The organism is Pseudomonas fluorescens group sp. PF-1, assembly GCF_054481335.1.
The window spans coordinates 1,850,082-2,308,344 of sequence record NZ_JBTMNG010000002.1 but is presented as its reverse complement, the minus strand read 5'-3'; the positions used below and the strand labels follow the sequence as shown (position 1 = coordinate 2,308,344).

Here is a 458,263-nt window from a genome sequence, read left to right as displayed (position 1 = left end):
AGCAGCTTCAAAGGATTGGCGTAGTCATCCTCGACATCCTTGAGCACCCGAGGATAAAACGGATCATTACAAATGCTCGCACCCAGCGCCGTCATGTGTACCCGCAGCTGATGCTTCTTGCCTGTCACCGGGTAAAGTCCATAACGCCAGAGATCCCCGTTTTTCTCCCTGACCTCGACGGCTGTCTCGGTATTGCTGGCGCCCGGCCCTTCCTGCATGCGGAAAAAAGGCTCGCCATCGACAAGACGGCTCTTGTGCACCAAGGGAAATGAGAGATCAGGCAATGCCCCGGCAATGGCCTCGTACCGTTTCTCGATCTGCCGCGCAGGAAACAACGACTGATACGCCGATCGGCTCTGCGGGTTGGCAGAAAACAACACAAGCCCGGCGGTATGCCGGTCAATTCGATGCAAGGGCACCAGGTGCGGGTTATCCAGGCGACGAATCAGCCGTCTGAGCAAGGTCTGCTCCACATACTCCCCCGCCGGAGTCACAGGCAGAAAGTGCGGCTTGTCTGCCACGACCAGGTGCTCATCCGCGTACAAAATCGACTCGACCACCGGGATCGTTTTCTCGTCCGGTATTTCGCGAAAATAGTGAATTCTCAGGCCTTCCCTGTAAGGCAGGTCAACGGAGATGGGCACACCATGCCCGTCGAGGACGCGGCCGCGGGCAATTCGATCCAGCCATTGTTCACGCCCGATGGCATTGAAGTGCTCGCACAAGCAGTCGAGCACGGTCTTCCACGGGCCGGGGGGCAAATAGAGCGTGCTCGCCTGGTGGTGTGCAGCCGAAAAAGTTGAAGTGGACATACGAAAGCTCTAACCCTCAATGCAGGGCGGCATTATCCGACAGAGACAGGAGTGAGCCTAGAAGAGATTCTCAAGCAGGAATCTGCTTGCGCGCTGCGGCTTCTGTGTATTCCTTGAGCCAGCGCAGCACATCGACCGCTTCCCAGCGCGCCGGGTCATAAAGCGCATACAACAAACCCTGGTAGCCCACGACGTCCAGTTGCCGGTGATAGCCAGCGCGCTGAAACAAGGCTTCGATTTCTGCAAAACAGGTATTGAAATGCAGTTTATTGAAGGGTGTTTTGCCTTCCGTCACCAGACCATCAAGACGCAGTTCGAGAACCGCTTCGCGTACTACGTCCACCGACATCCGGTTCACGCTGCTTTTCAATTGTTCGACATTGACCACGATTCATCCCTCTCACGCCCGGGCTCGCCTGCTCAGACCCTGAAGTCAGGGGTGACAAGGTCGGCAATCCGGATAACTGTATGCGCATACAGTATCCGAATCGCATTGATTAAGCCAAGGGGATCATTCGCGAAGATCGACAGGCGGGAACAGGCCATCGCAAAAAAACGTTTATCGCAGGAACGCCACCACCTCATCGGCACTGAACGGCCAGCCTAGCTCCGCGCCGTTATCGACCCGCCGTAAAACAGGAATGCGCAGGCTGTAGGCTTCGAACCAGGTCTCGTCCTCAGCGATATCCACCAGTTCCACCAGCAAGCCGCGCTCAACAAATTCCATCAGCATGGCTTCGGCCACTTCACAGAGATGGCACCCGAGGGTGCCGAACAACTGACATTCAGGAAGCATGAGCGCTCAACCTAAAAAATGAAGTGCTTATTCTAGGCCTGCCCCGAAAAGCCGTCGAGCCATTGAATCCTCTGCCTTGAAACGTGAATTTCAGCAGTCTCAATCCTGACTGACGGCACCAATCTTGTGTACCGACAAGTCTGCACCGTAATACTCCTCCTCCTGGCTCAACCGCAGACCATGGAGCGCCTTGATCACGCCATACACCGCAAAACCACCGGTCAATGCCACGCCAACGCCCAACGCGGTACCAATTAACTGGCTGATCAGGCTCACCCCACCCAACCCACCCAGTGCACCCTGACCGAAGATGCCGCAAGCGATACCGCCCCACGCGCCACACAGGCCATGCAGGGGCCAGACACCCAGCACATCGTCGATATGCCACTTGCTTTGAGCGGCAGTGAAACACCAGACGAACAACGCACCGGCAATCGCACCGGTCACCAGCGCGCCCACCGGGTGCATCAGGTCGGAACCGGCACAGATGGCCACCAGCCCGGCCAATGGACCGTTGTGCAGAAAGCCAGGGTCATTGCGCCCGACGATCAATGCCGCCACGGTGCCGCCAACCAAGGCCATCAATGAGTTCACCGCCACCAATCCACTGACACCTTGCAGGGTTTGGGCGCTCATGACGTTGAAACCGAACCAGCCGACGATCAGGATCCATGAACCCAACGCCAGAAAGGGAATGCTCGAAGGCGCGAACGCCACCAGGCGTCCTTCGCGATAACGGCCATTACGCGGCCCCAGCAACAGCACCGCCGCGAGCGCCAGCCAACCGCCCATGGCATGGACCACCACAGAGCCGGCAAAATCATGGAAACCTGCGCCAAAACGCTCCAGCAACCAGGCCTGCAAGCCAAAGTTGCCGTTCCAGATCATGCCCTCGAAAAAGGGATAGACGAACGCTACGATCAAGGCGGTCGCGCACAACTGCGGGACGAACCGGGCGCGTTCGGCAATGCCCCCGGAAATGATCGCCGGGATCGCCGCCGCAAAGGTCAGCAGAAAGAAAAACTTCACCAGGCCATAACCGTGATCGGCATTGATCACCGCGGCCGGTTGCATGAAAGTGACGCCGTAGGAAATCCAATAGCCTATAAAGAAGTAAGCCAGGGTTGAAACGGCGAAGTCGCTGAGGATCTTCGACAACGCATTAACCTGGTTTTTTTGGCGAACCGTTCCGACTTCAAGAAAGGCAAAACCGGCGTGCATGGCCAGTACCATGACGGCGCCGATCAGTATGAACAGTGTATTGGAGCTATGGACCAGACTGTCCACAGCGCTTTGCAGATTTTCCATGGATTTGGCAGACCTTTAAGGCTGAAAAAAGCACCAAAGCAGTTCGTGCGGGCAATCCATGCACCAAGTTGTGACCTTCCCTCATCGAGCAGGTCACCCCAATGAACCGATTTGGCGCACAGGGTTCGTCATGGCCAACGATGACCGGGACAATTTCACGGGTTTTGATTGTTTGAGTTAAGGTTTTACTGAAATCATGCCCAGCGACAGCGCAACGGCGCAGACTGACGCACCACGACATAGCAAAAGTTGTACCAGTCATTTGTACTGAACCTTCATCCAAGGCTCATACTCGAACGTTTCAGAAGCCACTTATGGAGATCCCCCATGGCCAGCATCAAGGCAAAGACTGCTCAAGAAATCCTGATGAGCGATTTTCAGACTCTGGTCAACGACACCGAACGGTTGCTCGAACACACCGCCACCCTGGCCGGTGATCAGGCCGACGAGCTGCGCGACCAGATCCACGACAGTCTGCTGCGTGCCCGCGAAACCTTGCGACTGACCGAAGACTCCCTGCGTGACCGCGGCAAGGCAGCCGTCACCGCCACCGAGGATTATGTCCAGGCCAACCCATGGCAATCGGTCGGGATCGCGGCCGGCGTCGGCTTCCTGATTGGCCTGCTGGCGACGCGGCGCTGATATGGCAATCGGTGAATCCGGTTCGTCCGAGACGGGGCAAAGCTCCTCACCGCGGCGCCTGGGCGCTGCGTTCCTGGGCCTGCTGCACAGCCATGTCGAGCTGTTCGGCATCGAACTGCAGGAACAAAAAGCCCGCACCGTAAGCCTGTTGCTGTTTGCCGGGTTGGCGCTGGTGTTTGCGTTGCTGTTGCTGGTGGGGTTGTCGACGCTGGTGCTGATCCTGTTCTGGGACACCTATCGCCTGCCGGCCATCATTGGGCTCTGTGTGTTTTACGCCCTCGCCGCCCTCTTCTGTGGCCTGCGCCTGAAAGCGGCGATCTTCGATGAGTCCTCTCCCTTCCACGGCACTCTGGAAGAGTTGGCCAATGACCGGGAGCGCCTGCTGCCATGAGCCTGCCTGAACTGCCTCGAAACAGCACGCGCACAGAGATGCGCAAGGCGCTGATTCGCCTGCGCATGGAAATGCATCGCCAGGAAATCCGCCACGAGTCCGCGCAACTGCTACAACCCCTGAACCGTGTGCGCGGGATGACGCAAAGCCTGCAGGACGGCTTCGGCATCAAGCACGCTCCGCTCTGGGGCGTAGCCGCCGTAACGTTGCTCGGTTTCCTGACTGGCAAGGGCGCAAAAAACGGCGGGGGTCTGAGCAGCCTGACCCGGCTGGTTCGCCTTGGCACCACATTGGTGCCCCTGATCAAGCTGATCTTGCAAGGCTCATCGCGTAAACAGTAAACCATCGTTATCTGGCTGCATTCTTGCAACACGCACGGGCTGAGCCTCTTTATAGAGGGGTTCAGTCCTGTTCGCCCACCCGGTGATCAGGCTCATTCCAAAAACAAGATCTGCTAAGGAGGCCTCGTGATCGACGGGCAACCGCTCGCTTGCTTTCAGCCGTTCATCGATACCGCTACCGGCCGTATCGCGGGTGTAGAGGCACTGGGTCGACTGCGGCAAGCCGACGGTCAATTGGCGTCAGTGGGTCCGCTGTTCGCCGACCCGCGAACAAACGCCATCATCCTGCGTCGGCTGGATCGCCAATTGCGCGATGACGCCTTGAGGCGTCTGCATGAAGCGCCTTCCGACTGGTTCTTGAGCCTGAACATTTCACCCCGCTGGATCAGCCGCCTGCGTCCGGACCAGCCGCTGCCGAGCCTCAAGCAACTGAGCAGTCAGGGCATCGATCCACGGCGAATCGTCTTCGAGATCACGGAACTGGGCGGCGATATCCAGCGTCTGGCCCAAGTGGTGACGCGTTACCGTCAGGCCGGCGCACGGATCGCCATCGACGATTTCGGTGCCGGCTACTCTCAACTCGATCGTGTTCTGGCGTTGCAGCCAGACATTCTCAAACTCGACATGCGCCTGTTCCAGGCGGCGGCGCTGGGTGGGCCCAGCACTGACGTGGTCAAGGCCCTGGCCTTGATGGCCGAGAAAACCGGTTGCTGGATCATCGCCGAAGGCGTGGAAACCGAAGCCCAACTGAATTTTGCCCTGGAATGCGGCTCACGCTACGTGCAGGGTTTTCTGTTTGCCGGGGCGCAAGAGGAATTCTTCGCCACCGACGCCTTTGTCGAGCGCTTTGCACAACTGCGCCAGCGTTATGTTCAGCAAAAGCTGGCCGAGCGTGGTCGCTTGATGAACATGCGCCAGCAACTTGGCGAACTGATGGCGATCCTTCAAGCCTGGGCACAAAACCGCGCCCCGCTCAGCGCCCTGCCCCAACTGGACGCCTTTCCCTGGCTGTTGCGCTTCTACCAATGCGACCGGCACGGAACCCAACTGACACCAAACCTTGAATGGCGCAATAACGGCTGGGTCGCCGATGACCGTTATCTGGGCCACAACTGGTCGTGGCGCCCCTATTTCTATCATCTGTTGGCCGAGGGCTGGGATGAGCGTCGACTGACCCTTTCCAACACTTACCGCGACGCCACCAGCAATCAGTACTGCCTCACCGCCGGGCAATTTTTCGACAATGGCGAACGCTTGCTGCTGATCGATATCGATGCCGTCGGGCTCTAGGAGCCGAGACCGCCCGGCGATGGCGACAGCTGACTCGACGTTGCAGCGCCCGATGCACCACCATCGCCGGCAAGTCTTGCACCTGCAGGTAGGCGTGTTTTTCCCTTGCAGGTCATGATGCGAACCGGGAAGCTAAAGCAATCAGTCACCTGACGGAGAGAACCAGCCTTGGATTGGCACACCCTGCTTACCCGTGAACGCCTTGGAAAACCGCTGCACAGTCCGGAAGAACTCGGTCGCAGCCCCTTTCACAAAGACCATGACCGCATCATTTTTTCGGGTGCGTTTCGCCGCCTCGGGCGCAAAACCCAGGTTCATCCGGTTTCGAGCAACGACCATATCCACACCCGTCTGACCCATTCCCTTGAAGTGAGCTGCGTCGGTCGATCACTGGGCATGCGTGTCGGCGAAACCATCCGCGGCGCCCTGCCCGACTGGTGCGAACCCAGTGACCTTGGAATGGTGGTGCAATCAGCCTGCCTGGCACATGACATCGGCAATCCGCCGTTCGGGCATTCCGGTGAAGATGCGATTCGGCACTGGTTCCTGCAAGCCGCCGGCCGTGGCTGGCTGGACGCAATGAGCGAAGCGGAACGAAGTGACTTCCTCAATTTCGAAGGTAACGCCCAAGGTTTCCGAGTGCTGACGCAGCTTGAATATCACCAGTTCGACGGTGGGACGCGTCTGACCTACGCGACCCTCGGCACCTACCTGAAGTATCCATGGACGGCCCGGCACGCCGACTCGCTGGGGTACAAAAAACACAAATTCGGTTGCTATCAGAGCGAGCTGCCGCTACTGGAACAGATCGCTCACAAACTCGGCCTGCCGCAACTCGAAGAGCAACGCTGGGCGCGTCATCCGCTGGTGTATCTGATGGAAGCCGCCGATGACATTTGCTACGCGTTGATCGATCTCGAAGACGGTCTGGAAATGGAGCTGCTGGAATACACCGAAGTCGAGTCCCTGTTGCTGAATCTGGTGGGCGATGACCTGCCGGAAACCTATCGCCAGCTCGGTCCGCAGGATTCTCGTCGGCGCAAACTGGCGATCCTGCGAGGCAAAGCCATCGAGCATTTGACCAATGCGGCGGCCCGGGCCTTTGTCGAGCAACAGGACGCACTGCTGGCCGGCACCCTGCACGGCGACTTGGTCGAGCACATGCACGGCCCCGCCAAACGCTGCGTTCTGAACGCCAAGGACATGGCGCGCAAGAAAATCTTCCAGGACAAGCGCAAGACCCTGCACGAAATCGGCGCCTACACCACGCTGGAAATCCTGCTTAACGCTTTCTGCGGCGCGGCACTTGAGCAACACGGCGGTCGGACGCCATCGTTCAAGAGTCGGCGGGTTCTCGACCTGCTGGGCAACAATGCACCCGACCCCAACGGCCCGTTACACGCGTCGTTCCTGCGCATGATCGACTTCATCGCCGGCATGACCGACAGCTATGCCAGCGACATGGCACTGGAAATGACCGGTAGCTCTAGCCACTGACAGGAACAGGGACATCAGCCATTACGCCCCCCTTAATGGCTGATGTCCCCCGAAAACTGCAAGTGCGCTCAAGGTTCGCGGAAATCCCCTACAGCTCCTGTCGAGTGAACTGATCGATTTATCCGCGTTTCCCACGGAACAATCACGCCTACTTTGTTCGATAGAAAAAGCGTGAATAATATGATCAAAGACAATCTGCGCATCTTGTTGGTGGAAGATCACCCGTTCCAGCTCAGAGCCACTCAGTACCTGCTCGAGAGTTACGGCTTCACCCAGCTAACCACCACTGACTGTGCCCAAGGTGCATTGCAACTAATGCTCACCGCCACACAACCGTTCGATATTCTTTTGTGCGACCAATGTCTTCCCGATCTCTGTGGCCTTGATCTGGTCAAATTCGCCAGTCATCAAGGGATGATCAAACAGGCAATACTTCTAAGTAGCCTGACACCCGCCGAACTGGACCAACTTGAACACATGGCAAACACCCATGGACTCCCGTTGCTGGGCTACTTGATCAAGCCTTTGAAACAATCCGAATTCAGAAATTTATTGACCCTGATCCCATAACAAAAAAACAACAAAAAACCAGCACTAAATATTACAACTAAACCCTAACAAAGTTTATTGATCCTTATAAAAAACCTAGTTGACACGTAGGCCTATTCCTTTTTGCATGTAGGAACATTCCTATAATGGCGCTACGACTACCTCAGTTACTGCGTATACTAAGTATCTGAGCTAAGGTGCGCGCTTTATTTGAGCTTGCATGGAATTTTATTATGAACTCCGTTTTTATTGTCGACGATCACCCTGTCATCCGACTTGCCGTCCGTATGCTGCTGGAACACGAAGGTTATGAAGTCGTTGGCGAAACTGATAATGGGGTCGACGCCATGCAGATGGTTCGCGAATGCATGCCCGACCTGGTCATTCTCGACATCAGCATTCCCAAGCTGGATGGCCTGGAAGTACTGGCCCGCTTCAACGCAATGAGTACCCCACTTAAAACATTGGTATTAACGGCACAATGCCCGACACTTTTCGGTATTCGCTGCATGCAGTCCGGTGCTTCTGGATATGTCTGCAAACAGGAAGACCTGAGCGAACTGATCAGTGCCATTAAAGCAGTATTGTCAGGTTACAACTATTTCCCAAGTGAAGCGCTCAACCCGGTTCGCGGCGATGAAGCGCGTTACGCCGAACTCGAACTGTTCAAATCAGTAAACGATAGGGAACTGATGGTATTGCAACTTTTTGCCCAAGGCCGCACCAACAAGGAGATCGCCAAAGGCATGTTTCTGAGCAACAAAACTGTCAGCACTTATAAAAAACGTCTCATGCAAAAGCTCAAGGCCAAATCCCTGGTTGAACTTATCGAAATGGCAAAACGTAACGCTTTGGTGTGAGAAACAGGATGCTCAGTCGTTTAAAGGATTTTCTGATACTCACGACAGCAGGCTTATGCCTGAGCACCTCATTGCTCGCGGCGCAGGATGGTGAGGATTACGTCTTGCTCAGCCGCTCGACGGCCGGAAATCTGGAAGTCCAACTGGATCCATCGCAACGACAATGGGTCAGGAACAAACGTGAATTGGTTCTGGGTACCTCAGCACCGGATTATCCACCGTTCGACCTGACCCTCAGCGGCCACGACTATGAAGGCTTCACTGCCGATTATGCGGGCATACTCGGCAAGGCCACTGGCTTGCCCATCAAGGTTCAACGCTTCTCATCCCGGGGAGCCGCAATCGAAGCCCTCAAAAACGGCGAGGTTGACTTGCTCGGCACCGCCAATGGATTCGAAGCAAGCAATGCCGACATCGTATTATCCATGCCCTACGCGGTGGACCAACCGGTCCTGGTGACACGCGAAGGCGAAACCCGATCACTGACTGACGGCCTTGCCGGTCTGCGCCTGAGCATGGTGTATCACTATCTGCCGCTGGAGGAGGTCAAGGCCCTCTACCCGAAGGCGATCATTACATCCCATCCCTCCTATCAGAATGCGATCAACGCCGTAGCCTTCGACCAGGCGGACGTGTTTCTCGGCGATACCATTTCGACCCATTACATGATCAACAAGGGCTACCTGAACAACATCCGCATGGCCAACTTCGGCAAACACGAAGCCCACGGATTCAGTTTTGCGGTGCACAAGAACAACCCGGAACTGCTCGGCATCATCAATACGACGCTCATCGCGATCCCTGTCAGCGAACGAGAAAACATCGCCAAGCGCTGGAGCGCCGGCAGCGACATCCTGCTCACCGATCACAAGCTGGAGCTCAGTTACGGCGAAGAACGCTGGCTGGCGCAACACCCGGTGGTCCGCGTAGTCGTCAATGAAGCACTTGCGCCATTGACGTTTTTCGACAGTGACGGCAACTTCCGCGGCGTTGCCGCCGACTTGCTTGAACTCATCAGGCTGCGCACCGGTCTGCGCTTCGAGATCCAGCGCAGCCGAAGCGACAGCGACATGATTCAGCGGATCAGAAACAACCAGGCCGATCTGATCGCCGCACTGCTGCCCAGCGCAAAACGGGAAAGGCTGCTGAATTTCAGTCGACCCTATCTGCAAAACTCCAATGTCCTGTTGACGCGCAAAGCCGCGGACAGCCCTGCCAATCTTACGCAGCTTCATGACAAGCGCCTGGCCATCGCCCAAGGCAATCCACTGATAGATTTTTTGCGTACCGAGTTCCCGCAGATAAAACTCATCAAAATGCCGGACACGTTCAGTGCCGTGGAAATGCTTGCCGAGGGCCAGGCAGAAGGTGCAGTGAGCTCTCTGGTGATCGCCAACTACTTCATCTCATCGCGGCTCTTCGAGCACAGCCTCCAAATCAGCACCACCATCGGCACCGAGCAAGCGGCATTCTCTCTGGCCACGGGTCGCGACGCCAAGGAACTCAATGCCATCCTCAACAAGGCGCTGTTGAGCATCTCGCCGGAGGAACTGGGGATTATCAACAGTCGTTGGCGTGGTTATTCAGCATCCTCACAAAGCACCTGGCGCACCTATCATAGGGTGTTCTATCAAATCGTCATCGGCGCAGGCGTGCTGTTGTTAATTTCCATGGCCTGGAACGCAAACATGCGGCGCCAGATCAATCAACGCAAAGCGGCCGAGCGTGCATTGAACGATCAATTCGAATTCATGCGTTCACTGGTCAACGGCACGCCACATCCGATTTATGTACGTGATCGCCAGGGCCTGCTCCAAAGCTGCAATGACAGCTACTTGCAAGCCTTCAGTGCAAAACGCGAAGACGTCATTGGCAAAAGTGTCATTCAAGGCACTATGAGCAACGCCTTCGAAGCCCGGGAATATCAGGCCGACTATCAGCGCGTCGTGGCCGAGGGCACCCCCCTGATTCTCGATCGTGAACTGCACATCGGTGGACGCCGGTTGACGATCTATCACTGGATTCTCCCTTACCGTGACTCTAGCGGCGAAGTGCAAGGCATCATCGGTGGCTGGATCGACATCAGCGAACGGCGGCAACTGTTCGATGATCTGCGTTGTGCGAAAGAACGCGCCGACGAAGCCAACCGGGCCAAAAGCACATTCCTGGCCACCATGAGCCACGAGATCCGCACCCCGATGAATGCAGTGATCGGCATGCTCGAATTGACGCTCAAGCGTATCGAACAGGATCACCCGGACCGTCCAGCCATCGATGTGGCGTACAACTCGGCAAAAGACTTGCTGGAATTGATCGGCGACATTCTCGACATCGCCCGCATCGAATCGGGGCACTTGAGCCTGAGCCCGGAGCGTGTCAATCCGCAGGAAATCGTCGCGTCAGTAGCACGTAACTTCGATGGGCTGGCCCACCAGAAAGGACTCGAATTGCGGCTGGAGTTCAACCCGGCCAACCCACCGATCGACGTCCTGCTGGACCCGTTGCGTTTCAAGCAAGTGCTGTCCAACCTGGTCAGCAACGCCATCAAGTTTACCGAGCGCGGTCAAGTCAGGATTATCGTCAACCTGCAGCCGTCCGCCGAGCCGGGCCAGGTACGAATGCAATTGCAGGTCGAGGACAGCGGTATCGGAATCAGCGAACAGGATCAGCAACGCCTGTTCGAGCCTTTCGCTCAGGCCGATAACGCCGGACAGTCCGCCAGGGGCGGCACCGGGCTTGGCCTGGTGATCAGCCGCGGTTTGTGCGAAAGGATGGGGGGCAGCCTGCAGTTACGCAGTCAGCCGGGGCTGGGCACTCAAGTGGGCATTACCTTGCACCTGCCCACATTGCCACGTGAACTTGGGCCGAAAATGGTTGAAACAGAAACACCCGCTGCATTAACTCCCTTGAATGTACTGGTAGTCGATGATCACGCGGCCAATCGCCTGCTCATGTGTCAGCAGCTGGAGTTTCTGGGCCATCGATTCAGCGTCGCTGAGGATGGTCAGGCAGGATTCGAGCTATGGAAAGCCGGCACCTTCGATCTGGTCATTGCCGATTGCAACATGCCGGTCATGAATGGTTACGAGCTAGTCCGCGCCATTCGCCGCCAGGAATGCCAAACGCAACAACGCCCGTGCACCGTGCTGGGATTTACGGCCAATGCACAGCCGGAAGAAATTCAACGTTGCAAACAAGCCGGAATGGACGATTGCCTGTTCAAACCGCTGACCCTGACGGCCTTGAGTCAATGGGTTGAGGGCATGGAGCCCATGGTCCTCGCCCCCGTTTTCAGCCTGCAAGGATTCGAACTGATGACGGGAGGCAATCCCGTACTGAACCGACGATTGTTGACCGAACTGATCAATAGCAATCGTCTGGACCGACAAAGCTTGCTGGCGTTATCCGGGTCCACGGATCCGCAGGTTTTTCTCGATATCGCCCACAAGATCAAAGGTGCCGCCCGAATCGTTCAAGCCTCCCGATTGATCGACACCTGCGAAGCGCTCGAAGCGGCCTGCCGCAGCCAGTTCGAGCCAGGCAGGACGGCCGAATGCTGCAAGGCCATCGAGAGCGCCATGCTCGAATTGGACCAGGCATTGTTGCAGCAAATTGGGCAAAACGACGGAAGCAAAATCACAGAGCCTTAACTATGCTTGGACGCTGAGCAGTGTGTTAATCATCATGGAGTGAACTGCATGCCCAACCCACTGCGCCCGGATCAACGGCGGTTTCCCCTGCACGTTCATATCAGTGTGATGTTCACCCTGCTGTTGTTGCTGACCGGGGTGGTGTTGGGCATTTTCAATTACCGTCAAACCACGCAGATCATTCTTTCCAGCAGCGAAAAGCTCTTCAATCGCATCGAGCAGGATGTCCGCCTGGATCTGCAGGCGACCTACGAGCCGATTCGACATCTGCTCAGCTTGTTGGTGCTCAACCCCGCCGTGCAAGGTTCCGACCTTCAGCAACGCCTGGCGCTGCTCAAACCCTTCAGTCAGTCGCTGCGGGATAACCCGGATCTGGCATCCCTGTACCTGGGCTATGGCAACGGTGATTTTTTCATGGTTCGCCCGCTGCGCGCCCCGCAGCTGAAAACGCTGCTCAACGCCCCGGAAGCAGCGGCTTACCAAGTGTGGAGCATCGAGCGAGACACCCGCGGTCAGGCTCATTCCCAATCGTTGTTTTTCGATCAGGACCTGGCCTTCATCAGTCGTCACGAAGGCCCCACCGACACCTACGACCCACGTAGTCGCGCCTGGTTTTCCAGCGCCAGCCGCGACAGCACCCAGATCACCACCGAACCCTACGTCTTTTTCTCTACCCACAACGTCGGCACCACCTTGGCCCTGCGCAGCGCCGACCATGCCGTGATGGGTGCCGACCTGACCCTGGAAGAGCTCAGCGCCACCCTGGCCAAACATGTCGTGACGCCCGCCACCGAGATCGTGCTGTTCGATGCCCAAGGCAATGCCATCGCGTATCCCGACAGCAGTCGTCTGATCGTCGACGACCAAACGGCACGTCTGATCAAGGCCGCCGACCTGAGCCCCAGCCTCGGCGCCCTGCTCAAAAGCCCCCCCGAGGGCAATCGGTTGAATGCCGGCGGTCGCCAATGGATCGTGGCCCGCAGCAGCATGCAGGAAGGCGGTCCCCAAGGTCTGCAGTTGGCACTGCTGGTGCCGGAAGACGAATTGCTGGTCGATGCCTACCGCATGCGCTGGCAAGGTGCGCTGATTACTCTGGCGACACTGTTGCTGTGCGTTCCTCTGGGTTGGCTGACGTCGAGGGTGTTGGTCAAACCTCTGCGCGCGTTGGTACAGGAAGCGGATGCGATTCGCAGCTTCGACTTCAATTTCCCGCTTTCCCGTCGCTCCCCGGTGCTGGAAGTCGATCAACTGAGCGTGTCGATGGCGCGCATGAAAGACACGCTGGCAAGCTTCTTCCAGATCACCGACAGCCTGAGCGCCGAGACCCGTTTTGCGCCGCTGATGGAGCGGGTGTTATTTGAAACCGTGAAAATCGGCCAGGCCCAGGCCGGTCTGATTTACCTGCGCGAAGGAGACGGTGATCGCATGGAGCCCCAGGGCCTGGTCATCAATGACACCGCTGAAACGCTGTCGTCATTCGATATCCACGGACATGATCTTCAAGACCCGAAAACTCCAGCCTGGATGCAACAGCTTTCGACCGCCGACAATGTCGTCAGCCATTTCGGCTTCGAACAGGCGGGGGATTTGCAAAAAGTGTTGCTCGCACTGGCTTGCCCTCGGGTTCATCTGATCGGTATCCGCTTGCACAATCGTCATAACGAAACCGTGGGCCTGCTGGTGTTTTTATTGGCCGACAGCGGTAACCAGAGTGACCTGGAAAAACTCCGGCCCGACCGTATCGCGTTTCTGCAGGCGGTGTCCGGTGCGGCAGCCGTGAGTATTGAAAGCCAGCGCCTGCAAGACCGACAAAAAAACCTGCTGGATGCCTTCATTAAACTGCTGGCCGGCGCGATTGACGCCAAAAGCCCCTACACCGGAGGGCATTGCCAGCGAGTACCGGCCCTGGCACTGATGATTGCCCAGGCTGCCGCGGCCAGTCAGGATCCAGCCTTCAGCGGTTATCGCCCCACCGAGGATGAATGGGAGGCGCTGCACATTGCAGCCTGGTTGCATGACTGTGGCAAGGTCACCACACCTGAATACGTCGTCGATAAAGCCACGAAACTGGAAACGTTGAACGACCGCATCCACGAAATCCGCACCCGTTTCGAAGTGCTCAAGCGCGATGCCTGGGTCCACTATTGGCAAGCCGTTGCAATGGGGGGGGACGAGCAAGACCTGTCGCTTTTGCGCGATGCCACGCTGACGGCGCTCGATGATGATTTCGCCTTTATTGCCCGGTGCAACCTTGGCGGTGAAGCGATGGCAGAAGCCGACCTGCAACGACTACGCAGCATTGGCCAACGCACCTGGACCCGAACCCTGGATGACCGGTTGGGCGTTTCCTGGGAAGAGAACCGGCGTCAGGAACGCACCCCGGCACCGACACTGCCGGTCAGCGAGCCGCTGCTGGCGGACAAACCCGAGCATTTGTTCGAACGCATCGACGCCGAACTCATTGGCCCGGACAATCCCTTGGGATTCAAGCTCGATGTGCCGCGCTACAAATACAATCGCGGCGAGCTCTACAACCTGAGCATTGCCCGAGGCACCCTGACGAACGAAGAGCGCTACATCATCAATCATCACATGGTGCAGACGATCCTGATGCTCAACCACCTGCCCTTCCCCGGCCACCTGCGCAACGTTCCGGAAATCGCCGGAGGCCATCATGAAAAAATGGACGGCACCGGTTATCCCAAACGCTTGAAGCGCGAAGACATGAGCCTGCCGGCGCGGATGATGGCGATTGCCGATATTTTCGAGGCGTTGACTGCTGCCGACCGCCCCTACAAGAAAGCCAAATCCCTGAGCGAAGCGCTGGGCATCATGGCCAACATGTGCCGGGACGCTCACATCGATCCGGAATTGTTCGGGTTGTTCATTAACGACCACATCTATCTGCGGTACGCCGAGCGTTTTCTCGACCCACGGCAAATCGATGCGGTCGATACGTCAAGCCTGCTGATCAAGGCAGGCTTGCGGGTTTGATCAGCAATCGGTCAGGCGCAGGAAAATCGCCGCCAGTTGCTCGATGCCAGCCTGATCCTCTGCGGTGAAACGCGCCAGTTTCGGGCTGTCGAGGTCCAGTACGCCGATCAAACGACCGTCCTTGACCAGCGGCACGACCAGTTCGCTGTTCGAGGCGCTGTCACAGGCGATATGCCCTGCAAACGCATGCACATCTTCGACCCGTTGACTCTGCAAGGTCGCTGCCGCCGTTCCGCAAACGCCGCGGCCGAACGGGATCCGCACGCAAGCGATCTGCCCTTGAAACGGGCCCAGCACCAGTTCTTCATTGCGATTGAGATAGAAGCCGGCCCAGTTCAAGTCATCGAGCTGATTGAACAGGAAGGCCGAAAACTGTGCGGCATTGGCGATGAAGTCCCGCTCGTCCGCCAGCAACGACTCAAGCTGCGCGTGCAGCATGCCATAGCCTTCGAGGCCCTGGCCGCTCTTGTGTATATCGATCATGCCTTGTGCTCCAACAGTTTCAGCCCAACCCAATAGCGGGCAAATTGATACGCGCAACGTCCGTTACGATTACCGCGCCCGGTGGCCCAACGCACCGCAAGGATGTCCAGTTGCTCGTCGCGTTGCCACTTGAGGCCGGCCTTGTCCGCCAGTTGGCCGATCCAGTGTTCGACCACGTTGAGGAAATGCTCCTGGGTGAACGGATAGAACGACAGCCACAGTCCGAAGCGGTCCGAGAGCGCGATCTTGTCTTCTACCGCCTCGCTGGGATGCAGTTCGCCGTCGACTCGCTTCCAGTTTTCGTTATCGCTTTCCTTTTCCGGCACCAGGTGGCGACGGTTGGACGTGGCGTATAGCAAAACATTATCCGGTGCTTGCTCAAGCGAACCGTCGAGTACGCTCTTGAGTACGCGGTAATCACCTTCGCCCGACTCGAACGACAGGTCATCGCAGAACAACACGAAACGTTGCGGCAGTTTGGCGATTTGTTCGACGACGCGCGGCAAATCGGCCAGGTGATCACGCTCGATTTCGATCAGACGCAAACCCGCCTTGGCGTGCTCGGCCAGCAAGGCGCGAACCAGCGAGGATTTACCGGTACCGCGCGAGCCCCAGAGCAATGCGTGGTTGGCCGGCATGCCATCAAGGAACTGTTGGGTATTGCGCCCCAGTTGCTCCACTTGGCGATCAACGCCGATCAGGTCGGAAAGACGCATGTCGAGACTGACTTCCAGGGGCAACAGAAAGCCGCTGCGACCCTCACGCTGCCAGCGCGCCGCCAGGCTCTGAGTCCAGTCGATGGCATGCCGGGGGGTGGGCAACAGTGGCTCGATACGAGCCAGAACGGCATCGGCGCGTTCAAGAAAAGCATTCAATCGGGAATCCACGTCTTTTCCTCGGGCACGTTCACAGTAATGATGGCGATACAGCGACGAAACATGGTGGTCGATGAGCGATTAGCCCCGTGTGCAAGGGCTCGCCAGGCACATCGGAATCCATGCATGATCGACTATGCTTGAGCAGCGAAGGGAAACGGAAGTGGTTCAACACCCCATGGACATTAAATTCACCAACCGACTGTCTTACAAACAGGCGCGGCTTACCGTGCTGGTCGGTTTCATTCTGGGCATGCTGCTCAGCCTGCTGCAAATAGGCATCGATTATGCCAGTGAAGACGCTTCCATCAACCGCGAAATACAGTCTTTACTGGAAATCAGCCACAACCCCGCGTCCCGCATCGCCTATAACATCGATGCCGAACTGGCTCAGGAACTGACACTGGGCCTGCTGCGCTCACCCGCGATCATCGGCGCGAAACTGACGGACAACAACGGCAACGTGCTGGCCAACGTCAAACGCCCGGGCTTGCAAAGCGGCTATCGGGTGCTCAGCGACTTCCTGTTTGGTGCCGATCGCCAGTTTGAAGACCGCTTGTATCTGGATCACTTGCCGAACGAATCCCTTGGCACGCTGCAACTGGACGTCGACACTTACTCCTTCGGCTACCGTTTCCTGCGTCGGGCCGAGGTGACCCTGCTTAACGGCTTCGCCCGCAGTCTGATCCTGTCGGGCATCCTGCTGGCACTGTTCTACGTGATGCTGACCAAACCATTGGTGCGCCTGATCCACGAACTCAGTGGCCGCGATTCGCGCAGTATGGAGCCGACGTCACTGGAATGTCCGGCGGGGCACGCCGACGATGAAATCGGCGTGCTGGTGAAAGTGGCCAACCAGCAGTTTGAAAATGTCGCCACCGAAATCCAGCAGCGGCGCAACGCCGAAAACCGCCTGACCGACTATCTCGGCCAATTGGAAAACATCGTCTCGGCCCGCACGGCGGAACTCAAGGCGATCAATGCGCGGCTCAGCCAGTCCAACCAGGAACTGGAAACCGCTCGCAGCACAGCCCTGGACATGGCTGAAGCACGCTCGGCGTTCCTGGCCAACATGAGTCATGAAATTCGCACGCCCCTCAATGGCCTGCTGGGGATGATCGCGCTGTCCCTCGATGGCCCGCTGAATCCCGAGCAACAGCAACAACTGTCCATCGCCCATGACTCGGGCAAGGTTCTGGTGGAGTTGCTCAACGATATCCTTGATCTGTCGAAGTTCGATGCCGGTCAGCTGGAACTCGAACACATCCCGTTCGACCTCGCCTCGCTGATCGAAGACACCGCCAACCTGCTGTCGCAGAACGCCGCGCCGAGTGTCGAACTGACCTGCCTGATCGAACCGCAGTTTCCGGCGCTGGTGCTCGGCGATCCGACCCGGGTCAGGCAAATCGTCAGCAACCTGCTGTCCAACGCGCTCAAATTCACCCGATTCGGTCGGGTCGATGTACGTCTGTCGTCCTTCGATGGCGGCGTCAGAATCGAAGTCTGCGATACGGGCATCGGTATCCCGCAGGACGCACAGGTCAAGATTTTCCAGCCGTTCACTCAAGCCGGTGCCGGCATCACCCGGCAATTTGGTGGCACCGGGCTGGGGCTGGCCCTGACCTACAATCTCTGCGAAGCCATGCAGGGCCGCCTCACCATCAGTTCGGAAGCGGGTTTCGGCAGCCAGTTCTGCGCAGAATTGCCACTCCCCCGTCACACCCGGGCACTCGCCATCCCGGCGCTGCAAGGCAGAGTGGTTGCAATCACTGCAGCCAGCAGCGGTTTGGCGGAATTGCTCGGCAGCTTGTTGCCAGGATGGGGGCTTGAATATCATCAGTGCGCCATCGATGCCCCATTGACCGGATTGGCGCCCGATGTGCTGATTACCGATTGCCCCGAATGCCTGTTCAACCTGCGTCCCACTTTCACCGCGCCAATTTTGCTGGTGACCGCTTACGGCAGTTTCATGCCCAGCGATCAGGTCAGCGCCCTCGCCCCCCTGCAACAACAGGCACGCCCCTTGGCACGCAACGCACTGCACCAGACCTTACGAAGAATCCTTCAACCGGATACCGGCATCGTCAATGCCCCCCATATCGACACCCACTCACCGCAACGACGCGGACGGGTGCTGCTGGTTGAAGACAACCCGGTCAACCAACTGGTGGCCAAAGGCATGCTCGGGAAACTCGGCTGCGATGTCACCGTCGCTGCCCACGGTGCCGAGGCGCTGGATCAGCTGGAGTACAAGGAATTCGATCTGGTGCTGATGGACTGCAACATGCCGGTGATGGATGGCTATGAAGCCAGCCGGCAAATCCGCCGCAGCGGACGCTGGCCACAACTTCCCATCGTCGCTCTGACCGCCAATGCCATGTCCGAGGAACGCGAACGATGTCGTGCTGCCGGTATGAGCGACTACCTGGCCAAACCCTTCAGCCGGGAAGAACTGGCTGCCCTGCTCGACGTGTGGATCCCCCTTACGACAGAGTCTTGATTTGCCCCAACAGATGATCGAGGCCATCGCGCAGCTGATTCAATCCACCCAGATCCACACCGCTGTCGCAAAGCAGGCGAGCCTTCAGTGGCCCGACCCGATCGCGCAACGCCAGACCGGTTGGCGACAGGCTCAGGTGCACCTCACGCTCATCCCGCGCCGAGCGCTGACGCTGCACAAGTTGCAACTGTTCCAGGCGCTTGAGCAGTGGAGTCAGCGTGCCCGAATCCAGGGCCAGGCGTTCACCCAGCGCCTTGACCGTCGGCTGTTCGGGTGCTTTTTCCTGCCATTCCCACAACACCAGCATGACCAGGTATTGCGGATAAGTCAGACCCAACTGATCGAGCATCGGCTTGTAAGCACGAATCACTGCACGGGAAGCGGCGTATAGCTTGAAGCAGAGCTGGCTGTCGAGATTCAGCGAATCGACTGACAGGCTGTTCATTTGAGCAAGGCTTCAATCTCGCGGCTCAGGTCCTGCGGCTTGGTCGCCGGGGCGAAACGCTTGACCAACTGGCCGTCCTTGCCGATCAGGAATTTGGTGAAATTCCACTTGATGCCCTGTGACCCGAGCACGCCCGGCGCGCGCTTTTTCAACTGGACGAACAGTGGGTGAGCACCGGCACCGTTGACGTCGATTTTCTTGAACAGCGGAAAACTCACGCCGTAGTTGAGCTCGCAGAACTCGCTGATCGCTCCTTCGCTGCCCGGCTCCTGCTTGCCGAATTGATTGCAGGGAAAGCCCAGCACGACCAGGCCTTGATCCTTGTAGGTCTGCCACAGCTCTTCAAGGCCTTTGTACTGAGGCGTGAAACCGCACTTGCTCGCGGTATTGACCACCAGCACGGCTTTACCGGCGAAATCCGCCAAGGTCTTTTGCTCGCCCTTGATGGTGGTGCAAGGGATGCTCAGCAGGTTATCGCTCATGTTCGAGGTACCGATTGAAGGGAAGTGAACATAAAGTAGCGAGCAATTGAATTGCGTGCAATTTAATTAATCAATCGACGCTGCTCGTTCGGTAGAACCCGAACCTGCAGGCACTGGCTTGTCAGCGCCTGCAGGGCATCCCCACGCCCCGGTTCAGTCTCGAGGGACGAGGTCCAGGCACACCGAGTTGATGCAATAACGCAGGCCGGTCGGTGGCGGGCCATCTGGAAATACGTGTCCCAGGTGCGCATCGCATCTGGCGCAGACCACTTCAGTGCGGATCATGCCGTGGCTGACATCACGAATCTCGATCATGGCGCTGTCGGCGATCGGTGCGTAGAAGCTTGGCCAACCGCAGCCGGAATCGAATTTGGTCCTGGAGTCGAACAGCGGTTCGTTGCAGCAGATGCAGTGGTAGACACCGTCGGTCCTGGTGTCGTTGTACTTGCCGGAGAACGGGCGCTCGGTGCCCTTGAGCCGGCATACGTTGTACTGCTCCGGATCGAGCATGGCTTTCCATTCTTCCAGGGGTTTTTCCAACTTTTCCATCGTCACACCTCAGCAGCTGAAAAAGCCCGATCTGTATCTTTTCCACGGATCGGGCGGCACGTATGATTGCGCCTCGTCAAACGCCAGTCTGGCAGCCAGACCACGCGCATTCAAACGGATTTATGGGTGCTGCCTCTCAAGGCTTCAGACCTGTGATTACGCAGGATTCCCAGTACGGTTGGTCATTCGCCGCCTGGATCGTTCATTTTCGGGAACACATCGCCATGCAGGTCAGCAAATCGAACAAGCTCGCCAACGTCTGCTACGACATTCGCGGCCCAGTGCTCAAGCACGCCAAACGCCTGGAAGAGGAAGGCCATCGCATCCTCAAGCTGAACATCGGCAACCCGGCGCCCTTTGGTTTCGAAGCGCCGGACGAAATCCTCCAGGACGTCATCCGCAACCTGCCCACCGCCCAGGGTTACAGCGATTCCAAAGGCCTGTTCAGCGCACGCAAGGCCGTCATGCAGTACTACCAACAGAAGCAGGTGGAAGGTGTCGGCATTGAAGACATCTATCTGGGCAACGGCGTTTCCGAACTGATCGTGATGTCGATGCAGGCCCTGCTCAACAATGGTGACGAAGTGCTGGTCCCGGCGCCGGACTACCCGCTGTGGACCGCCGCGGTCAGCCTGTCGGGCGGAAGCCCGGTGCACTATCTGTGCGACGAGCAGGCCAACTGGTGGCCGGACCTGGCCGATATCAAGGCCAAGATCACCCCGAATACCAAGGCGCTAGTGATCATCAACCCGAATAACCCCACCGGTGCGGTGTATTCGAAAGAAGTGCTGCTGGGCATGCTGGAACTGGCGCGCCAGCATAATTTGGTGGTGTTCTCCGACGAGATCTACGACAAGATCCTTTACGACGACGCCGTGCATATCTGCACGGCTTCCCTGGCGCCAGACCTGCTGTGCCTGACCTTCAACGGTCTGTCCAAGTCCTATCGGGTGGCCGGTTTCCGTTCCGGCTGGATCGCCATATCCGGCCCCAAACACCATGCCCAGAGCTACATCGAAGGCATCGATATGCTGGCCAACATGCGCCTGTGCGCCAACGTGCCGAGCCAGCATGCGATCCAGACCGCACTGGGGGGATATCAGAGCATCAACGATCTGGTGTTGCCGCCAGGACGCCTGCTGGAGCAGCGCAACCGCACCTGGGAACTGCTCAACGACATTCCGGGCGTGAGCTGCGTCAAGCCGATGGGCGCGTTGTATGCGTTCCCGCGCATCGATCCGAAAGTCTGCCCGATTCACAACGACGAGAAATTCGTCCTCGACCTGCTGCTCTCCGAGAAGCTGCTGGTGGTGCAAGGCACGGCCTTCAACTGGCCATGGCCTGACCATTTCCGCGTTGTCACCCTGCCGCGCGTGGATGATCTGGACATGGCCATCGGGCGCATTGGCAACTTCCTGAAGTCCTATCGCCAATAAGCGGATTTTCACCGTGCGACGCCCTGGCGGGTCGCACGGTGATTCATTCAGCAACATATGTTTGCATCCTGCGGCTCACCGACGTATCAACCCCACACCTGTACCCACTTGCCGGCCCACGACTAGCGGCGACGGGGTTCGGGGCGTCCAATGGCCTACAAACTCTTCCTGCCGAAACCTCGGAAATGCCCTTCAAGCAGCTAAGCTGTTGCCGTAAGACACAGTTTGAAATAGTCACTTGGTTGAATACCCCGGTGCAGCACCTTATATACCCCGCAGTACGCTACATCTTTAGCAAAAGGAGATTTCTACAACCATGATGCGCATCCTGCTGTTTTTGGCCACTAACCTGGCGGTCGTGCTGATTGCCAGCATCACCCTGAGCCTTTTCGGCTTCAACGGGTTCATGGCGGCCAACGGGGTTGATCTCAACCTCAATCAGCTGCTGATTTTCTGTGCGGTCTTTGGTTTCGCCGGTTCCCTGTTCTCGCTGTTCATCTCCAAGTGGATGGCGAAGATGAGCACCAGCACCCAGATCATTACCCAGCCACGCACTCGTCACGAACAATGGCTACTGCAAACCGTCGAGCAATTGTCCCGCGAAGCCGGGATCAAGATGCCCGAAGTCGGGATTTTCCCAGCCTACGAAGCGAACGCCTTCGCCACCGGCTGGAACAAGAACGACGCACTGGTCGCGGTCAGCCAGGGTTTGCTCGAACGATTCTCGCCCGATGAAGTGAAAGCCGTACTGGCCCACGAAATCGGCCACGTGGCCAATGGCGACATGGTCACGCTGGCACTGATCCAGGGCGTGGTGAACACCTTCGTAATGTTCTTCGCACGGATTATCGGTAACTTCGTCGACAAGGTGATCTTCAAGAACGAAGAAGGTCAGGGCATCGCCTACTACGTGGCGACCATCTTCGCCGAACTGGTGCTGGGTATCCTCGCCAGCGCCATCGTCATGTGGTTCTCGCGCAAACGCGAGTTCCGCGCCGACGAAGCCGGTGCACAACTTGCCGGTACGGCTGCGATGATCGGCGCCCTGCAACGCTTGCGTGCGGAACAGGGGCTGCCCGTGCACATGCCGGACACCCTGAACGCTTTCGGCATCAACGGTGGCATCAAACAGGGCTTCGCCCGCATGTTCATGAGCCACCCGCCGCTGGAAGAGCGTATCGATGCGCTGGCTCGTCGCCGGGGCTAAGAGACTCCGTGGCAAACAAGAAGGCCCGCAGTGATGCGGGCCTTTTTTGGGTCTTCACGGATTACCGGGTGGACACCCGATACACCCGCTCCTCAAGCCGGGTAACCCCCGCCTCCAGAAATTTCCCGCTCTCGCTCAGCACATCCTGATCCTCCAGGATTTTTAGCGACCATGCCTGGCCAAACAATCGCTGCACTTCGTCATCCAGCACGGCAAACGGTGGGCCGTCCATTTGAGCCTGGTCATAATCGAGGGTGATCAAAAGCCCATGGCAATCCTTGGGCAGGATCCGCTTCAAATGCGTGGCATATTGCTCGCGCATTGATGGTGGTAGCGCAATCAATGCGGCCCGGTCATAAAGCGCAGAGCAATCAGCCACATCGCCGGCTGTCAGCTCGAAGAAGTCACCGCACCAAAGCTCGATGGAGCCTGCCCGATAAACCTTGAACGGCCCCTGCTCGCTCACCGCAGGGTCAAAGTGATGCTCGCTGAAAAAGTCCTCGATGGCTTTTTCCGATAGTTCGACGCCCAGAACCTCGTGCCCCTGATGAGCGAGCCACAACACATCCAGACTCTTCCCACACAAGGGCACCAGAACGCGACTGCCCTCTTCCAGGCCCAACGCTGGCCAGAACCGTTGAAGATAAGGATTCACTTGCGGCAAGTGAAAGCCGATCTGATTCGACGCCCACTTCTTGTGCCAAAACTCCGGCTGCATAAGTAACCCCAAAAATTCGATCAAAACACCCTAAAACTTATATTAGATTTAGATCAATGATCTGACTGAAGATGGTGCCATCTTAACTCTCCGGAGCTCGTTCATGTTCCCCAGCCTTTACATATCCCATGGTTCCCCGATGCTCGCCCTGGAACCCGGTGCCAGCGGGCCTGCCCTGGCTCGCCTGGCGGCCGAGTTGCCGAAACCCAAAGCCATCGTGATTGTTTCCGCGCACTGGGAAAGCAATGAACTGTTGGTCAGCGGTCATCCACGACCTGATACCTGGCATGATTTCGGCGGTTTCCCTAAAGCCTTGTTTGAAGTCGAGTACCCGGCACCCGGCGATCCACAGCTGGCAGCCGAGGTCGTCGAACTGTTGAAGGCCAGCAACCTTCCCGCCCGCATCGATTCCAACCGACCTTTCGATCATGGTGTTTGGGTTCCGCTGTCCTTGATGTATCCGCAGGCGGACATCCCGATTGTTCAGGTTTCACTGCCAACCCGTGGCGGCCCTGCCCTGCAGGCCCACGTCGGACAGGCGCTGAGCAGCCTGCGCCAGCACGGCGTACTGCTGATCGGCTCCGGCAGCATCACCCATAACCTGCGAGAACTGGATTGGCATGCCGGCCCTGAGAGCGTGGAGCCTTGGGCACAGGCGTTCCGGGACTGGATGGTCGAAAAGCTTGCGGCCAACGACGAGGCAGCCCTGAACGATTATCGCCAACGGGCACCCAATGCCGTGCGCAATCATCCCAGCGATGAACACCTGCTGCCGCTGTACTTTGCCCGCGCGGCCGGGGGGGATTTCAGCATCGCCCACCAAGGATTCACTATGGGTGCACTGGGCATGGACATCTATCGTTTCGGCTGACCGGTACACCAAGTCGCCCTGCCATCCGGACAAAAAAAATCCCCGAACCAGTCGGGGATTTTTTATGTGCGATCAATCAGCCCGAAAGCGGATCAATCTTCGCGGTAGCGACGCAGCTTCAACTGCTTACCGGCAACGCGAGTGTCCTTCAGCTTGGTCAGCAGACGCTCCAGACCATCTTCCGGCAGCTCAACGAGGCTGAAGCTGTCACGCACCTGGATGCGACCGATGGCTTCACGAGCCAGGCCACCTTCATTGAGGATGGCGCCCAGCAGGTTCTTGGCCGCGATGCCATCACGCGCGCCCAGCGCGGTACGGCAACGAGCACGACCTTCGGCCAGAGGCATTGGTGCGCGACGCTCGCGGTCACCACGCTCAGGACGATCACCGGAACGCTCTGGACGATCGCCACGCGGTGCGTTGTTCGGCACCAGTGGACGCTCCTTCTCGATAGCGGCCAGGTTCAGCGCTTGACCGTTGGTAGCCTTGCGCAGCAGGGCTGCGGCCAAGGCACGCGGGCTGCAACCGATATCGGCAGTCAGGCGATCCAGCAGTTCACCATGGGTCGATTCAGCTTCAGCCACCAGCGGCGACAGGCTGTTGGTCAGTTTCTTGATGCGCGCATCCAGAACGGCTTGAGCGTCCGGCAGGCGAACTTCGGCAACTTTCTGACCGGTTACACGCTCGATGACCTGCAGCATGCGGCGCTCACGTGGAGTCACCAGCAACAGCGCACGACCTTCGCGACCGGCACGGCCGGTACGGCCGATACGGTGAACGTAGGACTCTGGATCGTACGGCATGTCAACGTTGAACACGTGAGTGATGCGCGGAACGTCCAGGCCACGAGCAGCAACGTCGGTCGCCACAACGATGTCCAGACGGCCATCCTTGAGGGAGTCGATCACGCGCTCGCGCTGGTTCTGGGCAATGTCACCGTTCAGCGCAGCGGCTTTGTAGCCTTTGGCTTCCAGGGCACTGGCCAGGTCCAGGGTCGCTTGTTTGGTACGCACGAACATGATCAGCGCATCGAAATCTTCCACTTCCAGCAAGCTGAGAACGGCAGAAGTCTTCTGGTCAGCGTGAACCAACAGGTGAGCCTGTTCGATCGCGGTAACGGTCTGGGTCTTGGTCTGGATCTTCACGTGTTGCGGATCGCGCAGGTGGCGTTCGGCAATGGCACGGATCGATTGCGGCAAGGTGGCCGAGAACAATACGGTCTGACGGGTTGCAGGCAGAGCCTTGAAGATAACTTCCAGGTCGTCCATGAAGCCCAGCTTGAGCATTTCGTCGGCTTCGTCGAGAACCAGATGGTTCACGGTCGCCAGTACTTTTTCGTCACGACGCAGGTGGTCGCACAGACGGCCCGGAGTGGCGACAACGATCTGTGCGCCATTACGGATTGCTTTCAGCTGTGGGCCCATCGGCGCACCGCCGTAGACAGCCACAACAGTCACGCCCGGCATTTGCTTGGCGTAGGTTTCGAAAGCGGTTGCAACTTGTAGCGCCAACTCACGAGTTGGGGCCAGGATCAGGGCTTGCGGCTCGCGCTTTGCAGGATCGATGCGATGCAGGATCGGCAGGGCGAACGCGGCGGTTTTACCCGTACCGGTTTGCGCCTGACCAATCATGTCGTGACCGGCCATGATGATCGGGATCGATTGCTGCTGAATAGCCGATGGCTCTTCGTAGCCAGTCGCGGTGACGGCTGCAAGAATATTCGGATTAAGATTAAAAGCGGCGAAGCCGCCGGTTTCCTGGGTCATGGGTCTGCCTCTAAGTGCATCCGCAAAGACCCATGCTCCAAAGCTGCGCGTGCCGTGTTGAGACTCAAGAGTCGCCCTGGCAGCTTTGTCGGCGGGGATTTGCGAAAACGAATGAATGAAAAGAATCGTCAAGGAAGAGTCCGCGATGCGGACGTGCAGCCGAAGCTGACTTCGGGGAATTGCTCTACCTAAACGCGGCCCGGCTAAAGGCCGGCGCGCACTATACCGGAATTTGCTGAAAAAGGGAGCTTTTTTTATCGAAAAACTCCTGTGCACGGCGTTCTGTCACAGGCTTTGCGGATAATCAGGCGAGCGTCTATTTTTCAAAGGCCCGGCCATGCGGGCGCTGGCGCTAAAACGGTTCATCTTGAACAGGCAGACCGTCGGTCTGACTCCCCTTCCCGCCCGAGGAAATGCACCATGAAAGAGCTCAACACCAGCCGCGTGAGCCGTGAAAAGCGTGGTCATGTCCTGATGATCGGCCTGGATCGGGTCGCCAAACGCAACGCCTTCGATCTCGACTTGCTCAACGAATTGAGCCTGGCGTACGGCGAGTTCGAGGCTGACACCGAAGCGCGGGTGGCGGTGGTCTTCGGTCATGGCGAGCATTTCACCGCCGGACTGGACCTGGTCAATGCCAGCGCCACGTTGACCGAAGGCTGGCAGGCACCGCCCGGCGGCTGTGATCCGTGGGGCGTGTTCGCCGGTCCGAGGGTCAACAAACCGGTGATTGTCGCCGCTCAGGGCTACTGCCTGACGATTGGCATCGAGTTGATGCTGGCCGCCGATATCAACCTGTGCGCCAGCAACACCCGTTTTGCGCAAATGGAAGTGCAACGCGGCATTTTCCCCTTTGGAGGCGCCACCCTGCGCCTGCATCAAGTCGCCGGCTGGGGGAACGCGATGCGCTGGATGCTGACCGGGGATGAGTTCGATGCCCATGATGCCTTGCACCTGGGGCTGGTGCAGGAAGTCATGGCCAGCGAGGATTTGCTGCCACGGGCAATCGAGCTGGCCGAGCGAATTGCCCGGCAGGCGCCACTCGGGGTTCAGGCGACATTGATGTCGGCCCGGCAGGCGCGTTATGAAGGGGAAACGGTGGCCGCGCAAGGGTTGCCGGCGCTGGTGAAGAAGCTGATGAGCAGCGAGGATGCCCGGGAGGGTGTTTTGTCGTTGGTGGAGCGGCGTCCCGGAGTCTTCAAAGGCATGTGAAATGTGTGTTGGCCTCCATGACCTCATCGCGAGCAAGCTCGCGATGAGGTCCGCACAGACAACAATCAGCTCGCCGGACGAATTGCCTTGATCAACGGCTGCAACGAATACCCCAACCGCGGCGCCAGCCCTTCGGCCCGCGCGATCAGGCCGTCCATGTCCAGTTGCTGATCCAGCTCCGAAGGCACGATCAGGATCACATTGCCTTCTTTCACCGGCAATTCCCAGTAATGCCGATGGTAGAGCCCGCGCAGCAACGCGGCACCCAATGGTTTGCCATCATCGGTAGCCCATTGATTGATCACCAGCCAGCCGCCCGGATTCAGGCGTTTCTGGCAGTTTTCCAGGAAAGTCCAGGCCAGGTGTCCGACTCCGGGACCGACATCGGTATACAAGTCGACAAAAATCAGGTCCGCCGGCTCCGCAGTGTCGAGCAACTCCAGCGCATCCCCCACGCGGATGTACAGGCGCGGATCGTCATCGAGCCCGAGGTATTCGATGGCCAGGCGCGGCACGTCAGGGCGCAACTCGATGGCTTCGACGTCCTCTAGCGGCAGGAACTTGAGGCACGCCTGGGTCAGCGTCCCGGCACCGAGGCCCAGAAACAATGCACTTTCCGGCTGCTCGTGGCACAGCGCACCGATCAGCATGGCCCGGGTGTAGTCATATTCGAGCCAGCTCGGATCGGCCGTGAAGACGCAGCTTTGTTCGATGGCATCACCGAATTCGAGAAAGCGGTAATCGGCCACTTCCAGCACGCGAATCACGCCAAATTCGTCCTGCACCTCGGCGAGCAGATGCTCGACGCGCTCCTCAGTCATTTCGTCTCCTGATCGTCACCGGGCCCGGCAACGCAATAACACCGCCAACAGGGTGGGGCAAAGGCGCGATTGTCCGCGAAGCGACGGGAACAGGTCACGCACTAATTGCTGATAACATGGCTGTCCGAGCGTAAAACATTAGAGACTGCGATGAGCCAACCCTGGAGCCCTGACAGCTGGCGCGCCCTGCCGATCCAGCAACAACCCCTATACCCCGACGCGGCGCATTTGCTGCAAGTCGAGCAAACCCTGTCCAGCTATCCGCCGCTGGTGTTTGCCGGTGAAGCCCGGGAGTTGCGCCGTCAGTTTGCCGAAGTGACCCAGGGCCGGGCGTTTCTGTTGCAGGGCGGCGACTGCGCCGAAAGCTTCGCCGAGTTCTCCGCCGCGAAAATCCGCGACACCTTCAAGGTGCTGCTGCAAATGGCGATTGTCATGACCTTTGCCGCCGGCTGCCCGGTGGTCAAGGTCGGGCGCATGGCCGGGCAATTCGCCAAGCCGCGCTCGGCCAACGACGAAACCATCGACGGCGTGACCCTGCCCGCCTACCGTGGCGACATCGTCAACGGCATCGGCTTCGATGAAAAAAGCCGCGTACCGGACCCGGAGCGCCTGCTGCAGTCCTACCACCAGTCCACCGCCACCCTGAACCTGCTGCGCGCCTTTGCCCAGGGCGGCTTTGCCGATCTGCATCAGGTACACAAGTGGAACCTGGACTTCATCGCCAACTCGGCCCTGGCGGAAAAATACAGCCACCTGGCCGACCGCATCGATGAAACCCTGGCCTTCATGCGCGCCTGCGGCATGGACAGTTCGCCGCAACTGCGCGAGACCAGTTTTTTCACCGCCCACGAAGCGCTACTGCTGAACTACGAAGAAGCCTTCGTGCGTCGCGACAGCCTGACCAACGACTACTACGACTGCTCGGCGCACATGCTGTGGATCGGCGACCGCACCCGTCAGCTCGACGGTGCCCATGTCGAGTTCCTGCGCGGGGTGAACAACCCGATCGGGGTCAAGGTCGGTCCGAGCATGAACCCTGAAGACCTGATTCGCCTGATCGATGTGCTCAACCCGGACAACGATCCAGGCCGCCTGAACCTGATTGCGCGCATGGGCGCGAACAAGGTCGGCGATCACTTGCCGCAGCTCATCCGCGCCGTACAGCGTGAAGGCAAGCAAGTGCTGTGGAGTTGCGACCCGATGCACGGCAACACCATCAAGGCCAGCAGCGGCTACAAGACCCGTGACTTCGCGCAGATTCTTGGCGAAGTGAAGCAGTTCTTCCAGGTGCACGAAGCCGAGGGCAGCTACGCCGGCGGCATCCACATCGAGATGACCGGGCAGAACGTCACCGAATGCATCGGCGGTGCGCGGCCGATTACCGAAGACGGCTTGTCGGATCGTTACCACACCCATTGCGACCCGCGGATGAATGCCGATCAGTCGCTGGAGTTGGCGTTTTTGATAGCAGAGACTTTGAAGCAGGTTCGGCGCTAACTCGCATCGCCCCCATCGCTGGCAAGCCAGCTCCCACAGGATTTACGTCGTTGGGCAATAATGTGCACGACGCAACCTCTGTGGGAGCTGGCTTGCCAGCGATGCCCTCAGATCAAACCCCGCAAATGCTGGCCAAGGCCACCCGCAACCTGTCCGCACTCGCCCGCGGACAATTCAACTGAACCTGCGCCAGCCCCAACCATTGCGCCATCTGTCGCAGATTGGCCGCCAACGCCAGCATCCCTTCGTCATCCAGACCCGGTTCTTCCTCATGCACCGCGTGCACCGCCAGTCGACCGACCGCCCGTTCGGCGCGCAGATCAACCCGCGCGGCAATCCGTTCGTTGTGCAGGAACGGCAGGACGTAATAGCCGTAAATTCGCTTGTCCTGCGGCGTATAGATCTCCAGCCGATAGCGAAAGTCGAACAGGCGTTCGGTACGACTGCGTTCCCAGATCAGTGAATCGAAAGGTGAAAGCAAGGCACTGGCCTCGACCTTGCGCGGTACCTTGGGCTCAGGCAGGCAATAGGCCAGTTGGCGCCAGCCCTGGACTTCGCAGGTGAGCAACTCACCGGCCTCAACCAACTCCGCCAGACGTGGACGGCTATCAGCGGGATTCAGGCGAAAGTAGTCGCGCAGATCCTTTTCCGTGCCGACGCCCAATGCTGTCATGGCATGCAACAGCAATCCGCGCTGGGCTTGCGCCTCATCAACCCGTGGCTGCGAAAGAATCGCCGAGGGAATCACCCGCTCCGGCAAATCATAGAGCCGTTCAAACCCACGCCGGCCGGCCACGGTCACTTCACCGGTGGCGAACAACCATTCCAATGCATGCTTTTCCGCACTCCAGTCCCACCACGGCCCCGCCCGCTCCTGGCGGGTCGACAGACTTCCGGCCCCCAGCGCGCCCTGCGCCTCGACAGAGGCCAGAACCCGACGGATGACGTCCTGCTGCTCACGACCAAAACGCGCCAGTTGTTGATAAATGTCTTCGCCACGACTCGCTCGCTGCATGCGCCAGCGCAGCAACGGGTACATCGACAGGGGCAGTAAAGAGGCCTCGTGGCCCCAGTATTCGAACAATGTTCGACGCCGGCCCTGACTCCAGGCAGCCTGGTCGAGCACGTCGCAAGTGTAGTTTCCAAGGCGGGAAAACAGCGGAAGGTAGTGCGAACGCACCAAGGCATTGACTGAGTCGATCTGCAGAACGCCCAGTCGCTCGATCAGGCGGTTGAGCTGAAGCGGCTTGATCGTCGCTGGCGGCTGACGCCCGTTGAACCCTTGGGCAGCCAGCGCCAGACGCCGAGCCTGTTTGAGGGTAAAGGACAACGTTGCGGGCATGAGCATCTCCTTGTCTGCTCGCAACCTACCTCACCGGTAAGTGGTTTGTGTAGCGTGGCACTCATCATTTATGCATCGGGTCTTTCCAGAATGGCTGGACCGACTCGAATTCGACATCCGCACGACTCATGCCGATATCTTTCAGCGCTTCATCGCTCAGACTCGCCAGCAGTTCGCGCTCCTTGTGCAGCTCGTACCAGCGACTGAATTTGTGCAGCAGATCGGATACCAGGTGGATCGAGTGCTTTTCTACCGCTGGGTATTCATGTTGACCTTTCATCTTGTTGCCCTCCGTTTTGGATAGCTCCAGTCTCGCGCCAGGACTAAGATCAATCCAACGAATGTTTCTGATGTCACATATCTCGGAGATTGATGAATGTCCGCCTACCCGAGCATCGACACCGAAGTGCTGCGCACCTTCGTCGCCATCGCCGACCAAGGCGGCTTTACCCGCGCCGGAGAGTTGGTCAACCGCACCCAGTCGGCCGTGAGCATGCAGATGAAGCGGCTGGAAGAAGATGTATTGCAGCGCCAGCTGTTCCAGCGCGACGGCCGGCAGGTTCGGCTGACGGCGGAAGGCCAGGTATTGCTCGGGTACGCCCGGCGCATCCTCAAGCTGCACAGCGAAGTCTTCAACACCTTGCGCGAACCGCACATGGTCGGCACGGTACGGATCGGCACACCGGACGATTACGTGATGCGTTTTCTGCCGGGGATACTGCGCCGGTTTGCCCAGTCCTATCCGCTGATCCAGATCGAAGTGCACTGCGAGTCGTCCAAACAATTGCTGATGCGCCAGGACCTCGACCTGTCCATCGTGACTCGCGAACCGGGCAGCGAGATCGGTCAGCTACTGCGCAAGGAACGCTTGGTCTGGGCCGAGGCGCAATGCTACAGCGCCCACGAGCAGACGCCGCTGCCACTGGCGATGTTCAACAGTGATTGCTTCTGCCGCCTGTGGGCCTGTAACGCCCTCGATGTCATGGGCCGCGATTATCGCGTGGCGTACAACAGCGACAGCCTGTCGGCGATCATGGCAGTGGTCAGCGCCGGTCTGGCCGTGACCGCGCAACTGGAAAGCCTGATCACCGCAGACATGCGCATCCTCGGTGAGGCCGAAGACCTGCCGAGCCTGCCCGAGGCCAGCATCATGCTGGTGCGCAACCTGCACAACCCGTCCCCGATAACCGAATGCCTGGCCGACCACATCGTCGAAGGCTTCAAACCTTAAAGGCGAGCATCACCGCGCAGCACACCAGGAAGCCGCAGAACAATCCGCGCAGCAACCGCTCGGGCATGGCGTGGGCGACCCTCACCCCCCAACTGATGCTCATCAGGCCACCGAGCGCCAGTGGCACGCCAATCATCCAGTGCACCTGATGGTGTACGGCATAGGTGACCAGCGTGACGCCGGTGCTTGGCAATGCCAGCGCCAGCGACAAGCCCTGCGCCACCACTTGCGTGGTACCGAACAGACTGGTCAATACCGGCGTAGCCACGACCGCCCCGCCTACACCAAACAACCCGCCCATGGTTCCGGACGCCGCGCCGAGCACACCCAGCCACGGCCACGAATAATTCATCTGCGCCGAGGCCGGTGCGCTGGCGGTGAACATGCGCACCAGGTTGTAGGCCGACAGAGCGACCAGAAACGCGACAAAGCCAATCCGCATGATCTGCGCATCAATGCCCACGGCCCAAATCGAACCGATCCAGGCGAAACAGAACCCCATCGAAGCCAACGGCAACGCGTGGCGCAACTCGATGCGGTTGCGTTGGTGATAACGCCACAGTGCCAGCATCACATTCGGCACGACCATCACCAACGCCGTCCCTTGGGCAATCTGCTGATCGAGACCGCACAACACGCCCAGCAAGGGAATGGCAATCAAGCCTCCGCCGATGCCGAAAATCCCGCCAAGGGTTCCCAGGGCTGCGCCGAAGACCAGATACATCAGAAACTCAATCACAGCCGTTTTTCCCTTTGGGTGAGGCGATTCATCCTACGCAGTTGGTTCTGGCTCGGAAACGCACAGCAACGCACAATGGCTATGCCAATTTCGCACAAGCATTGACCACACATGAATCCGAATCAATTGACTGATCAACTGGGCCTGTTTCTGGACGTGCTGGAAACCGGGAGCTTTTCTGCGGCGTCCCGCCGTCATCCGCTGACGCCTTCGGCGGTGGCCCGGCGCATCGATAGCCTGGAAAGCGCCGTAGGCAGTCAGTTATTCATACGCAGCACCCACGCGGTGCGCGCCACGCCGGCGGGGCTGGCCTTTGCAGAACGCGCACGGCGGATCGTCGCAGAGTTACGCCTGGCCAGGGCGGAAGCCGTATCCCTCAGCAGCGCGCCGGAAGGTTTGATTCGGGTCGATGCGCCGGCCGCGTTCGGTCGCCGGCATCTGGCCCCGGTGATCGCCGATTTCTTGATGCTTTATCCCGGCCTCGATGTGCAATTGCACCTGATTGACAGTTTTGTCGACATGCAAGGTTTGAATCTGGGCAAGGTCGATCTGGTACTGCGTGCCGGGCAGATGGCCGACACCCGGCTGGTGGCCACGCCGCTGGCGAGCATGATGCGCATCGCCTGCGCCAGTCCCGACTATTTGCAGCGCCGGGGCGTACCCACCGATCCGGCTCAGTTGATTGATCATGACGGCCTCGATTGGGATGGCCTGGCTCCCCCCTTCGCTTGGCGATTCGAGCGAGACGGCCAAATGCAATTGCACCGCCCTTCCCGGGTGCGCATGAGCGCCAACAATGCCGAGGCGCTGGTCTGCGGTGCATTGGCCGGATTGGGTATTGCGCATTTGCCGACCTGGCTGGCCAGTGAATACCTGCTGCGTGGCGAACTGTTGCCCTTGTTCTGTGAGAGCGGCCTGCCGAAACCCGAGAGCTCCGGGATCTATGCCTTGCGCCTGGAACAGCAACCCAATTCCCGCAGCCGCTTGCTGCTGGAATACCTGAAAAGCCGTTTCAGCCCGATACCGCCGTGGGACCTGGTGCTGCAAACCCACCTGGGCCGCCACTAGTCGAGAATTGTCTGGCGCATTAAAGATTCGCCCGCTAGATTCTGAAGATCACTGATCAAGGCTTTGACATGACCACCGAGCGCGACACCCCGGACACCTGCGACGACCTGCTGCTGGACAATCAGGCCTGCTTCGCCCTGCACTCCACTTCACTGATGATGACCAAGGTCTACAAACCTTTGCTCCAGGCGTTGGGCCTGACCTATCCGCAGTACCTGGCGATGTTGGTGCTGTGGGAACAGGACGGTTTGACCGTAGGCGAAATCAGCGCACGCTTGCTGACCGATCCTGGCTCGCTCACGCCGCTGCTCAAACGCCTGGAGACCGAAGGCCTGCTCAGTCGCACCCGCAGCCGTGAAGATGAGCGCGTGGTGATCGTGGAACTCACCGCCAAGGGCCGCGCCTTGCGCGACCAGGCCCGTGACATCCCCCAATGCATCCTCGGTGCGAGCGGCATGACGCTGGAGCGACTGCAGACACTGCAAGCGGAGCTGCAAGCGCTGCGTCATCACCTGCAGGAAAGCCTGATTTGAATCCGCATCACCCGTTTGTGTAAACCTGAATCCTTTGGGAGCGGGGCTTGCCCGCGATTGCGGTATGTCAGAGCCATTGATGTCGACTGACAGGACGCTATCGCGGGCAAGCCCCGCTCCCACAAGAATCGCCTGCGTATTTGAAATCCCGGCCGCATAAATTTTTTTGCGACCCGCCTTTCCCCCTCCCGCGCCTCTAAATCAAGCCTTCCAGCCAATTCGGTCGCATCGACGCGATCCCTGGATAGACTTTTCTTAAAAACTTATATTGCGCGCTAAATATTTGCGCGATACATTCATTTCGCACTTACTTAGCGCGCAAATATTTAGCGCAAACAACCCAACCCGAACGAGGCTTTCACCATGCAAACTCTCTACACCGCAATCGCAACTTCCACTGGTGGCCGTGATGGTCGTGCGGTTTCCAGTGACAACATCCTCGACGTCAAACTCGCCACCCCGAAAGAACTCGGCGGTGCGGGCGGCGCAGCAACTAACCCTGAGCAATTGTTCGCAGCCGGCTACTCCGCCTGCTTCATCGGCGCTCTGAAATTCGTCGCCAGCCAGACCAAACGCAGCATCCCGAACGACGCATCGATCACCGCCCACGTCGGTATCGGTCAGATCCCTGGCGGCTTCGGTCTGGACATCGACTTGCATATCAGCCTGCCGGGCCTTGAACAGGCCGACGCGCAATCCCTGGTCGACGCGGCCCACCAGGTCTGCCCGTACTCCAACGCCACCCGCGGCAACGTCGATGTGCGCCTGCACGTCACCGTCTAACCGCTGATTGCCCAGGCCCGAACAGGAAATGAACATGAACACTTTCAGCAAAGTCTTGACCGGTACCCTCCTCGCCCTGTCCATCCAGAGCGCATTTGCCGGCGACGTTGAACACAACACCCAGGCATTCCTCGATGTGCTCAATGCCGGCACCGGCAAACCGATGGAGCAAATGACACCTGCCCAAGCGCGCGCCGTATTGGTAGGAGCGCAGGCCGGGGTGAAGCTGACGCTGCCAAAAGCCGATGTCAGCCAGAAGACGATTCAGGTCGACGGCCAGCCGCTGAACCTGACCATTGTCCGGCCGGCCGGGGTCAAGGGTGAGCTGCCGGTGTTCATGTTCTTCCACGGTGGTGGCTGGGTACTGGGCGACTTCCCGACCCACGAACGACTGGTGCGTGACCTGGTTGTCGGTTCGGGTGCAGCGGCGGTTTTCGTCAACTACACACCGTCGCCGGAAGCGCACTACCCGGTGGCGATCAACCAGGCCTACGCCGCAACCCAGTGGGTGGCCGAGCACGGCAAAGAGATCCATGTCGACGGCAAACGCCTGGCCGTGGCCGGCAATAGCGTCGGTGGCAACATGGCGGCCGTGGTTGCACTGATGGCCAAAGACAAGGGCACACCGGCGATCAGGTTCCAGGTGTTGCTGTGGCCGGTGACCGACGCCAACTTCGAGACGGGTTCGTACAACCAGTTCGCCGAGGGGCACTTCCTCAGCAAAAACATGATGAAGTGGTTCTGGGACAACTACACCACCGACGCCAATCAACGTAACGAGATCTACGCCTCGCCGCTGCGGGCCACCACTGCGCAACTCAAGGGCCTGCCACCGGCGCTGGTGCAAACGGCGGGTGCCGACGTCCTGCGCGATGAAGGTGAAGCCTACGCCCGCAAACTTGATGAAGCCGGCGTGCCGGTGACCTCGGTTCGTTACAACGGCATGATCCACGACTACGGCTTGCTTAACGTGGTCAGTCAGGTGCCAGCGGTGCGTTCGGCGATGTTGCAGGCTTCGCAAGAACTCAAAGAGCACCTGAAATAAAAAATTGAGCCTCAAACCGCAAACACAAAAAAGCCCGACTCAATGGTCTAATGCTGTTCACTTAAGCATTTGAGTCCAAACCGGGCTTCATCGAAAATCCGATGCCAGACCTCTGGCATCGGATTTTTTATGTCTGTTCAACAGGACCTGCTCGACCTCGGCGACCTTTTCAACTTCTGCGACCTGAGCACTTTTACTCAAAACATTCCCCTTGAATGGGTAGCGTCTGCACTGGATTTGTCGAGTCAGGCGACCATTCGCCGGCGTCGTCTGCCCGCTGATCAAGTGCTTTGGTTGGTCTTGGGGATGGCGCTATTTCGAGATGAGCCCGTTCACGAAGTGGCCAGACGCCTGAATATCTGCGCCCAAGGTCTGGCTTCTGACCACTTGTTGGCCCGCAGCGGTGTGACCGAGGCGCGAAAGCGGCTCGGTGCCGATCCTGTTGAGTGGCTGTTTCGCAAGACCGGTACTCAATGGGGGGCAGAGCGCTACGACGATGATGCCTGGCACGACCTGCAGGTATTCGCGGTGGACGGTGCACTTTTACGCACCCCGGATACGCCCGAGCTTCGGGACCACTTCGGGTCGGGAAATACTCCGAGTGAGCGCCAGACACCATTTCCCATGCTGCGCCTGGTGGCGCTGATGAATGTGCGTTCGCATGTGATCCTGGATGCGCAATTGAGCCCTTACCGACGCAGTGAAATGCGCTTGGCCGACGAGTTTTTGCAGCAGATTCCCGACCACTCGGTGACGCTGTTCGACAAAGGGTTCTGGGGCGCCGAGCTGCTGTCGAGTCTGAGCAGCGCGGGTAGCAACCGTCACTGGTTGATCCCGGCAAAAAAAGGACTGGTCTGCGAAGAAGTGAGCCGCTACAGCCAGCATGATCGTTTGGTGCGCATGAAAGTCTCGCCGCAGGCCAGAAAGCGAAATCCGGCCCTTCCATCGCACTGGGAGGTACGTGAAGTCAGCTATGAAATTCAAGGCAAGGTGAAGACCGTCATGACGTCCTTGCCGGTTGACACCTACAACGCCAAAGCCGTGGCCAAGCTTTATCAGGAACGCTGGGAGATCGAGCTGGGCTTCAGAGACATCAAGAGTTCGATGCAACAGAACGCCATGACCTTGCGCAGCAAAAAAGTCGAGCTGATTTATCAGGAGGTGTGGGGACTTTTGCTGGCTTACAACGTAATTCGTCGGGAAGCCAGTCAGGCAGCGGTGGCGTTTGGCCGAGCGCCCTCGGACATCCGTTTCAAACCGGCTTGTCAGTACATCGCGGTGCAATTGATTGTGATGGCAGCGGCCAACCCGATTTCAGCCACAGGGAGACGCTTGGCAGAGTTAAGGGCAGGTATTGGAGGATTGTTTCTGGATCACCGTCCAAGGCCTTCGAGGCCAAGGACGGTGAAGATCTCAAAAACCCGATTTCCAGTAGACCGTAAGGCTGCTCCACTTAAGTGAACAGCATTAGACTCAATGGTCGGGCTTTTTCATTCCTGAAGCTGTGCTTATTTGGCACGGCCTTTGTAGGAACCGCCTTCGCGGGTATCGATCTCGATCATGTCGCCGATTTCGATGAAGTCAGCAACCGACAGTTCGGTACCGTTCTTCAGTTTGGCAGGCTTCATCACCTTGCCGGAAGTGTCACCGCGAGCGGAACCTTCGGTGTAGTCAACCTGACGCACGATGGTGGTCGGCAGCTCTACGGAAACCAGACGGCCTTCGAAGAACACGGCTTCGCAAACGTCAGTCATGCCTTCTTCGATGAACGGCAGTACGCTTTCGATGTCTTCAGCGTTCAGCTCGTACATGGTGTAGTCGGTGGTGTCCATGAACGTGTAGGAGTCGCCGCTGATGAAGGACAGGGTCGCTTCTTTGCGGTCGAGGATCACGTCGTCCAGCTTGTCGTCGGCGCTGTAAACGGTTTCGGTCTTGTAACCGGTCAGCAGGTTTTTCAGCTTGGTCTTCATGATCGCGCTGTTACGACCCGACTTGGTGAATTCAGCTTTCTGAACCAGCCAAGGATCGTTGTCGATACGGATCACGGTACCGGGTTTGAGTTCTTTACCAGTTTTCATTGCGAATATCCGAATTTGGATGGGATTTACAAAAATCTAGGCCGCGTATCATATCCAATTTACATAAAACTGTACCAGCGCCGTGGCAAGATCAGCCTGCAAGGCTTGTTCCAGACACCACGCTTGGGCGTGCTTTTCCAGCTCTGGCCAGTGTTTGCGGGTCGATTGCCAGTGGTCGGCCATTATTTCACCGGCATTCCACGCCCGCCAGAGACCGCTGATCGCCTCGCCAGCCGGCCCGGAAAGGCCCTTCACATAGAGCGCGAGGAAGGCTTCCAGCTTGTCCAGATGGACATCTTCGTCCTGCTGATAGATGTGCCAGAGCATTGGTCGACCCGCCCACTGCGCGCGGACAAACGAGTCCTCACCGCGCACGGCATTGAAATCGCAGCTCCACAGCAACAAGTCGTATTGGTCCTGTCGGACGAACGGCAGCACTTGCACGGTCAAGGCGTCGCGCACATGCACGGCACCCGCCGCCAGCCCTTGCACACCGAGCCAACGCTCGACATCGCCAAGAATCCGCCCTTCCGGCACCAACAGATGCGTGGGCGTCACGTCGCCAGCCATCGCGTCGAGCCAACTGGCCAGGCCGGTATTTTCGTAGGCGAACAGCGAGATCAGTTGCGCGCCGGGTGCGCGATCGATCCCCAGCCCTTGAAGGAAAAGTCGCTGCGCTGCCGGACTCTGTTGAAATTGCTCACGCCGTTCAAGAAGATCGCTTTCACGCAGCAAGCCACCGGTGCCCTTGTGGAACCCGGGGAAGAAAAAGAACTTCTGCACCTGCTTGTACTTCACCGACGGCAAGCCATGACAGCCGACGATCCAGTCCTCGGCGCTCAAATAATCGAGGTTCATCCACAGCGGCGTTTTTTCCCGTTCGACCATCGCCTCCATGTAAGCACCCGGCAACTGGCAGGCGAACGCGGCGATCACCACATCGGCGGCTTCAGTGGGCTGCCAGTCGGCCACCCACTGCCGCACCTCAACACCTTGCTGCCATTGCTGCAACGCGTGGATGTCGATGTCCGGGCAGAGGCGCTCGAAGGCGCGCAGATCATCGACCCACAACCGCACCGCCTGCGAATGCTCGGCAACCAGTTGCCGGGCCAGACGCCAGGTCACGCCGATGTCGCCGAAGTTGTCGACGACGGTACAAAAAATATCCCAGCGGGTTTTCATTTCAGGCATTCCAGGCTCCCGTTGGCAAAAGCCCCGATTGTCCGCATAAATTACCCCGCGCAGAAGGGCCGACGGCGATTAATCTTCGTGCGACAATCGCCACTCGCCCGCGACCACCGCCAGGAGGCAGCCATGCCCTACCGTCCCAACCCGCGCCGCCCATTGCCGATTCAGCTCAACACCTTGCAATTGAGCGGCAGCATCGCCCTCGGTTTGTGGCTGGGGTTCATTGCCATTGCGCTGACTTGCTGGCTCGCTTCTCGCTTTTTGTTCAGCGAGCAATTGGCGCCCGTGGCCCAGGCCGTGCAGCAGCTGGCCAATCCGCCTGCTGCGGCACAACCGGTACCGGATATTCCTCCACAGAGCCCGCTGTTCGAGCAATACGAAGAGAACCTGCGCAAGAACGAGCAAGCACAACGGCTCGATCAGGCTCGCAGCAGCAGTCGCAATCTGTCGAATCCCAAGTGCCAGTTCTGGCTGCAACAGGACCACACCGCACCGAGCGAAAAAAGTCGCGCCAACGTTTTGCAATTCTGCGATTGACCATGAACAAACAAACTGTCCACCAACTGATTCTCGACAAGTTGCGCATTGATCTCGACATCGCGGAACGCGCCGCGCAGACCGCATACGAAACCGCGACCCATGAAGAAAACATCGCCGAGAACAAGTACGACACGCTGGGACTGGAGGCGTCCTATCTGGCCGCCGGCCAGGCCAAACGGGTCGAGGAGATCAGGCAGTCACTGGCACTTTGCCAGAACCTGATACTGCGTTCTTATGATGAGCAGCGCGGGATCGAGGTCGGCGCACTGCTCGGCCTTGAAGACGAAAAGGGTCGCGAGCAATGGCTGTTTCTGGCACCTGATGCGGCAGGCCTGAAGGTCGATCTGGTGGGGCAACTGATCACGGTCATCACCCCGCGCTCACCGCTGGGCAAAAGCCTGCTGGGCAAGTTCGAGGGCGATGAAGTGGAGATTCTGGTGGCGGGTACTCGGCAACAGTTTGCTGTCACCGAAGTGGTCTAGCGGCGCCCACTGATCAATGGACCGGCAGTTCGACGCCGTCGAACAGCTCTTCCAGCTCCTGCTTGTTGTGGCACTGGATGGCCTTGGCCATGACTTCGCGAGTCAGGTGCGGAGCGAACTTCTCGATGAAGTCGCACATGAAGCCACGCAGGAAAGTGCCGCGACGGAACCCGATTTTGGTGATGCTGGATTCGAACAGCTCGCTGGCGTCGAGGACCACCAGGTCGTTGTCGAGTTTGGTGTCGACCGCCATTTTCGCCACGATGCCCACGCCCAGTCCCAGGCGAACATAGGTCTTGATCACGTCGGCGTCGGCCGCGGTGAACACCACTTTCGGCGTCAGGCCACGATGACTGAAGGCTTCGTCGAGCTTCGAACGGCCGGTGAAACCAAACACGTAAGTCACGATCGGGTATTCGGCCAGGGCTTCGAGGGTCAGCTTCGACAGCTTGGTCAGCGGGTGTCCCTGAGGCACGACCACGCAGCGGTTCCAGCGATAGCACGGCATCATTACCAGATCGCCAAACAGTTCCAGCGCTTCGGTGGCAATGGCGAAATCCACGGTTCCGTCAGCGGCCATTTCGGCGATCTGCATCGGCGAACCCTGGTGCATGTGCAGGGCCACGTCCGGGTATTGCTTGATGAAATTGCTGATCACCGGCGGCAATGCATAACGCGCCTGGGTGTGGGTGGTGGCGATCGACAGGGTGCCTTTCTTCTCGTTGGAGAATTCCTGGGCGATCTGCTTGATGCTTTCGACCTTGCGCAGAATCTCGCCAGCCGTGGTAATGATGCGCTCGCCAGCCGGGGTCACGCGGGTCAGGTGCTTGCCGCTGCGGGCGAAGACCTCGACGCCCAATTCGTCTTCCAACAGTCGGATCTGTTTACTGATGCCCGGTTGCGAGGTGTACAGGCTTTGGGCGGTAGCGGAAACGTTGAGGTCGTGGTGCGCCACTTCCCAGATGTAGCGCAATTGTTGAAGCTTCATATGAATCCCTCAAAGCAGATAGACGCCACGGGCATCAGCGACGTTATATAACTATATTAATGGTTTGAAGAATAAATCTAGAACTTTTTATCAAACTGGCACTATTGGTGCTCTAGCGATCCCCCTGGCGACGGCGCTCCACCAGCGGCACCAGATAGACCGGTACGCGGGACAGTTGCAGGACGCGCGCCGCGGTCCGACCCAGCGGCGTTTCCGCGCCAGCCCCATGGCTGTGGCTACCCAGGATCAACAAATCCACCGAGAGTTTCTGCGCCTGGTCGAGAATCACCTGCGACGGATCACCCTGCAGCACCCGCACAGCACGAATCAGCTCCAGATCCTGTGCGCCCTCCCCCCCCAATTCTTCACGAAAACTGTCGAGCACCCGCTGCTCGATATTGGCAATGACCGTGTTCAGGCCCTGACTGTGAAATTCGTTCAACGCTTGCTCATCAAGGTAACTCTGAAGCACCGACTCAGCGAACAGCCCCATGGGTTCAACCGCGTGCACCACGTAGAGATCGGCATTGAAGGTCCGTGCCAATGCCAAGGCATGCTGCATCACTAGCGGTGCGTACAGGCCGAGGTCAGTGGCATACAGCATCGAATGAATCATATGACCTCCTCGAGTGCCAACATGGCGCAGACTTGAATCAGCTTAGCAGTGCCTTGGCGAGTACGACGCCCCGCGCAACACGTTGATCGGCGGGCTTAAACCTTTTGTTCGTTGCTTATGCCATGGGGGACATGACCGGTGGCGACGACTTCGCGGGCCAGTTCGCAATGACCGGCCTGATCGTCGAAAAACACGTCGGCGGCGAAGGCCTCGAGAAAGGCCGATTTGGTCAGGCCGCCGAGAAACAGCGATTCGTCCAGGCGAATGTCCCATTCGCGCAAGGTGCGGATCACCCGCTCATGGGCCGGCGCCGACCGCGCCGTCACCAGGGCCGTGCGGATAGGACAGGCATCGTCCGGGAACTCGCGCTGCAACAGATTGAGGGCGGCGAGGAAGCCTTTGAACGGCCCACCGCGCAACGGCTCGCGGGCCGCCTCGCGTTCGCTGGCCTGGAATGCTTCCAGACCACCGGCCTGATAGACGCGCTCCGACTCGTCGGAAAACAGCACCGCATCGCCGTCAAAGGCGATGCGCAATTCATCGCTGGCTGCTCGGCTGGCGCCTCCCGACAGAATGGTCGCCGCGGCGAAGCCGGCGTCCAGCGCATTGCGCACGTCTTCGGCATGGGTCGACAAAAATAAATCGCAACCAAACGCCTTGAGGTACGGATAGGGACTACGCCCCCCGACAAACGCTGCGCGGGAAATCGCCAGTCCATAGTGATGGATCGAGTTGAACACCCGCAGCCCGGTGTCGGCACTGTTGCGCGACACCAGGATCACCTCGACCCGGGCACGGCCGAGGCTGGCATTGAGATTGAGGAGTTTTTGCACCAGCGGGAAGGCATCGCCGGGTTCGAGGATCTCGTCCTCATGTTCGATCTGATACTGCCGGTAAGCTTCGACGCCACTCGACAGGTAGACCTTGTGACTTTCACTCAGGTCGAACAACGCTCGCGAGGAAATCGCCAGCACCAGCTTGTCGTCAATTGCCTTCGGCATGCCCTTCCCCATTGGTTGGTCGACTCAGGTGTTGCGTCGATCGATAAAACTCAGACTGCGATACAACGCCTCGATGCGCGGCAGCTCACACCCCGCCGCTTTGGCCGCCGCCAGTGGACGGGTGTAAATGGCCGCCAGCTCCAGCGGGCGCTTGTGCAGGAAGTCGTGATACATGCTGGGCCAGTAATCGGGCATTCTCTCGGTGACCATGAACAAATGTTCGGCATAGCCCGCCGGAATATCGTGACCGCAAGCAGTGGCGCCCAGGACCACTTCGGCCATCAGTGCCCTGATCAACTCGCGGCTGTCGGCATCGGCCATCAACGGCGTAGTGCTCGCCCCCAGTAAAACCGACAAACCGTTATAGGGAACATTCCAGACCAGTTTTTGCCAGCGCGCCTGATGCAGATTCGCCATCGCCTGGGAATCTATACCGGCGGCACGGAACAGTCCGACACCTTCCTCGACAATCGCCGCACGCGCCATCGCATCGGCCGCTGGACCGCTGTGGAAGCCGACATGCACCGCGCCGAGCGCCTGATGGGTAATGACGCCGGGACCTTCGCGATGAACGCAGATGTAACAGAGGCCACCGAGTACATGCAGCGAATCGGGAAGCCGTTCACGCAGGCTGTCTTCGACGTCCAGGCCATTTTGCAGCAGCAATACTTTGGCATTCGGTGCCGCGGCTTGAAGAATGGCGGGTGCCAGGTCCGCATTGCTGGTCGTTTTCGTCCCGACCAGCAGCCAGTCGCACGGCGGCATGTCTTCGGCCGTCGAATAGGCCTGCACCGGACTCAACGTCATGGCACCGTAGGGCGCACTGTCGACGTGCAGACCGCGTTCGGCCACCGCGGAAAACTCGCTGCGCAACAGGAAATGCACGTCAAAACCGGCGCGCGCCAGCATCACACCGTAAAAACCGCCGATTGCACCGGTCCCGATAATACCGATTGTCGGCTTGGCAACCGCCCCCATCATGGCAACTCCTCTGCTGTTCGGCTCAATGCCTTGCGCACCGCTCGATTGAGCTCGCTTTCTGTCAGGCGCGAATTCAATGCTCCAAAGAACTCACCGTCGCGCACGACAAACAGCGCCGGCAAATGAAAGACCTGATAACGCTCGACCACCCCGCCATTGTTTCCGGCGTCGATCCAGCACAGCCGATCGACGGCCAGATCAAGAGAGGGCAATCGCTCACGGGCAAAACGACAACTGGAACAGCCCACGCTGGTGAAAATGACCAGCGATACACCGTTCATCGTCAGCAGCCGTTGGTCGGCGTCGAAATCGGTCAGTTCCAATTCGACCACTATACTGGGGTAAACACTGTCAGATGGCCGACACATGGAGTCCGTGTTCATGGGACGATTCATTCCTCATCCTGATGAAGTGCCCGTCGAATTAACGTTGCTGACACCTGAGTGTATTTCACGGCAACAATTGCACACTACCAGCCTCGGGGGCATGGCTTGCAATTATCATCGCGCCTGGCGCCATGGTACGGCGCTGGAAGTGCGCATGCCGACCCTGAACCCCGACATGCGAATTCCAGGCTACGTGGCCTGGTGCCTGCGACGCAAACATGGCTATCTGGTGGGTATTGCCTTCGTGGACGAACAGACGTTGTTCAGCGCCCGGATGGGCGAGCAGGTATGCCAGATCGAACGCTTCTGCCGCCAGCATGACGCACACAGCGACCTGCAGGAAGTTCAGGCGCTGGCCCTCGAGTGGGTTCAGGAGCATGCCGACGAGTTCTCCGATGACACGGTTCACAGAGCATTTGCGCAATCAATGCTCGATTAAACCGCCCCCTGCCCATTGTCGAGCCACGGTGTAACGCGCTAAGGTTCCGCTCCCCGACGCGCTTAATTTGCTGTGCTCCGCCGCGCGGGTTCGCTGGCGGCCGGCACCCGTGACCTGACGAGTAAACGATGGCTGATTTACCGATCAACGACCTAAACGTCGCCTCCAACGAGACTCTGATCACCCCCGATCAGCTCAAGCGCGATATCCCCCTGAGCGACGCCGCCCTGCGCACCGTCACCAAGGGCCGCGAAGTCATTCGCAATATTCTTGATGGCACCGACCATCGCCTGTTCGTGGTAATCGGGCCTTGCTCGATCCACGACATCAAGGCAGCGCACGAATACGCCGAGCGCCTCAAGGCACTTGCCGCGGAAGTGTCCGATACCCTGTATCTGGTCATGCGCGTGTACTTCGAGAAGCCACGCACCACCGTCGGCTGGAAAGGCCTGATCAACGACCCGTACCTGGATGACTCGTTCAAGATCCAGGACGGTCTGCACATTGGTCGCAAACTGCTGCTGGACCTGGCCGAAATGGGCCTGCCTACCGCCACCGAAGCCCTCGACCCGATCTCCCCGCAATACTTGCAGGACCTGATCAGTTGGTCGGCCATCGGCGCGCGCACCACAGAATCCCAGACTCACCGCGAAATGGCCTCCGGCCTGTCCTCGGCCGTCGGCTTCAAGAACGGCACCGATGGCGGCCTGACCGTGGCGATCAACGCCTTGCAATCGGTTTCCAGCCCGCACCGTTTCCTGGGTATCAACCAGGAAGGTGGCGTGTCGATCGTGACCACCAAGGGCAATGCCTACGGTCACGTGGTCCTGCGCGGTGGCAACGGCAAGCCGAACTACGATTCGGTCAGCGTCGCCCTCTGCGAGCAGGCGCTGGACAAAGCGAAGATCAAGCCGAACATCATGGTCGATTGCAGCCACGCCAACTCCAACAAGGACCCGGCCCTGCAACCGCTGGTGATGGAAAATGTCGCCAACCAGATCCTCGAAGGCAACAAGTCGATCATTGGCCTGATGGTCGAAAGCCACCTGAACTGGGGTTGCCAGGCCATTCCGAAAGACCTCGCCGACCTGAAGTATGGCGTTTCGATCACCGATGCCTGCATCGACTGGTCGGCCACCGAAACGACCTTGCGCAGCATGCACGCCAAGCTCAAGGATGTGCTGCCTAAACGCGATCGCTCCTGATCGCGCCATTGTCTGCAGACAAAAAAAACGCCGGGCTGAACCCGGCGTTTTTTATGCGTTCGTTTTTTTCAAGCTTACTGGCTCAGCTTGGCGGCATGCCGCTGGTGACGCTCCATGTAGCGCTCGACATAGGAGCACGATGGAATGACGGTGTAGCCCATTTCCTCGGCGTACTGCAGCGCCTGTTCGGTCAGCGCCGCCGCAATGCCACGACCACGCAATGCGTTGGGCACAAAGGTGCGATAGATATCCAGGGTCTGTTTCCCCAGATCCATATAGGTCAGGTAGGCACGATGACCGTCCACATTGGTCTCGAACTGATGACCAGCCTGGTCATGGTGGATGGACAACGCCTCGCTCATCACTACTCCTCGCGGGTCTTGGATTCCGACCCCTACCTTACCGATGTTTTTCCGGCGAAGAAACATCTACGCCACCCCGTGCCTGAATGGACACCGAGAAGAGCTACACCGATCTCGCGCAACCGAGCACGTACAAATAGTAGGCACCATTGGCAAAAATGCTCAAGGTGCACTCGTCATCATGCTGGTTGGCGGGTGCCGCTCCGGGTTACGCAGGGCTGGCTCGACCGAAGATCGCCCCAAGGTCGATAGCCTGAACATTGCCGGATGTTGAGACTTAAGACGAACGCCCTTTGTTAAAGTCACCTGAAGATAGAGAAAGATATGAGAGGCGCCACCCAAGATCCGAACAAAAGTGTAGACGAATCCATCTAGACACTCTTCAGCCAAGACAGAGGAAAAGAGCTACGAGAGCGGTAAGCTTTTCCTCATTGGATCGCTCAGCTCGGGCATTGCAGCTGTATATTTTTTAAACAGAGCAGTTAAAAGTTGCTCGAAAAAGAATCAACGCCTACAATTTTTTTGGCTTCTTGCTTTACGTCAGTTTACTTACGACAAGTAATGGGTAGTATGTACGCCGGCTAATTCCTCACTGTGAGGAGATAGCTAATTTAATGGAAAGTCCTTGAAGGGGAACACGATGAACAACGTTCTGAAATTCTCTGCTCTGGCCCTGGCCGCAGTTCTGGCTACCGGTTGCAGCAGCGCATCGAAAGAAACAGAAGCACGTCTGACTGCTACTGAAGACGCAGCAGCTCGCTCCCAAGCTCGTGCAGACGAAGCTTACCGTAAAGCTGATGAAGCTCTGGCTGCTGCTCAAAAAGCACAACAGACTGCTGACGAAGCTAACGAGCGTGCTCTGCGCATGCTGGACAAAGCTAGCCGCAAGTAATAATCCTTCGGGATTGTTATCAAGCCGACCCATTTTTGGGTCGGCTTTTTTATTGCCCGGCGTTTGTCGCACGCAATAAAAAACCCGCCGACGCGGCCTGCGTCGGCGGGTCCTTTTCCAGGCTTACTGCATCGGGTCGAGCGGAGCGCTTGTGACCATCGGCGCGGAAGTGCTCGGCACGGCGATTTCCACCGGCAGGCCGTCTTCAGCGGCAACGACGTCACGCACCACATCCCAGTTCATGCGCAGATTGTTGGTAATGTCTTCACGCTTGAGCATCGCGTTGATGACCGCCGTGTGCTTGTCGACCACCGACGGGTTGCCATTGTCATCCAGCGGGGTGTGCGCTTCGAGGTACACCTTGCCGCCACTGACGCCGAACTTGTACGGGTCATTGATAATCCGCACCGACGTACCGACCGGCACCATGCTCGCCATTTCCAGCACGTTATTGTTGAACATGCGGAAGCAGCCGTGGCTGGTGCGCATGCCGATGCCGAACTTCTTGTTCGAGCCGTGAATCAGGTAGCCAGGCGTGCCCAGGCTGAATTTGAACGGCCCCAGCGGGTTATCCGGGCCCGCCGGTACCACGTTCGGCAACGGATCACCGTCGGCGGCGTGCTCAGCCTTGATCGACGCTGGAGGCGTCCAGGTCGGGTTAGGTGTTTTCGCGGTGATGGTGGTGTGTGCGATGGGTGAGCCCCAGCCCTCACGCCCGATACCCAGCGGGAAGGTGTACACCACATTCTTGCCTTTCGGGTAGTAGTAGAGGCGGTATTCGGCCAGGTTGATCACAATGCCTTCGCGCGGACCCGGCGGCAGGATGAAACGGGTCGGCAGGATGACTTCGGTACCGGCACCCGGCAGCCAGGCGTCGACGCCCGGGTTGGCCGCGACCATTTCTGTGTAGCCCAGGTCGTAGGTGGTACCAAGGTCGGCGAAGGTGTCTTCGTACTTGGCCTTGATGACTTGCACCTGGCCGACGATATCTTCACCGGGCGGTGGTAGTGGCAGCTCCAATGCTGCAACAGGACCCGCCACACAGAGGGCGGCAAGTGTCAGGCAGCGGGTGACGGCAGGAAAGCGCGGCAACATCCGGAAAATCCTTCGCATGATCAACAGAGGGTATAAGGACGAGATTGTACACCGACGCCCGTTATTTCGGGGAGTTGGCCGATAGCTTGCTATCGTTGATGATTTACAGCTCGAACCGCAACTCTGGCCAGATCGGCGAAGTGCCGCGCTTTTGCGACTCGAGAATCGCTCGACACAACGAGCACAGGCGCTGGTCCTGAAACACCCGGCGATCGACACTCGACCAGCGTGGCTGCGCCGGCAACAGGCTGCCGCACAAGGTACGGTCCGCCGAGCCGCCCAACTCCAGCTGACGCGCCACCAGATGCACCCGCACTTCCTGGCAGGCGAACAGATCCAGCTGTTCGTCAGGCTCGATCAGTTGGTAGGCAAAAAGTGACCAGGCGGGACGCGGCATCGGGGGCTCCAAATCGGGGGCGCCACCTTAGCCGAAAGCCCGCGCCTAGAAAAGAGTCATAACAGCGGTTTTAGGGTAGGCCAGACATTCTCCAGCAACTTGTCCTGGGCCCCGGCCGCCGGGTGTATGCCGTCGGCCTGCATCAAGTCCGGATGACCGCCCACGCCGTCGAGGAAAAACGGTACCAGCGGGATGTTTTTCTCGCTGGCCAGATTGCTGTAGACCTCGGCGAAGGCATCGGTGTAACGCTTGCCATAATTGGGCGGCAGCTGCATGCCGAGCAACAGCACCTTGGCACCGCTGGCACGGGAGCTGTCGATCATTGAGGCAAGATTTTGTTGCAATTGAGTGGGCGGCATTCCGCGCAGACCATCGTTACCCCCAAGTTCGAGGATCACCAACGCCGGCTTATGCTCTGCAAGCAGCGCTGGCAGGCGTGCCTGGCCTCCGGCACTGGTGTCGCCACTGATGGATGCATTGAACACCTTGTCGTCGAAACCTTCGCGCTTGAGCCGCTGTTCAAGCAACGACACCCACCCCACCCGGGTATCCAGGCCGAAACCGGCGCTGATACTATCGCCAACGATCAGGACTGTACCCGCCGCTGCGTTCTGGGCCATGCACATCAAGGCCAGGCCAGCACTCAAAAACCACACACGCATCGGATTCTCCATGGGCGCAAGCATTCTCACCGCGAAGAACCTCAGCAAAGTGGTCCCCAGCGCGGAAGGTGAACTGACTATCCTGCACGAACTCAGCCTGGAACTGAACAAGGGTGACAGCCTGGCCATCGTCGGCGCCTCTGGCTCCGGCAAATCCACCCTCCTCGGCCTGCTCGCCGGACTCGACCTGCCAAGCAGTGGTGAAGTCACCCTCGCCGGGCAAAGCCTGAGCCACCTCGACGAAGACCAGCGCGCCCGCATTCGTGCCGAGCACGTGGGTTTCGTCTTCCAGTCATTTCAGTTGCTCGACAGCCTCAATGCCCTGGAAAACGTCATGTTGCCGCTGGAACTCGACGGCCGCAAAGATGCCCGCCAACGCGCCACCGAATTGCTCGAGCGCGTGGGCCTTGGCCAGCGCCTGACCCACTCGCCACGCCAGCTCTCCGGCGGCGAACAGCAGCGCGTGGCGATTGCCCGTGCGTTTGCCGCCGAACCAGACGTGCTGTTTGCCGATGAACCGACCGGCAACCTCGACAGCCACACTGGCGAGCGCATCAGCGACTTGCTGTTCGAACTCAACAAGGAACGCGGCACGACCCTGGTGCTGGTGACCCACGACGAACGCCTGGCACACCGTTGCCGGCGCCTGATCCGCCTCGAAGCCGGCCTGCTGGTCGCCCCCCTGGAGCCTTGATGGCACGCTTGCCGTTTGTGCGCCTGTTCAGCCTCGCCATTCGCCAATTAATGCGCGATGCCCGCGCCGGCGAATTGCGCGTATTGTTTTTCGCCTTGGTGGTGGCCGTGGCCGCGAGCACTGCCATCGGTTATTTTGGCGCCCGCCTGAACGGCGCCATGATGTTGCGCGCCACCGAGTTTCTCGGCGCCGACCTGCTGCTCGAAGGCAGCTCACCGGCGCGCCCGGAGCAGATAAGAAGCGGCACCGATCTGGGCCTCGAACATGCGCAAGTGGTGGAGTTTTCCAGCGTCATCGCCACCGACAATGGCATTCAGTTGTCGAGTATCAAGGCGGCGGATAGTGTCTACCCATTGCGCGGCGAACTGAAAAGCGCCCCTGCCCCATTCGCCCCGGAAACGTCCGGAGGCGGGCCGAAACCCGGCGAAGCCTGGGTCGAATCACGATTGCTGACCGCGTTGAACCTGAAGATCGGCGACAGCATCGATGTCGGCATGAAACCCCTGACCCTGTCGCGGGTACTGACCTATGAACCCGACCGTGCCGGCAACTTCTACAGCCTGACGCCACGGGTACTGATCAATCTCGACGACCTTGCGGCAACCGGCGTGGTGCAGCCCGGCAGTCGGGTCATTTATCGCGAGCTCTGGCGTGGCAATGCCCGGGCACTGGAAACCTATCGCCAACTGATCAAGCCTGGCCTGGCAGCCAACCAGCGCATCCAGGATGCCCGCGATGGCAACCGGCAGATCGGCGGTGCGCTCGGCAAGGCCGAACGTTATCTGAACATGGCCAGTCTGGTGGCGGTCTTGCTCGCCGGAGTGGCGGTGGCATTGTCGGCGACACGCTTCGCCACCCGCCGCTTCGATGCCAGCGCGCTGCTGCGCTGCCTGGGCCTGTCCCGGCGCGAAACCATGGTGCTGTTCAGTTTGCAATTGACCGTACTCGGATTGCTCGCGAGCATCAGCGGCGCCGTGATCGGCTGGCTGGCGCAACTGGGGTTATTTGCCTTGCTGCATGACTTGTTGCCCAGCGACGTGCCACCGGGTGGCCTGTTCCCGGCTTTTGCCGGAATCGGTACCGGCCTGGTGGCATTGGCCGGGTTTGCCTTGCCGCCATTGGCGGCGCTGGGCCGGGTGCCACCGTTGCGGGTGTTGCGTCGCGACATGCTGCCCATTCCATCCAGCACCTGGATGGTTTACGGCGCGGCGTTGGCCGCATTGGGTCTGATCATGTGGCGCCTGAGTCTGGATCTGCTGCTGACGTTTGCCCTGCTGGGCGGCGGCATGATTGCCGCGCTGGTATTGGGTGGCCTGCTGTTACTGCTGCTGAAAAGCCTGCGACGCATGCTCGCCCGAGCCTCCCTGCCGTGGCGCCTCGGCCTGGGCCAATTGCTGCGTCATCCGCTGGCGGCCGCAGGCCAGTCCCTGGCGTTCGGCTTGATCCTGCTGTCGATGACGTTGATCGCCCTGCTTCGCGGCGAGTTGCTGGACACCTGGCAAAACCAGTTACCCAAAAATGCGCCGAACTATTTCGCGCTGAACATCCTGCCTGCGGATAAACAGGCCTTTACCGATCGCCTGATCTCACTGTCGGCGCAATCGGCCCCGCTCTACCCGGTCGTGCCGGGTCGGCTGATCAGCATCAACGGTGAACCGGTGCAGCAAATCGTCAGCAAAGACTCGGCCGGTGATCGAGCGATCCAGCGCGATCTGAGCCTGACCTGGGCGGCGGACCTGCCGGCGGGCAACAAACTCACCGCGGGTAACTGGTGGCAAGAGCAGATTCCGGACGAGGTGCCTGGCGTATCGGTGGAAGGCAAGGTCGCCGAAAGCCTGAAGCTCAAGCTCGGCGACCACATGGTATTCAGCGTCGGCGGGGTCAACCGCGAGGCGAAGGTCACCAGCCTGCGGGAAATCAACTGGGACAACTTCCAGCCGAATTTCTTCATGATTTTCCAGCCCGGCACCCTCAAGGATCTGCCGGCGACCTATCTGACCAGTTTCTATCTGTCAGCGGGCCACGACCAGCAGATTGTCGATCTGTCCCGCAGCTTTCCGGCGGTGACCATCCTGCAGGTCGAAGCGTTGCTGGAACAACTGCGCAGCATCCTCGCCCAAGTCACGCTGGCGGTGGAATACGTGTTGTTGTTCGTGCTGGCGGCTGGCATGGCGGTGTTGTTTTCCGGCCTGCAGGCGACGCTGGATGAGCGCATTCGTCAGGGCGCGCTGCTGCGGGCACTGGGAGCGGAACGCCAGTTGCTGGTCAAGGCGCGGCGGATCGAATTTGGTTTGCTGGGTGCCGTCAGCGGATTACTGGCCGCGCTGGGGTCGGAAGTCGTGAGTCTGGTGCTCTACCGGTTCGCCTTTGACCTGCCTTGGCATCCGCACCCATGGCTGTTGCTGCTGCCACTGATCGGACCCGTGCTGATCGGCGGCGCCGGCGTGTTCGGCACTCGTCGCGCCTTGAACGCCAGCCCCCTGACAGTCTTGCGCGAGGGTTGATCCATCAACCCTCCTCCCCTCCATGAAGATGCCGTTATCCGAGTGTTTCATCCTGTTTTCGGTACGAAATCTCATTGATCCACCACAGCACTTCCCCACTGGGGGTCTGCACAACGGCCTCGTCCCCTACCTCTTTCTTCAACAACGCACGGGCCATGGGGGAATCTATCGAGATGTAATCGTTGCGACCGTAGATCTCGTCATACCCCACAACCCTGAATTTTTTGATATCCCCGGCCTCGTTTTCGATCTCGACCCAAGCCCCGAAGAACACCTTTCCTTCCTGCTCGGGTGAATACTCGACAACCCGTACATCCTCGAGACGTTTGCGAAGGTATCGGACTCGCCGATCAATTTCCCGAAGCAGCTTTTTGTTGTACTGATAATCCGCGTTTTCACTGCGGTCGCCGAGCGATGCCGCCCAGGTGACCTTGCGCGTCGTGTCGGGGCGCTTTTCTCGCCAAAGGAAATCAAGCTCCTGCTTCAAAGCCTCATGACCTTCCTTCGTGATGATGTTGGTGCTCAAGACGGGCCTCTCACTTACGGTTATCCGGGCACGATTGTGTAGCGCCCTGTCCACAGGTTCACAGCGAAAACGCCAGCATCCCGGCGCGTTCGTATCATAACTTCAGCCAGCAGCATTCAGGTAAACCGCATCAGGGATGAACCTTAGACGCTCTTGGCTATACAGGCCCACACCGGGAGCCAATGACACGGAGAAGAGTGACGACCATTGTCAGTCGGTTTTTTTCAGCCTATCTTATACAAAACCTATACAAGAAGCTCTGACATGTACAATAAACAGCCGTGGCCACTCACACTGTACTTTGACGGTGAATGCCCGCTCTGCGCTCGGGAAATCAGTTTCCTGAGCCGACGCGCCATTGCGGCCCGACTGCTGTTTGTTGACATCAGTGACGAAGCGTTTGACGCAAAGGCCCTGGGGTTCACTGTCGAGCAAATGCAGTCCTCCCTTCATGCCAGATTCGCCGATGGCCGCTGGATGACGGGCCTGGACGCCACGCTCTGGAGCTGGCGAGCAGCCGGCCTGGGGATTTGGGCCACGCCACTGACATGGCGCGCGATCCGCCCGTTGTTGGCCGTCGGGTATTGGCTGTTCTGCCGCTTACGCCCCCATTTGGCCTGGTTGCCTCATCCGGATGGAAGCCGTCGCTGTCGTGACAACCGCTGTGCGCTGCCGGAGCCAAAAGCAGCACCTGTCGAGGGGACGGCCTTGAACACAACACAGACCTGGAACGCTTCACCCTGTCATTCGCCCGGCGACAAACCCGGGCCACAGGGGCTTTGACCAAACCCGCGTAAAACCTTGAGTGACCAGCACTCCCCTGTTGCCAGGGGTGTCCCTTTCCTGAAAGGCCGTATGGCTGAGAAAAATCAAAGTGAACCCATCATTAGCCGAGCACTACCGTGAAATTCTCGTCGGCGTCGGCGAGGACCCTGAGCGCGAAGGACTGCTGGACACACCCAAGCGCGCAGCCAAAGCGATGCAATACCTGTGCAACGGCTACACGACGCGCCTGGAGGACGTGATCAACGGCGCCCTGTTCGAATCGCAGAACGATGAGATGGTCATTGTGCGCGACATCGAGCTGTATTCATTGTGCGAGCATCACATGCTGCCCTTTATTGGCAAGGCCCATGTGGCCTACCTCCCCACGGGGCGAGTGCTGGGTCTGTCGAAGGTGGCACGAGTGGTCGACATGTTCGCCCGCCGCCTGCAGATACAGGAAAACCTGACCCGGCAAATTGCCGACGCCATCCAGCACATCACCGATGCCGCCGGGGTGGCCGTGGTGATCGAAGCGAAGCACATGTGCATGATGATGCGGGGCGTTGAAAAGCAAAACTCGGTGATGACCTCATCAGTCATGCTCGGCGCCTTTCGCGAGTCGTCCACGACGCGCCAGGAGTTCCTGCAACTGATTGGGCGCCGATAGCGGCCGTTTCTTTGCTTTTGACGGCGAACGCCTACCCGGGTAGGCAAGGAGTGCACCTTGAATCTGCAAGCGTTGACCGAGTGGGCCTTGAAGGGTGAAGTCCGTGAACTGGAACTGCTGTCGCTGGAGGGCGGTTTTTATCTGGCTCGCGTCAGGCTGGATCAGGGCCAGTTCACCCTGCTGGATGATGCAGCAAAGCCGATGCACCTGCGCTCTGTCAGTCATCTGCGTGAAATGCTGCAGCTTGTCCCGCCCTTTCCCTGCGTGCTGGTGCAGCAATGTGTCCACGATGAGATGTGCGGCGTACGTGAAGGCCCCATCGAGTCGATGCGCATTCCTTTTTCACTGGCTACGCCCTGGTGAACCTGTGACCCCGGCCCCTGCCTCATGAAAAACACTCGTCGGCTGTGCCTGGTCCTGGGCGACCAGTTATCGTTTGATCTGGCCTCATTGAAAGGGCTGGATAGCAAGCTCGATGCGGTGTTGCTGGTAGAGGTGATGGAGGAAGCCAGCCACGTCCCTCATCACCCGCAAAAAATCACACTCATCTTCAGTGCCATGCGCCATTTTGCCGAGGCGTTGCGCCAGCGTGGCATCCATGTGCAATACGTTGCCCTCGATGATCCGCACAACACCGGCTCAGTGCCCGGCGAGCTACGGCGCTGGCAGTCACTGTTGCAGCCGCACGAACTGCACCTGACAGCGTGCGGTGACTGGCGTCTGGAGCAGTCGCTCAAGGATGCCGGGTTACCGATTCAGTGGCATGCCGATACACGCTTTCTCTGTTCCCGTGACGAGTTCTCGGCGTGGGCGAACGGCAAAAAGCAGCTGCGCATGGAGTTTTTCTACCGGGAAATGCGGCGCAAGAGTGGCCTGTTGATCAATGGCGATGGTACGCCGGTGGGCGGCGCCTGGAACTTTGATGCAGAAAACCGCAAGGCCTTGCCCAAAGGCGTAAAACCGCCGTACCCGGCACGCTTTGGCGCAGACTCGATCACTCGAGACGTGATGGCACTGGTGGGCAAGCATTTCTCTCACCACTACGGTTCCCTGGATACCTTCGACTATCCCGTGACCCACGCCGAGGCACAGGTGCTGTGGGACTACTTTCTAGACTATGGCCTGGCCGCCTTCGGCGACTATCAGGATGCCATGGCCAGCGACGAACCCTTTCTGTTCCATGCCCGCATCAGCGCTGCGCTCAATATCGGCCTGCTGGACCTGCGTCAGCTGTGCAGTGATGTGGAGGCCGCCTATTGGTCAGGCAGCATTGCGCTGAATGCGGCCGAAGGATTTATCCGGCAACTGATCGGCTGGCGCGAATACGTGCGTGGCGTCTACTGGCTGAAAATGCCGGACTACGCCGACGGCAATCTATTCGGCAACAGCAGGCCGCTGCCGGCGTTCTACTGGACCGGCGACACGCAGATGAACTGCATGCGCCAGGCGATCGGCCAAAGCCTGAAACAGGCCTATGCCCATCACATCCAGAGGCTGATGGTTACCGGCAACTTTGCGCTAATCGCCGGCGTGGCCCCGAGCCAGGTTTGCGACTGGTACCTGGCGATCTACATGGATGCCTTCGACTGGGTCGAACTCCCCAATACACTGGGCATGGTGATGCACGCCGATGGCGGATATCTGGGCTCGAAACCTTACTGCGCCAGCGGTCAATACATAAAACGCATGTCTGACTACTGCCGAGACTGCGCGTACAAGGTGAGTGAAAGCACAAGCGAGGATGCCTGCCCCTTCAACTCGCTCTACTGGCATTTTCTGATGCGTCATAGCGACCTTTTGCGCGGTAATCAACGCATGGCCATGGTTTACAAAAACCTCGAACGCATGCCGGATGCCAAGCAGCAGGCACTCTGGCAACGCGGCCAGGCCCTGCTCGCCAGACTGGACGCCGGGGAATCGCTTTGAGTGAATCGGGATCGGACGAGCCTGTCGCATCATCCGCGATGCGATACCTCGGCGCCCGACGTTCCCGCCTCAGAACTTCAGCGACGAGTGATAAGCCCTTGGCGGGCCACACGGGTCAGTTGCCTGATCACGTCGACCGCCTCGGCGGCGCTGGGCGCTTGAATCACCGCCAGATCGAAACTGTCGCTGGCAAACCGGGCCAGGGACTCTCCGTCTTCGACGAACTGGATCAGAAACGCTGCAGGTCCACCGGTACGGCGTGGCCAGCCATCGAGATAACGCAAGAGCGTCGGCTGGTGTTTACCGCCAAGCAGGATTTTTGGATTGCGCTGGGTGAGATGTGCCGTAATCGGCGCGGGGCGTACAACGGGGCTTAGTGCATTCATCGTGTCGTGTCTCTGCCTCAAAAGTCTGCATGGCAGGTGAGAGGCAACACCGAACCAGCGCTTTAGCGGTATTTCGAAGCCTGTTTCAAGCTTCTCACAGCAACTCAATGAGTCACCTGGCGCCCCGCAAGTAGCTGTTTAAATCGGCGCATGGGCAACATCCTATTGAAGCTGACCGGACAGTGTCAAGAATGACGCGCAACAAAAAGGCCCGCTCGAAGCGGGCCTCATTCGTTGAGCCAGAGCGGTCAGCCAGCGATGGCGCGGTCGGCTGACAGCTTGCCGGCGCCTTCGATCATCACGGCGATGCTGCCACCCAACAACGCCAGGGCAAACTCATAACCGTTGTTCGCCATAAACAGACCGTTGTGGATGTGCACCGAGAAGATGGCGACCAGCGACAGAAAGGTCAGGCCCAGTGCCGCCGGACGAACCAGCAACCCGATGATCAAGGCCAGGCCGGCGAAAAACTCAGTGCCGCCCGCCAGTGTTGCCATCAGATAGCCCGGCGCCAGGCCGAGGCTTTCCATGTACTGTGCAGTGCCGGCCAGGCCATAGCCGCCAAACGCGCCGAAGAGTTTCTGCGAGCCGTGGGCAGCGAAGATGATGCCGACAAAAATTCGCAGAACGGTCAGGCCGTAGCCAGCGCGGGTAGACAGAACCTTGTTAATCAGTGTGCTCATGCTGCGTCATCCTTAGAGAGTATGGGTGGGTTGGCCGCTATATTAATCAGTAAATTTCATGTTAAAAGCGTAAAAAACCCACCATAACAATCAGTTTATTCGATCACTTTCGTAGGGCAACCTTCTGCCCCTGGGGCTCCAACGACTCCCGCTCCCGATCGAACGCCAGGTAATACTTGTTCACACTATTAACATAGCTGACAGGTCCCATCCCCACCTGCTCCATGGCAATGCGTTCAACCTGAAAAAACCATTGATTGGGATTCAACCCTCGACGCCGTGCCTCGGCGCGCATCCCCTGGACCCGCTCCGGACCGATGTTGTAGGCCGCCAGTACGAACGCCATGCGCTCACGTTCGTTGAGTTTCGGGCTGGAGAAGAACTTGCGGCGAATCATCGCCAGGTACTTGGCGCTGGCCTGCACGTTCGCATCCAGATCCTGAATATTGTTGACCCCTACCCGCTGAGCCGCAGACGGGGTGATCTGCATCAGGCCCGTCGGCCCGCCGCCACCTCGAGACGAGGGCTGCAAGGCGGACTCCTTGAACGCCAGTGCCGCCAGATTCAGCCAGTCGATGCCTTGGGCATCCGCGTGTTTCTGCAGCACCGGTCGAAGCTGTTCCAGGCGCTGCCGGTGAGCCTTGGCCAATGGATCGTGCACTTGATACAGGCGCCGATAAATCCGCAGGAAAGCGACATCCTGGTCCGACGGCTTCTTGTAAGTGGTCAGGAAACGATCGATGCTGGCCCGCAACATCGACGCATCGCGGCGCACGAACCAGAACTCCTCGCCGGGATTGCGGATGTGCACCTGACGATCGAAACGCAACTTCGGCAGAACTTTGCCCCAACGTTCGGCGATCGGTTGTTCGACGATGGTCAGATGAAAAATCCCGCCCTGAACCATTTCCAGCACATCCTCGACCGCCAGGGTCGGATCGACCCATTCGATCTTCACTGGCGGCAGTTTGTGCAAGGCGAGTTTCTGATTGATCTGGCTGACGGCGTCCCCGGCGGCGCTGCCGGTGGGCAAGGCCAGGGTTTTACCCGAGAGTTGTTCGAGACGGGTGTAGCTGCGCTCGCCTTTTCTGCCGACCAATACCAACGGAATACCGCTGGCAATCGGTTCACTGGTGCTGACGGCTTGACCCGCTTGCATATCGAGCAGTTCCCCTGGAGCCACCACATCCCCTTCCCCACGCTGCAACGCGCCGAGCAATTGATCCTTGGCTTTGGGAATGATCTTGAGAGTGACTTCCTGACCGTCACGGGCATACCCATTGAGGTATTGCTCGAAGGCGCGCAAGCGATGGTACTCGACGCCGATGGCCTGGCCCTGGACTTCGCCGGAGCTGTTGCGGCTCTGGTTGACCAGTACCCGCAGGACGCGACTGCTGCGGATTTCCGCCAGGTCACGCACCTTGCTCGCCGGAGCGGCTTGCAGCGGCCCGGGCAGACGCGCAACCGCCGGCATCGGCAGTAGCAGCGAACAACACAGCAGTAGCAAAACCGAGGAACGCTTCATCCACTCTCCGGAAAGAATTCGGGTTGATCCCATGAGTTTTTTCATGAAATCAAACGAAAAAAACAGAGCGCCTGAAGCGCTGGCAACGGGCGAAAGACTGGCACAGTGATGGCACACTAACCACTCCATCCTGGCTCGCGGCATCAAAAGACAGCTTTAACTCGTTGTAGTTCTTGGCTTTTCTGAAAAATCGACAGCTCTGATATGCTTTCCGGCCTTTGGTCCGAGGTAGCACCATGCAACTCATCGATATCGGCGTCAACCTGACCAACCCCAGTTTCGCCGACAAACACCAGGCTGTACTCGAGCGCGCCTACGCCGCCGGCGTCTGCCAATTGGTGCTCACCGGCACCAGCGTCGAGGGCAGCGAACAGGCGCTGGAGTTGTGCCAACAACTGGATGAAAGCGCTCAACGGCTGTTCGCCACCGCGGGTATTCACCCCCATTCGGCCAGCGACTGGAATGCAGACAGCGCCCGGCGTCTGCGCAGTTTGCTCAAGGAACCGAACGTGGTTGCCGTGGGCGAATGCGGACTGGACTTCAATCGCGACTTTTCTCCGCGCCCGCAGCAGGAAAAAGTCCTCGAGGAGCATTTGGCGCTGGCCGTCGAATTGCAATTGCCCGTGTTCCTTCACGAGCGCGACGCCAGCCAGCGTTTGCTGGACATCCTGCGCGACTTCCGCGATCAACTACCCGCCGCCGTGGTGCATTGTTTTACCGGCGAACGCAAGGCGCTGTTCAGTTACCTCGACCTGGACTTGCACATTGGTATCACCGGCTGGATCTGCGACGAACGCCGAGGCACTCATTTGCATCCGCTGGTGAAAGAGATCAAACGCGGACGCCTGATGCTGGAAAGCGATGCCCCCTATCTGCTGCCACGCAGCCTGAGGCCCAAGCCGAAGAACGGTCGCAATGAACCGGCCTACCTGACCGAAGTGCTGCGCGAAGTGGCGGTGCATCGCGCAGAGAGTCTGGAAGATTTGGCCGCCCACACGACCGCCTGTGCACGGGCGTTCTATGGTCTGCCTTCCATCCCGGAATAAAACACACCTCCGGTGGGAACAAGTTTGCCCACCGGGTAAAGGGGTGGCCCATTGACGCATGTCAACATTCGTCAGCCTGCATAGCGGCACAATACTGGCACCTTGCCAATACTGTTTCCGCTATCAGAGAAAACCTCCATGGGTGCCTGGCTTAGCAATATTTCGCTGAAATACAAATTCTGGGCGGTAAATGCCGTCGCCTTCGTCACCACGCTGCTGCTGGTGCTGTACGCCGTGCAACTCGAACAGCAGGCCCGGATTCAGACCGCCCAGGCATCGGCCCAGGCCCAGGCTCGATTGCTCAACGCCTGGCCCGTGGGGCAGCCACTCCCGAAAGCGGACAATGTCCTGATCTCCGATCACGGTCGTGCCCCGCTGCTCAACGAGCAGCCTGTGCTGGAACTGACCGATGCCAAGGGCTGGGTCGAGATCGACAGCATGCCCTTGTTGGGTGACAACCTGCTCATAGGCGCCGAGGTATTCACCCGCGCCGACGGCCAACAAGTCGCGGTGATTGCCCATGGCCCGAGCCTCAGCCAGGTATTCAGCGAGCGTTTTGCCAACTACGCGGTCGCCGTGTTCATCCTGATGCTGGCGATGCTCGGCGCTTCGCAACTGCTGATCCGCTTCTTGCTCAGCCAGCTCAACACCTTGAAAGACGTGATGCTCCACGTCGAAAAAACCGGCGACCTCTCGGCCCGCGTCCCACTGGCGTGCAGCGACGAAGTCGGGCAAATGGCCAATGCCTTCAACGCCATGCAGGCCGGCTATCAACGGGTGGTCAACACCGTCGCCAATACCGCCCGGCAACTGGATGACGGCGCCGCGCGGCTGGCGTCGAGCATGAACGACGTGCGCCAGGGCATGCTCGGCCAGCAAAGCGAAACCGATCAGGCCGCCACGGCAATCAATGAAATGACTGCCACCGTCTACCACATCGCCCAGCATGCGGGCGCCACCCGTGACCTCTCGCAATCGGCCGACACCCTGGCCGGCAGCGGGCAGGAAGTGGTGATGCGCGTGCAGAAGTCGATTGCCGGGTTGTCGACCGGGGTGCAGCAGACCGCCGAAATGATTCAGCGTCTGGCCGAGGACAGTCAAAAAATCAATGGTGTGGTCAATGTGATTCACAGCATTGCCGAGCAGACCAACCTGCTGGCGTTGAACGCTGCGATTGAGGCGGCCCGGGCCGGTGAAATGGGTCGTGGATTTGCCGTGGTCGCCGATGAGGTACGCAACCTGGCCAAACGCGTGCAGACCTCCACCGACGAAATCACCGTGATGGTGTCCGCGCTGCAGGCCGGGACCCGGGATGCCGTGGACTTCATGCAGGAGAGCTCGTTCAAGGCCGACGACTGCGTGCAACAGGCGCAGGAAGCCGGCGCGGCGCTGGCGGAAATCACCGGCGCGGTGGCGCAAATGCGTGAAAGCAATACGCAGATCGCGGTGGCGGCCGAGCAGCAGAGTCAGGTGGCGGAGGAGATGAATCGGGCGGTGGTGAGCATTCGCGATGTCACCGAGAACACGGTGCGGCAGACCGTCAATTCGGCAACGACCAGTAATGACCTGGCGGCGTTGGCCGGGGAGTTGAGCAAGGCTATCGGGCAACTCAAGCTCTAAGGGACTCATCGCGAGCAGGCTCGCTTCCACAGGGGATAATCAGCGGCCACATGTTTTGTGTCTGACAAAACGCCATGGTGGGAACGAACTGGCTCGCGAAAAGGCTGGCCCGCTCAGCATCAATATTGACCATGAGCTCTATCACCTCCATAGCCAACCTTGATTCGCCGCTCGCATCAGCCAGACCTATCCTTTATTCATGTGTTCAACATGGATCGAGGATAAACATCATGGGTAAACGTCACCCCAACCTTCCCGCCTGGCAATGGCGCGCCTACCCGAACAATCATCAGCATCCGACCAATCTGGTGTTACACCTGATTGCCGTACCGCTGTTCATCCTGGGGTTCCTGTTGATTGTTACCGGGGTGTTCGGCTTGAGCTTCGTGAACATCGCCATCGGCGTGATCGGCCTGTTGGCCGCGCTGGCCTTGCAACGTCACGGTCACAGCCTGGAGGCGCAAGCGTCCGAGCCGTTCAGTGATCGCAAGGATGCCGTCTCGCGCCTGCTGGTCGAGCAGTTCCTGACATTCCCACGGTTTTTCTTCAGCGGCGGCTGGTGGCGCGCCTGGCGGGAGCGCCACCGCCATCATTGATCAGGCGAACACCGTCACGGTCTGCCGGCTCATGGCAATCAACCGCCCCCGCGCATCCCACAGGTTCGCGGCAGCATGGCCATAGCCGTCGGCGGCGTGTTCGGTTTCGACGAGGTATTTGCACCAGTCCAGGGTGCTCAGTTCGAGCAACGGCTGCACGAACTCGATGGTCCAGGTCAGGGTGCTGCCCATCGCCGGCTTCTTCAGAAACGGCATCAGCGCCGGCGGCCAGGCATCGACCAGTGCCAGGATGTGCGACTCCGTGACCGCCTCTTCCTTCACATCGCCACGCAAGCGCACCCAGCCGCCCATCTCACGGGATGTGTTGCCAGTGAACGGCAGCCCGCCGACACTCCAGCGCATCGCCAGATGCCGCATGAATTCCGGGGTCACGCCCTTGACGTAGGGCAGCTCCTGGCAGTCATCCCAGTGTTTCATTTCCGGGGCCGGTTGCGCCGTCACCGCCACTTCCGAAGGCCGCGAGGCGCCGAAACTGCCCTGGATCAAGGTCACCACCTGCCCCTTCTGCATCGCCCGGCCCAGCACCTGGCTGACGGCTTTGCCTTCACGCAACACATCGACTTCGAAACTGACCGGCACTTCCGGTTCGACCGGACCTACGAAAGTGATCGCCAGCGAACGCACCTGCCGATCCGCTGGCACCCTGGCGCGCATGGCTTCGTATTGCAAGGCAGCCACCAGACCACCGAAGCTGGCTCGCCCCTGTGCCCACTCAGCCGGAATCGACAACGCCTGGGGCTGGCGGCGAACGACGTCAAGCAAATCGGAAAAACGCATGCAAACCTCAAGGGCAGGAAAAGGATCAGGGAATCTTAACCAGCCGGCGCGTCGGCCACAGTGATGATTACCGCCAAAGTGCACGACAGATAAGCCGTGCAGGAGGGCCGGGAAACAGTCAGGATTTGAAGCAGGCCTTGCTGAACTTGTCCAGGACACGATCAGCACGGTGCTCTGCCTTGACCATGGTGGTTTTCCAGACCGCGACACAAGGATGCAAATCCGCCTCCTGCTCGGCCCTGACCAGCCATTGCCAGCAATCATGCCAATCGCCCAGTGCCGCCTGGGCCGATCTCAGCCTGGGCAACGCCGCCTTCGGCAAACGGTCCAGCTCGGGGTAAGCTTCGATGCCATAGCGCACTCGCTTGATCAGCAGGCGCAAACGATGGCGGTCGTGGGCAGGATCGTGCAGCGCCTCGTCGAGTTTCTTCCACTGCTTGGCCAGGCGCCTGACGATACGCTTGCGCAGGCCCTTGAGTAGATCCTGACGCTGGGCGGCCCGCAGGAAGCGCGGAAAGGCATCGAGAATTATCAGCAGTTGGTTGAGCTCAGGGCTTGCGGCCACTGCGGGATAGGCTTCGTCCATCTGCGCCATGCGTCGCTGAGCCGCTCCGGGTTGACCGTGCTGGAGCAAATACGCCGCCAGCACTTCGCGATCACGCAAGGGGGTGGTCAGGCTGCCGACCGCAGACGCTGCCGCTTCCAGCTGTTCGACACCGGGCAAGCCACGCAAGGGACGTAACAGGCTGCGCATGCGGCGCACCGTGGTACGCAGATCGTGCAGCGCTTCCGGATCGGTGCGGGCACTCAAGCGAGCCTGACAGGCCAGCAGACGAACCTCCAGCCCTAAAACCTGCGCCACCAACCGATCAATCAAGTCAGACATCGCTTGCTCCTTGAATCGAACTTCCCCAATGAACTTACATCATGCCTCAACGCCCTGCCCGTGACTCACGAATATAGAACCGGGCCTTCTCGGCCTTTTTGGTGCAACCTTCGAACCCTTCGAATTGCTGCTGGGTCTTGGCCGCGGTCAACAGCGACAAGGCCTTGGAGTAACTGACCGTCCCGGCGAAACCTTCGGCTTTGGCCAGGTCCAGTTCATGCCACGCCGCATCGAGGTTGCTGCCACAACTATCGCGGTATGCGGTTTTTCCGGCGCAACCGGCCAGTGCCAGGGCAATCAAAGGCACACAAATCCAGGCTTTCATCACTCACACCTCAAAGATAGGTAAACAATTGTGCAGGTAGGACGGCCTGGGGCATGAAAAGTGCCGTCCATCGCCACAGCAAACTATAGCGTTCGAAAGAATAACCATCTGCCGCCATGGAGTATCGAAATAACGACGCGTTGACCCATCGAGCGACCTTAACGATTGAAGCACGCCCCTCGATGGGTGCATTGTTGAACCATTCAAAACGAGGGCGATTGATGAAGAAGCGTGTCGCACTGGTACTGGGCTCAGGTGGAGCCCGCGGCTATGCCCATATTGGCGTTATTGAAGAGATCGAGCGGCGTGGCTACGACATCGCCTGCGTCGCCGGTTGCTCCATGGGCGCGGTGGTGGGTGGCATTTATGCCGCTGGCAAACTCAAGGAGTATCGCGACTGGATCGAGAGCCTGGATTACCTCGACGTATTGCGTCTGGTGGACGTCAGTTTTCGCCTGGGGGCGATTCGTGGAGAAAAGGTCTTCGGACGGATTCGCAAGATTGTCGGCGAGATCAATATCGAAGAGCTGCGCATCCCCTACACGGCGGTGGCCACCGACCTGACCAACCAGCAGGAAATCTGGTTCCAGGAAGGTTGCCTGCACCAGGCCATGCGGGCTTCGGCGGCAATTCCCAGCCTGTTTACCCCGGTGATGCAAGGCAATCGCATGCTGGTGGATGGCGGCATTCTCAACCCGCTGCCGATCGTGCCAGTGGTGTCGAGCCATTGTGATTTGATCATCGCGGTCAACCTCAACTCCACCAACCAGCGCCATTACCAACTGCCGGTGATCCAGCGACCCGCCGCGTTCAGGAGCCGCTTCGACAGCCTGATCAGTTCCCTCGGTTCGAAGCTGCCGTTCCGGCGCAAGCAGGCCGAACAATTATTGCTGCTGGAAAGAGAAGCGTTGATGGCCGAAGCCGCCGAGATCAACCCCTGGGTCGAATCCGCCGAACCCGAAGCCCAGCAACCGGCAGCCGCGCCGGAACGCGACGGGGCACCGAAGTCAGCCACCGGCTCATTCATCATCGACAACGTCGGGCCAGCGTCGTTGCTGGATTTGATCAACCAGAGTTTCGAGGTGATGCAGACGTCCCTGGCGCAGTACAAGATTGCCGGGTATCCACCGGACATCCTGATCAACGTGCCGAAGCGGGTGTGCCGGTTTTTCGAGTTTTACAAAGCGCCGGAGCTGATCGCGCTGGGACGGGAGATTGCGCGGGATACGCTGGATCGGTATGAGAGCGAGCGCGAGTCCTGAGATTTCTCGAGTCGACGCAATGGCCTCATCGCTGGCAAGCCAGCTCCCACAAGTTCAGTGGCCTTCACAAATGTTGTGTTCAGCTCAAGCCTGTGGGAGCCGGGCTTGCCCGCGATGGGGCCCGATCAGCCAGAACCAGCCTGAAGACCACCCTCACTCAACAACCGATACCCCACGCCCGCCTCGGTCACGATAAAACGCGGCTGGGTCGGATCGTCCGCCAGCTTCTGCCGCAAATGCCCAACCACGATCCGCAAATAATGACTGTCATCGGTGTGGGTCGGTCCCCAAATGTCCTTGAGCAATTGCTGCTGGGTGATGACCCGCCCCGGATGCCGCGCCAGTTGCGCCAGCACCGCGTACTCCTTACGGGTCAGCGCGACTTCGGCGCCCTCGAGCAATACCCGGCGATAGGCCAGGTCCACGGTCAACGGGCCGAAGGTCAGCGCCGCTTGCTGAGCCTCGCCCACTGGCGCCTGGCGTAACAACGCACGTATCCGCGCCAGAAACTCCTGAATGCCGAACGGTTTGGTCACGTAGTCGTTGGCGCCGCCATCCAGCGCTTCGACTTTCTGCCCTTCGCCGGCGCGTACCGAGAGCACCAGCACCGGCACCGTCGACCACTCGCGGAATTCGCGCAGCACTTGTTGGCCATCCATGTCCGGCAGCCCGAGATCGAGCACCAACAGGTCAGGCTTGTTCAGCGCAGCCTGGGCCAGGCCTTCGGTGCCAGTGCCGGCCTCCAGCACTTTGTAGCCCTGGGAAGCGAGGCTGATACGCAGGAATTTGCGGATCTGCGGTTCATCGTCGATGACCAAAATGGTCGCGGTCTGGGTCATGGTTTCCGGTCGCGGCATAGAAAGTTCCAAAGAGTATCAGGCTTCACTTTCAGCGCTCACTTTCAAAGGCAGGCTGTTCCTGCAACGGCAAGTGCAAGGTGATGCAGGTGCCACGCCCTTCGATGCCGTCGGCGACACTGATACGACCGCCATGGGCGCCCACCATGCCCTGACAGATCGCCAACCCCAGCCCCGTGCCCTGCCCGCCGCGATCACCGCGCGCGGCGGTGTAGAACATGTCAAAAATCTTCGCTCGTTCAGCCTCGGGAATGCCCGGCCCTTCATCGCCTACCGAGAAAAACAGCTCTCTGTCGGCCACGCCGACGCGCACTTGCAGGCGCCCATGGGACGGCGAAAAACGCGCGGCATTTTCCAGCACGTTGATCAGTGCCTGTTCGATCAGTGCGGCGTGGACATACAGCAGCGGCAACTCGGCCGGTATCTCGACACTGACCTGCAACGGCGCCAGCACCGCACGCAGGCGATTGAGCGAACTGCCGACAATGTCGGCCGGCGACACCCAGTCCCGCGCCAGCTTCAAGGCACCGTGACCGAGGCGGGTCATGTCCAGCAGATTTTGAATATAACGGTCGAGGCGCTCGGCTTCATCGCGGGTGCCTTCGAGTAATTCGCGGCGATCCTCCAGCGGGATCGCTTCACCGAGGGCCAACAAGCTGTCGATGCTGCCGCGCATGGAAGTCAGGGGCGTGCGTAAATCGTGGGACACCGAGGCCAACAAGGCGCTGCGCAGTTGTTCGGTCTCGCCGTGCAGGCGTGCGGCTTCCAGATCATCGGCCAATTGCGCGCGAGCTAGAGCCTGGGCCAACGGTTGACTCAACGCGGTCAACAAACGACGACGCTGGCCGCTCAAGGTCTGGCCTTCCTTGGCGCACACGCCGAGCAGCGCCAGCGGTCCATCCTCCACCGACAATGGCCACCACCACCAGCGCCCAAACGGCAGCGTACCGGTGCCGGCACCGGCCGGCTGATCGTGTTGCCAGGCCCAATCGGCGGCGGCACGCTCGGCCTCGGTAAACTCCAGCGGCCCACCGGTTTCGACCTTCCAGCCGCTTTGTCCGTCGCGATTGAGCAGGCACAGTTGCAGGTCACTCCAGCCGTTGAGGTGCTGGGCGGCGGCGCTGATCACGGCCTGACGGTCAGTGGCGGCGGTGAGTTTGCGTGACAGGTCGAGCAACTCGGTGGTTTCTTCCTGGGTATCGCGCAAGGCCTGCAACTGTCGGCGCTGGCGCGCCGCGAGGTTGCCCGTGAGGGCCGCCATCAGCAGGAAGAACAACAAGGTGAGCACGTCTTCTTCACGCTGGATGCTGAAGGAAAAATTCGGCGGAATGAACAGGAAGTCATAGGTCAGAAACGACAACGCCGCACAGGCCAGCGCCGGCCCGAGACTGCTGCGAACCGCCACCAGCAACACGGCGGCGAGGAACACCAGCGAGATATTTGGCAATGGCAGGACACTGGCCACGCCCCACGCCAAGGCACTGGCCAAAATCGTTGCCACGACGGCGAGCGCATAGTCGAACCAGACCAGCGCATGCGCCGGATATTGTCGGGGCGGATTTTTTTCTTCGTCACTGTCGAGGACGTTGATTTCCAACCCTCGCGCATGGCGCAACAAGCGTGCCGCCAGACCACCACCCAACAACCGCCGACGCAGTCTCGGCCGGGACTGGCCGACCAGTACCAGGCTGGCACGGCGCTCGGCCGCGTGCTGGATCAGGGTTTTCGCCACCTCGCCGGCACGCAGCAGCACCACTTCGCCGCCCAGGCGCTCGGCCAGCTGCTGGGCGCTTTGCAGGCGCAGTCGCGACTGTTCGTCACGCACGCTGCCATTGTCCACGTGCACCAGGCTCCAGGGCAGATGCCGTCGCTGGGCGACGCGGCTGGCGTGGCGCACCAGGCGCTCGGCCTGGGCATCGCCGTCAACGCCCACCAGCAGGCGTCCCCGTACGGCCGGCGCGGCTTGACCCAGTTGGCGATAACCCTGGGCCAGATCGTTATCGACCTGGGCCGCCGCGGTTTGCATCGCCAGTTCGCGCAGGGCAGTGAGGTTGGTCTGGGTGAAAAATGCGTCGATGGCGGCGCGCGCCTGCTCCGGCACGTAGACCTTGCCGTCGCGCAGACGCTCGAGCAGTTCCCGTGGCGGCAGGTCGATCAACAGTAGTTCGTAGGCCTCTTGCAGCACCCAATCCGGCAAGGTCTCGCGAACCTGCACGCCGGTAATGCCACGGACCTGATCGTTGAGGCTTTCCAGGTGCTGGACGTTGACCGTGGTGAACACGTCGATGCCGGCGGCGAGCAATTCCTGAATGTCCTGCCAGCGTTTAGCGTGGCGACTGCCGGGGGCGTTGCTGTGGGCCAGTTCGTCGACCAGCACCAGCTTCGGTTTGGCCGCGAGCAGACCGTCGAGGTCCATCTCTTCGAGCATTACGCCCCGGTACTCCGAGCGCACCAGCGGTTGTTGCGGCAAGCCGCCGAGCAACGCTTCGGTTTCGGCGCGACCATGGGTTTCGACGACGCCGGCAATGACTTTCACGCCCTGGCGCAGTTGGGTGTGCGCAGCTTGCAACATGGCGTAGGTCTTGCCGACACCGGGTGCTGCACCGAGGAAAACCTTGAGTCGGCCACGGCCATCCCGGGGCAGGTCTGCTAACAGCGCGTCGGCGCGGCCGGAGTCGCTCATGTTTGAAGCTCTCTTTTTTCAGGTGTTGATGTGGTGATTGTTCAGCTGCCATCGCTAGCAGGCTAGCTCCCACAGGGGATTGCTGACTTCCTGTGGGAGCTAGCCTGCTAGCGATTGACGCCGCCACCGATCTACAGTTTTTCCAACGCCAGATTCAACGCCAGCACATTCACCACCGGCGGCCCAACCAACGGTTGCACGATGTGCGCATTCATCAATTGTTCAAGCGTAGACACCGGTACGTTGCGCGCTGCCGCGACACGCGCCAGTTGATAGGCAATCGCCGCCGGTGGCAAGTGTGGATCGAGACCACTGCCGGAGGTGGTAATCAGCGCCAACGGCACCGGCCCCTGACCGGGTACGAGCAGTTTATTGGCATCGTCGATCACCCGAGTGGCCAGCGCCGGGTTGCTCGGCGACAGGTTGCTGGCGCTGCTCGACACGGTGGCAAATGCACCGGCCGATGGCCGTGGGTGGAACCAGGCGTCACCGACGAAATCCTGGGCGATCAGCGCAGAGCCCCGGACCTTGCCCTCGGCATCGCGGACCAGGCTGCCATTGGCCTGATCCGGGAATGCAACCTGGGCCACGCCTGTGACCACCAAGGGGTAAGCCACGCCGGTGATCAGGGTCATCAAAACCAACAGGCTCAAGGCCGGACGTATCATTGTGGACATTTCAAAATCCTCGAATTCGCAGGAAAACCTGTAGGAGCGAGCTTGCTCGCGATGGATCTGAAGGCGCCGCGCTTTGTCAGAAAGGGCGCGTTATCGTTGACCACCATCGCGAGCGGGCTCGCTCCTACAGTGGGGGGTGTCAGATCAAACCAGATGCAACGCCGTCAACAGCATGTCGATCGCCTTGATGCCCACGAACGGCACCAGAATCCCGCCCAGCCCGTAGATCAGCAGATTGCGTCGCAACAATGCCGCGGCACTGGCCGCCTGGACTCGTACACCGCGCAACGCCAGCGGAATCAGCACCACGATGATCAAGGCGTTGAACACGATCGCCGAGAGAATCGCGCTCTGCGGGCTGCTCAGGTGCATCACGTTCAACACGCCCAGTTGCGGGTAGATCGCGGCAAACAGCGCCGGCAAAATCGCGAAGTACTTGGCCACATCGTTGGCGATGGAGAAAGTCGTCAGCGCACCACGGGTCACCAGCAATTCCTTACCGATCTGCACCACGTCCAGCAGCTTGGTCGGATCGCTATCGAGGTCGACCATGTTCGCCGCTTCACGGGCGGCTTGCGTGCCGTCGTTCATCGCCATGCCGACATCCGCCTGGGCCAGGGCCGGGGCGTCGTTGGCGCCGTCGCCGCACATCGCAACCAATCGACCGTCGTTCTGCTCATGACGAATGCGCGCCAGTTTTTTCTCCGGCGTGGCTTCGGCCAGCACATCATCCACCCCCGCTTCGGCGGCAATTGCCGCAGCGGTCAGCGGGTTGTCGCCGGTCACCATGACCGTGCGAATCCCCAGCTTGCGCAGCTCGGCGAAACGCTCGCGGATGCCGGGCTTGACCACGTCCTTGAGGTGGATCGCACCGAGCAGTTTGCCGTCGGCACAGACCAGCAATGGGGTGCCGCCGCTCTGGGCGATCTTGTCGATTTCCCGCGACAGGGCCGGGGCCAGCTCGGCGCGTTTCTGACCAACGAACGCGAGCAGCGAATCCACCGCCCCCTTGCGGTACACGCGACCTTGATAGTCGACACCCGACAGGCGCGTTTCGGCGCTGAACGGCACGCCGGTGAGCAACTCAGCCCTCGGTTCGGGTTGTGGATGCAGGGCACGCAGGTATTCGACGATGGATTTGCCTTCGGCGGTGTCATCGGCCAGCGAGGCGAACAACGCACCTTCGGCCAGCTCTTTCGAGCTGACGCCCGGGGCGGCGTACACCGCCGTGCAACGACGGTTACCGAAGGTGATGGTGCCGGTCTTGTCCAGCAACAGGACGTGCACGTCCCCCGCCGCTTCCACGGCGCGACCGGACTTGGCAATCACGTTCAGACGCACCAGGCGATCCATCCCGGCAATACCAATGGCCGACAACAGACCGCCGATGGTGGTCGGAATCAGCGTGACCAATAACGCCACCAGGAACACCAGCGGCAGGCTGCCGTTGGCGAAGTGGGCGAACGGCTGCAGGGTGACGACCACCAGCAGGAAGATCAGGGTCAGGCCGATCAGCAGAATGTCGAGGGCCACTTCGTTCGGGGTTTTCTGGCGTTTGGCACCTTCGACCAGCGCGATCATGCGGTCCAGGGTCGATTCGCCCGGGTTGGCGGTGATCTTCACCAGCAACCAGTCGGACACCAGCCGTGTGTTGCCGGTGACGGCCGAGCGGTCGCCGCCGGACTCACGGATCACCGGTGCGGACTCACCGGTAATCGCCGCCTCGTTGACCGCGGCGATGCCTTCGATCACCTCGCCGTCACCGGGGATCATCTCCCCCGCTTCGACGCGCACCACATCGCCCTTGCGCAGGCTGGTGGCCGGCACCACTTGAAAGGTGCCATTGCTGGTTTTACGGCGAGCGCTGAGGCCTTCACTGCCAGCCTTGAGACTGTCGGCGCGCGCCTTGCCGCGCCCCTCTGCCAAGGCCTCGGCGAAGTTGGCGAACAGTACGGTGAACCACAGCCACAGGGCAATTTGTGCGGCGACGAAGGTCGGCACCGCCGTGTCTGGAATGAAGCACAGCACGGTGGTCAGGATCGCCGTCAGTTCGACCACCAGCATCACGGGCGCACGCTGCAACTGGCGTGGGTCGAGCTTGACGAAGGCTTGCACCAGCGCCGGGCGCCAGAGGGCCGAGATCGCGGTTTTCGGTTGTTCCGGCGCTTTCGCGGCGACGGGTTTGCTTACGGGCATATTCATCATTGACTCCTTAGAAGCCCATGCTCAGATGTTCGGCAATCGGGCCCAACGCCAAAGTCGGCAGGAAGGTCAAACCACCCACCAGCAAAATGGTCACGGTCAGCAGGGTCACGAACAGCGGGCCGTGGGTCGGGAAGCTGTTCTGGCCGATCGGTGCGGTTTTCTTCATCGCCAGGCTGCCGGCCAGGGCCAGTACCGGGAGGATGTAGCCGAAGCGACCGATCAACATGCCCAGGCCCAGCATCAGGTTGTGAAAGGGCGTGTTGGCGCTAAAGCCACCGAACGCGGAACCGTTGTTGGCGCTGGCCGAGGTGTAGGCGTAAAGCAACTGACTGAAACCGTGGGCACCGGGGTTGCTTACGGCTGCCACCGGACCTGGCAGGCTGGCGGCAATCGCGCCGAGCACCAGTACGCCCACCGGCATCACCAGCAGGGTCACCACCAGCAATTGCACTTCCCTGGCCTGCAGTTTTTTGCCGAGGTATTCCGGGGTGCGACCGATCATCAGGCCCGCCAGGAACACCGCGATCAACACGTTGAGCAACATGCCGTAGAGCCCGGCACCCACCCCGCCGAAGATCACTTCGCCGACCATCATGTTGACCAGCGCGACCATGCCACTCAGCGGGTTAAGGCTGTCGTGCATGCCGTTGACCGAGCCGTTGGAGGCGGCAGTGGTGGTCACCGACCACAGCACAGTGGCGGTGGTGCCGAAGCGCGCCTCCTTGCCTTCCAGCGGTGCGGTCTGTTCGACCGCGACGTTGTTCAGGGTCGGGTTCGGTTGGTATTCAGCCCACAGCGAGGTGGCGCCGCCGATCAGGAACAGCGCCAACATGCAGGCGATGATCGCGCGGCTCTGACGCAGGTCTTTCACGTAGTGGCCGAAGGTAAACACCAGCGCCACCGGGATCAGGATGATCGAGCTGACTTCGAACAGGTTGCTCCACGCCGTCGGGTTCTCGAACGGATGCGCCGAGTTGACGCCGAAGAAGCCACCGCCGTTGGTACCCAATTGCTTGATCGCAATCTGGCTGGCAGCAGGACCGAGCGGGATCACCTGATCGACGCCTTGCAGGGTCACGGCATTCACATACTGCGCGAAGGTTTGCGGCACACCCTGCCAGACCAGGTACAGCGCCAGCAGCAGGCACAGCGGCAACAAGCCGTAGAGGGTAGCGCGGGTCATGTCGACCCAGAAGTTGCCGAGGCTTTTGGTCGACTTGCGGCCAATGCCACGGCACAGCGCAACCAGCACGGCCAGGCCGGTGGCGGCGCTGACGAAGTTCTGCACGGTGAGGCCGACCATCTGACTCAGGTAGCTCAACGACGCTTCGCCGCTGTAGGACTGCCAGTTGGTATTGGTCATGAAGCTGACGGCGGTGTTGAATGCCAGCGTCCACTCCTGACCCGGCAGGTTTTGCGGGTTGAGCGGCAAATGGTCCTGGAACACCAGGATCGAGAACAGCAGCAAGAAGCCTGCGAGGTTGAACGCGAGCAAGGCCAGTGCGTACTTCTGCCAGCTCTGTTCGGCCTGCGGATCGACCCCCGCCAACCGATAACAGCCACGCTCGACCGGGCCGAGGATCGGCGTCAACCAAGTGCGCTGACCTTCCATGACCTTGTAGTAGAAGCGCCCGAGAAAAGGCGCCGGGACCAATACCAAGGCAAAAAACGCCAGGATCAGCCAATAGTCATAACTGTGCATAGCCGCTCCTAGTTCCGGTCCGCGCGCAACAGCGCAACCAACAGATAAATGAACAGCCCCACTGCCAGCAGCAGTGACACCCCGTCCAGAACGCTCATGGAAATTCTCCGTGTTACGGCGCATTGCCGCGTGTGGAGTCATTGTCGACAGGGAGGCTGTAAAGGAGCGAGATCGAGGGGTGCGGCGGGGCATAAAGAAAGTGTAAAGAGTGGGTTTATGGCTTTGTTACAGCAGTGGTCTGTCGGGCCTTATCGTGAGCAAGCTTGCCCGCGATGGCGGCATGGCTGACGACGACGCTCTCATCTGGAGCAAAAAATACCGGCATACAGAGCCGAACATCCCCGATACGACAGCTTTCATCGCTTTACGACGGCAAATCACGAAATGGCACGCCCACTGCACACCCCTCCCCCGAGCTGTCCAATCCGTTGAGGGAGCAAACGCATGAACACACAACTCAAACCCACGCTGGGCACCCTGCACTTGTGGGGCATTGCGGTCGGGCTGGTCATTTCCGGTGAATACTTCGGCTGGAGTTATGGCTGGGGCGTGGCCGGGACATTGGGCTTTCTGGTGACCTCATTCATGGTCGCCACCATGTACACCTGCTTCATTTTCAGCTTCACCGAGTTGACCACGGCGATTCCCCATGCCGGTGGTCCGTTTGCCTACAGTCGCCGAGCCTTTGGCGAGAAAGGCGGATTGATCGCCGGGCTGGCGACGCTGATCGAGTTCGTCTTCGCCCCGCCGGCCATCGCCCTGGCCATCGGCGCCTACCTCAACGTGCAATTTCCCGCCCTCGACCCGAAACACGCTGCGGTCGGCGCGTACATCGTCTTCATGGGCCTGAACATCCTCGGAGTGAAACTCGCGGCGACCTTCGAACTGGTGGTCTGTGTGCTGGCGGTTGCCGAACTGCTGGTGTTCATGGGTGTGGTCGCGCCGGCGTTCAGCTTCAGCAACTTCGCCCTCAATGGCTGGGCCGGTTCCGATGTATTCGGCGCACCGGCGATTGCCGGGATGTTCGCGGCGATTCCTTTCGCCATCTGGTTCTTCCTGGCCATCGAAGGTGCGGCCATGGCCGCCGAAGAGGCCAAGGACCCGAAACGGACGATTCCCAAGGCCTACATCAGCGGGATCCTGACCTTGGTGTTACTGGCGATGGGGGTGATGTTCTTCGCCGGTGGCGTCGGCGACTGGCGCACCCTGTCGAACATCAACGACCCGCTGCCGCAGGCAATGAAAACCGTGGTCGGCGAGAGCTCGGGCTGGCTGCACATGCTGGTGTGGATCGGCCTGTTCGGGCTGGTGGCGAGTTTCCACGGGATTATCCTCGGCTATTCTCGGCAATTTTTCGCACTGGCCCGGGCCGGTTACCTACCCGCCTCCCTGGCCAAACTGTCGCGTTTCCAGACACCGCACCGGGCGATCATTGCCGGCGGCGTGATCGGCATTGCAGCGATCTATAGCGATGGCCTGATCAACCTTGGCGGCATGACCCTGACGGCGGCGATGATCACCATGGCCGTGTTCGGCGCCATCGTGATGTACATCATGAGCATGCTCAGCCTGTTCAAACTGCGCAAAACCGAGCCGAACCTGGAGCGCACTTTCCGCGCGCCCTGCTACCCACTGGTGCCGTTCATTGCCTTGGTGCTCGCCGTGGTTTGCCTGGTGGCGATGGCGTGGTTCAACATGTTGATCGGGCTGATCTTCCTCGCATTCATGGCGCTGGGGTTCGTGTACTTCATGCTCACCGGGCAGTTACGTGCCGATGCGCCGGCGGATGCGATGTTGACCGGGCTTTAAACAATCACAGTGCAGCTGACCTATCAGGCATAGAATGGAACCACTGCGAAAGTCATTCGCTCAAAGTGGTATGCACGCGCGGTTGTCGAACCTCGCCAACCGGCCTGCCTTCAAGGAGAGTCCTATGCCCTGGTATGCCTGGTTGATTCTGGTAATAGCCATCGGCTCCATCGTTGGCGGTTTGATGATGCTGCGTGACACCGCCAACAAGGTCGATCTGACCGATGAGCAACGTCGACGCGTAGCCGAGCGTAATGCGCAAGCGGACGCCAAGGATGCGCAGGACCGCTGAACAAAAAAACGCTGTGACTGACGGCTTTGTTTTGTGTACGCAACCCAGTGTGGCGAGGGGCGGCTTCGCGCCCCAGCGGGAGCAAGCTCCCTCGCCACAGAAGCTCTCCACGACGTTTCTACTTTTCCCACTCAGCCTTGGCGATGTGCAAGCCGTGCATGCCTTTGTATGCTGCACGCTCAGGCTGGCTCCACCCCTCCAGCAACGATTCCTCCAACCGATAGATCTCCACGCCCAACGGACGACAAACGCTGAGCGGATCCTGCGCGTCAGGCCCCCACATGGCCAACGACAAGTCTCCGCCTGGACAGGTCGACAGTGCACACAGCAGGTCGATTTCGGCGAAAAATTCCAGGTAATCGCCCTTCTTGGCCGGACACGCTTTCATAAAGTACATGTCGTCGTGGTTCAGCCCCGTGCACTGGAAAATATTCAACACATCGTGCACGTCGAACTCGGTCAGGCCGTGGGGCAGCACGGCGCGGGTCAGGTTGGAGTGGCAGTGGTGGTGAAAATCTTCGCCGGTGAGCATTTTGTTCACATAGGGATCGCAGCGGGTGCCGAGCAAATCGTGCAGTCGACCGCCATGTTCGTCGATGCCATAGTCAGCCAGGCTGTCGTCGGTGATGGTCACCAGCGGTCGCAAAAACGGCAGGTTCGACCAGAGCCGGTCATGGGTGCTGACGTGTGCGCCTTGTAGCTGCCGGGTGCGCGACGCCCACAAGCGCTCGCGCGGGTCGTTGGCATTCCAGACGTTGAAATCACCCACTTGCGGCCCGACCGGTGTCGTCACGCGAAACACATGGCCGGCCGGGACTTTCCAGGCGCGGCCGGTGCGAATCGGTACTTCGAAGGACTCGATCAGCGTGCGTCCCTCCTTCACATCACGCACCCGCTCATAAAAGGCTTTATCCACCTGCAAGGCGGAGCCTTTGCTGACTTGATAGGCCGCCGGATAGTCTTTGTACATGGCACGAATCCTCGATCAGTGATGGGAAGAAGGCGCAAGCATTTGCAACAGCTGGTGTTCGGAATCGTCGAGATACAGGCCCATGGCCTCCTCGGCCGCACGCTTGTTGCCTTCGACCAGAAGTTCATGGATCTGCCGGTCGCGGGCCAGCCATGGCGCCTGAAAACGCGACTCATCGGGCGCGGTGCAAAACACCAGGCGCAATTGAGCCACGACATTAGTAAAGAACTCATCGAACAGCGCGCTGCGCAGCAACCCGACAATGTGTTGATGAAATTGCAGACTGTGGGTGCCGACGGCGCGCCAGTCCTCGCGCTCCCGCGCCAACTCTGTGGCTTCCAGGGCTTGGAGCATCCGGTCGGACTGATCGTCACGCAGGGGGTGACTGGCACTGATGGCTTGCAGTTCCAGCGTGCGCCGGACCTTGAACAGGTCCCGCACATCATCACTGCCCAACTTGCGCACCATGACGCCTTTGTTGCGCACATAGCGGGTCAAGCCATCCTGACCAAGACGATGCAAGGCTTCACGGATGGTGTTACGCGAAGCGTTATAGGCAGAGACCAGGTCGTTTTCCACCAGCGCCATGCCAGGCAGCAAGCGTCCACCGATGATGTCGGCGCGCAACTCCAATGTGATGTGGTCAGCCAGTGACAGTCCGCTGTTCATACTCATTGCCTCAGGATTGTTCAACAATCGTCAGCCAACAGGTAATCACTATTCGTGCCATCAGGTGCAATGCAACACGATCGGTTAGTCGCATCTGCATGTTTTTTAGAAATAGAAGTACAGTCACCATGCAATTTTCAAGGGTTAATATGGCGCATTGATGTGGAGATATCAGATGCGTTATTCGCAGGACCATAAAGCCCAGACCCACCAACGCATCATCAAGGAAGCTTCAGCGCGCTTTCGCCGTGACGGCATCGGCGCAACCGGCCTGCAACCTCTGATGAAAGCGCTGGGCTTGACTCACGGTGGCTTCTACTCGCACTTCAAGTCCAAGGATGAATTGGTGGAAAAGGCCTTACAGGCGGCAGGGGATGAGGCTGATATCGTTTGTGCAGAGCTGTTCGCTCAGGATCGACCGCTGGACGCCTTCATCGATGCCTACCTGTCGCAATGGCACCAGACTTGCCCCGAAGAAGGCTGCCCATTGCCCACGATGTCATCGGAGCTCGGCATGCGCGGGCAGCCGAGTCCGACTTCAGATGCGGTGCTCAATGCGCGACTTCGACAAATCCAGAAAACCCTTGAAGGCGACGATACGGAAAAACGCAGCATTGTCATCATGTCCACGCTGGTCGGGGCGTTGCTGCTTTCGCGCTGTGTCGAGAATCCCGAGCTGGCCCGGCAGATTCTCGACGTAACCCGCGCGTCACTTAAACAATCACAAGGCTAACCTTCCCAGCGCTTGAACAACACGCTGGCATTGACCCCACCAAACCCGAAACCGTTGGACAGCGCATATTCGATAGCCATCGGCCGAGCCTGACCATGGACGATGTCCACGCCATCGGCAGCGGGGTCAGGATTTTCGAAATTCAGAGTCGCCGGTACGATCTGATCACGGATCGCCAGCAGCGTGAAAATCGCCTCGACTCCGCCTGCTGCGCCGAGCAAATGCCCGATCGCCGACTTGGTCGATGTCACGGCAATTTTGTTATCCGTTCCAAACAATGCCTTGATCGCCGCCAATTCCCCCAAATCGCCAACCGGCGTCGAGGTCGCGTGGGCATTCAAGTGCTGGACCTGCTCTGGCGCAATACCGGCCTGCGCCAATGCCAGCGACATGGCGCGGCGCGCGCCGTTGCCATCCTCAGGCCCCGCAGTCAGGTGATAGGCGTCTGCACTGGTGCCGTAACCGACCAACTCCGCCAAGGGTTGAGCGCCCCGCGCCAAGGCGTGTTCCAGAGACTCGATCACCAGCAGGCCGGCGCCCTCGCCCATGACAAAACCATCGCGCCCACTGTCGAACGGCCGTGAGGCACGCTCCGGGGTGTCGTTGTAACCGCTGGACAAGGCCCGAGCAGCTGCAAAACCGGCGAGACTGACCCGATCGATCGCCGCCTCTGCTCCACCACACACAGCGATGTCGGCCTCACCACAACGAATCAGGCGCGCCGCATCGCCGATCGCTTGAACCCCGGCAGCACAGGCCGTCACGGGCGCCCCCAACGGCCCTTTGAAACCGTGTTGAATTGATACATGTCCCGCTGCCAGATTGACCAGAAACGACGGGATAGTGAACGGTGACAAACGTCGCGGGCCACGAGTGTCAGTGGTGCGCACCGCATCAGCTATCGCACCGAAACCACCGATGCCGGAACCGATGATGGTTGCCGTGCGCTCCTGGGCAGTAGCGGTTTGCGCTTGCCAACCGGCCTGTTCAATCGCCTGCCGCGCCGCCTCCATGGCGAACAAAATGAAGCGATCCATTTTTTTCTGCTCTTTGGGCGCGGTTGCCCGATCCGGATCAAAACCGGCCTCGGCATCCTCCGCCAGCGTGGGCACCGCAGCGCCGACCTTGGCAGGCAAATCGGCAACCACCTCATCGGGCAATTTCCGCAATCCGGAGCGTCCCGCCAACAGGCGCGACCAGACAGCTTCGACCCCGCTACCCAGCGGGGACACCAGGCCCATGCCCGTTACAACCACTCGACGATTACTCATTACGCAAATACCTCATGCCGATTAGTGGCGCTTCATTTATAACGCGCGGCGGCCTGGCTTCTGGACAGATTTGGCGCCATCGCATGACGCGCCGCTACATACGACTCCCACTCAGAGAGATTCGGCAAGGAAGGGATGGTGATCAACTCACCTTGATCCAGGCCCGACAGCGCAGCATCGACCATCTCTCCTGCTTCCATGACCATATCAGCGGGAATCTGGGTCGCATCGATACCGGAACGCTCCCAGATCTCGGTGCGTGTGACGCCCGGCATCACAGCCTGGACCTTAACCCCGGTGCCGTCGAGTTCGGCATTCAATGACTGGGTCAGGCTCAACACGTAGGCCTTGCTGGCGCTGTAGGTCGCGTTGAAACGCTCGGGAAACAAAGCCACGACCGAGGCAATATTAATGATCGTGCCCCGACCCGCCTTGGCAAAACTGGCGGCCGCTGCCGATGCCAAGCGCGTGACGGTAGTGACATTCAGCTGGATCAATCGCTCCAACTGATCGGTATCGGCATTGGCCAGCAAACCGTCCGCCGCAACACCGGCGTTATTCAGCAACAGATTGATACTCGAATCGCTGCGCAGACGCTGCTCGAGTTTCAGCACATCCTCCTTTTGCGTCAGATCGGCCTTCAACACTTCGACCTGAACCCCATGCTCGGCGCGTAACTGGCTCGCTGCTTCTTCCAGCCGCTGCAGATCGCGAGCAACCAACAACAAATCAAAACCACGCGCCGCCAGACGCTGTGCGTAAACCGCCCCGATACCGGAGGAAGCGCCGGTGACGAGGGCCGTACCTTGGGATTGGGTGGAAGTCATGACTGTGCTCCTGGAAATGCTTGAGAAAAGGTCAGCGCATTAACCTCAACGCGCCTGGACGGGTATTTATTATATGCATAATTTAAACGCCATATGATAGTCGTAATTTTTAGGCGGCGGACGGAAGGCGCAGCTTTGCGAACGCCAGAGCGCAAAAAGGCCGGTCAATGACCGGCCCCCTTGGCGTTGAATGTTTAGCTTAGTTCACTTCCAGCTTATCGCGATTACGATCCAGAATTGCCTTGCCAATTCCTTTCACTTCGAGCAACTCGTCCACCGAAGCAAACGGCCCATTGATATCACGGTACGCAACGATCGCCTGAGCCTTCGCCTCGCCAATTCCGGAGAGTTCCTTTTGCAATGTAGAAGCATCGGCAGCATTTAGATTGATTCTGCCCGATTGTGCAGCTGGAGAAACCTCCATCACCATGGGGGCATTATTGCTCTCCGGCTTCGCAGCGGGAGCCGCAGTAGCAGCGATAGAGGCAGTGGTCAGAAGGGCAAAAACCAGGGAGTTGAAGTAGCCAGTACGCATAAATGACGCTCCATGACATCAATTGAGAAAACAGCTTTCCGAAGCTGTCTCCCAAACTTAGGTGATGTCTGGAGCCTGTCAAAAATGTGTCCATTGCAGGATGTGAAACAATCAGGGTTCGAGGCGACGCTCTTGGTAGATCCAGTCAACTATTTCACCGTCGGGGCTATAACCGCTGACAGTTTCACGCAAGAGTTGGCGCACACGGGAGTAATCATCCAGCTCCACGGCATCCAGCAACTCGGTCAAACGCCCCTTGAGTACGTCCCATGGCAAATGATCCTCGCTGGCGCTCATGATCATCGGATGCGGCGTTGCCGATACGTTGTCACCAATAAGCAGCTCTTCATACAGCTTCTCACCGGGACGCAAGCCCGTAAACTCGATAGAGATGTCGCCCTGAAGGTTCTTTTCAGAACGCACGCTCAAACCGGAGAGATGAATCATTTTTTCCGCCAGTTCGACGATCTTCACCGGTTCGCCCATATCGAGCACGAACACATCACCACCCTGCCCCATGGAACCCGCCTGGATCACCAGTTGTGCAGCTTCGGGAATGGTCATGAAATAGCGGGTGATTTTTGGGTGAGTGACCGTCAACGGTCCGCCTGACTTTATCTGACGGTGAAACAGCGGAATGACCGAACCGGACGAACCCAGCACGTTGCCGAAACGGACCATCGTGAAGCGGGTCTTGTTGACTCGGGACACATTGGCTTTGTCACCGAACAGCACAGGGGCGATCTCGCGACTCAAGGCCTGCAGCGTCAATTCGGCAAGACGCTTGGTGCTGCCCATCACGTTCGTGGGACGAACCGCCTTATCGGTGGAGATCAACACAAAGTTCGAAACACCCGACTGCAAAGCTGCCTGAGCAGTGTTAAGCGTGCCAATGACATTGTTCAGCACACCTTCAGCGATATTGTGCTCAACCATGGGCACATGCTTGTAAGCCGCTGCGTGGTAGACCGTGTCCACGCTCCAGGTCTTCATGACATCCAGGAGTTTGTGTTGGTGGCGGATGGAGCCGAGGATCGGCAACAATCGAACGCCGACAGACTCCCGACAACCGCGAGTCTCGAGCTCCGACAAAATGCTGTAGAGATTGAACTCACTGTGATCGAACAAAATAAGCGTGGTCGGCCCGAGTGCAAAGATCTGGCGACAGAGCTCCGCACCGATCGACCCACCGGCGCCCGTCACCATCACGGTCTTGCCTTTGATGCAGCGTTCGAGCAAGTCCGGTTGCGCCGGCACCGAATCGCGTCCCAACAAGTCCGCGATATCCACTTCCTGTATGTCTTCGACCTTAACCCGGCCGCTGGCCAGGTCGGTGAAGTTTGGAACACTGCGGATGTGCAGAGGAAAACGCTCCAACAGCGTGAGGATTTCCCTGCGGCGTGCACGGGTCGATGATGGCAGGGCCAGGAGGATTTCCTGCGCGCCGGTTTCATCGATCATTTGTTGGATGTGTTTGGGTTTGTAGACTTGGAGGCCGGCAATCGAACGATCAGCGATGCTGGGGTCATCATCGATGAATGCCACCGGACGCATCACTCGCCCCATACGAAGGGCCGCCACCAACTGATTCCCGGCCACGCCTGCACCGTAGATTGCAACCTTGGTGAGGCCGTCATCACGATTGGAAAAGGGTACATGGGCAGCGCCATTGAACCAGTCACCCATGAAGTACTGGCGCATGCACAGCCGCAGGCCTCCAATGATGACAAGGCTGAGCCACCAGTAATTGAAGACGATAGAGCGCGGTACTACGGCTTCGTGATTACTGTACCAATAGACAACGAGCGCCAGAATGAGCGAAGACAAGCTGACGGCTTTGATGATGGCAACAAGGGCGTCATTGCCGAAATAACGCATGACAGCACGGTACATGCCGAAACGAATGAATAGAGGGATCGCAACAATAGGCGCGCAAACGAACAGCCAGAAATGGACTCTGAACGGGTTGTACATATCATCGACACCCAGACGTACGATGAACGCCAACCACAGAGCCGCCCAGACCAGAACAATGTCTGTGACCACCTGAATCAGTCGCTTACGACGCCTCGGAAGCCCTAATAAGCGAGCCCTGATCTTGTCCATAAACTCTTCAAACACCTCAGTTTTCTCCCTACAACTGCCTCATCACGGTAGTGGAACCTTATAAGCGCTTCTGATCCACTTTTAAACCTAAATGACAGAACGGTTACTCAGTTTCTCACCGATGGTGCTTCAATCTCACCCGCGCGGAATCTGATAGCCAGCGCGACTAAGGGAGCATAGGCCAGAATCAAACCCAAACTTGAATCGAGGCCGAATCGCACAACGCCCAATGCGATAGGCAACAGCCAAAGCAAATTGATCAATGCGACGACGCTTGTAACCTTCAAATGGCTGCCAAACCGACGAGAGGCATATTGGTAGGCATGACTGCGGTGCGCTTCATAGACCTTGTCCCCCCTGAGCAAACGTCGGAACAAGGTGAACGTAGCATCGACAATGAACACGCCCAGCAGGATTAGCCAGCCCCACAGCATATCGGCAGAGGCCCACGCAGCCTGAATTGAAAGTGCTCCAAGCACAATTCCGAGAAAACCGCTTCCGGCATCGCCCATGAATATTTTGGCTGGGGGAAAATTCCAAAAAAGGAAGCCCGCCACCGCAGCAGCCAACAACAACGGCGCCCAGATCAAATCCAGATCCTCAGCAACCCAATACAGAAGGCATGCCCCCAGGCAGACGCAAATCGCTTCGACGCTGGCGATACCGTCAATACCATCCATGAAGTTATACAAGTTGAGCAGCCACACCAGGTAAAACGCCGCCAGCACATTACCCAGCCATCCCAGATCAAATGTGTGCCCGAAGAGCTCAACAGCAGGCAAGCCCCCCATCCAGGACAACAACCAGATCGAAGCGGTGAAATGCCCCAATAAACGCCAACGCGCAGCGATGTGCCCGTGGTCATCCATAAATCCGATAATCGCAATCACGGAGCCGGCGCCGGCCATGGCCGCAAACACCGGAGAAGCCATCAATCCTGCAAACAAAAGCATGAACAGTGCCAATGTAAATGCCAGGACTATCGCCACGCCTCCCCCCCTGGGCGTGGGGACCGAGTGAGAGCTACGAGCATTGGGTATATCCATGAGGCTTCGCGACAATGCGTAACGGCGCAGAGCCCAAGTCAGGGAAAAAGACACAGCGACAATGACGGGGATAAACCAGCCATAACTCATGATTTACGGGAATCCAGAAAATGTTGCGCTGTCAGGGCCAACGCTTGTTCAAGAGTGACCGGAGGTGTCCAGCCCAATAGTTGTCGGTTCTTGCTGATGTCGACTTGCAAAGAGCCAAGAATGCGGTCGGCCAACGCTCGCTGCCCCAACATTGTTGCTACACCGCTCATCAGTCCCGCTGGCACAGGCAGTAACCTGGCTGGTTTCCCCAAAGATGCCGCCAGTTTACGCAACAGTTCAGTGGTTGAAACGTCTTCACCATCGCTTGCCAGAAATACCTGGTTGGCGGCGGCCGGATGATCAGAACAGGTCACGATCAAGTCAACCAGATTGTCCAGAGCAACGAGGCTTCGTCGATTTTGAACTGCGCCGAAGGGTAACGGAACGCCACGATAAAGCCACCGCATCATGCTGAGAAAGTTGGCCTTGACGCCTGGGCCGTAGACCAACACTGGGCGGATGATCACTACCTCCATCCCCGTGGCGGCAGCGAGCGCTGACAATCCCTGCTCGGCTTCAAGCTTGGAGATCCCGTAAGGGTCGATGGGTGCTGGCAAATCATCAGCATGGTATGGGGCACCAAGATCAGTACCTTCACCATTGACTTTGATTGAGCTGATGAAAATAAAGCGTTTGACTCCGCACGCCGCAGCCTGACGTGCCAAATTCAAAGTCGCCTCGACATTGACTTGCCGAAATGCAGCCAACGGGTCGTGAGCCAAATCGTTCATGACATGAACGCGGGCAGCCGTATGCACGACTACATCTATGCCCGTCAGGGCCGTCTGCCAATCGTTTGTGCCATTAAGATCGCTCATGGGCAGCGAACGCACGCCCGTCGCCAGCGTTATAGATTGATCACGCAGCGGCGCGACTACGGAGCAATCGGGGTAGCGCGCCAACCGCTCAATCAGCACCCGCCCCAGAAAACCACTCCCACCCGTCACCAGAAATGCTTTAGATCTCATGCTTGGCCCTTGGAATACAAAACAACGTCAATGCCCGAGCACTGTGCTGCAACACTTCAAAGCAAAGAGCGATAAATCTCTGCATAGGATTTTGCCATCGAATCGGATGAAAACACTTCTTCGAAGCGACACTCAGCAGCCTCTCCCATCGCTGCCGCCAGATCGGGTTGATTCCAGAGCTGGGTCATTGCAGCCGCCAATGCGACAGAGTCTCGAGGAGGAACCACCAGTCCGGTGTCCCCTGCGATGTTGATATACGTGGTGCCCGAGCCGATCTCGCACGAGATCATCGGCTTGCCGTACATCGCTCCTTCCAGCAACGAAATACCGAAAGACTCGGATCTGAGATGCGAAGGAAAAACGAACGCGTAGCACAATGTCAGCAGAGCAGCCTTGTCTTCGTCGGGCAAACCGCCAAGGAAATGCACCTTGGTCAGGCCTAATTGGCTGGCTTGTGCCTTGAGTTCAGCCTCTAGATGCCCACCACCCAGGATCACGACGGGTAACTGGGTTGTCTTCGCTGCCTCAAGGAGATAGTCCAATCCCTTGTAGTAACGCAGTGCCCCAACGAACAAAAAGAAACGCTCACCTAAACGCTCGCGCCAGAATGCCAGCTTTACAGGCGATGGCTTCGGATAAGTCTGTCGATCCAGACCGTAAGGCACTACACGCACTTTGTTTTTAAACTGCGTTAGCACCGGACTGCTTTCGGCGTAGTTGGGCGATGAGGCCACCACACAATCGACGCTCGATAAAAAACGATTCATCAAGGGCTGATAAAGCTTCAGCAAGGTCTTTTGCTTGACGATATCCGAGTGATAACTCACAACAGCCGGCTTTTTGATTCGGCTGTAAAAATGCACCAGATCCATGTAAGGCCACGGAAAATGGTAATGAACAATGTCCGCTTTCTTCGCCAGTTCGGCAAAATCCTTGAACGCCGAAAGCGAGAAGCCGGTAGAAGCAACGTGCAAATCGAGCTTGGAGCGATGCGTCAGATGGTGCCCGACTTTCTCATTGCGTGCCGCGCCTCGCTCACTGAGGTAAAGCACTTCAGATTCGAACCCATGACGGATTCCGCCCTCGGCAATCTGAAAAATGACTTGCTCAATACCACCCATTGTTTCGGGGTAGTAGGTTTTGAAAAAATGCAAAACCTTGATCATTGTCCTTTGACCACCTTCTGATAAACCTGAAGAGTTTCCGCCGCACAGCGCTCCCACGAAAAACCGGCTGCATGCAGCAAACCTTGCTCCACAGCGTTGGCACGCCACACGTCGTCTTCCAGACCTCGGCGAATGAGATCGGTCAGCGTCTCGGTGTCCTTGGCATCGCACATCAAGGCTGCATCACCGGCGACCTCGGGCAATGAAGAACTGTTCGAGCAGACCACCGGAACGCCTGAGCTCATGGCTTCCAGTACCGGCAATCCGAACCCCTCATAGAGCGATGGAAAAGTGAAAAGGCGCGCGCCCGCAAACAACAAAGGCAAGTCTTCACTGGGTACAAACCCAAGGTAATAAGCCCAACCTTCGCGCTTGGCACTCTCCAGGCGCTGGTGAATACTTTCGTTTCGCCAGCCGTGATAGCCGGTCAACACCAGCGGCCAACGCTTACGAACGTCAAGCGGAAGCCGGGAATAAGCATCGAGCAATGTCTCGATGTTCTTGCGAGGCTCAATTGTCCCGACAAACAGACTATACCCGCCCACTTCGAGACCATGACGCGAAAGCGTGCTTCTCAGTTCTTCAGCGCTGCGAGGATGAAACTCAGCTGAGCTGGCTAGCGGTACCGTGTGGATACGCTCGATTGGCCAGGAAAAGTAATCCGCCAATTCTTTGCGCGTGTACTCGGAATCCGTAATCAACGCATCCGCTCTTACCAGAGTGGTTTTGAGCTCTTTCTGCAAATAGCGCACAAGCTGCGGCGCATGGCAGTGAGACCAGGTAAAAGGCGACAAATCATGGAAGGTTGCAACACTGCGGCCGGTAAAGGGTGGCAGATAATAATTAGGGCTGTGGTAAAGATAGTCACCATGGCCTTTTAATGCTTGCTTCCTGAGCAATGGCATAAGGAGGCGATAGGCCTCGACTGCTAGGAAGTTTTTTTGCACGGCGCGTTTAAGGCCGTAACCGCTGCCAGATGCTTCTGCGGCCGTTGGCAGCGAAGGCAAAAACCGTCGACCCGCAAAAAATTGCAGGTCAGCGATTTCCGAACTCTGCTGCAGTCGCAGCGCCAATTCGTAGGTGTAACGACCAATACCGGTTAGCGGGAAGCGAACCGGTTCAACAGAGAGAATTAACTTCATTTATTCAGCCGTCAGCATCCAGCTCAATGTTTCGCCCAAGGAAGGTGTTGTCCAGCCAGGGACCAGTGCTCGCAACCTGGCATTGTCCCCGCATAGGGTTTTCACCTCATTGGCGCGAACAAAGGCAGGATTTACCTCAACTTCAATATCGTGCCCGGTAAATTCTTTGCACATTTCGATGACTTCACGCAGCGAATGGGTATGGCCTGAACTGACGTTGATAGTCTGTCCAAGCGGATTGGCTTCGATTAAACCTCGATAAGCCCCCACCAATGCACGAACATCGCTGAAATCACGCCAGACATCGAGGTTACCCAGCTCAATCTTTGGCGCCTTACGACGGAAATGCGAAACGATTTTCGGCAATAGAAAGTTTTCTGCCTGACCAACGCCCGTGTAGTTAAAGGGGCGAGTGATAACAATAGGCAGGCGATCATGCCAAAGGCTGGCCATGTACTCCATGGCCAACTTGCTCACAGCGTAATCATTGGCCGGCGCCGGTAGGGTGGTCTCTGAAAGAAGTCCACCCGAGGCATTGCCATAGACATTCGCACTGCTGGCGATCAGTACGCAATCCAGTGATTTGCCACTGGCCGCGATGGCTTCCAGCAGATTGCGTGTACCTATCAGGTTTACCTGATAGAACGCATCTGCTGCGCCGTGACCGACAAAGGCCAATGCAGCGAGATGCACAACAACATCCGGCTGAATCTTTGCCAGCAACGCGCGCAAACCCGGGCCGTCGGCCAGATCTACCTGATGATAATTTCGCTCATCGGACGGTTGACTACCCAGTCCGACAACCTCGTAGCCCTGAGCCCGAAGTTCATCAGCCATGTAACGACCAGTGAAGCCTTGAATACCCGTAATCAGTGCGCGCTTGCCAGCAATGGTCATCAGAACGAGAATCCTTGCTCATTTCGACGCAGATCAGCTTCGACCATCATGCGGCACAGCTCTTCCAGGGATGTTTTAGGTTCCCAACCGAGAACTTCCTTGGCTTTGGCAGGGTTGCCGATCAGCAACTCAACTTCAGTCGGACGATAGAATTTCGGGTTGATGGTGACCAACACTTTGCCAGTGGCCGCATCAGTACCCTGCTCGTCTTCTGCAGTGCCGGCCCAGGAAATGGTGATACCCACTGCCTTGAACGCCATGGAAACGAAGTCGCGAACAGTTTCGGTGCGATTGGTCGCCAGCACGAACGTATCAGGCTCATCGGCCTGCAGCATTCGCCACATACCTTCCACGTACTCTTTGGCAAAACCCCAATCGCGCTTGGCGTCCAGATTGCCCAGTTCCATCTTGTCCATCAGGCCGAGTTTGATCTTGGCGACGGAGTCGGTGATTTTACGGGTTACGAACTCACGACCACGCAAAGGGGACTCGTGGTTGAACAAGATACCGCTGGTCGCAAAAATGCCGTACGACTCACGGTAGTTGATGGTCATCCAGTGAGCGTAGAGCTTGGCCACACCATAAGGGCTACGTGGGTAGAAAGGCGTGCTCTCGACCTGAGGAATAGCCTGCACCTTGCCAAACATCTCGGAGGTAGATGCCTGATAGAAACGAACCTTCGGGTTCACGATACGAATCGCTTCGAGCAGGTTTACTGCACCCAGACCGGTGATTTCTGCAGTGGTGATCGGCTGTTCGAACGAAACACCCACGAAACTCTGCGCAGCGAGGTTGTAGACCTCGGTGGCTTCGGTGGTTTGCAGCAGGCGGATACTGGCCGACAGGTCGGTCAGATCGTATTCGACCAAATGCAGATTAGGGTTGGACTGAATGCCCAACTCTTCGATACGCCAGAAATTGACAGAACTGGTACGACGGTAGGTACCGTATACGGTGTACCCCTTCTCCAGCAGCAGTTCCGCCAGGTAGGCGCCATCTTGACCAGTGATGCCGGTAACGATTGCTTTCATGCGAATCCTCTAAACTCCATTTGAAGGCCTTAGCAGGCACATCTTCAACTAATCAAACTTGAGTTTGGCGAACCAAGCTCCGAAGCCCCACAGCGGGGTGTCTATTATACATCCTCGCCTGTATTAGCACACCACCAGCATGTCGATAAATCAGGGGCGAGACGGCCAAGCCACAGAAGAGGGTTCGGCAGGCAGAGTCATTTCTTGAAAAATAATCACTCCATCAGATTGATTCAGACCTGGAGCACTTCGAAGGTGTATGACTCTGTTGAGCACAACAGTCGTTTTTGGCGAATCATATCTAAATGAAGCAATGCTTTCCTTCAAAAATTACCTACACAAACCAAATTCCCTCGAACCCGAAACCGCAACTTCAACCCTCATCGAATCAAACAAGCTAAATGCAGAAGTACGTGTAAATGTACAATCAAAGAGCATTATGAATAGTGGTAGTTACTTTGCGCCCCGGTTCGCTCCCTCGCGGCAATACGAGGGAAAACTCACCAAACTGTTCGCCTATTATTCGCCTTTTATGGATGCGACCCGACATCATATCCAAAGCCCCCCCACACAGCCCCCACGCTATCAACAGGACGCGCGACAAAAATAGGCGCCGGATGCCATAAGCTACGGCGTTTTTTCAAGGTACCTGTCGCGTCAACCGTCTAACTATGCCGCTCTTTTCTCGACCTGTTGCTCTCGATCCGTGTTCAACAGCACGGTACCGATCGGCTCCCAGTTACGTGTTCGACCCGACCACCGTTCTGGCTTTTTCTCTTTGACTCGTTCGTACAGCGCATGTCGCCGGGCCAAGACCTGATGGTCCAGTCCTCGATGCCGCTCAGCCGGCGTGACGAACCGGATACGGCTATGCCGGTGCTCGTGATTGTACCAACGCATGAAATCCCTCACCCAGGCGCGTGCAGCGTCCAAACTGGCAAAACCATCCTGCGGCCATTGCGGGCAGTATTTCAGCGTTCTAAACAGCGTCTCCGAGTAGGGATTGTCGTTGCTGACCCGCGGTCGGCCCCGCGAAGACGTGATGCCCAGTTCGTACATCTTGTTCAACAGCGTCACCGACTTCATCGGCGCTCCGTTGTCCGAGTGAAGCACCAGCGGTTCGTGTAAACACTGCTCACCGATCACGCTGCGTTGCAGCAGCGCGGCGGCTTTCTCGCCACTTTCCGCGTCGTAGACCTCCCAGCCCACGGCCTTGCGGCTGTAAATATCCTCGATCAGATAAGGTAGTAATACTGGCCGCGTATCGGCGACGGCAGGTACGTGATGTCCCACGACCACACCTGTTTGGGCGCTTTGGCCGCTTGCGTCGTCGGTTCTGCGTACCGCCTGGGGCGCTGACTACGGCCTCGATGTTGCTGTTGACCCGTCGCTCGCAAGACGCCATAAAACGTCGCCTCCGACGCCAGATAGCGCCCTTGATCGGCTAGGCGCGAAACAAGGTGGGCGCACTCCGGGCTGTTGCACAGCGTCACAAGGGTCTGTCGCTCAGCCTCGTTCAGTGCATTGCGCGGCGTTGGCCGTGTGACAGTCGTTCGGGCATCGGTCTGGATAACGTCTGTTCCAGTCCATCGTTGCAAGGTCCGCAGCGAGAGGCCAATTTCCCGGCAGGCGCTGATTTTTCTGGCTCCCGCCGCGACCGCTTGGCTCAGCCAGTCCACGAGTAACCGCCGTTCCGGCAACGACGTCAGTTGTCCTCGTTGTCGGTCCCCCAGTAGTCGTTGAGCTTTTTTCGCAGCACCAACAATGCGGCTGTTTCAGCGAGCGCCTTGTCTTTGCGGCGCAGTTCGCGCTCAAGCTCCTGGATGCGTTTATTGTCTTTGCGAGATTACTCGCGGTCTTCTTTGTGCTGGGCTTTTTCCGACTTCTGGCCAGCGATAAACGCTTGTCGCCAGGCCGTAATCTGCTCCGGGTAAAGGCCTTTGCGGCGGCAATGCTCGCCTAGGTCGATCTCGGACAAACCGGCGGCTTCAAGCACGACAGCAAACTTGGTTTCGGCTGACCAGTTCTCGGTCAACGGCTTGTTTTCGGACACTGCATTTCATTCAGAACTGAGCTGCTTGCGCCAGTTGGACAAAGACATTTCGCTGACCCCTTCGCGCCGGGAAACCTCGGCCATCGACAGGTTCAGTGGGGGAAGCAGCATCTTAAGTAATGCGACTCTGCGTTCAGGTGAATAGTACGGCACGACCAGTCTCTTTCCGCCCCCAATGTGCTTTTTTTAGGAAAATTCGGAGAGACGACAACTATCCTGACACCGGGGGGGCTAAGGGAGGGCAAGCACGATAAGGGTGACATCAGCACCCCCTCCGAGGGTACAATCCCCGGCTGATTTGATAACCCGGTGTTTCGAATGCTCAACAGCACAATAAACGTTGCCCTGATGGACATAGCAGCGTCGGCAAGGCGCTACTCGCTTGTCGGCATGCTCGGATGGCAGGATGTCCGCCAGCGCTACAGACGCTCCGCCATAGGACCATTCTGGCTCACCATCAGCATGGGCGTAATGATCGGTACGATAGGTGTCGTTTTCGGACAAATATTTAATTCCCCGACTAAAGAGTTTCTACCGTTCCTTGCAGCCGGGATGATTCTTTGGAGCTTTATCTCAACCAGCGTGACTGAGGGCTGCACTAGCCTCATTGCGGCAGAAGGGATTATTAAACAACTTCCAATTCCTTTATTTGTCCACATACTCCGGACACTGTGGCGAAACATTTTAATACTTGGCCACAACATCATAATTTTCCCTCTCGTGCTATTGGCCGTGCAAAAGCCGCTAGGATTTGAAGCTTTTTTGAGCATCATTGGCTTGATTGTTCTGGCTCTTAACCTAGCGTGGATTAGTCTGATTTTGGGTGTTCTGTGCGCGCGGTATCGCGATCTTACACAGATCATATCGAGTTTTCTTCAGATCGCCTTTTATCTCACGCCTATTATGTGGCTCCCCAGCCTGCTTCCCCAGCGCTCGAGTACTTACCTCCTGGATTTCAATCCTATCTATCACCTGATTCAGATAGTAAGGGCACCATTACTAGGTCAAGAAATTAGCCCCTTCAGTTGGTGCGTATCCGGGGGCATGGCCATACTGGGGTGGTGCGTAGCAATAATGTTTTACGGGTATTATAAGCGCCGCATCGCTTATTGGCTTTGAAGAAGAATACACATCATGGCTTCTATTGAGTTTCACAACGCGTGCGTTGATTTTCCGATTTATAATGCTAGCGGGCGCTCACTTAAAAAGCGCCTAATCCAGGTTGCGACAGGTGGTCAGCTCGGAGCAAATGACCAAGGCCGCGTCATTGTGCGCGCATTGGAAAATCTAACATTTTCATTGAACGATGGTGACCGAGTTGGCTTACTAGGCCATAACGGCGCAGGCAAGAGCACTCTATTGAGGCTCCTGAGCGGCGTTTACGCGCCCTCGTCCGGTACCGCCAAGATCAGCGGCGATATTGGGTCACTGATCGACATCTCTTTGGGAATTGACCCTGAAGCGACGGGCAGAGAAAACATTTTTGTACGTGGCGCGCTTCTTGGAATGACAAAAAGCGAAGTCTCGAGCAAGCTTGATGAAATCATAGAGTTTTCTGAACTCGGTGAGTTCGTTGATATGCCTGTCAGAACCTACTCAACAGGCATGCATCTGCGCTTGGCCTTTGCAGTTTCCACCACTGTCAGGCCAGAAATCTTGATCATGGATGAATGGTTATCAGTGGGTGACGAAGGCTTCAAACACAAGGCAGAGGCTCGAATGACAGATCTCGTTAAGGCAACAAATATTCTCATAATTGCCAGCCACTCGCGCGAACTGGTAATGCATACATGTAACCGTGTGATCTGGCTTGAGCACGGCAAAATTCGTATGGACTCAGATCCCGAAACCGTCACTCAAGCTTATTTCGGCCACTAAATGCTTGTCTGCCCCCCTGCCATCTAAGTTAAGCTGATGATCCGTTTGGGTTCGTGAAGACCCCACTCCCATCAAGACCGACCTAGAAGACAGACTTCGAAAATGCTAAACATCATCATTCCGATGGCAGGACGCGGCAGCCGTTTTGCAAACGCAGGTTTTACCGATCCAAAGCCGTTAATTCCTATCCATGGAATCCCGATGATCAGACTGGTCATCGAAAACCTTAGCCCTCAGGCTGAGCATCGTTTCATTTTCGTTTGCCAGCGCGATCACTTCTCAGAATATGGTCTGGATGTATTGCTTCCACAATGGACCAAAAATTTCGAAGTTGTCCTACTTGACGGTATCACACAAGGTGCCGCATGCACCGTCTTGGCAGCGAAACACCTTATCAATAGTGAAAATCCATTGATGATCGCGAACAGTGACCAGTACGTCGACACCTCCATCGATGACTACTTGGGTACACTGGATCAATACTCCTTAGACGGTCTAATCATGACCATGACAGCTTCTGATCCTAAATGGTCTTTCGCTGCCACCGATGCCGATGGGCACGTAACCAGGGTTGCCGAAAAGGACCCAATATCTGAGGATGCAACCGTTGGCATCTACAACTTTTCCAAGGGTTCAGATTTCGTCAGCGCCGCAGAGGCTATGATCGAAGCAAATGAGCGCGTCAATGGCGAATTTTACGTTGCACCTGTTTATAACCGAATGATCGAAAGTGGCAGCAAAGTAGGTATCTATGGCATTGGTACCGATGGCGAAGGGATGTATGGTCTTGGCACCCCGCCGGATCTGGAAGCCTTTCTGAAACTGCCTCTATCCCAAGAGCGAGTGGAGCAAATCAAGTGGAAATAATAAGCCACAGAGGATACTGGCTGCAGGCAAGTGAAAAAAATACTGTCGAAGCCTTCAAAAGATCATTCTCACTCGGTTTTGGTACTGAGACTGATGTGAGGGACTTATCCGGCACCCTCGTTATTTCACACGATCCACCCACTGGTGGCGAATTGACCCTGGACGAACTCCTAGAGTTGGCCAGTCCTGCTCAACCCACGCTCGCTATCAACATTAAGTCCGACGGCTTAGCCGCTGCGCTCAAAGCAACAATGGATCGGTACGACTACCAAAACTGGTTCGCATTCGACATGTCGATCCCCGATACACGAGGGCAATTGGCAGTAGGCAACCCGACGTATCTCAGAATTAGTGAATTCGAAACACAGTCTCCACTGCTGCAACATGCAGCAGGTGTCTGGCTTGACGCATTCGAGTCCGATGAGTGGCGTGTCGACGAGCTTCGGCGATTAACAAGTGCGGGGATCAAAGTCTGTCTTGTGTCACCGGAACTACATAAGCGCGATCATTCCACCTTCTGGTTACAACTGAGAAGCAGTGGCCTGCATAACAGTGAACTGGTCGTGCTATGCACCGATATTCCCGAGCAAGCGGTTGATTTTTTTAAGGTGAGATCATGATTCAGGCGGTAATTTTTGACATGGACGGGGTCCTAATTGATGCCAAAGAATGGCATTACGAGGCCCTCAACAAAGCACTGGCGCTATTCGGGTTTGAAATTTCCCGATATGACCATCTGACCACTTTCGATGGTCTGCCAACAAGTAAAAAGCTAAATATGCTGAGTAAAACAAGCAATTTACCTAATGAACTGCATGGCTTCATTAACACCCTAAAACAGAACTACACCATGGACATGGTATTCGAAAAATGTCGACCAACATTTATTCACGAGTACGCACTATCTACTCTAAAAGCTCAAGGCTACAAGCTAGGCGTTGCGTCAAACTCTATTAGAGCCACCGTACAAACCATGATGCAGAAGGCTGACCTTGAGCGCTATCTGGACACTATGTTGTCCAATGAAGACGTTAAAGAACCTAAGCCATCCCCCGATATTTATATCAAAGCAATGCAACAACTTCAGCTAGAACCATCGCAATGCTTGATTGTTGAAGATAATGAGCACGGAATTCAAGCGGCAAGGGCATCAGGGGCGCATGTGCTCGTAGTAAGCGACGTAAACGACGTCAACTACGACAACATCATGAATGCCATTAAACGTGCTGAAGATAAATCAAATGACTAATGTCCTCATTCTAGCTGCAAATGAACCCCATGATGACCGTGACAGCGGATACCCACTCTGCTTAACAGAGGTGGATGGAAAGCCTCTCATTCAGCACCTCAGCGAAAAATGCAATGCCATTCCAGACGTTAAGCTGACACTCGCAGTACGTGACCAGGATTGCAAACGCTGGCATCTCGATAATGTATTACGCTTGCTATCGCCAGGTGCGAAAGTACTGAATGTCCAGCGCAAAACAGGAGGAGCTTCATGCACCGCACTGTTGGCGATCGCAACTATTAAAAGCGAAGAACCGCTGCTTATTATCAACGGCAACGAACTAATAGACATCGACTTTTCAGCGGTCATTTCGGGATTCGTAAATTCTAATTTTGATGCGGGTGTGATTGTATTTCCTTCAGTCCACCCACGTTACTCGTACGTAAGGTTGAACGAAGACGGCTTGGTCGTTGAATGCGCCGAAAAAAACCCTATCAGTAACAACGCGACAGTGGGTTTTTATTGGTTCAAACATGGGAGTGCCTTCGTAGAAGCTGCACAGCAAGCAATAATCAAAAGCGCACACGTAGATGGCCAATATTACATCTGCCCAACGTTGAACGAGTTGATCTTGCGCCAGTTAAAAATAGGCGTATATCGAATAGACACCCAAAAGTTTCACCCATTGAAATCCGAGAGACAAATCGAACGCCTTGAGACATTAATCGATTCAGGGAAACACTGAAATATGAAACATAACAAACTAGAAGACATGGTAAAAGGATGGTTCGTGGGCGGTTTTACACCGACCGCCTTGGATACTCAAGCTTGTGAAGTAGCGATCAAACGCTACTCAAAAGGTGAGTCCGAAGGTAGCCATTATCATAAAATCGCGACTGAAGTTACAGTGATTGTTGAAGGCTCCGTGAGAATGTGCGGAAAAGAGTGGCACTCTGGAGATATCATAACTATTAACCCTGGAGAAAAAACTGACTTCCTGGCACTTACTGACACTCTTACAGTCGTGGTCAAACATCCAGGTGCACTAAATGATAAATACCTTGCGGACTAACTGAGCATACAATGACTAAGACTTGCATAATCGACGTAGGGGCTAATGGAGGAGACTTTCTTTTTCAAGTTGCAGCCCGCTCTCCCTCTGTTACAGTAATAGGCATAGAACCCATTCCTGAACTGTACGACCAGCTTGCGATAAAAAAAGACGCGCTGAACCTATCAAACATCGCACTCCTTAAGAAAGCAATCAACACAACCGAAGGTAACGCAAAGTTCCATGTTGCGAGACACGCAGACTGGGGCGTCTCCAGTTTATTAGATTTTGATAGTGATAATATTTCAAAAAATGAATATTGGGCTCAGCGGTCCGATTTATATTTCGAGGACGAAATAGAGGTTGAAATTACACGATTAGATAAATTTTTAATCGGAGCTGGATTCAGCCACATTGACTTTATCAAAATTGACGCACAAGGCGTTGATATCAAGGTGCTTGAATCACTTGGCGACTTACTGAAAAACGTAGACGCTGGGATGTTAGAGGCACCTACAACCCGTGGGACTGCGCTCTATTCCAACGAACCAACACTTAAAGATGTCTTAGACTTCTTAGAAAAAAACGGGTTTGAACCATATGCAATAAAACCTAACGACCCGGCTTGTGCGGAAGTAAATGTTTTCTTCAATCGTGTAGGCTTAGACTGGCAAGAAATTGAAAACCGCCTAAACTTACGCGGAATACCAATTTACGATGGCAAGCATTATTGGCACGCTCCCTCCGCATCTGCAATTACTCCATCTAAAACTCCGGATATTTCATCTGCCGAGAACTCCGCGGCTTGGGCAAGAGTTGCACATTGGCACGCTCAGGCTACCTACTTTAGTGAGATAGCAGAAACGCTATCCTTAGAATTAAAAGGTAAATCCTTGGGCTTGAGCGAACTCAACCATTCAAAGAGCTCCCATTCTCAAGATACCACAAGCGAATATAGCAACTTAGCACGTGAAAATAACAGTTTGAAATCCCAAATCGACGCCATTCATAAATCTACAAGTTGGAGAGTCACAGGCTTTCTCCGAGCACTAAGAAAACTTATCTGACATATAGGTGCATTACAAAAAATGTTTGACTCAAAATTACTGAGAGAAATATGTGACGCCAAAGCGGTGTTTTGGGCTGGCCAATTCTCTCCAACCAGTTCATTCACATCCTCGACACGTATTTTTGATGAAAAATACGATTTTCGCCAGCCGTCGAGTGACCACGGATCATACAGTGCTGTTTACCTGACAGAAATTGATCTTGGTATTGTAAAACAATGGCCAATAATTCTCGACGAAGCGCTAAGGCTATTGGCACACGACCAAAAAACCTTACTTTTCATAAGATTCTCCCAGAGCCACTTGCTAAGTATATTCGCATTAAGTGCTTTCCTCCGAAAAAAGAAAGATTTTAACATCCGCCTAAACTATCAAGACCAAGATCAGGACGGTACAGTCATTTATAGTTTGGAATGCCATAGAACTCCCCTTACTCCATCGCTTTCTACATTTGAATTTGCGCTAATTACAAATGGACTGAGACCAGCCCAAGTCAGGAGCTTCGTCGATAGCGTAGCCAACATAAGAGGCATAGATAATATTACCTGGAGCATTGCCATATGTGGTCCAGCAGAGTTCCGCTACCAGACGGAGGCACTATCAAACCGCATCCGTTATATTGTAGAGCCATCGCAACACACAGCTAAAGGGTGGATAACTCGAAAAAAAAATCTAATAGTTGAGACTTCCTCTTCCGAAAACTTGCTGGTAGCACACGATAGATACGAAATACCCGAAAACTTTCTCGACGCGATGTTCGAATATGGCCCAGATTTTTCGGTGTTAGTACCGGCGCAAATAGACCAAGAGGGTAAACGCTTCCCAGACTGGGTATCTATTGGTAGTCAATGGTCGTGGGCCCCATGTGGGATGCTCGATTATGGAGATTACAACCCCAACATATACATCAATGGCGGCGTTATAATCAGCAAAAAAAACGTATTAATTGATACGCCTTGGAACGATCTGTTATTTTGGAATCAAGGTGAAGATGTAGAGCTATCAAGATGCCTTGCAGACGACGGGATCATCCCTCGCCTATCCAGAATAGTCACACTTACAGTAACGGACGCGCGCCCAGGTTACACATTCGACTTTGCAAGCTTACCTTCAATTAATAACGCATATGTTTCGCCTCATGGAAGCCCCTTATCTAGTCAGTTTAATATGGGTGTATTCTGTGCAGACACTAGTGTTGATCTAAAATACGCATCAGCTGACCGATTAGCTATACTTGGTATCACTGCGAGTAAGGATTATTTTTCGTACACATCGGAAGGGCTCATCCCAAAACGAAACATTGTAGATATCGCTTTCGGGGTAAAACCCACAAACAAAAAAGACTTTAAACTATCGCTAAACATGAAAGGACAACTAGAGTCAAGCGATATCGAGTTGTATATTAATGGAAAACCCGTCGCATTTGCGTGCTCCAAGGACGATTATAACTCCGTATGTATCTCTTTATCCGTAGCACTAGCTGATTATAAAAACTGTAGAAATATTTTTTTAACATTAAACTCTAACAAAAATTACATCCTGCTCAGCATACAGTCTATTAATAACGAAGAACGCCCAAACTATCCGATTTTATTTTCCGACAAAGAAACTCCACATTCTGCGTTAGGAGTTGGGTGGTCTGCACAAGAGTCCTGGGGAGTTTGGTCTGATGGTCCGAATTCCGATCTATACCTTCCAATACCTGAATCAGAAATCATCTCTGATATTGAATTTACCATTAAAGCGAACGCTTATGCACCAAGAACAATAGAATCGCAGCTAATTGGCGTAAGATGCAACGGTATAGCGATTACACTTTTGAAAATAAAAAAAAATAAACGTCCAAAAAAAATCAAAATCCGAATTCCAAGTGCCATAATTCATAATAGAAAAATAGCGCACCTTCAACTCAGCATTCAGCACCCATCCTCGCCTGCAGAAGAAGGTGTATCAACTGACAATCGAAGACTTGGGCTTGGACTAGTGAGTGTAAATGTAAAGAAAATTAGATCAATCTAAAAACCAACATTAACTAAATCTCACTGCGAAACTATTACATGAATAGCAAATCAGCCTTATTGATCGTCGAGAAAAACTTCAACGAAATTCACGTAGGTGTAAGAAGAGTAATACACTACTACTGGCAGTTACTAATTCGCGAAGGATACAACATAACTCTTGCTGCACCTATTAATGGCAAGCTTTCCTCATGCAGTCAGCCCATTGCAGATGCCCTGATGCGAAAAGAGGAGTTCAGTAGCGACAAACCAAAGCCAACTTGGACATCAAATTCCTTGAGCTTTGAAATTGAGAACGAGAAAACGGCTTCAAGCATTCAAAACCATACGCATAACATATGGAATTCCGATCAAAACATATCACCTAAGAAGTACTCCATATCGATCATCACCAACCCATGGATGTGTTCAGATGTAGATGGTCCGCCAAAAGAAAAATACTCAATTGGCATAGTTTATGACATGGTGCCCAACTTACTTTCCATTGGGGCGCTTCGAATGCCTCGCCTTTTGAATACCTACGAATTCGCCCATAAACACAGCGCCGGATATGACTTTTACCTGGAAAACGTTCAAAACATTGTGTGCATCAGTGAAAGTACTAAAAGAGACTTTCTGAGCTTTTATGGCAAAAGAACCGACACACATGTTACGGCATCCATCCCATTTAAAGACTTTGGGGATGGGGTTATTAAGGGCTCGACATCTAATACTGTCTTACTTCTAAACGCACTCGACTATAGAAAAAACTTTACAGCCGCTGTGGCCGCCATCAAAATAGCCAGTAAAAAAATTCCACTTAATTTAATTGTAGTGGGCAAAGAACGTATGCCCATTAAGGATGTTGAAGAATTTCTAAAGGAAATTTCGTCAACCTGCGAAGCAGTTGAATGGTTTAGATCACCGAACGACCTACAACTAGAAGAGTTGATGTCCAGATCAAAAATTCTATTTTTCCCATCATTCTACGAAGGACTAGGGCTTCCTATCTTAGAAGCACAAGCCAAAGGATTACCCGTCATATCTTCAAATAGTTCCTCATGTAAAGAAATCAATCTTAACCAAAACTTAACTGCGGATCCTTACGATCACACTAAATTCGCAAACCTGTTAGAGAGTGTCATAAATGGCACTGAAACAATACTTACCGGTGAGCTTCTACGCTCGGCTCAAATAGATTATTTAAGCGCGCACACTAATTTAAAAGCCCTATAAGTTCATTATTATCGCGACACCTAAGTAACTAAGCGCAAGCATTATTATCATTTAACACAAAATAGAAGCTTGCGATCCAAAGCTACTCAATATCAAATTATCAAGGTGCGTACTGCAAACAACGAACGCACCTAAATTTTCCCTACTCACAAAACCACCCCATACCAAGATCCACAAACACTCATTTTTATCAATAAAATACGAACCCTTTAATTCCAAAAAAGGATACTCCAATCTATACAGAAGGCGTATTTCTCACTGACGGAGAATTATTGCTGGCGGCTCTTGGCCGACATATATACCGACGACTAAAATTGACTCATGAGAATATATATTCACCCAATTATTTACTTGGCACCTGCACAGCGAAAGTTCGTTGAAGAGCAAAATATCCAAGCAAAGGTAAAATGGTAGAGTTGCATTAACAAACTTTACGATATTAACGGTGTAAGGTAAGCGCTCCATGAACCCCACATTTTAAAGGTGGGGATCTATGGCTATCTTGGCATTTGCGGTGTGCAGTTCCACGGCAGCAAGGCCTCGAAGTCTTCTACGCTCGAGGCTTGTGGCAGGCGCTCAAGTGCGTGGCGCAGCCACGCATAGGGCTCTTGGCCGTTGGCTTTAGCCGTCTCGACCAAGCTATAAAGTTGAGCGCTGGCCATCGCACCTTTGGGCGTGTCGCTGAACAGCCAATTCTTGCGCCCGATCACGAAGGGCCGGATCGCACGCTCGGCCGCATTGTTGTCGATCGGCAAGTAACCGGCTTCGGTGTAGCGCACCAACTTGATCCAGTTGCTGGCCAGGTAGCTGATGGCTTTGCCCAGTGCATTTTGCGCCGTCACTTGTGGCTGGGTTTTCTCCAACCATGTTTGCAACTGGGCCAACACCGGCAGGCTGTTTTGCTGTCGACTTTCGTGGCGATGTTCATCGCCGACTTCTTTTAAATCTCGCTCGATACCGTATAGCTTGTTGATCAGATTCAGGGCGATATCGGCACGCCCGGTTTTACCTTTAGGTTGCACCTTTTGCGCCTCGACAAACTTGCGTCGCGCATGTGCCCAACAGCCTAAACGTTCGACACCGGACCGCGCGCCCAAGGCGTTATAACCAGCGTAATCATCGGTCATCAGGTAGCCGCGATAACCTTCGAGCAGGCGCGACGGAACCTCCTGCGCCCGGCTGATCGAGTAGTCAAAAAGGATCACAGGCTGATTCGGTGGCCCGCCGGTTTGCACCCACATCCAGGATTGGCTGGTTGGCTCTCGATCTGGCTCTTTCATCACCTGTACACGCGTTTCGTCGCAGTGGATGACGCGACTTTCCAGCAGTCGATCCCGCATCAAGTTGAGCAAGGGTTGCAGGTGTTCGCCGCACTGGATAACCCAGCGCGCCAAGGTCTGGCGTGGAATATCGACGCCGTGGCGACCGAGTACTTTTTCGAAGCGGTGCAGTGGCAGGCCATCGACGTATTTGGTCGTCAGCAACATCGCCAACACGCTGGGGCTGGCCATGCTCTTTTCAATCAGTTGAGCAGGCTTGTCTGCTGTAACCGGGGCGGTTTCGCAATCGCGGCAACCGTAGATTTTACGGACATGTTTGATCACGCGGATTTGCATCGGCACGATCTCGAGTTGCTCGCTGATTTCCTCGCCAATGCTGTGTTTACGGCAACCGCAGGCGCAAGTTAGTTCGTGATCTGGCAGTTCGTGAATGACTTCGATACGCGGAAGATCGGCAGGCAGAGGCTTGCCTTTGCCCCGTCGCTTGGTCGGAGCGACGACCTCTTCGTCAGCCGGTTCGTCGACAGACTCGGCCACGCTTTCAGCCTCGTTGAACAAGGCCATTTGCGGGGTCGCGGGATCGGCTGTCTGCTCTGACTTGCGTCCGAAAAGGCGCTGACGCAACAGCGCGTTTTCTTCTTCAAGATGAACGATCTTGCCCTTATCCGACTCGCGCTCACTGAGTATTTGCTCAAGCAGTTGCTTGAGCAAAACAGGGTCGTCAGGAAGGTCTTTGGGCATGGAAATCATGCCCTGGATTATACCGAATCAGGCGACGAATCGAGGCGTCAAAACTTGATGCGGACGGTTGCGCCACAAATCAAAACCGTCCAATAACCAGTTGAGTTCTTGAACCGTCAGCACGACGGCTTCATCCGCACAATCCGGCGATGTTTTGAAGCGCTCGGATTCCAGGCGCTTTAGCCAAAGGCAAAAGCCGTTGCGCTCCCAATACAAAATCTTCACTCGGTTTCGAGGCTTGTTGAGGAACACGAAAAGCACCGGGTCAAACACCGCTACCTTGATGTCCAGTTCGACCAGAGCGGCGAGGCCGTCGATGGATTTTCGGAAGTCGACGGGCTTGGGGTAGAGATAGACTTTTTCGACTTTTGCGTCGGGACGCATCATGAGGTACTGGCTCCGGAAAGGAATCGGGAGCACAGCATCGGGGATCAGGTGGTGATTTTTAATGTGGGGTAATGAGATGGTCACCCCCGACACCCTGCGAGGGCTACGCTTTCGCAGGGTGTTTTATTTTCGGAGGCCATCTTCATGAGCGAATTAGTGCGGGTCGGTATCGATCTCGGCAAACACAGTTTTCACCTGCACGGCCAGGACAAATCGGGTCGAGAGGTGTTTCGCAAGAGGCTCTCACGGCAGCAGATGATGAGGTTCTTCGGCAATCTCCCTGCATGCACCGTAGTGATGGAGGCCTGTGCTGGTGCACATTTCGTCGCTCGCGAACTGATGATCATGGGGCATCAAGCCAAGCTGATTTCACCGCAGTTCGTTCGGCCCTTCGTCAAAGGCAACAAAAACGATTTCGTCGATGCCGAGGCGATTTGTGAAGCCGCGTCGCGCCCGTCGATGCGCTTTGTCTCGCCCAAAACCGAGGCCCAGCAGACGCTTTCCGTATTGCATCGTCTGCGTGAGTCGCTGGTGCGCGACCGCACCAAAACAGCCAACCAGATGCACGGCTTCTTGCTGGAGTTTGGCATCAGTCTGCCAAGAGGGCTGGCCATCATGAAACGCCTGTCCAGTGTCCTGGCCGAACATGAACTCCCTGTTCGATTGACGGTGCTGTTGCAACGGCTGCACGATCACTTCGTCTACCTGGACGAGCAGATCAAGGCGCTGGATAAAGAGCTGGCAGGCCAACTGGCCGACGATGATCTGGGCAGTCGTTTACTGAGCCTGCCGTGTGTCGGGCCGATCACCGCCAGCCTGCTGGCTGTGGAAATGGGTGACGGCCAACAGTATGGATGCAGTCGCGACTTCGCCGCGTCTGTTGGCCTGGTGCCCAGACAGTACAGCACGGGCGGCAAGGCGAATTTGCTCGGGATCAGTAAGCGCGGTGACAAGAATCTCAGGCGACTGTTGGTTCAGTGCGCCAGGGTTTACATGCAGCGGCTGGAACACCAGAAAGGGGCTCTGGCCGATTGGGTGCGCTCGCTACTGATGCGACGGCATTCCAATGTGGTGGCCTGCGCCCTGGCGAACAAGCTGGCGCGGATCGCCTGGGCGATAGCGGCCCACCATAGCGAGTTTGAAACAGGGCCAGACACCTTGAGTGCCTGACCCTGCGGTTGTTGCAATACCACGATTTACCTTTCAGGTTTTGCGATAGCTGAATAACGAATGACGTGAACGGCCCTCCGGCCTGGCGAAGAACCTGATCCATAAACCGGCTATATGAAGCCGCTGGGGTTTTTAGGATCGTCAGGCGCGACTCTCATCGTGGCGCGGGGCATGCCCCAGATAGACGCCGGATAGATTTAAGCAAGCCAACCACTTCACCCGCTAATCAGTATTGCAAAAACGGGGGTGACCATAGATTTATGGAGCGCTTACGCTGCCTTGCGGTTACTGTCCTTACAATAAACGATCTTCGACTTTTCCGAATGCATGGTCAGCTTGCAAGTTTCCAAGCGTTCCTTGATGGCCTTCATGACCTCACTCGCTTGCCTCTCGCTGCAGCAGTGAACCACCGCATCGTCGGCATAGCGTGCAAACGGACATCCCGGATACCCTAAGCATTGGTATCAAGACAGCGTGTTGACCGGGAATTACGCTCTCATGGACGCTAAACTAATGAGTCAATTACGTAGAAAGGGAGATCTGCCCCTACCCAACGATAACTTGCGCATAATATTAATCTAGTACATCTATATTATATCGCACCATCCAACTCAGACTTTTTTGAGAGCTTACTCGCTTGCATAATTCTTTTTCCGATGTTTGCTACAGGCACTTCAACATACCGATTCACAAAATAAGATAGCACGATCACAACTAATACAAAAAACAGGAACGTAGCAACATTATACGTTGGCAAATAAAACTTTACAGCAACCGCCACTGCCATGTGACACGCATACATAGAATACGAAAGTTTACCTAAGAACTGTAAAACAACCCCTTTCATGAAAGTAAAATACTCTTGAAAATGCAACAAACAACAAAACACAAAAAACGCTAGCATCCAACTAGGCGCTCCCTTCTCAACTGAAACATAAATAGGAAATGGTGCAATACTAAGGACCAATACTATACAGATTAATCCAGGAACAAACTGCCCATAAGATATGACCCGGGAATAATGCATCCAATATAGCCACCCAATAAAGAGCATAGGAAGTGTAGAAGCCAAGACCCCAAAGTTGGTAGCCCATTGATATTGGGGATGAAATGGCATCAAGTGAAAACGACCAATCGCTAAAAACACTGAGACGAGAAAGAAAATTGCAAAAACATCAAATTTGAATTTTGACGCCAAGTAATAGGCAGCACCGACTATCAAATAAAATTTAATTTCAATAGCCAAAGTCCAAAAAATTGGCTCAACTAAAAAATCGTTCGGTATAAAATCTGAACCAAACAAACTTATAGTTAAAAGATAGTTCTCAATGTCTAAATGACGAGCATCCCCTGTGACATATTCGGATAAAATCCGAAGCGTTGCTGCAACAACCACTACTGATACAATCTAAATACCCGCCGAACGAAAAAATCAACTGAGCTACTTGTAGTCGCGCTTGCAGCAACAACAAATCCACTTGTTATAAAAAACAACCCCACCGCAAAGCTACCCATAAAACTTGCCCAGTAGTGAGTATGACTGCCTTCTGCCACCCCCATTACTGCTATAAAATAATGATCAATAACCACAAGCAACGCAGCAATGCCGCGAGCCCCATCGAGTGATTTAATCCGTTCCAACGATCGCCCCCTCAAAACTTCATAGATTGTTATTTAAGTGGTCTTTTACGAACTTACTTAGTTAGCACTAGCCAATTTAATTTATTAAACCCTTGAGCTGTTCCGCACTTTCTCGCCATGTCTGCAATGGCATATTACCAGATATAGGGTGCTGCCCTTGGGCATACAATTCCTTCCAGCTTTTTAAAGCCAGCATCAACGCCTCAGGTTCATAACCACTAAAATAGAAAGCTTGATCGCCCGCGATTTCACGATGCAAGAATATGTCGCGTGCGATTACCGGAAGATTGCAGCGTGCAGCTTCCATCAACTCCATCCCGAAGCGCTCACCTTCCGAAGTTACGATTAAGCAGGTGCTAGCCGCTTGAATTTTCGAGTAAAACTCATCACTAACATTCCTTAGCCAAATACAGTCACAACCTGAATCAGATATTTCCTTAGAAATTGCCTCGTCGGTAGATTGCCCAATTCTACTCACCAAAATCAAAAGCGCTGAATCGCCCTCATTCCGAAGAAGTTTAAACGCATTCAGAGTCTGCACGACCGCCTTAGCAGAATCATTGTTTAGCGTTTTCAGAAAGCTGGTATTTGTTGATATCTTCTGCAATATTTCTTCATCCGAAGAAGTCATGCACTCATTCGCGGCAATATTTTCAGTGTCGGAGCCAAGGTTAAAATAACCAATCTTAAGTGCACGACTCTTAGGCGGAGCATTTACCTCTAACCAACTAGTGAGTTCTAACGACACAGTCTTCGAAATGCAAAAAACCCCATCCATATAGCGCGATAATGCGAGACGTCCAAGCCCTGTAGATAAAACGTTTTCTGGAAACACACTGGATTTCAGTAATGGCTCAAGTTCATATAGTACAAAATAGATACTAACCCCTATTCGCCGCAGATACTGATAATACGAGGCTTGTTTGGCTTGTACGTTGTGTTGGACGTCCAAACCAAGAAATATGTCACCTTGAAAAACGTCTATATAACCACCCTCTAAATTACTAGACGAAGAATCAAACTCATTGAGGTATTTATTCGTATATCGATAGCCAAAATCATCAGCAGTGGCGTAAACCGGCTTTACTACATAACCAAGCAGAGGATTAGCAACAAGCTCTAGCAGTATTCGTCTAACTATATATGAAACGCCAGTGCAACCATTGCTATTAACCAAGCCTGATACGTCTACTAACAATTGTTTCATCGGCGCTGGAGTATTGGATGCAATGGCTTGTGAGATACGTCTGATCTCTGTATCAGACATAACGGGTCCAAGACGCGCAACCTCATCAAGCAACCAGCATCTACGATCTGCCTCGTTAGAGAATTCTTTGTATTTGCCTGCTTGTTTGGCATTTAATTCATACCATCGTTCAAAAGCACGAATTGTGAGTTGCGCACTATTCTCCCAGGTAAAGCTTCTTGCTTGAACTACACCATTTTCTTTTAGGGATTGAAGGAACAGCGGGTCACCGAGCACCTGAAGTATCTTGTCAGCAATCGCTTGTTCTGAATATGGATCAAACAGTGCCTCCTTATTCCCAATAACTTCTGGGACACTTGTTGTGCTAGATCCAATTGCCGCTGCACCACAAGCCATCGCCTCCAGCACAGGGAGACCGAACCCTTCATGCAGCGATGGAAATACATATAATGCGCATTGATTGTAAAATTGCACCAATTCTTCGTCAGATACTCGACCAGTTATAATGACATCTTCAAAAGAAAGCTTAGATTTCAGTACATGTTGTTCAAAGCGATAGCGATGATCATCTGGTAAGCCGCCCACTAGAACCAGTTGATATTCTTCACGAACTCTATTTGGCAATAGTGCATAAGCACTGATTAGCCCCATATGATTTTTACGGTCATCTGTAGCACCAGAGTACATTATGTACTTGTCACGAACGCCATATTTATCATTCAGTTTCCGTGTAGAGCTTTCAGAATATGTAACAGGCTTAAAAATATCGTCAACAGCTGCTGAGATATTTACGATTTGCTCTCGTGAAAGATCTAAGTATTGGAGTGCTTCCTCTCGAGAAGACTCTGAAATGGCGAGCATCAGTTCAGCACGATTGAGGTGGGAAATTTTTTCGCGATATAACCTTTCAAAACCCGGATTGGGCGCAAAATAGACGTCGCTTTTGATGAGAGGGATCAAATCATAAAAGGTAACAGCCGTCGGAACCTTGAAAGGTGCCCTACCTATACTATGTACGGCATCATCCCCAAAACCCTCCATCAGACTCGTTACATGTACAATATCTGGTTCTAGGCTTGCTAAAAACTCCTCCCGAATCAACTCCGCAATATCTTTCCTAAACTCATTTGAAGGATCAAAGGCGTGGACAGGGCCGATACTGTTCCAAACCTTGATATTTTCTTGGGGAAGCAGACCATCGAATACATCGCGAATGGAGTCTATTGTTTCTGGAAACAAGCCATTAAGCGCAAGAATTACTTCGTGCTCCCCACGAAGTTCAACCATTGCGGCTGCGAGTGCCATTGTGTAACGCCCGATACCCCGAAAACGGCTTCCGGTCTGAGCACCCTGCATATCAATCACTATGCGCATTAACGACTTTCCTGTTCAGACATACGGCTTTTTATTTCGGTATAGATATCTCGTGCCATCGGCGACAATGGAATGTGCCCAAGCAAAAACTCATTGGATAAATCCCCTACCCCTCCATTTCGGTCAAATCTACCAGCCGATTTACCTTGAGCATGTGACAACAGTCCACGCCGGAAAGCGAACATCCGCAAGTTATGGTATGCATTAGGGAACCGGGCAAATACTTTCTTTGCAGCAGTAACCGACACGGGGCTTTTAATCATCGTTTTTATCAAAACAATCAAAACACCTCGGGCACCTCTAGCCAACTTGTGGCGGAGCTTAATCAACACCGCTCCTTTAATAGAAGGTGAACTTACTGATAACGAAGGTTGCGGAATAGCTGCTCCTAGCAACTTGCGTCGCTTCCCAAGACTACTCTCAAAAAAAATATCGGAACCGTTGGATGCGGCCTCATGAGTTACCGAAATTCCTCGGCGGGCAACTGTCAGATTCTCGGACTCGGCTGAGTGGAACCTACATGACTCTAGTTCCGATCTGGCTCTAACAAGCATCGTTTCTGCGGCGATAGCCCGCTGCTCTAGCTCGGCTAAGGATTTTGATTGTTCCTTGATTAGGGAGAGTGCAGCCTGCAACTCGAGATTTTCCGAATTATCCACGGTCTTTTTCCAAAAAATTAATAACTACATCTCTCGCTTCGAATTAATACATACATTATAGTAATTTTGCGATGCCCAAGTAGCGAGGGTGGTTGGGGCCGGCAAAACTCAGTAATTTCGATCGACACCGTAAAGCAGCACTGCAAAACTCAGATTTACTGGAGACTCAGCACCAGTAAAAATTTATAATTCACCCAAAAATATCAGTACCTCAAGTTCTGCAACTCGCTCCCCTACCAACTCAGCACTTGCTCGGCTTTCCACATTCAGGCGTAGTAACGGCTCGGTATTTGAAGACCTTAGATTAAAACGCCAATCAGCAAACTCAAGACTTACGCCATCAGTTCTATCGATTAATGCGTTCTCAAGAGAATAATGATCAACTATCCGCTCTAAAATTGGGAAGACACAATCCACTTTGTAATTTATTTCTCCACTACACGGGAATGCACTAATCCGCTCATCGACCAACTCTGCAAGCGTCTTTCCGGAAGCTGTCATCAACGCAGCCACCAACAACCACGGAATCATCCCGCTATCGCAATACGCAAAATCGCGGAAGTAGTGGTGAGCGCTCATCTCCCCGCCATACACCGCATCTTCCTCGCGCATGCGTTCCTTGATGAACGCATGTCCGGTTTTGCTCTGAACGGCGATACCACCCGCCTGCTCCACCTGCTCGATCGTGTTCCAGGTCAGGCGCGGGTCGTGGATGATCTTGCTGCCAGGGTGTTGTTTCAGCAGCATCTCGGCCAACAGACCGACGAGGTAATAGCCTTCGATGAACCGACCATCGGCGTCGAAGAAGAAGCATCGATCGAAGTCACCGTCCCAGGCCAGGCCCATGTCGCACTGATTGGCCAGCAGCGCCTGACGAGTCAGTTCGCGGTTCTCGGGCAGCAGCGGATTGGGCACGCCATTGGGAAAATGGCCATCGGGCTCTTCGTTGATGAATACCCACTGCAGCGGCAGCCGCGCCGCCAGTGCTTGAAGCACGGGGCCGGCAGCGCCGTTGCCCGGATCAGCGAGGATCTTGAGGGGTTTCAAGGCGCTCACGTCGACGTATGTGAGCAAATGGTCGATGTAGGGAGTTTTGTCGAACGCTTGACGAACCCTTCCTTGTTCTGCGGCGACGGTACCTAGGTCACCATGATCGACACGCTGGCGGATGGCGTCGAGACCCGTGTCACCACTGATAGGGCGAGACTCGGCCTTGACGAGTTTCATGCCGTTGTAACCCTTGGGATTGTGGCTGGCGGTGATCATCACACCGCCATCGACCTTGTAGTGACTGGTCGCGAAGTAGACTTCCTCGGTGCCACACAGCCCGATATCGATGACATCGGCTCCTGCCTCAGTAATGCCACGTATCAGCGCTGCCGCTAGAGGCGGACTTTCGAGCCTCATGTCCTGGCCGACTACGAAGGTATTTCCCTGCAATTCGACCACGAGCGAGCGACCTATGCGGTAGGCGATATCTTCATTGAGTTGAGCGGGGACCTGACCACGAATGTCATATGCTTTGAAGCATTGCGTCACGATAGGAGGATACATTCTACTCACTAGCTGAAATGTCCAATGCCGCCCTTAGGCGGCAACGGTAAGAATGGACCGCCAGAGCCTGATGCCACTGGCGCGCTGCCACCGCAAGACGCGGGGCTCGCATTGGGTTGACTGTCTTACTTGTCGACGCGACCGTAATTGTCTTCAAAACGCACGATGTCGTCTTCGCCCAGATAGTCACCGCTCTGTACTTCGATCAGCACCAGGTCGATAACACCCGGGTTCATCAAACGGTGCTGATGGCCGGCGCGAATAAAGGTGGACTCGTTGGTATTCAACATCAATTCTTGCTGATCGTTGACGACCACAGCCATACCGCTAACGACGATCCAGTGCTCGCTTCGATGGTGATGCATCTGCAACGAGAGAGATGCCTTTGGCTTCACTACGATGCGCTTGATCTTGAAGCGCTCACCATTTTCCAGCGTTGTGTAGGTACCCCAAGGGCGATGTACCGTGCGATGGAGCAAATGAACGGTGTGGCTGCTGGCCTTGAGCTGATTGACGATATGTTTTACATCTTGGGCATGGTCTTTGTGGGCAATCATCACCGCGTCCGGGGTGTCGATCACCAGCAAGTCCTCAACACCTACCAGAGCGGTGAGTCGACCTTCGCTGTTTACGTAGTTGTTGCGAGAGGCATGGGACAGCACCTCGCCTTCAAAGCGGTTACCGTTCTCGTCAGGCTCGGTCAGCTCACTGACGGCATTCCAGGAACCGATATCACTCCAGCCGATATCACAGGGAACGGTGGCGACTTTGGAAGAACGCTCCATCAACGCATAATCGATAGAAATGTCCGGGACTTCGGCGAATGCATCAGGGTCTAGCGCCAGGCAGCGATACTTGGCGGAAGTGGAAAGACGGGAGGTTTCAATCGTCTTGCTGACCGCTGCCACAACATCCGGCGCATGCTGACGAAGCTCTTCGAGAACCGTACCCACCCGAAAGCAGAACATACCGGAGTTCCAGTAATAGTTGCCTGCACTGACGTAATCCTGAGCAGTCTCAAGATTAGGCTTCTCGACGAAGCGCGCGACTTGCAACCCCCCCTTCAAAGGAGCGTCTTTTTGCGCTTCGATGTAACCAAATCCGGTTTCAGGGTACGTCGGCTGGATACCGAAGGTGACCAACCAGCCTTCGGCAGCAAGGGCCATGGCTTTGGCGACGGCAGTGGAAAATGCTTGTTCGTCTTGAATCAGATGGTCTGCAGCCAACACCAGCATCTGGGCGTCTGAGCCATGGGTGGCCTCCAACTGAAGTGCAGCCGCAGCCACCGCAGCAGCCGTATTACGACCGAATGGTTCGAGGATAAAACCTTGAGCATGCTTCGCCGTATTGACTGCGCCGTACTCGTCTTCAGTCTTGAACAGGAGTTCACGGTTAGTCACCGTAAGAATCTCCACAACGCCTTCCAGGCGTGCAGCACGCAGGAAGGTTTTCTGGATCAGATTCTGCCCATCTGGCAGCTCCATGAACGGCTTTGGATGGGCCTCTCGAGAAACGGGCCACAACCGGCTACCCACTCCGCCAGACAAAATTACGGGAATCAGTTCCATGCTCTAAATCCTTAATCCCCTTTCTGGTAAATGCTTCCAGAAAGTGGGCTCAGTTATATTTCCGGTTGTTCATGCATCGTCATCGATGCAAATTTTTTGCTCACGCAACAGCCCAAGCGAAGCTCGGCCTTGATCCAACCCCATTAATTTCGGGCCAGACAGCTCGGTGACTGATCTGCCACCAACTCGAATATTACAGCGTCCCCCCCATTTTTCGGAGGTGATATCGACATACGGAGGCCTACCAGAAAAGGTAATGAAAATCACAGGATCAGGGCATGCAATGCTGAGCTGAATCAGAAAATTCTGCCGGCCATTCTACAGCTAGCGCCGGGAATTAATAACTCATGCGGAAGACCGTAGACAAAAAATCGATTGAAACCAAAATAGTGTTTCAGTCAGAGGCCATCAAAATAACATCAAACAATAATATCGATCAAATATCAGCGACCAGACACGTCCAGAAGCTTCTTCAGGTACTGGCCATAGCCTGTCTTGCCAAGCCGTGCGGCTTGAGCCGACAACTCCGTTGCTGATATCCATCCACTGTTGTAAGCAATCTCTTCGAGACAAGCCACCTTCAGACCTTGGCGCTTCTCAATGGTATGCACGAAATGACTGGCCTCAAGAAGCGAGTCATGAGTGCCGGTGTCCAGCCAGGCAAAGCCGCGCCCAAGAATTTCAACATTCAAGGCATTTTGTTCAAGATAAACGCGATTGACATCAGTGATTTCCAACTCCCCGCGCTCTGACGGTTTGATACTTTTGGCGATCTCCACAACCTGATTGTCGTAAAAATACAAGCCGGTCACCACATAGTTGGATTTTGGTTTCTGCGGCTTTTCTTCAATGCTCAACGCCCTTCCGGCGGCATCGAACTCCACCACCCCGAAGCGCTCCGGGTCGGATACGTGATAGCCGAACACTGTCGCGCCCTGCTCTTTACTGGTAGCCGAGCGCAGATTTTCAGAAAAGCTTTGTCCGTAAAAAATGTTGTCGCCCAGGATCAGGCAGCAAGGATCACTACCGATGAACTCTTCACCAATGATGAAGGCTTGCGCCAAACCATCCGGGCTAGGTTGCTCGGCATAGGTAAGCTTGATGCCATACAAGCTTCCATCACCGAGCAGCTTGCGAAAATTCGGCAGGTCTTCGGGCGTGGAGATGATCAGGATTTCACGCATCCCCGCGAGCATGAGTACCGACAACGGATAAAAAATCATCGGTTTGTCGTAGATGGGAAGCATCTGTTTGGACACACCAAGGGTCAAAGGGTGCAGTCGTGTGCCGGAACCGCCAGCCAGGATTATGCCTTTGCGATTTGTCGTGGTCATTTATTCAGTACTTCCCTGAGCATTCGGGTTATGCCACTTTGCCAATCCGGCAAGTATAGAGAGAAATTGTCACGGAGCTTCTGTGTGTTCAAACGCGAGTTCAAAGGCCGGCGAGCAGGTGTCGGATAATCAGTCGTATCGATCGGATTAACCACCTTCACCGTCAGCAGCTCACCTTGGCTTCGAGCAAAGTTGATGACGTAGTCAGCATAGCCATGCCAAGAAACCTCGCCACTCGCAGCCAAGTGATAAATGCCCATCAACTCGGAATTCAGCCTGACTTTTTGAAGAGCCAGCGCGGTGACGTCAGCGATAAGCTCGGCACCGGTGGGCGCACCGATCTGATCCGCAATCACGTTCAGGGCTTCGTGCTCCCTGGCCAGTCTCAACATAGTTTTCGCGAAATTATTGCCACGAGTGGCATAAACCCAGCTAGTGCGGAAAATCAGATGTTTACAGCCCGACGCAATAATCGCCTGCTCTCCGGCTAACTTACTGGCGCCATAGCGATTCACCGGCGCGACCAAATCTGCTTCCCGCCATGGCGTAGCACCCTGACCACTAAAGACATAGTCGGTCGAGTAGTGAATCAGCCGAGCATCCAGGGATGCGGCCTCTTCCGCCATAACCCGACTTGCCTGACCATTGACAAGATCGGCCAGATCGAACTCTGCCTCAGCCTTATCGACAGCGGTATAGGCTGCAGCATTGACAATGACATCAGGTTTAACCTTACGGATCGTTGAGCGCAGAGCATCGATATCTGACAAGTCGCCACACAAGCCATCGACGGTTTGGCGATCCAATGCGATCAATTCGCCAAGCGGTGCAAGGGAGCGCTGTAGTTCCCAGCCCACTTGGCCGTTTTTTCCCAGCAGGAGGATTTTCATACCTGGTTCGAGCGGTCTGCGTAGTTCTGGTCTATCCACTGCTGATAGCTACCGTTCTTCACATGCGCCACCCATTCGGTATTTTCGAGGTACCACTCGACGGTCTTGCGAATACCGGATTCAAAGGTCTCCTCCGGCGCCCAACCCAGTTCGCGCTGGATTTTGCTTGCATCGATCGCATAGCGAAGATCATGGCCTGGACGATCCTGAACATAGGTAATCAGGCTGGCATGCGGTCGATAAGCCGAGCCTGGACGCAGTTCATCAAGCAGCGCACACAGCGTTTGCACCACCTCAATGTTCTGTTTTTCGTTATGGCCGCCGATGTTGTATGTCTCACCAACAACGCCTTCGGTTACGACTTTGTACAGTGCACGAGCGTGATCTTCGACATAGAGCCAATCGCGAACCTGATTACCTTTGCCATAGACCGGCAACGGCTTGCCTTCCAATGCATTGAGAATGATCAACGGGATCAGTTTCTCAGGGAAATGGCATGGGCCGTAGTTGTTAGAGCAGTTGGTAACCAGCGTTGGCAGACCGTAAGTACGAGCCCATGCTCGAACAAGATGATCGGAACTGGCTTTGCTTGCCGAGTACGGGGAGCTCGGCTGATAAGACGTTGTTTCGGTAAAAAGATCTTCCGGACCGTCAAGATCGCCATACACCTCATCGGTCGAAATATGGTGAAAACGGAATCTGGCCTTACGCGCATCATCCAGTGCCACCCAGTAGTGACGTGCAGCCTCCAACAAGGTATAGGTGCCGACGATGTTGGTTTGGATGAACTCAGACGGGCCAGAGATCGAGCGATCTACGTGGGACTCTGCTGCCAAGTGCATGATGGCATCAGGCTTATGCTCATTTAAGATGCGGTCGATATGGCTGCGGTCGCATATATCGACATGCTCGAAGACATAGCGAGGATTTTGGCTAACTTCGACCAATGATTCAAGGTTACCGGCATAAGTAAGCTTATCGACATTAACAACAGAGTCAGCTGTGCGGGAGATGATATGACGTATGACTGCCGAACCAATAAACCCTGCACCACCGGTAACTAGAATTTTCACTCTATATCATACCCTTGAGCTGCTGACAGGGCTGGAATTCGAGCGCTGCCTAATCCATGAATGCAAAAATCTGTCAGACCCGGTCCGATTTCGATATGGGAATTCGCCAGAATCGAATAACGGCCGCATTTTACAGCTTAATGAACGTTTTACTAATGGATATAGACAAGCAGTGGCGCAAATTCGACAGTTATCTCCTGCTCGTCGCAATCAGACAAGCCGCTTGCGCGAAGCCCTGAAAGATCGCCCCAGGAACCAGCTTAGCAGCGGGCCGACTACCATGCCGATCAATAGCGCGAGAACCATCATCAGAGAGACCGGCAACTCCGGCCCGGCCCAGCCTAGAAACAGCAGTGACACCGACTGCTGGTTTTCGAGTACGAAGGCCAGGATCGCCAGCACCAGCAACAGTATGAAGATACCAAGAAGCACTCTTTTTAAATTACGCATGAGCGACTCCTTGAGGAGCGACGACAGTCAAAGGACTTCCTCTTCATCCTCGTTTACACGATCACGCAATTCTTTTCCCGGCTTGAAATGCGGAACGAACTTGCCGTCGAGGCTGACGGACTGACCGGTTTTTGGATTGCGACCTACACGCGGCGCACGGTAGTGCAGGGAGAAGCTGCCAAAACCACGGATCTCGATACGATCCCCCGTGGCCAGACATTGGGACATTTGCTCAAGCATGGTCTTGATAGCCAGCTCCACATCTTTTGATGAGAGCAGCCCTTGATGGGTGACAATTCGTTCGATCAACTCCGACTTCGTCATATTTTTCCCTTCTTTTTCAAGCAGCTAGATCAGCGCTTCAAAGGTTTTAGCACGCCCGGATGATTTTGAACAGTCCGAGTTTTAACATCCCCTCACCCACTACAAATTCCCGATTTCAGGGCATTGCCACACTTACACGCCGTCGCACGCTCATCTGCAGATGACCAGCATGGTGCGAGTCAGATAACCCGCCGGATTGAAGCCAAAGGGAAACTCATCTTCTTCCTTGACATCATCGGACCTGGCCACAACCTTATAGCCTGCTGCCTTGCACTCCTTGGCCGCTCGCTTATGACACTTGTCCCACCCCGAGCCCAATCCCGAACAATCAATCTCAATACCACTGACCCCACGCACAGCGTGAATCTTGGCGTTAGTCGTACAACCCGCCAATGTCAGAATTGCTATTGCGACAATAAGCTTGTTCATTCACTTCCTTATGCCGGGCACTCTGCCCGACTGTCGTTCGACTCAGTCTAAAGACTAGCTGCAAATAAACGATTGATCCGATTAAAGAAAGAGACAGCTGTTGGCCACATTGGTTTCCCCCCGACCCACACCGCCATCACTCCTGGTAAATTCCAGGCACAAAAAAGGGCGACCGAAGTCGCCCTTTTTTACAGAAAGTCAGAACTTAGTTCTGTTTTTCCGCTTGTGCAGCACGCAGCAGGTCACCCAGAGTGGTGGCTACTGGAGCATCCGTAGCTACTGGCTTGTCGCGCAGGCTCTGGATAGCTTCTTTCTCGTCTTCAACGTCTTTCGACTTGATCGAGAGCTGGATTACGCGGCTCTTACGATCAACGCTGATGATCTTGGCTTCTACTTCTTCGCCTTCTTTCAGAACGTTGCGCGCGTCTTCAACGCGGTCACGGCTGATTTCGGAGGCTTTCAGAGTCGCTTCGATATCGTCGGCCAGAGTGATGATGGCGCCCTTGGCGTCAACTTCTTTCACGATGCCCTTAACGATTGCGCCTTTGTCGTTCTCTTGAACGTACTCGGAGAACGGATCGCTTTCCAGCTGCTTGATACCCAGGGAGATGCGCTCGCGCTCTGGATCAACCGACAGGATAACGGTGTCCAGCTCGTCGCCTTTCTTGAAGCGGCGTACGGCTTCTTCGCCCACTTCGTTCCAGGAGATGTCGGACAGGTGAACCAGGCCGTCGATGCCGCCGTCCAGACCAATGAAGATACCGAAATCGGTGATCGACTTGATGGTGCCGGAGATTTTATCGCCCTTGTTGAACTGGCCAGAGAAATCTTCCCATGGGTTAGATTTGCACTGCTTGATGCCCAGGGAGATACGACGACGCTCTTCGTCGATGTCCAGAACCATAACTTCCACTTCGTCGCCGACTTGTACGACTTTCGAAGGGTGGATGTTCTTGTTGGTCCAGTCCATTTCGGAAACGTGTACCAGACCTTCAACGCCCTCTTCCAGCTCAGCGAAGCAGCCGTAGTCGGTCAGGTTGGTTACACGAGCGGTGACGCGAGTGCTTTCTGGGTAACGGGCTTTGATAGCAACCCATGGATCTTCGCCCAGTTGCTTGAGGCCCAGGGAAACACGATTGCGCTCGCGATCGTATTTCAGAACCTTGACATCAATCTCGTCGCCAACGTTGACGATTTCGGAAGGATGCTTGATACGTTTCCAAGCCATGTCGGTAATGTGCAGCAGGCCATCGACGCCACCCAGATCGACGAATGCGCCGTAGTCGGTGAGGTTCTTGACGATACCTTTGACTTGCTGGCCTTCCTGCAGGGATTCCAGCAGAGCTTCACGCTCGGCGGAGTTCTCGGCTTCGAGGACGCTGCGACGGGAAACGACAACGTTGTTGCGCTTCTGGTCCAGCTTGATGACCTTGAATTCCAGCTCTTTGCCTTCCAGGTGCGTGGTGTCGCGCACTGGACGGACGTCAACCAGAGAACCTGGCAGGAACGCACGGATGCCGTTAACGTCGACTGTGAAGCCGCCTTTAACCTTACCGTTGATAACGCCCTTGACCACTTCTTCGGCTGCGAAGGCTGCTTCCAGAACAATCCAGCATTCAGCGCGCTTGGCTTTTTCACGGGACAGCTTGGTTTCACCAAAGCCGTCTTCAACCGAGTCCAGAGCAACGTGAACTTCGTCACCGACGTTGATGTTCAGTTCGCCAGCGTCGTTGTAGAACTGCTCAAGCGGGATGAGTGCTTCAGACTTCAGGCCAGCGTGAACGGTTACCCAGCGAGCTTGGTAATCGATATCAACGATAACACCGGTGATGATGGAGCCTGCCTGAAGGTTCAGGGTTTTTAGGCTTTCTTCAAAGAGTTCCGCAAAGCTTTCGCTCATTTTAATTCCTGTTGATGAGGGCGAAGAATACGCCCATCTCCACACCCCAGACGATGTGGGTTAGTTTCATTTAAAAGAAGCGCCGCAGGACTATGACTGGTCCCCCGCGGCCTTCTTGGTCACCCGGCGATATCGCGAATGGCGATTTCGCTCATGATGCGTTCCAGCACCTGATCGATGGACAATTCCGTGGAATCCAGCTGAATGGCGTCAGCCGCCGGCTTGAGCGGGGCTACCGCTCGCTGGGTGTCACGCTCATCGCGTGCACGTATCTCATCTAGCAGACTCGACAGACTAACACCATCGACTTTGCCCTTCAACTGCAAGTATCGACGGCGCGCACGCTCCTCGGCACTGGCGGTCAGGAAAATCTTCAGCGGTGCATCCGGAAATACCACCGTACCCATGTCTCGACCGTCGGCCACCAGACCCGGCGCTTCCAGGAATGCGCGCTGGCGCTGCAACAATGCTTCGCGAACCGCGGGCAATGCAGCCACCTGGGAGGCACCGGAACCGACGCTCTCCGTACGGATCACATCGCTGACTTCGTCACCTTCCAGAATGATGCGCTGCAACTGACCGTCGGTCGCCGCAATGAATTGCACATCCAGATGAGCGGCGAGTTTTTTCAGCAATTCTTCATTAGTCAGGTCGACGCCGTGGTTATGCGCAGCGAAGGCCAGCAAACGGTACAACGCACCGGAATCCAGCAGATTCCAGCCAAGGCGTTTGGCCAGTATCCCAGCGACGGTGCCTTTTCCGGAGCCGCTAGGCCCATCAATGGTGATGACCGGTGCAATGCTGTTCACGACTGGGCCTCTTGGGCAACGCGGATGCCGACCTGTGCACACAGCGCGAGGAAGTTGGGGAACGACGTCGCGACGTTGGCGCAATCATGGATGCGGATGGGCGCACTGGCACGCAGCGAGGCAACACTGAAGGCCATGGCAATCCGGTGATCGCCGTGACCGTGCACTTCGCCGCCGCCGATCTGGCCGCCATCGATGATGATGCCGTCCGGGGTCGGTTCGCATTTGACGCCCAGCGCCAGCAAGCCATCGGCCATGACCTGAATGCGGTCCGACTCCTTCACCCGCAACTCTTCGGCGCCACGCAGCACAGTGCGCCCTTCGGCACAGGCAGCAGCCACGAACAACACCGGGAATTCGTCGATCGCCAATGGAACCAGCGCTTCCGGAATCTCGATACCTTTGAGTTTAGCTGCACGTACGCGCAGGTCAGCTACTGGCTCGCCGCCCACTTCACGCTGGTTTTCCAGGGTGATGTCGGCGCCCATCAAACGCAGGATGTCGATCACGCCGGTACGGGTCGGATTGATGCCGACATGCTCGAGCACCAGCTCGGAACCTTCGGCGATCGAAGCCGCCACCAGGAAAAACGCCGACGACGAGATATCACCGGGTACTTCGATGTGGGTGGCGGTCAGCTTGTTGCCCGACTCAACCGAAGCAGTCGCGCCATTGACGGTCACCGGATAGCCGAAACCACGCAGCATGCGCTCGGTGTGGTCACGGGTCGGAGCAGGCTCGGTAACGGTGGTCTTGCCTTCTGCGTACAGACCCGCCAGCAGCAGACAGGACTTCACCTGAGCACTGGCCATCGGCATGGTGTAAGTCAGGCCTTTAAGTTTGTGACCACCACGAATGATCATCGGTGGGCGACCTTCAGCGGCGGTCTCGATCACGGCGCCCATTTCACGCAGCGGATTGGCCACGCGATTCATCGGACGCTTGGACAGCGAGGCGTCGCCGGTCAGGGTGCTGTCGAAATCTTGCGCAGCCAGCAGGCCGGACAGCAGGCGCATCGAAGTACCGGAGTTACCCAGATAGATCGGACCAGGCGCCGGCTTCAGACCATGCAGGCCGACGCCGTGAATGGTCACGCGGCCGTGGTGCGGCCCCTCGATCACGACACCCATGTCACGGAAAGCCTGAAGGGTCGCCAGGGCGTCTTCGCCCTCGAGGAAACCTTCCACTTCGGTCACGCCTTCGGCCAGGGAGCCCAGCATGATCGAACGGTGGGAAATCGATTTGTCACCTGGTACGCGAATCCGACCGGACAGGCGGCCACCAGGTTGAGCCAGGAAAATCAGATCGTTGGAATTCATAGCGTCCACATAGGCCCGACGGGCCAGGATTTTACTGAAATGCTCGCGGGCAACCCGGGCGCGAGTGAATACGCCCAACAATTGGTGCCCATCCCCTGCATCGACCGCGTCGCGCAAGGCGTCGAGGTCGCTGCGAAATGTATCGAGTGTGCGCAGGACAGCTTCCCGGTTGGCGAGGAAGATGTCGTGCCACATGACCGGGTCGCTCCCGGCGATTCTTGTGAAATCGCGGAAACCGCCCGCAGCGTAGCGGAAGATCTCAAGATTTTCATTGCGCTTGGCCAACGAGTCGACCAAACCGAATGCCAGCAAATGCGGCAGATGACTGGTCGCCGCCAACACTTCGTCGTGGCGCTCGACCTGCATGTGCTCGACATCGGCACCCAATTCCCGCCACAAACGGTCGACCACCGCCAACGCTGCCGGATCGGTCTGATCCAGCGGCGTCAGAATCACCTTGTGGCGTCGAAACAGCTCGGCATTGGAGGCTTCCACCCCGCTCTGCTCGGAACCGGCTATCGGATGCCCCGGAACGAAACGCGCCGGCATACCGCCAAATGCTTCGGTCGCAGCTCGCACCACATTGCCCTTAGCGCTGCCGACGTCGGTCAGGATCGCCGACCCCAGCCTCATCTCAGCCAGTCGGGCGAGCAGTTTTTCCATGGCGAGGATCGGCACCGCCAACTGAATAACGTCCGCGCCTTGGCAGGCCAGTGCCAGGTCATCTTCGCAACGATCCACCACACCCAACTCAACCGCCAGCTTGCGCGATTGCGGGTCGAGATCGACGCCGACCACTTCTCGGCACAGGCCGCTTTCACGCAAGCCCTTGGCAAACGAACCGCCGATCAACCCCAGGCCGACCACCACCAGGCGCCCGATCACAGGTTCAGCAGATGGCCGTGCAGTGACATCAACCACGAGCCAGAACCTTGGCCAGCGCCTCGAGGAAGCGGCTGTTTTCAGCCGGTAGACCGATGGTGACGCGCAAGTGATTCGGCATGCCGTAGTTAGCCACCGGACGCACGATCACACCTTCACGCAGCAACCCCTGGAAAACCGGGGCCGCCACTCGACCGAGATCGACGCAAATGAAATTGCCCTTGGAGGGAATCCAGCTCAGCCCCAGATCGCGGAAGCCCACTTCCAGCTGCTGCATGCCCGTCTCATTGAGTCGACGACTTTCGGCCAGGTATTCGGTGTCTTGCAGGGCGGCGCAAGCGGCAGCCAGAGCCAGGCTGTTGACGTTGAACGGCTGGCGCACACGGTTCAGCACATCGGCGACCACCGCGGTGGACAAGCCATAACCTACGCGCAGCGCCGCCAGGCCATAGGCCTTGGAAAAAGTCCGCGAAACCAGCAGGTTCGGGTAAGCCGCCAGGAAATCCAGGCCGTCCGGCAGATCGCTGCCTTCGGCGTACTCGATGTAGGCCTCGTCCAGCACGACCAGCACGTGTTCCGGCACGTCCTGCAGGAATTCGTCCAGCGCTTCGGTGTCGAACCAGGTTCCGGTCGGGTTGTTCGGGTTGGCGATGAACACCACGCGGGTGTTGGCGTCGATCGCTGCCAACATGGCCGGCAGATCATGCCCCCAGTCTTTGGCCGGAATCACTTTGGCCTGGGCGCCGACAGCCTGGGTCACGATCGGATAGACCGCAAACGCGTGCTCGCTGAACACCGCATTCAGGCCCGGCGCCAGGTAAGCGCGCGCGACCAGCTCCAGAATGTCATTGGAGCCGTTGCCCAGGGTCACTTGACTCAGCTCGACGCGGCACTGCTCGGCCAGCAGGGTCTTGAGCGCGAAACCGTTGCCGTCCGGGTAGCGGGTCAGCTCCGCGAGCGCATCGCGGATGGCTGCCAGCGCCTTGGGGCTGGCGCCCAGCGGGTTTTCGTTGCTTGCCAGTTTGACGATGCTGGCCGGATCGAGGTCCAGCTCGCGCGCCAGTTCGTCCACGGGCTTGCCCGGAACGTAAGGCGAAAGTTGTTGCACGCCCGGCTGCGCCAGAGCTAGGAAATCACCACTCATTTGCTACCGCCCTTAGAGAACTGCTTTCGGGTAGGAACCCAGCACTTTGAGTGCCACTGCTTCCTGACTGATCTTTTCCAGCACACCTTTGATCAGCGGATCACGGTGGTGGCCGACGAAGTCGATGAAGAACACATAGGTCCATTTGCCACTGCGCGACGGACGGGTCTCGATTCGCGTCAGGTCGATGCCACTGTCGTGGAATGGCACCAGCAACTCGTGAAGTGCGCCAGGCTTGTTGCTCATGGAGACGATAATCGAGGTCTTGTCGTCGCCAGTCGGCGGCACTTCCTGGTTGCCGATCATGAGGAACCGCGTGGAGTTATCCGGACGGTCTTCGATTTTCTCGGCCAGTCGGGTCAGCCCATACAGGCCGGCCGCCATGTCACCGGCAATCGCCGCCGAGTTCCACTCGCCCTTGACCCGCTTGGCCGCCTCGGCGTTGCTGGACACCGCCACGCGCTCGACATTCGGGTAATGGGCGTCCAGCCACTTGCGGCACTGGGCCAGGGACTGAGCGTGGGAGTAGATGCGACTGATGCTGTCGGTCTTGGTGTTCTCACCAACCAACAGGTGATGGTGGATGCGCAGCTCGACTTCGCCGCAGATCACCATGTCGTGTTCAAGGAAGCTGTCCAGCGTGTGGTTGACCGCGCCTTCGGTGGAGTTCTCCACCGGGACCACGCCAAAGTTCACCGCACCGGCCGCCACTTCCCGGAACACTTCATCGATCGCCGCCATCGGCTTGCTGATCACGGCATGGCCGAAGTGCTTCATGGCGGCCGCCTGGGTGAAGGTACCTTCAGGGCCGAGATAGGCCACTTTCAGCGGCTGCTCGAGGGCCAGGCACGAAGACATGATTTCGCGGAACAACCGCGCCATCTCTTCGTTACCCAGCGGCCCCTGGTTACGCTCCATGACACGCTTGAGCACCTGAGCTTCGCGCTCAGGACGATAGAACACCGGCACTTCGCCTTCGGCCAGCGAGGCCATCTTTACTCGCGCGACTTCCTGGGCGCAGCGCGCACGCTCACTGATCAACTCCAGGACCTTTTCGTCCAGGGCATCAATGCGCAGGCGCAGTGCCTTGAGTTCTTGCTCAGACATTAGCCGTGTTCCTTCTCGAACTCTGCCATGTACGAAACCAGCGCATTGATCGCGTTGATGTCGACGGCGTTATAGATGGAGGCGCGCATGCCGCCCACGGAGCGGTGCCCCTTGAGGTTCAACAGACCACGCTCGTCGGCGCCAGCCAGGAACGGCTTGTCGAGACGGTCGTCCGCCAGGCGGAAAGGCACGTTCATCCAGGAACGGTCCGACTTGTTGATCGGGTTGCTGTACAGGCCGCTGGCATCGATGAACTCGTACAGCGTGCGCTGCTTCACTTCGTTGAGCTTGCCGATGGCTTCGACACCGCCCTGCTCTTTCAGCCACTCGAACACCAGGCCGGACAGGTACCAGGCCAGGGTTGGCGGGGTGTTGTACATCGAACCGTTATCAGCCGCGACCTTGTAGTCGAGCATGGTTGGGCACAGGGAACGGGCGCGACCCAGCAGGTCTTCGCGAACGATGTTCACCACGATGCCGCTCGGGCCGATGTTTTTCTGGGCACCGGCGTAGATCATGCCGAAGCGCGAGACGTCGATCGGACGGGAAAGAATGTCCGAGGACATGTCGGCCACCAGCGGAACATCACCGGTTTCCGGAACCCACTGGAACTCCAGACCGCCAATGGTTTCGTTCGGCGCGTAGTGAACGTAGGCCGCGTCTTTCGACAGCTTCCACTCGTTCTGCCCGGGAATGGCGAAATAGTCGTAAGGCTTGGCGGTAGCGGCAACATTGACGTGGCCGTAGCGCGAAGCTTCTTCGATGGCTTTCTGCGACCAGATACCGGTATCGATATAGTCGGCAGAGCCGCTTTCCGGCAACAGGTTCAGAGGAATCTGAGCAAATTGCTGGCTGGCGCCACCTTGCAGAAACAGCACTTTATAGTTCGAGGGGATATCCAGCAGATCACGCAGATCCTGCTCGGCTTTGGTGGCAATGGACACGAACTCATCACTGCGATGACTCATCTCCATGACCGACAGGCCCTTGCCGTGCCAATCGAGAAGTTCACCCTGGGCGCGCTGCAGGACAGCTTCGGGAAGCGCCGCAGGACCGGCACAGAAGTTATAGGCTCTCTTGCTCACATCCAATCTCGCTCTGATTTGGTGGTATCACGCAATAAATCACATTGTCAGCCAACACCGGGTCCCTGCTGAAACAGATGTGTGGGAGCGAGCCTGCTCGCGATTGCATCACCGCGATACTTCAGACGTACCGTGGCGCCTGCATCGAGAGCAGGCTCGCTCCCACAAGGGATCTCCAGAGGTGTCGATATTTCATTACGGACAAACAACAAGGGGGCGAATTTTCATCCGCCCCCTGCTTACCCGCTTACTCTTGAGGTTCTTCGTCAGCGGCGGCGTCGAGTTGCTGGTCTTCGACAACGTCGTCGATCACGACCTCACCGTCGAACTCCGCACCCTCTTCACCTTCCAGCTCTTCACCCTCGACCTCCGACGGCTCCTGAACCCGCTCCAGACCAACCAGGGTTTCATCCTTGGCCAGTTTGATCAGGGTTACGCCCTGGGTGTTACGACCCAGGCTGGAGACTTCGTCGACACGGGTACGTACCAGGGTGCCCTGGTCGGAAATCAGCATGATCTCCTCGCCATCGAGCACCTGAACCGCACCGACCAGACGGCCGTTACGCTCGTTGCTGACCATGGCGATAACGCCCTGGCCGCCACGCTTGTACTCAGGGAACTCGGTGATCGCCGTACGCTTGCCGAAACCACGCTCGGAAGCGGTGAGGATCTGGCTGCCTTCTTCCGGGATCAGCATGGAAATCAGCTTCTGGCCTTCCGGCAGGCGCATGCCGCGCACGCCGCGGGCGGTACGGCCCATGGCGCGAACGTCGGATTCCTTGAAGCGAGTCACCTTGCCGCCATCGGAGAACAGCATGACTTCACGTTCGCCATCGGTAATGGCGGCGGAAATCAGCACGTCGCCCTCATCCAGCTCCAGGGCGATCAAGCCGACGCTGCGTTGACGACTGAAGGATTCCAGCGGGGTCTTCTTCACGGTGCCGTTTGCGGTAGCCATGAAGATATAGTGACCTTCGGTGTACTCCTCGACCGGCAGCATGGTGGTGATGTATTCACCGTCATCCAGCGGCAGCAGGTTGACCAGCGGACGACCACGGGCAGCACGGGACGCCTCGGGGATTTCGTAGGTCTTGAGCCAGTACACCTTGCCCTTGCTGGAGAACAGCAGCAGCGTGGTGTGACTGTTGGCAACCAGCAGGTGAGCGATGTAGTCCTCATCCTTGACGCCAGTCGCCGACTTGCCTTTACCGCCACGACGCTGGGCCTGGTACGCAGCCAGCGGCTGGGTCTTGGCATAGCCACCGTGGGAAATGGTCACGACGCGCTCTTCTTCCGGGATCATGTCACCCAGGGTCAGGTCGAGACGGGCATCCAGAATCTCGGTGCGACGCACGTCGCCATATTCGGCGCGGATCACTTCCAGTTCTTCGCGGATCACTTCCATCAGGCGCGTGGCGCTGTTGAGGATGCGGATCAGCTCGCCGATCTGGTTGAGGATCTCTTGATACTCGGCCAGCAGCTTTTCGTGTTCCAGACCGGTCAGACGGTGCAGACGCAGCTCCAGAATGGCTTGCGCCTGTTCTGGCGACAGGAAGTACTTGCCATCGCGCAGACCGTATTGCGGATCGAGGTTTTCCGGACGGCACGAATCGGCGCCGGCACGCTCGACCATCGCGACCACGGCAGAGGATTCCCAAGGGGTGCTGACCAGCGCTTCCTTGGCTTCCGACGGGGTTGGCGAGGCCTTGATCAGGGCGATGACCGGGTCGATGTTCGACAGGGCAACCGCTTGACCTTCAAGGATGTGACCACGCTCGCGCGCCTTGCGCAGTTCGAACACGGTGCGGCGGGTAACCACTTCGCGACGGTGACGGACGAAGGCTTCCAGCAGGTCCTTGAGGTTCAGGATCCGTGGGCGACCGTCGATCAGCGCAACGATGTTGATGCCGAACACCGCTTGCAGCTGGGTCTGGGCGTAGAGGTTATTGAGAATCACCTCCGGCACTTCGCCGCGACGCAACTCGATCACGACGCGCATACCATCCTTGTCGGACTCGTCGCGCAGCTCGGTGATGCCTTCGAGCTTCTTCTCTTTCACCAGCTCGGCGATCTTCTCGATCAGACGGGCCTTGTTCAGCTGGTATGGGAGTTCGGTGATGACGATCTGCTGACGGCCACCGACCTTGTCGATGTCTTCGATCATCGAGCGCGCGCGCATGTAAATGCGGCCGCGACCGGTGCGGTAGGCTTCGATGATGCCGGCGCGACCGTTGATGATCGCTGCCGTCGGGAAGTCCGGACCGGGAATGTATTGCATCAACTCATCGACGGTCAGCTCAGGATTGTCGATGAGGGCCAGGCAACCGTCGATGACTTCACCGAGGTTGTGCGGCGGAATGTTGGTCGCCATGCCCACGGCAATACCGCTGGAGCCGTTGACCAGCAGGTTGGGAATACGGGTCGGCATGACCGCCGGGATCATTTCGGTGCCGTCGTAGTTCGGCACCCAGTCCACGGTTTCTTTATGCAGGTCGGCCAGCAGCTCGTGCGCCAGCTTGGTCATGCGCACTTCGGTGTATCGCATGGCCGCGGCGTTGTCGCCGTCCACCGAACCGAAGTTGCCCTGGCCGTCTACCAGCAGGTAGCGCAGGGAGAATGGCTGCGCCATCCGAACGATGGTGTCGTACACCGCGGTATCACCGTGCGGGTGATACTTACCGATCACGTCACCGACAACACGGGCAGATTTCTTGTACGGCTTGTTGAAGTCGTTGCCCAGCTCGCTCATCGCGAACAGCACGCGCCGGTGCACGGGCTTCAAGCCATCGCGCGCATCCGGCAGTGCCCGCCCGACAATTACGCTCATCGCGTAGTCGAGGTAGGACTGCTTCAGCTCGTCTTCGATATTGACCGGGAGGATTTCTTTGGCCAGTTCGCCCATGAGAAGCCTGATTCCTTTTTCTGGTGAAACTTCGTCACATCCATATGGGACGAACGAAGCTCGCCGCTGCAGGCTCATTGCCATGCACCGACTTACGACAAATCAACGAGTTATGCCATGGATCTGCGCAGTAAAGGTCGCCCCTTGGGGCAGCCCTGGAAACCGCCGGATGTTATCACAAGAGCCGCCACGCACCTATCCCCCAGATGCGCATGGAGCATAGTTAGTTGACCGGTGACAGGCTTGAAGGAGATCAGAGAAGCTTAGAGCCGCTTTGAATGAGGAATTTGGGGCGGGATCTGGCTGATTCATTGGTATATAGGGCCTCATCGCTGGCAAGCCAGCTCCCACAGGTTTTGTGAACACTTCAGAACCCTGTCGGAGCTGGCTTGCCAGCGATGGCGATTTACCAGGCACCAGAGAACATCAATGCAGGCGCTTACGACACATCAACTGCGTCATTTTCGCCGTATCCGGGCGCTCGACGATGCCTTTTTCGGTGACGATGGCGTCGATCAAGTCAGCCGGTGTGACATCGAACACCGGATTGAATGCATCGACATCCGCCCCGACCCGTTTGCCACCGACTTCCAGCAACTCGCGACCATCACGCTCTTCAATCGGAATGTCGTCGCCACTGGCCAGGCTCATGTCGATGGTCGAACTCGGCGCCACCACCATAAATCGTACACCGTGGTGCATGGCGTTGACCGCCAGCTGATAAGTGCCGATCTTGTTCGCCACGTCGCCATTGGCGGTGATCCGGTCCGCGCCGACGATCACCCAGGTAATACCCTTGGTTTTCATGATGTGCGCAGCAGCGGAATCGGCATTGAGAGTGACGGGGATGCCTTCGTTGGCCAACTCCCACGCCGTTAATCGCGAACCCTGCAACCATGGACGCGTTTCATCGGCGTAAACGCGCTCGACCATGCCTTCGATGAACGCCCCGCGAATCACACCCAACGCGGTACCGAAGCCGCCGGTGGCCAGCGCGCCGGTATTGCAATGGGTCAGGATGGCCTGAGCGTTGCCCTGATGCTTGCGGATCAGGTCCACACCCAGTTGCGCCATGGTGAGGTTGGCTTCGCGATCACTTTCGTGGATTGCGATGGCCTCGGCCTCCAGGACAGAGAGCGGATCGGCGTGATTCTTCAGCCGATCGAGCCGTTCCTGCATGCGACCCAGCGCCCAGAACAGATTGACAGCGGTCGGTCGGGAATCGGCGAGCAGAGCAAAATCCTCCGCCAGCGCCGCCTGCCAGTCCCCACCCTCGGCAAACCGCGCGCGAGCCGCCAGCACAACACCATAAGCGGCACTGATACCGATCGCCGGCGCACCGCGCACCACCATCGAGCGAATGGCCTCGGCCACGCCAGCCGCGCTGGTGTAGGCGATCCAGGTCTCCTCGAATGGCAAAATACGCTGATCCAGCAGATACAGGGCGCCATCACGCCAATCGATGGCCTTCACTTTCTCCGCAGCCAACAGTCGATCGCGCATCCCTCACCCCGCACTCATGAACAAAAGCCGCCGATTATAGCGATCCCCCCGCGAAGACGCTCGGGTATACTTCGCCATCCTTTACAAAAGCACTGGAACCGACCCTCGATGCCGAACACTGCCGCTGCGCTCGACCTGTTATTACTGCCGACCTGGCTGGTACCCGTCGAACCCGCTGGCGTTGTCCTCAAGGACCATGCCCTGGGCATCCGCGACGGACGCATTGTCTTCATCGGCCCACGTTCCGCCGCCCTGAAGCTTAATGCAAGCGAAGTGCGAGAACTGCCGGACATCTTGCTCAGTCCCGGCCTGATCAATGCTCACGGACATGCGGCGATGACCCTGTTCCGCGGCCTGGCCGATGACCTGCCGCTCATGACCTGGCTGGAAAACCACATCTGGCCAGCCGAAGCCAAATGGGTCGACGAGGAGTTTGTCCGCGACGGCACGGATCTGGCCATCGCCGAGCAGATCAAAGGTGGCATCACCTGCTTCTCTGACATGTATTTCTTCCCGAAGGTTGCCACCGAGCGCGTGCATAAGAGCGGCATTCGCGCACAGATCGCGATCCCGATTCTCGATTTCCCCATTCCCGGCGCCAGCACGGCGGACGAAGCCATTCGTCAGGGCATCGAGTTGTTCGGCGACCTCAAGCACCATGACCGCATCAAAGTCACCTTCGGCCCCCATGCCCCCTATACCGTGGGCGACGAAAACCTGGAAAAAATCCGCGTGATCGCCGAAGAACTCGACGCTTCGATCCACATGCACGTGCATGAAACCGCGTTCGAGGTGCAGCAGTCGATCGAGCAGCGCGGCGAACGTCCGCTGGCTCGCCTCGCGCGACTGGGCCTGCTCGGGCCGCGCTTCCAGGCCGTTCACATGACCCAGATCAGCGAGGAAGACCTGGCCCTGCTGGTAGAAAGCAACACCAGCGTGATTCATTGCCCGGAGTCGAACCTGAAGCTGGCCAGCGGTTTCTGCCCGGTGGAACGCCTGTGGCAGGCTGGCGTGAATGTCGCGGTCGGCACCGACGGCTCGGCCAGCAATAACGATCTGGACCTGCTCGGTGAAACCCGCACCGCCGCCCTGCTGGCCAAGGCGGTCGCCGGCTCGGCCACCGCGCTGGATGCCCATCGCGCCCTGCGCATGGCCACACTCAATGGTGCACGCGCCCTGGGGATCGAAGCCGAGGTCGGCTCACTGGAACTCGGCAAAGCCGCGGACATGGTGGCATTCGACCTCTCCGGGCTGGCCCAACAACCAGTCTATGACCCTGTTTCGCAGCTTATCTATGCAACCGGCCGGGACAACGTGAAACACCTTTGGGTCGCCGGCCAGCAACTGCTGGACGACCGGCGCCTGACCCGCCTGGATGAACAACAGTTGATCGCTACCGCCAAGGCCTGGGGCCAGCGCATCAGCGGTCGCAATGAATCGTAAGCCCCCCGGAACGAAAACCGGGGCAACAGGATTTTTCAAGTTTTAGAGGACTTAAACCATGAGCAACGTCGACTACGCCGAAATCGCCAAATTCGAAGCCCTGGCGCACCGCTGGTGGGATCGTGAAAGCGAATTCAAACCCCTGCACGACATCAACCCGCTGCGAGTCAACTGGATTGACGAACGCGTCAACCTGGCCGGCAAGAAAGTCCTCGATGTCGGCTGCGGCGGTGGCATTCTCAGCGAAGCCATGGCCCAGCGCGGCGCTACGGTGACGGGCATCGACATGGGCGAAGCGCCGCTGGCGGTCGCGCAGCTGCATCAACTGGAGTCCGGCGTGAACGTCGAATACCGGCAGATCACCGCCGAAGCCCTGGCCGAGGAAATGCCGGAGCAATTCGATGTAGTCACCTGCCTGGAGATGCTCGAACACGTGCCGGACCCCTCCTCGGTCATCCGCGCCTGCTTCCGCATGGTCAAACCCGGCGGCCAGGTGTTCTTCTCCACCATCAACCGCAACCCGAAGGCCTACCTGTTCGCCATTGTCGGCGCCGAATACATCATGAAGCTGCTGCCGCGCGGCACCCACGACTTCAAGAAATTCATCCGCCCTTCCGAGCTTGGCGCCTGGAGCCGCATGGCTGGCCTGACGGTCAAGGACATCATCGGCCTGACCTACAACCCGCTGACCAAGCACTACAAACTGGCAGCCGACGTTGACGTCAACTACATGATCCAGACCCTGCGCGAGGAGTAAGCCGATGCGTATCAGAGCAGTTCTATTCGACATGGACGGCACCCTGCTCGACACCGCGCCGGACTTCATTGCGATCTGTCAGGCGATGCGTGCCGATCGCGGCTTGCCGCCGATCAACGACAAACATATTCGCGATGAGATTTCCGGTGGCGCCAAGGCGATGGTCGCCGTGACCTTCTCCATGGACCCTGAGTCCCCAGGCTTCGAAGAGCTGCGCCTGGAATTCCTTGAGCGCTACCTCGTGGGTTGTGCCGTGCACAGCAAGCTATTCGACGGCATGGGCGAACTGCTGGCCGACATCGAGAGCGCCAACCTGATCTGGGGCGTGGTCACCAACAAGCCACTGCGTTTCGCCGAACCGATCATGCAGCAGCTCGGGCTGGCCGAGCGTTCGGCCCTGCTGATCTGTCCGGACCACGTGAAGAACAGCAAACCGGACCCCGAGCCACTGATCCTCGCCTGCAAGATGCTCGACCTCCACCCGGCCAGCGTCTTGTTCGTCGGCGATGATTTGCGCGATATCGAATCGGGTCGCGATGCGGGTACCAGGACGGCAGCGGTGACTTTCGGCTACATCCACCCGGACGACAACCCGCGGCACTGGGGCGCAGACGTGGTGGTCGATCATCCGCTGGAATTGCGCAAGGTGCTCGATAGCGCCCTTTGTAGCTGCTGACCAAAGATGCCTTGGTGGTGAGGGAGCTAGCTCCCTCACCACAGGTTCGGTCTCCGCTTCTTGTTGAATTTGCTGTGAGGTTTTTATGTTCGATTATTCCGCTCGCCCTGATTTGCTCAAGGACCGGGTCATCCTGGTCACCGGCGCCGGTCGCGGCATAGGCGCCGCCGCCGCGAAAGCCTATGCAGCCCATGGCGCTACCGTACTGTTACTGGGCAAGACCGAAGCCAATCTGACTCAGGTCTACGACGAAATCGAAGCGGCCGGCCATCCGCAACCCGCGGTGATCCCGTTCAATCTGGAAACCGCCCTGCCCCATCAATACGATGAGCTGGCGGCGATGATCGAAAGCGAATTCGGCCACCTCGATGGCCTGCTGCACAACGCGTCAATCATCGGCCCACGCACGCCGATCGAACAACTGTCCGGCGAAAACTTCATGCGGGTCATGCAAGTCAACGTCAACGCCATGTTCATGCTGACCAGCACCCTGTTGCCACTGCTCAAGCTGTCCCGGGACGCCTCGGTGGTATTCACCTCCAGCAGCGTCGGCCGCAAGGGCCGTGCGTACTGGGGCGCTTACGGTGTCTCGAAGTTCGCCACCGAAGGCCTGATGCAAACCCTGGCCGATGAAGTCGACACCGTGGCCCCCGTACGCTCCAACAGCATCAACCCGGGTGCTACGCGTACCAGCATGCGCGCCCAGGCGTATCCCGGGGAAAATCCGCTGAACAACCCGACGCCGGAAGAGATCATGCCGGTCTATCTGTACCTGATGGGGCCGGACAGCACAGGTATCAACGGCCAGGCATTCAACGCCCAGTAATACCGTGCGTCGCTTTTGTGCCGCGCCGACTTCCCGTCGCGGCACTCAAGGTTCAGTGGTTTTTCAGTCAAACAAATGCCGCACAAGTGCCCTCCACCATTTCAGCTACCGCTAACATGCTGATTTCGAAATATTTTTATTTAATTGAACGCTCTGGCATGACTTTCGCTCTACCTTTGTTCAAACAGGCAGTGAGAAAGCAGGCAAGCGGGGCTTAACTCGACGGGTTACAAAACCGCGATAAAGCAGATTAGACTTGTAAGAGATGTCCTACGGGACTGACGGACCAGTATGACGCGCAGCCCAAAGCCGCTCTCACCCAGCTTGTAAGACAGCCTTACTGCTCAGGGGCGCACACCATATGAAATCACCTTCCCAGACCAACGCAATTGACTTCGATAGCGCCAAATTGCAACGCCTGGGTTTTGGTCAGCAGCAAACCACCCTGGAAAGACCTCCCAGTCTGGCGCAACTGCGCCAGCAACTGAGCCTGCAACTGCAAACCAGTCTTGAGCCACAACGCATTCTCGGACTGTTTTTCCGCGAAATTCAGCGACTCGTTCCACTCGATTCCTTGAGCTACCAGCACAATAGCAGCGACTTGCGCCTGGAGTTCGGCCAACGCGGTCATCACTCCATCAGTTACAACCTCAGTCATGAAGGCGAACACCTGGGTGAACTGGTGTTTCGCCGCAATCAACGCTTCACCGAGCCAGAACAGGGCAACCTCGAATCGCTGCTGGCCTCGCTGCTTTATCCGATGCGCAACGCCTTGCTTTACCGTGCCGCCACCCGGAGCGCATTGCGCGATCCACTGACCGACACCGGCAACCGTATCGCCATGGACCAGACGCTGCAGCGGGAAATCGAACTGTCACGGCGCCATCTGCAACCGCTGTCGCTATTGATGCTGGACATCGATCACTTCAAGCAGATCAACGACACCCACGGGCACAGTGCCGGCGATGACGTACTCAAGGCCGTTGCCGCGTCGATCAAGGGCCAGTTGCGTAACGTAGACATGGTGTTTCGCTATGGCGGGGAAGAGTTCCTGATCCTGCTGTCGAACACCGCCCGGGAAGCAGCGGCCATGGTCGGCGAACGACTGCGGTTGGCGGCGCAAACCGAGGACTTCCTGGCTGATGGCCGTCTGGTCGGGCTGACTGTCAGCATCGGTTGCTCGACCCTGTTGCCCGGCGAGTCTGTAGAGAGCCTGTTGCGCAGGGCCGACAATGCGCTTTATGTGGCCAAGCGCGAAGGGCGTAACCGTTTGACGATGGCGGGCTGAGATTTCAGCAACGCTGCATAATCAATGTGGGAGCGAGCCTGCTCGCGATAGTGGAGTGCCAGTCAACATCAATGTTGATTGATAAACCGCTTTCGCGAGCAGGCTCGCTCCCACAGTCTTATTGCATGTTACTCGGATCAGCTCTCGGCCAGCGCCAATCGCTCACGGGCTACCGGCGTTCTTTCCGCGTGCTCCAGCTGCATGCAGCGTTCCAGGAACAGAAACATGTAGTCGTAGCTCTTGCACACAGCCTGGCGCAATTCCGTCTGCAGGGATTTGCTCGGATTCATGCCTGCCAGTGTGCAGATGATTTCCAGCGCTTCCCATGGATGAGCATCATCGTACTGAGCATGCATCTTCAGCCATTTCATCGCCCGCTTGCGCTCCTCCTCGGGAAACGACGCCGCATAGACGCCATTGGAACAGACCAGCGCCGACCACTCCCCGGTTGCGCCTTCAATGGCATAGTTGGTGGCCGCAATGGCCACGATCAGCGAGTCCGAGGAACTGGTGTGCCAGCACCAATGGCTCAAGGCGTGAAGTTCAGGGGCTACCTGTTGCGCCTGCAGATCTTCAAGAGTGACGCCGTGAGCACGGCTCCAGTTCACCCAGTAATCGGCGTGGTTCAATTCGACGCGAATGTTGCGCATCAACCAGCGACGCGCCATGTCCTCGCCTGGGTGGCGGGCAAAACGGGTCTTGGTCAGGTTTTGTGCCATGTATAACGCGAACTGTTCAACCACCGGCCAGCCACCTATCAGGTACTGGCGCATGGTCTTGGCACTGAGCGTGTTGTCACGCATGCGCTGATACAGTTCGTGTTCGACGACCCGGCGCTTGCTCTCGCTGCAGTCCTGGACCAATCGTTGAGCCCAGGCGGGATAACTTGCAGCTTCCATGAGTGGTCCGGTTCGGTTGAATGTGTCGATCACTGTCGAGCTCCTTTTGATTGTGATTGTTGGGATCAGCAAGAGATTTCAACGGAACGTGCCAGGCGCCCTGAACAACAAAGGCTGAGGCCTGGCGGGACGACTTTGCAAACTATCGCAGGTAAACAGTTGCGGGCGCTCAATGAGATACCCTTGAGCGTAATCCACCCCGATCTCCAGCAATGCCTGCTCGATCTGAGGCGTCTCGACAAACTCGGCAATCGTACGCTTACCCATGACATGACCGATATGATTGATCACCTCGACCATGGCGCGGTTAATCGGGTCGTCCAGCATATCCTTTACGAAACTCCCGTCGATCTTCAGGAAGTCTACAGGCAAATGTTTCAAGTAAGCGAATGAGGACATACCGGCGCAAAAATCGTCCAGCGAAAAATGGCAGCCTAAGCCTTTGAGTTCATTAATGAATCTGATCGCGCTGCCCAAATTTGAAATGGCGCTGGTTTCAGTAATTTCAAAACAAATCATTTCAGCCGGTATTGAATAAGTAACGAACTGTTCACGCAGGAAGTCCAGAAAAGCCTCATCTCCGATGGTAGTGCCTGACAGATTGATCGCACACATGGCCAAAGGCCCCTGACGCTGTTCGGCACGACATTGGGCAATGATCTTGAATACGTTTTGCACGACCCAGCGATCAATCAAGCTCATCAGGCCATAACGCTCGGCCGCCGGAATAAAGCTGTCGGGCAGGATCATGCGCCCGGCTTCGTCATGCAGACGCAGCAGAATCTCAATGTGTCCGCTGCCCGCTTCAGTACGGCCGAGCGGCGCGATTTCCTGGGCATACAGGCAGAAGCGATCTTCTTCCAGGGCCATGTGCAAGCGTTGCACCCAAGCCATTTCGCCGAAACGCAGGGACAGTTCCGAATCATCCGGATGATAGAGCTGAACCCGGTTACGACCTTTTTCCTTGGCCATGTAGCAGGCCATGTCGGCAGCGCGCAACGAAGCCTCGAGTGTGGTCGGATGTTGCGCGACATGCACCAGCCCGATACTGACGGTGGTCACGAAAGGTCGACCTTTCCAGACAAAGTGCAGATTCTGTACAGTCTGGCGCAGGCTCTCGGCAATAATTTCCGCCGCCTCCAACCCACAATTCTCCAGCAGGATGCCGAACTCGTCGCCGCCCAGACGAGCGAGGGTATCGCCTTCGCGCAATCCCGATTGCAACAGCGCGCAGATATGCCGCAGTAATTCGTCTCCCGCCGCATGGCCGCAGGTATCGTTGACCAACTTGAATTGATCCAGATCGAGAAACATCAGGGCGTGACGCCCCGTCTGCCGCGCCAGCGTGTGTAGCGCCTGCTCCAGGCGATACTCGAACTCGCGACGGTTGGCGAGCCCGGTCAATGCGTCATGGGTAGCCTGCCAGGACAGATTGGCAATGTATTGCCGCTCCTGGGTCATGTCGTGCAGCACCAGTACGGCGCCACTGACGTTGCCGGCATTGCGGATCGGCGCGCCAACCAGCGTGACCGACACCGTGCTGCCATCGAGGCGTTGAATCAATTTGGAATGTTCACTGCCACCGCTGAGCTGGCCGCTCAGAATTCGCTCGATCAACGTGAATCCGTCGGTGTGGGCATTCTCGTCCAGCAGATTGAACAGCGCCGCCAGCGGCAAACCCGTCGCCTGCTCGGCCTTCCAGTGGGTCAATGTCTCGGCCGCCGGGTTCATGTAGGCAATTGCGCCGTCGACATCCGTGGTGATCACCGCGTCGCCAATCGATTGCAGGGTGATCTGCGCCCGGTCTTTCTCGAGTTGCAGGGCATCGGCGAAGGCATGACGTTGTTTGAGCAACTTGTGGGTGCGCATCAAGGCCAGCGCAATCAGGCCAAGGGCGGTGGCGAGGTTGGTCACCAGTAACAGCCGGAGAATGACCCGAGACCCCTCTCCCAATGCGTCACTGAAAGCTTTCGCTGCCGGAGTCACTTCAACATTGATTGCAAATATCTGCGCCTTCCAGTTCTTGATGTCGGCCTCTGAGGCCGGGCCAGCGGCAATGTGCCGGTGCATGTCCTGTGCAACATCATCAAGCTTGACCAGATACGAATCACCCACCGTCCAGAGGTCGATAGCCTTCTCGAGGTAGCTGAAATGGCGGAAATTGAGGTACAGCCAGATCAGACTGGGAACGTCATCCGGGTGGTTGCCACCCTTGAGAATCGCCAGGCGCGCCGCTTCGATATTCGGCGGTTGATGATCCAGCGCGACCCGCAACTCGTGACCGCCCTGAGGCACGGCCATCGCGTCCTGGTATTTGCGGAAAATCGACTCGTCACGACTGTCCGCGTAGAGATTGAGGTAGTAGATGGCGTCTTTTTGGCCTTTGGACCACAAGCTTTCACCGGCGACATAGCCGCGAACCGCCGACAGCACATATAGGCTAACGCCACCCAATAGGGCTTGAAACACCACTACGGCGATAAATGGCCATACGATGCCCAACAACCGTGGCGTTCCGAGTGTCCGCGTTTGATTCATGAGGTCCCTTGCGTTAGCACTGCTTGATCGTCTTCCGGACGTAATCGCTACAGCTAGACTAGGGGGCGATCCAGCTTCCGGCAAGCCAGACACGGTACAACATGCACTACATATGTACCGCATCCGCAGTGAACAAAACTTTGAGACTGGCGACTCTCATCCATTTAAGAGTCGCTTTCCCATGCAAACTGCAACTGCTGCGCCCACCCCGGCTCAACGGCATGCCGGCCAACAGGCCGAGTACGAGACAATACTGAGCGCGTTACAAGCCGTCAGGACGAGAGCCTCCGACCTGCATGGATTCTACCTGTCCCCCTCTGCGGACTCGCCCCTGACACTTGAGTACGAGCGCACGAAAACGCTTTTGCGCGCCCTCTTCGAAGACACCAGTGACAATGCTTTGTCTGTGCATCTTCGACCACTTAAAGGACTCCTGACGGAAGTCAGTGGTATCGGCGATCAGTGCGTATTTTTGACGAGCCACAATGACGGCACCGTCGATACACATACGATCAAGGATGTAACAAAGTCCACTGGCGAGATTCGCACCTTTCAGCGAGCGCTTGTGGGCATAGGTGGATACATACGCACCGACAGGGTCTTGCCCCTGCCGCAGGTCTTGAAGTATTACGGCCTCGCCTTGCCTGCTGAACAAAACACGGACTCCCTGACCCGACTGATTGAAGAGGTGGAGGAGAAACGCGCCATTCACCGATTGAACCTGGAACAGGGACTGCAAATCAGTGAACTGATAGAACAGCACCAGCACATCTTGCTGCTCAATGTCGTCAGCGAACTCGTCACAAATGAAGCCAGCTCCGTCATCGACATCCTGGCCAGGGAAGTCACACCACCGATGACACCACAACAACTGGCCACCCAACCCACCGCCTGCCTTGGGCGTTTGCTCGACACACCAAAGGCACGTGACCTGGCCCAGCGCCTGCTGGAAAAACTCAATTGGTACGGCAGCGGTTCCGATGAAAAAACAGTGCCGGATATCGGCGCAAAACTGCTGCTGGAGGCGATTCGACTCTGGTACTTCCAAACGCTCACCGATGCGTCACACAGCATTGCCGGCTATCAATTGCAACAACGCCTCAACCACAGCAAAAGCTACGCCGATATCCGCAAGCACTTCCGGCAACACCTTGAGGACTCACTTTATACGACCACGCCGACGGAAACCGCGCTGCTGGGCAGGCTCTGTCAAGCCAGGTTTCCAGTCGAATTCCAGGTGCGCGACATTCCCCCCGACCTGCCCTATGCCAGCTCTGTCGTCTGGGTCAATTTCGTTCACGGCGCCCATCTCGCTCATGCTCTGGACCCGACCCTGCTGCAACGACTGACCTTCCAGCAAATCACCGATCTACCGTTAAAAAAAAGCCAGAACGCCAGTGAAGCCCTGCTCCAGTTAATCGCCCTGACGCGTGTTCCAGCGGCGCTGACCTGCGCGCAAGCGATCGATGCAGTGGAACCGAGCGCGCAAACTGGCGATGTTCAGGAAAGCAGACTGAAAGCCTTGCAAGCGCTGGAAGACCACCAGGTGCAGTTGAACGAGGCAATTGTCCAACTCGATACCTCCGCTCCAAAACGGCTGAAGCTGGCAGAACAACAGCTGAAACGGGCATTCGCCACCGGCATTAGCTCGGACCCGCTGCGCATCCGCGTAATGCGCCACCTCTATCGGTCGGGCAAGCGCGTTGAGCGCAACATCATGGAATCCACCGACCGGCCGCAGAAAACCTGGCCCTTGCTGGAGGTGTACGCCTCAGGCGGCTTGAACGCTGATAACAAGTGGTACATCACTGACGACGGCAAGACCGCCAGGGATTGGATCAGACTGTCCACTGACCGCACGTTTGAATCGGGCCCGGTTGATTCCGATGCTCGCTCTGTCACTTTACTTCCACGCAACCGCACCCTGCCTGATATTGCCGTTCTATTCGACGAGCAATTCAAAAGCTACCTCGCCAAATCAAAAGCAGCCTACGAACTGCTGATCAAAAGCCTGCTGGTCACATTGCCGTGGGCCGATCGCAAGGCGCTGGAACATGGTGAAGTCAGGGTACTCAGCCTAAGGAATGAAACCGGGCGCAAGGCCGATGAAGAAACTGCAGCACACACCCTGCCGCTCAGGGCACGCATGGGGTTTGTGCTGCAAGCCACTTACAAAAACGCCGTGCGCTTCTACGAGTGCCTGCCCCGTGCCGGCGTCATGAGACCGCGCGCCGATGTGACAACCGCCCATGTCGGTGGCGACCGTGGTCATTATTTTTCCGTCAACCGCCTTGTCGAGGAGGACTATGCCTCCTACATCGCCATACGCAAACACCGCTTGCCATTCGACCAGGATGCCCATGCAACCGGCACGCCGCCGAAATCAGGAGCCACCTGCCTCGCGATTCTTGACCCACTCGGCGACGCCCTCCCCCCTTCTCGAACGCCGTCGGCAGATCACGACATTTCTCCCAACCTCACGCTGACATCCCCGCGCACGCAGCAAATCGCAACCTTCATTACTACACACCTGCTTTACCTGGATGAAAAGGAGGTGCGTCGCGAGGCTTGGGGAGTAACCCCATACGAACGCCATCTCGAGGAAAAACACTGGCTTCACAGCGTCAAGGGATTCCTGCCATTCTGGGGGAGCATCGAAGACCTTCAATCGGACAAGTTCGGTGATCGCGTTCTCGGCGCAATCGGCCTGGTGCTCGATATCCTGTCATTTACAGTTCCCTTGGGTAAGTTCGCCGCAGGCAGCATCAGGCTGGCCGCACGAGCTGGCGGACTGGGGATTCGCTCGACATTGCCGCGAATGGTGAAGCTGTCCGGCAAACTGTTGACTTCGAGCTTGAAGAACCTCAACCCCCTGGACGGTTCAGTGGATCTGCTGCGGCTCGTTGGCAGGGGCGTAAAAGGCGCCGGACGTGCAGTCGTCTTCCTGGAAAGACGGGCAGTGTTCCAACTAAAAAAACTCGCCGGCAAGGCCGATAGCTACGACTTGGTCAGCAGCCTGCCTCAGGCCACCGAACCGGGACGCTGGAAACCGCTGATGGATGCCGACGAGCTGGGTATTGTCAAAGGCATCGAAGATGTACCGGTTCGAAAGATCGACGGCCACCACTACCTGGTTGACCCGCTGTCCAGCCGCCCCTATGGACCTCGACTCACTCCGCAGAACCATGAACTTTCACTCGGTCGCTCAAGCTACGACACCGTGAAGAAAACCGACGAGCTGGTTTTCTTTGAACTCCCGGAACAGGCACACGTTCGCTACCAGTTCGACATCGATGGGCGCACGACAGTCTTCATCGACGACGTCCCGTACCGTCTGGACGGCGAAGAACTGCGCCGCGTCGAGATGATCGATGACAGCAGCGCATTAACGTCAGTCCCCTGCCGGCCACGCCGCGCGCCAAACAACGGCAGCGAATGCCTCAATAGTTTTGTGACAGGGACACCCGCCTCGACACCGGAAGTCGGCTCGTTCGACGAAACCAAAGGTTACGCGCCCTGGTTTGGCGACCGGGTGTCCGAAGCGGTTAGCCGACCCGGTCATGACGGCCAGTTTGTAACCCATGAGGGCAATCTTTATCAGATCATCGACAACATCCCGACGCTGTACAGAGGTGACATCACCACACTTGGCTTTACCAAGAAGTGGCTGGTGCCTCGCCACGAGATGCCGGCCACCCTGATGTTCCGCAAAGGTATTTATGGCCGTATCGAGGTCAAGGGGGTTTACGAGGGCGCCGATGACCCGCACCGGATCGGGGCCATTCTGGTGCCGTCCAAAGATGAATCGAGTACTTATGTCTTCAGCCGAATCAATACCGACAAGTATTACTTTGCGACAGTGCCCAAAGGGCAAAGCCTGAGCGAGCCGCTGACATTGAAACGCTTGTTGAAGGCTGACATGGCTGAAGGCACCTTGGGTGCGGAACTGCTAACGGTGTACACCGGGTCATTGAGCGCCAACAACATCGCACGCATGCACAGTAAAGAAGCCCTTGAGCTCGCGATGAAAACCATGAACGAAATCGCCATTCCGATCGGAACGGCCCCTGACCCTGCGGGCAACATGAAATTCCTGAAGGTCGACACCAGTCCCGGAGAAGCACTGATGTTCGATCATTCAACCCGAATGATCGTCACTCGACTGCCCGAAGGCGCCACGACATGGAGCAGGAGCAAGGACGCTCCGGAAGACTTGCGTCAGAGCACCGCCAGCATCTTCGATACGCTGTTCATGTCGCCGACGATCGACGCCAGCAAGGCCAACAGCGCACTAAGGATCAACCAGACCATGCAGAAGCTGCACCAGTTGACCCCCAAGCGCCAACGCTCCTTCAATCCGAGAAACATTGCCTACGCCGAGGTCATGACCAGCAGCGGGCAACGGGAAATCTACGTCAGCGTTTCCGGCGCCCAGCAAGCGACCGGGCACTTGCCGCTGTTCAAACAGAATCTTGGAGCGGATTCGGTTCGGGTCGGCGAATCAACCTACTTCAATATCGACATGAATCAGAGCTTTCCCTACACCTCTCTCGATGTGACCGCTGAAGGTAAGTTGCTGGCCGTGCCGACGACCATCAAGGACATCGGCACCTACAAGCCAGTGCAGTCGAAAAAACCGACGTCACTGGACAGCGAAAGCAAGTTGATCCACGTGATTCGGGAGAAATACCCCGACCCCAAGGCGATCAAGTCCGTCAATATCGCCACGACGATGCCCCCGTGCGAATCGTGCTCGATCGTGATGAAAAATTTCGGTTATGACGGCGGGGAAAACGCGCTCCAGGTGCTGTGGAGTTAACCTACAACCGCTGCAAATGCCCATATAGCTTGGCATACAGGCCACCATCAGCGATTAACTGCTGATGGTCGCCATCCTCGGCGATTTTCCCGCCATCGAAGACCAGCACTCTGTCGGCTTGTTTCACCGCCGACAGCCGGTGGGCGATGATCAGCGTGGTGCGGTTACTCAGGAACCGTGCCATCGCCTGATGCAGGTTGTATTCGGTGGCAGCATCCAGCGCTGAAGTGGCCTCGTCGAGGATCACCACTTTCGGCTCGGCCAACACCATCCGCGCGATCGCCAGGCGTTGCCGCTGGCCACCGGACAAACGCACGCCGGAGCGCCCGACGATGCTGTCCAGGCCATTGGGCAAGTCACGAATCGTGGCGTGCAACTGCGCGATTTCCAGCGCATGCCAGCAAGCCTCGTCACTGCGTTCACGGCCCATGGTCAGGTTGGCGCGCACGGTGTCGTTGAACAGCGCCGGGTGTTGCAGGACCACGGCGACATTCTCCCGGACAGTCTCCAGACCGATCTCTTGCTGAGTCGAACCGCCGAAACGAATGGTGCCGGCCAGTGGTGTGTACAAGCCCAGCAGCAGTTGCACCAGGGTGCTCTTGCCACCCCCGCTGGCGCCGACGATCGCAACTTTCTCGCCGGGGGCGATGGACAGGTTCATCTGGTTCAGCACCAGTTCGTCGCCGTATCCAAAACTCAAGCCCTGAACCTCGATGCCCACCGTCTCGCGGCCGTTGAACGGATCGACCCCTTTCGGGTACTCCGGCTCATCGGCGCGGGACAGCAGTTCGTTGATTCGCGACAGGGCACCGCCCGCAGCGTAATAGGCGTATTGCAGGTTCAGCAGTTGTTCAACCGGCCCGATCATGAACCACAGGTAGCTGAACACCGCGAGCATCTGGCCGATGGACAGGTCGGAAAACAGCACCGTCAGCATTGCCGCGGCGCGAAAAATATCGATGCCGAACTGGAACAGCAAGCCGCTGGCCCGGTTTGAGGCATCGGTTTTCCACTGGGAGCTCACCGCGTAATCACGGACTTCCCTGGCCCGCAGCCCCAGGCGACCGAGGAAAAAACTCTGACGGTTGCCAGCTCGCACCTCCTGGATCGCATCGAGGGTTTCGGTCAGCGCCTGGGTGAAGCGCGAAGTGCTGTCGTTCTCGAGCTTCTTCAGGTGCTTGACCCGCTTGCCCAACTGCACCGTGGCGTAGATCACCAACGGGTTGAACAACAGAATCAACAGCGCCAGTTTCCAGTGCATCCACATCAGAATGCCCGCGGTCCCCACCAGCGTCAGCAAGGCCACGAGGAAACGACTGAGGGTTTCTCCGACGAACTTGTCCAGGGTGTCCAGGTCAGTGACCAGGTGCGTGGTCACCGTGCCGCTGCCCAGGCTTTCGTATTCCCCCAGCGAAATACGCTTGAGTCGCTCGATCAGCCGGATGCGAATGCGGTAGACAATGTCCTTGGCCAGCGCCGCGAACAACCGCGCCTGCACCACGTTGAACAGTAATGCAGCACAGCGCAGCGTCAGGGTCACCAGCAGCATCAGGCCGATGTAACCCGCAGCCTTCTGCCAGGCATCCGGCAGCGCGTGGTTCATGATTTTCAGCGCAGCGTCACCATGTCCCAGCAACACTTCGTCCACCAGCAATGGCAAGAGCAAGGGGATGGGCACACTGCAAAGCGTCGCCAGCACGGCCACGCCGTTGGCGATCCACAAGGACTTTTTGTGATGAAGCGCCAGACGACGAATTTCCGCCCAGCTCAACCGATCGACACGTTTTACCGTCGCGCTATCGTCGGGCAGATCATGCACAGGCTGCGCGCTCCAGCCAGCGGCCGAGCAGCGGGGAAAGAACACTGAGCGGCTGGTAACCATTGGTCAGCAGCGCCAATTGACCATTTCGCTCAGCCAGCAAGGTCGGGAAACCGGCAATGCCCAGGTCCTGGACCCACGTGAAATCGGCAGCCGTAGCGGCGTGCATATCGGCACGGTCGAAAGCGGCGGCGAACTCGATGCGCGGCAGGCCGGCACGCTCCGCCAGCTCAACCAGAACGCTGGCGTGGGTGACATCACGACCTTCGGCATAAAACGCCTGCTGAATCAGGCCGAGCAGTTTCCACGCACAATCCGGCGCCAGGCTGCGCGCCGTCACCAGTGCCCGACAGGCGGGCTCGGTGTCGTAGACGAATCCATCCGGCAAGGCCCCTTCCCGTTTGAACGGCTGGCCGGTGGCCTCGGTGACCGCCTGCCAATGCTCGAGGATGTAACGCCGCGTGGTCGGTTCAAGCGCCGCGCCACTGCCGGTACGCAAACCGCCCACCACCAGGTGCACGTCCACTCCTGCTGCCTGCGCCTGCTCGACCAGCGCGTTGGCCACCGGGGCAAAGCCCCAGCACCAGGAACACATCGGGTCCATCAAGTAGAGCAGGCGACATGCAGACATGATTCAAGCCTCGGAGGTGATTTGCTTGTAGTTGTAGCCGATCGGGTGAGGCATGTTGCGAGCCTTGGCCAGCTCGATCTGCTTTTGCCGATCGATGGCGCTGCGACGGGTTTTCTCGCTCAGTTTGTCCCAGCAATGCGGGCAACTGATACCGGCCACGTAATGTTCGGATGCACGGTCTTCTACGCTGACCGGCGTACGACAGGCGTGGCACTGATCGTAGTCGCCTTCGCTCAGATCGTGGCGAACGGTCACGCGGTTGTCGAACACGAAGCAATCGCCCTGCCATTTGGTTTCTTCCTGCGGCACCTCTTCGAGGTACTTCAGGATGCCGCCCTTGAGGTGATAGACCTCATCGAAGCCTTCGCTGAGCATATAGCTCGAGGCCTTTTCGCAACGAATGCCGCCGGTGCAGAACATCGCGACCTTCTTGTGCACGGCCGGGTCGAAGTTGGCTTTGATGTAGTCGGGAAATTCGCGAAAACTGGTGGTTTTCGGGTCGATCGCGCCTTCAAAGGTACCGATCGACACTTCATAGTCGTTTCGGGTATCGATCAATAACACTTCCGGATCGCTGATCAGCGCGTTCCAGTCCTGCGGATCAACGTAAGTGCCGACCTTTTTGTTCGGGTCCACACCTTCCACGCCGAGGGTGACGATTTCTTTCTTGAGTTTGACCTTGGTGCGGTAGAACGGCTGCTCGTCGCAATACGACTCTTTATGGTCGATGTCGTCCATGCGCGGGTCGTTCTTGAGCCAGGCCATGAGCCCGTCGATGCCTTCGCGGCTGCCGGACACGGTGCCGTTGATGCCTTCATTGGCGATCAGCAGGGTGCCTTTGATGCCGTTGTCGACCATCGCCTTGAGCAGGGGCTCGCGCAGGTCGACGTAATTTTCCAGGGTGACGAACTTATACAGTGCCGCCACGACAATCTTTTGTGTCATGGGTGATTCTCCAGGTGGCTACCCTCGTAAGGGGTGAACCGGATACGAAAAAAAACGCGCCGGGTGAGCGGCGCGTTGCATATTCTAACAAAAACCGTGTGATTTAGGACGGCGAGATGACGTTGTGGCGAGGGAGCCTGCTCCCTCGCCACAACAGCCCATCAGCCCATCACTTTAATGACTGCCACCTGCACAAGTCGGCGAAGCCGGAGCCGCGTCGATCTGTGCCCACTCTTCTGGCGTGTAGGTATGCAGCGCCAACGCGTGGAACTCGCCCATCAACTCGCCCAGCGTGGCATAGACCTTCTGGTGACGCTTGACGCGATTGAGCCCGGCAAACTGCTCACTGACCACGACAGCCTTGTAATGGGTCTGCAACCCGCGGCTGTGCATATGGCTTTCATCCAGCACCTGCAGATGCTGGGGCTGCAGCAGGCCCAGCGTCGATTCGATGCGTTGTTGCATGGTCATACCAGACTCCGCTTAAGGCTTTTTCTTGGCTGGAGCGGTCGCGTCTTTCGGCGTCAGCTCGGCGGTCATGTCAGCCAGCAGCTTGTTGACCACCGGCACTGCGCTTTCCAGCTTGGCTTGAGTCATCTGGGCCGATTGCTGGGTCAGCTGCGGCATTTTTTCCAGGACTTTCTTGCCCAGTGGCGACTGGTAGAACGCTACCAGGTCCTTGAGTTCGGACTCGGTGAAGTTGCTGGTGTAGAGCTTGACCATGTCCGGCTTGAGCTTGTTCCAGCCGATGGCCTGGTCCAGGGCGGCGTTAGCCTTGGCCTGGTAGGTTTCGAGTACGGCTTTTTTCGATTCCGGGGCTTTGGTTTGCTCGAAGCGTTGAGCGAACATCTGCTGAACTTGCATGTACACCGGAGTGCCCAATTTGTCAGCGTGCGCCAGGGTCAGGAAGGCCTCGGCACTGGCGTTGTGGCTGGCGGTATCGGCAAAAACCTGGCCGCTGGCGCAAACCAGTGCAACCGCGGTACAGATGGCACGAAGACGAGTCATCGAGTTTCCTTTTCTAGCAGGCGAGGTAAAACCCCAAGGACGACCATTCTGCGCCTAAAAAAGTGTGTCACTCAACCCCAAGCCTTGTCGCGCCTGATTTAGAGGGGTTCAATGGGCACAATCCCGACTGATGGAACCACGGCCGTCGATCACGGCCTAAACTGCGCAATCGAACTGACAGGAGTGTGACCGATGAGCCGTATCGAAACCGACAGCCTTGGCCAGGTTGAAGTCCCGGATGAAGCCTACTGGGGCGCTCAGACGCAACGCTCACTGGTTAACTTTGCCATTGGCACCGAACGCATGCCGCTGGCCGTGCTCCATGGCCTGGCGCTGATCAAGAAAGCGGCCGCCCGGGTCAACGACCGCAATGGCGATTTGCCCGCCAACATCGCCCGATTGATCGAACAAGCAGCCGATGAAGTGCTCGACGGCAGCCATGACGATCAGTTTCCCCTGGTGGTCTGGCAAACCGGTAGCGGTACCCAGAGCAACATGAACGTCAACGAAGTGATCGCCGGGCGCGCCAACGAGCTGGCCGGCAACCCGCGCGGCGGAAAGTCGCCTGTGCACCCCAACGATCACGTCAATCGCTCCCAGAGCTCCAACGACTGCTTCCCCACCGCCATGCACATTGCTGCGGCCCAGGCCGTGCAACATCATCTGCTGCCGGCGATCAACGAATTGTCGGGCGGCCTGGCCGAGCTGGCAGCGCGCCACATGAAGCTGGTCAAGACCGGCCGCACGCACATGATGGACGCGACGCCGATTACCTTCGGCCAGGAAATCTCGGCATTCATCGCGCAACTGGATTACGCCGAACGAGCGATCCGCAGCGCGCTGCCGGCGGTTTGCGAACTGGCCCAGGGCGGTACCGCGGTAGGTACCGGGTTGAATTCGCCCCACGGTTTCGGTGAGGCCATCGCAGCAGAGCTGGCCGCGCTTTCCGGCCTGCCGTTCGTCACCGCGCCCAACAAATTCGCCGCGCTGGCCGGCCACGAGCCGCTGACCACGCTGTCCGGCGCGTTGAAAACCCTCGCCGTGACGCTGATGAAAATCGCCAACGACTTGCGCCTGCTGGGTTCGGGGCCACGTGCCGGATTGGCCGAGGTAAAACTGCCGGCCAACGAACCGGGGAGCTCGATCATGCCCGGCAAGGTCAACCCGACCCAATGCGAAGCGTTGTCGATGCTGGCCTGTCAGGTGCTGGGCAACGACGTCACCATCGGTTTCGCCGCGAGTCAGGGGCATTTGCAACTGAACGTGTTCAAACCGGTGATCATCCACAATTTGCTGCAATCGATCCGTCTGTTGGGCGACGGCTGCAGCAACTTCCAGCAGCATTGCATCGCCGGCCTGGAGCCGGATGCCGAGAAAATGGCGGAACACCTGGAACAGGGGTTGATGCTGGTGACCGCGCTGAACCCGCACATCGGCTACGACAAATCGGCGGAAATTGCCAAGAAAGCCTACGCGCAAGGGCTGACACTGCGTGAGGCAGCCATTGAGCTGGGGTATCTGACCGATGAACAGTTCGACGCGTGGGTGCGGCCGGAGAACATGCTGGAGGCTGGCGCCAAGGGCTGAGCCTTATAGCGCCTGAGAGTCCGAAATCGCGGGCAAGCCTGCCCCCACATTGAACAGTGCACGCGGTCAAATGTGGGGGCAAGCCTGCTCGCGATGAACGATAACGCTAATCAGCTTGCTGCCATCCGCACTTTCCGTGCCTTGAGTCCCGCAATCAGAGAAGGCCCCAACGCCACCAACGCCGACCCCAGCACCACCAGCACCGCCCCGCCATAGCCCAGGCCATTGATCGTCTCGGCATGCACGTACTCGGGCCACCACAAGGCCGCCAGGGCCACGGCACCGAAGGTCACCAGAGGTGTAATCGCCAGGGTCGCACTGACCCGGGATGCTTCCCAATGGGCCAACGCTTCGGCAAAGGCGCCGTAGGCAATCAGGGTGTTCATGCAGCAGGCCAGCAGCAGCCAGCCTTGCAGTGGGTTCAATTGCAGCGCTTCGAGCGGATGCACCCACGGCGTCAGCAATAATCCGCAGAACAGGTAGATCACCATCATCACCTGCAACGAATTCCACACCGTCAGCAACTGCTTTTGCCCCAGCGCATAAAAGGTCCAGACCGTGGACGCCAGCAGCACCATCAGCACGCCGGCGGTGTAATCGGTCAAGGAGGTCAGCAGCTCACTCAAGCGTTGATTGAAAAACAGGGCGAACCCGACCAGCAGCACCAGCAAACCAATCCCCTGCCCCAGGCTGAAGCGCTCCTTGAACACGAACACACTGGCGATCAGCAACATGATCGGCCCCATCTGCACCACCAGTTGCGCGGTGCCGGGGCTGAGCAGGTTCAGGCCCATCAAATACAACACGTAGTTGCCCACCAGACCGAGCACCGCCATCAACACCAGCCAACCACCGCGAGGGCCGAGCGCTCGGCGACTGGGCAAACGCCGGGTCGCCGCCAGGTAGATGAACAGGCAGCCACCGGACACCATCAGGCGAAACCAGGTCACCGTGACCGGGTCCATCACCAGCAATACCTGCTTGAGCTTGATCGGCAGGATTCCCCACAGCAACGCGGTCAACAAGGCCAGGAACAGACCGTAAACCCAGCGACCTGATGAAATGTGCATGTGATCCCCAGCGCGAACGTTCAAGAACTCTCATTCTAGGCGCACCCTCGTGTGACACACAGGGACAGTTTGCGTCTGGCCGCTAATGAAACTGTGCAGGTCGCATCATGGATTTGACGGCCAGCCCAAGCTGTTTAACGCACGGCCTCGAACAATCCGGTAGCCCCCATCCCGCCGCCCACGCACATGGTGACGATGCCGTAACGCAGGTGACGTCGCTGCAACTCGCGAACGAGGTGACCCACCTGACGCGATCCGGTCATACCGAAGGGATGGCCGATGGAAATCGAGCCGCCATTGACGTTGTATTTGTCGTTATCGATTTCCAGGCGATTACGCGCGTACAGACACTGCGAGGCGAACGCTTCATTGAGCTCCCACAGGTCGATGTCGGCGATCCGCAAGCCTTTTGCCTTGAGCAGCTTGGGCACCGAAAACACCGGGCCAATGCCCATTTCATCCGGCGCGCATCCGGCCACGGCAAAACCCCGGAAGAACGCTTTCGGCTTGAGCCCCAGTTCAAGGGCCTTTTCCAGGCTCATTACCAGGGTCATGGACGCTCCGTCGGACAACTGTGAAGAGTTGCCGGCCGTCACCGAGCCGTCCTCGGCAAACACCGGGTTCAGACCGGCCAGACTTTGCAGCGTGGTGTCGGGGCGGTTGCAGTCATCGCGATCTACCACCCCCTCAACGATCTGCACCTGCCCTGTGGCTTTGTCTTCAACGCGGTATTTCACCGCCATCGGCACGATTTCATCGTCGAACAGCCCGGCGACCTGGGCCTGAGCCGTACGTTGCTGGCTTTGCAGGGCATAAAGGTCCTGCTCTTCGCGGCTGACGCTGTAACGGCGAGCGACGATTTCCGCAGTCTGGCCCATCGGAAAATAGATACCCGGCACCTGCTCCTTGAGCAGCGGATTGATCAGGTTGTCCGTGTTGACGCTTTTCATGGTCAGGCTGATCGACTCGACGCCACCGGCCACGATGATATCGCTGCAGCCCGAAGCGATCTGGTTGGCGGCGATGGCGATCGCCTGCAAGCCCGACGAACAGAAGCGGTTGAGGGTCATGCCGGCGGTGCCGATACCCAGTTGCGACAGCACGGCGACATTGCGACCGATGTTGTAGCCCTGGGCACCTTCGTTGGAACCGGCGCCGACGATGCAATCCTCGACGCTGGCCGGGTCGATACCCGTGCGCTTCAACAAGGCGTTGACACAGTGAGCCGCCATGTCGTCAGGACGGGTCATGTTGAATTTGCCGCGAAAGGATTTGGCCAGGCCAGTCCGCACGCTGTCGACGATCACCACTTCACGCATGGCATACCTCATTGTTGTTGTCGGTTGAGAGTGAGCCGAGCATAAGCTCACTCAATTACCGACCGCGACAATCATTCACCTCGCGTATGCGTAACCATCGGTTCATTTCTTGCCTTTCTGTGCCTTGCGTTCATGTCTGTCGGACTTTTCGAATGCTTGCTCCAGTGCCAGGTTGATGGTGCGCAAGACCTTCACTCGCGCCCAGCGCTTGTCATTGGCTTCCACCAGGGTCCAGGGCGAAATCTCGGTACTGGTGCGGTCGACCATGTCGCCGACGGCGCCGCGGTAGTCATCCCATTTATCGCGATTGCGCCAGTCATCCTCGGTGATCTTGAAGCGCTTGAAGGGGATATTCTCGCGCGCCTGGAAACGCTCCATTTGTGTTTGCTTATCGATGGCCAACCAGAACTTGACCACGATCACGCCGGCATCGGCGATCTGCTCTTCGAAATCGTTGATTTCGCTGTAGGCGCGCAACCAGTCGGCCGGGCTGCAGAAGCCTTCGATGCGCTCCACCAGCACCCGGCCATACCAGGAGCGGTCGAACACGGTGAACTTTCCCCGGGCCGGAAGATGCCGCCAGAAACGCCAGAGATACGGCTGTGCCCTCTCCTCTTCGGTCGGCGCGGCAATTGGCACGATGTCGTACTGGCGCGGATCGAGCGCCGCGGCAACCCGGCGGATCGCCCCGCCCTTGCCCGCCGCGTCATTGCCTTCGAACACCGCTACCAGTGCATGGCGCCGCATGCGCTTGTCACGCATCAGCCCGGAAAACCGCGCCTGTTCGGTGATCAATTGCTCTTCATAATCTTCTTTTTCCAGGTGCAACGTCAGGTCAAGGCTATCGAGCAAGTTCACCTGATCGACACTGACGGGCAATGGCGCGGCACTGACTTTGGCGGGGTGGATCGTCGGCCGGCTCAGGGCGCCTTGCAGGCCTTCGAGCAAAATCCTGCCCACCGCCAGGCTGCGATAGCGCGGATCCATCCCGGCGATCACATGCCATGGCGCGTAATCACGGCTGGTGCGGCGCAGAACGCGCTCGCCATATTTCACAAACTTGTCGTAAGTCTGCGATTGCTGCCAGTCCAGTGGACTGATGCGCCAGCTGTGCAGCGGGTCATCGGCCAAGGCCTTGAGACGATCCTTCATTTGCTTCTTGGAGAGGTGGAACCAGAACTTGAAGATCAAGGCGCCTTCATCGCACAGCATCTTCTCCAGACGCTCGGCACCATTGATGCCTTGATCCAGTCGAGCGTTCTTGAACGCGCCATGCACCCGCCCCTGCAGCATCTGGCTGTACCAGTTGCCAAAGAAGACCCCCATGCGCCCCTTGGCCGGGAGCATCCGCCAGTAGCGCCAGGCCGGTGGTCGCGCCAGTTCTTCGTCGGTTTGCTGATCGAAGGTGCGAACCTCGATCAGGCGCGGGTCCATCCATTCGTTGAGTAATTTGACCGTCTCGCCCTTGCCGGCGCCTTCAATACCGTTGATTAAAATGATCACCGGAAAACGCTTTTGCTGCTGCAACTCGAATTGCGCTTCGAGCAAGGCTTCACGCAGGGCCGGCACTTCAGTGTCATAGGTTTCTTTGTCGATCACGTGATCGATTTCAGCAGATTCGAACATGAATGGCTCCCTTCCAGATGTGATCAAGACTAGCGGATTGGACTAGAGGCCAACCGAGAATTTCCGCGCGATCCATTTTTGTGGTGAGGGGGCTTGCCCCTCGCCACAAAACAGCGATTTTCCCTGACAGCTGTAACGCGGCAATTGCCATGGATCAAGCACCCCGCCCACGATGGGCTAGAATGGCCGCCTTGCCGTTGCCGAGCCTGCCATGAAACCTGTAATGCCCCACGCCCAACTCGACTGGGACGACCAAGGTCGCCCGTATTCGCGAGTGTTCGACGATGTGTATTTCTCCGACAAGTCGGGGCTGGACGAAACCCGCTATGTGTTCATCGAACAGAACCGCCTGGCGGAACGCTTTGCCGCGTTGCCCCGGAATGGTCGCCTGGTGATTGGCGAGACCGGTTTCGGCACCGGGCTGAATTTTTTGTGTGCCTGGCAGGTGTTCGAGCAACACGCGGCGACTGATGCCCGATTGCATTTTGTCAGTGTCGAAAAATACCCCTTGAGCCCGGCCGATCTGCAACGGGCCCTGGCACTGTGGCCAGAGCTCAAACCCCTTGCCGATCAATTGCTGGGGCAATACGTGGCGATCCATCAAGGGTTCCAGCGCCTGACACTGGCCAATGGCCGGGTGACCCTGACGCTGCTCATCGGCGATGCACTGGAGCAGTTGCCGCAACTGGACGCCCGGATCGACGCCTGGTTTCTCGATGGCTTTGCTCCGGCGAAAAACCCCGACATGTGGACCGCTGAACTGTTCGCCGAACTGGCACGCCTGGCTGCCCCGGGCTCGACCATCAGCACCTTCACCAGCACCGGTTGGGTCCGCCGCCTGCTCAATGCCGCCGGCTTTAAAATGAAACGCACACCCGGCATCGGCCACAAGTGGGAAATTCTGCGCGGCGAGTTCCTTGGCTGGCCCCACGAGGTTGCCGCTCCGGCGCCGGACAAGCCATGGTTTGCCCGACCTGCCGCGCTGACCGGTGAACGCCGCGCCCTGGTGATCGGCGCCGGGCTGGCCGGTTGCGCCAGTGCCGCCAGTCTCGCTGCACGGGGCTGGCAGGTGAGCGTGCTGGAGCGACACAAGGATGTCGCACAGGAGGCTTCGGGCAATCCGCAAGGTGTGCTTTACCTCAAGCTATCGGCCCATGGCACGACGTTGTCGCAAATGATCGTCAGTGGTTTCGGCTACACCCGGCGCCAGCTCGAACACTTGCAAAGAAACACCGACTGGGACGATTGCGGCGTGCTGCAACTGGCGTTCAACGCCAAGGAAGCCGAACGTCAGTTGCAACTGGCCGAGGCCTTTCCCGCGGACCTGCTGCACCTGCTGGATCAGCCCCAGGCCCAAGCCCTGGCCGGTATCGGTCTGGCGCAGGGCGGCCTGTACTACCCGGAAGGTGGCTGGGTCCATCCGCCGGCGCTGTGCCAATGGCAGATGACGCATCCGCAGATTCAATTGCTCGCGCATCACGATGCCCTGCAATTGCGCAGGGTCGATGGCGAGTGGCAGGCCTGGGACGGCGAGCAGTTGCTTGCCTGTGCACCGGTGGTGGTGCTGGCCGGCGCTGCCGAGATCCAGCGCTTCCCCCAAACCGCCGGACTGCCGCTCAAGCGCATTCGCGGACAAATCACTCGCCTGCCGCAAACCCCGCAGAGCCAGGCCCTGAACACGGTGGTTTGTGCTGAAGGCTATGTTGCCCCGGCGCGTCTGGGCGAGCATACCCTGGGGGCCAGTTTCGACTTCAAGAGCGATGACCTGACGCCGACCACAGCCGAGCACTTGGGCAATCTGACCATGCTCGAAGAGATCTCCCACGATCTGGTCACGCGTCTGCAGATCGACAAACGGGACCCCGAAAGCCTACAGGGTCGCGCCGCCTTTCGCTGCACCAGCCCCGACTATCTGCCGATCGTCGGCCCCCTGGCAGACAGCGATGCATTTACCCAGGCCTATGCCGCGCTGAGCAAGGACGCCCGACAGGTGCCGGACGTCGAATGCCCGTGGCTGGACAGCTTGTACATCAATAGCGGCCACGGCTCGCGCGGCTTGATCACCGCACCGCTGTCCGGGGAACTGCTGGCGGCCTGGCTGGATGATGAACCCCTGCCACTGCCCAGAAGCGTGGCTGAAGCCTGTCATCCCAACCGGTTTGCCTTGCGCCGCCTGATTCGCCGAACCAACGCCTGACGCAGCCCCTTGCGGTCGGATGACGTTCAGCCAAACGGCGGCCCATCCGGCCCTTATAACTTATCGGTCTAAAACTCCGGGGATTCAGCCGGGTCAGTTTTTGAGTACCCGCCATTTTGGCGCGGTAATCGAATGACCCTCCCCAACGGAAAAACCGGTAAGGAATTTATGTGCGGATTAGCTGGCGAGTTACGTTTTGACAATCAACCTGCAGACCTCGCAGCGGTTGAACGAATCACCCATCACCTGGCGCCTCGCGGCCCCGACGCCTGGGGTTTTCACAGTCAAGGGCCGATAGCCCTGGGCCATCGCCGCCTGAAAATCATGGACCTGTCGAACGGTTCGGCGCAGCCGATGATCGATCATCAACTGGGCCTGTCCCTGGCCTTCAACGGCGCGATCTACAACTTCCCCGAACTGCGTATCGAACTGGAAAGCCTCGGCTACGCCTTCTATTCCGGTGGCGACACCGAAGTGCTGCTCAAGGGTTTTCACGCCTGGGGCGAGGCATTGCTGCCCAAACTCAACGGCATGTTTGCCTTCGCCATTTGGGAGCGCGACACCCGACGCCTGTTCATCGCCCGCGACCGGCTCGGGGTGAAACCGCTGTACCTGTCGCGCACCGGCCAGCGCCTGCGCTTTGCCTCGTCCCTGCCGGCGTTGCTCAAGGGCGGCGACATCAACCCGATCCTCGATCCGGTCGCGCTCAATCACTATCTGAACTTCCACGCCGTGGTACCGGCACCGCGAACCTTGCTGGCGGGCATCGAAAAACTGCCGCCGGCCACCTGGATGCGTGTCGAAGCCAATGGCAGCACCGAGCAGAAAACCTGGTGGACCCTGCCCTACGGCCCACACGCCGATGAGATGAATCTGACGCTCGAAGACTGGACCGACCGGGTGCTCGACAGCACGCGTGACGCCGTGGCGATCCGTCAGCGTGCGGCGGTAGACGTTGGCGTGTTGCTGTCCGGCGGTGTCGATTCGAGCCTGCTGGTCGGTCTGTTGCGTGAAGTCGGCGTGGAAAACCTGTCCACGTTCTCCATCGGTTTCCAGGACGCCGGCGGTGAGCGTGGCGACGAGTTCCAGTATTCGGATCTGATCGCCAAACACTACGGCACTCGCCACCATCAACTGCGTATCGACGAAAAAGAAATCATTGAGCAGTTGCCCGCCGCGTTCCGCGCCATGAGCGAACCGATGGTCAGTCATGACTGCATCGCCTTCTATCTGCTGTCACGGGAAGTGGCCAGGCACTGCAAAGTGGTGCAAAGCGGCCAGGGCGCCGACGAACTGTTCGCCGGCTATCACTGGTACCCGCAGGTGGACGGCGCACGCGACCCGTATGCCGCCTATCGCGAGGCGTTTTTCGATCGCAGCTACGACGAATACGCCGCCACTGTTCAGCCCAAATGGCTGACGGCCAACGACGCCGCAGGCGACTTCGTGAAGGAACATTTCGCACAGCCCGCTGCGGACGCTGCAGTGGACAAAGCCCTGCGCCTGGACAGCACGGTGATGCTGGTGGATGACCCGGTCAAACGCGTCGACAACATGACCATGGCCTGGGGCCTGGAAGCGCGAACGCCGTTTCTCGACTATCGCCTGGTGGAGTTGTCGGCCCGGGTGCCGGGTCAATACAAATTGCCGGATGGCGGCAAGCAAGTGTTGAAGGAAGCCGCGCGCCGGGTGATTCCGAGCGAGGTGATCGACCGCAAGAAAGGTTACTTCCCGGTACCGGGTCTCAAGCATTTGCAAGGCGACACGCTGAACTGGGTCCGCGAACTGCTGCTCGATCCCAGTCAGGATCGCGGTCTGTTCAAGCCCGCCATGCTCGACCGCCTGCTGACCGATCCGCAGGGGCAGTTGACCCCGCTGCGCGGTTCCAAGCTGTGGCAACTGGCGGCCCTGAACCTGTGGCTCAGCGAACAAGGAATCTGATCGATGAAACCTCACGCCACGGCCATCAACCAACGCTTGTTGCGCGGCCAGACACCCTCGTACGAACGCTTGCAGGCGCGCCTGGCCGAAGACGGCAGCCAGTTGGGGGCCGCGCCAATTGCCGTCCATTGCGGCTGGGGCCGGTTACTGATCGGCCACACCTTTGCCGATGCGGCCAGCCTTGCCCAAGAGTTACTCAACGAGCAGCCCGGCGAACGCGATATCGCCCTGTACGTCGCCGCGCCGCAACAAGTGCTGGGACTGGAACCGACCCAGTTATTTCTCGATCCCTCCGACACCTTGCGCCTGTGGTTCAGCGATTACCGTCAGGCCACCCGGGTATTTCGCGGCTTTCGCATCCGCCGTGCCCAAAGTGAAGCGGACTGGAACGCGATCAATCAGCTGTACCAGGCGCGGGGCATGCTGCCGATCGATGCCACGTTGCTGACGCCACGGGGCTCGGGCGGGCCGGTGTACTGGCTGGCCGAAGACGAGGACAGCGGCGCGGTGATTGGCAGCGTCATGGGGCTGAATCATCACAAAGCCTTCAATGATCCGGAAAACGGCAGCAGCCTCTGGTGCCTGGCGGTCGATCCGCATTGCTCGCGACCGGGGGTCGGCGAAGTGCTGGTACGGCACCTGATCGAACACTTCATGAGTCGCGGCCTGAGCTACCTCGACCTGTCGGTGCTGCACGACAATCGGCAGGCGAAGAACCTCTACGCCAAGCTCGGTTTTCGCAACCTCTCGACGTTCGCCATCAAGCGCAAGAACGGGATCAACCAGCCGTTGTTCCTCGGCCCGGGCCCCGAGGCGCCGTTCAATCCCTATGCGCGGATCATCGTCGAGGAAGCCCATCGGCGCGGCATTGATGTGCAAGTCGATGACGCCGATGCCGGGATGTTCACCCTCAGCCATGGCGGGCGCCGGGTGCGTTGTCGCGAGTCCCTCAGCGATCTGACCAGCGCCATCAGCATGAGCCTGTGCCAGGACAAAAGCCTGACCCACAAAACACTCAAGAACGCGGGCCTGAACCTGCCGGCGCAGCAACTGGCCGGCAATGCCGATGACAACCTGGCGTTTCTCGACGAGTACCATCGGGTGGTAGTCAAACCCCTGAACGGTGAACAGGGGCAAGGTGTAGCGGTGGATTTGCAGACCATTGAAGACGTCCAGCACGCCATCGAAGCCGCTCGCCGCTTCGACAGTCACGTGCTGCTGGAAAGCTTCCACGAAGGCCTTGATCTAAGGATTCTGGTAATCGGCTTTGAAGTGGTCGCCGCCGCGATTCGTCGACCGGCCGAAGTGGTTGGCGATGGCCAGCATTCCATCGGCGCGTTGATCGAAGCCCAGAGCCGACGCCGACAGGCCGCCACGGACGGTGAAAGCAAAATCCCGCTGGATGCGGAAACCCAACGCACCTTGCAGGCCGCCGGCTACGACTACAGCAGCATTCTGCCGGCGGGCGAGCACTTGTTCGTACGGCGTACAGCGAATCTTCACACCGGCGGGATTCTCGAAGACGTCACCGCGATTCTGCACCCGACACTGGCGGATGCCGCCGTGCGTGCCGCGCGGGCGCTGGATATTCCCGTGGTCGGCCTCGACCTGATGGTGAGTGCCGCCGATCAACCGGAGTATGTCTTCATCGAAGCCAATGAGCGGGCCGGACTGGCCAACCATGAGCCACAGCCGACGGCTGAACGCTTTGTGGATCTGTTGTTTCCCCATAGTCAGCCGATCGTTTCCTAGCCACGTAGTGCCTGGGCGGCCGCCTTCGCTGGAAACAAAATTCCTCCTCATCGAAACCATCGATGTGCTCAACCCCATCAGGAGTTTCCATGACCATCAAATACCCGGAACCCGATCTGACCTACCTGCAAAAAGTCCTGCTGGAAATGCTCGCCATTCCCAGCCCTACCGGGTTCACCGACACCATCGTGCGCTATGTCGCCGAACGCCTTGAAGAGCTGGGCATTCCCTTCGAAATGACCCGCCGCGGCACCATTCGCGCCACGCTCAAGGGCAAGAAGAACAGCCCGGATCGCGCCGTTTCCGCGCACCTGGACACCATTGGCGCGGCCGTGCGCGCCGTCAAGGACAACGGCCGACTGACCCTGGCGCCTGTGGGATGCTGGTCGAGCCGGTTCGCCGAAGGCAGTCGCGTCAGCCTGTTTACCGACAACGGAGTAATCCGAGGCAGCGTATTGCCGTTGATGGCGTCGGGACATGCGTTCAACACGGCGGTGGATGAAATGCCGATCAGTTGGGATCACATCGAATTGCGCCTGGATGCCTACTGCACCACCCGCGCCGATTGCGATTCGCTGGGCATCAGTGTCGGCGATTTCGTCGCCTTCGACCCGCTGCCGGAGTTCACCGAAAGCGGCCACATCAGCGCTCGCCACCTCGACGACAAGGCCGGTGTGGCGGCGCTGCTGGCGGCGTTGAAAGCGATCGTCGACAGCGGTGAGGAATTGCTGATCGACTGTCATCCACTGTTCACCATCACCGAGGAAACCGGCAGCGGCGCGGCGGCGGCACTGCCTTGGGACGTCAGCGAGTTCGTCGGCATCGACATCGCGCCGGTCGCCCCCGGCCAGCACTCCAGCGAACATGCAGTGAGTGTGGCGATGCAGGATTCCGGCGGGCCGTATGACTATCACTTGTCACGGCATCTGCTGCGCCTGGCCAGTGACAACGAGTTGCCGGTACGCCGCGATCTGTTCCGTTACTACTTCAGCGATGCTCACTCGGCCGTGACCGCCGGCCATGACATCCGCACCGCCCTGCTCGCTTTCGGCTGCGACGCCACCCACGGCTACGAACGCACCCACATCGACAGCCTCGCGGCCCTCAGTCGCCTGCTCGGCGCCTATATCCTCAGCCCGCCGGTGTTCGCCAGCGATGCGCAACCGGCCAAGGGTTCGCTGGACCGCTTCAGTCACCAGATCGAACACGAAACGCAGATGGAAAGCGACACGCGAGTGCCGTCCGTGGATAGCCTCCTGGGCCAACGCAACAATAGCTAAGCCGGTATTCCGCTGACCGGTCTACCGTCATCGCCAGCAGGCTGGCTCCCGCTGGGTTCTGCACTTAACTGTGGGAGCCAGCCTGCTGGCGATGGCGCCTGACCCGACAACGCAGGACCGAGGCTAGCCCCGGCCCGTGATTCGCCGTAGCATCGCGCCATTGATTTAACCGAGGTGCCTATGCTGATCCCCCACGACCAACTGGAAGTCGACACCCTGACCCGCCTGATCGAAGATTTCGTAACCCGTGACGGTACCGACAACGGTGATGACACCCCGCTTGAAACCCGTGTGCTGCGGGTGCGTCAGGCGTTGACCAAGGGGCAGGCATTGATTGTCTTCGACCCGGAAAGCGAGCAATGCCAGCTGATGCTCAAGCACGACGTACCCAAGCACCTATTCGACTGATTTTTTGGGCCGGGGCAGTTTGCGCTGGATGCGCTCGTAGATTTCGCATCGGTACACTTTGACGTTGCGCGGAGCCTCTACGCCGAAGCGCACTTCACCGCCGTTGATGCCAACGACGCGTATCGAAATGCTGTCACCGATGGAAATCAACTCGCCTACAACACGGCTGAGTACAAGCATGGCCTTCGTCCTTCAGGGTTACCGGACCCTGAAGATGCCCGGCGCACTGCCGCCCTTCAAGGCAACAGCGGTAATCCAGATCGAACTTACAAGCACAGACCCACAGCACTGAAAGAAAGGTCTTACAAATCGTTTGGAAAGCTCCTTCAAGACGCGGTAAAGCGCGGACCGAACAGAATGACGCTGGCCCCGATCACGCACAATGCCACGCCAATCCAGTCCGAACCGAGTGGACGAATCCGCTCGACCACCGCCAGCCAGCCAATCGATGCAATGATGTAAATGCCCCCGTAGGCGGCATAGGCGCGACCGGCGTAGACCGCTTCGACACGGGTCAGCAACACCGCGAACAAGGTCAGGCTGAGCAGCGCCGGCACGATCCACCAAGCGCTTTTGCCCTGGCGCAACCACATCCAGAAGGCAAAACAGCCAGCGATTTCAAACAGCGCGGCGAGGAAAAACCACAGATAGTTGAGCATGCGAACGCCTCGCGAGGATGACCGATGGCGGCCACCCTAACGAGGCTGTTCCGTGCGGGCAAGTTCAACCTGCGGTTTGTTTGGCCTTGGCGCGCATCTTGTCGGCCATCAGGGTCATTTCGTTGTAGAGCAGTTGCGGGTTTTTCTGCTTGAGCGCCCAGGCCATGCGCCCTTGCTCGTGGGGCAGGATCATGAACTCGCCGGCGGCGACCTGCTGGTAGATGTAGTCAGCGATGTCTGCCGCGCTGATCGGCGAGCTTTCCAGCAGTTTGCCGACCTGGGCTTTCATGGCCGGGGTCGGGCCGCGGAACGAGTCCAGCAGATTGGTCTGGAAGAACGACGGGCAAACCACGTGCACGCCGACTTCCTGCTGGGCCAATTCAATCAGCAGACTTTCGGACAGCGCCACCACGCCAGCCTTGGCCACGTTGTAGTTGCTCATGGCCGGACCTTGCATCAACGCGGCCATCGACGCGATGTTGATGATTTTGCCCTTGCTTTGCTCCAGCAGCGGCAGGAAAGCCTTGCACCCCTTGACCACGCCCATCAGGTTGATCGCGATTTGCCAGTCCCAGTCTTCCAGGGACAGTTCACTGAAGAATCCACCGGACGCCACGCCGGCGTTGTTGACGATGACATCGATACCACCCAGTTTCACTTCGCAGGCCTGGGCGAAGGCGGTCAACTGGCTGTAATCGCGCACATCGCAGCGCTGGATGAAACCGTCGCCGCCAGCTTCGCGAACCAATTTCAGGGTTTCCAGCAGGCCCGGCTCGCTGACGTCCGACAAGGCCAGCTGCCAGCCTTCGCGCGCCCAGCGCAGCGCGATTTCGCGACCCAGGCCAGAGCCCGCACCAGTGATCATCATGCGATTTTGCATAGCAAACAGCCTTGTTGTCCGGGGGAAGATGCAGCGAGTGTAGCGAAGGATATTGCCCGACCCACGCTCCATCAGATTGCTGAATGCCCCGAGCAAACCGCAGGCGCGTCCCACCCAACTAAAACAATTAACCCCGAAACAGCGCATTGTTCGAAAAACATCGAAAAAACTTGGAATTTTATAGCGTGCGCGGCAGTCGGATTTTTTAAGCAGCTCGAATTAATTGCATTCCCGCTGACCGTTAACCATCAGGTCATTCCTGAATACATCCAACAAGGAAACAGTCATGGGCACAATTCTTATCGTCATTCTGATCTTGTTACTGATCGGTGGCTTGCCGGTCTTCCCGCACTCCAGAAGTTGGGGTTATGGCCCATCGGGCATCATCGGCGTCGTGCTGGTCGTGCTGTTGATCCTGCTCTTGCTCGGCAGAATATGAAGATCTGACCGGCAAAAAAATGTAGGAGCGAGCTTGCTCGCGATGGACTTGATAACGACGCATTTATCCAGAAAATGCGCGTTATCGTTAACGTCCATCGCGAACAAGCTCGCTCCTACAAGTGCTTGTTTCTATATTGCCGCTTTACTTAGTCCGGCTTGCCGTCAACCACACCGGCGGTGTTGTCGAGCAGGCTCTTGGTGGCCGTTTGCAGGAACGATTCGAGCTTGGTTTTCAACTCGGCAGTACGCGGTGCATTTGCAATGACCTCGGCGTGTGGATTGGCACCCAACTCGTATTGATACATCTTCGGTGCCATGTCCTTGTCCTTCGGTAAAACCAATATCTGGTCTGCCGTAATGATCGCCGTGGTCTGCTCACTGCCCGATGGCTTGATCACACCAAAACCTGGATCACCTTCCGGCAGGTTAAGCAGGTCCCGCCCCCAGCACTGATGGCGCACTTCGCCACCCAGTCGCCCCATGATGGTCGGCACAATGTCAATCTGGGTCCCGACGGTGTGGTCACGCTGGCCGAATTTTTCCTGAATGCCCGGTGCGATCATCAGCATCGGAACGTTGAAACGCCCCAGGTCCATTTCGGTGATCTGCTGTTCGTTGCCGAAACCGTGGTCACCAACAATCACAAACAGGGTTTCCTTGAAATACGGCTCCTTGCGTGCCTTCTCGAAGAACTGACCCAGCGCCCAGTCAGCGTATCGCATGGCGGTCAAGTGCTCGTTCAGGGTACCGCGATCAGTCACCGGCTCAACAGGCAATGGCGATGGCAAGGCATAAGGTGTGTGGTTGGACAGCGTTTGCAGCAAGGCATAGAACGGTTTTTTGTCCTTGCCATCACGCGCCTTCAGCTCTTCCAGGCCACGGGTGAACATGTCCTGGTCGGAAACACCCCAGGTCGGGTCGGAGAACACCGGGTTAACGAAGTCGTTACGCCCGATGAAGTTGGTCATGCCCTGGTTGCTGAAGAAACCTGACTGGTTATCCCAGGCGAAGTCACCGTTGTAGACATACACGTCATCGTACTGACGGGCACTGAGCAATTGCGGCAGGCCAGACAGCTTGTGACTGCCTTCCGGGGTCTGCATCAGGTATTCGAAACCCGGCAGGTTCGGGAAGCAGGCCATGGTCGCGAACATACCCTGGTGGGTGTGGGTGCCGTTGGAGAAGAAGCGGTCGAACAACAGGCCCTCTTTCGACAGTTTGTCGAGGTATGGCGTGATGTTGCCCGGCGCACCCAATGCCCCCACCGAGTGGCCGGCCATGCTTTCCATCAGGATCACGACGACGTTCTTGATCGGCAGGGTCTTGTCTGCCGGAGGCGCATAAACGCGACGTACGGCAGCGGTATCGCCATCCACCAGTTTTTCGTCCTTCATCACCAGCATGTCACGCACAGTCTGCTGCGCCATGGGTTGTGGCAATGTCGCTTTCCAGATGTTGTCGCGATCTTCGGACATCCGGCTCTTGGCGGCGGCAATCAGTTGCAGGGTACCGTTAAGGCCCAACTGGTTGGCGAAGTTCGAGTCGGTGGTGTAGACGTCACCCCAACGCATTGGTGGGCCTTGACGCAAGGTGCCACGGGCGGCGACCACGCAGATCAGCAGGCAGACCACGAACACGGCGAAGCGCGTGTACCACGGGGCAACCTGACGCGTACCAATGCTGCCGCCGCTGAAGGGGCCACGAGGACGGGTCGCACGATCAGCACCCTTGAATGCCAGGCTGAGGATCCAGGTGCCTACGGCCCAGGCCAGCAGGTAGCGAACGACCGGAAAACCGTACCAGAGCATGCTCATCACGGTTTTCGGATCTTCTTTTACATACTGGAAAACCAGGCCGTTGAGGCGCTGGTGGAACTCACGGTAGAAATCCATCTCCATGAGGCCCAGGAACAGGGCGATACTCGAAGCAACCGTCAACCAGAAGCGGAACAGCCCGCGCGCCGCCATGGTACGGACACTAAACAACGCGAGCAGCAACGGAACGCTGAGGTAAACCACCAGGCGCAAATCGAAACGCAGGCCGTTGGCGAATGCTTCGAGAAATGTCGAGGCGGGTGTGGAGAGGATCATCTCGCGGTTGTAGACCAGCAGCGCGACGCGCAGTGCGGAAAACATCACCATCATGACCAAAGCACACAGCAGTGTATAAGCCAGATGCGATTTGACGGTCGGTTGCAGCAGGCGATTTGAAGCTCGCTGCTGATTCAGGGCGTCCGGGATTGCCATGTCGTATTAGGACCCATTGGAAGTTGAAGTTTCAAAAATACAGCTGCGCCCTGCCCTCTGCTGGCCAGATCCTGGCCCGGGGTTTGCGCGATGCGCAAATGTTGCACGATCAACCGCAGCATTGCCATTGATAAGTGTTCGTCGATGCAGACGCGCGCGAATTGTCTTGGAGGCGTTGTGAAAATTTCGTGCAACGCATATCTGGAAACAAAATAAAGCCCTGCCCTGCAAATACGGCAACGCCCCGAACCGGTCGGGGCGTTGCTCAAGCCTTGCTCAACAGCGCAATGCGATTACTTCTCGGCGCGTGCCTTGAGGTTTTTCAAGGTATTGAACGGCGCATCGACCACGAATTTGTTGGCCACCATCGACGGGACACTGCCACCTGGCTCGGTGTGCACCTGGTAGGTCACTTCGATCTGATCGCCCTTGGGGACGAACTTCCAGAATCCATCGACCTTGGCGACCCGGACAAAGCCTTTTTCTTCAGGCAGGTATTTCGGCACACCTTCGAGCTTGCGGGTCAGGCTGCCATCGGCACCTTCGATAATGGTGACGTGCATCACCGAATCACGCGGGGTGACTGGCCAAGGCGTATTGAACTGGGTGTAGGTCCAGAGCTGATTGCCTTCCTGCTTGAGCAACTTCTGGGTCTTGCATTCGTGAATCCAGGCGCAGGCGCCGGGGACGTCATCCTGTAGTGCGCGCAGTTTGGCCATGGTGGTCTTCATCAGGGTGACGCCCTGGTAGGCCTTGTAGTCGGAACCTGGCACTTCACTCAGGGATACCTTGATGCCGTCTTCGTTCTTGGCAACTTTCCAGTCTTCGGCCTGAGCGACCGAGGTGGCCAATACAGCCGTCAAACCACACAGCAGAGCAATACGATGCAGCGAACCCATAGTCTTATTCCTTATTGTTGAAGTTCCGTTCGTTGTACACATCACGCAGCCGTCATTTGCTCCCACCAGCCGATCAGCCTGATCGCGTCTTCACGGCTATTGCCGCACACCTCGATATCAGCCTCGAACGCCGAACAGACTGCCGGGCGCTCTGGCTGGCCGAAAATAGTGCACAGGTTTTCGGCAGACAATTGCAGGCATCGTTCCCCCGCGGCTTTGCCGTTGGGCATACCGGGGATGGGCGAGCTGATGGATGGGGCAATGCAACAGGCGCCACAGCCTTCACGGCATTTCATGACGACAAGCTCCTCGCGACGGGTAATGTGTTAAAGGACGTGGCACAGAGTAACCGCTAAAACAGTTGTTTTAAATTGGCGAACCACGGGTTTTTGTCTGCAATCGGGCGTGACCGGGCAGTCTCCGACAAAGCGTCTGGTTGGGGGGTCATGAGCGGGGAAGAATTAATGCTTGAATTCGAATTCCAGCGCCGCGCCTTCAACTTCACGACGCTCTTCATTACGCCGCTGCAGCTGCATTTCGTTGCTGATCAACCTTCCGTTGAGCTGGAACTGGCTGCTTTTGTCACCGAACATTTGCGGCAGTACCGGGTCTCGCCTCGGTAATGGCACGGTGCCCACCGGCTTCAGCTCCTCGACCATGCCCTTGGGCAAACTCAAATCCAGGTCAGCTGAAGGCAGCGGGATTTTCGCCACCTCGCTGGCCGGTTTCGACTTGGCCGCAATCGGAGGACGCTTTTTGACCGGCGCGGCTTTCTTTTTGACCGGGGCGGCTTTGGTGGCTGGAGCGGTTTTTTTCGAGGTAGTGCTTGCTGCCGGTTTTTCCTGAACAGAAGCGGCCATCACGGAGAGCGGCTGAGCGCTCAATAACAGGCAAATCATCAGCCAGGTGGCGGGAAAAATCGGTTTCATGGACCCAACGGCGCAACTGCGCTAACGACAGAGGGGCCATATGCTCGCTTGTTGCAATCAACATGACAAGCGCGGACAGGCATTACCTGCCCGCCTCCGTCAAAGACCGCCGGCCATTTCCTGGCAGAGCTGGGTGGCGAGCATGCCAAGGGTCATCAAGGCACGCTCGGCTTCACGATTCCAGGGGATGCCGCAGTTCAAGCGAATGCAATGATTGAATTGCTCGGTATTACTGAAAATCAGCCCCGGCGCGATGCTGATGCCCTGCTGCAGCGCCCGCACATGCAATTCCTGGGTATTGACCCGACCCGGCAGGCTCACCCACAAAATGAAACCGCCGGTTGGCCGCGTCATCTGGGTGCCTTCGGGGAAATACTGCTGCACGGCCAGCTGGAAGGCGCTGAGGTTCTTGCGGTATTCCTGACGGATGTAACGCAAATGACGGTCGTATCCACCGTTTTCCAAGTAGGCCGCAATACCCATTTGCGTGACGCTGCAGGCGGAATGGGTGCTGAACGTCTGCAAACGCTGGATTTCCTGCTGGTACTTGCCGGCAATCATCCAGCCGATCCGTACACCCGGCGACAGGGTCTTGGAGAAACTCGAACAATAGATCACCCGGTCCAGGCGGTCATAGGCCTTGAGCGCTTTGGTGCGCCCTTGCTCGAACATCAACTCGCCGTAAATATCGTCCTCGACAATCTGGATATCGAAGTCAGATGCCAGGCGCAGCAGTTGTTTCTGCCGCTCCTCGGGCATGGTGCCCCCCAGCGGGTTGCTTAAACGAGTGGTCAGCACCAAGGCCTTGATCGACCACTGGTTGGCCGCCAACTGCAAGGCTTCGAGGCTCATGCCGGTGGATGGGTCGCTGGGAATTTCGATGACCTTGAGGCCCAGCAGATCAGCCAATTGCAGCAAACCATAGTAGGTCGGCGACTCGGCTGCGATCAGGTCACCCGGTCGGGTCAGCACTCGCAGGGACATTTGCAAGGCATCGACACAGCCGTGGGTGATCACCACTTCCGACGGATCGACCACCACGCCCGCATCACGCATGCGAATCGCCACTTGCCGGCGCAACGGTTCAAAACCCGGACTGAACATATAGCTGAACGCACGCGGACTGTGAAAACGGGTGACTTTGGCCAGTTGCTGATGCAGTGCCCGCACCGGCAAATAATCGACGCTCGGTACTGCGGCGCCCAACGGAAAGACGCCTTCGCGGCGGGATTCGACCAGCACCTGTTGGATGATGCTGCTGCGAGTGACCAGCCCAGGACGCTCAACCCTGGCGATATCCGGTGTCGGTGCGGTCAGGGCCGGGGTCTGGTGCACGTAGTAGCCCGATTGCGGCCGGGCACGGATCAGCCCCTGATCCTCGAGGTTGGCATAGGCCTGTAGCACGGTCGCATGGCTGACATTGAGCTGCGAGCTCATCTTGCGCACCGAAGGCACACGCTCGCCGGGTTGATAGACACCACGACGGATATCTTCGGCCAGTTGCTGAGCAATACGTTGGTAGAGCAGGAGATTGGTCATGACGCAGCACTCGATTTCACGGGCATTTTATTCTTGTGTGAAACAATACCGGAACAGTTTAGAAGTGTACGGGGACAGTTGCCACAATAGTCGACAGTACAGTGCAGTGTCAGCAAGAACTGTACTGTTCTGAGCACAATTTGGCAGGCGAAAAAAAACCCGGCGCTGACTGGCAGGCCGGGTTTCCAGTGACGCAACCCTTAGCGAGCAGCGCCCATCTGGCCTTTTTCATCGGAGAACACAATTTCCACCCGACGGTTCTGGGCACGACCCCGCTCGGAAGCGTTAGCGTCCACAGGGTATTCATCACCGTAGCCTTCAACCTGAATACGTTTGTCGTCGATCCCAAGATCCGTCAAAACGTCCGCCACCGATTGCGCACGGTCGCGGGACAGCTTGAGGTTTTCCTGTTTGCCGCCGGTGCTGTCGGTGTAGCCTTCGATCCGCACCACACGCTTGGGATTGAGCTGCAGGAACTGGACGACTTTCAGCACGACGCGGTTCGCCGAGTTTTTCAATTCTGCTTCGCCGGTGTCGAACAGCACGTCGCCCAGGGTCATGACCAAACCTCGGTCGGTCTGGGTGGTGGCCGTCGCAACAATCTGCTCTTCGATCCATTTGCCCTGCTGCTGCACGCTGAGCAGTTTGGATTCACGCAAGGCCAGTTGCAGGCGCTGCCGCTCCAGTTCGAGCTTTGCCGCGCGCTCTTCGTTAAGCACCTGATCGGTGTGTTCCCGAGCGATCTCGCTGTAACGCTGGCTCAGATAAGCGTAATGCACCACGTCCGACCCGCTGCCCCAGTAGCTGGACAAACGATCGGCGCGCGCCAGGGACTCACCGGCGCGGATCACGTCCTTGGGTGCGATACGCAGCACGTTGGAATCTTCCTTGACCTTCTGGAAGTTGGCGCCCGCCTCCTGCAATGCCACTTCGCTGTGCTGGCCGGCGCAGCCATAAAGGCTCGCGCAACCCGCCAGGATCAGACCACCGAGGGCCTTGATCTTGAGGCTCATTGGGAGTCCCCCACTTGCTTGCGCAGACGGGCGATGCGGGTATTGAGCACGCTCAACTGCTCCTCGCTCTTTAGGGTCAGGACCCGGGCCTCAGCCAGACGCGCGTCCAGCTCGGCCTGTTCGGCCCGCATGCGTGCATTTCTGAAGGATTGGTCGGCCATGTTGCCCTTGGCCCGGTTGAACTTGTCTTCGGCCAGTTTCATTTCAGGCACTTCGTCGGCGGTGGCGCCAACAGCCTTGGCTTGTTCGAGTGCCTGTGCAGTCAGGCGCATTTGTTCATTCGGCGCAGGATCGGCTGCACAACCCGCCAGAGCCAGAACGGCCAGGGCAGCGAAAAGAGGTCGAATACTCACTAAAAATCCCTACTGTTTTGGGCTACTGACAGGTGGGGTCTGCCGTTGAGAAAGCTGAGCATTCCAACGCTCGATATTGCGCAACAGCACGGCCTCCGTCAGTCCGGACGCGGGCAATTCTGTCATCTTTTTGGCCAACTGTCCGCGCAACCACGGATCGTTGCAGGCGGAGTCATGGGAAATGGCCAGAAACAACCCCGGCTTGTCTACCGGCTGCACGCGAGCCACCAGGTCATTGGACATGCCCAATGTCTGCGCCATCGCCACGCCCGAGTAGCGTCCGGCCAGGACATATTCCACCTCGCCCAACAGCAGTTTCTGGAAGGCCTGGGTCAGGTTGGACGTACGCGTAAGGGTCAATTGCTGGTCGGCGAAAGTGGCGAATGCCGGGGTCAGTCGGGACTTTTCCGACAAGGCGCCAGTATGCCCCGGCAGGTCCTGCACCTTGCTATAGACCAGTGACGAATCCTTGCGGGTCCAGACCAGATAATCGTTTTCCAGCAACGGCGGGTGAATGTAATCCAGGGTTTCCAGTTCGCTGACCGTCAACGAGGCATCAGCCAGCATGTCCATGCGTCCACTGCGCACTTCGTCCAGGGCCTGGGAGCGTTTTCCGGCGTACAACAGTTCAACCTTGATCCCTAACTGCCCCGCCACTTGCTGCAGTAAATCGGCACTGGCGCCGATCAGATGCCTGGGATCCTGCGGGTCTTGCCACAGGAAAGGTGGCGCATCCGGACTGCCGGTCACCACCAGGCGATCGCACTTGCCGGCTGCAGTGGACAGCGCTGGAAATATGGTCAACCCAAGAAGTAATGACCAGCCGTATAGGCGACGCAAATCCATGGCGAACCACTCCCGTTGAGACCGTTTATAACCAGTAGGCGCGAGCCGGCTCGCTCCTACAGAAAAAAAGGCAAAAAAAAGCCCGACCAGAAGGCCGGGCTCTTTATAAGTGAAGCAGCCGGATTAGACCAGCTTCTCCAGCTCAGGGATGGCTTCGAACAAGTCCGCCACCAGGCCGTAATCGGCCACCTGGAAGATCGGCGCTTCTTCATCCTTGTTGATCGCAACGATCACTTTGGAGTCTTTCATGCCGGCCAGGTGCTGGATCGCGCCGGAGATACCGACGGCGATGTACAGCTGTGGCGCAACGATCTTGCCGGTCTGACCGACCTGCATGTCGTTGGGTACGAAACCTGCGTCGACCGCGGCGCGCGAAGCACCAACGGCAGCGCCCAGCTTGTCGGCCAGGGCGTACAGGTGTTTGAAGTTGTCACCGTTCTGCATGCCGCGGCCGCCGGAAACGACGATCTTGGCAGCGGTCAGTTCCGGACGATCGGACTTGGCCAGTTCTTCGCCGACGAAGCTGGAGATGCCAGCGTCGTGGGCAGCGGCAACGGCTTCAACGGCAGCCGAACCACCTTCAGCGGCAACCGGGTCGAAACCGGTGGCACGCACGGTGATCACTTTCACGGCGGCGTTCGATTGCACGGTAGCGATGGCGTTACCGGCATAGATCGGACGCTTGAAGGTGTCAGCGCTTTCGACCGAGATGATCTCGGAAATCTGGTCAACGTCCAGCGCAGCGGCGACGCGCGGCAGGATGTTTTTGCCGTTGGAAGTGGCGGCAGCCAGGATGTGGCTGTAACCCTTGCCCAGCTCGGCAACCAGAGGCGCAACGTTTTCCGGCAACTGGTGAGCGTAGGCAGCGTTGTCGGCCACCAGCACTTTAGCCACGCCAGCGACTTTCGCAGCGGCTTCAGCCACGGCGCCAGCGCCCTGGCCTGCAACCAGCACGTGGATGTCGCCGCCGATTTTGGCAGCGGCAGCCACGGTGTTCAGCGTGGCCGGGGCCAGCACTTTGTTGTCGTGTTCAGCAATAACCAAGATAGTCATTTAGATTACCTTCGCTTCGTTTTTCAGTTTCTCGACCAGTTCAGCCACCGACTTGACCTTGATACCCGCGCTGCGTGCAGCAGGCGCTTCGACTTTCACGGTCTTGTTGGTGGAGGCGGTGGAAACGCCCAAAGCGTCCGGAGTCAGCACTTCGAGAGGCTTCTTCTTGGCTTTCATGATGTTTGGCAGGGACGCGTAGCGCGGCTCGTTCAAACGCAGGTCGGTGGTGACGATGGCCGGCAGTTTCAGGGAAACGGTCTGCGCGCCGCCATCGATTTCGCGGGTCACGGCGACGCTGTCGCCGCTGATTTCGACTTTCGAAGCGAACGTGCCCTGACCGTAACCGCTCAATGCGGCAAGCATCTGGCCAGTCTGGTTGTTGTCGCTGTCGATGGCTTGTTTGCCAAGGATCACCAGCTGAGGCTGTTCCTTGTCGACAACAGCCTTCAGCAGTTTGGCAACGGCCAGGGAAGTCAGATCTTCGGCGGATTCGACGAGGATGGCGCGGTCAGCACCCAGAGCCAGCGCAGTGCGCAGTTGCTCTTGAGCGGTGGACGGGCCGACGGAGACGACGACGATTTCAGTCGCGACGCCTTTCTCTTTCAGGCGTACCGCTTCTTCCACTGCGATTTCGCAGAACGGGTTCATCGACATCTTGACGTTGGCAAGATCGACGCCGGAATTGTCCGCCTTGACGCGGACCTTGACGTTGTAATCCACAACGCGTTTGACAGCTACAAGAACCTTCATGGATTCCTCGTTACTCTCCGGTGAAAAGGAAGTCGCCTAGGCGAACCTGGCGGTTGATGCTCATCGGGCGCAAGGGCACCTCTAAAAACGCCGGCAAACGTGTCAAGTGACCATCGCTCATGATGTTGATGACCGTTCGTCAGTCGTGACTCACGAGTCATTCATTATCACGGCGTGTAAACTGCGCGCCAAACTTGCGCGGCTCATCACTTTCCAGTGCCATCGCCCTGTCTTTAGAGGTGCTCTTGAAACCAACAGTCAGCCTACGGCGAGCGCAAAACCGCCCGTATCTTGACCGGAACACCTATTCCGGTCAATACGGCAAAATAGCCGTTCATAAGCCGCGTGACTTTGATTTCTCTGGCTTTGAGCCAATTCAAACAAACGTTTGTATTGGACGCTGAGAGTGGTGTAGATATAATGCGCCACCCAAAGAGAAAGGTGGTTACTCGATTGTCCTCTCCCGGCGTTGCGCAGGGATTCAGGGATGCGACACCCAACCTCCCAATTAGAAAAAAAACTGTTGAGCCTTGAGTAGGAGATAACCTGTGGAACGCGAATACATGGAATTCGACGTCGTCATCGTCGGTGCCGGCCCCGCTGGTCTTTCCGCTGCCTGCCGATTGAAGCAGAAGGCCGCCGAAGCCGGTAAGGAAATCAGCGTCTGCGTGGTCGAAAAAGGCTCCGAGGTCGGTGCTCACATCTTGTCTGGTGCCGTGTTCGAACCACGGGCCCTGAACGAATTGTTCCCCGACTGGAAAGCACTCGGCGCGCCGCTGAACACGCCGGTCACCCGCGATGACATCTTCGTGCTGAAAAACGCCGAAAGCGCGCAGAAAATCCCTGACTTCTTTGTGCCCAAGACCATGCACAACGAAGGCAACTACATCATCTCCCTGGGCAACCTGTGCCGCTGGCTGGCCCAGCAGGCCGAGAACCTGGGCGTGGAAATCTACCCGGGCTTCGCCGCCCAGGAAGCCCTGTTCGACGAGAACGGCGTGGTTCGCGGGATCATCACGGGCGATCTGGGCGTTGACCGCGAAGGTCACCCGAAGGAAGGCCTGTACACCCCAGGCATGGAACTGCGTGGCAAGTACACGCTGTTCGCCGAAGGTTGCCGCGGCCACATCGGCAAGCAGCTGATCAAGCGTTTCAACCTCGACAGCGATGCAGACGCCCAGCACTACGGCATCGGCCTGAAAGAAATCTGGGAAGTCGACCCGGCCAAGCATCAGCCAGGCCTGGTGGTCCACACCGCCGGTTGGCCGATGGACATCATGGGCACCGAGAACACCGGTGGCTCGTTCCTCTATCACCTGGAAAACAACCAGGTGGTGGTCGGCCTGATCGTCGACCTGTCCTACAGCAACACTTACCTGTCGCCGTTCGACGAGTTCCAGCGCCTCAAGCATCACCCGGTGCTCAAGCAATACCTGGAAGGCGGCAAGCGCATCAGCTACGGCGCGCGCGCCATTTGCAAGGGCGGCCTGAATTCGCTGCCGAAAATGGTCTTCAAGGGCGGCGCGCTGATCGGTTGCGACCTCGGCACCCTGAACTTCGCCAAGATCAAAGGCAGCCACACAGCGATGAAGTCCGGCATGCTGGCCGCCGAATCCGTGGCCGACGCGCTGTTCGCTGATCTGGACGGCACTGCAGAACTGACCAGTTACGTCGACGCGTTCAAGAAGAGCTGGCTCTACGACGAACTGTTCGCCAGCCGCAACTTCGGCCCGGCGATCCACAAGTTCGGCGCTATCGTCGGTGGCGGTTTCAACTGGCTCGACCAGAACATCTTCGGCGGCAAACTGCCGTTCACCCTGCACGACACCAAGCCGGACTACGCTTGCCTCAAGCTTGCGGCCGACTGCAAGAAGATCGACTACCCGAAACCGGACGGCAAGATCAGCTTCGACAAACTCAGCTCGGTGTTCATCTCCGGTACCAACCATGAAGAAGAACAGCCGTGCCACCTGAAGCTGACCGATCCGAGCATCCCGATCAACAAGAACCTGCCGCTGTACGATGAGCCAGCCCAGCGTTACTGCCCGGCCGGCGTGTACGAAGTGATTACCAAGGAAGATGGCGAGAAGCGCTTCCAGATCAACGCCCAGAACTGCGTTCACTGCAAGACTTGCGACATCAAGGACCCTTCGCAGAACATCACCTGGGTGACGCCGGAAGGCGCTGGCGGCCCGACTTACCCGAACATGTAAGCCGAACGCCTGAACAACGAGGCTCCCGAATGGGGGCCTTTTTGTTGTCTGCGATTTTACTGACGGCACAAAAAACCACTGTGGGAGCGAGCTCGCTCCCACAGTGGTTTGCATTCAAACCTTGAGACCCAGCTCCGCCGACAACCGCGCCGTGACCCCTTTGATCAGGGGAATCAACTCGGCCATTTTTTTCAGCGGCATATACGGCACGGTACTGGCGATGCTGATGCCGGCGACGATGCGCTTGCTGGCATCACGAATCGGTGCCGCCACGCAACGGATCGACGGTTCGTTGTCCTCCAGGTCGAACGCATAACCTCCGGCCACATACTCGATCATGCGCTGCTGAAATTGTTCCCAGGACTGCTCCGGGTGCTGCGGCCAGAACTGATTTTTCCCACCCGCTGGCAGGCTGACTTCGTACAACCGTTGCCACTCTTGCGGGGTGTCGTCGAGCATCAGCGCCTTACCGATGCCGGTACGCGCCAACGGCATGCGATGACCGACCCGCGAGCGCATTTCCGGGCCGTTGCGTCCCGGATTCTTGTGCAGGTACAGCACTTCGTCGCCTTCTCGGATCGCCAGGTGAATGGTGTCACCGGTCAACGCCGACAACTCATCCAGATACGGCCCGGCCAGGGTGACCAACGGCAGTTCTTCGCGCGCCTGAAACCCCAATTCGATCAGCTTCGGCCCCAGCAGGTAACCGACTTGCGGCACCACCCGCAGATAACGTTCGTCGACCAGGCAACTGGCCAGTCGATGAGTGGTGCTGCGCGTGGTTCCGATCAACCGGGCGATCTCCTTGAGATCACGGGCGCCACTGGCCACGGCCTGAACCACACCCAAACCTCGAAGCAGTGTCTGGGTGCCGGTCGGCGCGGCGTCCTTGGCGATTTTTGGGGCGTCTTCCTGCATATCCAGCCTTTACCGTTGAGCGAGTGAACGGGCGGCATTATGGTCGCCCTCCTGCTGCGACTACAACTTGATACGCTCGACCTTGCCCACCAGCAAAATGTAGGAAAGTGCACCCAGCAATGCCAGAACCGAGATGTAGGTGATCGCCGGGGCAAAGGACTCACCGCTGGCGAGGAAACCGATGACGATTGGCGTGGCAATGGCTGACAAGTTGCCGATGAAGTTGAACACGCCACCGGTCAGTCCCAGCAAACGTGCCGGTGCCAGCGTGGAAACCAGCGACCAGGTGATCGAAGCCAGACCATTGCCGAAGAACGCCAGGGCGAGGAAGGCAATCACCAGCGGCGTCGACTCGACGAAGTTGGCGCCGATGATCGAAGTGGAAATCAGCAGGCCACTGATGATCGGCAATTTGCGAGCGAAACCGACCGTGTACCCGCGCCGGATCAGGAAATCCGAAAAGAATCCGGAACACAGCACACCGACGAACGCCGCGAGAAACGGCAGCGATGCCAGCAAGCCGGATTTGATGAAGTCCATCCCCCGGTATTTCACCAGGTAGGTCGGGAACCACGTCAGGAAAAACCACAGCGTCGAGTTGAGGCAGAACTGGCCCAGGTAGATGCCCCAGAGTTTGCGCTTGCTCAGAACGATCCCCAGGTCGGCCCAGCTGAATTTGGCCTTCACCTTCGCTTGCTCGGCCTGGATGTCCACCAGCCCGCCGCCTTCGCGGATCAAGTCGATTTCGGCCTCGTTGGCGCCTTTGAAGTCACGCGGTTCGCGATACACCGCGTACCAGATCACGGCCCAGAGAATGCCTACCGCGCCGGTGGTGACAAACACCATGTGCCAGCCGAATTCGTGCTGAAGCCAGGCCAGTAACGGCGTCAGGAATGCCAGGCCGACAAACTGCCCAGAAGTATAGAAACCGATGGCCGTGGCGCGCTCGCGTTCCGGGAACCACGTCGTCACCACGCGGCTGTTGATCGGATAGGCCGGCGCTTCCAGGGCACCGACGGCCATGCGCAAGACGAACAACACGATGAAGCTGCCGGCGAAGCCAAGCATCACCGTGGCAATCGACCATAGCAGCAAGGCAGCGGTGTAGAGAATGCGTGGCGGAACACGGTCCACCAGCCAGCCACCGGGGATCTGCATGGCGGCGTAGGTCCAGCCGAAGGCCGAGAAAATCAGGCCGACGTGAATCGGGTCGATGCCCAGTTCGCTGGTCAGCGCCGGGGCTGCGATCGACAGGTTGCTGCGGTCCAGGTAATTGATCACCACCGTGATGAACAGCAGGACCATGATGAAAAAACGCTTGCGGCTGGGCGTCACCAACGTCGCCTGCCCGGTAAGGGTTTGCGGTTGCATGAGGAGTGCCTCTTCTTATGTTTATTGAGGACGATTGGAAAATTTGCACTGTCTCTGTGGGGGCGGGCTTGTCCGCGATGGCGGCGGCACATCCGGCATTGATGTGACCGACAGGACGCTATCGCGGGCAAGCCCGCTCCCACAGGTTATGTGTCAGGAGAAACTCACCACTCGGCAAAACTGCCATCGGCATGGCGCCAGATCGGGTTGCGCCAACGGTGCCCGATGGCTGCGCGTTCGATCACGTACTCCTCGTTGATCTCGATACCCAGGCCCGGGCCGTTGGGGATTTTCACGAAGCCTTTGTCGTAGTCGAACACCCGCGGATCCTTGACGTAATCCAGCAGGTCGTTGCTCTCGTTGTAATGGATGCCCAGGCTCTGTTCCTGAATGAACGCGTTGTAGCAGGCCGCGTCCAGTTGCAGGCAAGCGGCCAGCGCAATCGGGCCCAGCGGACAATGCAGCGCCAGCGCCACGTCGTAGGCTTCGGCCATGTTGGCGATCTTGCGGGTTTCGGTGATGCCACCGGCGTGGGACGCATCAGGCTGAATGATGTCGACGTAGCCTTCGCTGAGCACGCGTTTGAAATCCCAACGGGAAAACAACCGTTCGCCCAGGGCAATCGGCGTGCTGGTCAGCGGCGCCAGTTCCTTCAGTGCTTCATAGTTTTCACTGAGCACTGGCTCTTCGATGAACATCAGTTTGTAGGGGTCGAGCTCTTTCATGAGCACCTTGGCCATGGGCTTGTGCACCCGGCCATGGAAGTCGACGCCGATGCCGACGTTCGGGCCCACCGCGTCACGCACGGCAGCGACGTTGGCCAGGGCCAGGTCGACTTTCTCGAAGGTGTCGAGGAACTGCAGCTCTTCGGTGCCGTTCATTTTCACCGCGGTGAAACCGCGCCCCACCGCTTCTTTCGCTGCCCGCGCGGTATCCGCCGGACGGTCGCCGCCGATCCACGAATAGACACGAATCTTGTCGCGCACCTGGCCGCCCAGCAGATCACTGACCGACACACCCAACGCCTTGCCCTTGATGTCCCACAACGCCTGGTCGATGCCGGCCAGTGCGCTCATGTGGATCGCGCCGCCACGGTAGAAGCCGCCGCGATAGAGCACGGTCCAGATGTCTTCGATGTTGCGTGGGTCTTTGCCGATCAGGTAGTCGGACAACTCCTCGACGGCGGCCGCCACGGTGTGGGCACGGCCTTCGACCACGGGCTCGCCCCAACCAGTGACGCCCTCGTCGGTTTCGACCTTGAGGAAGCACCAGCGCGGCGGAACGATGAAGGTGGTCAGTTTGGTGATTTTCATCTTCTTGTCTCTCTTGTTCAGATGCAGCGCACGCAGCGCCAAAAGTCTTAGCGAAGGGATTTCCAGGCAGCGACGTAGGCCTTGGCATTGGCCGCCACTTGCCCAGGGGTCATGCCTGGCTTGAACAACCCGGTGCCGAGGCCGAAGCCTTTGACACCGGCATCGATGAACACCTGCATGTTGTCCGGGGTGATGCCACCGACCGGTGCCAGAATCGTTCCTGCCGGCAACACCGCGAGCCATGCCTTGACGACCGCCGGCCCCATCTGTTCGGCCGGAAACATCTTCAGGATGTCCGCCCCTTCGGCCAGTGCCGCAAAGGCTTCGGTCGGCGTGGCGACACCCGGTGACAGGTACAGCCCCGCAGCCTTCGCGGCGCGCAATACCTTGGGATCGCTGTGGGGCATCACGATCACCTGACCGCCCGCCGCTTTCACTTGCTCGACCTGTTCCGGTGTCAGCACCGTGCCGGCACCGATCAGGCAATCAGCGGGCAAGGTGCTGCGCAGGATACGGATGCTTTCGTACGGCTCCGGGGAGTTGAGCGGCACCTCGATGACGCGAAATCCGGCTGTGTACAGGACTTCGCCGATGGCCGCCGCTTCTTGCGGACGCAAGCCGCGCAGGATCGCGATCAGACCGTTTTGCGCCAGTGCTTGTTTGAGCATGTTCAGAGCTCCAGTCAGGTTTAACGGGATGGGTTGGGCGTGATCAGTCCGGCGGCCAGCGCCAGTTGCCACAGCCCGCGTTCGGTGGCCTGTTCGACCAGCGCCACCCGGGCAAACCCGCAAGCGTCCAGGGCCCGGCTGTAACGCGTACAGAGTTGGGCGTTGCCGATGAGGATGATCGATGGCAGGTGCGCACTGTTGCGCCGATGTCGCAGGACGCTGGCGAGGGCCGACAGTTCATGGCCGATCAACAGGCCGGACAGATAGTCCGGTTGTGCGGTGGCGCTCAGCGCCCCCGTCAGCCCGAGGCTGCGAGCGCTGAACATGGTCGAGAGCACACCGGTTTCACCGTCCGCCGACAATGCCACCTGCACGCCGCGATCAAACGCTTCGTCATCGAACGACCCGCCGCGTTGCTGGGTACGCCCCAGAATGCTGTGTTCGCTGAGCACGGCGAAGACTTCGCCGGTCATGAACGTGTCGAAATGGACGATGCAGCCGTCGGCCACTTCCACCCATTTCGAATGACTGCCCGGCAGGCCGATCAACAGATCGGCGCCCGCCTCGTTCGACAGGGTTTGCAGCACGCCGAGCACTTGGGTTTCTTCGCCGCGCATCACGTTGGGCAAGCGCGAGCGCTGGATCACACCCGGCACGATGTGCACGTCGACACCACGAAGACTGCGTACGGTTTGCAAGGCGGTGCCGAGGGTGGCGACGTTTGCCGGCGTATCGCGGTAGGCCGCTTCACACCAGCCCTGGGCGCTGCCGACCATGCCACAGGCAATCACCGGCAGGCCGGGCTGTTCGTCAAGCCAGTCGCCGCATGCCTGGTCAAAGGCCAATTCAAAACCGTCGGTGCATTCCCGGCCGGCAATGACGCGCGGCGCCTTGGGCAGCTGCATGATCCCCGACGACAGCGAACGCTGTTCGAGCACTTGGCCACCTTCGGCCAGTTTGTAAGCACGTAATGAGGTTGTCCCCCAATCGAGCGCGATCAATTGCGCCAGCATCGCTTCACCTGTTTTGGTTTTTGGCAGTGAGTGAGCTGGACTATAAACCCGGACGGCGTAAAATCTCAATATATAAATATCAATCCCATATATTGAGATTAGACAAAAAAAGATCGCAGCTTCGCAAGCTCCTCGGAATGCATTCCCCTGTAGGAGCTAGCTGGCTAGCGATGGTCGTCAACGATAACGCGTGAAGCCTGACACCCTGCAGTGCTTTCCATTTCTTCGCGAGCAGGCTCGCTCCTACGGGGGTTGGGCGTTTATTGACCTTCGGCGAACTCGCGAAGCACTTTGCCGTCCATGCGGTAGCGAACCCACTCCTCCTGTGGCTGCGCGCCCAGGGATTTGTAGAAATCGATGGCTGGGGTGTTCCACTCCAGAACGCTCCATTCGAAGCGCCCGCAATCGTTGGCACAGGCAATTTTCGCCAAATGCCGCAGCAGGGTTTTGCCGGCACCGCCACCCCGCTGCTCCGGGGTGATGTAGAGGTCTTCGAGGTACAGGCAGTTGCTGCCCAGCCATGTGGAATAGCTGAAGAAGAACACCGCGAACCCGATCGGCAACCCGTCGCGCAGGCAGATCAGGCCATGGGCGGTCGCCCCTTCGCTGAACAAGCTGCGCTCGATGTCGGCGACGCTGGCAATGACTTCGTGGCGGGCACGTTCGTAGTCGGCCAATTCCGTGATGAACGCGAGGATTTGTGGCGCGTCACTGGGGGTTGCCGGGCGGATTTCGATCGTCATGGACGCGCCTTGTCAAAAGTTGAAAACGCCATACTAAGGCGGCGCGCGATTTGTGGCGAGGGAGCTTGCTCCCCCGCCACAGAACACCGTCGCCACAGGTTGTTACTCCGGCTACGGCTAACCCTTGCATCGCGAACCTCGCACCTAAGATAGACGCCTTGCGTGATAGATAGATGACCTGCCAATTTATCGGGTGAAGGAACCACGTCATGTCTACCGCAACACCGCCTGTCTCCAGCAAGTTGTTCGGCCTGTTTTGCCTGGCCAGCTACCTGCTGTCGCTGTCTTACGGTTCGACCTTTTTGCTGTCGCTGTTGATCGGCTCTCGCGGTGGCAATGAGCAGGATGCCGGCAGCGTGATTTCGGCAGCGATGCTCAGCACTTTCGCCGCCGTAATCGTCTCCGGTCACTTGTCCGACTGGCTCGGCGCGGCCCGTTCGGTGGCGCTGTTCGGCCTGTTGCTGGTCGCCGCCAGCCTTGGTTTTGCCCTGACGCCAGGCTTCGGCCATCTGCTGCTGATTTTCGGGTTGTTGCTGGGGTTGGGTTGGGGCGTGTTCTACACCCTCGGGCCGATCATCGTCGCCAGCCTGGTGACGCCGGCGCAGCGAGCCAAGTATTTCGCCCTCCTGTCGGGCAGCATGATGACCGGTATCGGCAGCGGTCCGTTGCTCGGTCGCGCCGCGAGCGCCCTCGGCTATCCGGTAACGGCGGCGTTTTACCTGGCGGCGCTGGCGAGTCTCGTGGGGGTACTGCTGTTCTGGCGTCTGGACCGACACCTGAAAACGGCCGCAGCGCAATCGACCGTCGTATCGCGGATTTCCTGGCACGCCGCGGCCCGGGTGCTGTCGTCCAGAGCGGTGTTCCCGATCATCATGGTCGGCCTCGGTGGCTGCGTGTTCGGCGGATTGTCGAGCTTTCAAACCAGCTACGCGGCGCAGCGCTCGCTCGACTATTCGTTGTTCTTTCTCGGCTTCATGAGCGCGGCGATCAGCGGCCGCCTGCTGGTCGCCGGATTCGTGGTCAAGCGCGATCCACTGCGTGCGTCCTGCCTGCTTTCGGGGCTGATGCTGGCCTCGATCCTGATGTTCGGGTTCATGGTCGACAACGGCTTCAACTACGTGCTCGCCGCCGTGATGCTCGGGGTCGGTTACGGCCTGACCTATTCAGTGATCAACGGCCTGGCCGCCAATGAGGCGCCGAGCGGCACCACCGCGCAATCCTTGTTGCTGTTCAGCCTGTCGTACTTCATCGGCGTATTCGGCTTTCCATTGCTGGCCGGGAACATCATCGTCGAACACGGCATGGCCACGCTGCTGCTCACCGTAATGGCGGTTGCATCGCTCAATTGGTTGATCACCGTCGGGCGCCTGCTCTGGCGTCGAATGAGCATGGCCAAGGCGTTGCAGCGCGCCTGAGCCGTCCGTCGCCCATCAGGCACCCATCGAGATCCGGGGCGGACTAATCAGGTAGGACTCTATTTATTGGAGACAACACCATGAGCCTGTCCCGGTTGACCGCCCTCGCCCTTGCTGCGCTGCTGTCCTCTAGCGCCTTCGCCGGGACCACCGGCCCCACCAACCCTGTGGAGAAACCCAAGGCCCCGGCCATCCAGAGCGCCCCTGGCATCAACACCGACGGTGCGGGAATCGACAACCGTTTGCCGCCTTCCACGGGGACCGATCCACGCACCCAGGGCAACGACCCCGGGCGCCAGCGCGGATTCGACTTGCCGGACACCGAAACACCCGATAGCACCGGCGGCGGCCTGGGCTCGAGCACCAGCGGTAACTCGGGCAAAGCCGGCGGAATCAGCCAATAGCGGCCACCCCTGAAAGCAGGATCGCTGTCCAGCTTTCGGGGTGCAGATCAGCTATCGCGAATCGCCTTCAGGAGCCGGCTTGCCAACGATGACGGCAGATCAACGGCTAGAGCCATCGCCCATCAACGCATCCACTTCAGCCGCCCCTGGCGAAGTCGCAGGCCCCCAGCGTGTCACCGCCAAAGCCGCCGCCGCATTCGCCCGCCGTGCTGCATCAAATGCCGACAATCCCTGGGCCAGCCCCGCCACGAACACCCCGGCATGGGCATCGCCCGCGCCATTGCTGTCCACCGCGTCGACCTTGAAGCCCGGCACATGCCGACGCTCAGAACCCTGGCTGATCCAGCAGCCTTGCGGCCCATCGCGCACGACCATCAACACCGTGGCCGGTAGATGCGCCGCCAGGCGCGTCAGCGCGTCGGAGATGTCCGACGCCCCCGTGAATCTCAGCGCCTCGGCCGCATTGCTGGTCCATACGTCGATGCGTGGCAACAACGCCTGCATCAGCGGCGCATCCGGCGAATCCACCAACGGCCCCGGATCGAATACCACCTTGATTGCGCTCGGCAACGCCAGCACCCAGTCCACCAGCGCCTGGGCCTTGCCGACGTGCAGCAGGCTGTAGCCACTGACGTAGACATAGTCCGCCGCCTCGACCGACACGCTTGCCAGGTCTTCGGCCGTCAGGTCGCCTTCCGCACCGATGTAGGAGACAAAACTGCGCTCGGCCGAAGCGTCGGTGATAGCGACACACAAGCCGGTATCGCGCTCGGCGCGCTGAGCGATGCCGATCTGGATGCCCTCCTTGTTCATCGCCTCGCGCGCCAGGTCACCGAAGCGCCCGGTGCCATGCCGGCCCAGGTAGACCACCGGCAATCCGTTGCGACGGGCGGCGGCCATCACATTGAAGCCGCCACCCGCTTCGAAACGGGCCGATTGCGCCAGCACGTCGCCACCTGCTTGCGGCAATTTATCCACGGCCATGACCAGATCAATGATGACTTGGCCGGTGTGCAACAACTTAGGCATGGGCATTCTCGATCAATGCGGCGCGACGATCCTTCGCCCCGCCGAGTACCCGATAAATCCCACCAGCGACCACGAAGGTCACGATCCAGCCGAGTCCGTTATGGCCCAGCCACGAATCGGACAGAAAGCCTTTGAACCAGACGTTTTCCGCGGTAGTGCCAATGGTGGTGAAACTGAAACCGAGCACAATGGCGATGGCCCAGGCACCGAAGGCTCGCCATTCGACGCCGCCGCGATACCAGTAGGCGCTGCTCGGGCTGACATCCAGCAAGTCCTTGGGGCTGTAGTAGTGACGATGGATCAGGTCGACCACGAAAATCCCGACCCACGCGGTGATCGGCACTGCCAACAGGGAGATGAAGGTGATGAACGGACCATAGAAACTGTCGGCGATCAGCATGAAGTAGATCGAACCGGCGAAGATCGCGACGATGTCGACCACCACGGCATAGACGCGCTTGACCTTCAAACCGAGGGTCAGCGTGGTCAGGCCGGCGGAATACACCGAGAGGTTATTCGACAGCAGCAGCCCGCCGAATGCGGTGACCAGGTACGGCACGGCCATCCAGGTCGGCAGCATGTCGCGGATCGCGATGATCGGATCGGTAGCCTGGGCCAGGTCGTTATTGCCCACCGACAGCAGGCCGCCGAGGGTAATCAACAGCACCAGCGGAATGCCCGCGCCGAAGGCCGCCGACGCCACCAGGCGCACAGCCTTGACGCTGCGGTGCTGGTAGCGCGACATGTCGGCCCCTGCATTGGCCCAACCGATCCCGGTGCCCGCCGCCATGGTGCCGACGCCGATGATCATGGCGCTCAGTGGCGCAGGCGTGGCGTTGAATACCGCGCTCCAGTCGATGGTGGCGCAGAGGAAACCGCCGACCAGAATGTTCAGCGCGCCGAACACGTAGGTCGCCCACTTCTGGATTACCAGCAGCGTGGCGTGGCCGAGGCCGGACACTGACAGGGTCAGCAACACGAAAATCGCGATGAACAGCAGCGTCAACAGCGGTGCGCTTTTCGCTTCCACCGGCGAGCCGAACAGAATCGAACACAATGACAACAGGACGAACGCGGCGGTGGTGGTGTTGACCGTTTCCCAACCCAGGCGCGACATCAGTGAGACCAGGGTCGGGCCGATGTTGCCGCGTACACCGAAGATGGCGCGTGACAGGGTCAGGCTCGGTGCCCGGCCTCGACGACCGGCGATGGAAATGATCCCGACCACCGCGAAGGAGCCGGCGGCTCCGAGGATCGCAACGATGATCGCCTGCCAGATCGCCAGGCCGCGAAACGCTACGAGGGTCGCGCCCAAAGGCAGGCCGAGGATGGAAATGTTGGCGGCGAACCAGACCCAGAACAGCTGCAAGGGATGACCGTTGCACTCGGCTTCCGGCACCGGTTCGATACCACGGGTTTCCAGTTGTCCGGCATTTTGCCCGGCGGTTGATGAACTCATGAAAAATGCTCCTGTTGCCTTTGTTGTGGTTGTGGGCAATACGGAAGTCGACACAACGTCTCGGCGTTCCTGGCCGTGCTCGTGCGATCCATTGCGGGTGATTAAATCCAATGTGCGGCGCGACTATCGCGAGCAGGTTCGCTCCCACAGGGTCACTGCGATCCTGAAGTTACACGCTGTACCTGTGGGAGCGGGCTTGCCCGCGATGGCGTCAGCGCAATCAACGCAAAGCCAATAGCCCCTGCACCAGTGGCTTCAGCTCCAGATCATTGACAGCCTTGACCGTGTCGATCAACGCGACAGGCCACGTCTCAAGGCCCAGGTTAGCCCCGAGCATCGCGCCGAGAATCGCTGCGATGGTGTCGGTGTCGCCCCCCAGGCTGGCGGCCATGCACAGCGCTTCGAAGGCATTCATCTCGCCGATGGCCACTTGCTGCGCCAGGGCAAACGCTACCACCACCGATTCCTGTGATGCCACCGAAGTGCCAATCACGTCGTACAGCAGGTCGGCCAACAACGCCTTGTCGCTGTCGATGCTGATGCTGCGCGCCCAACTGATGCGCGAGGCAATGCGTCCGCCGGCAACCCAATGGCCATGGCTTTCCGCTTGCTGGGCGACTTGCTGGCCAAGGTTCAGCGCTTCCCCCAAATCCATGCCGTTGATCCCGGCCGAAACCACCGCCGCCACCGCCGCCGCGCTCGAAATACCCAGCGTGGTGTTGTGGGTCACCTGGCAGGCCTGTACCACGGCATCGATAAAACGCGCGGGATCTGCGACGTCGGCCGCGATACCGACCGGGGTGATGCGCATCGCCGCACCGTTGGTGGTGCCGTAACGCCCCGCCTCTTCCGGCGAATGACCGGCCAGGATCATTTCAATTGCACGTTTGGTCGATGGCCCGAGCAAATCCTGGGAGCCCCTGGCCTGCATTTGGGCTTCCCATTCGATCAAGCGCCGGGCGAGCAACGCCGGTTCGATCCAGCCCTTGCCGTCGATCAGCAACTGGCCGACCAGGATCGCCTGTTCGGTGTCGTCAGTGATCGAGCCCCTGGGCATGTTGGGGGCAATCGGTTGCAAGGGGCCGGCGTCTTGCAGGTCGGTGATTTCGCCGAAGCGCGCCTTGATTTCGGGGCGGCTCAGGGATTGGGTCGGCATGCCCAGCGCATCACCCAGGGCCAAGCCATAGAATGCGCCAAGTGCACGGTTGAGCGCCGTCATTGCGCCGTTCCAAACTGCAGGTGAAGACGAAAGTGCACAGGGTCGAGCAAGCTTTCCACCTGTTCCATGAAACGGTTTTGCCGGTCGTACGTGGTGCGCAAGGCTTTCAGGAATACCGTACCGACCGGGCGGCCCAGCAGTTCGGCGTCTTCGGCGTTCAGCGGTTCGGCACCGATCCATTGATCGCCGCGTTCACCGATATAGCCATAGGCCGCCAGGGTGATGGTCAGGGAATTATCGATCAGACCGACACGCGGCAGGCTTTCCAGACCTCCGGTGGCGGGCATCAAGGAGCGTTCGAGGGAGACCAGCGTGCCGTCGTTGGAACGGCGGCGTCGGTCGAGCGTAATGAACTGGTCGATGCCGAAGCGCGACAGCAGGTCAGGACGGGTCACCGCCTCCAACCGCAGCACTTCGGTGTTGACCAGCGCGCCGCTGTCGGCCAGGGCCTGGGCCCAGCCGTTGCGCTGGTCGAGCACCACACCGTCGAAGGTGACGATGGAGCCGACCCCGCTTTGCGTCGCAATGTAGTTGCGCCGTTTCAACTCGGCCAGGGCTTCACGCAAAGTACCTCGGCTGACTTTGAATTCTTGAGCCAACTGATGCTCGCCCGGCAGATGAAAGCCGTCCTCCATGAGGCCGCTTTCAATGCGCCGGATGAGTTCGTCGACCACCCGTTGTTTCTTGTCGAATCGTACCTGTCTAATCATGTACAAATTGATACCCGAAACGGGTTGGGGCGGGCAAGGGATATTTAAGGGAGGTGACAGAAGGATGCGATTGTTCGCGAGAGCGGGAGTGAGTCAGTCATGCAGCCATCGCGGGCAAGCCACGCTCCCACAGATTACGCAAAAACCTGTGGGAGCCTGGCTTGCCCGCGATGGCGCTCGTGGGAGCAGCGAAAATCTCAGCGCTGTTTCAAACGGTCAATCACCACCGCCAACAGCAGGATCGAACCCCGAATCACATACTGGTAAAACGTATCGATGTTCTTCAGGTTCATCGCATTCTCGATGATTGCCAGAATCAACACCCCGGCAATCACGTGCCGGATCATGCCGATCCCGCCACTCAACGAAACCCCGCCCAGCACGCATGCCGAGATCACCGTCAGCTCGAAGCCCTGGCCGATCATCGGCTGACCCGAGGTCATGCGCGAAGCCAGAATCACACCGGCCAACGCGCCGATCAGGCCATGCACGGCGAAGATAATGATCTTGGTCCGGTCAACGTTGACCCCGGCCAGCAGCGCCGCTTCCTGGTTACCGCCGATGGCCATGGTGTTGCGGCCATAGGTGGTGTAGTTGAGCAACCAACCGAAGAACAGGAAGCAGACGATGGTAATCAGGATCGGCACCGGTACACCGAACAGTTGGCCATTGCCGAACACGAAGAAGGACTCCTGGGACACGCCCACCGCTTTGCCGTTGGCGAAGATGTAGGCCAGGCCGCGCACGATCTGCATGGTGGCCAGCGTCGTGATCAACGCATTGACCCGCAGCTTGGCGATCACGATCCCGTTGATCAGCCCGACGATCAGCCCCATGACCAATGCCGCACAGACACCGAGAAACACGCTGTTGGTGTCGCGCATCACTACGGCCGCGACTACCCCGGCACAGGCGATCACCGAGCCCACCGACAAGTCGAAATGCCCGGATGCCAGGCAGTACAACATGGTGCAGGCGGCAATCCCGGTGGTCGAAATCGCCAGGCCCAGGCCACGCATGTTCAGCGGCGAAAGGAAATTGTCGATCAGCAAGGTGCAGAGCACGAAGATCCCCACCGCCGCCAGCAGCATCACCCAGTCATCAAGAAAGCGTCGCAGGTCCAGAGGCTTGCGCACGGTCGGCAGGGTTTCGTTTTGGGTTGTCATCATAGTCACCTCTCAGTTCGCCACGCCGTCAGCGCGTTGGCGCGGCAAAGCCAGTTGCAGCAAGTTGGATTCGTTGGCCTGTTCGCGGCTCAGTTCGCCGCGCATGGCGCCTTCGCACAGCACCAGGATGCGGTCGGAAATGCCCATCACTTCCATCAGGTCGCTGGACACCACGATCACCGAAATACCGTCGGCGGCCAGGTTATGGATGATCTGGTAGATCTCGGCCTTGGCGCCGATGTCGATACCGCGAGTGGGCTCGTCGAGCAGCAACACTTTCATTGGCATCGACAACCAGCGACCGAGAATGGCCTTCTGCTGGTTGCCGCCGGATAGAAACTTGATCTGTTGTCCGGCATGCGGCGTTTTTACTTTCAGTGCCTTGATCTGCTTGTCGGCGTTGCCCTTTTCCCACAGCCCACGCAACAGGCAGCCAAACGTGGAATGGGCGCCGCGCGCACTGATGTTGATGTTTTCGGCGACGCTGGAGAGCGGCATGATGCCCTCCTTCTTGCGATCCTCCGGGCACAGCAGAATCCCGGCGGCGATGGCGTCGCGGGGTGAACGCAACTTCAATTCGTGGCCGCGCAGTTCAAGGCGTCCGGCGGTGTTTCGCGCAAGCCCGCTGAGCATGCGGAACAGCTCGGTACGGCCGGCGCCCACCAGACCGAATAGCCCGAGAATCTCACCTTTGTGTGCCTCGAAACTCACCGGTTCGCGCAAGCCTGGCCCGAGCAGGCCGTCGACTTTAAGTGCCACCGCGCCACGCTGGCGGGGACGGTAATCGTAGATGTCCTGGATGTCGCGACCGACCATGCACGTGACCAATTGATCGTGGGTCAGCTCGCTCATGTCCTCGAAGGTGCGTACGTAGCGACCATCCTTGAACACCGTCACCGCGTTGCAGATACGGAACACTTCTTCCATGCGATGGGAGACGTACAGCACCACTTTGCCCTCGTCGCGCAGGCGAGCGATGATCGCCATCAAGCGGTCGATCTCCCGCGCCGACAGGCTGCTGGTCGGCTCATCGAAGGCAATCACATGGGCGCCACGGGACAAAGCCTTGGCGATTTCCACCAGTTGCCGTTGCCCGAGGGACAGGCGTCCGACTTTTTCCTGGGGGTCGATTTCATCGGCCAGTCCCTTGAGGCAGGCCAGCGCTTGCTGGCGCAAGGTACGGCGATTGATCAAGCCGAAACTGGCTGGCAAATGCCCAAGGAACAGGTTTTCCGCCACGGTCATTTCCGGCACCAGGTGCAGTTCCTGGTGGATCACCGCCACCCCGCTGCCGATGCTGTCGGCGGTGGACTTGAAGACCATTGCCTGATTGCCGATCTGCAAGTCGCCGCTGCTCGGGGTATAGGCGCCACCGAGGATTTTCAGCAGGGTCGACTTGCCGGCGCCGTTCTCGCCCATCAGGGCATGAACCTGCCCCGGATGGGCGACGAAGCTGATGCCATCCAGCGCCTTCACGCCGGGAAAGGTTTTGCCAATCCCGTTGAAGCGCAAGCTGCCACTGCCACTCAAGGAACGGCCGGTGCGTTGTTGTATTTGTGTTTGCGCGTGCATAACCACCTCATGACACAGATCAGGCAACCCCGTTGCCGGGGCTGCCGATGAAATCAACCCGCCCTCAGTTCCACAGACCGATCTTTTCCAGCTCCTGCTTGAAGTTGTCGCGGGTGATCAGCGTCACGTCATCCATGGCCGTGTATTTCGCCGGCTCTTTGCCGGTGGTGACCCACTCGTACATCATGCTGGCGGTGTTGTAGCCCTCGATGTGCGGGCTTGGCAGCATCGAGCCATAGAAGCCACTGTCGGGTTTCTTCAATTCACCGATGGCATCGGTGCCGTTGATGCCGATGCCGATCACATTCTTCGCCGCGAAGCCGGCAGCTTCCGTGGCGCGCACGCCGCCGAGCACGGTGTTGTCGTTCATGCCGCCAATGATCAGGTTCTTCGCCGCGCCCGGCAGCTTCACCAGCGCCGAGTTGGTGGCGTCCATGCTGCCCGGCACGTCGAGGGTTTTCAGCGCCGAGAACAGGATGTGATCCTTCGGCATGCCGGCGTCTTCCAGCGCCTTGACCGAACCGTCGGTGCGTTTCTTGCCGGTGTCGAGTTCGTTGTAGGTGTTGATCACCGCGTAGGTGTCTTTCCAGTCCCAACCGCGCTTTTTCGCTTCGGTGGCCATGGCGCCGCCCTGCTTCTGGCCGACTTCGAACGCTGCCATGCCAAGGTACGGAACCTCTTCCATGAATTTGCCACTGGCATCGACGAAGCGGTCATCGACGGCGATCACTTTCAAGCCGTTGAGCTTGGCCTTGGCCATGATCGCAGGGCCGAGGGACACATCGGGCGGGCAGATCACAAAGCCCTTGGCGCCGTTGGCGGCCAGGCTGTCGATGGCCGACAGGGTCTTCTCGCCATCAGGCACGGCAATCTTGATCAGGGTGAAGCCCTTCTCCTTACCGGCCTTTTCGGCGAAGGCCCATTCGGTCTGGAACCACGGCTCTTCCGCTTGTTTGACCAGAAACCCGATTTTCACTTCCTCGGCCGCCAGCAGCGTACTGCTCAGGCTGACCGCAGTGACCGCCAGAGCGGCACAGCACAGGGAACGGATTGCACGACGACGATTCATAGGTTTTGACTCCTTGTTATTTTTGTTGAGCATTCTTCGAAAGCGTTCTTTTCAACCAATGGCGCGGTGAAACCTTATCGCTAAATAGTCATATCGTATGATGATTGAATTTCAGGCGCAGTACTGCGCCTGAAGTCCTCAGGATTCAGTCGTGGTACATGACCGAGCGCCCACCATCGATGGTGATGCACGACGCGTTGATGAACGGCGCTTCATCGCTGGCCAGGAACACCGCTGTCATGGCGACTTCTATCGGCTGACCGATTCGTTTTGGCGGGTGCAGATCAAAGGCGCGCTGACGCTCGGCGTGGGGATCGGCAAAGCCGTTCCAGTAGTCGACGTTCAATTGGGTTTCGATGTAGCCCGGTGCAATGGCATTGACGCGAATACCCTTGGGCGCATATTCGATGCCCAGGGCACGGGTCAGGCCGAGCAAGCCGTGCTTGGCCACCGGGTACGGGAAGCAGCCGGGAATGATGTGGCTGGAATGGGTCGAGGCAATGTTGATAATGCTGCCGATGCCCTGCTCGATCATCTGCGGCAAAACGGCCTTGCAGCCGAACCAGGCGCCGTCGAGGTCGATGGCAAAGCAGCGACGCCAGTCTTCTTCGCTCATTTGCAGTGGGTCGCGGAACACATTGACCCCGGCACAGTTGACCAGCACGTCGATCCGGCCGTGACGTTCCACCGCCAGCCTGGCCATGGCGTGCAGATCCTGCTGGTGCGAGACATCGGCCTTGATCGCCACCACATCGGCACCTTTTTCCCGCCAGTGCGCCGCAACCTTTTCGACTTTATCCCCCTGAATATCGCTGATGATCAGCCTGGCTTGCTGAGATGCGAAGCTGGCGACGATCGCTTCGCCAATACCCTGAGCCGCGCCGGTGAGCAACACGACTTTGTTTTTCAAGCGCTCGCCCTTCGGCGGCTCGGGAACCGGTGGCAAGGAAAGAGGTTCAGCCATGGATCAAGACTCCTGTTCGAAAGCACGACGAAAACCGGGCATCCGTGGATGTCCGGTCAAAAGGCGTTGAGGCAAGAACAGGCACGCAAATAAACGTTTCAGCTTTGAAACGCTCTGAAGCACTGACTCCGCACGGGAAGACGGTGGAATATCGCTGCATCACTTCACCTGTTTTGTTTTTCTTAAGTGTGAGTGCATGTAACTGGTGAGGCCGACTATAAACCTGGCCCAGGGCAAATCTCAATATATATATTTACATCCCATATTTTGGTATTTATCCCGCAAAACGAGTGCAATGCTCTCCGGGGACGTCCACACGAATCGACAACACGGCCCCGTCCAGCGAATGCCCGAGCGGGCTCGCGGCACTGGTGATGTAAAGGGTTTTAAGATCGGTATCGCCGAACACGCAACTGGTGGGGCGGCTGACTGGCAGTTCAATCACCCGATCGACTTTCCCGTCCGGGCTGAGCCTGAGCAGGCAGCTGCCGTCCCACCGGGCGTTCCAGATAAAACCTTGCGCATCCATCGCCGATCCGTCCGGACCGCCTCGCCCATGGGCTGCAAACCACGTCTGCGCCGGTTCGAGGTTGCCGTCGGTGCGGATGAAATGTTGATACAGCGTGCCATCGAGGCTGTCGCCGAAATACAGGGTGGTGACGTCATCGCTCCACAACAACGTGTTGGGAATGCCCAAACCGCGAAGCAGGGGCGTCACCCGGGCGTCGCGGTCAATGCGAAACAGCCCGCCGGTACGCCGTACGATGGGCAGGTCTTCGCCTTGTTCGCCGATATTGTTTTGCATGGTGCCGAGCCAAAGCCGACCGAGGGCATCGCAACGCGCTTCGTTGGCGCGGTTGCCCGGTTGCGGGTCGGCGACGCAGAGCAACGTCAGCCGCGGCTCCAGGCCGGGCGAATCCAGATCGAGTCGATAGACGCCACTGTTCAAGGTCACCAGCGCATCGCCGCTCTCACACGGAATGAACGCCGACACGTGCTCCGGCATATGCCAGATCTGCACGTTGTCGCCGATCAGCCGCAGCGCTTGCTTGCCGGCGATGTCCACCCAGTACAGTGCCTGGGTCGGCGCATCCCAGAATGGGCCCTCACCGAGTTGCGCCCGGTGTCCGGTCACCGCAGTCCACGTCATGAAACCTCCTGCTTTCTTATTCTTTTCAGGTCGGAGCCGGTTTACCGGCGCCTACAGGTTTTTCGTTTTCAGCTGGCTTTTTTGTCGGCCATGACCTGCGGGTAGTAGCGCTTGATCGCCAGGCCAGCGTTGTCGATCAGGGTCATGCAGGCCCAGACACCCCGCGCGGCATCGCGGGCGGCGATGGCTTGGGCCATGTCTTTATGAATGGGCAAGGTGCGACGCAGTTCATCAGGGTCGGCGGCAGACACTTCGAAACACACCGCCAGCAAGGCACCGAGGGCCGGCACCATTTGCTCGATGAATTGATTGTGGCTCGCGGCGAGGATGCACTCATGGAAGAGCTGGTCGGCGCGGTTGTAGTCGATGCCACTGTCCACGGCGCGTTCGAGCGCGTTGCAAGCCAGTAAAATCGCCTCGACCTGCTCGCCCGTCGCCCGCTCGCAGGCCCAGCGCACGGCCATGGGTTCGATGGTGCGGCGCAGGTCGAGCAAGTCATCGACGAAGTTTTCCGGCAAGCCGCTGCGCGACAGCCAGCCTACGACTTGCGGATCGAACAGGTTCCAGCGCCGTACTGGCAACACACGGGTGCCCACCTTCGGCCCGACTTCGAGCAGGCCTTTGGCGACCAGGGTTTTGATGGCTTCGCGGATGACGGTACGACTGACGCCGAGCTGCTCGCCGAGGTCAGCTTCGACCTTGATGGTTTCGCCGGGCTTCACTTGGCCGGTAGCGATCCAGCAACCCAGCCAATCGACGGTCGACGCATGAAAACTGCTGGACATGGATATCCCCAAAGCCATTCGCTAAGGTGGCCACGCTAATCATCATATGATTGACTGTCAAATTGATTTTTTGAACACACGCAAACCCTTTTGGGAGCGAGCTTGCTCCCATAGGGTTATGTGTCAGGGCTCAAGACCGATTCGAAAAAACTCCCCCCCACTCCACACGCCCAACCACCGCTGCCCCTCGATCTCGCGACTGACTGCCAGCTCAACCAGTTGGTAAAACACATTGCGATGGATCAGCGCTTCAAGGTTCGTGCGCACATGCACGTAAGGCGCCGGTTCCTGGGTGAGTGGATCGACCACCACACGAATCGGGTGTTCAGCACCGGCGTCGGTGGTTTCGTCGACGTTGGTGGTGAAGCGCAGGACCTGCGCCTCGCCCTCGCCTTCCACGTCCACGGCAATGGCCACGAAGGGCGCGTCATCAACCTTGATGCCGACCTTCTCGACCGGCGTGATGAGGAAATAATCATCGCCATCGCGGCGAATGATGGTGGAGAAGAGTTTGACCATCGGCTTGCGCCCGATCGGCGTCCCCAGGTAATACCAGGTGCCGTCGCGGGCGATGCGCATGTCGATGTCGCCGCAGAAGTCGGGATTCCACAGGTGGACCGGCGGCAAGCCTTTGGTTTTGGGGATTTGCCCCAACAGGTCGTTGGCTTTTTGCGGGCCACTCATGGCGATCTCCTTTGATTTACTGGTCGCTGAGCCCCAGCAGACTACGAGCGTATTGCTCCAGCGGCGGGCCCATCAGGTCTTCCGGCTTTTTGTCGTGGAACGTCAGTAAACCGCCACGACTCTTGATACGTGCAGTATCAATCAAATACTGGGTGCTGGTCTCGATCAACATGATCTGAATCACGCCGCTGTCGATTCCGAGGCGATCCAGCGCCTCTTGATCCAGCCATTCATCCGAGTTGCCAATGCGGTCATCCGACTTGGCGAAACGGGTGTAGAGCAGGTAATGGGCGCCAACGGCACGGGCTTCGCTCATGGCCTGATCCAGACCTTCCGGCGTGCGAGCGCGGCGAACCATCGGGAAGTATTCGACAAAGCCATCAAAGGCGACTTCGGCGATCACGTTAGGTCGTGGGTAGACGGCACTGCCCGGCGGTACGAATGCGCCCTGGGCAATATAGACGAATGAGTCCGGCTGAATGCGCAGGTTATTCACGCGGCGGCTGTCGCTGTGGTCCAGCAGACCGGCGTCGCTCATGTGGTAACGAGTCCCTTCGGCCATATCGCTGACATTCATGCAGCCGCCAAGCGCCAAAACGGCCAGCAGCAAAACCAGGCTACGCATCCTATCCTCCAGAGGCCGGTGTCGGAAAACCGGCGAATGGCCATGGGATGCAGCTTTTGCGCCACCTCACGGACATCGTCACCTGATCCAACGCAATCGCGGGCAAGCCACGCTCCCACAAGGTTTTACGCAGATGCTTGTGGGAGCGTGGCTTGCCCGCGATGAGGCCGTTTCAGCCGCCGATAATCTTCATGACGGTCGCACCACCGGAAAACGCCACTTCCTGCTTGTCGCCCAAGGCTTTCACCAAAAGCCGCTGGAGCGCCGGCAGCGCTTGATGACGTGGTTTGTCCAACAGATCGCCGACGTAGTGACGATTGCTCGAGGACAAACAGCCATGCAACCAGCCGGTGGAGGACAGGCGCAGCCTGGAACAGGTGCGACAGAACGGCACGCTTTCGTTGGCGATTACACCGAAATGGCCCATCCCCGGAATCTCGTAACGCACGGCCGTGGCATCGAGTGGCGCATCGGCCTGGAGATATTCGTAGCGTTCGCCGATCAGACTCAACAACTGCTGAAGGCTGACAAACTGCTGCAGGAAGGCATTGGAGTCGCTGGCCAGGTGGCCCATTCGCATCAATTCGATAAAGCGCAGCTCATAGCCACGCTCGAGGCAGTACTCAAGCAGTGGCATCACCTGGTCAAGGTTCTGGCCACGCAACGGCACCATGTTGACCTTGATCTTCATGCCAGCGGCGCTGGCCTGGTCCATGCCGTCGAGCACGGTCGTCAGATCGCCGCCACGGGCAATGCCGCGAAAGGCGCTGGCGTCGAGCGTATCGAGGGAAACGTTGATGCGGCGAATGCCGGCATTGACCAGCAATGGCAGCTTTTTCGCCAGCAGTTGGCCATTGGTGGTCAGACTGATGTCTTCCAGGCCCATCTGGCCGACGGCGGTCATGAAGGCTTCGAGTTTGGGGCTGACCAGCGGCTCGCCGCCGGTGATGCGCAAGCGTTCGATGCCTGCCGCTTCAATCAGATAAGCCACGCCGCGCGCCATGGCTTCGGCCGACAGTTCATCCTGCGCAGCCACCAGCCGCTTGCCGTTAGGCACGCAGTAGGTACAAGCGTAATTGCAGGCTGAGGTCAGACTGATTCGCAAATTACGAAAACGCCTGCCTTGACGGTCAACGATCATGGATCACTCCGGCGGAAGAAAATCGAACCGCTAAAACTTGACTCACAAATCAAGTTTTAGCAAGCCCTATGCCTGAGTATATTCCTGCGGTATCGCACCATGTAACGAATTCATGGCGTCATAAGGCAACTGAATGGCTCAGCTGCTCGGGGCGTCGGTGTCGCGCTTGCGCTTGTTGCCCATGCGAACGCCGATGTCCATCAGGAACTGGAAGAAGCCTTCCTGATCTTCCAGCACATTGCTCCAGAACGGCGAGTGATACAGGGCCACGGCACCGTGCACCAGCGCCCAGGATGCGCAGTAATGGAAGTAAGGCGGCACGTCTTCCAGCTTGCCTTCGCTGATCCGGCCCTTGATCAGCAAGGTCAGGCGTTCGAAATTCGAGGCGCGGATCTTGTGCAACTCCTCGATCATCTCCGGAACCTGGTTGCCCTTGACCACCTTTTCTTCCAGGCGATCGAACAGCCGATAGCGTTGCGGGTCACGCATGCGGAATTCGAAATAGGCACGCGACAGGGCCTCCTTGTCCTTGTCGACGTCGGCCGAATGCAGCAGTTCATTCAGATCGCGCTCGTAGTCGAGCATCAGCCGCAGATAAATCTCGGCCTTGGATTTGAAATGCTTATAGATCGTGCCTTTGCCGATACCGACGGCATCAGCAATCATCTCGACGGTGACACTGTCTTCACCTTGTTCGAGGAACAGCTTGAGCGCGGTATCGAGAATTTCCTGCTCGCGGCGGCGAAACTCACGGACCTTACGAGGTTCTTTATGCATAAGAAAAGGTCTGTAGGGGTCAAAATTCGAAGCCGCGTATTATGCCTAACTTACGCAAAAATGCACGGATCATCCGACCATGTCTGTGTTTCCTGATGAATTCGGACAGGGTCTGCGCCTGATGAGAACGCTTCCGAAGCGGGCGTATTCCAAAATTGTTTAAAAACTGTGTCCGGTAAACTGGACTCGGCGCAATAGTGATCAATACTTGAACTGTCGGCGGGGCATCTCCCCCAAGTGTCACGCCGATATTGGTACCAACGGACCGCGTGCCATTGTTTTACTCCTAATGGTCTTAACCCGGATTCACCCCCCAGAACCCGGGTTTTTTTTGCCTGCGATTTAACCTTTTACGTGCGCCAGAGGAAACAGTCGCTTGAAGTTCGCGGTGGTCTGCTCGGCAAATCGCTCATAGGGCTCACCGCGTAGCATGGCCAGAAACTCTGCCACTTCTCGCACATACTGCGGCAGGTTCGGCTTGCCACGATAGGGAATCGGCGCCAGGTACGGCGAGTCGGTTTCGACCAGCAACCGATCGGCCGGGACTTTGCTGGCCACATCACGCAACGCATCGGCATTGCGGAAAGTGACAATACCGGACAGGGAAATGTAATAACCCATGTCCAGGGCTGCCTTGGCCATGTCCCAGTCTTCGGTGAAGCAATGCAGAACGCCCGCTTGGGGCAGCGCCGCTTCACGCAGCAAGTCGAGGGTGTCTGCACGGGCACCACGGGTATGGATGATCACCGGTTTGCCGGTTTGTTGCGCCGCTTGCAGGTGCAGTCGAAAAGACGCCTGCTGCAATTCGGCGGCTTCGGGTTCGTAGTGGTAGTCCAGACCGGTTTCACCAATCGCCACTACGCGCGGGTGATTGAGTTCCTGCAACAGCCAGTCCAGCGCAGGCGCCGCTCCTGGCTGCACATCCAGCGGATGCACGCCAACCGAGCAGTCGACGTCGTCATAACGCTCGGCCAGCGCTTTGACATCAGCCGCGTTATCGACGCTGACGCCAATACACAGAAAGTGCCCAACCCCGCGTTGACGAGCGGCATCCAGAGCTGCGTCCAGGGATCCGTCGTGGGCTGCCAGGTCAAGGCGATCAAGGTGGCAATGGGAATCTACGAGCATAAAGAGGGCTGCAACTTACATCGTATGAGTGGGAAGGCCGGACTCGAGGACTCCGGCCAGATGGATTTCGATTCGACTGCGGGCAGTGTTTTCACCATGGTTGAACTGTACGCCAACCCCGGTGGCCTGGTAACGCCTTACCGCTGACAGGTAGCGTCCAGGTTACCTCTGTGCAGGCAGGGACGCCCACTGCACCAGTAGCGCCTCCAGCAGCAGCACCCGGTTGAGGTTGGCCTTACTCAGTACTTTCTGGCGCTGGGCAAGGATCCAGTCCTGGATATTCAGGACTTTGTCCTGCGCGGTCTTCTGCGCCAGGTATTGAATCACCTTGCGCATGTCCGGCAGCCCCAGCCCCTCTTCGTCCTGGGTCAGCTGATAGCGCAGGATCAGGCTCGACCAATCGCAGAACCAGTCAAACAACAGTAATAACGGGATCGCATTCCAGCCTTCGGCCAGTTGGGTCGGCGATTGCTGCTGCTTGAGCAGCTTCTTCACGCCATCGACCACTTGCGCACGTTGTTCGCGCACACCTTGAGCCTGCAGATTGACCGCGGCCAATGGCGAACCGGCCGCCAGGGTCAGCAATTCAATACGCTCTTCTTGCGAGCAATCCGGCAGCGCTTTCGCCAGCCAGGCCAGGCTCATGGCTTCACTCGGTAGCGGGCAAGCCTGCTGCACGCAGCGACTCTTGATGGTCGGCAGCAAACGGCTCGGCTGGTGGCTGACCAGCAGCAATACGGTGTCGCCAGACGGCTCTTCAAGGCTTTTGAGCAAGGCGTTGGCAGCGTTGATGTTCATTGATTCAACGGGCTCGATCAGCACCACCTTGCGTCCGCCCAGCTGCGCGGTCTGGACCACGAAGCTGACCAGGTCACGCACCTGATCGACTTTGATGGCCTTGTCGGCCTCTTCCGGTTCGAGGATGTAGTTGTCGGGGTGACTGCCGGCCTTGAGCAACAGACAGGATTTGCATTCACCGCAAGCGCCCTGCGCGGTGGGACGCTGGCACAACAGACTGGCCATCAGGCGCTCGGCCAGCGCTCGCTTGCCGATCCCGGCCGGACCGTGCAACAGATAGGCGTGGGCGTGATGCGTACGACCGGCCAACTGGTGCCAGAGGCTGTCCTGCCACGGATAGGCTTCAGCCACGGGTCAGCTCCAGCAGACGCGGCAGCAAGGCATCGAGGGACTGCTGAACCTGCGCCAGCGGCTGCGCGGCGTCGACCAACACATAACGTTCCGGCTCCGCTGCAGCGCGCTTGAGGAAGGCACTGCGCACCGCATCGAAAAAGGTTCGGCCTTCGAGCTCGAAGCGATCGAGACGACCCCGCGCACTGGCACGGGCCAGGCCCACTTCCACCGGCAGGTCGAAAATCAGTGTCAGGTCGGGACGCAGATCGCCCTGCACGAAGGTTTCCAGTGTCGCGATACGCTCCAGCGACAAGCCGCGGCCACCGCCCTGATAGGCGTAGGTCGAATCGGTAAAACGATCACACAGCACCACAGCACCCCGAGCCAGCGCAGGGCGGATCACCTCGGCAAGATGCTGGGCCCGCGCGGCGAAGACCAGCAGCAATTCGGTGTCCGGGTTCATCAGCTCTTCAACCGGTGCCAACAGCACTTCGCGGATACGCTCGGCCAGTGGCGTACCGCCCGGTTCGCGAGTCAGCACAACCTCAATACCCGCGGCGCGCAGGCGCTCGGCCAGGTATTCGCGATTGGTGCTCTTGCCGGCGCCTTCCGGGCCTTCCAGCGTAATAAACAAGCCAGTCACAGGCAGTCCTTAGTCAGAGTCATTGCGAGCTTTGCGGGGCGGCTGGGTCCGGCTCGGGAGCAGTCGCTGGCGCAGGTGCGGGATCTTGCGCCGGCACTGGCGACAGGGCTTCCGGGGCCGGATCGGGTGAAGCAGCCGGAATCGGTGCCTGGCCTTCCGCGGCCGGGTTCTCCGGCGTGTCGGGTACAGTGGCGGGCGCCGGGCTGGAGCGGTAATCGGCACGACGCTTGAGCTGGAACTCGCGCACGGCGCTGTTGTGGGCATCCAGGTCATCGGAGAACACGTGGCTGCCATCGCCACGAGCGACAAAATACAGGCTGTTGCCAGCCACCGGATTCAACGCCGCATGAATCGCTTCACGACCGACCATGGCGATCGGGGTCGGTGGCAGACCGGCAATCACATAAGTGTTGTAAGGCGTCGGTTCCTTGAGATGGGCGCGGGTCAATTTGCCGCTGTACCGCTCACCGAGGCCATAGATCACCGTCGGGTCGGTCTGCAGCAACATGCCCATCGCCATCCGCCGGACAAACACACCGGCAATCTGCCCACGTTCCTGTGGCACGCCGGTTTCCTTTTCCACCAGCGAGGCCATGATCAACGCTTGATAGGGTTCGGTGTAGGGCGCATCAGGGGCGCGCCGCTCCCATTCCTTGGCGAGCACTTCATTAAGACGGTCATAGGCTGTTTTCAGCAGTTCTGCGTCGGACATTCCACGAACGAAGCGATAGGTGTCAGGGAAGAATCGTCCCTCAGGGAAAATTCCGCCATGGCCGAGCTTATCCATGACCTGGGTGTCGCTCAGGCCGTCCAGGGTGTGATCGAGTTTCTCTTCCTTGGCCAAGGCGGCGCGAACCTGATGGAAATTCCAGCCTTCGACCAGGGTTACGCTGTACTGCACCATTTCTCCGCGCTTCCACAGATCGATCAGACCTTCTACGGTCATGCCGGGAAGCATGCGGTATTCACCGCTGTGCAAGGGTTGTTTCGGTAGATTGAAACGCCAGTACAGGCGCAGCCAGAAAGCGTCCTTGATGACGCCATCGGCTTCGAGTCGGTAGAAGGTGCGGGTCGGCGTGGTGCCCTTGGGCACCTCCAGCAGTTCTTCCTGAGCGATATTCAGCGGCTGCACCAGCGCCGAATGAACTTTCCAGGCAGAAGCGCCCAACATCAGCCCTGCCAGAACCAGTCCGGTTTCCAGCAGCAGCAAGAATTTACGTCTCACGTATCAAGCATCCAGTAGCGCACGGGCAATGGTTTGGAGTTTACGGGTGAGCGGCCCAACCGGCCAGCTCAGAGCGGCATAGGCATGCACGGGCCAAATACCATACACGCTGTTGCAGACAAAGACTTCGTCAGCCCATTGCAGCTGTTCGAGGGTGATATCGGTGATTTGCGTGGGAATGCCCAATGACTCGGCTTGAAACAATATTTCGGCACGCATCACACCTTCCACGCCGCAACGTTTCAGATCGGCCGTGATCAACTCGCCATTGCGTACGAGGAACAGGTTACTGAACACACCTTCGATCACGCGCCCCGCCTGATCGAGCATCAGGCCTTCGGCATGTTCGGTGTCTTGCCATTCGGCGCGGGCGATCACCTGTTCGAGGCGGTTCAGGTGCTTGAGACCGGCGAGCAGTGGCTGAATGGAAAGTCGTGTCGTGCAGGGAAACAGACGAACACCCTGCTCAGCATGGGCGGCTGGATAAACGGCTGGAGGATTACCAGACAGGATACGTCGGGCCTGGGCTGAAGGATCGAAAGCGTAGCCACGCAAGCCATCGCCGCGAGTCACGATCAGCTTGAGCACACCTTCGTCCAGCTCCCTGGCGTAGGCCAGCAGCTCCGCGGCCATCGCATCACGATCAAGGTTGATCGCCAACCGCTGGCACCCCTTCGCCAAACGCTGCAGATGGCGGTCCAGCAACACTGGAAGGCCACGCCGCACGGCAATGGTCTCGAACAGACCATCACCGTAAGCCAGGCCGCGATCCTTCAGCGACACAGCGTCAGCCGGCTGACCGTCGACCCGGCTTTCCATCAGCCTGCAAACCGGCGGAACACCAGCGAGCCGTTGGTACCGCCAAAACCGAAGGAGTTGGAGAGGACGACATCGATATCCATATTGCGCGCGGTGTGCGGCACAAAATCGAGATCGCAACCTTCGTCCGGTTCATCGAGGTTGATGGTCGGTGGCGCCACCTGACTGTTGATCGCCAGCACGCTGAAGATCGCCTCGACCGCGCCCGCCGCACCCAGCAGGTGACCGGTCATGGATTTGGTCGAACTGACGGCCAGCTTGTAGGCGTGATCGCCGAACACCGAACGGATCGCATTGGCTTCCGCCAGGTCGCCAGCAGGCGTCGAGGTGCCATGGGCGTTGATGTACTGCACTTGATCGCCATTGATCCTGGCGTCGCGCAAGGCATTGGTGATGCAGCGCGCAGCACCGGCGCCATCAGCCGGAGGCGAAGTCATGTGATAGGCATCGCCACTGGTGCCGAAACCGATCAGTTCGGCATAGATGGTCGCGCCGCGTGCCTTGGCGTGTTCCAGCTCTTCAAGAACCAGCGCACCGGCACCATCGGAAAGCACGAAGCCATCACGGCCCTTGTCCCATGGGCGGCTGGCGCGGGCCGGTTCGTCATTGCGGGTCGACAAGGCGCGAGAGGCACCAAAGCCGCCCATGCCCAGGCCACAGGCCGCCATTTCGGAGCCGCCGGCAATCATCACGTCAGCTTCGTCGTACATGATGTTGCGTGCAGCCATGCCAATGCAGTGCGTACCCGTGGTACAAGCCGTGGCGATGGCGTAGTTAGGTCCCTGCGCACCCAAGTGGATAGACAGGAAACCGGAAATCATATTGATGATCGAGCCAGGCACGAAAAACGGCGAAATCCGTCGTGGGCCGGAATCATGCAGGGTACGGCTGGTTTCTTCGATATTGGTCAGTCCGCCAATGCCCGAGCCCATGGCGACACCAATGCGCTCACGGTTGGCATCGGTGACTTCCAGGCCGGCATTGCGTACCGCCTGAAAACCTGCCGCCAGGCCGTACTGAATGAACAAGTCGAGCTTGCGGGCTTCCTTGACCGACAGGTATTCCTCGACATTGAAACCCTTTACCGAGCCGCCAAAACGGGTGGAATAGGCAGAAAGGTCGGTGTGTTCGATCAGACCAATGCCACTGCGGCCAGCCAGAATGCCCTGCCAGCTGCTTGGCACATCCGTGCCCAGTGGCGACAACATACCCATACCGGTGACTACGACGCGTCTACGCGACACAGCACTCTCCTTTTTTGAAATGACGACTTTGCATCAGGCCTAAAGAAAAAACCGCACGCCGTGATAGCAGTGCGGTTTTTCCATGACAGCAAGCAACGATTACAAACTATTACGCCTGGTGGCTAGTAACGTAGTCGATTGCAGCTTGTACAGTAGTGATCTTCTCAGCTTCTTCGTCAGGGATTTCGGTCTCGAATTCCTCTTCCAGAGCCATCACCAGCTCAACGGTGTCAAGGGAGTCAGCACCCAGGTCTTCAACGAAGGAGGCAGTGTTGATCACTTCTTCTTCTTTAACGCCCAGTTGCTCGGCAACGATTTTCTTGACGCGCTCTTCGATGGTGCTCATACCTTGTTTTCACTCCTAATGGACAAATTCAGGCAGCTGGCCAGTGGGTAAGTGTATAGAAAGACTTTTCAGCTTTTCAACTGAAAGCTTCACTCCTCAAACCCTGCAGCCCTCTGCCTATAAATAGATTGCAGCTTTATAACGGATTTTAGACAGCTCGTATGACATTTTTTTGAAGCAATCCGTCACATTTAACTCATGTACATCCCGCCGTTCACCGGGATTGTAGCCCCAGTAACGTATGCCGCACCGTCGGACGCAAGAAAAGCGACCACAGACGCGATCTCTTGTGCTTGCCCCAGACGACCCAGCGGAATCTGCGCCTGCAAGGCTTCACGCTGCGCCTCGGGCAGTTCGCGGGTCATATCGGTATCGATGAACCCTGGGGCCACCGAGTTTACCGTAATCGAACGCGAACCGACTTCACGCGCCAGTGCACGACTGAAACCTTCCAGACCGGCCTTGGCGGCAGCGTAGTTTACTTGGCCTGCGTTGCCCATGGCACCCACAACCGAGCCAATACTGATAATTCGTCCCCAGCGGGCCTTGGTCATGCCACGCAAAACGCCCTTGGACAGGCGGAACAGACTGTTCAGGTTGGTATCGACAACGTCATGCCACTCGTCGTCTTTCATGCGCATCATCAGGTTATCGCGGGTGATGCCGGCATTATTGACCAGAATCGCCGGCGCACCGAACTGCTCCTGAATGCTCGCCAGGACAGCCGCCACGGACTCGTCGCTGGTGACATTGAGTTCCAGGCCAGTGCCCTGAATGCCATTTTCCTTCAGGGTGGCGGCAATGCGCTCGGCACCCGAAGCCGAGGTCGCGGTGCCCACAACGATGGCGCCCTGACGACCCAGTTCCAGGGCGATAGCCTGGCCGATACCGCGGCTTGCACCAGTGACCAGTGCAACTTTACCTTGCAGACTCATGCAAGCTTCTCCTGATTCAGGCCAGCGCTGCACGAGCGGCAGCGAAAGCGTCTGGGGTATTGAGGTTGGAAGTCGATACGCCTTCGGCGCAGCGTTTGTTCAGACCGGCCAGCACTTTGCCCGGGCCGCATTCGACCAATTGAGTTGCCCCCTTGGCCGCCAGCGCCTGGACCGATTCGACCCAGCGCACAGGCTTGTAGAGCTGTTCAAGCAGATCGCGCTTGAGGGTTTGCAGATCGGCCGGCACCTCGGCACTGACGTTCTGCACCACCGGAATCTGCGGCGCCTGCCAGTCGATCGCAGCGATCGACTCAGCGAAACGCTCGGCGGCCGGGCGCATCAGCTCGCAATGGGACGGCACACTGACCGGCAGTGGCATGGCGCGCTTGGCACCACGAGCCTTGCAGCCTTCGATGGCGCGTTCGACCGCCGCCTTGGCACCAGCGATAACCACCTGGCCCGGGGAGTTGTAGTTGACCGCGCTGACCACTTCGCCTTGTGCCGCTTCAGCACAGGCCGCCACTACGTCAGCATCGTCCAGTCCGAGGATGGCGGCCATGCCACCCTGCCCGGCCGGAACGGCTTCCTGCATCAGTTGGCCACGTCGCTCGACCAGCTTCACTGCATCGCCCAGGCTCAGGCTGCCCGCCGCGACCAGCGCGCTGTATTCACCCAGGCTGTGACCGGCCACGTAGGCCGGACGCGCACCACCTTCAGCCAGCCACAGACGCCACAGGGCGATCGAGGCGGTCAGAATGGCCGGCTGGGTCTTATCGGTTTGATTGAGTTGCTCTTCCGGCCCTTGCTGGGTCAGTGCCCACAGGTCGTAACCCAGAGCATCGGAAGCTTCTTTGAATGTTTCGAGGACAACCGGATGTTGCGCGCCCAACTCGGCCAGCATGCCGAGGGACTGCGAACCCTGTCCCGGAAAGACGAATGCGAGGGAAGCAGACATGTAACAAGCCCCTAATGATCTTGTCGTCGGAGAATTGACGTCCCTCTAGGGGGACGCAAGAAACTGACAGTTGGATGGCCAATTGAACTGAGCGGTCACATTTAAGCATTGTCCGACGAAAACGCCTAAAGCAACAAATCCGCAAGACGACCGTGAAGCCGTTCAGGCAGGTTTTCCTGAATCTCGATCAAGGCACGCTGAATGGCACTCTGAAAGCCCTGCACTCCGGCAGAACCGTGACTTTTCACCACAATCCCCTGCAACCCCAAAAAGCTTGCGCCATTATGCCGCGCCGGAGCCAGATCCGCCTGCAGACGCTTCATCAACGGCAGCGCCAATGCACCGACCATTCGCGACATCAGAGTTTTCTTGAACAATGCCTCGATGCGTCCGGCAATCATGGTGGCCAGGCCTTCGCTGGATTTGAGCAGGATATTGCCGACAAAGCCATCACACACCACGACATCCGCCTCACCACGGTACAAGCCGTCACCCTCTATGAAACCGATGTAATTGATACCACGGGCATTCTGCAACAACGTTGCCGCCAGCTTGACCTGCTGGTTGCCCTTGATGTCTTCAGTGCCGATATTCAGCAGCGCTACACGCGGACGAACAATACCGAGGGTTTCTGCCGCGACAGACCCCATCACCGCGAACTGCAACAAGTGCTCGGCACTGCAATCGACATTCGCACCCAGGTCGAGTAACTGGCAGTACCCTTTCTGCGTCGGAATCGCCGCGATCATGGCGGGCCGATCAATGCCAGGCAAGGTCTTGAGCACAAACCGCGACAACGCCATCAGCGCACCGGTGTTGCCGGCACTGACACAGGCCTGGACCTTGCCGTCACGCAGCAACTCAAGCGCCACGCGCATCGAGGAATCAGGTTTGCCGCGCAGGGCCTGGGCCGGTTTTTCGTCCATGGTGATGAATTCGGACGCAGGTGTAATCGACAGGCGAGCGCGATCCACAGCCGAATGGCCGGCGATCAATTCTTCAAGGAGGGAGGCTTGACCGACGAGGGTCAGGTGCAGCGAGGGTGTAGCAGACAGGCAAGCAAGGCTGGCCTGGACAATGCTGCGGGGACCGAAGTCCCCGCCCATTGCGTCAATCGCGATGACTTGAGCGGACAAGTGATTACTCGTCAGCGCCCTTGTCGATCACTTTACGGCCACGGTATACGCCTTCTGGCGATACGTGGTGACGCAGGTGAACTTCACCAGTGGTTTTTTCTACAGACAGAGTGCTAGCCTCAAGAGCGTCGTGCGAACGGCGCATGTCACGGGCAGAGCGGGATTTTTTGTTCTGCTGAACAGCCATAATTGATTAACTCCTAAACGTTTGGGTCACGCTTTAACTGCGCCAATACACTGAACGGGTTGGACCGCGTTACCTCGTCCTCGCTCGGTTCGGGCTCATCTGCTCCCGCCGGCTGCTGGCATTCTTCCGGATGATGAGCAGGCACAATGGGCAAGGCGAGCAGAAGCTCCTCCTCGATCAGTGACTGCAGATCCAATGGATCTTCGCCCAGTTCCAGCACGTCATAACCTTTCGGCAACGACTGGGTATTCGCACCCTCCTTCACCACAGCATAACTGCATTCGCTATGGATCGGCAGGGTGACCAGCTCAAGACAACGCTGGCAAACCATTTTGACTTCAGTGTCGATAAAGCTGTGGATGACCACAGATTTACGTTCATCTCGTTCAAAAACGAATTTAGCCTGCACCGTACCGACATTGTCGGAAAGCGGGTCGCAGAGTCTCTCCAAATCGGCCAGCAGCATTTCACCTTGAAGGGTGGTGCCACGGTCAGCCAATTTGCGCGGGTCAACGTGAGGTGGAATCGGGTCATTCAACATAGGCGCAGCATTATAGGGATGCCCCCGCCCATGTCAAAGGAAATTCAGCCCTGTCCGTCACTTGGAAGGCTCGTTAGAATTCCCGCCTGCCTTTTGGAGTTGCCCATGCTGCCTTTATTACTCGCTTCCAGCTCGGTCTATCGCCGGGAATTGCTGGCCCGCCTGCTACTGCCGTTTACCTGTAGCTCGCCGGATATCGACGAAAGCCATCGCCCGGGCGAGACCGCCGTTGATCTGGTCAAGCGCCTCGCCGAGGAAAAAGCCCGCGCACTGACCGGCCGTCACAGCGCTCACTTGATCATTGGCTCCGACCAGGTTGCCGTGCTCGGGGACAACATCATCGGCAAGCCCCACACCTTCGAAAAGGCCCGCGAACAACTGCTGGCCGCCAGCGGTGCAAGCGTGACCTTCCTGACGGGCCTGGCACTGCTCAATAGCCAGACCGGTCACTGCCAGGTCGATTGCATACCTTTCACCGTGCACATGCGCACCCTCGACAGCGCGCGCATCGAGCGCTACCTGCGCGCCGAACAACCCTACGACTGCGCCGGCAGCTTCAAAGCCGAAGGCCTGGGCGTGAGCCTGTTCCAAAGCACCGAAGGCCCGGACGCCACCAGCCTGATCGGATTACCGCTGATCCGCCTTGTCGACATGCTGCTGACGGAAGGCGTGCAAATTCCCTGAGCCACAAAAAACCGGCCAAACGGGCCGGTTCTTTTAAGCATCCAAAAGATCAACGCAGCGATGGACCATTGAAACCCATCCACATCGCCAAATGTTCAGCGACGCTGGCGCCGAGCTTTTTCGAGAAGCGATCGAACGGCGACTCCTGAACCGTGAAGTCCACCAGCTCTTTTTCGCCGATCACATCCCGGGCAACCGAACTGGCATTACCCAGGCCGTCGATCAGCCCCAGTGGCAATGCTTGCTCGCCAGACCAGACCAGACCGGAGAACAGCTCAGGATGCTCTTTGTCCTTCAGGCGATCGCCCCGCCCCTGCTTGACGCTGTTGATGAACTGATTGTGCGTGGTATCGAGCACACCCTGCCAAAACGCCGTCTCTTCCGGCTTTTGCGGCTGGAACGGATCGAGGAACGACTTATGCTCGCCAGAGGTGTAGGTACGACGCTCGACCCCCAGCTTCTCCATGGTACCGACAAAGCCGTAACCGGCCGCCGTGACGCCGATGGAACCCACCAGGCTCGCTTTGTCGGCGTAGATCTGATCGGCTGCACTGGCAATGTAATACGCGCCGGAAGCCCCAAGATCCGAAATCACCGCATAGAGCTTGGTATCCGGATGCAGGCCACGCAGACGGCGAATCTCGTCATAGACGTAACCTGACTGCACCGGACTGCCACCCGGACTGTTGATTCGCAGGATCACGCCCTTGACCTTATCGTCCTCGAAGGCCGCTCGCAGGCTTCCAACGATATTGTCGGCGCTGGCCGGCTCCTTGTCGGCGATCATCCCCGTCACGTCGATCAGCGCCGTGTAATGGGCGCTGCGGGTGGCGGCTTTTTCCATGTCCATCAGCGGCGTGAACAGGGCCAGCGCACCAAACAGGTACACAAACGTCAGCAACTTGAAGAAAATCCCCCAGCGACGGGACCGACGCTGTTCCTGCACACTGGCCAGCAGCGTCTTTTCCAGCAGCTTCCAGCTTTTCTCGTCACCGCTCTCTGCGCTCGACTTGGCGGGCGCTTTCCATTCGTCGGTCATGCCATCTACCCCAGCAACAACGTATTAAGCCCGCTGACTCAGCCAGGCATGCAATTCTGAAAAGCGATCAACCGCCAGCCGCGGGCCGAACAGCTTCAGCGCCTCGATCGATTGAGCACCGTAGCTGACCGCCACCGAATCCATCCCGGCATTGCGCGCCATCTGCAGATCGAACGACGAGTCGCCAACCATCAGCGCCTGCGCGGGAGCCACCTTACAATGAGCCAGGATCTGCTCAAGCATCAGCGGATGCGGCTTGCTGGCGGTCTCGTCAGCCGCACGGGTGATGTCGAAATAATCTTCCCAGCCATGGGATTTCAATACCCGGTCCAGCCCGCGACGGGCCTTGCCGGTCGCCACAGCCAGATGATAGCCCTCGGCACGAAACGCTTCGAGCGACTCGACCACACCTTCGAACAACGGCGAAGGCACAGCTTCCGATGCGATGTAGTGATCCGCATAATGCTGACGAAAGGCTATCAGCTCGGCATCGCCGATTTCGGGATACAAGGTGCGGATCGCTTCCGGCAGGCCAAGGCCGATGATGCCTTTGACGGCGAAATCATCACGCAACGGAAAACCACTTCGCTCCGATGCCACATGCATCGCTTCGACAATCCGACCAATGGAATCGGCGAGCGTGCCATCCCAATCGAAAATCAGCAGCTTGTAATCAGATGGGCGCACTCAATCGCTCCACGGTCTTGGCCCACATCTCATCGACCGGCGCCTGCAACTTGAGTTCACCGCCATCGGGCAGCGGCACGGTCAGCATGTAGGCGTGCAGAAACAGGCGCTTGCCGCCCAGGTCGCGAATTTCCTTACTGAAATCGTCATCGCCGTACTTGGTATCGCCGGCGATGCAGTGCCCGGCGTGCAACGTGTGGACGCGGATCTGGTGAGTGCGGCCGGTGATCGGCTTGGCTTCGATCAGGGTGGCAAAGTCGCCAAAGCGACGCAGGACCTTGAACACGGTCACAGACTCCTTGCCCTCCTCCTCGTCGACCTCGACCATGCGCTCGCCGGAGCGCAGATTGCTCTTGCCGAGCGCCGCACGGACTTGCTTGATCGAGCTCGCCCAGTTGCCACGAACCAGCGCCATGTAGCGCTTATCGACACCGTCACCGCGCAATGCGGTGTGCAAGTGACGCAACATGCTGCGCTTCTTGGCGATCATCAGCAGCCCGGAAGTGTCACGGTCAAGACGGTGAACCAGCTCCAGCTCCTTGCAATCGGGGCGCAACTGACGGAAGGCTTCGATGACGCCGTAATTCAAGCCACTACCGCCGTGAACAGCGATGCCAGCAGGCTTGTTGATCACGATCAGCGCCTTGTCTTCATAGACAATCGAGGCTTCGAGTCGCTGCAGCAGGCCTTGGGCCAGCGGCACCGGTTCGTCGCGTTCAGGCACGCGAACCGGCGGCACGCGCACGATATCGCCCGCTTGCAGCTTGTATTCGGGCTTGATCCGCCCCTTGTTCACCCGCACTTCGCCCTTGCGCAAAATGCGGTAAATCAGGGTCTTGGGCACGCCTTTGAGCCGAGCGAGAAGGAAGTTATCAATACGTTGGCCGGCATATTCCGGCGAGACCTCAAGCAGTTGTACGCCTGGGGTCGAGGGGGCTGTAGTCGTCATGCGGCGGATGATAACAATTTTTTATGGAATTGAAGCACTTAATCATTGCTGCTATAGTCGCGAACGCCGCCAAAAGCGGCCTGGACAGCGGACCAACGGTCAAAAACCGACCCTGACCAACGCAATTCACCAGGACGCGAGGCCGTCCTACGGGGCTTTCGCTACGTAACGGTGGAGTTTGCAGGTGTAACAAGCGCAGGTGACATGAGGCCTGAATCAAACCGCAAAGCAGAGTTTTCACTCGTCTTGCGAGCCAATATTCATGGCCAGTTCACAAAGTGCAGTCAGCTGCGAATGACCCCGAGCGAACGCTTCGGAAACAACGCCTAAATTAGCCATGATGCGTGACCTCCCCTATCGGAGCTCACGGTAAATGCCAACCCGCTGCGGATTCTGCGCGCGGCAGCACCCGAATTATCAGGGATACGTGTAGGGTGGAGATGCACAACCGCTGGACTGTGTAGCAATAGGCTTTATCAAGACGCTTCATCTCGTCCACAGCCGCTGGTTGATTCCTCCTCCTGACTGAGTGCTTAAGTAGCCACAGCAAGCAGGACGCGTACGTCGCGACGCCGGCCCAATTGGTCGGGGTTCGCTAGACACTGGAGTGTCCAACCACTCCTGACGCACCTGACACCGACCGTGAGAAGTCGTGTGTGCCGAACGCCGTTTCCGGCAGCCCGGAAACCGACGGTACTACATGAAAAGAATGCTGATTAACGCAACTCAACCCGAAGAGTTGCGTGTTGCACTGGTAGATGGCCAGCGCCTCTACGACCTGGACATCGAATCCGGTGCACGCGAGCAGAAGAAGGCCAACATCTATAAAGGCCGGATTACTCGCATCGAACCAAGCCTTGAGGCTGCCTTTGTCGATTTCGGCTCCGAGCGCCACGGCTTCCTGCCACTCAAAGAAATCTCCCGCGAATACTTCAAGAAAGCCCCTGAAGGCCGCGTCAACATCAAGGACGTCCTGAGCGAAGGCCAGGAAGTCATCGTTCAGGTCGAAAAAGAAGAACGTGGCAACAAGGGCGCCGCCCTGACCACGTTCATCAGCCTGGCCGGTCGTTACCTGGTACTGATGCCGAACAACCCGCGTGCCGGCGGTATCTCCCGTCGCATCGAAGGCGAAGAGCGCAACGAATTGCGCGAAGCCCTGAACGGCCTGGTTGCCCCGGCCGACATGGGTCTGATCGTGCGCACTGCCGGCCTGGGCCGCAGCAGTGAAGAAATGCAGTGGGACCTCGACTACCTGCTGCAACTCTGGACCGCCATCAAAGAAGCCTCGCTGGATCGCTCCGCGCCATTCCTGATCTATCAGGAAAGCAACGTGATCATCCGCGCCATCCGCGATTACCTGCGCCAGGACATCGGCGAAGTGCTGATCGACAGCGTCGAAGCCCAGGACGAAGCCCTGACCTTCATCCGCCAGGTGATGCCGCAGTACGCCAGCAAGATCAAGCTGTACGAAGACAGCGTTCCGCTGTTCAATCGCTTCCAGATCGAAAGCCAGATCGAAACCGCATTCCAGCGCGTCGTCGAACTGCCTTCCGGCGGCTCCATCGTTATCGATCCGACCGAAGCCCTGGTGTCCATCGACATCAACTCGGCGCGCGCCACCAAAGGCAGCGACATCGAAGAAACCGCCCTGCAGACCAACCTCGAAGCCGCCGAAGAAATCGCCCGTCAGTTGCGCCTGCGTGACATTGGCGGCCTGATCGTCATCGACTTCATCGACATGACCCCTGCCAAGAACCAGCGCGCCGTGGAAGAAAAAGTCCGCGAATGCCTGGAAGCCGACCGCGCCCGCGTGCAAGTCGGTCGCATCTCGCGCTTCGGTCTGCTGGAAATGTCCCGTCAGCGCCTGCGTCCTTCCCTGGGCGAAAGCAGTGGCATCGTCTGCCCGCGTTGCAACGGCACCGGCATCATCCGTGATGTTGAATCGCTGTCGCTGGCGATCCTGCGCCTGATCGAAGAAGAAGCACTGAAAGACCGCACCGCCGAAGTTCGCGCCCAGGTGCCGATCCCGGTCGCCGCGTTCCTGCTCAACGAAAAACGCAACTCGATCACCAAGATCGAACTGCGCACCCGTGCCCGCATCGTTATTCTGCCGAACGATCACCTCGAAACGCCGCACTTCGAAGTTCAGCGTCTGCGTGATGACAGCCCTGAAGCCGCGATCAACCAGTCCAGCTACGAAATCGCTGCTGCCGCTGCCGAAGTGGAAGAAGTCCAGCCGGCCGCAGCGACCCGCACCCTGGTTCGCCAGGAAGCCGCGGTCAAGACTGCGCCAGCCCGTGCCAACGCTCCGGTTCCGACCGAAGTCGTTGCCGCTCCGGTTGCCGCTCCGGTTGCCGCTCCCGTCGCCGCTCCAGAGCCAAGCCTGTTCAAGGGCCTGGTGAAGTCGCTGGTCAGCCTGTTCGCCTGCAAGGAAGAGCCTGCTGCCCCGGCCGTGGTCGAGAAACCGGCTGCCACCGAGCGTCCGGCTCGCAGCAATGAAGAACAACGTCGCAACGGTCGCCAGCAGAGCCGCAACCGTAACGGTCGCCGCGATGAAGAACGCAAGCCGCGCGAAGAACGTGCACCGCGTGAAGAGCGCGCACCACGTGAGCCACGCGAAGAGCGTCAACCACGCGAAGCCCGTGAAGAAACACCAGCCGTAGCACGTGAAGAACGCGCACCGCGTGCTCCACGAGAAGAACGTGCACCTCGCGCACCGCGTGAAGACCGCAAGCCACGTGGCGAACGCGAAGAGCGCGTTCGTGAACTGCGTGAGCCTCTGGATGCTGCTCCGGCTGCTGCTCCGGCTGCGGCGGCGACCGCTGAAGAGCGCCCGGCCCGTCCGCCACGCGAAGAACGTGCTCCACGCCCACCGCGTGAAGAGCGTCAACCCCGTGCCGAACAAGCCGCTGCCATCGCCGAAGAAGAGCTGACCACCAACGAAGAGCAACTGCAGGAAGAAGGTCAGGATGGCGCCGAAGGCGATCGTCCGCGCCGCCGTTCCCGTGGCCAGCGTCGTCGCAGCAACCGTCGCGAGCGTCAACGCGATGCCAACGGCAATGTGATCGAAGGTTCGGAAGAATCCGAATCCGGCGAAAGCAATGAAGCACCAAGCACCGCCGACCTCGCCGCCGGCCTGGCTGTTACCGCAGCCGTTGCCAGCACCGTGATCAGCGCCCCGGCCGAAGCACAGGCCAACGAGCAAGCCGAACGCGCCACTGCCGCCACCCTGGAAACCGCTCCAGTCGAAGCGCCAGTCGTTGAAGCGACTACCCCGGTCGAAGCTACCGCATCGCCGGAAGTCGAAGTGGCACAAGCACCACACGTAGAGCCTGTGGTTGAAGCGCCTGTCGTGGTTGCAGAGCCGGTTGTCGAAACCGCCACTGAAACCGTGACCGAAGCCGTTCGTGAAGCTCGCGAAGAGCAAACCGCGTTCAACTGGGTTGCCGAGCCAGCCGTAACCGAAACTCCAGCGCCAGTCGTTGAAGCTCCGGCGATTGAAGCTCCGGTTGCCGATGCAGTGACCTCCGAGCCGCTCGTCGCAGCAGCCGAGCCTGCTCCTGTCGTGGAAACGCCGGTAGTTGCCGAAGTGCCTGCACCAGTGGTTGCTGCCGCTCCGGCCAACGCCCTGACACCAAGTGGCCGCGCACCGAACGACCCACGTGAAGTGCGTCGTCGCAAGCGTGAAGAAGAGCGCCTGCAGAAGGAAGCCGAATTGGCTGCCGCTGCTGCTCAGGCTGAAGCAGTCGTTGCTGAAGTGGCCGAGGCAGCACCTGCCCCGACTGCAGAAGTTGATGCCGAGCCAGCTCAATCCGCAATCCACGAAGCACCACGCTCCGTTCAGGAAGCGATTGAGCAACACGAACAAGCCCTGGAAAAAGAACACGAGCCTAAACCTCTCGTCTGATTCCATCGGCTAATGAAAAGCCCCGCCTGGTAACCCAGGCGGGGCTTTTTCATATCTAGGACAATCACACCGATTCCCTGTGGGCGTGAGCTTCCACAGGGATCAGCGATTATTTGAAGACCAACTTCTGCGGCACATCCACATCCCACAACACCCCGGGATCCCCCACAGCCACCTCAACCACGCGCCCCTTGGCAAATAGAGGCTTGGCGCCACGATCTCCCGATAGCGCCATCAATCCCGCCGCGAAATCACGTCCGAACCCGACCGGATGCCCATACTCTCCGTTTTGCACCGGCACGCTGACGCTGTCGTGACTGATACCCGCCAGGATTTTTTCAATGCTGGACGGGAGGATGAACGGCATGTCACCCAACACCATCAACCAGCCATCGAGTTGGGCACAGGCAGAAACTCCCGCAGCAATGCTGTCACCCATGCCGATGGCCTCGATCAACACAATTTCGCAGCCATAGGCCTGGGCCATGCGAATCACTTGAGGTCGATCAGCGGTGGTCACCAGGACGCGCTTGCCGCCATTGGCCGGAAGATTCACCAGCACATGTTCGATCACCGAACGAACCGCGCCATCGCGGCCGGTGCAATCGGCCAGTAACTTGTCCTTGTCGGCGCCGGCGAGCTGACGAAACCGACTGCCCTGCCCCGCTGCCAGCACAATGACGCCGATGGACTCGCTCATACGCGCTCCCGTACCGGCTTCTTCTGTTTCAGCTCCACGCCATTTTTAATGGCCACGATTTCAGCCATCAGCGACAAGGCGATTTCCGCCGGGTTATGACTGCCGATATGCAAACCGATCGGACCGTGCAGCCGCTCAATGGAATGTTGCGACAAGCCCAACTGCGCCAGATTGTCCCGGCGCTTCTGACTGTTGACCCGTGAGCCCAGCGCGCCGACATAAAACGCCCTGGAGTCGAGGGCCGTGAGCAGGGCCATGTCATCCAGGCGTGGATCGTGAGTCAAGGCCACGATGGCCGTGCGCTCGTCGGTCTGGATACTCAGCACCGCCTCGTCGGGCATGCCGGAGACGAAACGACCATGCTGCTCTTCCCAGCCATAGACGAACTCGGTCCGCGGATCGCAAATCAGCACTTCGAAATCCAGCAGCCGCGCCATTTCGGCAACGTAGCGCGACAATTGCCCCGCGCCGATCAACAACAAGCGCCAGCGGGGGCCATAGATCGCGCGCAAAGTCTGCTCGTCAAACACCAGTACATCCGTTTTACCGGCCGGCTGCAAAACCACTTCACCGGTTGCGATATCAAGGCAACGCGCCACGATTTCGTGGGCTTCGCAACGCGCCAGCAGTTCAGCGACCCACGCCGGATCACCGACACGCTCCTCGGTTAATCGCAACGTGCCGCCGCAGGGCAAGCCAAAACGTGCCGCCTCTTCGCGGGTCACGCCGTAGGTGATCAATTGCACCGGCGGCCCGTCTACCGGAATCCGACCATCGTGCAACCGGGCGATCAGGTCGTCCTCGACACAACCACCCGACACCGAACCGATCACCACGCCGTCTTCACGCAAGGCCAGCATGGCCCCGGGTGCCCGGGGCGCGGTGCCCCAGGTCTGGACCACGCTGTACAACACCACCCGCTGACCGGCGCGCCGCCACTCCAGGACACTGCGCAGGACATTCAGATCAGCGCTGTCCATCAGGCTTCAGCCTTTTGCCAGCCCTGCAACTGATAGCGAACCGGCAGGCTGCGAATGCGCTTGCCGGTGGCAGCGAAGATCGCGTTACACAGCGCCGGCGCAATCGGCGGCACGCCGGGTTCGCCGACGCCGCCCAACGGGACATTGCCCGGCGGCGTGACCAGATGCACCGCGACCTCCTTCGGCGCCAGGGACATGCGCGCCACTTCGTACATATGGAAGTTGTCCTGCTGGACCTTGCCATCCTTGAAGCTGATCTCACCCAGCACCGCATTGCCAAGGCCCATCACGCAGGCGCCTTCAAACTGTGAGCGAATCCGCTCGGGGTTGATCTGCGGCCCGCAATCCACGGCAATGTCAGCCTTGTGCACAATCAACGTGCCATCATCTTTGACCTCGACTTCGATCACCGCCGCCACGTATGTGACGAAGCTGTAATGCACCGCCAGGCCCAGGCCGCGCCCTTTCGGCAGCTCGCGCCCCCAACCGGCGGCTTTGGCGGCAGTTTCCAGCACCGTGCGCAAACGTCCGGTGTCGATCGGGTAACGTTCCGGTGATTCACCGTAGTTCCACTCTTCGCTCAAGGTGCGCGGATCGATCCGACGGTCCGGACCGAGCAATTTGATCTGGTACTTCAGCGGGTCCTGTCCGGCCTTGTGCGCCAGTTCATCGACGAAACTCTGGATCGCAAAGCCGTGGGGAATGTTCGACACCGAGCGATACCAGCCCACCCGGGTGTGTACCGCCGCTTCGGGGTTTTCCAGGCGTACGTTGGGGATCGCGTAAGCCATGTTGGTAAAGCCCATGCCCAACTCGAATGCCGCCTCGTGGTTCATGCCCGGCGCGAATAATGCGGTGATGCTCGGTGCTACCGTGCGATGCAACCAGCCGGATGGCAGGCCATCCTTGTTCAGGCTGGCCTTCAGGTATTCGGCGGACACGGTATGGAAATAGGAGCAGTGGATGTCGTCTTCGCGGGTCCATTGCACGCGCACGGCTTTGCCAGGGAACTCCTTGGCAAGAATCGCCGCCTCGATAATGAAATCGGGCTTCGACTTGCGGCCGAAACCGCCACCCAACAAGGTGACATTGAAGGTGACATTGTCGAACGGCAGGCCGAGACGTTCGCTGATCCGCTCACGGGTGACCTGTGGCGCCTGACTCGGGCCCCAGGCTTCGCACACACCGTCCTTGTAGCGGGCGATGGCGACCATTGGCTCCATCGGTGACTGCGATAGATGCGGCAAGTAGTAGGAGGCTTCCAGCGTGCTGTTGGCGCCGCTCATGGCTTCATCGATGTTGCCCGTGTTGCGCACCACTTTGCCGGGTTTGAGCGAAGCGGCTTCCAGCTCCTTGCGGTAGGCGATCGAGTCGTAACTGGCATTGGCGCCGTCATCCCATTCGATTTTCAGCGCTTCACGTCCCTTGATCGCCGCCCAGGTGTTACTGGCCACCACCGCCACCCCACCCAGCGGTTGGAACTCTGATGGCAGTGGACGGCTTTCGATCTGCACGACCTTGAGCACACCGGGGACTTTCATCGCGGCGCTGGCATCGAACGTTTTGACCTTGCCACCGTACACCGCTGGACGGGCGATGGTGGCGAACAGCATGCCGTCGACATGCACGTCGGCACCAAACACCGCGCGACCGTTGACGATGTCGTCGCCGTCGATGGCCCTGGTGCCTTCCTTGCCGATGTAACGGAACTCCGAAGGTTGCTTGAGTCGCAGACTGTCACGCGCCGGCACGGCCAAGGCGCCGGCAGCGGCGGCCAGGGCGCCATAATCCAGCTCGCGACCGGAAGGTTTGTGGATGACTTTATGCAATTGCGCATGACATTCACCGACCGGCACTTTCCACTGTTCGGCAGCCGCCTGCTCCAGCATGGTCCGCGCGGCGGCACCGCAGCGGCGCATTGGCTCGTACCAGTGGCGCATGCTGCGCGAACCGTCGGTGTCCTGGTTGCCGAAACGCACTTCGTCGCCCGGTGCCTGCTTGACTTTGACCCGCGCCCAATCGGCTTCGAGTTCGTCGGCCACGACCATGGTCAGGCTGGTGCGCACACCCTGGCCCATTTCCGAACGGTTGCAGATAACCGTCACCGTGCCGTCGGTGGCGATGCTGAGATAAACCTTGGGATCGTCGACCCAGCCATGGGGCATGCCATCGGCGCCGAACTTCTTCTGCGCCTCCTCGGCGAACGCGTCTTGCCAGCCCCAACTGGCGGCCACCACCAGCGCACCCGCAGCGCCGACGCCTTTGAGGAAACCACGCCGACTGAGGTTGCTCAGGGCGAAATCATTCGGTAACTGGCTCATGCCTTGGCCCCCTTCAAGTGAGTGGATGCCTGGCGGATGGCGGTCTTGATGCGGTTGTAGGTGCCGCAGCGGCAAATGTTGCCGACCATTGCCTCTTCGATCTGTTCGTCGCTGGGGTTCGGATTGGTTTTAAGCAATGCGGTAGCCGACATGATTTGCCCGCCCTGACAGTAACCGCACTGGGCTACGGCCGTATCGAGCCAGGCTTGCTGCACGACTTGGCCGACCGGGTCGGCATGCAGATTGTCGATCGTGGTGACATTCTGCCCCACGACCGAGCCGATTGGCGTGATGCAGCTGCGTGCAGGGGCGCCTTCGATGTGAATGGTGCAGGCACCGCACAAGCCCATGCCGCAGCCGAATTTGGTGCCGTTGTAGCCGGCCACGTCGCGGATCGCCCAGAGCAGCGGCATGTCCTCGGTGACGTCGAGTTGATGGTCTTGACCATTGAGTTTCAGGGTAATCATGGGCACGCCCGCATAGTATTGGGTTATGGGGTCGAGCAATCTGCCGCTTTCACCAAGCGGTTCGGTCATCGCAGATCGACTCAGGCTAATGGGCTCTCTTGTGCGAACGAACACGTCTGCACCGGGCCTTTGGATGGAGCAAATACTGGTATCGTTAGGTGGCTAAGTTAACCCAGCATTAACAAAAAAGCCCTGCACAATGGAAGTTGTGCAGGGCTTTGAGATCAGTCTAGAAAGCTTAGCCTCAATACTGATTGGGCTCCATTTCCAGATTGACATGAAAACGCTCTGAAATGTCTTTCTGGATACGCTGTGCCAGGTCGAGCAATTGCAGCCCGGTGGCACTGCCATAATTGACCAACACCAATGCCTGTAATTTATGCACGCCGGCATCGTTCTCGCGAAACCCTTTCCACCCTGCCCGTTCGATCAGCCAGCCTGCGGCCAGCTTCATCTGACCGTCCGGTTGCGCGTAGGCCACCAAATCCGGGTATTCGCCCTTGAGCTGCGTGACCAGCGCGGCCGGCACCAGCGGATTCTTGAAGAAACTGCCAGCGTTTCCGAGCACCGCCGGGTCCGGAAGCTTCTCGTTGCGGATACTGCAAATGGCCTGGCTGACGTCAGTGGCGGTCGGCTGATCGATGCCCTGCTCGGTCAGGCGCTGACGCACCGGGCCGTAATCCAGGTGCAGATGCGCGGTGCGGTCGAGCGTGAAACGTACCCGAAGGATCAACCAGCGCCCCGGTTGCTGCTTGAAGACGCTGTCGCGGTAAGCGAAGTCGCACTCTTCCAGGCTGAAGTCGCGCAGCTCTCCGCTGTGGCGATCGAGCGCCGTCAGGCCGGCAAACACGTCCTTGATCTCGACGCCATAAGCACCGATGTTCTGCATCGGTGCCGCGCCGACGGTGCCGGGAATCAGGCTCAGGTTTTCCAGACCGGACAACCCCTGCGCCAGCGTGTGCTGCACGAACGGATGCCAGGGCTCGCCAGCCTCGGCTTCAAGCACGACTTTGCTGCCATCGTCGCTTAGCACACGAACCCCGCGAGTGGCCATGCGCAGCACCAGCGACGACACGTCTGCCGTCAACAACAAGTTGCTGCCACCACCGATGACCAGCAGGGGCACATCATGGTCCCGGGCATAAGCCAGAGCGTCACGCACGTCGGCGTCGCTATGGGCCTCGGCAAACAGACGGGCCTGAACATCCACGCCAAAGCTGTTGTACGGTTTGAGCGAAACCTGTTGCCGCACCTGCAGACTCATAACCGTCCCTTCAATTCGATCACCAGCAGATCACTGGCGCGCTCGATCAAATCCAGTACTCGCTCGAAGCCCTGGTCACTGTCGTGATAGGGATCCGGCACCTCATCGATGCCCGACTGATAGCGACGCAGAAACAGATCCAGCTCTGCTTTACCCTTGACCGGTTGCATGGACTCGAGATCGCGCAGATTGCTTTTATCCATCGCCAGGATCAGGTCGTAGGTGGCGAAATCGGCACGGGTCACTTGTTGGGCGCGCTGGGCGGACAAATCATAACCTCGCAGCTTGGCAGCCGCCTGGCTACGCTTGTCCGGTGCCTGGCCGACGTGCCATTCACCGGTGCCGGCGGAGGCGACTTCTATCTGGTCGGCCAGCCCCGCCTCACGCAATTTATGCCGCAGCACGCCTTCGGCCGTGGGTGAACGACAGATGTTGCCCAGGCATACAAACAAAACACGCATCAGGCCTCCAGCAGGCGACGAACGCGCTCAAGGTCTTCAATGGTATCGACGCCGGCCGGCGGTGCGATCAGCGCATCGGCAACGTGAATCCGCACGCCGTGCCACAGCGCACGCAGTTGTTCCAGGCTCTCGGTATTTTCCAGCCAGCATGGCCCCCAGCTGACAAAGTCATGCAGGAAACCGGCGCGGTACGCATAAATACCGATGTGGCGGCGGTAAGGCACGCCTTGCGGCAATTGCTCGCGGCTCTTGGCGAAAGCATCCCGTGCCCACGGTAGCGTGGCGCGACTGAAGGTCAGGGCCAGGCCATTGAGATCACTGACAACCTTGACCACGTTGGGATTGAACAGGGTTTCAACATCGTCGATCGGCTCGGCCAGGGTGGCCATGCGCGCTTCGGTGTGGATAGCCAGGTTGGCGGCGACCTGATCGATCACGCTCGGCGGGATCAACGGCTCATCGCCCTGGACGTTGACAACGATGGCATCGGGCGCCAGGCCCAGTTTCGCCGCGACTTCTGCCAGGCGATCGGTACCGGAGTTGTGGTCTTCGCGAGTCAGCACCACCTCAGCGCCAAAACCCTGGCAAGCCTCGACAATACGGGCGTCATCAGTGGCAACCACCACACGCTGGGCGCTGCTTTTGCTGGCCTGCTCCCAAACGTGTTGAATCATCGGCTTGCCGGCGATCAACAGCAGTGGCTTGCCCGGCAGGCGCGTAGAGGCGTATCGCGAAGGAATGACAACGGTAAAGGCTGCGGTCATTTGTCCAGACGCTCATCGGTCGTGAGGGTGCGAGCTTCGGTTTCGAGCATCACCGGAATACCGTCCCGGATCGGATAAGCCAGGCCGGCGCCCTTGCTGATCAGCTCGGTCTTGTCGGCGCTGAGCTTGAGCGGGCCTTTGCAGACCGGGCAGGCGAGGATGTCGAGCAATTTGGTGTCCATGAGCATTCCCTGGATAAAACGGTTTAAGGCAAAAGTCGAGCCGGCAACAGGCGCATCAACTGCGTATCGAACCAGGCCACGAAGGCCGGCGACGGCACAGCATCGACCGCCAGGTACCACCAATCGGCAGCGGCGAAGGCACGGCACTTCACCGCGTCCTTTTCGGTCATCACCAATGGCAATGACGGAGTGAAATTCAAGGCCTGCACGCTATATTCGGCATGGTCGGCGAAGGCATGTGGCACGAGTTGCCAGTGTAGCGTTTCGAGGGTCTTGAAGAAACGCTGCGGATTGCCGATCCCGGCCACCGCGTGCAGCGCCTGGCCTTTTGGAAAGTGATCGAGGGGACGACGCTCACCGCTTTGCAGATTGACCAGCGCGGTGGGTTGCAACTGGAAAGCGAACCCCCCGTCTGGATCAGCCATGGCGCCGTTATAGAGCACCGCATCGACGCTTTGCAGGCGTTCGACCGGTTCACGCAGCGGCCCGGCCGGCAGGCAACGCTGGTTGCCCAGGCCACGGGCAGCGTCGATAAGCACCAGCTCCAGATCCCGCGCCAGCCGGTAATGCTGCATGCCGTCATCGGACAAAATCAGATCCAGCGGCTCGCTCGCCAGCAAGGATTTGACGGCATTGCTGCGATTGGGGTCGATCATCAACGGCACACCGGTGCGCTGGACGATCAACAATGGCTCGTCACCTGCAATGTCTGCGGCTTGATCCGCCTCGACCCGCCATGGCCATTGCGCCGGCCTGGCGCCGTAACCACGACTGACCACACCCACCCGCAAACCACTGCGCTGGCAATGCTGGATCATCCACAGAATCAGCGGTGTCTTGCCGGTGCCGCCGACGGTGATGTTGCCGACCACGATCAACGGCACGGGTGGCTGATAGATTTCACCCTCGCCCGCCAGAAAGCGCTTGCGCTTGTTGTTGACCACGCGTCGATACAACCACTCCAGCGGCTGCAGAAGTTTCAGGGCCGGATGACCCCGATACCAGGCGGCAAGCAGGCGATCGGACATGGCCATCAGGGTGCGGGCGGCGCCGCCTCGATGGTGGTCATGCGCAAGTGACTGAAGCCAAGCTTGCCGGCGGCGTCCATGGCGGTGATCACCGCCTGATGCTGGGTTTTGCCGTCGGCGCTGATGGACAGCGGCCGGCTGGTATCGCCGCCTGACTCTTTCTGCAACGCTTCCATCAGGGTCGCCAGGTCGCTTTTCGGCAAGACCTGGTTATTCACCGAAAACACGCCTTCGGCACTGATGGCGATGTCCAGCTGCCGGGTCTGGTCTTCAGCCGGCGAGCCGCTGACCGCTTCCGGCAGGTCGACGCGCAATTGGGTTTCACGGGTAAAGGTCGTGGTCACCACGAAAAACAGCAGCAGGACAAACACCACGTCGATCAACGACACGAGGTTGATGTCCACCGTTTCCCGTGGTTTGCGGCGGAATTTCACGCTTTGCTCCCGGCCAGATCCACATCACGGTCGCCCTGCACCACCTCGACCAGTTTGATGGCTTCCTGCTCCATGCCCACGACGAGCTCATCGATACGCCGTTGCAGGAAACGATGGAAGAACACCGATGGGATACCTACGATCAGCCCCGACGCCGTAGTGATCAATGCCTTGGAAATACCGCCGGCCAACACACCCGGATTGGTCGCCATGCCCGTGCCCATGAACGAACTGAAGATATCGATCATGCCCAGCACAGTGCCCAGCAGGCCCAGCAGCGGCGCCATGGCGGCAATGGTACCGAGGGCGTTGATGTAGCGTTCCAGCTCGTGGACAACCCGGGCGGCGGCTTCTTCAATGCACTCTTTCATGATCTCGCGGCCATGCTTGGAGTTCGCCAGACCTGCCGCCAGGATCTCGCCCAACGGCGAATTGGCGCGCAGTTCCTTGAGTTTTTCCTTATTGAGCTGCTTGTCCTTGATCCAGACCCAGACCTGCCCGAGCAAGTGCTCCGGGGTGACTCGACTGGCACGCAGGGTCCAAAGGCGCTCAGCGACAATCGCCATTGCCGCGATGGAACTCAGGATGATCGGTATCATCATCCAACCGCCGGATTTAACCAATTCCCACACAGTGACAGTCCCCTCGAAAAAGTGCGCCACTCTAACATAGGGGGTCGGCGCACCGAAGACCGTGATGTCGCATTCGGTCGGGCGTTCATGACACCCGGTTATTTGGCCAGGGGTGGTGGATCGCGCCAGAAGCGCCGTTCCAGACGCATTGAGCGCGGCGCCTCGAAACGCCCGAGCTGGAGATGAACGGCACCTTGATCCGCACTGTCGTAGATCGCCATGCCGTACTTTTGATAGCGTGCCAGGACGGTCGGGTGTGGATGGCCGAACGAATTGCCCTGGCCACGTGAGATCAGCACCGCTTTGGGCCGCAACCGGTCGAGCAGCGCCATGGAGGACGAACTGCGGCTGCCATGGTGCGGCGATTGCAGCCAGTCGGTGGGTATGGCCAACGGACTCTCGAGCAACGCTCGCTCGGCGGCCATGTCGATGTCGCCGGTCAGCAGCATTCGCTCACCGCTGGCTTCAATCTGCAGCACGCAGGATTTGGGATTACTTTCACGGGCGTGCGCCCATTGCCACAGTTCAAAGTTCACGCCGTCCCAGGTCCATCGCCGACCGCTCTCGCAGCCCGCCGCTTGCCATTCATTCGGCAATTCTGCGGGTTCACCACCGAGTACGTGCTTCACCGGTAGCCCCTGGGCGACCGCCCGCGCACCGCCGGCATGATCGGCATGGGCGTGACTTATCAGCATCAGGTCAATACCGTCCACGCCCAGCTTGCGTAACGTTGGCAAGACCACGCGCTCGCCAAGATCGTTATCACCGAATCGGGGACCCGCGTCATACAGCAGCGTGTGGTGGCGAGTGCGCACCAGGATCGCCAGACCTTGGCCGACGTCCAGTTGCCAGATGTCGGCAACGCCTTCCGGTATTTCTGAACGCGGCGGAAAAATCAGCAACAGCAGCAGCGGCCAGCCCAGCGGGCGTAACGGTACGCCTCGCGGCAGCAACAAGAGAAAGGCTCCCAAGGCACCCAGCCCCCAGACCCACAGCGGGATCGCCGTGGGCACCCATGCCGGAACCTGACCAGCCATCCACGCCAGGCCCGTGAACAACCCATCGATCAAGCCGCCGGCGAGCCATAACAGGCCCTCACCCACATACGGCACCGGCAATAACAGCGTCCCGAGCAAAGCAGGTGGCAACACCAGCAGGCTGATCCACGGCACGGCCAGCAAGTTGACCAGCGGTCCACTGAGACTGATCGGCAACCCCAGCACCAGTAAAAGCGGGCCCAGGCCGATGGCGATCAACCATTGCGCGCGCGTCCAGGTTTGCCACCATCGCCACGGCCCCAAACGACCGCTGAAAGTGAAAATCAACACCGCGACCGCCGCAAAGGACAACCAGAATCCCGGTTGCAAACTTGCCAGCGGATCCAGCAATAACACGCCATTGAGCGCAAGCAACAGCGGCCACCAGGCACCGAGATGACGAAAACGCAGGCGCCATAACAACACCAGACCGATCATCAAACAGGCACGCCGCACCGGCACCTCGAACCCGGCCAACAACCCGTATCCGAGGGCTGCAGCGAATGCCAGACCACAGGCCCAGGGCAACCACGGCAGGCGGTTCGGCCACAGGCCATAGCGGGCGAGTCCGGCAATCAACAGATACACCACCCCCGCCAGCAAACCTATGTGCTGCCCGGAAATCACCAATAGATGCACGGTGCCGGTGTCTTGCAACACCTGCCAGTCCTGACGGCTGAGTCCGCTACCATCCCCCAGCACCAACGCCGTCAGAACGCCCGTCCGGCCCTGGGCATCCACGGCCTGCAACCGCTGCCGGATGCCGTCGCGCCAAGCCCAACGTGCCTCGCTCAATAGCTCGCCGTCCTTGACCGTCCCGGTCGCACCAATTCGTTGCGCCAACAGCCAGGCGTCGTAATCAAAGGCATGTGGATTCAGCAGCCCGGCGGGACGTTTCAACTTGACCGCCACTCGCCAGCGCTCGCCGCTCTTCACTGGCGGTCCGCCATACCAGGCCAGGCGCATGAGTGGCGGCACGGTGCCGTGGCGCGACCGCGCGTCGGCCAATTCGAAACGCACCACTGCCTCGGTATGCTGCGGCAACCCCACCACCCGCCCTTCGACCCAGCGCGTTTCGCCATCGAGGCGTGAGGGCAATCGATCATCCAGCGCCCATTGGGCCTGCAGGCAGGCCCAACTCAAACCGAACAGGAAAAACGCCACTGGATAAGTCCTGAACGGCAGCAGCATCAAACCGATAACCGGCAACAACGTGCATAACCAGACCGGCGGCAATGCCGGTAAAAAACGCAACGCCAGCAGACCCAGCGCCAACGCAACCATCCCTGTGCGCATAAGCTCGTCCTAGAGAGTCCAGCCCCTAGGCATAGTCGGCCCATCGCACCGCCGTCGTTATTAATTGTCACAAACTCTGAATGGGCGCCTCATAGAATCCAGACATACTTGCCGCCTTAACCGACCGAGAAGCCTTATGCCCCGGCGCTTATTCAAACGCTACATGCCAGACCCGACCAGCATCAGGGAACACAAATCCTTACGCTTTCTCGGCACCCTGCTGCATGACCCGAACCTCTGGCACCTCAATCGCCACTCCGTGGCCCGGGCCATGGCCGTTGGCCTGTTCGCGGCATTCCTGCCGATCCCGTTGCAGATGCTGGTGGCCGCCATACTCGCCATCATGGTGCGCGGCAATATGCCGATTGCCGTCAGCCTGGTCTGGCTGACCAACCCGATCACCATGCCTGCCGTGTTCTACTGCACTTACCAGGCTGGCGCCTGGTTGATGGACGTTCCTGCCCGCCAGCTGCCGGATGCGTTGACCTGGGAATGGATCAGCGGCGAGTTATCGACCTTGTGGCAGCCGTTTTTGCTGGGTTCGGTGGTGACGGGACTGACCCTCGGGGCGCTCGCCTATTGCCTGGTGATGATGTATTGGCGCTGGTGGGTGGCGCGGCAATGGAAACGGCGCAAGAAAAGTCGAATGTGAGAAAGCAAAACGGCCTCCCGAGTGGAGGCCGTTTTTTATGGCATCTGGATCGACAGCTTATTGGCTTGGCGCCACTCAGGTACGCATCCCGCGGCCGCTGACCAGCAATCGCGCGCAACCGATATACAGCACGACGGTCGCCACCAGCATGAAGGTAATCGCAATGCTGATGCGGATATCCGACACGCCGAGGATGCCGTAGCGGAACGCATTGACCATGTGCAGCACCGGGTTGGCCAGGGACACGGTCTGCCAGAACGGCGGCAGCAACGAGATCGAGTAGAACACCCCGCCCAGGTAGGTCAGTGGTGTCAGCACGAAGGTCGGAATGATCGAAATGTCATCGAAGTTGCGCGCAAACACGGCGTTGATGAAGCCCAGCAGCGAAAAGATCGTCGCCGTCAGCACCACCACCAGAATGGTCACCCCCAGGTGATGTACCTGCAAATCAGTGAAGAACAGCGACAGCAGCGTCACGATGACGCCAACCATCAGCCCGCGCAGTACACCGCCCAGGGTAAAGCCAATCAGAATGGTGTGGGGCGAGACCGGCGACACCATCAGTTCTTCAATGGAACGCTGGAACTTGCTGCCAAAAAAACTCGACACCACGTTGCCATAAGAGTTGGTGATCACCGACATCATGATCAGCCCCGGCACGATGTACTCCATGTAGGTGAAACCACCCATGTCGCCGATCTGCCGGCCGATCAGGTTACCGAAGATCACGAAGTACAGAACCATGGTGATCGCCGGCGGCAGCAGGGTCTGCGGCCAGATCCGGGTAAAACGCCGGACCTCACGGTAGACGATGGTGTTCAGGGCAACGAGGTTGGGCTGCAGCTCGGAACTCATACCGCCACCTTCGACAGATTTTTCTCCACCAGGGACACGAACAACTCCTCGAGGCGATTGGTTTTGTTACGCAGGCTCAGCACTTCGATGTTTTGCTGTGCGAGTTGAGTGAACAACGCAGTGATGCCCATGCTCTTGTCGACCTGGACCTCCAGGGTGTGGTCGTCGAGCAACCGTGACGGATAGCCGATCAGCTGCGGTGGCACGCTCAGACTGTTCTTCAAATCCAGCAGAAAGGTTTCGACGTGCAATTGGCCGAGCAACTGCTTCATGCTGGTGTTTTCGACGATGGTGCCGTGGTCGATGATGCCGATGTTGCGGCACAACTGCTCAGCCTCTTCCAGATAATGCGTGGTGAGGATGATGGTGATGCCTTTTTTGTTCAGCTCGGTGAGAAAGGTCCACATCGAGCGACGCAGTTCGATGTCCACGCCGGCGGTCGGTTCGTCGAGGATCAACAGGCGTGGCTCGTGGACCAGCGCCCGGGCAATCATCAGTCGGCGCTTCATGCCGCCGGACAGTGAACGCGACGGCACATCGCGCTTGTCCCACAGACCGAGCTGGGTCAGATACTGCTCGGCGCGTTCCTTGGCAATTTTCGCCGGAATGCCGTAGTAACCGGCCTGGGTCACGACGATGTCGAAGGTCTTTTCAAACTGGTTGAAGTTGAACTCCTGGGGCACGACGCCAATGGAGCGCTTGAGCCCCGCCGGGTCCTTGTCCAGGTCGTGACCGAAAATATTCACCGTGCCGCTGGTCTTGTTCACCAGGGTCGAGAGAATGCCGATGGTCGTGGATTTGCCGGCGCCATTGGGGCCGAGCAAGGCGAAAAAGTCACCTTCGGCGACATCCAGATCGATACCACTCAAGGCCTGGAAACCGTTGCCGTAGGTTTTGGTTAGCTGCCGGATGGACAGAGCGGAACTCATATCGGATTTACGCACCAAGAAGGGAAGAGAGGAATAAATAGGGGCGGGCGGCGGACAACTCAACCACGACGCACCGGCACAATGGTGCTTGTCGCCGCCACACAAGTACAGTCAAGTGTGTCGATAGTGAGTATTAAGTCAACGCGGTCATCACCGCCCGTTGATAAGCCGGACGCTGTTTCAGCCGTGCGTACCAAGCCTCCAGATGCGGCATGGGCGCACGCTCGATCGGCATTTCGAACCAGGCATAAATGAAACTGCCCAAGGGAATGTCGCCCATGCCGATCTCATCGCCGGACAGGTAAGGCCGGGGTGCCAGTGCCTGATCGGCCATCGTCAGCAGTGCTTCGCACTCCTTGATTGCCGCCTTGATGGCGGACCAGTCCTGCTGGTCTGCCGGGGTGCGCAAGACGCCCCAGAACACCGTGCGGAACGGACCGGCAAAACTGGAAGTGGTCCAGTCCATCCACTTGTCGGCCGTTGCGCGGGCTTGCAGGTCGGCCGGATACCAGGCGTTGCCCGCGGCGTGACGGGCCATCAGGTAACGGACGATGGCATTGGATTCCCACAACACGAAGCCATCATCTTCAATCACCGGGACCCGCCCATTGGGGTTCATCGCGCGGTACTCCGGGGTGTCGACGACACCAAAGGCACCGCCGGCATCGATGGCTTCATAGGCCAGGCCCAGCTCTTCGGCGGCCCACAACGGCTTTCTGACATTCGATGAATTTTTCCGACCCCAGATCTTCAGCATGACCGCCTCTCAATGGATGAATGCGCAGGCAGCATACGCCGGTTCAGGCACGACTCAAATCGCTCTGCATGTCCCCCAGCAGCGCTGGCAGCTGCTCGCCGAACAAGTGCGGATAACACTGTTCAAGGTGCGCGAAGAAAAACGTTTCGGGCACGTCGGCGAACTGGCCGTGATCAATCAGATACTCCATCAATTTCTCGCCATCGCGATTGAATGGATGGAAAACACTGTCGTTGATTCCGTCGAATTCCAGCGGCGCGACATTGAACAGCTCACACAGCCCCTGATTGAAGGCCGGGGTGGCTTTGACCCATCGACCGTTAAGGTAAAGCTCGGTGTAGCCATGCATGGCAAACACGTCGCTCTTGAGCAATTCGAGCAGACGCGGCGTCGATAAATGATTGCGTACGTCCGCCAGACCGATGCGCGCAGGAATCGCGCAGTGCCGCGCACACCCGGCCAACAGCGTGGCTTTGGGCACGCAATAACTCTCACCGGTGGCCAGTGCATGACTACCGCGCAAGGTCTGTGGATCACGGCTGAACGTGTAAGGGTTGTAGCGAACGGCTTCACGGACGGCGTAATAGAGGTTGATCGCCTGCTCGAGTGGGTCGCGACTGTTGCCACGATGTTTTTCGGCGAACTCCACCACCGAGGGATGGTCACTATCGATGAAGCGGCCGGGACTCAGATACTCGTACATGAGGGCAATCTCCAGGGGAAGCCCCGAGTCTAGCGAGCGATCAAGCACAAAGATAACGACGTTTCGGCCAAACATGGACGCTATGTCGCACGTTCAATGAACGATTTTTCACGACCTGTCGTTCATCAGGCCTACAAAATCATCCATGGTTTCCCCACGTTTTCAATCACAACGCTGTGCCCCCCCTGTTTTGCGGATGCCGTCTAAGCTCTGAGGGTTGGCTCGCCCTGGTTTCACGGAGGATTAAATATGCTGCTGTTGTGGATACTGGTTCTGATTGTCGGAATAGCTTATCTGGCCCACCGTCGCATTTCGCCGCTGCCTGCACTGGGCATCGTGGCCGTCTACCTGGTGGCAATGGGCGCTTTGAGCCGTGCACCAGGCTGGCTGCTGCTGATTTTCTGGGTGTTGCTCGCGGTCGTGGCGGTCCCCTTGTTGCTGCCCGAGCTGCGTCGCAAATCCTTCAGTGCGCCGCTGTTCAAATGGTTCCAGAAAACCCTGCCGCCCATGTCTCAAACCGAGCGTGAAGCCATCGAGGCCGGTACGGTGTGGTGGGACGGCGAATTGTTCAGCGGCCGCCCGGACTGGAACAAACTGCTGGCCTATCCCAAAGCGCAGTTGAGCGAAGAAGAACAAGCCTTTATTGACGGCCCGACCAATGAACTCTGTGCCATGGTCAGTGATTGGGAGCTCGGTCAGACCCTGGATCTGCCGGCCGAAGCCTGGGCCTTCATCAAGGAAAACGGCTTCTTCGCCCTGATCATTCCCAAGGAATTTGGCGGCAAGGGATTCTCGGCCCATGCCCACTCCCAAGTGGCGATGAAACTGGCCTCCCACAGCGGCGACCTCGCTTCCACCGTGATGGTCCCCAACTCCCTCGGCCCGGCCGAACTGTTGCTGCATTACGGCACCGACGAACAACGCAATCATTACTTGCCACGCCTGGCGCGCGGCGAAGAAATCCCCTGTTTTGCCCTGACCGGTCCCCTGGCCGGCTCCGACGCGGGCGGCATGCCCGATACCGGGGTGATCTGCAAAGGCGAATGGGAAGGCAAGGAAACCCTCGGCCTGCGCCTGAATTGGGAAAAGCGCTATATCACACTGGGCCCAGTGGCCACCCTGCTCGGCCTGGCGTTCAAGGCCTACGACCCGGACCATTTACTGGGTGACAAGGAAGACCTGGGCATCAGCCTGGCGCTGATACCGACGGATACCGCCGGTGTGGAAATCGGCCGCCGTCACCTGCCGCTTGGCGCCGCGTTCATGAATGGCCCGAACTCCGGCAAGGATGTATTCGTGCCGCTGGAATACCTCATCGGTGGCCAGGAAATGCTCGGCAAGGGCTGGATGATGCTGATGAATTGCCTGTCGGTCGGGCGCTCGATCTCCCTGCCAGCGGTCGGTACCGGTATGGCCAAGTTCACCAGCCTTGTGACCGGCCAATACGCGCGGATTCGCGAGCAGTTCAACGTTCCGATTGCCGCCTTCGAAGGCATTCAGGAAGCCATGGGACGCATCGCTGGCAATGCCTGGATGATGGACGCGGCACGAATGCTGACGACCAATGCGGTGGATCTGGGCGAGAAGCCGTCGGTGCTGTCGGCCATTCTCAAATATCACCTCACCGAACGTGGTCGCGAGTGCATCACCCATGCCATGGATGTGCATGGCGGCAAGGCAATCATCATGGGGCCAAGGAATTATCTCGGTCGAATCTGGAATGGCGCGCCGATCTGCATCACCGTGGAAGGGGCGAACATTCTCTCGCGCAACCTGATGATCTTCGGCCAGGGCGCGATTCGCTGCCATCCGTTCGTCCTCAAGGAAATGGCGCTCGCCAGCCGCGAAGACAAGGATCAGGCACTGATCGAATTCGACGGCCTGCTGCTCAAGCACATCGGTTTTGCCGTGAGCAACGCAGCCAGCACCCTGGTGTTGAACCTCGGTTTCGGGCATCTGGAACACATGCCCGGCGACAAGCTCAGCCAGGGTTATTTCCGCGCGCTCAACCGACAGGCCGCTGCGTTCGCGCTGCTGGCCGACCTCAGCATGATGTTGCTGGGCGGTGAACTGAAACGACGCGAACGCCTCTCGGCACGACTGGGTGACGTGCTCAGCAACCTGTACCTGGCCAGTGCCGCGCTCAAGCGTTACAGCGACCTCGATTCACCGGAACACATGAAGCCGCTGTTGACCTGGGCCATGGAGGAAAGCCTGGGGCAGGCCGAACGGGCCATGGATCAATTGCTGAATAACTTCCCGAACAAGGTGCTGGGCTGCCTGCTGCGGGTAATCGTGTTCCCGTTCGGCCGCCGCCACAAAGGGCCATCGGACAAACTCGGTGCCGAAGTGGCAGCGGTGATCGGCCGTGCCAAAGGCGATCCGACCCTGGAAGAGTTGCTCCTGGGTTGCTACCGCCCGCAATCGGCCGACGACCCGGTCGGCGTATTGCAGCACGCCAGCGATCTGTTGAGCGCGGCGCAACCTCTTCAAAAGAAACTGCACACGGCGCTCAAGAGCGGCCAGGTCAAACCGGTCGCCGGGGAACACATCATCGATACGGCACTCGAGGCTGGCGTGTTGCAACCCATGGAGGCTCACACCCTGCGTGAAGCCGAAGCGGCGCGACGCAAGGTGATTGATGTCGATGATTTCGACAAGGACGAGCTGGCGCTGGCCGCAGGGAAGGTCCGCTGATCCAGCAACCCCTCTCTACCAAGTGAAAAAAGGGCGCAGGGGCTTTATACTCCCGCGCCCGTTTTGCTCTTGAGGACTTATCTCGTGTCCAACATCGTTGCCGATCATCTCGTTTTGCTCGACCACTTGCGCAGCATCCTGGTCGCCGTAGGTGAGGCCGACCAGGTTCCCGAAGAAAGCCATGCCTTGTTCCTGGAGCGCTTCGACGAATTGCGTGCGTTGCTGCCGGTCGACCCGATCGAAAGCCAATACCTGGGCCAGGACATTCTGTGTCAGGTAATCACCCGCTACCCGCAAATCGCCCACCTGGTCCCGCGCGACTTGCTGTGGTACTTCGCCGGCGATTGCCTGCATTACATGCCCGACGATGAAATCGACCTGTACCAGGCCCTGGAAGAACGTCGTTTCGAAGCCGAGCAGAACAACGAACCTTTCGACTGGAACCAGGAAAAACAGCTGCTGGCATTGTCGAATGAAGACAGCAAGCACTGATCCGCGATCAGCCATACAAAGGCCCGCCTGTTCAACCATGCGGGCCTTTTTAATGCGTTAAAACAAGCCCTCACTCTCAGGCAATTCATACTCCGAAACCGCCGTAGTCAGCTTGCCCGGCTTACCGGGTTTGCCCAACGTCGGCTCTTTCTCCATGCACTCCACCAGGTAATCGATCAACACCCGTAGCTTGGGAGGCAGGTAGCGAGTGGGCGAATGCAGCAACCAGGCGCCGCCGTGGTAGGACGCCAGGAAGGTCCAGTCCGGCAGCACCTGCACCATCAACCCCTTCTCCAAGGCACGGCGCGCCGTAAAGTACGGCAGGCTGCCAATACCGATGTGCTGTAAAACGGCGCCAAAACGGACACCCGTGTGGTTGGCGGCGTATCGCCCGCGCACACCCACGGTGACTGATTTGCTGCCTTTCTTGAACTTCCAGCGCGCATCGCTCGGGGTTTCACCCAGGTAGATGCAACTGTGGTTGAGCAAATCATGGGGATGAGTCGGCGTTCCGTGTTCAGCCAGATACTGCGGCGTCGCACAAAGCAAATGGTCAATCGTCAGTAACTGCCGCCCCACCAGGCCCGCAGGGGGCCGATCGGTGATGCGAATCGCCAGGTCGACGTGATCGTCGATCAAATCCACCTGACGATCCTCAAGCAACAACTCAACATCCACTTTGGGATAGCGGCGCAGAAACTCCGGTATATGCGGGTGAATCACGATACGGCCCACCGCTTTCGGCACACTGAGACGCACCACGCCCTCAGGCTCATCCGTAAACTGACCACTGATCTCCATCACTGAACGAGCGGCATTGACCATCTCCCGGCAACGCTTGAACACCTCTTCGCCACCGTCACTCAAACGCAATTTGCGCGTGGTGCGTTGTAGCAAGCGAGTGGCCAGCGCCTTCTCCAGGCGCGAAATGCTACGGCTCACCGCCGAAGGTGAAGTGCCCAATTGCCGGGCTGCCTCGGAGAAGCTGCCGGTCTCGACGACCTTGACGAAAATCGCCATTTCACCGAGCAACGGTAGCGGAAGATTTATGCTCAAAACGCAACAGTCCTTTGATATTTGAACGGATTATCACGTAATTCGAGGCTTCATATAATAAAAAGTGGAAACATTTATACGAGCATTGAATATGACGCTTCGCCTTTTTTTCCATAGGGATGACCTCAAGGCCAATGTGGAAGTCCTGGAATGCACGCCCCACGAGAACGAATTCGCCGTGGTGCTGCGCGCCACGCTGTTTCACCCTCAGGGTGGCGGGCAGCCCTGCGACACCGGATGGATAGGCGAAAGCCAGGTACTGCGCGTGGTTCAGGATCCCGACCGGATCATTCACTTTGTCGACCAACCGATTACACCTGGCATGACTCCGATCCAGGTGGACGAGCAACGTCGTCAGTTCAATACGCGTATGCATACCGCCGGCCACCTGATCGGCCACTTTGTTCAAGCCATGGGCTGGATGCCGACCAAGGCCCATCATTGGCCAGGCGAAGGACGTGTGCAGTTCAAACCCGCAGAGTCGGCAAAAGACGTTGATGCCCCCATGGTTCAGCACGGCATCGAACAATGGATCGCCCGCGATCTGCCGCGCCTGACATCGCTACGCGAAGGCGCCCGGGAGATCGGTTTCGGTGAACTGCCCGCCTATGGCTGCGGCGGCACCCACGTACGCAGCCTGAAGGATCTGGGCACAGTCACAATCGCATCCCTTTCACAGAAGAAAGGGATTCTGTCGGTTCACTACCACGTGGACTGACGCCGGGGCGCCTGTATTCGCAGGCCTCGTTGATTCTCTGATAGATGGACCTAAGACATGATGCTTGACGTCGAGCGTCTCGATGAGGCGTGCATAAAAAAACTGGCCAACGAAGAAGTCCTCGCCATCCGCGTCAAAGGCTGGATACCCCGGCCGCTGGCCATCCAGATCGGTGAAAAGATTCTCGCACCAGGCTTTGAAGGCTATATCAACGCACCGAGCATCGGACGCATCGGCATGGCGTTCTATGAAGCGGAAAACCGGCCGCGGTTGATCGAGGATTACTTTGAGCGGGCAACCCGCAACATCGCAGAGTTACGCAACCGTTGCGCGCCCTATGCCTGCCCGGTCGACACGCTGCGTTGCATGCTCGATGAATCATGGCCGGCCGGCGCACACCTGGAGAGCCTCTACGGCCGCAAGATGTACGTTGGCCTGTCGCGGGTGGTGAAACCAGACGTGTGCTTTCTGGCCCACCACGACATTTTCGCCAAGGACGCCCCCGACAGCTTTCAGGCCAGAAGCCTGGCAGCGCAGTTCGCCTGCAACATTTACCTGAGCATGCCCACTGCCGGTGGCGCGCTGCAGATATGGAACCACGATGTTTCCCCGGAACGGTTCGACGAAATGCGCGGCGACAGCTATGGCATCGACCCAGCTCTTCTAGGCACGCCAACCCTGGAAATTCGCCCCGAGCCCGGGGATTTCATCATGTTCAACTCTCGACGCATGCATTCAGTAACACCGGGCGTGGCGGATCCGCGTTTGAGCCTTTCATTCTTTGTCGGCTACCGCGGCAATGCTTCCCCCCTGACCTTTTGGAGTTGAAATGTATTCGAACTACCTGAGCGAGTTTCTGGCGCTGGCGATGATCCACTTTCTGGCGGTGGTCGCTCCCGGCCCTGACTTCGCCGTGACGATTCGCCAGAGTGTGCGTTTCGGCCGGATGATCGGGATTTGCACGGCATTGGGGATCGGCGCGGGAATTTCAGTACACGTGCTGTACACCTTGTTGGGCGTCGGCGCGCTGATGCACACCACTCCCTGGCTATTGACGGTGGCCAAGGTCGTGGGCGGCGCCTACATTCTGTACCTCGGTGTCAGCCTGTTGCGCAGCAAACCGAAAACCGTGGCGGAGGGCAATAACGACGCCAACGAACCGTTCGTCGAGCAAACGATGCTGAAAGCCTTCACCACCGGTTTTCTGACCAACGCCTCAAACCCCAAAGCCACTCTGTTTTTCCTGGCGATTTTTACCACCCTCATCAGCGCCACGACCCCACTGAAGATTCAGGCGCTGTACGGAGTCTGGATGTGTTTCGTAAACGCATTGTGGTTTGTCATCGTTGCACTGTTCTTTTCCAGTGCGCGGGTGCGATTGTTGTTCATGCGCATGGGACACTGGTTTGAACGCACCATGGGGGTGGTCCTGATCCTGTTCGCCGGCAGGCTGATTCTGTCGATGTAAATCCCGACCACGCAAAAGGCCCGCTCAGTCAGACTGGCGGGCCTTTTTTCTATATCGCAGATAAATCATGCACAAACAAAAACGCCGCTCAATGAGCGGCGTTTTCGTTAAATATGGAGCGGGAAACGAGACTCGAACTCGCGACCCCGACCTTGGCAAGGTCGTGCTCTACCAACTGAGCTATTCCCGCAAATGGCGTCCCCTAGGGGACTCGAACCCCTGTTACCGCCGTGAAAGGGCGGTGTCCTAGGCCACTAGACGAAGGGGACACGCTACCCGGAACACATGGTGTGTGTTTCGGTGCCCAGATCCGCATCCGAAGACTTGGTTCTGGTTTCACTCAGCCCTGCCCGAAAGCAACGCTGTTTAAAAATGGAGCGGGAAACGAGACTCGAACTCGCGACCCCGACCTTGGCAAGGTCGTGCTCTACCAACTGAGCTATTCCCGCATTGGCGTCCCCTAGGGGACTCGAACCCCTGTTACCGCCGTGAAAGGGCGGTGTCCTAGGCCACTAGACGAAGGGGACACGCTACAACATTCACTCCCTGCTTCGTTTCGCTGTGTGCTTTACGCTGCAAGTGGCGCGCATTCTATGGATGGATTGGAAGGTCGTCAACCCCCTGATATAAATTTATTTAAATCAATGACTTCGCCCTGCTTTTCGGCACCAATCCGGATTTTCCGCCGCCCGGTGTTTGGCGCCTATATTCTGACACCCGCCAAGACGTTATAGTCCATGGCATGAATGATGGCAATTTGCTCAGGAGGTGCCAGTATTCATATAAGCAGGGTCTGACCGATACAGGTTGAGCCACGCCGATCCAACTCGTCGAGCGGCCCTAGGCGCTTAAATGCCAAGCCACTAAACTCGGACGCGAACCCTATAAAGAGGTCTTACCGGTGACACCACTCATGATCACCCTGTTCGTCGTAGCAGGGATCGCACTATTGATCGCCATTGGCTACATCAACCATGTGGTGGAAAACAACAAGGTGGAAAGGGCCCGTACCAAGATTGAACTCAATGATCGCCTGCGTCGTTGCGGCGAGATTACCGAGACCTTCCCTGGCCAGTTTATGACACCGGCGCTCAAGCTGCTGTTGACTCGCCTGGAAATGAACGTCTGCCAGCGTCTGCTGAGTCTGGAAAAAACCAGTTCCAATCTCAAGGTGCGGATTGCCGAACTGGAGGTACTGATGGCCTTGGGCGAAGGGATACCAGTCAACAACCCACCGGCACCGATCCTGACCGAAGCCAAGGCCAAGGACGTGCGTTTCCTGCTCGAAGCCCTGCACGGCCAGATCACCCGCGCGGCGCAGGATGGCTTCCTGCCGCCCACTGAGGCCAAGCGCTGGATCCGCGAGGTGCGCCATATTCTGGTGTTGCTGCACATTGAATTCTTCAACAACCTCGGCCAGCACTCCCTGCAACAGAACCAGCCTGGCCAGGCGCGCCTGGCATTCGAACGCGGCGTGCAATACCTGCGCAAACAGCAGGAGCCACAGGTCTATGCCGAACAATTGGAATACCTGGAAAAACTCCTGGCCCGCGCCAACGACCAGGTCATGGACCGCATCGCGCCGGTAGAAGGCGAAGTGAACCAATTGACCGAAGGCCTCAAAGACGTCGAGGCAGATGCGGACTGGAAGAAAAAAGTGATTTACGACTGATCACCAAGCAAACGCAAAAAAGCCACCGTGAAAGGTTAATGCTGTTCACTTAAGTGGAGCAGCCTTACGGTCTACTGGAAATCGGGTTTTTGAGATCTTCACCGTCCTTGGCCTCGAAGGCCTTGGACGGTGATCCAGAAACAATCCTCCAATACCTGCCCTTAACTCTGCCAAGCGTCTCCCTGTGGCTGAAATCGGGTTGGCCGCTGCCATCACAATCAATTGCACCGCGATGTACTGACAAGCCGGTTTGAAACGGATGTCCGAGGGCGCTCGGCCAAACGCCACCGCTGCCTGACTGGCTTCCCGACGAATTACGTTGTAAGCCAGCAAAAGTCCCCACACCTCCTGATAAATCAGCTCGACTTTTTTGCTGCGCAAGGTCATGGCGTTCTGTTGCATCGAACTCTTGATGTCTCTGAAGCCCAGCTCGATCTCCCAGCGTTCCTGATAAAGCTTGGCCACGGCTTTGGCGTTGTAGGTGTCAACCGGCAAGGACGTCATGACGGTCTTCACCTTGCCTTGAATTTCATAGCTGACTTCACGTACCTCCCAGTGCGATGGAAGGGCCGGATTTCGCTTTCTGGCCTGCGGCGAGACTTTCATGCGCACCAAACGATCATGCTGGCTGTAGCGGGTCACTTCTTCGCAGACCAGTCCTTTTTTTGCCGGGATCAACCAGTGACGGTTGCTACCCGCGCTGCTCAGACTCGACAGCAGCTCGGCGCCCCAGAACCCTTTGTCGAACAGCGTCACCGAGTGGTCGGGAATCTGCTGCAAAAACTCGTCGGCCAAGCGCATTTCACTGCGTCGGTAAGGGCTCAATTGCGCATCCAGGATCACATGCGAACGCACATTCATCAGCGCCACCAGACGCAGCATGGGAAACGGTGTCTGGCGCTCACTCGGAGTATTTCCCGACCCGAAGTGGTCCCGAAGCTCGGGCGTATCCGGGGTGCGTAAAAGTGCACCGTCCACCGCGAATACCTGCAGGTCGTGCCAGGCATCATCGTCGTAGCGCTCTGCCCCCCATTGAGTACCGGTCTTGCGAAACAGCCACTCAACAGGATCGGCACCGAGCCGCTTTCGCGCCTCGGTCACACCGCTGCGGGCCAACAAGTGGTCAGAAGCCAGACCTTGGGCGCAGATATTCAGGCGTCTGGCCACTTCGTGAACGGGCTCATCTCGAAATAGCGCCATCCCCAAGACCAACCAAAGCACTTGATCAGCGGGCAGACGACGCCGGCGAATGGTCGCCTGACTCGACAAATCCAGTGCAGACGCTACCCATTCAAGGGGAATGTTTTGAGTAAAAGTGCTCAGGTCGCAGAAGTTGAAAAGGTCGCCGAGGTCGAGCAGGTCCTGTTGAACAGACATAAAAAATCCGATGCCAGAGGTCTGGCATCGGATTTTCGATGAAGCCCGGTTTGGACTCAAATGCTTAAGTGAACAGCATTACCGTGAAAGGTGGCTTTTTTTGGTTCATGTTCCGGGGAGCAGGGATGACGCATTACCTGCAGGAGCCCCTCAGAGCCTGAAATGCCCCACCATCCCCTTAAGCTCAACCCCCAACTGCGCCAGCTCGATACTGGACGCCGCATTCCCCTGCATCGCCAACGAAGACTGATCCGCACTGGCACGAATACTCGTGACACTGCGGTTGATCTCCTCGGCCACGGAACTCTGCTCCTCGGCAGCGGCGGCGATCTGCTGGTTCATCTGCTGAATCAAGGACACCGCCGAGGCAATGCTGCCGAGCGCACTCTCGGTCTGCAGCGCATCGCTCACCGCCAGCTTCACCAGCTCGCCACTGCTCTGAATCTGTTGCACCGATGCCTGTGCTGCCGTACGCAAAGCGCTGACCAGCCGTTCTATCTCTTCGGTCGATTGTTGGGTGCGCTTGGCCAGAGCCCGCACTTCATCGGCCACCACCGCAAACCCCCTGCCCTGCTCCCCGGCCCGCGCCGCCTCGATGGCAGCGTTGAGCGCCAGCAGGTTGGTCTGCTCAGCCACACTCTTGATGACACTGAGCACAGTGCCGATGTTCTGGATTTCCGCACTCAGGCTTTCGATGCTGGAACTGGCCGAGGTGGCCGAGTCCGCCAATTGCTCGATCCGCGCCATGCTCTGGCGCACCACCTGTTGCCCACTTTCAACCTTGCCGTCGGCCGTTTGCGCGGCTTGCGCAGCCTCTTCCGCGTTGCGTGCTACGTCGTGCACGGTAGCGGTCATCTGATTCATGGCCGTGGCGACCTGCTCGGTTTCTTCCTTTTGGCTGCTGACTTCGAGGTTGGTCTGCTCCGTCACGGCGGACAGCGATTGCGCTGACGTTGCCAGTTGCTCGATCCCGGCCTGCAAGCCGCTGACGATATGGCTCAGCCCTTCCCCCATCTGCTGCATGGCCTGCATCAATTGACCGATCTCGTCGCGGCGAGTCACCTCGACCGTGGCGCTCAAATCCCCCGAGGCGATCTGCTGCGCCACACGGATCACACTGCGCAGCGGGCCCACGATCAAGCGGGTAATCACCCAGGCCGCCACCAGCCCGACCAGCAACGCCAGTGCCGAGGAACCGATGATCAACAGCGAGTTCTTTTTCAGTTCGGCCTGCATCGACTGATCTTCGGCCGCATAGGCCTGGTCCACTCGCGCCACCACTTGGTCAGCCCGTTGATGCAGCTGCTGGTAGACGGTCTTTTCCTGCTCCAGCAGTCCGGTGTACTCAGCGAGCTTGTCACTGAAACTGGCGATGTGACCGGTCACTTCATTGAGCACGGTACGGTAGCCTTCATCCTTGACCGAGGTTTTAAGCTGCTCGGCCTGGGTCAGTGCTTGACTGGCCTGTTCGATCTTGCCCTGCCCCGCGCTGTCGTCACCCTTGCGGCTCTGGTCCAGACGCACACGGGCTTCATTCATGGCTTGCAGCATCAAGCGCGACACCTGGCTGACTTGACTGGCTTGTTCGATGAACTGCGCGCCGTCCTTGCCTTCGGAGTCCTTCAAGGTATAGGCGCCGTCATCGGCGAGACCGGACTGCAGCACATCAAGATTGTTGGCCACGCTGGACACCGACCAACTGGCCATTTCCAGCGCCAGGTCCTTGGCCTGACTGAGCGAAACGAACTCGTCGAAAGCCTTGCGGTAAGCCCCCAGGGACTGCTCGACGTCCGTCATGACCGGCACATTGGCCGCCGACTGCGCCTTGAGCTGGGTAGCCAGGGCGATCAGCCCATCGACCCCTTCGTGCAAGGCATCGGCGGTTTTCGGATTACCGCGCAAGGCGTATTCCTGCTCCAGCAGTCGCACCTTCAACAAACCGCTGTTGAGCAATGACATCTGCTTGAGCCCGTCGAAACGATGACTGATGGTTTGCAGGGACCAGACGCCGATACCCGCAACCAGGGCGGTCAACAACAGCACCAGCACAAACCCGATACCCAGTTTTTTTGCCATCCCGAGGTTGGCAAAACGTCCTTGCACGGCCGAAATCATTGCACTTAGTCCCCTGCCAGAATCAATAGACGCAGATTCGCAACGGGCCTGTAGCAACACAAGTCTCTGGCGTCGGAATAATGGCAAAAAGCTACGCCCACGTCGTTTTCAGAACGCTTGAGGTCGATCCGGAGCGGTGGACTGAAAAAAAGCCCTGGCTTGCGGATCACAGGCAAAGGCCACATTGATGCGTTGCCAGTCATTGGCCGCACCGCTGGGGCTGAAGGCCGTCTTCGATGACAGCAAGACACCAAAGCGCTGCGCCTGGGTCCGCACATGAGCGTAGTCGGACATCCGTGATCGCGCCCAGATGAACAGGCCACCGACGGGCTTACCGAACACCTCCCAGTCAGCGTCTTCGAGCAACTGTAACGCCGCCAGCCTGTGACCGTTCAAGCGCTGGCGCTGGCGTTGCACCAACTTACGGTATGCGCCGTTGGCCAACAGACAGGCCAGCACCGATTCACCAAACAGCGACGTTCCCATGCTGCTGATCATCTTGACCTGCGCCAGTCGCGCAATCGCCTCGACACCCGCCACCACAAAGCCGACCCGCAGAGAACTGCTGAGGGTCTTGGAGTAACTGCCAACATAGAGCACACCGTCATCCAGCGCAGCCAGCCGAACACCGGGGCCACAGTGCAGGTCCGCATAGACATCATCCTCGATGACCAGCACGCCATGCTTGTTCGCCAACTGCAGCACTTGCAGCGCCACTTTTGGCGCCAGGCTGCTGCCCGTCGGGTTGTGGCAGAAACTATTGATGAACACTCCACGCGGCTGATGCTTGAGCAACAGCGTCTCCAGCGCTGTGACGTCCGGACCACAGGGGGTTCGCGGCATTTCGAGCAAGTTCACCCCGTGCAGCCTGAGCAGATCGAACAGCAGGGGATAACCGGGACTTTCCACCACTGCACAATCGCCCGGCTTGAAGAAGGTTCGCACGATCAGGTCCAAGCCCTGACTCGCACCCGTGGTGGTCAGGATTCGACTGTCGTCCACCTTGATATCCAGTTTGTTCAGGCGCTTGAGGATCTGTTGGCGCAGGAAGGGCAAGCCCAGCGGCGTGCTGTAGTTGAACAACCCGGCCATGTCGGTACGACTGACCTCGCGGATTGCGTAACTCAGGTCGTCCGTCTCGCGCCAGCTTTCGGGCAGTCCACCGCAACCCAGTTTCAACTCGCCCAATAACGAGCCTTGATTGATTTGTGTCCCTTCTAACCATGATGCGCCCTGTTGCCCCTGACCGGCCGAGTGCACAGCGGCGACGAAAAAAACGCTGCCATGACGCGACACCAGTACACCTTGCGCCACCAGACGTTCGCAGGCCTCAACGACACTTGATTGACTGAGCAGATTGATTCGCGCGATTTGCCGCACCGAAGGCAAACGTACGCCCGGCGGCACACCGTTACAACGAAGCCAGCAGGTCAGTGCATCGACAATTTGCTGCACAATCGGCACCAAAGCCTGTCGATCGATTCTCAACTCCATGAGCAAGCAAACTCCTGTTCGTTTTGCAGGAGCAGTTAATCACAGGAGCGCGCGATGGAATGTGCGACAACGCCGCCAAAATCCTCGGTTCTAACGATTTGAAACATATCGCCCGGCCTTTGGCGGAACCTGAGGCCAATGAAAAACCGGTGGGCAAACTCGCTCGCCATCAGGGTGCGCCAGGCAACACAAATGTCGACTGACACTTCCTGGTCGCGAGCAGGCTCGCTTCCACCGGTTTGGAGTGGTGTGTTGAAAAAAATCCGGCCTTAAAAAGCCGTGACACCGCCATCCACGGCCAACGAGTGCCCGGTGGTGAACGCCGCGCCGTCGCTGCACAGGTACAACACCGCACTGGCGATTTCCTCGACCTTGCCAATGCGACCGACCGGGTGCATGGCATTGGCGAACTCGCCTTTCTTTGGATCGGCCTCATAAGCGCGGCGGAACATGTCGGTGTCGATCACCGCCGGGCACACCGCGTTGACCCGGATCTTTTTCTTGGCGTATTCAATGGCCGCCGATTTGGTCAGACCGATTACCGCGTGCTTCGAAGCCGCGTAGATGCTCATCTTCGGCGCCGCTCCGAGGCCAGCCACCGACGCCGTGTTGACGATCGCACCGCCACCCTGGGCCAGCAGCAACGGCAACTGGTATTTCATGCACAGCCAGACGCCTTTGACATTGACGCCCATGATCGCGTCGAACTCGTCGATCGTGCCTTCAGCCAGTTTGCCCTTCTCGATCTCGATACCGGCATTGTTGAAGGCATAGTCGAGACGGCCGTAGGTATTCACTACCTCATCCATCAGGTTTTTCACATCGCTTTCCACGGTGACGTTGCAGCGCACGAACGTCGCTTCGCCGCCCGCCGTACGAATCAGCGCCACCGTGCCCTCGCCCCCCGCCGTGTCCATATCGGCCACCACCACCTTCAAGCCTTCGGCGGCGAATGCCTGGGCGGTCGCGCGGCCGATACCATTGGCCGCGCCCGTGACGACGGCGACCTTGCCGGAAAAGGTCATGCTCATTGTTATGTCCTCGAAGAGAGATGTGCGGGAGATCGTGTTTGCCCAGTCTAGCCATAGCGGTCCCGGGCACGGCAGCACTATCAAGAGGCCAGTTGCCAGCCCATGAGTGGCAGTGATGGAACAGCCGTACCAACTATCACTGCACTGGATCGGCCTGCATTCGCCGCATCAGCCGAACTTGCGGCAATGCACTTGAGGGGCTATCAACAAGGCTTCATTCATCTTGAGTGCCTGTCATGACTACCCAGACCAATCGCCAGTTCCTGCTCGCCAAACGCCCCGTAGGCCCGGCAACCCGCGAGACGTTCACCTATCAGGAAGTACCGGTCGGCGAGCCGGCTGCGGGTCAGATCCTGGTCAAAAACGAATACCTGTCCCTCGACCCGGCCATGCGTGGCTGGATGAACGAAGGCAAGTCCTACATCCCGCCGGTGGGCCTGGGTGAAGTCATGCGCGCCTTGGGTGTAGGCAAGGTCGTTGCCTCGAACAATCCCGGGTTTGCGGTCGGGGACTACGTCAACGGTGCCCTGGGTGTGCAGGATTACTTCCTCGGCGAACCGCGCGGTTTCTACAAGGTCGATCCGAAACTGGCACCGCTGCCGCGCTACTTGTCCGCCCTGGGCATGACCGGCATGACCGCTTACTTCGCCCTGCTCGACGTCGGCGCCCCGAAGGCCGGTGACACCGTGGTGTTGTCAGGCGCGGCCGGCGCGGTGGGCAGCATTGCCGGGCAAATCGCCAAGATCAAAGGTTGTCGGGTGGTCGGCATCGCCGGCGGTGCGGATAAATGCCAGTTCCTGATCGATGAACTGGGCTTCGACGGCGCCATCGACTACAAGAACGAAGACGTCATCGCCGGGCTCAAACGCGAATGCCCGAAAGGCGTCGACGTGTATTTCGATAACGTCGGTGGCGACATTCTCGACGCGGTGCTGAGCCGCTTGAACCTGAAGGCGCGGGTGGTGATCTGCGGCGCCATCAGCCAGTACAACAACAAGGAAGCGGTCAAAGGCCCGGCGAACTACCTGTCGCTGCTGGTCAATCGCGCGCGCATGGAAGGCTTTGTGGTGATGGACTACGCCGCACAGTTCGCCGCCGCCGGACAGGAAATGGCCGGCTGGATGGCCAAGGGGCAGCTCAAGAGCAAGGAAGACATCGTCGAAGGACTGGAAACGTTCCCGGAGACGCTGATGAAGTTGTTCAGCGGGGAGAATTTCGGGAAATTGGTGCTGAAGGTTTAACCCAGCGCTTGAAATGACCTCAAAACAACGGTGGGAGCGAGCAGGCTCGCTCCCACCGCTTCAGCGGTATTAGGCGAGTTCGGCCACCACCGAAGCCAACGCCTTCGCCGGATCAGCCGCCTGGCTGATCGGACGGCCGATCACCAGGTAGTCGGAACCGGCGTCCAGTGCCTGGCGCGGGGTCAGGATGCGGCGCTGATCGTCCTGGGAACTGCCCGCCGGACGAATGCCCGGTGTCACCAGCTTCAACGACGGATGTGCCGACTTCAGGGCCTGGGCTTCCAGCGCCGAGCACACCAGACCGTCCATCCCGGCTTTTTCCGCCAGCGCGGCCAGGCGCAGGACCTGCTCCTGCGGCTCGATATCCAGGCCGATACCCGCCAGGTCCTCACGCTCCATGCTGGTCAACACGGTCACGCCGATCAACAGCGGTTGCGGGCCAGTGCGCTTGTCCAGCACTTCACGGCAGGCCGCCATCATGCGCAGGCCACCGGAGCAATGCACGTTGACCATCCACACGCCCATCTCCGCAGCGGCCTTGACGGCCATGGCGGTGGTGTTGGGAATATCATGGAATTTGAGGTCCAGGAACACGTCGAAACCCTTGTCGCGCAGGGTGCCGACGATTTCCGATGCGCAGCTGGTGAACAGTTCTTTACCGACTTTGACCCGGCACAGTTTCGGGTCCAACTGATCGGCCAGCTTCAGTGCGGCGTCACGGGTAGGGAAATCCAGGGCGACGATGATAGGAGTCTGGCAGGCGGACATGAGTGGGCTCTCAGGCAAGTCGAAATCGGCGCGCATTGTAGCGGAAGCAGCGCCACTGCGGGACCCGATGATCGGTAAATCGTCGAGAACGCTCACGCAATCCTAGCCGCTGGCCCAATTGTGTCGAGCCCGGTACATACACGACACGTCCACAACACCCTTGCCCGCTACCCTCGGCAGCCGCAACACGTCCTTACAGCACTTCCCGCCCCCGGGCCGGACGCCTATGCTGGAGCCACAACCTCGCCGCCTATCTTTGTGGTTGGCAGCCTACCTGGCAGATAATCGCACGCATGCACAGCACCCAAGCCCCCTTGAACGACGATCAAAAAGCGCCCGGCGACGACAAACGCTGGAGCATTCGCGCCCTGATCGTCGACGATGACGTCCCGATCCGCGAACTGATGATCGACTACCTGGCCCGGTTCAACATCCATGCCAGCGGCGTCACCGATGGCGCCGCCATGCGCCTGGCGATGCAAGCGGAACATTTTGATGTGGTAGTGCTCGACCTGATGCTGCCCGGCGAAGACGGTCTGTCGCTGTGCCGCTGGCTACGTGCCGAGTCAGACATCCCGATTCTGATGCTCACCGCCCGCTGCGAACCCACCGACCGGATCATCGGCCTGGAACTGGGTGCCGACGACTACATGGCCAAACCGTTCGAACCCCGGGAACTGGTGGCGCGCATCCAGACCATCCTGCGCCGGGTGCGTGACGACCGCACCGAACAACGGGCCAATATCCGTTTCGACAACTGGCGCTTGAACAGCGTGCTGCGCCAGTTGATCGCGGCCGATGGCTTGGTCGTTCCGCTGTCCAACGCCGAGTTCCGCCTGTTGTGGGTGTTCATCGAACGCCCGCGCCGGGTCCTGAGCCGTGAACAGCTGCTGGACGCCGCTCGCGGCCGTTCGATCGAAGCCTTCGATCGCAGCATTGACCTGCTGGTGTCGCGACTGCGGCAAAAACTGGGCGACGATCCCAAAGCGCCGCAACTGATCAAGACCGTGCGCGGCGAGGGTTATCTGTTCGACGCCAGAGACATCGGCTGATGCGCGGGCGCTTCGATACGCTCTTCGGCCGCCTGTTCGGCGTGCTGTTGGTGGCGATCATCCTGGCGCACCTGCTGGCTTTTGCCTGGTTTCACTACTACAGTCCGCCGCCCCCACCTCCGCCGGCCTTTTCCGAAGATTTCGGCGGACAACGTCCGGCACCAGACCCGCGTTTCGAAAAACGGCCACCGCGGCCGTGGTTCGGCGGGCCGTTGGTGCCGCTGACCTTTCAGTTGATCTCGCTGATCGTTGCCGCCTGGTATGGCGCCAAATTGTTGAGCCGCCCCATCAAGCGCCTCAGTGACGCGGCCGAACGCTTGAGCGAGAACCTCGACAGCCCGCCACTGGAAGAGTCCGGCCCCCTGGAAGCGCGCCAGGCGGCACAGACCTTCAACAAGATGCAGCGGCGCATCATTGAGCAAATGAAACAGCGCTCGCGCATGCTCGGCGCGGTATCCCACGACCTGCGCACCCCGCTGTCACGGCTCAAGCTGCGACTGGAACAGATCGACGACGATAAGTTGCAAGGCCAGATGCGTCAGGACCTGGACGACATGATCAGCATGCTCGACGCCACCCTCACCTACCTGCATGAACAACGCACCAGTGAAGCACCGCAATGGATGGACGTGCAGGCGCTGATTGAGTCCCTGAGCGAAAACGCCCAGGACCAGGGCGCCGACGTCCAGGCCAGCGGTCATTGCGCGCCGCTGCAGGTGCAGCCGATGGCCTTGCGCTCATGCCTCAACAACCTGATGGACAACGCCCTGCGTTACGCCGGGCAAGCGCTGATCAGCCTCGAGGACCACCGTGAACAGTTGATCGTCCGGGTCATCGACCATGGGCCGGGAATCGCGGCGGAGAAACGCGAAGCGGTGTTCGAACCGTTCTTTCGCCTGGAAGGTTCGCGCAATCGCAATTCCGGCGGCGTGGGCCTGGGCATGACCATCGCCCGCGAGGCCGCGGAACGGATGGGAGGGCAGCTTAGCCTGGAGGAGACCCCGGGCGGCGGCCTGACCGCGGTCATTCGCCTGCCGCGTACTTGAAGATTCGAGCTGCTCCCACTGGGTTCAGTGATCCACCTTCAGAGTTCAGTGTTGGCCTGATGCTTGTGCATGTGTACTGACCGCTACAAACCCCACATACCCACGACAACATGCCCCTTGAGTCTGCATAAACCGGTACACCCACCGGTTTTCCATTCCAGGGAGTGAGTCCAATGATTGGTAGCGTCAGCAATTACACGAGCTATACCGGTACCAGCAGTACCACCACCAGCAACGCCCGTTCGCAACAGTTCCAGAAAGAACTGCTCGCCAAACTCGACACCAACACTGATGGCTCGGTGGGTCAGGATGAGCTCAAGAGTGCGCTGTCGCAGAAAAGCAATGACGGCCTGCTGGTCAGCCTGAGCAAGAATTTTTCCAATCTGGACAGCGACAACAGTGGCAGTCTGAGCAGCGAAGAGATGGCCGCCATGGCCCCTCCACCACCACCGGATAAGTCGACGGATCAGGCGCCGAACACAGAACTGGCCGATGCCGTGATCAGTGCCCTGGATGCCGACGGCAACGGCACCATCAGTAGCGACGAACTGAGCAACGGCCTGACCAGCGCGGGCAGCAGCGCCGACAGCAGCCAGATTTTCTCGGCCCTGGACAAGAATCAGGACGGCACCGTCAGCAAGGACGAATTGGCTGCCAGCCTGACTCCACAGCCGCCACAGCAAGCGTCCAGTGATGAACTGTTCAGCAGCCTCGACGCCGACAGCGATGGCAGCGTCAGCGGCAGCGAACTCACCAGTGCATTACAGGCCGGTCATTCATCGACCAGCAGTGACACCAGCGCCGCCTTGCTCAAGGCGTTGGACAGCGACAGCAGTGGCGGCGTCAGCCGCGATGAGCTCAAGGCCGCCCTGCAAGCCGGCCGCGAGCAAAGCAGCGACAGCACCACGGCTCAATCGACCACCAGCGAGGCGCTGAACAAAATGATTGCCAACCTGAGCAAGCAGTATTCGCTCGACAAGGTGGCGAGCGTGGGCAAATACCTGAACGTCGCGACCTGAAGTTCTATCCGAAACAAAAGTGGGAGCTATCGCCGCCAGGCTAGCTCCCACAGGTTTTCGGCTGGGCCGCTAACTCAGCGCTTGCGCAGAATCACGCTACCGATCGAGTAACCGGCGCCGAACGAGCTGAGCACCGCCAGTGAACCGGCGGGCAGATCGTCCTGGTTCTTGTGGAATGCAATCACGGAACCTGCGGAGCTGGTGTTGGCGTACGTGTCGAGAATCACCGGCGCTTCCTGTTCGGTCGCATCACGACCGAGCAATTTCTTGACGATCAAGTGGTTCATGCTCAGGTTGGCCTGGTGCAGCCAGAAGCGCTTCACGTCGCTGACGTTCAGCTTGTTCTCTTCCAGGTGAGCCGCAACCAGTTCGGCCACCATCGGGCAAACGTCGCGGAATACCTTGCGGCCTTCCTGGACGAACAGTTTGTCCCTGGCACCGATGCCCTCTTCCGCAGCGCGGTTGAGGAAGCCGAAGTTATTGCGGATGTTGTTGGAGAACTTGGTCAGCAGCTTGGTGCTGACAATGTCGAACTGGTAGGGAGACGTGGCCAGATCGGCACGTTCGATGATCACGGCGGTCGCGGCATCGCCGAAAATGAAGTGACTGTCGCGGTCGCGGAAATTGAGGTGGCCGGTGCAGACTTCAGGGTTGACCATCAGGATCGCCCGGGCCTGGCCCACCTGGATGCTGTTGGCGGCGGTCTGGATGCCGAAGGTCGCCGAAGAACACGCGACATTCATGTCGAAACCGAAGCCCTGGATGCCCAGCGCTTCCTGAACTTCGATGGCAATCGCGGGATAAGCGCGCTGCAGGTTGGAGCAGGCGACGATCACGCCGTCGATGTCCGCCGCTGTTTTACCCGCTCGTTGCAACGCTTGTTCAGCGGCGCCGATGGCCATCTGGCACAGCACCGACCATTCGTCGTTCGACCGCTCCGGCAGGCGTGGTGCCATGCGCTGCGGATCAAGGATGCCCTCCTTGTCCATGACATAGCGGCTCTTGATGCCTGAGGCTTTTTCGATAAACGCGGCACTGGACTCGGTCAATGCTTCGACTTCACCACGCGCGATGGCGTCAGCGTTGTCGGCATTGAATTGCGCCACATAGGTATTGAAAGACTGCACCAGCTCTTCGTTGGAGATGCTGTTAGCCGGTGTGTACAGGCCGGTGCCGCTGATGACGACGTTATGCATGGTCGTGTCTCTATCTGTTCAGGCAGAAAGTATTGGCACCGTCGTACCAATACACAAAGGGATTGTTCCAGTCACAGGAAGCAAACCTGGCATCGCTTTATTCCGTACCGCCTGAACCTTAAAGGCTCAAAACAGCGGGGCCGGCGTTTATAGGCGCGAAGTTTGCCATAAACCTTGGGTTTTGGCCCCTTTTTGCTGGATCAGGAACCACTGACACAACACTTGACCTGTGGGAGCGGGCTTGCCCGCGAAGACGGCGGCACAGGCAACATCATCGCCACTGACAAGCCGCTCCCACAGGTATTCGGTTCTATGGCTCGACCTGGCTCCACTGCTTGCTCAAGCGTTTGTCGGAAATCGGCACCTTGGTTCCCAATTGCTGGGCGAACAGCGAAACCCGGTATTCCTCCAGCCACCAGCGATACAGCTCCAGTTGCGGATCGCGCTTGCCTTCCTGGGCGTGCTTGTTGGCGCGGGTCTGGTATTGCGTCCACAGGCCGGACAATTCGCCGCTCCAGACCCGATCCCGCTGCACCTGAGCGCCGATTTTCTCGAAACGTTGCTCGACCGCTTTCAGATATCGCGGCAACTCCTTGAGCCATTGCATCGGCGTTTCCCGGACAAACCCCGGATACACCAGATGGCTGAGCTGCTGCTTGATGTCGTTGAGGGCCACGGCTTGCGCCAGGTCGATCTTGCCCTTGAAGCGCTTTTGCAGACCATGCCAGAGCTTGAGGATTTCCAGGGTCAGCCTGGCCAGACGCTCGGCATGCTCGGTCCAGGCCCCACGCTTGCGCTCGGCCAATGATGCGAGCGCAGCGCCATCCCGGGGTAACGGGTCTTCACCTTCGAGAATGCAGCTGTCGAGACTGGCCAGCAGGATGTCTTCCACCAGGCTGTCGACACGCCCCATGTCGCGGTACATCAACCCCAGTTCGGTCAGCCCCGGCAACTTGCCGCGAAGGAACTTCGCCGGTTCCGCCAGTTGCTGCATCAACAAACGCTGCAAGGCCCGGCGATGCTGGAACTCGGCTTCGGCCGGCGTCGAGAAGCGCCCTTCCTTGACCGTGCCCGCCTCTTCCACCAACGCCGGATACACCGTCATCGACAGCCCGGCGATCTTCTGCTGGGTTTTCTCCGCGACCGCGGCAAACACCTTCGGCTCGACCGGTTGTTGGCTTTTCGCCGATTGCGGGACGGCCAACGCGGCCTGGCTGGCTTCGGCGAAACGCGCGGTGAGCTCGGCCAGATCACGGCCTTCACCGAGGAACTTGCCCTGGGCGTCGACGATTTCCAGGTTCATGCGCAAATGGCTTTCGACCTGCTGCGCCGCCTCGGCCCAGGCTTCATCACTGACCCGGGCACCGGTCATGCGCAGCAGCTCGCGGCCCAACGCCTGGGGCAAGGAGCCCTCGGCGAAGGTCATGCGCTGCAAGGCTGCCTTGATGAAGTCCGGCACCGGCACGAAATTCTTGCGCAACGCCTTGGGCAGGTTACGCACCAGGGCAATGCATTTGGCTTCGATCACACCCGGCACCAACCACTCCAGGCGCTCCGGTGGCAGCATCGGCAACAGCGGCGCCGGCACACGCAGGGTCACGCCGTCGCGCGGATGGTTCGGCTCGAAGTGATAACTCAGCGCCAGTTCCAGATCACCGATGTGCAGGGTGTCCGGGTAGTGCTGGGCAGTGACTTCACTGGCCTCGCGGGCCAGCACGTCCTCTTCGCGCATGATCAGCAACTGCGGGTTTTTCTGGCTGTTGATGCGGTACCAGCTGTCGAAGGTGGCGGTCTGATGTATCTCCGCCGGCAGTCGCGCGTCATAGAACGCGAACAGGGTTTCTTCATCGGCGAGGATATCGCGACGGCGGGCCTTGGCTTCCAGTTCGTCGAGCTGTTCCAGCAGTTCCTTGTTCGCGCTCAGGCACTTGGCCTTGGACTGAATCTCGCCGCGCACCAGCGCTTCACGGATAAACAGCTCGCGGGACACCACCGGGTCGACCGGGCCGTAATGCACCGGCCGGCGACCGACCACGATCAGCCCGAACAGGGTGATCTGTTCGAACGCCACGACCTGGCCGCGCTTTTTCTCCCAATGGGGTTCGAAGTGGTTTTTCTTGATCAGGTGTCCGGCCAGCGGCTCGATCCAGTCGGCATCGATCTTGGCCACCATGCGCGCGTAGAGCTTGGTGGTTTCCACCAGCTCAGCGGCCATCAGCCATTGCGGGCGCTTCTTGCCGATACCCGACGACGGATGAATCCAGAAACGCCGCTGACGAGCGCCCAGGTAGTCGCCGTCTTCGGTTTTCTGGCCGATCTGGCTGAGCAGGCCGACCAGCACGGCCTTGTGCAGTTTCGGATAGTCCGCCGGCTCTTTGTTGAGGCTCAACTGCATGTCGCGGCAGATCAGACTCAACTGACGATGGGAATCCCGCCATTCGCGCAGACGCAGGTAATTCAGGAAATTCTTGCGACACCAGTTACGCAACGGGCTGGCGGTCAGTGCCTGGCGCTGCTCTTCGAAACCACGCCACAGATTGACCAGCCCGGCGAAGTCCGAGTCCGCGTCTTTCCATTGCGCGTGGGCCTGATCCGCCGCTTGCTGGCGCTCCGGTGGACGTTCGCGCGGGTCCTGGATCGACATGGCGCTGGCGACGATCAGCACTTCCTGCAAACTGCCGAGCTTGGCCGCTTCGAGCAACATGCGGCCCATGCGCGGGTCCACCGGCAGCCGCGCCAGTTGCCGGCCAAGCGGGGTCAACTGGCTGTTGCGGTCCACCGCCGAGAGTTCTTGCAGCAGGTTGTAGCCGTCGCTGATGGCCTTGCCATCCGGCGGTTCGATAAACGGAAACGCGGTGACCTCGCCCAGGCGCAGGTGCAGCATCTGCAAAATAACCGCCGCGAGGTTGGTCCGCAGGATCTCCGGATCGGTAAATTCCGGACGCCCGAGAAAATCTTCTTCGCTGTACAGGCGCACGCAAATGCCCGGCTCGACCCGTCCGCAACGGCCCTTGCGCTGGTTGGCGCTGGCCTGGGAAATGGCTTCGATGGGCAGGCGCTGGACCTTGGCGCGATAGCTGTAGCGGCTGATGCGCGCGGTGCCGCTGTCGATCACGTAGCGAATGCCCGGCACCGTCAGCGAAGTTTCCGCAACGTTGGTGGCCAGGACCACGCGACGGCCAGGGTGCGACTGGAAAATCCGCTGCTGCTCGGCCGGTGACAGGCGTGCGTACAGCGGCAGAATCTCGGTGTGCTTGAGCTGGGCCTTGCGCAGCATGTCGGCGGCATCGCGAATTTCGCGCTCACCGGGCAAAAACACCAGCACGTCGCCAGGACTGCGGCGTTCGCTGCGTTCGTAAGCGGCGATTTCGTCGAGGGTGGCGAGGATCGCCTGATCCACGGTCAAGTCATCCTCGACGCGGTTGCCCTCTTCGTCTTGCTCCAGGGTCAGCGGGCGGTACCAGGTGTCCACCGGGAAGGTACGGCCAGACACCTCGACAATCGGCGCATCGTCGAAGTGTTTGGAGAAGCGCTCCAGGTCGATGGTCGCCGAAGTGATGATGACTTTCAGATCCGGGCGACGCGGCAGCAGGGTTTTCAGGTAACCGAGCAGGAAGTCGATGTTGAGACTGCGTTCGTGGGCTTCGTCGACGATGATCGTGTCGTAGCGTTCCAGATAACGGTCGTTCTGGGTTTCCGCCAGCAGGATGCCGTCGGTCATCAGCTTGATCAGGGTATTGGAATCGCTCTGATCCTCGAACCGCACCTGATAACCGACCAGCGCCCCCAATGGCGTGCCCAATTCCTCGGCGACGCGGCTGGCCACACTGCGCGCTGCGATTCGGCGCGGTTGGGTATGGCCGATCAAGCCATGCTGGCCACGACCGATTTCCAGGCAGATCTTCGGCAGCTGGGTGGTTTTACCCGAGCCGGTTTCGCCGGCAATGATCAGCACCTGATGCTTGAGCAATGCCTCCTTGATTTCGTCACGCTTGGCGGCGATCGGCAGGCTGTCGTCGTAACGAATCACCGGCAGGCTGGCCTTGCGCGCCAGCACCTGATCACAGGACGCCTGCATGCGGGTCACCCACTGGGCCAGCCTGGTCTCGTCGGGTTTCTTGCGCAGCTCAAGCAACTGCCGCCGCAGCCGGTGGCGGTCGGCGAGCATGGCGTGATCGAGGTTTTTCAGCAATTTGTCGATGGAGGGCGATTCGTCGGTCATCAGGTACGCAATTCAGTCGTCTAGTGGCGCAGGGCGGGGATTGTCGCAGATTTTACGACCGCTGCGCGGCCGATCGCGAGCAAGCTCGCTCCCACTGTAGATCGCAGCGAGCACACAAATGGCGGCACCACGATCAAATGTGCGAGCTTGCTCGCGATAGCGTTGGACCCGACAACGCGCTTACAGATCAGTCATTCGTTATCCAGGCCTTTGCGCCGATACGGAAACACATCGATCACTTTGCCAGCGCGAATCGCCTCTTGCAGGCTTTTCCAGTAATCGGCGTTGTACAACTCACCATGCAGTTGATTGAACAGCTTGCGCTGCCCTGAATCGGCAAACAAAAACGGCGGGAACTCTTCAGGGAACACGTCCAGCGGCCCGATCGAATACCACGGCTCGGAAGCCATTTCGTCCTCGGGCGTGCGCGGCGCAGGAATATGGCGGAAGTTGGCCTCGGTGAGGAAACAGATCTCGTCGTAGTCGTAAAACACCACGCGACCGTGACGGGTGACACCGAAGTTTTTCAGCAACATGTCGCCGGGAAAAATGTTGGCCGCCGCCAGTTGCTTGATCGCCAGGCCGTAGTCGTCCAGCGCCTCGCGTACTTGCGCCTCGTTAGCGTTTTCCAGATACAGATTCAGCGGGGTCATGCGCCGTTCGGTCCAGCAGTGGCGGATCAGCACCGTGTCACCTTCCACCGACACCGTGGACGGCGCGACCTCCAGCAGTTCTTCCAGGCACGCCGGCTCGAACTTGCTCAGGGGGAAACGGAAGTCGGCGAACTCCTGGGTATCGGCCATGCGCCCGACGCGGTCGACGCTTTTCACCAGCCGGTACTTCTCGATCACCGTGGCACGGTCGACGTTTTTCGACGGCGAGAAGCGGTCCTTGATGATCTTGAACACCGTGTTGAAGCCCGGCAGGGTGAACACGCTCATGACCATGCCGCGCACGCCGGGGGCCATGATGAACTGGTCATCGGTGTTGGCCAGGTGGTTGATCAGCGCCCGGTAGAACTCGGACTTGCCGTGCTTGTAGAAACCGATCGAGGTGTACAGCTCGGCAATGTGCTTGCCCGGCAGGATGCGTTTGAGGAAGCCGATGAATTCTGCCGGCACGGGAACATCGACCATGAAGTACGAACGGGTGAACGAGAAGATGATCGACACGTCCGCCTCGTCGGTGATCAGCGCATCGATCTGGATACCATGGCCCTCGCGATGCAGCAGCGGAATCGCCAGTGGCCATTGTTCATCGGCGGTGTAGATGCGTCCCACCAGGTACGCGCCTTTGTTGCGGTACAGCACCGAGGAAAACAGCTCGACGCTCAGTTCCGGGTCCTTGCATACCCAGTCCGGCAGGTTCTCGCGCAACTGCGCTTCAAGGCGGCGCAGGTCGCCGGGCAAATCGGCGTATTCCTCGCTGAAGCGATAGTCGGCAAAGATGCTTGCCAGCATGCCCGACAACTGGCCATGGGGTTTATAGGTACGGGTTTGCGCGGCGCGGGCCCGGCGCAGGCTCGGCCGGGTGGTGTGGATGAACATGCAGCCGTCGCTGATCAGGTCATGGCTGAACAGCCCGCAGAAAATCGAGTTGTACCAGGTCTCGGACAGCTCATCGTCGAAACGCAGGTCGATCAGGCTGATGTAGGCGCTTTTCACCAGCGGCCAGGAGCTCACGTCCAGCGTGTCGGTATCAAATGCCGTGCGCAGGCGCTCTACGGTTTCGCTGACCTTGTCTTCGTACAGATTGATCCGCGCCGCCGAGGCCGACTGCGTCTCCTGCCACTGAGCCTGCTCGAAACGGGCCCGGGCGCCATCGGTGATCTGGCGAAAATGCTCGCGGTAATCGTCAAAGCCATCGAGGATCATTCGGGCGATGTCGGCGGCTGGCCATTGCTGCGGCATGGTGAGACCTCTGCGGGAATTCGGGAAGCCAGAGCTTAGCCACTGAAGCGGGTACAGGAGAAGCGTAATTTCGGCCGACACTTGGACAATTGGTTGGGTCAGCAATGTTTTTTCGTTTTTTTTAACTCGACCGTTTAGTCAGGAAAAAATCGCCTCACACCTCAATGGCCTGATGAATCGACTCATCCGCAACCCTCGCACCGAGCGGCTTGTCGATCCAATCAAGCCATCAGCTCATCCACCCCAACCTCTGCTCTTCATCGCCCTCCTCTCTGCGCTCGGCCTGAAACGGCACGAAGGTCGGCCTTACCAAAATAGTGGCACTTTGATATATACGCCACCTTCACCCGCCTAAAAACAAGATCTTCGGTCAACGAGGACTACCTCTCCTAATACACCAAAGGAATAATTTCATGCCGTTAAGGAATCTTCGCATTGGTTTGCGTGCAAGTTTGAGTTTCGCCGTTCTGGCCAGCCTTCTGGTACTGGTCGGACTGTTCGGCATCGGTCAGATGGCGACCCTTCGTGAAAGCGCGAGGGTTCTTGAAGAAGTGTGGATGCCGAGCAGCGAGAGCATCCACGACAGCGCGGCCAACATTGCAACCATCCGCCTGGAATCGTTGCGGATGAGGACCAGCAACCTCAGCCAGGTCAAGGAAACAAGCAGGGGGATCATCAGCGCTCAACGCCAGGAATTGCTCCAGCGCCTCAACGATTACGCAGCCCTGCTGTCCAGCGATCAGGAACGGAGCATGCTCGACAGCCTGAAGACAACTGTCGCCAAGTACCTGTCACTCGTCGACCAGATTATTGTCCACATCGACGCCGGCCATGACAGCCAGGCATACGATCACCTCAACGTCGAAATGAACGCGCTGGGTAGCCTTTTGGATAAAACCCTGGAGTCGATGATCAGTCTCAATCAGCAAGGTGCTGATGCCGCGGCCACAGCCGCCACGTCGTTGTACCAGCGCGCACAATGGATCGTCAGCACGATCATCGTCATCGCATTGATTGCCACCCTGTTGCTGGCCTGGGCATTGACCCGCAGCATCACCACGCCGATCAATCAGGCATTGAACGTCGCGCGCCGAATTGCCTCGGGCGACCTCAGCGGCAAGATTGTCAGCGATGGCAAGGACGAAGCTACGCAGTTGCTCGATGCCCTGGCCGACATGCAGGGCAACCTGCGCTCGACCATCCACGGCATCAGCGAATCGGCCCAGCAACTGGCTTCTGCGGCCGAGGAAATGAGTTCGGTGATGGAGCAAAGTACCCGCAGCCTGCAACAACAGAATGACCAGATCGAAATGGCTGCCACCGCCGTCACCCAGATGAGCACGGCGGTGGATGAAGTCGCTGCCAATGCCGTGTCCAGCGCTGAAGCTTCGCAAGCGTCGAACGAGGACAGCAAGCACGGGCACGTTCAGGTCAGCGAAACCATCACCTCGATTCAGGGCCTTGTCAGCGAAGTGATCAGCGCATCGGAACAGGCCCAGGGCCTGGCCGATCAGGCGCAGGACATCAGCAAGGTACTGGAAGTGATCCGCGGCATCGCCGGGCAGACCAACCTGCTGGCACTCAACGCCGCCATCGAAGCGGCGCGGGCCGGTGAAGCCGGACGCGGATTCGCCGTGGTGGCCGACGAGGTGCGTTCGCTGGCGCAGCGCACGCAGAACTCCACCGAAGAAATCGAGCTGATGATCACCAACATCCAGCAAGGCACCGGGACCACGGTCGGTGCTTTGCAAAGCAGCGCCGAGCATGCGAACCAGACCTTGCGTCGGGCCAACAGCGCCGGCAATGCGCTGGAGAAAATCACTGCGTCGATTTCGCAGATCAACGAGCGCAACCTGGTGATTGCCAGCGCGGCCGAACAGCAGGCGCTGGTGGCCCGGGAAGTTGATCATAACCTGGTGAACATCCGCGATCTTTCGACCCAGACCGCCGCTGGCGCCACCCAGACCTCGGCCGCCAGTCATGAATTGTCGCGACTGGCCGTCGACCTTAACGGCCTGGTGACACGCTTTGTAATTTGATGCCGGTTTTTCGGTTGCCACCGGCAAGGCGCTCGGCAACACTCTCGTCCCGATCAAGAAGGAGTGTGCCGTGAGCCCTGCCGATATCGTTCGTTTACTGTCGCTGGCGGCCATCTGGGGTGCGAGCTTTCTGTTCATGCGCATCATTGCCCCGGTGATTGGCAGCCTTCCTACCGCTTTTTTCCGCGTATCGATAGCCGCCGCCGGACTGCTGGTGATTCTCGGCCTGATGCGCATCAGCTGGGACTTCAAAGGCAAGCTCAAGACCGTGATGCTGCTCGGCGTGATTAACTCCGGGATTCCGGCGACGCTCTATTCGGTGGCGGCACAGGTGCTACCGGCCGGCTATTCGTCGATTTTCAATGCCACCACACCGTTGATGGGCGTGTTGATCGGCGGTCTGTTCTTCAGTGAAAAACTCACCGCTGCCAAGCTCGGCGGGGTTTTTCTCGGACTGCTTGGCGTGGGCGTGCTGACCCGCGCCGGCCCGGTGGCGTTCGACCTGCAATTGCTGATGGGCGCCCTCGCCTGCCTGCTCGCCACCACTTGCTACGGCTTTGCGGGGTTTCTGGCCCGCCGCTGGCTCGATCACGCCGGTGGTCTCGACAGCCGTTTGTCGGCACTGGGCAGCATGCTCGGCGCGACGTTGTTCCTGCTGCCCCTGTTCGGCTACAGCGTGATCAGCCAGCCGCCGGCGAGCTGGGGCGGCTGGAGTGTCTGGCTGTCCTTGCTGGGGTTGGGGCTGGGCTGCACGGCGCTTGCCTACATCATTTACTTCCGCCTGCTGAGCTCGATTGGCCCGGTGAAATCGATGACCACGACCTTCCTGATCCCGCTGTTCGGCGTGTTGTGGGGTGCGCTGTTTCTCGATGAACCGCTGTCGATGGCGCACATCTATGGCGGGGTGTTGATTGCGGCGGCGTTGTGGTTAGTGTTGAAACCGACGGTGGTGAAAGCAGCCCAGGTGACCGCCCGATAAACCGCTGGCGTTTTCAAGGACGTCTTCGCTGGCGAGCCAGCGGATTGCCCGCCAGTGACGGGATGGGCTGTTTTTGATCGGCTCACCGCGACCCTGGATATTCGCCATCACGCCAACTCCCGCTCGGCCTGCGCGGCCAGTTCGGCTTCGCGTTCGGCGATGGCGGCTTCCAGTTCCGGGGAGCGTTTGGCCCATTGTTCGGGTGGCAGCGGTTTTGACCATTCGGTGATGTCGGGATAGGGCAAGTCGGGGGGTGGCGATAATTTCCATTCCTGCAACATCATCGCCAGCGGACCACCTAGAAATATGGCCCCGATGACCAGCCACAGCGCCTTGCCCACTTCCTGCGCGACCAGGTATCGCCTGATGCCATCCAGATATTCACAGCTAATACCCCAAACGACGTTTCTACCCCGCAGCTTTTCTCGCCCGCCTTCAAAGTCATTTGTGACTGGCAGAGCCTGCGGCCCTATCTCCATATAGCTGCGCATACACTCCCACAACGCCATCGCCGTGGTGCCGCCGCCGCAGTTGAAACCCAGTGAAAAATGCTTGTTGTCTTCCCCGGCCTGCGGGTCCGGGTTTTCGAAGCCAATGATCAACAAACCCATGGTGGCGCGACCGGCCTGACTGACCGACGACTGCTGGGTGGCCGCGGCGGTCACGGTTTCCCACGGGACAATCCAGTACTCGCCATCGTCGCGCGGGATGCAGACTTCTCGACGTTGGCGGTTAAAACGCACGGGGAGAGGGACTTCGCGGAAGAGGCCGTGGATCAAGATCAGTACTGGAATACCCAAAATGATCGCCCCCAGGATCAAAACATCCTGGCTGAAATCAGAGTCGAGATTTCGCGTGAAGAAGGACATGGCTAAAAACACCATCAGCGTGGGCCACATCACCATCACCGCAGAGCCGATGCTGTAGCTGCCAACATCCAAAAACACCTCGTTCTTGCGCCAGACGATGTTGAGCACGTCCAGCGGTTTTTCTCCGGTGGGGATGGGCAACGGCGCCAGATAGTCATTGCGCGAAAACAGCCGCTTTTTCGTGCTGCCTGCCGGGGGCGTACTCATCGCTTGTCCTTGGGTTGCAGGTAAATTGCGCCGGGGCGGCCTTCGCCGAGCGGGTAGTTCGGTACCCGATCCAGTTCAGGCGTCGGGTCCGCCCATAGGGCGGTCACGCCCGTTGAGTGATTCAGGGTAAAAGCCAGCCCTCGCTCGCCGCCGATGAAGTGTTGGGCGCCGAGCATGGCGGTCAATGGCGTGCGATAACGCACACGCAGGCCTCGGATATGCGCCATCACGCCAACTCCCGCTCCGCCTGCGCGGCCAGTTCCGCCTCACGCTCGGCGATGGCGGCTTCCAGTTCCGGGGAGCGTTTGGCCCATTGCTCGGGAGGCAAGGGTTTTGACCATTCGATGATGTCGGGATAGGGCAGATCGGGCGGATAAGAAAGTTTCAAGTTCTGAAGTTTCTCCGCCAAGTAAGTGCCCAAAATCGTGATGCAGAAAACGCCCCAAAAAACGCCTAGCAGATTGCCCTTGCGCAAGTCGGTGATGATCGAACCAATTTGTGTTTCTTCGTAGGGAGCGATGCCGACACGACTTTCAGGAACCGCCTGCGGACCGACCTCCATATAACTGCGAACGCACTCCCACAACGCCATCGCCGTGGTGCCGCCGCCGCAGTTGAAGCCCAGTGAAAAATGCTTGTTGTCCTCCCTGGCCTGCGGGTCCGGGTTTTCAAAACCGATGATTAATAAACCCATTGTGGCGCGACCGGCCTGACTGACCGACGATTGCTGGGTGGCGGCGGCGGTCACGGTTTCCCACGGGACAATCCAGTATTCGCCATCGTCGCGCGGGACGCAGACTTCTCGGCGTTGGCGGTTGAAGCGCACGGGGAGCGGGACTTCGCGGAAAAGGCCTTGGATTATAAAAATAGCTGGGATGCCAGTGATCACCCCTCCCCCGATAAGAGTAAAGGTGCTCAGTTCAGGTGAAATATTTCTGAGTCCATAAGCCAGAGATAAAAACAACATCACCCCCGGCCACAACACCATCACCGCAGAGCCGATGCTGTAATTGCCAACATCCAAAAACACCTCGCTCTTGCGCCAGATGATGTTGAGTACGTCCTGCGGTTTTTCTCCGGTGGGTATAGGCAACGGCGCCAGGTAGTCATTGCGCGAAACCAGCCGTTTTTTCGTGGTGCCTGCCGGTGGCGTACTCATCGTTTGCCCTTGGGTTGCAGGTAAATCGCGCCGGGATGGTCCTCGCCGAGCGGGTAGTTCGGCACCCGATCCAGTTCAGGCGTCGGGTCCGCCCACAGTGCGGTCACGCCCGTTGAGTCATTCAGGGTGAAGGCCAGCCCCCGCTCGCCGCCGATGAAGTGTTGGGCGCCGAGCATGGCGGTCAATGGCGTGCGATAGCGCACACGCAGGGAAACCGTGGCGGGTTGGGAGCTCAGAACATTACTCAGCGTGTTGAACGGGCCACTCAGGCGCAGGCCCTGCCCTTCCTTGAACGGTATCCACTGGCAGGCGCTGCTGGCCAGCCAGTGCGGTGTCAGGTCGCGCCAGGGACGCAGTGGCTTGAAATGATCGCGCCGGCCGGTTTTGATCTGTTCACGGTAGTTCAGGCTGTCCACCGGATCACCGACCATGCTCAGTTCCAGGTAGACACTGTCGGGTTCGGCACCTGGCAAGTCGAGGGTCAGGTGATTGATGGAACTGTAATACTCGAGGCGGGAAGGGCCATTACCATGGTTGGACTTCAAGTTGCTTTCCATGCTGATCCGAGGCGCATACAGGATGAAGTACAACCGGTCGAGTTCATCCTGCTGGGCTTTGGGCGGGATTGGCTGCAGATCGTTGGCCCGCGCCTTTGACCAGCAGCAGTTGTTCAGGAAGTTTTGCAGCGGGGTTTTCTGCAGGATACTGGTGATCAGGTACAGCACGCCCAGTATGAGAATCAGCCAGTTCAACGGTCCCATGTACAGCGTGTAACGCAAGATGGCGACATCGACGGTAATTGATCCTGCCAGGGCACGAGCGGTGTAGCCAAACCCTAATAACGCCTGGGTGCCGAAAGTCGCTATTTGCCCACCGACCACGGTTTGGCGCATCTCCAGCCACGGATCGACTCGATTTTGGGCGTTTTCCAACTGTTTTTGCAGGGATTGGAATTCGTTTATTGCTGCGCCAGTAGAGAGCGCACCAATCACCCCACCAAACAGAGTAAGTGCGGGAGCCGCAGATGAGCGAATAAAAAACCGATCCTTCCCCAATCCCTTCCGCACCTGACTATCAACCACCGCCACCAACGCCGCCCCCGCATATAACGTCGCCGAAATCGTGTCATTGACCCGCCGGCTGTCCATCCCCTCCAACACCCCGGCCTGACTCAAATAGTTATTCGCATTGACCACGTTCAACAACAACGCCGCCAACGGCACCACCCCACCACTGTTGGCCACCACCGGCGATTGGATGATCCGCCCCACCTGCCCCGCGCCAATGGCCTTGCCGGTTGCCCTGGCCCATTGGCCCAGCGCTTCGGCCTGTTGGCCCAACAGCTTCGCCACTGGCCGGCCCGCCTCGGTGACAATCTGCAAGCGCGTGTCGTTGCCCAGGCGCGCGGCGACAAAGATGCCCATCCAGGAACGGCCGAGGCCGCTGTCACCCTTGAGCAGCAACAGCGCCGCCGCCAACCGGTTGACCAGCACGCTCCATTGGCTGCCGACGTCCCGCGCCATGTTGGCGATGTCGCGCAGGGTCGGTTCGCTCAACGGCGCCAGCGCCTGATGGGTCGCGCTGAGGTTGTCGGAGGCCAGGGCGGCCGTCAGCTCGCTCAGGCGCGAAGCACTGTTAACGGCCGCATCGATGGAGGGTGTCCAGGCGTTGAACAGTTGCTTCAGGGCGCCGCCGTCAGGGGCGCGGATGTAGTCGGCGTATTGTTCGGCCCCCTGGGCGCGGATGCACTGGGCGGTCAGGCAGCCGGTGGCCAGTTCGGTCAGCCAGCGGCGCGTCTCCAGGTCGTCGTAATCCACGAACCAGGTGCCGCTGTGTGAGCGCTTGAGGTACAGGCCCCGGTCGGCAAACAGCGCGGTGTGACGTTGCTCCAGATGTTGGTAGTGCCCCGCGGCGGTCTGGGTGAACCAGGTATTCATCGCCTCGAGGTCGATGTATTTGCCGACCTTGGCACTGAAGAGATGGTTATTGAGGTTGGCGTGCTTTTCGGCGCGGTATTCGCGGACGACGAATTCTGCTTCGGTGTACAGGTCCTCCGGAATAAAGGCCCGCACCGGGGCGACGATGGCGGCGATACGTGCGTCGCGCTCGGCGGCCTGGGCCTGGGTGGGCTGCCCGCCGTATCGACGGGCCTGGGTTTCCGCCTTGAGCTCTTCGTCCAGCCGATGCTGGGTGTCGAGCATGACCTGGCCCTGGGCCGGCGTGAGGTTGATCTCATGCGCCTTGTAGCGGTAGCTGATGGACCCGGCCAGTTCGGCGCCGTCCTCGCTGATCAGGCTGCGCACGAACCCGCCGATGCTCAGGCGCAGATTATTCTCGCCCAGCCATTTTTCGTGGTTCGCCTCCAGCCATTCCTGTTCGTGATTGATGTCACGCAGCACACCCAGGTCGTCGTCGAGGCAGGCGAAAACGGCGAACAGCCCCTCGGTTTGTGCCGTGGCGCCGTCCAGCCAGTCCTGAGTGCCCTGCCCCTCCCACGGCTCGGCGCTCCACTGCCCTGGCGGCTGGTCGCTGGCATCGGGATGCTCAGCGAGGATGCGTTTGCGCTCACGGGCGCGGTGCATGGCGTCGGTGTAAGCCTTCATGTTGCCTGGGGTCGGGTCCTTCAGCACGGCTTCGCCCAGCGCGTCGGTATCCTCGGCGCCCCGCTTCAGGTCCGCTTTCAGGGCGCGGGCGAAGGTGTCGGGGAGCAGTTCAGCCATCACCTCGGCGGCTTGTTCCAGCGGCGGGCAATGTTTCGCTTGCAGTTCGTTGGCCACGGTACGCAGGGCGATATGGCGCATGTGTTCACGGCGCAAGGCGCTGCTGTCACTCAGCGCCTTGCAGTACTCGGGGTTCAAGGGGAATTCGCTGTAGAGCATCCAGGCATCGTGGATTTTTTCCAACGCCAACCCCGACAGGGGAGCGTTGAGCAGCAGCGTTTCATCCTCGTCCAGTGCCTGTTCCTTGAACTGGCCAGAGCGCGAGACGCCATAACGCTTGAGCGGCCCCTGGTCCTGCCACAGATAAACAAACCCGGCACGCAGGCGTCGCACCGCCATGGGCCGGCCCTGGGTGGACACGCCGGGGGCGCAGCAGGGGTCAGTGGCCTTTTCCTCGGCCAGGGCATAACGCACGGGCACGACGAAAAGCTCCGCCTGGCTGGCGAGGCACGGCATCAGCGTACAGTTGATATCGATGTGAGGCTGCGCCTTGGCGGCGCGCTCGGCCTGGGCGGCTCGATCAATCCAGGCCAGTTGCTCTGCGCTCATAGGGAGAACTCCTTGTCGGTGACCTGCCGCCGCGTCAGTTCGGCGTTCAGGTTATCCAGCCGTTGCCTGGGCGACAGGCCGGGCTCGGTCAACATGTTTCGGTAACTGGCGTGAGCCGGCGCATCGGGAAAGTCGGTGCCCAGCAAAGCCTGGAAGCGAGCCCAGAGCAGGACCTCATCGATGGCGCTGTAACCGTGACGGCCGGCATGCTGCTGACAGTGCGACGCCCACTGTTGCAATGCCTCGTCGTCCAGCCCTTGCAGGTACTCGGGAAAGTTACGCTGACCGTGTTCGATCAACTGCTCAGCGAAGTGCTGACGCTGGGCGCTGCCCAAGTGCTCCAGCTGATGCGCGGACAGCAACAGCCAGGGCTCATGCGCATAGAGTGCAGCGGGTTGATCGGGATTCTCCTGGTGGATCTCCAGTTCCGGGAGCCGGATCAGTCGCACAGGTCCCATCAAGCGATCACGTTCGAAAGCGGGCAGCGAGGTTAGCCACAAGGCCGCGATCCGGGGGTCGTGGTAACGGAACAAGACCGTGACATCCCCTTCGACACGCACGTGAATCAGGCTGCGTAAATGTCCAAGCACGACCTCTTCCTGCGCCTCTGACTCCAGCCAGATGCCGCAGGTCGTGCTCCACTCCTGGAAAAAGCGCTGGGCCAGCGGGCTATCGGGAGAAACAGGCACCAGGGCCGGCCCGACTTCCTCCAATGGGCCATAAGCGGTGTTGCGGTAGAGTGACCGGAACGTCGTGCTCCCTAGCTCAAACAGACGCTCGGGCAGACGTTCAATGCGGGTTCGATCCAGCAGCAGATACGCCTGACTCATGTCGGTTTCTCCGCCAGTTTTTGACACACGGCGCAAATCGGAGCGGCCATCTGCGCCGCCTGAGCCAATGCCCGTTTTTGCGCGGCCAGTGATAGCACAAGCTGTTGCGACGCTACGGGGAGTAATGAGCCAGCCGCCTGCGGCGCTATCCCGGGTACCGGCACCCCGCCTTCGACAAGGGCTACGCTGCTGAAAATCCCCGCGGAGTTGATGATCAAGTGATGGCCGCCAGCCGTGAGCGTCAGGCTGGCCCCCGCATCAATCACCACGTTGTTGGCGGTGACACGGGCCTGCGGCCCGGCCTGAATCACCCAGGCGCCTTCTGTGGTCGTGCTGCTGTTGCCGGTGATGTTGACCAGCTCATCGCCGCCGATCACCGTATTGCGCGCGCCTTGGATGGTGCGCGACTCGTCGCCCTTGATCAGGCAGGTGCTGTGATTATCCACCTGCTCGAAACGGTCGTGGCCAATCCGGGTGTCGCTGTCATTGAGAACCCATTGCTCGAAGTCACGCTGCGCCCGCAGGTAGATTTTTTCCTGCCCGGCGCGGTCTTCGATCGACAACTCGTTGTACCCCCCGGTGTGCGGGGAGCTGTGGCTGCGCAATACGGTTTTGGTCTTGTGCTCGGGCAGCGGGTAAGGCGCCGAGTTGACCTTGTTCATCACGCAACCGGTAATGAGCGGATGGTCGGGATTGCCCTCCAGGAAGGTGACGACCACTTCCATTCCGACACGCGGAATGGTCACGGAGCCAAAATTTTCACCTGCCCAGTTACTGGATACCCGCAGCCAGCAACTGCTTCTTTCACTGTTGAGTCCGGCCCGGTCCCAATGGAACTCGACTTTGACCCGACCATACTCATCGCAATAGATCTCCTCGCTGGCAGGTCCGGTCACACGGGCGGTCTGACTCACCAGTGGCATTTTTCGCGTCCGCATTGGCGGTCGGTAAAACACATCCCATGGAATGACGCTGAAGCTGTTGCGATAGCCCTGGTTAAAGCCGTCCCCGGACTGGGCGTCGCTGGTGATCGCCTCTTCCAGAGACTGTGGCTGTTTTCCAGCGTGTGTCACGCTGAGCAACAGCCACAGACCGTTGCAGCGTTCACGCGGATGCTCGGTCAGGGTAAAAAAGTGACCACTGCGCAGCGTCGCCTGATCGCTCTGGCCCTCGAACAACCGGTAATCAACACGGTGCCGCTCCAGGGCCTGGCGAGCGAGTTGATCACCATGCTTTTCATTCTTGATCAGTACCGGGTAGCAATAGTCTTCAAGCTTGGGGCTGAACTCGGCAGCGAAGCAGCTTTCCTGCATCACACTTGGGCGCTGGAAGTCATAGTGCCTGCGCGTGGTGGTGCTGGTGCGGGTGCGATACCTCATGGAGAACTGGTTGACCACGGGGTGATCCGCCACCATGCCGGAGTCTTGTCGATAGGATGTATCGGCCAGTGTCGGGAACCAGGTCTGATCGTCGGTGAACACCAGCAAATGACCGTCCGGCGAATGCTGGAAATGCCACGCGATACCGTCCTCGGCGCACAGCCGCTGAACAAATTCGTAATTATTTTCCCCGTATTGAGTGCAGTATTCGCGCTCCGGGCTGGTGCTGACATGGAAGGCGAACGCATCGGCCTGAATGCCGTGCCCCTTGAGCACCTGAGCGATGATTTGCGGCACCGTCTGCTTCTGGAAAATTCGTTGATCGTGGCTGAACTGCAAGTAGTGCAGCGCCGGGACGAGGCACAGGTGGTAATGGGTCAGACGCTTGCCGGTTTCACCGACGACCACCTCTTCGATATGGCCATGAAGACCTTCGCCGTCGAGACCGAACTGAAGGAACGCGGGCTGACCGAGCAGACTCTCCGGATCGACATTCGGATTTTCGCTGACCAGTTCAACCTGGATCGCGTACAAGGCGCTGATGGCCTCTACACCGTCAAAGGAGAGGACTTTGAAATCATTACGAACAGCGGGAATGTGCAGCGCGAAATGCGCCGTATTGGCCGACCTGAACATACGCTTATCCCTTATCAAGCGCGATGTGCAAACCGTCCCTGGTTGTGCACGCAAAAAATTGGCGGGCACGTTAACAACGGGGCAAACAGATTGATGTAGGAAGGGTCTTGGAATGCGGTCAGACCGTTCCGTCTTGCTAGAGCCTGAGTCAATTCATGAGAGGGGGGAATGATCTGGACTGGCCAAGTCACGGCATGACAAGCCCGACGCAACACGCCGGGCCTGTCCAGCTTTACGCCGTCTTACGGAAGACAAACACCAGACCAACAATGATCAGCAACATGCCGAGCAGGCTCAGCAGTGCCAGGCGGTTGCCGAAGAACAGATAGTCCATCACCGCGGTCACCGCCGGCACCAGGTAAAACAGACTGGTGACGTTCACCAGATTGCCCCGGGCGATCAAGCGGTAGAGCAACAACGTCGCCAATACCGAGACCACCAGGCCCATCCACAGCACCGGCACGATAAAACCGCTGCCGTGCTCGAAGTGAAACGGCTGGAACGGCACGAATATCCCGCACAACAGCAGCCCGGCGAGGTACTGCACCGGCAACGTGCCGAGGGGATTGTCGGTGATGCGTTTTTGCATGATCGAGCCGAACGTCATGCTCACCAGAGCCAGTAACCCGAAGAGCATCCCGGCCAGCGACATGCCGGCCAGGCCGATGCCCTGATAGACCACCATGATCAACCCGGCCAGGCCGAGCGACAGGCCGAACATCCGGCTGGCCGATCGCTGACGCTCCATGATCACCACGGTGAGAATGGGTTGCACGCCCATGATCGTCGCCATCACGCCTGGGGTGACTTTCAGGTCCAGGGCCAGCAGATAGAAAATCTGATAAGCCCCCAGCAACACCACCCCGGTGGCCATGGCATACAGCATCGGCTTGCCGCCCTTGGGCAGCTTCAGCTTGAGCAAGGGCACCAGCAGGATCAAGCCGCACAAGGCAATGACAAAGCGGATGAACAGAAAGGCAAAGGGCGACGCGTGAGCCAGCCCCCATTTGGAGAAGATCGCCCCACTGCTCCAGAGCAGGACGAACAGACTCGTGGAAGCCGCCGCGAGCGCGGACTTTTTCGAAAGGACAAACATGAATACCACCTGTAGTCAGGCAAGAAGCCAACTCAGCCGTAGCTGAAATTCAGTCGTGTATTTTTTTCAGGCAGGCACCGGGGAGCAGCAGAAAACGCTGATCAGCCCGAAACGCCAACACCTGGCGGCGAGACCACCGCGCACACTGGCGTGCGACTGACAGGAGGAGGGTAATGACTGATCTGCCCCGGCTGCTGATTCCCGCACGGCACGACGCCAGCGTTGACCGCTGAATCGACTACCGCGTTGATGAGGGATGCAGGCATGGGCTGATCTTTTCTCGAGGGATGAAAAAGTGAGTCCTGAAACTCACCGTGCGCCGACTATAACCAGCGTGAGACATGAATTGCAAATAAGTTGCGTTGAAGGTCGACCCGTTGATGTTGTCGCCCGAATCTCTTGGATTTTCCACCAGAACTGACGAAACAAGCGATCGCTGCGGGAGCCGGCTTACCGGCTCCCGCAGGTTTATTCAGCCAAACAACCAATACCCCAACAATGTCAGCACCACCACCGCCAACACCGGGCGCAGCACTCGGTAGGCCTTGGGGTTGCGACGCTTCCACTGCTTGATCCCACCGCTGAGTTTGTCACTGAAGTGCTTGCTCCAGGCGTAGGCCTGGTTGATCCCGCCGACGCGCTCGTCGTCCAGGTTCTGCGGCGCGGTTGCACGCCCCAGCAGGCCGCTGACCCAGCGATTGATACGGGTCATCAGACGGCTGCTCAGCGGTCGTTCGATGTCGCAGAACAGGATGACCCGTGTCTTCTCGGTTTCGTTCTTGACCCAGTGCACGTAGGTTTCATCGAACATCACGTCTTCACCGTCGCGCCAGGCGTACACCTGACCGTCAACGAAAATGCGGCAATCGTCGGAGTTCGGCGTGGACAGGCCGAGGTGATAGCGCAGGGAACCGGCGAACGGGTCGCGATGCGGATTGAGGTGGCTGCCGCCCGGCAACAGCGCAAACATCGCGCCCTTGACGTTGGGAATGCGGCTGACCAGCTCCACGGTTTTCGGACACAGGAGTTCGGCCGACGGCAAGGGTTTGTCGTACCACTTGAGGTAGAAACGCTTCCAGCCTTTCTTGAAAAACGAGCCGAAACCGGCGTCGTTGTTCTTCTCGGCGGCGCGAATGTAGCCCTCGTCGAACAGGTGCATCGCTTCGTCGCGAATGACTTCCCAATTGTCCTTGAGCACATCCAGTTCAGGGAACTTGCTGCGATCCAGGTAAGGTTTCGACGGTACGCCGGAGAACAGGTACATCAGGGCGTTGTAGGGTGCGAACAGCGCCGAATGATTGACGAACTGTCGCAGCACCGGCAACCGTGCCTTGCCACGCAAATGCACATAGAGGGTGCTGCCCAGAAAAAGCAGCAAAAATGACGCTTTCGCGGCAAAGGAAAAGGTCATCAACAACTCCTTGGAAATAGACACTGTTGCACAACGCCATTCACCCGGCGCGGCAGCCGGCATGATAAACACTACCGACCTCAGTAAACACCCGCGGGATTCGACATTCAGTGTTGAGGATTGCGCAATAAATGCTTATTAACACAAGACTCTTGAACATTCGCTGACCTGAATCAGTCTCCCGCGGTGCAAGGGCACGCGTCCCTGCGGCAGCACCATCCGGCGTCCGGGTGTTACTGCTGAGTCTCCTGCTCGGTGAACAGATCGCTGAACAGCATGCTCGACAGGTAACGCTCCCCGGAGTCCGGCAGGATCACCACAATGGTCTTGCCCTGCATTTCCGGGGTTTCGGCCAGCCGTACCGCCACCGCCATCGCGGCCCCGCAGGAAATGCCGCACAAAATCCCCTCTTCCTGCATCAAGCGCAGGGCCATGGCCTTGGACTCCTCGTCGCTGACCAGCTCCACCCGGTCGACGATCGACAGGTCCAGGTTCTTCGGCACAAAACCGGCACCGATGCCCTGGATCTTGTGCGGGCTCGGCTTGATCTCTTCACCGGCCATTGCCTGGCTGATCACCGGCGATACCGCAGGTTCCACCGCGACCGAGATGATCGGTTTGCCCTGGGTATTCTTGATATACCGCGAAACGCCGGTAATGGTTCCGCCCGTTCCGACGCCTGCCACCAACACATCGACAGCGCCGTCGGTGTCGTTCCAGATTTCCGGGCCGGTGGTTTTTTCGTGGATGGCCGGGTTGGCCGGGTTTTCGAATTGCGCCGGCATGAAATATTTCGACGGATCGCTGGCCACAATTTCGCCAGCCTTTTCGATCGCGCCTTTCATGCCCTTGGCTGGTTCAGTCAGTACCAGTTCGGCCCCCAGGGCCTTGAGCACCTTGCGTCGCTCGATACTCATGGACGCCGGCATGGTCAGCATCAATTTATAGCCACGTGCGGCGGCGACGAAGGCCAGGCCGATGCCTGTATTACCGGAGGTCGGTTCGACAATGGTCATGCCAGGTTTGAGTTTGCCGGTGCTTTCGGCGTCCCAGATCATGTTCGCGCCGATGCGGCACTTGACCGAATAACCGGGGTTGCGCCCTTCGATCTTGGCCAGGATGGTCACACCGCGCGGGGCGATACGGTTGATCTGTACCAGCGGCGTATTGCCGATGGAATGGGCGTTGTCAGCGAAAATGCGGCTCATGACTGGGTCCTTACTACAGCATTTGATAAGCGCACAAAGGTATGCCTGTTGGTCGTGGGCGTCCAGTCAGGCGAACGTCCGCGGGCCGGCGCAGTCAATCGCTATAGTTCGCCAGAGAATTGCCATCATGAAACGTCGATACAGCTGGCCCCTATGGACCTTCGCAGGCCTCGTCGTACTGTTGGTTGCCCTGCACATCGCCCTGCCCTACCTGGTGCGCAATTACCTTAACGACAAGTTGGCGGACATGGGCGAATACCGTGGGCAAGTCACTGACGTGGACCTGGCCTTATGGCGCGGCGCCTACAAAATCAACGGCCTGAAAATCGTCAAAGTCGACGGCAAGGTGCCAGTACCGTTCGTCAATGCGCCGCTGATCGACCTCTCGGTCAGTTGGCATTCGCTGTGGTACGACCATGCGGTGGTGGCACAGGTGCAGTTCATCAACCCCGAGGTGAACTTCGTCGATGGCGGTGCCAACAAGCAGAACTCCCAGACGGGCCGGGGCACCGACTGGCGCGCCCAACTGGGCAAATTGCTGCCGATCACGCTGAATGAAGTGCGAATTGATGACGGCAAGATCAGCTTCCGCAACTTCAATTCCAAACCCCCAGTGAACATGAACGCCACCAAGGTCAACGCCAGCATCTACAACCTGACCAACGTGGTGGATACCGAAGGCAAACGCGACGCCCGCTTCGAAGGGAAAGCCCTGTTGCTGGGGCATGCGCCACTGGAAACCACCGCGACCTTCGACCCGTTGAGCAATTTCGAAGACTTCGAGTTTCGCCTGCGGGCCAAGGACATCGAACTCAAGCGCATGAACGACTTCGCTTCGGCCTACGGCAAGTTCGATTTCAATGGCGGCCATGGTGACGTGGTCATTGAAGCACAGGCCAAAAAGGCCAAATTGACGGGCTATATCAAACCGCTGCTCAGGGATGTCGACGTGTTCAACTGGCAGCAGGATGTGGAAAACAAGGACAAAGGGATTTTCCGCTCCATCTGGGAGGCCATCGTCGGAGGCTCCGAGACCGTGCTGAAAAACCAGGGCAAGAACCAGTTTGCCACCCGGGTTGAACTCAGTGGCAACGTACATCAACAAGATGTCAGCGCGTTCCAGGCGTTTTTGCAGATTTTACGTAATGGATTCATTCAGGCATTCAATGCCCGCTACGAACGACCGAAGCCGGATGCCGGTTAATATCCAGATGGATATGCCCGGTGACCGCCGCGACCCAGTCAGGATGTGACGCTCCATTCAGAGACTGAATAAGCCGTCTGCGTTCACAGTCGACCGGGCACCGCGTTATAGTCGGGGTTGACCTATTTTATTGCGCCCCGCCCTGCCTCGTTCAGGTCGGCGTTACCGTTCGAGGATTAGCAGATGAAGTTCGAAGGCACCCAGGCCTACGTCGCCACCGATGACCTGAAGCTGGCGGTCAATGCCGCCATCACCCTGGAGCGGCCGTTGCTGGTCAAGGGCGAACCAGGCACCGGCAAGACCATGCTCGCCGAGCAACTGGCCGAATCCTTTGGCGCCAAGCTGATCACCTGGCACATCAAGTCCACCACCAAGGCCCATCAAGGCCTGTACGAGTACGACGCGGTCAGCCGCCTGCGTGATTCGCAACTGGGCAACGAAAAAGTCCACGACGTACGCAACTACCTGAAAAAGGGCAAGCTCTGGGAAGCCTTCGAATCCGAAGAGCGGGTGATCCTGCTGATCGACGAAATCGACAAGGCCGACATCGAGTTCCCTAACGACCTGCTGCAAGAACTCGACAAGATGGAGTTCTACGTTTACGAAATCGACGAGACGATCAAGGCCAAGAAACGCCCGATCATCATCATTACCTCCAACAACGAAAAAGAACTGCCGGACGCCTTCCTGCGCCGCTGCTTCTTCCACTACATCGCGTTCCCCGACCGCGTCACACTGCAGAAAATCGTCGACGTGCACTACCCGGACATCAAGAAAGATCTGGTCAGCGAAGCCCTCGACGTGTTCTTCGACGTGCGCAAGGTGCCGGGCTTGAAGAAGAAGCCATCGACCTCCGAACTGGTGGACTGGCTGAAACTGCTGATGGCCGACAACATTGGTGAAGCCGTGCTGCGCGAACGCGATCCGACCAAGGCCATCCCGCCGCTGGCCGGCGCCTTGGTGAAAAACGAACAGGACGTGCAACTGCTTGAGCGCCTGGCGTTCATGAGCCGTCGCGGCAGTCGTTGATCATCTGGGGCAAATGCCATGCTGCTCAATCTGTTCAATGAAATGCGCGCAGCCAAGGTCCCGGTCTCGGTGCGCGAACTGCTGGACCTGATCAACGCGCTGAAACAGCGGGTGACCTTCGCCGACATGGACGAGTTCTATTACTTGTCACGGGCGATCCTGGTAAAGGACGAAAAGCATTTCGACAAGTTCGACCGAGCCTTCGGGGCGTACTTCAACGGCCTGGAAAAGCTCGACGACCATTTGCAGGCCCTGATCCCCGAAGACTGGCTGCGCAAGGAATTCGAACGCTCCCTGACCGATGAAGAGCGGGCGGCGATTCAGTCCCTTGGCGGTCTGGACAAGCTGATCGAAGAGTTCAAGAAGCGCCTGGAAGAGCAAAAGGAACGCCATGCCGGAGGCAACAAGTGGATTGGCACTGGCGGCACCAGCCCGTTCGGCTCCGGCGGGTTCAACCCGGAAGGCATTCGGGTCGGCGATGCCGGCAAGCGCCAGGGCAAAGCGGTCAAGGTCTGGGACCAGCGCGAATACAAGAACCTCGACGATTCGGTGGAACTGGGCACGCGCAATATCAAGGTGGCCCTGCGCCGCCTGCGCAAGTTTGCCCGCCAGGGTGCGGCGGAAGAACTGGACATCGACGGCACCATCGATCACACCGCCAAGGACGCCGGCCTGCTGAACATCCAGATGCGACCCGAGCGACGCAACACGGTGAAGTTGTTGCTGCTGTTCGACATCGGCGGTTCGATGGACGCCCATGTGAAGATCTGCGAAGAACTGTTCTCGGCCTGCAAGACCGAGTTCAAGCATCTGGAATATTACTATTTCCACAACTTCATTTATGAATCGGTGTGGAAGAACAACATGCGCCGCACTTCCGAGCGTACGTCGACCCAGGACGTGCTGCATAAGTACGGTGCCGACTACAAAGTGATCTTCATCGGTGACGCCGCCATGGCGCCCTACGAAATCACCCAGCCCGGCGGCAGCGTCGAGCACTGGAACGAAGAAGCCGGCTACGTGTGGATGCAGCGGTTCAAGGAGAAGTACAAAAAGCTCATCTGGATCAACCCGTATCCGAAAGACACCTGGGGCTACACCTCCTCGACCAACATTGTGCGGGACTTGATCGAGGACCAGATGTATCCACTGACCCTTCGCGGGTTGGAGGAAGGAATGCGGTTTCTGTCCAAGTAATCCCGTTGCCCTGTAGGAGCTGGCTTGCCAGCTCCTACCTGGGTCAACTGAACCAGCGCAGGTAATCGATGTGCTCGCGGTGCGCCACGTCCTGCACCACTGGCCGCAACCGCACCTGTGCCCCCGGCAAACACTGCGCCAGCCGCGCCAGCGCCAATGGCGTCAACGCCCCCAATCGTGGATAGCCGCCAATGGTCTGCCGATCATTGAGCAGCACGATCGGCTGCCCGTCCGGTGGCACCTGAACGGCGCCCAGCGGGATGCCTTCGGAAATCATCGGTTTGCCCTGGTACTGCAACGCCGTGCCCAGCAGGCGAATGCCCATCCGGTCGGCGCGACTGTCGATGTGCCATGGGTTGTTGAACGCATCGAACAGGCTCTGGCCACTGAACTCGCCGATTTGCGCTCCCAGCACCAGGTCCAGCGGAGCCTCCAGCTGCAAATCCGGTCGCAGGTCCGCCGACAACTCCCGCAGCAGCATCACCGAGTTGCCCGAATAACCGAGCGAGTCATCCTTGCCCAACGGGCGGCCCATGCCATCCAGGCCACCGAGTGCTTCGCGCACCACCGTCGCGCTGCTACCCAACACCTTCGGCGCATCAAACCCGCCCGGCGCGGCCAGATAGGCCCGGGCACCGAGCAACGGCTGGGTAAATTGCAGTCGTTGACCTTTGTGCAATCTGAAACTGCGCCACGGCGCCAGCGCCTCACCGTCCACCCGTGCGCCAAGATCGGCCCCGGCCAGCGCCAGCACGCAATCATCCTCGGCCACCACGGTGAACCCGCCGAGGGTGATTTCGATCACCGGTGCATCCAGCCGGTTGCCCAGCAGCCAGTTGGCCCAGGACAGGGAACGCCAATCCAGCCCACCGCCCTGAGTCACGCCCAGGTGCCGCACGCCAAAGCGCCCGGCGTCCTGCAACAGGCACAGCGGCGTACTGGCTTCAATCGTCAAACGGCTCATGCCTGGCCCTCCAATGGCGTGTCATCACCGCCCAGGTTAATGAACTCGGCGTGACCCACCGCTTCGAAACGCACGGTGTCGCCCGGCTGCATCAGGCTGTAGCCGTCGCGGTGACGGTCGAACAGCTTGGCCGGCGTGCGACCGATCAGGTTCCAGCCCCCCGGCGACACCACCGGGTAGGCGGCGGTCTGCCGTTCAGCGATGCCGACACTGCCAGCGGCAACTTTCTTGCGCGGGGTGTCCAGGCGCGGCGCGGCCAGCACTTCTTCCACCAGCCCCATGAAAGCGAAGCCAGGCGCGAAACCCAGGGCGAACACCTGATACTCACGCTGGCTGTGCCGACGGATCACCTCTGCCACCGTCAACCCGCTGCGCTGTGCCAACAGGGTCAGCTCCGGGCCGACGCTCAAGTCGTACCAGACTGGCAGCACGTGGCAGGAGCCACGCGTACGGGCGTTGGGCGACAAATCGATCAAGGCTTCGGCAATCACCTCCCGTGCCTGGGCCGGACTCAACGCGACAAGGTCGTAATGCACCATCAGCGTGGTGTAGGACGGCACCAGATCGATCAGATGTTCACCGAACGCGCTGCGCAGACTTTCGCTGGCGGCGAGCATCCACGGCATGTTGGCTTCAGCGATTTCATCGAACAGACGCACCATCAGACAATCCAGCGCGACCACTTCCACCCGCAGTTTCATGACGCGCTCTGCTGATTCAAGGCTTCGCGGATGCGCCGCACGGCGGCCACCGAACTGGCGTTGTCGCCGTGTACGCACAGGGTGTTGGCCTGCAAGGGCAAGGCGCTGCCGTCGCTGGCGGTGAGGGGGTCGCCACGGGCAATGATCAGCGCCTGCTCAATGATTCTCTCCGGCTCATGGTGCACGGCGCCCGGCAGTTGCCGTGATACCAGCATCCCGGCGCTGTCGTAGGCGCGATCGGCAAAGGCTTCGAACCACAGGGTCACGCCATATTCATCGCCCATCTGCTGCGCGGCGCTGTTGTCGCGGGTGGCCATCAACATCAACGGCAAGCTGCGGTCATAACTGGCCACGGCCTGCAACACTGCACGCAATTGCGCCGGGTTGGCCATCATGTCGTTGTACATCGCGCCGTGGGGTTTGACGTAACTGACCCGACCACCCTGGGCCCGGCAAATGCCATCGAGGGCGCCGACCTGGTAATGCAGGATGTCCTGGAGTTCCTGGGCCGCGTAAGCCATGGAGCGGCGGCCGAAGCCCACCAGATCCTGATAGGCCGGATGGGCGCCAATTTGTACGCCATGGCTGAGGGCCAGGCTGACGGTCTTGCGCATGATGCTCGGGTCGCCGGCATGGAAGCCGCAGGCGATGTTGGCGCAATCGATAAACGGCATGACCTCGGCGTCGAGACCCATGGTCCAGTTGCCGAAACTCTCGCCGATGTCGCAGTTCAATAGCAGGCGGCTCACGGTGAACACTCCTGTAGGCATTTTTCTTTTTAGCTGCGGGACATATCTGTAAGACAGGCCCGCAGATTATCAGTTACCGGGCGTCGAGTTGCTTGCCGCGGGTTTCCGGCAAACTCAGGGCCGCGAGGATCACCACGCCGTAGGAAACCGCCGCAAAGGCACCGATTCCCACACTCAGCGGCACTTTCTGGCTGAGCAAACCGATCAGCAGCGGGAACAACGCCGCCAGCGCCCGGCCGATGTTGTAGCAGAACCCCTGGCCCGAACCGCGAATTCGCGTCGGAAACAACTCGGTCAGGAACGCGCCCATGCCGCTGAAGATGCCTGAGGCGAAGAAACCCAGCGGAAAGCCCAGCCAGAGCATCACACCGTTGCTGACCGGCAGTTGGGTGTAGAGCAGCACAATGGTGAACGAGCCGACCGCGAACAGGATGAAGTTCTTTTTGCGGCCGAGGATGTCGGTCAAGTAGGCACTGATGACGTACCCCACGTAGGACCCGACGATCACCATCGCCAGATAACCGCTCGTATTGAGTACGCTCAAACCGCGTTCGTTCTTCAAGAAGGTCGGCAACCAGGACGTGATCGCGTAGTAGCCACCCAACGCGCCGGTGGTCAGCAGTGAAGCGCGAAACGTGGTGAAGAGCATGCCGGGCGCGAAGATCTCGTAGAACTTCGACGGGTTGCTCGACTCCTGCCTGGCTTTGGCCTCGCGGTAGATTTCCGGGTCCTTGACCAGGCGACGGACGAAGATCACGAAAATCGCCGGCACGATGCCGAGAATGAACAGTGCGCGCCAGGCATCTTCTGCTGGCAACACCGAGAACAACAGCGCATAGAGAATGGCCGTCAGCCCCCACCCCAGCGCCCAACCGGATTGCACCATGCCGACGGCCTTGCCGCGATCCTGGGCGCGGATCACTTCACCCATCAGGACTGCGCCAGCCGTCCACTCGCCACCGAAACCGAAGCCCATCAGGGTGCGGGCGATCAACAGCTGTTCGTAGTTCTGGGCGAAACCGCAGAGAAAGGTGAAGAAGGCAAACCACAACACCGTCAGCTGCAAGGTACGCACGCGGCCGATGCGGTCGGAGAGAATGCCGGCCACCCAACCGCCGATGGCCGAAGCGATCAGCGTGCTGGTGTGAATCAGCCCGGCCTGCCCGGTGGTGATGCCCCACATGGCAATCAGGGTCGGCACGACGAAGCTGAGCATCTGGGTGTCCATGCCGTCCAGGCCATAGCCGATCTTGCAGCTCCAGAAGGTGCGACGTTCTTGCTGATTGATGTTGCGATACCAGTCGAAAGGTCCCGGACGAGCCACGGCTTTCGGGGTGAAGGGGGTGTCGGGCGCACTCATGGCGAATCTCCGCGCTGATTTTATTGGTATTGTTCTGAGCCCCGACGACGCCTATCGTGGGAACCGGATGCATCGATTTTTGGGCGGCTTGCCCTGTGGCGTCCAACTAATAAAAACCCGCCTTAGACATAAGAAATCTTTATCCCCCCCGAGCCAATCCCATGAACCTGAAGTTTCTCGAGACCTTCGTCTGGGTCGCCCGCCTCAAGAGCTTTCGCCTGACCGCCGACAAACTCTTCACCACCCAGGCGTCGATCTCCAGCCGCATCGCCGTGCTCGAAAGTGAGCTTGGGGTGAAGCTGTTTCTGCGCGATTCCCGTGGTGTGAGCCTGACGCCCGAAGGCTTGAAGGTGCTCGATTATGCCGAGCAGATGATGGACACCATGCAAGCGTTGCGGCAGTCGATCGAGAACCGTTCGAGCAAGGCCGGACGCGTGCGCATCGGCGTGATGGACACGGTCATCCACACCTGGCTCAGCCCGTTGGTGGCACAGATGACCGATCACTATCCGCTGGTGGAAATCGAGCTGGTGGCCGATACCTCGCTGAACCTCTGCGATCAGCTGCAAACAGGTTTTCTCGATGTGATCCTGCAAACCGATCTGTTGCGCCAGGAAAGCGTCCGCAGCCTGGAACTGGCCAGCCATCCCATGGGCTGGATCGTTGCCAGCAATTCCCTCTACAACCGTGAGTATTCAGGCGTCGCCGATCTGGCGAATGAACGGATCATCACCTACTCGAAAAACTCTCATCCACACCAGGAAGTGCTCGCGCTGATGCAGGCCAACGGCGTCATGGCGCCGCGCCTCAATTGTGTGAACTCGGTATCGGCGATCACCCGATTGTTGCGCGATGGCTTCGGGATTGGTGCGTTGCCGCCAGTGCTGGTGGCCGAGGAACTGGCGCGTGGGGAATTGACCTTGCTGGCCATCGAGCAACGGCCACCGAATCTGCAAGTGGTGGTGTCGTGGCGGGTGGGCGCGGAGTGGGTCGAGGAGATTGTGGCGTTGTGTCAGCAGGTGCTGGAGGGGTATGCGCGCAGGGTGGGAGAAAGCTACATCGTACTGGCGGACTAGCGAACCTTATGGCGAGAGAGCAAGCGCCCTCGCCACAAGGGCCTTGTTCACAAGCCGCGCAGGTCCCGCTCTTCGATCGGCCGGCTCTGGCGCAAGCGCTTGCCGCCCAGCACCACCCAGTCTATCAGTCGGAACAGGCACTCCAGGCCGAACGACAGCATCATCGCGCCGCTCATGCCCCAGATCATCGCTTCCGGCGTCAACAGGATCTGGTAGCTGTAGCCATTCCAGGTTTCCTTGCGAATGTCCGGATCGGCGGCCAGCACCACCTGCAGCAAACGGATGTACCAAGGCCCCTGCATCGCCTGGAACTGCTTGTCCAGCGCCAGTTGGCGGGTCAGCAGGTTGCTCAGGCTGTCGGCGTCACTGCGGAAAATCGGGTCTTCGCTGGCCCGATAATGGGCCACCAGGGCCTGCATATCCCCTTTGAAGAACTGATTGGCCGTCCCCTGAAAGCCGCTCAGGCTGGCCTGCGCTTCGATCAGATGGGCCTCGACCCGTTTGGCGTAATCATTGATGAACCCCGGCACCTGGACACCGATCAACAGGCCCGCCGCGAACAACACCAGCCGTAGGTAACTGAGCAACATGGGGAAGAATCCTTATTCGGTCCTGCCCTGGCTGACGCATTCGCCGCGTCGCCACAGGCTCCATTGGCCCGGTTCGTAGCGGGTCCAGGTTTCGTTTTCGGTCAAGGGTTCGGTGGCGATCACCGTCACCACGTCGTTGGGGGTGGTTTCGGCCTGAAAGTCGACGATGACATCGACGTCCTTCAGGCGCGCCGGGCCGAACGGGGCTCGGCGGGTGATCTGCACCAGCTTGGTGGAGCAATAGCAGAACAGCCAGTCGCCGTCGCTGAGCAGGCAGTTGAACACGCCTTTGCTGCGATATTCGGCACACGCGGCCACCAGATCAGGCAGCAGTTCCTCGACTTCAACCGGCTCGGGGAATGCCGCACGCACGCGGTTGAGCAAATCGCAGAACGCCGCTTCGCTGTCGGTATCGCCCACCGGACGATAGAAACTGGCGCCGGGATTAAAGTCCGCCAGTTGGCCGTTATGGGCGAAACACCAGTTACGGCCCCACAACTCGCGTACGAAAGGGTGGGTATTGGAGAGGCAGACCTTGCCGACGTTGGCCTGGCGGATATGCCCGATCACGACCTCGCTCTTGATCGGGTAGCGCTGAACCAGGTTCGCGACTTCCGACTCGCAGCTCGCCGCCGGGTCCTGGAACAAACGCAAGCCCCGACCCTCATAGAAGGCGATGCCCCAGCCGTCGCGATGCGGACCGGTACGGCCGCCACGCTGCATCAACCCGGTGAAGCTGAACACAATATCGGTCGGCACATTGGCGCTCATGCCCAATAATTCACACATGCTCGGACTCTCGCTTCAAGCCAGGGGCGACGTTACAGACGGGGTTCGACCCGCATACGCTGGGGATTGCTCGGAACAGGGGGACGACCATAGCGATCGTCGCCAGCGCCGCCGAAGGCACGCTCCTCTCCCGGTTCTTCGGCAAGCGCGGCCGCTTTGGCGGCGGCGGCCCTTTCCTTGCGCGCATTGGAGGCGCGCTCGATCGGGAAACGAATCGCCACGAACACCAGGTAAATGCCAAACGCGATCATGCCGTACATGAACAGATCAGAGATCGCCCGCCACGCGTTGTTGCCGACCTTGAACAACAGATCAAGGGCCGTAATGGCGATGGCCGGGGCGACCTTTTCCTTCACGGGATCGATGATGGTCGGGGAAAACAGCAACACCGCCACCAGCAACCGCAGCGGCTCACGCAGCCAACGCCACATCCAGCGGGTGATGCGCATCCACACCAACAGGCAGCCCAAAGCGGCAAAGGCGTAGAGGCCCCAAGCGATCAGATAGTCGTTCTCGGTCATGGTGTCCATGGCAAGGCAGGCAAAGAGGCGCTTATGATAACGGCTTTTCGTCCTTGAGGCTGCATCAATGGCAGCCGGTCGGGACACAGGACCTGTGGGAGCGAGCTTGCTCGCGATGAGGCCAGCACATCCAGCATCCATACTGACTGTCAGAACGCTATCGTCGGAACGCCGCCCGGAGCAAACTCGCTCCCACAGGTTCAAAACCTATTCCGTTTACAGTTCGAGAGTCCTCCATGCCGCTATCCGCCACCCTTTGCGACGCTCCGGTTGCCCACAAGGCCGAAGGTTCCGACCCGTATGCCTGGCTGCAAGAGCGCGACACCGATGCCGTACTCGACTACCTCAAGGCTGAAAACAGCTATCAGGAGGCGCAAACCGCCGATCAGGCCGGGCTGCGTGAATCCCTGTTCGAGGAAATCAAGGGCCGGATTCTCGAAACCGACCTGTCCCTGCCCTCCCCGTGGGGACCTTACCTGTATTACACGCGCACCACGGCGGGTGACGAATATTCCCGCCACTATCGCTGCCCGCGCCCGGCCGACGACAGCCTGCAACTCGATGAAAGCCGGGAACAACTGCTGCTTGACCCGAACCTGTTGGCCAATGGCGGCTTTTTCTCCCTTGGCGCGTTCAGCATCAGCCCGGACCACCAGCGCCTGGCCTACAGCGTCGACTCAACGGGCGATGAGATTTACACGCTGTTCGTGAAGGAATTGTCCGACGGCCGCGTCAGCGAACTGGAGTTCCAGGACTGCGACGGCAGCATGACCTGGGCCAACGATAGCCTGACCCTGTTTTTCGGCGAACTGGACGACACCCATCGTCCGCACAAGCTGTACCGCTATCGCCTAGACGGCACAGCGGCCGAAGAAGTGTTTCATGAGCCGGACGGCCGCTTCTTCATGCACTGCTACCGCTCGAGTTCCGAGCAGCAATTGCTGCTGTCCCTGGGCAGCAAGACCACCAGCGAAGTCTGGGTGCTGGATGCCAATCAGCCGCAGCAAGCCTTTGCCTGCATCGCACCACGGGTCGAGGATCACGAGTACGACGTCGACCACGGCGCGCGCGACGGCCAATGGACCTGGTTCATCCGCAGCAACCGCGACGGCATCAACTTCGCCTTGTACACCGTGGTTGACAGCGGCACGGCACCGAGCGAAGCCGATTGGCAGAACCTGATCCCCCACAGCGACTCCGTGATGATCGACGGCATGAGCCTGAATGCCGGGGCCATGACGCTCAGCCTGCGCGAAGGCGGCTTGCCGATCATCGAAGTGCACCCGCAAGACCTGCCGAGCTACCGGGTGCAACTGCCGGACGCGGCCTACAGCCTGCATGTGCAAAACAGCCTGGAGTTCGTCAGCGAGCGGATTCGGCTGCGCTACGAAGCGTTGAATCGTCCGGCGCAAATCCGCCAGTTGGAATTGAACACGGGCGAACAACAAGTTCTCAAGCAAACCCCGGTGCTCGGCCCGTTCGACGCCGACGCCTATGTCAGCCAGCGCCTGTGGGCCACCGCGCCTGACGGTACGCAGGTGCCGATCAGCCTGGTGGTCAAACGCGAAGCGCTCGGCCAACCGGTGCCGTTGTATCTGTACGGCTACGGCGCCTATGGCGAAAGCCTCGACCCGTGGTTCTCCCACGCCCGCCTGAGCCTGCTCGATCGCGGCATGGCATTTGCCATCGCACACGTGCGCGGCGGCGGCGAACTGGGCGAAGCCTGGTATCGCGCCGGCAAGCAGGAACACAAACACAACACGTTCAGTGACTTCATCGCCTGCGCCGAACACTTGATCGCCAATGGCTTCACCAGTGCCGCGCAACTGGCAATCAGCGGTGGCAGCGCCGGAGGCCTGCTGATCGGCGCGGTGCTCAACCAGCGTCCGGAGTTGTTCGGCGCGGCGATTGCCGAAGTGCCGTTCGTCGACGTACTCAACACCATGCTCGACCCGGACCTGCCGCTGACCGTCACTGAATACGACGAATGGGGCAACCCTGAAGAACCGGACGTCTATGATCGGATCAAGGCCTACGCCCCGTACGAAAACGTCTCTGCGCAAGCGTATCCGGCGACCCTGGTGATTGCCGGCTACAACGATAGCCGTGTGCAGTACTGGGAAGCGGCCAAGTGGGTGGCCAAATTGCGCGCGACCAAAACCGATACAAACCCCCTGCTACTCAAGACCGAATTGGGCGCCGGGCACGGCGGGATGAGTGGTCGATATCAGGGATTGCGTGACGCAGCACTCGAATACGCGTTTTTGTTTAAGGTTTTGGGGATCGCCTGAGGAACTTGGCCCGACGAACCGGTCTCAAGACCAGCACAACGGGCCCGATACAACGAAGATCCCCTATGGGAGCTCGCTCCCACAGGGGATGGGTGAAATCTGAACCTGGACACAACAAAAAAGACCGCACGACATGTCAGAACCGACCTTGCTCAACAACGAAATCCGCGACTGGCTGATGGACTGCGGCCTGTTCAACCAATTGTTGCCTGCGGACTTTGCCGCCGCCTCGGGCTATTTCAGCATCAGTACCATTGCCCAGGGCGAAGAGATTTTCCATGAGGGCGATGCCGGCAGCTTCATGTGCATCATCCATACCGGGCAAGTGGCGGTACAGAAGACCACCGGCGACGGGCAACTGGTGACCATCGCGACCCTGCGCAGCGGACGCTCCTTCGGCGAAATGGCGGTGCTTGACGGCGAACGTCGCTCGGCCAGTTGCGTGGCCGCGAGCAACTGTCAGTTGCTCAACCTGGGCAAGGACTCCCTGGAAAAGATGCTCAACGACGCGCCAAAAATTGCCGCCAAGATCATCCGGGCCCTCGCCGTTTCGCTCTCCAAACGCTTGCGCATGGCCGACGGGCAGCTGCTTTTACAGCAAGTCTAACCCCCGGGCGACTTGGTTTTCGGCGGGTTTGGCTCAATCCCGGGCACCGGTTGATCCTTGGTCGGCGGGCTGGGCATCTCGATTGGTACCAATGGCGGACCACCGCTGCCGGGGCCGACTTTCGGCATGGGCGCCGGGCTGATTTGCGGATAGGGCGTGGGCGTCGCGGTACCCGGCGAGCCGGGCAGCGGCGCGGGAGTGACTGGAGTGGTTTGCAGCGGTTGGGCCTGCACTGCAGTAATCGAGAGCGCGGCCAGGGCAATGACCGTTAGAATGGTGCGCTTCATCAATGGCTCCGTTGGCCTTGTTGTCATGTGCAGGCTACTCCCAACTACGGGTGTTTGCCCTCCCCGTCTCGCCAATTCTTCTCAAGAGAGCCCTATGAAACGTTTCGTTCTGCTCGACACCGCGCCAATCCCTGAAAATGGCGGAGCCCTGTGCCTGTTCGAGTACGGCGAGGATTTCGTCATCAAGATCCAGGGGGGTGACGGCGGGCAGTTGATGAACACGCGCATGCACGGCTCCGAGGATGCGCTGGCGGAAATCCCCTGCCGCAAGGTCGCCGGCCGCCCGAATTCACGGGTGCTGATCGGCGGCCTGGGCATGGGTTTTACCCTCGCCTCGGCGCTCAAGCATCTGGGCAAGACCGCTGAAGTGGTGGTCGCAGAACTGGTGCCCGGCGTGGTCGAATGGAATCGCGGGCCGTTGGGCGAAAAGTCCGGCAACCCGCTGCTCGACCCGCGCACGGTCATCCGCCTGGAAGACGTGGCCAAAGTGCTGCAAGCCGAGCCGCAGGGCTTCGATGCGATCATGCTCGATGTCGACAACGGCCCCGAAGGCCTGACTCAGAGGGCCAACAGCTGGCTGTACTCCGCTGGCGGCTTGAGCGCCTGCGCCAAGGCCCTGCGGCCCAAGGGTGTGCTGGCGGTGTGGTCGGCCAGCGCGGACCGGCAATTTTCCGACAAGCTGAAAAAGGCCGGTTTCAAGGCCGAGGAAGTGCAAGTCTTCGCCCATGGCAACAAGGGCACCCGGCACACCATCTGGATTGCCGAGAAGCTCAAGGGCTGAGCTAAACTTACGTCATAACCGTCATTAGTCTTTTACAAAGGTGAACCCATGAGTTCGTCCACCCCGGCCAATACCTCGAAGCTGGATCGCATCCTCGCCGACAACCAGCGCGACAAGGAAATGGGTTACCGCGACAAGGCCCTGAAGATGTACCCGCACGTATGCGGCCGCTGCGCCCGTGAATTCTCCGGCAAGCGCTTGAGCGAGCTGACCGTGCACCACCGCGACCATAACCACGACAACAACCCGCAGGACGGTTCGAACTGGGAATTGTTGTGCCTGTATTGCCACGACAATGAGCACTCACGCTACACCGATCAGCAGTATTTCGGCGAAGGCTCGCTGAGCACGCCGAAAATCGCCAAGGCCACCCATAACCCGTTTGCCGCTTTGGCGGGTTTGATGAAAAAAGAAGACTGAAACCCCCTGCAGGAGCGAGCGGGCTCGCTCCTGCAGTTATCGTGTCAATAACCCGGCAAAATCTGACAGCAGCCGGCGACAACCTGCCGCTAACGGCAAAAAAGTTCCCGCCCCTTCCCAAGCTGCAATGTGTCCAGTCCGTTACAAAGCGCCCATCACATGGCCACTACCCCATGATGGCACTGTTCTTGCCATGTATCAGGTTCAATACATTGAGCGCCAAAAAAGCCCCTGAGCGCTCACGTTGCCTCTGAACCGCGTCATACATGGACAGGCCCGTTTTATGAACGTCACTTCTACCTTCAACAGCGCCGCTATCTTGGCCTACAACAACACGTCCGAGGCGAAGACCCGATCCGTCGCCCCTGACAGCGAGCAGACGGCCAGCAAAACAAGGAATGAAGATTCGCTAAGCCTCTCTAAAACAGCCGCCGATTACAGCGGCTCGATTGCCAACAATGCACCGTTTTTTCCGGTGCGTGCTGGCATGAACGCTGATGCCCTGGTGCTGGGTGTCACCCGACCGGGCGCGGTTTCCAGCTCAGCGGGCAAGACATTCGAAGAAGTGGCCACCGATGCGCGCAAACGCATGGATCAGAAATACGCGCAGATGAACACCGGCGACAAGCCCTACAGCGGCAGCGTCGAAGACCGCAATGCGCTGATGGGTGACCTGGATCGTCGTTCACTCAATGCCGTCGCGACGAATGAAGGCGGACAGTTTTCGAAGGACGAACAGGAGACGGCCAGAGGGTTGATGCAACAGCAGGCTCGACTGGCGTCTGGCCACTACAGCGGCCCCGATGATCAGAAGAAAAACTGGAAAGACCCTTTCGCCAATGACCCGGTCGGTCGGGCCAAGGCGGCGCTGAACTTCCTCGAAAACATGAGCCCCGAAGAAAAAAACACACCGCAGTGGCTGTCTCAGCACATGACGTTGGCAGACGCATTGAATCAGTATGCCAATGGCAGCAAGGACTCCGCGGACGATGGAAAGAAAACCGGCCACTTCCATAACCTTGCTGAAATTCTCGCCGGCGTCGATAGCGACCCGGGAGCCAGCAAAAAACCGCAGAACGAACAGATCAACAATGCCGGGAATGCCATGATGGACAGGATCAAGGCGCTGACGCCGGCGACACAGTGAGCCTGTCGCCGAATCAGCGGCCCGCCCGCAAACCCCGTATAATCGCGCTTTTTTCCTGAAAGGCGCTTCGCTCGTGGCAGACAAACGGTACAGCTGCATTGGTTTGTATAACCCCAAATCACCGGAGAACGTCGGTTCGGTGATGCGCGCCGCTGGCTGCTACGGCGTGGCGTCGGTGTTCTACACCGGCAAGCGCTATGAGCGTGCCGCCGATTTCGTCACCGACACCAAGCGCGTGCATTACGACATCCCGCTGATCGGCATCGACGACCTGAAAAAAATCCTGCCCCTCAATTGTGTTCCCGTCGCCGTGGAACTGGTTGAAGGCGCCCGCCCGCTGCCCGAATACACCCACCCGGACCGCGCACTGTACATCTTCGGTCCGGAAGACGGCTCGCTGGATAAAGAGATTCGCGACTGGTGCGAAGACGTGGTCTACATCCCGACCACCGGTTGCATGAACCTGGCCGCTACGGTCAACGTTGTGCTTTACGACCGCATGGCCAAGGGGCTCAATACCCGTTCGGGGCCGAAATTCCGCTGAATCGCCGCACGTCCGATGGAACGAGCTGACCGCCCTGGCAGTCAGCTTAACTATCCATTACCGATCCTGCCTGGAGACAGATCATGAGCGAACTCAAACGCGTTGAGCGTATCGAATCCACCCCGTTCCAGACACACACCGAGCAGAATGTGCAGGGCTGGGAGCGCATCGGTTCCCTGGCCGGTGGTGTGGTGATGGTCGGCAAGGGCCTGCGACGTGGCGGCATCTTCGGCTTGATTCAAGTGGCCATCGGCGGCGTCGCCCTGGCCCGCGGCATCACCGGCCACAGCTCTGCGAAAAGCCTGCTGGAGAAAAGCCGCCAGGACATGGACAACGTGCGAGCGAAGATTCAGCGTGCCGGTGAGGACTTGAGTCGGCTGAAGGCGAATGCCGAAGCGGCGACGAAAACGGCGACTGGAAATGACGCCTTGAAGTCGCCGAAAACCGGGGTTTAAGCCGAGATAGGCGGTGAGGCTTATGGCCTCTTCGCTGGCAAGCCAGCTCCCACAGTTGATCGGTTTCGCTCACAACAGGTGTGACTGACAAGAATCCGCTGTAGGCGCTGGCTTGCCAGCGAGGGCGGATTTACTGGATCAGCGCGGTATCCAACACTTTGGAAGACTCGCCCAGCACGCTCTCGCTGAGCTGCACGAACGCCTTGGTGTCAACGCTCTCCAAGCGCATCGCCCCACGCAATACGTCATCCAGCGACCGCTTGTTGCGTGTCTTCAAGCGAATTTCGCGATCCAGTTCCTGCATCAACACCACCGCTTTTGAAACCTGCGCCGGGCTGACCTGCTCACCACGCAAGGTCGTGACGTTCTGGCTGTCCTTGCTCAACCGCTCCTGCAGGCTCTGATAACGCTCGTCACTCATACCACCGGCACGGCGTACCAGTTCGATGGCGTAGTACTCGGCAAACCCTTCGCCGATCCAGTCACTGCGCTGCGTATCGTTGATCCGTCCGAACACCTGGGCCAATTCACGTACCAAGGCACTGGAGCCGCTCTCGCTGACCAATGGCAAACGGCTGTTCAGGTAGATCGACTCGTGCGCCGCCGAGCCACCGCGCCACATCGGATCGTTGGCGCCGACAATCAGCAGTTTGGTGGGATGACGTGGGTACACGGCTTGCACTTGCGGCCAGACAAACGTCAGCAACGTCAGCACATCCATGCGGCGCATGCCCTGGCCTCGGGGTGAGGCCACGGTGACTTCGGTTTCCCCGAGTCGAGTGCGACGGCTGCCGAGGTGCCCGGCAAGCATCCAGCCGGTAGGCCGGTCGAACAGTCGGGAAACATTGTCGATGCGGAACTTGTTCTTGCCGATCCGTGGCCAGGCGGTTTCGACGCTTTTCCAACCGCTGGGCAACTCGAACTCCAGGCGTGAAATCAGCTCGATGCCATCCTGTTGATCGAGTTTGGCAGCGGGCACCAAGTCGTCGCCGCGCATCAGCGCCCAGGACGGGGTCATGCGCGTATCAAAACTGCCGTTCTTGCGCCCGTGGCTGATGCGTACGCGATAGGTCAGGCTGGCCTTGTCGGCCGCGGGGCGCCAAACGCCACGGGCTTGCTTGCCAGGCGTGAGCTGCCATTGGCCGTCGGCCTTGAAATCGCTGTAAAGGCTGCCGTCGCCGAGATCGAAATCCAGACTGCGAACCGCCGAGCCCTGGGCCAGGGTCAGTCTCACCTCAGCCTGATCACTTTGGGGCAACAGGCGCACGTGGTAATCCAGATCGACTTTCTTGCCTGCCGCCCACGCTGGCGAGCTCAGGGTCAGTAACCCAATGATCAACGCCCGCCGCCATCGCACAGCCATACAGTCCCCTAGTGTGGCGAGCGAGCCTGCTCGCGCCGGGCTGCGAAACAGCCCCGTTTTTTTGTTATCACTGCCCATGTTGTGAGCGCTACGCACTCAAGCGGGAGCAAGCTCCCTCGCCACGATCAACCGGCACGGAAAATCAGGTGATCTTCCCAATCCTCTTCGGCCACGCTGCCTTCGGCAAGCATGCGCCCGGACTGGGAAATGCGTTCGTGATGCACCGCGTCGCGATCCCCGCACACCAGGTGATGCCACAGCGGCAGGTCCTTGCCTTCGCTGACCAGCCGGTAACCGCAGGTCGGCGGCAGCCATTTGAACTCGTCCGCCTTGCCCGGCGTGAGCTGGATGCAGTCCGGCACGAAGTCACGGCGGTTGGGATAGTCCGTGCACTGGCAGGTTTTCAGGTCCAGCAGTTTGCAGGCGATGCGCGTGTAATAGACGCTATTGTCGTCTTCATCTTCGAGCTTTTGCAGGCAGCACAGGCCGCAGCCGTCGCACAGCGATTCCCATTCCTCGTGATCCAGTTGATCGAGGGTTTTGCGTATCCAGAACGGTTCGACTTTGGCGGCCATGGCTCAAGCATCAACATCAGGTGGTGAAAAGGCCGCCAGTCTAGTGCCGCAAGGCCCGTCGGCCAAGCGTTGGCGACTGTCGGTAGAACGCGCTTGTCAGTTTTTGCGCCGCCAAGTAGGGTTTTGCCTCGCCCCACACTTTAAAACCTAGCAAGGAATCTGTTGATGAGTGCCAACCCACGCGTAGCCGACTATGCCATCCACCCTCAATTCACCCATCGCTGGTCGCCGCGCGCCTTCACCGGCGAAGCCATTCCCGAAGAAACCCTGCTGAGCTTTTTCGAAGCGGCGCGCTGGGCACCGTCGGCGTACAACTCGCAGCCTTGGCGCTTTCTCTACGCACGCCGGGATACGCCGAACTGGGAGCGTTATCTGGGTCTGCTGAACGAATTCAACCGCAGTTGGGCGCAACATGCCTCGGCCCTGGTGATCGTGGTATCGAAAACCACCTTCGCCGTGCCCGGCGCCACCGAAGAAACCCCGGCCCTGTGGCACACCTTTGACACCGGTGCGGCCTGGGGTCATCTGGCGCTGCAGGCAAGCATCAGCGGCTGGCATACCCACGGCATGGCCGGCTTCGATCAAGCGCTGACGCGCAAAGAGTTGAAGATTCCTGAAGGCTACGCCCTGCACGCCGCCGTGGCGATCGGCAAACTGGGCGACAAGTCGACACTGGCTGACTACCTGCAAGCCCGCGAAGAGCCGAGCCCGCGCCGGCCATTGAGCGAACTGGCGGCAGAAGGTGATTTCACCCTCTAAGCAATAGCGAAACGCCCTGTGGGAACGAACGTGCTCCCACAGGTTTTGCCCAATACTCAAGTCCGCGGCGGACTCAATACCCGCGATTGAAATCCACTTCCCCGCGTAACGCCTCACCGGCCTGATAAGCCCGCAAGTTCTCGACAAACAGCTTCACCATCAACGATGGCGAGGTCGGTGCCGAGCTGTGACCGGTCAGCAGCAAGCCCCAGGCCGTCCAGAAAGGATGACGTTGCGGCAAAGGTTCCTGACGGCAGACGTCGATCACGGCGCCCACCAGATGCCCTTCTTTCAAGGCTTCCACCAGGTCCGCATCGACCACTGCCACACCGCGCCCGACGTTGATGAACAAACCGGTCGGTTTGAACTGTTTGAACAACGCGGCGTTGTAAATATCGTGGGTATTCGGTGTATTGGGCAGCAGATTGACCACGTAATCGACTTTACCGACCAGACGCGGCAAATCGTCGAGCGAGCCGACTTCGACAAACGGCGCCTGCTCGCGGGCCGAACTGGCGATACCGTACAGTTCGACGCCAAAGGGTTGAAGAAACTGCGCCACGGTCTGGCCGATGTCACCGGTGCCGACAATCAATACCTTGCGTCCCGCCAGGCTTTGCCCATGGCGACTGTCCCACTTGCGCTCGACCTGGCTGACCAACCGTGCCAGCACTTCCCGTTCGTGCCCAAGCATGTAGGTGAGTACGTATTCAGCCATGACCTGACCAAAAATCCCCACCGCACGTGTCAGACGATAGTGCCTTGGCAAACCGTCGGCCAACAGCGGCGTGATGCCGGCCCAGGTCGATTGCAGCCATTGCGGCTGATGGCCCTGACGCAGCAGCGTCGCCAGCAGGTCAGGCTGTCCGAGCCAGACCGGGCAGTCGGCCGCCTGGCGGGCCAGCTCGGCGGAATCACCGCTGGTCAGCACTTCCAGGTCGGGCGCTGCTTCACGCAACAGTTGGGCGTACACAGGGTGGTCGTGTTCAGCAATCAGAACGCGCATGCTTCAACCTTTCAAAAAAACGCTGCAGACGACCGCCGACAGCGTTTCGCTCCGTCGGCATGGCCATCGCCAAAATCATTCCAGTGGGTCACAAAGGCTCTGAATAGAGCCTGTCCGCCGATTACACAGGGTCGTTGCGGCGCAACAACTCTTCCGGCAAGTGCTCGATGTACTCATCCTCGGCCGGCGGCATTTGCAGGTGATAGCCTTGTTTTTCGAGGTTTTCAAGCACAACGGTGATGTCCTCGCGCGACAGTTTGCGCTCCGGGCTCAGCACCAGGTCGAAGGCATGGATGGCTTTGCCGAAGGCAACCATCAAGGACTCGGGCACGCGCTCCAGAGCATCGCTCTTGAGCACATACAGGTACATTTCGTTTCTTTTCGAACTGCGGTAGATGGAGCAAATACGTTTCAAGGCTGTTCTCCGGCGGTGGCCAGGCTGTCGAGCAGCGCCTGGCCCATCAATTCGCGGCGCCAGCCACGCAACGAATCAGGCAATTGGTAGGGACCATTGGGGAAGCCGCTTTTCAGCAGCGCTTCCAGGGTTTTCTTGCGCAGCATCAGTTCCGGCGCGATGTTCAGGCGTTCGCCCTCGGCCTGGCCGATGGCTTTCATTTGCTTGAGCAACACGGCGGCGTCCACCGGCAACGGCTCCGGCACGGCGGGCGGCCATTGATCCGGCGACACACTGCCAGAGCGCTTGATCAGATCAAGCAGAAATTCGCCGTCCTGACGCACGGTACGCGGGTGCATGTCTTCGATTTTCGCCAACGCGCCGAGGTTGTCCGGCTGCGTCCGGGCCAGTGGCCACAGCGAATGCTCGCGGATGATCCGGTTACGCGGCAGGTCACGGGCGCGGGCTTCTTTCTCACGCCAGGCGCAGAGCTCGCGCAGTACGGCAAGTTGGGCGCGGGACAGTTTCCAGGCCAGCTTGGCGTCGCGATAGACCTCGTACGGGTCGATTTCGCGGCGCAGGTTGGCCACCAGTTCGGCACCGTCTTCCAGGACCCAGGCGTATTTGTCGTCGGAAAGCTTCGGCCGAAGCTTCACGAACACTTCGGCCAGGTGCACGGCATCTTCGGCGGCGTAGCTGATCTGGGTTTCGGAAAGCGGACGTTGCAACCAGTCGGAACGAGTCTCGCCCTTGGGCAGGTCGATACCGAGCACTTCCTGCACCAGACGCGAATACCCCATGGAGAAACCCAGGTTCAGGTAAGCGGCAGCCAGCTGGGTATCGAACAATGGCGTTGGCAGGCTACCCGTCAGGCGCAGCAGGACCTCGAGGTCTTCGCTGCAGGCATGGACGACCTTGACCACCGCCGGGTTCTCCAGCAGTGCGGCCAAGGGCTGCCAGTTGTCGATGGTCAGCGGGTCGATCAGGTAAGCACGTACGCCATCGCCCACCTGCAACAGGCCCGCGATGGGATAGAAGGTGTCGACCCGCATGAATTCGGTGTCGAGGGCAACGTATGGCAACTGCTGCCACTCGGTACAAAACCGACCGAGGCTATCGTTGTCGCGAATCCAGTGAATATCGATGGCCACACGGCTCTCCCTTGAAGAATGGCGCGCAGTATATATCGCCCCCGGCGATTTCCGCGCATCCACTGAACAAGAGCCTTGGCGAAAACACCTGACGGATAGAAAGAATAGTCCGACAGCGAGGGGCTAGCCGGCCTTGCGCAGTACATAAACCCGCATCGGCGCGAAGCCTGGCAGGAAGTCCTGATGGCTGAGTACGCAGAAACCCGCTTGCTTGAACTCGGCTTCCAGTTCGGTCTTGTTGACCAGCGGACGGGCTGCATGCCCCTCCTCGTCTGAACGTCGCCCCTTGAACCGTCCACTGAGCCGTACGGCGACAATCACGGTATCGCGACCGACCCGGTGAAACTCGTGCAGCAGCGCCAAACGATGCTCAGAGCAGGCAATGTGCTGAAACAGATGCATGCAGGAAATGCAGTCGACCGCATTTTCCGACAAGCCGATGTTGAACGCTGAGCTTTGAAAGGTCCTGATCCGTTTCAACAGACTCTGCGGATGGTGGGTCCGGGCATGATCGAGAATGTCCTGGGACGGATCGGAAGCAAGGATCACCCGGTTCCCATGCTCGGCCAGCACTTTCCAGAAGCGCCCGACGCCACAGGCCACGTCGAGGATCAGGCCTGGCTCGCCAGCGACCTTGAGCGCATTGCGTACCAGTCGCTCTTCACGCCAGAACGCCAGACGCTCGACCAAGCCCTGCGCCCGCGGCTGCAGACAGACGCGGGCGTGTTCCTGATCGTAGCGCCGGGCGAACTCGAGTTCGATGGCGGATGGGGGCTGAGCGGACATGTGCAATGACTCTTGATCGTAGTTTTAGCGGTCGCTAAATGAAAAAAAGATCCAGTTACTCTTTGGCCAACACTCCGTCTTTCATCACACCACGGCATCCGGCAAACATATCCAGACCCTGGTCATAGGTCTTGCTGTTGACCTGTAGCAGACCCAACATCGAATGGAACAGGTTGTCCTGGCTCAGGGGTTTTTCACGACCCTGTTGCAGGCAATGGGTGTCTACCGAGAACGACTTCTGGTAGCTGTCGGAGAACCAGGCCAGCATCGCAACATGCTTCTGTTGTTCCGGCGCCAACATGTAAGGCGTGCCGTGGAGGAACAAATTGTATTCGCCCAGGGATTCGCCGTGATCCGACAAATAGAGCATTGCGGTATCGACTTTTTGCTGATTGCTGCGCAGCAGATCAATCAAGGTCGACAACACATGGTCGGTATACACCAGCGTGTTGTCATAGCCATTGACGATACTTTCACGGCTGCAGTTGTTCAGCGCATTGCTTTCACAGACGGGTGTGAAGCGTTCGAATTCTTTCGGGTAACGCTTGTAGTATTCCGGACCGTGGCTACCCATCTGGTGCAGAACCAATACCGTGTCTTTGCTCAAGGTGTCGATGAAGTGCTGCAAACCTTGCAGCAGGATTTCATCCCGGCATTCGCTGTTGGCGCACAACACCGGGTCTTTCAGGTTACTGACATCATCGAGCGTGACCCGATCGCAAGTGCCTTTACAACCGGATTGGTTGTCGCGCCAGATCACATCCAGCCCCGCACGCTTGAGCACGTCCAGCAGGCCTTCTTCATTCTTCGCCTTGCTGGCGTTGTAATCATTGCGCCCCATGTTGGAGAACATGCACGGCACCGAGACTGCGGTTTCAGTCCCGCAGGAATGCACATTGGTAAATGCGATCAGACCCGCTTCTTTATTAAGCTTGGGGGTCGTGTCGCGGTTGTACCCAAGAATGCCAAAGTTCTCCGCCCGGGCACTTTCGCCCACCACCAGAACCGTCAGGGATTTACGGTTGTGGGTTTGCCAGGCCGGATTTCGCTGGGCATCTTCACCGATTTTGACAAAGGGTTGCCGGGCGGACACGACCTGCTCACGCAAGTAACCGAACGAAGCACCGATGTAGTTGCTCGGCACCACCATCAGGCGCAACTCATGGTGATTGCGAAACAACGACGACAGGCCTTGATAGTTGACCAGCGCAACACCACCGATAACCGCGACCGAGGCCACACTCACCAACACCTTACTGAGCAGTTCGCGGTGCCAGCGGCGGTAGCTGATGGGGGTTTTCCACAAAAGGACCGAGGGCAAAACACCCAGCAGCACTATATAAACGAGTAACTTTATCGACAGTAAGTCACGCACTTCCGTGGCATTCGTCTCAGCGAAATTGCGGAACATGCCGGCGTCAATCAAGACACCATACTGACTCATGAAATAAGCGACGCCTGCACTGACCATGAACAGCAGGGTCAGAATCGGCTTAAGGACAGGGCGGAAAGCCAGCAAGGTCAGGATAATATTGAAGGCCGCGAGAATCATCGCCCCGAAGGCAACTCGCATGACGATGCCCTTGCCGTCAGCCGCGGTAATGTCGAACAGGTGCTGCCACAAAACAAAATTGAAGGCGACCAACAAAAAGGCACTGGCTATCAATGTCACCCACTCAGGGCGCACGGCTTTTATCTTCAACATGGGGGGTCGGCTGTTCCTGAAAAGAAAGGCCTCGGCAAATGCGAAAATGTTCCGTTTGCCGCGACGGCCTGAACTGTAGGCCGTCGACCATCAATTTTTTGTGAAAAAGAAGCCAATTAATGGTTGGCTTCAGGTGACAGACAGAAACTTTCGGACTATTTGAGAATTGTTCAGCTTTCATTCAGCCCCGTTCAGGCCGGGGTCAACCGCCATCGCCTGTCACCTTCGCCGGTTGCGCCGATGAACCGTCGATATCGACGGCCGCTCGCCCCCATGGGTTCAACGTCGCCGCCAGTATTATTTAACTTCTAAATACACCTCCGGACTTTCTGATTTGCGGCCTGCAGATCGCACGCGCCTAATCGGCCCACTGCCAATCAAGGTCCACTCATGGAAAACGTTCGCTCAACCTCCCGTCCCGCCCTGTGGCTGATGCTCGGCATCATGTTCATCGCCCTCAATCTGCGCCCCTCCATGGCCGCTGTGGGCCCGCTGTTGACGGCCATTCGCGGCGACATCCCGCTGAGCTTCACGCTGGCGTCGTTGCTGACCATGCTGCCGGTGATGGCCATGGGGCTGGCCATGTTTGTCGGGCTCGGTGTCAGTCAGCGCCTCGGCGAACAACGCACCGTGGTGCTGTCATTGTTGATTATCGGCCTGGCCACGGTGTCGCGTTTGTTCGTCGATTCGGCAGCCGAACTGATTCTCAGCGCGGTACTCGCCGGCATTGGTATCGCGCTGATCCAGGCACTGATGCCGGTGCTGATCAAATCCCGCTTCAGCGACAATGCTGCCTTGTGCATGGGACTCTACGTCACGTCGATCATGGGCGGCGCCGCCCTCGCCGCCTCTTTCGCGCCATTGCTGATGACCCGCACCGGCAGTTGGCGCCTGGGCCTCGCCGGTTGGGCGTTGCTGACCGTGCCGGCACTGCTGTTCTGGTGCGCCCAAGGCGCCGGGATGCCGACACAGCCCGCCCGGTCATCGAGCAACAGGTCCTTTTTCAGAAACCCTCGCGCCTGGTTACTCGCCATTTTCTTTGGCCTGGGCACGGCGTCCTACACCTGTGTCCTGGCCTGGCTGGCGCCGTACTACGTAGAAACAGGCTGGAGCGAACAGGACGCCGGTTTACTGCTGGGATTTCTAACCGCCATGGAGGTGTTGTCCGGCCTGCTGACGCCCGCCCTCGCCAGCCGCAGCCGTGACCGACGGTGGGTATTGGGGGTGTTACTGGTGCTGATCATGGCCGGTTTCTGCGGGCTGATACTCAGTCCGCATCACTTGAGCCTTCTGTGGCCGTGTCTGCTGGGGCTGGGTATTGGCGGATTGTTTCCGATGAGCCTGATCGTGTCGCTGGATCATCTGGATGATCCTCGGCGCGCCGGTGGCCTGACTGCGTTCGTGCAAGGCATCGGTTATTTGATCGCCGGGCTCTCGCCGCTGGTGGCCGGGATGATTCGAGATCAGTTCGCAGGCTTCGACTGGGCCTGGTGGACGCTCACCGCCGTCATGGCGCTGATGCTGCTGATGGTCTGGCGCTTCAATCCACTGCACTACGGTCGACACTTTGATTGACTCGGAGGCCACCATGAAACACACCGGATTCGCTGCTGCTCACGCTGGCATGCTGCTTTGGGCGGTGTTGATCGCCGCGTCGTTTTCCGCTGCGGCGCAGGTCAGCCAGGCCATAGACCCGATCCTGCTCACCGGTTTGCGCCTGTTGTTTTGTGCACTGGCATTTCTCCCCCTGCTGCTGTTCAAGGGCGATAGCGTCATGACCGCTCGCGGGTTGTTTGGCCACTGCGTACTCGGCTTGTTGCTGGCGGTGTATTTCGGTTCGCTGTTCGAGGCGCTGCGTTATACCTCGGCCGTCAACACCGGAACGATGTTTACCCTGGTGCCGCTGCTGACCTTGGGTTTCGAAGCAATGCTCATGCCCGACAGCCACTTCAAACAACGACTGTGGCCAATGCTGATCGCCGCTTCCGGTGCCGCGCTCCTGGTGATGAAAGGCACTGGCCCCGGCGAGTTGCCTTCACTGTACGCGCTGTCGGTGTATGGCGTCGGTTGCCTGGCAATGGCGCTCTACTCGCCCCTCAGCCAGCAACTCAAAACCCGTAGCCTCAAGGGGCGCGGCCCCGTGGCCATGACGTTCTGGAACATGCTGTTCGGCGCGCTGTTCCTGTTGACGTTCTGTGGGTTCAGCGGCGGCTGGCGTTCAACGTCATTGCTGACGACGACGGATGTCTACTGGCTGATGTACCTGGCACTGTTTGCCACCCTGGCGACATTCTGGTTATTGCATCGAGCCATTGGCGTGATCGCTCCGTCCTCGGTCATTGCCTACATTTATCTGAGCACACTGTTCATTACCCTGTTTCACTGGCTATGGGGGCGTCAGTCACCGTTGCCCCTGGAAACACTGGGCGCAGTGATGGTCGGGGCAGGCATGTTTGCCTTATTAAGCTCCAGCCGACGCACGACACCTGTAAGCGCTGGCCGTTGAATACTTGCCGGACGTTCTCCTTGCTCGTTCGTTGCGCTAGGATCGCTCGCACCGGTTTGCGCACCCGCAGCGCCCGACGAGCCGCGAGAGACAAGGAATGCTCAACAGTAACGTGCTAAGAAAGCTCGACATGCAGGACCTCATGGTGTTCGTCGCCGTATACGAGCAAAACAGCGTCACCGGGGTGTCCGAGGCCTTGTGTGTCAGCCAGTCCACCGTCAGTTATTGCCTGAAAAAACTGCGCGCCGGGTTCGCCGACGAGCTGTTCATCAATACCCGAAGCGGCATGCACCCCACATTCAAGGCCAGCCACATGTACCCTCATGTGCTGAAGATCCTCGAAAGCATCAATCTGTGTCACGCCGGGGCACCCGCGTTCAATCCAGCCTTGCAACCGGCGACCTTCAACATTTGCGCACCCGAGTATTTCGAGCAGTTGATCCTGCCGCGCCTGTTGAAGAACTTCGCTTTCGCCGACCTTCCGGTGATGATCAACATGCACAAGTTCGAAACCGATATCCCGGCCGAGGCACTGCGCGATGGCAGCCTTGATCTGGTGATTGGTTTCGGCCCGAACTTTCATCGCAGCCACGGCGACTTGAATGCGCGCACGCTACTGGAAGATGATCTGGTCTGCGTCTTCGACGCCTGCGCCACACCAGTGGAACCGCGCTTGAGCCTGCAAGCGTTCGTCCAGCGTCGCCATGTGTTTCCGACACCATGGACGTCCACCACCAATATGGTCGATGGCTGGCTGGCACAGCAGGCGCGGAAACGACACATTGTGGCGCGAGCCAATAGCTACAGCGCGGCACTGAAAATGATCACAGGCACTGACCTCATCCTGACTTTGCCCCGGCGCATCCAGCGACTGCTGGCCGATGAAGCAGCCTTCAATCACCGTGAAGCGCCGGAGGGTCTACCGGGCTTCACGCTCGACATGCAGTGGAGTCAAAGGGTCGATCAGGACAGCGCCAACGCCTGGTTGCGCGAACAAGTGATCAGGGCCTGCACCGATCCGCAAGGGACCTGAAACTCAGACGCCAATGGCGGTCTTCGCGTAGGACTCGCGGTCGATGTCGAGGATTTCCACACATAACTGGACTTCAACGCCCGCCGGCCATTCGCATAGATCTTTCACCACTGCGAGCAGGCTTTCGGACAGTTGCTGCTTGATCTGCGGCGAGCGCCCACTCAGCAGTGCCAGCTTCACATGCACGAACGCCCGATCAGCCATGGCAGTACCGACCTTGAATGTCTCGACCTTCACCGCGCGACTCTTGATGTCGAACTCGGCACCGAACTGACCGGACGCCACCAGCGCATTGTTAAGCCGAATCAATGCCACATCGGCGTTCAGCTCGGGCAGGTTGGCGGTGTATTCCAGGTGCAGATGGGGCATGACGTTACTCCTGTAGGTCGGCGCAAAGGACGTAGATATAACACAGAGCGGTCTTGCTCACTGCGGTAGCGACAACAAATTGCGTTCGCCCATGAACGACTCCAGGCGCGAGCGCAACCAGCGTTCGGCGGGGTCGGTGTCGGCATGACTGAGCCAAACCATGGACAGCTCCAGGGTTGGTGTGTTGAACGGAAAGGGTTCCATGAACAACTGCCCGGTCGCTGCCATGGCCTGCGCTGCGTAATCGGGCAGACTGGTAATCAGATCGGTCCCGGCGAGCAATGCAGGCAAGGAGCTGTACTGCGGCACCGAAAGCACCACTTGGCGCGTGCGACCGATTTGCGCCAGCCACTCATCGGCGAAGCCACTGACGTTGGCGACGGGGGACACCAGCACATGGGGACGCGAGCAGTATTCATCGAGGGTCAGAGGCGTATCGGAGGCATCGGCACGCAACACGCAGGGTTGAATGTGCCGCAGCAACTTGCGTTTGGCATTGGCCGGCAGGCCACGCGTTTGAGTGATACCGACCGTGACATCGCCGGACGCCAGCAAATCGGGAATTCGCCAGGAATCGACATTCTGCACCACGAACACCACTTTCGGCGCTTCCTGGCGCAATGCGCGCAGAAGCGACGGCAGCAGACCGAACTCGACATCGTCCGACATGCCGATCCGAAAGGTCATGGTGCTGCTACCGGGGTCAAAATCGTGGGTCAGACTCAACGCCACCGACAACGAATCCAGCGCTGGCGACAGGTATCGAAAGATCTCTTCAGCCCGCGCGGTCGGTTCCATGCGATGACCGACACGGATGAACAACGGATCGTTGAACATTGCACGCAAGCGGTTGAGCGCCGAACTGATGGTTGGCTGGCCGAGAAACAGCTTCTTCGCCACCTTGGTGACATTGCGCTCGATCATCAGCGTTTCAAACACCACCATCAGATTGATGTCGGCCTTGCGTAGTTCGTTGCGATTCATCCATTGCCCCTGCGCCCATACACTGTCGACAGTTTAGGGAGATGTCACAATCGGCGTCTATGCGACTAGAGAGAATCACCTGACTACTTGCGTTAAATGTAAAGGCCTTCACGGTTTTGTCTTACAGTCCGGGGTTAAGTCGCCCGGCTGAAACGAAGCTGCCCTGCATGGGCAGCTTCATATTTGACGCCTAGATCACCTTGACCGGCGTCTGTTCGCAGGTGCCTTTGATCAAACCGATGGCATGCAGACAATCGGACTTGTTGATGTAAGCCTCCCCGCTGGCAATCGTTTCATGATTACCCGCCTTCAAACGCCAGCGCCATTGGCCTTTGCCAGTCAGAACGGTGCCACGGGTTTGCCTGTAAATCTCAAAATACATACTCGCTCCTTGCGGTTATTAATGACGACAGGAAACTGACCTGCGCCGACAGAGTAGAGGAGCGATCCGGGATATAAAGGCAAACAAGAGCCAGTAAATATTGCGAAGAAACGTGTGACCTTCTATCGGTAAAAATCACACGGATACGGGGAATAACAACGACCAGGCTCGGTAAACTTTCAGACGTCTAAATGGCTTATTCATACAGAAAAACAGCGACCCTGCCAGGCACCCACTTCTCTGTCAGTTTTCAACCATCACTTCGAAGGAGTACCTGTTTTTGCCCGCACTCTTTGCTTTATACATTGCATGATCGGCATGCTGGATCAGAGTCCCAATGTCGTTGCCGTCGCGTGGAAACATGCTCACGCCCATGCTGGCATGGACGTTCACCCCTTTTCCATCGATCAAAAGCGGCAGTTGAAAGCAGACATGCAGCTTTTCCAGTAACGCGACTATTTTCCGAGGATCCTGGACATCCTCAAAGAACATCACGAATTCGTCTCCTCCCAAGCGTGCGACGTTGTCGCGGGCCTCACTGACTGAACCGAGCAGCTTGGCCACCGCCTGCAGGACCTGATCGCCAAAGCGGTGACCCCACTGATCATTCACCTCCTTGAAATGATCCAGATCGACAAACAGCAAAGCCATTTTCTGACCGCTCTGTCGCGCACTGATCAAGGCCTGTTCCAGACGTTCGAAGCACATCCGCCGATTGGGCAGCCCCGTCAGCGAATCATGGCGGGCCAGGTGTTCGAACGCTGCGCGGCTGTGGGTGAGGTCTTCGAGCTGGGTGAGAATTTCCTGTTTCATCGCACGGAAACTGCGCGCCAATACACCCAACTCGTCTTGTCGAGGCGGCAGCTCGCTGATCTTTCGTTCCCGGGAAAACAACTCGACCGCTTCGGTCATGTTGCGCAGCGGTCGAATCAGCGCCCGGGACACAATGAACGCCACCAGCAGTGCCAGCAGACTGAAAAACACGGCAATTTGAGCGATATAGCCACCGGCACGCGAGGCTTGCGCCAGCACATGACTCTGCAGTTGCCCCAGGCCAAGAATAATAAAAGGTTCAGATGTTTTGCTGTTGTTGGCAAGCCGCACAAAAGCCGCAACCAAACCATCTTGTTGATTTTGTTCGACGCTACGACTGATCAAGCTATTGGGGCCGCTCGTATCGAGAAGCCGGGACACCTCAGAGAACTCATCTTGCAGAAACAGGCGGCGGCCCTGGTCGAAACCGAACGTCCGCCGATGATCGGGATGAATCAATAAATCGCCCCAACGATTACTGAGATAGACCTGATATTCATCCGGCAAATCACTTTGCAGTTGGCTGAACAGCTGGTCGAGATCGACATTGATGACCAGCAGTGCGAACACTTTCCCGTCGGCGTCCGCCACAGGCGTCGAAACGTGCAACGTCGGTTTGCCCAACCCGGAATGCGCGCCTTGCTCGCGATTGATGACAATAGGAGAAATGCGTACATCGCCCGGAGCCAACTTCAACGCCTCGAACACATAGGCAAAATGCCCCTTCTCTTGCAGATCGGCACCACTGACCCTGACGATATGATTGCCGTCCCGATCCTGGCGAACCCATTCCAGTCCATGGTCGGAGGCGCTGATCAAACGAATCTGCATGTAGTCAGGATGCGCCAGCAACATCGCGCGGAACAATGCGGCCAGATCATCCTGCACGTGACTACGTTGCGCGGGGTCGTTGATACTCGCCAACTGGCGAACCTGCGGACCATGAGTCAACACAGCGGCATCCAGAGAGATATTGTGCAAACTGCTCTGAAGATTACGCCCGAGCACTTGAACCGCGGTTTGCAAATCGCGCTCGGCAGCCTGAAGCAGTAACTCGCGACTGCTGTTATAGATGTAGTACCCCGCAAGAGCCGTGGGCAACATGCCAAAAACAGCCATCAGGCAGCCAAGTTTAAAGGCGATGCCAAACCTCATCGCGGCTCCAACGGCGGACGCTCGCCCGACACGATACGTTGCCAAAGTTCGGCGCGGCGCTTGTCGTTCTCAACGGGACGCAGCCAGATCAAGCGGTATGTGGAGCCGCCCTCGTTCGGCTCCTGCAGTGTATTAGGGAGCCCCTGACGTTCAGTGAGGAGGTGACTGACCTCAGGCTCGAGCATGTAGTTGATCCAGACGCTGGCCAGTACCGGATCGCGCGCACCACGACTGATTGCCCAGCAGTCGAGCCAGGCCAGCGCGCCTTCACGCGGAATCGCATAACCCACATCGATCCCCGCGTCTCGTAGCTGCTTGAGTTGCTGACGCCCGTAGTTGGCAAACAAAAGTGCCACGTTATGCGAACGAAAAAGCTCGGCAGCCTCCTCCGGTAGCGAATAGAACGTCAGGACATTGCGGCGCAGAGCAACCAAATGCTCGGACACACGGGCAAAATCGGCAGCCTTTATCCGAAACGGATCGCCGCCCAAAGACAGGCTGGCCAGGGAAAAATTATGGTTGCTTGTATTGAATGCCAGCACACTGCCCTGAAACTTCGGGTCCCACATGCTGGTGATCGAGTCGGGTGGCTGACTGAACTGCTTTCGATCATAGATCAGTCCCATGTCTGACCAGACATAGGGAATGGCGTAGATGCGACCGTCGACCACTACATCGGGGATTCTTGAATAATCGCGAAACCGCGGGAGCTGACGAGAAGTATTGGCAATCCGCTCCGGGCGAAGCGGTTGAAGTAAGCCTTGGTCGGCGTAGTAGTGGACCTCCGCCGTATTGGCAGCAATCACATCGAAATCACCGCCCCGGTTTTCCGTCATCTTGCTTCGAAGCACTTCATCGCTACCCACCATGGTGACTTCGACTTTAACGCCATGGCGTTTTTCGAAGGCAGCAACGATGTCACCGTCGGCATACCCAGGCCAGGCAAGCACGCGCAATGTCGGCGTATCAGCCTTGACCTGCAGTGATAGCAAAAAGATGAAAGGTATTACCCACAATGGGCACCGGTAACTCATGAAGACTGCCCAGAAGATGCAATATGGCCACTATACATAGGGCAATGTGCCGATGCTTGGCAACCTATTCGAACAGGCCGCGCCTTCGGTCGGAAACGCTGAGCTGATCACGACTGCCTTTTCAGCTTGAAACCGGATTGCGCTGGACGGGTCAGCCAACTCGAACCCGTCATTCATTACGTTAACGCCCCCAGAATTGCGCCGCCAGCAGTTGAAGGCGCTCAGCCAGTTGGGCGACATGGGCAGCAGTCGTGCGACTCTGGTTACCGGCAAGCACATTGCTCTGAGTGGCTTGACTGATACCTGTCAGGTTGCACTGGATACTGTCACCCACCGAGCTCTGCTCTTCCACGGCGGCGGCTATTTGCACACTCATATCGCTGATTTCACCGACTCGCTGGGTGATTCCATCCAGCGCCCGGGCGGCAAACTGTGCCTGTTCAACACTGGTCTCGGCCTTGCTGTGGCTGCGTTGCATCGCGACCACGGCGTCACCCGTGGAGCGCCGCAAGGTATCGATGGTTCCCTGGATTTCCGCGGTGGATTGCTGGGTGCGCGAAGCCAGCCCGCGCACTTCGTCGGCGACCACGGCGAAACCGCGCCCGGCCTCGCCGGCGCGAGCGGCCTCGATAGCGGCGTTGAGGGCGAGCAGGTTTGTCTGTTCGGCGATGCTTTGGATGACCTCGAGGACGCGGTTGATTTCCTGGCTATGTTGTTCCAGTTGGTAAATCACCGCGCTGGTCTGCTGCACCTCGCTGGCGAGGCTATCGATGTGTTGGCAGGTTTGCTCGACCAGCTCTCGACCTCGGTCGGTTTCTTGATTGGCCAGGCTCGCTGCGTTGGCGGTGAGCTGAGCGTTGCGCGCCACTTCCTGCACACTGCTGGCCATCTGGGTTATGGCGCTGGCCACCTGAGCAGTTTCCCCTTGCTGCTGTAAGGTCACGCTGTTGTTATTGTCCACTGCGGCGACGAGCTCTTCGGCTTCTTTGTTCAACTGATGGGCCGAATCGGCAATGCGTCCAACGACTGCCCGCGTCTCGGCTTCGAGCATTTGCAAGGTGAAATCGATCTGTCCGAATTGGTCGCGACGGCCGGTGTACAGCATCTGGCTTAGTGGATTATTGGCTATATTTGTGGCTTTTCGGGCAAGGACGTCGAGGGGACGCAGGCTATAGCGCAGCATGCCGCCGATCAGCAAGCTCAATAGCTGCATGGTTCCAGGATAGGGCGCCCACCCAGCCTAAAACGATAAAACCGAGCAGATTCAGCGCAGTGGCAGCAAGTGCCAAGCGCATGCCGACGGACAGTCGTGACGGAGACAGGCAGTGTGTTTTTTTACCTCTGCGCAACTGTGCATAGAGATGTTCGGCGGCCTCTACCAGTGCTTTCGGTGGGCGCGTACGAACCGATTGGTACTCCACTGTTTCACCATTGCGCTGCATCGGCGTGGCGTAGGCGCTGACCCAGTAGTGATCACCATTCTTACAACGATTTTTTACAAGGCCCATCCACGAGCGTCCGGCCTTGAGGGTTTGCCAAAGATGTTCAAAAGCTTCTGGCGGCATATCCGGGTGACGCACGATGTTGTGATTGACGCCGAGCAACTCGGCCTCACTGAAACCGCTGATGTTGATGAAATCCGGATTGACGTATGTGATGGCGCCCTTCGGGTTGGTTGTTGAAAGAATGTTCGCATTGACGCTGAACTCGACAGCACGACCACTGACCGGAAGATTGATTTTCATTATTTGCCTCCTTAGCTGATGGATAACGCTGGGTGCCTGCCGTGCTTACAGCAATGGACATCCGAGCCCCTCGAAACAGTCTTCTCCGCTGAACAACCGTTGCATCTGCGCAGCAGGTCGTGGTCGGCTAAACCAGTAGCCTTGGGCGTAGTGGCAGCCTTCACCCACCACAAAGTCGAGTTGTGCCGGGCTCTCGATGCCCTCGGCCACGACTTCCAGGCCAAGACTACGGCCGAGGCCGATGATCGCCTGGCTGATCGAGCTCTGTTTGTTGTCGTACGGGATGCCGCCGATGAAACTTTTATCCAGCTTGAGGATGTGCAGTGGAAAGCGTGTGAGATAACCGAGCGAGGAGTAACCGGTGCCAAAATCGTCCAGCGCCAACAACACACCAAGACTGGCCAATTCGTTCAGACAGGCCAATGTGTCCAGATCGTCATGCATCAGTTGGCTTTCTGTAATCTCCAGGATCAGGCTGGCAGGTGGCAGGCCGCTTTCACGCAGGATGTCGATCACCCGGAGAATGAAGTCGGCCTGTTGCAACTGGAGGCTGGAAATGTTCACCGAACAGCGCAGATGGCCATGTCCGGCCAGTTGCCACAGGCGGGTCTGTTGGCAGGCCTGGCGCAGTACCCATTCGCCAACGCGGATGATTTCCCCCGACTCTTCCAGCGCCGGGATGAACTCCAGGGGCGAGATCAAACGTTCGCCATGGCGCCACCGTACCAGCGCTTCGACCCCGGACATGAGGGGCGCCCCCTGCTCAAGACGATAGATCGGTTGGTAATGCAGTTCGAATTCATTGTGTTGCAGCGCCTGGCCCAGAGCGGACTCCAGTTCCAGATGGTGTTGCGCGGTGTCTTGCAACGCTTCGCTGTAGTGGGCGAACCGCGCCTTGCCGGCAGACTTGGCTCTGTAGAGGGCAAGGTCGGCGGCCTGCAAGACATCCAGCGCTTTGCCGTGATCATGCAATGGGGCGATGCCGATACTGGCGCTGACCACCAGGACACGATCGTCCATGTGCAGCGGTTGATGCAGGTTGTCGAGAATGCGTTGGGATATTTGCTCGGCGTCGCGTTCGCAGGAGAGTTCATGAAGCAATACGATGAACTCATCTCCGCCGAAGCGGAACAGCTGATCGCTGGGGCGCAGAGCGTCTCTCAAGCGCTGTGCCACTTCTACCAGCACGCGATCACCGACGTTGTGACCGAGGCTATCGTTGATCAACTTGAAGCGGTCGAGGTCGATGAACAACAACGCCTCGTGAGCACCTCCCTTGCGCCGCTTCATGAAGGTTTTCTGCATTTGCTCATCAAGGCGCATACGGTTGGCCAGGCCGGTCAGCGGATCATGGTGGGCGGCATGATTGAGCCGCTGCTCAGCGTCCTTGCGTGCACTGATATCCGACTGTGAACCAGCCATGCGTAGCTGGCCTGCTGTCGTGACTTCGGCGACCCCTCGCACCAGTACCCAAATATAGCCACCGTTGTTTTGGCGGATGCGGTACTCGTGATGGACAGAAGGTGTCTGCCCTTTTATGTGGGCATCGATGGCCTGGCGAAATTCCGGCAAGTCGTCCGGATGCACGCGACCGAACCAACTGGCACTGCTCTCGCCGATGCTGTCGCGGTTGAGGTCGAGCATGCTGGCCCAGCGCTCTGAAACGTACAGGCGATCCTGATCGACATGCCAATCCCAGATTCCATCGTTGGCACCGCGTAGCGCACGGGCGAAGCGAGCCTCACTGTCCTCCAGAGCCTTGTGCTGAGCCGCACTGTAGGTGTCGATGGCCAAGGTCATGTCGAAGAACACCGCCTTCAACAGACTTGAATAGAGCGTGGCGTTTTGACTGTCGCCGAACACGCTTTTAAGCATGTCGTCCAGGTAAAGACGGTAGCTACCGAGGTACCACTTCAACTCCAGGCCGACTTGTTGGTGAATCACGCCGATGCGCAGACGGCCGTTGACGTAGGTGTCATCGTAGGGCCCGCCCCACAAACACTGGTAATACTCGACCTGGCTGAGCTTCAAACGTGCGGTGACCTCCGGCGCACGAAGTAACGCAGACGGCGTAGAGAAGTTCGCCAGGTGACGGTACAAATGATCGACGAAAGCTTGCTGAGCCGGGGCCATGTGCTGAGCTGCTGCTCCGAGTCGCTCGGCATCTTCGGCCGTCCAGTCGAGAAAGCGAAAGCGTTCGACAACTTCCTCGTGATCGAGACGAATACGCCTGAGCAACTCCTCCAGATCTTTTGTCACCTTCATTCGCAGACCCCTGTGTTGTAGAGATTCCTTTCTGTTAACAAAAAAAAACGCCGCGACACCGAGTTCTGGTCAAGAACTGGTGTCACGGCGCTTCGTCTTTCAGGCCCGTTGTCCTGCTCGGCAAAGCCGGTTCCCGCATTAGGCGGAACCTACTAATGGCATATTTACATCACTCTGGATTGTCTGACAGTTTATCCAGCAATGCAACCAAGCGCCGCCGTAGCAGCCCCAGCTCGCGAGATTTAAAGGCGTGTCGAGTCTGCTCCAAAACCTCGGTAGCATCCAACAAAGCAGCCTGCACCAGGCCAGGTGACGCCAATTGCGCCTCACCGAGCCAGCGGCAAAACGGCACGGCACTGCAATCACTCGGAGCGCTCAGCACCTCGCAATCTGGTGCTATATGAACCAGCAATTGGCGCAATTGATCGGCTAGTTCGAGGTCGTTGCAGATAATTCGGGTTGTCTGGCTGGAATCGTTCATCAACTGCATCCCCAAAAGGTTGATGCGCTGTTTACAACACAGTCCTTGGCGTTTTATTGATTCAAATCAATGGCGAAACCGATCCCATGGATTTTCCACCTGCCATGAAACTCATCGCTATTCCTTCCAGTCTCGGATGCCTGGAAGGGAGACTGCAGAATTAGTAAAAATAGGACAGGGTCAGTGGCATCTCGGTGACTGGATCAATTTGGTGTCGGCGACAACAGACATCCGCCTTTGATCGAAAAACACTGCGCCATCCAGGGTCATGGGCCGAGATTTTTTCAGAAACACAGAAACGAAAAAGCCCTGAATAATCAGGGCTTTTTCGTAAAGGTATGGCGGAGAGATAGGGATTCGAACCCTAGGTACCGGTGAAGGTACAACGGATTTCGAATCCGTCCCATTCGGCCACTCTGGCATCTCTCCAACGGCGCGCATCATAACAACACTTTCGCCGGAAGCGAACCCCCTAAGCGAAATTTTTCCGTGCTATCAGATGCTTGCGTCGATTAAAGCGGTACACCCAGACGATTGGCGACTTCTTCATAGGCTTCGATGACGTCACCGAGGCCCTGACGGAAGCGGTCCTTGTCCATTTTCTTGCCGGTCGCCTTGTCCCACAGACGGCAGCCGTCCGGGCTGAATTCGTCGCCCAGGACGATGGTGCCGTCGTGGAACACGCCGAATTCGAGTTTGAAGTCGACCAGCAGCAGGCCTGCGTCGTCGAACAACTTGCTCAGCACTTCGTTGACCTTGAGCGACAGTTCTTTCATCCGAACCAGTTGCTCAGCCGTCCCCCAACCGAACGCCACGACGTGGGATTCGTTGATGAACGGGTCGCCCTTGGCGTCGTCCTTCAGGAACAGTTCGAAGGTGTAAGGGTTAAGCTTCATGCCCTCTTCCACGCCCAGACGCTTGACCAGGCTGCCAGCGGCGTAGTTACGCACGACGCACTCGACCGGGATCATGTCCAGCTTCTTGACCAGGCACTCATTGTCGCTCAGCAGTTTGTCGAACTGGGTCGGCACGCCGGCTGCTTCGAGTTTCTGCATGATGAAGGCGTTGAACTTGTTGTTCACCATGCCTTTGCGGTCGAGCTGTTCGATGCGCTTGCCGTCGAACGCCGAAGTGTCGTTGCGAAACAGCAGGATCAAACGGTTAGCGTCGTCGGTCTTGTAAACCGACTTGGCTTTGCCGCGGTAGAGTTCTTCACGTTTTTCCATGATGGGCTCCGCTTGGTAAGTAGATGGGCTAGGCGATGTGTCGCCAGTCGAGCCCTGAATCTTGATCGGCCAGTTGCAGCCAGTCCGGGTCGCACCCAAGGGTGTCGACAAAACATTGCCGGGCCAGCTGCGGCAAGTTGTTCTTGCTGCTCAGGTGGGCCAGGACCAGGTGTTGCAGGTCTTTCCAGCCCAACTCGGCCACCAGAAATGCCGCCTGATGGTTGTTCAAATGTCCCAGTTCGCCGCCTACCCGCTGCTTAAGAAAGTACGGATAGTGACCGCGAGCCAGCATGTCACGGCAGTGGTTGGCCTCGATCATCAATGCATCGAGATCCCGATAGCCGTCCAGCACCTTGTTGCAGTACGAGCCCAGGTCGGTCAACAGGCCAAAGCGTCGCTGACCGTCGCTGAACACGTATTGCGTCGGTTCCTGCGCATCATGGGCCACGGCAATGACACCGATGCTCAAGTCGCCGACTTGCAGTTGTTCGCCATCCGCCAGGAAACCCGCGGGTTCAATCGGCTTGCGCATCCCGCGCAAGGTCCCGCGACTGAGGTAGACAGGCAGATTGTAGCGCCGAGACAGCAAACCCACGCCATGCACGTGGTCGGCATGTTCGTGGGTCACGAGTATCGCGCTCAGCTGCGCAGGGTTCACACCCAGGCGCAGCAGGCGTTTTTCGGTTTCCCGCAGGGAGAAACCACAATCCACCAGCACGTACGTATCAGCACTGGCTATCAGCGTGCCGTTCCCCTGGCTACCGCTGCCGAGAACGGCAAAACGCATGTGATCAGCCCAGGTTGTCCTGAATCACGCTCAACACTTTGCGCGCTACATCAGCAGGCGCCACAGTATTGATGTTTTTCTCGACGGTGACCTGAACACTGTCGCCCACCTTGCTCAGGCGAACCTGATAACGCTCGGCACGGGCTTCAAGCTGTTCCTTGTCTGGCTTGCTGCCGAACAGACCACTGAAGAAACCTGGCTTGTCATCCTTCTTCTCGGCTTTTTCCGCCAGGTTGATGTAGTACAGGCCCAGGCTGCGGTTAATGTCTTCAACGCGCCATTCGCCCTGTTCCAATGCACGACCGACACTCGCCCAGGCCCGATCCAGGTCCGAACCGACGTTCAGGACAGGGTTGCCGCTGCCATCAACGCTCAGGCTGACACGGCTTGGCGTTTCGAAGTCACGGGAGGCCAGCATGGAGACCGAACCGCCCTTCTCCGAGATGCGGCTCATGCTCGCGAGCATGTCGTCGACCAGTGCCGCGTCCAGGCCAGTATTGACCGAACGGTTGGTGAAGGCGACATCGGCGGTGCTGCCGGCAGGACGCTCGGCAGTGACCACATAGACTTCACTGGTGTTACGTTGCACGCCCGGTTCGATACGCACACGGGCACGGATTTCGCTGTCAGTGCCGACACCGGCTGCGCTCAGGCGCTTGGCCATGGCGGCGGACAGTTCGTCAGAGTGTTGCCAGGTCGTGGTGAACTCGCCGGTCTGCGGGCGCTGCTCGTCCAGACGGAAACCGTTGTCCTGGAAGAACTGCACGGCCACTGGCCAGGCTTCGGCCGGCGGATTTTGTGCCAGGATCCAGTGCGAGTCACCGCTCTTCTGCAGGGAGTAGGCGCTGGCATCGGCAATGGCCGACAATGGTTGCGGCCGAGGCACGATGTATTCGCCCTTGACGGTTTCGTCCGCTACGTTACGCGGGATCGGCAACAGCGGATCCAGACGCTTGGCGGTGCGAACATCCGGCGGCAGTTGCATCGGTGCAGTCTGTTGCGCTTGCAGGTAATCGCTACCACGGTCACGGAAATAACCTTCCGGGCCCCAGACCCATCCACAGCCACTGGTGCTGGAGATGATCAAGGCAAGTGCGGAAAGTCCGGCCAATCGCTTCATGCGTAATGCTTCCTCAATTAAACCAGAACGCCGGACTGGCGCATGGCCTGCCGCAGCGGTTCGTGACATTCGGCGCTGAGCCAGGTGAGCGGCAGACGGATGCCTTCCGGCATCAGGCCCATCTCATGCAGCGCCCATTTCACAGGGATAGGGTTGGATTCGATAAACAGGGTTTTATTGAGCGGCATCAGCTTTTCATGGATGGCGCGCGCCTTGTCGGCCTCGCCATTCAGCGCAGCGATGCACAGGTCGGCCATTTCGCGCGGTGCAACGTTGGCAGTGACCGAAATATTGCCCTTGCCGCCCAGCAGGATCAGCTCGACTGCGGTGGCATCGTCACCGGAGAGCACCAGGAAATCGCTGCTGACACCGTCGATAATGGCTTTGGCACGCTTGAGGTCGCCGGTGGCTTCCTTGATGCCGATGATGTTCTTGACGGTCGACAGACGGATCACGGTTTCAGCCTGCATGTCGCAAGCGGTACGTCCGGGCACGTTATAGAGGATCTGCGGGATATCGACGGCTTCGGCGATCGCCTTGAAGTGCTGGTACAAGCCTTCCTGGGTCGGCTTGTTGTAGTAGGGAGTGACCAGCAGGCAGGCATCGGCGCCGGCGGTCTTCGCGTTGGTGGTCAGCTCGATGGCTTCACGGGTCGAGTTGGCGCCGGTACCGGCGATCACCGGAATGCGGCCATTGACCTGCTTCACTATGCGACGGATGACTTCGATGTGTTCGCTCACATCAAGAGTGGCCGACTCACCTGTTGTGCCGACCGCCACGATGGCGTGGGTGCCGTTTTGCAGGTGAAAGTCCACCAGTTTGCTCAGACTGTCCCAGTCGAGACGACCCTGTGCATCCATGGGTGTGACCAGTGCCACCATACTGCCCGCAATCATGCAACCGCTCCTGCCGGAAAAAGAGAGCGGTAATGGTACTGGCGCCAAGATGCTTGTACAAGCGAAGTACTGCGCTGCCGCCATTCCCCTGAGCGTCGCTTTTCGCTACCCTTCAGACTTTGATCGATACTGACAAGCTCGTACGTCGGGTTTAAGCCTCCATTTTCGGCATCACAAGCCCCAATCCAGCGTTGCGGCCCCTCGCTCTTGCCATTGTGGAGCACGTTGCAACCTGTGCCTCGGGCTTTCTGAATTCGCATCCGCTGGCTCGCCCTGCTAAAACAAGCCGACAGAAGTATTGACCGCTCATCGCTTTAGGAATGCTGCATGTCCACCCCCACAGTTCGCGAACAATTCCTTGTCATCAGTGCCCTTGGCGCCAACCCCATGGAGCTGACTAACGTCCTGTGCCGCGCCAGCCATGAAAATCGCTGCGCCGTGGTTACCTCACGCCTGACACGCCACGGCGAGTGCAGTGCGCTTATCCTCGAAGTCTCTGGCAGTTGGGACGCCCTGGCACGCCTGGAAGGCAGCCTGCCCGTGCTGGCGAAACGGCACGCGTTCACCGTCAATGTAGTGCGCAGCGCAGCCCTGGAGAATCGTCCACAGGCTCTGCCTTACGTTGCATACGTCAGCTCGGCCTACCGATCGGACATCGTCAACGAGTTGTGCCAGTTCTTCATGGACCACAACGTCGAGCTGGAAAACCTGACTTGCGATACCTATCAGGCTCCGCAGACCGGCGGCACCATGCTTAACGCCACGTTTACCGTGACCTTGCCGGCCGGTGTGCAGATCAGTTGGTTGCGCGATCAATTCCTCGACTTCGCCGACGCGCTGAACCTGGATGCCCTGATTGAACCGTGGCGCCCACAAAACCCAATGTAAGGAAGCTTTCATGGCCGTTGCTATCGACCAACCGGTTGCCGATTTCGAAGCACCCGCCACCGGCGGACAGACCGTCAGCCTCGCGGCCCTCAAAGGCAAGCAGGTGGTGATCTACTTCTATCCGAAGGACAGCACACCAGGCTGCACCACTCAGGGCCAGGGCTTTCGCGATCAACTCGAAGCCTTCAAAGCCGCCAACACCGAGGTGTTCGGCGTGTCGCGCGACAGCCTGAAATCCCACGAAAACTTCAAGGCCAAGCAAGCATTCACCTTCGAGCTGATCAGCGACAAGGAAGAAGCGCTTTGCCAGCAGTTCGACGTGATCAAGCTGAAAAAGCTCTACGGCAAGGAATACATGGGCGTGGATCGCAGCACGTTCCTGATCGACAAGAACGGTGTGTTGCGTCAGGAATGGCGTGGCGTGAAGGTGCCGGGGCATGTTGATGCGGTTTTAGCCGCTGCCCAGGCGCTGAACAAGGCTTGATTGTTTGACGCCTGCGCCGGCGCTCTCACTGGTCCGCCAGCGAAAGCGCCTTGGCGCCAACAGACCATTCGGTCATTAAAGCAGAGGCGCCACCACAGGCTCCTTGCGCGGCCAGGCATCCAGCACAGCCTTGAACAGGGTCGCCAGGGGAATCGCAAAGAACACCCCCCAGAAGCCCCACAGGCCACCAAACAACAGCACCGCGCAAATGATCGCCACCGGGTGCAGGTTGACCGCTTCCGAAAACAGCAAAGGCACCAGCACGTTTCCATCCAGGACCTGGATGATGCCGTAGACCGCCATCAAATAGATGAACTGATCGCTCCAGCCCCACTGGAACAGCGCAATCAGCAGCACCGGCACAGTGACCACCACGGCCCCGACATAGGGCACCACCACCGAAATTCCCACTAACAACGCCAGCAGCGCCGCGTAGTTGAGCCCCAGTACAACGAAACCGATATAGGTCGCGCCACCGCAGATGACGATTTCGATGACCTTGCCGCGAATGTAGTTGGCGATTTGCCGGTTCATCTCGTGGGCAACGCGGGTGATCAACGCGCGCTCACGAGGCAAGTAACCGCGCACCCACAAACCAATCATCTCCCGGTCCTTGAGAAAGAAAAACACTAGAATCGGCACCAACACCAGATAGATCATGATATTGACCAGCAGCGGCAGGCTCGACAGCGAGAACGTCAGCGCCCACTGGCCGAACTTGCCGATCTCGCCCCGCGCCACTTCAATCGCCTGCAGCACCTGTTCGTCAGATACCAGATGCGGATAGCGTTCCGGTAGCAGCAACAACAGTGACTGCCACTTGGCGAGCATTCCCGGTAACTCGTTGAACAGCGTGATCAACTGATGCCAGAGCAACGGCACCACGACCACGATGAACACCAGCAGCACTCCCATGAACAACGCAAAGACCAACCCCACCGCAACCCCACCAGGTATACGAAGGCGTTCGAGGGTCACCACCAGGCCCTGCATCAAGTAGGCCAGCACCATCCCGGCCAGCACTGGCGCAAGCATGCCGCCCAGCGTGAGCACGGCGGTAAACGCCAGGAACAACAGGACGGCCAGAACCACGGCTTCTTCATCGGAGAAGTAGCGCTGAATCCAGTCGCGTAACACCTTGAACATTAGAAATCCTTAAGAACAAACACAGCAGGTTTCAGGCTTTTTTCAACCAGTACCGGTAAACGCCCGCTTCATCCTCTTCGCGAAGCAACGTATGACCGGCCAATCGGACAAAGGTGCGGAAGTCGCGCTGTGAACCCGCATCAGTGGCAATCACCTTGAGCACTGCGCCACTGGCCATCCGGTTGAGTTCCATCTTGGCTTTGAGCAACGGCAACGGGCAATTCAAGCCACTGGCGTCCAGTTCAACGTCATGGGCTACAGCGTCGGTCATTGCATCACTCCTGGTCAGGTGGTTGAGCTGCCTAGAATATCTGGTCGCGGCGCTGGTGTCCGGCTACAGTAAGGTCTTTGTCGACTAAGGCTTTGTGCATGACTTTTTTGCGCCCTACCCTGCTGACGCTTGCTTGCCTGCTTGCCTCGCCAGGCTTCGCCGACGACCTGCCGTCACTCGGCGACGCCAGCTCTGCCATTGTCTCGCCGCAGCAGGAATACCAGTTGGGCCGTGCATGGCTGGCACTGTTGCGCAGCCAGGTATCGCAGCTCAACGACCCGCAGCTCAAGGACTATGTGGAATCCAGCGTTTACCGACTGGTCGAGACCAGCCAGGTCAATGACCGGCGCCTGGAGTTCATCCTGATCAACAGCCCCCAGCTCAACGCCTTCGCCGCCCCGGGCGGGATTGTCGGGGTGAACGGCGGCCTGTTCCTCAACGCCCAGACCGAAGGTGAATACGCCTCGGTACTGGCTCACGAATTGGCTCACTTGTCACAACGTCACTTTGCCCGTGGCGTCGAAGCCCAGCAGCGCATGCAAGTCCCCATGATGGCCGCCCTGCTGGCGGGTATCGTGATTGCTGCGGCCGGTGCCGGCGACGCCGGTATCGCGGCCATTGCGGGTACGCAGGCGGCAGCGATTCAGGAACAGCGCCGGTTTTCGCGCCAGAACGAGCAGGAAGCCGACCGTATCGGCATCCTCAATCTGGAAAAAGCCGGCTACGACCCGCGCTCGATGCCGACCATGTTCGAGCGCTTGGGGCGTCAGTACCGTTATGACGCCAAGCCACCGGAATTCCTGCTGACTCACCCGGTCACCGAATCACGGATCGCCGACACCCGCAACCGCGCCGAACAAGCGCCAAAGGGGGGTATCGAAGACAGCCTTCGCTATCAACTGATTCGCGCACGGGTCCAGTTGTTCTATGAAGAAACCCCGGGTTTGGGTGCCAAGCGTTTCCGCGCCGAGCTGGATGAAAATCCGAAAAGCGATGTCGCTCGCTACGGCCTGGCCATCGCCCAGATCAAGGGCGGCCAATTGAACGAAGCACGGGAAAATCTCAAGCCACTGCTGGCCAAGTCGCCGAACGAGCTCATCTATAACCTCGCTCAGGTCGATCTGGACATCACCAACAACCGCCTGCCGGACGCTCAATCCCGAGTTGACCGCATGCTGACGCAGTACCCAGGCAATTACCCGCTGAATCAGGTGCGCGTCGACCTGTTGCTGAAACAGAACCGTGCCGCCGATGCCGAAAAGGCACTCGAAGGCCTGCTCAAGTCGCGGCCGGATGATCCGGACGTGTGGTATCAGGTTGCCGAAACGCGCGGCCTGTCAGGCAACATCATCGGTCTGCATCAGGCACGTGCCGAGTATTTCGCGCTTGTAGGCGACTATAAACAGGCCATCCAGCAACTGGATTTCGCCAAGCGCAAGGCTGGCAGCAACTTCCCGCTGTCGTCACGCATCGATGCGCGCCAGCGTGAGCTGATGGAGCAGGAACGCATGATCAAGGACATGATGGGCTGAGTGCCCGAAAAACTTCAGGCATAAAAAAACCGCCTCTTTCGAGGCGGTTTTTCATTCAGCTTACAACCAGACTATTCAGCCAGTTTGAAGGTGATGAAGCTGGCGCGACCTTGACGCAGAACCCGCATCGACACCGAACGGTTCTTCGGCAACGACTTGGCGATCTCCGTGAATTGCTTGGTCGATTCGATGGCCTGATTGTTCAGGTGAGTAATGACGTCTCCTGGCTGCAAGCCAATCATCGAAGCAGGACCATCCTGGACTTCCTTGATCACCACGCCGCCTTTGAGGTCGAAGGTTTTTTTCTGCTCATCCGTCAGCTCAACCACGGAAACACCCAGGCGATTACTGCTGCGCTCGATGCTCGATTTGGGCAGGCTGTCCAGCTCTTTGCCTTCCTCAGGAATGGCGCCGACAGTCAGCTCGACGTTCTGGCGCTTACCGTCGCGGATCACCTCCAGCTTAGCCTTGGAGCCAGCTTTCAATGCGCCCACAAGGTGCGGCAGATCGGCAGACATGACGATCGGTTGACCGTTCATGCTCAGGATAACGTCCCCGACTTGCAGACCACCCTTGGCAGCCGGACCGTCGTCCTGGATCTGAGCAACCAGCGCACCGGCCGGTTTCTCCAGACCGAACGACTCGGCCAGATCCTTGTTCACTTCCTGAATCACGACACCCAACCAGCCGCGGCTCACTTTGCCGCCGCTTTTCAGCTGATTGGAAACGTCCATGGCCACATCGATAGGGATTGCGAACGAAACGCCCATGAAGCCGCCGGAACGGGTATAGATCTGCGAGTTGATCCCGACCACTTCACCATTGAGGTTGAACAGCGGACCACCGGAGTTGCCCGGATTGATCGGCACGTCGGTCTGGATGAACGGCACGTAGTTTTCGTTTGGCAGGCTACGACCGACGGCGCTGACGATACCTTGGGTCACGGTATGGTCAAAGCCGAATGGCGAACCGATTGCCACGACCCACTGGCCAGCCTTCAAATCCTGGGATTTGCCCAGTTTCAAGACCGGGAGATCCTTGCCTTCGATTTTCAGCAGCGCCACGTCGGAACGCGGGTCGGTGCCGACCAGTTTGGCTTTCATTTCGCTACGGTCGGACAGACGCACGAGAATTTCGTCGGCATCGGCGATCACATGATTGTTGGTGAGGATGTAGCCATCAGGCGAAATGATGAAACCCGAACCCAGGGATTGGGCTTCACGCTGACGATCGCCCCGCGGTGAACGAGGCTGCTGCGGCATGCCCCGCTCGAAGAACTCGCGAAGCGCCGGCGGCAAGCCTTCCAGGTCAGGCATATCCTGGATCGACACTTTGCGGTCCGGCAGTTTTTGCGTGGTACTGATGTTGACCACCGCAGGCGATGCCTGTTCGACCAGCTGCGTGAAATCAGGCAATTCGACCGCTTGAGCAGCGACCGCCTGACCGAGCACCAGTACTGTGGCAAAAATGGAGAGGTAAGACTTCAAGCGTGGTATCGACATACGGCTCCCGTTACGACGAGCATGGTTAAGCGATATGGATCAAGGAACACCGAGAAAGATACGCCGGTATTTTTGTTCCGGGAACAACAAACAAGGCCAGAGCCGAGGGCTCTGACTTAAGAAAAATTCACTGGATTTTGCAAATTGAAATGTTCACGAAACATTTCTATCTCGGCTTACTGCTTGGTTGCGGCGGCGTCACTGCGCATGGAAAGCGCAATCCGCTCTGCAGTGCCGACCGGAATTTCGCCGACGACCGTGACCATCATTCCGCCTTGCGGGGTGGTCAGGCTTCGGGAAACGGCAACGGTGGGGCCCAGCTGCGTGCGGGTGTCAGTGACTGTCGCGCCGTTCAACGGTTCCAGGAACACCGAAAAACGCGCCAGACCATCGTCATACATCAAGCTGTTGACCTGGGTTTTGGTTTCCTGATCCTTGCGAGCCGAGCTGCTGACCAACTCGAAACCGGGTGGCAACCAGTCAGAATGCCAAGTTTGAGCCGCCTTCACAGAGGAAGCCTTGTCACTCTCGAGATTGACCGCCTTGCAATCTGCGCCTGGCTGCAACTCGGCGTCAGAAGGGACATCGGCGGTATCCAGTTGCGTAAACTGGAATCGCTCCAACAACTGTCCTTTGTCATTCAGTAGCAATGACTTGAGAGGAAGGCCGGTTTCTTTATCCAGATGCAGTTCAAAACCATAGCGGTGTTGATCGCGTGGCGTCAGTGAAACGATCACCGCCGGTCGACCGGCCACGCGCGACTTGCCGATGACAGCAAGGTCATACCAATTCTTGAGCTTTTGAGGATCGAGGGCTCGCGCGGGAGAATTCGGGGAATCCCCAAGTCCGGCTATCAGGATGCCGCTGACGCATTGAGTATGCCCGTCAATGCGGACAACTTCCTGCTCGGAGCCATCCTGCTGGAGCAGGCGTTCATGGACCTTGCCCTCCTGGACGCGGTGCCAGATCTTATGGGTAGAAAAACTACCGTTACGCTCGTAGACAAAAGTACCCTGAAAGCTGTGCTGCTGCTCGGCCTGACCAAGACGGGTCAACCAGTCCTGGGCTTCATCGGCATGGGCTGGAACAATGAACCAGCCACTAAGCAGAAGCGTAAGTAGAGGTATGGCGCGCATGATCCTCCTTAACGGTTTTCCAGGCTTGCTGCACGAGCGTAAGGCAGAGCGCTCTCGGTACCTTTCATTGCAGCCTGTTGAGCATGTTGGCGCAAGTAGCCCGGCAGACGCTGATCGTGCCAGCCTGGTTGACCTTGCAATACGCCATTGGCCATGGGACCAGTAGCTTCCGAACTCTCATTGTAGCCTGCCAAAACGGCTGGGCCTTTAACTTGAGGAGCAATCAGGTTCTGTTGACTGGATTGCTGAGCCAGTTCGACGCCAGCGATCTCGTCCTGGTTGTACAGACGAACACCGGCCAGTACGGCAAGGGTTACCGAAGCCGCTACAGCCAGACGACCCAGGCTGCGCCATGGTCCGCGGGAGGCTTTAGCCGGCACGGCTTCATCAGCCAGAGCAGCAGATACGGCCGCAGCGATATCCAGGCGTGGAAGCAGCAGATCCTTGTGCATCACCGCCCGAGCGATTTGATAACGAGCCCAGGTATCACGGGTTTCAACATCGTCACAGGCACTCAGTACCCGACGCAATTCCAACTCGTCCGCTTCGTTATCCATCACTGCGGACAGCGATTCCTGCAGGGCTTCACGACTCATGGCGTTCCTCTCTTGGCTGTCGCCGCTGTCTTCAGTTTTCCTGCAACAACGGCTGCAGGGCTTTATCGATGGCCTCCCGGGCGCGGAAAATCCGGGAGCGCACGGTACCGACCGGGCATTGCATAACGCTCGCAATGTCCTCGTAACTCAGACCATCGAATTCACGTAAAGTTAAAGCCGTACGCAAATCTTCTGGCAGTTGCTGAATGGTTCGATGGACGGTGCCTTCGATCTCATCCCGCAGCAAAGCTCGTTCTGGCGACTCGAGATCCTTGAGGCCATGATCGCCATCGTAGAACTCTGCATCCTCGGAACTGACATCGCTATCCGGCGGCCGACGGCCGCGTGAAACCAGATAGTTTTTCGCCGTGTTAATGGCGATGCGGTAAAGCCACGTATAAAACGCGCTGTCCCCGCGAAAATTTCCAAGTGCACGGTACGCCTTGATAAAGGCTTCCTGTGCCACATCCTGGGCTTCATGGGTGTCGTGCACAAAACGCACGATCAACCCGAGAATTTTGTGCTGGTATTTCAGCACTAGCAGATCGAAAGCACGCTTGTCGCCACGCTGAACGCGCTCGACCAGTTGCTGATCCTCTTCCTGGGTTAGCATGAACACTCCTCGATAAGCTCGAAGGAGGCTTGCATAACTAAACGACCGGACTTGCAAACATAGACTCGGGCTTTTCGCAAAAGTTCTCCCCCTCCAGGCAAGTTTCCTGCGGGCTCTGATTCGGCACGCACGAAAAGCGCAGCGCGAGATAGCCCGGCTGCGCAAATAATCTTGTCATCGGATTCGCTGGCAAGGACCCAACTGCGGTTCCTGCGCTGAAGCCGACACTGTCCCTTGAATCGGGCAACCGTCAATTGATCTTGGGCCTTTGGCAAAAGTTCCAAATATTTATAGCCGTGCCGAACCGACATTGTGCGACTGTGAATAGAAAAAGACTGTTAAATCCGCGATACAGTTCACTTGTCGCCGAATCGATGCAAAAAACATCCGACGAAGCGTCAGGTCTTTTCTGTCACGGTAGTTTCACAATGCCATATAGGCTCGGGTATTGTGCCGCTCCCCCTCTCTATATACTAGTGGGCTGCGCGGCTGCCTGACTCGCCTGTCCAGATGTCTGGCGCCTACCCCGACCCGGGTCGCTTTGAGCGGAATCCTGAAATGAGCCAACAGTTTCAACACGATGTTCTGGTAATTGGCAGCGGCGCTGCCGGCTTGAGCCTTGCGCTGACCTTGCCCGGTCATTTGCGCATTGCCGTACTGAGCAAAGGCGACCTCGCCAATGGTTCGACCTTCTGGGCGCAAGGCGGTGTTGCCGCGGTCCTCGACGACACCGACACCGTCGAGTCCCACGTCGATGACACCCTTAATGCTGGCGGTGGCCTGTGCCATGAGGACGCCGTGCGCTTTACCGTCGAACACAGTAAAGAGGCGATTCAATGGCTGATCGATCAGGGCGTGCCATTTACCCGCGATGAACAGTCAGGCACTGAAGATGGCGGATTCGAGTTTCACTTGACTCGCGAAGGCGGTCACAGCCACCGGCGTATCATCCATGCAGCCGATGCCACGGGCGCTGCGATTTTCAGGACGCTGCTCGCCCAGGCCAAGCAACGGCCGAACATCGAGTTGCTCGAACAACGGGTAGCCGTCGATCTGATCACCGAAAAACGCCTGGGCCTCGAAGGCGATCGCTGCCTGGGTGCCTATGTGCTCAATCGCGGCACCGGCGAAGTCGACACCTACGGCGCACGCTTCGTGATTCTTGCCTCCGGCGGCGCGGCCAAAGTCTACCTCTATACCAGCAACCCCGACGGCGCCTGCGGTGACGGCATCGCCATGGCCTGGCGATCCGGCTGCCGGGTGGCGAACCTGGAGTTCAACCAGTTCCACCCCACGTGCCTGTATCACCCGCAAGCCAAGAGTTTCCTGATCACCGAAGCCCTGCGCGGCGAAGGTGCACACCTGAAACTGCCCAATGGCGAGCGTTTCATGCAGCGCTTCGATCCACGGGCCGAACTGGCACCACGGGACATCGTCGCCCGGGCCATCGACCATGAAATGAAAAGGCTTGGTATCGATTGTGTCTATCTGGACATCAGCCACAAGTCCGAAGATTTCATCAAGACGCACTTCCCCACCGTGTACGAGCGCTGCCTCGAGTTTTCCATCGACATCACCAAACAGCCCATTCCGGTAGTTCCCGCGGCGCACTACACCTGTGGCGGCGTGATGGTCGACCAGCAAGGTCGCACCGACGTGCCAGGGCTGTATGCGATTGGCGAAACCAGCTTTACCGGCCTGCATGGCGCCAACCGCATGGCCAGTAACTCGCTGCTGGAGTGCTTTGTTTATGCGCGCTCAGCGGCGGCGGATATCCTGGAACAATTGCCGAACGTTTCGGCCCCCGCCGCCCTGCCGGTCTGGGACGCGAGCCAGGTGACCGACTCCGATGAGGACGTGATCATTGCGCACAACTGGGATGAACTACGGCGATTCATGTGGGATTACGTGGGTATCGTGCGCACCAACAAGCGCCTGCAACGGGCCCAGCACCGGGTGCGCCTGCTGCTGGATGAAATCGACGAGTTCTACAGCAACTACAAGGTCAGCCGGGACTTGATCGAGTTGCGCAACCTGGCCCAGGTGGCCGAATTGATGATCCGCTCAGCCATGGAGCGCAAGGAAAGTCGCGGCCTGCATTACACGCTGGACTATCCGAAGATGCTGCCGGTCGCGCTGGACACTATTCTGGTGCCGTCCACCTACGCCGGCTGAACTTGAGTCGAACCCGCAGGCGTCGGTGCAGATCCGCCGCCTGCGAATCCCGGGGCACGCAAACAGACCGGATGCGCCGCTCCCCCCGCAGACGAACCCGCAGCAGCACCACTAATGGCAGCGCGATACTGTCCGGACGAAGCTGCACCGCTTGCCATCCCGCCGCCCGGCTCCACAACTGCCAGCCATCGGCATCGCGCCGCAAGCCGCGAAAGGCCTGCGCGTGGGTCAACAGAATCTGGCGTGGCAATGCCCAAACGGCGTGCAGCAGGCAGCAAAAGGCGCCGAGCAGACTGGCCCAAAGCGGAATAGCGAGAAGATAAAGCGAACCCAACGCGAACAGCTGGGCCAACAGATACGCCGCCAGCAACTGCCGTGAGGCATGCCAGCGGCATTCGAAACCGTTACTTGGGCTGAACACGGTCCAGAATCATGCGGACCATGCGTTGAAGCTCCGGGTCTTCCGATTCGGCGCGTTCCATGAACCAGCCGAACATGTCCTGATCTTCGCATTCGAGCAACCTGACGTAGCAGGCACGATCAACCTCGTTGAGGTGCGGATAAACCTCTTTGACAAACGGCACCAGCAACACGTCAAGCTCAAGCATGCCGCGGCGGCTGTGCCAGTAGAGGCGATTCAGTTCAACATCTTCGACCATGGAGCGCTCCTCAAATAGGCCGCAAGTATACAGCCCCGCGCCCCGTAGAACAGTCGGCTTTGGTCGGGCACCGGCGAACCTTTGTGAACTACCCATTTCAACAGCGCCCCCTTATCATGTCCGCCAGATTCTTTACCCTGCGATGACCCATGGCCGATTCTGCTTTTTTCTGCACGCTGTCTCATGAAGGTGTTCTGGCGGTCCGCGGCGCGGATGCCGGCAAGTTCCTGCAAGGTCAATTGACCTGCAACCTCAATTACCTGAGCGATACCCAGGCCAGCCTCGGCGCGCGTTGCACGCAGAAGGGCCGGATGCAGTCGAGTTTCCGCATTCTGCTCGAAGGTGACGGCGTGCTCTTGGCCATGGCCAGCGAATTGCTGGAACCGCAACTGGCCGACCTGAAAAAGTACGCCGTATTTTCCAAGTCCAAACTGACCGACGAAAGCGCTGCCTGGGTCCGCTTCGGCATCGATCATGGCGATGCCGCGCTCGGCAGCCTCGGCCTTGAACTGCCTGCGGAAACCGACCGGGTGGTGCGCAGTGACGGGCTGATCGCCATTCGCGTTTCACCCGATCGCGCCGAACTCTGGGTCAGCGCCGATCAAGCCGGGGCCATCAAGGGCAAGCTGTCCGCACTGCTTGCCGAAGGCGACCTGAATCAATGGCTGCTGGGCCAGATCCGCGCAGGGATCGGCCAGGTGATGCCGGGCACCCGCGAGCTGTTCATCCCGCAGATGCTCAACCTGCAGGCTGTCGGAGGCGTGAGCTTCAAGAAAGGTTGCTACACCGGCCAGGAAATCGTCGCGCGGATGCAATACCTGGGCAAACTCAAGCGCCGCCTGTATCGCCTGCAACTGGACGCCAGCGAACGGCCTGAACCTGGCACCCAGCTGTTTTCCCCGAGCCATGGCAGTTCAATCGGCGAAGTGGTACTGGCCGCCCATGGCGAACAACAGATCGAACTGCTGGCGGTGCTGCAAGCTGAAGCAGCGGAGGCCGGCGACCTTCACGTCGGCGCGGTCGACGGCCCGGCCTTGCACTTGCTCGATCTGCCTTATCAACTGGACCGCGACCGCGAAATCCAGCGTTAACCGCAGTACTTTTTTGCGACACCAAGAGAACAGAAATGAGTGAGCTGGCGGAAAAGGTCCAAAGGGATTTGGTTGAGGCCATCGATAACGATGACCTGGTTCTGCCAACACTTCCGGAAGTGGCACTGCAGATTCGCAAGGCGGCAGAGGACCCTGAAGTCAGTATCAGCGCCCTGAGCAAGGTCATTGGCCGCGATACCGCGCTGTCGGCGCGCCTGATCAAAGTGGTCAATAGCCCACTGCTGCGCGCGACCCAGGAAGTTACCGAGTTGCACACGGCCGTCACTCGCCTGGGGATCAACTACAGCAGTAACCTGGCCATCGGCCTGGTCATGGAGCAGATCTTCCATGCCCGCTCCGAGGTGGTGGAACAGAAAATGCGTGAAGTCTGGCGCAAGAGCCTGGAAATCGCCGGTGTCAGCTATGCGTTGTGTCGCCACTACACCCAGCTCAAGCCCGATCAGGCAGCCCTTGGCGGGCTGGTGCATCAAATCGGCGTCCTGCCGATCCTGACCTACGCCGAAGATCACTATGATCTATTGTCCGACCCGGTCAGCCTCAACCATGTGATCGACCATATCCATCCGCTGCTCGGCGACAAATTGCTCAGGGTCTGGGAGTTTCCGGACATGCTGGTGCAGGTGCCGAGGCTCTACCTGAACTTCAAGCGACGGTCTGACCAGATCGATTATGTTGATCTGGTGCAGGTGGCCAGCCTGTACTGCTGCAAAGACACCGACCACCCGTTTGCCTGCATCGACCCCTTCAGCGTGCCAGCCTTCAACAAACTTGGGATCGATTACGACAACAAGACCCTGTGCGCCGATCTGGAAGAATCACGCTCGATGTTTTATTAAGCATCAATGCAATTCCTGTGGCGAGGGAGCTAGCTTCCTCGCCACACATGCTTGACTCACTCCCCGGCAATAAAACTCACCCGCACTTTCAACCCCGCGTGCTCACCATCATGCAGGCTGATCTGCGCCAGGTGCGCGCGGCAGATCTCGCCGACAATCGCCAAGCCCAACCCGGACCCGGCCACTTGCTGGTTACGTCGGTAAAAACGTTCGAACACGCGATCACGCTCATCGAGCGGAATGCCCGGTCCATCGTCCTCAACCTCCAGCACCGCCGGGGCCGAGACTCGCAAAATCACGTTGCCGCCCGGTGGTGTATGGGCCAGCGCGTTATCCACCAGGTTGCTCAACAGTTCGTTGAGCAAGGTCGGCTCACCCCGCATCCACACCGGTTCGTCCGCTTCCAGCGCCAGCGCCACACCGCGCTTGTGGGCCAGCGGCGCCATGGCCATACCCAGGTCACGCGCCAGTTGACTGAGATCGAGCAACTGCGCGCCCCCTTCGGCAATCGCCCGGGCACCGTTTTCAACCCGTGCCAGGGAGAGCAATTGATTGGCCAGATGGGTCAAGCGATCGGTGCCCTGGGCGGCGGTTTCCAGCGTACTGCGCCAGGTTTGCGGTTCGCTTGAACGCAGGCCCAGTTCCAGCCGCGCCTTGAGCGCCGCCAAGGGGGTGCGCAGTTCGTGAGCCGCATCGGCGATGAATTGCGCCTGACGCTCGAACTGCCCGCGCAGGCGTTCGGTAAAGTGATTGAGCGCACGCACCAGCGGCCACAACTCATGCTGCACTTCCACCAATGGCAATGGCCGCAGGTCATCCGGCTGGCGTTCTTCCACCGCCGAGCGCAAGCGCTCCAGTGGGCGTAGCGCGGCACTGACCGCAAACCACACCACCATTAGCGCACCAATGGCCAGCATGCCAAGACGCAGCAACGTGTCGGTCGCCAGGCTGCGGGCCATGCTGACGCGCGCCTCGTCGGTTTCCGCCACGCGAATTTCCGCCATGCCATTCATGTTCGGTTCGCTGACCGGTTTGAGCAGACTCACCACACGTACGTTCTGCCCTCGGTAAGTCGCATTGTAGAAACGCGCCAACGCCGGATAGTCATCGGTGCGCGGTGTCCCCGGTGGAGGTGGCGGAAGGTTTTCGTAACCGGAAATCAGCTTCTGATTGATATCGTTGACCAGATAAAAAATCCGCCCGGCACTGTCGTACGCGAACGTGTCGAGCGCCACGTAAGGCACATCGGCGCTCAGCGTACCGTCGCGCTGGGTCACGCCCGCCGCGATGGTCCGGGCTGAAGCGAGCAATGTCCGGTCATAAGCGGTGTCGGCCGCTTCGCGACCATTCCAGTAGGCACTCAAACCACTGGCCAGCATCAACACCACCAACAACAGCGCCAGGTTCCACAGCAACCGCCAGCGCAAGCTGCTGGGCTTATGCATCGCGGCTTTCCAGCAAATAACCGAGACCACGGAACGTCACGATGGCAACCGGCTGACCGTCGAGCTTCTTGCGCAAGCGATGTATGTAGATTTCGATGGCGTCGGGGCTGGCTTCCTCGTCGAGGCCAAATACCTGGGAGGCCAATTGCTCCTTGCTCATCACCCGGCCGGGACGGGCGATCAAGGCTTCGAGCACGGCTTGTTCACGGGAAGTCAGGGTCAGCAGTTCTTCGCCAAGGGTGAAACGGCGCGTGTCCAGGTCATAGGCCAGCACGCCGCAACGTTGCAGGCGCTCGCCACCGAGCACGCTACGCCGCAGCAGTGCCTTGACCCGGGCTTCAAGCTCGGTGAGTTCGAAAGGTTTGGCCAGGTAATCGTCGGCCCCCAGATTCAGCCCATGGACCCGATCCTTGACGTCGCTGCGTGCGGTCAACATCAACACCGGCAGGTTCTTGCCCCGCCCGCGCAAACGCGCCAACACCTCGAAACCATCCATGCGCGGCAAGCCGACATCGAGGATCGCCATGGCGTATTCCTCGCTGCCCAGCGCCAGGTCGGCGGCCACGCCGTCGTGCAGCACATCCACGGTCAACCCGGTGCTCTTGAGCGCCTGGGCGACACTCTCGGCGAGCTGCAGATGGTCTTCGACGAGCAGGACACGCATGAATTTTCACCTCATTCAGGGATGGTCGACGCCATTCTTTGGCGCGGAGTTTACAGCCGCAACCGCCGCTGTGAAGCCCGAAAACCGTGAAAGTCAGCTGAAAGGTTAACGAAAGGTTAGCCCGTTACAGTCCAGCCACGGACAGTTTCGGCTGCCGTCGCTGCTGCCACACAGCGATACGAAAAACGCCTCGAAGCGTTTTCGACCAATAAGAACAATAAACGGAGTCATTCATCCATGCAGTCCTTGCAGACCCAGGCTATCGCGCCTGCCCGCCTCTCCCGTTTCAGCCACACTGCGCTTGCCAGCGCTGCCGCCCTGGCCGGTTTTTCACCGTTGAGCCAGGCCGCCTTCATCGAAGACAGCTCGGCCACGTTCGAAACCCGCAACATGTATTTCAACCGCGATTTTCGCGACGGTACCAGTGCCCAACAGTCCAAGCGTGATGAGTGGGCCCAGGGCTTCATGCTCAATCTGAAATCGGGCTACACCGATGGCACCGTGGGGTTCGGTGTCGACGCACTGGGCATGATGGGGGTCAAGCTCGACTCAAGCCCGGACCGTACGGGGACCGGCCTGTTGCCGACCGACGATGGGCGCGCCGTCAACGAATACTCCAAGCTCGGCCTGACCGGAAAAATGAAGATCTCCGCCAGCGAGCTGAAAGTCGGCACCCTGATTCCGGAGCTGCCGATCCTCAAGCCCAACGACGGGCGCATCCTGCCGCAGACCTTCGAGGGCGGCATGCTGACCTCCAGGGAAATCAAGAACCTGACCTTCACCGGCGGGCGCCTGGACAAGGCCAAGGATCGCGACAGCACCGACTTCCAGGACATTGCCCTCAACAACAAGAACAGCCGTTTCGCCGGAACGGTGGCCGGCAAACACTTCGATTTTGGCGGCGTGGACTACAAGTTCACCGACAAGATCACCGGCAGCTACCACTTCGCCCAACTCGATGACGTCTACAACCAGCACTTTCTCGGGCTGGTCGCTTCCAAGCCGTTCGGCCCCGGCACCTTTGCCAGCGACCTGCGGTTTGCCATCAGTGACGACCAGGGCCAGGCCCGTGGCGGCAAGATCGACAACAAGTCGCTCAATGGCCTGGTGAGCTACGCCTTGAGCGGGCACAAGTTCAGCGCCGGCTACCAGCACATGTCCGGCGACAGCGCGTTCCCCTATGTGGATGGCAGCGACCCGTACCTGGTCAACTTCGTGCAGATCAACGACTTTGCCGGCGCCGAAGAACGCTCCTGGCAAGCGCGTTACGACTTCGACTTTGTCACCCTCGGCATCCCTGGCCTGAGCTTCATGAGCCGTTACGTGAGCGGTGACAACATCAAGCTCAAGAACGGTGACGAAGGCAAGGAGTGGGAACGCAACAGCGAGATTAAATATGTTGTACAAAGCGGCGCACTCAAGGATGTCGCCGTCCGCCTGCGTAATGCCACCTACCGTTCCAACTACTCCGCTCGCGATGCCGATGAAGTGCGTCTGCTGGTGAGCTATAGCGTTGCCCTTTGGTAATTCAGTACGTCCATAACAACAACTCCCAAGGAGACTTGAATGAACCTGTCAATGCGTAAAATCGCCCTCGCCGCCAGCGTCCTGCTGTTCACCGGCCAGGCGCTCGCCGAGCCCAAACGCCCCGAATGCATCGCCCCGGCCTCGCCAGGGGGTGGTTTCGACCTGACCTGCAAACTGGCGCAAAGCGCGCTGGTCAACGAAAAATTGCTGACCAAACCGATGCGCGTGACCTACATGCCCGGCGGCGTCGGCGCGGTGGCGTACAACGCGGTCGTCGCCCAGCGTCCGGCCGATGCCGGCACCCTGGTGGCCTGGTCCAGCGGTTCGCTGTTGAACCTGGCGCAAGGCAAGTTCGGGCGTTTCGATGAAACCAACGTGCGCTGGCTCGCCGCCGTGGGTACCAGCTATGGCGCCATCGCGGTGAAAAGCGATTCGCCCTACAAGACCCTGGACGATCTGGTGCAGGCGTTGAAGAAAGATCCGAGCAAAGTGGTGATCGGTTCCGGCGGCACGGTCGGCAGCCAGGACTGGATGCAAACCGCATTGATCGCCAAGGCCGCCGGGATCAACCCGCGCGACCTGCGTTACGTCGCCCTCGAAGGTGGCGGTGAAATCGCGACCGCCCTGCTCGGCGGCCACATCCAGGTCGGCAGCACCGACATTTCCGACTCCATGCCGCACATCCAGAGCGGCGATATGCGCTTGCTGGCGGTGTTCGCCGACAAGCGTCTCGACGAGCCGGAAATGAAAGACATCCCGACCGCCAGGGAACAAGGCTACGACATCGTCTGGCCGGTGGTTCGCGGTTTCTACCTCGGGCCGAAAGTCAGCGATGAAGATTACGCCTGGTGGAAAGCGGCCTTTGACAAGCTGCTGGCGTCCGAAGACTTCGCCAAGTTGCGCGATCAGCGGGAACTGTTCCCGTTCGCCATGACCGGCCCGGAGCTCGACACCTATGTGAAGAAGCAAGTGGCGGATTACAAGGTGCTGGCCAAAGAGTTTGGCCTGATTCAGTGATCGCCTCTGTCTAGCTAGCGGCTGCGGCTCCGGTTTGCGGGGCCGCGGCCCAGGAGTTCCCCATGCTCTTACAACGCATTTTTGCATCGGTGCTGTTGCTGGCCTGTGTTGGCCTGGCGCTGATGGCCTGGCCGTATCAAGCGGCTTTTTCCTACGAACCGGTGGGGCCTCGGGCCTTTCCACTGTTGATGCTCGGCCTGATGGGCGCGGCGCTGCTGTACATGGTTTTTCGCCCGGCACCGATCAAGCACAGCGCTGACGAGCCGCCACTGGATCGCGCGACCCTGAACAAAATCGGCCTCTGCGTGGTGCTGTTACTGGTCTTCGCCGGCACCTTCGAACCCCTCGGTTTCATCGTCGCCAGCATCCTCACCGGCGTGCCGATGGCGCGCCTGTATGGCGGCCGCTGGCTGCCCAGTGTCGTGATCATCAGCCTGATGGCCGTCGGCCTCTACCTGCTGTTCGACAAGTTGATGGACGTGCCGCTGCCCCTTGGCGTGCTCGACGTTCTGGAGAACTGATATGGATACTCTTGGCTATTTGGGTCAGGGTTTCGGCGTTGCGCTGAGCCCGTACAACCTGGTGACCGCCCTCTGCGGCACCCTGATCGGCACGGTCGTGGGCCTGTTGCCAGGCCTGGGGCCGATCAACGGCGTGGCACTGCTGATCCCGATCGCATTCGCCCTCGGCCTGCCACCGGAGTCGGCACTGATCCTGTTGGCGGCGGTGTACCTGGGCTGCGAGTACGGCGGCCGGATCAGCTCGATCCTGCTGAACATCCCTGGCGAAGCCTCCACCGTGATGACCACCCTCGACGGCTATCCGATGGCCCGCAAAGGCCTGGCCGGTGTGGCCTTGTCGCTCTCGGCGTGGAGCTCGTTCATCGGTGCCTTCATCGCCACCTGCGGCATGGTGCTGTTCGCCCCGCTGCTGGCGAAATGGGCGATTGCCTTCGGACCGGCGGAATATTTCGTACTGATGGTGTTCGCGATTGTCTGTCTCGGCGGCATGGCTGGTGATCGTCCGCTCAAGACCTTCATCGCGGCGCTGATCGGCCTGTTCCTGTCGACCGTCGGCATCGACGCCAACAGCGGCGTGTACCGTTTCACCGGCGATAACATCCACCTGACCGACGGCATTCAGTTCGTGGTGCTGGTGCTGGGCCTGTTCTCCATCAGCGAAATCCTCCTGCTGCTGGAAAAGACCCATCACGGTCAGGAAGCGGTGAAAGCCACCGGGCGGATGATGTTCAATTTCAAGGAAGCGGCATCGGTGTTCGTGGTGAACATTCGTTGCGGCGTACTCGGTTTCATCATGGGTGTGTTGCCGGGTGCCGGTGCGACCCTGGCCAGTGCCGTGGCCTACATGACCGAGAAACGCATCGCCGGCGCCAAGGGCACGTTCGGCCAGGGCGATATGCGCGGCCTGGCCGCACCGGAAACCGCCATTGGCGGCGCGGCCTGCGGTGCGCTAGTGCCGATGCTGACCCTGGGTGTACCCGGCTCGGGCACCACGGCGGTGATGATCGGCGCACTCTCGCTGTACAACATCACGCCTGGGCCGCTGTTGTTCCAACAGCAACCCGACATCGTCTGGGGCCTGATTGCCTCGTTGTTCATCGCCAACGTCATGCTGGTCATCCTCAACATCCCGATGATCCGCATTTTCACGCGCATCCTCGCCGTGCCGAACTGGGCACTGGTGCCGGTGATCGCCATCATTACCGGGATCGGCGTCTACGCGGTGCACGCGACCACCTTCGACCTGTTCCTGATGATCGGCATCGGCATCTTCGGCTACATCCTGCGCAAGCTGGATTTCCCGTTGTCGCCCCTGCTGCTGGGCTTCATCCTCGGTGGCTTGATGGAGCAGAACCTGCGTCGTGCCCTGTCGATTTCCAACGGAGCGCTGGAAATCCTCTGGTCGAGCCCAATCACCTTCGGGTGCTGGGTCCTGACGGCGATCATGCTGTTGATGCCGATCATCCGTATCTGGCGTAAACGTTCGGCCGCGCAACGCGCCATCGCCGATGTCTGACCGATTACCCCTCAAACACTGGTGGGGTACACCGCTGGTCGGCCTGCTCGGCGGTTACCTCGCCAGCCAGGTCGGCTGGCCGCTGCCATGGATGGTCGGCTCGTTGCTGGCGATCATCCTGGTGCGCTGCCTGACCCCTTGGCAATTGGCGGAAATCCCTGGTGGCCGCAAGTGCGGCCAGTGGGTCGTCGGTATCGGCATCGGTCTGCACTTCACCCCGGTGGTGATGGAGCAGGTGCTCAGTCATTTCGGGCTGATCTTCTTTGGCGCATTGGTCACCAGCCTGTCCGCGGTGGTCGGGGTCTGGTTGATGCGGCGCACCGGTGAGGATCGCGCCACCGCATTCTTTTCCAGCATGCCCGGCGGCTCCGGGGAGATGGTCAACCTGGGCGCACGCAATGGCGCGGTGCTCAGCCGCGTTGCCGCCGGGCAAAGTCTGCGGGTACTGGTCGTCGTGCTTTGTGTGCCGGCCGCATTCAAGTATTTATTGGGCGACGGTGCACCAGTCTCCCATGCCACCGCCGTGGACTGGCGCTGGCTGGCCCTGCTGTTCCCGGCCGGCGCGTTGGCGGCGTGGATCTGGGAGCGTTTGCGTCAACCCAACCCTTGGCTGTTCGGCCCGTTGCTGGTGAGCGCGGCAGTGAGCATTGGTTGGGACCTGCACATCGGCTTGCCCAAGGGTGGCAGTCAGATCGGTCAGTGGCTGATCGGCAGCGGCCTGGGCTGTCACTTCAATCGGGAGTTTTTCCGACGCGCGCCATCGTTCATGGGCCGCACCCTCATCGGCACAGTGCTGACCATGCTGATCGCCACGGCGGCGGCATTGGGCTTGAGCGCGCTGACCCGTCTGGATCTGCGTTCACTGACCCTGGGCATGATGCCCGGCGGGATTGCCGAGATGAGCCTGACGGCGGAAACCCTGCAACTGTCGGTGCCACTGGTGACCGCGATGCAGGTGATGCGACTGCTGTTTGTGCTGTTTCTGGCGGAGCCGTTGTTCAAGTATTGGAACCGGAATCCCGAGTGAAACCTCGCCACAAAAGCCCTCAGCCGTTCTAAACCGGCGGCAAACGCCACTCGATCGGCGTCTCGCCGTTCTGTTCCAGGAACTTGTTGGTCCGACTGAAGTGCCCGCACCCGAGGAAGCCACGATAAGCCGACAACGGTGACGGGTGTACCGACGTCAGGACCAAATGCTTGGTCGCATCGATTAGCTTCTGCTTGCTCTGGGCATGGGCGCCCCACAGCATGAACACCAGATGCGGTTGCTGCTGGCTGACGACTTCAATGATCCGATCGGTGAAAAACTGCCAGCCCTTGTCCTTGTGCGCATTGGCATTGGCGCGCTCGACCGTCATGGTGGTGTTGAGCATCAACACGCCCTGATCGGCCCAGCTCTGCAGATAGCCGTGGTTGGGGATGTCGATGTTCAGGTCACGCTTCAACTCTTTATAGATGTTCACCAGCGATGGCGGCGCCGGGACACCCGGTTGCACCGAAAAGCACAAACCGTGCGCCTGGCCCGGACCGTGGTAGGGGTCCTGGCCGAGGATGACGACCTTGACCTTGTCCAACGGCGTGGAGTTGAGCGCGTTGAAAATCATCGGGCCCGGTGGATAGATTTCCTTGCCGGCCGCCCGCTCCTCTTGCAGGAATTTTCGCAACTGCGCCATGTAGGGCTGGTCGAATTCGGCACGCAGCGCCTCCTTCCAGCTCGGTTCGAGTTTGATACGGTCGTCGGCAGTCATGGTCATATCCGGTAAAAACAATGGGGCGAACCCTAAGAAGGCCCACCACGCTTGTCAATTGATCTGACGCAGATCCGGCACTTTCCCACACAACGATCATACTTAACCCTCAAATTCCCGATCGAGGTCACGATGAATCTGCACTTCGAAGAACTCACCGGCACCGACGGCGCGCGCATCGGTATCGCCAGCCTGGATGCCGAAAAGTCGCTGAACGCCCTGTCCTTGCCGATGATCAAGGCCTTGCGCGTTCAACTGGACGCCTGGGCCAACGAGCCGCAAATCGTCTGCGTCTTGTTGCGCGGTAACGGCGCCAAGGCTTTTTGCGCCGGCGGCGAAGTGCGCAGCCTGGTCGAGGCCTGTCGCGCCCATCCCGGCGAAGTGCCACCCTTGGCCGCGCAGTTCTTTGCCGCGGAATATCGCCTGGACTTCAGCCTGCACACCTACCCCAAACCTTTGATCTGCTGGGGCCATGGCTATGTGCTTGGCGGCGGCATGGGCCTGCTGCAAGGGGCGAGCATTCGCATTGTCACGCCAAGCAGTCGCCTGGCGATGCCGGAGATCAGAATTGGCCTGTACCCGGATGTCGGAGCCAGTTGGTTCCTGTCACGCCTGCCCGGCAAGCTCGGCTTGTTCCTTGGCCTGACCGGCGCCCACATGAACGCGCGTGATGCGATCGATCTGGACCTGGCCGACCGTTTCCTGCTCGATGAACAGCAAGAAACCCTGATCGAAGGCTTGTTGCAATTGAACTGGCAGGAACAGACGCCGAGGCAGCTCAACAGTCTGTTCAAGGCCTTGCAGCAGGAGGCCGTCGCGCACCTGCCCGAAGCCCAATGGTTGCCGCGACGCGAGCGCATCGATGAATTGCTGGATGTCAGTGATGTGGGTTGCGCCTGGAAGGCCATCAGCGCGCTGCGCGATCACCCGGACCTGATGCTCAGCCGCGCTGCGCGAACCCTGAGCGAAGGTTCGCCGCTGACCGCGCGCCTGGTGTGGGAACAGATCATCCGCGCGCGGCATATGTCGCTGGCTCAGGTCTTCCAGATGGAATACACCCTGAGCCTCAACTGCTGTCGTCATCCGGAGTTCAGCGAAGGCGTGCGTGCACGGTTGATCGACAAGGATCAAAAGCCTCACTGGCACTGGCCCGATATCAACAACGTGCCGGACGCCGTGGTGGAGGCGCATTTCCATAAAGTTTGGGAGGGGCGCCATCCACTGGCGGATCTATCGGAGTATTAAATAAAACTGTAGGAGCGAGCCTGCTCGCGATGCTGGGTCAGTTACCGCTGTGGTGACTGATCCTCCATCGCGAGCAGGCTCGCTCCTACAGGGAATTTCGTTCAGATCGGATTAACGGTGGTCACCCCGGCCGTCGTGATTGCCCCGACCGTTATGGTCGCCTCGGTCATCGTGATTGTGGTTGCGGCCGCCACCACGGTGGTCATTGTCCCAATCGCCGCGGTTACGGCCGTCCCAGCCGCGATTCTGATACGCCCGGTAGTCGGCCCGTGACGGCTGGTAGTAACGCGGAGCCGGTTGATAGATCCGCGGTTGCGAGTAATAGCGCGGGGTTGGCTGATAGTAGCGCGCAGGCGGCGCGTAATACCGTGCCGGGGGCGAATAGTAACCGCCGCCATTGGAATAGTAGGAACTGCCGCCGGCGTAATAGCTCGGCGCTGGCGAGGTGTAGACCTCGGAACTGTAATAACCGTCTCCTCCATCGGGATAAGCCACGCATCCACCCACGGACAATCCCAACACAGCAATCAGTAGAATTCGGCGCAGCTTTTTTTGATAGAGCATGGCGGCCTCCTGGACCGCGGGTGAGCCACACCAGCGACGCTGGCAGGCGACAGTCGATGATTCGGTGACTGTCGAAACATCTGACATCAAATTCCGGATCTGGTGCGATCCAGTAACAACTTGAAACATCTCGTCGGTGAAAGTTTTTTCATCCATTCAACCGCTGATTAATGGTGGCCACCGTGGTATCCACCGCGGTAATAACGCGCCCCATGCCCGCCCCAATAGTAATAGCGATAGCCCCCATAGAAACGTGGGCCACCGTAGTAGTAACCGGGGCCGTAATAGTAGGAATAAGGCGCGTAGCCAGGATAGTAATAAGGCGCGGGATACACATCGTAGGGGCCGGCGTAGTAATAACAGCCGCAAAGCCCCAGACCGAGCACAACGACCAGCAACATACGACGAAACATGGCGGCCTCCTGAAAGACCCGCCGTCGGGACAAACCGACTGACACCTGTTTTGACTCGCAATCCGCGTCCGAGTGCAGTGCCCTGCCGGCCTTCGGATCAGTGGCCGGCACGTCCCATTGCGGTGCGCGCATGCACCATCACAAGGCAGCCCTTCCCCCTGCCGGCCTACGCACCTGAGGCCTGAGCCGCATTGCAGAGCGCTTCAAGCGACTTGGCACGGCTCTCGCTTTAACAACAGCGTGCAGGAGTCACTACAGGTTCGCGGCACCACAATTTGCAATGGCTGACTAGGGTTCCGGCTCGCAATCGCGAGTGACTGGTCCGAGAGTTGGCGACCTCCAGTTGAGGTTACACGGCGGGACAAAAGCCCGGGAGACAAGCCACCGTTCGCGGTGCCGCTGCCTTCCTGTCCGTCCTTGACCAACTGGAGAACCACCATGTCCCAGCTTCGTTTACCCGCCTTGCTCGCCGCTGCCTTCGCCGCCCTCGTGAGCCTCTCTTCCCAAGCCGCGCAGAAAGACCACTTCAGCGTCTGCTGGACCATCTACGCCGGCTGGATGCCCTGGGAATACGCCGGCAGCCAAGGCATCGTCGACAAATGGGCGAAGAAGTACGGCATCAAGATCGATGTGGTGCAGCTCAATGACTATGTCGAGTCGATCAACCAGTACACCGCCGGCCAGTTCGATGGTTGCACCATGACCAACATGGATGCGCTGACCATCCCCGCCGCCGGTGGCGTCGACAGCACCGCGCTGATCGTCAGCGACTTCTCCAACGGCAATGACGGCATCGTGCTCAAGGGCGAGGGCAAGAAAGTCGCCGACCTCAAGGGCATGGACGTCAACCTCGTCGAATTGTCGGTGTCCCATTACCTGCTGGCCCGTGCCCTGGATTCGGTGGACCTCACCGAGAAAGACCTGAAAGTGGTCAATACCTCCGACGCCGATATCTCGGCGGCCTTCAACACCGCTCAGGTCAACGCCGTGACCACCTGGAACCCGATGCTCTCGGACATCAAGGCCAAGCCTGCGGTGACCGAAGTGTTCAACTCCAGCCAGATCCCCGGCGAAATCATGGACATGATGGTGGTCAACTCCCAGACCCTCAAAGACAACCCGGCCCTGGGCAAAGCCCTGACCGGCGCCTGGTTCGAAGTCGTCGAACTGATGAACGCGAAAAACGCCGCGAGCAAAAGCGCACTGGAACACATGGCCAAAGCCTCGGGCACTGACCTGGCCGGTTTCCAGGCTCAGCTGGACACCACCAAGTTGTTCGCCACGCCTCAAGAGGCCCTGGCGTTCAGCACCAGCAAGCAATTGCCGGAAACCATGCGCAGGGTCGCCGAGTTCTCCTTCCAGCATGGCTTGCTGGGTGAAGGCGCCAAGGACACCAGCGCGGTCGGCATGGCCTTCGCCAACGGCGTGACCAGCGGCGACAAGGGCAACCTCAAGCTGCGCTTCGATCCGAGTTACGTGCAGATGGCCGCCGACGCCAAGCTGTAAGAAGAGGACTTGGCCATGCGCCTGATCAATCGCCACCCGGATCGCCCGAGTCGCCTGTTGTTGGTGATCCTGCCGTTCGCCCTGGTGCTGTTCGCCTATTTCATGGGCTCGGCCGAGCGGCTGACGGACAACCCCAACGACAAGTTGCTGCCCAGCGCCGTGCAGATGACCGATGCGGTCAAACGCCTGGCCTTCGTCGCCGACAGCCGCACCGGTGAATACGTACTGTGGCAGGACACCGCCTCCAGCCTGCGTCGCCTGGGCATCGGCCTGGGCATCAGCGCGCTGGCCGGGCTGTGCCTGGGCATGGCTGCTGGGACCCTGCCGCTGTTCGGCGCACCGCTGTCGCCACTGCTGACGGTGCTGTCGATGGTGCCGCCGCTGGCGATCCTGCCGATCCTGTTCATCGTCTTCGGCCTGGGAGAATTATCCAAGGTGATGCTGATCGTGATCGGCATCACCCCTGCCCTGGCCCGAGACTTGGAACAACGCGCCCGGGACATTCCCGTGGAGTTGCTGATCAAGGCCCAGACCCTCGGCGCCTCGACCTGGACCCTGATGCTGCGAGTGGTGCTGCCGCAATTGCTGCCGCGCCTGTTGATCTCGCTGCGCCTGATGCTCGGTTCGGCATGGCTGTTCCTGATTGCCGCCGAAGCCATCGCCTCCACCGACGGCCTCGGCTACCGGATCTTCCTGGTGCGCCGCTACCTGGCCATGGACGTGATTCTGCCCTACGTGGTGTGGATCACCCTGCTCGCCTGGCTGATGGATTGGGGGCTCAAATACCTGACCCGTCGCGCGTTTCCCTGGTATGAGGGGGCGGCCAAATGAGCTTCATCACAGTGAAAAACGTCTGGCAGCAATACGCCGACCAGGTGGTGCTCGAAGGCCTGAACCTGAACGTCAATGAGGGTGAGTTCTGCACCCTGGTCGGCGCGTCCGGTTGCGGCAAGTCAACCTTCCTGCGCCTGTTGCTGGGCCAGGAGCGCGCCAGTCGCGGCGAGATCCTGCTCGACGGCCAGCCGCTGGCCGGTGAACCGGACGCCAGCCGAGGCGTGGTGTTCCAGCGCTATTCGGTGTTCCCGCACCTGAGCGTACTGGACAACGTCGCCCTCGGCCTCGAACTGCCGCGCTCGCCGCTGTTTGGGCGTTTGTTCGGCAGCGCCAAAAAAGAGGCCCGCGAACAGGCTTCGGTGCTGCTGCACAAAGTCGGCCTCGGGCACTCGCTGGACAAGTACCCGGCGCAGCTTTCCGGTGGCATGCAGCAACGGCTGGCCATTGCCCAGGCGCTGGTCATGAAGCCGCGTGTGTTGCTGCTCGATGAGCCCTTCGGCGCCCTCGATCCGGGCATCCGCAAAGACATGCACGCCTTGTTGCTGGAGCTGTGGCGCGAAACCCGACTGACAGTGTTCATGGTCACCCATGACCTGTCCGAAGGCTTCAGCCTCGGCACGCGCCTGCTGGTGTTCGACAAGGTCCGCGTCGACCCGCACGCCCCCGGTGCCTATGGCGCACGCATCACCTACGACATCCCTTTGAACAGCGACCGCCGCGCCCAACGTGCCGCCGTCGACGCCCTGCCGATGCCACTGGCAGGCACGCTTCGTCTCGCTTAGAGGAATTTTGAAAATGACTGATTCGACTCAACTGTTCCCGCCCTTCGCCGAAGAAATGCTCCCCGGCGGCGGCCATCGCTCCTTCGTCCTGAAACGCGGCCAACTGCTGCGCCTGACCGACCTGCGCGGCGGTGCCAACGTCAGCCTGACACTGCTCAACGCCAATGAAAAAACCGAACGCCTGAACCTGCCCGACAGCCTCAAATGCCAGCACACCGCCAAGCTCACCACCGGCCATTGCCTGTACTCGGACATGGGCCGCGTATTGGCCGCCATCACCGCCGACACCTGCGGCTGGAGCGACAGCCTCGGCGGCGTACTGTGTGCTGAAGAAGTCGCGGAAAAATATGGCGCCGGCCGCTATCAGGAACTGCGCAACGGCTTCTTCCGCAACGGCACCGACAACCTGCTGGTGGAACTGGGCAAGTGGGGGCTGGGCCTGTCGGACTTGCTGATGACCCTCAATCTGTTCAGCCGGGTGAACGTCGACGATGCCGGGCGTTTCCACTTCGTCGAAGGCAACGCCAAGGCTGGCGATTACATCGAGCTGTACGCGCCGATGGACACCCTGGTGGTGCTCACTGCCCTGCAACACCCGATGGACCCGTCGCCGGACTATGCGCCGAAACCGCTGAAACTCAGTTGGATGAACGCCGACGCCAGCGTCGCCGAACACTGCCGCACCTCGCGCCCGGAAAACGAGCGCGGCTTCATCAACACCGACCGTCTGTTCGCCTGAGGATCGCTGCCATGTCACTCGCTATCGCCACCGCCGCTACCACCAACCGGCAGCCAGAAACCGCGATCTACCGCGCCACCATCCCCGCCGGCGAACCCTGGCTGATGGAGGTCAAGGTTGGCCAGACCCTGCGCATCCTTGACCTGGAAGGCAACCAGGCCGTCGACACCCTGTTCTACAGCGTCGCCAACCCGAAAGAACGCTACGACGTGCAACGCACCTTGCGTCGGCAGAACAGCGTCTACCTGAGCACCGGCAGCGTGCTGTATTCCAACCTCGGCAAGCCGATGCTGACCCTCGTCGCCGACACCTGCGGCCGTCACGACACCCTCGGCGGCGCCTGCGCACAAGAGAGCAACACCGTGCGTTACGCCCTGGAAAAGCGCTACATGCACAGCTGCCGCGACAACTACCTGCGCGCCTGCGTGCACGACGGGCGCCTGGGCAAAGGTGACATCGGGCCGAACATCAACTTCTTCATGAACGTGCCGGTCACCGCTGACGGCGGCCTGACCTTCGAGGACGGGATTTCCGCGCCCGGCAAATACGTCGACCTGCGCGCCGAGATGGACGTGATCGTGCTGATCTCCAACTGCCCGCAACTGAACAACCCGTGCAACGCCTACAACCCGACGCCTGCGGAGCTACTGGTATGGAACTGAAACTCAACCGTTTGCGCCGCTGGTTGTTTGCCCTGTCCCAGGCCCGTTCGGGGCAGTGCACCAAACCTAAAGAACACCACCAGCCACTGTAGGAGCGAGCCTGCTCGCGAAAAACCAGAGGCCACCGCTGGGCATCTGGTGCTACGCGTCATCGTTCACGTCCATCGCGAGCAGGCTCGCTCCTACAGGGGTCAGCGTTGAAGAAAGAAGAATTTTCCGTCGGGGACGACCCCGGCGCTCATCGAAAAACTGCGGGACGGCCCGCATCCCCTTCAGGGGTTATGCCATGTTCGAAAAAGTCCTGATTGCCAACCGTGGCGCCATTGCCTGCCGCATCCTGCGTACCTTGCGCGACCTGCAAGTCCAGGGCGTTGCCGTTTACTCCGAAGCCGATGCCGCCAGCCTGCACATCCTGCACGCCGATGAAGCCCACAGCCTCGGTGACGGCGCTGCGGCCGGCACTTATCTGGCGGTCGACAAAATCCTCGCCATCGCCAAGGCCACTGGCGCCACGGCGATTCATCCCGGCTACGGTTTTCTGTCGGAAAACGCCGCGTTCGCCGAAGCCTGCGAAAGCGCCGGCATTGCGTTTATCGGCCCGACGCCAGAGCAGCTGCGCGTGTTCGGCCTCAAGCACACCGCCCGCGCCCTGGCCAAACAACACGGCGTGCCGATGCTCGAAGGCACCGAGTTGCTCGACAGCCTCGACGCGGCACTGATCGCTGGCGAGCAGGTCGGCTACCCGGTCATGCTCAAAAGCACCGCCGGCGGTGGCGGCATCGGCATGCGCGTGTGCCGCAGCGCGGCCGAGTTGAGCGAATCCTTCGAGGCCGTGAAGCGCCTCGGCCAAAACAACTTCAGCGATGCTGGCGTGTTCATCGAGAAGTACATTCAGCGCGCCCGGCACCTGGAAGTGCAGGTGTTCGGCGATGGCCGTGGCGAGGTGATTGCCCTCGGTGTGCGCGATTGCTCGGTGCAACGGCGCAACCAGAAAGTCCTCGAAGAAACTCCGGCGCCGAACCTGCCCGACGGCATGGCCGATGAGCTCTGCGCAGCGGCGATCAAACTGGCCAAAGCGGTGAATTACCGCAGCGCCGGCACCGTCGAGTTTGTGTTCGACAGCGATGCCCAGCGCTTCTATTTCCTGGAAGTGAACACCCGCCTGCAGGTGGAGCACGGTGTTACCGAACAGGTGTGGGGTGTGGATCTGGTGCGCTGGATGGTGCAACTGGCGGCCGGTGATTTGCCGCCACTGCACGCCTTGCGTCAGGGATTAAGGCCAGAAGGTCATGCGATTCAGGCGCGCTTGTATGCGGAAGATCCGGGCCGGGATTTTCAACCCAGCCCAGGCTTGCTGACGGCTGTGAATTTTCCCGCCGCCAACGGCATCCAACTGCGCATCGACACCTGGGTCGAGGCCGGTTGCGAGATCCCGCCGTACTTCGACCCGATGATCGCCAAGGTCATCAGCTGGGCACCGACACGCGAACAGGCCCGCGCCGATCTGCATCAGGCCTTGGGCGACAGCCTGCTCTACGGCGTGGAGACCAACCGCGATTACCTGCGGCAGATTCTGCTCGATGCGCCCTTCGCCAGCGGCCAGCCATGGACCCGCTGCCTGGAAGGCCTGGTGTATCAGGCCAACACCTTCGAAGTGCTGAGCGCCGGTACCCAGACCAGCGTTCAGGACTATCCGGGGCGCCTCGGCTATTGGGCGGTGGGCGTGCCGCCGTCGGGGCCGATGGACAGTCGCGCGCTGCGCCTGGGCAACCGTCTGCTCGGTAACGATGAGGGTGCGGCAGCGCTGGAAATCACCATGAGCGGGCCATTGTTGCGCTTCAATTGCGACGCGGTGGTGGCAGTGACCGGGGCAGTGATTCCCCTGACGCTGAACGGTGAATCGGTGCCGATGAACACCGCGTTGCTGATTTCGGCCGGAGCCACCTTGAGCCTGGGCACCATCGCCGGAGCCGGCGCGCGCAGCTACCTGTGCCTGCGTGGTGGCCTGCAAGTACCGGATTATCTGGGCAGCAAAAGCACCTTCACCCTCGGCCAGTTCGGCGGCCATGGCGGTCGCGCCTTGCGGGCGGGTGATGTGTTGCATGTACCGGCGTTGAATGACCGCAGCGTCGGTGCGCAACTGCCTGAAACTCAAGTCTGCGAGTTGCCTGCCGTGCGGCAGATCCGGGTGATTTATGGCCCCCATGGCGCACCGGAATACTTCACCGAAAACTACATCGGCACCTTCTTCGCGACGCAGTGGGAAGTGCATTTCAACTCAAGCCGAACCGGCGTGCGACTGATCGGGCCCAAGCCCGAATGGGTGCGTGCCGACGGCGGTGAAGCCGGTCTGCATCCCTCCAACATCCATGACAATCCGTATGCCATCGGCGCCGTGGATTTCACTGGCGACATGCCGGTGATCCTCGGTCCGGACGGCCCGAGCCTGGGCGGGTTTGTCTGCCCCGTGACGGTGATCGAGGCGGATCTGTGGCAGTTGGGGCAGCTCAAGGCCGGGGACAAGGTGCAGTTTGTGCCGGTCGATATCAAAACTGCCCGCCACCTCGTGTTGAAATGGGATCAATGTGGGAGCGGGCTTGCCAGCGCAAGCGCTGTATCAGATACATCAATCCTGCCTGACAGGGACCCATCGCTGGCAAGCCAGCTCCCACAGGGGGTTGTGTCGCCTGTGGTTTTGGACATTGGGCAGGACGATACGCGGTTGGTGGCGCGCCTATCCGGTGATACTCACCTGCTGCTGGAAATCGGCGCGCCGGAACTGGACCTGGTCCTGCGTTTCCGCGCCCACGCCCTGATGCAGGCCCTGGAAAGCAAACGCCTGCACGGCGTGATCGACCTGACACCGGGCATCCGCTCGCTGCAAGTGCACTACCAGCCCGAACAACTGCCGCTGGCCGATCTGCTCGGTATCGTCGCCGGCGAATGGGACGCCGTGTGCGCGGCCAAAGACCTGCAAGTGCCGTCGCGCATCGTCCATCTGCCACTGTCCTGGGACGACCCGGCGTGCCAGTTGGCGATCGAGAAATACATGACCACCGTGCGCAAGGACGCGCCCTGGTGCCCGAGCAACCTGGAGTTCATCCGGCGCATCAACGACCTGCAGAACCTCGATGAAGTGCAGCGCACGGTGTTCGAGGCCAGCTATCTGGTGATGGGCTTGGGCGATGTGTACCTCGGCGCACCGGTCGCCACCCCGCTCGATCCGCGCCATCGCCTGGTGACCACCAAGTACAACCCGGCCCGTACCTGGACCGCCGAGAACTCGGTGGGCATCGGTGGCGCCTACATGTGCGTGTACGGCATGGAAGGCCCCGGCGGGTATCAGTTCGTCGGGCGCACGCTGCAGATGTGGAATCGCTACCGCGAAGTCGCCGCGTTCGATGGCAAACCGTGGCTGCTGCGGTTCTTCGACCAGATCCGTTTCTACCCGGTGAGCGCCGATGAACTGCTGCGCATCCGTCGGGATTTTCCCCTCGGGCGTTTCGACCTGAACATCGAACACAGTCAGTTGAACCTCGCCGACTACCAGGCGTTTCTGGCCCGGGAAGCCGAAACCATCGCCGCGTTTCGCAGCCAACAACAGGGCGCTTTCAATGCCGAGCGCGAACGCTGGATCGCCAGCGGCCAGGCACATTTCGACAGCGAAGAGCTGGTCGCGCAAACCACCGAAGACGCACCGCTGGCCATCGGTCAGCAGAGCGTCGACAGCCACATCGCCGGCAACCTCTGGCAGGTCCAGGTGGACACCGGCACGCGGGTCGAGGCCGGTGATGTGCTGGTGATTCTGGAGTCGATGAAGATGGAAATCCCGCTGCTCGCGCCGATGGCTGGCGTGGTGCGGGAGATTCGCGTGCAGCCGGGTTCGGCGGTGCGTGCCGGACAACGCGTCGTGGTGCTGGAACTCGACTGAACCCATTTGAAAAGGACGAACGTCATGAACATCGATCTGCAACTCGACGCCCTGCGCAACGCTTACCGCGACGGCAGCACCACGCCCCGGCAACTGCTGCTGAGCCTGCGAGACAAAGCCGCGGCGCTGAACCCGGACTATCACCTGTTCATCCACTTGCTCAGCGTCGAAGAACTGGAACCCTACCTCGCCGCCCTCGACGGTCGCGACATCGACAGCCTGCCGCTGTACGGCGTGCCGTTCGCGATCAAGGACAACATCGATCTGGCGGGCATTGCGACCACGGCGGCCTGCCCGGCTTTCGCTTATGTGCCGCAGCGCTCGGCGACCATCGTCGAGCAACTGCTGGCGCTGGGCGCGGTGCCTCTGGGCAAGACCAACCTTGACCAGTTCGCCACCGGCCTCAATGGCAGTCGTTCGCCTTACGGCGCATGCCCGAACAGCGTGTTGCCGGAGTATCCGTCGGGTGGCTCCAGTGCCGGATCGTCGCTGGCCGTGGCGCTCGGTGTGGCGAGCTTTGCCTTGGGCACCGACACGGCGGGATCGGGGCGCGTGCCAGCGGCACTGAACAATCTGGTGGGGCTCAAAGCGACCAAGGGGCTGATCTCTACCGCCGGCGTGGTACCCGCCTGCCGCACCCTCGATTGCGTGACTACTTTTACCGCCACCGCACGGGAAGCCAGCCAGCTGCTGGCGCTCACTGCGCACCTCGACCCACGGGACGAGTACAGCCGCAGTAACCCGTTGTGGAATGACGGCTCGGCCTTCGGCGCGCTGCGTCCATTGCGTTTCGGTGTCCCACGATCCCAGGACCTCGAATTCTTCGGCTGCACTGAAGGACCGCTGTTGTTCGCCGAAGCCGTCGAGCAACTCAAGGCCCTGGGCGGTGAAGCCGTGGAGCTGGATCTGTCGCCCTTCCTCGAAGCCGCGCGCCTGCTTTACGAAGGCCCGTGGGTGGCCGAGCGCTACAGCGTGGCCGGCGAACTGATGGAGCAAAATCCCGAGGCCGTGCTGCCGGTGATCCGCGCCGTGCTGGCCAAGGCCCCGGCGGTCAGCGGGGTGCAAACTTTCCGCGCCCAGTATCGGCTGCAAGCGCTCAAAGCCCTGTGTGACAAGGCACTCGAGGGTCTTGATTGCGTGCTCACACCGACCATCGGCCGCCCCGTCACGCGGGCGGAGCTTGAAGCCGAACCGGTGCTGCGCAACTCGGAACTCGGTTACTACACCAACTTCATGAACCTGCTCGATTACGCCGCCGTCGCCGTGCCCAGCGGTTTTATGGTCAACGGCCTGCCGTGGGGCGTGACGCTGTTCGGGCGGGCGTTCACCGACCAGTACCTGTTGAGCGTGGCGGCTGGCCTGCAGCGCCAGCAAGGTTCAACCGACCCGGCGCCGACGACAGTGGCCAGGAACGACCGCGCACGACTGGTGGTCTGCGGGGCGCACCTCGATGGCCTGGCACTGAACTGGCAATTGAAGCGTCGTGGGGCCCGGCTGGTCGAAACCACCCAGAGTTCGCCTGATTATCAACTGTATGCACTGGCCGGCGGCCCGCCGTTTCGTCCAGGCATGGTTCGGGTGCACGAAGACGGCGTGGCGATTGCCGTAGAAGTGTGGGAATTGCCGAGCAGTGAATTGGGCTCGTTCCTGACCGCCATTCCGGCGCCGCTGGGCCTGGGCAAAGTACAACTGGCGGATGGTCGCTGGGAGAGCGGATTTATCTGCGAGGCCTATGGGTTGGAGGGTGCGGTGGACATCAGTCATTTCGGCGGGTGGCGGGCCTATCTGAAAAGCCTCGTCTGACAGTGATCCTGTGGGAGCAAGCTTGCTCCCACAAGGTCCGGGCAAGATTTACGACCATTCGTGGCACACATGGAGCAGTTATTTCCCGGCAGTGCCATTAGAATGCCTGCCATCGGATTACTGCCAACGGAATGTGTCATGCCGCTTCGCTCGCCGCTGTATTCTCAACGCTCGTTGATTCTCACGCTGATCGCGTTGCTGGGCGCCGGCTTCCTGGCCACTTCGTTTCTCAGTTACCACGCGTCGCGAACGTCAATCCGCGACAGCATCGTCAACACTGAATTGCCACTGACTTCTGACACGGTCTACTCGGAAATCCAGAAAGACCTGGTCCGACCGATCCTGATTTCCTCGATGATGTCCCGCGACACCTTCATGCGCGACTGGGTGGTCAACGGCGAACGCGACCCCACGCCGATGACCCGCTACCTCAACGAGGTCATGACCCATTACGGCGCCTACACGGCGTTTTTCATCTCCGACGCCAGCCTGACCTACTACCACGCCAAGGGCGTACTGAAACAGGTCAAGAGCACCGAGCCCCGCGATGCCTGGTACTTTCGTGTGCGCGACATGAAGGATCCCTACGAGATCAACGTCGATCCCGACCTGGCCAACAAAGACAACCTGACCGTCTTCATCAACTACAAGGTCTACGACTACAACAACCGGTTCATCGGCGCGGCCGGTGTCGGCCTGACCGTCGATGCGGTGATCAAGCTGATCGACAAGTACCAGCAGCACTACCAGCGCAGCGTGTATTTCGTCGACACCTTCGGACGCGTGGTGCTGACCGGTGCAGAGGGTGGCCCACAAGGCGCCCGGGTCGGACAATCGCTGAGTGAAATAGACAGCATGAAGAACCTGGTCAGCCAGTTGCCCAAGCCCCACAGCGGCAGCTACGAGTACTCCGGCGCGGGCCAGGGGCATTTTCTCAATGTGCGGTTCATCCCGGAGCTGAACTGGTATTTGTTCGTCGACAAACTCGAAGACGGCGACCTCAGTGACATCCGTCGCTCGCTCTACCTCAATCTGCTGATCTGCCTGATCGTCACGCTGATCGTGCTCACACTGCTCAACCGGGCACTCAAACGCTATCAGGACAAGATCCAGGCCCAGGCCACCCTCGACAGCCTGACCGAATTGCCCAACCGTCGCGGCTTCGACCTGCTGGCCGCACAAGCGATGCAGGAAGCCCAGCGCGAACCCAAACCGCTGACCGCGTTGCTGCTGGACCTGGACCACTTCAAGGCGTTGAACGACACCTACGGCCACCTGGCCGGTGACCAGGTGCTGATCGGCTTCGCACGGGACCTGGAGAGCTGCCTGCGCCAATCCGACATCGTCTGCCGCTGGGGCGGAGAAGAGTTTATCGTGCTGCTCAAGGACACCGACGGTGAGTCCGGTCTGATGATCGCTGAGAAAATCCGCCAGCATGTGGCACACCAGCGCTATGCCTACAATGGCAGTAGCCTGCATGTGACGGTCAGCATCGGCCTGACCACCCTGCGGGTCGACGACACCTTGCACACCCTGCTGTCGCGGGCCGATCATGCGATGTATCGGGCCAAACAATCCGGCCGCAACCGTACGTGCTCGGAAATGCCTCAATCCGTCTATGGCTAACGACTCATGAATCAGCCAGACCTCTGCCCGGCCTGCGGTGCGCCCAATGACTGCACCCTGGCCGATCCGCGAACCGCTGATCGGGCGTGCTGGTGCTATGGCGTCAGCATCGACCCGGCGATACTCCAGGCATTGCCGCTCGAGCTGCGCAACGCGTCCTGCCTGTGCCCGCGCTGCGCCGCAGTCGAGGCGCAGTTGCAAGCAGCGCCCCGACCAATCGAGTAAGATGCCCGGCCCCTTTTTCGCCGATCCTTAGCCATGCGCGTCGACCGCTTCCTCAGCAACCTGCCTTGCTTCAACCGTCAGCAAGTGCGCCTGTTGCTAGCGGAAAAACGCGTGAGGATTGACGGAAAAATCACCTGCGACCCGCATGCCGAAGTCCGTGATTTCAGCCGCGTCGAGGTCAACGACCACGTGCTGCAGGCCGGCAAACCGGTTCGCCACTTCATGCTGCACAAGCCCGCCGGTTGCGTCAGCGCCACCCGTGACCCGCAGCATCCGACGGTGCTCGACCTGATCCACGAGCCGGACAAGGATGACCTGCACATCGCCGGTCGACTGGATTTCAACACCACCGGCCTGATGCTGATCACCAACGACGGCAGTTGGTCGCGGCGCCTGACCCAACCGCAGACCAAACTGCCAAAGGTCTATTACGTCGAAACCGAACAGACCATCGGCCCCGAATACGCGCTCAAATTCAGCGAAGGCCTGTACTTCGCCTTCGAAGACCTCACCACCCAACCGGCAGAGCTGGAGCTGCTGGGGCCGAAATCCGCGCGCCTGAGCATCGTCGAGGGACGCTATCACCAGGTGAAGCGGATGTTCGGCCACTTCGACAACAAAGTGCTGCGCCTGCATCGCGAACGCATGGGGCCTCTGGTGCTTGATGAGGCGTTGAAACCGGGCGAATACCGTCCGCTGAGCGTTGATGAGATCGAAATGATCTAAGCCGTCTACCGCTGAGCAGAAGTTGTCGAACAATTTACCAACGGCACTTGCGCGATCGCTTCTCCCCTGCTTGAATCAGGTCGTCAGCCGAAATGTGACTGACGAGTCACAACGTACTTCTAAGAAACTTTTTGCCGGTAGAGAACCTTCAGGTTCCGCCTCCCCCGGCAAACTGCCCGCCAATAATAATACCCGTCGACCTGCTTTACCGGATCGACATGGGCCTCTCAAATTCCAGGCGTATGCCTACCTGTCACAAAGCTCGTGCAATCTCTTTTGCGCGCATACCCGCTTGCCAGGAGTCTTATGACATGAGGCCAGAAATCGCTGTGCTGGATATACAGGGTCAGTATCGGGTTTACACGGAGTTCTATCGCGCAGACGCCGCAGAGAAGACCATTATTCTGGTCAACGGCTCGATGGCCACGACTGCGTCGTTTGCACAAACCGTGAAAAACCTCCACCCGCAGTTCAATGTGGTCTGCTACGACCAGCCCTACGCGGGCAAGTCAAAAGCCCACAACCTGCATGAGAAATTGCTGACCAAGGAAGTCGAAGGGCAGATCCTCCTGGAGCTGATCGACCACTTCGCCGCCGAACACGTGCTGTCGTTTTCCTGGGGTGGCGCCGCGACACTGGTCGCACTCGCCCACCAGCCACGGCGCATCGAAAAAGCCGTGATCAGCTCGTTCTCGCCGGAGATCAACGCGCACATGCTCGACTACCTCGAGCGCGGTGTGGACTATCTCGGCAGCCGCGATGGCGACCGGGTCGGCAACCTGGTGAACAGCACCATCGGCAAACATTTGCCGACGCTGTTCAAGCGCTTCAACTACCGGCACGTCAGCAGCCTGGCCGATCACGAATACGGGCAGATGCATTTCCACATCAGCGACCTGCTGCACAGTGATCGCCAATGCTTTTTCAAGGCTGCGCAGCGAATCAACGTACCAGTGCTGTTCATGAACGGCGAATGGGACGAATACACCGCCGCCGAAGGCGCCCGGTTGTTCGCCGACCACGTGCAACACGCCACCTTCACGACGCTTGAAGCCACCGGCCACTTTCTCGACATGGAGCACAAAGCCGCCTGCCGGGACAGCCGCAACGCACTGCTTGGGTTCCTGAAACCGGCACAGCACGAAAGCCGACCGCGTTACCACTACGTCCAGGACCACCATGCATTGGCAATCTGAAACAGAGTCATCGCGAGCAAGTTTCGCCCCGCAGCGTTAAACGCATTCCTGCACGTGCGAGGCTTGCCCGCGATAGACCGCCATGCGCTTCAACTGCGTTAAACCCGCCCCACGTAAAGAAAAACTTCAAATCCCCAGCCGTATCTGGTACAAAGTCACCGCTCTGAGCGCGGGCCGTAGAATGGCATCACTCCAGCTTCCCAAGCGGATAACGAGGGTTCTTGTTGAACAACCCGCTTGAGTGCACCGTGAACGCGAGTAATGCGGGTATAGTTTAGTGGCAAAACGAAAGCTTCCCAAGCTTTAGTTGAGGGTTCGATTCCCTCTACCCGCTCCATGACTCTGCCAACTCATTGATTCGTAAGCAGTTCGATGAGTTTAGGGGTCGTAGTCACGTAAGTCCTCCTACAAAGGACTACCCCACACGTGACCCAGCGCAACAATCTCTACCGCCGTTCGAGCGGAATCTATGTTCTTCGCGTTACCGTCCCGGCTCGCTTTCGCGTGCAATTGGGGCAGAGAGAAATTCATACGTCGACTCATACCAGACATTTAGCCCATGCGAAGTCTGTAGCATGCCGGTTGCTGGATCTTTGGAATCAATACTTGAGCGAGCTAGAAATGGGTGAGAGCGGGCAGCTGGAAGCAGGAAGGACATCTGTATCTAAGGGGGTCACCAGCGTCAGCGAGCTGAGCGCCAGCAGTGGTCTGCATGTGGATTTTATCCTTCGAGAGCTGCTGAATAACAACATACCTGCCCTTGTGGAGATTTGCTCGCAACCCGGGTATCTAGTGGATGACTTTACAGAGGTCGACCGGGAAAGCGAGTCAGGCGGATTTGTCCTCAATAGCGCGTTCGAGGTTGGAACACCTCATGTCTTCAACCGCTTTCTCAAGCCGTTCGACACGCGCCACACGATTTTGAGCATCATCGAGGCTGGCTTTTCAGAGGAAGTAGTGTTTCGAATACCTATGCGACCGCTGGGGGCTGCTTTTTTTGATCTGCCCGGCATTCGCCTTACAGCACGCTCTGTGCTGCTTCTGAAAGTCCATGCTGATCGGTTCTTCAGGAGTGAACCGGCAAGCACTACCAGCGCCAGCATCCCCGCCTCTGCCCTCGCAGGACATGCAAGTCCTGGAGCCAGTATGCTCCCCTGTGAGAGCTGTCGGCCCGAACGTGCGAACGAGCTGGTTTCCTCACTAATGGAAACATTCCTTCTACGAAAGCAAGCAGCGTGGAAAGTGGATCAGCAAAAGAAAATGAGGACGCAGTGCAGCACGTTTGTGGAGCTGATGGGCGATCCGCCATTGGGCGCGTTGAATCGACAAATGGTCTGGGATTACGAGGCAAAACTTCGCCAGATGCCTGCTGATCGGTATCACGCGGCCCTCCGTCATCGCACCAACGATGCACATCGCCTGCTCGTATTGGCCGAGGAGCACGAAGAGCCCCGCTTGTCTTCGACAAGCGTTGAACGCTATGTCGACACGCTTTCCAGCATGTTTGCTTGGGGGAAGCGGAACCAAATCCTGACTGATAACCCTGCTGAAAGAGCCATCGAAAAATCGAAAAAGGTTACCCGGGATCAGGACGAGCGTTGTCAGTTTGACAAAAATGACCTCGAAAAAATCTTCTCTGCGGCTTGGTTTCAGACCGGCACCGGCGTGCGAAACAGACAGGGACGATTCCACCAATTTGCCCCTCACTTTTTCTGGCTACCCCTGTTGGGGCTTTACACAGGGGCAAGGTTGAACGAGTTGTCACAGCTTTACCTAAACGACGTCAAAACGTCAGACTCAGGAGTGATTTACATTGACTTCAACCTCAACGGCCCTGACAAAATCGACGCTGACGGCTCTGCTGACGGCTCTGAAAAATCACTGAAAACTATCAACTCACAGCGAATCGTCGCACTGCACCCTCATCTGATTGAGTTAGGGCTTCCAGATTACGTGGAGGCTCTGTCTGCTGCTGGATATCAACGACTGTTCCCTGAGCTTAAGCATGATGCAATCAAGGGCTACGGCAAGCCTGCGGGAAGCTGGTTCAACGACCGTTTTCTCGGGAAACAGCTTGAGATACCGAGAGACGGCAAACGCACCTTCCACTCTTTCCGTCACACGTGCATTACTGCCTTAAGCGGCTTAGAGGTTCCGCCTGACATTCAGGCTCAGTTGGCGGGGCATAGTCGAGGAAGCACTATCACCTCAATCCGGTATAGGAAAGATGCCGAGGCTGAACGGCTGCTGACCTACGTCCGGCAACTAGACTTCAAGCTACCAACAATTGCGCCTTTCTCTGTTTCCGATGGGCTGGATGCTGTGAAGCATGCTCTGCGGCGAAAGGCAAAATAGTAGCCGCCCCCAGCAGCGCATGCCGTTCCCTTCAGAAGCAAAATCAACTCGCCGGTAGATCTGAAGGGGGTGGCTCTGTGCCCCCCCTATTCCTACTCTGCCTATTCCCGCGGCCCTACTGCCTGATTGCAAATGCCAGAGCCGCTATGACGCGATTTGAGATGCTTGAAGGCTGGCCCCCGGCGCAACGCTTGAGGAGATAGAGATCGTTTGTCGTGAGCGGCTACAAGTGCCGTGCCGGATAATAGTTGGCGTTTCTTGTTGCAGTGCGTAGGCAGTGTGTTGCAAACAGTAGGTCAGCAGCCGGAGCTTTACCCAGCAATTACGGGGGTTATTCGCAGGTATAAGGTTTGGTCTGGACTGGACAATTTCGAGACACGCTAACCCTCTGGAACCTTTCACCAAACCTAAGACTTCGGTTTTTGAGGGGGGGGTGGGCAGTGTCCCGGTGTGAAGCATGCAACTGTCTCTATGGTGAACACAGTCTTTACAGTTATTAGGTCGAAGGGCGCAACAGCCTGTGTTAACGAGGCTTCCAAATGGTTTGCGGGCCGGGTTTTGTCACCTTTTTTTCCGCAAGCGTCTCTAAAGAGTCAGCCTACGGAGTGCGCCTTTGACCGCATTGCGCAGCTCATCGTCAGCTTGAAGATGTGAACTCTCGGCTCGAATCTTCCGAGACTTGTCGCGCCGCCCCACTGTATTGAAGCTGTGAATTCCCCGCTCAGGAGTGGCGTCATGCAGCTCGCGGTTGATCTTGATCGCCGTCAGCCTAAAGAGGTCACCGCCAGCCATTTGCTCCGGCGCGATTGGATGTCGGAAACGGAATAGGCCAGCCAGTTTATCGAAGCGAAAGTGCTCAAGATCAGATAGTAGGTAGAGCCCATATTCCTGCGGTGCTGCCCCTTGAAGTGTCACTTCAACCCGGGCGCGCCACTGCTGTTCGGGGAGTGGCTCCCCTTTGTCGACTATCTTGAAATAGCATTGCCAAGAGAGTGGATCGACTGTGTTGCCAATGCGGAAATTAAGGCTCGGATCGAGCCGATCCCCACGATGATCGAGAAAACGAACCTTCTCAGTGTGGGGGTCATACTGACGATGCTTTGTTCCGTCAGCAAAAAGGCTTGATTGCAGCCGATGGGTCATTGCCAGCATGTCGGGTATCGAACCAGCCTTGTGCCGAAAGTCGCAGGCCACTTCAATCGCCGCGATTTTGGGTGGTGCTACGAAGGGGTATTGGATGCGCAGCTCGTCGAGCGCATTGGCTAACTTTTCATAGTCGTCCACATCGTGAAAGCGAACTCTAAACACCGTGCCGACACTGCCAGCCTGTTTATCCAGCGTCTCGACCCAGAACTTAGCGCCAGCTTTGCCGGTGATGATCTTCAGCGCTTCTTGAATGTGGTGGTGCTGTGTTGGCCTGGACGTTTCGACCACAACGTCGAGCCAATCAATGCAGGCCGTGACCTTGAAAGATTTGCGGCTGACCATGCTTGACCCGCTCACACCGCTACACGCCTTTTCCAGAGCCTCTTGTCAGCGGGCGCGACCTCAAACTCAAATGTCTGGACCGGGATCATTGCTACGGATGATGGTGCAATGCTGAGGGCTGCGCTTATGAAATCCATGATGTCTTGGAGGCGATAGTAAGGCCGCCGCGCTTTGCCGTCATGGCTCCACAGGTATGGAGTCAGGGTCAAACCGAAGTAGGAACTGCGCCCACGGCGCATATCGGCCAACACGTCATCCCACGCACGAACAGCGCCAAGCTTACGGCGAAGAATGTATGCAGTTTCACTGGCCGAGACCGTTTTCACTTTCATAGGTGAGTCCGCCTTTTACGCTTCAACAGTGGGGGCAATCATCAGATGCAGTTGCCCTTTCAGAAGGTTCTCGACGATCACGAACGGCTCGCCGCCGTAGGAGGTCGAGCGCCGGCCAATATGCAGCACGAAGGAGCCGAAGCTATTGTCTCTCGTGATGGTAGTGGCGTCGGCCAGCTCGCTTGCCAACTGGTCATCATCGATGCGGTAGTAACCGCTGCCGCATACCTCGTGCGACTCGTCTAACTCAGCCTTTCCAATACCAGACTCTTCGGCCATCGCGGCGAATTGCTCTGCCAGTAACTCATCAGCGAGCGCAGACCGGATTACAGCGGCCTTGTTGGGGGCGTCAGGCTTTTGCGCCAGCACAACACGCGCCCAATCTTGCCAGCGGATGCCACGACCATCGGCAAACGCATCTATGGCTGCCCATGTTGTTTCTTCAAACCGGAAAGACGTGCGTCTGCCGTCTGCTAGCTCTGCCGTGCGGACCTTGAATGTTTTCATTGGATAAATCCTTGATTGCTATGAGAGAGGCATTATTGCACAAAAGCATAACCTAGTCGCAATACATATACTGAATTTAAGCTTTTATGTTATTTTGACTACACATTAAACGAACGTCTCGCCATGTGGTGGGATCAGGGGGAGCCTCATGGCCAGCGGGAAAATCGTGACCTACTACCGGGTAAGCACTGCTGCTCAGGGGCAAAGCGGCTTAGGGCTGGAGGCACAACGGGAGGCCGTTGCTCGTTACCTCAGCACAGGGGATTGGGAGTTGGTCGCTGAGTTTCAGGAAGTTGAAACTGGCAAAGGGTCAGACGCCCTTGCGAAGCGCCCGAAGCTGAAGGCAGCACTCGATGTCTGCCGCAAGCATGGAGCCACCTTGATCATTGCGAAGCTGGATCGACTTGCGCGGAACGTGCATTTCATTTCCGGCCTCATGGAGACCGGCTGTGACTTCGTTGCTGCCGACATGCCCCAGGCCAACAAAGTGATGATCCAGATGCATGCTGTCATGTCGGAGTGGGAGCGTGACCAGATCAGCAAGCGCACCAAAGATGCACTGGCTGTAGCAAAGGCTCGTGGCGTGGTGTTAGGGAAAGCCGGGATCAAGAACTTGAAGCCAAACATTCAAGAGCGCCAGCAGGCCGCAGACGGCTTTGCAGCCAAGTTGCGGCCTACCTTCGAAGGCATGCAGGCCAGAGGACTGTCACAGCGAGCCATGATGGATGAGCTCAACAGCATCGGAGTTCCAGCCCCTCGGGGCGGTGCTTGGAGCCTGACTCAGATTCAACGGATCATTGCGAGACTGAAGCCCCACAACAAAGCCTTTCCAAAATCAAACGAGCTCCATTAATCGCAGATGAAGCCAAACGACGAGTTTTCCCAAATGGCGGTGCTCCATGTAGCAGGAGTGTCATTTGGCATCTCAGGATGATGCCTTTGGCGAAGTGACGTCGTCCGAACGATGCCGGGAACTGGGGCTTGGTGTCAGTAGTGCGTTGGGACAAACCGATAAAAAAATAATCCAGCCGCTTTGTAATGTGCCGCCGTGGTATGACTCACCAGGTCTTTAGCAAAGATGCCCGGCTATGATAGAGGGGCGGGTGTGGCCTCGCTGTAGTAGCGAGGCCGTCCAGCCGCAGAGCGCGGAGAACTCTACCTATCAGTATGACCCAAGAAGCTTTGCGTTTAGTGCGGATGCAATAGCATTTGACCGGTGCTCAATAAATTTATCGTAGTCATCAGACGTCACACCGTAGCCGTCGACATCGTGAATTAAATGACTTATCAGCGTCTGCTGTATCGCCCCATTCTCTAATGAGAAAGCAGAAATATACTCACTCGGCGCTTTTTTACTAATGCGATGCTTATTGGAGTAACCGTCAATTAAAGTTATGTTGGCTACTAAATTTGCCTCCCTGCCCGGCATAGCAGCAGCCAGGTATCTTGTAGGGAAAAAATGATGATAGTTACGACTGCTCGCAATCTTTAGATTGCTGTTATCCAAGATCACAACACCGTCCGTATCAAAAGATTTTGGCTGGTTAAAGGCCAAAAGGCACAGTATAGACTTGCAATAGGAATTGCCAGATGAAAAGTAAGTCTGCGCTACGTCTTCACTATCAACGCGGAGCTCGGACTGAGGATAGTCCGGCGTTTTTCCGGCCAATATCATGTCCATCTTATTGAAGTCTTCGGTGATCCCAGAGTCCGAGGACGAACCATATCGCTCCGTTAGCCCGACCCAATAAAAAAACTGCTCAAGTAACTTAGCCTGGGTAGCTGTTGGCTTACGATTTTCGGTGGAATGGAAGTAGTAGGTTAGAGGGATCAGCAATGCGGGATAGGGCAGGAGCTGAGAAACGGGAACCCTTATTTCTGTGCGAAGGAAATCTATCGCTGTGAATAGCGAGGCGCTCATAGGCGCCCAGTTCGCTATAAAATCCTCACGCTTAATCCCTAAAATGTCCCGTCCACGCACGGCGCGTGTCGTGATAGCCGCTACGCACTGCATGATTAAAGACGGAGGAAGCGTTTCAAACTTGGCGGTTCTAAGACATCTTCTTTCGTCGTCAGAACCGTCCCTCAAAACCTCATAGCGTTCTGCCAGATCGAAAGATTTGCTTTCGTCATAGGTCTTCGCGACCATGATCTCAAACACAGTTAGTGCTTTTCCTCCGGTGTTAATTCGGGAGAAAATCTCACAAGCCACTTCTATCGGATAGTCACGAATTGTTATCGTGGGAAAATCATAATTCGTAAGACTGTTTTTATAATACTCCATTAGCTCAAGCTGAGGTTCTGTAAACTCGTGCATCAACTCAGTGAACTTGCACGTCAAAAGCCTATGAACAGAGATGAGGTTCGACTCCCCATCATGGCGGAAGGTTTTTACTACCGAGTCTTCGCGTTCTAAATTCTCAGATAGATCAATGTAAATATCTTGATAATTTATTTCCTTGCCATCCTTGCTGATCCGGAGTCCCTTCCGTATCGCATAAAGCGAGGTGATTCGCTGCTGCCCATCCAAAATATATTGGACATAATCACCTTTTGGAGTGTCGGGCAAAACGTGATTACCTACCTCTTTATAGCTTCTGAGCTCTTCGCGAGTTTTCCAAAAAATAAAGGTCCCGATAGGAAAGCCTTTAAGTATAGAGTCAATCAGCTTTGCCGACTGCTCTTTCTCCCAGACAAACTCCCTTTGAAACATTGGAAGCTTGATCTGACCCGTATCAATTTCCAAAAAAAGAGATTCATATTTTTTATTCTGGTTTTCCGGTTGAAACAACACCGTTACTGGAGAAGGACTCGCTGCATTCACGTGGTAAAGCTCCCTGCCTGAAAACGCCGACAGTATCAGACCGCCATCATGAATGGTATGAGAGGTGCGCTGCCCGCAATCCGCCCGCTGATAGAGCTGCGAATCGAAGCAGATCCTTCGAAGGTCTTGTTGGGATCTGAGCACCACGGGCGAGGTCTCGATTAAGCGGGGATGTCCCTCCGACTCGTTTACTAGCTGGAGCCTTTCGCGTGCCCCGACCTCCAGCCACCCGGTCAATGAAGTCTCAGAGGCGTCCAACTCAGGACGCTGTTCACCTGGCATGCGTCTGATGCAACATGCATGGAAAACTTAGCTTCGGAGACGCATATGTCATTGAAATCGACAAAGGAACAGTTGACACAATTACTCGCGGATAAGGACAACAAAGTTATCGCGTTGTCCGGTAAGTGGGGCACAGGCAAAAGCTATATGTGGGATCAGGTCAAGAAATCGTCCAACGATGAGACTGTAAGTGGTGCGCTCTACGTTTCGCTGTTTGGCTTGTCCGGAATGGATCAAGTCAAGATGAAGCTCATCCAAAGCGCGGTGCCCGCCATTGATGCCAATCCGGGGCTCTGGGCCGGCGCGAAGCAAGCCGTAAGCTCGGGAGTTAAAGTGCTTGAAGGGTTCCACAAGGGATTTGGCGCCCTGAACGATCTCAGCCTCGTCTTCGCTCCTGCGATACTTAGGCAAAAATTGATCGTTCTCGACGATATCGAGCGCAAGCACGAAAAACTCAATATTGACGAGATACTGGGTTTTATTGACGAATTCACCCAGCAGCATGAGTGCCGATTTATGCTCATTCTCAATAGCGATCAGCTAGCCAAACGGGAGGTGTGGGACTTGCTTCGAGAGAAGGTAGTCGATCAAGAGCTTAAGCTAACAACGTCAGCGTCCGAGGCCTTTGAAATCGCAATCGAGCTGACAGCGTCGGATTATGCTGAACAGATTCGAAGCGCAGTTGCATCGTGCGGACTAACCAACATTCGCATAATTCGCAAGGTTATCAAGGTTGTCAATCGCATCTTGGGGGATCGCCATAACCTATCTGATTCTGTTCTGTGGCGCGTGATCCCTTCGACTGTCTTGCTTGCCGCGATCCATTACAAGGGGATTGAGGATGGTCCGGACTTCGCCTTTGTGCTTTCTAAAGACGCGGGAAGAAGCTGGAGTGGGCTCAATACGAAAAAGGAGGAGCTATCGGAGGAAGATAAGCAGAAATCGAGATGGCGAATGCTTATGAGCGAGCTGAAAATCGCCCAGTGCGACGACTACGAACTCTTGGTCGTCGAGTTTTTGCAGTCTGGTTTATTCGATGTTTCCCAGGTCGCAGAGATCATTGATCGTTACGTCAGGGAAGCCGAAGCAATGGATGCCCGACATGCAGCCCACAAATTCTTTGAACGATCCGTATGGGATCACACCCTGACAGAAAAACAACTGCTTGCCGAGGCCGTGGAAGTCGCTAAAAAATCGCACTTAATGGATGCCAACATGGTCAGTTGGCTTTGCGAAACAATCTCAGATCTTCCTGGTGGCCAGCCAATAGCGGATAAAGCCCTGACCGACTGGATCTCAGCCTTCAGACTTCAAAACCCGGATGGAAATGAATTCCCTCTTTTCTTCCGTGGCAAGCTTCATCCTCGCATCCAAGCTGAATTTGAAGCGGCTAAAGACATGGCACAGGCCAAGATATCTGTCTTCGACGCCTGCCTCCATGTGGCAGAGCACAACGGATGGGGATCTCGTCAAGAAGTAGCTCTCAAGTCAGCGACCGCTCAGGACATGGAGTCAATCATAAGAAATAGTGAGACTGAAAAGCTGCGTTTTTTCATGTCTAAGATGGTTGACCTCTGCGTCCACAAAGAGAACTACGAAAGACATTTCGGATCAGCAATGGATAACTACATTCAGGCCTGCAAAAAAATCGCTCAAGACCCACAATCTGGGCGTCTAGGCAAACTGGTGAAGATGCTGTTTGTCGAAGCTCACCTCGAAAGCTTGCTGGAGATTTCTTCTCAGCCCGCAGTCGCTTCCGTATAGCAGGCGCCTATCGACATCACTTGGTTGGGCTGAATCGCCACGTCATCATCGGTCGTATTATCGAGTCAAATGACTGAGTTTTTAGCGAGCAGCCCTCCCTCGACTCGATTTGCCCGTCAATGAGCCCTAAGTTTCAGGGTTCATTGTTGTCTTCGTCGTAGCCCATATAGTCATCTTGCGGCGCGTAATACTCCGCCGCGTCATAGATCTGCGTCTTCTTGTAGCGGTCGCCGAGGCCAACAACCGTAAGGCGAGAAAGGCCGGCAATCTTCAAGCCGCAAGCGACGCATTCAAAATGGTTTGGCAGATGTTCTTGCTTCTCAGTTATTTCCCCATCCCGCAGGGTTTGAATGGGTGCCGAAACAGGCTCACCCACAACGAGTGCATGCGAAGCACATGCTGGACACTCAACACGGTGACCTGCTTGCCGAGTTGCCCTGACCGCAGCCTGAGCGCCCAACATGGCACGCTCCTTGTCACTTTTGGCGAGCCAGACTTTTTTATGGGCTTCGACTTCGCCTTTCACTGCTTTAGCACTATCGTCGACTGCGGCAGCAATAACTTGCTTCGCAACCTTTGCCTCATCCTCACCAAAAAAGTCCTCAAGCGTCATCCCGATTGAGAGGAGAAGAACCTCACTTGTCTGATAAAAACGCGGCTGCCAAACCGAGCTTTTGATTCCGTCGAAGCCTGGCTCGCCTGAATGTAGCTCGGCATTGCGCCTACCTGTGTGCAAGATTCCGAAGCCCTCGTGCTCCTTCGTAAAGTCCGGCAAAATCGCCATAAGGCGTTTGAAGACCTCACTGACTGCGATGGATTTCGGCGTGAACCTTTCCTCGATAGGATTGAAACCTAGCGCATGGTAGAGACTGGCCCAACTCTTGTCGGTCTCTGCCAAAAGTGTGGGACTGACATTGGCGAGCGCTGCTCGCGCCAGAAATTCGAGGGAAAATCCCGACCAAAGAGCATATTCCCAATCGTCGCTGTCTAGGTCACTCATATGCTGCACATAGCGTTGAGCTTTGAGATAGAGCGCTTCCGGGTCCCAGGTCGTTGGGGTTGCTGCGGGTTTGACTGTCTTCTTCACTGAAGGCTCTCCAAATAAATTCTCTGAATCTTTCGATTCTCACGCTCAGCGGGAATCGGCGAGCGTGCGTGCAACATGCGCCAATTGTCGATTAATAAAGTGTCGCCAACTCGCGCAAGGGCGATCTTCAAAGGCTCGCATTTATCAAGGTGTTCCTTAATGCGCTGACTGGCGAGCTCACCAATTTTGCTCGCCGGCTTGAGAAACAGTTCATCCCACCGGAAGCAATAGCCATCACTAGTGGGTTCGCACAAGCGCAGCAGCGCGAGCGCTCCGTTCCTCGGTCTGCGCGGCTTAAAAATGGCACGTGTAAGAATGTCCAAAGTCACCGCGTCAAAGATGCTTTTCCCGTCGAGCAAAAGCGTTGGGACATCAGCGTAACCGGTCACGCATCTTAGAAGTAGGTATCGAGGTGGAACGCGCCAGTGCGCAAGATCAGTGTGAAATGGGAAACAACCGAGCCCGTAGCTACCGCTATATGTGTTTGGTGTCGCGATAGACCGAGGGACCAAGTCTTGGACAGTTCCGCCCTCCCACGGCTCCAGCGGATGACCAAGCGCATTTGCGAGCGCGAGTGCGTCTGCGCCGGGGCAATAGTCTCGAACGAAGGCATATCCATCTCTCGCGACACCTTCCTTAAGGGAATGCATATCGGGGTCCTTTCTTCAGCAATTGGCATTTCCGTGGCCACTGACTCATCAATCTCGCTTGCCTGTTCAAATTGCGTGGTGAATTCGCGTGTGATCATACATCTGCGGGCAGGCAACATAGGTCGTTTGAGGTTGCTGTCTCAATTGATAAGGTTTTGCCAAAAAGTTAGCCCTAAAGCACAAGCTACCCCTCCACTGCCCCTCAATTCCAAGGGTTTTGCTTTCTGCCTTCGGGGACCACGCAGGTCCTACAAACGTGTAATACAATCATCCATGCAACACTCAAATTTTCAAGGACTTACGTGACAGATAGGGATAGGGCGGATTCCCTCTACCCGCTCCACCTCCCTCCAGTATTTCCCGGCCTTCCAGCCTATTTTCTCTCCGTTTTCGAACCTTCAAGCCCACCTCGATCCACCCCTCCATCACTCCCGGTTTCCCCCCTACCAACTCAACCGAAGCCGAACCATAGCCCCAGCTCATTCTGGCGCTGGATTGTGTCCTCAGCATCCTGCTTGCGAGATATGCCGGAACCAAGCCTCGGACCGCCACGTTCTCCCGGAACGGAGTGCAGATCAAAACCACTGAACGCTGAAAGCAACTCGGGCTACCTGAAGACCCAAATTGAGTACGCGAAAGCTTCTACGAGACCGAGGGCGATTCAAGTGGGTGACCTACGGGCCTGGGCGGTACATGTATCGCGCACCCAACACAATGCAGAGCTTGCTGACGACGACGCTGCTTATTGGCGTACATCGCGGCATCTGCAGACGCAAGCAACTCCCCCAGAGGCTTCAGCTCATTTGGCGAACAACGAACAGCACCGATACTTAAGCCGATAGGATAACGACAGCGTTCACTACCATTGAATTCGTCAACCAGTGCTTGCACACGAGCAGAGAGCGCATCCGAGGACTCCCCCGCGTCGACAGCCAGGACTACAAACTCATCACCGCCGATCCTGGCGACAATGTCACTCATTCTAAATGCTGATTTGAGCACCTGCGCAGCAGCCATGATCGCCAGGTCGCCCGCCTCATGACCGTGGATATCATTAAGTTTTTTCAGACCGTCGAGATCAACAAAAAACAGCAAGCAGGATTGATCATTACGGCGAGCAGAGCGCATTAGCTGGTCAGCCAAAAGAAAAAAGCTGCGGCGATTGTGCAAACCGGTCAGTTCATCGGTCAGTGACAGTCGGCGCACATCATCTTCGACTTTTTGTCGCTGCGATATTTCGTCCGTGAGTTTGCTGTTCACCGCTTCGAGGGCACGAGTTCGTTCGAACACCCGCAACTCAAGGGATGCATTCAGCGCAGCCAGTTCCGCCTGAGCATTCCCTCTCGACTTATCGAGCTGACAAAGATGCCTCGCCGTTCTCAGGATTACCGCAACGAGCATGGCTATGCTCAGCGTCGCCATCAAGGCCAGGCTGAACCGCTTGTCGTAGTAGCCCAACCTTTCTCCGACCAGCAGAGCACCTCCGATGCCGAGAATGACCACCGGGATACTGGCGAGCAAGCTTCTGGCAACCTCGCCACCCGCTGTGTCGCTTGTCAGTAACTCGACAAATTCGGAACGCTCCGGGATAACCAGCAGTCCGGTATTGAACAGGATCAGCGCAATAGCCGTATGGATGGCCATGGAGCTATAGAGGCCCACCGAGTAAAGCGCGCTGACATCGAACAAATAGCCCACAAACGCCATCAGGCTAATAAATAGCGCTGATGAAGCGAATATTTGCGGCAGTAAGGGTCTGCCCTCAAGCAGCAGGCCAAAGCCGGAAAGCAGAAAACACAGCGCTGTCGCCGGCGCCATTCGCCCCGGAAAAAGAACAGGTTGAGTGCGCTGAAGCTCGAAAGGAAGGAGCAAATCAATAGCGAGATCAACCGACATGACATATTCAACGAGGGTCAGTCCTCCAACCAGTATCGTCAAGACAGCGCCAAGCCGTCTGATCCAGTTTCCGGCCAGGGACACTCTAAACGTAGCGCACCACAGTCCCAGACCGAGGACAGTGAAGGTGCAGGCAGTATTGACTACCATTGCAGTCCAGCCAGGAAGCACGGCCTTTAGCGAAGGCACATCAAGCAGCCAGCCAACCAGCACAACCAAGCCGATGATCATCACAGTGACGGCGGCCAGCCGAGCATAGGTTATGAACTGACGCAGCCTTTTTACTTGGCTGAGTTCCGGCTCCGCCGTCATCGTCATCCCCGTTAATGTGTAGTTGATTGCGGCCATTATGCTGGTATGCATTCAGCCCCGCCAATGTGTTGAGGCTGTCGATGTCGACGCCGAATTGACCGAGGGCTGACGCAAGACTGGCCCACCTCCAGATCGGAACAAATTCAGCCAAGTCAGTTGTCAGCAAGGAACAGACCGGGTCAGTGACATCCCGGTATGCGTGTCGGCACTGAAACTGCGCTGGCCAGGGTGATTGCAGTGTTCGGTGCGGCGAAGCCGCACTGCGTTTATCTGTTCGCGCCCCCGCGCCACTCGTATGAACGTGCTGGCGCATGACGAAATTGGCGTCTGGCTGACTGCTCGCAGGTTGAATCAATGCAAGTTTCACTGGCCAGGCATTCGACAAGGTCACCGAGGCTCAGCGAGGCTCAGCGAGGCTGGAATTTCAGCCCCGCACGCTAATACATTGATCCTATTTTTGGCTGAGCGCCGCTATCGATACTCCCGAAGCGACGAAGGTGAGTCCTGCCTCGACGTTCAGGCCATTCACCAGTCGTGGCCTCTGACGCAAAAACCGGGAGAGTGCAGTAGCAAATACGCCCATGAGTGCGAACCCCACTGCCGTAAGTACGGCGAACCAAATGCCGTACACCAGCATCTGCACGCTCACTGAGCCGCGTTGTGGGTCGACGAATTGCGGGATGAATGCAAGTACGAAAAAACCAGGCTTTGGATTGAGTGCTGCCGAGAGTAATCCTGTGAGAAAAATGCTCGGCAGAGATTGTCGAGTTGCTGGTCGGAAGCTAATCAGGCTACGAGAGCGTAGTACTTTGATGCCGAGCCAAAGTAAATAGCCGGCGCCGATAAGCTTGACGACCCAGAAGGCTACTGCGGACGTTTGCATAAGCAAAGTCAGTCCTAGCGAAGCAGTTGCCACATGAAAGAGGATTCCCGCCCCAGATGCCATGCCCGATACGATAGCGGCTATCCTGCCCTGACTGAGTCCGGGCGCCCAACCTATGAGCTGGATCAGTTGAGTTCAAACCTGGATCGCTATACTGGACACCGCCCAACATCGACTCAAGGTTTTCCCCATGACGCCTTCGCCCAGCGACCAACGAGATGTAGTGATTATCGGAGGGGGTCAGTCAGCCTTGGCGGTAGCGTATTTCCTGCGCCGAACTCAACTTTCGTTCGTCATCCTCGACGCAGAGGAAGAGCCCGGTGGCGCTTGGCGGCATGGCTGGAACTCGCTGCGTTTATTCTCTCCGTCCACCTGGAGTTCGATCCCAGGCTGGATGATGCCGCCTGCGCAGGAGGGATATCCAACGCGAAATCATGTAATCGACTACCTCAACCAATATGAGCAGCGCTACCGGTTTCCTGTTGAGCGTCCGGTTCGGGTCACCGCGGTGGAGGGCACTGAATTTGGCTTACGAGTCCGTTCTGACGACAGGTATTGGGATGCCAGGGTTGTCATCAGCGCCACCGGCACCTGGAGCAATCCGTATATCCCTCACTACCCTGATGCCGAGTTATTCGCCGGTCGGCAATTGCATTCCGCGAACTATGTCGATGCACAAGCTTTTGCTGGCAGGAAGGTTTTGGTGGTGGGTGGTGGCAATTCAGGAGCGCAGATTTTGGCAGAAGTCTCCAAGGTCGCCGAGACCACTTGGGTAACCCCTGCCGAGCCGGTGTTTTTGCCTGACGACGTGGATGGACGGGTACTGTTCGAGCGCGCCACTCAGCGCTTGAAGGCCCAACAGGAGGGGCGTGTCATTGACCAGCCCGTCGGCGGGTTGGGAGACATTGTCATGGTGCCGCCAGTGCTGGAAGCCCGTGAGCGTGAAGTCCTCAAATCTGTGCGCCCCTTTGAACGCTTCACTCGCGTTGGTGTGATGTGGGCCGATGGATCTGAATCGGCAGTGGATGTGGTGATCTGGTGTACTGGGTTCAGGCCCGCCCTTCAGCATCTGGATTCGTTGGGGGTGGTCGACACTGAAGGTCGTGTTGAAGTCGACGGCACTCACTCGATCCAGGAACCAAGACTATGGCTGGTGGGCTATGGCGAATGGACAGGTTCGGCTTCCGCCACACTGATTGGTGTAACACGCACAGCACGCAGCACAGTCAATGAGATCGCGACCTATCTTGGCGATCCGTCCGTGGCCTAGTGCGCCTACCCCCCAGGAGTAGAGGACATGAATGAAATGATCGCGCGCTGGCCGGAGCGCAATCCCCGCCTGTTTTTAGCGGTTGCAGCGCTTGTCTGGTTGGGATTGTATGAAGCCCTGATACCCGTTTCAGAGGCTTTGGTCGCAGCGCTTCCTGTTGATCGCGAGAGCCACCTGGGAGGCGCCTTACAGTTTTTTTTCTATGACACGCCCAAGGTGCTGATGCTGTTGACCGGCATCGTGTTCTTGATGGGCATGATCAACTCCCACTTCACGCCTGAACGCACCCGCGCAATGTTGGCGGGTCGAAGCGAGGGCACGGCCAATGTCATGGCGGCCACTCTCGGTGTGTTTACCCCGTTTTGCTCGTGCTCGGCCGTTCCTCTGTTTATAGGTTTTGTTCAAGCCGGAGTGCCCCTGGGGGTGACGTTCTCTTTCCTCATTTCTGCGCCCATGGTGAATGAGGTAGCGCTGACACTGCTGCTTGGCCTGTTCGGCTGGAAAGTTGCATTGCTGTACCTCAGCCTGGGGTTGTTTATTGCGATTGTTGCCGGCTGGGTCATTGGGCGTCTGAAAATGGAGGCCTATCTGGAAGACTGGGTTCGTGATATGCCCAGGATCCAGGCAACCGCCGGGGACACGAGCATGCCGCTGTATGAGCGGATAAATGCCGGGTTCAGCAGCGTGCGTGAAATCGTCGGAAAAGTTTGGCCCTACATCCTTGCCGGCATTGCCATTGGCGCAGGCATTCACGGGTATGTACCTGAGGATTTCATGGCCAGTTTCATGGGCAAGGAAGCATGGTGGTCAGTGCCGCTCGCGGTTCTTATCGGCATCCCCATGTATACCAATGCCGCAGGCATCATCCCCATTGTTCAGGCACTGCTCGCAAAGGGCGCAGCGCTGGGCACGGTGCTGGCCTTTATGATGAGTGTCATCGCTCTATCCCTCCCGGAGATGGTGATCTTGCGCAAGGTGCTGAAAATTCGCCTGATAGCCACCTTCATTGGGGTCGTCGCCGTCGGTATTCTCATCGTTGGTTACGTCTTCAACTTTGCGTTGTAATCCACCTGCCGAGGTTTTTATGAAAGACATCAAGGTTCTGGGCACCGGTTGTGCAAAATGTAAATCGACAGTAGCCATCATCGAACAGGTGGCGAGTGCGAAAGGCGTCCCTGTAAAACTGGAAAAAATCGAAGACATGCAACAGATCGTCAGCTACGGGGTCATGTCCACCCCGAGTGTCGTGATTGATGGAAAGGTTGTTCACTCGGGGGGCATCCCGAGCCGTGACAAGGTTGAAGCGTGGCTTAGCGCCTAGATGGGTCGCCTCTGGACGTCCAGACACACTCGGTGAGAAGAGGCCTAAGCAGTATCCAATGCTGAATATCGCGGCGCAGAACAAAGTCTGAAAATCAACTGCGCAATGGCTGCGTCGCGTAACCCATCGCGATAAACGCTGCGCGCAACACGACAGTGGCTCAACGACTTTGAAAATTGCCGAGAGCCTGCGGCATCACTCTTGCTATCTGAAAAATCACATCAGCAGGATTCGCTCCTGCGAGGCAAAGGCGCCTGAACCCAGACGAGATCTGAGCTCGACGTCGCCAGCAGATGGGCCTGCAAGTATCTGTACGTTTGATTTTTTCGCTAAATAGCAGGCCCGCTACAAGACAGCAGTTCGAGGCTAGCGTCAGGGCGCCTTGTTTTCGATCAGACAATTACCGCCATCCACCACCAGCACTTCACCGGTGATATAGCTGGCTTCCGGAGACGCCAGAAACGCCACAGCAGCGGCAACCTCTTCTGGACGACCGGCGCGGCCGATCGGAGTGTAGGTACCGGCGCGGCTTTCCTCCTCGGTCAAGGCCCCCGTATCAATCCAGCCGGGGGCAACACTGTTGACGGTGATGCCCCGTTTACCGACTTCCAGCGCCAGGCCCATATTCATCCCCAGCATCGCTGCTTTGGCCGCACTGTAAGCCGACTCACCTGGATTGCTGCCGCGTGTACCGGTTGTTGAGCTGATGTGGACGATGCGTCCGTAGCCGCGCGTCTTCATTCCAGGTAAAACCGCACGAGTCAGCAGAAAAGCGCTGGTCAGGTTGCGCGCCAGAGACAGATTCCAGGTCGCCAAATCCATGTCCGCCACTTCGACGAAGGGTTCCGGGCTGCCGACCATAGCCATACCGGCGTTATTGACCAAAATGTCGATATGGCCGAACTGCTCTTGAGCCCAATCGGCAAGCGCCTTGACCTGCAATTCGTCAGTCAGGTCGGCTGTCATCGCCCGAGCGTCTATACCCTCAGCCTGCAACTCGGCGACACGTTGCTGGATCCGCGCACTGCTGGCAGTGATCAATACACGCACGCCTTCGCGGCCCAAACGTCTGGCGATCGCCAGACCAATACCACTTTCACTGCCCGCGCCGCTGACCAGCGCGACTTGACCTTGCCACATGGGAATCGTCATCTCTCATCTCTTTTTGATCACACAATTTAAAGCACCATAGCAAAAGGGCCGATGAACGCCGGTTGTTCGAGTACTTGTGATGACAACAATGAAGGCGGTGATGGCGTTCGAACAAAGCTTGCAACAGGACTTTGAATCAGCGCCGCATCCTGTCGGCCGATCACCCCCTTTTGTGAGCAGCTACAGCCGGTGTAGTGAGCCGCGTTATTTATTGGCCTCGACTGCGCTCAAACCACTGCCAGGTATCTTCGAGAGATTGCTCAAAGCAATCCAGAATGGCCTGGATGTCCTTCTCGGTTGAAATGAGCGGAGGGCAAAAAGCTATCGAGTCACCCATGCTGCGAACGATCATCCCGAGATCCTGCGCACGTGATGCCAAGTAGCGACCCAGCCGCCCCACAGTCTCAAACGGCGCTTTGGTATCCCTGTCGGCGACCAGCTCAACTGCCGCTATAAGCCCCACACCACGGACCTCCCCTACCAGCGGATGTCCGATAAAGCGCCGAAGCCCATGGCGAAGCACCTCTCCCATATTGGCTGCATGCTCAACCAGATTGTCTTCCTGAATGATCTTCAGGTTTTCAAGCGCGACCGCCGTTGCGACGGGGTGTCCGCCTCCGGTGAACCCATGACCCAGGGTGCCCAGTGCGTGGCTCTGATCAGCGATGCCTTGATACACCAGGTCGTTGATCAAAATGGCTGCAATCGGCTGGTAGGACGAAGACAGTTGCTTGGACAACACCATAACGTCTGGTTTGATCCCGAACGTCTCGCTCCCGAACAGGTTGCCGGTACGACCAAAACCGCAGATCACCTCATCAGCCACAATGAGGATGTCGTGCTTGCGGCACACTTTCTGGATTTTTTCCCAATAGGTTTCAGGCGGCACAATCACACCACCCGCTCCCATCAACGGTTCCCCGTAGAAGGCCGCGATGGTTTCGGGGCCCTCTTTTTGAATCAGATCATCCAGTTCCTGAGCGAGACGATCCGCAAATTGCTCCTCGGTTTCACCCGGCTTTGCGAACCGGTAGAAGTGAGGACAGCTGACGTGGAGAAAACCAGGAAGAGGCACGTCAAAACCTCGCTGGTTCGCAGGTATCCCGGTAAGGCTTGCGCTGACGGCGGTGATGCCATGGTAGGCATTCATCCGACTGATGAATTTCTTTTTGGCCGGTTTGCCCAAAGCGTTGTTGCGGTACCAAAGAAGCTTCACAACCGTGTCATTGGCTTCAGAGCCGGAGTTGGTGAAAAACACCTTACTCATTGGCACTGGCGAGAGTTCAACCAGCTTTTCTGCCAGCTCGATGCTCGGCGCATGCGCCTTGCTGGTGAACAAGTGATAGAACGGCAGTGTCCGCAGCTGCTTTTCTGCAGCCTCTATCAAACGCTGATTGCTGAAGCCCAGCGCGACGCTCCACAACCCCGACATGGCCTCGATGTACTGCTTGCCCTGGTTATCGAAAACGTGAACACCTTCGCCACGCTCGATGATCAATGGGCCAGCCGACTCATGAAGGCGGGCATCCGTGTAAGGATGCATATGGTATTTAACGTCTTTCTGTTCAAGCGTGAGGTTTGTCTTGTTCATGGTATGAGCCCACAGTCTGGAAGAGAGCGTTATGCCAACTCGTCGAAGCATTCGCCGATGATGTTCAGGCCTTGCTGCGACTGAGCATCGGCCCGGGGGGCCGTGCATCAATAAATGTTCCGGGCGGCTCTCTGCGGGAGAGCCGCCGCTTCAATCCCAATCAGGCGTGTTGACGGAAAAGAAGCGTGTTTTGAACGGACATCTCGCTCCCCATTACAGCTTGATCCAGGTGGCTTTCAGCTCGGTGTACTTGTCAAACGCGTGGAGCGATTTGTCGCGACCGTTCCCCGACTGCTTGAATCCACCAAAGGGGGCGGTCATGTCGCCGCCATCGTATTGATTGATCCATACACTGCCCGCCCGCAAGGCTTTGGCCGTGAGGTGTGCCTTGGAAATATCCGCGGTCCAGATCGCAGCGGCCAAACCGTATGGGGAGTCGTTGGCGATCGAGATCGCTTCCTCGACCGAATCGAACGTGATGACCGACAAAACCGGCCCGAAGATTTCTTCCCGGGCGATTCTCATCGCGTTGCTGACACCATCGAAAATGGTGGGCTGTACGTAAGTCCCACCCGTTTCCTCAAGCACGCGCTCGCCACCGATGACCAATTTGGCACCGTCCTTGTGACCGGCCTCGATGTAGGCCAACACGTTGTTCATCTGCTGCGTGTCGACCAGGGCTCCCACGTTTGTTTCAGGATCAAGCGGATTGCCGGGCGTCCAACCTTTCAGTGCTTCGATGACCATCGGAAGGAATGTGTCTTTGATCGAACGCTCGACGAGAAGACGGGAACCGGCGGTACAAACCTCTCCCTGATTGAAGGCGATCGCACCTGCTGCGGATTCCGCTGCGGTTTGAAGATCGGCAGCGTCGGCGAAAACGATGTTGGGACTCTTGCCGCCAGCCTCCAGCCATACGCGCTTCATGTTGGATTCGCCGGAGTAGATCAAGAGTTGCTTGGCGACCCTGGTCGAGCCCGTGAAGACGATGGTATCGACGTCCATATGCAGGGCGAGCGCCTTGCCTACCGTGTGGCCATAGCCCGGCAGTACGTTCAGGACGCCCGCAGGAATGCCGGCATCGATTGCCAGTTGGGCAATACGAATGGCGGTCAGAGGCGACTTCTCCGATGGTTTGAGAATCACCGAGTTGCCCGCTGCAAGTGCAGGCCCCAACTTCCAGCACGCCATCATCAATGGGAAGTTCCACGGCACGATCGCGGCGACAACGCCGATCGGCTCGCGAGTGACCAGGCCTAACTGGTCGTGAGGTGTCGCGGCGACCTCGTCGTAAATCTTGTCAATCGCCTCACCACTCCAACGGATGGCATCAGCTGAGCAAGGAAGATCGACATTCAGTGCATCCGAAATGGGCTTGCCCATGTCGAGTGTTTCCAGGAGCGCCAGCTCCTCGGCGTTCTGATCCAGCAGATCAGCAAAACGGAGCATCGCCTGCTTCCTGGAAACGGGCGACAAACGAGACCAGACACCAGCGTCAAATGTGGCGCGGGCGACTTTTACTGCGTGATCCGCATCGGCGGCATCGCAGCTGGCAACGTTGACGAGAAAGCGCCCATCGACCGGACTGACGCACTCAAAAACAGCTTCTGCCGCAGCGCTCACATACGCGCCATTCACGAACGCGCGCCCTTCAATCTTCAGCTGTGCAGATTTGGTTTCCCAATCGCTCAAAGTTAACGGTTGCATGGTTGTCCTCAGGTTTCACGATTGATGGCCCAGGTCGAGCTCGCTGAATTCGTAGGCTGGGTCAGGGTTGAATGGGTGTTTCAGATAGCGGCTAAAAAATCCTGAAGCAGCAGGCGACAGTTGGCTCGATTACCGGCCTCCTTCACCTGAATTTCCGCGCGCATACGCTCTGGCAGATCTCCGGCAGAGGCCAGAAAGCGCTGCCCTTCCTCGGTATTGCGCCAGTAGTGCGTCCAGGTATCGAACATCTGTGCGTCAATTTCCGGATGGAACTGCACCCCCATGGACTTGCCTTTGCGGTAGGCCTGGGGAGCCAGATCGGTTTTCGCCAACAAGGTTGAGCCGGGGGGCGGCGTGAAGGCGTCAAAGTGAAAATTGAGCCAGGGGCCCTTGTGTGCCCACTGCGCCTGAAGTGTCTGAACTTCAGTCCAACCGATTTCTGCGGTGGAGTTTCGATAGACCTGACCGCCCAGCGCGCGGGCGAGCAACTGGCTGCCAAAGCAGATTCCAAGCGTCGGCACGCCTCGCTCCTGAACAGACTTCAGCCATTTCAGCTCGGCGTCCAACCAGGGCAATCGATGGTCATAGGCCGATTCAGGGCTGCCCATCACAACAACGATGTCGAGCGTTTCAGGCGCTGGCAGGGCCTGGCTGATGGATACCATTTCCAGATCCATACCCTGCTCGCTGAAGAGCTCGGGCAGGCTGCCAGGGACATCAGTATCGGAATGAACAATTGCAATGGCGCGCGGCGACTTCATAAGCAAATCCTGATCGAATCTTAATACTTATGAAACCATATCTTAAAGTAAATTAGATGCCAAGCAGCTTTTTTACGCCCTACCCAGGTAGTTTTCCACTCTAAACAGCCAAATTCTTATGCGATTCGTGCCATGCAATGGCAAAAACGAGCCCGCCAGCCCCCCATAAAACGAAAATTCCCCTTGAAAGATATGAAACCATATTTTAAATTTAATTCGTAATGCGACTCCGGCGAGATACCAGACCCACGCAGGTAATGGCCCGCACCGCCCGTCAACCTTCGCAGTTGACCCGTGCGAATCGCGAGCAGCTCGCCTCTTCTAATAACGATCGAAGGTGTCCAAATGTCTTCCAGTCTCCCTACTACGCTCGAAGCTGCGCCCTACCTGGATGTGGCCAACCCTTCCTTTTCAATGCGCTCGAAGGAAGTGATTGATGCGCGAGAAAAAAGCTGGTTTGCACGGACGCCTTATGGCATCGCAGTGCTTCGCTACGACGAAGTCAACGCGCTGATTCGAGACCAGCGTCTTCGCCAGGGGAGCTACGCATGGCCTGCGCACAATAAGGCAACAGGAAGTTTTGCCGACTGGTGGATTCGGATGCTGCTGAGTCGCGAAGGCGCCGATCACTCCCGCCTTCGCCGCCTTGCGAACCCTGCTTTTGCACCGAAGCTCGTACGCAAGCTCACGCCTGTATTTCAGGACACGGCCAACGAAATCATTGATGGATTCTCGAAGAAAGGCACCTGCGAATTCGTCGCCGACTTTTCTGAGCCATACGCCACTCAAGTCATCTGCGCCCTCCTCGGCTTACCGCGCAGCGAGTGGCGAGGGCTGGCTCAGCTGGCGGTGGACATGGGCCTGGCGCTGGGCGTGACGTTCAAGCAGGACGAAGCAAAGATCAACGCCGCGACCGACAAGCTGTTCGGTTATGCCGCCATGGCGGTTGAAGCCCTGAAGAAGAACGGCCTGGGCGATGACTTTCTCAGCCTGCTGGTTAAAGCCAACGAAGAAGACAAAACCGCGCTGAGCGATCAAGAACTGTACGACATGATCGTTCTCGCCATTTTCGGCGGTATCGACACCACGCGTAACCAGATCGCTTTGGCCATGGACATGTTCGTCCAGCACCCGGACCAGTGGAAACTGCTGGGTGAAGATCCTGAGCTGGCAAGGGCTGCTGTCGAAGAAGTCATGCGCGTGCGCCCGACCGTGACATGGGTGACCCGCGAAGCGCTGGAGGATTTCAACTACCAAGGACTGGATATCAAAAAGGGCACGACGGTTCACCTGTTCAGCCAGGCGGCCGGTACCGATCCGACCGTCTTCGAAAATCCCGGGTTCGATATCACGGCCAAACGCCAGGCGCACTTCGGTTTTGGCGCAGGCGCTCACCATTGCATCGGTCACTTCATCGCTCGCGGCGACATGACAGAAGCCTTGGCGCTGCTTGCACAACGCATCAAAAACCCTCGCTTCAATGGCGAAGTGCAATGGCTGCCGGATAGCGGAAACACGGGCCCTATTGCGATGCCCATGGCGTTCGATCCAGAGGTCTGATCATGAGCACTCCAACCATTGCGATCATCGGGTCGGGCCCCTCGGGCTGCTTCATGGCTCAAGCACTTCGACGTGAATGGCCGGACGCAGAGATCACGCTGATTGAACGACTGCCCGTTCCATATGGCTTGGTCCGCTACGGTGTTGCGCCCGACCACCCGGGCACGAAGGCAGTGACCCGGCAATTCGAAAGAATGTTTGAACGCGAGAAAATCCGGTTTCTGGGTAACGTTCATGTTGGCACCGAACTACCACTGGCAGATCTACGCGCCGCTTACGACATCGTGGTGGTTGCGACGGGCCTGTATGGCGATCGGAAACTGGGCGTACCGGGGGATGCGTTGAATCACATCTACGGCGCCGGACAGGTCACTCGATTCCTGAACGATCACCCGGACGAAGAAGCGTTTTTGCCACGCTTTGGCACTCGCCCAATCATCGTGGGCAACGGCAACGTTGCCATCGACGTGCTGCGACTGCTGGTCAAAAAGGGCGAAGAGTTTCATGGCTCGGACTTGTCCCACGAAGCACTGACACACCTGGCGAGCAGCCCGATAGAACACATCGATGTCGTAGGTCGATCGCCAGCTGCATTGGCAAAATTCGACACGGTGATGATCAAAGAACTCGCCAAACTCGCCAATGTGCAATTCGAGTTTCACGACGAGTTCGATCTCGAATCGATTGAGGATCCGCTTGCCAAGGCCAAAATAGAAGCACTGCTCGGGCTTGCCAAGGCCAAGATAGAAACACTGCTCGCCCTGGCCAGATCAGAAGCCGAACCGTACACCAGCAAAAAATCGGTGACATTCCATTTTGGCTGGGCGCCCGTTCGCGTGGCCGGTGTCGACCATGTTGCAGGCCTGGTGCTGAAAGACACGCAAAACCCCGACCGTCAGCAAAGCATTCCCGCGACAAGCATCATCACTGCGATTGGATTTGAAGAGCGCCCGGAACTCGATCTGTGCCGCACGGATTTATCACGCCAGAGCTCCGATCTGGCGAACGGCTTTCTGGATGACGGCCTGTATTGCACCGGCTGGTTCCGCCGAGGCCCCACGGGCACGATCCCGGACAATCGAGCGGATGCCAAACACGTGGCCGACAACATCGTACAGGCCGTGAAGTCGGGCGCCCTGGGTCTTGGAAAACCAGGTTACCCGGCGATAGCAAAGGCGATCAAAAGCACGACTGTTTGCTACGAAGACTGGAAGCGCATCGATACGGCCGAACTCAAAAATGCCCCTTATGGCCGCGCGCGCCGAAAATTCCGCAACAAGGTTGCCATGTTAGGCGCAGCCCAGTCCCATCAAGCAGGAGAAAACAATAAATGAACATTCAAGTCCTCTACGGCACAGAAACCGGTAACGCTGAAATGGTCGCCGACGATATCGTCGATGCACTCAGCGCAGACGTGAGCATCGAAAGCACCGACATGTCTAAATTCTCAGTCACCGATCTGTCGCCTGACGTGTTCTATTTCATCGTGTGCTCGACCTATGGCGACGGCGAACTTCCGCATTCCGCTCAGCCTTTCTTCGAAGCGCTCAACAGTGAACAACCCAACCTCTGCGGTCTCAAGTTCGCGCTGTTTGGCCTGGGTGACAGCTTCTACGAAACCTTCAACCGCGGCAGCGAGATCGTTGCACAGACGCTGACTCGGCTGGGAGCCAAACAGGTGGGGGAACGAGGGGTGCATGACGCCAGCGCAGGACAACTTCCCGGTGACATTGCAATGCCCTGGGCTAAAGCGGTTCTATCAGGACTGTGAACACTACGACCGGCACAATGGCGACTTCGTGAACCAGCGCCTTCACGGCGCTGCCTGAATCACCGTCGTCATGTGCAGCCCTACGATTCATGAGGTGAAATATGTCTCAACAGCCATTGCGGATTTGTATTCTGGAAAACGGACGAACACCCGACGACTTGATCGATGAGTTTGGGTCGTACCCGAAAATGATCGACAAGTGGCTATCCCCTTATCTTCCGGAAGCCACGTTCACCTACCTGTCGCCAGTGCGTGGAGAAAAGCTCCCGGCCCCGGATGACTTCGATGGTTTTATCCTCACCGGGTCGAAACACAGCACCTACGAGCGAAGTCCCTGGATGGTTGGCCTGATCGCACTCCTTCAACAGTTGAGACAGAAGCGAATTCCGGTTTTCGGGATTTGCTTTGGCCACCAAATCATGGCGGATGCGTACGGCGGCCTGAACGCAAAATCAAGCAAGGGATGGGGCGTCGGCTCTCAGCAATACAACTATGAGACGCCCGAACTTCCAGGAAGCATTGCCTCATTTGTCTTCCATCAAGATCAGGTTCAGAAGGTGCCGCCAGAAGCGACCCGCATAGGTGGATCAGCTCACTGTGAAAACGGTGTCTTCGCCTATTCCTTTCCGGCGATCTCCGTTCAGTACCATCCTGAGTTTTCAGCGGAATACATCCAGGCACTGGCAAAAAAATTTCGCGGCGATCTTCTAAGCGACTACGTGTCGGCCAACGCCCTGGATTCCATTGCTCATTTACCCGTCGATGCGTCTCCTGTAGCGAAATGGGTCGCTGACTTCTTCCGCACCCATCGTACGCAGTAAGCATCACTCAACCGATTAACCTATGGGCCTGTATGTATAGGCCCTTTTTTTTGCCACCCCCCTTTATAAACGCCTGATCTCACGTCGTAAAAGTCGCTATTTATTCGTTTTACCTTATAAAAAACCAAAAACACCGCACGAAACAACCTTAAAAATCGGCGATTTCAAAATTTAACGCTTGAAAGATATAAAACCATATCTTAAATTAAATACGTCCCTGCCAGGTGCCATGTGCCAGCCGTCAGAGCAGGAATACAACAAGAATGTGCTGCTGCCATGCCTTGCCCATGCAGCGCCAGGAGAACTCGAATGACTGCGTTAGACCTGCACAGAGAATTCAACACCAGTTCCCAAGCGTCCCAGGAACTGGCCAAACGCATCAAAGATGCCGGCGTCGAATACCTCTACTACCAAGTTGTCACCCTCTCCGGTCGCGTCATCGCCAAGGTCGTGCCGGCGAAACACCTGCTGCGCAACCTTGAGAAAGGCGTGCAATTCCATCGCACGGCCGTCTCGGATCTTCAAACGACCCGTACTGGCGAACTGCTGGGCGGGGGCGCACAAGCGGCTGAGTTCACCGCCATCCCGGACATTGATAGCTTCAACATTCTTCCCTGGGACAAATCCATTGGTTCGTTCTTCTGCCGTATGTACGAGCCGGATCACCGCCTCGAAAACGGCGGCGCCCCACTGGGCACCGATGCTCGTGGACACTTGATCCGTTCGCATGAAGCCTTCATCAAGGAAACCGGTTTCCGTATGAAATCGGGTTGCGAGCCAGAGATGACCTGGTTCGGCGACAAGCTGGAAGTTCAAGTGCGCCCAGGTGCAAGCCCGGCCTACCACATGGGCAACCTCGAGCTGATGCGCCCTATCTACAAACGCGTCATGGAATATGCGATTTCCATGGGCCTGGACATGATCGAAGGCGATTACGAGGACCCAGGCCAGCTCGAACTCAACTGGATGTTTGACTCCTGTGAACTGACTGCAGACCGACTGATGACCTATCGCTTGATCTGTCGCCAGGTCGCGAGTGAATTCGGTGTCAAGGCGAGCTTCATGCCGAAGCCGAGCACCGGCAGCATGGGTAACGGCTGCCACCATAACGTCAGCTTGTGGAAAGACGACCGTAACGTTCTGGCTGAACCCGGTCGACGTGAACTGCACCTGACTGAAACAGGCATGCATGCCTTGGGTGGCATGCTCGCTCACGCTCCTGGCTCCATGATGATCATGGCGTCGACCGTGAACTCCTATAAACGCTTCTGGGATATCGGCCAATTCGCTCCAACTCGAATCAACTGGGGCATGGACAACAAAACCTGCACCGTGCGCCTGTCCGCCAACGGTCGTCTGGAGTACAAGCTTCCCGATGCCAGCGTGAACCCCTACCTCTCGCACACCGTGCTGCTGGCCGGCATGCTGGATGGTCTTCGCAACAAGACAAGCCCAGGCCCGTCCGAGTCCAAAGACAGCTATGTCGACGGCGGCGAGTCGGTGGGGATTCCTCTCACCCTGGGTGACGCCGTTGCAGCATTTGATCGCGATGAAGTCGTACGCAATGCATTCCCTGCCGAACTGTCCAGTCTCTATCGCGAACTGAAGGCCGATGAATGGGCTCGCTCTTGCGGCGTAGTGACCGACTGGGAACGCAAAATGTACCTGGACTACCTGCCATGACCGACAAAGCCCTCCAAGCACCAGAATTGCGAATGATTTGTGCAGACCTCCCTGCTCCACCGCTTTTCTGGAGAGACGACAACGGTTTCCGACACGGCTACGAATCCGATCTGGGCAGGCTGCTGGCCCAAACATTGGGCCTGCCTTTTCAGTTCGCCTATCAGAACTGGGCCGATTTTTATCCCGCGCTACAGGCTGGGGAAGGCGACGTCATTTTGTGCGGTCAGGGCATTTCCGCTCATCGCAAGACATTGGCCGACTTCACTGAGCCGTACGCGGTATTCGATGAAGCCGTGATGATTCGACGTGGCTCAAATCTGCGATCCCCATCAGACCTGAAGGGCAAGAAAGTCGGTGCGATTGCCCAAAGCTTGAACATGGCACTGGCCGAAACGTTCACCGGCTGCATCTGCGTGCCTTTCGGCGGGGATAGCGACGATGTTTTGGGTGACATGGTCAGCGCGCTACGCGACGGAATTATCGATGCATTCGTGGACGACGACGTCGCGCTGGTTCCGCTTGCCGAGGAACCGGACCTGGAAATCGGGTTCAGTGTTCCCACTCAAAACCAATGGGGCATTGCGGTCAAAAAGGGAAATGAGGCTTGGCTCGCCCACGTCAATGAGGCCCTTGCGACGATCAAATCGAACGGCCAACTGGAACAACTTTGGCGCAAATGGATGCCTTCGCTGAGCTACCCCTTCGGGACCCGTTGAGAAACAGCACTCACCCTGTATCTCAGCTTGTCTACTCGGCGTTACCACCCGAGTTTTTGGCCGCACCTGTCGAGGGGGCGGCCTTTTTTTTAAAATTTAATTTGAGAGGTTTTAGCGCGAAGTGCCGGCTGAGTCTGGTAAATTGAGGCCATGAGACACAACCATTTGGGAGGATTGGCAGGTCAATTGAGCTCGCCCGAGCAACATTCACTGCCGATGGATGATGAACAACAACTCCAGTGCAAGAACAGCCTCGTTCATGAGGTTGCGACAAGAAGGCCGGACAGAAGAAGTCGTTCGCAGATTAATTGAAGTGATCGACCTGGGGCTTTTCGCCGAAGGCGAGCAATTGCCAAGCGAAAACGAACTGGCCATGCAGTTCGGGGTAGCGACCGTAACACTGCGTGAAGCCTTGGCCTACCTTCGCGAACGCCGTGTCATCGAGACAAAGAGAGGCCGTAACGGCGGAAGTTTCGTATGCCCCGCCATTGAACTCCCGGAAGTTCATTTGCGTACTCGCCTTGCCGATATGAGCGCGCTGGAACTACGCGATCTCTGCGACGAACATGTTGCCATCTCGGGGGCCGCGGCTCGACTCGCCGCCAAGCGCTCCTCATCGGAGCATCATGCCAAGTTACAGCACTACATTAATGCGCTTGGCGATGCGACAACCCGAACAGAACGGCGCCGTGCCGACGCGCGATTCCATATAGAGATTGCCGTTGCCGCGCAGTCAGTAAGACTGACCCACGCAGAAATGAGCCTTCAGGCAGAAATCGGCGAGTTGATGTGGATCCCCGGAGAAGGCTCCATAACGCCCGAAGCGGCCCAATCAGAACACCGAGCGATTGCCGATGCAATCATGGCAAATGATCCCAATCTTGCAGGCGCATTGGCAGAAGCGCATGTCACGCGCGGCATCAAAAGGCTCATAGATCTGAGATTAGATCTTTTATCCGAGATAGCCTAGAAAATGGCATGCGCCTTGCTCCTTCTCCCGTAAGCGGCTTTTTGATGCGAAGTGGGTGGAAGCTACTCACGGCATCAAGCTGAAACTGCGTTACGAGAATGCAACAGGGGCCCAACATCATGCCAGTACCACTTTTTCGCACCGACGCAGACGACTGCGCCGCTAGCATCAATGCTTCGATCGGTAACGTTTTCGACCAGTTGACGATCCTGGCAAACGAAGTCGTGGAGATTTGGAGACGTGAGGCTGCGCTGGGCAAGAAGCCCTCATCCAAAGACCTGGCCGTGCTTAAACCAAAAATCGATGCACAGCTCCAAGGCTCCAAATCATGCATTCACGGCACTGGCGTTGTGCTTGAGCCGGGAGAGCTGGAAGACTGCGAGATGTACCTTGAGTGGTGGAGAATGGGGGCTGCGGGCAAGGTCGTACCCATGACCCTCAACTTCAATCGCCGCAGCGAAAGCTTCTACAACTACCAGAGCATGCAGTGGTTTGCTCGCCCGAAAAATACAGGAAGCAATGTTGTCATAGGCCCTTACGTCGATCTTTACGGGGCCGATACGTACATATTGACCTTCTCCCTGCCTATCCACGTTGATGGTCGTTTCGTGGGTATCGCCGGTGCGGACATCGCCTTGCATAAGTTCGAACGAATCCTGCTTTCCAGCCTGATCAAAATGGAAAACGAAGCCCTGATCGTATCCGAGGAAGGTCGCGTCATCGCTGCCAACACGGCCAATTGGACGGTCGGAGATATGGCTCATCACGCAATGAATCGCCAGGAAACAGGTTGTCGGGTTATCGAACTCGGCGAAGCCGCTGCGCACTGGTCGCTGGTGCAGCGCCCCTGCAAGCGAAAACACCGAGGCGCGGCATAAGCCGACACATTTCGCCGTAGAGAGGCTTAAGCCTCTCTACGCAGCACGAAACCCTTTTCGCCCCACCTCTTCCAAATCATTCGGTGCCTCGATCAAGCGCATGGTTGGCCCCATTGCTCATCGAGACATGCTCCAGCGCCGCCGGATCCACGCCATCCAGACAACCTATGTTGTAGCCGCATTGGGTCGGATCGGAGCGCCTCACGTTATGCGTGTAGATACCGCATCGAGAACAGAAGTAATGGCACGCAACGCCCGTATGGAAACGATAGGCCGTCAGAACATCCGCACCCTGGGTGATGCGTATGCCGGATAGCGCTACAGTCCCCATCACTGCGCCTTTGCGCCTGCAGAGCGAACAGTTGCATCGCTTGGGGTCGACCACCCCATCAGGAAGATCCAGCTCAAACACCACCGCGCCGCAATGGCAGGATGCAGTATGGGTCGGCTGGATGATGGTTTTACCAATACGTTTTATCATCGCGAAACACCGGCGCAAGCGACCTGCTTATACAGGCTCACTCACCACTCACTGAGACGTTCGACAGCATTGAGTGGATCTGCTGAGTGGCCTCCTGCGTTCTTGAAGCGAGCTTTTTTACTTCATCAGCCACAACAGAAAACCCACGCCCCGAATCCCCTGCCCTCGCCGCTTCAATCGCGGCATTAAGCGCGAGCATGGTTGTTTGATCTGCAATGGCCTTTATCACTCCAAGAGCAGTGGAAATTTGAGCATAGGTTGCCTGCATGGCCGCCTGCTCCCGCTGACGTAACTCGATGGCATGCCGCTCGGAAGAAATGTCTCGAACGGCGCCAATCAGCCTGCAGACCTTGCCGTCAACCCCCGTCATGGCCCGCCCCCGCTCTCGATACCAAACCATACCCCGCTGCTTATGCCTCATTTGATACTCAACGACGTAATGGTCGGCGCTTTGCGGAGCCCGTACGTATTCTTCGATAATCTTCAGCATCCTGGGGAGATCGTCGGGATCAACGATCTGGTTATACGTTTCCCAGCCATCGAGAAACTCCGAATCTGAATAGCCAACCAGTTCCTTGAACTGACGAGACCAACGAAGCTCATTGGAGGGATGCTCCAGGTCTCCGTCAACGATCTTGAGATCCCAACAGCCTTCCGTGAGGGTCTGTTTGACAAGCTCCCACACTTGCGCCTCCCCACTCAGTGCAGTCATTTCCTTATTGATCGACTCGAAGGCCAGGTTTTTCTCAGCGGAACATTGATTCAGGTAAGCGACCTCACTTGTCAGTGCGCTGATTTTATCCGCGCTGGCGGTTGCGTTTTGCGCCCCGTTCTCTTGCGCCTGCTTCAGGCTCTCAACCTGGTCCTCCAACGCTTTTATCCGCTCGGCCAGAGCGAACACATTTGAATGCGTCGTAGCATGACCATTTTTCAACAACTGCAAACTGTCCGGGGTCAGAGGCTCTTGCCCCAGCAGTGCATGCAGGGCGCGATCCACCTCATTAAACTCTGCACTCAACGAACCTTTGAACCACATCACGTTGCTCCTTTGCTGCGCAACTCAGCCATAGTTTTCTGGTGCTTCCGACCTTCAAGCTGACATCGGCACGCTAGAGACAGCCAACAATTGGAATGCCCTCAGAAACAAAAAAAACGCCCTTCTTAAAGAGCGTTTTGATTACGTCGGAAACTATGCGGTGGTTCTTCGAACCGAGCCGGTTACAACGCCCCCCCTCGATGGAATTGCGTCTCCGTAAATGGCTGCGCTGCGTAAATGAGGGCGGGCAATCCACATGTAGAGGAAGCCGACCGCGATGACAGCGAAGGAAGACAACACAACAATCCAGTTGTCATACCACAGTGCATTGGGTGTGCGTGGCCAGCCGATGTTCACCATAGCGGCAACTCCATAGACGAGCGCGCCAACGTTGGTGATCAAACCAAGCGATCCAAGCTGGTACTCGCCGCTTGGTTTCCAGCCTTTCAAGCGAGCTCGCAGAGCAGCTAGAACGACCATCTGGAACGCGATATAGATGCCTACCGCCGAGAAGGAAATAATCTTCAACAGCGCATCAGCAGAAATCATCGAGCCGACGACAATCACACCAGGCAAAAGCGCCGACAACAGCAAGGCATAAGGCGGGACATGACGCTCATGAGAAAACCTGGAAAGCAGGCTGCTGGCAAAAATCATCTTGTCGCGAGCGTACGCATAGATCAGTCGACTGGCCGCAGCTTGCAGGCTCATCACGCAAGAGAGGAAGGAGATCAGCACGACGCACAGCACTGCAGTGGATCCCACCGGGCCAAACGCATTGGCCAGAATGGCGGACACTGGATCAGCAAGAGTGCCATTGATAACCGCGCCAATATCGACCACCGACATAATCAGGGCAAAGCAGACGAAGGTGGCTGCAACACCGCCAATGTAAATCGTGCGACGCATCGATTTGGGGATACGCAGACCGGGCTCCGGGACTTCCTCGGCGACATCGCCACAGGCCTCGAATCCGTAGTACTGGAAGACACCGATAAGGCTAGCGGCCAGGAATGCTGCGGTGTATGAGCCGGTACTCTCCGAACCGAACGTATTGAAGAAAATGCTCATATCGTGGTGACGCTCAAACACCAGCAGGTACACGCCTACCACCAACGCCCCCATTATTTCGGCGAAGAACCCGATCAGCGCTGCCTGCGCCAAGACCTTGGTGCCCATCATGTTGATGGCTGTCGCAATGGCCAGGATCACCAATGCACAGATTACGTTTGCACCCACCGTAGGCTCGAACCCGACAACTGAAGCGGTGTATGGCGCTGCGCCATATGCCACCCCTGCAATGGTCGAGAACATCGCCATCACGTAAACCCACCCTGTCATCCATGCCCACTTGCGACCCCAAAGGCGACGCGCCCAGGGGTATACACCTCCTGCGAGCGGGAATTGGGAAACGATCTCACCAAACACGAGCGCCACCAGAAGTTGGCCAACACCGGCGATGAGCAATGCCCAAATCATCGGAGGGCCGCCCAGCATCAGAGATGAGGCGAACAGGGTGTAAATGCCGACGACCGGCGAGAGATAAGTGAAGCCCAACGCAAAGTTCGCCCAAAGGCTCATATCGCGTTTGAATTCGGACTGGTATCCCAGGGATGCAAGACGCTCGGCGTCAGCGTCAACCGGGGAATTCACGGGATGATTCGTCATGGTGCAACCTCGTATTTTTGTGTTCTCGGCAGCGACGTAGAAGGGGGGGCCATCTAGCATTTTTTTGCTCTTGTAAACGCGAACGCTCATCGCAGGCCTAGAAATACCGCCAAATACATTTGAAGTCAAAGGAAAATGTTTTACCTCTGACCTATTGGCAAAAATCCCCGTAAAGACTGGCCAAAAACCTGATACAGGCACCAAACCAACAACCAAAACACGAAAAAATTGGCCAGAGATGATCAAAAAAACGGCAGATTTCGTTGACAATACATATGGATTAGAGTTTTATATGATGCAGCGCCAGGCATGCAGCCGGCCTTGACCCATCAGGAGGCTTCTCATGCGTGAAATAATCGGTGCATTCGAGATCGGAGTGATGCCGGCCCCAGAGGCGGAGGAGCTGATCAGTGAATCCAAAACAGATCAACGAAACGCTTGGCCACTGCTCGCCGCATTGTTCGTTCAGGTTTTTGCCTGCCTGAGTCTGGCTCGTTGAGGATCCGAGCTTGCCCAAGCCCTTTCCTGGCTCAAAAAAAGCCGCTATCGCTAGCGGCTTTATCATTTATACGAACGCCCTGGCATCCGCTGGACCGACCTTCGGAGCGGCGAAGAACGCCCGCTCACCGATTTGCTCTTTGACCTTGCTTACGATGTAGGCGCCGATAGGAATGGCCGAGGTGGCGGCTGGGGAAGGTGCGTTACACACATTCACGCTCCTCTTCGTATTGACGAACAAGAAGTCATCAATCAGCTTACCGCTGTTCGAAACAGCCTGGGCACGAACCCCGGCGGGGTACGGTGTCAGATCCTCTTTATTGATCGACGGACAGTATTTCTGCACTTGCTTGAGATAGCCGCTCTTGAACAGAGAATTCCTCATCTCTATCAGGCCAGGTTTGAAGTTTGCCTTCAAAACCTTCAAGACCCCGAGCGAGGTGAAGATTTCAAACATATCCCCCAGGGAGAAATCAGTTTTCTTGTACCCCTCACGCTTGAGCGCCAATACAGCGTTCGGCCCTACGGTGACCGTGCCGTCAATCATACGAGTCAGATGCACACCCAAAAATGGCATCGACGGATCAGGGATGGGGTAGATCAAGTGATTGACGATCTGATTGTGTTGCTTGGGCAACAGGTAGTATTCGCCCCTGAAAGGACAAATCTGGAACTCGGGTTCGAGCCCCAGCATCCTGACGACCCGATCAGCCATCAAGCCTGAGCATGAAATCAGAAAACGGGCCTGGTAAACGCCTGTCGACGTCGTGACCACGACCTCGTCCGCTCGCTCATCGAGAGCCGTCACTTCAGAGTTGTAGCGAATGACGCCGCCCGCTTTCATAAACTCTGCAGCCATCTGTCGAGTGACTTCGGCGTAATTCACGATGCCACTGGAAGGGACGAAGATTCCCGCCAACCCGACAATATTCGGTTCTCTTTCCCGAAGCTCGGCAGCTGAAAGCCATTCACGCTCAAGGCCATTGGCCTCAGTGCGCTCCCAAAGGGCTTTCATTCGTTCCTTCTCAATTTCATTCGTCGCCACAAGCATTTTGCCGCAGGCGTCATAACGAATTCCGTGCTGATCACAGAAGGCTTTCGTTGCCCGGTTTCCTTCCAGGCAAAACTTGGCTTTCAGACTGCCAGGCGTGTAGTAAACACCCGCATGGATCACCCCACTGTTATGACCGGTCTGATGCTGGGCAGGACCCGATTCTTTTTCCAGCAACAGAATTTTTGCATCCGGGTATTCAGATGCCATTTGCATGGCTGTAGACATTCCCACAATGCCGCCACCAATGATTACAAAGTCGTACACAGCTATCACCTCACAAGGATGGCGGACAGGGAACGGGCCGCAGTCGCCTGCGGCCCCTCCGTCAATTAGTTGGATGTCTGGCCGTGGTGGTGACCCACCTTCGGATAGCTGAAGTAGCCGCGTTGACGCATCAGTTCGCGACGCAGGCCTGGATGCGCTGCGAAGCGGTCGCGTCCGTGAAGCCAGAACAAGTTGTTGATCAACACGAACGAACCCACCGCAACGGGAATAGACAACTTCGCCTGACTGGTTTCCAGCGACTCACCGAGTTCGAAAAGCCAGGTGCCCTCTTCGAAGTTTTCAGGCTGAACAAATTGATCGATGTAGCGCATGGTCGGACGCCCCTCACCATCCGTATCAAAGATGGAATGGAACACGTCCTCTTTGACGTTCTTGCTCGGTGGAGCTGTCCAGCGCAGGGAGCGGCGAGCCAATGGGTGCTTGTAGAACTTATTCAGATCAGCCCAGTCGTCGAGGTGCAACAGCAAGGAGTTGCCACCTTCCATGTTTTGCTCGTCGATCTTCATCATCAGGACGTAGTCAGTGATCTGATTCACGAACGTTCCGTCGTTGTGCAGCTCCATCACACGATGTGGCGCACGCAGGTAGCTGTCCGAGTTATCAACGTTCTCTACGACGAAGCGTGCATAAAACTGGCCGCTCATCGCATCGAAATTAGAACGCCCCAGCAGGTGCGCTACGGCGGTTGAAAACTTGACCATGTCTTCTGCCTGGGAGACATCGTTCAGCCCTTCCGGCTTCACCAACAGACCACCCGTTTCGCGATCCATCAGCGTGTTGACCAAAACCGGACGCAGCGTCTCGCCACAAATTCCGTCCAGGATTTTGCCAATCTGAAAGCGCAAAAACGACTTGTACTCAAGTGCCTGAACTGGCCATTGGGACACGGCAGAGAGAAACGCGTCGACGGTGACCTTGGGGAATGTGAGCTCCAGGAAGCGCTTGGACTGAGCAGAAGGCTTGAGAGAGAAACCCACGCACTCAGTGGGCTGTTGCATTACCGGAGCGTTGATCTGAGAGAAGGCGTTCATTGCTGTGTCCTGGCGTAGTGAGTGTGGGCGCTTTCCAGGGCGTCTGGTGAAGCGACGGTCAAAAAATATCGCCACTAAATAAAAATGTCTACATTTTTAAAATACGTAGATAGAAAATGATTTAGTAGCCATTCGGCGAGCCTTTTGAAATGTGAGTATGATTAGGAAAATTTGACGATGAGTGGTCGCTATGGAAGAGCTTGAGCCAAAGCAGAAATCTACTTTCGATGGTTACGAAAGGCTCAAGAAGGACATTATTCGTGGCGTATTTCCGGCTGGACAAAAGCTGCTGATGAGCGCCCTGAAAGATCGATATGGTCTTGGGGTTGGCCCACTCAGAGAGGCTTTGTCTCAGCTCGTCGCGGAACACCTGGTCATTGCGATTAACCAGAAGGGCTATCGGGTAGCCCCCATGTCGTTGGAAGAAATGCGCGACATCTACGACGCGCGCGCCAACCTGGAAGCCATGATCCTCACGCTCGCGATCGAACGAGGCGATGACTCGTGGGAAGCCTCGATCCTGGCGCGAACTCACACGCTATCGAAAGTCATGGAGCTCAGAACGCAGGAGCAAATGCTCGAGATATGGGACTCTCGACATAAGGCGTTTCATAGTGCGATAGCCTCCGGGTGCGGATCCAAGCATCTGCTGCAACTAAGATCGCAACTGCTGGACCAGGCTGAGAGGTACAGACACCTGTGGCTCAAAAGCACTGTCTTTTCCGAAGAGGCACTTCGTCAAAAAAGGGTCGAGCATGCAACCCTCGTTGACGCAATCCTTGCTCGCGATGCGGTAAAGGCGAGCGCCCTGATGAGGGAGCATCTGATGACACCTGTTCCTATCATTTCAGAAATAATTAAAAACTCGATGCCGGCATTACACGCGTAGTCCACAAATGAAAGGGGCCTCTGAACAAGCCCCTTTTGCATTCAAACTACCTTGGCCGAATTCACAGACCTCAAGGACGCGCGATGATATTGCAATACAGGCCAGTGACGGCGGCTGACATCAAAACCATCTGCAGCTTTCCCCTTAACGCTCAGGAACTGTTTTATATGTTCCCGAAAGCTCAATACCCTCTGACGGAAGCTCAGCTGTCTAACGCGATTACCCAACGATTCGACTCGACGATTGTCGAGGCCGGGAACAGCGTCGTTGGCTTTGCCAACTTTTATCGGGCTGAGACGGGTGGGGTTTGCTGTATCGGCAATGTCATCGTTGCCCAGCAGGCACGAGGTAACGGTGTGGCGACCTTCATCGTGGAGACGATGACGGCTCTGGCGTTCGAGCGCTATGACGCCAAAGAGGTGCAGATCTCGTGTTTCAATGAAAATACCGCTGGCTTGTTGCTTTATCCAAAACTCGGCTTCTTGCCCTTTGCTGTCGAAGAGAGAACGTCTCTGGATGGTCGCAGATCAGCGCTCATCCATATGACCCGCAGTCGAGCGGGCCGACCAGAATAGTCACCTTGAAAGCCCGCTCATGATCGGGTTCAGGTGCTTCAGTACTGAATGGCAGGCGAACGCGTGACCCACGGACTGGCCGAAGAACGCGAATGGCCGATGATGTTGCTGGTTGGTGTTCAGCGTTGAACTGACCCCTTGCCGGCCCCGGCACTCGTATTGTTTGCGTATAGATCCGCGCACGCCCGTAAAGAAGCCATCGTACTGCGTTGAACCCACTGGCAGATACCTTATGCTCCGGGCTCACCTTCCGCCCCCCGAGATCAACATGCAAAATTCAGAGTTGGGAATCATGATCATTTCATTGATCGGGTTGTTCGGCTTTGCTTCGTTTGTTTTTGAGTACTTGAGCGCCAGACGCTCGAAGAGAAGTAAACCGCAGTGATGTTTCCAGGCGATCAAAAAAAGGGGGCAGATGCATCATCTACCCCCTTTCTTGCATCAGCGCGTCGCCACCAGAAACAACCGCGGAAACGGCAGCAGCACCCAACCATCGGCCTGCGCCGGATAAGCCTGCTCGACGGCGGCCAGATACAGCTTCAGATATTCAGCCCGTTCCGCCTCATCCAGTGGATCGAGAAACGGCCGCAAACCACTGCCCTTGAACCACTCGACCACGCCCGAAGCACCGCCTGCGAGTGGATGATGATACGTGGTGCGCCACACATCGACCCGAGCGCAGTGAGGTTTGAGCATTGAGTAATAGCCGCTGGCATCGGCCATCTGCGTGCGTTGACCGGACGCGCCGGTCAGTTTGGTAGCCCAGGGACCACTCGCCGCCACTTCGCGCATCAAGCGATGCGAGGGTTCATTGAGATTGTCCGGCATCTGGATCGCCAGGCTGCCACCCGGTGCAAGTTTGCTCACCAATGAAGGCAGCAACGTGCCGTGATCAGGCAGCCACTGCAACACCGCATTGGCGAAAATCACATCGAATGGGCCAGTTTCGTTCCAGCAATCAATGTCCGCGATATCGAACCGCACCTGCGGCAAACGCTTGCGGGCGGCCTCGATCATGTCGGTCGAACTGTCCAGCCCGCGCACCGTGGCGTTGGCAAAGCGCTCCACCAGCAACTCGGTCGAGTTACCGGGACCACATCCGATATCGATCGCCGAGCGCACATCACCGGCGGGAATGGCCGCCAGCAGGTCACGGGCGGGACGGGTGCGTTCATCTTCAAAAGCGACGTACTGTTTGGCGGACCAACTCATTGCGTTCTCCTGTCGGTGCGTTGTCCTTGGACCGCTACGATACCGCGACAGGCGAGACCAAAGGTTTCAGAACACAGACTTTTGCGCCGCACCGTCACTCCCGCCGAATTTTCTTCCCGCCCCCACTGCCTGAAATTCACGCGCCCTCAGATAAGGAACACGGCCATGAAATCCGCAAAAAATCCCTCAGAAACTTGCCCTGTGGACCGGCAGTCCCAAGACGTTCATCGGGGCGATCATTCTGATTTTCCTGAGGGGGCTGAGCGGGCGGCACTGGGTCACCCGCGTGATCGAACGATCTAACGACTGGCTTGCAATGCCCTGGCCATCTGCAGGTGATGTTGCAGCTTGGGCAACGTCTCTTCAGCGAACGCCTTGATCTCAGGCACATCCGTGGTTTGCGCTTCCTGCTGAAGCTGTGCGATGGCTTCTTCGGTGGACTTCACCTGACTGGCCGCATAGGCCTCATCGAAGTTCGCGCCGTCCAAGACTTGCGGCATCAAGGCCTTGGCCTTATCGGCCACCTGCTCACGCGGGGCCACCGGCAAATCCAGCTGTTTGGCGATTTTTGCCAGGTGTTGGTTGGCGGTGGTGCGATCGTTGATCACGACGATGGTGTAGTCCTTGACCTCTTTGGATTCCGACTTCTGGTGCGCCAGACGACTGGTCTCGATATCGGCGATGCCCTGGGCCGACGCATCGTTGATGAACTCGGCGGGGGACTGGGCGAAGGCACTGCTGGCACACAGGCCCAGTAACGTGGCGAAACCGGTGTTGCGTATTTGGGTGGCCATCCGCTTCATGGTCGCGCCCTCCTCAGTAAACATTCAAACGGGAGCTTTCGCCCCCGCTTCTCAATCAAAACCACCTTCATCCACTACTTGGATTTCTGTCCGGGCTTGCGACCCATGTCGGGTTTCGCTGGCTCTTTATCGACAGTCGTGGTGGTGGTTTTCCCACTCTTGCGACCGGCTTCAGACGCCTTGGTTCGATCGTTGGCGAAATTTCCCGAGTTCGAGTTTCTTGAATTAGGCATGATTCTCTACCTCTTGGTGATGATCGCGGCGAGCTGGCGCCCGCATAGAATCTGAATGGGCGCGATGCAAAAGGTTTAGAAAAAAACGGCGATGCCACGACGAACGGTGGAGCGCGATTCAGACGAGCCGCAGGTGATGCTCGCGCTTGGCGGTGTACATCGCCTCATCGGCGTGCCTGAACAGCTGCTTTTCCTCCGTGCCGTGCTCGGGGTACTGGGCGACGCCGATGCTTGGCTGAATGTTGAGGCTGTGGCCGTCCAGGCGCAGGGGTTGGGCCAGGACCTGACGGATTTTCACGGCCACGCCGTCGGCATCTCCCGAAGCGTGAATACTGTGTAACAACACCACAAACTCATCGCCGCCAATACGCGCCACCGTATCGGTTTCACGCACGCAGCCCTTGAGCCGATTGGCCACGGTTTGCAGCAACATGTCGCCAACCGCATGCCCGTGGGTGTCGTTGACCTCCTTGAAGCGGTCAAGATCGACATACAGCAAAGCCAAGCGTCCGCAGTCGTCACGCGCCGCTTCCAATGCAGCCTTGAGCCGGTCGCGCAGCAATTCGCGGTTAGGCAGTTGTGTCAGTTGGTCGTACTGGGCCATGCGCTCCAGGCGCGCGTGCAATTGCTTGCGCTCGATCGCAGTCGCGACCTGCGCGCAGACGTACTGCAACAACTCTTTATCCTGCTCGGTGTAGCGCTCACTGCCCGGCATGCTTTTGACGATCAGTGCGCCAATGGTGCCGTTTTGCGAGTTCAGCGGCACGCCGAGCCAGCACGGCGTGTTCTGCGCGCTCTCTTGCCTCTCGAACCCCGCAGGTCGATCCTCCTGATCCGGGGTCAGCAGGATCGGCTGGCCGCTGCGGACCACCTCGGCACACAGGCGGCCGGTCATCGTGCAAGGCTGCTCGGGTTCGTGGGCATCAACGTGATAGGGGAAACTCAGCTCGGCACCGTGATCGTCATACAACGCCACGGAAAAATTCAGCGCTGGCAGCCATTCGCCAATGATCAGATGAATACGCTTGAACAGCGCCAATAGATCTTCCGCTGCATGCGCCGCCTCGGAAATCGCATACAGCGCTGCTTGCCGGGACTCGGCTTGCTTGCGCTCGGTGATGTCACGCGCCACGGCAATACGCAATTGATCGACCTCCGACCAGCGTGCCGACCAGAGGATGTGCGCCACCCGGCCATCCTTGCGCAGGTAGCGGTTTTCGAAATTGAGCCGGGGCTCACCGCCCATGATCTCCCGGGCGGCATCGAGGGTGCGCTGACGATCGGCCGGGTGCACCAGCTCGATCATCGGTCGACCGATCAACTCTTCAGGGCTGTAGCCGAAAATGCGCTCGCAGGCGGCACTGACAAAAACGAAGCGACCTTGTTTGTCGACCGCGCAAACGGCGTCCAACAAGAGGTCGATGTAGCTCGCCAGCGGCGCGGAATTTCTGGTGGTCATGGCGCTGAATGCATGTCCGGACAATGCGGTAATAAAAAACATCCCTGACCGTTAGAACCTGTGTCACCGAGGCTTCCCTGTACCCGGCTTCAAGCCTTGTTCGTCACCAGGCCCGGCACGGCATGCACCAGGGCGTTGATGGCGAAACCGATGAACATTAACCCGCAAAGCCGGGTGATGGCCAGTTCATGGCGCTGATACAAGGTACGCACCCGCTGCGCACCGACGACGCCAATGAGAATAGCGTAGGCGATAAGACCGCCCACGAAACTCAGCAGGATCAGCCACGGCAACATCGACCAGGTCAGTAATTCTGCTCGGCTCGACAACAAGGCGGTAAACGTGGCCACGGCCACCGGGTAAGCCTTCGGATTGGTCAGGCCAAACAGGATGCCATGCCAGAACGGCTGCCGCGCCGGCCCTTGCGGCGCCTGGGCACTGCTGCGACGCGCCCGCACCGCACGCCAGCCGAGCCAGAACAGATAGAGCCCGCTGAGCACGCCCAGCACATCGAACGCCGTGCTGCCGATCTCCCGCGCCCCGACAATCGCCACCAGCGCAGTGCCGCACCAGACCACGTCCCCCAGCAAATGCCCGCAGAGGAACCCCGCCCCGGCCCGTCGCCCATGGGCCGCGCCAATGCCGAATACGGCCAGCACGCCGGGGCCTGGCGTAATCCCGTAAATAAAACCCGAGGCAAGAACAGCCATTAACAGCGACGGGGTCATGGGAAGTCCTTTTGAACTGTTTGGTGAGTGGACGCCAGTCTATATCAGCTCATTGGGCATTGATTGACTGATCGTCGAAGAACTTCATCAGCGTTTTATCCCCTCTGCGATTCGTTGATTCAACCAGTTCAACGCCTGATCCCCGCCCCGCCGCTGGTGCCACGCCAACACAAAGGTAAACGACGGAATATGAAACGGCGCAGGCACGACGATCAGCGACGCCTCGTCGAGGTCGCGCAAGCCGCGGGAGGCAACGGTCAAAATCAAATCCGTGCCACTGATCAACTGCGGGGCGACATTCCAGTGCGGCAGGCTGACCGCCACGCGCCGCCGTTCATGCAGCGCGGTCAGGGCGCGCTCGATTTCCGGCGTGCCACTGCCGCGCATTTCCAGCAAAACGTGGGGGCGCGCCAGGTAGGCCGGCAGGTCGAGGGTTGCGTCGGCCGGCAAACTGTCGCGATCCACCAGGCAGGCGTAGTGCTCTTCGAACAGCGGGGTGCTGCGCAGTTCGTTGGGCATTTCCGGGAACACACCGACGGCGATGTCGATGTCACCGTTGAGTATCCCGTCGAGCATGCCTTCGCGGCTGGCGTGACTGATTTGCAGATCGATGCCCGGAGCTTCACTTCGCAACGTGCGGATCAAGCCAGGCAGGACGATGGCGGCACCGTAATCGGACATGGCCAGGCGAAAGGTGCGCCGGGTGGTCGCCGGATCAAAGGCATTGGGCGCCAGCAGCGATTGCACCTGGGCCAGGGCTTCGGTCAACGGCGCCATAAGCTCCATCGCCCGCGAGGTCGGCACCAGGCCGGCACCTGCCCGCACCAACAACGGATCGCCCAGCAGATCGCGCAAACGCGCCAGGGCATGGCTGACGGCCGGCTGACTCAGGTGCAAACGTTCAGCCGCCCGGGTGACGTGTTGCTCGCTGAGCAAGGCGTCGAGAATCACCAGCAAATTGAGATCGATGCGGCGCAGATCATTCATTCGATGCATGTTCTGGATAGTAAAACGGAATTTAAATCTGCGCGACGAATACTCTAGAGTCCAGCAAAACCTGCTGGAGAATGATCATGAGTACGTTGCATGGGATCGGCCTGTTATTGCTGGCCGTGATTGCCGGGGCGGTGGTGCCTTTTCAGAGTGCGATCAACGCGAACCTTGGACGGGGCCTGGGACATCCGTTATGGGCCACCTTGGCCTCGTTGCTGGTGAGTATCCTCGTGCTGTTGCCGATCATGCTGGCGATGCGCGTGCCGTTGCCATCAGTGGCGTTCATCAGCAAGGCGCCCCTTTGGATGTGGGCCGGCGGTGCGTTCGGGGTCTGCTTCATTTCCCTGGCCCTGGTGCTACTGCCCAAACTCGGCGCCTCGGGGTTCATGGCGTTGGCGTTGGCCGGGCAAGTGGTCGCGTCATTGGTGCTGGATCACTTCGGGTGGTTTGGGTTGGTGCAGCGGCAGGTGAGCTTGCCGCGGGTATTAGGCGCATTGTTATTGATTGGCGGTGTGGTGTTGATTCAGTTTGGTGGAACACATGACAAAGCACTGGCGGCGGTGGGTTAAGGGATCGCCACAAGGTCATGCTGACGAGAAGTATTGGCGGGACCGCCAGCCCTCAGCCCTGGCCGCTGTCATTGTCATGCACGTTGCTGGCCTTGGGCGCGCTGCTTTGCGTGGTGCTCGCGCCCGGCCGCCAAAACGTCTAGAACGCGTTGCGGAAAATCTCTTCGATCTGCCGCTGATCCGCCGCCCGGGGGTTGGTCACGCCGCATGCATCTTTCAGGGCGTTGCTGGCCAGGGTCGGGATGTCGTTGAGCCGGACGCCGAGCTCACGCAAACCGGCGGGGATGTCCACATCGAGTGCAAGGCGGCGGATGGCCTCGATGGCCGCCTGGGCGCCCTCTTCCGGGCTGAATCCGCGAATGTCGGCGCCCATGGCGTGGGCCACGTCGGTCAGGCGAACGGCGCAGACCTGGGCATTGAAGCTTTGCACGTGGGGTAACAGCACTGCGTTGCACACGCCATGGGGCAAGTCGTAGAAGCCACCCAACTGGTGAGCCATGGCATGCACGAAGCCAAGGGACGCATTGTTGAACGCCATGCCCGCCAGAAACTGCGCGTACGCCATGCCTTCCCGCGCCCCCAGGTTTTCACCGTCCTCCACCACCAGGCGCAGGTTATGGCTGATCAGGGTGATGGCCTTCAGGGCGCAGGCATCGGTGATCGGAGTGGCAGCGGTGGACACGTAGGCTTCGATGGCGTGGGTCAGGGCATCCATGCCGGTGGCGGCCGTCAGGCCCTTGGGCATGGCGATCATCAGGTCCGGATCGTTGACCGACAGCAGCGGCGTGACGTTGCGATCGACAATGGCCATTTTCACGTGCCGCGATTCATCGGTGATGATGCAGAACCGGGTCATTTCGCTGGCCGTGCCGGCCGTGGTGTTGATGGCAATCAACGGCAGTTGCGGTTTAGTGGACCGATCGACGCCCTCGTAGTCGCGAATCTGCCCGCCGTTGGTCGCGCACAGGGCGATCCCCTTGGCACAGTCGTGGGGCGAGCCCCCGCCCAGGGACACCACGAAGTCACACCGGGTCTCCTTGAGTAGACCCAGGCCGTGCTCGACGTTGGCGATGCTGGGGTTGGGTTTGGCGCCGTCGAAGATCACCGAATCGATGTCCTGCAGCGCCAGTTTCCCGGCAATCATGCTCGCCACGCCGGCCTTGGCCAGCCCGGCGTCGGTGACGATGAACGCCTTTCGAAAACCGTACTGACGGATGGCGTCCATGGCTTCGTCCAGGCAACCGATGCCCATGATGTTCACGGCGGGGATAAAAAACGTACTACTCATGCGCGAGTCTCCTGACGAGGGGGCAGACCGGCAGCACCGATCCTCTGAAAGCGCTCAGGATCGACCCGTCGCCACGACTGCATGTTGATCTGGCTCAACGTCCGGTCGTGATAAAGTCGCCGCCCATCAGACCTTTTGCTTCGAGACGACAAACGCAATGACCGATTTACAGGATGTCGACGCCCAACTTGAAGACTGGAACGCCTTGCGCTCAAGCGCTGCGTTCGCCGGCTTGCTGGTGGGCAACGGCGCCAGCCGCGCCGTGTGGGACGATTTCGGCTACGACTCGCTGTTCGAGAACGCCCGCACCGTCGAAGAAAAGCCCCTGAGCCAATCGGAATTGAGTGTGTTCGATGCGCTGCAAACCCGCAGTTTCGAACAAGTGCTCAGCGCGCTGAAAACCACCAGCCGGGTCAACAAGGCCCTGGCCGTCAGCTCCGCCGCCCCGCGCAATCGTTACTACGCGATCAAGGAAGCCTTGATCAACACCGTGCACGCGGTGCATATCCCGTGGCGGTTGGTCCAGTCCTCGACCCTGGGCTCGATCAATCAGGAACTGGCCCGCTACCGCACGGTATTCACCACCAACTACGATCTGCTCAATTACTGGGCGATCCAGTACTCGCCGCAGGCGATCACCGATCTGTTCCAGGGTGACGAGCCCGGATTCGACCTCAGCGCCACCGCCACCGACAAAACCCGCTTGCTGTACCTGCACGGTGGCCTGCACCTGGTGCGCAATCAGGACGGCACGGCGCGCAAGCTGATGTCGACCGAGGGCACATTGCTGGGTAATTTCGCGATCAACAATACGATCAAGACCCTCGACGACGTGCCGCTGTTCGTCAACGAAGGGCCGAGCGCGGACAAGCTCAAGACCATTCGCAGCTCGGATTATCTGTCGTTCTGCTACGACCAGTTACTGGGTCATGGCGAAGGCTTGTGCATTTTCGGCCATGCCCTGGGTGAGCAGGACAACCACATCGTGCACGCCTTGCGTCAGGCGAAACCGCAGCTGGTGGCGATCTCGATCTATCCGCGCAGCAAGGCGTTTATCCAGCATCAGAAGCGCTATTACGCGAAGGTGTTTGAGGGGACGGGTGTTGAGTTGCGCTTTTTTGACTCGAAGACCCATGCACTGGGTAGCCCGAAGCTGACCGTTCCGGTCGAAGTCTGAGGCCAACACCTGACCGGTGGCGAGGGAGCAAGCACCCTCGCCACAAAAGCGCCAGGGCTCATTCTTCGCTGCTGTGCACCACCACCAGCAACTGCGCCTGAACCTCTCCCACTGACCGTATCCGGTGCGGTTTTTGCGCGTTGAAGTGCAGCGCGTCACCGCGATCGAGCAGCACTCGCTCGTTCATGAAGTCCACTTCCACCTGCCCCTCGTGGACGAACAGAAACTCCTCCCCGGTGTGTTCCTTGAAGGCTTTGTCGGTGAATTCGGCGGGCGGGTAAATGATGAACGGCAGCAGGCTGCGTTCACTGACCTGATGGGCCAGCACCGCGTAGCCGGGACTTTGATCGTTGGCCACCAGGGACTGGCGCTCATGGCTGCGCACCAGGCTGTAGCTGTCGAGGCTGACCTTGTCCTCGGAAAACAACTCCTCGACCTTCACGTTCAGCGCCTTGGCCAGTTTCAGGGCGGCCGCGATCGACGGCGTGTTCAGCCCGCGCTCGACTTTCGACAGATAGCTCTTGGTCATACCGGATTTTTCGGCCAAGGCTTCGAGTGTCACGCCAAGTTTTTTTCTGAGTAATTTCAAACGGATAGACATGTGGAGCGATTAATCCATCAAGGAGCCGACGATTTGTCCTTGCCAATGACACAAAGTGTCATATAGCCTCTTTAGTGTCATCTGCATGAATCACCCCAAAGGACACCGATATGGCCAAGACCTTAGCACTGCCCAAAGAGCAACTGGTCAAGCAAGCGCTGACCCAGATGCAAAACACCCTCGCGGATAATACGTGGACCGACCGGCAAAAGCTGGCCCTGACGTGCCGCATTCTGTTCGAGAACGGCCATGATTCCGGACTGGCCGGGCAAATCACCGCCCGCGGCCCGCAGCCAGGCACCTATTACACTCAACAACTGGGCCTGGGCTTTGACGAAATCACCGCGAGCAACCTGCTGCTGGTCAATGAAGACCTGGAGGTGCTCGCCGGCCATGGCATGCCCAATCCGGCCAACCGTTTCCACAGTTGGGTGTATCGCGCCCGGCCGGATGTGAACTGCATCATTCACACCCACCCGACCCACGTTGCGGCCTTGTCGATGCTGGAAGTGCCGCTGCAGATTTCCCACATGGACCTCTGCCCGCTCTACGACGACTGCGCGTTTCTCGAAGGCTGGCCTGGTGTGCCGGTCGGGAATGAAGAAGGCGAGTTGATTGCCGGGGCCCTGGGCGACAAAAGGGCGATCCTGCTTTCCCACCACGGCCAACTGTCCACCGGCGGCACCATCGAGCAAGCCTGTGTGATTGCCCAACTGATCGAACGCGCCGCCAGGCTGCAACTGCTGGCGATGAGCGCCGGGACCATCCAGCCGATCATCCCCGAGCTGGGCCGTGAAGCCCATGACTGGATCGACCGGCCCAAGCGACACGCCGCCGCTTTCAACTACTACGCCCGGCAGAACCTGCGTCAACACGCCGATTGCCTGAACTGAACCCCGACCTTTTATTACGGAGAGACACCATGTCGAGCACAACCATTCACGGCATCATCGGCTACACCATCACGCCTTTCACCGCCAAGGGTGAAAATGTCGACCTCGACGCGCTCGGGCGCTCCATCGACCGTTTGATCGACAGCGGCGTGCATGCCATCGCCCCACTGGGCAGCACCGGGGAAGGCGCCTACCTGAGCGACGCCGAGTGGGATCAAGTCGCCGAATTCAGTATCAGGCAAGTGGCCAAACGCGTGCCGACCATTGTCAGCGTGTCCGATCTGACCACTGCCAAAGCAGTGCGCCGCGCACGTTTCGCCGAAGCCCAGGGTGCCGATGCGGTGATGGTGTTGCCAACCGCCTACTGGAAACTCAGCGAAGCGGAAATCCTCGCCCACTACCGCGCCATCGGCGACAGCATCGGCGTGCCGATCATGCTCTACAACAACCCGGCCACCAGCGGCACCGACATGTCGGTGGACCTGATTTTGCGCATCGTCAAAGGCGTGGAAAACGTGACCATGGTCAAGGAGAGCACCGGCGACATCCAGCGCATGCATCAACTGCAACGCCTGGGCGAAGGTCAGGTGCCGTTTTACAACGGTTGCAACCCGTTGGCGCTGGAAGCGTTTGCCGCCGGGGCCAAGGGCTGGTGCACGGCGGCACCAAACCTGATCCCGCAGCTCAACCTCGACTTGTATCAGGCGGTGCTGGAAAACGACTTGAGCAAGGCGCGCGAGCTGTTCTATCGCCAGTTGCCCTTGCTGGACTTCATTCTCAAGGGTGGCCTGCCGGCGACCATCAAGGCTGGGTTGCGTGCCACCGGGCTGGAATCGGGCGATCCGCGGCTACCGGTTTATCCGTTGAGTGAGACTGGACGCGATCAGCTCCAGGGGCTGTTGAACACTCTGCGCTGATTTCCAACCTCAAAAAAACACTGTGGGATCGAGCCGGCCCGATCCCACAAGTGCCTCAAAGCACTGGCAACGTCTTGTCCTTGACCACCTTGGTTGGCCCATTGGCCTTCACACTGGCGATGCCTTTTTCCAGAGCGGTCACAGAAGAAAAGGCCTCGCTGGTGCCGATGATCTCGTGGTTAGCCGCCTTGAGGTTGAAATAAGGGTGGCCATCCCGGGTGGTTTTTTTCTCGTAACACTCATCTATCGGGCTGTTGGCCTGCACGGCCGCGATGCCTTTATCGGCGGCGGCGCGCGTGCTGTAGTGCTCGCTGGTCAGAATGGTCTCGGCATTGGCCGCCTTCAGTACAAACCTGAATTGCCCGCTGATGCTTTTGCTCACTTCGTACCATCCGGACATGCTCTTTCTCCTTTGGCGATTGAGAGGTTGCGCGCTTCAAAGTAAAGATCAGGCCGGGTTGTTTGTCGCCTGTACCGGCCCGCGATGGGGCCGGCCGGTTCGAAGCACATCTATTTATTTCGCCGCTGCCCGCACCACCGACAACTCCGGTGCCTGAGTCCGCCGCTGACTCAAATACCGCGTGCAACTGACCCGCAAGAACGAGGCGAAATTGACCACCTCGCCGCGGTAGTCCATCACCTCTTCATACAGTTTGGCGATCAACTGATTGGTGGTCATGCCGTCGACCTCGGCAATTTCGCTGAGGATGTCCCAGAACTGATTCTCCAGCCGCAGGGTGGTGACCACTCCGCAGATGCGCAGCGAGCGGGAGCGCGATTCGTAGAGAATCGGGTCAGCTTTGACGTAGAGCTCGCACATGGAAAGGTCCCTCGTTACAGCGTGATTTTGGTGCCCAGCAACCCAAGGAAACCCGCCAGCCAGTTCGGGTGGGCAGGCCAGGCCGGCGCGGTGGCCAGATTGCCTTGAACGTGGCCGTCCGTCACCGGAATATCGATATACGTACCGCCGGCCAGGCGCACTTCCGGCGCGCAGGCCGGGTAAGCACTGCACTCACGGCCTTCGAGAATCCCTGCCGCCGCCAGCAACTGCGCGCCGTGGCACACGGCGGCAATCGGTTTGCCGGCCTTGTCGAAATCCCGTACCAGCTCCAGGACTTTTTCGTTCAGCCGCAGGTACTCCGGCGCACGACCACCGGGCACCAGCAGCGCGTCGTAGTCCGCTGCCGCGACCTTGGCGAAGTCGAAGTTCAGGGCAAACAGGTGACCGGGTTTTTCGCTGTAGGTCTGGTCGCCTTCGAAGTCATGGATCGCCGTGCGCACGGTCTGGCCGGCGGTTTTGTCCGGGCACACCGCATGTACCGTATGACCCACCATCAACAACGCCTGGAAAGGCACCATCACTTCGTAGTCTTCGACGTAATCGCCAACCAGCATCAGAATTTTTTTAGCAGCCATGGGGAGGACTCCTCTGGAAAACGTGGGCTTGCAGGAGTATTCAAGGTAGTCCTTATCCGGCGGGTCGGGTAATAACCTGCTACTACCTGATGGACCGCATTACCGTTCTTCGCGGGCTTGCCCGCGAAGGCGCCCTCAAACTGTACGGATAACTCTGCACCTAGCTGTAACAGCGCGCTCCCCGCCAATTATGGCTAGATGAAGGCACCCCCACCCACCTCGATTCTGGTTGCCATCATGTCCTCCCGCGAAAACACCGGCATGGCCCTTGGCCTGCTCGGCGTTGTGATCTTCAGCCTCACCCTGCCCTTCACACGAATCGTCGTGCAAGAGCTCCACCCACTGCTCAACGGCTTGGGCCGGGCCCTGTTCGCGGCGATTCCCGCGGCACTGCTGTTGCTCTGGCGTCGTGAGAAATGGCCGACCTGGAAGCAGGTCAAAGGCCTGACCCTGGTGATTGCCGGGGTGATCCTGGGCTTCCCGGTGTTGTCGGCCTGGGCCATGCAAACCTTGCCGGCGTCCCATGGCGCCCTGGTCAATGGCCTGCAGCCCCTGTGCGTGGCGTTGTACGCGGCGTGGCTGTCCCATGAACGACCGTCGAAGGCGTTCTGGGCCTGCGCCGCACTGGGCAGTGCGTTGGTGTTGGGGTATGCGCTGATCAGCGGTGCCGGGAGCATTCAGGCCGGCGACTTGCTGATGCTCGGAGCGATTGCCGTGGGCGGCCTGGGGTATGCCGAAGGGGGACGCCTGGCCAAGGAAATGGGCGGCTGGCAAGTGATCTGCTGGGCGCTGGTGCTGTCGACGCCTTTGCTGATCGGGCCGGTGGTGTACCTGGCGCTGCAACATCAAGGCGAGATCTCGGCGAAAACCTGGTGGGCTTTCGGCTACGTCTCGCTGTTTTCGCAGTTCATCGGGTTCTTTGCCTGGTACGCCGGGCTGGCCATGGGCGGGATTGCGCGCGTCAGTCAGATCCAGTTGCTGCAAATCTTCTTCACCATCGCCTTCTCGGCACTGTTCTTCGGCGAACACGTCGAGCCGATCACCTGGCTGTTTGCTGCGGGGGTGATCGTGACGGTGATGTTGGGACGCAAGACCGCAATCAAACCCGCGCGCATTGCCACCGCATAAATCCTGTGGGAGCCAGCTTGCTGGCGATGGCGTCCTCAGGATCGCCATCGCCAGCAAGCCGGCTCCTGCATGGGATCAGAGGTAGCCGTCAGCCCGCAGCAGGGTTTCCAGGCAATGCTCGCTGATGTGGTAGAAATCCTTCAGCTCCTGGATCTTCACCAACAGCTGGGCCGGGTCCACCGGCTCGGCGCGTTTGACCGCCAGGATCATCTTGTTCTTGTTGGTATGGTCCAGTGAGATGAACTCGAACACCTTGGTCTCGTAACCGCAGGCTTCGAGGAACAGCGCACGCAGACTGTCGGTCACCATTTCCGCCTGCTGGCCCAGGTGCAAACCGTACTGCAGCATCGGTTTGAGCAATGCCGGGCTCTGGATTTGCAGGCGAATCTGTTTGTGGCAGCACGGCGAGCACATGATGATCGACGCGCCGGAACGGATACCGGTGTGAATCGCGTAGTCGGTGGCGATGTCACAGGCGTGCAGCGCGATCATGACGTCCAGCTCGCTCGGCGCCACGCTGCGCACGTCACCACACTTGAAGACCAGCCCCGGATGCTCGAGCTTGGCCGCGGCGGCATTGCAGAGGGTGACCATGTCCTCACGCAACTCGACACCGGTCACTTCGCCCTCGGCGTTCAAGGTATTGCGCAGGTAATCGTGAATGGCAAAGGTCAGGTAACCCTTGCCCGAACCGAAGTCCGCCACGCGCACGGGCTTGTCCAGCGCCAAGGGTGACGAGGTCAGGGCGTGGCTGAACACTTCGATGAATTTGTTGATCTGCTTCCACTTGCGCGACATCGCCGGGATCAGCTCGTGTTGCTTGTTGGTCACGCCAAGGTCGGCGAGAAACGGTCGGTTCAGGTCGAGGAAGCGGTTTTTCTCACGGTTGTGCTCGGCGGACGGCACTTCACGCAATTGCTGGGGTTTGCTCTTGAACAGCGAAGGCTTGCCCTTTTTGCTGTATTCGAGCTGGGCTTCATCGGTCAACGACAGTAAATGCGCATTCTTGAACGACGCGGGAAGCAGTTCGGCAATGCTTGCCACCCCTTCGGCCAGCGGCAGGTTCTTGGTGATGTCGCGGGTTTTGTAGCGATAGACGAAGGACAGGCAAGGCTGCGACTTGACGGTCACCGGCTTGATGATGATCCGCTGCAGCTCCGCCTCTTCGCCGACGTATTTGGCCAGCACCAGTTTGATGAAGGCATTCTGATCGAGGCTCGATTGCAGCAAGTCGATGAATTGAGCGTGATGATCCGGCGCGAGGCTGGCGGGAGTGGCGGTGACAGACATGGAAAAACGGCCTCGGGCGATACGAATCGGGGGAATGCCGGGTATTTTAGGGGGGCCGGGGGTTTTGGGCACGGGGTTATTTTGTGGCAGGTCTTGGTGACGCCACCCAAGACCTGAATAATTGCCTTTAAAGCATCACGGCTCAACCAGTCGCAGCTTGCGGTTACTCGGCGAATTGATCACGTATTTGACGATCAGCCCGACCGGTACCGCCCAGGTAAGACCGTTGAGCGGGTCAGTCACCACCGCGACGGTTTCAGAACTCGCGGCGATGTCCAGGCGCCGACGATCATGGCTCGATTTGAGCTCCCCATAAGCATGACTGACCAGTCTTTCCGCCACATGCATGGGCACATCGACACTTTGCAAATGCTTGACGGCACGACAGAACAACACCTGGTCGTCGAGCAATCCGTCGCTTTCATGTCGAACCAGAAAGGCCTGGGCCATGGCCAGCAGATCCTCATTCAATTCCGGGTTTTCATCGACTTCGTTCATGCTCAAGACTCCTGTTGCGTGTCCGTCGATGCTTCACTGACCGCAACAGGCCGGGCGGCACGGCGCAAGTCCGGCCCGGCGCAAGGTAACCGAACCGCCGGGTTGGGCATTCCACTGGGGGAAAGCTCATGGGTCATTTCGAACTCGGCGCGGACCGACCAGCCGCACGCTTCGGACGTACATTGCAAATAGGCGACCCGCAGAAAAATATGACGGCCCTCGCTGGTTCGGATACGCATCCGGCTCAAGCAGTGCGGACACACCATCTTGTAAGTACTCATGCCTGCTTCCCGGTGGTCGTCTGGTGGTAATCGAGATTGTCAAACGCAATACTGCTTGAAGCGTTGCTCGCCAGGATCCGCCCTTGCGAATGGCGCCTGCCGGACAAAGGGAAGTGCAATGGGCAGAAGCGTATTGGGTAAGAACTAAACCCGTAGGAAATCACCTTGCTACCATTAGGAAGTTTCGACATCGTATTCTTCTGATTCATAGTTGACGATTGATTACTCACAAGAAAAAAAGTACTCATTACGCATAAGTTAGGCACTCAAAAAGCATATGTCAAAAGGAAGAGGCTCAAATTGCGTAGCAAAAAATCACAGGCTGTTCTGACGCGCCTGAAGCAAATTACCGGTACAAAAAGCGATGCATCGTTATCCTCCGCACTAAAGATCAGTCCACAAACCCTCAGCAGCTGGAAAGGTCGCGATAGCACACCATACTCATTATGCGTAGATATCGCACAAACCCGTGGCATCTCTCTTGATTGGTTACTGCTCGGTGAAGGGCCGGTATTACGGCCTGTTGCCGGGCACTCACCCGAGGAAAATCAAGACAATTCGAACCGGGAAAATACAATTCTCGCGTTATGGCGATTGCTCAATGAAGAGGATCGCCACGCCATTCAACATGCACTGGAGGAAAAGCGACGCCTGCGTGACATGGAACTTTAACTAGCGGAAATGGCCGCCATCCTTGCGACACTTCAACCAGCCAAAGAAACATAAAGTCATATCTAAACAGAAGTGCGGTTACTTCAAGGCGCGCCATAGCACAATGATATTTCCTTCATTTCGTATGATCAGTACGCATAACAACACGCTCACCACTGAATGCCATGGACTCACAGGTACAGTGGTTATAAGTACATCCATCCCGGCCACGCAAAACAGTCCCCCACACAGGCTGGTCAACAGCCCGTCACGCCAACGGTGTCGCACTTCATCACGCTGATAACAGGCCAGCCTGAATGCACTCAACAAATGAGCAATGCCGGTTATGAGGACAAGTGCAACGGCGTCATCACCCATCATCCTCGCCCTCTCAAATGCCGAACGATTTCCCCTAGGGCGGCACCGTCAATCCACTGCATGAGCTTGATGCTGATGGGAATGACGACCAGCGCACAAAGAAACGCCGTCACGCCCGCTGTCAGGAATGGGGTCAACGGCAGTGCCACCGGCGTGAAGAGATAACCGACGCCCGCCGACAGCAACCAGGAACCGATACGCTGCCACGCCTTGAAATTGGTGCGCGTCGTGGTCACCAGCCACGCCCCGAGCGATGCACCGAACAGCACCTCGCCATCAATCGCGGGCAGAGTCGCGACACCCAAGCCCAACAGCAGTCCACCGACACTGTTGTAGGTCGAGTCAGTCAGGCTCATGGGGGCCTCGCCATTCAACCTCGCCCACGCTGATGGCGCCCGCCTCAATGGCTTTGAGCAAGGCAGCGCTACGAGACCTGACCGCAAACTTGCGGCGAATATTGGAGAAGTGGAAGTTGACCGTGGATTCCGAACAATTCTGAATCCTAGCGATTTCCCACGAGGTTTTACCTTTGAAGCACCACATCAGGGTTTGTGTTTCTTTGGCCGTCAGTTGCACCGGCAGAGCCTGCGCGCCGCCGCGGGCGCCAGCCAAAGAGTCGAGCATTTGATGCATTGACATAGGAACTCTCTCTTATCCGAACGCCCGTCGTGCAGCGTTCACTGTTAGGAGAGATGTTGAAGACTGGCCTGAACCCGGACAACCGGCGGTCATTGTCCCTGGAAGCGCTACAAAAGATCGTGGTCAAAATGCCTAGCCAAGCACTACCAGGCGATTGGGCAACTCATTGCGCACATGGGTCACCGGCACATGAACCTTGAGTAACTCGCCGCACGCCTCGACGCAGTTGACGAACCCCTGCAACGTCTGCCCTTGCCGCACTTGTTGGGTGAACGTCGCGACAATCGTGTCCCAGTTCTTGTCGTCCAGGCGACTGGAAATCCCTTCATCCACCAGGATTTCCACATAACGCTCGGCCTCACAGACGAATATCAACATACCGGTGCGGCCTACCGTGTGGTGCAGGTTTTGCTCCAGGAACTGTCGCCGCGCCAGGTTGGAAGCACGCCAGTGCCGCACCGCGCGCGGGATGAGGTGGGTAGTGATTGTCGGCAGGCGGAACACCAGGCACAGGACGATGAAACTGATCCATTGCACCAGCAGCAGGCTGTGCAGGGTCAACCACCCCGTCAGGTAATGCACGATACCCGGCACCACCAGCGCCAGCAGACTGGCCCAGAGCAGCGGGATGTACGCATAGTCGTCGGCGCGGGCCGCGAGCACCGTCACCAGCTCCGCGTCGGTGTCGCGCTCGACCCGGGCAATGGCCTCGGCCACTTTGCGTTGTTCGTGTTCAGTGAGTAATGCCATGTCTTGAAGATGCCTGTTCGCTATTGTTTTTATCACCAGCCGCCCGACGAACCACCGCCCCCGAAACTGCCCCCGCCGCCGCTGAAGCCCCCGCCGCCACCGCCGCCAAAACCTCCACCGCCGAAACCGCCTCCGGAGCCGCCCGAACCCCCACGGCCGGCGGGAAGGATACCGAGCATCTGGCAGACAAACACAGTCAGGATGAACAGCAGCACCAAAAACACGAAGATACCCGGATGCCGCGAGACGAAATCGTCACCCGGATCGCCTCTGGATTCATAGGCGGTCGATGGCTCGTCCAGGGCGTTGCCACCCAGCACCACCAACATCGCCGCCACCCCGTCGCTGATACCTTTGCTGAAGTGACCGGCCTTGAAGGACGGGGTGATGACCTGATGGATGATCACTGAACTCTGGGCATCGGTCAGGCGATCTTCCAGGCCATAACCGACTTCGATGCGCAGTTTGCGCTCATCACGGGCCACGATCAGCAAGGCTCCGTTGTTCTTGTCCTTCTGCCCGATCCCCCAGTAGCGCCCCAGTTGATAGCCGAAATCGGCGATGTCGGTGCCCTGCAAGTCCGGCACCGTGACCACGACCACCTGCTCGCCGGTGGCTTTTTCATGGGCCTGAAGCTGCTGGGTCAGTTGCTCGCGCACCGCAGGCTCAATCATCTGGGCGTTATCCACCACCCGGCCGGTCAGCTGCGGAAACTTCAATTCGGCCTGGGCCGCCAGGGCAACCCACCAGACCAACAGCATCAGGCCTATCTTCAACGCTCGCATTGGCAACCTCGACAGCACCGACGGTAATTCAGAATTTGACCTCGGGCGCCTTCTCCGAACCCGGCGTGGCTTCGAAGGTCTCGCGAATCGGCAGATTGCTGTACATCACGCTGTGCCATAGGCGTCCGGGGAACGTACGGATCTCGGTGTTGTACTTCTGCACCGCAAGAATGAAATCGCGGCGGGCGACGGCGATGCGGTTCTCGGTACCTTCAAGTTGCGATTGCAGGGCCAGGAAGTTCTGGTTGGCCTTGAGGTCCGGGTAGCGCTCGGAGACCACCATCAGCCGGCTCAACGCACCACTGAGCTGGTCCTGGGCCTGTTGGTATTGCTTGAGTTTTGCCGGGTCGTCCAGGGTCGAAGCATCGACCTGGATCGACGTGGCCTTGGACCGGGCTTCGATCACGGCGGTCAGGGTTGCCTCTTCGTGCTTGGCGTAGCCCTTGACGGTCTCCACCAGATTGGGAATCAGGTCGGCACGGCGCTGATACTGGTTTTGCACCTGGCCCCAGGCAGCCTTGGCCTGTTCATCGAGGGTCGGAATATTGTTGATGCCGCAGGCGGTCAGCAATGTGGCCAGCACCAGCAGCGTGGCGACCTGCAAGCGAGAACGGTAGGTTGGACTGACATTCATCAGGATGATGCTCCCTTGTACATTTAATGAAAAAACCGACCGTGAAACCTTCTGGGTCGGCTCTTGAGGCATAATCGCCCGCGCCTCTGGATTGCAACGGGCCGATGGGCTAAAAAGAGCCCCTGCGCAAAGACGCATCCGATTCGGCTGCCGTATTTTGGCTGTCGTTTATCGAGTCTGCACCCGAACAACAATAGTCGCTCCCTAAATTTTGGCTGGCCGGCGTGTGTACATCGCCGTTTGGGCCCTTGAGAAAACTATTCATGAAGAAGCTGTGTTTGCTGGGCCTGCTCGTCAGCCTGGCCAGTCATAACGTATTGGCCGCCACGACGCCCGCACCTCTGGAGAACAAGGACGCCTTCATCAGCAAACTGATGAAGCAAATGACCCTCGATGAAAAAATCGGCCAGTTACGCCTGATCAGCATCGGCCCGGAAATGCCCCGGGAGCTGATCCGCAAGGAAATCGCGGCTGGCAACATCGGTGGTACGTTCAACTCGATCACCCGCCCGGAAAACCGCCCGATGCAGGACGCGGCGATGCGCAGCCGGCTGAAGATCCCGATGTTCTTCGCCTATGACGTGATCCACGGCCACCGCACCATTTTCCCGATCCCGCTGGCCCTGGCCTCGAGCTGGGACATGGATGCCATCGGCCTGTCCGGGCGCATCGCCGCCAAGGAAGCCGCGGCTGACAGCCTCGACATCACCTTCGCGCCGATGGTCGACATCTCCCGCGACCCGCGCTGGGGTCGCACGTCCGAAGGCTTCGGCGAAGACACTTATCTCGTCTCGCGGATTGCCGGCGTGATGGTCAAGGCGTTCCAGGGCGCCGGCGCGAACGCCGCCGACAGCATCATGGCCAGCGTCAAGCACTTCGCCCTGTACGGCGCGGTCGAGGGCGGTCGCGACTACAACGTGGTCGACATGAGCCCGGTCAAGATGTACCAGGATTACCTGCCGCCCTACCGCGCCGCCATTGACGCCGGCGCTGGCGGGGTGATGGTCGCGCTGAACTCGATCAACGGCGTGCCGGCCACCGCCAACACCTGGCTGATGAACGACCTGCTGCGCAAGGAGTGGGGCTTCAAGGGGCTGGCGGTCAGTGACCACGGCGCGATTTTCGAACTGATCAAGCACGGCGTGGCCGCTGACGGTCGCGAAGCGGCGAAGCTGGCGATCAAGGCCGGCATCCACATGAGCATGAACGACACGCTCTATGGCAAAGAGCTGCCGGGGCTGTTGAAGTCTGGCGAGATCAAGCAAAGCGATATCGACAACGCCGTGCGTGCCGTACTGGGCGCCAAGTACGACATGGGCCTGTTCAAGGACCCGTACCTGCGCATCGGCAAGGCCGAGGATGACCCGGCCGACACCTACGCCGACAGCCGCCTGCACCGCGCCGAAGCCCGCGATGTGGCGCGTCGCAGCCTGGTGCTGCTGAAGAACCGGAACGAGACCCTGCCACTGAAGAAAACCGCGAAAGTCGCGCTGGTCGGACCGCTGGCCAAGGCGCCGATCGACATGATGGGCAGCTGGGCCGCCGCCGGGAAACCCGCGCAATCGGTGACCCTGTTCGACGGCATGAACGCCGCCGTCGCCGACAAGGCAACGCTGATCTACGCCCGTGGCGCCAACATCACCAACGACAAGAAAGTCCTCGATTACCTGAACTTCCTCAACTTCGATGCCCCGGAAGTGGTCGATGACCCGCGTCCGGCCAATGTGCTGATCGATGAGGCAGTCAAGGCCGCCAGGGATGCCGATGTGGTGGTGGCCGCCGTGGGTGAATCCCGTGGCATGTCCCACGAATCCTCGAGCCGCACCGACATCAATATCCCGGAAAACCAGCGCGAGCTGATCCGCGCCTTGAAAGCCACCGGCAAACCGCTGGTGCTGGTACTGATGAATGGCCGTCCGCTGTCGATTCTCGAAGAGAAGGAACAGGCTGACGCGATCCTGGAAACCTGGTTCAGCGGCACCGAAGGCGGCAACGCCATCGCCGACGTGCTGTTCGGCGACTACAACCCGTCCGGCAAACTGCCGATCACCTTCCCGCGTTCGGTGGGGCAGATTCCGACCTACTACAACCACCTGACCATTGGCCGGCCGTTCACGCCGGGCAAACCGGGCAACTACACCTCGCAGTATTTCGATGACACCACCGGCCCCCTGTACCCGTTCGGCTATGGCCTGAGCTACACCGACTTCAGCCTGAGCGAGATGGCCCTGTCATCGACCACGCTGAACAAGACCGGCAAGCTCGACGCCAGCGTCACGGTGAAAAACACTGGCCAGCGTGACGGCGAAACCGTGGTGCAGCTGTACATCCAGGACGTGACCGGCTCAATGATCCGGCCGATCAAGGAACTGAAGAACTTCCAGAAAGTGATGCTCAAGGCCGGCGAACAGAAGGTCGTGCACTTCACCATCACCGAGGACGACCTGAAGTTCTTCAACGCCCAGCTCAAGTACGCGGCGGAACCGGGCAAGTTCAACGTGCAGATCGGCCTGGATTCCGAGGACGTGACGCAGCAGAGCTTTGAACTGCTGTAATCCTTAGAGCTGCATGAAGTACCTGTGGGAGCGAGCTCGCTCCCACAGTGTTTTTGGGTGTAGCACCTATCCCCGGCGATCCAGCAGATTCACCACCAGCCGATCCACCCATCCCCATACCCTCTGCTTCACCCGCCGCCACAGCGGTCGGCGCTTCCACGACTCCAGGCTCACTTCCTGGCTCAAGGCGAAGTCGTTTTCGAAACTCGCCTTCACCGCCCGGGTCAGTCCGGCGTCCAGTGATTCAAGGTTGGCTTCGAGGTTGAAACGCAAATTCCAGTGATCGAAATTGCACGAGCCGATGCTCACCCAGTCATCGATCAGAACCATTTTCAAATGCAGGAAGCAGGGCTGGTACTCAAAAATCCTCACCCCGGACTTGAGCAGTCGCGGGTAGTAGCGATGCCCGGCATAGCGCACGGAAGGGTGATCGGTGCGCGGCCCGGTCAGCAGCAGCCGCACATCGACACCGCGACCCGCCGCGCGACGCAATGAACGCCGGACTCTCCAGGTCGGCAGAAAATAAGGGGTGGCGAGCCAGACTCGCTTGTGCCCGCTGTTCAAGGCACGAACCAGCGAATGCAGGATGTCCCGATGCTGGCGGGCGTCGGCATAGGCAACCCGGCCCATGCCCTCGCCCGTGGAGGGCACCCGTGGCAAGCGCGGCAGGCCGAAGTGTGAGGCGGGTTTCCAGGCGCGGCGATGGCGGTTGGCGATCCATTGCCGATCGAACAGCAACTGCCAGTCGAGGACCAGCGGCCCCGTGATTTCCACCATCACCTCGTGCCACTCACTGACATCCTCGCCCGGCGTCCAGAATTCATCGGTGACACCGGTGCCGCCGACCACCGCCAGGCTCTGGTCCACCAGCAATAGCTTGCGGTGATCGCGGTAGAAATTACCGACCCAACGCCGCCAGCTCAGGCGATTGTAGAAACGCAGCTCGACCCCGGCGGCCATCAGGCGCTGACGCAGGTTCAACGTGAAGGCCAGGCTGCCGTAATCATCGAACAGGCAACGCACCCGCACACCACGCTCGGCGGCCTGGACCAGCGCCTGAACCATGGCCTCGGCGCAGGCACCCGCCTCCACCAGGTACAACTCCAGTTCAACTTGCTCTTGGGCACGGGCAATCGCCACCAGCATGCGCGGAAAAAACTGCGGCCCGTCGATCAGCAGTTCGAAGTGGTTGCCTTCACGCCAGGGAAAGACGGGGCCGGCCATGTCAGCGCGCCGTGAAGATCAGGACCGCACCCACCGGCACCGACAGGCTGATCGCCGACAGCCCGGCGAGCTTGCGCAACGCTTCCAGGCCGGGGGCCAGGTCGAAGTCTTCGGCATTGATCACCACCGGCTCCAGCGTCACCACCTGAAAGCGCCGGTCATCGAGACGGGTCGCCAGCAACTCGGTGTTGTAGGTGTGTTGCCGGCCATGCAGGTTGACGGTGAGCGGCAAGCGCAGTTCCAGCTGCGCACCGGGGGCAAGATCGTTGATCGGGCGCAGATCGATCTGCGTGGTGATCAGCGCTTCGGGAAACTTGTCGATCTCGAACAGTTCTTTGCGCATGCGCTCGTCGCGCAACGGAATGCCGCTGTTGATCGATTCAAGCTCGACCTCCACCTCGGCCGCCCCTTTGGGATCGACCTTGCCGTGCAACACCAGAAAGCGCTGCACTTCGGAAACATTGGCGTTTTTGGTACTGACGAACGACAGCCGCGAAGACTCGCCGTCCAGGTACCAGTTGGCCTGGGCCGACAATGAAGCGCCGGCCAACAGCAGGATGGAGAAGCTTTTGATGATGGAACGCTTGAACATAGTGACTCGTGGGGCAGATAAACCTGTGCTGAACCTTAACTGCCCTGACACAGGTTGCAAACATTAATGCCAAAGAGCCTGAATCAAAGGTACACGTCTGTGGCGAACCCCCTCGCCACAAAAAACGTCGATTCAGTCAAGGCGACAGCCTTGACGCTCACCGATCCACACGGAACTGTTGCTGCGTCCCAAACCGCTGACGGTAACGCGCTTGCTGGCGGCGTCATCGGTAAACCCGCTGATGGGCAGCCACTGTTTCACGTAGCCACGGCAGTACTCGGCACCGTTATTCATCACGTACCGGCACGAGCAATATTCCTTGGCGGTGTAGGCGCTGATGATGTCCGGGAACGCCGACAGCGCCACCCGCTCCCGCCAGATCCAGCCGGACAACACGATCAGCACAATCAACAGCAGGGTGCTGAACGGCCGGCGACGAACGAAGCTGCGACGGTTCATGGCTGCACCTTGCCGCCAAAGGCCTTGAGCGCGAGTTTGAGTAACTGGTTGTGTTGGTAACTGTCGTCGCGGTCATCGCCGTAGCGCACGATCACCAGGTTTTCGCTGGGGATCACGTACATCGCCTGCCCCCAGTGTCCGAGTGCGGCGAAAGTGTCTGCGGGTGCGTCGGGCCAGGGCTGGGGCGCGCCCTCCACGGCGCGGTTGAGCCACCAGTGGCCGCCGGGCACGGCGTCATCCTGCCTGGCGTGATAGCGGGCGAAGGGTTCGCGGTTGAAGGCCACCCAATCCTTGGGCAGCAACTGGCGCTCGCCCCAGCGCCCGTCGCGGGCCATCAACAGGCCGACCCGCGCCAGATCCCGCGCGGTGAGGTAGGCGTAGGACGAGGCGACGAAGATACCCGTGGCGTCGGTTTCCCAGATGGCATGGCGAATGCCCAGGGGTTCAAACAGCGCGGTCCACGGATAGTCTGCATAGCGGGCCGGACCGACGATGCCCTTCAGCGCGGCGGACAACAGACCGCTGTCACCGCTGGAGTAACGAAACACCTGACCCGGCGCGGCGTAGGCGTCCTGATCGACGGTAAACGCCGCCATGTCGCGGTGCCCACGGGTGTAGAGCATCGCCACCACCGAGGATTTCAATGGCGCGTATTCGTAGTCTTCCTGCCAGTCCAGGCCCGAGGCCCAGTGCAGCAGGTCGGCCATGGTCATGTCAGGGTGTTTTTTCAGTGGCGGATAGAACTTCGCCACCGGGTCCTGCAGATTGAACCGGCCTTCGCCGTAGGCCACGCCCAGCACCGTGGCCATCAGGCTCTTGCTGATGGACCAGGTCAGGTGTGGCGTTGCGGCGGTGGTCGGGCCAGCGTAACGCTCGAAGATCAACTGGCCATCGCGAATCACCAGCAAGGCATCGGTGCGGACACCCTGGCGAGTGGTGTCGTTGCGCGGTGGGAAGGCGTAATTCTCAAACGTCCGAAGCGCCGGCCCGGTGACGCTCGGGCCGGGTGACCACTGTTCGCCAGGCCAGTTTTCAGCGTGGGCCGCGAGACTGAACAGCAACACAACAATCAGCGACAGGCCTTTGGGCATGGCGGGTGCTCGTGGGGATTAACCTTCTGAGCCTAGTCGAGGTTGATGACAGTTTTGAAAATTGCATTGCCGGAACGATGGCTATTGCGTTGGGGCCAGTCAGATCGCCGTCAATGCTTTGGCAAGACGCTTGCCCCGTGCCCCCGTTGCCAGATCCATCACCGCCTGATCGCGCTGCCACATCGCCGCCCACTGTGGCGGGCCTTCGGCCAGCGCTTGATTGATTTCAGCCTTGAGCCCCTCGAACTGCGCAAACAAGCCGCCGAGCAACACATGCCCGCACGGATTGTTCGGTGCCTGGCGGCTGACTTCCGCGCACCCGGCCAGCAGCGCCAGCAAGCGCAGTTGCAAGGCTTGCGGCCAATCACTGTCCTGGCCGACGCCGTACAGCCACGCCGTCATGGCGCTCAACACATAGATGTCTTCCAGGGTTCGGAACGGTTTGACGTAGGCGTCCCAACCGTCCCCGGCCAGTAACTCGCACAAAGCGTTGTCCAGAAACACCCGGCCATGGCTGACGTCCGGCATCAACGCGATCGCCGCCAGTTTTTCCACTCGCACGCCCGGTTCATCGGGATAAACCACCGCCAGGCTCAGGCACGGATCGTCGCCGGGGGCCTCACTGCGCGCCGCGATCAACAGCCAGTCGGCGGCATCGCCAGCGGTGACAAAATCCTTGCGCCCGCTCAAGCGCAAATCGTGCAGACGGGTTTGCATGTCCGCCACTCGCAGGCTGCGCTGCTCAGTGGCGCATAACGCGCCGAGGCTCAACGGCGCGCTCGGCCACAACATGCGCAAGGCGGCTTGATACCCCACCAGAAATGCCAGCCCCGGGGTCGCCATCATCCGCCCCCCCGCCACCGCCAAATCAAAGGGCGTGACCGAGCCCAAGAGGTGCAACAAGGTCGCGAAGCCCTCACCCAGGTCCGGGTTGGCGGGCAAGCGATCGCGGCGAATCAACAGGTTTTGCCAGGGCATAAGAGGCTCCTTGTGGGCTGTCATATAAGCATCACCAAAGCTTAACGGCGATGACACCGGCGCTACATAGCCTGACTTTGCACAACACGGCTGCATAAAGAAAGTCGACCGGCTGCACCCAAAGACGAGTGAACAGCCCGCACGGAGATTCGCCATGACTCAGATCGCCCGCATCAGCGACACCGGCAACGAACGCCGCCTGCAAGCCGAACGCCTGGTCGGCATCGAGGCTCTGCAGGAAGCCCAGGCCCTGCGCTTCAACGTGTTCAGCGGCGAATTCAACGCCACACTCAAGGGTGCGGAACTGGGTCTGGACATGGACGACTATGATGTTCACTGCGCCCACATCGGCGTGCGTGACCTCAACACCGGGCGCCTGGTGGCCACCACTCGTTTGCTCGATCACACCGCCGCCAGCAGCCTGGGCAGGTTTTACAGCGAAGAAGAATTCAGCCTGCACGGCCTGATCCATCTGCAAGGCCCGATCCTGGAAATCGGCCGCACCTGCGTCGACCCGGCCTACCGCAACGGCGGCACCATCGCCGTGCTCTGGAGCGAACTGGCCGAAGTGCTGAACCAGGGTGGCTACAGCTACTTGATGGGGTGCGCGAGCATTCCGATGCAGGACGGCGGGATTCAGGCCCACGCGATCATGCAGCGCCTGCGCGAACGCTACCTGTGCACCGAACACCTGCGGGCCGAGCCGAAGAAGCCGCTGCCGACCCTGGATATTCCATCGAACGTGATCGCCGAAATGCCGCCGCTGCTCAAGGCCTACATGCGCCTGGGGGCGAAAATCTGCGGCGAGCCGTGCTGGGACGAAGACTTCCAGGTCGCGGACGTGTTCATCCTGCTCAAGCGCGATGAGCTGTGCCCGCGTTACGCCAAACACTTCAAGGCGGCTGTGTGATGCGTCGGTTGCGCGTGTACGCGCGAATCGCGCGGGTGCTGCTGGTGGTCGGGCTCGGCCTGAGCATGGCCACCGTGTTCGGGGTGTTCGAGCGCCTGGGCATGGCGCACTCGATGGAACGCCGTCAGTGCTGGTCGCGTTTTTTCATGGCGCGCCTGAGCAACGCCCTGCCCTTCGACGTGACGGTGCAAGGGGAACTGCCGAAGACGTCGATGCTCTGGGTCAGCAACCATGTGTCCTGGACCGACATCCCGTTGCTGGGGATGCTCACGCCGTTGTCGTTCCTGTCCAAGGCCGAAGTGCGTACCTGGCCGGTGGCGGGCTGGCTGGCGGCCAAGGCCGGCAGTCTGTTCATCCGTCGCGGCTCGGGCGACAGCCAGTTGATCCGCAAACAGATGACTCGCCACCTGGAGCAGGCACACCCGCTGCTGATGTTCCCGGAAGGCACCACCACCGATGGCCGTTCGCTGCGCACCTTTCACGGTCGCTTGTTGTCGGCGGCGATTGATTCCGAAGTGAAGCTGCAACCGGTGGCGATTCGTTATGTGCGTGACGGTGAGCCTTGCCTGCTGGCACCGTTTATTGGCGAAGATGATTTGCTGTCGCACCTGATGCGTTTGTTTGCCAACGACCGGGGGCAAGTGGAAATCCATCTGCTCAAGCCGATCGCTTGCGAAGGTCGCGAACGCGCCGCACTGGCGTTCGAGGCGCAGCAGGCGGTGCAGAAGGTGTTGTTTGGGGCGATTCCGGAGAAACAACCGGCGCCGATGCGCCCCGCTATCGCGGCCTGAACACATCCCCCCTGTGGGAGCTGGCTTGCCAGCGATAGCGGTGGGTCAGCCAATGGAGATGTTGGATGATCCGGACTTATCGCTGGCAAGCCAGCTCCCACAGTGATCTATGTTGTCGGATGGCTCTGCGCAAAATCCTGAAGCTGCGGATAAAACAACCGAAAGTCCTCGCTCAACGGCTCATACAACACCCGTAACTCCTGCATCGCGGCGGCCAGTTCCTCAGGCCGGGTCAAGCGCCGGGAAATCCCCCGCAGCACCTGCTCCAACACCTCAAACTCCCGGTAAGACCCCAACCAGTCATTGGCCACCATGTGGGGTGCGATTTTCGCCAGCCGTTCGGGCAACTGCCGTTCACTGGACAACACCCGGTATACGTCCGAGGTGAAATGCTCCAGCGGCCGATCCGCGTACAGCACCCAGTCCCGCGCCAGGCAGTGGTCGAAAAATACGTCGAGGACGATCCCGGCATAGCGCCTGCGCGTCAGGGAAAACCGCGACAACGAAGCATCCACCAACGGGTGGCGATCGGTGAACACGTCGATGCTGCGATGCAGCTGGATGGCCGTTTCGATCTCCGGATCGAACTGCCCTTGCAGCCGTCCCTTGACGAAATCGCCATACAGACTGCCGAGCAGTTGACCGGGACGCTGGCCACCGAGGTGAAGATGTGCGAGATAGTTCATGGTCGCAGCTTAGCACTGCCCCTTGTATCTACACACCAACGTATCGTTATAACTCGATATACCGAAATGTGAGCGGGTCAGAGCCAAATCATATTTGTATATCGCGAAATACCGATTTAAAGTTCGCCCCATCGCGATATAGCGTTTTAATCATCACGAGCCCACACCCATGACCCTCAATCTCGACGAAATAATAAAAGCCCTGGCGCACCCGGTACGGCGAGAAATCCTGCACTGGCTCAAAGACCCGGACGTCGAATTTCCAGACCAGACCCACAGCAACGAGCACGGCGTTTGCGCCGGGCAGATTGATCAACGTTGCGGCTTGTCGCAGTCCACGGTGTCCGCGCACCTGGCGACCCTGCAACGCGCCGGCCTGATCAGCAGCCGCAAAGTCGGCCAGTGGCATTTCTTCAAACGCAACGAGGAAACCATCCAGGCGTTCCTCAAGACCTTCAGCAAAGAGCTCTGACCCTTAACGTCAGTCGGCTCAAAAAAGGAATTAACCCATGCCCCTCTCGCTACTCATCCTGGCCCTGAGCGCCTTCGCCATCGGCACCACGGAATTCGTCATCATGGGTTTGCTGCCCAACGTGGCGGCCGACCTCGGTGTGTCGATCCCCGGTGCCGGCTGGCTGGTGACCGGGTACGCCCTGGGCGTGGCCATCGGTGCGCCGTTCATGGCGCTGGCCACCGCCAAACTGCCGCGCAAGGCTGCGCTGGTGGCGTTGATGGGCATATTCATTATCGGCAACCTGCTGTGCGCGGTGGCCAGTGACTACAACGTACTGATGCTCGCCCGCGTGGTGACAGCGCTATGCCACGGTGCCTTCTTCGGCATCGGCTCGGTGGTGGCGGCGGGCCTGGTGCCGGCCAACAAACGTGCATCGGCCGTGGCCTTGATGTTCACCGGCCTGACCCTGGCCAACGTCCTCGGCGTGCCACTGGGCACCGCGCTCGGTCAGGAAGCCGGCTGGCGCTCGACCTTCTGGGCAGTGACGGTCATCGGTGTGATCGCGCTGATCGGCCTGATTCGTTTTCTGCCGGCCAAGCGCGATGAAGAAACACTCGACATGCGCGCCGAACTGCGTGCCCTCAAAGGCGCCGGCATCTGGTTGTCCCTGAGCATGACCGTGCTGTTCGCCGCCTCGGTGTTCACCCTCTTTACCTACGTCGCGCCGCTGCTGGGCGAAGTCACCGGCGTCTCGCCCCGTGGCGTGACCTGGACCCTGATGCTCATCGGCCTGGGCCTGACCGTCGGCAACATCATCGGCGGCAAGCTGGCGGACAAAGGCCTGGCCGCGACGCTGATCGGCGTCTTCATCGCCATGGCCGTGGTCTCCACCGTACTGACCTGGACCAGCGTCGCGCTGATCCCCACCGAAATCACCCTATTCCTCTGGGCCACCGCGTGTTTCGCCGCCGTGCCGGCCCTGCAAGTCAACGTGGTGACCTACGGCAAGGCCGCGCCGAACCTGGTGTCGACCCTGAACATCGGCGCATTCAACGTCGGCAACGCACTCGGCGCCTGGATCGGCGGCAGCGTGATTGCCCACGGCTTCGGCCTGACCCGCGTGCCACTCGCCGCCGCAGCGCTGGCGGTGCTCGCCCTGCTGGCCACCCTGATCACTTTTCGCCAGAGCGGCAATCCCGAACTGGCTCCTGCGACTAACTGATTGACCATTACCTCACGAGGGTTTTAACGAATGACGACTATTTTCGATCCGATCAAACTGGGCGACCTGGAACTGTCCAACCGCATCATCATGGCCCCGTTGACCCGCTGCCGCGCCGACGAAGGCCGAGTGCCGAACGCGCTGATGGCCGAGTACTACGTACAACGCGCCTCTGCCGGCCTGATCCTCAGCGAGGCCACTTCGGTCACGCCGATGGGCGTTGGCTACCCGGACACCCCGGGCATCTGGTCCAACGATCAGGTACGCGGCTGGACCAACGTCACCAAAGCCATCCACGGCGCCGGCGGCAAGATCTTCCTGCAACTGTGGCATGTCGGCCGGATCTCCCATGAGTCGTACCTGAACGGCGAAAAACCGGTCGCGCCAAGCGCCATCCAGCCAAAAGGTCACGTCAGCCTGGTTCGCCCGTTGTCCGACTACCCGACCCCGCGCGCCCTGGAAACCGCCGAAATCGCCGACATCGTCGACGCCTACCGCACCGGTGCCGAGAACGCCAAGGCCGCCGGCTTCGACGGCGTGGAAATCCACGGCGCCAACGGCTACCTGCTCGACCAATTCCTGCAAAGCAGCACCAACCAGCGAACCGACATCTACGGTGGCTCCCTGGAAAACCGTGCACGCCTGTTACTGGAAGTGACCGACGCCGCGATCGAAGTCTGGGGCGCCGGCCGTGTCGGTGTACACCTCTCGCCACGTGCCGACTCCCATGACATGGGCGACGCCAACCTGGCCGAGACCTTCACCTACGTGGCCCGCGAACTGGGCAAGCGCGGCATCGCCTTTATCTGCTCCCGCGAGAAAGAAGGCGCCGACAGCCTCGGCCCACAAATCAAGGAAGCCTTCGGCGGCCCGTACATCATCAACGAACGCTTCACCAAGGACAGCGCCAACGCCTGGCTGGCCGCCGGCAAGGCTGACGCCGTCGCTTTCGGTGTACCGTTCATTGCCAACCCGGACCTGCCAGCACGCCTGAAGGCCGATGCGCCGCTGAATGAGCCACATCCGGAAACCTTCTACGGCAAAGGCCCGGTGGGTTACATCGACTACCCGACGTTGTAATGGTCAGCCGTTGAAATGCAAAAGCCCCGACTTGAGAGAGTTGGGGCTTTTTGTTGCCCTTGACAGCGACCCGATCCGAATGCTCAAGGTGTCCTCTGTCCCAGGACAGCGGACACCTTGCCGCTGCACCCTCTTGTGCCAGTGCGCCCTTGTTTAGTTTCGTTTAATTACGAAATCGCAATATCGGATGTAGAACGGCCAGAAGCCGCCATTCAACTCGACTCGATAATACTCAGCCGAGCATGCATCATGATGCTCGCCACCTTCTCCTGTGGCGCCGTGCCAGAAGAGCACAGGCTGATTTCGCGAATCAGCTTTTTACACTGCCCCCCGGCGAATGAGCCGATTGAAATGGAAGTCATCTCATGTTCGAACGTAGCAAACTGGTTCCAGAGTTAATGGTCACTGACCTGGATAGCAGTCTGGCTTTTTGGGTTTCTCGTCTGGGGTTCAAAGTAGCTTATCAACGCCCGGAAGATGGATTTGCATACCTTGATTTGAATGGTGCTCAAGTAATGCTTGAGCAGGTTGATTCGGACGCGGGTCAATGGCTGACTGCGCCGTTGACCAAGCCGTTTGGAAGAGGCATCAACCTACAGATTGATGTTGAGGCTGTCGCACCCATCATCCAAAAACTTGGTCAGGCTGGATTTCCACTCTATCGAGAATGCAAAGACACCTGGTATCGGGCTAACAATGTAGAAGTCGGTCAGCGCGAATTCATTGTCCAGGATCCTGATGGCTATCTCGTAAGGTTGGTAGAGCGTTTGGGAGAGCGCCCGGTTTGTTCAATCTGAACTCAGGTTAAGGCGACCGTCCGTTTAGGATCGATCTCTACCGGTCAAATCCGATGCAAATGACTGGTCAGCTCGAATGCAAATGGGTGGGCAAGTCCGTGCAATTAGCCATTAGCTGAACGAAAGTCTGAGGTCGGCGATGGCATTCAATTTTCGGTTGATTGACCCACCACCATCGCGAGCAGGATCGCTCCTGCAGAGTGCGGTGTTTTGCTGCGGTTTTATGCCAAGTGCACCCACTGCCCACAGAATCGACACAAAATTCCTACAAATTACGTAGCTGACCACCTGTCATCCGGGTGAACGTACGTATATAAAAGCACCCCATTAGCGCAAAGCGGGTGAAGAACTGTTCATCTGCAGCTTCAATGGTTGACACACGCGGAACCGATTAAGCATTTTGTTTCAATTACGCAGGCTGGGGCTCAGGCGCAGCATGTCCAACCCTGTATCGGCCCAGCGTTCGGCTTCGGTGTGCAGTTCGAAGCTGTCGGGCGCCAATAGCCACTGGTACAGGATGCCATCGATATAGGCGTGCAAACTGATGGCCGCCCGGGCGGTGTCGAGGTTTTCCGGCAACTGCCCACGATTCACTGCATTTCTCAGCGCCACGCTGATCCGCACATTGCAGTCGAGGCTGGCGGACACGCGTTGCTGACGCAGGTCGCACATTTCATCGGTGAATTCGCACTTATGAAAAAGAATCTCATTGATGCGTCGGGTTTTCGGGTCCATGGCAATCTGATGAAACAAATGAATCAACAAATTGCGCATGCAGCCCAGTGGATCAGGTTCGTCTTCGTTTTCGCTGGCTTTGGCCATTTCGTCCAGTGGTTCATGCAAGGTATCGAGCATGGCCTGAACCAGATCCGCCTTGTTGCTGAAATGCCAATAGATGGCCCCGCGCGTGACGCCGGCCAGGGTCGCGATGTCGGCCAGCGTCGTGCGCGCCACGCCCCTTTCATAGAAGGCTTTCTCGGCCGCCTCGAGTATCTGGCTGCGCGTTTCTTGAGCTTCCTCTTTGGTACGACGGACCATGGCAGTACAACCTCAATCAGGATGCTTCAGCGATGCTTGACGATCAGCTGAATAAAAGTAGGGCGAGCGCTCTTGGGTATCGTCCCCGGGCAAACAATTCGAGCCTTTAAACGGCGCCTGTAACGGTTCGGGTACAGTGCCAAGGTATTTACAAACAACCACGAACGTAAGTATATTCCTTAGCAAGCTACTTATCCACCCGGCATCCATTTTTAACCTTCCATCTTTTCTTGTGCGTGTCTTGCGCGCCTGACCCGAGGATTTTCATGCAATTCAAGCCAGCTGTTACCGCTCTGGTCGCCGCCATCGCCCTGGCATCATTGCTCAGCGGATGTAAAAAGGAAGAGGCAGCCCCGGCTGCACCACCGCCTCAGGTCGGCGTCGTCACCCTGCAACCGCAATCTTTCACCTTGACCTCTGATCTTCCGGGCCGCACCAGCGCGTTCCGCATCGCTGAGGTCCGTCCGCAGGTCAACGGCATCATCCTCAAGCGGATGTTCAAGGAAGGCAGCGATGTCAAAGCCGGCCAGCAGCTGTATCAAATCGATCCCTCGATCTATGAAGCGACGCTCAAAAGCGCCGAAGCCAACCTGCGTTCGACCAAATCGATCTCCGACCGCTACAGGCAACTGGTTGATGAGCAGGCCGTAAGCCGTCAGGAATACGACACCGCCGTGGCCAACCGCCTGCAATCGGAAGCCGCGCTGCAAAGCGCCCAGATTAATGTGCGCTACACCAAGGTTTACGCGCCGTTGACCGGCCGTATCGGTCGTTCGTCGGTGACCGAGGGCGCGCTGGTCAGCAACGGTCAACTCGAAGCCATGGCCGTGATTCAGCAACTGGACCCGATCTATGTCGACGTGACGCAATCCTCGGTCGAACTGCTTGAACTGCGCCGCGAACTGGAAAGCGGTCGCCTGCAAAAGGCTGGCGACAATGCCGCCAAGGTCAAGCTGACCCTTGAGGACGGCAGCCAGTACAAGCTGGACGGCAAGCTGGAGTTCTCCGAAGTCTCGGTTGACCAGACCACCGGTTCCGTGACCCTTCGCGCCGTGTTCCCCAACCCTGACCATACGCTGCTGCCGGGCATGTTCGTGCACGCCCAATTGCAGGCCGGCGTGAACAGTGCGGCGATTCTGGCGCCGCAACAGGGCGTGACTCGCGACCTCAAAGGCAGCCCGACCGCGCTGGTCGTCGGCCCCGACAACAAGGTCGAACTGCGCCAGCTCAAGGCCAGCCGTACCGTCGGCAATCAATGGCTGGTCGAAGACGGTCTGAAGGCCGGCGATCGGTTGATCACCGAAGGCCTGCAATACGTCAAACCTGGCGTGGAAGTCAAAGCCAGCGAAGCGACCAACGTTGCCGCAAAGAACCCGGCCCCCGCTCAGGCAGCTGACAAAGCCGCCGGCGGCAAAGGGGAGTAACTCATGTCAAAATTTTTCATCGACCGTCCGATTTTCGCCTGGGTGATTGCCCTGGTGATCATGCTGGTCGGGGCACTCTCGATCCTCAAACTGCCGATCAACCAGTACCCGAGCATTGCGCCTCCGGCCATCGCCATTTCCGTGACCTACCCGGGTGCTTCCGCGCAGACCGTGCAGGACACCGTGGTGCAAGTGATCGAGCAACAGCTCAACGGTATCGACAACCTGCGTTATGTGTCTTCGGAAAGTAACTCCGACGGCACCATGACCATCACCGCGACCTTCGAGCAAGGCACCAACTCCGATACCGCGCAGGTTCAGGTGCAGAACAAGCTGAACCTGGCCACCCCGCTGCTGCCGCAAGAAGTGCAGCAGCAAGGTATCCGCGTGACCAAGGCAGTGAAGAACTTCCTGCTGGTGATTGGCGTGGTCTCGCGCGATGGCAGCATGACCAAGGACGACCTGTCCAACTACATCGTGTCGAACATGCAGGACCCGATCTCGCGCACGGCCGGTGTCGGTGACTTCCAGGTATTCGGTTCGCAGTACGCCATGCGCATCTGGCTCGACCCGGCCAAGTTGAACAACTACAACCTGACCCCGATCGACGTCAAAACGGCGATTGCCGCGCAAAACGTGCAGATTTCGTCCGGCCAGCTCGGCGGCCTGCCTGCCCTGCCCGGCACGCAGCTCAACGCCACGATCATTGGCAAGACCCGCCTGCAGACCGCCGAGCAGTTCAACAAAATTCTGCTCAAGGTCAACAAGGACGGTTCCCAGGTTCGCCTCAAGGATGTCGCCGAAGTCGGTCTGGGTGGCGAGAACTACAGCATCAACGCCCAGTTCAACGGCGCTCCGGCTTCTGGCCTGGCGGTGAAACTGGCCAACGGTGCCAACGCCCTCGATACAGCCAAAGCCCTGCGCAAGACCATCGACAGCCTCAAGCCATTTTTCCCACAAGGGATGGAAGTGGTATTCCCGTACGACACCACCCCGGTGGTGACCGAGTCGATCAAGGGTGTGGTTGAAACCCTGGTTGAAGCGATCGTGCTGGTGTTCCTGGTGATGTTCCTGTTCCTGCAGAACTTCCGCGCCACCGTCATCACCACGATGACCGTGCCGGTGGTGTTGCTCGGTACGTTCGGCATCCTCGCGGCGGCCGGTTTCAGCATCAACACCCTGACCATGTTCGGTATGGTCCTGGCCATCGGCTTGCTGGTGGACGATGCCATCGTCGTGGTGGAGAACGTCGAACGGGTCATGAGCGAGGAAGGCCTGTCGCCCAAGGAAGCCACCAAGAAATCCATGGGCCAGATCCAGGGCGCACTGGTCGGTATCGCCCTGGTGCTCTCGGCGGTACTGCTGCCGATGGCGTTCTTCAGCGGCTCCACCGGTGTGATCTACAAGCAGTTTTCGATCACCATCGTCTCGGCCATGGCCCTGTCGGTACTGGTTGCCCTGATCTTCACCCCGGCGCTGTGCGCCACTATGCTCAAGGCGATTCCGAAAGGCGAGCACGGCACGCCAAAACGCGGCTTCTTCGGCTGGTTCAACCGCAACTTCGACCGTGGCGTACGCCGTTACGAGCGTGGCGTGGGCAGCATGCTCGCGAACAAGGCCCCGTACCTGCTGGCTTACCTGCTGATCGTGGTCGGCATGATCTGGCTGTTCACCCGTATTCCAACGGCGTTCCTGCCGGAAGAAGACCAGGGCGTATTGTTCGCCCAGGTGCAGACGCCTGCCGGCTCGACCGCCCAGCGCACCCAGGTGGTGGTGGACGAGATGCGTGAATTCCTGCTGCGCCCCGGCAAGGATGGCGGTGAAGGCGATGCGGTGAACTCGGTGTTTACCGTGACCGGTTTCAACTTCGCCGGTCGCGGCCAGAGTTCGGGCATGGCGTTCATCATGCTCAAACCCTGGCATGAACGTAACGCCGACAACAACGTGTTCAAGGTCGCGGCCCGCGCCCAGCAGCACTTCTTCACGTTCCGCGATGCCATGGTGTTCGCCTTCGCGCCACCGGCCGTACTGGAGCTGGGTAACGCCACCGGTTTCGACGTGTTCCTGCAAGATCGCGCCGGTATCGGTCACGAAAAGCTGATGCAAGCCCGCAACCAGTTCCTCGGCATGGCCGCGCAAAGCAAAGTGTTGTCGCAAGTGCGTCCGAACGGCCTGAACGACGAACCGCAATATCAATTGGAAATCGATGACGAGAAGGCCAGTGCCCTGGGCATCACCATCGCCGACATCAACAACACCCTGTCGATTGCCCTGGGCAGTAGTTACGTCAACGACTTCATCGACCGCGGTCGGGTGAAGAAGGTGTACGTGCAAGGCCAGCCGGGGTCACGCATGAGCCCGGAGGACCTGAAGAAGTGGTACGTGCGTAACAGCGCCGGCACCATGGTTCCGTTCTCGGCGTTCGCCAAGGGCGAGTGGATCTACGGCTCGCCGAAACTGGCCCGTTACAACGGCGTTGAAGCGATGGAGATCCTCGGTGCCCCGGCGCCGGGTTATTCCACCGGTGAAGCCATGGCCGAAGTCGAAGCCATTGCCCAGAAACTGCCGGCGGGTGTCGGTATTTCCTGGACCGGCCTGTCCTATGAGGAACGTTTGTCCGGTTCCCAGGCACCGGCGTTGTACGCCCTGTCGCTGCTGATGGTGTTCCTGTGTCTGGCCGCGTTGTATGAAAGCTGGTCGATTCCGATCGCGGTGATGTTGGTGGTGCCGCTGGGGATCATCGGTGCGCTGATGGCCACCAGCCTGCGCGGTCTGTCCAACGACGTGTACTTCCAGGTGGGTCTGTTGACGACCATCGGTCTGGCGGCGAAAAACGCCATTCTGATCGTCGAATTCGCCAAGGAACTCCACGAACAGGGACGCAGCCTGCGCGATGCGGCGATCGAAGCCTGCCGCATGCGTCTGCGACCGATCATCATGACCTCGCTCGCCTTCGTTCTCGGTGTGGTACCACTGGCTATTTCCACGGGTGCGGGTTCCGGTAGCCAGCATGCCATCGGTACCGGGGTGATTGGCGGTATGATCACGGCCACTGTGCTGGCGATCTTCTGGGTCCCACTGTTCTTCGTCACCGTGTCGTCCATGGGCCAGCGTAAAAACGCCGACCAGGACGACGCCACTGAAACTCCTAAAGAGGCTGGCTAATGAGCAAGTCGCTACTCTCCCTGGCAGTCGCCGCCTTCGTACTGGGTGGCTGCTCGCTGATACCTGATTATCAGCAGCCGCAAGCGCCAGTGGCGGATCAATACCCGCAGGGGCCGGCGTATTCGCCAGCCCAGGCGCCTGCCCAGGCCGCCGCGGAACAAGGCTGGAAGCAGTTTTTCCACGATCCGGCGCTGCAGCAGTTGATCCAGGTCGCCCTGGAAAACAACCGAGACCTGCGTGTCGCGGCCCTGAACATCGACGCCTTCGCGGCTCAATACCGCATCCAGCGCGCCGACCTGTTCCCGGCCGTTTCAGCCAATGGCAGCGGCAGCCGCCAACGCGTTCCGGCCGACTCCTCGCAAACCGGTCAGGCGGGCATCAACAGCTCCTACTCGGCAACCGTCGGTATCAGCGCCTATGAGCTCGACCTGTTCGGTCGGGTGCGCAGCCTGAGCGAAGAAGCCTTGCAGAGATACTTCGCCACCGAAGAAGGCCGTCGAAGCACGCAGATCAGCCTGGTGGCCAGTGTGGCCAACGCTTACCTGACCTGGCAGGCCGACAAGGAACTGCTGAAAGTCACCCAGGACACCCTCGGTGCGTTCGAGGAGAGCTACAAGCTCACCGCCCGCAGCAACGAAGTGGGGGTCGCCTCGGCCCTGGACCTGGCGCAGTCGCGTACCTCGGTGGAAAACGCCCGTGCGCAATTGGCCAAGTACACCCGCCAGGTCGCCCAGGATGAAAACAGCCTGGTGCTGCTGCTTGGCACCGGCATCCCGGCCAACCTGCCCGCCGCCAGACCGTTGTCTGACGAACTGCTGGCCGATGTACCGCCAGGCCTGCCGTCGGACTTGCTGCAACGTCGTCCGGACATCCTTCAGGCCGAATACAACCTCAAGGCCGCCAACGCCAACATTGGCGCCGCGCGGGCCGCGTTCTTCCCGAGCATCAGCCTGACGGCCAACGCCGGGACCCTGAGCCCGGACCTGTCCGGTCTGTTCAAGGGCGGTTCGGGCACCTGGCTGTTCCAGCCGCAGATCAACCTGCCGATCTTCAACGCCGGCAGCCTGAGCGCCAGCCTGGACTACTCGAAGATCCAGAAAGACATCGGCGTGGCGAACTACGAGAAGTCCATTCAAACGGCCTTCCAGGAAGTCGCCGATGGCCTGGCCGCGCGCCAGACCTATGTTCAGCAGTTGCAGGCACAGCAAGACTTCGTCAGTGCCAACCAGGACTACTACCGCCTGGCCGAACGCCGCTACCGCATCGGTGTCGACAGCAACCTGACCTTCCTCGATGCCCAGCGCCAGCTGTTCAGCGCCCAACAAGCGCTGGTCACCGATCGTCTGGCGCAACTGGTCAGCCAGGTCAATCTGTACAAGGCTCTGGGGGGTGGCTGGAACGAACAGACGGCGAAGAACGAGCCGTTGAAGGAAGAAGCGCCGAAGATGAAGTATTTCTGATAGCGCCCCGAATGACAGGAAGCCCACCTTTTGGTGGGCTTTTTGTTGGCGGCGAGAAAAGTTTTGTCGTCAGGCAGTGCCCCATCGCCGGCAAGCACACTCACCGCCTTCCCATATTTAATCTTGCGTTCGATTATCGCCCAGAACCCGCTTTCACAGATTGAACCATCCAGTACATTCCAAGCACCATCCGAACCACAAAACCAATAACAACAGGTTCGACACCATGCCCCCGCGCCCTGCCCTGTCCGGCTGATACCCAGGTTCCACCCCGAATTGACCGAGTTTTTTTGTCTGCACCCAGCGGGTTGCGGCATGCCCCCATTCATCCACAAGAATTAGAGAGACCCGAGCCCATGACGCCTTCCAACGCGCCGTATTTCGTACCCAGCCTGATCGCCATCGCCCTGGCCAGCGCGACCCTGCCTGCCCAGGCCGAAGAGTCGGGCTTTGTCGAAGGCGCCAAGGTCAACCTGAACCTGCGCAACTTCTACATCAACCGCAACTTCACCAACCCGACCAAGGCTCAAGGCAAGGCTGAGGAGTGGACGCAGAGTTTCATCCTCGATGCCAAATCCGGGTTCACCCAGGGCACCGTCGGCTTCGGCATGGATGTGCTGGGGCTGTACTCGGTGAAACTCGACGGCGGCAAAGGCACCGGTGGCACGCAGTTGCTGCCGCTGGACCACGATGGTCGCCCGGCGGATAACTTCGGTCGCACCAACGTGGCGTTCAAGGCCAAGCTGTCGCAGACCGAGGCAAAGGTGGGCGACTGGATGCCGGTGCTGCCGATCCTGCGTTCGGATGACGGGCGCTCTCTGCCGCAAACCTTCCGCGGCGGCCAGATCACCTCAAAGGAAATCGACGGCCTGACGCTCTACGGCGGTCAGTTCCGGCAGAACAGCCCACGCGACGACAGCAGCATGAGCGACATGTCGATGACCGGCAAAGCGGCGTTCACCTCTGATCGATTCAACTTCCAGGGCGGCGAATACCAGTTCAACGAAAAACGCACTCAGATCGGTGTGTGGAACGCTGAACTCAAGGACATCTACAGCCAGCAATTCATCAACCTGGTGCACAGCCAGCCATTGGGTGACTGGACCCTGGGCGCCAACCTCGGTTTCTTCTACGGCAAGGATGACGGCAGCGCCCGCGCCGGCCAACTGGACAACAAAACCCTGTTTGGCCTGTTCTCGGCCAAGTACGGCGGCAACACCTTTTACGTCGGCCTGCAGAAACTCACCGGCGACAGTCCGTGGATGCGGGTCAACGGCACCAGCGGCGGCACCCTGGCCAACGACAGTTACAACTCCAGCTACGACAACGCCCGGGAAAAATCCTGGCAAGTGCGTCACGACTACAACTTCGTCGCCCTCGGCGTGCCGGGCCTGACCCTGATGAACCGCTACATCAGCGGCGACAACGTGCATACCGGCAGCATTACCGACGGCAAGGAATGGGGACGTGAAAGTGAACTGGGCTACACCGTGCAGAGCGGTGCGCTGAAGAACCTGAACCTGAAATGGCGCAACTCGACCATGCGCCGGGATTACAGCAACAACGAGTTCGATGAGAACCGCCTGATCATCAGCTATCCGATCAGCCTGTTGTAGGAGCATGGCTTGCCAGCGATGGCGATCTCACCGACGCCATCGCTGGCAGGCCAGCTCCCACAGGGATCTTCAGTGACCACAGAATTGGCGTTCACATCGGACCACTGTGGGAGCTGGCCTTCCAGCGATAGCGTCAGCTCAGGCACCGAAAACCACCAGGATCACTCCCGCGACTCAATCCCCAATTCATCCCACACCGACTCGGCCAGGTGGAACGTGGCATTGGCTGCCGGAATGCCGCAGTAAATCGCGCTCTGCATGATCACTTCCTTGATCTCGCCACGGCTGACGCCATTGTTGGCGGCGGCGCGCAGGTGCAGTTTGAGCTCCCCCTCGCGGTTCATGCCGATCAGCATGGCGATGGTGATCAGGCTGCGGGTGTGGCGCGGCAGGCCCGGGCGGGTCCAGATGTCGCCCCAGGCGTGGCGGGTGATCATTTCCTGAAATTCCGAGTTGAACTCGGTCAACGCGGTCAGGCTGCGGTCGACGTGGGCGTCGCCCAGTACCGCGCGACGGACTTTCATGCCCTCGTCGTAACGTTGTTTTTCGTCCACGACAGTCCCCTTAATGAGCCAACAAAAACGCCAGAACCCGCTCGCTGAACGCGGCGCCGGCCTGAACGTTGGACAAATGCGCGGCATAGAACTCGGCGTACTCGGCGCCGGCCACATGCTTCTGAATGAAGTGCCCACCGGACGGCGGCGTTACCGCGTCTTCGGTGCCGGCGATCACCAGCAGTGGCACCTTGATCGAGCCCAATTGATCGCGGAAATCGGCATCGCGTACCGCCGCGCAGTTGGCTGCATAGCCTTCGGGTGAAGTGGCCGCCAGCATGTCGGTGATCTGCTTGGCCGCCGTCGGGTTGGCGGCGGAGAAGTCCGGAGTGAACCAGCGAGCAATCGACGCATCGCGCAGGGCAACCATGGCCGCAGGGCCGTCACGCAGCACGGTTTCGATGCGCGGATTCCACACCGACAGTTCGCCGATTTTCGCCGAGGTGTTGCACACCACTAGCGAATTCAAGCGTTCGCCGGCATTGATCCCCAGCCACTGGCCGATCAAGCCGCCCATGGACAAGCCACAGAAATGCGCACGCTCGATGTGCAAGGCATCGAGCAGCGCGAGCACGTCGTGGCCCAGTTGCTCGATGCTGTACGGGCCCGGCGTCACCAGCGACTGGCCGTGGCCACGGGTATCGAAACGCAATACGCGGAAATGCTCGGTGAAGGCCGCCATTTGCGCGTCCCACATGTGCAGGTCAGTGCCCAGGGAGTTGGACAGCACCAGCACCGGCGCATTGGCCGGGCCGTCGAGTTGGTAATGCAATTCGCCCTCGGCGAGTTGTACGAAAGCCACAGCAATCTCCTTCAGGCAGTCAATGCAGAATGTTCAGCCACCGCTCGCTCGACCCAGGTACGGGCCTGACCGAGGTAATGGGCGGGGTCCAACAGATGATCGAGTTCAGCCGCCGACAGCTCGGCGGTCACTTGCGGCTCGTCGCCGAGCACCGCGCGCAGGTGTCGGTGTTCGGCCACCGCGCGTTTGCAGCATTGCTCCAACAGATGATGCGCCGTATCGCGCCCCACCCGTTGTGCGAGGACGATGCTCACCGCTTCGGCAAGCACCAGGCCCTGGGTCAGGTCGAGGTTACGGGCCATGCGCCCGGCGTCCACTTCCAGGCCCTGGGTCACCAACAGCGCTTGTTTCAGGCTGCCGGACACCAGGCAGCAAATCTCCGGCAGGGTTTCCCACTCGGCATGCCACAGCCCCAGGCTGCGCTCGTGTTCCTGCGGCATGGCGCTGAACAGCGTCGAGAGCAAGCCCGGCACGCGAGTCGCGGCGCCGATCAGCACCGCCGCGCCCACGGGGTTGCGCTTATGCGGCATGGTCGAGGAACCGCCCTTGCCGGGAGCCGAGGGCTCGAACACTTCGGCGGCTTCGGTCTGCATCAACAGGCTGATGTCACGCCCGAGCTTGCCGAGACTGCCAGCGATCAATCCCAGCACCGAACCGAACTCCACCAGACGATCACGCTGGGTGTGCCAGGGTTGATCGGGCAAGGTCAGGCGCAGTTCCTCGGCCAAGGCCTGGGCAATCGGCATCGCCTGCTCACCGAGTGCTGCGAGGGTTCCCGAAGCGCCACCGAATTGCAGCACCAGCAAACGCGGTTTGAGTTCGAGCAAACGCTGGCGGCTACGGGTGACTGCACCCAGCCAGCCGGCGATCTTCATGCCCAGGGTGACCGGCGTTGCGTGTTGCAACCAGGTACGCCCGGCCAGTGGCGTGGCCGCATATCGTTGGGCCTGGGTGGCGAGCGTCTGGCCCAGTTGCGCCAGATCGCTGTCGATCAGTTGCAGTGCGCGACGCAATTGCAGGACCAGACCGCTGTCCATCACGTCCTGACTGGTGGCGCCCAAGTGCACATAGCGCTCGGCCTGGGCATCGTTCGCGGCGATCTGTTTGCCCAAGGCCTTGACCAACGGAATCGCCGAATTACCCGCCGTGGCAATGGCTTCGCCGAGAGCCGCAAAATCGTAATGCCCGGCCTGGCAGGCGGCCTCGATCGGCGCCACCGCCGTGTGCGGAATCAGACCGACCCGAGCTTCGGCCCGGGCCAGCGCCGCTTCAAAATCGAGCATGGCCTGAACCCGGCCCTGATCGCAGAACACCTCACGCATATCGCGGGCAGTGAAATAGGCATCGAACAATTGATTGCCCGGTCGCTCGTTCATAAACAGTCCCTGGAAGCGCGGGCCACCCGGGCCCGCGGGTATGGATCAAAGGTCGTGATGCAGGTACTTCGCTTGCTTGGGCAGGCGCAGGCTGAACAGAAACGCGATCGCCATCATCACGGTCACGTACCAGTAGAAAGAATTTTCCATGCCCCCCGCTTTAAGGCTCAAGGCCACATATTCCGCCGAACCGCCAAAGATCGCATTCGCCACCGCATACGCCAGGCCGACGCCCAGTGCCCGGACTTCCGGCGGGAACATCTCGGCTTTCACCAGGCCGCTGATCGAGGTGTAGAAACTGACGATCGCCAGCGCCACGGTAATCAGCACAAAGGCCAGGAACGGACTGCTGATACTTTTCAGGCTCAGCAGGATCGGCACGGTGAACAGCGTACCGAGGGCGCCGAACCAGAGCATCGAGTTACGACGGCCGATCTTGTCGGCGAGCATGCCGAACAGCGGCTGCATGCACATATAAAGAAACAGTGCGCCCGTCATGATGTAGCTGGCGGTCTTGGCCGGCATGCCGGCGGTGTTCACCAGGTACTTCTGCATGTAGGTGGTGAAGGTATAGAAAATCAGCGAGCCACCGGCGGTGTAGCCGAGCACGGTGATGAACGCGGCTTTATGGTCGCGAAACAGCGCGGTGATGCTGCCGGCGTCCTTGTTTTCACGCATTTCCTTGCTGGTGGTTTCTTTCAGAGTACGACGCAGGAACAACGAAATCAGCGCGGCCACCGCACCGACCACGAACGGGATCCGCCAGCCGTAGGCACGCAGGTCATCTTCGGTGAGGAACTGTTGCAGGACCACCACCAGCGACACCGCCAGCAATTGCCCGCCAATCAGCGTCACGTACTGGAATGAAGCAAAGAAACCACGCTGGCCCTTGAGCGCGACTTCGCTCATGTAGGTGGCGGTGGTGCCGTATTCGCCGCCCACCGACAGGCCCTGGAGCAAACGGGCGAACAGCAGCATGATCGGTGCCCAGACGCCGATGCTGTTGTAGGTCGGCAGGCAAGCGATGAGCAATGAGCCGAAGCACATCATCAGAATCGAGATCAGCATCGAATTCTTGCGCCCGTGCTTGTCCGCGACTCGGCCAAAAATCCATCCGCCAATCGGCCGCATCAGGAACCCGGCGGCAAACACACCGGCAGTGTTGACCAACTGCACCGTAGGGTTATCGGACGGAAAGAAGGCAGGCGCGAAATAGATCGCACAAAAGGCGTAGACGTAGAAGTCGAACCATTCAACCAGGTTGCCGGACGAGGCGCCGACAATGGCGAAGATCCGCTTATTGCGTTCTTCGCCAGTGTATAGCGATTCTGAAACAGTAGTCGTTGTCATTGTTTTTCACTCAATGGGGACAGTGTGAGTCTAGACACACTTTGCAACAGCCCCGTTCCGCAGATGCATCAATCCCCTGTAGGCGCTGGCAAGCCAGCGCCTACAGGGAATGCATTGTTCACTCAATAATCAAAAAACACTGTCTCGGCATCAGTGCCTTGCAGGATTACGTTCCACTGATAAACCCCGGTCGCATCTTGCTTCGCCAGCAGCGTAGTGCGGCGCTCGGCCGGTACACATTCGAGCAATGGGTCTTCGACGTTAGCAGGCTCGCCATCGAAGTAGATCCGCGTCAACAGGTGCTTGACCAAGCCACGGGCAAACACCAGCACCACCAGGTGCGGCGCCTGGGTTGTACACTTCAGCCCTTCCACGGTGCCCGGTTTGATAGTGGTGAAACGGAAACGCCCTTCGGCATCCACCGGTATCCGGCCAAAACCTTCGAAGTTCGGGTCCAGGGGTTTGTCCTGGTCGTCTTCCGGGTGGTCGTATTTGCCGGCGGCGTTGGCCTGCCAGACTTCCAGCATCGCATCGTTGACAACGTCGCCGTTGCCATCGAGCACCTGCCCGGTGATGGCCACGCGCTCACCCAGGGTCTGTTCGACGGTCAGGTTTTCGCGGTTCAGCCAGGTCAGGCCGATGTGGTAGTAAGGTCCGACGGTATGGGATGTCGTCGCAGTCAGCGTCATCTTATTTCTCCATCGGCGTGGCATCGCGGCCGCGCAAAACGATGTCCCAGCGATAACCGAGGGCGTAGGAAGGGATGGTTTTTTCCAGGTCGAAGCTGGCGATCAAGCGTTCTTTGGCACTGGTGTCGGGCACGCAGTTATAGATCGGGTCGTACGCCAGCAGCGGGTCGCCCGGGAAATACATTTGCGTGACCAGGCGCGTCAGAATGCTCGGCCCGAACAGCGAGAAATGAATGTGCGCCGGGCGCCAGGCATTGTGGTGATTGCCCCACGGATAGGCACCAGGCTTGATGGTCTGGAACTGGTACCAGCCATCAGCGTCGGTAACGGTGCGGCCGGTGCCGGTGAAGTTCGGGTCCAGCGGCGCGTCGTGCAGATCGCGGGCATGGTTGTAGCGACCGGCAGCATTGGCCTGCCAGATTTCCACCAGAATCCCCGGCACCGGCAGACCATTCTCGTCCAGCACGCGGCCGTGGATGATGATGCGCTCACCCAGCGGCTCGCCCTCATGCTGAGCCGTCAGGTCATTGTCCTGCTCGTGGATGCGCTCGGCGCCAATGGTCGGCCCGGTGATTTCCGACAGCGAATGAGGCAAGAACACCAGAGGCTTGGACGGCGAGCGCAGGTTGGTGGATTGGTAAGTCGGGTGCAGGTAAGGCGGCTGAGTGCCTTCCTGCGGGCGACGGTAACCAGGCTTGTCAGTCATGAAGCATTCCTCTGTTGTTCTTGTCTTCGAAGCGGGTCAGACGCGCTCGATTGCCAACGCCAGCCCTTGGCCAACGCCGACGCACATGGTCGCCAGGCCTTTCTTGCCACCGGTTTTTTCCAGTTGATGCAGAGCAGTCAAGACCAACCGCGCACCACTCATGCCCAACGGATGCCCCAAGGCAATGGCGCCACCGTTCGGGTTGACCTGAGGTGCGTCGTCCGCGATCCCCAGCTCGCGCAGCACCGCCAAACCCTGGCTGGCGAAGGCTTCGTTGAGTTCGATCACGTCGAAGTCGCTGACAGCCACGCCCAGGCGTTCGGTCAGTTTGCGCACCGCCGGCACCGGGCCGATGCCCATCACCCGAGGCGCAACACCGGCACTGGCCATGCCCAGCACTTTGGCACGAGCGGTCAGGCCGTGTTTTTTCACGGCTTCGGCCGACGCCAGGATCAGTGCCGCCGCACCGTCGTTCACGCCCGAAGCGTTACCGGCGGTGACGGTTTTATCGGGACCATTGACCGGCTTGAGTTTGGCCAGGGTTTCCAGGGTGGTGTCAGCGCGAGGATGCTCATCCTGACTGACCACGGTTTCACCCTTCTTGTGGGCAATGCGCACTTCGACGATTTCTTCGGCGAAAAAGCCTGCGGCCTGGGCGACGGCGGTGCGTTGCTGGCTGCGCAGGGCGAAAGCGTCCTGGTCCTCGCGGGACACTTCGTAGTCATCGGCCACGTTGTCAGCGGTCTGCGGCATCGCATCCACACCGTACTGGGCTTTCATCAACGGGTTGATGAAGCGCCAGCCAATGGTGGTGTCTTCGAGCTTCATGTTGCGCGAGAACGCGGCATCGGCCTTGCCCATCACGAACGGCGCGCGGGACATCGACTCGACGCCACCGGCAATCGCCAGCTCCATTTCACCGCTGGCAATGGCGCGGAATGCGGTGCCAATGGCGTCCATACCCGAAGCGCAAAGGCGATTGAGGGTCACGCCCGGAATGGTCTCCGGCAATCCCGCCAGCAGCAGCGCCATGCGCGCCACGTTGCGGTTGTCTTCACCGGCCTGGTTGGCGCAGCCGAGGAACACCTCGTCCACCGCATTCCAGTCCACCGACGGATTACGCGCCATCAAAGCCTTGATTGGCACGGCGGCCAGGTCGTCGGCGCGAACCGCCGACAGACCACCGCCGAAACGGCCGATGGGGGTACGAATCGCGTCGCAGATATAAACGTCACGCATTATGCTTCTCCTGGGGCTTGGCCGTCGGCCGCTGCAGTACGGGCTTCGAGATCACGCTGTGCCGTCAGCTCGACTTCGGTCGGGTCGGCACTGCTATCGATGTGATCGGCAAAACAGCCATTGGGGCGGACTTCCGCTTGGTATTAACCGACAGTGAAAAAGGCGCCGATGCGCAGCGCCGGAATCACTGAAGATTAAGCCCCTGAAAAACGCCAAACAATCCGATAATCGAATGAGCGTTCGCCTATCGAACACATTGTTATCTCACTACCGATCATCGGTCAGGTCGCATCCGCATGACTGACCAGGCCCTTGATCACCACAGCCGTCGTGGCGAGCGCCGCCGGAATCACCAGCGCGGTCAGCACTTGCTCGAAATTCCAGCCCAGGCCCAGTAGCGTTGCCCCCATCCACGCACCGAGAATGGCGCCAAAGCGGCCAATGCCGAGCATCCACGACACCCCGGTGGCACGCCCCTGGGTCGGATAGAACCGCGCTGCCAGCGAAGGCATTGCCGACTGTGCACCGTTGACGCACATCCCGGCGATCAGCACCAGGGTCGCCAATATCGTGATGTTGCCCAGGCTCTGCCCTACCGCGTAGGCAAACACCCCGGCCAACAGGTAGAAAGTGCCGATGACCTTGTGCGGATTGAACCGGTCCATCGCCCAACCCACGCCCACGGCACTCAATACGCCACCGAATTGGAACAGTGCGCCGATGAACGCCGCTTGCTCCATGCTGGCGCCACTGTCACGCATCAGGGTCGGCAGCCAACTGGTCAGCAAGTACACGATCACCAGGCCCATGAAGTAGGTCAGCCACAACAACAGCGTGCCGACGCTGTAGGTGCCGGAGAAGATCACCGCAAACACGTTGCGCGCCTTCACGGTTTTCTGTTCCGGCACACTGAAACTGGAAGCCTGGGCCACCACTGTCGGGTCAATCGGCGCCAGCGCCTTGCGCACTTTGTCGGTGCCACGGTTGCGCACGACGAGATAGCGCGCCGATTCCGGCAGCCACAGCAGCAACACGACGCCAAGGATCAACGGCAGGACCCCACCGATCAGCAACAAGCTGTGCCAGCCGAACGTCGGGATCAACTTGGCGGAAATGAATCCGCCCCCGGCCATGCCAAGGTTGAAACCGCAGAACATGCTGGTCACCAGCAAGGATTTCTTGCGCTCCGGGGTGTATTCCGACAGCAACGTAGTGGCGTTGGGCATGCCCGCACCCAATCCCAGGCCAGTCAGGAAACGCAACACGAGCAACTGGTCGACATTGGTGCTGTAGGCCGAAGCCAGGCTGAACGCACCGAACAACAGCACCGCCCCCACCAGTACGACTTTTCGCCCGAAGCGGTCAGCCAAAGGGCCGGAGCCCAGCGCGCCGAACACCATGCCGATCAGTGCCGCACTCATCACCGGGCCGAGACTGGCGCGATCGATGCCCCAGTCCTGAGACAGGGCCGGTGCGATGAACCCCATGGCGGCCGTGTCGAGGCCATCGAGGAAGACAATCAGAAAACACAGGATCACCACTCGCCACTGATAGCGCGAAATGGGTTGAGCGTTGATGAAGGACTGCACGTCGAGGCAGTTACCTACAGCAGACTGAGGCTGGTTCATTATTTTTATTCCACGCAAAAAACGCCGTCGAACAGGTGCCAGCCGTGGCTGACGCTGTTACAGGGAAAGGGGTGTCGGGATCAGGCGATTCGGGCCTGGCAAGAAAAACAGTGGGAACGGCTGCAGGTAGGGAGCATGCGCATGAGGGGGGCCTCTTCTCATTATTATGGGGTCGTCGTCCGGCGCCGAATCGGTACTGACAGCGCCGGATGACGCTGCCGCGACATTAATGAGCCAAGGGAAAGAGCGTCAATTCATCGAACGCGACTCTGTGCGTTTATCGAACAGCTTAGGTAAACAGCTGGGTACTGAGGTCGCGGCTGGCACTCAACAGGCCGGGCAGGAAGCGCTGTTCCAATTCGTTGCGACTCACCCGTCCGGCGTGGGTGCTGACGTTCAGGGCCGCAACGACCTGACCGGACGCGTCGTACACCGGAACGGCAATCGAGCGCAGGCCCTGCTCCAGTTCCTGATCGACGATGCACCAACCCTGTTGCCGCACTTCCTGCAAGCACTCCAGCAGTGCTTCGGGGGTGTGGATGGTTCGACTGGTCTTGGCTTGCAGCTCCGCGTGGTCGAGGTACTCACCCAGCGACGTATCATCCAGGGCGGCCAGCAGGATCCTGCCCATCGACGTGCAATAGGCCGGCAAGCGCCCGCCCACCGAGAGGTCAACCGAAATCAGGCGCTGGGTGGTTGCCGAGCGGGCGATGTACAAGATGTCATCCCCTTCCAGGGTCGCCATGTTGCAGGCTTCGTGCAGTTGCTCGCTCATGCGGTCCAGATACGGCTGGGCAGAGACCGCCAGCGGCGTGGAGGAAACATAGGCATGCCCGAGGGTCAGCACTTTGGGTAGCAGGGAATAAGTCCGGCCATCGGTGGTGGCATAACCGAGCTTGATCAGCGTATGCAAGCAACGGCGCACGGCAGCGCGGGGAATTTCCGTGCGATGACTGATCTGGGCGATGGTCAGGTGCCGCTTGCGTTCCTGGAACGCTTGCACGACGGCCAGTCCACGCGCCAGGGACGTCATGAAATCCGGGTCGCCAGTCAGGGCCTGGATCCGTTTGGCGGGTGAAGCGACAATCGGCGGAGCCACTGAAGCGAAAGAATTGCGCAATTGATCGTTCATTTAAGGTCCTTATCCACACGGATCGGTGACTATTACAAGCGGCTACTGGCCTGCTGCACCAGTCCACCCCATCAACATTGGGCGATTATCGAACTATCGGCCGATAATCGCAATCGACGCTGTGCGCAATCCCGCCGCTCACTGACCGGGCTGCACGGTTTTCCTGAGATGTTGTTACTCTGGAATCCGTGCGGAATTTACGATTCGATGTAGTTGCCCAAGTTGCTCGACTTAATGGCGTCAGAAAGACATCGCAGCCAAGTGGCATCAGACACCTATCTAGTTAGCCGAAAGTTAGGGGTAACAAACCAATCACACATCAAGATCGACTTTTAACTCATTGGCGATAGTGTTCTGTGATTCGCTCGCTATAATGCAATTCAGTCGCCAAGCGTTTTTTAACTTGCCCAACCGACTACGCGGTGGCGCGATATTCCATCGCCGCCACCCACAGCAAGCGCCTGACGCTGCCTGCATTTGCATCGCCAACGCGCTCGCTGAACAGGAAACTGATGCTACGTCAGCCGTTCTTCTCTGGTGCCGTGGCCGCCTGCAACATGGAAGTATAGATCCCACTGCCGTAAACGATGCCTTCAAGGGCGTCGTCATTTCGATGAGTGTGGTCAATACATTGAGCAGCGCGTTTTCACCAGAATTTATCTCAACTCAATCAGGTAGCACTGTGACGAAAGACGAACTGCGCGCGGAACTTGAGCGCCAGGAACAACGTTACAAGGAAGTTTACGGCGGGGAAGTCACCACCTACGCCGCCCAGCCCGAACCGGAACGCAAACCCTGGCGTAAACGCGCCACCGTTCAGGATCAGGCATTCATCCAGGAACTGCAGAAGATGGAAAAGGAACTCAAAGCCGAAGAGCCATGACTGCTTCGGCCTGAGTCCTTTCAAGGGTCTGCATTTACACCTGTTAAAAGCGGGATGTATTGATGTTGCCTTTGCGCCCGCTACAAGCGGGCAGCGACCACCTTGACCGTCGGACGAGGTAAAAGGCTCATATCTGACCCTCCTCTCAGAAATTTCATACAAGCATTCAGCACTCTCCTCTCTGGGAGTGAAACCCTTGTGGTGTAAGGCTTTTCAAATAAATTCAATGACTTGCAAGGCCTGAAAAATCACGGATTTTTTAGGTACTGATGCAAAATAATTCGTTGAAGAATGTTACCGATGAGCAGCTAGTGCATCGATTCACAGTCTTTTCTGGCATAATCGCGCCCCCTTATGACCGGGTCAGAAAACCTTCATGATCGATTTATTCAGCGGACTGGATGCTTGGGTGCTTGTGAGCCTCTTGCTCGCCCTGGCTTTTGTCCTCGCCTTCGAGTTCATCAATGGATTTCATGACACCGCTAACGCGGTCGCCACTGTTATCTACACCAAAGCGATGCCGCCGCACCTGGCAGTGTTCTTTTCCGGTGTGTTCAATTTCCTCGGCGTACTGCTGGGCGGCGTTGGCGTGGCGTATGCCATCGTTCACCTGCTTCCGGTGGAACTGCTGATCAATGTGAACACCGGCCACGGCCTGGCAATGGTGTTCTCGTTGCTCGCCGCCGCCATCACCTGGAACCTGGGCACCTGGTACTTCGGCATCCCCGCTTCCAGCTCTCACACATTGATCGGCTCGATCCTCGGCGTGGGCCTGGCCAACGCACTGATCAACGATATCCCCCTGGCTGACGGGGTGAATTGGCAGAAAGCGATCGATATCGCAGCATCGCTGGTGTTCTCGCCGATGGCGGGTTTCCTGATCGCCGCGCTGATACTGATGGGCCTCAAGTGGTGGCGCCCACTGTCGAAGATGCACAAGACTCCGGAACAGCGCCGCAAGATCGACGACAAGAAACATCCGCCGTTCTGGAACCGCCTGGTGCTGGTGATTTCGGCGATGGCCGTGAGCTTCGTGCACGGTTCCAACGATGGCCAGAAAGGTATTGGTCTGATCATGTTGGTATTGATCGGTATCGTACCGGCGCAGTTCGTACTCGACCTGACCAGCACCACATACCAGATCGAGCGGACCCGTGACGCGACCCTGCACTTGAGCCAGTTTTACCAGCGCAATAACGAAACCCTGGGTGAATTCCTGGCCCTGGGCAAAAGTGTGGAAGGTGATCTGCCGGAGAAATTCCGTTGCAACCCGCAACAGACCGAACCGACCATCGCCGCCCTGCTCGGCACCCTCAAGGGTGTGGCCGACTATCACTCGCTGACCTCGGAACAGCGGATCGAAGTACGTCGCTACCTGCTCTGCCTGGACGACACGGCGAAGAAAGTCAGCAAGTTGCCAGGCCTGGCGGCACGTGAAAAAGCTGACCTGGACAAGCTGCGCAAAGACCTGACCACCACGACCGAATACGCCCCGTTCTGGGTGATTCTGGCGGTCGCACTGGCCCTCGGCATGGGTACCATGATCGGCTGGAAACGCGTGGTACTGACCATCGGCGAGAAGATCGGCAAGCAGGGCATGACCTACTCCCAGGGCATGTCGGCACAAATCACCACCGCGAGCCTGATCGGCCTGGCCAATATCTTCAGCCTGCCGGTGTCCACGACTCATGTCTTGTCTTCAGGTGTGGCCGGTACCATGGTCGCCAACAAAAGCGGCCTCCAGGGCGGCACTGTCAGAAACATCCTGCTGGCCTGGGTTCTGACCCTGCCAGCCACGGTGGGCCTGTCGGCCGGGCTGTTCTGGCTGGCCTCGAAGGCACTCGGCAGCTGATACGCAGCCGAACGAACAAGGCGCGCTCCGCAAGGACCGCGCCTTTTTTATTGACGTGCAATTCTGCAGAAACAGCATTCCTCCTCTGGGAGCGAACCCTGCATTGTCGATCAGTTTTTCGCAGACAAAAAAAAGGGCAACCGAAGTTGCCCAAAATGCCTTGCGTGCTCATTACATCAAGAAAGACTTACGGTTTTTTCCGCTTGTGCGAGTCCTTCCAGATAAATAATCCGAATCCTGCAAAGAACACCAACATGAGGCTGACGGTCAGCACTCCGGCGATCACCACGTTGTCGAAAAACATGACGCGTCTCCTGCAGTTGCCTTGTTGCGATGGGATTAAGTTATCCAAACAGGCAGGAGAGAATATTGACCGGGATCAATGTGGCCGGATAACGGACGCCGGACCGGGAGTAAAGGAGGGAGAAACTGACCTGCATCAATTAATGCAGTGGGTTTAGCGCTTTTTCGGTTTGTTTTTTGGCTTTTTCTTCGCTTTACCCAAAGGCATGGCCTGCTCGAACGCCTGGCGCACTTCATTCAAGCGCTTGTCGTTGAGGTCATGGATGCGCTTGGCGCGTTCGGCGTTGAGGTCGATCAGCTTGTCGTCTTGGCTCATGGGGTTAAGTGCATCGCTTGAATTGAGATTGCGCTGCCGTATCGATTGGCAGGGTTTTGCCAATAATGCGGTCTGATGACCTCGCTGACCAGTCGCGAACTCAAATCTCGATATCGACCCACAAACCTTGACGTGGCTGATCCTCCATCAGCGGCGCCACGGGCACGGTGTTATCGGCGTTCAATTCATCGCCCGGGATCGCCAGGTGCGCCTCGGGGTCATCATCGGCTTCACGACGGCGTCGTTCACGCTCCTGCCGCCGCCGCTGTTCCTCGCGCAACAGCAAAGTGGCTTCGTCGGAGTCGCGATTTTTCAGGTCAATGGTGCTGTCGCTGGAGCTCTCCTGTGCAGGAACCACAGGTGCAATGTCAGGGCGTGGACGGACCGGGTCATGCTGTGAAGTGATCGGCACGGCACTCAAGGGGAGCATCGGTGGCAGCATATTTAGTGGTCTCCTGTCAGCAGGCTGTCGGCTGCGGGGGTGGCGACTTGAGCCATCGGTCGCAAACTGTGACTCAGTTGGCACTCGTGAATGCCGTACCACCCGCAAAAAATGCATCCGGTTCAACTGGCGGCCTGGAGCTTAAAGCTTGCCGCCGCTCCTATTCTTTTGGCCCTCAAGCCCTCATTCCGTTAAGATAGCCCGCTTTTTCAAGGTGGGAGTCAGGCAGCATGGCGCAGCAGTATCAACCGGGGCAACGCTGGATCAGTGACAGCGAAGCCGAGCTGGGTTTGGGCACCGTTCTGGCACAGGACGGCCGCTTGTTGACCGTGCTCTACCCGGCCACTGGCGACACCCGCCAGTACGCGCTACGGAATGCGCCCCTCACCCGCGTGCGGTTCTCGCCGGGTGACACCATCACTCACTTCGAAGGCTGGAAACTGACCGTTCGCGAAGTCGACGATGTCGATGGCCTGCTGGTTTACCACGGCCTCAACGCGCAGAACGAAGTGGTCACCCTGCCGGAAACCCAACTGTCGAACTTCATCCAGTTCCGTCTGGCCAGCGACCGACTGTTCGCCGGGCAGATCGACCCGCTGCCCTGGTTTTCCCTGCGTTACCACACCCTGGAACACACCAGCCGCCAGTTGCAGTCCGCGCTGTGGGGCCTGGGTGGCGTGCGTGCGCAACCGATCGCACACCAGTTGCACATCGCCCGCGAAGTCGCCGACCGTATCGCTCCACGGGTTCTGCTGGCCGACGAAGTGGGCCTGGGCAAGACCATCGAAGCCGGTCTGGTAATCCATCGCCAACTGCTTTCGGGTCGCGCCAATCGCGTGCTGATCCTGGTGCCGGAGAACCTTCAGCACCAGTGGCTGGTGGAAATGCGTCGTCGCTTCAACCTGCAGGTCGCGCTGTTCGACGAAGAACGCTTCATCGAAAGCGATGCCAGCAACCCGTTCGAAGACACTCAGCTCGCACTGGTGGCCCTCGAATGGCTGGTTGAGGATGAAAAAGCCCAGGACGCACTGTTCGCAGCGGGTTGGGACTTGTTAGTGGTCGACGAAGCGCACCACCTGGTGTGGCACGAAGATCAGGTCAGCCCTGAATATTCGCTGGTCGAGCAACTGGCCGAAACCATCCCTGGCGTACTGCTGCTGACCGCGACCCCGGAACAACTGGGTCAGGACAGCCACTTCGCCCGTCTGCGCCTGCTCGATCCAAACCGTTTCCATGACCTGCACGCCTTCCGCGCCGAGAGCGAAAACTATCGCCCGGTGGCCGAGGCCGTTCAGGAATTGCTGGACCAGGGGCGTCTGTCGCCTGAAGCGCACAAGACCATCCACGGTTTCCTCGGCAACGAAGGCGAAGCCCTGCTGGCAGCCGTCAACGATGGCGATACCGAAGCCAGCGCCCGCCTCGTGCGCGAACTGCTCGACCGCCACGGCACTGGCCGCGTGCTGTTCCGCAACACCCGCGCCGCCGTACAGGGTTTCCCGGAACGCAAACTGCACCCTTACCCGCTGCCGTGCCCGGACGAGTACCTCGAGTTGCCATTGGGCGATCACGCCGAGCTCTACCCGGAAGTCAGCTTCCAGGCGCAGCCGGACGCCAACGAAGAAGATCGCTGGTGGAAATTCGATCCCCGCGTCGAGTGGCTGATCGACACCCTCAAGATGCTCAAGCGCACCAAGGTGCTGGTGATCTGCGCCCACGCCGAAACTGCCATGGACCTGGAGGACGCGCTGCGCGTGCGCTCCGGCATCCCGGCCACGGTGTTCCATGAGGGTATGAACATCCTCGAGCGTGACCGCGCCGCCGCTTACTTCGCCGACGAAGAATTTGGTGCGCAAGTGCTGATCTGCTCGGAAATCGGCAGTGAAGGTCGCAACTTCCAGTTCTCCCATCACCTGGTGTTGTTCGATCTGCCGTCCCACCCGGACCTGCTGGAACAACGTATCGGCCGACTGGACCGGATCGGTCAGAAACACGTCATTGAGCTGCACGTGCCGTACCTGGAAACCAGCCCGCAAGAGCGCCTGTTTCAGTGGTACCACGAAGCGCTGAACGCGTTCCTCAACACCTGCCCGACCGGCAACGCCCTGCAACATCAGTTCGGCCCGCGCCTGCTGCCTTTGCTGGAAGAGGCCGATGATGGCGAGTGGCAAGCGCTGATCGATGAAGCCCGCACCGAACGCGAACGTCTTGAAGCCGAATTGCATACTGGCCGCGACCGCCTGCTGGAACTCAATTCCGGCGGCGCCGGCGAAGGCGATGCCTTGGTCGAAGCCATCCTTGAGCAAGACGATCAGTTTGCCCTGCCGATCTATATGGAAACCCTGTTCGACGCATTCGGCATCGACAGCGAAGACCATTCGGAAAACGCACTGATCCTCAAGCCGAGCGAGAAAATGCTCGACGCCAGCTTCCCGCTGGGCGACGACGAAGGCGTGACCATCACCTACGACCGCAACCAGGCGCTGTCCCGCGAAGACATGCAGTTCATCACCTGGGAGCACCCGATGGTGCAGGGCGGCATGGATCTGGTTTTGTCCGGCTCCATGGGCAATACCGCCGTGGCGCTGATCAAGAACAAGGCACTCAAGCCTGGCACGGTGTTGCTGGAACTGCTGTATGTCAGTGAAGTGGTTGCCCCGCGCTCACTGCAACTGGGCCGTTACCTGCCGCCGGCCGCCCTGCGTTGCCTGCTCGACCCGAACGGCAACGACCTGTCGGCCCGGGTGTCGTTCGAAACGCTGAACGATCAACTGGAAAGCGTACCGCGCGCCAGCGCCAACAAGTTCATCCAGGCCCAGCGCGATCAGTTGACCCCACGGATCAACGCCGGCGAAGAAAAGATCACCCCGCGTCACGCCGAACGTGTAGCCGAGGCGCAACGTCGTCTGGCGGCCGATACCGATGAAGAACTGGCACGCCTGACCGCCTTGCAAGCGGTCAATCCGACCGTACGCGACAGCGAACTGGTTGCCCTGCGCAAACAACGCGAGCAAGGCCTGGCCATGCTCGAAAAGGCTGCGCTGCGACTGGAAGCGATTCGGGTGTTGGTGGCAGGTTAAGCCCCCCCCTGCTCCACCGCTATAAATGAAAAGGCCCGCAGCGATGCGGGCCTTTTTTATTTCCTGTGATTAATCGGCTGCTGCTGATGGGCTCTTCGCGAGCAAGCGCCCACAGGCTTGGGCTGTTTAAAGGTTCTGTGTTCGACTCGTACACAGAAGCTTGCTCACGAAAGCGATTATGCAGTCGCTGCAACCCCATCTGGCTCTACCACAGCAATCAACCCCTCCTTCATCCGCTTGGCATCGCGCACAAAACACCGCGCAGCCAGGAACAAAAACACCATGGTGAAAAACAGCGCTACCGGGATCAGGTACATCGCATCATGCAGGCCGACAGCCTTGAACGCTTCGGTCATCTGTTCGGCACCGGCGGCAAGCATCGCTGTATGGGCGAAGTGATCGGACAACGCGCCCACCACCACCGGCCCCAGTCCACCGCCCAACAGGTACAAGCCGGCAAAGAACAGCGCCATGGCCGTCGCCCGTAGACGCGGCTCGACCACGTCCTGAATCGCCGTGTACACGCAGGTGTAAAAGTTATAGGCGAACAACCAGCCCAGACTGAACACCGCCACGAACACGCCAATCTCGATCCGTCCCGAATGCAGCGCCCAGGCCGTGCACAGGGTCGATATGATCAGGCTGATCGCGGCAAACAGCAGACGTCCGTTGGCGACCCGTTGATGGATCTTGTCCGCGACCCAGCCACCCAGCGTCAGGCCAACCAGGCCGGTCACACCGACAATCACTCCTGTCGCCACGGCGGCCTCCTGCAAAGGCATCAGAAAGTAACGCTGAAGCATCGGTACCAGAAACGAGTTGCAAGCATAAGTTGCGAAGTTGAAACACAGCCCGGCCATCACCAGCCACAGAAAAGTCGGCACCGCCAAAACCCGGCGGACAGGTCGGTCGACGCGCTCTTGCGAGACTTGTACGCTCTCGGCAGCCCCCCGCTTCGGCTCCTTGATGAAAAACATGAACACCGCCAGGATCAGTCCCGGTACGGCAGCGATGAAGAAAGGTGCCCGCCAGCTGTCGAACGCCTTGACCATCGCCCCGATGGTAAAGAACGCCAGCAACAGGCCCAAAGGCAGGCCGAGCATGAAAATACCCATGGCCCGCGCCCGTCGGTGAGCGGGAAACAAATCGCCGATCAACGAGTTGGCGGCGGGCGCGTAACTGGCCTCACCGATGCCGATACCCATGCGCACGACCAGGAAACTCCAGAAACTGCCGACCATGCCGTTGACCGCGGTCAACCCGCTCCACACGGCCAGCCCCCAGCCCATCAACTTGCTGCGCGAACCGGTATCGGCCATCCGCCCCAGTGGCAGGCCGGCTATCGCGTAGACGAGGGTGAAGGCGGTGCCGATGATCCCCAGCTGAAAGTCGCTGAGGTGCCATTCCATGCGGATCGGTTCAATGATGATGGCCGGGATCGTGCGGTCGAAAAAATTGAACAGATTGGCCAGGAACAGCAGGAACAGAATGCGCCAGGCATTCGCCGCTTGGGTCGAGTTCTGCATTGGTCCGTCTCTTTTATTGTTATGGGGCTTCACTGCCAGCGCATCCGAGCCCGGAACTTGCAATCTAGTCAGGCCCGCGAATGCTGTCTGTCATTATTCGCAAGGCTGATACCCACCCATGGTGGCGGGCGCAGCCCATGCAACAATTTATTTCCAATCGCTCTAAAGCCCATTCCAAAAAGGTTGGATTCATTTAGCCACTATGGCTTGCGCTGTGTGCATGCCCTCTATACTTCAGTGCATTCGCCAGCGTCGATTGCGCAGGCCAGGGTGATTAACGACGGGGCATGCTATGGACTGGCTTGGTCTGCATTTCATTACCGAGCTACCAGTGAACGGGCAGGTCATACTTAACTGCATGCATGACCCCTTTCTGGTGTTACTGGCTTATCTGGTCGCCTGTGCCGGCAGTTTTGCCACACTGGACATGGCCGAACGGGTTGCCCACGCGGAAAACCTCTCCTCCCAACGACTGTGGCGCTGGGTCGGTGCCGGCTGCCTGGCCGGCGGAATATGGGCCATGCACTTTATCGGCATGCTGGCGTTCCAGGTACCGGTCGATGTTCATTTCCAACTGCCCGTCACCTTATTGTCCCTGTTGATCGCCCTGCTCACCTCCTGGCTGGTGATGTACACCCTCAGTCGCCCCTCCCTGAGCGTTTGGCAATGCCTGAAAGCCTCCGCCTGGATCGGCATGGGCATCGCGACCATGCATTACGTGGGCATGGGCGCCATGCAGTCGCAAGCGAAGGTCTATTACCAGCCAGTGTTGTTTGGGCTCTCCATCCTGATCGCGATTGGCGCCAGCCTGGCGGCGCTGTTACTGGCCAGCCATTTGCGCAACGGCACCGGGATGTTTCATCAGTTGTTCAAATACAGCGCGAGCCTGGTTATAGGGGCCGGCATCATCAGCATGCACTTTACGGGTATGGCGGCTTTCAATTTGTTGCTACCCGGCGGCACCGCCCTGCCGCAACCAGGGGAACACAACCACCTGCAATTGGGGGTGACTGTCGCAGTCATGACGCTGCTCATCATTGGCAGCTGCATCAGCGCGGCCCTGGCGGACAAGAAACTGCAAAAAAAGGATCATGACCTGCAACGGGTGAACTCGCTGCTCAGCCAACTCGACCAGGCACGCGTTTCCCTGCAACAGGTCGCGCACTACGACGCCTTGACCAGCCTGATCAACCGACGCGGTTTCAATCAGATCTTCGCCGAGAAGCTCATCGAGAAAACCCATGAAGGTGGCATGCTTGCCGTCCTGTTCCTCGACATTGACCATTTCAAGCGGATCAACGACAGCCTGGGCCATGATGCGGGCGACGAACTGCTCAAGGTACTGGCCAGCCACATCAAGGCCTCGGTGCGCAGCCACGAAGATGTCGTGGCGAGATTCGGTGGCGATGAATTCTGCATCCTCATCGATCTGCACGATCGGGACGAAGCCCGACAAATGGCACAACGCATCATGCTGAAAATGAAGGACCCCATCGAGCTGGCCGGGCGGCGCATGGTCATGACGACCAGCATCGGCATCAGCCTGTTTCCGGAGGATGGAAAAACCTGCGAAGAACTGCTGAAAAATGCCGATTTGGCGCTCTATCAGTCCAAGGGCAGCGGTCGCAACGGCTTGAATTTTTTCAGCGCCAATCTCAAGGCCCGGGCCACGCTGGAACTGCAACTGGAAGAAGAACTGCGCCATGCCCTGCGCGAAGACACCGGCCTGATGCTCTATTACCAGCCAATCTACGACCTGAAAACCGGCCAGGCCAGCAAACTGGAAGCGTTGATTCGTTGGCAGCATCCCGTCCACGGCCTCCTTGCACCGGATCGTTTCATTGCCCTCGCCGAGTCCAATGGCCTGATCACCGAACTGGACAACTGGGTGCTGCGCAAGGCCTGCCAGGACCTCGGCGAATTGTCACGACAGGGCTGCGATGAACTGAAGATTGCCGTGAATTGCTCGCCCCTGAGTCTGGTTCGCGAGGAACTGGCCGGGGAAATCGAACAGGCCTTGCGCAGCGCCGCAGTAGCGCCAAGGCGGCTGGAACTGGAGGTGACTGAAAATGCATTGATGGGCAACATCACCGAAACGCTGGTATTGCTGCAGCAGATTCGCGCCCTCGGCGTGTCGCTGTCGATCGATGACTTCGGCACCGGTTACTCGTCCCTGGCCTACCTCAAACGCTTGCCACTCAACACGCTGAAGATCGACCGATCGTTCATTATCGACATCCCCAAATCCGCCCAGGACATGGAGATCGTCCAGGCCATTATCGTCATGGCCCACACGCTGCATCTGGACGTGGTCACCGAGGGCGTCGAAACGTTCGAGCAATACCAGTTTCTCGAACGCCACGGCTGTGACTTTGTTCAGGGGTACCTGCTAAGCCGCCCGGTGCCCCTCAATGATTTACGCCCGGTGCTGGACGAGATCAACCAGCGCAAGCACGCATTTACCGTTACGCCGTTGAGTCTGGTTCACGGTACAACTGCACTAATGTAGACGGGTCATGTTCCAGGAAGCCCTGGCTCCCATGCAATCGCATCAATTGCGCGGCCAGACCGCTGATCGGCGTTGCCGAGCCTTGCTCACGGGAAAACTTCACCGCGGTATCCAGATCCTTGAGCAGGGTTCGCACGTGCCATTTGACCGGTTCGAAACGGCTGTCGGCCATTTGCGGGCCGAGAATCTGCAAAGGTTTTGAGTCGGCAAAACCACCGGCCAGCGCCTCGGCGATCAGGCTCGCATCAACACCGGAGCGCTCCGCCAGCGCCACCACTTCAGCAATAACCAGCGCGTTGCAGGCCACGATCATTTGATTGCAGGCCTTGGTCACCTGCCCCGCCCCGACGGCCCCCATGTGCGTCACGCGCTGGCCAAGGCTCAACAAGACAGGTTTGACCCGATCAAGCGCCGCCGCCTCGCCGCCCACCATGATCGCGAGGCTTCCGGCCTCGGCTCCGACCACGCCGCCGGAGACCGGCGCATCCAGCCAACCCATACCGGTTTTACTGACAAGCTCCGAGGCCATTTCCCGCGTTGCAGTCGGTTCCAGGCTGGAAAAATCCACCAGTAACTGACCGCTTTTCGCCGCTTCGACAATCCCCGCCGCCCCGAAAACCACCTCACGGACGACCGGGGTATCGGCCAGGCACAACATCACCACATCAGCGTGTTGGCACAGCTCGGCAGGCGTGGCGACCTGGCGCGCCCCAGCCTGGACCAGCGGCGCGCACTTGGCCGGATTACGGTTCCACACCGTGAGCGGAAAACCCGCCGCAAGCAGGCGCTTGCACATAGGCAGGCCCATCAGGCCGACCCCGGCAAATCCCAACGAAGGTAGCGTTGACATCATTTGGCCTCCTTTTGATTAAAGAACGTTGAATATTGGCCGATTCATCATGACTTAGGAAAGGATTCCCCCGAGCGACATTCAGGCCATGGCTCTGAAGCTTGGGACAAATACGCGCTGATATAAGACGCGAGTTCTCATTCCGTGACGGTTCGACGACAGCGAGTCGCCCGACCACCAGCCCAGGTACATGGCGAACAATGACTTCTAAAAACAATCCGGCCCCTGTGGTATCCGACCTGACGTTGAGCCCTGCGGCGAACAGCCCCGCCCCAATGCCGTCGAAGCCATTGCTCCCGTCCCGCCCGCTGGCGACCCAGCAATACCTGTATTTCACCGAAACCAATACTGACCGCATCCTCGACAACCTCGATGGCCTGCGCGACCTGGTGTTCCCGCGCCCGTCGCATCTGGAAGGCGATAACGAACAGCACAACGATCAGGAGTTCCCGTCGGTGTGCCTGATCGGCCTGGGTCGTTGCGGCTCGAACATCGCGCTGGATGTCGCGGAGCTGGTGTACAACGCCCGCAAGTTCTATCTCAACGAATTCAATAACGAAGATCGCCTGTCGCCGGACAAGCGCTTTGCCGAAAAGGGCTACAGCCCGGCCCAATGGATTCGCAACAACCTGCGCCTGGGGCCGAACAAGGCCACCAAACCGGTGTTCCTGGTAGAACCGCTGGTCATGCTCGGCGACCTGGACAAAGACATCGCCGGCCGTATCCGTTTTTCGCGCAAGGGCGAAAAAAGCGGTTTCCTGCGCGACTACAGCAAAATGAAAATCATGGACCTGTCGGAAGTCCACGCCGGTGGCGCCGGTAACGCGCCGATCCTCGGCCAGTACCTGGCCAAGATCATCCTCAACAAGGACACCCAGCGTTTCTCCAGCCCGGACTGGAAAATGATTCACTCCTACCTGATCGACAGCTGTGGCATCAAGGCCAACCAGTCGCGCCTGTATTTCTCGATTTTCAGTGCCGGCGGCGGTACCGGTTCGGGCATGGCTTCGGAGTTCGGCCTGGCCCAGCAGCACTCGTACATGAACAAGACGTTCGACACCAAGCCGATGGACGAGCACGACGGCAAGAGTGGTCATTCCTTCGTCTTCGAACCGATTTTCACCAGCGGTATCTGCGTGCTGCCGAACATTTCCGATCATCGCAGCGAAATGTCCGAAGCCTTGCACATCAACGCCGGTCGCCTGCTGTGCAAATACCTGTCGGAAGAGTGGGACTTCTCCTACAACTTCGCCAACGAGGACAGCAGCGAAGCCAGCGTCATGGGCCGTATCCGCCCATGGAATGCCATGATGCTGATCTCCAACGACATCATGCGTTACGCCGAAGAGAGCGATGACGGCAATATCCAGAACATTGATGTCAATGCCATGGAAAAGCACGCCAACCAATACATCTCACAACAGATCTTCAACATTCTGACGGCGCAAGCGGTAACCACCGACTACGACCAGAACTATTTCCGTCGTGCCGGCATCGACATCGGCGAAACCATTCGCCTGGACGCCAACGACCTGTTCATGAGCCTGGCCGGCCCGGTGGCCATTGCCTACGCCGAATCCGTGGTGCCGGAAACCCCGCCGCCGACCAGCGATAAATTCAAGGTGTTCGAGAAAGAACCGCAGCGCCTGAACATCGATGACCTGTTCTTCCGCTCCATCGACCTGCCGCACTTCAACAAGGTCACTCAAGCCATCGAAGGCATCAGCCTGCTGCCCATTGAGTCCAAGCGCTATCGGGCGTCGCTGGAGCAGTACAAGAATTCGGGGTATGACGCGGCCGCGCTGCACGACCTGCACTTCTTCAAGAATTGCTCGTCGGTGGTGTCGATCGTTTCCCTGCCGAAGGACTACAAGCTGTCCTACATGGACCTGAACCGGTTGAAGACCCACCTCAACAGCCTGTTCCCCAACACCACGCTCAAGCGCTATGCACTGGTGATCGGCGCCTCGGCCAACCTGTCCCTGACCACGCTGATCGCCAAGAGCCCATGCCTGTCGGACGACTTCCTGACGCTGATCGTTGCCTTCATCAAGCGTTGCTTCGCAAAAAACCCGTACCGCTTCGATGAGACCCTCGACAACTCGATCCTGGACTTCATCATCCATGATCACTTCGACGAGGGTTTGATCGACGACCTGCTCAACGAGTTCGAGAACCCGGCCAAGATCCTCGATACCAACTGGTACGCGATCAAGCCGATGTATGAGAAAAAGTATCGCGAACTGATCAATGACAAGGACAAGTTCGTCTCGATCAACGACATTCGCCTGTCCCGGGATTGCGTGAAAAAAGCCATCAAATACCTGCGCGAGATCTACCGCCACCGCATCGGCAAGACCAAGGTCATTTCGCTGAATAACCACACGGGTAAAACCGCTTACTAAGACCGGCGCCAGACCGCGTCGTGGCGAATCGCGAGCAAGCTTGCTCGCGATGACGACCTTGCCCGCCACACAAATCTCAACATCCAGAAACAATTGAGCAGCCCTTCGGCTGCTCTCTTAACTGTTCCCGTTACGTTTACGTCACCGTGAGGCTGTGGCCTTTCTCTACGGCAACGTGCCATCACGCTACTCGCCTACACACTTTTAGCTGGCGACGTCACGCACCAAACAAGTGCGGGCATTTATGGCTTTGCCCTTTCCTGGATCATTATCCACGGCGAAACGACCACCGCCCACAACTCGGGATCACGTTCAAACAGATCCAGCGCCCGCGTTTCAGACAGCTTGGCGACCTGATCGGCAGCCAGCCAGGCAGCCACTTTCTCCCCCTCATCGGTGGCCACGGCTTCGGCCGCGGCGATCAAATCCAGACCGGGGTCGACCCACAATAGGGCACCCTTGGCGAAGAACGGCTCCAACTCCTTCCAGGTGATAGATGCCGTTTCACCAAGCAGCTTGGCATAGAGGGTGCTAGGTTCTTGAGTCATGGGTTCCTGTCCGGATAAGAAATCGACGCAATGATAACGTCGGTGATCCTGATAGAAAAACCCAGTTGCACGTTGAGTCACCGAATGAAAAGAGCAGGAACGCCAAGGAATGCACGGAATCTGGCTATAAGCACTCCAAAGCCCCGCCGCAATTCTGTCTTTTTCTTTCAAAAAAGCGACACCCCAAAGTTTTGCCCCCCGCCGCCAGCTTCCCAGGCTGACAATCGGCGCTCTACACTGTACCGGTACAGTTGCCGAGGGGCATTTCCGGGGGATGTCGTGGATATCTGACCCGGTTCTGCCGCCCAAGGCGCCAGGACTATAAAAAATACAACAGTAAGAGTGGAGCACTATGACTAAGGCTACTAAGCAGATTTCCAAACTGTTTGCCGCTATGGTTCTGGCCGGGGTTGCCAGCCATTCGTTCGCAGCTGACACCATCAAGATCGGCATCGCCGGCCCTAAAACCGGCCCTGTAGCCCAATACGGCGACATGCAGTTCAGTGGCGCCAAAATGGCCATCGAGCAAATCAACGCCAAGGGCGGCGTCGACGGCAAGAAACTCGAAGCCGTTGAATACGATGACGCCTGTGATCCAAAACAAGCGGTCGCGGTTGCGAACAAAGTCGTCAACGACGGCGTGAAGTTCGTGGTTGGCCACCTGTGCTCCAGCTCCACTCAACCGGCTTCGGACATCTACGAAGACGAAGGCGTGATCATGATCACCCCGGCTGCCACCAGCCCGGACATCACCGCCCGTGGTTACAAAATGGTGTTCCGCACCATCGGTCTGGACAGCGCCCAGGGCCCTGCCGCCGGTAACTACATTGCCGATCACGTAAAACCGAAAATCGTTGCTGTGCTGCACGACAAACAGCAATACGGTGAAGGCATCGCCACCGCCGTGAAACAGACCCTCGAGAAGAAAGGCGTCAAGGTTGCCGTATTCGAAGGCATCAACGCCGGCGACAAAGACTTCTCTTCGATGATCTCCAAGCTCAAGCAATCCAACGTCGACTTCGTCTACTACGGCGGCTACCACCCGGAGCTGGGTCTGATCCTGCGTCAATCCCAGGAAAAAGGCCTGAAGGCCAAGTTCATGGGTCCGGAAGGCGTGGGTAACGACTCCATTTCGCAGATCGCCAAGGACGCTTCCGAAGGCCTGCTGGTGACCCTGCCGAAATCCTTCGACCAGGACCCGGCCAACGTTGCCCTGGCTGATGCGTTCAAGGCCAAGAAAGAAGATCCAAGCGGTCCGTTCGTGTTCCCGGCCTACTCGGCTGTTGAAGTCATTGCCGGTGGTATCGCTGCCGCCAAGAGCGAAGACACTGCCAAAGTGGCTGCTGCCATCCACGCAGGCTCTTTCAAGACTCCAACTGGCGACCTGAGCTTCGACGCCAAGGGCGACCTGAAAGACTTCAAGTTCGTGGTTTACGAGTGGCACTTCGGTAAACCTAAAACTGAAGTTTCGCCTCAGTAAGGCCTTGCCTGACTGACTGCCAACAAAGCCCACGGCGTGCCGTGGGCTTTGTTTTACGAACGTATTGGGCCGTGCTGGCGTGATCCGCTAGTCTCCCCACCTGAAAATCTCAAAACCGTCATCAGCGGTTCGCTGGCAAACCTCGAATTCGAAGTGGATGCAGATCCATGGGGCTCGAGCGGGAAAATGACTCCACCAGTGAAATGCGTATCAGGTTTTTAGGAGCGCTGTAATGCCTGACATCTATCACTTCTTCCAACAGCTGGTTAATGGTCTGACCATTGGCAGCACGTATGCCCTGATCGCCATCGGCTATACGATGGTTTACGGCATCATTGGAATGATCAACTTCGCCCACGGCGAGGTGTACATGATCGGTTCCTACGTGGCGTTCATCGCCATCGCCGGACTGACCATGCTGGGACTCGACAGTGTTCCACTGTTGATGACCGCCGCTTTTCTCGCCACCATCGTGGTAACCAGTGCCTACGGTTACAGCATCGAACGGATCGCTTACCGCCCACTTCGCGGCAGCAACCGTCTGATCCCGCTGATTTCCGCCATCGGCATGTCGATCTTCCTGCAGAACACGGTTCTGTTGGCGCAAGACTCCAAGGACAAATCCATTCCCAACCTGATTCCGGGCAACTTCTCCATCGGGCCAGGTGGCGCACATGAAGTGCTGATTTCCTACATGCAAATCGTGGTGTTCGTGGTGACCCTGGTCGCCATGCTCGGCCTGACGCTGTTCATCTCCCGCTCTCGCCTGGGTCGCGCCTGCCGTGCCTGCGCCGAAGACATCAAGATGGCCAACCTGCTGGGTATCAACACCAACAACATCATCGCCCTGACCTTCGTCATCGGTGCCGCGCTGGCGGCCGTCGCGGCCGTGCTGCTGAGCATGCAATATGGCGTGATCAACCCGAACGCCGGTTTCCTCGTCGGCCTCAAGGCCTTCACCGCTGCGGTATTGGGCGGTATCGGCAGCATTCCGGGCGCCATGCTCGGCGGGCTGGTACTTGGCGTGGCGGAAGCTTTCGGTGCCGATATCTTCGGCGACCAGTACAAGGACGTCGTGGCGTTCGGCCTATTGGTTCTGGTGTTGTTGTTCCGGCCAACCGGCCTGCTGGGCCGTCCGGAGGTTGAGAAAGTATGACTAGGAATCTTAAACAGGCGCTGTTCAGCGCCTTGCTGGTGTGGGCCGTGGCCTACCCGGTACTCGGTCTGAAGCTGACCATCGTTGGCATCAACCTCGAAGTCCATGGCACCAGCAACGCCACGCTGATCACCATCGCCGTGTGCTCGGTGCTGATGTTCCTGCGCGTGATCTTCGACCGGGAGATCAGCTCGGCCTGGCGTTCCTCACCCGGCGTGCCGCTGATTCCGGCCAAGGCCAGTAATTTCCTGACCCTGCCGACCACCCAGCGCTGGATCATCATTGCGCTGATCGCCGGTGCGCTGGTCTGGCCGTTCTTCGGCTCTCGCGGCGCGGTGGACATCGCGACCCTGGTGCTGATCTACGTGATGCTCGGCCTCGGCCTGAACATCGTGGTCGGCCTGGCCGGCCTGCTCGACCTCGGTTACGTCGGCTTCTACGCCGTCGGCGCCTACAGCTATGCGCTGCTGTCGCATTACTACGGCCTGAGCTTCTGGATCTGCCTGCCAATCGCTGGCCTGATGTCCGCCACCTTCGGCTTCCTGCTCGGTTTCCCGGTACTGCGTCTGCGCGGTGACTACCTGGCGATCGTGACCCTGGGCTTTGGTGAGATCATCCGTCTGTTCCTGCGTAACCTGACCGGCCTCACTGGCGGTCCGAACGGCATCAGCAACATCGAGAAACCGACGTTCTTCGGCCTGACCTTCGAACGTAAAGCCGCCGAAGGGATGCAGACTTTCCACGAGTACTTCGGCCTGGAATACAACTCGATCAACAAGGTGATCTTCCTTTACCTGGTTGCGTTGCTCCTGGCTTTGGCTGCGCTGTTCGTCATCAACCGCTTGCTGCGCATGCCGCTGGGTCGCGCGTGGGAAGCCTTGCGTGAAGACGAAATCGCCTGCCGAGCACTGGGCCTCAACCCGACCGTGATCAAGCTTTCAGCCTTTACCCTGGGCGCCAGCTTCGCCGGTTTTGCCGGCAGCTTCTTCGCTGCCCGTCAGGGCCTGGTAACGCCGGAATCCTTCACCTTCATCGAGTCGGCGATCATTCTCGCCATCGTCGTGCTGGGTGGCATGGGCTCGCAGTTGGGCGTGATCCTCGCGGCCGTGGTGATGATCCTGTTGCCGGAAATGATGCGTGAGTTCAGTGAGTACCGCATGTTGATGTTCGGTGCCTTGATGGTACTGATGATGATCTGGCGCCCTCAGGGTCTGCTGCCCATGCAACGTCCTCACATGGAGCTGCGCAAATGAGCCGCGAGATCCTGAAAGTAGAAAACCTGAGCATGCGCTTCGGCGGCTTGCTGGCGGTCAACGGCGTAGCCTTGAGCGTGAAAGAGAAACAAGTGGTCGCCCTGATCGGCCCCAACGGCGCCGGCAAGACCACCGTGTTCAACTGCCTGACCGGCTTCTACAAGCCGAGCGGTGGCAGCATCCTGCTGGACGGCGAGCCGATCGAGGGCCTGCCGGGCCACAAGATCGCCCTCAAAGGCGTGGTGCGAACCTTCCAGAACGTGCGGTTGTTCAAGGACATGACTGCGGTCGAGAACCTCTTGATCGCCCAGCATCGTCACCTGAACACCAACTTCCTGTCCGGCCTGTTCAAGACCCCGTCGTTCCGCAAAAGCGAACGCGAGGCCATGGATTTCGCCGAATACTGGCTGGAAAAAGTTCATCTCAAGGAGTTCGCCAACCGTCCGGCCGGCACGCTGGCCTACGGTCAGCAACGTCGCCTGGAAATCGCTCGCTGCATGATGACCCGCCCGCGGATCCTCATGCTCGACGAGCCCGCAGCCGGCCTGAACCCGAAGGAAACCGAAGACCTCAAGGCGCTGATCAGCGTGCTGCGTGAAGAGCACAACGTCACCGTGCTGCTGATCGAACACGACATGAAACTGGTCATGAGCATTTCCGACCACATCGTCGTGATCAACCAGGGCACGCCTCTGGCCGACGGCACGCCGGAACAGATCCGCGACAATCCTGAAGTGATCAAAGCCTACCTGGGGGAAGCGTAAATGCTGCAGTTCGAA

At 58.5% G+C, this 458,263-nt stretch carries 428 protein-coding genes, 6 tRNA genes, 7 pseudogenes and 1 riboswitch (2 of these 442 only partly in view); of the genes and pseudogenes, 166 read left to right on the top strand and 275 right to left on the bottom strand.

Translation table 11 applies throughout. From position 1 onward, the window contains the following. The 4 genes from ACX3YD_RS25470 to ACX3YD_RS25455 all read right to left on the bottom strand — a co-directional run. Nucleotides 1-812, bottom strand: the 5' portion of a protein-coding gene (locus ACX3YD_RS25470) for a pseudouridine synthase (RefSeq protein WP_458961332.1). It extends 79 nt beyond the left edge of the window; 812 of the gene's 891 nt are visible here — the first part of the coding sequence; its start codon is at nt 810-812; its stop codon lies off the left edge, out of view. Between the two features lie 70 nt (nt 813-882). Beyond that, nucleotides 883-1,200, bottom strand: coding sequence for a hypothetical protein (locus tag ACX3YD_RS25465; RefSeq protein ID WP_047527238.1), 318 nt, complete (start codon nt 1,198-1,200; stop codon nt 883-885). 171 nt (nt 1,201-1,371) lie between these two features. Continuing rightward, nucleotides 1,372-1,608, bottom strand: a complete 237-nt coding sequence (locus ACX3YD_RS25460) for a glutaredoxin family protein (protein ID WP_130210435.1) — start codon at nt 1,606-1,608, stop codon at nt 1,372-1,374. Between the two features lie 99 nt (nt 1,609-1,707). Further along, nucleotides 1,708-2,916, bottom strand: a complete 1,209-nt coding sequence (locus ACX3YD_RS25455; RefSeq protein ID WP_047527233.1) for an ammonium transporter — start codon at nt 2,914-2,916, stop codon at nt 1,708-1,710. A gap of 327 nt (nt 2,917-3,243) precedes the next feature. On the opposite strand from ACX3YD_RS25455, the gene ACX3YD_RS25450 reads away from it, so the two are divergent. From ACX3YD_RS25450 to ACX3YD_RS25410, 9 genes are all read left to right on the top strand, one after another. Beyond that, nucleotides 3,244-3,558, top strand: coding sequence for an ElaB/YgaM/YqjD family protein (locus ACX3YD_RS25450; protein WP_047527230.1), 315 nt, complete (start codon nt 3,244-3,246; stop codon nt 3,556-3,558). 1 nt (nt 3,559) lies between these two features. Further along, nucleotides 3,560-3,949 carry a phage holin family protein gene (locus ACX3YD_RS25445; protein WP_047527227.1) on the top strand — a complete coding sequence of 130 codons (390 nt, stop codon included), beginning with the start codon at nt 3,560-3,562 and terminating at the stop codon, nt 3,947-3,949. Then, nucleotides 3,946-4,290 carry a hypothetical protein gene (locus ACX3YD_RS25440; RefSeq protein WP_047527226.1) on the top strand — a complete coding sequence of 115 codons (345 nt, stop codon included), beginning with the start codon at nt 3,946-3,948 and terminating at the stop codon, nt 4,288-4,290. Before ACX3YD_RS25445 ends, ACX3YD_RS25440 begins: the two co-directional genes overlap by 4 nt. Nucleotides 4,291-4,416: 126 nt before the next feature. After that, nucleotides 4,417-5,580, top strand: a complete 1,164-nt coding sequence (locus tag ACX3YD_RS25435; protein ID WP_103405339.1) for an EAL domain-containing protein — start codon at nt 4,417-4,419, stop codon at nt 5,578-5,580. A 168-nt stretch (nt 5,581-5,748) separates the two neighbouring features. After that, nucleotides 5,749-7,077: a deoxyguanosinetriphosphate triphosphohydrolase gene (locus tag ACX3YD_RS25430; protein WP_047527221.1), complete on the top strand. Its 1,329-nt coding sequence runs from the start codon at nt 5,749-5,751 to the stop codon at nt 7,075-7,077. A 180-nt stretch (nt 7,078-7,257) separates the two neighbouring features. Beyond that, on the top strand, nt 7,258-7,647 hold the full coding sequence (locus ACX3YD_RS25425) for a response regulator (protein ID WP_103405338.1): 390 nt from the start codon (nt 7,258-7,260) through the stop codon (nt 7,645-7,647). Between the two features lie 212 nt (nt 7,648-7,859). After that, nucleotides 7,860-8,486 carry a response regulator transcription factor gene (locus ACX3YD_RS25420; protein ID WP_047527217.1) on the top strand — a complete coding sequence of 209 codons (627 nt, stop codon included), beginning with the start codon at nt 7,860-7,862 and terminating at the stop codon, nt 8,484-8,486. Nucleotides 8,487-8,494: 8 nt separating this feature from the next. Continuing rightward, nucleotides 8,495-12,136, top strand: a complete 3,642-nt coding sequence (locus ACX3YD_RS25415; RefSeq protein WP_458961331.1) for a transporter substrate-binding domain-containing protein — start codon at nt 8,495-8,497, stop codon at nt 12,134-12,136. A gap of 48 nt (nt 12,137-12,184) precedes the next feature. Further along, nucleotides 12,185-15,130 carry an HD domain-containing phosphohydrolase gene (locus ACX3YD_RS25410; protein ID WP_458961330.1) on the top strand — a complete coding sequence of 982 codons (2,946 nt, stop codon included), beginning with the start codon at nt 12,185-12,187 and terminating at the stop codon, nt 15,128-15,130. Here ACX3YD_RS25410 and ACX3YD_RS25405 read toward each other — a convergent pair whose 3' ends face one another. Both ACX3YD_RS25405 and ACX3YD_RS25400 read right to left on the bottom strand, forming a co-directional pair. Continuing rightward, nucleotides 15,131-15,613 (bottom strand): GAF domain-containing protein, encoded by a 483-nt coding sequence (locus ACX3YD_RS25405; protein WP_090468091.1) that lies wholly within the window; start codon nt 15,611-15,613, stop codon nt 15,131-15,133. It abuts the gene before it with no gap. Further along, a complete protein-coding gene (locus ACX3YD_RS25400; protein WP_103405335.1) occupies nt 15,610-16,500 on the bottom strand; it encodes an ATP-binding protein in 891 nt (296 codons plus the stop codon). The genes ACX3YD_RS25405 and ACX3YD_RS25400 overlap by 4 nt, the downstream gene beginning before the upstream one ends. Nucleotides 16,501-16,666: 166 nt before the next feature. Here ACX3YD_RS25400 and ACX3YD_RS25395 point away from each other — a divergent pair, with 166 nt between their 5' ends. Then, nucleotides 16,667-18,988 (top strand): hybrid sensor histidine kinase/response regulator, encoded by a 2,322-nt coding sequence (locus ACX3YD_RS25395; RefSeq protein ID WP_458961329.1) that lies wholly within the window; start codon nt 16,667-16,669, stop codon nt 18,986-18,988. Here the strand turns inward: ACX3YD_RS25395 and ACX3YD_RS25390 are convergent. From ACX3YD_RS25390 to msrB, 3 genes are all read right to left on the bottom strand, one after another. After that, nucleotides 18,972-19,433 carry a MarR family winged helix-turn-helix transcriptional regulator gene (locus ACX3YD_RS25390; protein ID WP_103405333.1) on the bottom strand — a complete coding sequence of 154 codons (462 nt, stop codon included), beginning with the start codon at nt 19,431-19,433 and terminating at the stop codon, nt 18,972-18,974. The genes ACX3YD_RS25395 and ACX3YD_RS25390 overlap by 17 nt on opposite strands. Then, nucleotides 19,430-19,915, bottom strand: a complete 486-nt coding sequence (locus ACX3YD_RS25385; RefSeq protein WP_103405332.1) for a glutathione peroxidase — start codon at nt 19,913-19,915, stop codon at nt 19,430-19,432. Before ACX3YD_RS25385 ends, ACX3YD_RS25390 begins: the two co-directional genes overlap by 4 nt. A gap of 153 nt (nt 19,916-20,068) precedes the next feature. Beyond that, nucleotides 20,069-20,464, bottom strand: a complete 396-nt coding sequence (msrB, locus tag ACX3YD_RS25380; protein WP_458961328.1) for a peptide-methionine (R)-S-oxide reductase MsrB — start codon at nt 20,462-20,464, stop codon at nt 20,069-20,071. 224 nt (nt 20,465-20,688) lie between these two features. Here msrB and ACX3YD_RS25375 point away from each other — a divergent pair, with 224 nt between their 5' ends. Continuing rightward, entirely contained in the window at nt 20,689-21,900 is a 1,212-nt protein-coding gene (locus ACX3YD_RS25375; RefSeq protein ID WP_047538412.1) for a pyridoxal phosphate-dependent aminotransferase, read from the top strand. A gap of 316 nt (nt 21,901-22,216) precedes the next feature. Then, nucleotides 22,217-23,107 (top strand): protease HtpX, encoded by an 891-nt coding sequence (htpX, locus tag ACX3YD_RS25370; RefSeq protein ID WP_047527200.1) that lies wholly within the window; start codon nt 22,217-22,219, stop codon nt 23,105-23,107. A 61-nt stretch (nt 23,108-23,168) separates the two neighbouring features. On the opposite strand, the gene ACX3YD_RS25365 is transcribed toward htpX, so the two are convergent. After that, on the bottom strand, nt 23,169-23,825 hold the full coding sequence (locus tag ACX3YD_RS25365) for a thiopurine S-methyltransferase (RefSeq protein ID WP_090468085.1): 657 nt from the start codon (nt 23,823-23,825) through the stop codon (nt 23,169-23,171). A gap of 103 nt (nt 23,826-23,928) precedes the next feature. Here ACX3YD_RS25365 and ACX3YD_RS25360 point away from each other — a divergent pair, with 103 nt between their 5' ends. After that, nucleotides 23,929-24,696 carry a DODA-type extradiol aromatic ring-opening family dioxygenase gene (locus tag ACX3YD_RS25360; protein ID WP_103405331.1) on the top strand — a complete coding sequence of 256 codons (768 nt, stop codon included), beginning with the start codon at nt 23,929-23,931 and terminating at the stop codon, nt 24,694-24,696. Nucleotides 24,697-24,788: 92 nt separating this feature from the next. Here ACX3YD_RS25360 and ACX3YD_RS25355 read toward each other — a convergent pair whose 3' ends face one another. Then, nucleotides 24,789-26,462: a DEAD/DEAH box helicase gene (locus ACX3YD_RS25355; RefSeq protein WP_047527197.1), complete on the bottom strand. Its 1,674-nt coding sequence runs from the start codon at nt 26,460-26,462 to the stop codon at nt 24,789-24,791. A 420-nt stretch (nt 26,463-26,882) separates the two neighbouring features. On the opposite strand from ACX3YD_RS25355, the gene ACX3YD_RS25350 reads away from it, so the two are divergent. Next, nucleotides 26,883-27,674, top strand: coding sequence for a crotonase/enoyl-CoA hydratase family protein (locus ACX3YD_RS25350; RefSeq protein WP_047527195.1), 792 nt, complete (start codon nt 26,883-26,885; stop codon nt 27,672-27,674). A 65-nt stretch (nt 27,675-27,739) separates the two neighbouring features. Here the strand turns inward: ACX3YD_RS25350 and ACX3YD_RS25345 are convergent, their stop codons facing one another. Further along, nucleotides 27,740-28,495: a spermidine synthase gene (locus ACX3YD_RS25345; protein WP_047527193.1), complete on the bottom strand. Its 756-nt coding sequence runs from the start codon at nt 28,493-28,495 to the stop codon at nt 27,740-27,742. Nucleotides 28,496-28,645: 150 nt separating this feature from the next. On the opposite strand from ACX3YD_RS25345, the gene ACX3YD_RS25340 reads away from it, so the two are divergent. Beyond that, on the top strand, nt 28,646-29,992 hold the full coding sequence (locus ACX3YD_RS25340; protein WP_103405330.1) for a class II 3-deoxy-7-phosphoheptulonate synthase: 1,347 nt from the start codon (nt 28,646-28,648) through the stop codon (nt 29,990-29,992). Nucleotides 29,993-30,104: 112 nt separating this feature from the next. Here ACX3YD_RS25340 and ACX3YD_RS25335 read toward each other — a convergent pair whose 3' ends face one another. After that, nucleotides 30,105-31,334: a winged helix-turn-helix domain-containing protein gene (locus tag ACX3YD_RS25335; RefSeq protein ID WP_458961327.1), complete on the bottom strand. Its 1,230-nt coding sequence runs from the start codon at nt 31,332-31,334 to the stop codon at nt 30,105-30,107. Nucleotides 31,335-31,398: 64 nt separating this feature from the next. Then, nucleotides 31,399-31,614 carry a DUF1127 domain-containing protein gene (locus ACX3YD_RS25330; protein WP_103405328.1) on the bottom strand — a complete coding sequence of 72 codons (216 nt, stop codon included), beginning with the start codon at nt 31,612-31,614 and terminating at the stop codon, nt 31,399-31,401. 96 nt (nt 31,615-31,710) lie between these two features. On the opposite strand from ACX3YD_RS25330, the gene ACX3YD_RS25325 reads away from it, so the two are divergent. Beyond that, nucleotides 31,711-32,565, top strand: a complete 855-nt coding sequence (locus ACX3YD_RS25325; RefSeq protein ID WP_103405327.1) for a LysR substrate-binding domain-containing protein — start codon at nt 31,711-31,713, stop codon at nt 32,563-32,565. On the opposite strand, the gene ACX3YD_RS25320 is transcribed toward ACX3YD_RS25325, so the two are convergent. After that, a complete protein-coding gene (locus ACX3YD_RS25320) occupies nt 32,555-33,304 on the bottom strand; it encodes a sulfite exporter TauE/SafE family protein (RefSeq protein WP_458961326.1) in 750 nt (249 codons plus the stop codon). The genes ACX3YD_RS25325 and ACX3YD_RS25320 overlap by 11 nt on opposite strands. Before the next feature lie 111 nt (nt 33,305-33,415). Between ACX3YD_RS25320 and ACX3YD_RS25315 the strand changes: the two genes are divergently transcribed. The 5 genes from ACX3YD_RS25315 to ACX3YD_RS25295 all read left to right on the top strand — a co-directional run bounded on the left by ACX3YD_RS25315 (nt 33,416) and on the right by ACX3YD_RS25295 (nt 38,194). Further along, a complete protein-coding gene (locus ACX3YD_RS25315) occupies nt 33,416-34,372 on the top strand; it encodes a LysR family transcriptional regulator (RefSeq protein ID WP_047527182.1) in 957 nt (318 codons plus the stop codon). 68 nt (nt 34,373-34,440) lie between these two features. Beyond that, nucleotides 34,441-34,905 carry a MarR family winged helix-turn-helix transcriptional regulator gene (locus tag ACX3YD_RS25310; protein ID WP_103405325.1) on the top strand — a complete coding sequence of 155 codons (465 nt, stop codon included), beginning with the start codon at nt 34,441-34,443 and terminating at the stop codon, nt 34,903-34,905. Nucleotides 34,906-35,268: 363 nt separating this feature from the next. Then, nucleotides 35,269-35,688: an organic hydroperoxide resistance protein gene (locus ACX3YD_RS25305; protein ID WP_047527178.1), complete on the top strand. Its 420-nt coding sequence runs from the start codon at nt 35,269-35,271 to the stop codon at nt 35,686-35,688. Between the two features lie 34 nt (nt 35,689-35,722). After that, a complete protein-coding gene (locus tag ACX3YD_RS25300; RefSeq protein ID WP_090468070.1) occupies nt 35,723-36,733 on the top strand; it encodes an alpha/beta hydrolase in 1,011 nt (336 codons plus the stop codon). Between the two features lie 129 nt (nt 36,734-36,862). Next, the gene (locus ACX3YD_RS25295; protein WP_090462439.1) at nt 36,863-38,194 is read left to right on the top strand and encodes an IS4 family transposase; all 1,332 of its coding nucleotides are present in this window, start codon (nt 36,863-36,865) and stop codon (nt 38,192-38,194) included. Nucleotides 38,195-38,241: 47 nt separating this feature from the next. Here the strand turns inward: ACX3YD_RS25295 and efp are convergent, their stop codons facing one another. Together efp and earP are read right to left on the bottom strand one after the other, a co-directional pair. Then, entirely contained in the window at nt 38,242-38,811 is a 570-nt protein-coding gene (gene efp, locus ACX3YD_RS25290) for an elongation factor P (protein WP_008057003.1), read from the bottom strand. 48 nt (nt 38,812-38,859) lie between these two features. Next, nucleotides 38,860-40,002: an elongation factor P maturation arginine rhamnosyltransferase EarP gene (gene earP / locus ACX3YD_RS25285; protein ID WP_103405323.1), complete on the bottom strand. Its 1,143-nt coding sequence runs from the start codon at nt 40,000-40,002 to the stop codon at nt 38,860-38,862. A gap of 123 nt (nt 40,003-40,125) precedes the next feature. Here earP and ACX3YD_RS25280 point away from each other — a divergent pair, with 123 nt between their 5' ends. Next, the gene (locus tag ACX3YD_RS25280; RefSeq protein WP_103405322.1) at nt 40,126-40,536 is read left to right on the top strand and encodes a hypothetical protein; all 411 of its coding nucleotides are present in this window, start codon (nt 40,126-40,128) and stop codon (nt 40,534-40,536) included. 2 nt (nt 40,537-40,538) lie between these two features. After that, nucleotides 40,539-41,021: a GreA/GreB family elongation factor gene (locus tag ACX3YD_RS25275; RefSeq protein ID WP_103405321.1), complete on the top strand. Its 483-nt coding sequence runs from the start codon at nt 40,539-40,541 to the stop codon at nt 41,019-41,021. Nucleotides 41,022-41,034: 13 nt separating this feature from the next. Here ACX3YD_RS25275 and cysB read toward each other — a convergent pair whose 3' ends face one another. The 5 genes from cysB to ACX3YD_RS25250 all read right to left on the bottom strand — a co-directional run bounded on the left by cysB (nt 41,035) and on the right by ACX3YD_RS25250 (nt 44,990). Continuing rightward, nucleotides 41,035-42,009, bottom strand: a complete 975-nt coding sequence (cysB, locus tag ACX3YD_RS25270) for an HTH-type transcriptional regulator CysB (RefSeq protein WP_008031398.1) — start codon at nt 42,007-42,009, stop codon at nt 41,035-41,037. A gap of 112 nt (nt 42,010-42,121) precedes the next feature. Next, nucleotides 42,122-42,625, bottom strand: coding sequence for a universal stress protein (locus tag ACX3YD_RS25265; protein WP_047527168.1), 504 nt, complete (start codon nt 42,623-42,625; stop codon nt 42,122-42,124). Nucleotides 42,626-42,720: 95 nt separating this feature from the next. Further along, nucleotides 42,721-43,626 (bottom strand): 5'-nucleotidase, encoded by a 906-nt coding sequence (locus ACX3YD_RS25260; RefSeq protein ID WP_103405343.1) that lies wholly within the window; start codon nt 43,624-43,626, stop codon nt 42,721-42,723. A gap of 24 nt (nt 43,627-43,650) precedes the next feature. Then, nucleotides 43,651-44,607 (bottom strand): putative 2-dehydropantoate 2-reductase, encoded by a 957-nt coding sequence (locus ACX3YD_RS25255; RefSeq protein ID WP_458961325.1) that lies wholly within the window; start codon nt 44,605-44,607, stop codon nt 43,651-43,653. Further along, nucleotides 44,604-44,990: a thioredoxin family protein gene (locus ACX3YD_RS25250; RefSeq protein ID WP_458961324.1), complete on the bottom strand. Its 387-nt coding sequence runs from the start codon at nt 44,988-44,990 to the stop codon at nt 44,604-44,606. The genes ACX3YD_RS25255 and ACX3YD_RS25250 overlap by 4 nt, the downstream gene beginning before the upstream one ends. On the opposite strand from ACX3YD_RS25250, the gene ACX3YD_RS25245 reads away from it, so the two are divergent. Beyond that, nucleotides 44,989-45,432, top strand: coding sequence for a PilZ domain-containing protein (locus tag ACX3YD_RS25245; protein WP_047527162.1), 444 nt, complete (start codon nt 44,989-44,991; stop codon nt 45,430-45,432). The genes ACX3YD_RS25250 and ACX3YD_RS25245 overlap by 2 nt on opposite strands. A gap of 128 nt (nt 45,433-45,560) precedes the next feature. After that, nucleotides 45,561-46,637, top strand: coding sequence for a 3-deoxy-7-phosphoheptulonate synthase (locus ACX3YD_RS25240; RefSeq protein ID WP_458961323.1), 1,077 nt, complete (start codon nt 45,561-45,563; stop codon nt 46,635-46,637). 74 nt (nt 46,638-46,711) lie between these two features. On the opposite strand, the gene ACX3YD_RS25235 is transcribed toward ACX3YD_RS25240, so the two are convergent. Further along, nucleotides 46,712-46,999, bottom strand: a complete 288-nt coding sequence (locus tag ACX3YD_RS25235; RefSeq protein ID WP_020800382.1) for a GNAT family N-acetyltransferase — start codon at nt 46,997-46,999, stop codon at nt 46,712-46,714. 640 nt (nt 47,000-47,639) lie between these two features. On the opposite strand from ACX3YD_RS25235, the gene oprI reads away from it, so the two are divergent. Further along, nucleotides 47,640-47,891 carry an outer membrane lipoprotei OprI gene (gene oprI, locus ACX3YD_RS25230; protein ID WP_003199355.1) on the top strand — a complete coding sequence of 84 codons (252 nt, stop codon included), beginning with the start codon at nt 47,640-47,642 and terminating at the stop codon, nt 47,889-47,891. Between the two features lie 123 nt (nt 47,892-48,014). Here oprI and ACX3YD_RS25225 read toward each other — a convergent pair whose 3' ends face one another. The 3 genes from ACX3YD_RS25225 to ACX3YD_RS25215 all read right to left on the bottom strand — a co-directional run bounded on the left by ACX3YD_RS25225 (nt 48,015) and on the right by ACX3YD_RS25215 (nt 50,045). Then, nucleotides 48,015-48,986 (bottom strand): L,D-transpeptidase family protein, encoded by a 972-nt coding sequence (locus ACX3YD_RS25225; RefSeq protein ID WP_047527148.1) that lies wholly within the window; start codon nt 48,984-48,986, stop codon nt 48,015-48,017. A gap of 103 nt (nt 48,987-49,089) precedes the next feature. Further along, entirely contained in the window at nt 49,090-49,383 is a 294-nt protein-coding gene (locus ACX3YD_RS25220; protein ID WP_047527147.1) for a hypothetical protein, read from the bottom strand. 56 nt (nt 49,384-49,439) lie between these two features. Continuing rightward, a complete protein-coding gene (locus tag ACX3YD_RS25215; RefSeq protein WP_458961322.1) occupies nt 49,440-50,045 on the bottom strand; it encodes an arylesterase in 606 nt (201 codons plus the stop codon). A gap of 10 nt (nt 50,046-50,055) precedes the next feature. Here ACX3YD_RS25215 and ACX3YD_RS25210 point away from each other — a divergent pair, with 10 nt between their 5' ends. Beyond that, nucleotides 50,056-50,739 carry an ABC transporter ATP-binding protein gene (locus ACX3YD_RS25210; RefSeq protein WP_458961321.1) on the top strand — a complete coding sequence of 228 codons (684 nt, stop codon included), beginning with the start codon at nt 50,056-50,058 and terminating at the stop codon, nt 50,737-50,739. Further along, nucleotides 50,739-53,243, top strand: a complete 2,505-nt coding sequence (locus ACX3YD_RS25205) for an ABC transporter permease (RefSeq protein ID WP_458961320.1) — start codon at nt 50,739-50,741, stop codon at nt 53,241-53,243. Before ACX3YD_RS25210 ends, ACX3YD_RS25205 begins: the two co-directional genes overlap by 1 nt. 34 nt (nt 53,244-53,277) lie before the next feature. Here ACX3YD_RS25205 and greB read toward each other — a convergent pair whose 3' ends face one another. After that, a complete protein-coding gene (greB, locus tag ACX3YD_RS25200; RefSeq protein WP_047527141.1) occupies nt 53,278-53,769 on the bottom strand; it encodes a transcription elongation factor GreB in 492 nt (163 codons plus the stop codon). A gap of 264 nt (nt 53,770-54,033) precedes the next feature. Here greB and ACX3YD_RS25195 point away from each other — a divergent pair, with 264 nt between their 5' ends. From ACX3YD_RS25195 to ACX3YD_RS25180, 4 genes are all read left to right on the top strand, one after another. Beyond that, complete coding sequence (locus ACX3YD_RS25195; RefSeq protein WP_458961319.1) at nt 54,034-54,552, top strand: thiol-disulfide oxidoreductase DCC family protein; 519 nt, start codon at nt 54,034-54,036, stop codon at nt 54,550-54,552. A gap of 91 nt (nt 54,553-54,643) precedes the next feature. Beyond that, the gene (gene folE / locus ACX3YD_RS25190; RefSeq protein ID WP_103405314.1) at nt 54,644-55,201 is read left to right on the top strand and encodes a GTP cyclohydrolase I FolE; all 558 of its coding nucleotides are present in this window, start codon (nt 54,644-54,646) and stop codon (nt 55,199-55,201) included. A 57-nt stretch (nt 55,202-55,258) separates the two neighbouring features. Beyond that, a complete protein-coding gene (locus ACX3YD_RS25185) occupies nt 55,259-55,564 on the top strand; it encodes a DUF6482 family protein (protein WP_458961318.1) in 306 nt (101 codons plus the stop codon). A 24-nt stretch (nt 55,565-55,588) separates the two neighbouring features. Then, nucleotides 55,589-57,127 carry a cryptochrome/photolyase family protein gene (locus tag ACX3YD_RS25180; protein WP_458961317.1) on the top strand — a complete coding sequence of 513 codons (1,539 nt, stop codon included), beginning with the start codon at nt 55,589-55,591 and terminating at the stop codon, nt 57,125-57,127. Between the two features lie 77 nt (nt 57,128-57,204). On the opposite strand, the gene ACX3YD_RS25175 is transcribed toward ACX3YD_RS25180, so the two are convergent. From ACX3YD_RS25175 to ACX3YD_RS25165, 3 genes are all read right to left on the bottom strand, one after another. Further along, a complete protein-coding gene (locus tag ACX3YD_RS25175; protein ID WP_458961316.1) occupies nt 57,205-57,513 on the bottom strand; it encodes a class I SAM-dependent methyltransferase in 309 nt (102 codons plus the stop codon). A 248-nt stretch (nt 57,514-57,761) separates the two neighbouring features. Then, nucleotides 57,762-58,196 carry a DoxX family protein gene (locus ACX3YD_RS25170; protein WP_458961315.1) on the bottom strand — a complete coding sequence of 145 codons (435 nt, stop codon included), beginning with the start codon at nt 58,194-58,196 and terminating at the stop codon, nt 57,762-57,764. 103 nt (nt 58,197-58,299) lie between these two features. Beyond that, on the bottom strand, nt 58,300-59,721 hold the full coding sequence (locus ACX3YD_RS25165; protein ID WP_458961314.1) for an MltF family protein: 1,422 nt from the start codon (nt 59,719-59,721) through the stop codon (nt 58,300-58,302). Between the two features lie 236 nt (nt 59,722-59,957). Between ACX3YD_RS25165 and ACX3YD_RS25160 the strand changes: the two genes are divergently transcribed. The 3 genes from ACX3YD_RS25160 (at nt 59,958) to ACX3YD_RS25150 (ending at nt 62,983) form a co-directional block, all read left to right on the top strand. Continuing rightward, nucleotides 59,958-60,767 (top strand): TatD family hydrolase, encoded by an 810-nt coding sequence (locus ACX3YD_RS25160; protein ID WP_458961313.1) that lies wholly within the window; start codon nt 59,958-59,960, stop codon nt 60,765-60,767. Nucleotides 60,768-60,905: 138 nt separating this feature from the next. After that, entirely contained in the window at nt 60,906-62,387 is a 1,482-nt protein-coding gene (locus ACX3YD_RS25155) for a methyl-accepting chemotaxis protein (protein WP_103405309.1), read from the top strand. A gap of 230 nt (nt 62,388-62,617) precedes the next feature. Then, nucleotides 62,618-62,983: a terminase gene (locus ACX3YD_RS25150; RefSeq protein WP_090468043.1), complete on the top strand. Its 366-nt coding sequence runs from the start codon at nt 62,618-62,620 to the stop codon at nt 62,981-62,983. Here the strand turns inward: ACX3YD_RS25150 and ACX3YD_RS25145 are convergent, their stop codons facing one another. From ACX3YD_RS25145 to ACX3YD_RS25135, 3 genes are all read right to left on the bottom strand, one after another. Further along, nucleotides 62,984-63,781, bottom strand: a complete 798-nt coding sequence (locus ACX3YD_RS25145) for an acyl-CoA thioesterase (protein WP_458961312.1) — start codon at nt 63,779-63,781, stop codon at nt 62,984-62,986. 118 nt (nt 63,782-63,899) lie between these two features. Then, nucleotides 63,900-64,667 carry a CHAD domain-containing protein gene (locus tag ACX3YD_RS25140; protein ID WP_458961311.1) on the bottom strand — a complete coding sequence of 256 codons (768 nt, stop codon included), beginning with the start codon at nt 64,665-64,667 and terminating at the stop codon, nt 63,900-63,902. A 46-nt stretch (nt 64,668-64,713) separates the two neighbouring features. Continuing rightward, on the bottom strand, nt 64,714-64,992 hold the full coding sequence (locus ACX3YD_RS25135) for a hypothetical protein (protein ID WP_034150181.1): 279 nt from the start codon (nt 64,990-64,992) through the stop codon (nt 64,714-64,716). 221 nt (nt 64,993-65,213) lie between these two features. Between ACX3YD_RS25135 and ACX3YD_RS25130 the strand changes: the two genes are divergently transcribed. Continuing rightward, nucleotides 65,214-66,254 carry a patatin-like phospholipase family protein gene (locus tag ACX3YD_RS25130; protein ID WP_103405306.1) on the top strand — a complete coding sequence of 347 codons (1,041 nt, stop codon included), beginning with the start codon at nt 65,214-65,216 and terminating at the stop codon, nt 66,252-66,254. A gap of 125 nt (nt 66,255-66,379) precedes the next feature. Here the strand turns inward: ACX3YD_RS25130 and ACX3YD_RS25125 are convergent, their stop codons facing one another. The 6 genes from ACX3YD_RS25125 to kdpF form a co-directional block, all read right to left on the bottom strand. Further along, entirely contained in the window at nt 66,380-67,093 is a 714-nt protein-coding gene (locus tag ACX3YD_RS25125; protein ID WP_454838391.1) for a response regulator, read from the bottom strand. 49 nt (nt 67,094-67,142) lie between these two features. Further along, on the bottom strand, nt 67,143-69,794 hold the full coding sequence (locus ACX3YD_RS25120) for a DUF4118 domain-containing protein (RefSeq protein WP_458961310.1): 2,652 nt from the start codon (nt 69,792-69,794) through the stop codon (nt 67,143-67,145). A 131-nt stretch (nt 69,795-69,925) separates the two neighbouring features. After that, nucleotides 69,926-70,471 (bottom strand): potassium-transporting ATPase subunit KdpC, encoded by a 546-nt coding sequence (gene kdpC, locus ACX3YD_RS25115; protein WP_454837920.1) that lies wholly within the window; start codon nt 70,469-70,471, stop codon nt 69,926-69,928. A 144-nt stretch (nt 70,472-70,615) separates the two neighbouring features. Next, nucleotides 70,616-72,673, bottom strand: coding sequence for a potassium-transporting ATPase subunit KdpB (gene kdpB, locus ACX3YD_RS25110; protein WP_103405303.1), 2,058 nt, complete (start codon nt 72,671-72,673; stop codon nt 70,616-70,618). 10 nt (nt 72,674-72,683) lie between these two features. Further along, nucleotides 72,684-74,378, bottom strand: coding sequence for a potassium-transporting ATPase subunit KdpA (kdpA, locus tag ACX3YD_RS25105; RefSeq protein ID WP_103405302.1), 1,695 nt, complete (start codon nt 74,376-74,378; stop codon nt 72,684-72,686). Nucleotides 74,379-74,386: 8 nt separating this feature from the next. Beyond that, on the bottom strand, nt 74,387-74,476 hold the full coding sequence (kdpF, locus tag ACX3YD_RS25100) for a K(+)-transporting ATPase subunit F (protein WP_007899818.1): 90 nt from the start codon (nt 74,474-74,476) through the stop codon (nt 74,387-74,389). A 346-nt stretch (nt 74,477-74,822) separates the two neighbouring features. Here kdpF and eat point away from each other — a divergent pair, with 346 nt between their 5' ends. Next, nucleotides 74,823-76,187 carry an ethanolamine permease gene (eat, locus tag ACX3YD_RS25095; RefSeq protein ID WP_458961309.1) on the top strand — a complete coding sequence of 455 codons (1,365 nt, stop codon included), beginning with the start codon at nt 74,823-74,825 and terminating at the stop codon, nt 76,185-76,187. Between the two features lie 124 nt (nt 76,188-76,311). Then, complete coding sequence (locus ACX3YD_RS25090) at nt 76,312-76,479, top strand: DUF2897 family protein (protein ID WP_103405300.1); 168 nt, start codon at nt 76,312-76,314, stop codon at nt 76,477-76,479. Between the two features lie 118 nt (nt 76,480-76,597). Here ACX3YD_RS25090 and ACX3YD_RS25085 read toward each other — a convergent pair whose 3' ends face one another. Both ACX3YD_RS25085 and ACX3YD_RS25080 read right to left on the bottom strand, forming a co-directional pair. Then, nucleotides 76,598-77,449, bottom strand: a complete 852-nt coding sequence (locus ACX3YD_RS25085) for an urea carboxylase-associated family protein (protein ID WP_103405299.1) — start codon at nt 77,447-77,449, stop codon at nt 76,598-76,600. Nucleotides 77,450-77,464: 15 nt separating this feature from the next. Beyond that, nucleotides 77,465-78,118, bottom strand: coding sequence for a GntR family transcriptional regulator (locus tag ACX3YD_RS25080; RefSeq protein ID WP_458961308.1), 654 nt, complete (start codon nt 78,116-78,118; stop codon nt 77,465-77,467). A gap of 175 nt (nt 78,119-78,293) precedes the next feature. Here ACX3YD_RS25080 and ACX3YD_RS25075 point away from each other — a divergent pair, with 175 nt between their 5' ends. Then, nucleotides 78,294-78,851: a TetR/AcrR family transcriptional regulator gene (locus ACX3YD_RS25075; RefSeq protein WP_458961307.1), complete on the top strand. Its 558-nt coding sequence runs from the start codon at nt 78,294-78,296 to the stop codon at nt 78,849-78,851. On the opposite strand, the gene fabF (ACX3YD_RS25070) is transcribed toward ACX3YD_RS25075, so the two are convergent. From fabF (ACX3YD_RS25070) to ACX3YD_RS25020, 11 genes and pseudogenes are all read right to left on the bottom strand, one after another. Then, nucleotides 78,848-80,122 carry a beta-ketoacyl-ACP synthase II gene (gene fabF, locus ACX3YD_RS25070; RefSeq protein ID WP_090468024.1) on the bottom strand — a complete coding sequence of 425 codons (1,275 nt, stop codon included), beginning with the start codon at nt 80,120-80,122 and terminating at the stop codon, nt 78,848-78,850. The two genes, ACX3YD_RS25075 and fabF (ACX3YD_RS25070), sit on opposite strands and share 4 nt — an antisense overlap. Before the next feature lie 32 nt (nt 80,123-80,154). Further along, nucleotides 80,155-80,949: an SDR family NAD(P)-dependent oxidoreductase gene (locus ACX3YD_RS25065; protein ID WP_458961306.1), complete on the bottom strand. Its 795-nt coding sequence runs from the start codon at nt 80,947-80,949 to the stop codon at nt 80,155-80,157. Between the two features lie 199 nt (nt 80,950-81,148). After that, nucleotides 81,149-81,484, bottom strand: coding sequence for a ComEA family DNA-binding protein (locus tag ACX3YD_RS25060; protein ID WP_458961305.1), 336 nt, complete (start codon nt 81,482-81,484; stop codon nt 81,149-81,151). A 111-nt stretch (nt 81,485-81,595) separates the two neighbouring features. Next, the gene (locus ACX3YD_RS25055) at nt 81,596-83,590 is read right to left on the bottom strand and encodes a polysaccharide biosynthesis protein (RefSeq protein ID WP_458962082.1); all 1,995 of its coding nucleotides are present in this window, start codon (nt 83,588-83,590) and stop codon (nt 81,596-81,598) included. A 107-nt stretch (nt 83,591-83,697) separates the two neighbouring features. Beyond that, on the bottom strand, nt 83,698-84,726 hold the full coding sequence (locus tag ACX3YD_RS25050) for an MraY family glycosyltransferase (protein WP_458961304.1): 1,029 nt from the start codon (nt 84,724-84,726) through the stop codon (nt 83,698-83,700). After that, nucleotides 84,723-85,694 carry a UDP-glucose 4-epimerase family protein gene (locus tag ACX3YD_RS25045; protein WP_458961303.1) on the bottom strand — a complete coding sequence of 324 codons (972 nt, stop codon included), beginning with the start codon at nt 85,692-85,694 and terminating at the stop codon, nt 84,723-84,725. The genes ACX3YD_RS25050 and ACX3YD_RS25045 overlap by 4 nt, the downstream gene beginning before the upstream one ends. Before the next feature lie 56 nt (nt 85,695-85,750). After that, nucleotides 85,751-86,860: a glycosyltransferase family 4 protein gene (locus tag ACX3YD_RS25040; RefSeq protein WP_458961302.1), complete on the bottom strand. Its 1,110-nt coding sequence runs from the start codon at nt 86,858-86,860 to the stop codon at nt 85,751-85,753. Then, complete coding sequence (locus ACX3YD_RS25035) at nt 86,857-88,002, bottom strand: glycosyltransferase family 4 protein (protein ID WP_458961301.1); 1,146 nt, start codon at nt 88,000-88,002, stop codon at nt 86,857-86,859. Before ACX3YD_RS25035 ends, ACX3YD_RS25040 begins: the two co-directional genes overlap by 4 nt. Beyond that, the gene (locus ACX3YD_RS25030; protein WP_458961300.1) at nt 88,003-88,899 is read right to left on the bottom strand and encodes a GDP-mannose 4,6-dehydratase; all 897 of its coding nucleotides are present in this window, start codon (nt 88,897-88,899) and stop codon (nt 88,003-88,005) included. Then, nucleotides 88,899-89,930 carry a GDP-mannose 4,6-dehydratase gene (gene gmd / locus ACX3YD_RS25025; RefSeq protein WP_204149794.1) on the bottom strand — a complete coding sequence of 344 codons (1,032 nt, stop codon included), beginning with the start codon at nt 89,928-89,930 and terminating at the stop codon, nt 88,899-88,901. Before gmd ends, ACX3YD_RS25030 begins: the two co-directional genes overlap by 1 nt. Before the next feature lie 669 nt (nt 89,931-90,599). Beyond that, a pseudogene (locus ACX3YD_RS25020) lies at nt 90,600-92,136 on the bottom strand (IS3 family transposase). A gap of 165 nt (nt 92,137-92,301) precedes the next feature. Here ACX3YD_RS25020 and ACX3YD_RS25015 point away from each other — a divergent pair. The 10 genes from ACX3YD_RS25015 (at nt 92,302) to ACX3YD_RS24970 (ending at nt 101,307) form a co-directional block, all read left to right on the top strand. Then, nucleotides 92,302-93,102 (top strand): ABC transporter permease, encoded by an 801-nt coding sequence (locus ACX3YD_RS25015; protein WP_458961299.1) that lies wholly within the window; start codon nt 92,302-92,304, stop codon nt 93,100-93,102. Nucleotides 93,103-93,117: 15 nt separating this feature from the next. Continuing rightward, the gene (locus ACX3YD_RS25010; RefSeq protein ID WP_458961298.1) at nt 93,118-93,861 is read left to right on the top strand and encodes an ABC transporter ATP-binding protein; all 744 of its coding nucleotides are present in this window, start codon (nt 93,118-93,120) and stop codon (nt 93,859-93,861) included. A 102-nt stretch (nt 93,862-93,963) separates the two neighbouring features. After that, on the top strand, nt 93,964-94,728 hold the full coding sequence (locus tag ACX3YD_RS25005; protein WP_458961297.1) for a glycosyltransferase family 2 protein: 765 nt from the start codon (nt 93,964-93,966) through the stop codon (nt 94,726-94,728). After that, nucleotides 94,719-95,348 (top strand): PI-PLC domain-containing protein, encoded by a 630-nt coding sequence (locus ACX3YD_RS25000; RefSeq protein ID WP_458961296.1) that lies wholly within the window; start codon nt 94,719-94,721, stop codon nt 95,346-95,348. The genes ACX3YD_RS25005 and ACX3YD_RS25000 overlap by 10 nt, the downstream gene beginning before the upstream one ends. Beyond that, the gene (locus ACX3YD_RS24995) at nt 95,345-95,977 is read left to right on the top strand and encodes an HAD family hydrolase (protein ID WP_458961295.1); all 633 of its coding nucleotides are present in this window, start codon (nt 95,345-95,347) and stop codon (nt 95,975-95,977) included. Before ACX3YD_RS25000 ends, ACX3YD_RS24995 begins: the two co-directional genes overlap by 4 nt. Continuing rightward, nucleotides 95,970-96,701 carry a glycosyltransferase family 2 protein gene (locus ACX3YD_RS24990; protein WP_458961294.1) on the top strand — a complete coding sequence of 244 codons (732 nt, stop codon included), beginning with the start codon at nt 95,970-95,972 and terminating at the stop codon, nt 96,699-96,701. Before ACX3YD_RS24995 ends, ACX3YD_RS24990 begins: the two co-directional genes overlap by 8 nt. Before the next feature lie 3 nt (nt 96,702-96,704). Beyond that, nucleotides 96,705-97,028 carry a cupin domain-containing protein gene (locus ACX3YD_RS24985; protein WP_458961293.1) on the top strand — a complete coding sequence of 108 codons (324 nt, stop codon included), beginning with the start codon at nt 96,705-96,707 and terminating at the stop codon, nt 97,026-97,028. An 11-nt stretch (nt 97,029-97,039) separates the two neighbouring features. Further along, a complete protein-coding gene (locus tag ACX3YD_RS24980; protein ID WP_458961292.1) occupies nt 97,040-98,074 on the top strand; it encodes an FkbM family methyltransferase in 1,035 nt (344 codons plus the stop codon). A gap of 21 nt (nt 98,075-98,095) precedes the next feature. Then, on the top strand, nt 98,096-100,093 hold the full coding sequence (locus tag ACX3YD_RS24975; protein WP_458961291.1) for a DUF7024 domain-containing protein: 1,998 nt from the start codon (nt 98,096-98,098) through the stop codon (nt 100,091-100,093). A gap of 38 nt (nt 100,094-100,131) precedes the next feature. Next, entirely contained in the window at nt 100,132-101,307 is a 1,176-nt protein-coding gene (locus tag ACX3YD_RS24970; RefSeq protein WP_458961290.1) for a glycosyltransferase, read from the top strand. Between the two features lie 497 nt (nt 101,308-101,804). Here the strand turns inward: ACX3YD_RS24970 and tnpC are convergent, their stop codons facing one another. Further along, on the bottom strand, nt 101,805-103,337 hold the full coding sequence (tnpC, locus tag ACX3YD_RS24965) for an IS66 family transposase (protein ID WP_458961289.1): 1,533 nt from the start codon (nt 103,335-103,337) through the stop codon (nt 101,805-101,807). Nucleotides 103,338-103,355: 18 nt separating this feature from the next. After that, nucleotides 103,356-103,715, bottom strand: a complete 360-nt coding sequence (gene tnpB / locus ACX3YD_RS24960) for an IS66 family insertion sequence element accessory protein TnpB (RefSeq protein WP_458961288.1) — start codon at nt 103,713-103,715, stop codon at nt 103,356-103,358. Between the two features lie 144 nt (nt 103,716-103,859). On the opposite strand from tnpB (ACX3YD_RS24960), the gene ACX3YD_RS24955 reads away from it, so the two are divergent. Then, nucleotides 103,860-104,885 carry an IS110 family RNA-guided transposase gene (locus tag ACX3YD_RS24955; protein ID WP_458961287.1) on the top strand — a complete coding sequence of 342 codons (1,026 nt, stop codon included), beginning with the start codon at nt 103,860-103,862 and terminating at the stop codon, nt 104,883-104,885. Between the two features lie 272 nt (nt 104,886-105,157). On the opposite strand, the pseudogene ACX3YD_RS24950 reads toward ACX3YD_RS24955, so the two are convergent. From ACX3YD_RS24950 to mtnA, 21 genes and pseudogenes are all read right to left on the bottom strand, one after another. Continuing rightward, nucleotides 105,158-105,334 (bottom strand): annotated as a pseudogene (locus ACX3YD_RS24950) (reverse transcriptase domain-containing protein); the annotation flags it as partial. A 143-nt stretch (nt 105,335-105,477) separates the two neighbouring features. Then, nucleotides 105,478-106,281 (bottom strand): acyltransferase family protein, encoded by an 804-nt coding sequence (locus ACX3YD_RS24945; protein WP_458961286.1) that lies wholly within the window; start codon nt 106,279-106,281, stop codon nt 105,478-105,480. After that, on the bottom strand, nt 106,281-106,526 hold the full coding sequence (locus tag ACX3YD_RS24940; RefSeq protein WP_458961285.1) for an acyltransferase family protein: 246 nt from the start codon (nt 106,524-106,526) through the stop codon (nt 106,281-106,283). The genes ACX3YD_RS24945 and ACX3YD_RS24940 overlap by 1 nt, the downstream gene beginning before the upstream one ends. A 76-nt stretch (nt 106,527-106,602) precedes the next feature. Continuing rightward, nucleotides 106,603-109,107, bottom strand: coding sequence for a glycosyltransferase (locus ACX3YD_RS24935; RefSeq protein ID WP_458961284.1), 2,505 nt, complete (start codon nt 109,105-109,107; stop codon nt 106,603-106,605). Then, nucleotides 109,107-109,766 carry a hypothetical protein gene (locus ACX3YD_RS24930; protein ID WP_458961283.1) on the bottom strand — a complete coding sequence of 220 codons (660 nt, stop codon included), beginning with the start codon at nt 109,764-109,766 and terminating at the stop codon, nt 109,107-109,109. The genes ACX3YD_RS24935 and ACX3YD_RS24930 overlap by 1 nt, the downstream gene beginning before the upstream one ends. Before the next feature lie 183 nt (nt 109,767-109,949). Further along, nucleotides 109,950-111,320, bottom strand: coding sequence for a phosphohexomutase domain-containing protein (locus ACX3YD_RS24925; protein WP_458961282.1), 1,371 nt, complete (start codon nt 111,318-111,320; stop codon nt 109,950-109,952). 125 nt (nt 111,321-111,445) lie between these two features. Continuing rightward, a complete protein-coding gene (locus tag ACX3YD_RS24920; protein WP_458961281.1) occupies nt 111,446-112,888 on the bottom strand; it encodes a mannose-1-phosphate guanylyltransferase/mannose-6-phosphate isomerase in 1,443 nt (480 codons plus the stop codon). Between the two features lie 443 nt (nt 112,889-113,331). Beyond that, nucleotides 113,332-114,222 carry a glucose-1-phosphate thymidylyltransferase RfbA gene (rfbA, locus tag ACX3YD_RS24915; RefSeq protein ID WP_458961280.1) on the bottom strand — a complete coding sequence of 297 codons (891 nt, stop codon included), beginning with the start codon at nt 114,220-114,222 and terminating at the stop codon, nt 113,332-113,334. Beyond that, nucleotides 114,219-115,112, bottom strand: a complete 894-nt coding sequence (rfbD, locus tag ACX3YD_RS24910; RefSeq protein ID WP_458961279.1) for a dTDP-4-dehydrorhamnose reductase — start codon at nt 115,110-115,112, stop codon at nt 114,219-114,221. The genes rfbA and rfbD overlap by 4 nt, the downstream gene beginning before the upstream one ends. Further along, nucleotides 115,109-116,185, bottom strand: a complete 1,077-nt coding sequence (rfbB, locus tag ACX3YD_RS24905) for a dTDP-glucose 4,6-dehydratase (protein ID WP_458961278.1) — start codon at nt 116,183-116,185, stop codon at nt 115,109-115,111. The genes rfbD and rfbB overlap by 4 nt, the downstream gene beginning before the upstream one ends. Nucleotides 116,186-116,395: 210 nt before the next feature. After that, nucleotides 116,396-116,635: a LapA family protein gene (locus ACX3YD_RS24900; RefSeq protein WP_047527096.1), complete on the bottom strand. Its 240-nt coding sequence runs from the start codon at nt 116,633-116,635 to the stop codon at nt 116,396-116,398. 27 nt (nt 116,636-116,662) lie between these two features. Beyond that, nucleotides 116,663-116,959 (bottom strand): integration host factor subunit beta, encoded by a 297-nt coding sequence (gene ihfB, locus ACX3YD_RS24895; RefSeq protein ID WP_033055808.1) that lies wholly within the window; start codon nt 116,957-116,959, stop codon nt 116,663-116,665. A 150-nt stretch (nt 116,960-117,109) separates the two neighbouring features. After that, the gene (locus tag ACX3YD_RS24890; protein ID WP_458961277.1) at nt 117,110-117,388 is read right to left on the bottom strand and encodes a hypothetical protein; all 279 of its coding nucleotides are present in this window, start codon (nt 117,386-117,388) and stop codon (nt 117,110-117,112) included. Nucleotides 117,389-117,593: 205 nt separating this feature from the next. Then, a complete protein-coding gene (gene rpsA / locus ACX3YD_RS24885) occupies nt 117,594-119,288 on the bottom strand; it encodes a 30S ribosomal protein S1 (RefSeq protein ID WP_047527094.1) in 1,695 nt (564 codons plus the stop codon). Between the two features lie 119 nt (nt 119,289-119,407). Further along, nucleotides 119,408-120,097: a (d)CMP kinase gene (gene cmk / locus ACX3YD_RS24880; protein WP_047527093.1), complete on the bottom strand. Its 690-nt coding sequence runs from the start codon at nt 120,095-120,097 to the stop codon at nt 119,408-119,410. Continuing rightward, nucleotides 120,094-122,301, bottom strand: coding sequence for a bifunctional prephenate dehydrogenase/3-phosphoshikimate 1-carboxyvinyltransferase (locus tag ACX3YD_RS24875; protein WP_458962081.1), 2,208 nt, complete (start codon nt 122,299-122,301; stop codon nt 120,094-120,096). Before ACX3YD_RS24875 ends, cmk begins: the two co-directional genes overlap by 4 nt. 28 nt (nt 122,302-122,329) lie before the next feature. Further along, complete coding sequence (gene hisC / locus ACX3YD_RS24870; protein WP_103405719.1) at nt 122,330-123,442, bottom strand: histidinol-phosphate transaminase; 1,113 nt, start codon at nt 123,440-123,442, stop codon at nt 122,330-122,332. 12 nt (nt 123,443-123,454) lie between these two features. Next, the gene (gene pheA / locus ACX3YD_RS24865) at nt 123,455-124,549 is read right to left on the bottom strand and encodes a prephenate dehydratase (RefSeq protein WP_458961276.1); all 1,095 of its coding nucleotides are present in this window, start codon (nt 124,547-124,549) and stop codon (nt 123,455-123,457) included. Next, nucleotides 124,549-125,634 carry a 3-phosphoserine/phosphohydroxythreonine transaminase gene (serC, locus tag ACX3YD_RS24860; protein ID WP_103405720.1) on the bottom strand — a complete coding sequence of 362 codons (1,086 nt, stop codon included), beginning with the start codon at nt 125,632-125,634 and terminating at the stop codon, nt 124,549-124,551. Before serC ends, pheA begins: the two co-directional genes overlap by 1 nt. Before the next feature lie 247 nt (nt 125,635-125,881). Next, nucleotides 125,882-128,536 (bottom strand): DNA gyrase subunit A, encoded by a 2,655-nt coding sequence (gene gyrA / locus ACX3YD_RS24855; protein ID WP_047527089.1) that lies wholly within the window; start codon nt 128,534-128,536, stop codon nt 125,882-125,884. Between the two features lie 426 nt (nt 128,537-128,962). Beyond that, nucleotides 128,963-130,039 carry an S-methyl-5-thioribose-1-phosphate isomerase gene (gene mtnA / locus ACX3YD_RS24850; protein ID WP_047527088.1) on the bottom strand — a complete coding sequence of 359 codons (1,077 nt, stop codon included), beginning with the start codon at nt 130,037-130,039 and terminating at the stop codon, nt 128,963-128,965. 108 nt (nt 130,040-130,147) lie between these two features. On the opposite strand from mtnA, the gene ACX3YD_RS24845 reads away from it, so the two are divergent. The 5 genes from ACX3YD_RS24845 to ACX3YD_RS24825 all read left to right on the top strand — a co-directional run bounded on the left by ACX3YD_RS24845 (nt 130,148) and on the right by ACX3YD_RS24825 (nt 135,029). Beyond that, nucleotides 130,148-131,482, top strand: coding sequence for a TRZ/ATZ family hydrolase (locus tag ACX3YD_RS24845; protein ID WP_103405721.1), 1,335 nt, complete (start codon nt 130,148-130,150; stop codon nt 131,480-131,482). A 58-nt stretch (nt 131,483-131,540) separates the two neighbouring features. Next, nucleotides 131,541-132,239 (top strand): bifunctional 2-polyprenyl-6-hydroxyphenol methylase/3-demethylubiquinol 3-O-methyltransferase UbiG, encoded by a 699-nt coding sequence (gene ubiG, locus ACX3YD_RS24840; RefSeq protein ID WP_007973655.1) that lies wholly within the window; start codon nt 131,541-131,543, stop codon nt 132,237-132,239. A gap of 4 nt (nt 132,240-132,243) precedes the next feature. Next, nucleotides 132,244-132,915 carry an N-acetylmuramic acid 6-phosphate phosphatase MupP gene (gene mupP, locus ACX3YD_RS24835; RefSeq protein WP_090467988.1) on the top strand — a complete coding sequence of 224 codons (672 nt, stop codon included), beginning with the start codon at nt 132,244-132,246 and terminating at the stop codon, nt 132,913-132,915. A gap of 85 nt (nt 132,916-133,000) precedes the next feature. Then, nucleotides 133,001-133,741, top strand: a complete 741-nt coding sequence (locus tag ACX3YD_RS24830) for a YciK family oxidoreductase (protein ID WP_047527085.1) — start codon at nt 133,001-133,003, stop codon at nt 133,739-133,741. A gap of 361 nt (nt 133,742-134,102) precedes the next feature. Next, a complete protein-coding gene (locus tag ACX3YD_RS24825; protein WP_458961275.1) occupies nt 134,103-135,029 on the top strand; it encodes a GGDEF domain-containing protein in 927 nt (308 codons plus the stop codon). A 137-nt stretch (nt 135,030-135,166) separates the two neighbouring features. Here the strand turns inward: ACX3YD_RS24825 and ACX3YD_RS24820 are convergent, their stop codons facing one another. Both ACX3YD_RS24820 and ACX3YD_RS24815 read right to left on the bottom strand, forming a co-directional pair. Further along, a complete protein-coding gene (locus ACX3YD_RS24820; RefSeq protein ID WP_219739221.1) occupies nt 135,167-135,928 on the bottom strand; it encodes a TenA family transcriptional regulator in 762 nt (253 codons plus the stop codon). A 78-nt stretch (nt 135,929-136,006) separates the two neighbouring features. After that, entirely contained in the window at nt 136,007-138,466 is a 2,460-nt protein-coding gene (locus ACX3YD_RS24815) for an EAL domain-containing protein (protein WP_458961274.1), read from the bottom strand. Nucleotides 138,467-138,647: 181 nt separating this feature from the next. On the opposite strand from ACX3YD_RS24815, the gene ACX3YD_RS24810 reads away from it, so the two are divergent. Continuing rightward, nucleotides 138,648-143,285 (top strand): deaminase domain-containing protein, encoded by a 4,638-nt coding sequence (locus ACX3YD_RS24810; RefSeq protein WP_458961273.1) that lies wholly within the window; start codon nt 138,648-138,650, stop codon nt 143,283-143,285. A gap of 1 nt (nt 143,286) precedes the next feature. Here ACX3YD_RS24810 and ACX3YD_RS24805 read toward each other — a convergent pair whose 3' ends face one another. From ACX3YD_RS24805 to ACX3YD_RS24785, 5 genes are all read right to left on the bottom strand, one after another. Next, nucleotides 143,287-145,104 carry an ABC transporter ATP-binding protein gene (locus ACX3YD_RS24805; protein ID WP_458961272.1) on the bottom strand — a complete coding sequence of 606 codons (1,818 nt, stop codon included), beginning with the start codon at nt 145,102-145,104 and terminating at the stop codon, nt 143,287-143,289. Continuing rightward, the gene (locus ACX3YD_RS24800) at nt 145,097-145,699 is read right to left on the bottom strand and encodes a DsbA family protein (protein WP_178083148.1); all 603 of its coding nucleotides are present in this window, start codon (nt 145,697-145,699) and stop codon (nt 145,097-145,099) included. The genes ACX3YD_RS24805 and ACX3YD_RS24800 overlap by 8 nt, the downstream gene beginning before the upstream one ends. 39 nt (nt 145,700-145,738) lie before the next feature. Beyond that, a complete protein-coding gene (gene trhO / locus ACX3YD_RS24795; RefSeq protein WP_103405726.1) occupies nt 145,739-146,680 on the bottom strand; it encodes an oxygen-dependent tRNA uridine(34) hydroxylase TrhO in 942 nt (313 codons plus the stop codon). Nucleotides 146,681-146,854: 174 nt separating this feature from the next. Then, the gene (locus tag ACX3YD_RS24790) at nt 146,855-147,151 is read right to left on the bottom strand and encodes a BolA family protein (protein ID WP_047527075.1); all 297 of its coding nucleotides are present in this window, start codon (nt 147,149-147,151) and stop codon (nt 146,855-146,857) included. A 12-nt stretch (nt 147,152-147,163) separates the two neighbouring features. Then, nucleotides 147,164-147,688 carry a DUF2059 domain-containing protein gene (locus ACX3YD_RS24785; RefSeq protein ID WP_103405727.1) on the bottom strand — a complete coding sequence of 175 codons (525 nt, stop codon included), beginning with the start codon at nt 147,686-147,688 and terminating at the stop codon, nt 147,164-147,166. A 192-nt stretch (nt 147,689-147,880) separates the two neighbouring features. Here ACX3YD_RS24785 and ACX3YD_RS24780 point away from each other — a divergent pair, with 192 nt between their 5' ends. After that, nucleotides 147,881-149,275, top strand: a complete 1,395-nt coding sequence (locus ACX3YD_RS24780) for a class II fumarate hydratase (RefSeq protein ID WP_103405728.1) — start codon at nt 147,881-147,883, stop codon at nt 149,273-149,275. A gap of 110 nt (nt 149,276-149,385) precedes the next feature. Here the strand turns inward: ACX3YD_RS24780 and ACX3YD_RS24775 are convergent, their stop codons facing one another. The 3 genes from ACX3YD_RS24775 to pap form a co-directional block, all read right to left on the bottom strand. Then, nucleotides 149,386-150,345, bottom strand: a complete 960-nt coding sequence (locus tag ACX3YD_RS24775; protein WP_103405729.1) for a DMT family transporter — start codon at nt 150,343-150,345, stop codon at nt 149,386-149,388. A gap of 134 nt (nt 150,346-150,479) precedes the next feature. Further along, entirely contained in the window at nt 150,480-151,664 is a 1,185-nt protein-coding gene (locus ACX3YD_RS24770) for a thiolase family protein (RefSeq protein ID WP_458961271.1), read from the bottom strand. A 102-nt stretch (nt 151,665-151,766) separates the two neighbouring features. Beyond that, the gene (gene pap / locus ACX3YD_RS24765) at nt 151,767-153,290 is read right to left on the bottom strand and encodes a polyphosphate:AMP phosphotransferase (protein ID WP_103405731.1); all 1,524 of its coding nucleotides are present in this window, start codon (nt 153,288-153,290) and stop codon (nt 151,767-151,769) included. Nucleotides 153,291-153,501: 211 nt separating this feature from the next. Here pap and mnmC point away from each other — a divergent pair, with 211 nt between their 5' ends. From mnmC to ACX3YD_RS24740, 5 genes are all read left to right on the top strand, one after another. Next, a complete protein-coding gene (gene mnmC / locus ACX3YD_RS24760) occupies nt 153,502-155,487 on the top strand; it encodes a bifunctional tRNA (5-methylaminomethyl-2-thiouridine)(34)-methyltransferase MnmD/FAD-dependent 5-carboxymethylaminomethyl-2-thiouridine(34) oxidoreductase MnmC (protein ID WP_458961270.1) in 1,986 nt (661 codons plus the stop codon). A gap of 168 nt (nt 155,488-155,655) precedes the next feature. Beyond that, complete coding sequence (locus ACX3YD_RS24755) at nt 155,656-157,428, top strand: N-acetylglutaminylglutamine amidotransferase (RefSeq protein ID WP_458962080.1); 1,773 nt, start codon at nt 155,656-155,658, stop codon at nt 157,426-157,428. 3 nt (nt 157,429-157,431) lie between these two features. Further along, nucleotides 157,432-159,180 (top strand): N-acetylglutaminylglutamine synthetase, encoded by a 1,749-nt coding sequence (ngg, locus tag ACX3YD_RS24750; protein ID WP_458961269.1) that lies wholly within the window; start codon nt 157,432-157,434, stop codon nt 159,178-159,180. Nucleotides 159,181-159,269: 89 nt separating this feature from the next. Then, nucleotides 159,270-160,460 carry an osmoprotectant NAGGN system M42 family peptidase gene (locus ACX3YD_RS24745; RefSeq protein ID WP_047527064.1) on the top strand — a complete coding sequence of 397 codons (1,191 nt, stop codon included), beginning with the start codon at nt 159,270-159,272 and terminating at the stop codon, nt 160,458-160,460. Between the two features lie 180 nt (nt 160,461-160,640). Then, the gene (locus ACX3YD_RS24740) at nt 160,641-160,868 is read left to right on the top strand and encodes a YheU family protein (protein ID WP_003199186.1); all 228 of its coding nucleotides are present in this window, start codon (nt 160,641-160,643) and stop codon (nt 160,866-160,868) included. Here the strand turns inward: ACX3YD_RS24740 and csrA are convergent. The 3 genes from csrA to ACX3YD_RS24725 form a co-directional block, all read right to left on the bottom strand. Continuing rightward, nucleotides 160,857-161,048 (bottom strand): carbon storage regulator CsrA, encoded by a 192-nt coding sequence (gene csrA / locus ACX3YD_RS24735; RefSeq protein ID WP_047527050.1) that lies wholly within the window; start codon nt 161,046-161,048, stop codon nt 160,857-160,859. The two genes, ACX3YD_RS24740 and csrA, sit on opposite strands and share 12 nt — an antisense overlap. A 146-nt stretch (nt 161,049-161,194) precedes the next feature. Continuing rightward, nucleotides 161,195-161,527 carry a YnfA family protein gene (locus tag ACX3YD_RS24730; protein WP_047527048.1) on the bottom strand — a complete coding sequence of 111 codons (333 nt, stop codon included), beginning with the start codon at nt 161,525-161,527 and terminating at the stop codon, nt 161,195-161,197. Nucleotides 161,528-161,591: 64 nt separating this feature from the next. Further along, nucleotides 161,592-162,407 carry an SDR family oxidoreductase gene (locus ACX3YD_RS24725; RefSeq protein ID WP_103405735.1) on the bottom strand — a complete coding sequence of 272 codons (816 nt, stop codon included), beginning with the start codon at nt 162,405-162,407 and terminating at the stop codon, nt 161,592-161,594. A gap of 286 nt (nt 162,408-162,693) precedes the next feature. Here ACX3YD_RS24725 and ACX3YD_RS24720 point away from each other — a divergent pair, with 286 nt between their 5' ends. Further along, on the top strand, nt 162,694-162,846 hold the full coding sequence (locus ACX3YD_RS24720; protein WP_032833547.1) for a DUF3309 family protein: 153 nt from the start codon (nt 162,694-162,696) through the stop codon (nt 162,844-162,846). 148 nt (nt 162,847-162,994) lie between these two features. Here the strand turns inward: ACX3YD_RS24720 and ACX3YD_RS24715 are convergent, their stop codons facing one another. The 10 genes from ACX3YD_RS24715 to ACX3YD_RS24670 all read right to left on the bottom strand — a co-directional run bounded on the left by ACX3YD_RS24715 (nt 162,995) and on the right by ACX3YD_RS24670 (nt 172,476). Further along, nucleotides 162,995-165,094, bottom strand: a complete 2,100-nt coding sequence (locus ACX3YD_RS24715; RefSeq protein WP_458961268.1) for an LTA synthase family protein — start codon at nt 165,092-165,094, stop codon at nt 162,995-162,997. Between the two features lie 293 nt (nt 165,095-165,387). Further along, nucleotides 165,388-165,993 carry an START domain-containing protein gene (locus tag ACX3YD_RS24710; protein WP_103405738.1) on the bottom strand — a complete coding sequence of 202 codons (606 nt, stop codon included), beginning with the start codon at nt 165,991-165,993 and terminating at the stop codon, nt 165,388-165,390. Between the two features lie 41 nt (nt 165,994-166,034). After that, nucleotides 166,035-166,289, bottom strand: a complete 255-nt coding sequence (locus ACX3YD_RS24705; protein WP_047527038.1) for a zinc/iron-chelating domain-containing protein — start codon at nt 166,287-166,289, stop codon at nt 166,035-166,037. Nucleotides 166,290-166,454: 165 nt separating this feature from the next. Then, nucleotides 166,455-166,922 carry a translation initiation factor 2 gene (locus ACX3YD_RS24700; protein WP_458961267.1) on the bottom strand — a complete coding sequence of 156 codons (468 nt, stop codon included), beginning with the start codon at nt 166,920-166,922 and terminating at the stop codon, nt 166,455-166,457. A gap of 99 nt (nt 166,923-167,021) precedes the next feature. Further along, nucleotides 167,022-168,461 carry an aminotransferase-like domain-containing protein gene (locus ACX3YD_RS24695; RefSeq protein ID WP_047527036.1) on the bottom strand — a complete coding sequence of 480 codons (1,440 nt, stop codon included), beginning with the start codon at nt 168,459-168,461 and terminating at the stop codon, nt 167,022-167,024. Between the two features lie 200 nt (nt 168,462-168,661). Next, the gene (locus tag ACX3YD_RS24690) at nt 168,662-169,474 is read right to left on the bottom strand and encodes an OmpA family protein (RefSeq protein ID WP_458961266.1); all 813 of its coding nucleotides are present in this window, start codon (nt 169,472-169,474) and stop codon (nt 168,662-168,664) included. Continuing rightward, nucleotides 169,471-169,827, bottom strand: a complete 357-nt coding sequence (locus tag ACX3YD_RS24685; protein ID WP_047527033.1) for a DUF4398 domain-containing protein — start codon at nt 169,825-169,827, stop codon at nt 169,471-169,473. The genes ACX3YD_RS24690 and ACX3YD_RS24685 overlap by 4 nt, the downstream gene beginning before the upstream one ends. 9 nt (nt 169,828-169,836) lie before the next feature. Next, a complete protein-coding gene (locus ACX3YD_RS24680; protein WP_458961265.1) occupies nt 169,837-170,673 on the bottom strand; it encodes a substrate-binding periplasmic protein in 837 nt (278 codons plus the stop codon). Between the two features lie 123 nt (nt 170,674-170,796). Then, a complete protein-coding gene (locus tag ACX3YD_RS24675) occupies nt 170,797-171,726 on the bottom strand; it encodes an electron transfer flavoprotein subunit alpha/FixB family protein (protein ID WP_056727194.1) in 930 nt (309 codons plus the stop codon). Next, a complete protein-coding gene (locus tag ACX3YD_RS24670; protein ID WP_007987229.1) occupies nt 171,727-172,476 on the bottom strand; it encodes an electron transfer flavoprotein subunit beta/FixA family protein in 750 nt (249 codons plus the stop codon). Between the two features lie 548 nt (nt 172,477-173,024). On the opposite strand from ACX3YD_RS24670, the gene ACX3YD_RS24665 reads away from it, so the two are divergent. Then, nucleotides 173,025-174,689, top strand: a complete 1,665-nt coding sequence (locus tag ACX3YD_RS24665; RefSeq protein WP_047527027.1) for an electron transfer flavoprotein-ubiquinone oxidoreductase — start codon at nt 173,025-173,027, stop codon at nt 174,687-174,689. Nucleotides 174,690-174,803: 114 nt separating this feature from the next. Here ACX3YD_RS24665 and ACX3YD_RS24660 read toward each other — a convergent pair whose 3' ends face one another. From ACX3YD_RS24660 to ACX3YD_RS24635, 6 genes are all read right to left on the bottom strand, one after another. Beyond that, nucleotides 174,804-175,607, bottom strand: a complete 804-nt coding sequence (locus ACX3YD_RS24660) for an IclR family transcriptional regulator (protein WP_458961264.1) — start codon at nt 175,605-175,607, stop codon at nt 174,804-174,806. 60 nt (nt 175,608-175,667) lie between these two features. Further along, a complete protein-coding gene (locus tag ACX3YD_RS24655; protein WP_458961263.1) occupies nt 175,668-176,978 on the bottom strand; it encodes an MFS transporter in 1,311 nt (436 codons plus the stop codon). A 164-nt stretch (nt 176,979-177,142) separates the two neighbouring features. Next, entirely contained in the window at nt 177,143-178,291 is a 1,149-nt protein-coding gene (gene dgoD / locus ACX3YD_RS24650; RefSeq protein ID WP_047527021.1) for a galactonate dehydratase, read from the bottom strand. Between the two features lie 47 nt (nt 178,292-178,338). After that, nucleotides 178,339-178,959 carry a 2-dehydro-3-deoxy-6-phosphogalactonate aldolase gene (locus tag ACX3YD_RS24645; RefSeq protein WP_458961262.1) on the bottom strand — a complete coding sequence of 207 codons (621 nt, stop codon included), beginning with the start codon at nt 178,957-178,959 and terminating at the stop codon, nt 178,339-178,341. A gap of 20 nt (nt 178,960-178,979) precedes the next feature. Then, nucleotides 178,980-179,972, bottom strand: a complete 993-nt coding sequence (locus ACX3YD_RS24640; RefSeq protein ID WP_458961261.1) for a 2-dehydro-3-deoxygalactonokinase — start codon at nt 179,970-179,972, stop codon at nt 178,980-178,982. Nucleotides 179,973-180,232: 260 nt separating this feature from the next. Continuing rightward, complete coding sequence (locus ACX3YD_RS24635) at nt 180,233-180,715, bottom strand: GNAT family N-acetyltransferase (protein ID WP_047527014.1); 483 nt, start codon at nt 180,713-180,715, stop codon at nt 180,233-180,235. Between the two features lie 209 nt (nt 180,716-180,924). Between ACX3YD_RS24635 and ACX3YD_RS24630 the strand changes: the two genes are divergently transcribed. Both ACX3YD_RS24630 and ACX3YD_RS24625 read left to right on the top strand, forming a co-directional pair. Next, nucleotides 180,925-182,130, top strand: a complete 1,206-nt coding sequence (locus ACX3YD_RS24630) for an MFS transporter (RefSeq protein WP_458961260.1) — start codon at nt 180,925-180,927, stop codon at nt 182,128-182,130. A gap of 80 nt (nt 182,131-182,210) precedes the next feature. Beyond that, nucleotides 182,211-182,534, top strand: a complete 324-nt coding sequence (locus tag ACX3YD_RS24625; RefSeq protein ID WP_103405750.1) for a hypothetical protein — start codon at nt 182,211-182,213, stop codon at nt 182,532-182,534. 99 nt (nt 182,535-182,633) lie between these two features. Here ACX3YD_RS24625 and ACX3YD_RS24620 read toward each other — a convergent pair whose 3' ends face one another. From ACX3YD_RS24620 to ACX3YD_RS24495, 26 genes are all read right to left on the bottom strand, one after another. Then, nucleotides 182,634-183,563: a PfkB family carbohydrate kinase gene (locus ACX3YD_RS24620; RefSeq protein WP_458961259.1), complete on the bottom strand. Its 930-nt coding sequence runs from the start codon at nt 183,561-183,563 to the stop codon at nt 182,634-182,636. After that, the gene (locus tag ACX3YD_RS24615) at nt 183,556-185,022 is read right to left on the bottom strand and encodes a purine-cytosine permease family protein (RefSeq protein ID WP_458961258.1); all 1,467 of its coding nucleotides are present in this window, start codon (nt 185,020-185,022) and stop codon (nt 183,556-183,558) included. The genes ACX3YD_RS24620 and ACX3YD_RS24615 overlap by 8 nt, the downstream gene beginning before the upstream one ends. A 220-nt stretch (nt 185,023-185,242) precedes the next feature. Beyond that, nucleotides 185,243-186,241: an ADP-ribosylglycohydrolase family protein gene (locus ACX3YD_RS24610; protein WP_103405753.1), complete on the bottom strand. Its 999-nt coding sequence runs from the start codon at nt 186,239-186,241 to the stop codon at nt 185,243-185,245. Next, nucleotides 186,238-186,951: a GntR family transcriptional regulator gene (locus ACX3YD_RS24605; RefSeq protein WP_103405754.1), complete on the bottom strand. Its 714-nt coding sequence runs from the start codon at nt 186,949-186,951 to the stop codon at nt 186,238-186,240. Before ACX3YD_RS24605 ends, ACX3YD_RS24610 begins: the two co-directional genes overlap by 4 nt. A 197-nt stretch (nt 186,952-187,148) precedes the next feature. Continuing rightward, the gene (gene araH / locus ACX3YD_RS24600; RefSeq protein WP_047538387.1) at nt 187,149-188,117 is read right to left on the bottom strand and encodes an L-arabinose ABC transporter permease AraH; all 969 of its coding nucleotides are present in this window, start codon (nt 188,115-188,117) and stop codon (nt 187,149-187,151) included. Nucleotides 188,118-188,129: 12 nt separating this feature from the next. After that, on the bottom strand, nt 188,130-189,689 hold the full coding sequence (gene araG / locus ACX3YD_RS24595) for an L-arabinose ABC transporter ATP-binding protein AraG (protein WP_103406435.1): 1,560 nt from the start codon (nt 189,687-189,689) through the stop codon (nt 188,130-188,132). Nucleotides 189,690-189,753: 64 nt separating this feature from the next. Beyond that, nucleotides 189,754-190,758 carry a substrate-binding domain-containing protein gene (locus tag ACX3YD_RS24590; protein WP_047527000.1) on the bottom strand — a complete coding sequence of 335 codons (1,005 nt, stop codon included), beginning with the start codon at nt 190,756-190,758 and terminating at the stop codon, nt 189,754-189,756. A 145-nt stretch (nt 190,759-190,903) separates the two neighbouring features. After that, on the bottom strand, nt 190,904-191,722 hold the full coding sequence (locus ACX3YD_RS24585; protein ID WP_458961257.1) for an SDR family oxidoreductase: 819 nt from the start codon (nt 191,720-191,722) through the stop codon (nt 190,904-190,906). A gap of 274 nt (nt 191,723-191,996) precedes the next feature. Further along, nucleotides 191,997-192,872, bottom strand: a complete 876-nt coding sequence (locus ACX3YD_RS24580; protein ID WP_458961256.1) for an SMP-30/gluconolactonase/LRE family protein — start codon at nt 192,870-192,872, stop codon at nt 191,997-191,999. 68 nt (nt 192,873-192,940) lie between these two features. After that, nucleotides 192,941-193,657, bottom strand: a complete 717-nt coding sequence (locus tag ACX3YD_RS24575; protein WP_458961255.1) for a FadR/GntR family transcriptional regulator — start codon at nt 193,655-193,657, stop codon at nt 192,941-192,943. Between the two features lie 123 nt (nt 193,658-193,780). Then, nucleotides 193,781-194,341, bottom strand: coding sequence for a DUF1285 domain-containing protein (locus ACX3YD_RS24570; protein WP_103406430.1), 561 nt, complete (start codon nt 194,339-194,341; stop codon nt 193,781-193,783). Between the two features lie 16 nt (nt 194,342-194,357). After that, nucleotides 194,358-194,966: a DUF4823 domain-containing protein gene (locus ACX3YD_RS24565; RefSeq protein WP_047526993.1), complete on the bottom strand. Its 609-nt coding sequence runs from the start codon at nt 194,964-194,966 to the stop codon at nt 194,358-194,360. A gap of 172 nt (nt 194,967-195,138) precedes the next feature. Beyond that, nucleotides 195,139-196,107, bottom strand: a complete 969-nt coding sequence (locus ACX3YD_RS24560; RefSeq protein WP_458961254.1) for a GTP 3',8-cyclase MoaA — start codon at nt 196,105-196,107, stop codon at nt 195,139-195,141. 138 nt (nt 196,108-196,245) lie between these two features. Continuing rightward, nucleotides 196,246-196,884 (bottom strand): TetR/AcrR family transcriptional regulator, encoded by a 639-nt coding sequence (locus tag ACX3YD_RS24555; RefSeq protein ID WP_047526990.1) that lies wholly within the window; start codon nt 196,882-196,884, stop codon nt 196,246-196,248. 342 nt (nt 196,885-197,226) lie between these two features. After that, the gene (locus ACX3YD_RS24550; RefSeq protein ID WP_288099766.1) at nt 197,227-198,012 is read right to left on the bottom strand and encodes a TatD family hydrolase; all 786 of its coding nucleotides are present in this window, start codon (nt 198,010-198,012) and stop codon (nt 197,227-197,229) included. Between the two features lie 162 nt (nt 198,013-198,174). Continuing rightward, on the bottom strand, nt 198,175-199,161 hold the full coding sequence (locus ACX3YD_RS24545; protein WP_090467780.1) for a DNA polymerase III subunit delta': 987 nt from the start codon (nt 199,159-199,161) through the stop codon (nt 198,175-198,177). Beyond that, a complete protein-coding gene (gene tmk / locus ACX3YD_RS24540; RefSeq protein WP_047526987.1) occupies nt 199,154-199,786 on the bottom strand; it encodes a dTMP kinase in 633 nt (210 codons plus the stop codon). Before tmk ends, ACX3YD_RS24545 begins: the two co-directional genes overlap by 8 nt. A gap of 19 nt (nt 199,787-199,805) precedes the next feature. After that, nucleotides 199,806-201,011, bottom strand: a complete 1,206-nt coding sequence (gene mltG / locus ACX3YD_RS24535) for an endolytic transglycosylase MltG (protein WP_458961253.1) — start codon at nt 201,009-201,011, stop codon at nt 199,806-199,808. 3 nt (nt 201,012-201,014) lie between these two features. Further along, complete coding sequence (pabC, locus tag ACX3YD_RS24530; protein WP_103406445.1) at nt 201,015-201,830, bottom strand: aminodeoxychorismate lyase; 816 nt, start codon at nt 201,828-201,830, stop codon at nt 201,015-201,017. Beyond that, nucleotides 201,830-203,074, bottom strand: a complete 1,245-nt coding sequence (fabF, locus tag ACX3YD_RS24525; protein WP_047526983.1) for a beta-ketoacyl-ACP synthase II — start codon at nt 203,072-203,074, stop codon at nt 201,830-201,832. The genes pabC and fabF (ACX3YD_RS24525) overlap by 1 nt, the downstream gene beginning before the upstream one ends. Before the next feature lie 109 nt (nt 203,075-203,183). Beyond that, nucleotides 203,184-203,420, bottom strand: coding sequence for an acyl carrier protein (gene acpP, locus ACX3YD_RS24520; protein WP_024076962.1), 237 nt, complete (start codon nt 203,418-203,420; stop codon nt 203,184-203,186). Between the two features lie 191 nt (nt 203,421-203,611). Next, a complete protein-coding gene (fabG, locus tag ACX3YD_RS24515; protein WP_047526979.1) occupies nt 203,612-204,355 on the bottom strand; it encodes a 3-oxoacyl-ACP reductase FabG in 744 nt (247 codons plus the stop codon). 16 nt (nt 204,356-204,371) lie between these two features. Next, nucleotides 204,372-205,310, bottom strand: coding sequence for an ACP S-malonyltransferase (fabD, locus tag ACX3YD_RS24510; RefSeq protein WP_458961252.1), 939 nt, complete (start codon nt 205,308-205,310; stop codon nt 204,372-204,374). Between the two features lie 125 nt (nt 205,311-205,435). Continuing rightward, nucleotides 205,436-206,446, bottom strand: a complete 1,011-nt coding sequence (gene plsX / locus ACX3YD_RS24505; protein ID WP_090467772.1) for a phosphate acyltransferase PlsX — start codon at nt 206,444-206,446, stop codon at nt 205,436-205,438. Between the two features lie 4 nt (nt 206,447-206,450). After that, nucleotides 206,451-206,633, bottom strand: a complete 183-nt coding sequence (gene rpmF / locus ACX3YD_RS24500) for a 50S ribosomal protein L32 (RefSeq protein ID WP_003179396.1) — start codon at nt 206,631-206,633, stop codon at nt 206,451-206,453. 13 nt (nt 206,634-206,646) lie between these two features. After that, nucleotides 206,647-207,174, bottom strand: coding sequence for a YceD family protein (locus ACX3YD_RS24495; protein WP_007942001.1), 528 nt, complete (start codon nt 207,172-207,174; stop codon nt 206,647-206,649). 105 nt (nt 207,175-207,279) lie between these two features. On the opposite strand from ACX3YD_RS24495, the gene ACX3YD_RS24490 reads away from it, so the two are divergent. After that, nucleotides 207,280-207,858, top strand: a complete 579-nt coding sequence (locus tag ACX3YD_RS24490) for a Maf family protein (protein WP_103406446.1) — start codon at nt 207,280-207,282, stop codon at nt 207,856-207,858. 49 nt (nt 207,859-207,907) lie between these two features. Here the strand turns inward: ACX3YD_RS24490 and ACX3YD_RS24485 are convergent, their stop codons facing one another. From ACX3YD_RS24485 to rluC, 3 genes are read right to left on the bottom strand one after another with little or no spacing between them, the layout of a single operon-like run. After that, on the bottom strand, nt 207,908-208,897 hold the full coding sequence (locus tag ACX3YD_RS24485; protein ID WP_047526972.1) for a S49 family peptidase: 990 nt from the start codon (nt 208,895-208,897) through the stop codon (nt 207,908-207,910). A gap of 24 nt (nt 208,898-208,921) precedes the next feature. After that, the gene (locus ACX3YD_RS24480) at nt 208,922-209,584 is read right to left on the bottom strand and encodes an HAD-IA family hydrolase (RefSeq protein WP_458961251.1); all 663 of its coding nucleotides are present in this window, start codon (nt 209,582-209,584) and stop codon (nt 208,922-208,924) included. Then, complete coding sequence (gene rluC / locus ACX3YD_RS24475; RefSeq protein ID WP_103406448.1) at nt 209,571-210,533, bottom strand: 23S rRNA pseudouridine(955/2504/2580) synthase RluC; 963 nt, start codon at nt 210,531-210,533, stop codon at nt 209,571-209,573. The genes ACX3YD_RS24480 and rluC overlap by 14 nt, the downstream gene beginning before the upstream one ends. 700 nt (nt 210,534-211,233) lie before the next feature. Between rluC and rne the strand changes: the two genes are divergently transcribed. Next, nucleotides 211,234-214,440 (top strand): ribonuclease E, encoded by a 3,207-nt coding sequence (gene rne, locus ACX3YD_RS24470; protein ID WP_458961250.1) that lies wholly within the window; start codon nt 211,234-211,236, stop codon nt 214,438-214,440. 109 nt (nt 214,441-214,549) lie between these two features. Here rne and ACX3YD_RS24465 read toward each other — a convergent pair whose 3' ends face one another. The 12 genes from ACX3YD_RS24465 to ACX3YD_RS24410 form a co-directional block, all read right to left on the bottom strand. After that, nucleotides 214,550-215,140, bottom strand: coding sequence for a nucleotidyltransferase family protein (locus ACX3YD_RS24465; protein ID WP_458961249.1), 591 nt, complete (start codon nt 215,138-215,140; stop codon nt 214,550-214,552). Next, complete coding sequence (locus ACX3YD_RS24460; protein WP_458961248.1) at nt 215,137-216,120, bottom strand: XdhC family protein; 984 nt, start codon at nt 216,118-216,120, stop codon at nt 215,137-215,139. Before ACX3YD_RS24460 ends, ACX3YD_RS24465 begins: the two co-directional genes overlap by 4 nt. Continuing rightward, nucleotides 216,120-218,441: a xanthine dehydrogenase family protein molybdopterin-binding subunit gene (locus tag ACX3YD_RS24455; RefSeq protein WP_458961247.1), complete on the bottom strand. Its 2,322-nt coding sequence runs from the start codon at nt 218,439-218,441 to the stop codon at nt 216,120-216,122. Before ACX3YD_RS24455 ends, ACX3YD_RS24460 begins: the two co-directional genes overlap by 1 nt. Then, nucleotides 218,438-218,908 (bottom strand): (2Fe-2S)-binding protein, encoded by a 471-nt coding sequence (locus ACX3YD_RS24450; protein WP_047526963.1) that lies wholly within the window; start codon nt 218,906-218,908, stop codon nt 218,438-218,440. The genes ACX3YD_RS24455 and ACX3YD_RS24450 overlap by 4 nt, the downstream gene beginning before the upstream one ends. A 244-nt stretch (nt 218,909-219,152) precedes the next feature. Continuing rightward, entirely contained in the window at nt 219,153-220,172 is a 1,020-nt protein-coding gene (murB, locus tag ACX3YD_RS24445) for a UDP-N-acetylmuramate dehydrogenase (RefSeq protein ID WP_458961246.1), read from the bottom strand. Further along, complete coding sequence (locus ACX3YD_RS24440; protein ID WP_047526959.1) at nt 220,169-220,633, bottom strand: low molecular weight protein-tyrosine-phosphatase; 465 nt, start codon at nt 220,631-220,633, stop codon at nt 220,169-220,171. The genes murB and ACX3YD_RS24440 overlap by 4 nt, the downstream gene beginning before the upstream one ends. Continuing rightward, entirely contained in the window at nt 220,633-221,397 is a 765-nt protein-coding gene (gene kdsB, locus ACX3YD_RS24435) for a 3-deoxy-manno-octulosonate cytidylyltransferase (RefSeq protein ID WP_103406454.1), read from the bottom strand. The genes ACX3YD_RS24440 and kdsB overlap by 1 nt, the downstream gene beginning before the upstream one ends. Further along, nucleotides 221,394-221,579: a Trm112 family protein gene (locus tag ACX3YD_RS24430; protein ID WP_007945752.1), complete on the bottom strand. Its 186-nt coding sequence runs from the start codon at nt 221,577-221,579 to the stop codon at nt 221,394-221,396. The genes kdsB and ACX3YD_RS24430 overlap by 4 nt, the downstream gene beginning before the upstream one ends. A 23-nt stretch (nt 221,580-221,602) precedes the next feature. Further along, nucleotides 221,603-222,613 carry a tetraacyldisaccharide 4'-kinase gene (lpxK, locus tag ACX3YD_RS24425; protein ID WP_103406455.1) on the bottom strand — a complete coding sequence of 337 codons (1,011 nt, stop codon included), beginning with the start codon at nt 222,611-222,613 and terminating at the stop codon, nt 221,603-221,605. After that, entirely contained in the window at nt 222,613-223,041 is a 429-nt protein-coding gene (locus tag ACX3YD_RS24420) for an ExbD/TolR family protein (protein WP_047526947.1), read from the bottom strand. The genes lpxK and ACX3YD_RS24420 overlap by 1 nt, the downstream gene beginning before the upstream one ends. Next, nucleotides 223,038-223,673 carry a MotA/TolQ/ExbB proton channel family protein gene (locus ACX3YD_RS24415; RefSeq protein WP_047526945.1) on the bottom strand — a complete coding sequence of 212 codons (636 nt, stop codon included), beginning with the start codon at nt 223,671-223,673 and terminating at the stop codon, nt 223,038-223,040. The genes ACX3YD_RS24420 and ACX3YD_RS24415 overlap by 4 nt, the downstream gene beginning before the upstream one ends. A gap of 98 nt (nt 223,674-223,771) precedes the next feature. Beyond that, complete coding sequence (locus ACX3YD_RS24410) at nt 223,772-226,006, bottom strand: DNA internalization-related competence protein ComEC/Rec2 (RefSeq protein WP_458961245.1); 2,235 nt, start codon at nt 226,004-226,006, stop codon at nt 223,772-223,774. A gap of 136 nt (nt 226,007-226,142) precedes the next feature. On the opposite strand from ACX3YD_RS24410, the gene ACX3YD_RS24405 reads away from it, so the two are divergent. Further along, a complete protein-coding gene (locus tag ACX3YD_RS24405) occupies nt 226,143-226,658 on the top strand; it encodes a DUF2062 domain-containing protein (RefSeq protein ID WP_458961244.1) in 516 nt (171 codons plus the stop codon). Between the two features lie 75 nt (nt 226,659-226,733). Here ACX3YD_RS24405 and ACX3YD_RS24400 read toward each other — a convergent pair whose 3' ends face one another. The 4 genes from ACX3YD_RS24400 to ACX3YD_RS24385 form a co-directional block, all read right to left on the bottom strand. Beyond that, entirely contained in the window at nt 226,734-227,513 is a 780-nt protein-coding gene (locus tag ACX3YD_RS24400) for an ABC transporter permease (protein ID WP_103406458.1), read from the bottom strand. Next, entirely contained in the window at nt 227,510-228,442 is a 933-nt protein-coding gene (locus ACX3YD_RS24395; protein WP_103406459.1) for an ABC transporter ATP-binding protein, read from the bottom strand. Before ACX3YD_RS24395 ends, ACX3YD_RS24400 begins: the two co-directional genes overlap by 4 nt. 133 nt (nt 228,443-228,575) lie before the next feature. Beyond that, a complete protein-coding gene (locus tag ACX3YD_RS24390) occupies nt 228,576-229,199 on the bottom strand; it encodes a glutathione S-transferase family protein (RefSeq protein ID WP_458961243.1) in 624 nt (207 codons plus the stop codon). Between the two features lie 43 nt (nt 229,200-229,242). After that, nucleotides 229,243-229,902, bottom strand: a complete 660-nt coding sequence (locus tag ACX3YD_RS24385) for a transglutaminase-like domain-containing protein (protein WP_458961242.1) — start codon at nt 229,900-229,902, stop codon at nt 229,243-229,245. 249 nt (nt 229,903-230,151) lie between these two features. On the opposite strand from ACX3YD_RS24385, the gene ACX3YD_RS24380 reads away from it, so the two are divergent. Both ACX3YD_RS24380 and ACX3YD_RS24375 read left to right on the top strand, forming a co-directional pair. Next, nucleotides 230,152-232,599, top strand: a complete 2,448-nt coding sequence (locus ACX3YD_RS24380; protein WP_458961241.1) for an acyl-CoA dehydrogenase — start codon at nt 230,152-230,154, stop codon at nt 232,597-232,599. Nucleotides 232,600-232,683: 84 nt separating this feature from the next. Continuing rightward, complete coding sequence (locus tag ACX3YD_RS24375) at nt 232,684-233,091, top strand: PA2817 family protein (protein WP_458961240.1); 408 nt, start codon at nt 232,684-232,686, stop codon at nt 233,089-233,091. A gap of 57 nt (nt 233,092-233,148) precedes the next feature. On the opposite strand, the gene ACX3YD_RS24370 is transcribed toward ACX3YD_RS24375, so the two are convergent. Further along, a complete protein-coding gene (locus ACX3YD_RS24370) occupies nt 233,149-234,147 on the bottom strand; it encodes a LysR family transcriptional regulator (RefSeq protein ID WP_103406464.1) in 999 nt (332 codons plus the stop codon). 91 nt (nt 234,148-234,238) lie between these two features. Between ACX3YD_RS24370 and ACX3YD_RS24365 the strand changes: the two genes are divergently transcribed. From ACX3YD_RS24365 to ACX3YD_RS24355, 3 genes are read left to right on the top strand one after another with little or no spacing between them, the layout of a single operon-like run. After that, nucleotides 234,239-234,865 (top strand): alanyl-tRNA editing protein, encoded by a 627-nt coding sequence (locus tag ACX3YD_RS24365; RefSeq protein ID WP_458961239.1) that lies wholly within the window; start codon nt 234,239-234,241, stop codon nt 234,863-234,865. 57 nt (nt 234,866-234,922) lie between these two features. Next, nucleotides 234,923-235,693, top strand: a complete 771-nt coding sequence (locus tag ACX3YD_RS24360) for a 2OG-Fe(II) oxygenase (protein WP_103406466.1) — start codon at nt 234,923-234,925, stop codon at nt 235,691-235,693. Between the two features lies 1 nt (nt 235,694). Further along, complete coding sequence (locus ACX3YD_RS24355) at nt 235,695-236,333, top strand: LysE family translocator (RefSeq protein ID WP_090467743.1); 639 nt, start codon at nt 235,695-235,697, stop codon at nt 236,331-236,333. Between the two features lie 114 nt (nt 236,334-236,447). Here the strand turns inward: ACX3YD_RS24355 and ACX3YD_RS24350 are convergent. The 4 genes from ACX3YD_RS24350 to ACX3YD_RS24335 all read right to left on the bottom strand — a co-directional run bounded on the left by ACX3YD_RS24350 (nt 236,448) and on the right by ACX3YD_RS24335 (nt 236,860). Further along, nucleotides 236,448-236,523: transfer RNA gene (locus ACX3YD_RS24350), tRNA-Gly, on the bottom strand. Nucleotides 236,524-236,526: 3 nt separating this feature from the next. Further along, nucleotides 236,527-236,602 (bottom strand) — tRNA-Glu (locus ACX3YD_RS24345). Nucleotides 236,603-236,706: 104 nt separating this feature from the next. Beyond that, a tRNA-Gly gene (locus ACX3YD_RS24340) sits at nt 236,707-236,782 on the bottom strand. A gap of 2 nt (nt 236,783-236,784) precedes the next feature. After that, nucleotides 236,785-236,860: transfer RNA gene (locus ACX3YD_RS24335), tRNA-Glu, on the bottom strand. A gap of 386 nt (nt 236,861-237,246) precedes the next feature. On the opposite strand from ACX3YD_RS24335, the gene ACX3YD_RS24330 reads away from it, so the two are divergent. Then, nucleotides 237,247-238,005, top strand: coding sequence for a hypothetical protein (locus ACX3YD_RS24330; RefSeq protein WP_178083176.1), 759 nt, complete (start codon nt 237,247-237,249; stop codon nt 238,003-238,005). A gap of 45 nt (nt 238,006-238,050) precedes the next feature. Here the strand turns inward: ACX3YD_RS24330 and ACX3YD_RS24325 are convergent, their stop codons facing one another. The 5 genes and pseudogenes from ACX3YD_RS24325 to ACX3YD_RS24305 form a co-directional block, all read right to left on the bottom strand. Next, nucleotides 238,051-239,382 (bottom strand): IS4 family transposase, encoded by a 1,332-nt coding sequence (locus tag ACX3YD_RS24325; protein ID WP_458959474.1) that lies wholly within the window; start codon nt 239,380-239,382, stop codon nt 238,051-238,053. A gap of 150 nt (nt 239,383-239,532) precedes the next feature. Beyond that, complete coding sequence (locus tag ACX3YD_RS24320; protein ID WP_448647693.1) at nt 239,533-240,396, bottom strand: methyl-accepting chemotaxis protein; 864 nt, start codon at nt 240,394-240,396, stop codon at nt 239,533-239,535. After that, a pseudogene (locus ACX3YD_RS24315) lies at nt 240,391-240,618 on the bottom strand (HAMP domain-containing protein); the annotation flags it as partial. The gene ACX3YD_RS24320 and the pseudogene ACX3YD_RS24315, both read right to left, overlap by 6 nt. 987 nt (nt 240,619-241,605) lie before the next feature. Beyond that, nucleotides 241,606-242,991, bottom strand: a complete 1,386-nt coding sequence (locus tag ACX3YD_RS24310) for an aminotransferase-like domain-containing protein (protein WP_458961238.1) — start codon at nt 242,989-242,991, stop codon at nt 241,606-241,608. A gap of 269 nt (nt 242,992-243,260) precedes the next feature. Further along, a complete protein-coding gene (locus tag ACX3YD_RS24305; RefSeq protein ID WP_047526912.1) occupies nt 243,261-244,022 on the bottom strand; it encodes an SDR family oxidoreductase in 762 nt (253 codons plus the stop codon). A gap of 236 nt (nt 244,023-244,258) precedes the next feature. Here ACX3YD_RS24305 and ACX3YD_RS24300 point away from each other — a divergent pair, with 236 nt between their 5' ends. After that, on the top strand, nt 244,259-245,263 hold the full coding sequence (locus ACX3YD_RS24300) for an NADP-dependent oxidoreductase (RefSeq protein WP_103406872.1): 1,005 nt from the start codon (nt 244,259-244,261) through the stop codon (nt 245,261-245,263). Nucleotides 245,264-245,332: 69 nt separating this feature from the next. Here the strand turns inward: ACX3YD_RS24300 and pyrF are convergent, their stop codons facing one another. Next, on the bottom strand, nt 245,333-246,031 hold the full coding sequence (pyrF, locus tag ACX3YD_RS24295) for an orotidine-5'-phosphate decarboxylase (protein ID WP_178083177.1): 699 nt from the start codon (nt 246,029-246,031) through the stop codon (nt 245,333-245,335). A 293-nt stretch (nt 246,032-246,324) separates the two neighbouring features. Between pyrF and ACX3YD_RS24290 the strand changes: the two genes are divergently transcribed. The 3 genes from ACX3YD_RS24290 (at nt 246,325) to xopAW (ending at nt 249,148) form a co-directional block, all read left to right on the top strand. Continuing rightward, entirely contained in the window at nt 246,325-247,083 is a 759-nt protein-coding gene (locus tag ACX3YD_RS24290) for a response regulator (RefSeq protein ID WP_047526906.1), read from the top strand. Then, nucleotides 247,083-248,129 carry a sensor histidine kinase gene (locus ACX3YD_RS24285; RefSeq protein WP_458961237.1) on the top strand — a complete coding sequence of 349 codons (1,047 nt, stop codon included), beginning with the start codon at nt 247,083-247,085 and terminating at the stop codon, nt 248,127-248,129. The genes ACX3YD_RS24290 and ACX3YD_RS24285 overlap by 1 nt, the downstream gene beginning before the upstream one ends. 173 nt (nt 248,130-248,302) lie before the next feature. Beyond that, complete coding sequence (xopAW, locus tag ACX3YD_RS24280; RefSeq protein WP_458961236.1) at nt 248,303-249,148, top strand: XopAW family type III secretion system calcium-binding effector; 846 nt, start codon at nt 248,303-248,305, stop codon at nt 249,146-249,148. A gap of 74 nt (nt 249,149-249,222) precedes the next feature. Here the strand turns inward: xopAW and ACX3YD_RS24275 are convergent, their stop codons facing one another. From ACX3YD_RS24275 to aceK, 3 genes are all read right to left on the bottom strand, one after another. After that, nucleotides 249,223-250,344 (bottom strand): beta-ketoacyl-ACP synthase III, encoded by a 1,122-nt coding sequence (locus ACX3YD_RS24275; RefSeq protein ID WP_103406827.1) that lies wholly within the window; start codon nt 250,342-250,344, stop codon nt 249,223-249,225. 310 nt (nt 250,345-250,654) lie between these two features. Beyond that, a complete protein-coding gene (gene hrpA / locus ACX3YD_RS24270; protein WP_458961235.1) occupies nt 250,655-254,566 on the bottom strand; it encodes an ATP-dependent RNA helicase HrpA in 3,912 nt (1,303 codons plus the stop codon). Between the two features lie 191 nt (nt 254,567-254,757). After that, complete coding sequence (aceK, locus tag ACX3YD_RS24265; RefSeq protein ID WP_090467738.1) at nt 254,758-256,476, bottom strand: bifunctional isocitrate dehydrogenase kinase/phosphatase; 1,719 nt, start codon at nt 256,474-256,476, stop codon at nt 254,758-254,760. A 413-nt stretch (nt 256,477-256,889) separates the two neighbouring features. On the opposite strand from aceK, the gene ACX3YD_RS24260 reads away from it, so the two are divergent. Then, nucleotides 256,890-258,515: a methyl-accepting chemotaxis protein gene (locus tag ACX3YD_RS24260; protein ID WP_458961234.1), complete on the top strand. Its 1,626-nt coding sequence runs from the start codon at nt 256,890-256,892 to the stop codon at nt 258,513-258,515. Nucleotides 258,516-258,585: 70 nt separating this feature from the next. Then, on the top strand, nt 258,586-259,494 hold the full coding sequence (locus ACX3YD_RS24255) for a DMT family transporter (protein WP_090467736.1): 909 nt from the start codon (nt 258,586-258,588) through the stop codon (nt 259,492-259,494). 107 nt (nt 259,495-259,601) lie between these two features. On the opposite strand, the gene ACX3YD_RS24250 is transcribed toward ACX3YD_RS24255, so the two are convergent. The 10 genes from ACX3YD_RS24250 to cysK form a co-directional block, all read right to left on the bottom strand. After that, nucleotides 259,602-260,570: a hypothetical protein gene (locus ACX3YD_RS24250; RefSeq protein ID WP_458961233.1), complete on the bottom strand. Its 969-nt coding sequence runs from the start codon at nt 260,568-260,570 to the stop codon at nt 259,602-259,604. Then, nucleotides 260,567-260,797, bottom strand: a complete 231-nt coding sequence (locus ACX3YD_RS24245) for a hypothetical protein (protein WP_458961232.1) — start codon at nt 260,795-260,797, stop codon at nt 260,567-260,569. The genes ACX3YD_RS24250 and ACX3YD_RS24245 overlap by 4 nt, the downstream gene beginning before the upstream one ends. Next, a complete protein-coding gene (locus ACX3YD_RS24240; RefSeq protein WP_458961231.1) occupies nt 260,797-261,729 on the bottom strand; it encodes a hypothetical protein in 933 nt (310 codons plus the stop codon). The genes ACX3YD_RS24245 and ACX3YD_RS24240 overlap by 1 nt, the downstream gene beginning before the upstream one ends. Further along, complete coding sequence (locus ACX3YD_RS24235) at nt 261,726-264,998, bottom strand: toxin VasX (RefSeq protein WP_458961230.1); 3,273 nt, start codon at nt 264,996-264,998, stop codon at nt 261,726-261,728. The genes ACX3YD_RS24240 and ACX3YD_RS24235 overlap by 4 nt, the downstream gene beginning before the upstream one ends. Then, nucleotides 264,995-265,828 carry a DUF4123 domain-containing protein gene (locus ACX3YD_RS24230; RefSeq protein ID WP_458961229.1) on the bottom strand — a complete coding sequence of 278 codons (834 nt, stop codon included), beginning with the start codon at nt 265,826-265,828 and terminating at the stop codon, nt 264,995-264,997. The genes ACX3YD_RS24235 and ACX3YD_RS24230 overlap by 4 nt, the downstream gene beginning before the upstream one ends. After that, nucleotides 265,825-267,843 carry a type VI secretion system Vgr family protein gene (locus tag ACX3YD_RS24225; protein ID WP_458961228.1) on the bottom strand — a complete coding sequence of 673 codons (2,019 nt, stop codon included), beginning with the start codon at nt 267,841-267,843 and terminating at the stop codon, nt 265,825-265,827. The genes ACX3YD_RS24230 and ACX3YD_RS24225 overlap by 4 nt, the downstream gene beginning before the upstream one ends. Before the next feature lie 232 nt (nt 267,844-268,075). Then, nucleotides 268,076-268,939 carry a DMT family transporter gene (locus ACX3YD_RS24220; protein WP_047526886.1) on the bottom strand — a complete coding sequence of 288 codons (864 nt, stop codon included), beginning with the start codon at nt 268,937-268,939 and terminating at the stop codon, nt 268,076-268,078. Between the two features lie 101 nt (nt 268,940-269,040). After that, nucleotides 269,041-269,205, bottom strand: coding sequence for a hypothetical protein (locus tag ACX3YD_RS24215; RefSeq protein WP_177329315.1), 165 nt, complete (start codon nt 269,203-269,205; stop codon nt 269,041-269,043). A gap of 206 nt (nt 269,206-269,411) precedes the next feature. Then, a complete protein-coding gene (locus ACX3YD_RS24210) occupies nt 269,412-270,350 on the bottom strand; it encodes an aspartyl/asparaginyl beta-hydroxylase domain-containing protein (protein WP_458961227.1) in 939 nt (312 codons plus the stop codon). A gap of 233 nt (nt 270,351-270,583) precedes the next feature. Further along, on the bottom strand, nt 270,584-271,558 hold the full coding sequence (gene cysK / locus ACX3YD_RS24205) for a cysteine synthase A (RefSeq protein WP_047526884.1): 975 nt from the start codon (nt 271,556-271,558) through the stop codon (nt 270,584-270,586). A gap of 127 nt (nt 271,559-271,685) precedes the next feature. Between cysK and ACX3YD_RS24200 the strand changes: the two genes are divergently transcribed. The 3 genes from ACX3YD_RS24200 (at nt 271,686) to ACX3YD_RS24190 (ending at nt 274,988) form a co-directional block, all read left to right on the top strand. After that, entirely contained in the window at nt 271,686-272,762 is a 1,077-nt protein-coding gene (locus tag ACX3YD_RS24200) for a DUF748 domain-containing protein (RefSeq protein ID WP_047526882.1), read from the top strand. 183 nt (nt 272,763-272,945) lie between these two features. Further along, nucleotides 272,946-273,791, top strand: a complete 846-nt coding sequence (locus ACX3YD_RS24195) for an AAA family ATPase (protein ID WP_047526880.1) — start codon at nt 272,946-272,948, stop codon at nt 273,789-273,791. 18 nt (nt 273,792-273,809) lie between these two features. Beyond that, nucleotides 273,810-274,988 carry a vWA domain-containing protein gene (locus ACX3YD_RS24190; protein ID WP_047526877.1) on the top strand — a complete coding sequence of 393 codons (1,179 nt, stop codon included), beginning with the start codon at nt 273,810-273,812 and terminating at the stop codon, nt 274,986-274,988. 43 nt (nt 274,989-275,031) lie between these two features. Here ACX3YD_RS24190 and ACX3YD_RS24185 read toward each other — a convergent pair whose 3' ends face one another. From ACX3YD_RS24185 to ACX3YD_RS24170, 4 genes are all read right to left on the bottom strand, one after another. Continuing rightward, on the bottom strand, nt 275,032-275,952 hold the full coding sequence (locus ACX3YD_RS24185; protein WP_458961226.1) for a 5-oxoprolinase subunit C family protein: 921 nt from the start codon (nt 275,950-275,952) through the stop codon (nt 275,032-275,034). After that, nucleotides 275,949-276,653, bottom strand: a complete 705-nt coding sequence (gene pxpB, locus ACX3YD_RS24180; protein ID WP_458961225.1) for a 5-oxoprolinase subunit PxpB — start codon at nt 276,651-276,653, stop codon at nt 275,949-275,951. Before pxpB ends, ACX3YD_RS24185 begins: the two co-directional genes overlap by 4 nt. Further along, nucleotides 276,650-277,402 carry a 5-oxoprolinase subunit PxpA gene (locus ACX3YD_RS24175; protein ID WP_458961224.1) on the bottom strand — a complete coding sequence of 251 codons (753 nt, stop codon included), beginning with the start codon at nt 277,400-277,402 and terminating at the stop codon, nt 276,650-276,652. Before ACX3YD_RS24175 ends, pxpB begins: the two co-directional genes overlap by 4 nt. Nucleotides 277,403-277,475: 73 nt before the next feature. Beyond that, nucleotides 277,476-278,762: an MFS transporter gene (locus tag ACX3YD_RS24170; RefSeq protein ID WP_458961223.1), complete on the bottom strand. Its 1,287-nt coding sequence runs from the start codon at nt 278,760-278,762 to the stop codon at nt 277,476-277,478. A 161-nt stretch (nt 278,763-278,923) separates the two neighbouring features. On the opposite strand from ACX3YD_RS24170, the gene ACX3YD_RS24165 reads away from it, so the two are divergent. Further along, on the top strand, nt 278,924-279,838 hold the full coding sequence (locus ACX3YD_RS24165) for a LysR family transcriptional regulator (RefSeq protein WP_103405207.1): 915 nt from the start codon (nt 278,924-278,926) through the stop codon (nt 279,836-279,838). 47 nt (nt 279,839-279,885) lie between these two features. On the opposite strand, the gene ACX3YD_RS24160 is transcribed toward ACX3YD_RS24165, so the two are convergent. The 3 genes from ACX3YD_RS24160 to ACX3YD_RS24150 are packed head-to-tail and all read right to left on the bottom strand — an operon-like array spanning nt 279,886 to nt 281,747. Next, on the bottom strand, nt 279,886-280,428 hold the full coding sequence (locus ACX3YD_RS24160; RefSeq protein WP_103405206.1) for a DUF2937 family protein: 543 nt from the start codon (nt 280,426-280,428) through the stop codon (nt 279,886-279,888). A gap of 12 nt (nt 280,429-280,440) precedes the next feature. Beyond that, a complete protein-coding gene (locus ACX3YD_RS24155) occupies nt 280,441-281,217 on the bottom strand; it encodes a class II glutamine amidotransferase (protein ID WP_458961222.1) in 777 nt (258 codons plus the stop codon). A gap of 32 nt (nt 281,218-281,249) precedes the next feature. Continuing rightward, nucleotides 281,250-281,747 (bottom strand): MFS transporter, encoded by a 498-nt coding sequence (locus ACX3YD_RS24150; protein ID WP_458961221.1) that lies wholly within the window; start codon nt 281,745-281,747, stop codon nt 281,250-281,252. Nucleotides 281,748-281,974: 227 nt separating this feature from the next. Between ACX3YD_RS24150 and ACX3YD_RS24145 the strand changes: the two genes are divergently transcribed. Both ACX3YD_RS24145 and ACX3YD_RS24140 read left to right on the top strand, forming a co-directional pair. Beyond that, the gene (locus tag ACX3YD_RS24145) at nt 281,975-284,029 is read left to right on the top strand and encodes a S9 family peptidase (RefSeq protein ID WP_458961220.1); all 2,055 of its coding nucleotides are present in this window, start codon (nt 281,975-281,977) and stop codon (nt 284,027-284,029) included. A 133-nt stretch (nt 284,030-284,162) separates the two neighbouring features. Then, nucleotides 284,163-284,636, top strand: coding sequence for a cyclic nucleotide-binding domain-containing protein (locus tag ACX3YD_RS24140; protein WP_103405204.1), 474 nt, complete (start codon nt 284,163-284,165; stop codon nt 284,634-284,636). On the opposite strand, the gene ACX3YD_RS24135 is transcribed toward ACX3YD_RS24140, so the two are convergent. Further along, on the bottom strand, nt 284,633-284,923 hold the full coding sequence (locus ACX3YD_RS24135) for a hypothetical protein (protein ID WP_103405203.1): 291 nt from the start codon (nt 284,921-284,923) through the stop codon (nt 284,633-284,635). The two genes, ACX3YD_RS24140 and ACX3YD_RS24135, sit on opposite strands and share 4 nt — an antisense overlap. A 94-nt stretch (nt 284,924-285,017) precedes the next feature. Between ACX3YD_RS24135 and ACX3YD_RS24130 the strand changes: the two genes are divergently transcribed. The 5 genes from ACX3YD_RS24130 (at nt 285,018) to ACX3YD_RS24110 (ending at nt 288,270) form a co-directional block, all read left to right on the top strand. Then, entirely contained in the window at nt 285,018-285,704 is a 687-nt protein-coding gene (locus ACX3YD_RS24130) for a spermidine synthase (RefSeq protein ID WP_047526860.1), read from the top strand. Between the two features lie 48 nt (nt 285,705-285,752). Continuing rightward, nucleotides 285,753-286,124 (top strand): YajD family HNH nuclease, encoded by a 372-nt coding sequence (locus tag ACX3YD_RS24125; protein ID WP_458961219.1) that lies wholly within the window; start codon nt 285,753-285,755, stop codon nt 286,122-286,124. Nucleotides 286,125-286,407: 283 nt separating this feature from the next. Next, complete coding sequence (locus tag ACX3YD_RS24120; protein ID WP_458961218.1) at nt 286,408-287,271, top strand: hypothetical protein; 864 nt, start codon at nt 286,408-286,410, stop codon at nt 287,269-287,271. A 73-nt stretch (nt 287,272-287,344) separates the two neighbouring features. Continuing rightward, nucleotides 287,345-287,815, top strand: coding sequence for an RNA methyltransferase (locus tag ACX3YD_RS24115; RefSeq protein ID WP_007911337.1), 471 nt, complete (start codon nt 287,345-287,347; stop codon nt 287,813-287,815). Nucleotides 287,816-287,898: 83 nt separating this feature from the next. Further along, entirely contained in the window at nt 287,899-288,270 is a 372-nt protein-coding gene (locus ACX3YD_RS24110) for a YgaP family membrane protein (RefSeq protein ID WP_288096692.1), read from the top strand. Nucleotides 288,271-288,400: 130 nt separating this feature from the next. Here ACX3YD_RS24110 and ACX3YD_RS24105 read toward each other — a convergent pair whose 3' ends face one another. After that, a complete protein-coding gene (locus ACX3YD_RS24105) occupies nt 288,401-289,633 on the bottom strand; it encodes a hypothetical protein (RefSeq protein WP_458961217.1) in 1,233 nt (410 codons plus the stop codon). A 125-nt stretch (nt 289,634-289,758) separates the two neighbouring features. Further along, nucleotides 289,759-290,208 (bottom strand): YcgN family cysteine cluster protein, encoded by a 450-nt coding sequence (locus tag ACX3YD_RS24100; RefSeq protein WP_047526821.1) that lies wholly within the window; start codon nt 290,206-290,208, stop codon nt 289,759-289,761. Between the two features lie 165 nt (nt 290,209-290,373). Here ACX3YD_RS24100 and ACX3YD_RS24095 point away from each other — a divergent pair, with 165 nt between their 5' ends. After that, complete coding sequence (locus ACX3YD_RS24095; protein ID WP_047526820.1) at nt 290,374-290,967, top strand: nitroreductase family protein; 594 nt, start codon at nt 290,374-290,376, stop codon at nt 290,965-290,967. 73 nt (nt 290,968-291,040) lie between these two features. On the opposite strand, the gene ACX3YD_RS24090 is transcribed toward ACX3YD_RS24095, so the two are convergent. From ACX3YD_RS24090 to ACX3YD_RS24070, 5 genes are all read right to left on the bottom strand, one after another. Next, a complete protein-coding gene (locus tag ACX3YD_RS24090) occupies nt 291,041-291,973 on the bottom strand; it encodes a D-2-hydroxyacid dehydrogenase (RefSeq protein ID WP_090467704.1) in 933 nt (310 codons plus the stop codon). 121 nt (nt 291,974-292,094) lie between these two features. Further along, nucleotides 292,095-292,388 (bottom strand): YcgL domain-containing protein, encoded by a 294-nt coding sequence (locus ACX3YD_RS24085; RefSeq protein ID WP_103405197.1) that lies wholly within the window; start codon nt 292,386-292,388, stop codon nt 292,095-292,097. Beyond that, nucleotides 292,385-293,518 carry a ribonuclease D gene (rnd, locus tag ACX3YD_RS24080; protein ID WP_458961216.1) on the bottom strand — a complete coding sequence of 378 codons (1,134 nt, stop codon included), beginning with the start codon at nt 293,516-293,518 and terminating at the stop codon, nt 292,385-292,387. Before rnd ends, ACX3YD_RS24085 begins: the two co-directional genes overlap by 4 nt. Before the next feature lie 123 nt (nt 293,519-293,641). Further along, nucleotides 293,642-294,304: a class I SAM-dependent methyltransferase gene (locus ACX3YD_RS24075; protein ID WP_103405195.1), complete on the bottom strand. Its 663-nt coding sequence runs from the start codon at nt 294,302-294,304 to the stop codon at nt 293,642-293,644. 55 nt (nt 294,305-294,359) lie between these two features. Further along, entirely contained in the window at nt 294,360-296,009 is a 1,650-nt protein-coding gene (locus ACX3YD_RS24070) for a phosphoethanolamine transferase (RefSeq protein WP_458961215.1), read from the bottom strand. A gap of 390 nt (nt 296,010-296,399) precedes the next feature. Between ACX3YD_RS24070 and ACX3YD_RS24065 the strand changes: the two genes are divergently transcribed. The 3 genes from ACX3YD_RS24065 (at nt 296,400) to ACX3YD_RS24055 (ending at nt 299,548) form a co-directional block, all read left to right on the top strand. Continuing rightward, nucleotides 296,400-297,584: a cyanate transporter gene (locus tag ACX3YD_RS24065; protein WP_458961214.1), complete on the top strand. Its 1,185-nt coding sequence runs from the start codon at nt 296,400-296,402 to the stop codon at nt 297,582-297,584. A 13-nt stretch (nt 297,585-297,597) separates the two neighbouring features. Then, complete coding sequence (locus ACX3YD_RS24060; RefSeq protein ID WP_458961213.1) at nt 297,598-298,515, top strand: DMT family transporter; 918 nt, start codon at nt 297,598-297,600, stop codon at nt 298,513-298,515. A 97-nt stretch (nt 298,516-298,612) separates the two neighbouring features. Continuing rightward, the gene (locus tag ACX3YD_RS24055; RefSeq protein ID WP_458961212.1) at nt 298,613-299,548 is read left to right on the top strand and encodes a LysR family transcriptional regulator; all 936 of its coding nucleotides are present in this window, start codon (nt 298,613-298,615) and stop codon (nt 299,546-299,548) included. 3 nt (nt 299,549-299,551) lie between these two features. On the opposite strand, the gene ACX3YD_RS24050 is transcribed toward ACX3YD_RS24055, so the two are convergent. The 14 genes from ACX3YD_RS24050 to dapA form a co-directional block, all read right to left on the bottom strand. Continuing rightward, complete coding sequence (locus tag ACX3YD_RS24050; protein WP_103405190.1) at nt 299,552-299,917, bottom strand: 5-carboxymethyl-2-hydroxymuconate Delta-isomerase; 366 nt, start codon at nt 299,915-299,917, stop codon at nt 299,552-299,554. Nucleotides 299,918-299,974: 57 nt separating this feature from the next. Next, complete coding sequence (locus ACX3YD_RS24045; RefSeq protein ID WP_090467689.1) at nt 299,975-300,901, bottom strand: LysR family transcriptional regulator; 927 nt, start codon at nt 300,899-300,901, stop codon at nt 299,975-299,977. A gap of 190 nt (nt 300,902-301,091) precedes the next feature. Then, nucleotides 301,092-301,283, bottom strand: a complete 192-nt coding sequence (locus ACX3YD_RS24040; protein ID WP_103405189.1) for a YegP family protein — start codon at nt 301,281-301,283, stop codon at nt 301,092-301,094. A 243-nt stretch (nt 301,284-301,526) separates the two neighbouring features. Beyond that, nucleotides 301,527-303,251 (bottom strand): diguanylate cyclase domain-containing protein, encoded by a 1,725-nt coding sequence (locus ACX3YD_RS24035; RefSeq protein WP_047526800.1) that lies wholly within the window; start codon nt 303,249-303,251, stop codon nt 301,527-301,529. Further along, a complete protein-coding gene (locus ACX3YD_RS24030) occupies nt 303,248-304,285 on the bottom strand; it encodes an ABC transporter substrate-binding protein (protein ID WP_458961211.1) in 1,038 nt (345 codons plus the stop codon). The genes ACX3YD_RS24035 and ACX3YD_RS24030 overlap by 4 nt, the downstream gene beginning before the upstream one ends. A 181-nt stretch (nt 304,286-304,466) precedes the next feature. Then, on the bottom strand, nt 304,467-305,174 hold the full coding sequence (locus ACX3YD_RS24025) for a methyl-accepting chemotaxis protein (protein WP_458962079.1): 708 nt from the start codon (nt 305,172-305,174) through the stop codon (nt 304,467-304,469). A gap of 280 nt (nt 305,175-305,454) precedes the next feature. Further along, a complete protein-coding gene (locus tag ACX3YD_RS24020; RefSeq protein ID WP_458961210.1) occupies nt 305,455-306,030 on the bottom strand; it encodes a PAS domain-containing protein in 576 nt (191 codons plus the stop codon). A gap of 45 nt (nt 306,031-306,075) precedes the next feature. After that, entirely contained in the window at nt 306,076-308,295 is a 2,220-nt protein-coding gene (locus ACX3YD_RS24015; protein ID WP_103405186.1) for an EAL domain-containing protein, read from the bottom strand. A gap of 169 nt (nt 308,296-308,464) precedes the next feature. After that, complete coding sequence (locus ACX3YD_RS24010; RefSeq protein ID WP_103405217.1) at nt 308,465-308,776, bottom strand: hypothetical protein; 312 nt, start codon at nt 308,774-308,776, stop codon at nt 308,465-308,467. A 339-nt stretch (nt 308,777-309,115) separates the two neighbouring features. Next, nucleotides 309,116-309,205 (bottom strand) — tRNA-Ser (locus ACX3YD_RS24005). Nucleotides 309,206-309,288: 83 nt separating this feature from the next. Then, nucleotides 309,289-310,002: a phosphoribosylaminoimidazolesuccinocarboxamide synthase gene (gene purC / locus ACX3YD_RS24000; protein ID WP_090467683.1), complete on the bottom strand. Its 714-nt coding sequence runs from the start codon at nt 310,000-310,002 to the stop codon at nt 309,289-309,291. A 28-nt stretch (nt 310,003-310,030) separates the two neighbouring features. Next, nucleotides 310,031-310,789 (bottom strand): MBL fold metallo-hydrolase, encoded by a 759-nt coding sequence (locus ACX3YD_RS23995; RefSeq protein ID WP_047526792.1) that lies wholly within the window; start codon nt 310,787-310,789, stop codon nt 310,031-310,033. Between the two features lie 4 nt (nt 310,790-310,793). After that, on the bottom strand, nt 310,794-311,909 hold the full coding sequence (bamC, locus tag ACX3YD_RS23990; RefSeq protein ID WP_103405185.1) for an outer membrane protein assembly factor BamC: 1,116 nt from the start codon (nt 311,907-311,909) through the stop codon (nt 310,794-310,796). A gap of 17 nt (nt 311,910-311,926) precedes the next feature. Then, complete coding sequence (dapA, locus tag ACX3YD_RS23985) at nt 311,927-312,805, bottom strand: 4-hydroxy-tetrahydrodipicolinate synthase (RefSeq protein WP_103405184.1); 879 nt, start codon at nt 312,803-312,805, stop codon at nt 311,927-311,929. A gap of 327 nt (nt 312,806-313,132) precedes the next feature. Here dapA and ACX3YD_RS23980 point away from each other — a divergent pair, with 327 nt between their 5' ends. Together ACX3YD_RS23980 and ACX3YD_RS23975 are read left to right on the top strand one after the other, a co-directional pair. Then, nucleotides 313,133-313,693, top strand: a complete 561-nt coding sequence (locus tag ACX3YD_RS23980) for a glycine cleavage system transcriptional repressor (protein ID WP_047526789.1) — start codon at nt 313,133-313,135, stop codon at nt 313,691-313,693. A gap of 10 nt (nt 313,694-313,703) precedes the next feature. Further along, nucleotides 313,704-314,177 (top strand): peroxiredoxin, encoded by a 474-nt coding sequence (locus ACX3YD_RS23975; protein ID WP_103405183.1) that lies wholly within the window; start codon nt 313,704-313,706, stop codon nt 314,175-314,177. A gap of 75 nt (nt 314,178-314,252) precedes the next feature. Here the strand turns inward: ACX3YD_RS23975 and ACX3YD_RS23970 are convergent, their stop codons facing one another. Together ACX3YD_RS23970 and ACX3YD_RS23965 are read right to left on the bottom strand one after the other, a co-directional pair. Beyond that, entirely contained in the window at nt 314,253-315,323 is a 1,071-nt protein-coding gene (locus tag ACX3YD_RS23970) for an AI-2E family transporter (protein WP_103405182.1), read from the bottom strand. A 31-nt stretch (nt 315,324-315,354) separates the two neighbouring features. After that, a complete protein-coding gene (locus ACX3YD_RS23965; protein ID WP_047526784.1) occupies nt 315,355-315,594 on the bottom strand; it encodes a sulfurtransferase TusA family protein in 240 nt (79 codons plus the stop codon). Between the two features lie 98 nt (nt 315,595-315,692). On the opposite strand from ACX3YD_RS23965, the gene ACX3YD_RS23960 reads away from it, so the two are divergent. Next, the gene (locus tag ACX3YD_RS23960) at nt 315,693-317,126 is read left to right on the top strand and encodes a M48 family metalloprotease (protein ID WP_047526783.1); all 1,434 of its coding nucleotides are present in this window, start codon (nt 315,693-315,695) and stop codon (nt 317,124-317,126) included. Nucleotides 317,127-317,197: 71 nt separating this feature from the next. On the opposite strand, the gene ACX3YD_RS23955 is transcribed toward ACX3YD_RS23960, so the two are convergent. The 4 genes from ACX3YD_RS23955 to rpoE form a co-directional block, all read right to left on the bottom strand. After that, nucleotides 317,198-318,628 carry a DegQ family serine endoprotease gene (locus ACX3YD_RS23955; protein ID WP_047526781.1) on the bottom strand — a complete coding sequence of 477 codons (1,431 nt, stop codon included), beginning with the start codon at nt 318,626-318,628 and terminating at the stop codon, nt 317,198-317,200. Between the two features lie 176 nt (nt 318,629-318,804). Continuing rightward, nucleotides 318,805-319,764, bottom strand: a complete 960-nt coding sequence (locus ACX3YD_RS23950) for a MucB/RseB C-terminal domain-containing protein (protein ID WP_103405181.1) — start codon at nt 319,762-319,764, stop codon at nt 318,805-318,807. A gap of 8 nt (nt 319,765-319,772) precedes the next feature. Further along, nucleotides 319,773-320,360 carry a sigma-E factor negative regulatory protein gene (locus tag ACX3YD_RS23945; RefSeq protein ID WP_103405180.1) on the bottom strand — a complete coding sequence of 196 codons (588 nt, stop codon included), beginning with the start codon at nt 320,358-320,360 and terminating at the stop codon, nt 319,773-319,775. Nucleotides 320,361-320,391: 31 nt separating this feature from the next. Continuing rightward, a complete protein-coding gene (gene rpoE, locus ACX3YD_RS23940) occupies nt 320,392-320,973 on the bottom strand; it encodes an RNA polymerase sigma factor RpoE (RefSeq protein WP_003172477.1) in 582 nt (193 codons plus the stop codon). A gap of 558 nt (nt 320,974-321,531) precedes the next feature. Here rpoE and nadB point away from each other — a divergent pair. Next, nucleotides 321,532-323,148 (top strand): L-aspartate oxidase, encoded by a 1,617-nt coding sequence (nadB, locus tag ACX3YD_RS23935; RefSeq protein WP_047526765.1) that lies wholly within the window; start codon nt 321,532-321,534, stop codon nt 323,146-323,148. Here nadB and ACX3YD_RS23930 read toward each other — a convergent pair. Then, nucleotides 323,117-323,569, bottom strand: a complete 453-nt coding sequence (locus ACX3YD_RS23930) for a protein YgfX (protein ID WP_103405178.1) — start codon at nt 323,567-323,569, stop codon at nt 323,117-323,119. The two genes, nadB and ACX3YD_RS23930, sit on opposite strands and share 32 nt — an antisense overlap. Then, nucleotides 323,553-323,807: an FAD assembly factor SdhE gene (locus tag ACX3YD_RS23925; RefSeq protein WP_007898624.1), complete on the bottom strand. Its 255-nt coding sequence runs from the start codon at nt 323,805-323,807 to the stop codon at nt 323,553-323,555. The genes ACX3YD_RS23930 and ACX3YD_RS23925 overlap by 17 nt, the downstream gene beginning before the upstream one ends. A gap of 149 nt (nt 323,808-323,956) precedes the next feature. Between ACX3YD_RS23925 and ygfZ the strand changes: the two genes are divergently transcribed. After that, nucleotides 323,957-324,898, top strand: coding sequence for a CAF17-like 4Fe-4S cluster assembly/insertion protein YgfZ (ygfZ, locus tag ACX3YD_RS23920; RefSeq protein ID WP_458961209.1), 942 nt, complete (start codon nt 323,957-323,959; stop codon nt 324,896-324,898). 35 nt (nt 324,899-324,933) lie between these two features. Next, nucleotides 324,934-325,755 carry an HDOD domain-containing protein gene (locus ACX3YD_RS23915; protein WP_458961208.1) on the top strand — a complete coding sequence of 274 codons (822 nt, stop codon included), beginning with the start codon at nt 324,934-324,936 and terminating at the stop codon, nt 325,753-325,755. Between the two features lie 56 nt (nt 325,756-325,811). Here ACX3YD_RS23915 and ACX3YD_RS23910 read toward each other — a convergent pair whose 3' ends face one another. Further along, nucleotides 325,812-327,200: a sensor histidine kinase gene (locus tag ACX3YD_RS23910; protein WP_047526754.1), complete on the bottom strand. Its 1,389-nt coding sequence runs from the start codon at nt 327,198-327,200 to the stop codon at nt 325,812-325,814. Next, nucleotides 327,193-327,864 carry a response regulator gene (locus ACX3YD_RS23905; protein WP_103405174.1) on the bottom strand — a complete coding sequence of 224 codons (672 nt, stop codon included), beginning with the start codon at nt 327,862-327,864 and terminating at the stop codon, nt 327,193-327,195. The genes ACX3YD_RS23910 and ACX3YD_RS23905 overlap by 8 nt, the downstream gene beginning before the upstream one ends. Nucleotides 327,865-328,101: 237 nt before the next feature. Between ACX3YD_RS23905 and ACX3YD_RS23900 the strand changes: the two genes are divergently transcribed. From ACX3YD_RS23900 to ACX3YD_RS23880, 5 genes are all read left to right on the top strand, one after another. Next, on the top strand, nt 328,102-329,391 hold the full coding sequence (locus ACX3YD_RS23900) for an OprD family porin (RefSeq protein ID WP_458961207.1): 1,290 nt from the start codon (nt 328,102-328,104) through the stop codon (nt 329,389-329,391). A gap of 39 nt (nt 329,392-329,430) precedes the next feature. Further along, nucleotides 329,431-330,408, top strand: a complete 978-nt coding sequence (locus ACX3YD_RS23895) for a Bug family tripartite tricarboxylate transporter substrate binding protein (protein ID WP_103405172.1) — start codon at nt 329,431-329,433, stop codon at nt 330,406-330,408. 62 nt (nt 330,409-330,470) lie between these two features. Further along, nucleotides 330,471-330,929, top strand: coding sequence for a tripartite tricarboxylate transporter TctB family protein (locus tag ACX3YD_RS23890; protein ID WP_458961206.1), 459 nt, complete (start codon nt 330,471-330,473; stop codon nt 330,927-330,929). A 1-nt stretch (nt 330,930) separates the two neighbouring features. Continuing rightward, the gene (locus ACX3YD_RS23885; protein WP_047526747.1) at nt 330,931-332,445 is read left to right on the top strand and encodes a tripartite tricarboxylate transporter permease; all 1,515 of its coding nucleotides are present in this window, start codon (nt 330,931-330,933) and stop codon (nt 332,443-332,445) included. Further along, on the top strand, nt 332,438-333,472 hold the full coding sequence (locus ACX3YD_RS23880) for an AbrB family transcriptional regulator (protein ID WP_458961205.1): 1,035 nt from the start codon (nt 332,438-332,440) through the stop codon (nt 333,470-333,472). The genes ACX3YD_RS23885 and ACX3YD_RS23880 overlap by 8 nt, the downstream gene beginning before the upstream one ends. 28 nt (nt 333,473-333,500) lie before the next feature. Here ACX3YD_RS23880 and ung read toward each other — a convergent pair whose 3' ends face one another. Continuing rightward, nucleotides 333,501-334,193, bottom strand: a complete 693-nt coding sequence (gene ung / locus ACX3YD_RS23875) for a uracil-DNA glycosylase (RefSeq protein ID WP_103405169.1) — start codon at nt 334,191-334,193, stop codon at nt 333,501-333,503. A gap of 132 nt (nt 334,194-334,325) precedes the next feature. Between ung and ACX3YD_RS23870 the strand changes: the two genes are divergently transcribed. Next, the gene (locus ACX3YD_RS23870; RefSeq protein WP_458961204.1) at nt 334,326-335,438 is read left to right on the top strand and encodes an enoyl-CoA hydratase/isomerase family protein; all 1,113 of its coding nucleotides are present in this window, start codon (nt 334,326-334,328) and stop codon (nt 335,436-335,438) included. Between the two features lie 111 nt (nt 335,439-335,549). Here the strand turns inward: ACX3YD_RS23870 and ACX3YD_RS23865 are convergent, their stop codons facing one another. After that, entirely contained in the window at nt 335,550-336,002 is a 453-nt protein-coding gene (locus ACX3YD_RS23865; protein WP_458961203.1) for a hypothetical protein, read from the bottom strand. 167 nt (nt 336,003-336,169) lie between these two features. Next, complete coding sequence (locus ACX3YD_RS23860; RefSeq protein ID WP_458961202.1) at nt 336,170-336,415, bottom strand: hypothetical protein; 246 nt, start codon at nt 336,413-336,415, stop codon at nt 336,170-336,172. A 277-nt stretch (nt 336,416-336,692) separates the two neighbouring features. Further along, nucleotides 336,693-336,793, top strand: a riboswitch (guanidine-I (ykkC/yxkD leader). A 60-nt stretch (nt 336,794-336,853) separates the two neighbouring features. Here ACX3YD_RS23860 and ACX3YD_RS23855 point away from each other — a divergent pair. From ACX3YD_RS23855 to ACX3YD_RS23795, 13 genes are all read left to right on the top strand, one after another. Beyond that, nucleotides 336,854-337,921, top strand: coding sequence for a putative urea ABC transporter substrate-binding protein (locus ACX3YD_RS23855; protein ID WP_103405165.1), 1,068 nt, complete (start codon nt 336,854-336,856; stop codon nt 337,919-337,921). A 15-nt stretch (nt 337,922-337,936) separates the two neighbouring features. Further along, complete coding sequence (locus tag ACX3YD_RS23850; protein ID WP_458961201.1) at nt 337,937-338,752, top strand: ABC transporter permease; 816 nt, start codon at nt 337,937-337,939, stop codon at nt 338,750-338,752. After that, nucleotides 338,749-339,537, top strand: coding sequence for an ABC transporter ATP-binding protein (locus ACX3YD_RS23845; protein ID WP_458961200.1), 789 nt, complete (start codon nt 338,749-338,751; stop codon nt 339,535-339,537). The genes ACX3YD_RS23850 and ACX3YD_RS23845 overlap by 4 nt, the downstream gene beginning before the upstream one ends. A gap of 13 nt (nt 339,538-339,550) precedes the next feature. Further along, the gene (locus ACX3YD_RS23840; protein WP_458961199.1) at nt 339,551-340,276 is read left to right on the top strand and encodes an urea amidolyase associated protein UAAP1; all 726 of its coding nucleotides are present in this window, start codon (nt 339,551-339,553) and stop codon (nt 340,274-340,276) included. Nucleotides 340,277-340,287: 11 nt separating this feature from the next. Beyond that, complete coding sequence (locus tag ACX3YD_RS23835; RefSeq protein ID WP_458961198.1) at nt 340,288-340,938, top strand: urea amidolyase associated protein UAAP2; 651 nt, start codon at nt 340,288-340,290, stop codon at nt 340,936-340,938. 286 nt (nt 340,939-341,224) lie between these two features. Then, entirely contained in the window at nt 341,225-344,869 is a 3,645-nt protein-coding gene (gene uca, locus ACX3YD_RS23830; protein ID WP_458961197.1) for an urea carboxylase, read from the top strand. Nucleotides 344,870-344,893: 24 nt separating this feature from the next. Next, a complete protein-coding gene (gene atzF, locus ACX3YD_RS23825; protein ID WP_458961196.1) occupies nt 344,894-346,672 on the top strand; it encodes an allophanate hydrolase in 1,779 nt (592 codons plus the stop codon). Between the two features lie 138 nt (nt 346,673-346,810). Further along, on the top strand, nt 346,811-348,298 hold the full coding sequence (locus tag ACX3YD_RS23820) for a sensor domain-containing diguanylate cyclase (RefSeq protein WP_103405159.1): 1,488 nt from the start codon (nt 346,811-346,813) through the stop codon (nt 348,296-348,298). 6 nt (nt 348,299-348,304) lie between these two features. Beyond that, nucleotides 348,305-348,523 (top strand): cysteine-rich CWC family protein, encoded by a 219-nt coding sequence (locus ACX3YD_RS23815; protein ID WP_047526728.1) that lies wholly within the window; start codon nt 348,305-348,307, stop codon nt 348,521-348,523. A 33-nt stretch (nt 348,524-348,556) separates the two neighbouring features. Beyond that, complete coding sequence (locus tag ACX3YD_RS23810) at nt 348,557-349,249, top strand: pseudouridine synthase (RefSeq protein WP_458961195.1); 693 nt, start codon at nt 348,557-348,559, stop codon at nt 349,247-349,249. Nucleotides 349,250-349,560: 311 nt separating this feature from the next. Continuing rightward, nucleotides 349,561-350,445, top strand: coding sequence for an alpha/beta fold hydrolase (locus tag ACX3YD_RS23805; protein WP_103405157.1), 885 nt, complete (start codon nt 349,561-349,563; stop codon nt 350,443-350,445). Between the two features lie 263 nt (nt 350,446-350,708). Beyond that, a tRNA-Gly gene (locus tag ACX3YD_RS23800) sits at nt 350,709-350,782 on the top strand. An 89-nt stretch (nt 350,783-350,871) separates the two neighbouring features. Next, nucleotides 350,872-352,800, top strand: coding sequence for a DUF6538 domain-containing protein (locus ACX3YD_RS23795; RefSeq protein WP_458961194.1), 1,929 nt, complete (start codon nt 350,872-350,874; stop codon nt 352,798-352,800). Nucleotides 352,801-353,385: 585 nt separating this feature from the next. Here the strand turns inward: ACX3YD_RS23795 and ACX3YD_RS23790 are convergent. The 3 genes from ACX3YD_RS23790 to ACX3YD_RS23780 are packed head-to-tail and all read right to left on the bottom strand — an operon-like array spanning nt 353,386 to nt 355,127. Next, nucleotides 353,386-354,288, bottom strand: a complete 903-nt coding sequence (locus tag ACX3YD_RS23790; protein ID WP_458961193.1) for a hypothetical protein — start codon at nt 354,286-354,288, stop codon at nt 353,386-353,388. A gap of 11 nt (nt 354,289-354,299) precedes the next feature. Further along, complete coding sequence (locus ACX3YD_RS23785; RefSeq protein WP_458961192.1) at nt 354,300-354,620, bottom strand: hypothetical protein; 321 nt, start codon at nt 354,618-354,620, stop codon at nt 354,300-354,302. A 15-nt stretch (nt 354,621-354,635) separates the two neighbouring features. Further along, the gene (locus ACX3YD_RS23780; RefSeq protein ID WP_458961191.1) at nt 354,636-355,127 is read right to left on the bottom strand and encodes a hypothetical protein; all 492 of its coding nucleotides are present in this window, start codon (nt 355,125-355,127) and stop codon (nt 354,636-354,638) included. Between the two features lie 148 nt (nt 355,128-355,275). Here ACX3YD_RS23780 and ACX3YD_RS23775 point away from each other — a divergent pair, with 148 nt between their 5' ends. Then, nucleotides 355,276-355,980, top strand: a complete 705-nt coding sequence (locus ACX3YD_RS23775; RefSeq protein ID WP_458961190.1) for a recombinase family protein — start codon at nt 355,276-355,278, stop codon at nt 355,978-355,980. A gap of 309 nt (nt 355,981-356,289) precedes the next feature. Here ACX3YD_RS23775 and ACX3YD_RS23770 read toward each other — a convergent pair whose 3' ends face one another. Next, nucleotides 356,290-358,233: a GmrSD restriction endonuclease domain-containing protein gene (locus ACX3YD_RS23770; protein WP_458961189.1), complete on the bottom strand. Its 1,944-nt coding sequence runs from the start codon at nt 358,231-358,233 to the stop codon at nt 356,290-356,292. A 45-nt stretch (nt 358,234-358,278) separates the two neighbouring features. On the opposite strand from ACX3YD_RS23770, the gene ACX3YD_RS23765 reads away from it, so the two are divergent. After that, nucleotides 358,279-359,997: a P-loop NTPase fold protein gene (locus ACX3YD_RS23765; protein WP_458961188.1), complete on the top strand. Its 1,719-nt coding sequence runs from the start codon at nt 358,279-358,281 to the stop codon at nt 359,995-359,997. A gap of 133 nt (nt 359,998-360,130) precedes the next feature. Here ACX3YD_RS23765 and ACX3YD_RS23760 read toward each other — a convergent pair whose 3' ends face one another. The 3 genes from ACX3YD_RS23760 to ACX3YD_RS23750 all read right to left on the bottom strand — a co-directional run bounded on the left by ACX3YD_RS23760 (nt 360,131) and on the right by ACX3YD_RS23750 (nt 363,978). Then, nucleotides 360,131-361,084, bottom strand: a complete 954-nt coding sequence (locus ACX3YD_RS23760; protein ID WP_458961187.1) for a hypothetical protein — start codon at nt 361,082-361,084, stop codon at nt 360,131-360,133. Continuing rightward, on the bottom strand, nt 361,081-361,734 hold the full coding sequence (locus ACX3YD_RS23755) for a Fe(II)-2OG oxygenase family protein (protein WP_458961186.1): 654 nt from the start codon (nt 361,732-361,734) through the stop codon (nt 361,081-361,083). The genes ACX3YD_RS23760 and ACX3YD_RS23755 overlap by 4 nt, the downstream gene beginning before the upstream one ends. Before the next feature lie 642 nt (nt 361,735-362,376). Further along, the gene (locus ACX3YD_RS23750; RefSeq protein ID WP_158249399.1) at nt 362,377-363,978 is read right to left on the bottom strand and encodes a GGDEF domain-containing protein; all 1,602 of its coding nucleotides are present in this window, start codon (nt 363,976-363,978) and stop codon (nt 362,377-362,379) included. Between the two features lie 208 nt (nt 363,979-364,186). On the opposite strand from ACX3YD_RS23750, the pseudogene tnpB (ACX3YD_RS23745) reads away from it, so the two are divergent. Continuing rightward, a pseudogene (gene tnpB / locus ACX3YD_RS23745) lies at nt 364,187-364,348 on the top strand (IS66 family insertion sequence element accessory protein TnpB); the annotation flags it as partial. 45 nt (nt 364,349-364,393) lie between these two features. Here the strand turns inward: tnpB (ACX3YD_RS23745) and ACX3YD_RS23740 are convergent. Next, nucleotides 364,394-364,930, bottom strand: a pseudogene (locus tag ACX3YD_RS23740) (LysE family translocator); the annotation flags it as partial. 85 nt (nt 364,931-365,015) lie between these two features. On the opposite strand from ACX3YD_RS23740, the gene ACX3YD_RS23735 reads away from it, so the two are divergent. The 3 genes from ACX3YD_RS23735 to ACX3YD_RS23725 are packed head-to-tail and all read left to right on the top strand — an operon-like array spanning nt 365,016 to nt 367,416. Beyond that, complete coding sequence (locus tag ACX3YD_RS23735; RefSeq protein WP_458961185.1) at nt 365,016-366,095, top strand: ArsO family NAD(P)H-dependent flavin-containing monooxygenase; 1,080 nt, start codon at nt 365,016-365,018, stop codon at nt 366,093-366,095. 27 nt (nt 366,096-366,122) lie between these two features. Continuing rightward, nucleotides 366,123-367,160, top strand: coding sequence for a permease (locus ACX3YD_RS23730; RefSeq protein ID WP_103405153.1), 1,038 nt, complete (start codon nt 366,123-366,125; stop codon nt 367,158-367,160). Nucleotides 367,161-367,179: 19 nt separating this feature from the next. Continuing rightward, nucleotides 367,180-367,416: a thioredoxin family protein gene (locus tag ACX3YD_RS23725; RefSeq protein ID WP_103405152.1), complete on the top strand. Its 237-nt coding sequence runs from the start codon at nt 367,180-367,182 to the stop codon at nt 367,414-367,416. Between the two features lie 372 nt (nt 367,417-367,788). Here ACX3YD_RS23725 and ACX3YD_RS23720 read toward each other — a convergent pair whose 3' ends face one another. The 4 genes from ACX3YD_RS23720 to ACX3YD_RS23705 all read right to left on the bottom strand — a co-directional run bounded on the left by ACX3YD_RS23720 (nt 367,789) and on the right by ACX3YD_RS23705 (nt 372,627). Further along, on the bottom strand, nt 367,789-368,568 hold the full coding sequence (locus tag ACX3YD_RS23720; protein ID WP_103405151.1) for an SDR family NAD(P)-dependent oxidoreductase: 780 nt from the start codon (nt 368,566-368,568) through the stop codon (nt 367,789-367,791). 208 nt (nt 368,569-368,776) lie between these two features. Next, nucleotides 368,777-370,159 (bottom strand): aspartate aminotransferase family protein, encoded by a 1,383-nt coding sequence (locus ACX3YD_RS23715; protein WP_458961184.1) that lies wholly within the window; start codon nt 370,157-370,159, stop codon nt 368,777-368,779. Nucleotides 370,160-370,372: 213 nt separating this feature from the next. Continuing rightward, nucleotides 370,373-371,866, bottom strand: coding sequence for an aldehyde dehydrogenase (locus tag ACX3YD_RS23710; RefSeq protein WP_458961183.1), 1,494 nt, complete (start codon nt 371,864-371,866; stop codon nt 370,373-370,375). Between the two features lie 80 nt (nt 371,867-371,946). Further along, nucleotides 371,947-372,627, bottom strand: a complete 681-nt coding sequence (locus ACX3YD_RS23705; RefSeq protein WP_458961182.1) for a type 1 glutamine amidotransferase — start codon at nt 372,625-372,627, stop codon at nt 371,947-371,949. A 345-nt stretch (nt 372,628-372,972) separates the two neighbouring features. On the opposite strand from ACX3YD_RS23705, the gene ACX3YD_RS23700 reads away from it, so the two are divergent. The 8 genes from ACX3YD_RS23700 (at nt 372,973) to ACX3YD_RS23665 (ending at nt 381,026) form a co-directional block, all read left to right on the top strand. After that, nucleotides 372,973-374,187 carry a cytochrome P450 gene (locus ACX3YD_RS23700; protein ID WP_458961181.1) on the top strand — a complete coding sequence of 405 codons (1,215 nt, stop codon included), beginning with the start codon at nt 372,973-372,975 and terminating at the stop codon, nt 374,185-374,187. A gap of 2 nt (nt 374,188-374,189) precedes the next feature. Further along, nucleotides 374,190-375,521 carry an FAD-dependent oxidoreductase gene (locus tag ACX3YD_RS23695; protein WP_458961180.1) on the top strand — a complete coding sequence of 444 codons (1,332 nt, stop codon included), beginning with the start codon at nt 374,190-374,192 and terminating at the stop codon, nt 375,519-375,521. Continuing rightward, entirely contained in the window at nt 375,518-375,958 is a 441-nt protein-coding gene (locus ACX3YD_RS23690; protein WP_047526603.1) for a flavodoxin domain-containing protein, read from the top strand. Before ACX3YD_RS23695 ends, ACX3YD_RS23690 begins: the two co-directional genes overlap by 4 nt. Before the next feature lie 101 nt (nt 375,959-376,059). Next, complete coding sequence (locus ACX3YD_RS23685) at nt 376,060-376,779, top strand: type 1 glutamine amidotransferase (protein ID WP_458961179.1); 720 nt, start codon at nt 376,060-376,062, stop codon at nt 376,777-376,779. 309 nt (nt 376,780-377,088) lie between these two features. Next, on the top strand, nt 377,089-378,462 hold the full coding sequence (locus tag ACX3YD_RS23680) for a glutamine synthetase family protein (protein WP_458961178.1): 1,374 nt from the start codon (nt 377,089-377,091) through the stop codon (nt 378,460-378,462). Continuing rightward, nucleotides 378,459-379,178 (top strand): substrate-binding periplasmic protein, encoded by a 720-nt coding sequence (locus ACX3YD_RS23675; protein ID WP_458961177.1) that lies wholly within the window; start codon nt 378,459-378,461, stop codon nt 379,176-379,178. Before ACX3YD_RS23680 ends, ACX3YD_RS23675 begins: the two co-directional genes overlap by 4 nt. Before the next feature lie 223 nt (nt 379,179-379,401). Then, nucleotides 379,402-380,148: a FadR/GntR family transcriptional regulator gene (locus ACX3YD_RS23670; RefSeq protein WP_458961176.1), complete on the top strand. Its 747-nt coding sequence runs from the start codon at nt 379,402-379,404 to the stop codon at nt 380,146-380,148. A gap of 98 nt (nt 380,149-380,246) precedes the next feature. Next, nucleotides 380,247-381,026, top strand: a complete 780-nt coding sequence (locus ACX3YD_RS23665) for a cache domain-containing protein (RefSeq protein ID WP_090467601.1) — start codon at nt 380,247-380,249, stop codon at nt 381,024-381,026. Nucleotides 381,027-381,102: 76 nt separating this feature from the next. Here the strand turns inward: ACX3YD_RS23665 and ACX3YD_RS23660 are convergent, their stop codons facing one another. The 3 genes from ACX3YD_RS23660 to ACX3YD_RS23650 form a co-directional block, all read right to left on the bottom strand. Beyond that, on the bottom strand, nt 381,103-381,507 hold the full coding sequence (locus ACX3YD_RS23660; protein WP_103406595.1) for a GFA family protein: 405 nt from the start codon (nt 381,505-381,507) through the stop codon (nt 381,103-381,105). A gap of 37 nt (nt 381,508-381,544) precedes the next feature. Next, entirely contained in the window at nt 381,545-382,543 is a 999-nt protein-coding gene (locus ACX3YD_RS23655) for a PAS domain-containing protein (RefSeq protein ID WP_458961175.1), read from the bottom strand. A gap of 153 nt (nt 382,544-382,696) precedes the next feature. Then, entirely contained in the window at nt 382,697-384,211 is a 1,515-nt protein-coding gene (locus ACX3YD_RS23650) for an APC family permease (protein WP_458961174.1), read from the bottom strand. A 343-nt stretch (nt 384,212-384,554) separates the two neighbouring features. Between ACX3YD_RS23650 and ACX3YD_RS23645 the strand changes: the two genes are divergently transcribed. Continuing rightward, a complete protein-coding gene (locus tag ACX3YD_RS23645) occupies nt 384,555-384,710 on the top strand; it encodes a hypothetical protein (protein ID WP_158249417.1) in 156 nt (51 codons plus the stop codon). A gap of 66 nt (nt 384,711-384,776) precedes the next feature. On the opposite strand, the gene lhgO is transcribed toward ACX3YD_RS23645, so the two are convergent. Together lhgO and glaH are read right to left on the bottom strand one after the other, a co-directional pair. Beyond that, nucleotides 384,777-386,027, bottom strand: a complete 1,251-nt coding sequence (lhgO, locus tag ACX3YD_RS23640; RefSeq protein WP_458961173.1) for an L-2-hydroxyglutarate oxidase — start codon at nt 386,025-386,027, stop codon at nt 384,777-384,779. Between the two features lie 65 nt (nt 386,028-386,092). Then, on the bottom strand, nt 386,093-387,079 hold the full coding sequence (glaH, locus tag ACX3YD_RS23635) for a glutarate dioxygenase GlaH (protein ID WP_103406592.1): 987 nt from the start codon (nt 387,077-387,079) through the stop codon (nt 386,093-386,095). A gap of 190 nt (nt 387,080-387,269) precedes the next feature. Between glaH and csiR the strand changes: the two genes are divergently transcribed. Both csiR and ACX3YD_RS23625 read left to right on the top strand, forming a co-directional pair. Next, nucleotides 387,270-387,968: a DNA-binding transcriptional regulator CsiR gene (gene csiR, locus ACX3YD_RS23630; protein WP_047526592.1), complete on the top strand. Its 699-nt coding sequence runs from the start codon at nt 387,270-387,272 to the stop codon at nt 387,966-387,968. A gap of 83 nt (nt 387,969-388,051) precedes the next feature. Further along, nucleotides 388,052-388,543 (top strand): GNAT family N-acetyltransferase, encoded by a 492-nt coding sequence (locus ACX3YD_RS23625; RefSeq protein ID WP_458961172.1) that lies wholly within the window; start codon nt 388,052-388,054, stop codon nt 388,541-388,543. Nucleotides 388,544-388,984: 441 nt separating this feature from the next. Here the strand turns inward: ACX3YD_RS23625 and tam are convergent, their stop codons facing one another. Continuing rightward, nucleotides 388,985-389,755, bottom strand: a complete 771-nt coding sequence (gene tam, locus ACX3YD_RS23620; RefSeq protein ID WP_458961171.1) for a trans-aconitate 2-methyltransferase — start codon at nt 389,753-389,755, stop codon at nt 388,985-388,987. A gap of 181 nt (nt 389,756-389,936) precedes the next feature. Here tam and ACX3YD_RS23615 point away from each other — a divergent pair. After that, nucleotides 389,937-390,023, top strand: a pseudogene (locus tag ACX3YD_RS23615) (low affinity iron permease family protein); the annotation flags it as partial. 31 nt (nt 390,024-390,054) lie between these two features. Here the strand turns inward: ACX3YD_RS23615 and ACX3YD_RS23610 are convergent. From ACX3YD_RS23610 to ACX3YD_RS23590, 5 genes are all read right to left on the bottom strand, one after another. Further along, nucleotides 390,055-390,558 carry a DUF4142 domain-containing protein gene (locus tag ACX3YD_RS23610; RefSeq protein WP_103406588.1) on the bottom strand — a complete coding sequence of 168 codons (504 nt, stop codon included), beginning with the start codon at nt 390,556-390,558 and terminating at the stop codon, nt 390,055-390,057. Between the two features lie 74 nt (nt 390,559-390,632). Continuing rightward, nucleotides 390,633-390,791 (bottom strand): con-10 family general stress protein, encoded by a 159-nt coding sequence (locus ACX3YD_RS23605; protein ID WP_103406587.1) that lies wholly within the window; start codon nt 390,789-390,791, stop codon nt 390,633-390,635. A 118-nt stretch (nt 390,792-390,909) separates the two neighbouring features. After that, on the bottom strand, nt 390,910-392,250 hold the full coding sequence (locus tag ACX3YD_RS23600; RefSeq protein ID WP_103406603.1) for a sensor domain-containing protein: 1,341 nt from the start codon (nt 392,248-392,250) through the stop codon (nt 390,910-390,912). An 89-nt stretch (nt 392,251-392,339) separates the two neighbouring features. After that, complete coding sequence (locus ACX3YD_RS23595) at nt 392,340-392,978, bottom strand: LysE family translocator (protein WP_103406586.1); 639 nt, start codon at nt 392,976-392,978, stop codon at nt 392,340-392,342. 87 nt (nt 392,979-393,065) lie between these two features. After that, complete coding sequence (locus tag ACX3YD_RS23590; protein WP_458961170.1) at nt 393,066-393,974, bottom strand: LysR family transcriptional regulator; 909 nt, start codon at nt 393,972-393,974, stop codon at nt 393,066-393,068. 77 nt (nt 393,975-394,051) lie between these two features. Between ACX3YD_RS23590 and ACX3YD_RS23585 the strand changes: the two genes are divergently transcribed. Beyond that, nucleotides 394,052-394,540 carry a DMT family transporter gene (locus ACX3YD_RS23585; protein ID WP_458961169.1) on the top strand — a complete coding sequence of 163 codons (489 nt, stop codon included), beginning with the start codon at nt 394,052-394,054 and terminating at the stop codon, nt 394,538-394,540. A 139-nt stretch (nt 394,541-394,679) separates the two neighbouring features. Here the strand turns inward: ACX3YD_RS23585 and yiaY are convergent, their stop codons facing one another. Further along, on the bottom strand, nt 394,680-395,828 hold the full coding sequence (gene yiaY, locus ACX3YD_RS23580; RefSeq protein WP_458961168.1) for an L-threonine dehydrogenase: 1,149 nt from the start codon (nt 395,826-395,828) through the stop codon (nt 394,680-394,682). Nucleotides 395,829-395,985: 157 nt separating this feature from the next. On the opposite strand from yiaY, the gene ACX3YD_RS23575 reads away from it, so the two are divergent. Continuing rightward, on the top strand, nt 395,986-397,005 hold the full coding sequence (locus ACX3YD_RS23575) for a DUF4917 family protein (protein ID WP_458961167.1): 1,020 nt from the start codon (nt 395,986-395,988) through the stop codon (nt 397,003-397,005). Nucleotides 397,006-397,063: 58 nt separating this feature from the next. Here the strand turns inward: ACX3YD_RS23575 and ACX3YD_RS23570 are convergent, their stop codons facing one another. Next, nucleotides 397,064-397,606, bottom strand: a complete 543-nt coding sequence (locus tag ACX3YD_RS23570; RefSeq protein ID WP_458961166.1) for a helix-turn-helix domain-containing protein — start codon at nt 397,604-397,606, stop codon at nt 397,064-397,066. A gap of 110 nt (nt 397,607-397,716) precedes the next feature. On the opposite strand from ACX3YD_RS23570, the gene ACX3YD_RS23565 reads away from it, so the two are divergent. Both ACX3YD_RS23565 and ACX3YD_RS23560 read left to right on the top strand, forming a co-directional pair. Next, the gene (locus ACX3YD_RS23565; protein ID WP_103406580.1) at nt 397,717-398,499 is read left to right on the top strand and encodes an aldolase; all 783 of its coding nucleotides are present in this window, start codon (nt 397,717-397,719) and stop codon (nt 398,497-398,499) included. A 29-nt stretch (nt 398,500-398,528) separates the two neighbouring features. Beyond that, nucleotides 398,529-399,416, top strand: a complete 888-nt coding sequence (locus ACX3YD_RS23560; protein WP_458961165.1) for a dihydrodipicolinate synthase family protein — start codon at nt 398,529-398,531, stop codon at nt 399,414-399,416. A 55-nt stretch (nt 399,417-399,471) separates the two neighbouring features. On the opposite strand, the gene ACX3YD_RS23555 is transcribed toward ACX3YD_RS23560, so the two are convergent. The 3 genes from ACX3YD_RS23555 to ACX3YD_RS23545 form a co-directional block, all read right to left on the bottom strand. Further along, complete coding sequence (locus tag ACX3YD_RS23555; RefSeq protein WP_458961164.1) at nt 399,472-399,816, bottom strand: YegP family protein; 345 nt, start codon at nt 399,814-399,816, stop codon at nt 399,472-399,474. A 114-nt stretch (nt 399,817-399,930) separates the two neighbouring features. Beyond that, on the bottom strand, nt 399,931-400,236 hold the full coding sequence (locus ACX3YD_RS23550) for a ribbon-helix-helix domain-containing protein (RefSeq protein ID WP_103406577.1): 306 nt from the start codon (nt 400,234-400,236) through the stop codon (nt 399,931-399,933). A gap of 14 nt (nt 400,237-400,250) precedes the next feature. Beyond that, the gene (locus tag ACX3YD_RS23545) at nt 400,251-400,832 is read right to left on the bottom strand and encodes a DJ-1/PfpI family protein (protein ID WP_047526566.1); all 582 of its coding nucleotides are present in this window, start codon (nt 400,830-400,832) and stop codon (nt 400,251-400,253) included. A 237-nt stretch (nt 400,833-401,069) separates the two neighbouring features. Here ACX3YD_RS23545 and ACX3YD_RS23540 point away from each other — a divergent pair, with 237 nt between their 5' ends. After that, a complete protein-coding gene (locus ACX3YD_RS23540) occupies nt 401,070-401,960 on the top strand; it encodes a DMT family transporter (protein WP_458961163.1) in 891 nt (296 codons plus the stop codon). A 75-nt stretch (nt 401,961-402,035) separates the two neighbouring features. On the opposite strand, the gene ACX3YD_RS23535 is transcribed toward ACX3YD_RS23540, so the two are convergent. From ACX3YD_RS23535 to ACX3YD_RS23525, 3 genes are all read right to left on the bottom strand, one after another. After that, the gene (locus tag ACX3YD_RS23535; protein ID WP_458961162.1) at nt 402,036-403,250 is read right to left on the bottom strand and encodes a class I SAM-dependent methyltransferase; all 1,215 of its coding nucleotides are present in this window, start codon (nt 403,248-403,250) and stop codon (nt 402,036-402,038) included. 135 nt (nt 403,251-403,385) lie between these two features. Continuing rightward, nucleotides 403,386-403,748: a hypothetical protein gene (locus ACX3YD_RS23530; RefSeq protein ID WP_090467572.1), complete on the bottom strand. Its 363-nt coding sequence runs from the start codon at nt 403,746-403,748 to the stop codon at nt 403,386-403,388. Between the two features lie 2 nt (nt 403,749-403,750). After that, entirely contained in the window at nt 403,751-404,029 is a 279-nt protein-coding gene (locus ACX3YD_RS23525) for an Ogr/Delta-like zinc finger protein (RefSeq protein ID WP_458961161.1), read from the bottom strand. 300 nt (nt 404,030-404,329) lie between these two features. Here ACX3YD_RS23525 and ACX3YD_RS23520 point away from each other — a divergent pair, with 300 nt between their 5' ends. Then, the gene (locus tag ACX3YD_RS23520; protein WP_458961160.1) at nt 404,330-404,701 is read left to right on the top strand and encodes a helix-turn-helix domain-containing protein; all 372 of its coding nucleotides are present in this window, start codon (nt 404,330-404,332) and stop codon (nt 404,699-404,701) included. Between the two features lie 78 nt (nt 404,702-404,779). Here the strand turns inward: ACX3YD_RS23520 and ACX3YD_RS23515 are convergent, their stop codons facing one another. The 6 genes from ACX3YD_RS23515 to ACX3YD_RS23490 all read right to left on the bottom strand — a co-directional run bounded on the left by ACX3YD_RS23515 (nt 404,780) and on the right by ACX3YD_RS23490 (nt 407,866). Next, nucleotides 404,780-405,058: a phage holin family protein gene (locus ACX3YD_RS23515; protein WP_103406919.1), complete on the bottom strand. Its 279-nt coding sequence runs from the start codon at nt 405,056-405,058 to the stop codon at nt 404,780-404,782. Beyond that, nucleotides 405,058-405,414, bottom strand: coding sequence for a putative holin (locus ACX3YD_RS23510; protein WP_458961159.1), 357 nt, complete (start codon nt 405,412-405,414; stop codon nt 405,058-405,060). The genes ACX3YD_RS23515 and ACX3YD_RS23510 overlap by 1 nt, the downstream gene beginning before the upstream one ends. Then, a complete protein-coding gene (locus tag ACX3YD_RS23505; RefSeq protein WP_090467564.1) occupies nt 405,401-405,697 on the bottom strand; it encodes a helix-turn-helix domain-containing protein in 297 nt (98 codons plus the stop codon). Before ACX3YD_RS23505 ends, ACX3YD_RS23510 begins: the two co-directional genes overlap by 14 nt. 132 nt (nt 405,698-405,829) lie before the next feature. Further along, nucleotides 405,830-406,447 (bottom strand): TPM domain-containing protein, encoded by a 618-nt coding sequence (locus tag ACX3YD_RS23500; RefSeq protein WP_458961158.1) that lies wholly within the window; start codon nt 406,445-406,447, stop codon nt 405,830-405,832. A 32-nt stretch (nt 406,448-406,479) separates the two neighbouring features. After that, nucleotides 406,480-407,232, bottom strand: coding sequence for a TPM domain-containing protein (locus ACX3YD_RS23495; protein ID WP_458961157.1), 753 nt, complete (start codon nt 407,230-407,232; stop codon nt 406,480-406,482). 28 nt (nt 407,233-407,260) lie between these two features. Continuing rightward, nucleotides 407,261-407,866 carry a LemA family protein gene (locus ACX3YD_RS23490; RefSeq protein WP_103403521.1) on the bottom strand — a complete coding sequence of 202 codons (606 nt, stop codon included), beginning with the start codon at nt 407,864-407,866 and terminating at the stop codon, nt 407,261-407,263. Nucleotides 407,867-408,129: 263 nt separating this feature from the next. On the opposite strand from ACX3YD_RS23490, the gene bglX reads away from it, so the two are divergent. Beyond that, a complete protein-coding gene (gene bglX, locus ACX3YD_RS23485; protein WP_103403522.1) occupies nt 408,130-410,421 on the top strand; it encodes a beta-glucosidase BglX in 2,292 nt (763 codons plus the stop codon). Nucleotides 410,422-410,487: 66 nt separating this feature from the next. Here the strand turns inward: bglX and ACX3YD_RS23480 are convergent, their stop codons facing one another. The 5 genes from ACX3YD_RS23480 to ACX3YD_RS23460 form a co-directional block, all read right to left on the bottom strand. Next, nucleotides 410,488-411,645, bottom strand: a complete 1,158-nt coding sequence (locus ACX3YD_RS23480) for a phospholipase D-like domain-containing protein (RefSeq protein ID WP_103403523.1) — start codon at nt 411,643-411,645, stop codon at nt 410,488-410,490. Between the two features lies 1 nt (nt 411,646). Beyond that, nucleotides 411,647-412,237: a YceI family protein gene (locus tag ACX3YD_RS23475; protein WP_458961156.1), complete on the bottom strand. Its 591-nt coding sequence runs from the start codon at nt 412,235-412,237 to the stop codon at nt 411,647-411,649. Nucleotides 412,238-412,369: 132 nt separating this feature from the next. Next, on the bottom strand, nt 412,370-412,696 hold the full coding sequence (locus ACX3YD_RS23470; protein WP_047526539.1) for a hypothetical protein: 327 nt from the start codon (nt 412,694-412,696) through the stop codon (nt 412,370-412,372). Next, entirely contained in the window at nt 412,693-413,787 is a 1,095-nt protein-coding gene (locus ACX3YD_RS23465) for a serine hydrolase domain-containing protein (protein ID WP_458961155.1), read from the bottom strand. The genes ACX3YD_RS23470 and ACX3YD_RS23465 overlap by 4 nt, the downstream gene beginning before the upstream one ends. A gap of 99 nt (nt 413,788-413,886) precedes the next feature. Beyond that, complete coding sequence (locus ACX3YD_RS23460) at nt 413,887-414,765, bottom strand: acyl-CoA dehydrogenase (RefSeq protein WP_458961154.1); 879 nt, start codon at nt 414,763-414,765, stop codon at nt 413,887-413,889. A 154-nt stretch (nt 414,766-414,919) separates the two neighbouring features. Here ACX3YD_RS23460 and olsB point away from each other — a divergent pair, with 154 nt between their 5' ends. Together olsB and ACX3YD_RS23450 are read left to right on the top strand one after the other, a co-directional pair. Further along, nucleotides 414,920-415,675: an L-ornithine N(alpha)-acyltransferase gene (olsB, locus tag ACX3YD_RS23455; protein ID WP_047526532.1), complete on the top strand. Its 756-nt coding sequence runs from the start codon at nt 414,920-414,922 to the stop codon at nt 415,673-415,675. Next, the gene (locus ACX3YD_RS23450; RefSeq protein ID WP_458961153.1) at nt 415,675-416,466 is read left to right on the top strand and encodes a lysophospholipid acyltransferase family protein; all 792 of its coding nucleotides are present in this window, start codon (nt 415,675-415,677) and stop codon (nt 416,464-416,466) included. Before olsB ends, ACX3YD_RS23450 begins: the two co-directional genes overlap by 1 nt. A gap of 107 nt (nt 416,467-416,573) precedes the next feature. On the opposite strand, the gene ACX3YD_RS23445 is transcribed toward ACX3YD_RS23450, so the two are convergent. Further along, a complete protein-coding gene (locus ACX3YD_RS23445) occupies nt 416,574-417,152 on the bottom strand; it encodes an acyl carrier protein phosphodiesterase (protein WP_103403529.1) in 579 nt (192 codons plus the stop codon). A 169-nt stretch (nt 417,153-417,321) separates the two neighbouring features. On the opposite strand from ACX3YD_RS23445, the gene ACX3YD_RS23440 reads away from it, so the two are divergent. From ACX3YD_RS23440 to ACX3YD_RS23425, 4 genes are all read left to right on the top strand, one after another. Then, a complete protein-coding gene (locus tag ACX3YD_RS23440; RefSeq protein WP_103403530.1) occupies nt 417,322-417,624 on the top strand; it encodes an ArsR/SmtB family transcription factor in 303 nt (100 codons plus the stop codon). A 37-nt stretch (nt 417,625-417,661) separates the two neighbouring features. Next, nucleotides 417,662-418,828, top strand: a complete 1,167-nt coding sequence (locus ACX3YD_RS23435; protein WP_458961152.1) for an MFS transporter — start codon at nt 417,662-417,664, stop codon at nt 418,826-418,828. A 30-nt stretch (nt 418,829-418,858) separates the two neighbouring features. After that, nucleotides 418,859-419,908, top strand: coding sequence for an alkene reductase (locus ACX3YD_RS23430; protein ID WP_458961151.1), 1,050 nt, complete (start codon nt 418,859-418,861; stop codon nt 419,906-419,908). A 365-nt stretch (nt 419,909-420,273) separates the two neighbouring features. Further along, nucleotides 420,274-420,705, top strand: coding sequence for a bleomycin resistance protein (locus tag ACX3YD_RS23425; RefSeq protein WP_458961150.1), 432 nt, complete (start codon nt 420,274-420,276; stop codon nt 420,703-420,705). A gap of 405 nt (nt 420,706-421,110) precedes the next feature. Here the strand turns inward: ACX3YD_RS23425 and emhR are convergent, their stop codons facing one another. After that, entirely contained in the window at nt 421,111-421,743 is a 633-nt protein-coding gene (gene emhR, locus ACX3YD_RS23420) for an efflux system transcriptional repressor EmhR (protein ID WP_103403534.1), read from the bottom strand. Nucleotides 421,744-422,009: 266 nt separating this feature from the next. Here emhR and emhA point away from each other — a divergent pair, with 266 nt between their 5' ends. From emhA to ACX3YD_RS23400, 4 genes are all read left to right on the top strand, one after another. Further along, nucleotides 422,010-423,167: an efflux RND transporter periplasmic adaptor subunit EmhA gene (gene emhA / locus ACX3YD_RS23415; protein WP_103403535.1), complete on the top strand. Its 1,158-nt coding sequence runs from the start codon at nt 422,010-422,012 to the stop codon at nt 423,165-423,167. A 3-nt stretch (nt 423,168-423,170) separates the two neighbouring features. Then, entirely contained in the window at nt 423,171-426,332 is a 3,162-nt protein-coding gene (gene emhB, locus ACX3YD_RS23410; RefSeq protein WP_458961149.1) for an efflux RND transporter permease subunit EmhB, read from the top strand. After that, a complete protein-coding gene (gene emhC / locus ACX3YD_RS23405) occupies nt 426,332-427,792 on the top strand; it encodes an efflux RND transporter outer membrane subunit EmhC (RefSeq protein ID WP_103403537.1) in 1,461 nt (486 codons plus the stop codon). Before emhB ends, emhC begins: the two co-directional genes overlap by 1 nt. A 356-nt stretch (nt 427,793-428,148) precedes the next feature. Further along, complete coding sequence (locus ACX3YD_RS23400; protein WP_103403538.1) at nt 428,149-429,408, top strand: OprD family porin; 1,260 nt, start codon at nt 428,149-428,151, stop codon at nt 429,406-429,408. A 161-nt stretch (nt 429,409-429,569) separates the two neighbouring features. On the opposite strand, the gene pcaC is transcribed toward ACX3YD_RS23400, so the two are convergent. The 10 genes and pseudogenes from pcaC to pcaR all read right to left on the bottom strand — a co-directional run bounded on the left by pcaC (nt 429,570) and on the right by pcaR (nt 438,884). Next, the gene (gene pcaC, locus ACX3YD_RS23395; RefSeq protein WP_047526509.1) at nt 429,570-429,962 is read right to left on the bottom strand and encodes a 4-carboxymuconolactone decarboxylase; all 393 of its coding nucleotides are present in this window, start codon (nt 429,960-429,962) and stop codon (nt 429,570-429,572) included. 10 nt (nt 429,963-429,972) lie between these two features. After that, nucleotides 429,973-430,764 carry a 3-oxoadipate enol-lactonase gene (gene pcaD / locus ACX3YD_RS23390; protein WP_458961148.1) on the bottom strand — a complete coding sequence of 264 codons (792 nt, stop codon included), beginning with the start codon at nt 430,762-430,764 and terminating at the stop codon, nt 429,973-429,975. 11 nt (nt 430,765-430,775) lie between these two features. Continuing rightward, the gene (locus ACX3YD_RS23385) at nt 430,776-432,140 is read right to left on the bottom strand and encodes a 3-carboxy-cis,cis-muconate cycloisomerase (protein WP_103403540.1); all 1,365 of its coding nucleotides are present in this window, start codon (nt 432,138-432,140) and stop codon (nt 430,776-430,778) included. Nucleotides 432,141-432,185: 45 nt separating this feature from the next. Further along, complete coding sequence (locus ACX3YD_RS23380) at nt 432,186-433,490, bottom strand: MFS family transporter (RefSeq protein ID WP_458961147.1); 1,305 nt, start codon at nt 433,488-433,490, stop codon at nt 432,186-432,188. A 122-nt stretch (nt 433,491-433,612) separates the two neighbouring features. Next, nucleotides 433,613-434,179, bottom strand: coding sequence for a protocatechuate 3,4-dioxygenase subunit alpha (gene pcaG, locus ACX3YD_RS23375; RefSeq protein ID WP_103403542.1), 567 nt, complete (start codon nt 434,177-434,179; stop codon nt 433,613-433,615). Between the two features lies 1 nt (nt 434,180). Continuing rightward, on the bottom strand, nt 434,181-434,885 hold the full coding sequence (gene pcaH / locus ACX3YD_RS23370; protein WP_047526500.1) for a protocatechuate 3,4-dioxygenase subunit beta: 705 nt from the start codon (nt 434,883-434,885) through the stop codon (nt 434,181-434,183). A 36-nt stretch (nt 434,886-434,921) separates the two neighbouring features. Then, nucleotides 434,922-436,127, bottom strand: a complete 1,206-nt coding sequence (gene pcaF / locus ACX3YD_RS23365) for a 3-oxoadipyl-CoA thiolase (protein ID WP_178083111.1) — start codon at nt 436,125-436,127, stop codon at nt 434,922-434,924. Next, a pseudogene (locus ACX3YD_RS23360) lies at nt 436,124-436,216 on the bottom strand (CoA-transferase subunit beta); the annotation flags it as partial. The pseudogene ACX3YD_RS23360 and the gene pcaF, both read right to left, overlap by 4 nt. A 189-nt stretch (nt 436,217-436,405) precedes the next feature. Beyond that, a complete protein-coding gene (locus ACX3YD_RS23355; RefSeq protein WP_047526498.1) occupies nt 436,406-437,752 on the bottom strand; it encodes an MFS transporter in 1,347 nt (448 codons plus the stop codon). Between the two features lie 289 nt (nt 437,753-438,041). Further along, a complete protein-coding gene (pcaR, locus tag ACX3YD_RS23350) occupies nt 438,042-438,884 on the bottom strand; it encodes a pca regulon transcriptional regulator PcaR (RefSeq protein ID WP_095945396.1) in 843 nt (280 codons plus the stop codon). Between the two features lie 682 nt (nt 438,885-439,566). Between pcaR and ACX3YD_RS23345 the strand changes: the two genes are divergently transcribed. Then, nucleotides 439,567-439,767 carry a hypothetical protein gene (locus ACX3YD_RS23345; protein WP_090317178.1) on the top strand — a complete coding sequence of 67 codons (201 nt, stop codon included), beginning with the start codon at nt 439,567-439,569 and terminating at the stop codon, nt 439,765-439,767. A gap of 376 nt (nt 439,768-440,143) precedes the next feature. Continuing rightward, entirely contained in the window at nt 440,144-441,619 is a 1,476-nt protein-coding gene (locus tag ACX3YD_RS23340; RefSeq protein ID WP_103403545.1) for an inorganic phosphate transporter, read from the top strand. Between the two features lie 187 nt (nt 441,620-441,806). Here ACX3YD_RS23340 and ccoM read toward each other — a convergent pair whose 3' ends face one another. From ccoM to ACX3YD_RS23325, 3 genes are all read right to left on the bottom strand, one after another. Continuing rightward, a complete protein-coding gene (ccoM, locus tag ACX3YD_RS23335; RefSeq protein ID WP_305887962.1) occupies nt 441,807-441,923 on the bottom strand; it encodes a cytochrome c oxidase subunit CcoM in 117 nt (38 codons plus the stop codon). A 153-nt stretch (nt 441,924-442,076) separates the two neighbouring features. Beyond that, the gene (locus ACX3YD_RS23330) at nt 442,077-442,238 is read right to left on the bottom strand and encodes a hypothetical protein (RefSeq protein WP_007998358.1); all 162 of its coding nucleotides are present in this window, start codon (nt 442,236-442,238) and stop codon (nt 442,077-442,079) included. Between the two features lie 100 nt (nt 442,239-442,338). Then, nucleotides 442,339-442,680, bottom strand: a complete 342-nt coding sequence (locus ACX3YD_RS23325) for an aspartate-semialdehyde dehydrogenase (protein WP_103403546.1) — start codon at nt 442,678-442,680, stop codon at nt 442,339-442,341. A gap of 230 nt (nt 442,681-442,910) precedes the next feature. Between ACX3YD_RS23325 and rapA the strand changes: the two genes are divergently transcribed. Beyond that, entirely contained in the window at nt 442,911-445,757 is a 2,847-nt protein-coding gene (gene rapA, locus ACX3YD_RS23320) for an RNA polymerase-associated protein RapA (protein ID WP_103403547.1), read from the top strand. A gap of 176 nt (nt 445,758-445,933) precedes the next feature. Here rapA and ACX3YD_RS23315 read toward each other — a convergent pair whose 3' ends face one another. Then, a complete protein-coding gene (locus ACX3YD_RS23315; RefSeq protein ID WP_458961146.1) occupies nt 445,934-447,283 on the bottom strand; it encodes a spinster family MFS transporter in 1,350 nt (449 codons plus the stop codon). A gap of 292 nt (nt 447,284-447,575) precedes the next feature. Between ACX3YD_RS23315 and ACX3YD_RS23310 the strand changes: the two genes are divergently transcribed. Continuing rightward, the gene (locus ACX3YD_RS23310) at nt 447,576-449,792 is read left to right on the top strand and encodes a putative bifunctional diguanylate cyclase/phosphodiesterase (RefSeq protein WP_458961145.1); all 2,217 of its coding nucleotides are present in this window, start codon (nt 447,576-447,578) and stop codon (nt 449,790-449,792) included. On the opposite strand, the gene ACX3YD_RS23305 is transcribed toward ACX3YD_RS23310, so the two are convergent. Beyond that, on the bottom strand, nt 449,749-450,645 hold the full coding sequence (locus tag ACX3YD_RS23305; RefSeq protein WP_458961144.1) for an NAD(P)-dependent oxidoreductase: 897 nt from the start codon (nt 450,643-450,645) through the stop codon (nt 449,749-449,751). The genes ACX3YD_RS23310 and ACX3YD_RS23305 overlap by 44 nt on opposite strands. Before the next feature lie 197 nt (nt 450,646-450,842). Here ACX3YD_RS23305 and ACX3YD_RS23300 point away from each other — a divergent pair, with 197 nt between their 5' ends. Next, nucleotides 450,843-453,047, top strand: coding sequence for a hypothetical protein (locus tag ACX3YD_RS23300; protein WP_103403550.1), 2,205 nt, complete (start codon nt 450,843-450,845; stop codon nt 453,045-453,047). A 242-nt stretch (nt 453,048-453,289) separates the two neighbouring features. Here the strand turns inward: ACX3YD_RS23300 and ACX3YD_RS23295 are convergent, their stop codons facing one another. Next, the gene (locus tag ACX3YD_RS23295; protein WP_103403551.1) at nt 453,290-453,595 is read right to left on the bottom strand and encodes a DUF2288 domain-containing protein; all 306 of its coding nucleotides are present in this window, start codon (nt 453,593-453,595) and stop codon (nt 453,290-453,292) included. A 352-nt stretch (nt 453,596-453,947) separates the two neighbouring features. Between ACX3YD_RS23295 and ACX3YD_RS23290 the strand changes: the two genes are divergently transcribed. From ACX3YD_RS23290 to ACX3YD_RS23270, 5 genes are all read left to right on the top strand, one after another. Continuing rightward, entirely contained in the window at nt 453,948-455,075 is a 1,128-nt protein-coding gene (locus tag ACX3YD_RS23290; RefSeq protein WP_458961143.1) for a branched-chain amino acid ABC transporter substrate-binding protein, read from the top strand. 232 nt (nt 455,076-455,307) lie between these two features. Then, nucleotides 455,308-456,231: a high-affinity branched-chain amino acid ABC transporter permease LivH gene (gene livH / locus ACX3YD_RS23285; protein WP_047526475.1), complete on the top strand. Its 924-nt coding sequence runs from the start codon at nt 455,308-455,310 to the stop codon at nt 456,229-456,231. Next, complete coding sequence (locus ACX3YD_RS23280) at nt 456,228-457,484, top strand: high-affinity branched-chain amino acid ABC transporter permease LivM (RefSeq protein WP_103403552.1); 1,257 nt, start codon at nt 456,228-456,230, stop codon at nt 457,482-457,484. The genes livH and ACX3YD_RS23280 overlap by 4 nt, the downstream gene beginning before the upstream one ends. Beyond that, complete coding sequence (livG, locus tag ACX3YD_RS23275) at nt 457,481-458,248, top strand: high-affinity branched-chain amino acid ABC transporter ATP-binding protein LivG (protein WP_047526471.1); 768 nt, start codon at nt 457,481-457,483, stop codon at nt 458,246-458,248. The genes ACX3YD_RS23280 and livG overlap by 4 nt, the downstream gene beginning before the upstream one ends. Continuing rightward, nucleotides 458,249-458,263 carry the 5' portion of an ABC transporter ATP-binding protein gene (locus ACX3YD_RS23270; protein ID WP_047526470.1) on the top strand. The gene runs 687 nt beyond the window's last position, so 15 of the gene's 702 nt are visible here — the first part of the coding sequence; its start codon is at nt 458,249-458,251; the stop codon falls past the right edge of the window. It abuts the gene before it with no gap.

Coding starts and splice junctions, on each gene's coding strand:
- ACX3YD_RS24585 (WP_458961257.1), bottom strand. CDS start 191,722: ATGGCTGAACCTCTTTCCTTGCCACCGGTTCCCGAGCCGCCGAAGGGC.
- gmd (WP_204149794.1), bottom strand. CDS start 89,930: ATGAAAGCAATCGTTACCGGCATCACTGGTCAAGATGGCGCCTACCTG.
- fabF (WP_090468024.1), bottom strand. CDS start 80,122: ATGAGTAATCGTCGAGTGGTTGTAACGGGCATGGGCCTGGTGTCCCCG.
- ACX3YD_RS24725 (WP_103405735.1), bottom strand. CDS start 162,407: ATGCAAAATCGCATGATGATCACTGGTGCGGGCTCTGGCCTGGGTCGC.
- rne (WP_458961250.1), top strand. CDS start 211,234: ATGAAAAGAATGCTGATTAACGCAACTCAACCCGAAGAGTTGCGTGTT.
- ACX3YD_RS25205 (WP_458961320.1), top strand. CDS start 50,739: ATGGCACGCTTGCCGTTTGTGCGCCTGTTCAGCCTCGCCATTCGCCAA.
- htpX (WP_047527200.1), top strand. CDS start 22,217: ATGATGCGCATCCTGCTGTTTTTGGCCACTAACCTGGCGGTCGTGCTG.
- rluC (WP_103406448.1), bottom strand. CDS start 210,533: ATGACGACTACAGCCCCCTCGACCCCAGGCGTACAACTGCTTGAGGTC.
- tam (WP_458961171.1), bottom strand. CDS start 389,755: ATGAGTTGGTCCGCCAAACAGTACGTCGCTTTTGAAGATGAACGCACC.
- murB (WP_458961246.1), bottom strand. CDS start 220,172: ATGAGTCTGCAGGTGCGGCAACAGGTTTCGCTCAAACCGTACAACAGC.
- ACX3YD_RS24030 (WP_458961211.1), bottom strand. CDS start 304,285: ATGAGTTACCGGTGCCCATTGTGGGTAATACCTTTCATCTTTTTGCTA.
- pcaH (WP_047526500.1), bottom strand. CDS start 434,885: ATGACTGACAAGCCTGGTTACCGTCGCCCGCAGGAAGGCACTCAGCCG.
- araG (WP_103406435.1), bottom strand. CDS start 189,689: ATGCACGCGCAAACACAAATACAACAACGCACCGGCCGTTCCTTGAGT.
- ACX3YD_RS24465 (WP_458961249.1), bottom strand. CDS start 215,140: ATGAGCGAGTCCATCGGCGTCATTGTGCTGGCAGCGGGGCAGGGCAGT.
- ACX3YD_RS23340 (WP_103403545.1), top strand. CDS start 440,144: ATGATCGATTTATTCAGCGGACTGGATGCTTGGGTGCTTGTGAGCCTC.
- ACX3YD_RS25405 (WP_090468091.1), bottom strand. CDS start 15,613: ATGATCGATATACACAAGAGCGGCCAGGGCCTCGAAGGCTATGGCATG.
- ACX3YD_RS23500 (WP_458961158.1), bottom strand. CDS start 406,447: ATGGCATTACTCACTGAACACGAACAACGCAAAGTGGCCGAGGCCATT.
- ACX3YD_RS25365 (WP_090468085.1), bottom strand. CDS start 23,825: ATGCAGCCGGAGTTTTGGCACAAGAAGTGGGCGTCGAATCAGATCGGC.
- ACX3YD_RS24975 (WP_458961291.1), top strand. CDS start 98,096: ATGTTTGACTCAAAATTACTGAGAGAAATATGTGACGCCAAAGCGGTG.
- ACX3YD_RS24700 (WP_458961267.1), bottom strand. CDS start 166,922: ATGAAACCGATTTTTCCCGCCACCTGGCTGATGATTTGCCTGTTATTG.
- ACX3YD_RS24455 (WP_458961247.1), bottom strand. CDS start 218,441: ATGAGCCAGTTACCGAATGATTTCGCCCTGAGCAACCTCAGTCGGCGT.
- ACX3YD_RS23650 (WP_458961174.1), bottom strand. CDS start 384,211: ATGACGAATCATCCCGTGAATTCCCCGGTTGACGCTGACGCCGAGCGT.
- ACX3YD_RS24305 (WP_047526912.1), bottom strand. CDS start 244,022: ATGAGCATGACCTTTTCCGGCAAGGTCGCCGTCGTCACGGGCGCGGCC.
- kdpB (WP_103405303.1), bottom strand. CDS start 72,673: ATGAATATGCCCGTAAGCAAACCCGTCGCCGCGAAAGCGCCGGAACAA.
- ACX3YD_RS24660 (WP_458961264.1), bottom strand. CDS start 175,607: ATGCAGGAAGACGCCCCAAAAATCGCCAAGGACGCCGCGCCGACCGGC.
- ACX3YD_RS24100 (WP_047526821.1), bottom strand. CDS start 290,208: ATGGCCGCCAAAGTCGAACCGTTCTGGATACGCAAAACCCTCGATCAA.
- ACX3YD_RS23450 (WP_458961153.1), top strand. CDS start 415,675: ATGCGTCGGTTGCGCGTGTACGCGCGAATCGCGCGGGTGCTGCTGGTG.
- ACX3YD_RS23280 (WP_103403552.1), top strand. CDS start 456,228: ATGACTAGGAATCTTAAACAGGCGCTGTTCAGCGCCTTGCTGGTGTGG.
- ACX3YD_RS23400 (WP_103403538.1), top strand. CDS start 428,149: ATGACGCCTTCCAACGCGCCGTATTTCGTACCCAGCCTGATCGCCATC.
- bglX (WP_103403522.1), top strand. CDS start 408,130: ATGAAGAAGCTGTGTTTGCTGGGCCTGCTCGTCAGCCTGGCCAGTCAT.
- ACX3YD_RS23705 (WP_458961182.1), bottom strand. CDS start 372,627: ATGAAGTCGCCGCGCGCCATTGCAATTGTTCATTCCGATACTGATGTC.
- ACX3YD_RS24800 (WP_178083148.1), bottom strand. CDS start 145,699: ATGTGTTCCTGGTGCTGGGGCTTTGCCCCGGTGGCCAACGCGCTGGTC.
- ACX3YD_RS24970 (WP_458961290.1), top strand. CDS start 100,132: ATGAATAGCAAATCAGCCTTATTGATCGTCGAGAAAAACTTCAACGAA.
- mtnA (WP_047527088.1), bottom strand. CDS start 130,039: ATGCGCGATCGACTGTTGGCTGCGGAGAAAGTGAAGGCCATCGATTGG.
- ACX3YD_RS25165 (WP_458961314.1), bottom strand. CDS start 59,721: ATGAAGCGTTCCTCGGTTTTGCTACTGCTGTGTTGTTCGCTGCTACTG.
- ACX3YD_RS24235 (WP_458961230.1), bottom strand. CDS start 264,998: ATGAGCGCAGAGCAACTGGCCTGGATTGATCGAGCCGCCCAGGCCGAG.
- ACX3YD_RS23860 (WP_458961202.1), bottom strand. CDS start 336,415: ATGTTTCGTCGTATGTTGCTGGTCGTTGTGCTCGGTCTGGGGCTTTGC.
- emhA (WP_103403535.1), top strand. CDS start 422,010: ATGCAATTCAAGCCAGCTGTTACCGCTCTGGTCGCCGCCATCGCCCTG.
- ACX3YD_RS23955 (WP_047526781.1), bottom strand. CDS start 318,628: ATGTCGATACCACGCTTGAAGTCTTACCTCTCCATTTTTGCCACAGTA.
- ACX3YD_RS23535 (WP_458961162.1), bottom strand. CDS start 403,250: ATGTCTGTCACCGCCACTCCCGCCAGCCTCGCGCCGGATCATCACGCT.
- ACX3YD_RS23435 (WP_458961152.1), top strand. CDS start 417,662: ATGCCCCTCTCGCTACTCATCCTGGCCCTGAGCGCCTTCGCCATCGGC.
- ACX3YD_RS24985 (WP_458961293.1), top strand. CDS start 96,705: ATGAAACATAACAAACTAGAAGACATGGTAAAAGGATGGTTCGTGGGC.
- ACX3YD_RS25240 (WP_458961323.1), top strand. CDS start 45,561: ATGGCTGATTTACCGATCAACGACCTAAACGTCGCCTCCAACGAGACT.
- ACX3YD_RS25355 (WP_047527197.1), bottom strand. CDS start 26,462: ATGACCCAGGAAACCGGCGGCTTCGCCGCTTTTAATCTTAATCCGAAT.
- ACX3YD_RS23310 (WP_458961145.1), top strand. CDS start 447,576: ATGGACTGGCTTGGTCTGCATTTCATTACCGAGCTACCAGTGAACGGG.
- ACX3YD_RS24215 (WP_177329315.1), bottom strand. CDS start 269,205: ATGCCTGCATCCCTCATCAACGCGGTAGTCGATTCAGCGGTCAACGCT.
- mnmC (WP_458961270.1), top strand. CDS start 153,502: ATGAAACCTGTAATGCCCCACGCCCAACTCGACTGGGACGACCAAGGT.
- ACX3YD_RS25125 (WP_454838391.1), bottom strand. CDS start 67,093: ATGACCCAGACCGCGACCATTTTGGTCATCGACGATGAACCGCAGATC.
- kdpC (WP_454837920.1), bottom strand. CDS start 70,471: ATGTCCACAATGATACGTCCGGCCTTGAGCCTGTTGGTTTTGATGACC.
- ACX3YD_RS24230 (WP_458961229.1), bottom strand. CDS start 265,828: ATGAGTCAGGCGTATCTGCTGCTGGATCGAACCCGCATTGAACGTCTG.
- ACX3YD_RS24045 (WP_090467689.1), bottom strand. CDS start 300,901: ATGAATCGCAACGAACTACGCAAGGCCGACATCAATCTGATGGTGGTG.
- ACX3YD_RS25410 (WP_458961330.1), top strand. CDS start 12,185: ATGCCCAACCCACTGCGCCCGGATCAACGGCGGTTTCCCCTGCACGTT.
- tnpC (WP_458961289.1), bottom strand. CDS start 103,337: ATGATTTCCATGCCCAAAGACCTTCCTGACGACCCTGTTTTGCTCAAG.
- ACX3YD_RS23815 (WP_047526728.1), top strand. CDS start 348,305: ATGAATCAGCCAGACCTCTGCCCGGCCTGCGGTGCGCCCAATGACTGC.
- ACX3YD_RS24275 (WP_103406827.1), bottom strand. CDS start 250,344: ATGCATAACGTCGTCATCAGCGGCACCGGCCTGTACACACCGGCTAAC.
- ACX3YD_RS23735 (WP_458961185.1), top strand. CDS start 365,016: ATGACGCCTTCGCCCAGCGACCAACGAGATGTAGTGATTATCGGAGGG.
- ACX3YD_RS24155 (WP_458961222.1), bottom strand. CDS start 281,217: ATGTGTGAATTATTGGGCATGAGCGCCAATGTGCCGACCGATATTGTG.
- ACX3YD_RS24720 (WP_032833547.1), top strand. CDS start 162,694: ATGGGCACAATTCTTATCGTCATTCTGATCTTGTTACTGATCGGTGGC.
- ACX3YD_RS24810 (WP_458961273.1), top strand. CDS start 138,648: ATGCAAACTGCAACTGCTGCGCCCACCCCGGCTCAACGGCATGCCGGC.
- ACX3YD_RS25245 (WP_047527162.1), top strand. CDS start 44,989: ATGGGACGATTCATTCCTCATCCTGATGAAGTGCCCGTCGAATTAACG.
- ACX3YD_RS23670 (WP_458961176.1), top strand. CDS start 379,402: ATGAACAACAACTCCAGTGCAAGAACAGCCTCGTTCATGAGGTTGCGA.
- ACX3YD_RS25195 (WP_458961319.1), top strand. CDS start 54,034: ATGTACAATAAACAGCCGTGGCCACTCACACTGTACTTTGACGGTGAA.
- ACX3YD_RS24250 (WP_458961233.1), bottom strand. CDS start 260,570: ATGAGTACGCCCCCGGCAGGCAGCACGAAAAAGCGGCTGTTTTCGCGC.
- ACX3YD_RS24570 (WP_103406430.1), bottom strand. CDS start 194,341: ATGAGTGGCCCGCAAAAAGCCAACGACCTGTTGGGGCAAATCCCCAAA.
- ACX3YD_RS24330 (WP_178083176.1), top strand. CDS start 237,247: ATGATCACCCTGTTCGTCGTAGCAGGGATCGCACTATTGATCGCCATT.
- ACX3YD_RS24310 (WP_458961238.1), bottom strand. CDS start 242,991: ATGGAGTTGAGAATCGATCGACAGGCTTTGGTGCCGATTGTGCAGCAA.
- ACX3YD_RS23555 (WP_458961164.1), bottom strand. CDS start 399,816: ATGTCCGGATGGTACGAAGTGAGCAAAAGCATCAGCGGGCAATTCAGG.
- ACX3YD_RS23385 (WP_103403540.1), bottom strand. CDS start 432,140: ATGAACGAGCGACCGGGCAATCAATTGTTCGATGCCTATTTCACTGCC.
- ACX3YD_RS24990 (WP_458961294.1), top strand. CDS start 95,970: ATGACTAATGTCCTCATTCTAGCTGCAAATGAACCCCATGATGACCGT.
- ACX3YD_RS23915 (WP_458961208.1), top strand. CDS start 324,934: ATGAGTGAGCTGGCGGAAAAGGTCCAAAGGGATTTGGTTGAGGCCATC.
- ACX3YD_RS23810 (WP_458961195.1), top strand. CDS start 348,557: ATGCGCGTCGACCGCTTCCTCAGCAACCTGCCTTGCTTCAACCGTCAG.
- ACX3YD_RS23655 (WP_458961175.1), bottom strand. CDS start 382,543: ATGTGGTTCAAAGGTTCGTTGAGTGCAGAGTTTAATGAGGTGGATCGC.
- ygfZ (WP_458961209.1), top strand. CDS start 323,957: ATGGCCGATTCTGCTTTTTTCTGCACGCTGTCTCATGAAGGTGTTCTG.
- ung (WP_103405169.1), bottom strand. CDS start 334,193: ATGACTGCCGACGACCGTATCAAACTCGAACCGAGCTGGAAGGAGGCG.
- ACX3YD_RS25050 (WP_458961304.1), bottom strand. CDS start 84,726: ATGAGTTATGGCTGGTTTATCCCCGTCATTGTCGCTGTGTCTTTTTCC.
- ACX3YD_RS24485 (WP_047526972.1), bottom strand. CDS start 208,897: ATGACCGACGAATGGAAAGCGCCCGCCAAGTCGAGCGCAGAGAGCGGT.
- rpsA (WP_047527094.1), bottom strand. CDS start 119,288: ATGAGCGAAAGCTTTGCGGAACTCTTTGAAGAAAGCCTAAAAACCCTG.
- ACX3YD_RS23770 (WP_458961189.1), bottom strand. CDS start 358,233: ATGCCAGGTGAACAGCGTCCTGAGTTGGACGCCTCTGAGACTTCATTG.
- ACX3YD_RS24495 (WP_007942001.1), bottom strand. CDS start 207,174: ATGTTGAATGACCCGATTCCACCTCACGTTGACCCGCGCAAATTGGCT.
- ACX3YD_RS24670 (WP_007987229.1), bottom strand. CDS start 172,476: ATGAAGGTTCTTGTAGCTGTCAAACGCGTTGTGGATTACAACGTCAAG.
- ACX3YD_RS24580 (WP_458961256.1), bottom strand. CDS start 192,872: ATGACGTGGACTGCGGTGACCGGACACCGGGCGCAACTCGGTGAGGGC.
- ACX3YD_RS25350 (WP_047527195.1), top strand. CDS start 26,883: ATGAAAGAGCTCAACACCAGCCGCGTGAGCCGTGAAAAGCGTGGTCAT.
- kdsB (WP_103406454.1), bottom strand. CDS start 221,397: ATGACCGCAGCCTTTACCGTTGTCATTCCTTCGCGATACGCCTCTACG.
- ACX3YD_RS23970 (WP_103405182.1), bottom strand. CDS start 315,323: ATGTTCAAGGTGTTACGCGACTGGATTCAGCGCTACTTCTCCGATGAA.
- ACX3YD_RS24995 (WP_458961295.1), top strand. CDS start 95,345: ATGATTCAGGCGGTAATTTTTGACATGGACGGGGTCCTAATTGATGCC.
- ACX3YD_RS24715 (WP_458961268.1), bottom strand. CDS start 165,094: ATGGCAATCCCGGACGCCCTGAATCAGCAGCGAGCTTCAAATCGCCTG.
- ACX3YD_RS23295 (WP_103403551.1), bottom strand. CDS start 453,595: ATGACTCAAGAACCTAGCACCCTCTATGCCAAGCTGCTTGGTGAAACG.
- ihfB (WP_033055808.1), bottom strand. CDS start 116,959: ATGACGAAGTCGGAGTTGATCGAACGAATTGTCACCCATCAAGGGCTG.
- rpmF (WP_003179396.1), bottom strand. CDS start 206,633: ATGGCTGTTCAGCAGAACAAAAAATCCCGCTCTGCCCGTGACATGCGC.
- ACX3YD_RS24935 (WP_458961284.1), bottom strand. CDS start 109,107: ATGCGCATAGTGATTGATATGCAGGGTGCTCAGACCGGAAGCCGTTTT.
- ACX3YD_RS25460 (WP_130210435.1), bottom strand. CDS start 1,608: ATGCTTCCTGAATGTCAGTTGTTCGGCACCCTCGGGTGCCATCTCTGT.
- ACX3YD_RS24145 (WP_458961220.1), top strand. CDS start 281,975: ATGCCGCTATCCGCCACCCTTTGCGACGCTCCGGTTGCCCACAAGGCC.
- ACX3YD_RS23330 (WP_007998358.1), bottom strand. CDS start 442,238: ATGAGCCAAGACGACAAGCTGATCGACCTCAACGCCGAACGCGCCAAG.
- ACX3YD_RS23525 (WP_458961161.1), bottom strand. CDS start 404,029: ATGAGTACTTACAAGATGGTGTGTCCGCACTGCTTGAGCCGGATGCGT.
- nadB (WP_047526765.1), top strand. CDS start 321,532: ATGAGCCAACAGTTTCAACACGATGTTCTGGTAATTGGCAGCGGCGCT.
- ACX3YD_RS23600 (WP_103406603.1), bottom strand. CDS start 392,250: ATGACCACCAGAAATTCCGCGCCGCTGGCGAGCTACATCGACCTCTTG.
- ACX3YD_RS23775 (WP_458961190.1), top strand. CDS start 355,276: ATGGCCAGCGGGAAAATCGTGACCTACTACCGGGTAAGCACTGCTGCT.
- ACX3YD_RS23975 (WP_103405183.1), top strand. CDS start 313,704: ATGGCCGTTGCTATCGACCAACCGGTTGCCGATTTCGAAGCACCCGCC.
- ACX3YD_RS24055 (WP_458961212.1), top strand. CDS start 298,613: ATGCTCAACAGTAACGTGCTAAGAAAGCTCGACATGCAGGACCTCATG.
- fabD (WP_458961252.1), bottom strand. CDS start 205,310: ATGTCTGCTTCCCTCGCATTCGTCTTTCCGGGACAGGGTTCGCAGTCC.
- ACX3YD_RS24755 (WP_458962080.1), top strand. CDS start 155,656: ATGTGCGGATTAGCTGGCGAGTTACGTTTTGACAATCAACCTGCAGAC.
- ACX3YD_RS24610 (WP_103405753.1), bottom strand. CDS start 186,241: ATGACGGCGCTCAACCGTGCACTTGGCGCATTCTATGGCTTGGCCCTG.
- ACX3YD_RS23685 (WP_458961179.1), top strand. CDS start 376,060: ATGTCTCAACAGCCATTGCGGATTTGTATTCTGGAAAACGGACGAACA.
- ACX3YD_RS23325 (WP_103403546.1), bottom strand. CDS start 442,680: ATGCTGCCACCGATGCTCCCCTTGAGTGCCGTGCCGATCACTTCACAG.
- tnpB (WP_458961288.1), bottom strand. CDS start 103,715: ATGATGCGTCCCGACGCAAAAGTCGAAAAAGTCTATCTCTACCCCAAG.
- ACX3YD_RS24440 (WP_047526959.1), bottom strand. CDS start 220,633: ATGCGTGTTTTGTTTGTATGCCTGGGCAACATCTGTCGTTCACCCACG.
- rpoE (WP_003172477.1), bottom strand. CDS start 320,973: ATGCTAACCCAGGAAGAGGATCAGCAACTGGTCGAGCGCGTTCAGCGT.
- ACX3YD_RS23960 (WP_047526783.1), top strand. CDS start 315,693: ATGACTTTTTTGCGCCCTACCCTGCTGACGCTTGCTTGCCTGCTTGCC.
- ACX3YD_RS24845 (WP_103405721.1), top strand. CDS start 130,148: ATGCCGAACACTGCCGCTGCGCTCGACCTGTTATTACTGCCGACCTGG.
- ACX3YD_RS25215 (WP_458961322.1), bottom strand. CDS start 50,045: ATGCGTGTGTGGTTTTTGAGTGCTGGCCTGGCCTTGATGTGCATGGCC.
- ACX3YD_RS23730 (WP_103405153.1), top strand. CDS start 366,123: ATGAATGAAATGATCGCGCGCTGGCCGGAGCGCAATCCCCGCCTGTTT.
- ACX3YD_RS25280 (WP_103405322.1), top strand. CDS start 40,126: ATGCCCTACCGTCCCAACCCGCGCCGCCCATTGCCGATTCAGCTCAAC.
- ubiG (WP_007973655.1), top strand. CDS start 131,541: ATGAGCAACGTCGACTACGCCGAAATCGCCAAATTCGAAGCCCTGGCG.
- ACX3YD_RS23910 (WP_047526754.1), bottom strand. CDS start 327,200: ATGCATAAGCCCAGCAGCTTGCGCTGGCGGTTGCTGTGGAACCTGGCG.
- ccoM (WP_305887962.1), bottom strand. CDS start 441,923: ATGTTTTTCGACAACGTGGTGATCGCCGGAGTGCTGACCGTCAGCCTC.
- ACX3YD_RS23820 (WP_103405159.1), top strand. CDS start 346,811: ATGCCGCTTCGCTCGCCGCTGTATTCTCAACGCTCGTTGATTCTCACG.
- ACX3YD_RS25040 (WP_458961302.1), bottom strand. CDS start 86,860: ATGATCAAGGTTTTGCATTTTTTCAAAACCTACTACCCCGAAACAATG.
- ACX3YD_RS25120 (WP_458961310.1), bottom strand. CDS start 69,794: ATGAGCGACTCCGGCCGCGCCGACGCGCTGTTAGCAGACCTGCCCCGG.
- ACX3YD_RS24200 (WP_047526882.1), top strand. CDS start 271,686: ATGAAACGTCGATACAGCTGGCCCCTATGGACCTTCGCAGGCCTCGTC.
- ACX3YD_RS25085 (WP_103405299.1), bottom strand. CDS start 77,449: ATGTACAAAGACTATCCGGCGGCCTATCAAGTCAGCAAAGGCTCCGCC.
- rfbD (WP_458961279.1), bottom strand. CDS start 115,112: ATGAAAATCCTCCTGCTGGGAAAAAACGGCCAAGTGGGCTGGGAACTA.
- araH (WP_047538387.1), bottom strand. CDS start 188,117: ATGACAACCCAAAACGAAACCCTGCCGACCGTGCGCAAGCCTCTGGAC.
- ACX3YD_RS23675 (WP_458961177.1), top strand. CDS start 378,459: ATGACCGACAAAGCCCTCCAAGCACCAGAATTGCGAATGATTTGTGCA.
- ACX3YD_RS24160 (WP_103405206.1), bottom strand. CDS start 280,428: ATGTTGCTCAGTTACCTACGGCTGGTGTTGTTCGCGGCGGGCCTGTTG.
- ACX3YD_RS23510 (WP_458961159.1), bottom strand. CDS start 405,414: ATGAGCCTGACTGACTCGACCTACAACAGTGTCGGTGGACTGCTGTTG.
- ACX3YD_RS24675 (WP_056727194.1), bottom strand. CDS start 171,726: ATGACTATCTTGGTTATTGCTGAACACGACAACAAAGTGCTGGCCCCG.
- ACX3YD_RS24410 (WP_458961245.1), bottom strand. CDS start 226,006: ATGCGCACAGGGATGGTTGCGTTGGCGCTGGGTCTGCTGGCGTTGCGT.
- ACX3YD_RS23465 (WP_458961155.1), bottom strand. CDS start 413,787: ATGCCCAAAGGCCTGTCGCTGATTGTTGTGTTGCTGTTCAGTCTCGCG.
- ACX3YD_RS23845 (WP_458961200.1), top strand. CDS start 338,749: ATGAGCTTCATCACAGTGAAAAACGTCTGGCAGCAATACGCCGACCAG.
- ACX3YD_RS24065 (WP_458961214.1), top strand. CDS start 296,400: ATGGAAAACGTTCGCTCAACCTCCCGTCCCGCCCTGTGGCTGATGCTC.
- ACX3YD_RS24825 (WP_458961275.1), top strand. CDS start 134,103: ATGAAATCACCTTCCCAGACCAACGCAATTGACTTCGATAGCGCCAAA.
- ACX3YD_RS24630 (WP_458961260.1), top strand. CDS start 180,925: ATGTCTACCGCAACACCGCCTGTCTCCAGCAAGTTGTTCGGCCTGTTT.
- ACX3YD_RS23950 (WP_103405181.1), bottom strand. CDS start 319,764: ATGCGCGCCATACCTCTACTTACGCTTCTGCTTAGTGGCTGGTTCATT.
- ACX3YD_RS24815 (WP_458961274.1), bottom strand. CDS start 138,466: ATGAATCAAACGCGGACACTCGGAACGCCACGGTTGTTGGGCATCGTA.
- ACX3YD_RS25260 (WP_103405343.1), bottom strand. CDS start 43,626: ATGCCGAAGGCAATTGACGACAAGCTGGTGCTGGCGATTTCCTCGCGA.
- ACX3YD_RS23355 (WP_047526498.1), bottom strand. CDS start 437,752: ATGAACCAGCCTCAGTCTGCTGTAGGTAACTGCCTCGACGTGCAGTCC.
- ACX3YD_RS24290 (WP_047526906.1), top strand. CDS start 246,325: ATGCACAGCACCCAAGCCCCCTTGAACGACGATCAAAAAGCGCCCGGC.
- ACX3YD_RS25150 (WP_090468043.1), top strand. CDS start 62,618: ATGGGTAAACGTCACCCCAACCTTCCCGCCTGGCAATGGCGCGCCTAC.
- pabC (WP_103406445.1), bottom strand. CDS start 201,830: ATGGAAAGCCGGGTCGACGGTCAGCCGGCTGACGCTGTGTCGCTGAAG.
- ACX3YD_RS23495 (WP_458961157.1), bottom strand. CDS start 407,232: ATGCGAGCGTTGAAGATAGGCCTGATGCTGTTGGTCTGGTGGGTTGCC.
- trhO (WP_103405726.1), bottom strand. CDS start 146,680: ATGACACAAAAGATTGTCGTGGCGGCACTGTATAAGTTCGTCACCCTG.
- ACX3YD_RS23850 (WP_458961201.1), top strand. CDS start 337,937: ATGCGCCTGATCAATCGCCACCCGGATCGCCCGAGTCGCCTGTTGTTG.
- ACX3YD_RS24625 (WP_103405750.1), top strand. CDS start 182,211: ATGAGCCTGTCCCGGTTGACCGCCCTCGCCCTTGCTGCGCTGCTGTCC.
- ACX3YD_RS24740 (WP_003199186.1), top strand. CDS start 160,641: ATGCTGATCCCCCACGACCAACTGGAAGTCGACACCCTGACCCGCCTG.
- ACX3YD_RS23840 (WP_458961199.1), top strand. CDS start 339,551: ATGACTGATTCGACTCAACTGTTCCCGCCCTTCGCCGAAGAAATGCTC.
- pcaR (WP_095945396.1), bottom strand. CDS start 438,884: ATGAACGATCAATTGCGCAATTCTTTCGCTTCAGTGGCTCCGCCGATT.
- pyrF (WP_178083177.1), bottom strand. CDS start 246,031: ATGTCCGCCTGCCAGACTCCTATCATCGTCGCCCTGGATTTCCCTACC.
- ACX3YD_RS24925 (WP_458961282.1), bottom strand. CDS start 111,320: ATGTATCCTCCTATCGTGACGCAATGCTTCAAAGCATATGACATTCGT.
- ACX3YD_RS24025 (WP_458962079.1), bottom strand. CDS start 305,174: ATGGCCAGCAGTGTGCAGGAAGTGGCGCGCAACGCTCAGCTCACCGCC.
- ACX3YD_RS25275 (WP_103405321.1), top strand. CDS start 40,539: ATGAACAAACAAACTGTCCACCAACTGATTCTCGACAAGTTGCGCATT.
- pcaG (WP_103403542.1), bottom strand. CDS start 434,179: ATGACGCTGACTGCGACGACATCCCATACCGTCGGACCTTACTACCAC.
- rapA (WP_103403547.1), top strand. CDS start 442,911: ATGGCGCAGCAGTATCAACCGGGGCAACGCTGGATCAGTGACAGCGAA.
- lpxK (WP_103406455.1), bottom strand. CDS start 222,613: ATGGCCATGTCCGATCGCCTGCTTGCCGCCTGGTATCGGGGTCATCCG.
- ACX3YD_RS24165 (WP_103405207.1), top strand. CDS start 278,924: ATGAACCTGAAGTTTCTCGAGACCTTCGTCTGGGTCGCCCGCCTCAAG.
- ACX3YD_RS23765 (WP_458961188.1), top strand. CDS start 358,279: ATGTCATTGAAATCGACAAAGGAACAGTTGACACAATTACTCGCGGAT.
- ACX3YD_RS25445 (WP_047527227.1), top strand. CDS start 3,560: ATGGCAATCGGTGAATCCGGTTCGTCCGAGACGGGGCAAAGCTCCTCA.
- ACX3YD_RS24240 (WP_458961231.1), bottom strand. CDS start 261,729: ATGAGTACGCCACCGGCAGGCACCACGAAAAAACGGCTGGTTTCGCGC.
- ACX3YD_RS23905 (WP_103405174.1), bottom strand. CDS start 327,864: ATGCGTGTCCTGCTCGTCGAAGACCATCTGCAGCTCGCCGAGAGTGTC.
- ACX3YD_RS24980 (WP_458961292.1), top strand. CDS start 97,040: ATGACTAAGACTTGCATAATCGACGTAGGGGCTAATGGAGGAGACTTT.
- livG (WP_047526471.1), top strand. CDS start 457,481: ATGAGCCGCGAGATCCTGAAAGTAGAAAACCTGAGCATGCGCTTCGGC.
- ACX3YD_RS24710 (WP_103405738.1), bottom strand. CDS start 165,993: ATGGGTTCGCTGCATCGTATTGCTCTGCTGTGTGGTTTGACGGCTGTA.
- ACX3YD_RS24125 (WP_458961219.1), top strand. CDS start 285,753: ATGAGTTCGTCCACCCCGGCCAATACCTCGAAGCTGGATCGCATCCTC.
- ACX3YD_RS24225 (WP_458961228.1), bottom strand. CDS start 267,843: ATGTTCAGGTCGGCCAATACGGCGCATTTCGCGCTGCACATTCCCGCT.
- ACX3YD_RS25415 (WP_458961331.1), top strand. CDS start 8,495: ATGCTCAGTCGTTTAAAGGATTTTCTGATACTCACGACAGCAGGCTTA.
- ACX3YD_RS24050 (WP_103405190.1), bottom strand. CDS start 299,917: ATGCCCCATCTGCACCTGGAATACACCGCCAACCTGCCCGAGCTGAAC.
- ACX3YD_RS24590 (WP_047527000.1), bottom strand. CDS start 190,758: ATGAATCGTCGTCGTGCAATCCGTTCCCTGTGCTGTGCCGCTCTGGCG.
- ACX3YD_RS24170 (WP_458961223.1), bottom strand. CDS start 278,762: ATGAGTGCGCCCGACACCCCCTTCACCCCGAAAGCCGTGGCTCGTCCG.
- ACX3YD_RS23590 (WP_458961170.1), bottom strand. CDS start 393,974: ATGCATCGAATGAATGATCTGCGCCGCATCGATCTCAATTTGCTGGTG.
- acpP (WP_024076962.1), bottom strand. CDS start 203,420: ATGAGCACCATCGAAGAGCGCGTCAAGAAAATCGTTGCCGAGCAACTG.
- ACX3YD_RS24775 (WP_103405729.1), bottom strand. CDS start 150,345: ATGCACATTTCATCAGGTCGCTGGGTTTACGGTCTGTTCCTGGCCTTG.
- ACX3YD_RS24490 (WP_103406446.1), top strand. CDS start 207,280: ATGCTGCCTTTATTACTCGCTTCCAGCTCGGTCTATCGCCGGGAATTG.
- ACX3YD_RS24130 (WP_047526860.1), top strand. CDS start 285,018: ATGAAACGTTTCGTTCTGCTCGACACCGCGCCAATCCCTGAAAATGGC.
- ACX3YD_RS24405 (WP_458961244.1), top strand. CDS start 226,143: ATGCCCCGGCGCTTATTCAAACGCTACATGCCAGACCCGACCAGCATC.
- pap (WP_103405731.1), bottom strand. CDS start 153,290: ATGTTCGAATCTGCTGAAATCGATCACGTGATCGACAAAGAAACCTAT.
- ACX3YD_RS24705 (WP_047527038.1), bottom strand. CDS start 166,289: ATGAAATGCCGTGAAGGCTGTGGCGCCTGTTGCATTGCCCCATCCATC.
- livH (WP_047526475.1), top strand. CDS start 455,308: ATGCCTGACATCTATCACTTCTTCCAACAGCTGGTTAATGGTCTGACC.
- ACX3YD_RS25010 (WP_458961298.1), top strand. CDS start 93,118: ATGGCTTCTATTGAGTTTCACAACGCGTGCGTTGATTTTCCGATTTAT.
- ACX3YD_RS23515 (WP_103406919.1), bottom strand. CDS start 405,058: ATGGGTGATGACGCCGTTGCACTTGTCCTCATAACCGGCATTGCTCAT.
- purC (WP_090467683.1), bottom strand. CDS start 310,002: ATGGAAAAACGTGAAGAACTCTACCGCGGCAAAGCCAAGTCGGTTTAC.
- ACX3YD_RS25175 (WP_458961316.1), bottom strand. CDS start 57,513: ATGAATGCACTAAGCCCCGTTGTACGCCCCGCGCCGATTACGGCACAT.
- dgoD (WP_047527021.1), bottom strand. CDS start 178,291: ATGAAAATCACCAAACTGACCACCTTCATCGTTCCGCCGCGCTGGTGC.
- ACX3YD_RS23570 (WP_458961166.1), bottom strand. CDS start 397,606: ATGTCTATCCGTTTGAAATTACTCAGAAAAAAACTTGGCGTGACACTC.
- ACX3YD_RS24060 (WP_458961213.1), top strand. CDS start 297,598: ATGAAACACACCGGATTCGCTGCTGCTCACGCTGGCATGCTGCTTTGG.
- ACX3YD_RS24395 (WP_103406459.1), bottom strand. CDS start 228,442: ATGAGTTCCGCTCTGTCCATCCGGCAGCTAACCAAAACCTACGGCAAC.
- ACX3YD_RS23865 (WP_458961203.1), bottom strand. CDS start 336,002: ATGCTCTATCAAAAAAAGCTGCGCCGAATTCTACTGATTGCTGTGTTG.
- ACX3YD_RS24095 (WP_047526820.1), top strand. CDS start 290,374: ATGAGTGCCAACCCACGCGTAGCCGACTATGCCATCCACCCTCAATTC.
- ACX3YD_RS25305 (WP_047527178.1), top strand. CDS start 35,269: ATGCAAACTCTCTACACCGCAATCGCAACTTCCACTGGTGGCCGTGAT.
- msrB (WP_458961328.1), bottom strand. CDS start 20,464: ATGGAAAAGTTGGAAAAACCCCTGGAAGAATGGAAAGCCATGCTCGAT.
- ACX3YD_RS23995 (WP_047526792.1), bottom strand. CDS start 310,789: ATGCGTTTTGCCGTTCTCGGCAGCGGTAGCCAGGGGAACGGCACGCTG.
- rfbA (WP_458961280.1), bottom strand. CDS start 114,222: ATGACCACGACAAATCGCAAAGGCATAATCCTGGCTGGCGGTTCCGGC.
- ACX3YD_RS23545 (WP_047526566.1), bottom strand. CDS start 400,832: ATGGCTGCTAAAAAAATTCTGATGCTGGTTGGCGATTACGTCGAAGAC.
- ACX3YD_RS25425 (WP_103405338.1), top strand. CDS start 7,258: ATGATCAAAGACAATCTGCGCATCTTGTTGGTGGAAGATCACCCGTTC.
- ACX3YD_RS23565 (WP_103406580.1), top strand. CDS start 397,717: ATGGCCAAGACCTTAGCACTGCCCAAAGAGCAACTGGTCAAGCAAGCG.
- ACX3YD_RS25325 (WP_103405327.1), top strand. CDS start 31,711: ATGTCCGCCTACCCGAGCATCGACACCGAAGTGCTGCGCACCTTCGTC.
- ACX3YD_RS25295 (WP_090462439.1), top strand. CDS start 36,863: ATGTCTGTTCAACAGGACCTGCTCGACCTCGGCGACCTTTTCAACTTC.
- ACX3YD_RS25210 (WP_458961321.1), top strand. CDS start 50,056: ATGGGCGCAAGCATTCTCACCGCGAAGAACCTCAGCAAAGTGGTCCCC.
- ACX3YD_RS25225 (WP_047527148.1), bottom strand. CDS start 48,986: ATGTTGCCGCGCTTTCCTGCCGTCACCCGCTGCCTGACACTTGCCGCC.
- dapA (WP_103405184.1), bottom strand. CDS start 312,805: ATGATTGCGGGCAGTATGGTGGCACTGGTCACACCCATGGATGCACAG.
- earP (WP_103405323.1), bottom strand. CDS start 40,002: ATGCCTGAAATGAAAACCCGCTGGGATATTTTTTGTACCGTCGTCGAC.
- ACX3YD_RS23660 (WP_103406595.1), bottom strand. CDS start 381,507: ATGATAAAACGTATTGGTAAAACCATCATCCAGCCGACCCATACTGCA.
- ACX3YD_RS23625 (WP_458961172.1), top strand. CDS start 388,052: ATGATATTGCAATACAGGCCAGTGACGGCGGCTGACATCAAAACCATC.
- ACX3YD_RS25440 (WP_047527226.1), top strand. CDS start 3,946: ATGAGCCTGCCTGAACTGCCTCGAAACAGCACGCGCACAGAGATGCGC.
- ACX3YD_RS24090 (WP_090467704.1), bottom strand. CDS start 291,973: ATGCGCGTTCTGATTGCTGAACACGACCACCCTGTGTACGCCCAACTG.
- uca (WP_458961197.1), top strand. CDS start 341,225: ATGTTCGAAAAAGTCCTGATTGCCAACCGTGGCGCCATTGCCTGCCGC.
- ACX3YD_RS24890 (WP_458961277.1), bottom strand. CDS start 117,388: ATGAACAAGCTTATTGTCGCAATAGCAATTCTGACATTGGCGGGTTGT.
- ACX3YD_RS23870 (WP_458961204.1), top strand. CDS start 334,326: ATGAATCTGCACTTCGAAGAACTCACCGGCACCGACGGCGCGCGCATC.
- ACX3YD_RS23475 (WP_458961156.1), bottom strand. CDS start 412,237: ATGTTCAAGCGTTCCATCATCAAAAGCTTCTCCATCCTGCTGTTGGCC.
- glaH (WP_103406592.1), bottom strand. CDS start 387,079: ATGAACGCCTTCTCTCAGATCAACGCTCCGGTAATGCAACAGCCCACT.
- ACX3YD_RS25060 (WP_458961305.1), bottom strand. CDS start 81,484: ATGCGTACTGGCTACTTCAACTCCCTGGTTTTTGCCCTTCTGACCACT.
- ACX3YD_RS23605 (WP_103406587.1), bottom strand. CDS start 390,791: ATGCCTAATTCAAGAAACTCGAACTCGGGAAATTTCGCCAACGATCGA.
- ACX3YD_RS24695 (WP_047527036.1), bottom strand. CDS start 168,461: ATGACCAATCTCCTGCTCTACCAACGTATTGCTCAGCAACTGGCCGAA.
- ACX3YD_RS25255 (WP_458961325.1), bottom strand. CDS start 44,607: ATGATGGGGGCGGTTGCCAAGCCGACAATCGGTATTATCGGGACCGGT.
- ACX3YD_RS25005 (WP_458961297.1), top strand. CDS start 93,964: ATGCTAAACATCATCATTCCGATGGCAGGACGCGGCAGCCGTTTTGCA.
- ACX3YD_RS23480 (WP_103403523.1), bottom strand. CDS start 411,645: ATGGCCGGCCCCGTCTTTCCCTGGCGTGAAGGCAACCACTTCGAACTG.
- ACX3YD_RS24320 (WP_448647693.1), bottom strand. CDS start 240,396: ATGGGGGAAGGGCTGAGCCATATCGTCAGCGGCTTGCAGGCCGGGATC.
- ACX3YD_RS24635 (WP_047527014.1), bottom strand. CDS start 180,715: ATGACGATCGAAATCCGCCCGGCAACCCCCAGTGACGCGCCACAAATC.
- ACX3YD_RS24785 (WP_103405727.1), bottom strand. CDS start 147,688: ATGACTCGTCTTCGTGCCATCTGTACCGCGGTTGCACTGGTTTGCGCC.
- ACX3YD_RS23895 (WP_103405172.1), top strand. CDS start 329,431: ATGAACCTGTCAATGCGTAAAATCGCCCTCGCCGCCAGCGTCCTGCTG.
- eat (WP_458961309.1), top strand. CDS start 74,823: ATGAACACACAACTCAAACCCACGCTGGGCACCCTGCACTTGTGGGGC.
- oprI (WP_003199355.1), top strand. CDS start 47,640: ATGAACAACGTTCTGAAATTCTCTGCTCTGGCCCTGGCCGCAGTTCTG.
- ACX3YD_RS24460 (WP_458961248.1), bottom strand. CDS start 216,120: ATGGACAGCGCTGATCTGAATGTCCTGCGCAGTGTCCTGGAGTGGCGG.
- ACX3YD_RS24260 (WP_458961234.1), top strand. CDS start 256,890: ATGCCGTTAAGGAATCTTCGCATTGGTTTGCGTGCAAGTTTGAGTTTC.
- ACX3YD_RS24190 (WP_047526877.1), top strand. CDS start 273,810: ATGCTGCTCAATCTGTTCAATGAAATGCGCGCAGCCAAGGTCCCGGTC.
- ACX3YD_RS24365 (WP_458961239.1), top strand. CDS start 234,239: ATGACGCTTCGCCTTTTTTTCCATAGGGATGACCTCAAGGCCAATGTG.
- xopAW (WP_458961236.1), top strand. CDS start 248,303: ATGATTGGTAGCGTCAGCAATTACACGAGCTATACCGGTACCAGCAGT.
- kdpF (WP_007899818.1), bottom strand. CDS start 74,476: ATGAGCGTTCTGGACGGGGTGTCACTGCTGCTGGCAGTGGGGCTGTTC.
- ACX3YD_RS23300 (WP_103403550.1), top strand. CDS start 450,843: ATGACTTCTAAAAACAATCCGGCCCCTGTGGTATCCGACCTGACGTTG.
- ACX3YD_RS24185 (WP_458961226.1), bottom strand. CDS start 275,952: ATGAGCCGTTTGACGATTGAAGCCAGTACGCCGCTGTGCCTGTTGCAG.
- ACX3YD_RS24400 (WP_103406458.1), bottom strand. CDS start 227,513: ATGAGTTCCGAGCTGCAGCCCAACCTCGTTGCCCTGAACACCATCGTC.
- ACX3YD_RS24640 (WP_458961261.1), bottom strand. CDS start 179,972: ATGCTGGCGCAATTGATCGCGCTCGATTGGGGGACAACCTCATTACGT.
- ACX3YD_RS24920 (WP_458961281.1), bottom strand. CDS start 112,888: ATGGAACTGATTCCCGTAATTTTGTCTGGCGGAGTGGGTAGCCGGTTG.
- ACX3YD_RS24355 (WP_090467743.1), top strand. CDS start 235,695: ATGTATTCGAACTACCTGAGCGAGTTTCTGGCGCTGGCGATGATCCAC.
- ACX3YD_RS24430 (WP_007945752.1), bottom strand. CDS start 221,579: ATGGACACCAAATTGCTCGACATCCTCGCCTGCCCGGTCTGCAAAGGC.
- ACX3YD_RS25155 (WP_103405309.1), top strand. CDS start 60,906: ATGGGTGCCTGGCTTAGCAATATTTCGCTGAAATACAAATTCTGGGCG.
- bamC (WP_103405185.1), bottom strand. CDS start 311,909: ATGAAGCGATTGGCCGGACTTTCCGCACTTGCCTTGATCATCTCCAGC.
- ACX3YD_RS24655 (WP_458961263.1), bottom strand. CDS start 176,978: ATGCAACCGCAAACCCTTACCGGGCAGGCGACGTTGGTGACGCCCAGC.
- ACX3YD_RS23790 (WP_458961193.1), bottom strand. CDS start 354,288: ATGGTCAGCCGCAAATCTTTCAAGGTCACGGCCTGCATTGATTGGCTC.
- ACX3YD_RS25250 (WP_458961324.1), bottom strand. CDS start 44,990: ATGAACACGGACTCCATGTGTCGGCCATCTGACAGTGTTTACCCCAGT.
- ACX3YD_RS24730 (WP_047527048.1), bottom strand. CDS start 161,527: ATGCTCAACTATCTGTGGTTTTTCCTCGCCGCGCTGTTTGAAATCGCT.
- ACX3YD_RS25220 (WP_047527147.1), bottom strand. CDS start 49,383: ATGCCGCGTCCCGCCTGGTCACTTTTTGCCTACCAACTGATCGAGCCT.
- ACX3YD_RS25375 (WP_047538412.1), top strand. CDS start 20,689: ATGCAGGTCAGCAAATCGAACAAGCTCGCCAACGTCTGCTACGACATT.
- ACX3YD_RS23805 (WP_103405157.1), top strand. CDS start 349,561: ATGAGGCCAGAAATCGCTGTGCTGGATATACAGGGTCAGTATCGGGTT.
- ACX3YD_RS24900 (WP_047527096.1), bottom strand. CDS start 116,635: ATGCGTAATTTAAAAAGAGTGCTTCTTGGTATCTTCATACTGTTGCTG.
- ACX3YD_RS23780 (WP_458961191.1), bottom strand. CDS start 355,127: ATGAAAACATTCAAGGTCCGCACGGCAGAGCTAGCAGACGGCAGACGC.
- ACX3YD_RS25145 (WP_458961312.1), bottom strand. CDS start 63,781: ATGCGTTTTTCCGATTTGCTTGACGTCGTTCGCCGCCAGCCCCAGGCG.
- ACX3YD_RS24150 (WP_458961221.1), bottom strand. CDS start 281,747: ATGGACACCATGACCGAGAACGACTATCTGATCGCTTGGGGCCTCTAC.
- ACX3YD_RS23855 (WP_103405165.1), top strand. CDS start 336,854: ATGTCCCAGCTTCGTTTACCCGCCTTGCTCGCCGCTGCCTTCGCCGCC.
- ACX3YD_RS24560 (WP_458961254.1), bottom strand. CDS start 196,107: ATGATCGTTGACCGTCAAGGCAGGCGTTTTCGTAATTTGCGAATCAGT.
- ACX3YD_RS24790 (WP_047527075.1), bottom strand. CDS start 147,151: ATGACCATGCAACAACGCATCGAATCGACGCTGGGCCTGCTGCAGCCC.
- hrpA (WP_458961235.1), bottom strand. CDS start 254,566: ATGACCGACGAATCGCCCTCCATCGACAAATTGCTGAAAAACCTCGAT.
- ACX3YD_RS25395 (WP_458961329.1), top strand. CDS start 16,667: ATGGACATTAAATTCACCAACCGACTGTCTTACAAACAGGCGCGGCTT.
- ACX3YD_RS24955 (WP_458961287.1), top strand. CDS start 103,860: ATGAGCGAATTAGTGCGGGTCGGTATCGATCTCGGCAAACACAGTTTT.
- ACX3YD_RS25385 (WP_103405332.1), bottom strand. CDS start 19,915: ATGAGCGATAACCTGCTGAGCATCCCTTGCACCACCATCAAGGGCGAG.
- ACX3YD_RS25335 (WP_458961327.1), bottom strand. CDS start 31,334: ATGCCCGCAACGTTGTCCTTTACCCTCAAACAGGCTCGGCGTCTGGCG.
- ACX3YD_RS24070 (WP_458961215.1), bottom strand. CDS start 296,009: ATGTTGAAGATAAAAGCCGTGCGCCCTGAGTGGGTGACATTGATAGCC.
- ACX3YD_RS23575 (WP_458961167.1), top strand. CDS start 395,986: ATGACCGATTTACAGGATGTCGACGCCCAACTTGAAGACTGGAACGCC.
- ACX3YD_RS24245 (WP_458961232.1), bottom strand. CDS start 260,797: ATGGCGCATATCCGAGGCCTGCGTGTGCGTTATCGCACGCCATTGACC.
- ACX3YD_RS25065 (WP_458961306.1), bottom strand. CDS start 80,949: ATGACTTCCACCCAATCCCAAGGTACGGCCCTCGTCACCGGCGCTTCC.
- ACX3YD_RS25390 (WP_103405333.1), bottom strand. CDS start 19,433: ATGAACAGCCTGTCAGTCGATTCGCTGAATCTCGACAGCCAGCTCTGC.
- pxpB (WP_458961225.1), bottom strand. CDS start 276,653: ATGAAACTGCGGGTGGAAGTGGTCGCGCTGGATTGTCTGATGGTGCGT.
- ACX3YD_RS25130 (WP_103405306.1), top strand. CDS start 65,214: ATGAAGAAGCGTGTCGCACTGGTACTGGGCTCAGGTGGAGCCCGCGGC.
- ACX3YD_RS24555 (WP_047526990.1), bottom strand. CDS start 196,884: ATGCATAAAGAACCTCGTAAGGTCCGTGAGTTTCGCCGCCGCGAGCAG.
- ACX3YD_RS23725 (WP_103405152.1), top strand. CDS start 367,180: ATGAAAGACATCAAGGTTCTGGGCACCGGTTGTGCAAAATGTAAATCG.
- ACX3YD_RS23505 (WP_090467564.1), bottom strand. CDS start 405,697: ATGTCAATGCATCAAATGCTCGACTCTTTGGCTGGCGCCCGCGGCGGC.
- ACX3YD_RS23490 (WP_103403521.1), bottom strand. CDS start 407,866: ATGAATGTCAGTCCAACCTACCGTTCTCGCTTGCAGGTCGCCACGCTG.
- aceK (WP_090467738.1), bottom strand. CDS start 256,476: ATGCCGCAGCAATGGCCAGCCGCCGACATCGCCCGAATGATCCTCGAT.
- ACX3YD_RS24780 (WP_103405728.1), top strand. CDS start 147,881: ATGAGCCGTATCGAAACCGACAGCCTTGGCCAGGTTGAAGTCCCGGAT.
- ACX3YD_RS24645 (WP_458961262.1), bottom strand. CDS start 178,959: ATGCTCAAACAAGCACTGGCGCAAAACGGTCTGATCGCGATCCTGCGC.
- pheA (WP_458961276.1), bottom strand. CDS start 124,549: ATGTCTGAGCAAGAACTCAAGGCACTGCGCCTGCGCATTGATGCCCTG.
- ACX3YD_RS25300 (WP_090468070.1), top strand. CDS start 35,723: ATGAACACTTTCAGCAAAGTCTTGACCGGTACCCTCCTCGCCCTGTCC.
- ACX3YD_RS25340 (WP_103405330.1), top strand. CDS start 28,646: ATGAGCCAACCCTGGAGCCCTGACAGCTGGCGCGCCCTGCCGATCCAG.
- ACX3YD_RS25265 (WP_047527168.1), bottom strand. CDS start 42,625: ATGATTCATTCGATGCTGTATGCCACTGACCTCGGCCTGTACGCACCG.
- ACX3YD_RS25360 (WP_103405331.1), top strand. CDS start 23,929: ATGTTCCCCAGCCTTTACATATCCCATGGTTCCCCGATGCTCGCCCTG.
- ACX3YD_RS25080 (WP_458961308.1), bottom strand. CDS start 78,118: ATGAACAGCGGACTGTCACTGGCTGACCACATCACATTGGAGTTGCGC.
- ACX3YD_RS23710 (WP_458961183.1), bottom strand. CDS start 371,866: ATGCAACCGTTAACTTTGAGCGATTGGGAAACCAAATCTGCACAGCTG.
- ACX3YD_RS25180 (WP_458961317.1), top strand. CDS start 55,589: ATGAAAAACACTCGTCGGCTGTGCCTGGTCCTGGGCGACCAGTTATCG.
- ACX3YD_RS23430 (WP_458961151.1), top strand. CDS start 418,859: ATGACGACTATTTTCGATCCGATCAAACTGGGCGACCTGGAACTGTCC.
- gyrA (WP_047527089.1), bottom strand. CDS start 128,536: ATGGGCGAACTGGCCAAAGAAATCCTCCCGGTCAATATCGAAGACGAG.
- ACX3YD_RS25450 (WP_047527230.1), top strand. CDS start 3,244: ATGGCCAGCATCAAGGCAAAGACTGCTCAAGAAATCCTGATGAGCGAT.
- ACX3YD_RS23980 (WP_047526789.1), top strand. CDS start 313,133: ATGTCCACCCCCACAGTTCGCGAACAATTCCTTGTCATCAGTGCCCTT.
- ACX3YD_RS23755 (WP_458961186.1), bottom strand. CDS start 361,734: ATGCATTCCCTTAAGGAAGGTGTCGCGAGAGATGGATATGCCTTCGTT.
- ACX3YD_RS24135 (WP_103405203.1), bottom strand. CDS start 284,923: ATGAAGCGCACCATTCTAACGGTCATTGCCCTGGCCGCGCTCTCGATT.
- ACX3YD_RS23540 (WP_458961163.1), top strand. CDS start 401,070: ATGTCCTCCCGCGAAAACACCGGCATGGCCCTTGGCCTGCTCGGCGTT.
- csrA (WP_047527050.1), bottom strand. CDS start 161,048: ATGCTTGTACTCAGCCGTGTTGTAGGCGAGTTGATTTCCATCGGTGAC.
- ACX3YD_RS23715 (WP_458961184.1), bottom strand. CDS start 370,159: ATGAACAAGACAAACCTCACGCTTGAACAGAAAGACGTTAAATACCAT.
- ACX3YD_RS24615 (WP_458961258.1), bottom strand. CDS start 185,022: ATGAGTTCATCAACCGCCGGGCAAAATGCCGGACAACTGGAAACCCGT.
- csiR (WP_047526592.1), top strand. CDS start 387,270: ATGGAAGAGCTTGAGCCAAAGCAGAAATCTACTTTCGATGGTTACGAA.
- ACX3YD_RS23585 (WP_458961169.1), top strand. CDS start 394,052: ATGAGTACGTTGCATGGGATCGGCCTGTTATTGCTGGCCGTGATTGCC.
- ACX3YD_RS24040 (WP_103405189.1), bottom strand. CDS start 301,283: ATGTATTTTGAGATTTACAGGCAAACCCGTGGCACCGTTCTGACTGGC.
- ACX3YD_RS24105 (WP_458961217.1), bottom strand. CDS start 289,633: ATGGCTGTGCGATGGCGGCGGGCGTTGATCATTGGGTTACTGACCCTG.
- ACX3YD_RS24385 (WP_458961242.1), bottom strand. CDS start 229,902: ATGTACGAGTATCTGAGTCCCGGCCGCTTCATCGATAGTGACCATCCC.
- efp (WP_008057003.1), bottom strand. CDS start 38,811: ATGAAAACTGGTAAAGAACTCAAACCCGGTACCGTGATCCGTATCGAC.
- ACX3YD_RS24360 (WP_103406466.1), top strand. CDS start 234,923: ATGATGCTTGACGTCGAGCGTCTCGATGAGGCGTGCATAAAAAAACTG.
- ACX3YD_RS23645 (WP_158249417.1), top strand. CDS start 384,555: ATGCGTGAAATAATCGGTGCATTCGAGATCGGAGTGATGCCGGCCCCA.
- ACX3YD_RS23695 (WP_458961180.1), top strand. CDS start 374,190: ATGAGCACTCCAACCATTGCGATCATCGGGTCGGGCCCCTCGGGCTGC.
- ACX3YD_RS24120 (WP_458961218.1), top strand. CDS start 286,408: ATGAACGTCACTTCTACCTTCAACAGCGCCGCTATCTTGGCCTACAAC.
- ACX3YD_RS24075 (WP_103405195.1), bottom strand. CDS start 294,304: ATGTCCGCTCAGCCCCCATCCGCCATCGAACTCGAGTTCGCCCGGCGC.
- ngg (WP_458961269.1), top strand. CDS start 157,432: ATGAAACCTCACGCCACGGCCATCAACCAACGCTTGTTGCGCGGCCAG.
- ACX3YD_RS23530 (WP_090467572.1), bottom strand. CDS start 403,748: ATGAACGAAGTCGATGAAAACCCGGAATTGAATGAGGATCTGCTGGCC.
- ACX3YD_RS24745 (WP_047527064.1), top strand. CDS start 159,270: ATGACCATCAAATACCCGGAACCCGATCTGACCTACCTGCAAAAAGTC.
- ACX3YD_RS24830 (WP_047527085.1), top strand. CDS start 133,001: ATGTTCGATTATTCCGCTCGCCCTGATTTGCTCAAGGACCGGGTCATC.
- ACX3YD_RS25140 (WP_458961311.1), bottom strand. CDS start 64,667: ATGTCTGACTTGATTGATCGGTTGGTGGCGCAGGTTTTAGGGCTGGAG.
- ACX3YD_RS24820 (WP_219739221.1), bottom strand. CDS start 135,928: ATGGAAGCTGCAAGTTATCCCGCCTGGGCTCAACGATTGGTCCAGGAC.
- ACX3YD_RS24035 (WP_047526800.1), bottom strand. CDS start 303,251: ATGAGGTTTGGCATCGCCTTTAAACTTGGCTGCCTGATGGCTGTTTTT.
- ACX3YD_RS25160 (WP_458961313.1), top strand. CDS start 59,958: ATGCAACTCATCGATATCGGCGTCAACCTGACCAACCCCAGTTTCGCC.
- ACX3YD_RS24605 (WP_103405754.1), bottom strand. CDS start 186,951: ATGATTAGACAGGTACGATTCGACAAGAAACAACGGGTGGTCGACGAA.
- ACX3YD_RS24680 (WP_458961265.1), bottom strand. CDS start 170,673: ATGGATTTGCGTCGCCTATACGGCTGGTCATTACTTCTTGGGTTGACC.
- ACX3YD_RS24210 (WP_458961227.1), bottom strand. CDS start 270,350: ATGACCTTTTCCTTTGCCGCGAAAGCGTCATTTTTGCTGCTTTTTCTG.
- ACX3YD_RS23550 (WP_103406577.1), bottom strand. CDS start 400,236: ATGTGCGAGCTCTACGTCAAAGCTGACCCGATTCTCTACGAATCGCGC.
- ACX3YD_RS25055 (WP_458962082.1), bottom strand. CDS start 83,590: ATGGACAAGATCAGGGCTCGCTTATTAGGGCTTCCGAGGCGTCGTAAG.
- ACX3YD_RS23945 (WP_103405180.1), bottom strand. CDS start 320,360: ATGAGTCGTGAAGCCCTGCAGGAATCGCTGTCCGCAGTGATGGATAAC.
- ACX3YD_RS23785 (WP_458961192.1), bottom strand. CDS start 354,620: ATGAAAGTGAAAACGGTCTCGGCCAGTGAAACTGCATACATTCTTCGC.
- ACX3YD_RS25170 (WP_458961315.1), bottom strand. CDS start 58,196: ATGAGCACACTGATTAACAAGGTTCTGTCTACCCGCGCTGGCTACGGC.
- hisC (WP_103405719.1), bottom strand. CDS start 123,442: ATGAGTGGTGATTTCCTAGCTCTGGCGCAGCCGGGCGTGCAACAACTT.
- kdpA (WP_103405302.1), bottom strand. CDS start 74,378: ATGCACAGTTATGACTATTGGCTGATCCTGGCGTTTTTTGCCTTGGTA.
- ACX3YD_RS23720 (WP_103405151.1), bottom strand. CDS start 368,568: ATGACGATTCCCATGTGGCAAGGTCAAGTCGCGCTGGTCAGCGGCGCG.
- ACX3YD_RS24575 (WP_458961255.1), bottom strand. CDS start 193,657: ATGTCCAGCAGTTTTCATGCGTCGACCGTCGATTGGCTGGGTTGCTGG.
- ACX3YD_RS25015 (WP_458961299.1), top strand. CDS start 92,302: ATGCTCAACAGCACAATAAACGTTGCCCTGATGGACATAGCAGCGTCG.
- ACX3YD_RS23560 (WP_458961165.1), top strand. CDS start 398,529: ATGTCGAGCACAACCATTCACGGCATCATCGGCTACACCATCACGCCT.
- ACX3YD_RS23900 (WP_458961207.1), top strand. CDS start 328,102: ATGCAGTCCTTGCAGACCCAGGCTATCGCGCCTGCCCGCCTCTCCCGT.
- ACX3YD_RS23445 (WP_103403529.1), bottom strand. CDS start 417,152: ATGAACTATCTCGCACATCTTCACCTCGGTGGCCAGCGTCCCGGTCAA.
- ACX3YD_RS24220 (WP_047526886.1), bottom strand. CDS start 268,939: ATGTTTGTCCTTTCGAAAAAGTCCGCGCTCGCGGCGGCTTCCACGAGT.
- ACX3YD_RS24015 (WP_103405186.1), bottom strand. CDS start 308,295: ATGAAGGTGACAAAAGATCTGGAGGAGTTGCTCAGGCGTATTCGTCTC.
- ACX3YD_RS25345 (WP_047527193.1), bottom strand. CDS start 28,495: ATGACTGAGGAGCGCGTCGAGCATCTGCTCGCCGAGGTGCAGGACGAA.
- ACX3YD_RS24325 (WP_458959474.1), bottom strand. CDS start 239,382: ATGTCTGTTCAACAGGACCTGCTCGACCTCGGCGACCTTTTCAACTTC.
- emhC (WP_103403537.1), top strand. CDS start 426,332: ATGAGCAAGTCGCTACTCTCCCTGGCAGTCGCCGCCTTCGTACTGGGT.
- ACX3YD_RS23440 (WP_103403530.1), top strand. CDS start 417,322: ATGACCCTCAATCTCGACGAAATAATAAAAGCCCTGGCGCACCCGGTA.
- ACX3YD_RS23665 (WP_090467601.1), top strand. CDS start 380,247: ATGCAACAGGGGCCCAACATCATGCCAGTACCACTTTTTCGCACCGAC.
- ACX3YD_RS23925 (WP_007898624.1), bottom strand. CDS start 323,807: ATGGTCGAAGATGTTGAACTGAATCGCCTCTACTGGCACAGCCGCCGC.
- ACX3YD_RS24390 (WP_458961243.1), bottom strand. CDS start 229,199: ATGCTGAAGATCTGGGGTCGGAAAAATTCATCGAATGTCAGAAAGCCG.
- ACX3YD_RS25090 (WP_103405300.1), top strand. CDS start 76,312: ATGCCCTGGTATGCCTGGTTGATTCTGGTAATAGCCATCGGCTCCATC.
- ACX3YD_RS25030 (WP_458961300.1), bottom strand. CDS start 88,899: ATGACCATTGCTGGCAAGCGCGCACTGATTACGGGTATTCAAGGCTTC.
- yiaY (WP_458961168.1), bottom strand. CDS start 395,828: ATGAGTAGTACGTTTTTTATCCCCGCCGTGAACATCATGGGCATCGGT.
- ACX3YD_RS23700 (WP_458961181.1), top strand. CDS start 372,973: ATGTCTTCCAGTCTCCCTACTACGCTCGAAGCTGCGCCCTACCTGGAT.
- ACX3YD_RS23835 (WP_458961198.1), top strand. CDS start 340,288: ATGTCACTCGCTATCGCCACCGCCGCTACCACCAACCGGCAGCCAGAA.
- ACX3YD_RS23425 (WP_458961150.1), top strand. CDS start 420,274: ATGTTCGAACGTAGCAAACTGGTTCCAGAGTTAATGGTCACTGACCTG.
- ACX3YD_RS24550 (WP_288099766.1), bottom strand. CDS start 198,012: ATGCTCGTAGATTCCCATTGCCACCTTGATCGCCTTGACCTGGCAGCC.
- ACX3YD_RS25330 (WP_103405328.1), bottom strand. CDS start 31,614: ATGAAAGGTCAACATGAATACCCAGCGGTAGAAAAGCACTCGATCCAC.
- ACX3YD_RS23965 (WP_047526784.1), bottom strand. CDS start 315,594: ATGACCGACGCTGTAGCCCATGACGTTGAACTGGACGCCAGTGGCTTG.
- ACX3YD_RS25420 (WP_047527217.1), top strand. CDS start 7,860: ATGAACTCCGTTTTTATTGTCGACGATCACCCTGTCATCCGACTTGCC.
- ACX3YD_RS25135 (WP_034150181.1), bottom strand. CDS start 64,992: ATGAAAGCCTGGATTTGTGTGCCTTTGATTGCCCTGGCACTGGCCGGT.
- ACX3YD_RS23750 (WP_158249399.1), bottom strand. CDS start 363,978: ATGGCCGCAATCAACTACACATTAACGGGGATGACGATGACGGCGGAG.
- ACX3YD_RS25455 (WP_047527233.1), bottom strand. CDS start 2,916: ATGGAAAATCTGCAAAGCGCTGTGGACAGTCTGGTCCATAGCTCCAAT.
- ACX3YD_RS23290 (WP_458961143.1), top strand. CDS start 453,948: ATGACTAAGGCTACTAAGCAGATTTCCAAACTGTTTGCCGCTATGGTT.
- ACX3YD_RS25075 (WP_458961307.1), top strand. CDS start 78,294: ATGCGTTATTCGCAGGACCATAAAGCCCAGACCCACCAACGCATCATC.
- ACX3YD_RS24690 (WP_458961266.1), bottom strand. CDS start 169,474: ATGAGCCTCAAGATCAAGGCCCTCGGTGGTCTGATCCTGGCGGGTTGC.
- ACX3YD_RS24195 (WP_047526880.1), top strand. CDS start 272,946: ATGAAGTTCGAAGGCACCCAGGCCTACGTCGCCACCGATGACCTGAAG.
- ACX3YD_RS24110 (WP_288096692.1), top strand. CDS start 287,899: ATGAGCGAACTCAAACGCGTTGAGCGTATCGAATCCACCCCGTTCCAG.
- ACX3YD_RS24770 (WP_458961271.1), bottom strand. CDS start 151,664: ATGCGTGAAGTGGTGATCGTCGACAGCGTGCGGACTGGCCTGGCCAAA.
- ACX3YD_RS24020 (WP_458961210.1), bottom strand. CDS start 306,030: ATGAAAATCAATCTTCCGGTCAGTGGTCGTGCTGTCGAGTTCAGCGTC.
- ACX3YD_RS25310 (WP_103405325.1), top strand. CDS start 34,441: ATGACCACCGAGCGCGACACCCCGGACACCTGCGACGACCTGCTGCTG.
- atzF (WP_458961196.1), top strand. CDS start 344,894: ATGAACATCGATCTGCAACTCGACGCCCTGCGCAACGCTTACCGCGAC.
- ACX3YD_RS23595 (WP_103406586.1), bottom strand. CDS start 392,978: ATGACCCCGTCGCTGTTAATGGCTGTTCTTGCCTCGGGTTTTATTTAC.
- ACX3YD_RS23880 (WP_458961205.1), top strand. CDS start 332,438: ATGTCTGACCGATTACCCCTCAAACACTGGTGGGGTACACCGCTGGTC.
- ACX3YD_RS23460 (WP_458961154.1), bottom strand. CDS start 414,765: ATGCCCTGGCAAAACCTGTTGATTCGCCGCGATCGCTTGCCCGCCAAC.
- mupP (WP_090467988.1), top strand. CDS start 132,244: ATGCGTATCAGAGCAGTTCTATTCGACATGGACGGCACCCTGCTCGAC.
- ACX3YD_RS23610 (WP_103406588.1), bottom strand. CDS start 390,558: ATGAAGCGGATGGCCACCCAAATACGCAACACCGGTTTCGCCACGTTA.
- ACX3YD_RS25045 (WP_458961303.1), bottom strand. CDS start 85,694: ATGAGATCTAAAGCATTTCTGGTGACGGGTGGGAGTGGTTTTCTGGGG.
- ACX3YD_RS23680 (WP_458961178.1), top strand. CDS start 377,089: ATGACTGCGTTAGACCTGCACAGAGAATTCAACACCAGTTCCCAAGCG.
- emhR (WP_103403534.1), bottom strand. CDS start 421,743: ATGGTCCGTCGTACCAAAGAGGAAGCTCAAGAAACGCGCAGCCAGATA.
- emhB (WP_458961149.1), top strand. CDS start 423,171: ATGTCAAAATTTTTCATCGACCGTCCGATTTTCGCCTGGGTGATTGCC.
- ACX3YD_RS24300 (WP_103406872.1), top strand. CDS start 244,259: ATGACTACCCAGACCAATCGCCAGTTCCTGCTCGCCAAACGCCCCGTA.
- ACX3YD_RS25035 (WP_458961301.1), bottom strand. CDS start 88,002: ATGAAGTTAATTCTCTCTGTTGAACCGGTTCGCTTCCCGCTAACCGGT.
- ACX3YD_RS25315 (WP_047527182.1), top strand. CDS start 33,416: ATGAATCCGAATCAATTGACTGATCAACTGGGCCTGTTTCTGGACGTG.
- ACX3YD_RS25235 (WP_020800382.1), bottom strand. CDS start 46,999: ATGAGCGAGGCGTTGTCCATCCACCATGACCAGGCTGGTCATCAGTTC.
- ACX3YD_RS23885 (WP_047526747.1), top strand. CDS start 330,931: ATGGATACTCTTGGCTATTTGGGTCAGGGTTTCGGCGTTGCGCTGAGC.
- ACX3YD_RS24285 (WP_458961237.1), top strand. CDS start 247,083: ATGCGCGGGCGCTTCGATACGCTCTTCGGCCGCCTGTTCGGCGTGCTG.
- olsB (WP_047526532.1), top strand. CDS start 414,920: ATGACTCAGATCGCCCGCATCAGCGACACCGGCAACGAACGCCGCCTG.
- ACX3YD_RS23380 (WP_458961147.1), bottom strand. CDS start 433,490: ATGACAACGACTACTGTTTCAGAATCGCTATACACTGGCGAAGAACGC.
- ACX3YD_RS23470 (WP_047526539.1), bottom strand. CDS start 412,696: ATGAACCGTCGCAGCTTCGTTCGTCGCCGGCCGTTCAGCACCCTGCTG.
- ACX3YD_RS23305 (WP_458961144.1), bottom strand. CDS start 450,645: ATGATGTCAACGCTACCTTCGTTGGGATTTGCCGGGGTCGGCCTGATG.
- ACX3YD_RS24010 (WP_103405217.1), bottom strand. CDS start 308,776: ATGAACGATTCCAGCCAGACAACCCGAATTATCTGCAACGACCTCGAA.
- fabG (WP_047526979.1), bottom strand. CDS start 204,355: ATGAGTCTGCAAGGTAAAGTTGCACTGGTCACTGGTGCAAGCCGCGGT.
- ACX3YD_RS24140 (WP_103405204.1), top strand. CDS start 284,163: ATGTCAGAACCGACCTTGCTCAACAACGAAATCCGCGACTGGCTGATG.
- ACX3YD_RS23315 (WP_458961146.1), bottom strand. CDS start 447,283: ATGCAGAACTCGACCCAAGCGGCGAATGCCTGGCGCATTCTGTTCCTG.
- ACX3YD_RS24380 (WP_458961241.1), top strand. CDS start 230,152: ATGCTGCTGTTGTGGATACTGGTTCTGATTGTCGGAATAGCTTATCTG.
- cysB (WP_008031398.1), bottom strand. CDS start 42,009: ATGAAGCTTCAACAATTGCGCTACATCTGGGAAGTGGCGCACCACGAC.
- cysK (WP_047526884.1), bottom strand. CDS start 271,558: ATGAGCCGCATTTTCGCTGACAACGCCCATTCCATCGGCAATACGCCG.
- ACX3YD_RS23890 (WP_458961206.1), top strand. CDS start 330,471: ATGCTCTTACAACGCATTTTTGCATCGGTGCTGTTGCTGGCCTGTGTT.
- ACX3YD_RS24620 (WP_458961259.1), bottom strand. CDS start 183,563: ATGCCTAAGTTGTTGCACACCGGCCAAGTCATCATTGATCTGGTCATG.
- ACX3YD_RS23690 (WP_047526603.1), top strand. CDS start 375,518: ATGAACATTCAAGTCCTCTACGGCACAGAAACCGGTAACGCTGAAATG.
- ACX3YD_RS24450 (WP_047526963.1), bottom strand. CDS start 218,908: ATGATTACCCTGAAACTCAATGGTCAAGACCATCAACTCGACGTCACC.
- ACX3YD_RS24565 (WP_047526993.1), bottom strand. CDS start 194,966: ATGCGTAGCCTGGTTTTGCTGCTGGCCGTTTTGGCGCTTGGCGGCTGC.